We start from the raw sequence: 461373 nt of genomic DNA on the forward strand, positions 1-461373 counted from the left end.
AGTCGGCGGCTGCCGAGGAGATTTCCAGGCCGCGGTTCATCGGGCCCGGGTGCATGATCAGGGTTTCGGCGCCCGAGGCGTCCAACTGCGCCAGGCGTGCATCGTCCAGTCCCCAGTAGCGCGAGTATTCGCGGGGGTTCGGGAAGTACGCGGCGTTCATGCGCTCGCCCTGCACACGCAGCATCATCAGCGCGTCGATGCCCGACGCGATGACTGCGTCCAGGTCGTAGCTGATGGTGCATGGCCAGGATTGCGCGCCGAAAGGCAGCAGGGTCGGCGGGGCGACCATGGTCACTTCAGCGCCCAGGGTGTTCAGCAGCCACAGGTTGGAGCGGGCCACGCGCGAATGCAGGATATCTCCGACGATCGCGACCTTCAGCCCGTCCAAGCCGCGGCCTACCGGGCTGGTTCCCTCGCGCAGGGCCACTTGGCGGCGCAGGGTGAATGCGTCCAGCAGCGCCTGGGTGGGGTGTTCGTGGGTGCCATCCCCGGCGTTGACGATCGGCAGGCCGATCCAGTCGGTGGCTGCCAGGCGTGCAGGTGCGCCGGAGTCCGGGTGGCGGATGACTACCGCGTCGGCTCCGATGGCCAGCAGGGTCTGGGCGGTGTCCTTCAGCGATTCGCCCTTGGACACGCTCGAGCCCTTGGCAGAGAAGTTGATGACGTCGGCGCTCAGGCGCTTGGCGGCCGCTTCGAAGGAAATGCGGGTGCGGGTGGAGTCCTCGAAGAAGAGGTTCACCACGGTGCGTCCGCGCAAAGCTGGAAGCTTCTTGATGGCACGGGTTCCCGATTCGCGCATCTGTTCGGCGATATCGAGGATACCGATGGCTTCTTCGCGGCTCAAATCCGCGGTGGAAAGCAGGTGTTTCACGAGGCGCCCTCGATTACTACTTCGTTTTTTCCGTCGATTTCTGCCACGTGCACGCGGACCTTTTCGCTTTTCGCGGTCGGCAGGTTCTTGCCTACGTGATCGGCGCGGATCGGCAGTTCGCGGTGACCGCGGTCAACCAGCACGGCCAGGCGCACGATGCGTGGGCGGCCCCAGTCTGCCAGGGCGTCCAGTGCGGCTCGAATGGTGCGTCCGGAGTACAAGACGTCGTCCACGAGCACGACGACTTTGCCGTCGATCCCGCCAGCAGGCAGGCGTGTTGGAGCCGGGGTGCGGGTGGTGGAGTGGCGCAGATCGTCGCGGTACATGGTGATGTCCAGCTGCCCTACGAGAGTTGCAGGATCCAGATCGCCGGGGGCGGTGGCTGCGATGCGCGCTGCCAGGCGTTGAGCCAGCGGGTATCCGCGGCTGGGAATGCCCAGCAGCACCAGGTCATCGGTGCCCTTGTTGGCTTCGATAATTTCGAAGGCTACGCGAGTGAGTACACGTTCGATGTCTTCGCCGGTAAGTACCGTGCGGGCGGCATCTGGCACTGAATTTTCATCCATGCTGTGCACCTCTCCCTTCTCCGCCTCACAGGACGGGATTTAAAGGAATGTTGCTATCTAAAATTAGCACGAGCGCGAGCCGATTCCCTAGCGGAAACCTATGCATGGCACTGAATAGCCAGTGGGATCGCTCACAAGTATTCATTGGCCGACTGCCACCATCGGCAGAACCATGCACTTCCCGCCATGCTCCCCGGCAGCAGGCTCGTTGCTGTTGCGATCGGCACATCTGCAATGTGGCGTATTCGCGGGTTGGTTGCGCCGCTATTGGCCCACGCGCCCGTCGAGGCATTCGCGCAGCAGATCGGCATGCCCGCCGTGCCGGGCGTACTCCTCGATGCGGTGGACCATCAGCTCGCGTACCACGACCTGCTCCCGCCCAACGCGCTGGCCGAGGTCCTCGAACGCCTCAAGGAGCAGGTCGGTGGCCCGCTGCTCGCGATGCAGCACCACAAGCGCTTGGGAGACCTGGGCGTCATCGGGTCGCTCGATGTCGAACTCCGAGCCCGGCGGGCCGTAGATCCTGCCTTCGGGCTCGCCCTGGCTGATCCAGTTGCGCCAGTCCCGCTCCACTTCGCCCAGATGGCGCAGCAACCCCAGCAGACTGAGCGTCGAGGGCGGGACCGATCGTTCCGCCAGTTGCCGCGCGTCCAGACCCTGGGCATTTGAGCTCGATGGTCAGCCGGTAGTCGCGCAGAAAGCGCTGGCAAGTGGCCCGTTCCCCCACCGGATCGGCTTCGCCCGCTTCTCGGGGATCCTGGGCGGAGTCCAGCCACATGTCGGGAACTAGTACGGATTCGCTCCAGCGTTCAGGCACCTGGTTCATCCAGCCATCATTACCGCTGCGCCAGCGCAGGGCAATGCCGGGGCGCAAAAAAGCCTGGGCCGGAACCCCGTAAAGGGGTTCCGGCCCAGGCTCGGAATGAAGAGGATCGAATTAGTCGACCAGGGTGTCCTTGACGCTCTGGATGCGACCCAAAACGCCATTGACGAACTCTGGCGATTCATCGGTGGACAGCTCCCGGACGTTCACCACGGCTTCCGCCACGGCTACTGCATCGGGAACGTCATCGTTGTACAGCAGCTCCCAGACACCGATGCGCAGTGCGCTGCGGTCAACCGCTGGCATGCGCTCGATGGTCCAGTCCTTGACGTAGCTTTCGAGAACTTCGTCAATGCGGTCCAAATGGGCCATGACGCCTTCGATGATCGTCAGCGAGTACTCGTTGAGTACGATGTCCGAGTTTTCCCGTCGCGAAATGGCTACAGCCAGCGGATTAACATCGCGAGCTTCAGCCTCAAACAGGAATTCCAGGGCTCGACGACGGGCTTTGGCGCGTGCTCTCACTAGTTGACACGACCCAGGTAATCGCCGGTGCGGGTGTCAACCTTGACCTTGGTGTTCTGCTCAACGAACAGTGGAACCTGGATTTCCTTGCCAGTTTCCAGGGTTGCTGGCTTGGTGCCGGCCGACGAGCGGTCACCCTGCAGGCCTGGCTCGGTGTAGGTGATTTCCAGGATGACCGAAGCTGGAAGCTCCAGGTACAGTGGGCTGCCATCGTACATTGCGATGGTCAGTTCCTGGTTCTCCAGCAGGAAGCCCGCTGCGTCGCCAACGGTGGTGCCGCTAACGGTGATCTGGTCGTAGTCTTCCAGGTTCATGAAGACGTAGTCTTCGCCATCCTGGTAGAGGTACTGGTAATCGCGGCGGTCGACGGTTGCCAACTCGATCTTGGTGCCAGCGTTGTAGGTCTTGTCCAAGACCTTGCCGGACATGACGTTGCGCATCTTGGTGCGAACGAATGCGCCGCCCTTGCCTGGCTTGACGTGCTGGAAGTCAATGATGGTCCAAAGCTGGCCATCGATCTTGATGACCTGTCCATTCTTGATGTCAGTTGTATCCGCCACGGTTCCTCAATCCTCTATTTTCGCCAGCTAGCGCCAGCATTATCAAAAATCCATCTACAAGTTTACCCTACACGCCATGATGCTGTCAGGGTTCTGCACGGTGGTGCGCGTTACTGCGCTGCGCGTTCCTCGGCAATTTCCAAGCAGGTGCTTGCCGCGTTGATCAGGTACGCGTCATCATCCAATGCGATGCGCAGCTCCATTGCCTTGCGGAAACGGGTCGCTGCGGCCTTGAAATCGCCCTTCGCGAAGAAGGAGAGGCCAGCGTGGTGGTGCATCAGCGGCTCGTATGCGGTTCCGGCGAATTCCTCGGCCAGCTTGCGCAGGCGGTTGATCGCGCGATCAAAGTCACCTTGCATGCGGGTCAACTCGGTGTCCAGCACGCGCAGGTGCGCGTTGGTCGGCTCCACGAAACGCGATTCAGCGATCAGCTCGCCGGCCTTAGCCAAATCTCCGCGGGCCAGCAGGACCATCACCTGGTCAGTTGGGGAGCCGACCTGCAGCTGGCGCTCGGCAGCTGCCTCATCGGCGATGTATGGCTTCAGGGTCTGCGGATCGATCAGCACGCCGTCAACCGACGTGCCGACACCCTCGCGGTTTACCGATGCGACGTCAATGGCGTATCCGGTGTAGTCAACCATGGAATTACTCCCCGATTTCCTGGTAGGCGGCGAAGAGCAGCGAATTATCGGGGACTTCGTAGATGCGGGGCTTGCCGATGTCTTCGAGCACGACGAAGCGCAGCTGGTTGCCGCGGGCCTTCTTATCGCGCTTCATTCCATCAAGCAGAGCTGACCAGCGGTCATTGCGGTAAGTGGTTGGCAAGCCCAGGGACTTGAGGATCGCCACGTGGCGATCGGCCACCGCATCGGAGGTATAGCCCACCGAGCGGCCCAATTCAGCGGCGAACGCCAGGCCGATGGATACGGCCGCGCCGTGTCGCATCTGGTAGCGCTCGGACAGCTCAATGGCGTGAGCCAAGGTATGCCCGTAGTTCAGGAATTCGCGGTCGCCAGCCTCCTTCAGGTCGCGGGAGACCACCTCGACCTTCACGGCGATGGTGCGTTCAACCAGTTCGCGCAGGCGGTCGCTGGTTGGGTTGATGGCATCTTGCGGATCTTCCTCGATCAGTTCCAAGATGCGCTCGTCGGCAATGAAGCCGCATTTGATCACTTCGGCCATGCCGGTGACCAGTTCGTTCTTCGGCAAGGTGGCCAGTGCGTCCATGTCGGCGAGCACGGCAGCTGGCGGGTGGAATGCGCCTACCAGGTTCTTGCCTTCTGCGGTGTTGATGCCGGTCTTGCCGCCGACGGCAGCGTCGACCATGGCCAGCAGCGAGGTGGGGATGTGGATGACCTTCACGCCGCGCAGCCAGGTGGCCGCAACGAAGCCTGCAAGGTCGGTGACAGCGCCGCCGCCGACGGAGATCACGGCGTCGGAGCGGGTGAAGTCGTTCTTGCCCAGCACTTCCCAGCAGAAGGAGGCAACCTGGATGTGCTTGCCTTCTTCAGCATCCGGAATTTCTGCGGTGAGCGCTTCAAGTCCGGACTTTGCCAGTTCGTCGCGCACGACGTCGCCGGTGGCGCGCAATGCCCGGGGGTGGATCACTAGGACTTTCTTGACCGCTGGGCCAAGCAGTTCGGGCAATTGGCCTAAGAGGCCGTTGCCAACCAAAACAGGGTATGACTCCCCTGGGGTGCTTCCGGTGACCTTCATAGTGGTCGGTGCGATAGGCATCAGTCTAGTTCCTCCTGATGGTGCTGATTTGTCTAGCGTACGCGCGAGCTTGGCCAGAAGTTGCATCTCGTGAGGCTAATCACAGCTGGTCCAACTGCCCCAAAACTTCTTCGACAATTTGCAGAACGGACTTTCCGTCGACGATAACATGCACGTCAGCAAGCATTTCGTAGATGGCGCGACGTTTTTCATAAACTGCGATCCAGCTATTGAGCGCTTCGTCACCTGCCAGCAGCGGGCGGTGCCCATCGCCCTTGATGCGTTCGGCGGCGGCCGCCTCTCCCAGCTCCAGGTAGATCACCGTGCCGCGTGAGAGCAGCTGCTGGTTCTCTTCACGCAGCACTGCGCCTCCGCCAGTGGCGACCACTCCGGTGCGCAGCCGGCACAGCGCTTGGACTTCAAGATCGCGGAAATGCCCTTCGCCGTGCTCGGCAAAGATCTGGGCGATGGTGCCGTGATGGGCCACGATCGTCGCATCAGAATCTGCAAAGCTGGTAGAAAGGGCCGAGGCCAGTGACTTGCCCACGGTGGACTTGCCACTGGCCATCGGACCAATGAGGTAGATCATTGCAGCGCGCTTTCTAGACGCCGGTCGAACCCAGGTTGCCCGGGATGTTCGCCAGGTAGGAGTCGATGTTGCGCTTGGTTTCAGCCACCGAGTCACCGCCGAACTTCTCCAGCAGTGACTGGGCCAGCACCAGCGCGACCATGGCTTCAGCCACGACGCCAGCTGCTGGCACCGCACAGACATCCGAACGCTGGTGGTGCGCGGTGGTGTCTTCGCCGGTGGCGGTATCCACGGTACGCAGGGCACGTGGAACGGTGGCGATCGGCTTCATGCCTGCGCGTACGCGCAGCACCTCGCCGATGCTCATGCCGCCTTCGATGCCGCCAGCACGATTGGAATTGCGCTTGATGCTGCCATCTTCGGCGTGCACGATCTCATCGTGCGCCGCCGAACCGCGGCGGGCGGCGGTAGCGAAACCGTCGCCGACTTCTACGCCCTTGATGGCCTGAATGCCCATCAGGGCTGCGGCCAGGCGTGCGTCCAAGCGGCGATCCCAATGCACGTAGGAGCCGATGCCCGGAGGCAGGTTGTAGGCCAGAACCTCAACGACACCGCCCAGGGTCTCCCCTGCCTTATGCGCATCGTCGACTTCAGCAACCATGGCTTCGCTGGTTTCCTTGTGGAAGCAGCGCAGCGGATCGGCATCCAAGGCGGCAACGTCGGCCGCGGTAGGGATCGGTGCGTCAGCCGGTGCGGCGACAGCGCCTACGGCGGTGGTGTGCGAAACCAGTTCGATGCCCAGGTCGTTCAGGAACCGCGAGGCCACGGTGCCCAAGGCGACGCGGGCTGCAGTTTCACGGGCGCTGGCGCGTTCCAGGATCGGACGGGCGTCCTCGAAGCCGTACTTCTGCATGCCGGTGAAGTCGGCATGTCCTGGACGCGGACGGGTCAGCGGAGCATTGCGTGCCATCGAGGCGAGCTCATCGAGATCCACCGGGTCCGCGTTCATGACGCGTTCCCACTTAGGCCATTCGGTGTTGCCGATTTCGATGGCTACCGGACCGCCCTGGGTCTTGCCATGGCGGACACCGCCAAGGAAGGTCACCTGGTCCTTTTCAAACTTCATGCGTGCGCCGCGGCCATAGCCCAGACGACGACGTGCCAGTGCCTCCCGCACTGCTTCGCTATCCACCGATACTCCGGCGGGTAGTCCTTCAAGAATTCCAACGAGTGCCGGGCCATGCGATTCGCCCGCGGTCAACCAACGCAACATGTCATCTATTTTGCCATGACACGAAGTAATTACTGGTGTCGGGCCAGACCCAAAGAGTCATACATCGCATTTGTGACGTCCATGCGACGTGATTCATCCCAGCTGCCGGAGGCAAATAACCGGACCTGTTCCACCGCTTGGTGCACCAGCATGTGCAGTCCGGAAATCACCGTTCCGCCCCAGGCTTGTGCCAAGGCCGAAGGCCACGGATCGTAGGCGACATCCAGCAGGATTCCGCTTCCGGCACCGATTTTTTCCACCCATGCGTCGGCGGCACGCGGCGGCAAGGTGGAAAACACCAGCGGCATGGCACCTAGCGTGGAGGCCATGGCTGTGTCGATGGAAGAAATTTCGCGGACGCTGGTTTGCAGGCCCAGCGCCTTAGCCAATTGAACGGCGTAGGTGGCGCGTGAAGCGGAGCGCACGATCAGCGTCAGTTCCTTCACACCCAACTCTGCGGCGGCCTCGATGGCAGCCAGTGCGGTATTGCCCGACCCGAGGATCATCGCCTGGGTGCTGCCGGTGAGCCCGAAATCGGCCAGGGCCTGGACCAGGCCGTCGATGTCGGTGTTCTCCCCATAGAGCGTGCTGTCTTCGCGCACCACGATGGTGTTCAGCGCACCCAGGCGCTGGACCCGGGCCGAAAGCTCATCCATGTGCGGGACGAAGGCATCCTTCAGCGGCATGGTCACCGAGCAGCCAGCCCAATTTCCGTCGCGCAGGGAACGGGCATGGGCCTTAGCCTGGCCAGGTTCCATATCGATCGCGCTGTAGCTGATCGGCGCGCCGAGCAGCTGGTAAGCCGCCCGGTGCAGCACCGGCGATTTGGAATGGCTGATGGGGTGGCCCAGGACTGCTGCCTGCTTCATGAAGTCTTGCACTTTCTGCTGTTGGTTAGCCGCACGCTGGGAAGAGAACTGCCAGGCACATCGAATCGGCGCTAGCAGACATCCGGGTTCTGGTCGCACCAGGCACGGAATTCGGCCTGGTTGCGCAGATGCTCCTGGTAGTTCGAAGCGAACTTCGTTTCACCGGTTTCGATATTAACCGTCACCCAGTAGTAGTAGCCGTTGTCTTCGGGATGCGCTGCGGCTTCGATGGCTGCGTTTGCCGGCGAACCCAATGGGGTCGGTGGCAGTCCTGCATGCTCGTAGGTGTTGTACTTATTGGACGCGTCGGCCTTCTCTTCGGGGCTGAACTGCAGCGAGTAGCGCCCCAGACCGTAGATTACCGAGGAATCGACCTGCAGCAGGCCGTGGGTTTCCTTGTTATTGGGGTTCAACCGGTTTTCGATCGCGCCGGCCACCGTGGCGTAGTCCGGGGTCCGCGCCTCGGCCTGCAGGATCGAGGCGACCTTCAAGATCCGGTAGCCCTCGTCCAGGTCGGTGATGCTGAACTGTTCCAAGGATGCCTTGGTGGACTTGACCAGTGTGGAAAGGACCTCTTCGGCGCTGGTGTTCAGCTTGAAGCGGTACTCCCCTGGGTGCAGCCAGCCTTCAAGGTTGGGTACGGAGCCAGGCAGGTCGAACTTTTCCGGCTTGTTGGCCAGTGCGGTCAGTTCTTTCTCCTTGAGCCCGGAGCCCTTGGCGATCTCGGCGATCGCGGCTTCAAGGCGCATATTGGCTTTCAGCCCGATGTAGAAGACCTTGTCCGGACGCTGGTCGATGAGAGCCGAGGCGGCCTCGGCCGCTGGCATCTGCTTCTTGAGCAGGTAGGTGCCCGGGTGGATCAGCTTATTTTCGGAGTCCGAGTCTGATACGGCATCGGAGAACAGCTTGTCGCTGGCGACCACGTCCAGCTCTTCGAGCTTGCGCGAAATGATATTCACGCCCCAGCCGTCTTCCACCGTGAATTCCACGGCAGCTCCGCCTGGACCCGGGTAGTCATCGGGGTTGAACTGCTTGAGTACTGATTTGAGGAAGTACGCCGAGCCGGTGACGACCAACGCGAAGATAAGCACGGTGGCCAGCATGACCAGGTTGCGCCTGCGCTTGGTGCGCTTGCACCGCTTGGTCTTGTGCGGATCGAGGTTCTGCGCATCAGCTTCCTGGCCCAGCAGGCCAGCGGGTGCGGCCTGCGCGTATTGCTCATCGGCGGCGTCGTGCTCCGCTGGGTACTCGGGTTCCGGCTCGTGGTGGCCGGGCTCGTCCAGGGTTGGGGCATCGGGCTGGGCGGGGAGGAATCCGGTATCGGTTCCTTCCCCGTCCGCAGCTACCGGTGCGTGTGCCGGGTCCGTGGAGGCAGCAAGAGTTTGAGTGAAGTCTTCGCTGCCGGTCACTTCCGGTTCAGAGGGTTGTTCGATTTGAAAGCCAGTGCCGGCGGCAAAGCGTTCATATAGCGCGCGATGCGTTTCGCGTTGCCGATCATGGCGGGCTTCTTCTCGCATCAACTCTCGTTTCTCAGGTCGGTGTGGTGTTCCAGCCCTGGTGGGCTAGCGCAGCACAATCCGGCTGGCTTGTACGCGAACGTTGTTACGCCGCATTTCCAGCACTTGCTGCAGAATCTCCGTGGCTGCGACCTGGTCTACCACCTTGCGGTGGTCTTCCATCTTCTTGCCCGAGGCGTGCAGCGCGCGGTGCGCGTTCACGGTGCTCAGGCGTTCGTCGACCATGAAAACCTCAAGCTCGATATTAGCGCTTGCAGCTTCTTCCGCCAAGGCAATTGCGTAGTCACGTGCCATTTTAGTGGATTCAGTCGAGTTTCCGGCCAGGGATTTGGGCTCCCCCACGAATACCTCGGTGACGCCGCGGTCGGCAATGATGCGCAAGAGCATGCGGCGATCCGAGTTCTTCTTGACATCCCGGCGCAGGGTCATGACCGGGGTGGCCAGAATCCCGGAGGGATCGGATGCGGCGACGCCGACGCGGGCCAGGCCCACGTCGACGCCGAGTGCAACATTAGCCATTGGCCAGTGCCGCCTGGATCGCAGCCAGTGCGTCATCGATCTTCGATGCGTCCTGGCCACCGCCCTGGGCCATATCGTCCTTGCCGCCGCCACCGCCGCCAAGCACGCCGGTTGCGGTGCGCACCAGTGCGCCGGCCTTGAAGCCGTTGGCGCGGGCCTCGTCGTTGGTCACTGCCAGTACCAGCGGACGGCCGTTGGCCACGCCGATCAGCACGATGACCGCAGCTTCCGAGCCCAGCTTGCCGCGCAGGTCCAGTGCCATGGTGCGCAGGGCATCAGCCGAGTCGATCGCACCGGCATTGTGCGCCAGCAGCCGGGTGGAGCCGATGGTGACGACCTTCTCCAGCAGCGCTGCGGACTGGGCGAGCATGGCCTGGCTCTTGAGCTCGGCGATCTGCTTCTCTGCGGCTTTCAGCTTGGCAACGGTGTCGTTCACACGCTCGGAAACCTGGCTGGAAGGAACGCGGAAGAGACCCGAGAGCTCGGAAACCAGCGCACGCTCGGCAGCTCCGTGGCGGAATGCTTCCATGCCTACCAGGGCTTCGACGCGGCGGTTGCCCGAACCGACCGATGCTTCGGAGAGCAGGGTCAGCTGGCCGATGCGGGCGGTGGTGTCCACGTGGGTACCGCCGCACAGCTCGCGCGACCAATCACCGTTCATCTCCACCACGCGCACATCGTTGGAGTACTTCTCGCCGAACAGGCTCATCGCGCCCAGCTTCTTCGCCTCGGACAGGGCCATCTCGTTGGTGACGACCTGGTAGTTCGAGGTGATTGCGAGGTTCACGACCTCTTCAACTTCGCTGCGTGCCGCGGCGGAGAGCGCCTCAGCCCAGGAGAAGTCGAAGCGCAGGTAGCCGGCCTTGTTGAAGGAGCCAGCCTGGGTGGCCGTTGGGCCAAGCAGTTCGCGCAGTGCGGCGTGCACCAGGTGGGTGGCGGAGTGCGCCTGTTCCCCGGAGCGGCGGCGCATGGCGTCAACCTGGGTGCGCACCAGTGCCTCGGCAGGCAGTTCGCCTTCGCGCACGACGACCTTGTGCACGTTCAGTCCCTTGACCGGGGCCTGCACGTCGGTGACTTCCAGGACGAAGCCGTCACCGGTGATCAGGCCGCTGTCGCCTGCCTGGCCGCCGGACTCGGCGTAGAACGGGGTTTCGTTGAGCACCAGGTCGATTTCCTGGCCCTGCTCGGCGAATGGCACAAGCTGGCCGTCGCGGATGATGCCGCGGATCGAGGATTCGCCTTCCAGGGTGTCGTAGCCGGTGAAGTGCACGTTGCCGGCCTCGGCCAGCTTGTTGTACACCGACAGGTCGGCGTGGCCGGCCTTCTTGGCCTTCGCGTCCTTCTGGGCACGCGTGCGCTGCTCGTTCATCAGCTCGCGGAAGCGCGGCTCGTCAACGGACAGGCCAGCTTCCGCAGCGATCTCCAAGGTGAGGTCGATCGGGAAGCCGTAGGTGTCGTGCAGGGCGAACGCGTCGTCGCCCGAGAGGTTCTTGCCCTCTTCCTTGGCGTGGCCCAGGGCCTCGTCAAGGCGGGTGGTGCCCGAAGCGATGGTGCGGCGGAAAGCGCGCTCCTCGGCGTAGGCGATGCGGGCGATGCGCTCGAAGTCGGCCTCGACCTCAGGGTAGACGCCCTTCATTGCGTCGCGGGAGACCGGAAGCAGCTCTGGGAGCACTTCGGAGTCCACTCCCATCAGGCGCATGGCGCGCACGGCGCGGCGGATCAGGCGGCGCAGCACGTAGCCGCGGCCTTCGTTGCCTGGGGTGACCTGGTCGGAGATCAGCATCAGCGATGAGCGGATGTGGTCGGCGATCATGCGCAGGCGCACGTCGGTGGCGTGGTTCGGGTCAGCTGGATCCTCGGTGGAGGTGTAGGTGACGGAAGCCAGTTCTGCGGCCTTGTCGAGTACCGGACGGACCTGGTCGGTCTCGTACATGTTCTCCACGCCCTGCAGGATCATGGCCAGGCGTTCCAGGCCCAGACCGGTATCGATGTTGCGCTTTGGCAGTTCGCCAGCCACATCGAAGTCGGTCTTGGAGCGTACTGCCGAAAGGCGGTACTGCATGAACACGAGGTTCCAGATCTCCACGTAGCGGGTTTCGTCGACCGCTGGGCCACCTTCCATGCCGTAGGCCGGGCCGCGGTCGTAGTAGATCTCGGAGCATGGGCCACCTGGGCCAGGCTGGCCGGTGTTCCAGTAGTTGTCTTCCTTGCCGGTGCCTACTACGCGCTCGGCAGGCATGCCGATCTCGTCTTCCCAGATGCGGCGGGCTTCGGTGTCCTTCTCGTCGCCGTCTTCGTAGACGGTGACCCACAGGCGTTCCTTGTCCAAGCCGTAGCCGCCATCTTCCAGCGAGCTGGTCAGCAGCTCCCAAGCGAAGTGGATGGCTTCCTTCTTGAAGTAATCGCCGAAGGAGAAGTTGCCGCACATCTGGAAGAAGGTGCCGTGGCGGGCGGTCTTGCCCACCTCTTCGATATCTCCGGTGCGGATGCACTTCTGCACGGAGGTCGCCCGCGAGTACGGGGCTTCTTCACGCGCGGTGAGGTAAGGGATGAACGGGACCATGCCGGCCACCGTGAACAACAGCGAAGGGTCGGCCGAAACTAGCGAGGCACTGGGTACCGCCGTATGGCCCTTCGAGACGAAAAAGTCGACCCACCTACGGGCAATTTCCTGCGTTTTCATCGTGTTACGGATGATCCCTTCACTTAGCGGCGTCCACGCCCAAGGCGGAACGTAATTCTTCTTCGCGGGCGGTCATTCCCTGATGGAAGGCCTCCCAGTATTCCGAGGCACGGTCGGTGAACTTGCCGACCTGGCGGTTCAGCGCCGCCCCGGATGAAACTTCAGCGTATTTCTTGGACGCGAGCACACCAACGCCCACTCCAATCGAAACCCACAAGAGCTTTTTCATTCTAGTCTCCTTGGCGGCCAGCAGTTGGCCTCATCCTATTCAGCACGCCGATACGTGTTCGATCAAACAGCGTTGCGTCCTTAGCGGCTACGGCGAGCCTTGCCGCTTGGCTTGGTGTTCATCGCGACCTTCACGCCTTCGGTGAAGGCAGCCACCTTGATCAGCGGCTTGCCCACGGTAGCGGCTACCAGCGAGGACAGCGCGGAAACATTCGCGGTGGTGTCAGAAACGTTGTTCGTGATGACATCGACCTTCTTGAGCTGGTCGTTGGTGGTCGCCACGGTGTTGGCGACTTCGCCGATCAACGGAGTAGTTCCCTCGGCCAGGTCCTTGATCGATTTGCGCAGCTCGTCGAACACCTTGCCCAACTTGATGATCGGCACTGCCAGCAGCACAACTAGTACGACAAACGCGGCGGCGGCGATGAGCCCTGCAATATCCGAACCCGACATGTGCTTCCTCTTCTGCTATGGGTTTTTGGTGCCAGTCCACCTTATCGAAGTCAAAGCCGATTTAGGTAGTTAAGCGACAAGCCCGCAACCGGATAACGGTTGCGGGCTTGGAACTAGCGCACGGATTTAGCGTGCGTAGTACTCGACCACGAGGTTCTCTTCGCAAGTCACTGGGATCTCTGCACGCTCAGGAGCGCGCAGGAAGGTAGCCTGAAGGGCTTCCAGCTTTACGTCCAGGTAAGCTGGAGCGGCTGGGAGCACCTTCGAGTGCTCGCCGGCTGCAGCCATCTGGAATGGAACCATCTTCTCGCTCTTCTCGTGTACGTGGATCAGCTGACCCGGCTGTACCTTGAAGGACGGACGGTCTACACGCTGGCCGTTGACCAGGATGTGGCGGTGCACAACCATCTGGCGTGCCTGCTGGATGGTGCGGGCGAAGCCTGCACGCAGAACCAGGGCATCCAGACGGGACTCGAGCAGAGCCAGCAGGTTGCCGCCGGTCTCGCCGCCGAGGCGCTTAGCTTCCTTGAAGGCGCTGAGCATCTGAGCTTCGCGGATGCCGTACTGGGCACGCAAACGCTGCTTTTCGCGCAGACGTACTGCGTAGTCGCTGTCCTGCTTCTTACGGGCGCGGCCGTGCTGGCCTGGACCGTATGGACGGCGCTCCATGTACTTTTCAGCTTTCGGAGTCAATGCAAGGCCGAGCGCACGCGAGAGGCGTACGGTACGGCGGGCACGGGCGTTAGCCATAATGTGTCCCTTTCGATTAGCGACGGTATCTACTGGCCTCCAGGTGGGAGAGTGTGTGGGCGTCGCGTCCCTGCTTCACTTCAACTCCGTCGCACAATCGATTACTCGGTTGCCAGATGGAGCTTGCCAGCCAAAGATCAAGTTTACACGATACGGCAGCAGCTTTAACTGAGGCTTAGCGCACAATCAGCGCTTGGGCTTGGAGCGCTGCCGATCTTTGCCCCGGACGATCTCGCGCAGCCTGGCCAGCCTGGCCTTGATGCCTTTTTCGGCCCCGTTCTCGGTCGGCGTGTAGTAGTCGGTACCCAGCAGGTCATCGGGCAGGTACTGCTGGGTGGCGATCGAGTGCGGTGCATCGTGGGCGTAGATATAACCCACACCGTGGCCCAGCTGCTTGGCACCGGGATAGTGCGCATCGCGCAGGTGGTCGGGAACCAGCGAGCCCTTGCCCTCGGATACGTCGGCCAGGGCCGCATTGATCGCGTTGTACGAAGCGTTGGACTTCGGTGCGGTCGCCAGGTGCACGGCGGCTTGGCCGAGCATGATCCGCGCTTCGGGCATGCCGGTCAGCTGCACTGATTGGGCGACGGCGACGGCCACGGGAAGTGCGGTGGGGTCGGCCATTCCGATATCTTCGGAGGCCGAGATCATCAGCCGGCGGGCGATGAACCGGGGGTCCTCCCCCGCTGAGAGCATGCGCGCCAGGTAGTGCAGGGCCGCGTCCACATCGGAGCCGCGGATGGACTTGATGAATGCGGAAATGATGTCGTAGTGCTGGTCGCCGTCCTTGTCGTAGCGCTGGACCGCTTGGTCCATGGCCAGCTGGACGTGATCCGCGGTGATCTGCACCGGCGGGGCCACGCCAGCTCCGGCGGCGTTCCAGGCCACTGCCCCGGCAGCTTCCAGCACGGTCAGCGAGCGGCGGGCATCGCCCTGGGCCAGCCGGACGATGGCATCGCGCTGCTCCTCTTCGAGGATCACCTGGTCGTTGAAGCCGCGTTCGTCAGATACGGCGCGTTCAAGCAGGGTCGACAGGTCACCGTCGGTCAGCGGACGCAAGGTCAGTAGCAGCGAACGCGAGAGCAGCGGGGAGATCACCGAGAAGGACGGATTTTCCGTTGTCGCAGCCACCAGCACCACCACGCGGTTTTCCACCCCGGGCAGCAAGGCATCTTGCTGGGCCTTGTTGAAGCGGTGGATCTCATCGAGGAACAAAACGGTGGTGACCCCGCGCAGGTCGCGGTCGTCCTTGGCCTGCTCGATGACCCGGCGTACGTCCTTCACCCCGGCGGTGATCGCCGAGAGTTCGACGAATTTGCGGTCGGTAGCGCGGGCGATCACATGGGCGATGGTCGTTTTGCCGATGCCCGGAGGCCCGTAGAGGATCACGCTGGCCGGACCGGCCAAGCCGGTCTCCGGGTTTTCGGCAAGCTGGCGCAAAGGTGAGCCGGGACCGAGCAGGTGCTGCTGGCCTACCAGTTCGTCCAGCGACTTGGGACGCATGCGCACCGCAAGAGGCGGACGCGGCCGGTTGACTTGGGGCTCGCGTGCTTCGCGCGGATCATCGGACAGGGAATCGAACAAATCGCTCACCTGCTAAGCCTACCGATATTCTGGGAGTTGCGCGGTGCATGCCAACACGCCACCGCCGACACATATTGCCTCTTGAAAGGACTTGCTCCATGCGCGCCGTCGTCCAGGTCGCCAGCACCGCCCACGTCGAAGTTGGAGGGGAGATCACCGGCCGGTTGGACTCCCCCGGGCTGGTGATCCTGCTGGGCGTGACTCACGATGACGATCAGGCCACCGCGCGCAAGGTCGCCCAGAAGATCTGGCAGCTGCGCATTTTGGAGGATGAAACCTCCGCTGCCAGCATTAATGCCCCGCTCTTGGTGATCAGCCAGTTCACCCTCTACGGTTCGGTGCGCAAGGGGCGCCGGCCTTCGTGGTCCAATGCGGCACCAGGGCCGGTGAGCGAGCCGTTGTACGAATACTTCGTGGCTTACTTGCGGGAACTGGGTGCGAGCGTTCAGACCGGCGTATTTGGCGCGATGATGAATGTCTCGCTGACCAATACCGGTCCGTTCACGATGATCGTCGACTCGGCAGACCTCCCCTAGCGGCCGGTGCTCTGTACCAGTTTGGTCAGTTGCTCGAAGCTGGCTCGTTGCTCGGCTAGTTCTACCCGACCGGCGGCGGCTAGTTCATAGACCTTGCGCCCCGGCCCGCCTTGGCCTTCTTGCCACCGGGTTTCCACGAGACCCGCGGCTTCCAGCTTCGCCAATGCGGGGTACAGCGTTGCGCCTTTGAGCGGGCCGAAACCGCGTTCTTGCAGGGACTTGGACAGGGCATAGCCGTGAGCGTGGCCGTTGGAGAGCTCAGCGAGCAGGAGCATCGGGAGCATGGCGCGTTGCCAGCTGCCAGGAAATGGCGAGTCCTTACTCATCGCGGCCTTCTTCCATACCGCGGACTTGGGCGCGCCTTTCAGCAAGCTTGGATTCCACGTATTCTGCGCGATTCGCCGGACGCAACTCGTAGAGGGTCACCGCAACAAAAATCAGAAGGCATGCCGCGAAGAAGATATCCCATCCGCTGCGGTCTGGGGCGATCGCCTCCGGCACGAGGCTGAAGCTGTAGAGGCCCACTACGGCTAGCGGCAGCAGGCGGCGTAGCAACCAGCGTCGCTTCAGCGCTGTGCCGGTGTTCACTGACAGGCCGATGGCGAATTCGCCCGGCGTGCCGAACTCTTGCGCAATGCTGGCCCCGCCGCCCTCCATGCTCATAGTTGACCAGTGCTCGCGGGCAGGTTCCAGAGCGGACGCCGCTTCCCTGCTTCGCATTCCGTAGCGCCCGCGCAGCAATCGAGTGGTTTCGACAAACCACGCTTCTGGATCCGTGAAAGCGCAGGCGCCACCGCGTACTGGTTCAGTCTCATCATTCCATGGCAGCCAGAACACACCGACAGCCAGGGCTATGCCGAGAATCGGCGCCAGCCAATTGGGCAGCGGCATGGCCTCTTCACCGCCGAATACCGCGATCAGTACGGCTGCTGCGATGGAAACCGCAATTCCGGACAACCCCAGCACCCATGATCGCGCGAATTTGCCTTTCAAACGGTAGAACCACCACAGGTGCCCTGATAAGGCGATTCCCGTGCCTGCAGTCAGGGCCGCCAGTTGCCAGAAGTGCCACGAGTTCGACATCCATCCGTCGCGGAATGCGACCCACGTGCCAAAACCGGTGCACAGCAGGCCAACAACGAGCCCGAGGCCAGCCAGGAGCAGCAAACTGCTGTTGATCGGCATCTCCGAATCCGCGAGTTGCTGCGGAGTCAGGCGCGCGAAAGCCCGGGCTTCGCCGAATTCAGCGGGATCACCAAAGAGTTCTTCTGCGCTTTGACCGCTGTCGCGGATCGCATCCAGCGCTTTGCCCAATTCCGCTGCGCACTGGGAATCGTTCAGCTCCTTCCACCACATCGCGATGTTGAAGTCCTGCGCCCATTGGCGGTCGCTTTCAGGGTAGAGCTCGATGATGTCATTGGGTTCTGCCGAGGCCAAGTGCTCTCCTGGGATCTAAATATCTAGGTTGAAAACCAACCTAGTATTAAAACCATCTTTAATGGCTCTTAAAAGTTAAGCGTGGTGCAGGATGTTCAGCACGGCCGTAGGCCCGCCGTGTACAACAATATCCGAAGCCGATAATGACCATGATTCCGATAGCCTCGACCGATGCGTTTCAGGTTCTTCGCCGTCAGGTTCGCCGCCTCGCTCCGGGCGTTGGTCAACCTCGTTCGTACGAACACCAGCAGCTCCCGCCGCCAGGCGGTCAACGTGCGGAACAATGTTTTCGCCTCGGTCATTTTTGTGGCCTTCACTGATTTCTCCAGCACCGCCCACCGGGACTGGAATTCATGGATATCAGCGGTTTTCAGCAGTTGCCGCACGTGTTCCTTGATTCCATAGATCACTCCGAGTTCCGGGTCTGATTCAAGGATCAGCTTCAGCCGTTCCACCTGCTTGATCGACAGGTTCTCTAAGTTGCAGGTTAGTAGCTTCCGGTACTTGTAGGCCGGATCCGTGGCCCTGCCACGGCGTTCGTGCACTTCGTGGGAACGGCGGCGGCGGACCTGGGTGATCATCAGATTCGCCCGGGCGATCACGTGGAAATGGTCCACGCTGACCTTCGCCTTGGGCAGATTCTCACGCACCGCTTTGCGGAACTCGGCAGACATGTCGATCGCGACGTACTGCACCCGTTGGCGCCAATACCGTGGCCGGTTCTTCAACCACTTCTTTACCGCTGTTCCGCGGCGTCCGTCCACGATATCCAGGATCTTTCCGGTGTCCAGATCGGTGAAGACGATGGACCACGGCTCAATCCGAACGACTTTCCCGGTCCGGCCAAGGGCGTAGCGGACTTTGCGGAACCGGTGCTCATCGATGCCCAGGCGCCGGATGAACATCCGGTCCACATTCCCGACGAGTTCACCGACGGTGGTCAGTCGGGCCATGACCGTTGGCCATGACACCCCATGCGCTGCGGCGACCCGGGACACGGCTCGCAGTTCGCAGCTCATCTCGTCCACGAGCCGTTGGGAGAGCCTGGTGGTGATCCGTGCGCGGAAGGGCAGTTGCTCGGTGGTTTGCACGAACGAACGGCGTTCGCAGGCAGGTTCTTGGCAGGCCATGCGGCGTTTGCGTACCAACACCTGCAGGTCGTCACCGCCGGCGGGCAGGTCCTTGACCTGGTGCACCGGCCTTGCTTGGATTCGGGTAGTCAGTACCCCGCAGGAGGGGCAAGCGGCTTCGGTTTCGATGGGCTCAACAAGTACCTGCCGTCCGGCAAGTTCCTGAGTCACGGTGATGACGCGGTAGTCGGTGAGGTTCAACAGAATCGACGCAGCATCGATTCGGCCGGTATCCTTGATCACGGCTCGTAGTTCCTTGCGTATGAATTGTTTTAGTCAACATCCATTTTCGCAGAAGGGACTGCGAGCCTTACTTCTTTTTCGGGTCACCACGCTAAAAATCGAAGAGCCTCTTTAATCTACTTTTTGGCCTATTCCATGCAAAAAAGTAGCCGGATCGAACGCATGAATAGGTTCAATCCGGCTACTTGAAGCTGCGAAAGCCTACTTGGCTTCGGTCTCTTCGGCCTTCTTCTTCTCAGGCTTGAAGTCGATGCCTGCTTCCTTGCGCTGCTGCGGGGTGATTGGCGCAGGAGCCGAGGTCAGCGGATCGAAACCGCCACCGGTCTTCGGGAAGGCGATGACGTCGCGGATGGACTCCGAGTTGGTCAGCAGCTGCAGCACGCGGTCCCAGCCCAGTGCGATGCCGCCATGTGGTGGGGCCCCGTACTTGAAGCCTTCAAGCAGGAAGCCGAACTGGGTGTCAGCCTGCTCCTGGGTTACGCCCATGAGCTTGAAGACGCGCTCCTGAACGTCGCGCTGGTGGATACGGATCGAACCGCCGCCGATTTCGTTGCCGTTGCACACGATGTCGTAGGCGTAGGACAGTGCCGAAGCCGGATCGGTGTCGAAGGTGTCCATGAACTCTGGCTTAGGGCTGGTGAACGCGTGGTGCACAGCGGTCCAAGCGCCAGCGCCCACGGCCACATCGCCCGAGGCAACAGCGTCCGACGCGGCTTCGAACATTGGTGCGTCGACGATCCAGACGAAAGCCCAGTCGCCTTCCTTGATCAAACCGGTGCGGTGGCCGATCTCGACACGGACCGAACCGAGCAGTGCGCGGGATTCGTTCTTCTTGCCAGCCGAGAAGAAGATGCAGTCGCCAGCGCTTGCGCCGGTAGCTGCGGCCAGTCCGGCCTTCTCTTCATCGGACAGGTTCTTGGCCACTGGGCCAGCCAGCTCGCCATCTTCCTTGATCAATACATAGGCAAGGCCCTTGGCACCGCGCTGCTTTGCGAATTCCTGCCAGGCATCCAGGGTGCGGCGAGGCTGCGATGCGCCGCCAGGCATGACCACGGCGCCGACGTACTCGGACTGGAAGACCTTGAAGGAGGTGTTCGCGAAGTACTCGGTCATTTCGGTCAGTTCCAGGCCGAAGCGCAGATCCGGCTTGTCCGAACCGTACTTGGCCATGGCCTCCGAGTACGCCATGCGGCGGATCGGGGTCGGCACCTGAACGTCGATCAGGTTCCACAGTTCGGTAACCAGCTTTTCGCCCAGCTCGATGATGTCATCTTCCTCGACGAACGAAGCCTCGATGTCCAGCTGGGTGAACTCCGGCTGGCGGTCCGCGCGGAAGTCCTCATCGCGGTAGCAGCGGGCGATCTGGTAGTACTTCTCGAAGCCGCCGACCTGCAGCAGCTGCTTGAACAGCTGCGGGGACTGGGGCAAGGCGTACCAGCTGCCCGGGGTCAGGCGTGCCGGCACGACGAAGTCGCGGGCGCCTTCCGGGGTGGAGCGGGTCAGCGTCGGGGTTTCGATCTCGATGTAGCCCTGGTCGTGCAGCAGGTTGCGTGCCACGCGGTTGGCCTCGGAGCGCAGGCGGATGTTGCGGGCCGGGGTCGGGCGGCGCAGGTCCAGGTAGCGGTGGCGCAGGCGCGCTTCCTCGCCGACCTCGACGTGCTCGTCAACCTGGAATGGCAACGGTGCGGCGGTGTTCAGCACGGTCACGGTTTCGGCGATGACCTCGATCTGCCCCGTAGGCAGGTTCGGGTTCTCGTTGCCCTCCGGGCGGCGCTCGACGGTGCCGAGAATCTGCAGCACGAACTCATTGCGCAGCGGATGGAAATCCTCTTCATCGCGCACGACCACCTGGGCTACGCCCGAGGCATCACGCAAATCCAAGAAGGCGACACCACCGTGGTCACGGCGACGTGCAACCCAGCCGGTGAGGGTGACCTGCTGTCCAATGTGCTCGGCGTTCAAGACGCCCAGCTGATGAGTGCGTAGCACTACGATCCTTTCGGTCGGTTGGGAAAGTTTCTCCCCATGAAGTTTAGTGCACCATAACTAGTGCGGGTGCGGGCGGCGAAGCCCGAAAACTAGCTGACGGCGATCTTCAGGTCCGCTTCGGCCGGCATCCAGCTGGCTGGATCGGCGCTGACCTGCTCGCCGGAGCGGATGTCCTTGACCTCGTGGGTGCCATCGGCGTGGGTGAACCACACGAACGGAATCCCGCGGCGATCAGCGTATTTGATCTGCTTGCCGAACTTCTCCGCGCTGGCTGCCACCTCGCAGGCGATGCCGCGCTCGCGCAGCGCCGAAGCGACGTCCTGGGCTTCGTGCCATGACTCGTCGTTGGCCAAGGTGACATATACCACCGAAGGCACCGAACGGCTGGCGGTGACAACCTCTTCGGCCAGGATGCGCGAAATCAGGCGGGTCACGCCGATGGACAGGCCAACACCCGGGTAGTTCTTCTTGCCCTTGGAAGCCAGCGACTCGTAGCGTCCGCCCGAGCAGATCGAACCCAGCGATTCGTGGCCCACCAAAACGGTTTCGTAGACGGTGCCGGTGTAGTAGTCCAGGCCGCGGGCGATGGACAAATCAGCCATCACCTTGCCCGGGGCGCGCTTGGAGGCCGCCTCGATCACCTGGGACAGCTCATCCAAGCCGGTATCCAGCAGTTCGTGGGTGACGCCCAGAGCGCGGACCTGCTCAACGAAGGAGGTGTCCACGGTGCGGATCTTGGCCAGGGCCAAGGCTGCGGCAGCCTGTTCGGCGGTGGCGCCGACTTCTTCAACCAGGATCTTGGCTACCGCGTCATCGCCGATCTTCTCCAGCTTGTCGATGGCGCGCAGCACCGCATCCGGGTCTGCCAGGCCCAATCCGCGGTAGAAGCCTTCGGCCAGCTTGCGGTTGTTCACGCGCAGGCGGAAGTCGCCGATCGGCAGTGCCGAGAGGGCATCTGCGATGGTTAGCGCCAGTTCCACGTCGTAGCTGAATGGCAAGGTGCCATCGCCGACGACATCGATGTCGGCCTGGGTGAATTCGCGGAAGCGGCCATCCTGCGGACGTTCGCCACGCCAGACCTTCTGCATCTGGTAGCGGCGGAATGGGAAGGCCAGGTGGCCTGCGTTCTCCACTACGTAGCGTGCGAAGGGCACGGTCAGATCGAAGTGCAGGGCCAGCGCGTTGGGATCGTTCTTGTCATCCTCGGCGGCCAAGCGGGACAGTCCGTAGACTTCCTTGTCGATTTCGCCCTTGCGCAGAAGCTGTGCACGGGTTTCCACCGCACGCGTCTCGATATTGGCAAATCCATGCAGTTCGAAGACGTGGCGCAAGGTATCGAGCACGTGCTGTTCAACAGCCCGTTCAGCTGGAAGCCATTCTGGGAAACCTGAAAGTGAGGCCTTGCGTGCCATGAAACTCCTTAGTGCAAATTGGGCTACCTATCCATCTTATAGCCCGAAACCCAAGAAACCTGTGCACGTCGGCTTACTAAGAAGCGGAGGTCACAGGTAGAGTTGGCTAAAGCAAGTGCTCGTAAAGTGAAAGAGTTTCAGCGGTGACCACCAGTCAGCAATCCGACGACAGCCCGAAGACCCCATTGCCACAGGCCCAGAAGCCTGCCGCAAAGCCGGTTGTAGCGCCAAGCGTCGCACACACCACTCCCCTTGATGAAGCGGCCAAGTTTGCCCGCGTCACCGAGGATGGCCACGTCTTCGTCATCATCGATGGTGCCGAGTCCCCCGTGGGCCAATACCCGGACGCCACGCAGGAAGAAGCCCTGGGCTACTTCGTGCGCAAGTATGACGATGCGCTCTCGCAGCTGATGCTCCTGGAGCAGCGTGTTGCGGCCAAGGCACCGGCCAATGAGCTCAGCAAGGCTGTCCAAGCACTCTCGGCCACCGTGGCCGAACGCCATATGGTCGGCGACATTCCAGCGCTGGAAACCCGCCTGGAAACTGTTCGCGTCGCCATTGAGGCGTTGACCACCGAACAGCGCAAGGCCAATGACCAGGCGCGTGCCGAACAGCTCGCAGCCCGCGAATCCATCGTCGAACAGGCTGAAGCCCTGGCCGGAAAGCGCCCGGAGCAGATCCAGTGGAAGACCGCGTCGGCGGCCATGAACGAACTCTTCGAAGCGTGGAAGGGCTCGCAGCGTTCGGCTGTTCGCCTGCCTCGCGCTACCGAAGATGCCCTGTGGAAGCGATTCCGCAGCGCACGCACCACCTTCGACCGCCACCGCCGCGCGTACTTCTCGCAGCTGGACTCGACCAACGCGGCTGCCAAGTCCGTGAAGGAAGAGCTGATTGCCCGTGCCGAGGCGCTGCAGGAGTCCACCGATTGGGCTGCTACCGCCGCCGAGTACCGCAAGCTCATGGATGAGTGGAAGAAGTCGCGCCGTGCTTCGCGCAAGGACGATGACCAGCTGTGGAGCCGTTTCCGTGCGGCCCAGGATGTCTTCTTCCAGGCCCGCGCTGCAGCGAACGCCAAGATCGATGAAGAGTACTCCCAGAACCTCGTGGTGAAGGAAGCCCTGCTGGAAGAAGCCCGCGCGCTGCTTCCAATCAAGGATCTGGCTGCCGCGAAAAACAAGCTCGATTCGATCCGCACCCGTTGGGAAGCTGCCGGCAAGGTGCCACGCAACGACCTGCAGCGTATCGAATCGGCACTGCGCCAGGTTGAGGACGCCGTCAAGGGCGCCGAGGACGAGCAGTGGCGTCGTTCCAACCCGGAGACCAAGGCCCGCTCGAACTCGATGCTTTCCCAGCTCCAGGACACCATCTCCGCACTGGAAGATGACCTGGAAGCGGCCAAGGCCAAGGGCAATGCCAAGCAGATCGCAGCAGCCCAGGAAGCACTGGATGCTCGCCGCATGTGGCTGAGCACCTTGGAGAAGTCGGCAGCCGACTTCCAGTAAGTAATCCACAGATCGCTTGCACACCGCCAACGCGGCGGCGCGAACTGGTTCAGTAGCTCTATGGACACGAGAAATACCCCAGCTACCGAACCTCGCGCCGCCGCGTTGCGCATTCCCGGGGATCTTTGGATCGCCGGCGAGATGTTCACCCGCAATGAGCTGCACGCGATGGCGCACAACGGCCTGTTGCACGAGGTCCTCGGTGATTATTATGTGCCTGGCAACATCCGTCTCAACGCATCGCTACGGGCGCGGGTTGCCGCTTTCGCCTGCGGACGCGAACTATCAAATGATGCGGTGCTGGCCCGACAGACCGCAGCCTGGATCCATGGCCTGCTGCCTTCGGTCTTCACCTTGTGCATCTACACGAGCAATTACCATCGCCCGTTTTATCCCGGGCGGGGACTGAAAGCAGAGTTTTCCCAGGTCCGGGTCCCGGATACGCAGATGGTGTTCCGCGGACGCGTCAAGGTCACCAGCGCATTGCGCAGCGCCTGCGATTGCGCCAAATTTGATCCGCTGCCAATCGCCAGCCGCGTGCTAAGCACGACGATGTCCCTTGAGGACCAATACCTGAATTTGGATACGATCAGGCAGGCTCTTGAGCTCGACGCGCCCTCGCCCGAGCGCTCCCGTGCCCTGCGCCTGGTTCAATCCTTCACCGGTACAGCGCAGGCGGCTTAGGCCACCTGCGCACAGCCAAGGTGGGAAATTACCGGCGGGAGCCTGCGGTGGTGCGGTAGACATCGTAGACGCCATCGATCCGGCGCACCTGGTTCAGCACGTGGCTCAAGAACTTCGGGTCGCCCATTTCGAAGGCGAAACGGGAGATCGCCACACGGTCCTTGCTGGTCTGCACACTGGCCGACAGGATATTCAGATGGCTTTCAGACAGGATCCGGGTGACATCGGAAAGCAATGACTTGCGGTCCAAAGCTTCAACCTGGATCTCCACCAGGAAAACGCCGTGGTGCTTGGTCGCCCACGAGACATTAACGATTCGATCCGGCTGTTCAGAGAGCTGAGTGAGGTTCAAGCAATCGGTGCGGTGGATCGAGACGCCGGCTCCACGGGTCACGAAGCCCAGAATCTCATCTGGCGGCACCGGAGTGCAGCAACGTGCCAGCTTCACCAGCACATCGCCAAGCCCCTCGACAATCACACCGGCGTCGTTGCCCGTAGCCGGGCTGGGAGCTACCGGGCGGACCAATGCCTCTTCATCGACCTGTTCGGCTTCTGGAGGGCCAATCAGAGCCGTTAAATGTTCAATGACGTTCTGTGCACTGGTATGCCCATCGCCGACCGACTGGTACAGCGCCGAAATATCGGTATGGTGCAGCTCGTTGGCGACCGCGGTGAGCAGGTCGTGGGTCATCAGCTTCTGCAGCGGAAGCTGGTTGCGGCGAAGCTCCTTGGTCAGCAGCTCCTTGCCCTTTTCAATGGCTTCTTCGCGGCGTTCCTTGGAGAAGTAGCCGCGGATCTTGGCCTTGGCACGAGGCGAGCGAACGAAGTTCTGCCAATCCTGGGATGGACCAGCACCCTCGGCCTTGGAGGTGAAGACCTCCACCACATCGCCCTGCTTGAGTTCGGTATGCAGCGGCACCAGTTTGCCGTTGACACGCGAGCCGATGGTCCGGTGCCCGACATCGGTGTGGATCGAGTAGGCGAAGTCCACCGGTGTTGCCCCAACCGGCAGCGACATGATATCGCCCTTGGGGGTGAAGACATAAACTTCTGCAGAACTGATGGTGTAGCGAAGGCCGTCCAAGAATTCCTCGGAGTCGGCCGTATCTGCCTGCCATTCCATCAGCGAACGCAACCAGTCCATATTCTGCTCCGGGGAGAGCATGGAGTTATCGGTCTGTCCGTGCTTGTACTGGAAGTGCGCGGCCACGCCGTATTCGGCGCGTACGTGCATATCGTGGGTACGGATTTGGATCTCGACTGGCTTGCCTTCAGGTCCCATGACCGTGGTGTGCAGCGACTGGTAGAGATTCAGCTTCGGGATGGCGATGTAATCCTTGAAGCGGTTAGGCAGCGGATTCCATTCGGCGTGCACCACGCCCAAGGCGCCGTAGCAGTCCTTGACGGAGTCCACCAGGATGCGCACACCCATCAGGTCATGGATGTCATCGAAGTCTTTGCCGCGCACGATCATCTTCTGGTAGATCGAGTAATAGTGCTTAGGCCGGCCAGAGACCGAGGCGTGGATGGCAACATTGCCCAGATCCCCGGAGAGGGTCTGGCGGATCGCCGAAAGGTACTTCTCGCGTTCCGGGGTGCGGTCCCCCACCATGCGCACGATTTCCTGGTACACCTTCGGGTGCAGGGCGGCGAAGGAGAGGTCTTCCAGTTCCCACTTCACGGTGTTCATGCCCAGGCGGTGTGCTAGCGGAGCAAAAATTTCCAGTGTTTCCTTCGCCTTGCGCGAGGAGGATTCCGGAGAGACATAGCGCCAGGTACGCGCATTGTGCAGGCGGTCGGCGAGCTTGATCAGCAGCACGCGGATATCGCGGGACATGGCCACGACCATTTTGCGCACGGTTTCGGCCGGCGCTGCCTCGCCATAGGTGACCTTATCGAGCTTGGTCACGCCATCGACCAGCATGGCGATCTCTTCGGAGAATTCTTTTTTAACCGATTCCAGGGAGTAGTCGGTGTCTTCAACGGTGTCGTGCAGCAGGGCCGCGGCAAGGATTGCGCCGGTCATGCCCATTTCAGCCAGGATCGTGGCTACGGCGACCGGGTGGGTGATGTACGGGTCGCCGCTCTTGCGCTTTTGGCCCTCGTGGTATTTTTCGGCTACTTCATAGGCGTGGACCAGCAGGTCCAGATCTGCCTTCGGATGCTTGGACTTGACCGTACGCAATAGCGGTTCAAGAGTGGGCGAGGTACTCGGGGTGCTTCCCCGGCCCGCAAAGCGCACCAAACGAGAGATAGAGCGTCGTTTCGAATTGTTCAGGTTAGGCGTATTTGCCATGCCCCGCTCCTTCCCGTTGCCGCCGGATTGCTCTCACGGCTTTCACCAAGCCCTCAAGAAAATCCAGCGGTAGTTTATGGCAACTTGTTCCCTGGTTGCCGTGCACTTGAAAACACCTTCTTTAGTTCAATCGTTATAGCACGTTAGCGCGGTGACAACTAATTACGCATCTTCACGCTTAAAGAATTTTGGTGCCCCCAGCAAGAGCTAGGGGCACCAAAATCGGATCTTCAGATCAGGCTAGGCAACTGCCATTTTCTGGTTGTGCGCTACCACGTCTTCGTCCTTGTGGCGTAGCCAGTGAAACATTGGCGCTTGGACGAACAGAGTCGACAGGGCCGAGACGATAATACCGACGAACAGTGCCAAGGACAGATCCTTGAGCGTACCGGCACCTAGCAGGTAGGAACCGATGAACAGGATCGCAGCCACTGGAAGCACTGCAACAACCGAGGTGTTGATCGAGCGGACCAGGGTCTGGTTCACTGCCAGGTTCACCAGCTGCTCGAAAGTGCGTTTGGTCTGCTGCGTGTAGTCCTTCGTGTTTTCGCGGACCTTATCGAAGACCACCACGGTGTCATACAGCGAGTAGCTCAGAATCGTCAGGAAGCCGATGATCGCACTTGGAGTGATTTCGAAACCGGTCAGCGAGTAGATGCCTGCTGTCACGACCACCACGGCGATCAAGCCGACGATGGCCGCCAGCGACATCTTCCAGGTTCGGAAGTAGGCTGCCATCAGCAGGCCAACCAGAACCACGAACACTACCAGGCCAACCAGGGCCTGGCGCGAAACATCTGCGCCCCAAGTTGGACCGATGAAGTTACTGGTAACTTCATCGCTGGTGACCCCATAGTTCTTCGCGAGCTGGTCCGCGATGGCCAGGGTCTGATCATCGCTCAAACGCTCGGTCTGCACGCGCATGGCGCCCGGTGCAATGTTGGTTACGGTAGCTTCGGAGCCTGAAGCTACCGACGTGACAGTTTTTTCACCGATGGAAATATCAGTGTTCTGCACGTCGGACACGGTGAATTCGGAACCGCCGCGGAAGTCGATGCCAAGGTTGAATCCGCCCTTGACCACTGGCACCAGGATGGACAGGATCACCAGGATGCCGGCAATCAGGAACCATAGACGGTGCTTACTGGTGAACGGGTAGGAACGCTTGCCGGTGTAGAGCTCATTGCCCCAAGTCACTAGCTTATTCATTGTTCTCCTCCTGGGCCTTGGCCTGCGTGCTGCCAGGCTTGTCCGCGACAGCGGAGTGTCCGGCCTGTGCACGGCGGCGCTCGGCAATCGTCATGCGCTTGGCGGCTTCAACAGACGCCTTGGCATTCTTCTTGCCCCGGTTGGCCACAACGTTTTCATCGAAACGGCGAACCTTGCCTGCCCCTTGGTACAGCGGCTTGACGCCAAGCAGCGATGGATCCATGCCCGAAAGCGGGTGGCCATTGGCGAAGAACTTGGTGCGTGCCAGCAGAACCAAGGTTGGGTGGGTCAGACCGTAAACGACCACGAGGTCGATGATTGCGGTCAGGCCCAGGGTGAAGGCGAAGCCTCGCACGTTGCCCACAGCCACGATATAAAGGACTACAGCGGCCAAGACGTTTACGGCCTTGGAAGCCAAGATGGTGCGCTTAGCGCGCTTCCAGCCAACGTCCACGGCGCTTGCCAACGGACGTCCTTCGCGCAGCTCATCACGAACACGCTCGAAGTAGACGATGAACGAGTCGGCGATCAGGCCAATGGCCACGATCAGGCCTGCCACGCCTGCTAGCGATAGGCGATAGTTCATGCCCCAGCCCAGCAAGACCAGGCAGAGGTAGGTCAGCACGCCGGAGACCAGCAGCGAAGCGATGGTCACCAGGCCCAACGCCCGGTACTGGAACAGCGAGTAGATGAACACCAGCACCAGGCCGATGACGCCGGCGATCAAGCCTGCGGTCAGCTGGTCAGCACCAAGGGTTGCCGAAACCTGGCGCTCGGACTGGATATCGAAGCTGATCGGCAAGGCACCGTATTTGAGCTGTTCAGCAAGAGCCTGCGAGGATTCCTGAGTGAAGCCACCGGAAATCTGCGGGCGGCCATCGGAGATCACCGCATTGGTGGTTGGCGCCGAAATGGTTTCGCCATCAAGCACGATGGCGAACTGGTTCTGCGAACCCTGCAGAGCAATCAGGCGCTGAGTGGTATCGGCGAAGATCTTCGTGCCTTCAGCATCGAATTCGATGACGACAACCCATTCACCGGTAACCGAACCATTGACGCCGCGCGCGAGCTGCGCATACGCGTCCTTGATCTTATCGCCGGAGATTTCCTGAGGGCCGAGGATGTACTTGACACCCATGTCCGTATCGCAGGAGATCATTGGCTTGGCTGGGTCTGCAGCGTCGCCGCCGCGGTCCTTGAGCTCGGTTTCGCAGTCGTAGCCTTCAAATTCCTGGAAGAGCTCTGGGGTGATCCAGTTGGTATCTGAAGGGTTCTCTGGCTTGCCCTCAGGCTTTGGCAGGTCCTTCTCCGGAGTGCGATCTTCCTTAGGCGTGGCTGCGTAGCCACCGGTGATCAGCACCGGGCGGAACTCCATGTTGGCCGAAGCCTGGATCAAATCGCGAGTGGTCTGGTCCGGTGTGCCCGGCATGGAGACCACAACGTTGCGACCGGACTGGGTGGTGATTTCCGGTTCGGATACACCGGAACCATCCACACGCTGGCGGATGATCTCAACCGCTTGGTCCAGTTGTTCTTGGTTGATTGCTTCGTCGCCCTGGACCCGAGGGGCCAGGATCATCTCGGTGCCGCCTTCGAGGTCGAGGGCGAGCTTCGGTCCCCATCCGGTTTTACCGTTCGCTGCACCAGCTACCAATACGCCGGTTGCGATGATGAAGACGATCAGCAACCATAGCAACGCTTTGCGCGCCTGCTTAACAGGTCTGATTGATGACATCTAATGTGCTTTCTCGTTTGAGTGGCTTGGCCTGCAGGCCACCGCTAGGCTGCCCGGAGCTTAGGCGTTGCGCTCGTCCTTGCCCTCGTCGTTCAAGCGACGCAGGGACTCTTCCGGGGTTTCGGTGGTGCTGGTGGACTCTGCAACTTCACCTGAGGCAGCTGGGGTTGCTGCGTCCTTGTCCAGGAAGGTGGCGATGGCCTGGCGGTGCAGGTTCAGCACAACGCCGGGTGCTACCTCAACCTGTACGCGATCCTCAGCGTCAACGCCGACAACGGTGCCGTAGATGCCCGAGTTGGTCATCACCTTGGCGCCTGGCACGGTGTTGTTCTTCAGCTTCTCCTGCTGTGCAGCCTGCTTCTTGCGGCCACGGAACATCATGAAGATCAAGACTGCGAACAGTGCGACCATCAGGATCAAGGATGGGTTGAAGCCGCCACCTGCGGCCTGAGCGATTACGAGGGGATTCACGTAGTTACCTGCTAACGATTTGTTGCGATTTGATCTGAAATTCTGGGATGCCATTACGCCATAAATGGACGCGCAACAGCAAAGACGCCCTTCCCCACCCGAAAACGGGCATAGGTCAGGCGTCTTTAGTCTAGTGCGTCACGGTGTACCAGCAGACCATTTACGCGAGCAGTGAAGTTATGCTTGCCTAATCCTCATCATTTTCATAGGTTTGCGCACTGGCGAAGATGGCATCTTTGGGCATGGCCAACCCCAGATGCTCCCAGGCTCCTGGCATGGCGATGCGGCCGCGTGGGGTCCGGCCCATCAGTCCTTCGCGCACCAGATATGGCTCGGCCACAGTCTCCACGGTTTCGGTTTCTTCGCCTACGGCGATGGCCAGGGTAGATAGACCCACCGGTCCCCCGCCGAACTTGGTGCACAAGGCTTCAAGCACGCCACGATCCAGGCGATCCAGCCCGCGGGCGTCTACCTCATACATGTCCAAGGCGGCAGCGGCTGCCTTGGCATCGATTTCTTCAAGCTTGTGCACCAAGGCCCAGTCGCGCACACGGCGCAACAGGCGGTTGGCGATACGCGGGGTACCGCGGGAGCGTCCGGCAATTTCGGTGAATGCGGCCGAGGTGACCGATAAGTCGAGCATCATCGCAGAACGGCGCAGCACCAGTTCCAATTCCTTGACTGCGTAGAACTCCAAATGGCCGGTGAAGCCGAAGCGGTCTCGCAGGGGGCCGGGCAGAAGGCCGGCGCGAGTGGTTGCCCCGACCAAGGTGAAAGGTGGAAGTTCCAACGGGATGGCTGTGGCGCCAGCTCCCTTGCCCACGATGATGTCCACGCGGAAATCTTCCATGGCCATATAGAGCATTTCTTCTGCCGGCCGGGACATGCGGTGGATCTCGTCGAGGAAGAGCACTTCGCCCTCGCTCAAGGAGGAGAGAATCGCAGCTAGATCACCAGCATGCTGGATAGCTGGGCCGGAGGAAATACGCAACGGGGCATTCATCTCCGCAGCGATGATCATCGACAAAGTCGTCTTGCCCAAGCCGGGAGGGCCCGAGAGCAAAACGTGGTCGGCGGTGCGTTCACGGATTTTCGCTGCTTCTAGCACCAGTGAGAGCTGCTGGCGAACGCGCGACTGGCCCACGAAGTCGTCGAGGTTGCGCGGGCGCAGGGCCGCTTCAATGACGCGTTCCTCGGGTTCGCTGCCAGCGCTGGTGAGCCCGGTGGAATCATTCATGATCAGATTGTTCCTCTCGCAGACCGCTTAGGCGCGGGTTCCGCTAGACATGCTGCGCAATGCGGCACGCAGGATTTCGGCGACATTGCCAGCGGCAATGACATCCGGGTCAGCCTTGGATAGGGACTTCAAGGTTGCGGTGGCGTCCTTTTCGCTCCAGCCCAGGCCGGTGAGCGCTTCGATCACCTGTGGCTCCCAAACGCTCACGTTGCCACCGCCGGAGCTTGAAGGAACAGGGGCGCCGGTTGGCACCAGCTTGCCGTTCAATTCCAGCACAATACGGCTTGCGCCCTTGGGACCAATGCCAGAAACCTTGGTGAAGGCAGCGGTGTCCTTGGTGTTGGCCGCGATGCGGACCTCTTCTGGAGAGTGCACCGCCAAGATGGCCAGACCGGTACGTGGACCAATGCCTGAAACGGAGATCAGCACCTCGAAGACATCGCGTTCCTCAGCGGTAGCGAAGCCGAAAAGGGTCATCGAGTCTTCGCGCACCACCATGGAGGTGAAAACCGTGGCTTCCCGACCTGCATGCAACGCAGATAGCGTCCCCGGGGTGGCGTTGACCAGCATTCCGAAGCCGTTGACGTCAATTACCGCGGTGTTCAAAGCAACCGCTTGCACGGTGCCGGTCAATGAGCTGATCATGCCACTCCTTGGGATATATGTTCGATCAAACCCAGTTTATCGAAGATACCTACGAATATCGATCCATCTGGCCCGCCGGTGCGTCGAGACCGCTGTCCCGAAGGTCGTTAGCGTCGAACCGCGCGCCGTTTCGCCGAAGCTTCAGCGGCAATCCACGCCTGCTGCGCCGCAGTGAGCTGCGAAGAGCCTCCCGCAGCAGCAGCCGAGGCTGACGCGTGGGAACCGCTCGCGGCTCCACGCCAACCATGGGTGATGGCCAGCGCTACAGCATCAGCGGCATCCGCTGGCTTGGGCGGTTCATCAAGCCGGCAGATCTTCGCGACCATCTTGCCAATGGCCACCTTAGTAGCCTGCCCAGAGCCGGTAACCGCCGCTTTGACTTCGGTCGGCGTGTGCATTGCCACGGGGATCCCGCGACGGGCAGCGGCGGTGATTACGACGCCGGTAACCTGCGCGGTGCCGATCACCGTGGAGACGTTCGCCGAGGCAAACACGCGTTCCAAGGCCAGCACATCTGGCTTATGCAGGTCCAGCCACGCATCGATCGCGTCCGCGATCTTCAATAGCCGGGCATCGAGCGGAGTGCCCGGCGGGGTGCCGGCGACGGTGACGTCCACCAGCGAAACTTGCCTGTTTGCAGCGACGTCGACCACGGCAAGACCACAGCGGGTCAAGCCGGGGTCGACGCCCACAACACGTAAGGCCAAGCCTTACTGCTCTTCGTCCAGCGCGGCGCGAACCTCATCGGACAGATCAGCGTTGGTGTAGATGCCCTGGACGTCGTCCAGTTCTTCCAATGCGTCGTAGAGCTTCAGGAACTTGCGGGCACCGTCTACGTCCAGATCGACCTTCATGGATGGAATGAATTCCATTTCGTCGGATTCGTAGGCGATTTCAGCTTCGTCCAGAGCAGCCGCGACAGCACGCAGATCCGAAGGATCGCAAACGATGGCGAAGTTCTCGTCCTCGTCCATGATCTCGTCGGCACCGGCATCCAGTACGACCATCAGCAGGTCGTCTTCGGTCAGCTCGCCCTTAGGCAGGCGGACAACGCCCTGGCGGTTGAACAGGTAGGCAACCGAACCCGGGTCGGCGATGGTGCCGCCATTGCGGGTGATGCCCACGCGGACCTCGGATGCCGCACGGTTCTTGTTGTCGGTCAGGCATTCGATCAACAGAGCCGAGCCCTGTGGGCCACGTGCTTCGTAGATGATCTCGGTGTAGTCGACGACCTCACCGGTCAGGCCGGCACCGCGCTTGACTGCACGGTCGATGTTGTTGATCGGCACGGAGTTCTTCTTGGCCTTGCTGACAGCAAGTTCCAGTGCTGGGTTGCCGGCCATGTCGGCACCGCCGGCACGGGCAGCAACTTCAATGCCCTTAATGAATTTAGCGAAGGCCTTGGCGCGCTTGGCGTCGATCGCAGCCTTCTTGTGCTTGGTAGTTGCCCATTTGGAGTGGCCTGACATGCTTTAAGCGTCTCCTCGCGTGAGATTGATGAAATATTGATGGATAGCAGTGCTGCCGGTGACTTCCGGGTGAAAGCTGGTTGCCAACAAATTTCCCTGGCGTACTGCAACAATTCTACCCTGTTCGCGTTCCGACCTCGCTTGGACGGTGCTGATCACCTGGACCCCTGGACCGATTTGCACGGCTTCTGGTGCGCGGATGAACACGGCTTCGAGGTTCTGGCCGTTGAAGTCCAAGCGGTACTCGAATGAATCGACCTGGCGTCCGAAGGCGTTGCGCTTCACCGTCATGTCGATACCGCCGAAGCTCTGCTGAACGGCGCCATCGCGTGAGATTGCGGGGTTTTCGATGCGATCTGCCAGCATGATCATCCCGGCGCAGGAACCATAGGCAGGCATTCCGCCGGCGATGCGTTCCTTGATGGGCTCCGCTAACCCGTAATTGCGCGAAAGCCTGTCGATCACCGACGATTCGCCCCCGGGAATCACCAGCGCGTCGACCTGCGCCAGTTCCTGGATCGTGCGCACCATCTGCGCTGGTTCGCCGAGCCGCTCCAAGGAGGCCAGATGTTCGCGGAAATCCCCTTGTAGAGCGAGGACGCCTATGTTCGGCATGGTTCTAACCTTCATGGTGTTCGGTGGTTGGCTGCACGGAAAGGCGCCGAAATAACGTTAAACCCACGGAGCCCATGCGCCGGTTTTGTGTCCCGGTGTGTCGCGGATTCTTCGAAGCCTCCTGCCCGCCGGCGATCATTCTTGGTAGGTTCAGGACATGATCTCCGATATTTCTTCTCTCGAACTTGCCGGTGGCGTGAGCATGCCTTCGATCGGATTGGGGACCTGGCCCATGCGCGGACAGGAAGCGGCTGATGCAGTGCTCTCTGCACTGGAAATCGGCTACCGCCGTATCGATACAGCCGAGAACTATCGCAATGAAGATGCCGTAGGCCAGGCGTTGGCCAGCAGTGGACTGGATCGGGATGAATATTTCGTCACCACCAAGTTCAATAAGCAGTGGCATTCGGCAAAAGGCGTGCGCCAGGCGTTGGAGAACTCCTTGGCACGCTTGGGCCTGGAGCATTTGGACTTGTTCTTGATCCACTGGCCCAACCCCGAGCAGGGCACCTACGTTGAAGCCTTCACGGAGCTGGGCAAGCTTGTGGAAGAGGGCAAGATCCGAGCCGCCGGCGTTTCGAATTTCAAGCCCTACCAGCTGCAAAACGTCTTGGATGCCGGTCTCGTGCCAGCGCTAAACCAGATCCAGATTGACCCCGAGCGGCAGTGCATCCAATGGCAGGGATTCAACACCGAGCATGGTGTGCGCACCGAAGCGTACTCCCCCTTGGGCCGGAAGCAATCGGACTTCCTTTCACATCCAACCCTTGCCCGTATCGCCCAGGCGCATGGAAAGAGCAGCGCCCAGATCACCCTGCGCTGGCATGTCCAATCCGGCCGAGCGGCAGCACCCAAATCAGCCGACCCGCAACGGCAGGCCGAGAACTTGGATGTTTTTAATTTCCAGCTGACCCACGAGGAAATGGCAGCCATCAATGCCATGGATACTGGTGCTGGCCCGTTCACTGATTCTGACGAGTTCGGACACTAGGCCTCATCTAATGCCGGCATACTCAATGGCAAGGAGAACCAGGTCATGCTTCATGGCTACCAGCGTCCGGAAATCGAATGGGCAGATTACTTTGACGAGCACGGCACGCTGATCCCCTACGGACAGCGCTGGGATGGGCTACCTCAGGCGGAGAGTTATTCGGTTACCTAGCACCCGCAACGCTTTGCCCCGGTGAAGCTGGTTGCCCAGGCGTTGCTGGATTGGATGCAAGGGAATTTTGAGGTGCGCTGCTTTGAAGATCCCGAGCTTGCCAGGCAACTGCACGTTGATCCAGGCGAGGTGGTGAGCTCTGTTCGGATCATTCCGGCAGATTCACGTTGTGCTCCTGCAGGCATAGTCATCACCACTTTTCCCGGGGTTCTTTTGGAGCTCGGGGCGCTGTACCAAGCGGTATTTCCCAATTGCGGTTGCGACGGATGCGACGATGATGTCCCCGAAATCCTTGATGAACTAGAGACCCTGGTGGGGTCCGCCGTCTGCGGCGCTTTTGTCGAGATCCTGCAGAACGGCACGGGCCGACTTGTGCAACGTTTCGATTCTGCGGAGACGGGATTTGCCGAGCAGGCTAGCGCCCTCGACGATATTTCACCGGCACGGCTAGCCAGAGCGCATGCAATCCTACCGCCAAGCGGCGTGTGGGCACCCTGGTCCTTGCGCTAGATCAGTCCAGCGTCCATTCTTGGAGGCCCTCAGCGAATGCCCCGTAGGCATCCACGGTGGCCATGGTGCGTTTCAATGAGGCTTTCGCTTCGGCTTCCGGAATGCATCCAGCAGGATCGACGACTTGGCACCACGCCACAGGCTCCTTCGACAGCTGGTGCGGAACCCAACTCAATTCGCTGACGTCCCATTCACCGGGTTCTTCCTGGGTGAACGTTGCCTTTACGCTGATGCCTTCGCGATTGAGAATGGTCGGTGTGGCATGTTTTGCCACCGAGTTTCCCAGTCCGTAGACGATCCAGGTACCCTTGTGCTTCTCAATGGGCAGGACCGAGTGGGTGTGGTGCATGTAAATGAAATCGAAGACACCGGATTCGGCCAGCTCCCGGCCAAGCCTTTTTTGGGATGCCGTCGGTTCAGTGGAGTATTCAGCCCCATCGTGCACCGCGGCCACGACAATCTCCGCTCCCGCCTTGCGTGTGGCCTTGCCCCGGGCGATGAGTTCCTTCGCATCCACCCCGGTATCTACTTGCCAGTCCGCTGCCTCCGGCAAGCCATTGAGTGAATAGGTGCTGGTCACTACCCCGAGCTTCACGCCTTCTACGTCCAGGATCGAGGGCTTCTTGGACTCTTTTTCGGTGCGGTAGGATCCGGTGGCGAAAAGCTCGTTCGCTTCCAGCGCGTCAAGGGTTCGCTCGACTCCAGTGGTCCCGGCATCGACGGTGTGATTGGTGGCGGTGGTGCAACCGTCATAGCCAATGGCTTCGAGCTCACCCAGGATCGCTTCTGGAACCGTAAATCGCGGGTAACCCGAATAAGGCGGCTCTCCAATTGGTGTTTCCAGGTTGCAAAGCGCCGTATCGGCGTCCTGCACGTAGGGAGCAAGCCCTGCAAGCAACGGACCGAAATCGTAGTCTTCTCCGTTGCCGGATTCCGTGCCAGCGGCTTGCTTCGCCTCATCGAGCAGCTGCGGATGCAGCAGCACATCGCCGGTAACCATCAGTGAGAATTCCGCAGGTACCTCAGGAGTTGCCGGAGCACTCGATGCCGGTTGTGGTGAGGCAGGGGTGATTGCTTCGGCCGAAGGTGCGGGAGCCGATGGCTGCGCGTTGTCGCTGGGAACTGCGGCGCAACCGCCAATTAGCAATGCAACTAGCAGAGTTGAGCCAAGCGGAAGAAATGCGGGCAGTGGACGTTGGGGCATGCATCGAGCCTAGCTCAGCTTGGTATCCGGGGTGTAAATGCAAGCTAAATCACGTTTTCCATGAAAACCTAGCCCTATGCAAAACCCGCTTCTGACTCCCAGCACTAGGCCTTACCAATGGCCAGCTTTCGACCAGCTAACCGCTGAGCATTATTTGGAGGCGGTCCAGCTTGGCGCCTCCGAACAGCTTGACGAGCTGCAGCGCATCATTGATGATGCCCAGACACCCACTTTTGAGAACACCTTCCTTGCGCTGGAATCCAGCGGCCAGACCCTGCGCCGCGCTCTCATGACCTATTTTTCCGTGATTTCAGCTCACGGAACCGATGAGCTCCGCGTGGTCCAGTCTGAGATTTCTTCGATTTGGAGCAAGCAAGAAGACGCAATTTACCTAAATCAATCCTTGTATTCACGTTTACAAGCCTTAGATCTCTCCGGGTTGGAGGGCGAAGATGCCCGCCTCGCAGACCAGACCTTGAAGAATTTCCAATTGGCCGGTGCAGGTCTGGCAGACACCGACAAGGAGAAGCTCAAGAAACTAAATGCCAAGCTTGCTGAACTCTCCACCCAGTTCGCCAACCTCGTCCTGGAAAACCAGAATGCGCATGCGGTGCATTTTGAGGATGCACAAGAGCTGGCAGGGCTTTCCAGCCAAGCAATTGATTCAGCTGCTCAGGCGGCCAAACAGGCAGGCCACGCTTCGGGGTACCTGCTGACCTTGGTCTCACCCAGCCAGCAACCAGTTCTTGAGTCGCTGGATTCCAGCGAGTCACGCCGCAAGGTGTTCAACGCATCGCTGAGCCGCGGCACCGAAAATAATCCAACCATTCATGTGGCCGCAGAAATGGCACAACTGCGTGCCGAGCGTGCCGCGCTGCTCGGTTTTGCCAATCATGCAGAAACCGTACTCGCGCAGGCAACAGCTCCGTCCACCGTTGCAGTAGCAGAGCGCTTGGCCGAGCTCACCAAAGCTGCCACCGCCAATGCGCGCAAGGAAGCTGCAGTGCTCAGCAGGGTCGCTGGCGCTGAGATCAACGCATGGGATTGGAAATACTTCTCCAACAAGGTGCTGCGCGTCGAGTACTCCGTGGATTCCGAAGCTCTGCGCGATTACTTCGAGCTGGATCGGGTGCTGATTGATGGCGTCTTCGCCACGGCAACCAAGCTCTTCGGCATCACGTTCACCGAGCGTTTCGATCTGCCTACCTACCACGATGACGTTCGTGTTTTCGAAGTCTTCGATGCCGATGGAACACCACTGGCCATCTATACCGGCGATTTCCTGACGCGTGATACGAAGAAGGGCGGGGCGTGGATGACCAGCCTGCGCGATGCCTCTTCCTTCCTCGATGAACGTCCGATCGTCACCAACACCTTGAACATCACCCCGCCTGCGCCGGGCAATCCCGTCCTGCTCTCCTTGGACGAGGCCAATACCCTCTTCCACGAGTTCGGCCATGCGCTGCACGGCATGTTCTCCAATGGCAAGTACGCGTCGCTTTCCGGCACCTCGGTCCCCCGCGACTTCGTGGAATTCCCTTCCCAGGTCAATGAGATGTGGATGCTTCACGAGGATGTCGTCTCCGGTTACGCCGTCCATCACCACAGCGGTGAAACGCTGGACGCTTCGCTAATCGAAAAGATCCGCGCGGCTTCGCTTTGGGGCCAGGGGTTTGCAACGACCGAGTACCTGGCCGCCAGTGTCCTTGACTGGGAATGGCACACGATCAGCGCTGGCACCGTTATCGATGACCCGCTGCAGTTCGAACAGGATGCCTTGAAGCGTGCCGGTTTCGACACCGCCATGATTCCACCTCGCTACCGCACCGGTTATTTCCAGCACATTTTCGCCAATGGATACTCCGCTGGCTACTACTCCTACATCTGGAGTGAGGTGCTCGATGCCGACACTGTGCAGTGGTTCGAGGAAAATGGGGGCTTAATGCGCGAAAATGGTAATCGGTTCCGTGAGGAACTGCTTTCGCGCGGTAATACGCGCGATCCCCTAGAGTCCTACGAATTATTCCGCGGCCGCACCGCATGGGTAGAACCGCTGCTGCGCCGTCGAGGATTGGTGAACGCAGAATAATGACGACTATTGCCTCCGCACAGGAAGCACTGAGCCACTGGCATCAGGCATTGGCAGTTGCCACCGGCGGCAAGATCTTTACCACCCACGGTTGCTCGTGGGTTTGGCAGCCGGTGCGCAAGCGCTTGATCTTGCTCTTCCCTGAGCAACCTGAACAAGCAGGACTGCGCCCTGCGCTGGCCGAAGGGCAGCGTCTGGGCGCACGTCGGGTGGAAGCATGGGTCAATTCCGGGGCTCACTCCCATGAGTTGAAGGCCGCTGGCTTCTCCGATAATGCACAGGTGTCTTGGCATGCCGGTCCGCTGGCTATCCCGATGGATCGCTGGGCCGGCAAGATTCGCCTAGGCACCAATGTGCCTGAAGCATCAGGGGCTGATGCTGCCGAGTTGAACGTGACCAACCTGTGGCGCGAAACCAGTTCCCAGCTCTCCAGCGGCCACCCCGCCCTGCGACGTGTCGAACATGCTGTGGCGCGCACTGAAGAGGGCGAGATTGTCGGCCGTGGCTTTGCCCAGCAGGGCTTGAATGGCCAGCTGATGATTCATTCGCTCGCGATCGGAAAGGGCCACCGCCGTCAAGGTGCTGGCACCGCATTGCTTCATGGACTCTCCCGCTCCATGATCAATCCGCTTTCGCCACCGGATGAAGAAGTTCCCCAGGAGCTCTTGGCGGCGGCGACTCCATCAAGCGCTGACTTCTTCAGCGCCAACGGACTGAAGCTCTTGGGCCGCGGACGCCACATGGTCCTGCGCTCATGGGATCAGTAGACAACATTTAATAGTGAGTTGAATCTGCCGGCCACAGGTATTCCTGTGGCCGGCAGATTCGATTGAAAAAAGGTTCACCATGAGTCGTGCACTCGGTAGACGAGGCGGGCAAAGGGTCCGGCCTTGTGCGCCTGGACCAGTTCGAGGCGTTCGCTGCCAATATTCCGAGGCAGCAATTCAGTTCCTCTAGCTAAAGCCACGGGGGCGATGGTCAATGCCAAAATGTCGATGGCACCGGCATCAAGGAATTGTCCCAGAAGCTCTCCACCACCAAGCACCCAGATATTCTTGAGTCCCGCGGTGCCACGAATTTCCGGCAAGAATTTTGCAACTGGCCCGTTGACCAGGCGCACATCTGCGCCGTCGGGAATGGGCAGATCCCTTGAAGTAAAGACATAGGTCGTGACTCCTGGATAATATTCCTGCCACTTGTGCGGATTTTCCATGAGCTGTTCATTGTCGATCAACCACTTATAGGTGTTTGCGCCTTCGACGTGAACGCCAACATTCTTGGGCAATAAGTCCGGGTCGGGTTCCTGTGCTCCCGGCACGTCAAAAAGCCATTGCAACCCATGGTTCTCGTCGGCCAAATAGCCGTTGAGCGACACCGCGGCATCGAAGATAATTTCGCTCATGTCACACAGTCTGCCACACGAAAATTCTCCTGTGCTCCGGGAGCAATAATGCGGCTGTCGCACCACCCGGGACCCCGAGCAACTGGATGCCGGGGCTCCGCTGCTCGGCACCGACGCCAACGGAAGAAACGTCCTCGCGTAACAGCAAGAACAAGGGCCCCAAAATGACATCATAATTGGAACTGCAGCCTCAAAATCGGCCACACCAGATTTAGATAATCTGAAATTTCCAAAGGCCAGCGACCAAGATGTTCAGTGTCTGCTTCTTTCCAATTTCAAGTAGGCACTGTAGGCCCTGCAACCGGCGTTTCTGGGCGATGGCGTTCCTGCAGGACTTCTCATTCCGGTTCTCTGGCATGCCCGTCGTTGCAAAGCGACTTGGCCCGAACCAAATACGACTAAGCGGCTCTGCCTTGACCCCTCGACAGTGTCCCGGCCTGCTTGCTGCGGTAGGTGCGTTGCTAGGATTCCCGTGCCAGAGATCCCAGAGCGGGTTTCGCGAATTCAGTGGCGGCCCACGAGGCAAGCAAGCTCAACGCCTCTTCGGATTTTGAACCTGGCTCGGCGGAGTAGATGGTCAAGGTCAGGCCAGGCTCCGCTGCCATCTCCAAGCCCTCGTAGGCCAAGGTGAGTTCACCAACGACCGAATGGTGGAAGGTTTTGGATCCAGTGCCGTGATGGCGAACGTTGTGTGCTCCATAACGTTGTCGGAATTCCTTGGAGCGGGTGCTGAGCTCCCCGATAAGGTCGTGCAGTTCCTTGTTGTGCGGGTCACGCGAAGCTTCAGTGCGCAGGATCGCGACGGTCACTTCGGCGAAGAGATCCCAATCCGGATAGAAGTCGTGTGCCCTGTCGTCTAGGAACGTATAGCGGGCGATGTTCGGTGGCTGCCCGGGCATCAGGTAGACATCCTTGTAGAATGCGCGCGCCAGGGAGTTGACGGCAAGGATGTCCATGCGGCCATAGTGCACGAATGCCGGGCCAGCGGTGATCGCGTCCAACGTCCATTGCAGGGACTGGTGCGGGATCCAAGTCTTCGGATTAGCCGGGGTCAAGATTAGCCCGGCAATGCTTCCTGCCCTGCCCAGGGGATCTGCACCTCGTGGATTCCATCCAGCGAAAGCATCCCGGCTGCCCCGAGCGCGTCCTGCGTGACGTTTTGGATGTGGTCACCAGGCGTTCGAAGGAGATACCAAGGTGCCTCGATCACACAGTGAACACCACGGTCCGGCAGGTGGCGAGCCAGTGGCCGGGTTCAGCGCGCAGGCGGCTGTGGTTTAGACACGGACTTCCGAACCAATATGGGTGCCCTGCTGCCTGCCAGGGCCTGCGGTCGACCCGAGCCTTGGCGCACGCTCATTGCGTTTGAGGTAGTCTGGCCGGGCTGTGGAACCCTGCCCACCAGCCTCGCCAGTAGCCGGTACGTATTAGTTCGGCCGCCAGGCTCCAGGACCGATCTGAGGGACCAGCAGCGCATTGCACCTCCCCCTGATCATTGCGTCTGCAATAAGTCGATATACGCTGCTTTTGAAAACACTTGACCGAGAAGGCCAGATCACGGTCCCTCGTTGCAGCTCGTACCGGAGGGAGATCTGGAAGACCAAATGCACCAAGGCCGAAGACGCGGACTGTTACATCCACTTCTTCGGCCTCGGCACGGGCTACTCAGGGCAGTTTCTACCAGCCGCGCTCCGAGAGGCGGTGAGGTACCGGCACGTCGGCAACATTGATGCCGACCATTGCTTCGCCCAGGCCACGGGAGATCTTGGCCAGTTCATCTGGGTTGTCGAAGAAGGTGGTGGCCTTCACGATGGCTTCAGCGCGCTGAACCGGGTTGCCGGACTTGAAGATACCCGAACCAACGAACACGCCGTCGGCACCGAGCTGCATCATCATGGCTGCATCGGCAGGGGTCGCAATGCCGCCCGCGGTGAACAGGACAACTGGCAGCTTGCCGGTGTGGGCAATTTCCTTGACCAGCTCGTATGGTGCCTGCAGTTCCTTGGCGGCCACGTATAGCTCGTCTTCTGGCAGTGCCGAGAGCTTGGCGATCTCTGCGCGGATCTTGCGCATGTGACCGGTTGCGTTCGATACATCGCCGGTGCCGGCTTCGCCCTTGGAGCGGATCATCGCCGCGCCCTCGTTGATGCGGCGCAGCGCTTCGCCGAGGTTAGTGGCGCCGCAAACGAATGGGACGGTGAATGGCCACTTGTCGATGTGGTTCTCATAGTCCGCTGGCGAGAGCACCTCGGACTCGTCGATGTAGTCAACGCCGAGGGACTGCAGGATCTGCGCTTCGACGAAGTGGCCGATGCGGGCCTTGGCCATCACTGGGATCGAAACTTCGGCGATGATGCCATCGATCATGTCCGGGTCGCTCATGCGCGAAACGCCGCCCTGGGCGCGGATGTCGGCTGGGACGCGTTCGAGCGCCATGACGGCTACGGCGCCGGCATCTTCAGCGATGCGCGCTTGCTCCGGGGTGACCACGTCCATGATGACGCCGCCCTTGAGCATTTCGGCCATACCGCGCTTGACGCGTTCCGAGCCGATGACGGAGTTCTGGTTGTTCGTAGACATGGAGGAATGGTTCCTTTCGACACTGCGTTGATTCGCTGCATGCCCGGAAATTCAGGGGATTTAGCGAGGTGGTACGCCAGTAATCGTAGGATCGGTTTCGATTATTACCTCGCGTGTTGCGTCATATTGTTACACCAGTCGACAAGTCACCCTAACAGGGGTTAGTGCGTAACATAGTCATTCAAAATGAATCCTCTAGTCAACACCCAGTTTTTCGCTTAGTCGAGGGTTTTTTTCCAGTTCCTTTCAGGAGCAGGAATTTCTTGCGTCGTCAACTCGCCGTAATCAACTTTCACCCGCTCGGCTAGAGTGCAACGCATCATTTGCTCGCGCAACCCTAAGCCGGATTCCCGGCATGCAGCACCGCCCACCGTGGCAGGCATCTGCGCCACATGCCCGAAAGCACTGCTGCTGACCGGGATCCGGGAATGGACCGCAGACCTTCAAGTAGTGGGACAGTTCCTTCAAGTAGGAGATCTCTCGACCCGAAGGCTTCCGGCAGTCCCGTTCAAGCCCGCTTAAACGACGCTGGGCGGTGGAACATTTCCATGTTCCACCGCCCAGTCAGCTGTTTCCAGCCTAGCTTGGGTTTTCGCTATCCCATGCCTCAGCAATCGCTTCGCGTACCTCGGAGAGAGTCTGCGGAATTGCCTTGGTCTGGGCGATGATCGGGAAGAAATTCCCGTCGCCATTCCACCGCGGCACGATATGCTGGTGCAGGTGCGCGGCAATGCCCGCTCCCCCGGCTTCACCCTGGTTCATGCCCAGGTTGAACCCCGCAGGATTCGAGACCTTGCGCAGCACGCGCATGGACTGCTGCGCCAACGCCGCCATCTCGGCCGTTTCCTCCACCGTGATATCGGTGTAGTTGGGCACATGGCGGTACGGGCAGACCAACAGGTGGCCAGGATTGTACGGGAAGAGGTTCAGGATCACGTAGCAGGTTTTGCCACGATGGACGATCAGCGCCTCTTCATCAGTACGCCCGGGACCGGCACAGAATGGGCAGCTGGCCTCATCCTTGACCTGATCCTGCCCACCCTTGATATAAGCCATCCGGTAGGGAGTCCATAGGCGCTGGAACGAATCCGGCACCCCGGCGAGCTCGAAGTCGTCGGTAACGGACCGGTCTGCTTCTTCCTGCATGCTTGATGGACTCCCTATCCGTACTAGTTGTTGTTGTCGCGGCTCTTGATGGCTTCAACGATGCGGGCTACAGCATCGTCGACTGGCACCTGGTTTTCCTGGCTGCCATCGCGGAAGCGGAAGGACACGGCATTCGCATCGGCATCTTCGCCACCGGCGATGAGCACGAAAGGAATCTTGTCCTTGGATGCGTTGCGGATCTTCTTCGGGAAGCGATCCGAGGAATCATCCAGTTCCACGCGCACGCCGGCGGCCTTGAGCTTGGCGACCACCTCGCCGAGGTAGTCGTTGAAGGCTTCAGCCACAGGGATTGCACGAACCTGCACCGGCGAGAGCCATGCTGGGAAGGCACCTGCATAGTGCTCGGTGAGCACACCCAAGAAGCGTTCGATGGAACCGAACTTCGCAGCGTGGATCATCACCGGTTCCTGGCGGGTGCCGTCGGCTGCCTGGTACTCCAAGCCGAAGCGCGCTGGCTGGTTGAAGTCGTATTGCACGGTGCCCATCTGCCAGGTACGGCCGATGGCATCCTTGGCCTGGACCGAGATCTTCGGGCCGTAGAATGCAGCTCCACCTGGGTCGGCAACCAGTTCGACACCGGATTCGGTGGCGACGCGCTCGAGCACGGCGGTAGCTTCGTTCCACTGCTCATCCGAGCCGATGAACTTATCCGATTCCGGATCGCGGGTGGACAGCTCCAGGTAGAAGTCATCCATGCCGAAGTCGCGCAGCAGCGAAAGCATGAAGTTCAGCAGGTGCTCAACCTCGGCAGGAGCCTGTTCCTTGGTGACGTAGGAGTGGCTGTCATCCTGCGAGAAGCCGCGAACGCGGGTCAGTCCGTGGACTACGCCGGACTTCTCGTAGCGGTAGACGTGCCCGAATTCGAACAGGCGCAACGGCAGTTCGCGGTAGGAGCGTCCGCGGCCGCGGAAGATCAGGTTGTGCATCGGGCAGTTCATGGCCTTAAGCCGGTATTCCTGGCCCTGCTTGGTGATGTTGCCGTCTTCGTCGCGCTCTTCATCGATGTGCAGCGCTGGGAACATGGTGTCCGCGTAGTACGGCAGGTGGCCCGAAGTGTGGAACAGCCCATCCTTGGAGATGTGCGGGGTGCCTACGTACTGGAAGCCTTCTTCTACGTGGCGATCACGTACGTAGTCTTCCATCTCGCGCTTGATGATGCCGCCCTTGGGGTGGAACACCGGCAGGCCCGAGCCCAGTTCATCCGGGAAGGAGAACAGGTCCAGTTCGGCACCGAGCTTGCGGTGGTCGCGGCGCTCAGCCTCGGCCAAGCGCTCCTGGTAGGCCTTCAGGTCGTCCTTGGTTGGCCATGCGGTGCCGTAGATGCGCTGCAGCTGCTTATTCTTCTCGCTGCCCAGCCAATAGGCGGCGGCCGAACGGGTCAGCGCGTACGCATTCTTGATCAGCTTGGTATTAGGCAGGTGCGGGCCGCGGCACAGGTCCTTCCAGACCGTCTCGCCGGACTTGCGATCCACGTTGTCGTAGATGGTGGTTTCGCCGGCAGCGACCTCAACGGTGACGCCTTCGCCTGAAGTGTCCGCGGAGTCGGCCTTGGCCAGCAATTCGCACTTGTATGGCTCGTTGGCCATTTCCGCCTTGGCTTCCTCCGGGGAAACTTCGCGGCGGACAAAGAGCTGGTTCTGGTTGATGATCTTCTGCATCATCTTTTCCAGCTGCTTGAGGTCTTCTGGGGTGAACGGGTCCTCGACATCGAAGTCGAAGTAGAAACCGTCGGTGATGTATGGGCCGATTCCTAGCTTGGAATCCGGGCGCAGCTGCTGTACAGCCTGGGCCATCACGTGCGCGGTCGAGTGACGCAGCACCTCCAATCCTTCTGGATCGGTGATGGTTACGCGGGTGACAGTGGTTCCGGCTTCCAGTTCGCGGGCCAGGTCGCGCAATACGCCATCGACGTGCATAACAACCACGTCTTTATCATTGGCAAAATGCTGCAGACCGGTCGTTCCCGCGTCCACCTGTACCTGCTCGCCGTCAATGGTGAGAGTCAGCTGCTCGCTCATGAGATCGGGTTCTACCTTTCAATCTGTGATGGCTTCATAGCTTGTGGCATACCTTGGCCACAGCCAGCCAGAATCTAGTTTAGTTCAGGACCCCGCTCTGGCGCGCCCTCACATCGGGTTTTGCGGTGATTGATCCGCCTCGTGTGACTGGTTCAACAGCGATTCCGCGTTGATCAGCGTCATCACGTGCCAGACTTCGCGCTCTTCGGCCGAACCGAGCATCCCTGCCCGCAATGCGAGCACCCGCGGTTCCCGCCCACCGGTACGTCCGCGGCAGCATCACAGCCAATTCCCATCACCGTACGGCCATGAACCGCACACCACGCAGCATCAACTGCCACCCACCGAGCAGTGGAACTACCTCTAGCCGCGAGCTGAGAATGCGCGCAAGGCTTCAGCGGGGACCGCCGCCTGCGAGTACCCTATTGCTACTGGGCGGCGCCGCTTCGATCTTTCCAAGGCTTGGTCCAGGGAAGGGTCATTCATGGCTGGTATCAACGTGTTACGCGCCCTGTGACTGTCAGCCGGCGCAGAGATTTTGCATGAAACCAATCCACTTATCGGCCGGCAGATCCTCAATGATGCACTGCTGCGTTCGTTGCGGGCCTATGCCGGATCCCGCGTGCCCCTGCCTGGCGTCGGCGGTTCAGGAACGATTGGCCTGTTTGGAGAATACCCGGCGATCGATCCAGAACAGCTGAAAATGGCCGCCGAGCAGGCACTAACCGATCACCCGCTGATTGCCTATCACAACACCATCGCCGACCCCGCGGTGATGACCTTGGAACGGGTAGGCGAACTTGGGTGGCGGATCTCGGAGGAAGCAGCAGATATCATCGAGCGGCTTGGCATGCGCACCAATCAGATCTCTCTTCCGATCACCGTGCCCGGAAACGGCGCAACCACCTATGCGCTGGTAAGCGAGGATCCCTATACCGAACGGGATATCAACACCGCGATGCAGATCCTCCCGATGATTTCCGGGTTGGATACGCATCTGGCCCTGCTCGAACTGCTCAGGCCGGCAGGCCCCCTGGACGGCTCTGCCCAGGCACTGACCACCCGCGAACAGGTTGTGCTCAAGCTGCTGGGCGAAGGAAACACCGCGAACTCCATCGCTGCGTAGTTGCGGATTTCCCCGCGCACCATCCACAAGCACCAAGAGAACCTGTACCGGAAGCTGGGCGCGGCAGATCGTCTCTCGGCTGTCCTGCGCGCCCAGCAATGCGGATTGCTCGCCACACCCCCATGATCTGTCCGTGGCGCGCGACCCCAGGGCTTTGCCTCCTGCGAGTCAGAAACAGCAACCCCGTCGCCGACTGCATCGGCGAAGACCGGTCTGCACAGGGTCTGAGGACCATCGAGATGGTTCTCGACATCGCTAGCGGCATAGGCGACCCCCGCCAGAATCCAACACGTCCATCTCGGCATTCTCATGAGCGTTCGAGCTGTTCGACGGCAGCAGCAAGGCTTGTCCAGCCGCCGTCATTGATTCTTTCCAATCTTCGACGGCGCATCGCACCGCCATGCTCCAGTCTGCCCCGCACTTACTCTGCCCGCTATACGCAGTGATGCGTAGCGCCGCATCCCTTTCGCAATCCCCGCCATCGGCATAGGCTCGAGGCATGAACAAGTCGACCCCACCGGTCATCAGCGCCATTACCCTCGGCGTGCGCGATGTCGGTGCTTCAACCAAGTTCTACACCGAGGGGCTGGGCTTTGAACTGGTCCAGCCAGCCCATCCGGAAATTGCCTTTGTCCGCGCTGGATACGGCTTGATGCTGGCACTGTGGGATATCAAGCAGATGCCCTCCGAGTACGGCAATGTAGGCCACGGCGAATCGGCGCCTCCAATATCCTTGGGCCACAATGTCCACACCGATGCAGAGGTGGATCACCACTACCGGCGAGCGCTGGATGCGGGAGCAACTTCGGTTTCCGAGCCTACGGTGCAGCCGTGGGGCGGGAAGAGCGCCTGTGTGGCGGATCCCGACGGTTTCCGCTGGGATTTCGTGCACAATCCTTCATTCGTGATTGACGCCGACGGGCATATTTCCTCGGTCTAGCTACGCGCCGCGCTGGTCCAGGCCTTCAGCCTCCATGCGCTTGGCAAGCTGCGCGACAGATTCGAGCTTCCCGGCTTCCTGTCCCAGCTTCGGCCTATAGCTTGGCTGCGGACGGCTTTCCGCTTCGAGGTATCCGGCCGCAGGCAGCGTCTCGGGCTGGTGCAGGTCCCAGGCGTTCAGCGCTTGCAGGGAAATGCCGCGCGGTCCGGTACGCCGGGTTACCCCGTGGATGAGCAGCATGCGGGTGGAGAAGAGCAATGGTCCTGTGCGCTGCTGGGTGTCGTCGAAGAAGGTGGCGTCAATGCAGCCGCTTCCGTCATCCACGGAAATGAACACCACGCGCTTGCCTCCCCGCATCGGCGGGGTCTGCGTGGCTACGCGTACCCCGGCAACGAGCACCTCGGTTCCGTTGCGCAGGTGCAGCAGCTCGGCCGCTTGCGTGATGGTCAGGTGGGCTAGGCGTTGGCGGTATGAGGTGATCAGGTGCTCGCTGGCATCCAGATGCATCAGGTCCAGTTCGTTGCGCACGATATCTGCCGGGTCCAACTGCTTTCCGGTTTCGGCAATATGCTCGATTCGTCCGAGGTCCAAGGCAAGCTGGCCGGGTCCGGGGCGGTATTTGGCCGGCAGGGAGCTGTGCGACATGGATTGGGTGTGGGCGATCGTGTCAGCGCGCGAGGTTCCTGTCAGCAGGGAATCGAACACTCCGAGTGCTGCAAGGTTCTGGTAGGTGCGCCGGGACAGCCCTGCACGGGCGCGGACATCGGCCAGGTGCTCATAGGGTTGTCCGGCAACCAGTCGCTGCACTTCGCGTTCGCTCATCTGGTGGATGTCGCGGAAGGCCAGGCGGATGCCGTAGCGTCCGGGGCGCTGGGATCCAACGGCGCGAGGTACCGCAGGCACGGCAGCCGGAGCATGTTCGAATATGCGTTCGACTCGATAGTGCCCGGTGGAGCGGTTGATATCCAGCGGAAGGATCGGAACGCCCATGCGCCGCGCTTCAGAGACCAGCAGCCGCTTGGGATACATCCCCGGGTCATGTTCCCAGATCCCGGCAAGGAAGGCCTCGGGGTGATGGGCCTTGAGCCAGGCAGAATGGTAGGTGGGTACAGCAAAGGCCGCCCCGTGGGCCTTGCAGAAGCCGAAGGAGCCGAAGCCGGAGAGCACCTCCCATACCTTGTCGATGGTTTCCTGGGCATAGCCGCGCTTGGCCGCTTCGGTGCGCACATAGCGTTCCACTGCGGGTTCCTTCTCGGGGTCCCCCAGCAGACGCCGGTAGACATCAGCCATGCCCAGCCCGCAACCGGTGAGCACATGCAAGATGCGCAGCACCTGCTCGTGGAAGACGGTCACCCCGTGGGTTTCGGCGAGCGCGGGAATCAAATCCGGGTGCAGGTATTGGGCGGGAGCGAATCCGTGGCGGTGCTCCAGGTAGGGCTTGACCATATTCGATTGCATGGGACCTGGGCGGAACAGGGAGATGTCGATGATCAGGTCGTTGAATTCGCGCGGGGCGAGCTTGCCGACCAGTTCGCGCTGCCCTGGGGATTCGATCTGGAAGCAGCCCAGCGTATGGGTGGAGCGGATCAATTCGAAAGTCGGTTCGTCATCCAGCGGCACCCGGGCCAGGTCGATCACCCCGGTGGCGGAAATGTAGCTGTCATCGACATGCCCTCCGGCGCGGGCCGCTGACCGCTTGTCCGGGTGCATCCGGGCGATCTCCTCCAGCGTGTAGGCGATGGCCGATTGCATGCGTACCCCCAGCACATCCAGCTTGATCAGCCCCATGAGGTCCATGTCGTGCTTGTCGAACTGGCTCATCTGCAGCCCAATGCCCGAGGGCTGGACAGGGGTGCGGTCCAGCAGGGACGCATCGGAGAGGATCACCCCGCAAGGGTGCATGGAGATATGCCGGGGCAGCCGGTCCAGGCGTTCGGTGGCGTCAATGAGGATATCGAGCTGGGTGTCGTCGGTAATGCGCTCAGCCAAGGCGGCCAGTTCGGGTTTCTCGCTCAGTGCTTCACGGAAGGAGGAGGCGGAGAAACGCCAGAGCTGCTTAGCGATCTCATCCACCTGTTCTTGCTCCACCCCGAGAGCCGCTCCGGCATCGCGCACTGCTCCGCGGGCACGGTAGGCGTTCTGCATGCTCATCAGGCTTACCCGTTCTTCACCGAAGCTGGAGAAGATCTCGCGGTAGATCTCGTGGCGGCGTGCGGATTCCACGTCAATGTCGATATCCGGCAAGGTGGTACGGGTATCGGAGAGGAAGCGTTCGAACACCAGGTCGTGGGCCAGCGGATTCACTTGGCTGATGCCCAGCAGGTAGTTCACCAGCGAGGAGGCGCCGGAGCCGCGGGCGGCTACGCGGATCCCCATGCCGGTGATCAGCTTGACGGTTTCGGCGACAGTCAGGAAGTAGCCGGCGAAATCCAGCCGGTCGATCACCCCGAGCTCCAGGGCAAGGCGTTTTTCAACCACACTGCGCTTCTCAGCGCCCAATAGCCCAGGCACTGCCCCATGGACACGCTCGGTGAGTTCCTGCATGGCTGGGCGGCGCAGGCCAATGACCTTAGCTTCGGGAATCACCGGTTTCTTCCATCCAAGATCAGCCACCGGGTCTACTGCGGCCCATTCGGCGAGTGCTTCGGTTTCGCGCAAGAGCTGGTGCGCCCAGCTTTTTTCGGTGGCCTGCCCGATTTCCTTGGCCAGCTGGCGCATCTGCTGCGGGGTTTTCAGCCATCCTTGGCCGTTGGGCTGGCAGGAGTCCAGGTTCTTCAGGCTGTGCAGGGCGCGTGCGGAGTCCAGGATGTCTGCGGTGACCGCTCCGTCGGGGTCTACGTAGCGCACGGCATTGGTGAGCACGGCCTTGATCCCCCGCTCGTGGGCGTAGCGCAGCAAGCGGGCTGCTTCACCGAGGCTGTAGCGCGATCCTGGGCTGGAGAGATATGTGGCGATTTCCACGCGCAGCATTTTTCCCAGCCGTTTCTTCCAGCCAGCGAGCAAGGCGCGGGCTTGGGTGTAGCTGCCCTTGAGGATTGCGCGGGCCACGTCTGATTCGCCGCCTAGCAGGAGCACCAGGTTTCCGGCAGCAGCCAAGTGCGCCAGTTGCTCGATCCTCAGCCCCGGAACGCCATGCGCAGTACTGTGCGCGAGGGTGATAGCTCGGCATAGCGCCGCATATCCGGCACCGTTGCAGCGTCCACGGGCCAGCAGGATAATCCGCCCATGGGTGTCGCCGTGGGTATCGAGCACCGCAAGGTTCACTCCGAGAATCGGGTCCAGTCCTTCTGCCATGCACGCCGCCACATGCTTGACCGTTCCATAGAGTCCATCGCGGTCGGTGAGCGCGAGCATCTGCGCGCCCTGCGCCTTGGCCGCCTGGGCCAGCTGCTTCGGGTGCGAGACCCCGTAGTGGGCACTGTAGGAAGAACTGACGTTCAGGTGGGTGAAGCTCATGGAGGTCCTTCGAAGATATGTTCGCCTTCCCGCGTTCTCAGGCGCTGCGGGCCAGGGTTTGGTGCACTCGCACCAGTCGCCACCGTTGGGTTTGCGCATCGAAGCTCACATCAACACTGTGCACCTCTTGGGATCCGCGCACCGCAACCAGCTGCAGGCGCCACATCTCATAGTCGGCAATTCCAGCACCAATGCCGCGCGGGATCCGCAGGTTCTCGTCCCACCATTTGCGGCGTTCGAACCAACGCTGAGGTTCGGCAACCAGACGGTAGTCCCGCCCCCGCCATTTCACGCGCAACGGCATTCCATCCGTTGCGCGAGCAACCTCGATCGACTCGGTGAATATCCCCACGAGCGCACTCCTTACTAGGTGAATCCATTATATTCGAACATGCGTTCGAACGATAGCTACACTAGTCAGTTGCACCGACAGTTAGATGCGCGCTCGATACTCGCAAGGAAACTCCGACCGAGGGAGGGAAGCTGAATCTGACCTGCCGAGGCTCGCAGCTGCGCAAGGCTCAGTGCGTAAACCCGGCGGAACGTTGCACTCCAAGACGTTGGCATGGGCACGCTATGAAGAACGTTGGCTCAAGGCAAACTCCGTGCGGGCGATCAGCTCCGCGGCCGGTGCTACTCTCTTGCTTGCCGGAACCTGATGCCGCATTCGTCACTTTCTTGACCACCGAAACCCTTGGTCAGCCTGAGCAAATTGGCTCTGCGCGAAACTTCCTACGTCATGGGTCGCCCAATACTCGATTAGCGCGCGGCACACCGATAGCATCGAGACAGTAACAGCCAATACTTTCAGGAGCTTATTTCCATGTCCCATAAGGTCAAAGCCGTCATTTCGCGCGCTAAGGACGCACCTGTAGAGGTCGTCGACATCATCGTCCCGAATCCAGGACCCGGAGAAGTCGTCGTTGACGTGCTGACCACCGGTGTCTGCCACACCGACCTGCACTACAAGCTCGGCGGCATCGGCGATGAATTCCCGTACCTGCTGGGCCACGAGTCCACCGCAGTAGTCAGCGAGATTGGCGAGAACGTCACCAACGTCAAGGTGGGCGACCGCGTCATCCTGAACTGGCGCGCAGTGTGCGGCCAGTGCCGCGCGTGCGCCAAGGGCGAGCCGAAGTACTGCTTCAACACCTTCAACGCCACCCAGAAGATGACCCTGGAAGATGGCACCGAGCTCTCACCTGCACTGGGCATCGGGTCCTTCGCCGAGAAGACCCTGGTCCACGCAGGCCAGTGCACCATCGTTGACGAAGATGCCGATCCAGCTGCCGTAGGCCTGCTCGGTTGCGGCATCATGGCCGGCATCGGTGCCGCCATCAACACCGGCGAGATCAAGCGCGGCGAGTCCGTAGCCGTGATCGGTTGCGGTGGCGTGGGCGCTGCGGCAATTGCCGGCGCACAGCTGGCCGGGGCGACCACCATCATCGCGGTGGATGTGAACTCGGACAAGCTGGAAGGCGCCAAGAAGTTCGGCGCCACCCACACCGTGAATTCCTCCAAGGTCGATGCAGTTGAAGCCATTCAGGAACTGACCGGCGGCTTCGGTGCCGACGTCGTGATCGACGCAGTGGGCCGCCCGGAAACCTACAAGCAGGCCTTCTACGCCCGCGACCTTGCCGGCCGCGTCGTGCTGGTGGGCGTGCCTACCCCGGAAATGAAGATCGAGCTGCCACTGCTCGATGTCTTCGGCCGCGGCGGTTCGCTGAAGAGCTCCTGGTACGGCGACTGCCTGCCGAGCCACGACTTCCCGATGCTCGTCGAGCAGTACAAGCTGGGCCGCCTGGATCTGGATTCCTTCGTCACCGAGCGCATCAAGATCGATGAAATCGAAGAAGCGTTCAAGAAGATGCACGAAGGCACCGTGCTGCGTTCGGTGGTGGAGCTCTAATGAGCGCCCGCATTGAAAACGTCGTCACCTCCGGCACCTTCTCGCTGGATGGCGGCACGTGGGATGTCGATAACAATGTCTGGATCATCGGCGATGATTCCGAGGTCATGGTGATCGACCCGGCCCACGATGTTGCCAAGATCCGCGAGGCTGTCGGTGAACGCGAAGTGATGGCCGTGCTGCTCACCCATGGACACGATGACCACATTCGTGCCGCCGGAGAATTCGCAGATGCCGTAGACGCTCCGCTGTTCTTGAACCCGGAAGACCGCATGCTTTGGGAAGCTGTCTACCCGGAGCGCGACGTGGACGCAGAAATCAGCGAAGGCGACACCTTCACCATCGCCGGCACCACGCTCACCGCCCTGCACACCCCTGGGCACTCGCCTGGTTCCACCTGCTTCTACGCAGAAGACCTGGGCGTGCTGTTCAGCGGTGACACGCTGTTCAACGGCGGCCCTGGCGCTACCGGCCGCAGCTACTCCAGCTTCGAGACGATCGTTGAATCGATCCGTACCAAGCTGCTGGATCTGCCAGGCGAAACCGTGGTCAACACCGGCCATGGCGATGCCACCACGATCGGTGCCGAAGCACCGAATCTGGATGAATGGATCAAGCGCGGTCACTAAGCACCACGCATCGAGCGGCAGCAGACCTTTAGGGCCGGCTGCCGCTCGTGTTTAAAGTTGATGCGCAAAACATCTGGTGATGGCAAGATTAAATACATGCCTTCAGATAAACGCTACAAGTCCGCCGCTGCCTTATTCCTGGGCGCGGCAGTATTCATCATCGTCGGCATCGTCGTGCTGTGGTGGGACAGTCAGCAAGAAGTAGTTTTCTACTCTGGATCCTATGTACCGCTGGTCGAAGACTCTGAAATCTACTTTGGCCCGGGTCCCACCGAAGTTCTCGGTTGGGTGCTGGCTTTGCTCGGCGTTGGAGCGCTTGGGGTTGCCAGCGGCTTATCGCTTCGCCAGCTCACGCGGTTCAAGGCCTGGTTCCTGATCGCCGGATTATTGCTGGCAGCTGGTGGTATCGCAGCACTGGTATGGGACTACAACCAGGTTCGAACCTTCGGCTGGTTCGCCTATGCGCCGCTGAGCGAAGCGGAATTCGCTCCGGCCAGCATGGCCAGCGTCATGGGAAAGCTGGGGCTTGTGGCCGGAACCTTGCTGGCCAGCAGCTATCTGGGATTCCGGTACCATTCCAAGCCCAACGGCTCAGCCATCCGAGGCTAGAACAATGAGTTGCTGTGCTCTTCGATGAGCTCCGGAGAATTATTGCGCACGTTGCCCACTGCGGTATCGACCTCATGCATTCTCCAAGTGGAAGCCACATCAAAGGCTTGGGCACGGATCTGTTCAATGAGCCCTTCGCCGTCTTCTTCGGCGGGGTTCAGCCAGCGGCCCATCATCTCCTGATCCAGCGGAATCGGCAGACGATCATGCAGGCCAGCTAGTTCACCGAGCACTCCGGGTTCTTCTGCCGATGGTGAGTCCATGGTCATGATCGAGGTCGACAGGACCCAGGCGCCGTCCTCGTCTTTCCACCATTCATAGAGTCCGGCGAAGAAGATCAGCTTCCCATCCTCGCGATGCACGTAGAAGGGACGCTTCTTGCTGCCTTCTTTCTTCCACTCGTAGTAGCCTTGCACCGGCACGAGCGCACGACGCTTCTTCACCGCCGAACGGAACGTCGGCTTGGTGCTGGCCGTCTCGCTGCGTGCGTTGAAGGCACGCACGCCTACGGACAGTTCCTTGGCCCAGCCTGGCACCAAGCCCCAGCGGGCCACGTGAATCTGGCGATGCAGCTCATCGTCGATCAGCCGCTCGAGCACGATCGGCACGTCGGTGGTCGGAGCGACGTTCCACGACTGCCGCAGTTCCAGGTTGGTGTCGGTTTCTGCCTCGGCCTCGGCTACCAGATCGCCGATGGCCTTGGCCATCACATACCGTCCGCACATCGCCTGCCCCTTAAGCTTGGATCTCTAGGAAAATCTGCTCCCAGTCTAGCGAGCGAGCGCAAAGAAATCAGTGAACTTTTCCGCCTACAGGGGAACAAAGCGAACAGTGCTGCCGTTACACCAAGTATGAGCAACGAATTGAACCTTGACCAGTATGTACCCGCTGCAGGCGGAGTCACCATGTTCACCACCAGCTGGTGCGGCTACTGCCGCAACCTCAAGCGTCTGATGGATCAGAAGGGTGTTGCGTACACCGAGGTGAACATCGAGGAAGTTGAAGGCACGGCAGAGATCGTCGAGTCCTTCAACAACGGCAACCAGACCGTACCAACCCTGATCTTCCCTGACGGCACCGCAGCGACCAACCCACGCATCGAAGAGGTCGTTACGCGCGTCGGCGCCTAGTCCCTTCACCAATGAATCGGCACCTGCTGGTGCCGATTCATTGCTTTAAGCCCGGTTAGAGCCCAATCAGCGTGGCGTGCTCACGGTATTCTTCGAGCAACGCAGCACTAAACGCTTCGGTGGTAACCCCGGCAAGCAGATCATTGGCCGCGCCTACCGTCGTTGGATCCATCGCCACGCCCATGGCCTGGTAAACCCCGTCCAGCACCTGGCGCAGCGAGACGGAACCCTCCACCACGAATACCGAGGAGAACAGCCACGCGCCGGAAACCACACGCTGGGCCGTGCCGACCAGTTTCACCGGAAATTTTCGCGGCGAACTCTCATCGGGGGTTCCGTGAACCGAATGATCCCCGGGGCAGTATTCCCCCGGAATTGGCCCCACCTGCGCATTGACGCCAACTCGCTGGAAAGCATTGGCATACAGCTGCGCGAAAGTTTCAAAACGGATCTGCTGGCGCATCACCGAACCATCCTCAGGCTCAATGTGATCGACGATCAAGGTGCCACGGTGATAGGCCGCAGCCCGACCGCCAGCTTTGCGTACCAAGGGCGCGAAGCCGTGCTGTTGGGCAACTTCTCTCGCCGCTTCGTATCCAGCCAGTCGTATATCTCGCTGGCCGAAAGCCAAGGTGGGGTCCGGCCGGTAAATCCGGAGCAAGGCTCCACGCTCGCCGGATTGCACTTGCCTCAGCAGCTGCACCCCGCGTTCCAAATCAGCCGACGGGTCACCGCTAGGATCTTCGATCACTACTGACAACGGCTTATCTGACTGGGGATTCCACAAACTCATAAAACTGAGTCTAATTCAGCATTTGGTCCCAGATGGATTAGATGTCACAGCACTTGACTGCCCCTGCCCAGCTTTTCTGGGCCATAATAAAAAGCGTGCCAAATTCTTCGACCCCTGTCATCCTGATCGGCGGACCTTCAGGTTCGGGCAAGTCCTACCTCGCCTCGCGATTCGGCCGACCCCACCTGCCGCTTGATGAGTTCTACCGCCAGATCAGCGAAGACGGGGAATCCTTCGCCTTCCCGCGAACTGCATACGGTGAGATCGATTGGGATCATTCAGCGACCTGGAACAAGGAAGCCGCGCTCCAGGCCATCGATGATCTGCTGGAGCACGGCACCACAATGGTGCCTAACTACTCGATCGCTACCTCAAGCTACGACGGGCACCGGGAAATCACCTGTATCGGTGGTCCCATCGTGGCCGAAGGCATCTTCCTCTACGAGATCCTTGAGCCATTACGAGCCAAGGGACTGAACGTTCAGGCCTACTATGTCGATGAACCTGCACTAGTCACCGCACTTCGCCGCTTTGTCCGCGACGTGGCGCAGCGCCGCAAGCCAATCCTGTTCTTGATCAAGCGCGGCTACGCACTGTTCCAAGCCCACGGAGCAGACCGGGAAAAGTACCGCCAACGCCAGTTCATTTTGAAGTCGAAACCCGAATTGAAGAAGCTTCTGGCTGGGCTGCATACCTCGGCACCGAATTAGCGAGAACGCACCGTCAAGATCTGTTCAGCGCGCCCGAAAGGGCCAGCGACATCGTGCAATACCGTCGAGGTCAGGCCGATTCCATCAGTACCGAAGCTCTGCTGGACTTCAAGCCCCAGCCACTTGCCGACAGGCCGCCGGTACATGTGGATTTGCAGGTCCACATTCGGATAGATCCAGGTTCCCTCGCTAGGATTCACCCGGGGCACCACTCCATTAGCGGTGTCGATCATTCCCACAAGGCTGGACATGTCGCTCGCATCTTTGGTGTCAACCAGGGCATAGGGAGTTCGCAGCCACGCGAAACCGCGTCCTGGACGGAGCTGCTCATTGGCACGCATCTCGATGGACTTGATGTAGCCGCCGGGCCATTGCTCGCTGATAGCTTGGACAGCACAGGTTTCAGGACCGGGAATTGACCGGTCCTCGATCCCAGCTACTTCGTTGGTGTCGGCCGTGATAACTCGCCACGCGCGGGCCACAATGCTTGTGCGTCCCTTGGCCGTCATTTCAGCTTCGATCAGCTCAATGGTGCGGCCAGGGCGGACCATGCGTGTGGTGATCTCAAATTCTCCGGCGTGAATCAAACCGTGAATCTCATAGCTGATCCGGGCGATGCGCATATCTTCGCGAGGCTCGAAATTTTCCAAGGCGTAAGCCAAAATTCCCGAAGCAGGCCCCATGTGCTGTTCGTGCGGGTTCCAAGCTCCTTGGGAATGCCACGATGAGCGGAAGCGTCCTTCGCCGAGGGATTCAAAATAGAAATCGCCGTCAGCCAGGACCTTTTCTAGCTCTTCATTGAGCTGGTGTGTCATCATTGCCCTCCTGGCATCACAAAGTTATTTACTCTGATCTCAGGTTATCCAATGAGTAATAGAAATCACTAAACTACTTGGCTGTGTCGTGTTCATGTGCCCGCTGACCAGCGTTATCCATAATTCCCAGCACCTCAGCTATGCCGCCAACGGCCCACAACGCATGCGGTGTCATCGTGTCGAACTGTGCCGACTGCCCTGCCTTCACGTGATAGATCCGCTCACCGAGCTTCAGCTGGATTTCACCAAGCAGCACGGTGAACCATTCCTTGCCAGGATGGATCCGCAGCTCGGTGGGCGCAGGAGCCTTTGACGGATCGAAACGCATTTTCGAAACATTGACGCCGTTAACCGCGTCTTCCGTAGAGAGCTTCCACATGGTGATTCCGGGCATCGAAATTGGCTCAGGACGAATGATGATCTGCGCTTCAGAGGTCGATACCAGCTCATCAAGACTGGTGTTCAAGGCCTTCGCAATCGGAATCAGCTGGTCCAGTGCGATACGGCGGCTGCCAGTTTCAATTCTGCTGAGCGTAGAAACGCTCATTGAGGCCTTGGAAGCCAGCGACTCCAGCGACCATCCCAGATTTTGCCGCAGGTTTCTTATGCGTTGGCGAATGACTTGATCTACTTCGAATTCTTGCGTCATACGCAAATCATAGTTACTGACGCGCAAAACATCGATAGTTTTGAGCCAACGCCACAATAAACACTGGAGGAGCAATGGAACATTTTGAAGCAATCGTCATTGGCGGCGGAAGTGCCGGGCTGGCCGCAGCAGTCGCCTTAGGCAGATCGAGACGCACCGTGCTAGTCATCGATGAAGGAAATCCACGCAACGCGAAGGCCTCGCATGCCCATAACATCTTGGGGCAAGAAGGAACCAACCCAATGGACCTTTTGGAACGAGGACGAGACGAAGCCCGGCATTACGGCGCTCGGATCATCGAGGGAAAGGTGGACACCCTCACCGGATCACTGGATACAGGCTTCACCGTGACGATGACTGAGCGATCCTACAGCGCCGAACGGATCGTTCTAGCTACGGGCCTCATTGATAATTTGCCGGAAATACCTGGATTGGCTCAAGCCTGGGGCAAGAGCGCTATTCACTGCGCCTATTGCCACGGATGGGAAGTTCGGAATCAAGAGCTTTTAGTTCTCGGCATCGGAGCCATGAGCAGCCATCAAGCAATGATGTTCAACCAGCTGAGCTCGAAAATCACTTTCATCAACCACAACTCCAGCGCACTAGCTGAAGAGAACCGGGCAACCCTGGAAGCCTTGGGCATTCCTGTCCTGGAACAGTCGGTGATAGCCGTCGAATTCGACGATCAAGGCACCCTCGCCTCGGTACTGCTGGCAAACAATCAGCGGCTCAACGCCGAAACGCTAGTGGTTGCAACCCACATGCAGGCACAAGCTGCCCTCTACGAATCACTCGGTGGAAGCCTCGCCGAAAACCCGTTGGGGACGTATATCAGCGTTAATGAAATGGGCGCTACGGAAGTCGCAGGCATTTATGCTGCAGGGAATGTCTGCAATCTGGGGGCCATGGTTATGGCAGCCGCCGCATCGGGAACGATCGCCGGAGCTGCCATTAACGCGGACCTGATTAGTTCCCAACTTGCCACCAGCTAAGCAAGAAAACGTTGGCATCCGCTTGCCCCACCCGGGCCAATAATCGTTGGGTTCGGATGGGGCAAGTGGCAACACGTGGATGGATTGGAAGGCGCGCATCAATTTCGAAAAAAATAATTTCTACATACCCCCATGTCAAAGGGATTTAACTGGCGCATCGCGGCATTCTCAATGCCCGCAAAACACCTACGTAGCACTCATCACTTCCCACAGGCCAGCGATCGATGGTACGCTTGATCTGTTACCTCAACGGTTACAGGTGTGAGTCCCCGCCAGTAATCGTTAGCAGTAGGATTTGTAGCACAGCCAACAAATCGTCTGTGCTTTACAAATCGGTTCACCGATCTTTAGATCGAATGAACTCCTATCGAAACGAATTCTTCATCTTCTCTTCTTCACTGCAGATACAACATCTCGACGACTCTGTACGTCACAATTCTGTGGATTCCTTGTTCTACTCCGCTAGCGTGGGGTCATTACCCGTTAGCAGCCTGGATTCCGACGATGTTTAAGCAAGTGCAGCGACACCCGTTTTGGCCGATACCGGCAAAATCAGTATTCGATTCTCCGTATCGACGGCAGGCGAATCGTTCTCGGCAGCTCTGCACGAGGTAACCCCTAAATTTTCCGATTCGGAACTTCGGATCGGCAACCCGGCCACAACGTGGCCAATCAATAAATAAGGATATAACACTATGGCCACTGGCACCGTGAAATGGTTCAACGCTGAAAAGGGCTTCGGCTTCATCGCTCCTTCGGATGGATCGGCTGACGTCTTCGCACACTACAGCGCAATCCAGAGCTTCGGTTTCCGTAGCCTCGAAGAGGGCCAGACCGTTGAGTACACCCTGGAAGCTGGTCCAAAGGGCCCACAGGCTACCAACATTCAGGCTCGCTAAGAGACTTTCTTCAAAGGTGTAGTTCCCCGCAAGGTTGGAACTGCACCTTTGTTGCTTTTAACCGGCTGCCAGTGACAGCCCATCTCGTGTAATCACTCGGTAGTTTGTTTACACACGAACTCACCACATCGCTTACAACCAAACTCAGGACATCGTAGACACGCGGCATCAGCACATCGCTGACAACCAAACTCACAACATCGCTGACACCGTGCGCAACGAATCTCCTTAGCTAGGAAACGGCGACGTCAGACGAATAGTAGATGTCCTCATACTCGATCCGCTTCTGAGTCCAGGCCGGCTTCGGATCCCTGATCCGGGCTCCATACACCTGCCACAACGGCACCAAACGCGCACTGGAATGCAGCCTGACCGGTAACGGAAATGACAGTGATTGCTCACCATCAACAGTGCTGTAAAGCGTATAAGCATCCTTGCTCAAGACCAGCTGGTATTCACCGATCAGGTGAGCTGGCACCTTGAAAACACGGCCACGAAAATAGATCTGCGGATTCGTCCGTCGAATCTGGATCACATCATCGCGTTGATCCGTCAGTACGCTGGGGCTACCGGTGTAGTTTTCAACCTTCGTACGTCCCAACACCTGAAGCCCATCATCCACTACGCCCTCCGGAACCAAATCGGCTTTCACGGCCAGAGCCTTGTCCAAGTACGACTGGGCTTTGGCCTGTATCCGGGCAATATCGATGGCCACGCCATCCGAACCACGATGATCACCGGCTTCCCACGCTTGAGCAGGCGTCAGATACGTGTGCCCCACTTTCAGCGCCTGGTGGCGCCGACGGTGGTTATAGTGATTCCGATACTGCTCCAACAACGTGGAAAGCTCCGCCAGGTTATGTGGTGCATGCGCGTCGAGGAACCGGGTCAACGTATTATGGCTGCGTTCGTTCTTGCCTTGCGTTTGCGGATGACTGAACCGGCCCGTAATCGCTTCGCAGCCCACGCTAGCCAAGAATATTTCAGTCTGGTTCACCAGGCCCTGCCGAGAAAGATTGAAAGCACCACCATTGTCGCTGAGAAGTTGTTGCGGCACCCCATACTCCGCGAACGCTGCCTTGAGCGTTTCCATCGCATCTTGCGCGTTCTCCATTTGCTCAAAGCACCGCGTGAATATTCGACTCTTTGGGGGCCACTGAAATTGTCTTTGGGAGCCATTACCGCAAATCGTGATTATTGTGCTCGGGTGCCACCTATGGCTTCATTGGGGACCACAAAGTAAGCTCCTTTCACTATGTGAGGGCCACATGGTGAAAGGAGCCATTTTCAATGGTACGTAAAATCCAGACGAAGCCAATCCTGAGGCTTCGATCCGAAGGATTCTCGCAAAGGTCGATCTCCACATCCCAGGGATTCTCCCGTCGTAGCGTTGCTGCCGTCTTCGAAGCAGCAGACCGCGAACAACTTGACTGGGAGGCAGCCCGAGACATCCCTGAGTCCACTGTCTACGACAGATTATTCCCAGGCAGAGGAACCCACACCAGCGTCTTCGTCCAACCTGATTGGGCACGTGTGCACCAAGAACTGGCGAAGGTCGGCGTGACGCTCAAGCTTCTCCACAGCGAATACGTTGACCAGCATTTCCGGCCTGATACGCCCACGATGGGCTACGACCGTTTCTGCAAGACTTACCAACGCTTTGTGTTGGAGTCTAATGTAGCTTCCCGCGTCGAACACAAAGCGGGGATGAGCGTGGAAGTGGACTGGTCGGGACCGACCATGACACTCACAGATCCGCTGACCGGGGCACCTTCCAAGGTGTATTTGTTCGTCGCTTGCTTGCCATTCAGCCGGTACGCATTCGTCGAATCGACCTTGAACATGAACCAGGATTCCTGGCTCAGAGCGCACGTGAGCATGTTCGAAGCCTTCACGGGCAGCGTCCCGCGGATCGTGCCGGACAACCTGAAAACAGGCGTGACCCGCCATCCAACCGAAGGTGAGATCGTGCTCAACGATGCCTACCGGCACATGGCGGCGCACTACAGTGCTGCTGTGCTGCCAGGACGGGTACGCAAGCCGAAAGACAAAGCCAGCGTAGAGAACACCGTTGGACATATCGCTACCTGGGTCATCGCCGGTTTGCGGCATAGCACCTATACCAGCTTGAACGAATTACGCCAGGCAATCCGCGAACGGGTCCACGCCTACAACGCGCAGCCTTTTCAGAAGCGTGCTGGCTCGCGTACCAGCGTGTTCCGCGAACAAGAGCAGCCTCTGCTGCATCCCTTGCCAGCCGTGCCATATGTCATCAGCACCTGGGTTTACGGGCGCAAAGTCGCGAAGAACAGCTACGTCTCGTACAAGCGGAACTATTATTCGGTTCCGGTCGCCCATCTCGGGGCCAGCGTGGACTTGCGCGTCACTGACACGGTGCTGGAAATCTTCAAAGGACATCAGCGGTTGGGTAGCCATGTGTTGCTGTCCGCGCAGAGTGTGAACCAGTACCAAACGAATGATTCGGATATCCCAGCAGAACACCGCTTCACTCAATGGGATCCGCAGCGAGTGCGGGAGTGGGCGCAACGGTGTGGAGTGCAGACTTTGGAAGTGGTTGACCGGATTTTTGCTGCAGTCCAGGTTCAGGAACAAGGGATCAACCCTGCATTAGCGGTGCTGCGGTTAAGCCGTAAGTACAGTTCAGACAGGTTGGACGCAGCATGCAGAATCGCTTTGGAAAGTGCTATCAACTCGCCGCGATACGCCCATTTGGAGCCGATCTTGAAGACTGGGCAGGACAAGAACCTCATTGCTGAAGTCCCTGTTGTTGCGGATTCTGGTGGCTACGTCCGTGGTAGCGCTTACTACGACGGAGGACAGCGATGAGCGGTTTGGATCTGGAGACCAAAAGAAAACTGCGCGAGATGGGTGCGGTTGAATTGCTGCATGCGGTCGAAGCGCAGGACGAGTCATTAAGCATGAGCCTAAGGTTCAATGAGCGGATGCGGATGGCCGTGGACGAAGCACATTCGGCCTACACCACGGGACGCGTGGGAGGGCTGGTTCGGCGGGCCAAGCTTCGTTACCCCGATGCTGACCTGCGTACCTTGGATTTCGTCGAAGAGCGTGGCTGGGCTGCTATGGATATTTCGGACAGTGGCACCCCATGAAATGATGGGGTTCACCGAAATGAGGAAGCACCACAAATGTCATCAACACGACGCAAGTTCAGCCAGGAATTCAAAGACGAACTCTGCCGCGAAGTCATCGACACAGCCAGACCCATCAAGTCTGTCGCCACTGAATACGGCGTCGGCACCGAAACGCTACGCAACTGGCTGAAGAAGTACAAAGAAGCCCACGGCGGCCCTGAGACCGAGCCGGAACTCAACGTTTCCGAACGTGCCCGACTCAAGGAACTCGAACGCGAAAACCAAGAGCTGAAGGCCGAAGCAGCGTTCCTAAAAAAAGCGGCCGCATACTTCGCAAGGGAGCCACGGTAGTGGCGAAGTATGAATTCATCGACTCCTACGCAGCAGACTCGTCAACTCCGGCGATTGTGAAGATGTGCCGATGGCTGGAGGTCTCCCGGTCCGGGTTCTACCACTGGCGCTCCCGCCCAGTCTCGGCCACCGCGGCTCGCAGACAGGCTTTGGCGGACCGTGTGAGCCATTTCTTCGAGGAATCAGAAGGAACCTACGGGTACCGCAGGATCCACGCGGACCTCGCCGCTGAGAACAGCGAGTGCTCACCGGAGCTGGTCCGCCAGATCATGCGCCAAGAGGGCCTGGTGCCGTGTCAGCCACGACCGTTTAGGACCACTACCGAAGCGGATGCCGAAGCTGCTGCAAGCATGCCTGATCTGGTGAAACGTGACTTCACCGCGAATCGCCCGGGCCTCAAGTTCGTCGGTGATATTACGTATATTCACACGTGGCAGGGGTTCATCTATCTGGCGACGGTCATCGACTGCTATTCGAAGAAAGTCGTTGGCTGGGCGATCGAGGATCACATGCGTGCCGAGCTGGTGGAGAAGGCCCTGCGCAACGCTGCGGATACGAGCAGGATCGAGCCGAACGCGATCAGCCACAGCGACCGCGGAAGTGTTTATACCTCGGCTTCATACCGGGCTTTGGTTGCCCGGTTGGGGATGCGTTCGTCCATGGGTAAGACCGGGATTTGCTGGGACAATAGCCAGGCAGAAACTTTTTTCTCGGCGTTGAAGAACGAGCGGGTCTACCGCACGACCTACGCTACGAAGGAACGGGCCCGCAAGGACGTTATCCGCTATATTGAGGGGTTCTATAACAGTCGTAGGCGTCATTCGGCGCTTGGTTATCGGCGTCCGAATGAAGTCCATTATAGTTATCAGCAGTCGGCTACGGCAGCGTAGAGAAACCATTAATCCGCTGTCCGAAAACTCCTAAGCAGCCCAGGCCTAGACCAAACCACTTTGGCTTCGTTGGGCAGTTGCGGTTTCATCGCCCAGAACCATAACGTGGTTTTCCAAGGCTTCACTGGCTCAGGGAAGTCCTATCTGGGATGCGCGTTGGCTAAGCAGGCGTGCCGTCATCAGATTCGTACTTTTTACGTACGGATGCCGGACTTGGAAGAAGAATGGGTTCAAGTTCAGGACAAGCCGTTGGGCGCTTCGAAATTCTTGAAGAAATATGGGTCGTACACGCTGCTGGTCATTGACGAGTGGCTGTTGGATCGACCTGATGGCGATTTCCTTCGAATGCTTCTGGAGCTGATGGAACGCCGTTATGGAACATCATCGACGGTGTTCTGCACCCAGTATCCGAAGAAGGATTGGCATCAGCGGCTCGGTTCCGGGGTTCATGCAGACGCGATCATGGATCGGATCATTCACAACACGACGTGGTTCGAGACCGGGACGTACAACATGCGTGAACAGTTGAGCTCTTCGTAACTAGGAATGCTGTTGGGGGCTGGTGGTTCCCTTCCGAGAGATCGCTGGCTCCCAACGGCAATACTTGTGGTCCCCAAAGGCAATATCTGGTGGTACCCAGACCTACGAATATTCACCGCGTACCCACGTCGAATCGGGAGCCGTCATCAATGAGCTGATAGATCATCGCCTTGGTCGCGTCCTGGTCGAACAATCGATATTCCAGTCCGTCGATCTGCCACATTTCCATCGGATGCGAACGGGCGAAGCGCAGCCATGATTTACGGGGGCGTTTGCGCGGGTTTCGCTTGGTAGCTCCGGCCTCGGCAAGGATCCTGCCGATCGTGGCCACCGAGGGGCGTAGCTCACCGAACTCCTGAGTATCAAGGCTTTCGAACCAGATAGATAAGGGCCCGTTGTCCCACCCGTCCTTGGCCAGTCGCTTGCGGATGCGTAGGACCGTGGTTTTGGTTTGGTCGCTGTAGATGCGCCGGTCTGTTTTCGGGGCTCTGGAGTGCGGGTTGAGTGCTTTGTTCCCTTCGGCAACGAATCGCTCTTTGACTTTGTAGTAGGAGGGTCTGCTGATTCCCAGTTCCTTGCAGAACTGCGAGATACTCAAGGAGTCTGGCAGGCCCGGATCGAACTCGATGATTTGGCGGCGTATCGACGCCGATAATGAATTTGACACGTTTAATTATCAAATTGATCGCTGACCAGAAGGGGCCTGCCAGCATGTCTTGCTACCTGTCAGCGATGTGCTGATACATCCTGTAAGCGATGTTGTGAGTCAGGGTGTAAGCGATGTTCTGAGAGAGGACATGACAGCCCATCTCGCAGTCGGTATCACCAGCGTGGCAATGTTGCCGGGGATCACTGCAATCTGCGTCAGTGCTTAGCCCGTATCCAGACGCTGAACACAAATCGCGCTAACGCGAAAACACTGGTGGTCCTGCAAGACACCAAGCACGCATTATGAAAACTGCTGCCGGCCCATTTTCTACGCGCGAGCAGTTAACCGGCGGTCTCCCCCACTGATGCTGCATAGCGGTCAATCTTCCATAGGCCCGCTTTGCTAGCATAAATGTCCGCATCCGTTGAAGACAACTAGCTACCCGTGGACAATATTAGAGCTGTTGGATTTCAAATTCACGACGATCATGACCATCGCGCAGATCAGCAACACCACTGCCAGTCCTTGGAATCCGACGGCACCCAGAATTGGACCGGCACAAAGACCGCCGACTACACCAGCTAAATTCATGCAGAGATCCGAAGTACCCTGCAGCTGCGGGCGCTCTGCGATTCCCACTGCCCCGGTAATCATCGTTGCACCAGCCACCGTTGCTGCCGACCATCCAAGTCCCAAACTCAACAGGGCCAACGTGGTTACGGTATGGCTCTGGCCGTTGCTCCACACCAAGACACTTGCGGTAATCAGCAATGCCTGCCCGGCGAAGATAATGGTGCGCGGACCGGCCTTATCCGTGAGCCAGCCGAATACCGGTGACAGCGCGTACATCCCAGCAACATGAATTGAAATCGTGATACCGATTAGCGTTAAGCTAGCGCCTTGGTGCTGCATATGGATCGGCGTCATTGACATCAAGGACACCATGTAGAGATGTGTTAATGCCACAGTGAGCACCGCACGTCTGGCTATGGGGGTGTTTTTTAGAATGCTCCAACCTCGCCGGCGAAGCTGGGTATTATCCGCTTTCACGGCCGCTTGGTGCTGTGCCACTTGTAAGGGATCCGGACGCAGTCCCAGCCAATAAACAAACACGCCAATCAGCTGCGCGCACATGGCGATGAGAAAGCCACCGGTAAACGGCGGAAGACTGATGAATCGCGCAAGCTCTTCGCCCGGTTCAAATAAGTTTGGACCTATCACAGCGCCCACCGTTGTTGACCACACCACAACTGACAGGTCACGCCCTCGCGTTGCTTTGGTGGATAGGTCCGTAGCTGCAAACCGCGATTGCAAGTTCATTGCCGAGCCAGTTCCCAGAACCAGCATGCCCAGCAAAAGCAAAGGCCAGTAGCGGAGAAATGCGGAAGAAATAATAATGACGACACCGCTGGCTGCAATTAATGCGCCTGTTGAGAGCGAAATACGCCGACCGAACTTCTGCGCGAGAACCGCCAGTGGCAGAGCCATGAAGGCAGCACCTAGCGTATTCATGGTTGCAGCCATACCGGCCAACTCGTCAAGTCCCGAAATGTCTACGATCAGCAGCGATCCTAACGTTAGGGTTGCACCGCTACCTAGTCCCCCGAGAATCTGGCCGGCAGCAAGAATCGAAATCGATTTGCGCCGAATCCGGGTAATCTCCCGGTCACCCAGCGAATTACGTTCATTGGATGAGGCTTCGATCTGCACAGCTGCTCCCGCACTCGCATAGTTTCTCTTACCGTCTAAGTATCTACTAAATACTGCTTGGAATTGCCCTTTTTCGCCATGCGTGACGTTGGCCCGCCCAGGCGGGGCCAACGTCACGCATGGCTTGGCAGAAATTCCTGATTCGAATCCTCAGGTACCTGCCATGGTTCCAGGCCCTCATCATTCGAGTCTCAAATCAGGCCAGCATATCGCTCCGTCTGTTCAGCGCTCAGTCCTGTTTTAACCTGACAGCTCAGGTCATCGACGAGTATTTCTGTTACACCGGATTCAGGACCGTCCAGTGCCTGGGATACGACGTGGAAAGCTGATGTCTTTTCACTTTCCAGTGCAGCTGACTCACCGCAACGTCAATCATCAATTTAACTACTGAGATGGGAATCCGCGCGACCAGCTTTTACGCGGCTTTCGGGAACAAGGAGAGCTCCTTAGAGTAAGCAAGCGCTGTACTATGCCGAAGTCTCTAAAATGTCACCACTGCGATCGCCCAACCAACAACCAGCGAATCTGTAGCCAAATTGCTTCGAATTAGTTCCGAACGCCTATGTCGATGAAGCGACCCCGCCCGGAAGCCTGCTCATCTCCGAGCCACGTCTATCAAGCAAGCGAGAACAGCCGGCCAGAACTATAAGTGAACGGCTGGGGCAAAGAGTTGAAAAAGACGAGCTCTTACCTGAGACAAACACCGGTAACTTGGCTTCTTCCATTCTTGCGGTAGCTCTAGGCATGTCTCGACGCGCTTGCGACGATAGAAAATGTGGGGATCTGATTTCCATTGCCAATACCGCCATGGCGGCAATTCCACTGGTCAAATAGCTGCTCTCTTCAACGGCCAGCACACTTCGTTCGCACAAGGCAATGCACGATGTCCCGGAACCTGCCGCTGCACGGTCTTTCGAAAGTGGTTTAAAGACAAGAAGACCACGGACTCAATATGGGTCCATGGCCTTCTATTCATCAGCAATCGAGATGAAGATTCTTTAGAATTAGAAATCCCAGTCTTCGTCTTCGGTGTTTACTGCCTTGCCGATTACGTACGACGAACCGGAACCAGAGAAGAAGTCGTGGTTTTCGTCAGCGTTCGGGCTCAATGCAGCCAAAATCGCAGGCGAAACGTCGGTTACGGTAGATGGGAACATCGCCTCGTAGCCCAAGTTCATCAAAGCCTTATTGGCGTTGTAGTGCAAGAACTTCTTGACGTCCTCGGACAGGCCTACCGGATCGTAAAGATCGTGGGTGTACTGAACTTCGTTTTCGTACAGTTCGTACATCAGCTCGAAGGTGTAGTCCTTCAGCTCCTGCTTGCGCTCTTCGGTCTCGTTTTCCAGTCCCTTCTGGAACTTGTAGCCGATGTAGTAACCGTGAACGGCTTCGTCGCGGATGATCAGGCGGATCAAGTCTGCGGTATTGGTCAGCTTCGCATGCGAGGACCAGTGCATTGGCAGGTAGAAGCCCGAGTAGAACAAGAACGATTCGAGCAGAGTCGAGGCGATCTTGCGCTTCAGTGGATCTTCGCCGTGGTAGTAGCTCTCAATGATCTGGGCCTTCTTCTGCAGGTTCACATTTTCAGTGGACCAGCGGAAGGCTTCGTCGATTTCCTTGGTGGAGGCCAAGGTCGAGAAGATCGAGGAGTAGCTCTTTGCGTGCACCGATTCCATGAAGGCGATGTTGGTGTATACGGCTTCTTCGTGCGGGGTGAGCGCATCTGGAATCAGCGAAACAGCTCCAACGGTACCCTGCAAGGTATCGAGCAAGGTCAGACCGGTGAAGACGCGCATAGTCAGCAGCTTCTCGTCTTCGGTCAGGGTACCCCACGACTGGATGTCGTTGGACAGCGGCACCTTCTCCGGAAGCCAGAAGTTATTGACGAGACGGTTCCAGACCTCTACGTCCTTGTCGTCCTGGATGCGGTTCCAGTTGATTGCCTCAACCTTGTTGGTGAGCTGAATCTTCTCGGTCATTGCCCCTCATCGAAAAGCTAAATCGTGTTAAGAACTTTGCCTACAACTCTACCGTTGTTTTCAACGGCACCTGCTCAGCAAGGCCCTAAGTTAATCTCGGATCGCTAACACGATCCGAGGTGGTTTTGATATGCAACAGCTGCCGCTGGACGGAACCCCACGGCAGCTGTTGCGTGAAGCCAAAGGCCGGCAAGCCGGTCAATGACTCAAGGTCTTACAGTGCGCAGGAAACGCAGCCTTCAACCTCGGTGCCTTCCAGCGCGAGCTGGCGAAGGCGGATGTAGTACAGGCTCTTGATGCCCTTGCGCCATGCGTAGATCTGAGCCTTGTTGATGTCACGAGTGGTGACGGTGTCCTTGAAGAACAAGGTCAACGACAGGCCCTGGTCCACGTGCTGGGTTGCCGCAGCGTAGGTGTCAATGATCTTCTCGTAGCCGATTTCGTAAGCGTCTTCGTAGAAGTCGATGTTCTCGTTGTTCATGTAAGGAGCCGGGTAGTAAACGCGGCCGATCTTACCTTCCTTGCGGATCTCGATCTTCGCTGCGACCGGGTGGATCGAGGAAGTCGAATTGTTGATGTACGAGATCGAACCGGTAGGAGGTACTGCCTGCAGGTTCTGGTTGTAGATGCCGTGCTCCATAACCGAAGCCTTCAGCGTCTTCCAATCTTCCTGGGTAGGAATATGCATGCCGTCGAACAGTTCGCGAACACGTTCGGTTGCTGGAACCCATTCCTGATCGGTGTACTTGTCGAAGAACTCACCCGACGCGTACTTCGAGTTCTCGAAGTTATCGAAGGTCTCACCACGCTCCATGGCGATCTTGTTCGATGCGGTCAGCGCATGGAACAGAATCGTGTAGAAGTAGATGTTGGTGAAGTCGATGCCTTCTTCGGAACCGTAGTAGATGTGCTCACGAGCGAGGAAGCCGTGCAGGTTCATCTGGCCCAGGCCGATAGCGTGCGACTTACGGTTGCCATCAGCAATCGAAGGTACCGAAGCGATGTAGGACATGTCCGAAACTGCGCTCAACGCGCGGATGGCGATATCGACTGAAGTAGCCAGATCCTTGCCGTCCATGGCCTTGGCGATATTCATCGAACCGAGGTTGCAGGAGATGTCCTTGCCGACGGTCTTGTAGCTCAAGTCATCGGAGAACTCGGAGGCCGAGGACACCTGGAGGATTTCCGAGCACAGGTTCGACATGGTGATGCGGCCAGCAATTGGGTTGGCCTTGTTCACGGTGTCTTCGAACATGATGTACGGGTAACCGGACTCGAACTGGATCTCTGCCAAGGTCTGGAAGAATTCGCGTGCGCTGATCTTGGTCTTCTTGATCCGCGCGTCATCGACCATGTCATAGTACTTCTCGGTGACGGAGATTTCGCTGAACGGTACGCCGTAGACGCGTTCAACGTCGTACGGGCTGAACAGGTACATGTCTTCGTTCTTGCGAGCAAGTTCGAAGGTGACATCCGGAATGACAACACCCAGGGACAGGGTCTTGATACGGATCTTCTCGTCAGCGTTTTCACGCTTGGTATCCAAGAAGCGGTAAATGTCTGGGTGGTGTGCGTTCAGGTAAACGGCACCGGCACCCTGACGTGCACCGAGCTGGTTTGCGTAGGAGAAGGAATCTTCAAGAAGCTTCATCACTGGGATGACGCCGGAGGACTGGTTCTCGATCTGCTTGATCGGAGCACCGTGCTCGCGCAGGTTGGTCAACGACAGCGCAACGCCACCGCCGCGCTTGGAAAGCTGCAGCGAGGAGTTTACGGCGCGGGCAATCGACTCCATGTTGTCTTCAATGCGAAGCAGGAAGCAGGAGACGAGCTCGCCGCGCTGAGCCTTGCCGGCGTTCAAGAACGTTGGAGTTGCAGGCTGGAAACGGCCTTCGATGATCTCATCGACCAGGTGCAGAGCCAGCTTTTCATCGCCACGTGCCAGGTGCAGTGCAACCATGCACACGCGGTCTTCGTAGCGTTCCAGGTAGCGCTTACCATCGAAGGTCTTCAAGGTGTACGAGGTGTAGAACTTGAAAGCGCCCAAGAAGGTTTCAAAACGGAACTTCTTGCCGAAGGCGTGCTTGAACAGATCACGGATGAAGTTCATCGAGTACTGGTCGAGGGTTTCACGCTCGTAGTACTCGTGCTTCACCAGGTATTCAAGCTTCTCATCGAGATCATGGAAGAACACGGTGTTGTTGTTCACGTGATCCAAGAAGTATTGGCGGGCAGCATAGCGGTCCACCTCAAACTGAATCTTTCCATCTGGACCGTAAAGGTTCAGCATGGCGTTCAGATCGTTGTAGCTCAAGCCCTGGAACTGGGCTGGAAGCTCCTTTGAGCTCTTCATCGTTGCTGCCGGTTCTGCGACGCTGGTGTCCAAAAGGTTTCAAGCCCTTCTTTGACTTTGAGAACATCGTCCGAGGTTCCCATGAGTTCGAATTTATAGAGGACGGGTACGTTGCATTTCTGCGCAATGCGTTTTGCCGCAATGCAGTAGTACGCGCCGAAGTTTGTATTCCCCGCACCGATCACTCCGCGAAGATTTTCTCGGTTCTGCTCGACCTGCAGGAATTTCATGATCTGCGGCAGGATCGAGCGCTTGCCATGCTCTCCTCCATACGTGGGTATGAGCAAGACATACGGTGCGGTTGAGATCAGTTGCGGCTCGGTCGCGAAGACCGGGATCCGAGCCACATCCATCTCAAGTTTGCCCACGAACCTCTTGGTGTTCTCCGAAACCGAAGAGAAATAAATCAGCTTCGAATCGGTGAACTGCACCGGGTTCTGGGCCTCAGCATTTGGCCTGTCGGCAAGCGCTGTAGGTGGCATTACTTTTCGCCTCCACTGCAAGCGAGCGGATGGAGTTTTTACTAGTTGGCTGGAGCCAGCAGTTCGATCTTGTCTGGGCGGAAGCCCGACCAGTGATCGTCATCGGTGATTACGACAGGTGCCTGCATGTAGCCCAAGCCTCGAACGTGCTCCAGTGCTGCCGCATCCTGAGAGATGTCTACCTTGTTGTACTCGACACCCTTCTTATCCAGCGCGCGGTAAGTAGCGTTGCACTGAACGCAGGAAGGCTTCGTGTAAACCGTGATGGCCATGTCCCTGATCCCCTTTGGAAAGTCTTTGTTTCGGCTAGGTTCCCGGTTTTTCCGAAATCTCCTAGCCATCCTCTCGGATGCCTCAAAACCACTGTTCGAGGTGCTTCTGGTGCGAGCCGCACCAACGGGTTCAATACTACATCTTGTGTTTGGCCGGTCAAGCGGCCACAACATGATGTATTACAAGTATGTCATTCATCCACTGGGACGTCCACAGGATCTGTGGATATTAACCCCCGTTTAAACCGCGATTTCTCGCGGACTGGCGACCTTTGTCCACAGGTTGGCAGAAGTCGCTTGTGGGTTAAAAATTCTTCTTGTGAGATGTTCGTCGGCGTGTTCTGCACCCTTCATCTAGTTCCGGGTACACGGCGTGCACCACTACATGTAGTGTCCGCCCACGAACAGACAGTTTGGGAACGGCAGGACCGCTTGTGGAGAACGCAGACAGCGAGCAGCCGGTAAATCACCAGCTGCTCGTGGCTGCTAAGCCCAAGTGGCGCCCAGAGGCTCTTAGGCCGGGTAGCTACGGGCTCCGAAGATACCTTGGCCAACACGAACCACAGTGGCTCCCTCGGCGATGGCCAGCTCGTAATCGCCACTCATCCCCATGGACAGGTGCTGGAAGCCCGCAGGAGCATCCTGCTGCAACCGGTCACGAGTTTCGCGCAGCAAGGAGAAGCTGGCACGAACAGCGGCCTGGTCCGTGGTGTTTGCAGCCATCGTCATCAGGCCCACCGGCGTCAAGCGATCCAACGGCGCCAGGGAACCGAGCAGGTTGGCAGCGTCGGCCGCTTCAATGCCGGACTTGCTTTCTTCCCCCGAGGTATTGACCTGGATGAAGACTTCCAGTGTCCTGTCTTCCAATTCCAAACGCCGCTGCAAGGTCTCGGCGAGTTTCAACGAGTCCAAAGCATGGAACTCGTCGGCGAACTTCGCCACGAACTTCGCCTTATTGGTCTGCAACGGTCCGATAATGGCATAGCGCAGGTGCGGGAACTGCTCGATAAAGTGCTCGTACTTATCCTGGGCTTCCTGGACCTTGTTCTCCCCCAGCGTCTCTACGCCGGCAGCAATCGCCAACGCCAGGCGATCGGTGTCAATGGTCTTGGTGACCGGAAGAAGCCGAACCGAGTGCCGATCGCGGCCGGCCACCTCAGCAGCCGCAGCGATCTTCTGGTTGACCGCAGCCAGATTGCGGGTGAAATCTTCGGTGGTGGCCGCATGCGCTGCGGCAGGTTGCGAAGTCAAAGCGCCAACTTTCTTGATGTCACAAAATTGTTGCTGGTGCCAATGGCACCAGCAACAAGCATAGGCATAAAAGAACTAGAACATTTGCCGCCAATTGGTTTTCGCCAGATCCAGCAGCTCATCACCGCGCCCGGAGAGCACAGTACGAATGGCATACAGGGCAAAGCCCTTGGCCTGTTCCATCTTGATTTCAGGCGGCATGGACATCTCCTGCCGGTCAGTGACCACATCCAGCAGTGCCGGCCCGTCGTGCGCCAGGAATTCTTGGACAGTGGCTTCAAGCTGCGCCGAGTCATCCACGCGGTAGCCCTTGAGCCCCGAAGCCGTCGCTACCGCGCCGAAGTCCGGGTTGTGCAAATCGGTGGCATAGGTGACGAACCCGGCAGCCTTCATTTCCAGCTCGACGAAGTTCAGCGAGGAGTTGTTGAAGACCACGATCTTGATCGGCAGCTTGTTCTGCGTGGCGGTGAGCAGTTCACCGAGCATCATCGCCAATCCGCCGTCCCCGGCAAAGGCAATGACCTGCCGCTGCCGGTCGATCGCCTGGGCTCCCAGGGCATGGCATAGTGCGTTGGCCATCGAACCGTGGTTGAAGGAACCGAGCACCCGGCGCTTGCCTGTCATGGTCAGGTAGCGTGCGGCCCAAATCACCGGCGAGCCGACATCGGCAGTGAAAATCGCATCCTCGGCGGCGTACTGGTCGATCAGCCGGGCCAGGTACTGCGGGTGGATGGCTGCCCCGGGCTTGGAAGGCGTAGCCAGTTCATCGAGCTTGGTGCGCGTCTTGCGGTAGTGCTCCACCGCGGTCTCCAGGTGCTTGCGCCGGGTCTGCACCGGCAGCAAGGCGGTCAGCGCCGCGGCCGTGTCCTTCACGGTGCCCACCAGCGGAATATCCACCCGGGTGCGCTTGCCGATCTGCTCCCCGCGGATATCCACCTGGATGATGGTGGCGTCTTGCGGGTAGAACTGCTGGTACGGGAAGTCGGTGCCCAGCATCAGCAGCACATCGCACTCGGCGATCGCCTTGGCGCCGGAAGCGAAGCCCAGCAGCCCGGTCATGCCAACATCGAAGGGGTTGTCGTATTCGATGTGCTCCTTGCCGCGCATCGCGTGCACGATCGGTGCGCCGAGCTTGTCGGCCAGCGCAATCACCTCATCGTGGGCCCCGGCGACCCCGGCACCTGCCAGGATGGTGATCTTGCGCGATCCTTCCAGGATTTCGGCGGTGCGCTCAAGCTCTTCTTCATTAGGCAGCACGCGCGGGTTGGTTTTGGTGATCTTCTGCGTCGGCGTGCGTTCCATCTCGGCCAGGGCCACATCCCCGGAAATCACCAGCACGGCCACCCCGCGCTTCTCGATGGCCTCGCGCATCGCAATGCGCAGCATCCGCGGCATCTGCTTGGGATCGGAGACCTGTTCGGCATAGACCGAGCAGCCACGGAAGACTTCCACCGGGTGGGTCTCCTGGAAGTAGTTGGAGCCGATCTCCTCGGTAGGGATATGCGCGGCGATGGCCAGCACCGGAACGCGCGAACGGTTCGCATCGTACAGGCCGTTGATCAGATGCAGGTTGCCCGGGCCGCAGGAACCCACGCAGACGGTCAGCTCCCCGGTAATTTCAGCTTCGGCGGCCGCCGCAAACGCAGCGGCTTCCTCGTGGCGGTGGTGGACCCATTCGATCCGCCCGTTCTCCCGCAAGGAATCGGTCAAGCCGTTCAGCGAGTCCCCCGGGATGCCGTAGATTCGGCGCACTCCCTGGGTATCGAGCTGTTCAATCAGGTGGTCGGCTACGGTAGGCAAAACATTCCTCCTGCACACAATATTCCAGTGGGTCTACTGTTCACCCTACTGCGTCATTCCCCCATGTGCCATGCATTTTTGACACTTCGCAGGGTTCTTCGGCCCACACCAGCACGTGGTGCGAAGAACACCGGCAAGCCGACGCCTAATTATCCCTGCAGGCTACGTGGCGAACCCCGGCCAGTAGTGCGAATCGGGCAGGGCCCGCGCCCCGAAAATCCCCTGGCCCACACGCACCACGGTTGCCCCTTCGGCAATGGCCAGCTCGAAGTCACCGCTCATCCCCATGGACAGTTCTTCCACGTTGCCCAGGTCCAGTTCGCGCAGCTCTTGGCGCACGGCAACCAGCTTCCGGAAGCACGCGCGCACCAGTTCCTGCTCGGGAGAAAATACCGCCAGGGTCATCAGCCCTTTGACCTGCAGCCGTTCGAAGACCTGCAGCTGCTTGAGGAATCCAGCCGCCTGCGCCGGTTGGATCCCGAACTTGGATTCTTCACCGGAGGTGTTGACCTGGATGAAGACCGGCAAGATCCGGTCCTCGACCTCCAGCCGGCGCTCCAAAGCCTGGGCCTGGCGCAGATTATCCAGCGCCTGGAACTCATCGGCGAAGCGGGCCACATACTTGGCCTTATTGGTCTGCAAGTGCCCGATCACCGAGTACTTCAGCTGCGGCACATCCGCCAGCTGCTGGGATTTCTCCCACGCTTCTTGCACCTTGTTCTCACCCAGCCAGCTGACCCCGGCCTCAATGGCCAGGCGCAACCGCTGCGCCGGAACAGTCTTGGTCACCGGCAGCAGCCGTACGCTGCCAGCCCGCCGGCCAGCAGCAGTTTCAGCCGCGGCGATCCGCGCCCGGACAGAGGCGAGGTTGGCCGCGAAATCGGCCCGGGTCCGCGCATGCGCTGCGGCTGGATTCTGGTTCATCAGCACTCCTTCATCGATCCCATCCTAGGCACGAACCTGCGCGCATTGGATAGGCTGGAAGCTGCAGCACCAAAGACCAAGGAGTAACAATGCCCGAACCGCGCCGCATGGCCAACACCACCGAACTGGCCGCCGGAGAAACCAGCGGCGCAATCTGGAAGCTGGAACCGGAGCAACGCGATCTGGATGCCAATGTCATTTCGCTGGCACCCGGAGAAGAAATCGGGGCGCACCAAGGGCCGGAACTCGATGTGCTGCTGCATGTCTTCGCCGGCTCAGGCACGCTGCATACCGCCAGCGGCAACATCGACCTGGCCATCGGCGACATCATCTACCTGCCAGCCAGGTCCCAGCGCCACTTCATCGCCGGCGCGGAAGGCCTGGGCTACTTCTCGGTGCACCAGCGCAAGAAGCGCACCGGGCTGATGCCCACCCTGCGCAGCAGCTAGTCCCAGAGCCCGGTCTGCAAGAAGTGCTCCAGCTGGGCGGTATGCGGAGCCAAATCCAGGCCCTGCTCGGTGACCCACTGCTGGTTGTAATAGGTGTTCGCGTAGCGCTCGCCGGAGTCGCAGATCAGCGTTACCACCGAGCCCTGCTGCCCGCGTTCGAGCATCTGCGCGATGATCCCGAACGCCGCATACAGGTTGGTTCCGGTGGAGCCGCCGGCAAAGTAGCGGGTTTTGGCGCGCAGCAAATGCATGGCCGCCAGCGAGGCCGCATCCGGCACCTGCACCATGTGGTCGATCACCCCGGGCACGAAGCTGGGCTCCACGCTGGGCCTGCCGATCCCCTCGATGCGCGAACCCTTCCCCGTGGCGTACCCCATGTTTCCCGTGCGCCATCCCTCATAGAAGGAGGATCCTTCTGGGTCGCCCACGCAGATCTTGGTCTCATGGCGCTTGTAGCGGGCGTAGCGCCCGAAGGTGGCGCTGGTGCCGCCGGTTCCTGCACCGATCACGATCCAGCTGGGGATCGGGTGGGCTTCGGCGGCCATCTGCGCGTACACCGACTCGGCAATGTTGTTATTCCCCCGCCAGTCCGTGGCCCGCTCGGCGTAGGTGAACTGGTCCAGGTAGTAGCCGCCGCTTTCTGCCGCCAGCGCGCGGGCCGCCTCATCGACCTGGCCGGCCGCATCCACCAGGTGGCAGCGCCCGGCGTAGAACTCGATCAGCTCGATCTTCTCGATGCTCGTGGTTTTGGGGACCACGGCGATGAAATCCAGCCCCAGCATCCGCGCGAAGTACGCTTCGGAAACGGCCGTGGACCCGCTGGAGGCCTCCACCAGCGTAGTGCCCTCGGCGATCTTCCCGTTGACCAGCCCGTAGAGAATCAGCGAGCGCGCCAGCCGGTGCTTGAGCGAGCCGGTGGGGTGCACCGATTCGTCCTTCAAGTAGAGCTCGATCCCCCAGTGGCTGGGAAGTTCGAAGCGATGCAGGTGGGTGTCGGCGCTGCGGTTCGCGTCAGCGTCGAGCAGGGAAATGGCACGGCGTACCCAAAGATCTGTCATGGCTCCACTCTAACCGTGGCGGACCTATTTAGTCCCTGCGTCCGTGGTAACTTCAGAATCGTGAAACGTAGGCTGGTTACCGGCGCTTATGCCGCCTTCATCTTGCTCGGTTTGGGCTGGGCCGGATGGGCCGCGCTCTCGACTGCCGGGCTGGAAACGATTGCCGGCGGGTGGCTGGGCCCGGATGCCACCGTCACCTCGGTACCGCGCTTGGGGCAGCTGCCCTGGTTCGCGCTGATGATCGCAGTCGCGTTCTATGCGATCTGGCAGGCCGTCGCCGCGCAGCGCGGGATGCTGCACCGGTCGCTGCGCCCCTGGGTGCTGGCCGCGGTGCTGTGCAATGCCCTGTGGGTGTCGTTCTTGGAGCGCGACCGCATCGGCGCCTCGCTGGCCTTCGGCATCATGCTGCTGGCGGTACTGGTGCGCGTCGTGGTGATGATCGCCAAAAGCCAGTTGCTGCAACAGGTGGACCGATGGATCACCCGTGCCAGCTTCGGGCTGTTCACCGGGTGGCTCTCGGTCATCGTGCTGGTCGAAGCCGTGGCCTTCTGCGCAGTTTCCGGAGCCGATTCCAGCACGCTGATGTTCAAGGGCGCTTGCGCGCTGGCCGTGCTGCTGCTGGCCTTGTTCTTGTGCGCCATGAGCTTCAAGAACCCGCTGGGCATCTACCTCAACGCCGGAGCCCTGTGGGTGATCAGTGCAATCATCGTGGACCGCTATACCGGACACGCCAACTCCCCGGCATTTGCCACGGTGCTTTCGGTGGCCGCAGTGCTGATGTGCGCGTGCCTGTTCAGCGCAGTGCGCACCCGGATCCGTGCGCTGCTGGCCCGCCGCGATTCCCAGCTTCCTCCCAGTTCGCAGTGAGCGCAATAGCAGGTTCTTGAGCGCCCACCTCGCTCTGGCTAGGCTGGGGGTTGAGACCTCAAGGTCCATCAGACTCAAGGTCCATCAGAGAGGAACAACATGTCGAAGACTGCCAAGAGCTTGAAGCAAGTTGAAAAGTCGCTGGCGAAACTCGCCAAGACTGCCAAGGAAGAGCTCCCCAAGGAAATCCGTGGCGGCTGGAATGAAGCCGTCTCGGGTGTGAATACCGATGCGATCAGCAAGGCCGGAGCCAACCTGATTGAAAACGTGGGAGGAAACTCCAAGGCCGCCAAGCGTGCCCGCGCCTCCGTGGAAAGCGCCGTGCAGGCCGCGCAGAAGAACCTGGCCTCCCAGGACAAGAAGTCCTGCAAGAGCGGGAAGTTCCTGCTCATCTCGCTGGTCCTGGCCGCAGTTGCCGCGGTCGTGATTTCGCAGAAGAAAAACTAGCTGACCGGCAAGGCGCGGCACCCAACTGGGTGCCGCGCCTTTGTTGCATTCCGGGTCCCGCCGGCTACTTCGTCCGGGTTCGCGCGGACTTGATGGCCGCAGCTGCACCGAGCAGGGCGATCACCGCACCCACCGGAATCAGCCACAGGCTTCTGGCACCGGTCTCGGCCAGATCCTTATCTGGCTTCGCCTGCCGGTCGATATCCGAGATGGCCTGCGGCTCGATCGGCGCCGAGGGTTGCGGTGCGTGCGGCTGTCCGGATTCCTCGGCGTCCTTGCCGGATTCTGCTTCCGAGTTTTCGCTGGGCGCAGGTTCTGCACTCGGCTTATCCTCTGGTTCCTCTTCCGGCGCCGGGGTTGGTGCGGCAAGGTCGAAGAGCTCAGCTGCCGCGCCGAGGTTCGCGAACACGGTTTCGCCACTGGCCTCATCCACCGCATCGTTATCGGTCACCACGTGGACCTGGCCGCCGGCCACAGCAAGCCCCTCCAGTTTTTCCTGGGTCCACCCGTTGGTTTCGCGCAGCACCGGCAGCACATCGACGGCCAGTTCCTTGCCAACCAGCGGCACCTCGCGCTCACTGCCTGCCGGAAGCGCGAACTGGTATACCGCCTTGCGCTTGGCCTTCGGGCCCGCCTGGTTATCGCGTTCGATCACCGCGTAGGTGCCATCGGGCAGCGCGGTAATTTCCGACAGCCCGTTCCATGCACCATCTTCGGCCGCTTCAAGCTGGTAGCCGTACCAGTTGAACTGGCCGGTGTCCGGCAGATACCGGCCCACGCGCACAAAGTCCTCGCCGGGCAGTTCACGCTGCAAGGCGAAGACTACTTCTTCCTGCGCTCCGCTTGCGCGCACGGCGACACCTTCCAGGCCGTGCTTGCCCAGCTGGTCGACTCCTGGCAGCGCGATTTCTTCTTGCACTGCACCGGCGGAGTCGATGCGCACCAGGAGGTTCTCTGCGCCGGTCTCCCCCTCATGGGCAGCCCAGAAACCGCCCTCGGCACGTGCGGCAATGCCTTCCAGATCCAGTTCGACGCTGGCTCCGGTCACCGGCATCGAGGATTCCACCACGCCGCCCTCGGTGCGCAGCGTGTAGATCCGCGGCGCGTAGGCGTTGTCGCTGACGGCAAAGAGCCGCGAATCATCAGCGGGGTTGGCCGACAGGCCGCTCAGCGCACCAAAGGGCACCGGATCCGCGTCGTCCGAGGACAGCTGCGGGAATTGCGCCTCGTCGGCGCCGAAGGAGTACAGGGCTAGCGTGGAACGCACCTCGCCCTCATCGGTTTCCGAGGAGATGGCCAGCAGGTTGCGTTCGGGGATCGGCAAGATGCCTTCCGGGCCGTTGGTGGTCGGCAGCACCTGCACGAAGCGCGGCGCCGATGGGTCGCTCAAATCGTAGACGGCCACGAAGTTGCCGCGTTCGGAGGCCACGAAACCGTAGTCCACGCCGTCGAATTCGGCGATGGCCAGCCCTTCAGGCTCGACACCCTTCTTGCCGGAGCGATGCTCCGGGTACAACCCGTGGGACAGCGCGAGCTGCTCGAAGCTGTTCCCGGCATCCCACACCACCTTTCCGGTGGCCGCATCGAAGATGCTGAACCCGCGGCTGCCGCCCTTCCAGTCCCCTTCATTGGCGGTAGCCAGGTAGCCTTCGCCCAGCCAGCTGATGGCATCGGGCTCGCGGGGAATCTGCGACAGCGATCCGCTGGGGTCAAGCACTCCGTCTTTTTCGGTGTCGATCCCTTCCAGATCCACGGCCCCGGTGCCAAAGGCGCTGGTGATCTTCCCTTCAGCCAGGTCGATCAGCACCACGCCGTTGTTTTCCTGCAAGGTGACCGCCAGCTGGTTCGCGGCGTTGATGCTCACGTATTCGGGTTCGGGGTCTTGCGGGGTGTCCAGCCCTGCACCTTCCAGCATCGGCAGTGCAACAGGTGCGGTGCGGGTTCCGGCGCTCAGCGGCACCTCGCGCAGTGTCCAGCCTGCAGGCTCCGCGCCGTCCAGGTTCATGATGGCGATCGATCCGGCCGGGGCCTGCGGCAATCCGCCGTCCCCAGCATCCTCGTCGCGCTCATTTTCAATGGCGATGCCGGCATAGGCGCCGTCAGCGGAGATCGCGATGGAATCGGGCTGGCCGGGCAAATCGAAACTGTGCACCAGCGTGCGATCGGCGATGCGCACTACGTCCACCCGACCGGAGGGATCGCTGTAGCTGGCCGAGGTGTTGACCACGACGAACACGTACTGCTCGTAGGCGGCCACGCTGGTTGGCTCATCCTCGGCGCTGCCCAGCTGGTGCAGCCCCAGCAGGCCCAGGCCCTGCGGCTGCGCTGGGTCGGAAATGTCCAGGAAGCCGATGCTGCGCGAGAGGGCGTCGGAGTAGATCAGCGTGTTGCCGTCGGCCGACACGGTGGAAATCTCGGCAGCGGTGGTGGCGGCCGCGCCGTCTGGATGGTTCTGGTAGACCGGGTAGGTGGCCACCCGTTCGAAGTATTCTCCCGAGTCTGCGATGGCTGCGGCCGGCGTCAGGCTCGCGGCGATGGCTGCGGCCAGGAATGCCGCACCTTTGATGGATTTGCGATGCACGTTCTTCTCCCTGCTGGATGATGACTCCCCCCACAGTTCCAGCATCATCTGGCCAAAAGGTTAACGCCGGGCAACGGCTTAGGGCGGCCGGACGTTACCCATCCCAGTCGGCCAGCGGCGGCAGGCTTCTGGCATCGACTTGAAGCGTGGCAATGATCCAGTCGTGGTCGAAGTCCGTGCCCGCCGGCACATGCACGGTGTCCTGCACGAGTACTTCGTCGGCAAGCCCTGAGCTTCCGGCCTGCCCAGCACGCACCCGGTCCCGATACTGGATGCGCGCAACACGTGCGGGCACTGCGGCCACCGGCACCCCGGTGCACTCAAAGGTGCCATGGTCATCGAGCTCGAAGGTAATCGCCCCTCGTGAATTGCGCACCTGGGCCAGCTGCCAGCGCACCTGATCGCCTACCGAAAATCCCTCGTGGCAGCAGGCATGCAGCCCTCCGTAGATTTCGACCCTGATCAGCATGTTCGACAATCTACCCGATAGGATGATCTGGTGGCCCATATTGACGTGACAGACATCCAGTACTTCCTCTCCGACGGCACCCAGCTGCTGGGCGGGGTGAGCTTCAAGGTCACCGCCGGTTCCAAGACCGCGCTGATCGGACCCAACGGCACCGGCAAGACAACGCTGTTCAAGATCATCTCCGGGGACCTGAAAGCCGATGAGGGGTCGATCAACCGCACCGGCAGCCTGGGAATCATGCGCCAGTTCGTCGGCCAGGTGCGCGATGATTCCACGGTGAAGGACCTGCTGCTGTCCACCGCGGCCCCGCAACTGGCCCAGGCCGCGGCGAAGGTCGCCAAGTATGAAGCGGCGATGGCCACCAGCGAGGACGAGAAAGTCCACATGCGCTACGCCGAAGCGATCATCGAATGGGGCGATGCCGGCGGCTACGAGCTGGAAACCACCTGGGACAAGGTCTGCATGGCCGCCCTGGGCATCGAATTCGACGCCGCCTCCACCCGGCTGGCCCGCACCCTCTCCGGCGGCGAGCAGAAACGCCTGGTGCTCGAAGCCCTCTTCGAGGGCAATGACGAACTGCTGCTGCTGGATGAGCCGGATAACTACCTGGATGTCCCGGGCAAGCGCTGGCTCGAAGAGAAGATGCGCCTCTCGCCCAAGACCGTGCTGTTCATCAGCCACGACCGCGAGCTGCTGAACAATGCCGCCACCCGCATCGTCACCCTGGAGCCGGGGCACGGCGGGGCGACCGCGTGGATCCACGGCGGTGCGTTCGACTCCTATGTGCAAGCCCGCCAAGAACGCAACGAGCGCTTCGAGGAGCTGCGCAAGCGCTGGGACGAAGAGCACGCCAAGCTCAAGGAACTGGTCAATATGTACAAGACCAAGGCCGCGTTCCGCTCCGATATGGCCAACCGCTACCACGCGGCGACCACCCGGCTGGAAAAGTTCCTTCAGGCCGGCCCTCCGCAGGCGATCCCGCTGGAGCAGAACGTGCAGATGCGGCTCAAGGGCGGGCGCACCGCCAAGCGCGCGGTCATCGCCGAGAAGCTGGAACTGGCCGGGCTGATGAAGCCCTTCAACGCCGAAATCTGGTTCGGCGACCGGGTGGGCGTGCTGGGCTCCAACGGGTCGGGCAAGTCGCACTTCCTGCGCCTGCTGGCCTCCGGCGGCACCGACCCCGAACGCGAGCACCTGCCGGTCTCCGACGTGGTGATCGCCCCGGTGGAACATGCCGGCACGGTGAAGCTCGGTGCGCGTATCCGCCCTGGCTACTTCGCCCAGACCCATACCCGGCCAGACCTCTTTGGCCGCACCCTGCTCGAAATCCTGCACCGCGGCGACGAGCACCGCTCCGGGATGCCGCGCGAGGCGGCGGCCGGTGCGCTGGATGGCTATGGCCTGGCCGCGCAGTCCGAGCAGAAGTTCGAATCGCTTTCCGGCGGCCAGCAGGCGCGCTTCCAGATCCTGCTGCTGCAGCTCTCCGGTGCCACCTTGCTGCTGCTCGATGAGCCCACCGATAACTTGGATCTGCATTCGGGCGAAGCGCTGGAACGGGCCATCGATGCCTTCGAAGGCACCGTGCTGGCGGTGACCCACGACCGCTGGTTCGCCCGCGGCTTCGACCGCTTCCTGGTCTTCGGCTCCGACGGCACCGTCTACGAGTCCGACGAGCCGGTCTGGGACGAGGCCCGGGTGCAGCGCAAGCGCTAGGCTGCCTCCTGCATGGAGCGCCAGGTGCTGCGGCTTTCCAGCAGCTGAATCCGGCGGCCGCGGCCAGCACGCAGAGGGCGGTCCAACCCGCAGCCGGCGACGTGGACCACCGCTCGTTCTGCGCGAACAGCGCCGGGATGGTGCTGCTCGGGATGCCGGCGCTGAGCATCAACCATGCGGTGGCCACGGGCACCTGGACCGGGCCGAGCCGGCGCAGCCCCAGCCCGTCGGAGAGGAACAGGCCCAGCCACATCAGCGCCCAGGCCAGCCAGATGACCGCGAACAGCGGGTCCGGGCCGATGGACAGCACGCTCTTGTAGAGCGCGATCGCGGCTACGAACGCGCTGAACTAGCCCAGCGCGGTCGGGTCGAAACCGAATAGGGTGTTGAACCCGACCAGCAGATAGGTCATCCCGAACAGGTAGCTGGGCCAGGTGGCATTGACCAGTGCGATGTCGCTGCCTGCCTGGCTGAGTATCAAGGTCGGCAACATGATCTGCAGCGCGCCGACCATCAGGTTGAGCACCGCCGCCGAACGGGCCGGAATCCGGCCCAGCCCCACCAGCGCATTCACACTCAGAATCAGTCCCACGAATACGAGCCCCACATGGGCCATCCCATCCTCCACTCGCGAAGGGCACCCACGCCTGGCCGGTCGCCCACTGAGCTCAGTTTCAGCGCAGCCGCCGGGCCTTGGCAAGTTCGCACCGGTTCATTACTCCACGAGCTTGCCTGCCTGCGATACCTCGGAAATCAGCGCGGCCACTTCTCCAGGCACCTCGGGGATCGGCTCACGGGTAATGCCCTCGGGCGACCAAATGAGGTTCACCTGCAGCTGCGGATCGGTGTGTGGATAGTCGCTGCGGTTATGGCAGCCGCGGGTTTCCCGGCGCTCCAACGCTGACTCCAAGGTGGCGCGCGCGGCCAGCACCGATGACTTCAGGTCGAAGGCGTGGCACAGATCCTGGTAGCCGGCGATGTCCGGGTGGATGCCCACCCGCGCCATCCGCGCTTCGACCTCTGCAAGCTTCTCCAGCCCCAGCTTCAGCCCCGCCTCCTCGCGCACGACTCCGGCGTGCTGGGTCATGATGTCGCGGATCGCCCGCTGCAGGGACCGGACATTTTCCTGCCCGTCGGCGGCCAGCAGCCGGTCCACTTCCCCGCGGGCCTTCTCGATGGCCGCCTGCGAACGGGGCTGGGAAGTGAGCGCACGCGAATACCGGGCAGCTCCCTGCCCGACGATCCGGCCGAAGACCAGCAGCTCGATCAGCGAATTTCCGCCCAGCCGATTAGCTCCATGCAGGCCCGAGGAGGCTTCGCCGATCGCGTACAGGCCCGGTACTTCGGTTACGTGGGTGAGCGGGTCCACCTGCACCCCGCCCATGGAATAGTGCGCCGTCGGGGCGATCTCGATCTTCTGCTTGGTAATGTCCAGCATCTGCTCCTCGAGCAGCGTCTGGTAGACCCGGGGCAGCCGTTCCATGATGGTGGCCCGGGGCAGGTGGGAGACATCCAGCCACACCCCGCCCTTGGCAGTGCCGCGCCCGGCCGCGATTTCGCTATAGGCGGCCAAGGCGACGCGGTCGCGGGTGGATAGTTCCATGCGCTGGGGATCGTAGCGCTCCATGAAGCGTTCGCCCAGGGCGTTGGTCAGGATCCCGCCTTCGCCGCGGGCCGCCTCGGAGACCAGGGTCCCGGCCACCGATTCGGGTTCGATGATGCCCGAGGGGTGGAATTGGACGAGCTCGGCATCGCGCAGCCGGGCACCGGCTTCCACGGCCAGGCGGAAGGCGTCGCCGGTGTTCTCGTCGCGCCGCGAGCTGCTGCGCCGCCAGATGCGGGTGTGGCCGCCGGCGGCCAGGATGACCGCGTCGGCATGGATCAGGTACCCGGTGCCATCGTTGACGTCGAAGCCGTAGGCGCCGAAGACCCGCCCCTCGGCTACCAGCAGCTTCGTGATGTAGACCGAGTCCAGGATAGGGACCTGCAGTTGCTGCGCCCGGCGGATCAGGGTGCGCTGGATTTCCAGCCCGGTGTAGTCCCCGGCGAAAGCTGTGCGGCGGAATTTGTGGGCGCCGAAGAAACGTTGGGAGATCCGGCCATCGGCTTCGCGGGCGAAGTTCATGCCGTATCGCTCCAAGTCCTCGATGCCGCGGGCAGCACCTTGGGCGACCACCTGGACAGTGCGCGGGTCGGCCAGGAAGTAGCTTTCCTTGATGGTGTCAGCGGCATGCTGCTGCCAGCTGTCCTCGGCATCCATCGTTCCCAGTGCTGCGTTGATGCCGCCGGCGGCCAGCGAGGTGTGTGCGTCGTGGCGCGGGCGCTTGCCTACGGCCAGCACGTCTGTTCCCGATTCTGCCAGTTCGATCGCCGCGCGCAAGCCGGAACCGCCGGTGCCGATGACCAGAACAGAGGTGGATATTTGCTGTTCATTTCTCATGTTTTCCAGCATCGACCCGTGCCCGGAATACGTCCAATGAATTATTAGCATGATGTTGATAGCAGTAGGCTATCTATCATGAATCTAGAGCAATTGCGCGGCTTCACCACCGTCGCCGAGGTGGGGGCACTTCACACGAGCTGCCGAGCAGCTGCATCTTGCCCAGCCATCGCTCAGCCGGCAGATCGCCACCTTGGAGCAGGAGCTGGGCTCCGAGCTGTTCCACCGGGCGCGCGGAAATATCACGCTCACCGCTGCCGGGCAGGCGTTGCTGCCCCGAGCCCGGCGGGTGCTGGCCGACGAAGAATCAATCCGCACCGAAATGGCAGATTTGGCTGGACTGCGACGCGGGAGGGTTCGCCTGGGTGCACCGCCGACCCTCTGCGTGTCGCTGGTCGCCGAAGCGCTAACCATCTTCCGCGCCCGCTACCCCGGGGTGCAGCTGCAGATTATCGAGGCAGGCTCGCACAGGCTGCTCGAACAACTCAGCGGCGGCGAGCTGGACCTGGCGCTCATCGTGACCTCGGAGCACGCGGTGAACGACAAGCACCTGGAGAACCTGCCCCTGCTCGAAGAGGAATTGGTGGTCATCGATTCGCTGGAGCACCCGCACCTGGCTGGCTCGGAGCTGGATCTGCGCGCCCTGGCCTCGGTGCCGCAGCTGGCCTTCTCGCACAGCTACGATCTGCGCGCCAGTACCGCCCTTGCCTACAAGAACGCCGGCCTGGCCCCGAATATCGTCGTGGAAGGCGGGGAAATGGATGCGGTGCTGCGCTTCGTGCAACGCGGGCTCGGCGTTGCCGTGGTTCCGGCGACGGTGGCCCTGGATGCACCGGGTGTGCGCTCCATTGCCTTGCCCGAACCACTGACCCGCACTATCGGACTGGCGCATCGGCGCGATGTCTCACTGACCCGCGCCGCGACTGCCATGGCGGCGCTGCTGGCAGACACTGCCGGGCAGCTGGCCTCCGGGAACGGGCAAATCAGTTCGCTAGCTTGATCCCCAGATATCCGGCCATCTCTTCGGCCAGCACCCCCAGCTGCAGCGCGCTGATCTGCGCTCCACGCAGGAATTCAATGCCCTGCACTTGCGCAGAATCCAGCCCTTCGACGTTCACTTCGCGCAGTTGCGCCCCGGTGCAGGTCAGCAGGCCGGTACGCGAATCCTCAAAGGCCACCCGCTGGATCCTGCCGCCCAGGTCGATCTCCTCGAACTGGCAGTTGCGGAAAACCACGTCGCGCACTATCGCGCCGGCAAGGTTCAACCAGCCGAATTTGCAGTTCTCGAACACCACGCCATCCAATTCGGCCTCGGCGAAGTCTGCTGACCCGAAGCGGCTGTGTTCCACCCGCACGTCGTTGAGGAACACTCCGGCACCGGCCAGGGCAGGCGACCCGGATTGTTCCAGTTCGCACTGGATCAGCCGGGCATTGCGCAACGACTGGATCTGCACGGAGCTGAACCTGCATTCTTCCAGCCGCGCGCCATCGGCTGCCAGCGGTTCGGCGAAATCCTTGAAGTGCAGCAGCTCGATGTAGTCATCGCCAAAGTCGCCCGGGTAGCCAGTGGCCAGGTCGGACAGGATGAAGCGGCGGATTTTGGGTTTCATGGTTCCTAGCGTCGGGTTGGTGAAAGGGTGGCGGCCACATCGTCCAGGGCCGGATCCAGATCCGGGTAGCGGAAGGTGTAGCCGGTGCGTTCCAGCACCGCTGGCAGCGCCCAGCGGGATTTGAGCAGCATTTCCGGTTCCACGCGGAGCACGAACATGGCTGGTTCCAGCATCCACCGGTAGGAAGGCAGCCCGAATTTGGCGCCGGCCACGCGGCGAAGCGATGCCATGAGGGCGCGGTTGGTTACCGGGTTCGGTGCGGCCAGATTCACCGGCCCGGAAATTTGCGGGTGCTCGATAATGTGCCAGATCGCTCCGAGCACATCCTCGACATGGATCCAGCTGAAAAGCTGGTTGCCGCCGCTGCGGTACCAGGTGCTGCGCTCCGGTCCGCTCGGGTCCGTGCCGATGCCGCGGTAGCGGCGGTGGGCCGGCCACCAGCTGTCGTGTTGCGCCCCGCCCAGGCCCCAGCGTGCGACGTTGAGCAATTTCGTGGTGGCAGGGCCATCGCCCAGCACGATCGCCATGCGCAGGGCGACCCGGCGCGTAGGAAGATCGCCGTTGAAGAATTCGCGCTCCCAGCTGCGTGCCACATCCACCGAGAAGCCTTCGCCGATCCGCCCATCTTCCTCGGTGTTCGGCGCATCCATGCTGTGCCGGTAGATGGTCGCGGTGGACGCGTTCAGCCACAGCTGCGGCGGGTTGGCCGCCCGGGACACCGCTTGATGCAGCACCCGGGTCGTTTCCACCCGCGAGGACAGGATTTCGTTGCGGGCCGCCTCGTGATAGCGGCAGCCGACATTCTTCCCGGCGAGATTCACCAGCAGCGCCGCACCATCAACCAGCGGACCCAGGTCCTCATCCCAGCTGGCATCGGCCTGCGAGGTTCGGCCGATGGTGGCCACCTGGTATCCGGCTTCGCGCAACCGCGCAACCAGCAGCCTGCCGATAAATCCGTTGGCCCCTGCAACCACTGCCCGGCGTACGCTCGCCATGGATCCCCCGCTAAAATTCGTCGATCACCAGTTTCTTCATGCTCAGCATATGCTCGAAAGCATCTGGACGTTCCATCAGCTCGCCCATGTTCTCTGGCACAATTTGCCAACTCACCCCGAATCTATCGGTCAGCCAGCCACAGGCTTCGGCTTCGGGCACGGCAGACAGGGCCTGCCAGATGCGGTCGATCTCCGCCTGGTCGGCACAGGGCCATTCCAAGGAGACTCCGGGGGTGAAACTGACGTCCTGCGGCACGGCCGAGTCCATGGCCGCCACGCAATCATCGCCGAGGGTGAATTGCGCGAACATCAGTGCTTCAGCGGTGGCGGACTCGGTGGCCTGGCCATAGGGGAAGGCGCTGTCGAGCTGCGCGCCCAGGACCTGCCCGTAGAATTCGATGGCTTCGGCGGCTCGGTTCTGCGCTTCTCCGCCGAACATCAGCGAAGGGATCACCGATTCGGCCACGGCCACCGGCTCATCGGATTCCATCAGCTGCCAAGAAACCCCGTACTTGTCGGTAACCCAGCCATAGCGGGCGCTGAACGGGTAGGAATCCAGCGGCATCAGCGCGCTGCCGCCTTCCATCAGGGCCGTCCAGGTGCTCTCCAGCGAGGCCCGGTCATCGGCGTTGAAGCACAAGATGATCGAGATCGAGGGATTCGGACTGAATTCACCGCCGGCGTTGATCATAGTGATTTTGGTTTCGCGCACCCACAGCGAGACGGTCAGCGCCTTGCCGGCGAAAGGCTGCTGGAAGTCCAACAGTCCTTCGGTGGGATAACGTGATTCAATTTCGGTGCGGGCCTGTGGCAGGGCGCTGGCATAGAACTGCCCGGCCTCCTCGGCGTTGCCCTGCATCCATAGGTTGACGGTGAGCTTTTGCATGAGTCCTCCTTGGCGGGATGATGCTCATATGCTACCGCCGCGGCTTCGCGGCCAACAGGTGCGTCAGCGAACTTCCAGCCGCTCTTCACCGGTTGTTTCCCGTGTCCGCCCGGTGAACTCGTCCATCGAATGGTAGACGCCGATGACCTTGTCCGCGACGAAGTCCCAGGCCGGCCGCGGCAGCGCCCCACGCAGGAATTGGCCAAGCTTGCTGGTCCACGGCATGAGCACCAGCGGGGTACCGGCCAGCATCGCCCGCCAAGCGCGATCGACCACGACTTCAGGCTGCATCATCGGGGTGAGCAGCATTGACTTGGCCCCGGCGAACATGCCGGTGTTGATGTAGGTCGGGCAGATGGTGCTGATGCCGATATTCGGATTGGCTTCCAGCTCCAGGCGCAGCGAGTCGCTCCACGACATGGCCGCGGCCTTGGAGGCGGCATACACGCTCATATTCGGATTCGATACCAGAGCGGCGGCCGAGGCCATGGTCAGCACCCGACCCCTTCCGCTGCGGCCCAGCTGTGGCAGCAAGGCATGGGTCAGGTACATCGGTGCAAGTGCGTTGACCGCCATGGTGGCGGTAATCTGTGCGCTGCGGTGCTCGGCGAAGGAAGATCCGGTGACCACTCCTGCGTTGTTCACCAGCACGTCGACTCCCCCGGACTCGATCACTTGGGCAGCCTGTTCTTCGATCTGCTGCTGCTGGGCCAGATCCACGCGGTGGGCTTGGACGTTTCCGCCCAGCTGGCGCAGTTCTTCGGCAGCGGCCGCAAGCTTCGCCTCGTCGATATCCCAGATCACCACGCGGGCCGCACCCTCTCGGCAAGCCTGCTTGGCGAAGAGCAAGCCCATCCCCTGTGCTGCTCCGGTGATTAAAACATGCAGACCAGCAACCGATTCCATCTTTTCCACTGCCATGCCGAACTCCCTCATCACGTGCCATCGCCTTGGTACCCTCCAGCTTATCCCGTGGCACAGCTAACACTTGGAACATTTTCGCAGGGCCCTTCCAGGAACCGGGCTAGCCTAGGAACAGGACAGCTTTACCCATGAACTGAAGGGATGACCGTGCGCATTGACCGGCTCGACGCGGATTTGATCGAACTACTTACCGATTCGCCGATGCTCCCGGTTATGGAGTGTGCCCGACGGCTGGGCGTGGCCCGTGGCACCGTCAGCGCGCGCCTGGCCCGCCTGCACGAAGCCGGCGTCATCCAGGGCATCATCCCGCGAATCAAGCCGGCCGGGTTCGGCTACTCGCTGGTGGCCTTCTGCCAGGTGGAGATCATCCAGCGCTACGGGCACGACCCGGTAGCCAACGCATTGGAACAAACCATCCCAGAGATCGTGGACATGTACACCGTGACCGGCAGTTCGGATTTGCAGCTGCGCGTGGTTGCCCGGACCCCGGAAGACCTGCAGGCCATCTTCAACCGCATCAACAAGGTACCCGGTGTGGCCCGGACCTCATCATCCTTCGCACTGCATGAGCACTTCCAAGGAAGAACCCTGCCGCTAGTGGCAGCCTGCGCTAGAGAAGAACACGATATGGAAAAGACTGCGCACAATGACTAGTAAAATGGGCTAGTTGGCGGCAATCGCTATACAACCTGCATAGAGACGGGTGCTGCGATTGCGCCGGAAGAACTAACCAACCTACAGTCGATGCTTGTGAATCGCGACACGCGAGGATGTAAGCAAGACCACCGCTGCTCTTGACGGCTTGGTCATACAATCAACTGCCACCCTCGATCAGTTCTGGCAGTCGGAGAGGAAACTCATGACCCTTCACCAGCGTCCTTCGTTGCAGGAGGTCCCCGCTTACAAGCAGGGCAAGCCCGCAGCCGCTGGAGCTTCCAAGCTCTCATCCAATGAATCCCCGCACACCCCGTTGCCCTCGGTACTGGCCAGCATCCAAGAGGGCCTGGCCACCATCCACCGGTACCCGAGCATCGCAGCACCGGAATTAACCGGCGCGTTGAGCCAGCAGTTCGACATCCCGGCCGAGCACATCACCTTGGGTGCCGGTTCGGTCGAGGTCGCTGCCCAGCTCATCCATGCACTGGCCGCCGAAGGCGACGAGGTCATGTACGCATGGCGCTCCTTCGAGGCCTATCCTTCGCTGGTGCGCATCGCCGGAGCAACCCCGGTAGAAGTACCGCTGAACGCCGAGCACTGCCACGATCTGCCCGCAATGCTTGCCGCAATCACCGAGAAGACCCGGCTGATCTTCATCTGCAACCCGAACAACCCGACCGGTACCGTGGTGCAGGCAGAAGCGCTGGATGAGTTCATCAACGCCGTGCCGCGCAACGTGCTGGTCGTCGTCGACGAAGCCTATGTGCACTTTGACCGTTCGGAGCGCGCCGATGGTGTGGCCCTGTTCCGCAAGTACCCGCACGTAGCCGTGCTGCACACCTTCTCCAAGGCCTATGGCCTGGCCGGACTGCGCGTCGGCTACGCCATCAGCCCGCTGGAAGTAGCCGCCAACCTGCGCAAGGTAGCGGTGCCATTCGGCGTCTCGGACCTGGCCCAGCGCGCCGCGGTAGCCTCGCTGGCCGCCATCGAAGAACTCTCGGTACGCATCGAGGAAGTCGTTACCCAGCGCGAACGCATGTACGAGGGACTGGCCGCTGCCGGGTACCCGGTAGTGAAGTCCCAAGCGAACTTCGTCTGGGTCGATGCCGGTGAAGCCACCGAGCTGCTGGAAGCCAAACTCTCTGCAGGCGGTGTAGTGGTGCGCGCCTTCCCAAGCGAGGGCCTGCGCATCTCCTCGGGCACCGCAGAAGATGTTGACCGTGTGCTCGCCGCCCTGACGGTAAAGGAGGCCACCGCGTGAGCGCAGTTAAAACTCCCGAGCAGCTGCACACCGGGCTGACTCCGCGCCAGATCTCCATGATGGGACTGGGCGGGGCGATCGGCGCAGGCCTGTTCGTCGGTTCCGGCCAGGCGATCTCCATCGCCGGCCCGGCAGTGCTGGTCTCCTACCTGATCGCCGGCACCGTGATCATCGTGATCATGGCGATGCTCGCCGAAATGGTCGCGGCCAACCCATCCTCCGGCGCATTCTCCACCTTCGCCGGCAAGGCAATGGGCCGCAGTGCCGGTTCCACCCTTGGCTGGCTGTACTGGATCCAGCTGGTCGTGGTGATCGCCGCCGAAGCTACCGGTGCAGCGGCGATTACCGCCGGCTGGATCCCGTCCTTCCCGCAGTGGGCCTGGGTGCTCAGCTTCGTGGTGATCCTCACCGGAGCGAACCTGCTCGGCGTGCGCAACTACGGACGCTTCGAATACTGGTTCGCGGTGATCAAGGTGGCCGCCATCTTGGCCTTCCTGGCCTTCGGCGTCTTGGTGCTGACCCACGTGATTCCGACTCCGGAAGCGATCGGGTTCGCCAACCTGGCCGCGCATGGCGGATTCGCTCCCGGCGGCATGGCCGGCATTGCTGCCGCCGTGCTGATCGTCATCTTCTCCTTCGGCGGTACCGAAGTGGTCTCGATCGCCGCCGCTGAGTCCAAAGACCCGGCTGGCAATATCAAGCGCGTGGTCAAGTCCGTGATGTTGCGCATCCTGTTCTTCTACCTCGGCTCGATCCTGGTGATCGTGGCCCTGGTGCCGTGGAATGACCCAGCAGTAGTTGACGGTCCGTTTGCCGCTGCGTTGAACGTCATCCACCTGCCGGGTGTGGGCTTCTTGATGAACGCCGTAGTCGTAGTTGCATTGCTCTCTGCGATGAATGCGAACATCTACGGTTCTTCGCGCATGCTCTACTCGCTGGGTCAGCGCAAGCTTGCCCCGAGCGCCGTCACTCATGTGACCGGCAAGGGCGTGCCTTCCAAGTCCGTCATCAGCTCGGTGGCTTTCTCGTTCCTGGCCGTGGGCCTGAACTGGATCTGGCCTGATGCGGTAATGCCGATCCTGCTGAACGTGGTGGGCTCGACCATCATCGTGATCTGGTCGTTCATCGCAGTAACCCAGCTGATTCTGCGTCGCCGCGCGGACCGCAATGGCGAGCACCTGCCGCTGCGCCTGTGGGGCTTCCCAGGGCTGTCAATCGCAACCATCGTAGTCTTGGCAGCAATCGTTGCCATTGCGATGACCGATCCAGCAGCACGCACCCAGCTCCTGCTCACCGGCGGGTTGACCGCCTTGATCTGGGTAGTCTCCAAGCTTGTGTTGCGTGATGAGAATTCCGAAGCAGTCGATTCCTAATCAATTGCCCAAGCCTAGGTTCAGCATTCGCTGGACCTAGGCTTTTCTTTTTACCATCTCGGTGATCCAGATGGGTGCGAACGGAGAAACGCACCCGGCTGAGGTCGGGTAATCCGCAAGCACCTGCAAGGATTCTCCGATGGCCAGGGCTCGTGGGCGCAACGCCTCGTTTTCGATGCCGATCTGCGCTAGCGTCGTATTCATGGCCCACTGCAAGCGATCTGGGGCCGTGAGCATCTGGGCTTCGATCGTGTCCAGCAGCTGCTCCAGGTCAAGCAGTTCGGGTGCTTTCACCACCTGGTGGGCAGTTAGCTCCCAACCAGCCGCCAGCTGCACAGGATCTTCTTGTTCCAAGAGCACCAGGCGCAGCTCTTCAAGCAGCTTGGTCTTTTTCACAATGTAGTTCAGGAACCAGGCTTGGACCTTGGGAGTTGTTGCGTCCTTGCTCCAAGCTTGCAGCTTTTCCACGGTGAAGGTGCGTGGTTTGGCAATGAGCAGGGCCACCAGCCGGCAGCCGGTGTCAGAGGTGGCCCAGAGGGCATCTGCGAGCTCCTGGTTGCTCTTCAGCGCTTTGGCCAAGGCACGGAGCTTGCTCAGGTTCACCCCAAAATCATCACCGTGTTTCTCATTGATCGTACGATGCTTGGGGTCCTCAAGTTCTTCTAGTGCTAACTGCACGTCTCGAACGCTGCTTTGTGGTGTCAGTTCCATTTCTCCCCTAATCACAACGATCCTACGGGTTGGCGCAGAATCGTACGAAGCTTTTCCGGCGCAGTCCTGCGCGGATCGCCGAAGTAGATTTCATGATGCTTTCCGGTCATGCGAAACCCATGGCCGGGGATGAACTCGTCATGCATCGCGGACAACGTTTCAGCCTCTGCGTCGTAGGGTCCGATGTGCAATGTCTGCACGCATTGACCTTCGGCGAGGGTTTCGAACCGGAGCTTCTCTGCACAAGGTAGTGGCTTTTGGCTATGGGCCGCTTCGAGAGACTTCATATAGTCATCTTCGCCGATCCAGGCAGGAACCATCAGCATCATCGTCCAGCACCATTTATTCTTGTCCCGCCGTTCGGTAAAGACGGCCATGTCTTCGGCCCACCATAAGCCTTCTAAAGGCGGGACGACGTAGTCGCGTCCGTGGGACTTACTCGCGAATTTGAGCTTGTAGGCCACCGGATACAGGGTTTGCAAGGCGTGTTGGTACAAGTCGCTGGTGTTCGGATCCCCAGCACCGTCAAGCATCAAGTACTGCATCACCGGAAGCTGCAGGACGCGGAATTGCCCTGCCTTTGCATGGTAGCCATCCAGCGTCTTCTTGAAGTCGATTTTCTCGGTCAATGTCCCACCTGAAGTTCTTCGGCTTAGAACCACTTACGCCATTTGAATACACCATACAATGCAGCGGCAAAGCCCAACATGACAAGGACAGCAACGGGATACCCGAAGGACCAGTCCAGTTCAGGCATGTTCTTAAAGTTCATCCCGTAGATCGCTGCGATCAGTGTCGGGGCAAAAAGGATCGCAGCCCAACCGGATATCTTCTTCATATCTTCGTTTTGGCGTTGGGCGACGAGGGTGGAGTTCACGCTCAAGATCTGCGAGAGCGCATCGCGGTATTCTACGGCCTGGGTATGAGCTCGGGTGAGGTGGTCGGTGACATCTTGCAGATAGGTTTCCAGTTCGTCGGGCACCGGATATTTTTTGAATCCGTCATCAAGCGACTGCACAACCTCTAGCAAGGATGCGGTCGCGTGCTGCATGTCGATAACTTCTTGGCTCAAGCGGTAGATGCGTTCGGTAACTGCGGCATCGCCGCTAAAGACTTGGCGTTCGATTTGCTCCTTGTCGATTCCCAGTCCGTGGAGCGCCGGGGCATATCCATCGACAATCTCGTCCAAGATCCGGTACAGCACGGACTCTGCCCCCAGACGGAGCAATTCAGGGTCTTTAAGCAGCACCTGGTCCTTGCGAAGATTGCCGCTCCTGATGGACTGGACAAACCCCTCACCGTCAGTACCGTCGATCCATCGATGGTCCTGGCAGAGCACCGCTACAGCACCCTTGCGCATCAGAATGTGGAACTCAGACAGCTCGACTTCTTCTGTTTCATCCAGGTACAGGGCCGAACGGACTACAAGGAGCATGACTTCACCGTAGCGTTCGAGTTTTGGCCGCTGGCGCGCATGGACGAGGTCTTCGACGAGTACCGGGTGCAGTTGCCACGCTTCGGTGAGTTCTCGAATGTCAGCTTCATCCGGCGTCGGATAGAGGGACAAGGCAATGCGCTGATCGCCGGACTGGCCAAACGCCAGCGCATCGGCGGCGCTGGTTCCTTCCGGAGCAGTCGCTACGGTGCCATCGTCAATATAGCGGACGGTCATTGACGTATGAGACGAATTCTGGGTACCGAAGAATGGTCGGGCATCCGCGGCCCGGCGTTGAACACGTGACATTTTTACTCCTGAATGATCCTCGTTCATTCAAGTATCGCAAGTCCGGGGAGAATTTCGTCGCTGATTCTTGCCAGTCGGGAGCCTAGGGATCGACTATTTCGACCTCTAGCTGCCCGGCACGCCACTTCGCAGTGGTTTCATCGGCTAGCGCTTGGGCTTCCAGTGCCTCTGCCGGGGTCATGAAATAGGTATTGATCCGCAGCTTCTGTTCGGGATCCAATTCCGGTGAAAGCAGCACCATCGGCCTGCTTCCTGGAATCTTTACTGCATGGAATAGCCCGCAATGCCGGCCAGTATGGTGTATCAGGCAACTGAGTCCTGCAGATTTGATATCTGTTCGTCCGCCCTTTTCCCAGGCATCCAGATGATCAATTTCGCACCGTTCTGCGGGCATGCTGCACCCAGGGTAGGAACAGCCTCGGTAGGCTGCCCGAATTGCACGGCGCTGGGCCTTGGAATACAGGCGTTGGGTCCGCCCTAGATCGAGAGGCAGGCTCTTGCCGTTGAGCACCACCGGATAGATTCCGGAGTTGCATAGTGCGGCTCTTGCTTCGCCTGCTGAAAGTTGAATTCCTGAGGAAGTAACCGCAAAATCCTTAGCCTGGGCGAGCATTTTCTCGTAGTTCAAGATGATGCTCACCTGCGGGGTGGCCAGTGCCAACTTTCGATGTGGCGGGCTACCGGTGCGATCGCTCATCAGCAGCGTCATCAGCCCAACCAGCCGCCTGCGTTCGGGCTTCAGATCCTCCCAGGAAGCTGATGCGGTGCGGTGCTCCGGCTGCTCGTCAGCTTCGGCTTCGGAGCTGTCTTCCGCCGTGGTTTCTTGGCTAGAGGACTGAGTGGCTTCGGCATCGCTAGTATCCGGGTGCTGGCTATCGTCAGCGGACTCTTCGTGTTCTGCCTCAGGCTGGGCCCAGTCGGGCATGGACGCCTCATCGCCCCACTCGTTGACCTGTGCCCCCGTGAACTGTGCTTCAGCATCTTTGAGTCCCTCGCGATTGCCTGCCACTGTGGCCGGGTTATCGATCGAAGCGAAGAACGCTTCAATATAGGCTGCTTGGGACGGAAGCACACGCAGCACGTACTCGATCAGCCCTTGGCGTAGGCCCTTTTTGAAAATGCCGATGCTTTCAAGCAGAGCCTTGAGCGGACGTTGTCCAGCCTTCACTTCAGCGACCATGGCGCTGATGTGCTTGCGGGCGCTCTTCGGCTCAGCGTGCATGAATGCCACGGATTCTCGTTCAAGCTTCGCCTTTTTGGCATTTGCCGCGGCACCTTCACCCAGATCCTTGCGGGCCGAATGGAGTTTCGTGCTTGCTGCCATGACTAGCCGGGGGTCTATCGTCGGATCGTTGTATTCTGCCGCCAGTTCGGGAAGCCACGGAGCCGTGGGTTGCCCGGAGTCGTCGACTCCGCCTAGTAGGCAGTCAGCAAGGATCAGCCGGTCACTGGCGGTGCCACGCGGGATGTCGAGCCAGTCGTGCATCATGCTGCGCGTGTTCCTGAAATCAGTGCGGCCGGTAATGGTACGTCCGGCCGCATCTTGCATGCTCTGCGGTGTTGGCTGTTCGAATGCTTCGCCAAGGTGCTGGAATGAAGCTTGATCAAGCTTGTGGGCACCGGTATGACGCAGCGCATGTGCTGCCCGGATTTTGGCACGGGACAGGCTCTGGTCGATTTCTTCGGTGTATTTGGCGTAGCCGGCGGCATGGCCGGGTGGAAGATCAGCGGCGCCGAACACAGCGTTGGCAGCGTCAATGAGCTCGCGTGCTTTAGCGAGCTGCAACAGGGCGTACGCTGTGTCGGTGGTCATGGGTACAGGATGTACCGATGGAGCCGGTCGTAGCCGTGGGTGTCGCCGAGCTGTGGAAAACAAAAAATCCCAAGATTCCGGCGAACCGAAATCTTAGGATCTAATTTGGTGGAGGTAAGGGGATTCGAACCCCTGACCTTCTGCATGCCATGCAGACGCGCTACCAACTGCGCCATACCCCCAAAAGGATTGCCACCCTGATCAGGCAACTCCATAATCATAGATGACTACCTGATCAGGATGCAAATTGAGGATTACTTCTGGTCTGCAGAAAGTTCCTCAGGCAGCTCGATTACTGGGCAGTCGGCCCAGAGTCGTTCAAGGGCGTAGAAGATGCGGTCTTCCTGGTGCTGAACGTGAACGACGACGTCGCCGTAATCCAGCAAGACCCAGCGGCCCTGGCCGAAGCCTTCGCGGCGGATCGGACGCATGCTGTACTCTTCGAGTACTTCAGCGACGATTTCGTCGACAATGGCGTTGACCTGAGGTTCTGACCCACCAGAGACAATCAAGAAAGCGTCGGTAACGCCCAAGCGGTCGGCAACATCGAGTGCGACCATATTTTCTGCCATCTTTTCGGATGCTGCGTGTGCAGCAACCTTCACGAGGGCAATTGAATCTGCGTGTGCTCCCATAGAGTGGGGTGTCTCCTTATAGAGGTGTAGATCGAGAACTTAATTGTCCTACGAAAACTAGTTGCCTAGCAACATGATCAAGCCCGCAATCAATGCGGCGCCGCCCAAGCTGAGTGCGACGATCATCGCGATCAGCATGTTGTTGGCTCGGCGAAGGCCATGGGCCTGCACGTCAAGTGGCTGCAAGCCCTGTGCGTTGACCGCGTCGATGCGTGGCATTTCCACTCCGGCGGCGTGCTCGGAGGCCTGCGTCTTCAGCTTGGATTCTGCTGGCTCTTCGGCCACTGGCTTCGCTAGTGGTTTGGCAACCGGCTTTGCTGCTGGTTTGGCAACCGGCTTTGCTGCTGGTTTCGCCGCAGGCTTGGCCGGAGCCTTCGCTGCTGGCTTTACCGGGGTCTTGGCTGCTGGTTTGGCCGGCTTGGCCATTGGCTTCTTGGCTGCAGGTGCGGCCTCATCCTTCTTGGAGCTGAGCTTGCCATCCGCATTCAGGTCCAGCGCAACGCTTTGGGTCTTGGGACCCTGCACGCCGGTCTTGGCAATGCGGTCTTCAACCTCGCGAATGTTCCCCATGGCGCCAGTGAAAGGATCGGAAGCCTTATCGTCCTTGCCCTGGTTAGCGTTCTGGATGCGAAGGCGTTCACGTTCGGCGGCACGACGGGAAATGATAGCCGCGCGGGCAGCCATTTCGCGCTGGTGGGCGAGAACTTCCAAATCGATCTCGGAGTCGTCTTCCCCCAGCAGGTTAGGATCGACCGGAGCATTAGGTTCGTGGGCGCGGCGGGCGGCCAGCGCCTGCTCGACACTCATAACCGTGGTTTCTGGGGTGTCTTCCTTGCCGGCAGGCTTGGCGGGGGCCTTAGGCTGCGGTTCGACCTTGCCCTGATCGGCCAGCGCCTGCAGGCGCAGCTGACGGCGGGTCAGCGGCTTGGGGTCCTCGGCCGGGGAGACGGTTGGGATGTTGGTGGTCAGTGCGCCGACTTCTTCTTCCAGACGGCGGCGTTCGCGCAGAGCCTCGCGGTCACGGGCACGGCGCAATGAGGCGCGCTCCCCCAGTGGCTCTTCGGCCGCAGGTGCGGAAGCTGGCTTTGCTGCAGGCTTGGCGTTTTCAGCCTTAGCTGGGGCCTGCGCAGGCTTCGCTACTGGTTTAATGGCTTGCTGCTTGGCGCCTGCTGGCTTGGGGTGTTCAGCCTTGGCGGCTGGTGCTTCCGAAACAGCTGGCTTGGGTGCTGGCTTAGCTACAGGCTTAGCCTCGGATTTAGCCGCTGGCTTGGATGCCTGTGGCTTGGCCGCGGCGGATTTTGCAGGCTCTGTCTTGGAAGCAGGCTCGATCTTAGAGGCAGGCTCTGCCTTGGGTGCTGGCTTGGCCTGTGGGGCCTGTCCAGATTTAGCTGGCTTAGCCAGCGCTTCAGCCTCGGCTACGTTCTTTGACGCGAGCTCCTTGGCTGCTTGTTCGGCCTTGCTGTTTGCCAGCATTGCTTCCATCTCAGCACGTCGTTTTTCGCGCAGAGCTCGCCTGCTTGAAACCGGCTGCGAGTTATCGCTCATCCTGATACTTCTCCCGACCGCATAGACAAATACCGTCACCCTTACCTAGAGATTATGCCGTGTTACCCCACCCTATGTGAGGTTACGACTCGGTATACAGCCCATATTTTGCAATGTACTGCACCACACCGTCCGGCACAAGATACCAAACTGGCTTATCGGCTGCGACTCGTGCACGGCAATCCGTGGAGGAAATTGACAGTGCTGGAATTTCCAATTGCGAGACGTTGTCGCGACCCAAATCCGCGATGACATAACCTGGCCGGCTCACGCCAACGAAGTGCGCGAGATCGAAGACCTGGTCGATATCGCGCCAGCTCATAATCTGGCTCATCGCGTCCGCGCCGGTGATGAAGAATAGCTCCGCATCGGGGCGCAGTGCGCGTAGGTCAAGCAAGGTATCGCGAGTGTAGGTGGCGCCTTCACGGTCGATATCCACGCGGCTTACGGTGAAGCGCGGGTTCGACGCGGTGGCGATCACGGTCATCAGATAGCGGTGCTCGGCGCTGGTGACCTGTCGGTCTGCCTTCTGCCAGGGCTGTCCGGTGGGAACGAAAACAACCTCATCCAGGTCATATTCGGCCGCCACCTCGCTGGCAGCGACCAAGTGGCCATTGTGGATGGGGTCAAAAGTACCGCCCATTACGCCGAGGCGCAATGGGCGGTCTTGAGGCTTATGCTCTGCCAAGACTAGTGGCTGTGTGGCGTGTGAGTCTTGAACTGGCGGTGGGTATCCTCTGGTTCAGGCTTTGCATCGTGGCGGTTACCTACGTTGGTGTAGGAAACGGTGATCAGCAGCAGAACCATAAGTGCTGCGAAAATGCCGCCACCGACAAGCACAGCAAAAGTGTGTGGGTCCATGCCGTTGGAAGCGGCTTCCGAAGCCAAAATCAGCGCGTTCAAGATAATTCTCCAGTCGTTTTTACGAGTTCGCCGAGCCAGGCGCGAAGGCACCTGGATCAGCGGCTCGAAAAGTAACGTTACGTTTCTTCTACATCGTACCGAAAACGGCGGTCAGAAACTATTTGCGAATGTGCCCGTCGCCTTGGACGATCCACTTGGTCGTAGTCAGTTCGGCCAGGCCCATCGGACCACGAGCGTGCATCTTCTGGGTGGAGATGCCCACCTCTGCGCCCAGACCCAGCTGTCCACCATCGGTGAAGCGGGTCGAAGCGTTGACGATGACTGCCGCCGAGTCGATTTCCGCGACAAACCGCTCCGAAGCTGTCAAGGACGAGGTGATGATTGCCTCGGTATGGCCGGTGGAGTAGGTGCGGATGTGCTCCAGCGCCTGGTCCATGTCGTCAACGACCTTCACTGCAATATCCAGATCCAGGTACTCATTGCGCCAGTCGTCCTCCCCTGCCGGGGTGGTTTTCAGCTGCGGAACCAGCGCCGCGGCACGATCGTCGGTGTGCAAGCTCACGCCGGCTTCGGACAGGGCTTTGAGCACTGCCGGAGCTACTGCTGCGTCCTTGTGGATCAACAGGCTCTCCACGGTGTTGCACACGCTTGGACGGTGGGTCTTGGCGTTGAGCAGGATATCGACGGCCATTTCCTCATCGGCGCTCGCGTCGAGGAAGATGTGCACGTTGCCTTCGCCGGTTTCAATGACCGGAACCTTGGCGGTGGTGACCACGCGCTGGATCAGCTCGCGGCCGCCGCGTGGGATCAGCACGTCGATCTTGCCGCGTGCGCCCATCATCGCGTCGGCGCCGGGGCGGCCGAATTCATCGATGGAGATCACGATGTCGCGAGGCAGGGAGACTGACTCCAGCGCGTCGCGGATTACCGCAACCAGCGCCTGGTTGGAGTTCAACGCCGCCGAACCGCCGCGCAGCAGTACTGCGTTGCCGCTCTTCAGCGCCAGGCCGGCGATATCGACGGTGACGTTAGGGCGTGCCTCGTAGATGGTGCCAATGACACCCATGGGCACGTTGACCTGGCGCATGCGCAGGCCATTAGGCAGGGTTTCGCCGCGTACGACGCGGCCCACTGGGTCCGGCAGGCCAGCGAGTTCGTGCAGGGCGCCGATCAGGCCGTCGATGCGCTGATCGTCGAGCTTCAGGCGGTCCAAAAGCGCTTCGGAGGTGCCGTTGGCCCGGCCGTTTTCCAGATCCTTTTCATTTGCGCGCAGGATCATCGCGCGGTTCTCATCGATGCGCGAAGCCATGGCTTGAAGCGCACGGTCTTTCCAGTCGCGGTTGGCGCGCTTGAGGATTCGTGATGCGCGGCGTGCGCGGTCGGCCAGCTGATGGACCGAGTTGGTGATGTCGGTATTCGTTTCTTCGGTGTTTACGGCATCCATACTCATGCTCCTCATTCTAGAAAATGGGTTCGATCAAAGCTAGGTCGTCGACATGCACGACGGATTTGTCGTAGCCTTCGCCCAGTTCCTCGACCAGATCCGTGGTGTTGTGCCCGAGCATATCCGGCAGTTCTTCGGAGCCGAAGTTCACCAGGCCGCGGGCGAATGGCTTGCCCTTGGAATCGCAGATCTCTACTGCGTCTCCGGCCTCGAACTCGCCGCGAACCTCGATAATGCCGGCGGCCAGCAGCGAGTTGGTGCCGCGGGAGATGGCCTTGACGGCACCGGCATCCAGGATCAACTTGCCTTCGATCGAGGCCAGGTAAGCCAGCCAGACATCGCGGGCGGAGCGGCGGGAGTTGCGGGCGGCGAACCAGGTGCCGACATCTTGGCCGCGCAAGGCCTTGGCCGCGTTATCCGTGCTGGTCACCAGGGTCGGAATGCCCGCCGAGGAACTCATGGTCGCGGCGTCGACCTTGGTGATCATGCCGCCGGTGCCTACCCCGGCCGCACCTGGAGTGCCCAGGTCCACGGCTTCGAGTTCGTCGGGGTGCTCGATGGTCGTGATGCGGCTGCCGCCCTCATCCGGGTGCGCGTCGTAGACCGAGTCGACATCGGAGAAGAGCAGCAGCGCGTCGGCCTTGACCAGGTGGGCCACCAGGGCGGCCAGGCGGTCGTTGTCGCCGAAGCGGATTTCGCGGGTGGCTACCGCGTCATTTTCGTTCACAATCGGCAGTACGCCCAGGTTCAGCAAGCGGACCAGAGAACGCAGGGCGTTGGTGTAGGTTGAGCGGCGCATCAGGTCATCTGCGGTCAGCAGCACCTGGGCGACGCGAAGATCGTGCTCATCGAATAACTGGGTGTACTGCGCCAGCAGCAACCCCTGGCCCACTGCGGCGGCCGCCTGCTGGGTGGCCAGGTCCTTGGGACGCTTGGCCAACCCCAGCGGGGCGATGCCGGCTGCAATTGCACCGGAAGAAACGAGGATGACCTCGGTTCCGTTATTCACAGTTTCGGCGAGTGTGTCCACCAGAAACTTCAGTCTCTCATGCGATATTCCCCCGCTGACCGTGGTCAGCGAGCTGGATCCAACTTTCACTACAAGCCGCTTGGCCTGAGGTAGTTCGTGAGGTGAGGTAATAGCTGAAATTGTCTTAGTGGCGCTTTCACTCATACTTTAATTTTCCTCCTGGGTTGCCTTTGGTTCAGCGGTCTTTCGTCCGTACTTGGAGTCAACGGATTCAGTCCAGATACCGGCCTTGCGTTCGGCTTCCAGCTCTTGGCGAGCGGCAGCCTTGGCAGCTCTGCGCTCATCATGCTCGGCGCGCTTCTCTTCGCGGGTCTTGCGATCCCCGCGGTCCTCAAGGCGGATGTCTTCACCGCGTCGGCTTCCGCCGAGCAGTTCTGCACCGGCAGCCATGGTTGGCTCCCAGTCGAAGACCACTGCGTTGTCTTCTGCACCGATGATTACGGCGTCGCCTGGCTTGGCTCCGGCCTTGAACAGCTGGTTTTCAACACCCAGCTTGGCCAGGCGGTCAGCCAGGTAGCCCACTGCTTCGTCGTTGCGGAAGTCAGTCTGCATGATCCAGCGTTCGGGCTTCTCACCGATAACACGCCACATTGGTTCAAAGTTCTGTTCCTCGCGGCGGATGGTGAACTCAGCACGCTTGCTGGTACGCGGACGGATCACAGGTACCTCGACTACTGGGGCTTCAACCACCTGTTCGGCGCGGGCCTGTTCTACCAATTCAGCCATAGCGAAGGACAGATCGCGCAATCCGTTACGCGAGAGGGCCGAAATCTCGAAGACGCGGTAGCCGCGCTTTTCCAATTCCGGGCGCACGAATTCAGCCATGTCAGCGCCGTCCGGCATATCAACCTTGTTAAGGGCGATCAGCTTCGGGCGTTCGATCAACGGCACGATGGTGCCGTCGGTTCCGGCGAAGGTGGAGTCGGCCTCGTAATTGGCCAGCTCGGCTTCGATGATGTCCAGGTCGCTGATTGGGTCGCGGTCCGCTTCCAGCGAAGCGCAGTCCAGCACGTGCACAATGGCAGCGCAGCGTTCGACGTGGCGCAGGAACTCGTGGCCCAGTCCCTTGCCTTCGGAGGCTCCTGGGATCAGGCCTGGAACGTCGGCGACGGTGAAGCGGGTTTCGCCGGCTTCCACGACACCCAGGTTAGGCACCAGGGTGGTGAATGGGTAGTCGGCGATCTTCGGGCGCGCTGCCGAGACGGCGGCGATCAGCGAGGACTTGCCGGCCGATGGGTAGCCAACCAGCGCGATATCGGCCATGGACTTCAGCTCCAAGACGACGTCCTGGCTGGTGCCGGGAATGCCCAGCAGTGCGAAGCCCGGGGCCTTGCGCTTATCCGAGGCGATGGACGCATTGCCCAGGCCTCCCATGCCGCCAATGGCAGCAATGAATTCGTCGCCCTGCTTGACCAGGTCGCCGAGGATGTCGCCGTCCTTGGTCTTGATGACGGTGCCAGCTGGCACGCCGAGGATCAGGTCCTCGCCGTGCTTGCCCGGGTGCAAACCACCCTTGCCTGGTTCGCCGTTGCCGGCCTTGCGGTGCGGCAGGTGGTGGAAGTCCAGCAGCGTGGTGACCTGCGGGTCAACGCGAAGAATGATGTCTCCGCCTTTGCCGCCGTTGCCGCCATCTGGACCGCCAAGCGGTTTGAACTTCTCACGCTTGATGGACACACAACCGTGGCCACCATTACCTGCGGTGACATGAAGGGTTACGCGATCAACGAATGCAGCCACGGGGCCATCTTCTCCTAGTACGGGGTTGCGAGGGATACTCGCTTAAAGTCTAACTATGCACGCAAGGGGCGGACCGAAATCGGCCCACCCCTTGTGTACTAAAAAATTTGCCTGTTGCCTGAAATTAGGCAGCAGCCACGATGTTCACCACGCGGCGACCACGACGGGTGCCGAACTCGACTGCGCCAGCAGCCAATGCGAACAGGGTGTCATCCTTGCCACGGCCTACGCCGGCGCCTGGGTGGAAGTGGGTGCCACGCTGGCGAACGATGATTTCGCCTGCCTTGACTTCCTGACCACCGTAGCGCTTTACGCCTAGGTACTGTGCGTTGGAATCGCGACCGTTGCGAGTGGAACTCGCACCTTTCTTATGTGCCATGCCTTTTAGCCTCTTTCGCTACAAAAATGGATTCTACGATTGCCTGAATTAGGCGATCGAGGTGACCTTGACCTTGGTCAGAGCGGCACGGAAGCCCTGGCGCTTCTTGTAACCGGTCTTGTTCTTGTACTTCTGGATTACGATCTTCTCGCCGCGAAGGTTTTCTACAACCTCAGCGGTGACCGTGACCTTAGCCAGATCGGCAGCTGCGGAAGTTACCTTCTCGCCATCTACCAACAGCAAAGCTGGAAGCTCGATGGAGCTGCCTGGGGCAGCCTGAAGACGGTCAACGGTGATGAGGTCTCCAACGGAAACCTTCTCCTGGTGGCCGCCTGCGCGGACAATTGCGTACACCACGTGGGTACTCACTTCTACTCGACGTTTATTGTCTTACCGGCGCAGATATCGACCCGTAAACACCCACAAAGTGGACGCGAGCACGGGGATCTCATGCGCTTGTGCCTTGACGCCGAGCGGACCAAAAGTCCGTGATCTTGGCGTTTAGCACCGATCAACTAGATTACGCTAGTCCACACCGCTGGAGCAAATAGAAACTGCCCCAGCGGGTGAAGCGTGATCAAGTTCATCTATTTCAGTTCGCGTACTGGAACACCCACACCGAACATTACCGGTTGCCCGGCAGGCTCAGCTGGCTTATCTTTCTTCGAACCGGAGGCATCCATTTGAACTACCGAACCGGTAGCAGCGGATACCTCTGCCACGAGAACCTCTGCGGTCGCATCGCCCTGGGCCGAGGTGGCCCGACGACTACGGCGCTTTGGCTTCGTAGAATTCTGTGTGGTTGCCGCAGGTGCGGCAACGGGAGCGGAAACAGCGGTGCTGGTCTCAGCGGCTGCAGGTGCGCTGGCAGCAGGCATGGCCAGGCCGGTGATGACCGGCTGGTCCTGCTGTGCTGCGGCCTGCGGACGCGAAGCCCGGCGCGAACGCTTGCGGGGCTGCTCTTCGGACTTCGATGCCTGCTCCGGTCCAGGAGCAGCTGGCTGCTCCAGGGTAGCCGAAGCCTCATCGTTACCTGAAGTGCTTTCCTCAAGCTGGTTCCGGTTGCGTCCACGGGAGCGTGAACGGCGGCGCGGCTTGCGACTGCCGTCCTGTTCCTCGCTGGACTCGCCCTTGCCCGGCAACGCTGCTTCCAGCGCTTCCAAGGTCACCGCAGCAGCTTCGGAATCCGATGCTTGCGCCTTGGTGACAGGAATCTGCTCGCCATCGATGCTCACTGCGTTATCTGCAGCGGCATCCAGGTGCGAAGCTGCGGCAATGTTGGCCAGGGCGTGGCGCGTGGCCTCGTCCTTCTCCTCCGATACCGGCTCCTTCTTCTCAACTGGCTTAGCCTCGTCCTTCTCGCCACCGCGGCGGCGGCGGGAGTTGCGGCTTGGCTTGTCGTTGAACTTCTTGGTGTGCTGCTCGCCGGCCGAGTTGAAGGTCTTGCGGGTTTCAACTGGCTCGTCGTGGGTGATGACACCAGCACCGGCACAGTGCTCGCACTCTTCACCAAAGACTTCAAGCAAACCGGTGCCCATGCGCTTGCGGGTCATCTGGATCAGACCCAGCGAGGTCACCTCGGCCACCTGGTGCTTGGTCCGGTCCCGGCCCAGGCACTCCACCAGTCGGCGCAGCACCAGATCGCGGTTGGATTCAAGGACCATGTCGATGAAGTCGATGACGATGATGCCGCCGATGTCGCGCAGGCGCAGCTGGCGGACAACTTCCTCGGCCGCTTCCAAGTTGTTCTTGGTTACGGTTTCTTCGAGGTTGCCGCCCGAGCCGGTGAATTTGCCGGTGTTCACGTCGATGACGGTCATGGCTTCGGTGCGGTCGATGACCAGAGAACCGCCCGATGGCAGGAAGACCTTGCGGTCCAGTGCCTTGGCGATCTGCTCGTCGACGCGGAAGTTGGTGAAGATGTCCTCTTCGGCTTCCCACTTCTCCAAGCGGCCCATCAGATCCGGGGCTACGTACATGACGTAGGCCTCGATGGTGTCCCATGCGTGTTCGCCGGAGACGATCAGCTTGGTGAAGTCCTCGTTGAAGACGTCGCGCACTACCTTGATGGTCAGATCAGGCTCGGAGTACAGCAGTTCCGGAGCCAAGGTCTTGGTGGAGTTGGCCTGCTCTTCGATGCCTTCCCACTGCGCGCGCAGTCGGTTGATATCGTTGGTCAGTTCTTCCTCGGACGCGCCTTCGGCAGCGGTGCGCACGATGACGCCCGCGTTCTCCGGCAGGTGGTCCTTCAGGATCTTCTTCAGGCGCTGGCGCTCAACGTCAGGCAGCTTGCGGGAGATGCCGGTCATCGAACCGCCTGGCACGTAGACCAGGTAGCGGCCGGGCAGCGAGATCTGGCTGGTCAGGCGGGCACCCTTGTGACCCACTGGGTCCTTGGTGACCTGGACCAGTACCGAGTCGCCAGCCTTCAGCGCGTTCTCGATGCGGCGTGGTGCGCCTTCCAGCGCAGCAACATCCCAGTTGACTTCGCCGGCGTACAGCACGGCGTTGCGGCCGCGTCCGATATCCACGAAAGCAGCTTCCATCGATGGCAGCACGTTCTGGACCTTGCCGACGTACACGTTGCCGATCAGCGAATCCTGCTGGGTCTTGGAAACGAAGTGCTCAGCGAGCACCCCATCTTCCAGCACACCGATCTGGATGCGATCTTCGCGCTGGCGCACAATCATCTTGCGTTCAACGGACTCGCGGCGGGCCAAGAACTCGGCCTCGGTGATCACCTGGCGGCGACGACCGGTTTCGCGCGATTCGCGGCGACGCTGGCGCTTGGCTTCCAAACGGGTGGAGCCGCGCACCGAAGCAACCTTGTTGTTGACCGAGGCATGGCTCTCGATGGTGCCACGCGGTGCGCGCACACGGGTGACGGTGTTCGGCGGATCATCTTGCGAACCGCCTTCAAGTTCCAGGTCCACATCGCCACGACGACGACGGCGGCGACGGCGCGAAGTGACATCGTCCTCGTCGGCCTCCGAAGCGGCGGCGGCACGGCGAGCAGGTTCCTGCTTCCTGGCCACGGCCTGTGCCAGCACTGCCTGTGCAGTTTCTGGCACGGCGAAAGGATTCAAGATCATGGTGCTGCCGTGTTCAGCCAGCAGCTTGCCGGTCTGATCGACGACAGGTGCTTCTTCAACCTTGGCGGTTTCCGGCTCGACTGGAGCAGCGGTTGACGCTTCGGCTGCAGCTGCAGTTTCTTCCACAGCCTTCTGCTCTGAAGCTTCCTGCTTGGCTGCGGCTGCCTCGACTGCTTCGTCATTAGCGGCATTGCGTGCCGCCTGTGCACGGCGTTCAGCCTGGCGGCTTGCGCGCTTGGTGGAGTCAGGGGTCGATATCTGCGTGCGGCGAGTTGCCCGCCAGCGGTATGGGCTTTCTTCAACGCCGGCAGCAGCATTGAGTTCGGCCAGGGTCATGGCGCGACGCAGTGGTCGCGCAGGTGTGGTTGAAACGCTGGTACGGCGGGCTCGCGTTGAACGGTTGCCCCGCTTATTACCTTGCGCCCCACCCTTTCGTTGATTTGCTGCGCTCATTTAAATTCGCATACTCCTACTATGTCCCGCTCCGGCATCCTCCACAGACGGCGCCGCAACTGAAACTACAATCATCACGTGTCCCCTTGGCCTACCTATTTTCCAGTGGACCGGACACAAAAGCTCGCTATTTTCCGCGGGGTCGGCACTTGTCCAAGTTTCTGAACCATGCGCAAATCCTGCGGATCAACGTGGCCTAAGAAAACCGGCTGCTTTCCTTTGCAGCCCTACGATCCGCGGTATTCCCTCGGGAGGCGCACATATTGGGCACTCAACCGAAGCGATGCATCGCCTGGCGATCTGTTGTTTCAAAAGTCTGTCGTCGGGTTGAAAGCAGACTGTGGATCCGCGAACAACCATTCCCATTCTCTCATATTTCGTTCACGCCTTGTTCATTGGTTCTCACCAGACACACAGAAAGGCTCCTTAAGATGAAAAAGCCCTCGGCGGAATTTCCCGCTTTCCTATGAACTTATGGAATAGTCAAAACATGGTTTCATCACTAGAAAATAGCCATAGCTCGGGCGTGTTGCCCTGGTGGGCTAAGGAACGCGGCTTCGGGCTGTTCATCATCGTCACCGGGTTCATCTCCTGGCTCGCCGCCGGCATTTTGGTCTTGGAACGCCTTGAGCTCTATAAGAACCCCGATTACATCACCAGCTGCGATATCAATCCTTGGGTTTCCTGCGGCACCGTAATGAAATCAGAGCAGGCCGGGATCTTCGGCTTCCCCAATCCCTTCTTCGGGATCGTTTGCTTCGCCGTTGTCATCACCGTGGGCTTCGCCTTGCTGGCTGGGGCATCCAACCTCAAGCGCTGGTTCTGGCTGTGCTTCCAAGTCGGCGTCACCGCAGCGATGGGTTTGGTCATCTGGTTCTGGTCCCAGGCACTGTATGAGATCAACGCGCTGTGCCCTTACTGCATGGTGGTGTGGGCGATGACGATCCCGCTGTTCGTCTTTACGACCGCTCGCAATGTGTTGACCGGGGTAATTCCTGCCGGCGCTGGGGTGAAGAAGTTCTTCGCCGAGTGGAGCTGGATCATTACCGCCATCCTCTGGGTGCTCATAGCCGCTTCGATCGTTCTGCGTTTCCCCCTGGCTTTCTTCGGCTAGGGACCTGCTACTTAGCCCCTGACTTCCACGGGACCGCTGCCTCGGCAGCGGTCCCGTGGTGCTTTAATCTGTTCATCCAGCGCAGGGGCAATGAGGCTGAGCAGCCATGGATGTGTCACTGTTTGTTGCGCCTCGGCGCGTCGACCTGCAAATTTATGCCTGAATTCCAACTTCGATCTGCGCCATTGCCGAATTCCAGGTTGATCGAAAGGTTTCGCCATCAACGATTTCACACGTGCCATCAAGCTGAACCCGGTAGGTTAGAAGCATGGCAAGTGACATATGGAACACAGAAAATGCCCAAGACTACGGAATCAACCTGCTGATTTCCGAGCACCTGCGGCTGCGGGAATTGCAAGAAGAAGATCTTGCATTCCTCACCCAGTGGTGGAACAGCCCAGAATTCATGGCTTTGCAGGGCAACTTGGTCCTCCCCCACCCAATCACCGAAGCCGCAGAGCTATTCAAATCGCGCAGCCTGAACCGCGGGACCACCGACGGTGTTGGCCTTTCGATCACGCTGCCCGATGACACGCTGATCGGGCATACGGCTTTGTACAACTACAACGCACCGGCGCGTTCGGCAGAGCTGATGATCATGATCGGCGGTTCGAACGTGGGCCAGGGCTACGGCACCATGGCAACCAAGATGATCATCGATTACGGTTTCCGCGAGATGGGCCTGAACCGCATCGGCTTGACCGCGTGGGCCTACAACGAGCGCGCACTGCGCACGTTCAACCGTGCAGGGTTCCGTGAAGAAGGCCGCGTGCGACAGGCCGGGTTCCACGACGGGTCATTCCACGACAAGATCATCATGGGCTTGCTGGCCAAGGAATATTTCATGGGTTGATTCGATCCTCCGGCTGAATCCGGCTTCATTCAACGCGGCGGTCCTGCAATTGCAGGGCTGCCGATTTGTCTACCATCGTGTCCCACCTGCGCTTCTTGAACCTTTCGGTAAGCCTCAAGGCCGATGCCCGGGGCAAAAATCAACCTTTCGGTGTTGCCTCGAAGGCAACTCAAGTCGCTAGCCTATTGTTAGAGCTATCAGTATTAGATAACAAGGAGCGACTATGGCTTTTTTCCGTAAGGTCAGGCCTGCCCAGTTGTTGAAGAAGCAACAGCAACCCGACAAGCCGACGCCTGCTGAGTACCATCGTGTTCCAGCCAAGGACGCCAAACCAGATTTCACGGTCACCAGTTTGTGGACGGACTTGCTAGGACGCTTGGGCATTCGAAGCGCACAGCTTTTGATCGTCGGCGCGCTGGCAACCTTCCTGATCATCGGCATGCTGCGGCTGACGATGATCGTGATCCCGACGTTGCTGGCCGTCATCATTTCCTGTGCGTTGTGGCCCCTGGTGATCAAGCTGCGCAGGGTCGTTTCCCCGATGCTTGCGGCGTGGATCGTGTTCCTGGGTTCGTTGCTGATCCTCGGCGGCATTGGCACCGGCTTGGTTTTCTCGGTCATCAAGGAATGGCCGAAGCTCGTTGATCAAGCTGTCCAGGGCTTCAACCAGCTCAATGAAATGGTCCAGGGATTCATCGGCACCATGCCATTCAACGTCGATCAGAGCCAAATCGATAATGTCGTTGAAACCGTGACCGGCTTCTTGACCAGTTCCCAGTTCGGCACCGGCGCGTTGAATACCCTCAGCGCCGCCGGCAGCTTCGTGACAGGGATGATTTTGCTTCTGGTCATCTTGTTCTTCTTCCTGAAGGACGGCGACAAGATCTGGGCCTTCGCCGTGTCCTGGACCCCGCGCCACTACCGCAATAAGTGGATCCTCTCCGGAGACCGCGCACTGCGCACCTTCGGCGGCTACATCCGCGGCACGGCCACTGTCGCAGCGGTGGATGCCTTGGGCATCACCGCTACGCTGCTGATCGTGCAGGTGCCACTGGCTATCCCGCTGGGCGTTATCGTCTTCCTGGGTTCGTTCGTTCCGATGGTCGGCGCGACCGTGGCCGGTATCCTGGCCACGCTGATCGCTCTGGTTACCAATGGCCCGGTGGTGGCACTGATCGTGCTTGCCGCGGTGATCCTGGTCAACCAGCTGGAAGGCAACTTCCTTCAGCCGGTCGTCATGGCCAACGCCCTGAGCCTGCATGCATTGGTCGTCTTGATGGCCCTGACCGCCGGCACCGTCTTGGCTGGCATCGTCGGAGCGGTCCTGTCGGTGCCGCTGGTTGCAGCTTCGTGGGCTGTGATCAAGGTGTGGACCGGACGAGATAAGTCCGATGCCGTGGCTGAAGCCAGCGAGGACATCAAGTCCGAAGTTGAAATCCACGAAGAGGAAGAGGCTTTCGAAAAGCTCGAAGCCAAGGTAGCTCATAAGGAATCGACTAAGGGTTCCGAGTAGAAGTCGATGCTGGGGGTGCTCTTGCATAGCAGGGGCACCCTTTCTCGTGCCCATAAATACTCTGGATCGAATTATTACCAACTAATTCAAAACTAGTTTGCCACGCCGCCAGCCCCGGTTTCTCGGGGTATTTTGCTCGGCGCATGCCATTCGGAAGCTAAACCTACGTTGCCGTGGATGTGGTTTGTGTGTTTAATGTGACTGGAGTGATGAAAGTGGAGCGACGTGGGATGCGCAAGCACCTTGAGAAGTTTTGCTGCATGTCTTCGTTTTCCCCAACAGGGAAAATCCCGCGCCAGGCTTCGCCCGCAATCAATGCGCTAACGCGCACTGAAGACTGGGAGGTATCCACGTGCTGGAATACAGCAACGACGGAGCAGATAAGTATTTTTCGCACATAGTCGGGCCAATCACCGACCATCACCAGGTGGTCAGGATCGGCTCCGCAGAGCAGCAGCCGCTGGAAGCGTCCGCGCCGTCCATCGCAGGCCCTGCGCAGAATGCGGCCTCTGGGCAGAGCGCTATGCTCGCCCAGGACAGCTTGGATGACTGGTTCTAGAAACCGATTCCGGGCATGAAAAATCCCGGCAGTTCAAAACTGCCGGGATTTTTCTATTTCAGCTTACTTGCCGAACCAGATGCCGATTTCGCGCTCTGCGGACTCAACCGAGTCCGAGCCGTGGACCAGGTTCTGCTGGACCTTCAGGCCCCAGTCGCGGCCGAAGTCGCCACGGATGGTGCCCGGAGCAGCAGTGGTCGGATCGGTGGTGCCTGCCAGCGAGCGGAAGCCCGGGATGACGCCCTGGCCTTCAGCTACGATCGCTACCACTGGGCCGGAGAGCATGAACTCAACCAGCGGCTTGTAGAACGGCTTGCCTTCGTGCTCTGCGTAGTGCTCGGCGAGCAGTTCGCGAGTCGCTTCCAGCTGCTGCAGCTTGGCGATGGCGTAGCCTTTGGCTTCAATGCGGGCAAGGATCTGTCCGGTCAAACCGCGCTTGACGCCGTCTGGCTTGACCAGGATCAGGGTACGTTCAGTCATGTGACTACCTCTTCGTATCGTTGATGTACTTCTTAGGTTCTTAGGCTTGCTCGGGGTTGGCTTGTTCCCAGGCTTCTTGGGCGGCGGCGCGGCGCTTGTTCTCCACGTCGATTTCCTCGCCCTTGTACAGCGCGTACCACCAGCACAGGGCGAAGGCCGCTGCCAGATAGAACATGTCCACCAGCAGGAAGCCGGACAGGAAGAACACTACCTGCAGGGCCCAGCCGATGATGTAGCCGATCTTCTTGCCCAGCAGAGCGCAGTTGAAGATGCACAGCAGAGCAAGCACGGCGCCGAGGCTGAGCACGACTACCGGTTCCCCGCCGCGCTTGAGCCCGAAGGCCGCCAGGGTCACGAACACCGCGAGCAGCGCTTCGCAGACCAGCACGGTAGATGCGAACATCATCTTCGTGGAGCGCTGCTTCTTCTTCATGCCAGGACGCCACTCGCGCTGGGCGCGGGTGAGTTTTGCCATTAGGATTCGCCTCCCTTGAGCAATAGTGAAATCTCGCCCACCAGTGTAATCGAACCGGTGACCAGCACGCCGCCTGAGAGATCATTGCCGGCCTCGGCACGGCCTACCGACCACTCGATGGCGTCTTCCAGGTTCTCGGTCACGTGGATGTCCTCTTCAGGCCAGCCAGCTTCGATCGCCATGGTGGACAGCTCGCCGGCCGGGATGGCGCGCGGCGAGGACGACTGGGTAATGCAGATGTCTTCAACCATGTCGCCATACTCTTCACGCATGGTGTAGAGCATCGCTTCGGCGTCCTTCTCCGCCAGGATGCCAACCATCAGCACCAGGCGGGTGAAGCCGAAGGATTCCTTGATGGCCTCCGCGGTGACACGGATGCCGTCAGGATTATGCCCGGCATCGACCAGGATGCTCGGCGCGCCGCGGACCAGTTCCAACCGGCCCGGGCTGGTCACCGCGGCAAAGCCGTCGCGGACCAGATCGGCGTTCAGCTCGCGCTGGCCGCCGCCGAGGAACGCTTCCACCGCGGCCAAGGCCACGGTGGCGTTCTGCGCCTGGTGGGCACCGAACAGCGGCAGGAAGATCTCGTCGTAGCGCGCGGCCTGGCCCTGGATGGACAGCAGCTGCCCGCCCACGCCGTGCTGGCGATCCAGCAGCTTGAAGTCCAGGGTGTCGAAGACGGCCGGCACTTCCAGCTCGCGGGCGCGGGCCAGCAGCACATCGGCGGCGTCCACCGGCTGCACCGAGGAGACCAGGTAGCCGCCGGGCTTGAGGATCCCGACCTTTTCCTGGGCGATCTCCCCTGGGGTGTCCCCCAGCAGGTCGGTGTGGTCCAGCGAAATCGGGGTGATCACCGAAACGTCGCCATCGGCCACGTTGGTGGCATCGGTGATGCCGCCCAAGCCGACTTCGAGCACCACGACATCCACGGGCGCCTCGGCGAAGATCGCGAAAGCCAGGACAGTGATCGCTTCGAAGTAGGTGAGCTTGTTCTCGCCGCGTTCCACCAGTTCGGCGTCCACGATCTCGATGAACGGGCTGATCTCATCCCAGACGCGCACGAAGGTTTCCTCGTCCACCGGTGCACCGTCAATGGCGATGCGCTCGGTGACCGACACCAGATGCGGCGAGGAGTAGCGGCCGGTACGCAGATCGTGCGCTTCAAGCAGCGACTCGATCATGCGGGCGGTCGAGGTCTTGCCGTTGGTGCCGGTGATGTGGATGACCGGGCAGGCCTTATTCGGCTCGCCCAGGACCTCCATGGCACGGAACATCGGTTCCATGCGCGGTTCCATCTTGTTTTCCGGCGCGCGGGCCAATAGCTGCGCGTAGACGCGGTCCAGGTCGCTCACTAGTTGGCCTCCGCTTTGTCAGTTTCCAGCCTGGCCACGGTGACCGGTTCGCCTGCAACCGAATCATCGGCAACCAGTTCCAGCTGCGCGGTCAGGGTTTCCCCGGCGACCAGTTCGCGGTTGGCTTCCAGTGCGGTGATGGTTGCCGCGTTGGCGGTGATCACGGTGCGGATGCGGTCCGAGACCTGCAGGTCCGCGTCCTTGCGGGCGGACTGGATGGATCGGATCATGTCGCGGGCGGTGCCTTCGGCGGCCAGCGCTTCGGTAACCTCGGTGTCCAGCACCAGGAAGCCGCCGTCGATGACTGCTGCGGCGATTTCGCCGGCTGCATCCACCACGGTGTCCAGGGTGTACTCGCCCTCGGCCAGTTCCAGGCCGCCTGCGGTGACCACCCCGTCGGTGACCGACCAGTCCCCGGACTTGGCCCCCTTGATGGCCTGCTGAACGTTCTTGCCCAGGCGTGGGCCGGCGGCGCGGGCGTTGACGACCAGCTGCTGGCTGATGCCGTAGCTGGCCGCGTCCACTCCTTCGGCGTCGATCAGGGTGACGGCCTTGAGGTTCAGCTCGTCCTTGATGATCGAGGCGTAGGTGCCTTCCAGGCGGGCTGCATCGGTGAGCACGACCTTCAGCTCAGCCAGTGGCAGGCGCACGCGCAGGTTCTTGACCTTGCGCAGCGAGGAGCCCACCGAGCAGATCTTGCGGGTGGTTTCCATGGTTTCCAGCAGCGCGGTGTCGGTTGGGAATTCGCTGGCTTCTGGCCAGTCTTCCAGGTGCACCGAGCGCTTGCCGGTCAGCCCGCGGAAGATCTCTTCGCTGGCCAATGGCAGCAGCGAAGCGGTGACCTTCACCAGGGTTTCCAGTGCGGTGTACAGGGTGTCGAAGGCCTGGGTGTCTTCATCGAAGAAGCGCTGGCGGCTACGGCGCACGTACCAGTTGGTCAGCGTGTCCATGTAGTGGCGCACGGCCTCGGTGGCATCGGAGACCTCATAGGAATCCAGCGCCTCGGTGACTTCGCGCACCAGCTGGCCGGTGGCGGCCAGCATGTACTGGTCCAGCGGGTCGGTGGAGTCCATCGAGCGCTTGGCCTCGTAGCCGGCTCCGTTGTTCGCGGAGTTGGTGTAGAGGTTGAAGAAGTGCCAGACGTTCCACAGCGGCAGCAGTACCTGGCGCACGCCGTCGCGGATGCCCTGTTCGGTTACGACCAGGTTGCCGCCGCGCAGGATCGGGCTAGCCATCAGGAACCAGCGCATGGCATCGGAACCGTCGCGGTCCAGGACCTCGGTGACATCCGGGTAGTTGCGCAGGGACTTGGACATCTTCTGTCCGTCCGAGCCCAGCACGATGCCATGGGAGATTACGTTGGTATAGGCCGGGCGGTCGAAAAGCGCGGTGGAGAGCACGTGCATGGTGTAGAACCAGCCACGGGTCTGGCCGATGTACTCCACGATGAAGTCAGCCGGGTGATGGCCGGAATCGAACCATTCCTGGTTGTTGAATGGGTAGTGCACCTGGGCGTACGGCATCGAACCGGAGTCGAACCAGACATCGAGCACGTCTTCCACGCGCTTGAGGGTCCCGCCTTCGGCACAGCCCTCGTGGGCCTTGGTCAGCTCGTCGATGAATGGGCGGTGCAGGTCAGGCTGGCCTTCGTGGTTCACCGGCAGGCGGCCGAAGAAGTCCTGCATTTCCTGCAGCGAGCCGAAGACTTCGCGGTGCTCGCATTCGGCGCCGGTGCATTCCCACACTGGGATCGGCGAACCCCAGTAGCGGTTGCGCGAGATGGACCAGTCGCGGGCGTTTTCCAGCCACTTGCCGAACTGGCCGTGCTTGACGTTGCCCGGGATCCAGTTGATCTGCTCGTTCAGCTCTACCATGCGGTCCTTGAACTTGGAGACCTCGACGTACCAGGAGGAGATCGCGCGGTAGATCAGCGGCGTGCGGCAGCGCCAGCAATGCGGGTAGGAGTGCTCGTAGGAGGCCTGCTTGATGAGCTTGGCCTCGTCCTTGAGCACGTTGGTGATGGTCTTGTTGGCGTCGAAGACCTGCACGCCGACAATCTCGGCCAGCGGGCCGTTGCCGAAGACCGGCAGGAACTTGGCGCCCTCGTCGACCGAGAGGATGACCGGGATGCCGTGCTCTTCGCAGACCTTCTGGTCATCTTCGCCATAGGCCGGAGCCTGGTGGACGATGCCGGTACCGTCGGCCACGGTGACGTAGTCGGCGGTGAGAATCTGCCAAGCGTTTTCGGTGCCGTACTTCTCGGTGTCGGTGTAGGTGTCCCACAGCGGCTGGTAGCGCACGCCGGCCAGCTGCTCGCCGGTGTAGCTGGCGGTGATGGCCGCGGCGGCTTCCTTGGCGTCCTTGTAGCCCAGGTCCTTGGCGTAGGAGCCGAGCAGGTCGCGGGACAGCAGGAATGGACCGGCGGCAGCCGAAGCCTTCACGCCGGCTTCGCCTGCAGGAACCACGACGTAGTCGATCGATGGGTGCACGGCCAGTGCGGCGTTGGTTGGCAGGGTCCATGGGGTGGTGGTCCAGGCCAGAGCCTGCACGCCGGCAAGTTCCTTGGAAGCTTCGGTTTCACCGGCAAGGATGGTGAAGCCAACGGTGACGGTCTGGTCCTGGCGGTTCTTGTAGACGTCGTCGTCCATGCGCAGCTCGTGGTTGGACAGCGGGGTCTCGTCCTTCCAGCAGTATGGAAGCACGCGGAAGCCCTTGTAGGTCAGGTCCTTGTCCGAGAGCTGCTTGAAGGCCCAGATGACCGATTCCATGAACTCGACGTTCAGGGTCTTGTAGTCGTTTTCGAAGTCGACCCAGCGAGCCTGGCGGTTCACGTACTGCTTCCACTCATCGGCGTACTTCATCACCGAGGTGCGGCAGGCGTCGTTGAACTTGTCGATGCCCATGGCTTCGATCTGCTTCTTGTCGGTCATGCCCAGCTGCTTCATGGCTTCCAGCTCGGCAGGCAGGCCGTGGGTGTCCCAGCCGAAGCGGCGCTCCACGCGCTTGCCGCGCTGGGTCTGGTAGCGGGCTACCAGGTCCTTGACGTAGCCGGTGAGCAGGTGGCCGTAGTGCGGCAGGCCGTTAGCGAAAGGAGGGCCATCGTAGAAGACGAATTCTTCGCCCTCACGCTGGTCGATGGAGGCCTGGAAAGTGTCGTCGTTCTTCCAGTATTCGAGGACGCGCTTCTCAAGATCTGGGAATCGCGGTGAAGCCGGGGTCGAACCGGTTGGGTCAGTAGTGACCTTCGGGTAGAAGCTCATCGAATGGGCCGTCCTTCAAGCGTAGGGTCGATAAATCCTTGCCTACGAGGACGGCGAAATTGCCGCGGTACCACCCCGCTTATCCCCCACCAAGATGATGGGGAATCGCTTATCTTCAGCTGTGACGGGCTGGTCCCGTTCGGTTCTACTTGGCGAACATGAGGTTCGCGGTTCTTCCGAAGACTCACCGGTGATAGCCGGATCAAAGTCGCAGTCCTTATATCCTACCGCGTGATGCGCCAGCAGAAAATTCCCGGCAGCCTTCCAAATGCAAGTGAGCGCAGGCTCACAGCTCGGCGAGCGCAGAACACCCGCTCCACCCGAAACACCATTCGAGCATAGTTTCGAACCGGTTTCGTCTGACCTGCAGCAGAGTACAGTGACCCATGGCTTCGCGACCCGCGCTACGGGCAGGAACAAGCTAATGAACACGATAGAAAGGCGCGACAATGTGGGCTGAATACGGAATGGATGGAGCCGATGCACTGCGCATCGTGCTTTCCGCGGCAGGCTTGTATCTACTGGTTCTGGTTTTGATTCGCACTCTGGGTCAACGCACCATGGCAAACCTGTCCAGTTTCGACTTCGCGGCGGTTGTAGCCATCGGCGCAGTCGTGGGACGCGCGATCCTCGGCTATTCCCCAACCTTGGCCGCCGGCGCTCTGGCACTGGTGACCTTGCTAGTCTTGCAGGCGCTCACCGGGCAACTACGCAAATTCCCCATGGGGCGGGCCACCGTGAACAACAAGGCATACTTGCTCATGGCCGGACGCGACATGCTCCAACGCAATCTGCGGCGTACTCATGTCTCTGAGAACGAAATCATCGAGAAGCTGCGACTCAGCGGTGTGCGCAGCCGCGACGAGGTCGCGTGCGTGATCTTGGAGGGTACCGGACAGATCAGCGTGCTGCGCGCAGGGGTCGCTATCGAACGCGATCTATTGGAAAATGTGCGCGGCTCCGAGCTGATCCCCGATCATCTGCTGGCTGAGCCACGCGCTTAGCTCCTGAGGGCGCCCGGAGAACCTGCGCCGGCTTTAGTAGGCTGATTCCCATGAGTACCACCGCGCAGCCTTGGGCTGACCCGCAGCAACAGCACCGTTATTTCGGCTCCCCCGCACTTTTGCGCTGGGGCCAGCACCTGGTCACCTTCATCTTGGTGCTCATCGTGCTGCTGCGGGTCTTCGCCAGCGGGCAGCACCCTTGGCTCTCTCTTGGCCTCTCGATCCTTTTCGTCGCCTGGTATTCGGCCGGATTCATCCGCATGGCACGCAGCCAGGCGAAGCTCCTGCCTGCCTGGTGGTTGGCGGTACTGCTAGTTATCTGGGTGGCCAGCTTGGCGTCCTCTCCCGAGTTCATGTGGCTGGCGTTCAGCCTCTGGCTGCTACTTGGCCACCAGCTCCCCCTGTTGCCCTCGATTCTCTGGTCAGTAGTGGTCTATGCCTTCACTCTCCTGGCGCCGTACCTGCACAACCTGGAAGTGACTCTGGCAGCCGCAGCCGGCCCCCTGGTCGGCGGACTCTTCGCTTGGGGCATCTCCCGCGGCTACCTGCAGATGGAGCGCGATGCTGAGGTGCGCACATCCTTGGTGGATTCACTGGTGCGCGCCCAACAGGAAATGGCGGACCTGCAAGGAGAGTTGGCCCGCTCCCAGCATGAAGCCGGCATCGCCACCGAACGCACCCGACTGGCCCGGGAAATCCATGACACCGTCGCCCAGCAGCTCTCCTCCATCGGATTGCATGCCAAAGCGGCGGAAGCTTCCAAGGATCCAGCAGCCGCCACCGCTGCACTGAGCCGGATCGATGAGCTTTCCGGGCAGGCGCTGACTGACTTGCGTCGCATCATCGCCGCCTTGGCCCCTGCAGAACTTGATTCTCAGGCGCTCGCCGGTGCCTTGGGTCGTATCTTGGAGAACTTCAAGACAGATTCGAAGCTGCAGACCCGTTTGGATATCGAGCCGGGGCTACCCGCGTTGCATCCCAATGTGCAGATCGCGCTGCTGCGCACTGCCCAGTCCGCCCTGTCCAATGTGCTGCGCCACGCCCAGGCTTCTACGGTGGCGCTCAGCCTGGGCTCCAGCGGCGACGAGGTACGTTTGGATATTGTCGATGACGGTATCGGCTTCATTCCGAACACTGGCCGCACGCAGACCAGTACGCACACCGGCGGGTTCGGCCTGACCGCAATGAATCAGCGCCTGCGCGAACTCGGCGGTGGTTTGGACGTTGAAAGTTCACCCGGTGAAGGCACCGCACTGTGCGCCCACCTTCCGCTTCGCTTAGCAAAGGACAACTCATGATCCGGATCCTGTTGGTTGATGACCATCCCATCGTGCGTACCGGGCTGCGCGCGCTATTCGAGAACTATGAGGACATCTCGGTCATTGGCGAAGCTTCCAGCGGCGAGGAAGCGGTGCAGTTCGTCAAGGCCAACCCCGTCGATGTGGTGCTCTGCGACTTGCGCCTAGGTGCTGGCATGAACGGTGCGCAAACCACCGCCGCGATCCGCCAACTTTCCAAGCCGCCCTTTGTGCTGATCCTGACCACCTTCGACAAGGACTCCGAGGTGCTCGCCTGCATCGAGGCTGGGGCCGCCGGCTACCTGCTCAAGGATGTCAGCGCCCAGACGATCGTGGATTCAATCCGCCAAGCCGCTCTCGGCAATGTGGTTCTGGCTCCGGAGATGACCCAGCGCGTTGTCGAAGGCATGCGACGACCCAAGGTGGAGCTGACCAAGCGCGAAAAGGATGTACTGGTCCAGCTTGCCACCGGAGCAGCTAATAAGCAGATCGCCAAGGCCCTGTTCGTCTCGGAGGCAACGGTCAAAACCCACCTGGTCCACATTTTCGACAAGCTTCAGGCAACCACGCGAACCGACGCGATCAACAAGGCTCAAGACCTCGGATTGCTGTAGCTGATCAATAGAATTAAGGTGACACGCCGACGGTCATCTCAACCTTTCGGTTGAACTTTTATTCACCCCATTCCACGATGGCCTAAGCTGCGAAATCTCATTAACTGGAACTATGAAAGTTCCAGTTATCTCCCGGGTCGGCGATTCGCTGACCAGCCGCCGCTCAGCTCGTATTTGGGCCGCCGCAGTTTTTGCAGTGATCCTCGTGCTCTTCGGCGCACTGAGCAGCATCCAAGCACCAACCCGTTCGGCTAGCTCCTTGGTCGAAGGCTCCGACTCGGCGCAGGTCGCCGAACTCCTGGCAGCCAACACCAGCGACTCGAAGAGCTCGGCCCTGCTGGTGGCCAGCCGCACCGATGGCCACGCACTGAGCGAAGCCGACAACACTGCCATCGATAAGCAAGCCGTTGCGCTAAGCCAAGACGCGGAGGTTGCAGCGGGCCGCACCATGGCCAGCGAAGACCAGCAGGCAGCGATGGTTCCACTGACCTGGGACACGGTCTCCGATACTGCTGACCGCCAGAAGCTAAATGAGATCCGCAACTGGATCCAAGAACATCCCATTCAGGAGCTGTCCGTGCAGGTCACTGGTGCTACCGCCTTCGCAGTTGATATCACCAATGCGTTCGCCGGGGCGGACTTCACCTTGCTGGCCGTGACGGTGGGCATCGTGGCAGTTTTGCTGATCCTCACCTACCGTTCGCCGGTACTCTGGCTGATCCCGCTTCTCGTCGTGGCCATCGCCGATCGCAGCGCCTCGCTAGTGGCGAATTTGCTCGGCAACGCCTTCAACTTGACCTTCGACTCCGGCGTGCTCAGCGTGCTGGTCTTCGGCGCCGGCACCAACTACGCATTGCTGCTGATCTCCCGCTACCGCGATGAACTGCAGAAGAACGATGACCACCGCCAGGCACTTTCCAAGGCCTGGGCAGCCAGCTTCGAAGCGATCCTGACCTCGAACCTCACCGTAGTGCTGGCCCTGCTGACTTTGGGACTGGCCGTCATGGAAGATACCCGCGGTCTGGGCATCGTCTGCGCCGCCGGCTTGCTGATCGCCGCAATCTTCGTGCTGTTCCTCCTTCCACCGGTCTTGGCCATGTGCGGGCGAAAGGCCTTCTGGCCGTTGATCCCCCGGCCAGGACAGGAAAGCAAGAAGGAAAACTTCTTCGGACGTGCTGCTCGTGCTGTCATGACCCGTCCGGGCCTGAACCTGGCAGCGTTGGCGGTATTGCTCATGGTTCTGGCTGGAGCGTTGACCGGTACCCGCATCGGCTTGGACCAGACCCAGCAGTTCCGCACCGCCACCGAGTCCTCCAGCGCGATGCAGACTCTGGCCGAGCACTTCCCAGCTGGCGAAACCCAGCCGATCACGATATTGGCACAGGGAACCGCCATCCAGGCACTGCGCGATGAATTCTCCGGGGTCGAAAACGTCAAGCGCGTTGGCGAATCCACTCAGCTGGGCACCACGCAATGGCAGCAGGTCTCTGTCATCTCGGCTGTCGAGCCCAGCTCGGCGATGGCACAGGATCTGGTAGCCGACCTGCGTGATGCAGCGGCAACCGAGAGCGCAGGGCAGGTGCTGATCGGCGGGCAGAGCGCTGAACAGCTTGATTCGCACCAGATGCACCTGCGCGATCTGTTCGTGATCGCGCCACTGATCATGGTCATCTGCTTCGTGATGCTCGGCTGGCTGACCCGATCCTGGCGAACCGCACTGGCCTTAGGCCTGGTCAATCTGCTCAGCGCGGCCACGGCCGTCGGTTTGGGTTCTCTGGTGTCCTCGGCAGTCTTCGAAGCCGACGCACTCGATGTCCAAGTGCCGCTGCTGGCCTTCGTCTTCTTGGTCGCCTTGGGCGTGGATTACACCATCTTCCTGACCCAGCGCGTGCGCCAAGACGCGCAGTCACTAACGCTGCGTGAAGCGGTGGTACTGGCTGCAAGCCGCACCGGTTCGGTGATCACCAGCGCTGGACTTGTGCTGGCCGGTGTCTTCGCGGCTCTGGCCACCTTGCCGCTGACCGTATTGGGCCAGCTGGGCCTGATCGTCGGACTCGGCGTCCTGCTGGACACCTTCGTCGTTCGCACCTTGCTGCTACCGGCGCTGTTCGCAGTCCTGGGTTCAAGCAAGCATCCACTCTTCGGCACAACTTCCTCCCCCGCAAAAGCAACCGCAGAACCAACCGTTCAGAAAGAAAACAAAATCAATGCGTAAGCTCGTGAATTTCTCCTTCGCCTACATGGTCCTCGGTGTAGGTTCCGGTCTCTTCTACCGTGAATTCACCAAGATGAACGACTTCCCTGAAGGCCAATGGACCCAGCTCTCCGTAGTCCACACCCACCTGTTGGTGCTGGGCTTCATCATCTTGCTGCTGGTGCTCCTTTTGGAAAAGGCTTTTGGACTCAGCCAGCACCGCAAGCTCTTCGCCTGGTTCATGGGAACCTACAACGCCGGGGTCATCTTGACCGGAGGCATGCAGCTGACCCACGGAATCATGACCGTGCTGGGCGTGGAATCCTCAAAGATGATTTCCGGTATCGCCGGGCTGGGACACATGTCTATCACCGCAGGCATGATCTTGCTGTTCATCATGCTGCGCCGCAGTGTTAGCGCTCAGAAGCCAGTCCAAAAGGTTGAGCTGGCCGGCTAACTCAACGACAAACCACAGCGGAACTGAAACTCGGCCCAGACGAAGATCGTCTGGGCCGAGTTCGCACGCGCTTCTGGCGTCCACTGCCAAGGCCCCGAAAAATGGCCACTTGGCTAAGGATAAAACGATCCGGAGCTGCTATAGATTGAACTAACAATCTTTCTCCCAGGAGCGGTCATGAGCGGCGAATTCTTTTCCATCGTGGATACCGAAACCACCGGGCTATTCCCCGGAGGGAACGACCGCATCGCCGAAATTGCGATAGTCACCATGAATCGGCAGGGCACGATAGTCGACTCTTGGGAAACATTAATCAACCCGCAACGCGATCTTGGCAAGCAATCAATCCATCGCATCCAGAGCCGCGATGTGCTCGATGCACCCAGCTTCAAGGACCTGGCAGAAGAACTGCATTGGAGGCTTTCGGGCACAGTGCTCGTGGCGCATAATCTGTCCTTCGATTCCAGATTCCTTGAGGCTGAATTCCGCAAGTGCGGCCTGCCGGTGCCCGAGACATTCCTGGCGCAAGGTATGTGCACCATGCGAATGTCCCACCGCTACCTTCAAGGCGCAGGCCGTTCGCTTCAAGACTGCTGCGATTCCTTTGGCATCGACTTGCAACAGGCCCACAGTGCAGTGGGAGATGCGACGGCCACAGCGACATTGCTTTCGCGCTACATGGAACTGGATCCCGATGAACCAGAATGGGACGGGCGGCTACGCCTCGCCGCGGCCGGGCGGTGGTTTGATTCCATGCCTCGTTCGCGAGTCGCGCCAGTCAAGCGCTCCCAGTACAGAACGGAATCCGCCGGGCATTTCCTTGAAAAGCTTGCAGCCCGGCTCCCGGAATTTTCGGGCACGGCTACGGAGGAGAACTACTTTGCCGTACTGGATTTAGCATTGATGGACCGCTATGTATCAGCCCATGAAGAAGCCCAGCTGCTCCAGACCGCCGCTGACATTGGCTTGGATAAGCACCAGGCCCTGAGACTGCACGAACTGTACTTCCAACAGCTTGTCGCAACAGCTTGGTCCGATGGCGTGCTGACCGAAGACGAAATAGCCGATCTGGTCAAAGTCATCGGATTGCTAGGACTTCCATCGCAACTAATCGAAGTAGCCAAGGTGCCACCTGTGGCTTCCGAGGATAAAGAGCCCATCCGCAAACCGCAGGGCAATCATCAGCTCGATCCCGGCGCCATGGTGGTGCTCACCGGAGATATGACACGCCCGCGTTCGGAGATTGAAGCTCAGCTAGCGTCCGCAGGGTTCACTCCTCATCGCGCGATCACCAAGAAAGTAGCCTTGTTGGTGGCCGCTGATCCTGATTCGCTCTCCGGCAAGGCCAAGAAAGCACGCGACTACGGCATCCCTGTTGTTGGCGAAGAATATCTCTGGAACACGTTGCTCAGCTGATACCTGCACCAGGTGCAGCAATGGGCGGTGTCCCTCGGCTAATTTGCCGAGGGACACCGCCCATAGTTGTTAGAGCCCGGGGTGAAACTTACAGGCTCTCAACCAATTTTTTTGCCGAAGAGAATTCCATCATCTCTTCGCGCTCTACGACCTTGACGCGGTCACGAGTGATCTCGCCGAAACGAGTCGAAACGGTGCCGGCTGCAGCGCCCAGTTCCTTCTCGTGTGCATCCAGGTTCTTCCAGCCATCCCAGTTGGAGAAGTTCACGCCACGGCTTTCGAGCAGATCCGCGATCTTCTGGGAAGAATCAGGCTCAGCCAGCTTGGTGAGGTCTTCCAGCAGGTGGGTGATGGTTTCCAAGGCGTCGCCCTTGGTGTGGCCGATCAGGCCGATTGGACCACGCTTGATCCAGCCGGTGGCATACAGGCCAGGAACGTGAGTGCCAGAAGCATCAAGTACGCGGCCTTCCACGTTTGGAAGCACGCCCTTGGCACCGTCGTATTCGATGTCATTGACAGCCGAACCGAAGTAGCCCACGGCGCGGTAGATGGCCTGCAGCGGGTATTCGATGAATTCGCCGGTGCCACGCGCGCCGCCGTTGCCATCGAGCTCGTTGCGCTCTACCTTGAGGCCGGTGACCTTCCCGTCTTCGCCCAGTACCTCGACTGGCGACTGCAGGAAGTGCAGGTGCAAGCGGCGCGAGGCGCTTGGAGCTTCTTCGCGCTCTTCCTGCTCGATCAGCCAGTTGGTCAGGGTGGAGACCATGGTCTTGGTCTGGTTATTGGTCTTCATGGCTTCATCCGAAGCCTTGTCGAACTCGAAGTCCTCTGGGTACAGGACGATGTCAACGTCCTTGGAGTGCGAGAGTTCGCGCAGTTCCAGCGGGGTGAACTTCACCTGGGCCGGGCCACGGCGGCCGAAGACATGCACGTCGGTGACGGCCGAGTCATTGAGCTGCTCGTAGATGTGCTCAGGGATTTCGGTCTCCAGCAGCTGGTCAGCGTGCTTGGAAAGGATGCGAGCTACGTCCAGGGCAACGTTGCCATTGCCGATGACAGCAACTTCCTTGGCCGACAGGTCCCAGTTCTTGTCAACATCTGGGTGTGCGTCATACCAGGACACGAAGTCGGCGCCGCCGAAGGAACCTTCAAGGTCGACACCTGGGATGTTCAGGTCTGCGTCCTTCTGGGCACCGGTGGAGATGATCACTGCGTCGTAACGGGTATTCAGGTCTTCCAGCGAGATGTCGCGGCCCAAGCCGACGTTGCCGTAGAAGTCGATCCAGTCGTTGTCCAGCACCTTGTGCAGGGCGTTGATGATGCCCTTGATACGCGGGTGATCCGGGGAAACGCCGTAGCGGATCAGGCCGAAAGGCGTAGGAAGCTCGTCGAAGAGGTCAACGTGCAGCTTCAGTTCACCCGATGCGACCGGCTGGCTCTTGTTGAGCAGGTCAGCGGCGTAGATGCCGGCCGGACCGGCACCAACGATGGCAACACGCAGCGCCCGGGAAGTGAGGTGCTCAGGGACGATAATTTCACTCATCAAACAACTTCTCTTTCTTAGTCAACGAATGAGGCCGGCGCGGTGGCATCGGCATTCTCTAGCGGCAGGAGGTCTACCAGTTGGTCGGAGGCTTCCGGGGCTAGCCGAACGACGTCACCAATAACGATAACGGCCGGATTCGCCACTGCGGCCTTGCGGGCGCGCTTTACTATCCCTTCTAGCGTACCGATAGTTGTGCGCTGCGTCTGTGAGTAACCTCGCTCAACTATCGCAATTGGTGTACTTGACGGTAAACCACGGGTAAGCAAAGTCTCAACAATTTGTGGCAAATTCGATACTCCCATCAGCACAGCGAGGGTGTGATTGGCGCGAATCGGCACGTCCGCGAGTTCACTGTGGCCGCTGACCACGGTAAAGCCGGCCGCAATGCCCCGGTGGGTGACGGGAATGCCAGCGGCCATGGGCACGGAGACAGCACTGGTAATGCCGGGAATCACTCGCGTAGGGATCCCGTATTTCGCGGCGTAGAGCATTTCCTCGCCGCCGCGGCCAAGTACAAACGGGTCGCCACCTTTAAGGCGAACTACCCGCTTCCCCTCTAAAGCGTACTTGACTAGTAATTCATTGGTTTCATCCTGGGTTTTGACGTGGCAGCCTGGTGACTTGCCCACATCGATGACCACCACATCATCGGAAAGTTCTGCCAGCAAGGCGGTAGGTCCGAGCTTGTCGGCTAAGACTACTTCCGCGGCGAGCAGGGCCTTATAGCCGGCGACGGTAATCAGCTCGGGATCCCCAGGTCCACCGCCAATCAGGGTGATATGCCCTTTAGCCATTGTTTTCTCCCGTTCGGGTCATTCCGCGATCGGCCATGAGTTTGCGTTCGATCGGGGCGAAGAATAAAAGTTCGATAAGTACGCCAACAAGCAAAATGGTCAATATGACCAACATCACCAACGGCAGGTCTGCAAGGTCTCGGCCGCGTTGCAGCAAGGAGCCAACGCCCAGGGCCAGTGATCCGCCGACCGCAATCAGTTCTGCTGCCATCAAGGATCTCCATGCGAAGGCCCAGCCTTGCCGCAGCCCTGCCACATAGCCAGGCAGAGCGGCAGGCAACTCGATATGCAGGATGTGTTCGCGCTTGGAGGCACCGAGCACCTTGGATAGCGCCTTGTACTGCGTGGGGATCATGTCGATGCCAGAGAGTAATCCGTTGATAATCGACGGGATCGCACCCAGCAGCAGCACCGTGTAGATGGTCGCGTCGGACAAGCCGAAAAGAATAATTGCCGCTGGCACCCACGCGATGGACGGCAAAACCTGCATGGCCGAAACCAGCGGTCCCACGCCTTGGCGCAAGAGCGGCTGGTGCGCCAATAACAGCGCGATAGGAGTTGCGATCAGCACGGCGATCACGAATCCGCTCAGCGCACGGAACAGCGAGGTGCCCACGGCAGAGACCAGCGAACCGTCAGCCAGCAGTTCTGGCAGCTTGCCTGCCACGGCGACCGGTCCAGGGAACAGATCTTCACGCAAGGGGCTCGCCCAGGAGGCGATTTGCCATAGGCTCAGCAGCACCAGGACGGTCAAGATCGGGGCAACGAAAGCATCAACCTTGCGGCTTGGACGGAGCCGAGTCCGTCCAGGTGCCGCAGTTCTATCCGGCGTTTCGATCAGTGAGCTCATGCTTTCGTTGCTCCTTTCGCAAAATCGTTGTCAGTTCGTTGGCCAGCGCAGCTGATTGCGCCGGATCGTTCCGCAGGTCATCGGTGATGCAACGCGTTTCCAGGATTCTTCCCGGATGCGAGGAGAGCACCAGGATCCGTCCGGCCAGACGAATGGCTTCGCGGACGTTGTGGGTGACGAAGATGATCGTCTTGCCCGTCTGCGCCCACAGGGCCCGCAGCTGCTCATGGAGCATGTCCCTTGTAATGGCATCTAGGGCGGCGAACGGCTCATCCATCAACAAGACCTGGCGGTCCTGGGCCAAGGCCCTGGCCAGGGCAACTCGCTGGCGCATGCCGCCGGAAAGCTCATGGGGTTTCTTTTCCATGGCATGCCCAAGCTGCACTAGTTGAAGCAGCTCGGTCACGCGCCCGGCGCGCTGTGCTACCGGATAGTCCGCAAGTTTCAGCGCCAGTTCCACGTTCTTCCCGGCGGTAAGCCATGGAAGCAGATTGGAATCCTGGAACATGAAGGCCGCCCCGTCTTGAGGGACCTCCAACCAACCTGAGCTAGGTGCCAGCAAACCTGCAATCATATTCAGCAAGGAAGACTTGCCGCATCCGGAGGCACCGAGGACCGCAATGAATTCGCCATCTTCGATCTCTGCGCTCAGCTGGTCGATCACCAATCCGGTGCCGGGGTAAGTCAGTGAGACTTCATTGATTAGAACGCCCATCAGTGCTCCTGCGATGCAATAAAACGAGAGTCAACCAATCCATCGGCCGAGCCAGGCTCACCGATGCCGACCTGGGCCGCGTGGTTAATCAGCGTCTGATAGGTATCGGCCAGCGGATCTTCAGCGAAGGTCACTTCCTCCAAGGCTGCAGAAATCACAGGCTGGGCAAAGCTGCTGCCGTTGGCTGCGTTCAAGGCCTCTTGGACCGCCACGATCTTCTCTTCCTGTTCAGCTGAGTTCAGCCAATCGATTGCTTCCGAGTTCGCCTCAACAAGCTTTTCCACCGTTTCGGGGTGCTCGATCAGGAAGTCCTTGGCAACTACCAGCACGGTGGTCGGGAACTTGCCCTCAGGCCACAGGGAAGACTCATCGACTAATCGATGTCCCTCGTAATTCTCGACAAGCAGAGAGGCGTACGGCTCAGGCACCCCTGCTCCGTCAATCGCGCCGCGCCCGAAGAGCTGGGTGAGCGTGCCATTGGAGCTGGGAGTCACCGTCGCATCATCAAGCAACTCGTTCTCGGCCAGATAATGGCGCAAGGCCACGTCCTGGGTTCCACCGAATTGCGGGGTGGCCAGTTCGGTACCAGCCAAGTCGCTCGGCTCGGCAATATCCTTCTTCACAACCAGGCTGGCGCCACCTGACGCGGCACCGGCAACGATCCGCAGCGAATTGCCTTTACTGGAGATATAGCTGTTCAGTGCAGGGCTGGGACCCAGATAGGCCGCATCGATCGCCCCGGAATTCAGGGCTTCGATGGCTGCCGGACCGGCATTGAAAAGCTGGGGTTCCAAGCCGGTTCCGTCCTGCTCCAATTTGCCTTCAAGCAAGCCTTTGCTATCGGAAATCAGTGCCGGCGCGTGGGTCAGGTTGGCGAAATAGCCCAGCTTGAGCTCAGTTGCCGGACCGCGGTCCGCTGCATGGGCCTGGACCTGGCTCGGACCTGGCACCAGGGTGGTGAGTACGGCTAGCGCGGTCAGCGCCCCCACCCCGGCCAATCCCAGCAGCCTGCCCCGAAACCCGCTTTTGGTTCCTGCTGCTCCTAGGCGGATTCGCGCCCCGTGATCGATTCGATCGGCAGGATCAGGCCGCTGCATGTTCTGCCTCGATGATCCCGGCCGCCAGAGTACGGCCGGATGCGGGGTCGATGAGCAAGAAGCTGCCACCGGTACGCGACACGCTGTATTCATCGATCGCTACAGCAGCCGAGCTGCGCACGGTAATTCGTCCCAGGTCATTGAGCCCCAGGTTCTGCGCCTGCTGGTGGGAGTAGTCCGCCACGTCAATGACGTAGTTGATATCAGCGAGCTTGGCAGCGGCAACCTTGGTGCCGTGCTTGATCAGCACGCGCTGGCCCTTGCTCAACTGCACCGGATCCAGAACGCAGATATTCGCTTGGAATTCCCGCTGAATGCCCGGAAGCTCTCCTGCTACCAAGGTGTCTCCGCGGGCGATATCCAGGTCATTTTCCAGTTCAACCACAATCGCTTCCCCGGCCTGCGCCTGGGGTGCCGCGCCTGCTGGAGTGCTGATGGCCTTGATCCGGGTGCTCACCGGGTGCCCGTTGGAAAGCACCTGCACGGTATCCCCCACGTCCAAGGTTCCATCCACCAAGGTTCCTGCGTAGCCGCGGTAGTCGCGGTACTCTTCTGGGTCCAGACCCGGAGCCAGAGCACCTTGCGGACGCAGCACATACTGGACATCCAATCGGGCGGTGCCCTGCGGCTGTACAGGAGCAAGGTCTTCAAGCAGTCCCAGCAGGGTCGGGCCGGCGTACCAGTTGGCGGTAGCCGATGGCTCGACGATGTTATCTCCCTGAAGCGCGGAGACCGGGATGACAGTCGTTGACTGCAAGCCGAGTTCTTCGGCGAGCACGAGCACTTCGGACTCAATCTGGCTGAAGGCCGCTTCGTCCCAATCGATCAGGTCCATCTTATTCACGGCGATGACCAGCTGCGGTACCCGGAGCAGGGCAAGTACGCCCAGGTGCCGGCGGGTTTGCTCCAATACGCCGTTGCGTGCATCAACCAGCACGATCGCTGCGTCAGCGGTGGATGCTCCGGTGACGGTATTGCGGGTGTACTGCACGTGTCCTGGGCAATCGGCCAGGATGAACGAGCGCTTGTCCGTGGAGAAGTAGCGGTAGGCCACGTCGATGGTGATGCCCTGTTCGCGTTCTGCACGCAGGCCATCGGTAACCAGGGCCAGGTCCAGGGATCCGTCACTGCCGCCAAAGCCGCGTTCGGCGCTGGTGCGGGCAATGTCATCCAGGGAGTCGGCAAGGATTGCCTTGGCGTCGTGCAGCAGGCGGCCAACGAGCGTGGACTTGCCGTCGTCGACCGAGCCGGCGGTGGCGATGCGCAAAAGTGTGGTGGTCATTTTAGAAGTACCCTTCGGTTTTGCGGTCTTCCATTCCCGCGGCGGAAATACGGTCATCGGCTCGGGTGGCCCCGCGTTCGGTGATGGTGGCGATGGCCAATTCATCGAGCACCTTTTCCACGGTGTCCGCGGCGGAGAGCACCGCTCCGGTGCAGCTGGCATCGCCCACAGTGCGGTAGCGCACCTGCTTTACGACGACCGGCTCATCGGCGTTGGGCTGGCTGACCGGAGTCAGGGCCCGCCACATGCCGTCGCGTTCGAAGACCTGGCGGCAGTGCGCGAAGTAGATCGGCGGCAGTTCGATGTTCTCGCGCTGGATGTAGGCCCAGATATCGCGTTCGGTCCAGTTGGAGATCGGGAAGGCGCGCACATGCCAGTCCGGTTCATGCCGTCCGTTGTACAGGCTCCAGATTTCCGGGCGCTGGTTGCGCGGATCCCACACGCCGAACTCATCGCGCAGGGACAGGATGCGTTCCTTGGCACGGGCCTTGTCCTCGTCGCGGCGAGCCCCGCCGAAGACCACATCGAAGCCGTTGGATTCGATGGTGTCCAGCAGCACTCGGGTCTGCAGCCGGTTGCGGGTGCCATCGGGCAGCTCGGTGAGCTCGCCACGGTCGATGTACTCCTGCACGGAACCGACCACGAGGTTCAGCCCGTACTTCTGGACGACCGAATCGCGGAAGTTCAGTACTTCGGCGAAGTTGTGGCCGGTGTCGATGTGCACTACCGGGATGGGCACGCGTCCTGGGAAGACTGCCTTGGCCAGCAAATGCAGTACGACCACGGAGTCCTTGCCGCCGGAAAAGAGCAATCCCGGCTTTTCGAACTCTGCGAGGACTTCGCGGATGATGTGAATTGATTCGGCTTCCAGGGCGTCCAGGACGCTGCGCTGGGTGCCGGTGGCGGCGTTAGCGGTAATGGTCATGATTCGCTCCTTTAGACGTGGATTCCGCATTCGGTTTTGTTCAGTCCAGCCCAGCGTCCGGCACGCGGGTCTTCACCCTCGGAGACCGGGCGGGTGCATGGCTGGCAGCCAATGGATGGGTAGCCGTTGGAGAGCAGCAGGTTCACCGGCACTTGATGCTCGGTGGCGTAGTCGATGAGCTGATCGAAGTTCCAGTCGGCCACCGGATTGAATTTGACCAGTCCGTGCTTCTCATCGAAGGTGACCAGCGGGGTGTTGCTGCGGGTCGGTGCCTCGTCGCGGCGCACTCCGGTAAACCAGGCGCTGTATCCGGCCAGCGAGCCGGCCAGCGGATCCATCTTGCGCATCTGGCAGCAGGCCGCCGGATCCCGGGCGAACAGGTCCTTGCCGTATTTCTCATCTTGTTCGGCCACTGTCAGTTCCGGGAGCACATCGACGATATTCACGTCCAAGGTCTGTGCGACCTCTTGGCGAGTCCCATGGGTCTCGGCAAAGTGGTATCCGGTTTCCAAGAACAGCACGTCGACCTTGGGCAGTTGCATGCTGACCAGATGCGGCAGTACCGCATCGGCCATGGAACAAGCTACAGCTACCTCGTTGGCGCCAAGGTGCTTGGCGGCGAAGGCAACCACTTGCTGCGCGGTCGCATCCCAACCCAATTCGGCGGCACCGAGCTCGGCGATTTCGCGCAATTCAGCTTCGCTGCGGGTACGTACAGGGCTCTGCTGGCTCATTTCAGTTCATCCTCTTCAGCTCGGTGGGCCCACGCTGCGAAGGATTCGCCTTCGGAAGCTGAGGCCGAGTAGTTCTTCACAACCCGCTCGACGTAGTCAGGCAAGTCATCGGCAGCCACTTTCAAGCCGCGCACGGTGCGGCCCATGGCCGCTTCGCCGTTCTCGCGTCCGGCCAAGGTGCCGCCCAGATGCACCTGGAATCCGGAAACCTGTTCGCCGGCTTCATTGGTGATCAGCTGTCCCTTGAATCCAAGATCTGCAGTCTGGATGCGGGCACAGGAGTTCGGGCAGCCATTGACATGCAGGGACAAGGCACGAGGCAGCTTGCCGTCGTGGTCCGCCAGGCGTTCCTCGATCTTTGCAACCGCATCGATCATCGTGTCCTTGGTGTCCACGATGGCCAGTTTGCAGAACTCGATTCCGGTGCAGGCAATCGCCGAACGCTTCAGCAGGCCCGGGTAGGCTTCCAGGCCGAGGGAACGCGCTTCGCCCACGAAGTCCTTGATCTGGTCATGGGCAATATCCAAGGCAAGGATCTTCTGATGCGGGGTAGTCCGCAAGCGCGTGGAGCCCTTGGCTTCCACCAGATCTGCCAGAGCCAGGAGCTTGGATCCCGAGACGCGACCGGCAGGGACAGTCAGTCCGATGTAGAATCGGCCGTCTTTTTGCTCATGGACTCCGCTGTGGTCCCCGGCCTCGGTGGGCTGCGGCGGCAGATCGCAGTCAGGCAGGGCGTAGCCTAGGTATTCATCTTGCAGGACCTGGCGGAACTTCTCGGTTCCCCAGTCAGCCAGCAGGAATTTCAAGCGAGCACGATTGCGCAACCGGCGGTATCCGTAGTCGCGGAAGATCGAGGTGACTGCTTCCCACACGTCCGGCGCCTGCTCTTCAGTCACGAAGGCGCCAAGGCGCTCTCCCAGGCGCGGGTTGGCTGAAGGTCCCCCGCCAACCCACAGGTCATAGCCCGGGCCAAGTTCCGGGTGCTGTGCTGCGATCAGTGCGAAGTCGTTGATCTCGTGCACCACGTCTTGGCTTGGGTGGCCGGTGATGGCGGTCTTGTACTTGCGCGGAAGGTTGGAGAATTCCGGGTTGCCGATATAGCGGCGGGAAATTTCGGCAATGACCGGGGTGGGATCGATGATCTCGTCCTTGGCGATGCCAGCTACCGGGGAACCGAGGATGACGCGCGGCACATCGCCGCAGGCCTCGGTGGTGTGCAGTCCAACGCTTTCAAGCCGGCGCCAGATTTCGGGAACGTCGATGATATCGACCCAGTGCAGCTGGACGTTCTGCCGGTCGGTGAGGTCCGCAGTATCGCGGGCGAAATCCTTGGAGATCTGTCCGATCACGCGCAGCTGCTCGGTGCTCAGCGCCCCGCCATCGATGCGTACACGCATCATGAAGTAGCGGTCTTCGAGTTCTTCAGGGCTCAGCGTGGCGGTTTTGCCGCCGGGGATTCCCTGGGCGCGCTGGGTGTACAAACCCCACCAGCGAAAACGTCCGTGCAGGTCTTCCGGGTCAATCGAGTCGAAGCCCTGCACGGAATAGATCTCTTCAATCCGCTGGCGTACGTTCAAGCCATTGTCGGCGGCCTTCATCTCTTCGCTGGGGTTCAGCGGAGCTTTGCCATCGACTTTCCATTGGCCGTTTGGCTTGGCCGCTCTTTTGGGGCGAGCTGGTGTGGTTGTCTGCGTCATGTCCATCAGCCTAGAAACTGACCCCAGGGGGTCGGCAACCTGCTGATGTCACATGGCTACAGGTTGACTAACGGGTTAGAAGTTCGTCATCTGGAGACATGAAAACCCGCTGCTGAAGAACCTTTTGCAGACGCACAAGGAAACATTGAGCGATCATTACGTCAGGAAGCAACGGGCTTGTCACCACGTCGGCTGCCGTGCTAGCCAGCTTGTGTTGGAAATACCCGTCGGAGAGCAAAGAGCTGAGCACCAGCACTGGACGGTCACTAGCGCTAGCTACGACCTGGGCAATGCGCGGTTCAGCTCCCGCGCAATACCCCACCAGCACTTCTCGCCCGAGAAGGTCGGTAAGTTGAGCTGCCAGGTGCTTGACCTGGTCCTGCCCGACTTCCAGCCTGGTTCCCGCGGCCGCCAAGATGACCTGCGGGTCGTTTTCAAGATGCTCAGCGGCGCGCTGGGCCAAGACCGCTGCCAGTTCCGGAAGCGGGCCCAGCGGCTGGGCGGCGAAGGTATTAGGGCGCGAGGAGACTGCCTGGGCAATATCGTGCGTCGTGTGCACGCCGTCGGAAACCAACAGTGGCAGGACCACTGCTGGTTCGTCGTGCGGCAGCCCGGAGATGACCGATTCAAGCCGAGGTTGCTGAACGTCCACGTAGGCTTCATGCCACTGCAGCAGGCCCGGGTATAGTTTTGCGCTCTGTGCTTCGAGTTCTGCGCGCAGATCATGGATCAGTTGTTGCCCGTTGGCGTTATCCGTGCCGTGGGATGTTGCTACGACATTGATTTTTTGCTGTTTTACTTGGTTCATGAATCGGTCCTCAGCGATGATGTTGGGCGACTATTTGGCGTTGCGAATAAGCTTGTGGTTTGCCGCCTGCACCTGCGGACGGATCACGATCTCATCCAAATTCACATGGGCCGGAGCACTGACCGCGTAGCGAATCACCTCTGCAACGTCTTCACCGGTCAGTGGATTGTCCACTCCGGCATAGACATCGTCTGCAGCGCTCTGGCTGCCTAGCCGCCGTAGCGAGAACTCTTCTGTCTGAACCAGTCCGGGCAAGATCTCGATAACGCGCAACCCATTTTCGACTTCTTCGAGTCGCAGCGCCTGTGTCATTGCACGTTCGGCAGCCTTAGCTGCGTTGTACCCGCTACCGCCTTCGTAGCTGGCAAGTGCTGCGGTGGAGGTGACGTTCAAGACGGTGCCGCGTGCTGCACGCAGCTGGGGCAGCAAGGCACGGGTCAAACGCATAGTTCCCATGACGTTGGACTGCCACATGAATTCCCAGTTTTCATCGATTGCGTCGCCCCAGGTTTCGGTTCCGCGGGCGCCACCAGCACAGTTGATCAGCGTATCTGCGCCACCACGTTCACTCACGGCAGCTACCAGTGCGTCGACATCTGCCTGCACGCTTACGTCAGCCGGTACCGCAATCGCGCCGCTTTCGGCGGCCAGGGACTCCAAGCGTTCTGCGCGGCGCGCCACAGCGAAAACGGTCCAGCCTTGGGCACGCAAGGCACGGACAGTAGCCTGCCCGATTCCGCTAGAAGCTCCGGTGACTACGGCTGAACGGGAGGAAGAATTATCTGTAGTTGTCATGCATCAACTCTATGACCAGATGATTTCCAGTTGGTAAGCCGTGAATTTCTCTTACGTTTCAGTTTGCATGCACCCTGGACCGGTACCACCGCCGATGCTCGGAAGCCGAATCGGCTCCCCGGGGCGCTTTGGATGCGATCTGGCGTGGTGCAAGCCATGGGCAACAATGTCTTGGCGCCCGGCAAAACATGGAAGAATGGAGCTATGGCAGAAGAAAACTTGGGCACAGACACGCCCGCAACGGTTTCCGTTCCTGACAAGCCCGCTTTGGAAGGCTTGGAAGAACGTCTTTCGTCCCGGTGGCGCACCGAGGGCACTTATCATTTCAATGAGGACACGACTCGCGAAGCCGTGTACTCCATCGACACTCCCCCGCCTACGGCGTCCGGTTCCCTGCACGTAGGACACATGTTCTCCTACACGCAGACTGACGTGTTGGCCCGCTACCAGCGCATGATCGGCAAGAACGTTTTCTACCCATTGGGTTGGGATGACAACGGACTGCCAACTGAGCGCCGCGTGCAGAATTACTTCGGCGTCCGCTGCGACCCGACCAAGCCTTACATCGAGGGCTACCGTCCACCGGAGAAGCCAGCGAAGAACCAGCGCGACTGGGATGTCATCAGCCGCAAGAACTTCATCGAGGTCTGTGAAGAGCTGGCGGTTGAAGACGAAAAGGTCTTCGAACAGCTGTTCACCACCTTGGGCCTGTCTGTTGACTGGCGCATGACCTACCGCACCATCGATGACAACTCACGCGCCGCTTCCCAGCGTGCTTTCTTGGACAACCTGGAAAAGGGCGACGCCTACATGGCCGAAGCCCCGACACTGTGGGATGTAACTTTCCGTACCGCAGTTGCCCAGGCTGAACTCGAAGACCGAGAAATGCCTGGCGCCTACTACCGCTACGCATTCAATGCAGAAGACGGCGAACAGGTCTTCATTGAGACCACCCGTCCGGAACTGCTCGCTGCATGTGCTGCCTTGGTGGCTCACCCGGATGACGAGCGTTACCAGCACCTGTTCGGCAAGACCGTCACCTCGCCAATCTTCGGCGTTCCAGTAACTGTGCACCCGCACCCATTGGCCCAGGCCGACAAGGGCTCGGGTATCGCCATGGTGTGTACCTTCGGCGACCTGACCGACGTTACCTGGTGGCGTGAGCTGCAGTTGCCTACCCGTCCGATCATCGGACGCGACGGCCGTATCCTTGCTGACACCCCTGAGTGGATTACCACCGAAGCTGGCAAGGAAGCTTACGCGCAGATCTCGGCAAAGACCGTGTTCTCCGCCAAGGAAACCGTCGTTGAGATGCTCTCCGAAGCTGGCCTGCTAGATGGCGAGCCGAAGAAGATTTCCCGTCCGGTGAACTTCTTCGAAAAGGGCGAAAAGCCTCTGGAAATTGTCACCTCCCGCCAGTGGTACATCCGCAATGGCGGCCGGGACGAAGAGCGTCGCAACCAGATGATCGCTCGCGGCAAGGAAATTGATTTCCACCCATCGTTCATGCGTTCGCGCTACGAAAACTGGGTTTCGGGCCTGAATGGCGACTGGCTCGTTTCGCGCCAGCGCTTCTTCGGCGTACCTGTACCAGTGTGGTACCAGGTCAATGAGCATGGCGAGCCAAACTACGATGCACCGATCCTGCCGACCATCGAGCAGCTTCCGGTTGACCCGGCAGCCGATGCGCCAACCGGTTACACCGAAGACCAGCGTGGAGCCGCTAATGGCTTCATCGGTGATGCTGATGTTCTCGATACCTGGGCAACCAGCTCGCTGACCCCGCAGATCGCAGGCCGCTGGGGCCGCGACGACGAGTTCTTCTCGAAGGTCTACCCATTTGACCTGCGCCCACAGGGCCACGACATCATCCGTACTTGGCTGTTCTCGACCGCTGTTCGTGCAGATTCCCTGCACGATAACGCTCCATGGAAGCACGCGGCCATCTCAGGCTGGATCCTGGATCCGGACCGTAAGAAGATGTCCAAGTCCAAGGGCAACGTCGTTGTTCCTAATGAAGTTCTGGATAAGTTCGGTGCAGATGCCGTGCGCTACTGGGCTGCCAGCGCCAAGCTGGGTGCCGATACCGCGTACGAAATCAATCAGATGAAGATCGGCCGTCGTTTGGCCATCAAGATCCTGAACGCTTCGAAGTTCGTACTGAACTTGGGTGCTACCGATGCCAACATCCTGACCGATGATGCTTCGGTAGTCACCAACGGCCTTGATCGTTCATTGCTCGCTCGCCTGTCGACGGTGATCGAAGATGCCAAACGCGCCTTCGATAACTACGACTACGCCCGTGCGCTGGATATCACCGAGTCGTTCTTCTGGTCGTTCACCGATGACTACGTAGAGCTGGTCAAGGACCGCGCCTACGGTGGCCATGGCGAAGCCGAACAGGCTTCGGTACTGGCAACCTTGGCAACGACCTTGGATTCGGTACTGCGCCTCTTCGCACCGTTCCTGCCTTTCGCAACCGAAGAGGTATGGGGCTGGTGGCGCACCGGATCGGTACACCTGACCCAGTGGCCAAGCACCGAACACCTGGCTTCCGCTGTAGAGGGTGCCGATCCAGCAGTACTGCCGCTGGTTGGCGTAGCGCTTTCGGGTATCCGCAAGGCCAAGTCTGATGCCAAGGTCAAGCAGCGTACCGAGGTGCTCTCTGGGGAGATCCACGCTCCGGCTGCACAGGTAGCCCAGCTTAAGGCTGGTTTCGAGGACCTCAAGTCCGCTGCCAACGCTCGTGAGCTCTCCCTGGTTGAAGCCGAAGGCGAGTTGACCGTGGAAAACGTTGAGTTGGCTCCAACCGACGAAGCGTAATAGCGATTAACCCAAAACCGGTTGCCATCCATAACCTGGATGACAACCGGTTTTGTCGTCTCTACTCTTGCTTCTCCCCCGTTTCGGAATGATAGGTCTGCGGAGGAAAATCAATATTCTTTTGCATGGGAACAGCTGCGCGTCGACGCTGTTCGGTGAAATACTTCAGTTGGTGTTCCGCGCTGAGCTCAAGATGATGCTTCTGGGCTGGGCCTTTCGCCCCATCAGCTGGCGAGTGTCCATCGGTCATCTTCTATTCCCTTCGTTCAATGTCAACGGCTAAATCCCCATCGATGTCCAACCGTTAACATTTCAACGCCTAGTTCTGTGCGGTCTGGTATGCCTGCTGGATCACTGAGCCCCAGTATGGACCGAACATGGTATCGCGAACTGAGCTGTAGCCGAAGCTATTGACGGAGTTCTGGTATCCATCCGAGCCGCTGCCCAAGAACCATGGGCCGCCCGAGGAACCGCCGGTCATGTTGCATGGAATGCCCTGGGACTGGGTCTGGCCGAATGGATCATCGCTGGCATAGCCCTTGCATGACTGCAGCGTCTGTCCATTGAACGGGGAAGCTGCTGGATAGCCATATGCGGTGTAGTACTGGCCGCGTGCCTGGTTAAAGGCAACACCCGAAGCGCCGACAGCGTCACTCAGAGTCGAACCGCCGCTGGTGCCAACGACTGCGAATCCGGTGTCGTAAGTGATGTCACCGCCGTTTGACCACTCGGTGGGTGCTACCAGCTCGGTGGCTGCGAAGGTACCGTATGGAGCGTTGCCGTTCTCATAGGCTGGGGCGAATACCCAACGGGTAGCGAATGATCCTGGACCTTCATTCAAGCAGTGTCCTGCGGTCGAGACCGTTGATTCATTTGCTGAGACCACTGAGTTGCCGGAGCAAACGTAGTCAGAGCCACCGAGGGTGAAGAAGACCTTTCCAATATGAGAAACCGGAGATTCCTGGGTTGCGCGGGTCTTGCCGCCCTTCGTCTGAGCTTTCTTGGCTGCGGCAGCGTCTGCCTTGTGCCCGGCAACCTTTGCTGGCTTTCCAGCTTCTACCTTGGCGGCAGAGCCTGACTTTCCAGCCACGAGTGAATCTGCGTTCTTTGCGGCCTTCATCCGTTCCGGAGTCCAGTATTCGACTGCTGATTCAGCTTTCTGTTCCGAGATGGTGATTGACTCGATGTCGCCACCACTGGTCGTCGGCGCTGCCGAGGCCATTGGTGCCACGCTGAGCATCAGTGCGCCGGCAAGAACCGCTGCGCTTGCCAGCTTGCGACGTCCCTTGCCTTTGGACGAATCCGTAATTAGAGAACGAATTTGCACGATTTAACTCCTTGTCCAGTGGCTTCTTTGCCACTATCGATGGGGGTGTTGTTGCACTCGTGGAAAATAGTCAAACACACACTTCAAGCATTTTCCATAGGAATATTTCCCTCCGTAAATGCCAACCACCACTACCAACGTTCTGTATTTTCTGAAAAGGGGTATCCATTTAGTGGCCGAAGGAAAAACGCTATTCTAGCGTTGCCCGAGGTGATCGCCACGGCCGCTCCGAGGACTCCCGCTCCATCGACCCGGGCAGGGCCTGCGGTCCGGAAACACCGCGAGGATGAACCGCCTTCGGCTCCGGCTTGCGCACCAGGTTCCGATAGGTCACTGGACCTCGCTTCACTGCGCGCTCGAGCAAGCGCATGAACACAAGTCCCCGATGGGTACTGTGCCTACGGTTGAACCGAAAAACGAACTCATCCAGATACTCCTGCAAGTGCCCCACGCTGCCCGAGCCCTGGTAAGTCCCTTCGATCATCCTTTTCACCAACGCAAACAATCGGTGCACTGCCGGCAGCGAAGCATGCGCTTCAAGCCCTGATTTCCAGACACTCACCGGTTCATGCGCATACCCTTCCACCGCGTTTCCATATCCCCTCCACCCGTCAGAAACAATCGTGGAGCCAGGAGCAATATTCGCGGCGATGAACTCACGCAACGATGCAGCCGAAGCATCAGGGATGATCGCCAACCGCGCTCGCCCCCACCCATCATCTGCAATTTCAATCGCGCCCGCCACCAGAGTCTTTCCTGCCGCACCACGTCCTGTGCGACCAGGGCGATGGCCACCGAAGAAACTTTCATCGACTTCGACCCGCCCAGAGAGCAACGAGCTGTCTTGCGTGCTCATGACACTACGCAACTTGCCCAGCATGCTCCAGGCAGTCTGATACGAAGATATTGGCAGCACACGGTGCAGATGCGCCGCGCAGACTCCGCTCTTTCCTGCGGTCATCAACCACGCGGTTTGGAACCACACAGTCAGCGGCGTGCGGGTCTTGTCGAAGATGGTGCCAGCGGTAGCAGAGAAGCGGTACCAGCACTTCTTACAGCGAAAGCGATTATCAGGCTCGTTGTTCACGAACGCGCTAAGGCATCGAGGGCAACAGATCCCCTCCGGCCAGCGTAGCCACTGCAAGTAGTCCACGCAGGATTCATCGTCGGAAAACCAAGCAAGCAGCTGGGCAAGATCTGCCGGGTAGTCCCGCCCGGCCAGCGGTCGGTTTCCTGTCGATTCAGGGGTAGGCTGAGTCATGACGAACACCCCTCCACGGTGTGTAGTCCATGCTCCCGACTGTTGACGCAGCGCGGGAGTTTCTTAGCTTCTGATCGTACTCCTGATATCGGCCACTAAATGGATACCCCTTTTTCTGAAATAAAACGACTCTGTTTCAGATACTTCATCGAGTTCGACTCCATGGTTGACCCCACCTGGAAATCACGCATAGCTCTTGGTGAATTTAATTCGACCCCGGAATCTCTTGTGATTGTGCTCACTAGGTACTCTTGAAGAACCGGATTGAGCGGTGGGATCCGCTACGGCAAAATTATGAAACAGAACCTTCGGTAACACACACTTTTTCGGTGGCAGAGGATGCACAGAACAAGGAGAAAATCGGTGGGAATTAGGCTTTAAAATCGAGCTTATTCACCACCGAGCTTTGGGAGAGCTTTCCAGGCTCTTCAGGATTGAGGGTGTAAACGCCGTCTAAACCCACCGGTCTCCAACAACGACCGGGCGATATAGTGCGCCAGATTCTTGAACCCCAACGCGATACCTCGCAGATGCTCCAACCTGCCATTCAAAGCCTCGGTAGGACCATTCGAACTACCAATATGATCAAAGTACGCGAGAATGTCCGTCTTCCTCCTGCGCAGGGTGCCGCCGAGCTTTTTCAGCTCCGGCAACCCTTTCGGTACCTTCGTGCCAACTTCGTTGATCAGTTGCTCCAAGGCCCACCGTCCGACCTCGGGCTTCGGTTGCCGGTAGGCATCCACCATCTTCTGATACACGCTCCAGACCAATTGAACCGGCTCATACTCCGGCTCCTTGAACAGGTCTTCAAGCTTGGTCTTCTGCTTTTCCGTAGCCAAGGATAGTCCCGTGGTCAGCGTTCGCCTGCACTTGTAAAGCGGGTCATCCTTGCGTCCTCGACGCCCATGTTGCTCACGTTGAATCCGTTGCCGGGTCTGGTCCAGCGCCTCGGAACCTAGTTTGACTACATGGAATGGATCCAACACCTCCACCGCGTGGGGTAGCTCCTCGACGGCAGCTGTTTTGAAGCCGGTGAAACCGTCCATTGCGACGACTTCAATGCCCTGTTTCCATTGTTCTTCTTGATCAGCCAGCCAGGTTTTGAATACAGCTTTGGATCTTCCAGGGACCATGTCGATCAGTCGTGCGGTACCGGTGCCGTCACGCACCGCGGTGAGGTCCACAATCACGGTGACGTATTTGTCGCCGGTTCGGGTATGCCGCCAAACATGTTCATCGACTCCCAGCACTTTGACCCCGTCGAAGCGGGTTGGATCATCAATCAGTAAGCGTTGACCTTCAGCCAGCACAGCCTCATTGGCGGTATTCCAGGTGACGCCGAGGCCTTCGGCAATTCGGGAGACTGACAAGTGGTGGCAGACCAGTCCAACCAGCGCCCAGCGTAGCCCGGTCCTGCTGATTTTCTGGCGTGGCGCTACTGCTTGGGACAGCTCTTCACGCCAGACTCGTTGGCAATTGGCGCAACGGTAGCGGCGGTGTTTGATGACTAGGACAGTGGGACGCCAGCCCAATGGTTCGTGGGCGAGGCGGCGGGTGACGGTATCGCGTGGAATGCCTGCTGCTCCGCAGGTTTGGCACCAAGGGATCGGGTTGGTGACGTGGCAGAGGATTTCGGCTTTCGCTGCGCTCAGGTGTTGCCCGATTGCGGTCAGTCCCAAGCCGTCAAGATTGGTGAAAGTGGTGAGGTCTGGTGCGGTGAAGGTAGGATTGAGCAACGTCGAGGTCTTTCGAAAATGGCTAGTGTGGTAACTTCCATTCTTCTGGAAGACCTCGACTTTTTCGTGCTCGGCGACATGCCCGGGAATCGGGGTGTTGGTTTCAGGTGGTTACACTCTTATTCCTGAAGAGCCGCTTTCCAGAGACATTGTGCTCCACTGTTTTTTTGCCTGGCTAAGAACTGATGTCCGACAAGATTATGAGGATTCGATTGAACCCGTGGAGTATTCGACAACTGTGCCGAGGCTGTTAGAGCTGTCTGAGCGTCTGGCCGGGAGTCTCAATACAGACAAGGCAATCCCGAAGCTTTAAGTACAACAACGTGCGAACACCATGACTGCGCCAGTTTGCAAAGTATGTTCGTCGGTCAGTCGAAGTGGCGTCCAGAAACAGTAGACGCATAATACGCTGGCATAGCCGATCGAAAAAGGACTAAGCGGAAACCTAGAAGCTGCTCCCCCGGTAAACTGCGGTCGGCTGCTTAAAGTACAAGGACGCCACCTCATATTGAGCTGACGTCCTTGAAAGTTTGAAATTCCGCTTAGTCGAAAACAGGGCTCTCGGAGCGAGTGCGCTTCATCTCGAAGAAGTATGGGAAAGAGGCGAGCTGAGCTGCAGCGTCAAACATCTTTCCAGCGTCTTCGCCAGTTGGAACGCGAGTGATGACCGGACCGAAGAAAGCAACCCCGTCGACAGCAACGATCGGCGTACCGACATCCTGTCCAACCTTGTTGATCCCCACTTCGTGGCTAGCACGCAGAGCTTCATCGTTGGCATCGGTATGGGCGGCTTCAGCAAGTTCAGCCGGCAGGCCTACCTTTTCCAAGGCCTTAGCGACAACTTCGTCGCGGTCTTCAATCTTCTCGTAGTGGAAGAGTTCACCCATAGCGGTGTAAAGACTGTCCTTGACTTCATCACCATGCTCTTGGGCGGCCTTGATGATCACGCGAACCGGACCCCAAGAAGAATCCATCGAGGCACGGTAGTCCTCCGGCAAATCCCTACCCTCGTTGAGCATCGACAAGCTCATGACATTCCAGGTCACGTCAATGTCGCGAACCTTTTCTACTTCCTTGATCCAACGGCTCGTCGCCCAGGCGAATGGGCAGATCGGATCAAACCAAAAGTCGACGTGCTGACGCTCAGCCATGAAATACCAGCTTTCTTTCGAACAGTTATTAATGTCTTGGGGGTGCTATGCGGACTTCTTGTCGCGTTTAGCCACCATCGCGTGCGAGAGCAGGGTTGGTACCTCACGATCGATCACGGTTGCTCGGGTAATGACTACCTCAGCAACATCGTCACGACTTGGCAAGTCGAACATGACTCCGCCTAGCGTTTCTTCGAGAATCGAGCGCAGACCACGGGCACCGGTCTCACGTGCAATGGCAAGTTCTGCAATTGCTTCCAGCGCAGATTGGTCGAAGCTCAATGCCACGCCATCCATCTGGAACATCTTCTGGTACTGCTTGAGCAGAGCATTCTTTGGTTCGGTCAGAACGCGAACCAACGCATCCTTGTCCAAGTGCTCTACCGTGGTGATAACCGGCAAGCGACCAATAAATTCTGGGATTAGGCCGAACTTAAGCAAGTCTTCAGGACGCACATCCGAATAGGAAGCGGTCGCAGACTTCAGTGCGGTCAGAGGAGCGCCGAAGCCGATGCCTTTTTGTCCTGCTCGGGAAGAGATGATTTCTTCCAACCCAGCAAAGGCGCCAGCAACAATGAACAGGATGTTAGTGGTGTCGAGCTGAATGAAATCCTGATGAGGATGCTTGCGTCCACCCTGAGGTGGTACTGCGGCGACGGTACCTTCGAGAATCTTCAGCAGAGCCTGCTGAACGCCTTCACCGGAAACGTCTCGGGTGATCGAAGGGTTCTCGCTCTTGCGCGAAATCTTGTCGATCTCGTCAATGTAAATAATGCCAGTTTCGGCCTTCTTGACATCATAGTCAGCAGCCTGGAGCAGCTTGAGGAGGATATTTTCAACGTCCTCACCCACGTACCCAGCTTCTGTCAGGCTCGTAGCATCGGCGACTGCGAACGGAACGTTCAGCTTCTTCGCCAGCGACTGCGCCAGGTATGTCTTACCGCAACCGGTAGGCCCGATGAGCATGATGTTGGACTTCGAGACTTCCACATCATCTAGTGGATCTTCGTTAGTCAGTGCGGCAACAGGACCATGGTCCTGGTTCCCGTGGATACGCTTGTAATGGTTATAGACAGCGACAGAGAGCGCACGCTTGGCGTTCTCCTGACCGATGACGTATTCCTGCAGCGAATCAAAGATTTCTCGTGGCTTGGCCAGGGAGAACTCTTCATGAACCTGCTCTTCAGCAAACTCTTCGGCAATGATTTCATTGCAAAGTTCGATGCATTCAGTACAAATGTAGACACCATGGCCTGCAATTAGCTTCTTAACCTGCTTTTGGCTCTTCCCGCAGAAAGAGCATTTCAACAGATCCGAGCCTTCACCCATGCGTCCCATCGCACCATTCTCCCGTTTACTTGAGTAGCTGTGGACTTACTCAATTCTAGGCTAGTAGTCCCCCAAATTAGATGAATATGGCGGTTTACCTGTGTTGCGCCCTTTGTCTATCGACAGAGCGTCACTTAGGCAAACCGCCATTCATCATGGATTATTCCAAGTATGCGCTAGCTTCCCAGCTGAGCTCGGTTCAGCTTGCGAGGAGTCAATACCTCGTCAACGATGCCGTACACCTTGGCTTCGCTAGCAGTCATGAACAAGTCACGCTCAACGTCGTCACGAACCTTCTCAACGTCCTGGCCGGAGTGGGACGCAATGGTTTCTTCCAACCAACTACGCATGCGCATAACTTCTTCAGCCTGGATCTGCAGGTCAGTCGCGGTACCGCGTTCGCCTCCACCCATCGCTGGCTGGTGGATCAGTACACGCGCGTTCGGCAGAGCCAAGCGCTTGCCAGGGGTACCGGCTGCGAGCAATACTGCTGCAGCCGAGGCGGCCTGGCCGAGGCAAACGGTCTGGACCTCTGGACGGATGAACTGAATCGTGTCGTAGATTGCAGTCATCGCGGTGAAGGAACCACCCGGCGAGTTGATGTACAAGGTGACATCGCGCTCTGGATCCATCGATTCCAAGACCAGCAGCTGGGCCATTACGTCATCAGCCGATGCGTCATCAACCTGAGCGCCGAGGAAGATAATGCGATCCTCGAACAGCTTTGCGTAAGGGTCCTGGCGCTTGAAACCGTATGGTGTGCGCTCTTCGAACTGTGGCAGGATGTAGCGAGCCGACGGCATCTGGCCGCTAACGGCTTCCGGATTGAAGTTCATGGTTTTCTCCTAGGACAAATCTTTGGGTAACAAGCGGTGCGGTGCGACTACTTGTCGTCGCCTACAACACCGGTGACCGAACCTGCGTGGGTTGCGATCTGATCGAAGAAGCCGTATTCCAGGGCGTCTTGAGCGGTGAACCACTTATCACGCTGGTTGTCGATGAGGATCTGCTCGACGGTCTGACCGGTCTGTTCTGCAGTCAACTCACTCATGACCTTCTTCATGTGCATGATCAGTTCAGCCTGGATCTTGATATCCGAGGCAGTACCGCCGATGCCACCGGAAGGCTGGTGCATCAGGATACGGGCATTCGGCGTAGCGAAGCGCTTGCCTGGAGTACCCGAGGACAGCAGGAACTGGCCCATCGAAGCTGCCAGACCGGTTGCTACGGTCACGACATCGTTCGGGATGAAGTTCATGGTGTCATAGATGGCCATGCCTGCAGTGATCGAACCACCTGGCGAGTTGATGTACAGGTAGATGTCCTTTTCAGGATCCTCTGCCGAGAGCAGCAGCAACTGCGAGCAGATGGCATTCGCGTTGTCATCGCGGACATCAGAGCCCAGCCAGATGATGCGCTCCTTGAGCAGGCGGTTGTAGATGTAATCATCACGGCCGGCCGGCTCTGAGGCTGCCATCGTGGGAGTGCGCGAATCATTGGACATGTTCTCTACCTCTTCCAAACGTGTAGATCAGTTTCTGGAATCTCTATTTCTAATCCCATAGCTGCAACTGGTTACTTTGAGATTACTTACTTCAAGTCATTCATGGGACGTTTCATGCCCCTGTTTCGCTCACGGCGCATGATGCACGCCCGGAGCGAACAAAAATAGCCATCGGCAGCTTGTTTTACACAAGCGGCCGATGGCCATCAGAGTTTAGTGAAGACTACTTAGCTTCTTCGGCCTCAACCTCAGCAGCTTCTTCTTCACCGGCTGGCTTGACGAAGGAAGTCAGGTCAACTACGGAACCGTTGGAATCGGTAACCTTAGCGAACTCCAGAACCTTTGCCAGTGCCTTGCGGCGGCGAACTTCGCCCATCATCATTGGGACCTGGCCTGCGCCGTCCAGCATCTGTGCGAACTGGTTTGGCTCCATGCCGTACTGGCCTGCAGTCTGAACGATGTAGTCGATCAGCTCGGACTGCTCAACGCCAACTTCCTCAGCGTCTGCAACAGCGTCGAGGATAATTTCGTTCTTGAAGGCACGCTCGGTGTTCTCGCGAACTTCTGCACGGTGCTCTTCGGTGTCGTGGTCAGCTTCAGCGTCTGGTGCGTTGAAGTGCTGTTCGATCTGCTCGTCGATTACCGAAGCAGGAACAGGAACCTCAACCAGCTCAACCAGCTTGTCCAGGACCAGCTCGCGAGCCTCTACGCCCTGCTCAACAACCTTGCCCTCTGCAGCGTCCTTCGACAGGTTCTTGCGCAGTTCGGCGATGGTGTCGAATTCCGATGCCAGCTGAGCGAAGTCATCGTTAGCTTCTGGCAGTTCGCGCTGCTTCACAGCGTTGACAACAACCTTGACGGTCGCGGTCTTGCCGGCGTGCTCGCCGCCAGCCAAGGTGGTCTCGAAGGTTGCGTCTTCGCCAGCGGACAGGCCGGTAACAGCCTCGTCCATGCCCTCAAGCATGTTGCCCGAACCGATCTGGTAGGACAGGCCCTGTGCCGAGTCGACTTCTTCGCCTTCTACGGAAGCGGTCAGGTCGATGGTCACGAAGGAGTCTGCAGCTGCTGGAGCTTCAACTTCCTTCAGGGTGCCGAAGCGACCGCGCAGGTCATCAAGAGCCTTCTCGATGTCTTCGTCAGCAACTTCCTTGGCTTCAACAGAAACCTCGATGCCCTTGTAGTCCGGCAGTTCAACCTTCGGACGTACATCAACCTCGAGGGTGAAGACCAGCTGGCCTTCGCCTTCCTTTTCGAGGGATGGCAATTCGGTGATGTCTACCTCTGGGCGCGACAGTGGGGTGAGTTCGTTCTCAACCATTGCCTTCTGGTAGTACTCGTTCAGACCTTCGTTGACGGCAGTCTCGATGACATGGCCGCGACCGAAGCGCTGGTCGATCATCTTTGCAGGAACTTTGCCCTTGCGGAAGCCTGGGATCTGGATCTGCTGAGCGATGGTCTTGTACGCCTCATCGACGCGGGGCTTCAGTTCCTCGTAAGGAACTTCAACGGTCAGCTTAACCCGGGTCGGGTTGACGTTTTCGACGGCGCTCTTCACAGCGTTGTACTCCTGAGTTGTCTAATATTAGGTCTAATCTGCAAAAAACCCCGCAACATGGTGGCGTTGCGGGGTTGTTCGACAGAGTCGGGGTGACAGGATTCGAACCTGCGACCTCACGCTCCCAAAGCGCGCGCTCTAGCCAAGCTGAGCTACACCCCGATTAGCAGTGAACAGTCTAACCCGAGTCATCCTGTATCCACTAATCGATTGTGATGCTTACTAGTTACTTTTTACAGTTCTTAGTGATCACAAGATCTAAATTATATTTAGCTCTCAATTTTCACTGGCTAAATCCGAGGATTTTCGCCGGTAAAGTCGGGGTGACAGGATTCGAACCTGCGACTTCACGCTCCCAAAGCGCGCGCTCTAGCCAAGCTGAGCTACACCCCGATTAGCAGGGCAACCACGTCATGAAATAACTGGCTGCCACTAACCGTGTTTTTTGAATACTTAAGATTTTTCAATCTTCACTACTCACGAGAATCAATTTCTTGGTTCTCAATTCTACGGCTGAATTGCTTCAACCATAAAGTCGGGGTGACAGGATTCGAACCTGCGACCTCACGCTCCCAAAGCGCGCGCTCTAGCCAAGCTGAGCTACACCCCGGTGAAATTCAGAAGAAAGCTTGTTTCATCTGGACTAACCGTTCTGCAATCGGTCCGGGAATGTTTTGTTTCCCGTGCTGATCACAAGAAACTAAGTTACACGGGTTCGAACCAAAAGCAAAATCGAGGGATTCGCGTGTCACAGAAAGACATCCGCATGATCTCGCGGTTTTTCAGGTTTCACCTGCCTGAATCTGGGCAAAGATCGAATTTTCGTGAGTTGAATTACAGGTAGATTTTCCATCCTGCTTCGTTGGGATCGCGAGTCAGATCAGGCCTCTTGGGTTGCCGGCGTCTTCAGCATCCGCCGCAAGCAGCAAGACAGGTTCCATGCGTTTCAGTGAGCGGCCCGGGGTCAGTTGTTTCTAGCGAAGCTTCGAAAGGTACGCGGGTTGCGGCTCGATTCGAAGGAACCCAAACCCCTGTTACCGCAAACTGTTATTCCCGTAGGCCTGAGACCCGCCTGGTGATTGCTGTCTTGGCCGTGGCTTTGGATTCATGAAGTAATCCCAGAAAAGCAAACCCTTGGTACGAGGCAAGGCACTTGGGCCGGTTTGCTCATCAAGTGGTCAGGAAGAAGGCGTGCGAGCCTTCGTTATTAGCCACCGGTCCCTTTAGGGGACTATTCGGGCTTCGAGAGGCGTGTGGAAATTCGCTGGCCATGAGGCATTGCGACGGGTCAGGCGTTTTTCGAACCAAACCCATTCAGATCGGATTTTGGTTGCAAAAGCAAAATGACCCCACCGAAGTGAGGTCATTTATTTGGAGGGGATGACGGGAATCGAACCCGCATCATTAGTTTGGAAGACTAAGGCTTTACCACTAAGCTACATCCCCATTTCGAAGCAACTGCGCTTCGAACAAGATTCAGTCTAGACCATGAAAGTCATGCATTGCAAATCGAGGATTCCGCGTCTCACTTGGCTCCTCTTCCTTATCACCGTGACCTGCCACTGGTTGGCAAAACACGCCGGTGAGTCTGAAGGAAAAGGATTCCGTTAGTCTCACCGACGTGTTCGCAACTCACACAGCAGACTTCTTGCGCGGAAGCTTCTGGCAACGCGGACACCAGTAGAGTTTGCGAGCTGCCACTTCGGCTAGCGAGATCTGTGCTGAGCATTTACGGCAGCCCATCCCCTGCCTTTGATAAACGTAGTATGCGTTATCCGGCCAAACCACACCCAATGGATCCCGGTCTTCAGGCAATGTTGTAATGATCTTGCCATCGCGAACACCGTCTTCCATGACCGAGACGATATCCCACCAGAGTTTTTTGGCCTTTTGAGTGCTGAGCCCGTTGGCCGGCAGCTGAGGAGAGATTCGGTTGCGGAACAGAGCTTCAGCTCGGTAGATATTGCCGACACCGGAGATCAACGCCTGATTCATGAGCACAATTCCAATAGCTGTCTTGGTCTTCAGCAAGTTTGCCCGAAATTCGTTGAATCCAGCTTCAAGTTCTGTTGCTGCCAGCGACGGGTCTACTTGGCCCTTGGCCGCCCTAATGCGCAGTGCGGATCCAATCAACGGATCTGGACCAAGTTTGCCTAGCTGGATTTGGACCTGGTCGTGGTCCAATACCTCGCAAGCGGTTGGGCCACGTAAGTCTGCCCATCCATGCTCAGAGACAATTCGGGCACGAACGGCACCTACCGGCTCAGGCGGGCCAGTGTATTGCTCTGACTCTGGGCTGGGGCCTGATTCCCGTTCTCCAATTTTCCGAGGAGCACCAATGGATGATGCACCCGTAAAGTAGTGGTCTCCCCCAAAGCTGAAGGCGCCGTAAAGCCCCAGATGCACCCGCAGGTACAAATCATTGGAAAAGCGGCAGAAGAGCTGCTTCCCCTTAGCGAAGGCATGCTCAAGGTGGTGCCCATCGATCCGCTCGGCGTCCGAAGCGAACCGGCCCTGCGGAGAAGTAACGGCAACCACTTGCCCGCCAAAGACATCGTCAAATTGACGGGCAAGTCGGTGAAGGGAATGTCCTTCTGGCACGGCTAGTCGATAACCTCGCCAGTCGTCTCGTAAGTTGCGATCTTGCCGATACGGCGTACGTGGCGTTCTGCTTCGCTGAATGGTTCGGCGAGGAAAGCTTCGATCAGCTCTGCAGCCTCTTCTACGGTGTGCTGGCGCCCGCCAACAGCAATCACGTTCGCGTTGTTGTGTTCGCGAGCCAACTTGGCAGTGTCCAAGTTCCATGCCAGTGCGGCACGGATACCTTCGACCTTGTTAGCAGCAATCTGCTCACCGTTGCCAGAGCCGCCCAGCACGATCCCCAATGCGTCCACGCCTGCGCGCTGGTCTTCTACAACAGCTTTGGCTGCGTTGATGCAGAACGCCGGGTAGTCATCCTCTGGGTCGTAAGACTTCGGGCCATGGTTAACCATTTCGTAGCCCTTGGCGGTCAGGTGCTTGACCAGGTGGTCACTGAGCTCTAGTCCTGCATGGTCAGTAGCGATATGCACGCGCATGGTCGATTGCCTCATTTACTTGGGAGGGTACATTTACTGTCCTATCTAGGATAGCGACCGCAAGACGTACTCTGGCTACCCACCAGTGGCACGCTCTGGAGTATTAACTAAAAAAGTCTCATAGCCCTCTCGAAACACGGATTTCACGGCTCCTATTGGAAAATTGGGTAAATTGCTCGGCCAAATGACTTGCGCGATGCCCGGTCACAGGTGACACAATAGATAGATATTCAATATTCATTTCACAACTTCCGCTGATGGATGCCCATCATCAAGAATTGGAGACCCCATGCCAGGAATGAACCTCACTCGTGCCGAGGCCAGCGAGCGCGCGAACCTGCTCAACGTTGACAGCTATGAGGTAAGCCTGGATCTTACTCGCGGTGAGCGCATCTTCACTTCCAAAACGACCGTTCGGTTCACCGCGACTGCTGGCGCATCGACTTTCATCGATGCCGTCACCGATTCGGTGCGTTCCATCAATCTCAACGGCGTAGAGCTGGATCCGGCCGAGCATTCCGATGGCATCCGCATCCAGCTGCCGAACCTTGGCGCGCAGAACGTCTTGGTGATTGATGCAGATGCGCTGTACATGAACACCGGTGAAGGCTTGCACCGTTTCGTGGACCCAGTGGATCAGGAAGTCTACTTGTACTCGCAGTTCGAAGTCGCTGACTGCCGTCGCATGTTTGCTGTCTTCGAACAGCCGGATTTGAAGGCCACCTTCCAGTTCTCGGTTACGGCACCGAGATACTGGAATGTCGTATCGAATGCACCAACTCCTGAGCCAATCGAAAACGGCGATTCTGCAACTTGGGACTTCGCTGCCACGCAGCGAATTTCCTGCTACATCACGGCCTTAATAGCCGGCCCTTATCAGGTAGCTCGCGATTCGCTGGTCTCCTCCAGCGGACGCACCGTTGAGCTTGGGGTCTTCGCCCGCGCGTCGATGATGCAGTACCTGGATGTCGAGAACATCGTGACGATCACTCGTCAGGGTTTCGAGTTCTACGAAAAGAACTTCGGAGCGCCCTACCCGTTCGAGAAGTACGACCAGCTGTTCGTACCTGAGTTCAACGCCGGCGCCATGGAGAATGCTGGAGCGGTGACTTTCCTGGAAGAATACGTCTTCCGCTCTCGTCCCACCGGTGCCATGGTCGAACGCCGGGCAATCACCATTTTGCACGAGTTGGCACACATGTGGTTCGGCGACCTCGTCACCATGAAGTGGTGGAATGATCTGTGGCTCAATGAATCCTTCGCTGAATTCATGTCCACGCTAGCTGCAGCACAGAACACCGAGTTCACCAGCGCATGGACAACCTTCAACACATTGGAGAAGAACTGGGCCTACCGCCAGGACCAGCTGCCATCCACCCACCCAATTGTCGCTGAAATCAACGATCTTGAAGATGTTGAAGTCAACTTCGATGGCATCACCTACGCCAAGGGCGCCAGCGTGCTGCGCCAGCTGGTAGCTTTCGTCGGCCAGGAAGAATTCATGGCGGGAGTACGTGAATACTTCGCCAAGCATGCCTGGTCGAACACGGAGCTGCCAGATCTCCTCAGGGAATTGGAAGCAGCCAGCGGCCGCGATTTGAGTGGCTGGGGCGCTGCATGGTTGGAAACCGCTGGGGTAAATACGCTCAAGGCGGAGATGGCCACCGATGATGACGGTGTCATCACTTCGTTCGCGATTCGCCAGTCGGCTATCTCCGAATACCCTACGTTGCGTCAGCACCGCCTGGCCGTTGGCTTCTACTCGCTCGATGATGCCGGCGTCCTGAAGCGTGTGCACCGCGAAGAACTAGATATCGATGGTGAACTCACCGAGGTCCCCGCACTGACCGGCCAGGCGCGCCCGGATCTAGTTTTGCTCAACGATGACGACCTGACCTACGCGAAGATCCGTTTGGATGAAGTTTCCCTGGCTACTGCCACTGAGCATCTGAAAGACTTCGAAGATTCGCTGCCACGCACGCTGGTTTGGTCAGCTGCATGGGATTCGGTTCGTGACGCAGAAGCGCCAGCGAGCACCTATGTCCAGTTGCTCCTGAACAATATTGGGCACGAAGTGGACTCCACCGTAATCATGGTGCTGTTGCGTCAGCTGAACACCTCGCTGGATCTATATGTTGCAGCAGAGCACAGTGAAGAGCTTTCGGTGCAGGCCGCTGCCAGCCTGTGGAAGTTGGCTGTCGAAGCTGAGGCCGGCTCGGATGCACAGTTGCAATTCGTCAAGGCATTCGCGCACCGCTCGCGCACTGCCGAGCAGCTGGACCAGGTCCAGAGCCTGTTTGATGGCTCGGTGGCCCTGGATGGCCTCACCGTAGACACCGATTTGCGCTGGTCCTTCACGATTGCGTTGAGCGCAGGTGGCCGAATGAGCGAAGCCACGCTCGACTCGGTGCTGGCCAACGATGACACGGCCAACGGCAAGGCCTCCTGGTACACCGCGCGTGCATCGCGCCCAACGGCAGAGGCTAAGGAAGAAGCGTTTGCCGCAGCTACCTCGGCTACCTTGTCCAATGACCAGCAGAGCGCTGTCATCTCGGGTTTCAATAACGTGCACCATAACGAGCTGATCTCCGGTTACACCGAGAAGTACTTCGGCCTGCTGATCAACGCCTGGGAGTCGTTCTCCCATGAAATGGCCAAGCAGATCGTCTTGGGCTTCTACCCGAGCTCCAACGTCTCGCAGATAACTCTGGAGCAGACCGACGCTTTCTTGGAATCCTTGGGTTCCAAGCACGCAGCAATGCGCCGTCTGCTAGTCGAATCACGTGCAGACGTGGTCCGAGCTTTGGCCGCGCGCCAGGCTGATGCCTAAGCGCTAGCAATATCTGCTCATGCAGTTGGTGGTGCCTTCCGCTCAATGCGGAAGACACCACCAGCTTCTGTTTAAAAGTGTGATGTCTCAAGACACCGGTGACACTTCTGTCCCAGGACATCGGTAACACTCGGTGTCTCAGGACATCGGTAACAGATCAGACCGGGTCAGGCATGTTTTGGAACTTCTCCGTGGCATGCTTCAAACTCAAATACTTCACGCCCTGCGGGAACGGGTAATCGAATTTCGCGACCAGTTCACCCTCCATGCTCAGCACCATCAAGTCTGTCGGGTCCCAAACCACATTTACCACTGTGGAGCGCAGTAGCTTGCCCAGATAAATTTCAACCCCGGCAACCCGCAGGCAGCGGTTCTTATTGGCTCGCAGCACGTGGCTTCCGCTCTCGCCCATGAGTTCAGAACGCAGCGTGGCGCTGAGCTTAGCCGGCTCTGGAGGGGTTCGTGCAGCAGCCAGCTGCCGGGCCACGCGCTCACTTCCGGCTTGGACGCCAAGAGCTACTTGAGCCTGGCTCGGTCCTGGTTTCGTGCTCAGTTCCTTCCATTGCCCAAGCTCCAGCGGCTCAGCTGCGGGCGTTGCATCCCACGCTTCTTGCGGAGTCATCCGATCTTCCAGGGACTGGTGCCCGCGTTGGGTGTTATAGGCATGGTCGAAGACATCCAGCTGCGCCTGCAACTGTGCTAGATCGGTGGCGAACGGCTGCTTTTTCAGCCATTTGAACAAGGTTGAATGAAGCCGTTCGTTCTTGCCCTGGGTGGTGGGCTTGTGGGGTTTGCCAGTGATCGTCGCGATGCCCAGACCGTTGGCGTAAGCGACCAGCTCGCTCAGCACGCCACGGCGGATGGGGTTCAGCGCATCACCATTATCGGTGAGCAGTCTTTGCGGCACGCCGCACGATTCGATGCCTTTGCGGAAGACCTTCACTGCATCTTGGCCGTTCTCGGTCTTGGCGGCCAATGAAGCGACCGCCAGCCGGGAATGGTCATCGATCAGCTGGAAGATCACGCATTTGCGTCCTCCTTCCAGCACGTATTCGGTGGCGTCCAGCTGCCAGCAGGAATTGGGCATCGGATAGCGGAAGGACCGGTAGGAGGAACGCGGACGCTTCTGCGGGGCTGGGGTAACCAGGCCTCGTTCGGAGAAGATCCGGGCCAGTGCCGAGATCGATACCGTGGGCATGCCCAGCTTCTTCATGTGATCGTGCACGCTGATCGGTCCGTGATCCCAGCCCGAGGCTTGCAATGCCTTGCGCATTGCGACCGCTTGGTCCTTGACGGCTTCGCTTGTTGCGGTAGGCGCTTTTTTCGGCCGTCGGGAGCGGGGTTCCAGGGCTGCTGCTTGGCCTTCGGTTTGGGCTCGTTTGCGGATTTGGTAGAAAGTCTTGCGGCTAATTTCGTGTTCCGTGCAGAAGGCGGTGACCGCGCCTCTGGGAGCGTCTTGTGGCCATCGGGCGATGGCTAAGCGTATTGTCGAGTTGACTGGATCATTTTTCACACTTTCCAGTTCATCAGCCCGCGTGCTGGCCGAGAGGCCGGTAGGCGGGCTGTGTCCTTCGGGGCGTTAAATCCCGGGGAGAAGTGTCACCACTTTAAATGTTGAAGTGTTACCGATGTCCTGAGGCAGAACTGTTACCGATGTCCTGAGAGAAAACAGCTTCTGTTTAAAAGTGGGACAATAGACCCATGGACCTCTCGCAACATGAATATCGGGTGGACCTCGAATGGACCGGCAATCGTGGGACTGGAACCGAAAGCTACCGCAGCTACGGCAGGGACCATGTATTGCGAGCATCGGGGTTGCCAGACTTACCGGGCACCGCGGATCCAACCTTCCATGGGGACCGCGACCGGTGGAATCCGGAGCAGCTGCTCTTAGCAGCGTTGAGCCAGTGCCACATGCTCTCTTACTTGCATGTGGCAGTTACCCACGGCGTGAATATCACCGGTTACACAGATGAAGCCATGGGAACCCTGCGTTTGAACCGCGATAACAGCGGCGAGTTCACCCAGGTCATATTGCGACCCACGATCTATCTAGCTGATGAATCCCAACGTGAGCTGGCAGATTCTCTGCATGCGCAGGCCAACAGGGTTTGTTTCATCGCCCGCTCCGTCAATTTTCCGGTTCTCCATGAGCCGGTAACTCCTACCGTCTCTTGAGGAACTTCACGAATGACTGAAAGCCAGCCAACTGCGCACGACCCGAAGAAGGACCCTTTCAGCAACCCTTTGGTTTTAGGGCGCTCTAGCCAAGAGTTCTTAGATGCCGCTGAGGCACCAATAGATGCTGCAGACTACCCAGGCACCTTCTACGCTGAGGTGGGAGGACGTAAGATCTTCGCTCAGCTCACCAAGAACTTCTATGCTTCGGTGGCTGAAGATGAAGACTTCCGCCGCATGTATCCAGAGCAGGAACTTCATGCTGCACAAGTTCGTCTCCAACTGTTCCTAGAACAGTACTGGGGCGGACCAACGACGTTCTCCGAGCACCGAGGCCACCCGCGCCTGCGCATGCGCCATGCCAACTACCCGGTAAACAGCCACTACAGAGATGTTTGGCTGGGCCACATGAATAAGGCCATCGAGCAGCTGGAGTTGCCGATGCTGCAGGCTGAAACCCTGCGCGACTATTTTGAACGCGCAGCCCACTCGCTGCAGAACACTCCTGATGGACATCAGAATCTACTTTAAATAGTGATGGACTAGAACCCCGACACATGGGTTCTAGTCCATTTTTCTATTGCGCTTTAGCCAAGCAAGGAAGCCTTGCGAACCAGGACATGTCCTCGTTCGTTGCTCAGTCGAGTCCAGCTTCCATTGCGAAGCACTCGACATTGGCCGCCAGTCATCAAGAAACCCAAGGCATGCATCGCAAACGCAGCGCCCATAGGGACTTCAATTTCCAGATCTGGCACATCGGCTGCCCAGATTTGTTGGCGTACCTGTACAAGCACCGGCAAGCCGGGGTTTTCTGGCAAGGCTTGCGCAACGGCATCGATTCCGCGTTGCGCAGCGGATGATAAGAGATCACTCTCTACCGTTCCCGCATCTTCCCAGCCCGAAAGCGGGACGGAGATGCCGGCCCATTTAGGATTCTCTTCAACCGGCGGGAGGGCAAAGTCGACCGAGGACTCCCCCAGGCGCGCAAGTCGATCTTGGATGGATGCCAGCGAATAGCTCGCATTAATTTCTGCAGGCTTAGCCAAGCGATGCACTCGCATCCCAAGGATGGTGTATCCACCTTGTCCCAGATCGGCAGGGACCAACACGGGTACGTATACTGCCAAGGCCGTATTTCGTGCGACGAAAAGGGCCGCGTCATCTTCAATTGTTTTCGCGCGGCTAATAAAGTTCGCTAAATCGCTTACTGAATTATTGTCGTCAAAAATTACTGCATCACTAGCCATGCATTAATCGTCTCATGTCGCGAGCACGACGCGTGGCGAGTTTGCTCATGGCGTGATGTCGACTTAATAATCGTATAGTTTTCCTATGAGTCGGAATCAAAACTAGTTCTTATTACCCTCTAGTAACATTGATTCTGATCCTGATTTCACTAATGCATTCCAAGGAGCTCCTACCGTGACCGAAGACTTAGGCACAACGCAGATCCTGCTGGACCTGTTGAATCTGGATGGAGAAGACCAGGCCCGCACGGATGAGGATATCTTCATCGGTCATACCCCTGCCCAAACTCGGCCTCGCGTTTTCGGCGGGCAAGTTCTGGCCCAGTCGATCATGGCCGCTACACGTACGGTTGAGCCGTCGCGCGCGATTCATTCCTTGCACGGATATTTCCTGCGCCCGGGAGACCCTTCGCAGAACATTACCTTCGGCGTTCAACGATTACGCGATGGCCGCTCATTCTCGGCCCGCCGGGTCCATGCCTACCAAAACGGCGAGCCAATCTTGTCAATGATCACCTCATTCCAGGAACCGGCAGCTGGCCTTGAACATCACGATCCTATGCCGATCGATGTCCCTGCACCGGAATCTCTTCCAACTACTGCCGATCTGGTGGGGCATTTCGACCATCCAGTAGCCAAGGAATGGGCTTTTGAACGCCCCTTCGATGTTCGGCACATCTCTGAGCCGATTTATCTTCCAAGCGATTCGCCCAATGCCGCCGATAGCGCAGTCTGGCTGCGCACGACTTCCTCAATGCCAGACGACCCTGCATTGCATCGTGCAGCCCTGGCCTATGCCAGCGATTACTTGCTGCTGGAGCCTGTCCTGCGAGCTCACGGTGTGCCATGGATCCATCGAGGGCTGAGCATTGCCAGCCTTGATCACGCGATGTGGTGGCATCGAGATTTCCGAGTCGACGAATGGCTACTTTATGTGCTGCATTCTCCCTCGGCTTCTTCAGCACGCGGTTTGGGTACTGGCAAGTTCTACAACCAGGCAGGAGAGCTCGTCGCTACGGTTGCCCAAGAAGGCATGATCCGACTTCCTGAGTTCAGCGAAGTATCCTAAGGCTGCTTATTGAAGCGCAAGCGTCCGTATGGTTTACATGCCCAGTTCGACATCGCCTGCAGGTACCGCCATGCAGGTCAGGACATCTCCGGGTTCCATGCGGGCGCTTGGCTCCAAAGGATAGGAAACTTTTCCTGCCAGTAATTTCACCGCGCATTCGCCACAGGACCCCGCCCGGCAAAGGCTAGCTGGTTCTAGCCCGTGCTCTTCTAGTGCACCCAGAAGCACTCCTGCGTTGGCACTCCACGTAAATTTCTTGTTGCTGTCTCTGCAGGAAACTTCAGCTGGCGGATAATTTTCAAATAGTCGCTCTAGGCTCGTGGTGGGAGAAGCAAAAATTTCACTGTGAATCATCGAAGTGGGAATTCCTGCTCGTTCGCACGCCTCAAACACCATTTTGGTGAATTCGACCGGACCGCACACCACCACGCTTTGACTGTCCCCAAGCTCTCTGGCTATCTCGACAGCATCTGGACGCACCGAAGTGGTATCAACCCGTTTCATGCTGATGGACGCTGTCGATAATTTATCGACCACTTGCTCCAGCCGGGAGTACAGCGTGCTGGCACGTCCACGCTCTACGTGGATGATACGTAGCCGCTGGCTCGATCTTGCAGCTGTTGCATCACCCAGCACGCCCAATGTCGTGGTGATGCCAATTCCAGCGCTGACTATGGCAGTACGGGAACCAAGCACCTTGGCCGAGGTAAGCACCCCGTAAGGCCCTGAAGCTAGGACCTGGTCCCCTTCATTCAGCTGGGAAATCTTCTGGGAGGCATCACCCTGAATACGAACCGCGATCCTAGCGCCCTGGTCGTCAACCGACGTAATCGTATAGTTCCGCCACAGTGGGTCTGGCAAATGAATCCTCAAGTGCATGCCCGGTTCATACTCCTTTTGCATCCATTTGAAAGGATCCTGCAGCAAAAGTTCCGCTACGCCCGTGTCATAGTTTTCTTTCCGCACTACGGTCATGAATCGTGGCGAAAGTTTCACCGGAACAAGGTCTTCGGCATCGGTGGCTTCGCCGACTATTTCAATTGACGCGCCAGTCTCCAATTTGCCTGACTCCAGGACGGTTCCGTAAATGCCGCAGTGGATGTGGCCAAAGTGTGTCGCCAACAGTCGGGGTCCGTTGGTGTCTACTTCAGTGGTGTGCGGATTTACCGATGTTGCCGAGCAACGTGCAATCGACTTTGTGATCGCAATTCGGGCTTTTCCTATGCGAAGGACCTTTCCGATCAGCCCATATTCTGCGAATGCTGGCAGACCCTCGACTAGAAGGTTGCCTCGGAACCGCCGGGGATCCATATCAGCCCCCGAAACACGCGAAAGTTCTGCAACTGTATTGGGGTTGATGATCGAAACTCCGGACAGACGGGAGTCAAACATTCCCTGCGGCGCAGAAACTAATTTTCGAGGATTCGGCCCCTGTGGCGGCAAGAATCTGGATAGGTAGGCGCCAGCCTCGTCCAGATCACGCTGATTGCCGACGTCAAAGGTCAAAGGTTGCGCACAATTAGTGGCCGGAGCAGTCATGGTGATTAGCGGAGGTTTGGAATGAACTTCCCATTTCTGAAGGCTCTTGTTGTTTTTAAGGATCGTGAAGTTGAGGCAACTCTCCCATTCACCATTGCCAAGCTCAGTAGTTCCGTTGCCGAAAGCCACACGACGGTCGCCTTCAAGCCCCTTTCCCTTGCTGATGTCCACCGAAGTAACGACTTCTCCCGGTAGCCCTTTGATGGGGAAACGAAACATTTGAGCAATCTTCATGATTGCAGTCTAGCTATTGTCCCGCGCACAATAAAAGCCCAAGACAGCGTCGGAAGGGCCATCAAGATTCGCCGGAATACCCTGGTGAGAGCATACGGCTCGCACCGTCTATTTGGCTTCCTCCTCGTCTGCTCCTGGTGTTTCCAATCGCCGGGCCCCAGCCCCCTCACGTGCCAATTGGTCTTCTGGATTCAGAAGACTGCAGGCCTGCATCGACAAGCATCCACAACCGATGCACCCCATAAGCCGATCTTCTAGTTCCTCGATGGCACGACGCCGGGCTTCGAGGACATTTTTCCATCCCTCTGTTGCGCGCAGCCAGTCTGTTTCAGTCGGCACTTTTTCCATTGGGACCGGGGCCAATGCACGCTTGATGTCACTGAGCGGGATACCTAATTTACTGCCGACAGCGATCAAGGAGATGCGACGGAGTAAGTGGCGCGCATATCGTCTCTGGTTTCCTGCCGTCCGCGTTGAAGCTATTAGTCCGATTTCTTCGTAGTAATGAAGCGCGGATCTGGCCACACCCGTGCGTTCACTAACCTGGCCAATGCTTAGAAGTTCTTGACCAGGATATTCCTGTCCACCATCGCGAAGTCCTGTTGTGCGAAGCATCACTACCCCCTTTCTTGACCTCAAGTTTACTTGAGGTTCTAGGGTGGAAGTAATCAAAGTTGTTGGCAAGAGCTAGGGTTCTTGCATCAGTTACTGAAGTTTGCAGCCCAACTTCAGACAGAGGAGCTACTCAGTGAGCGAATTATCAGTTGACTTCCGTACAGCCTTCCGCCATCATCCAGCTGGCGTAGCGTTGATCACCGCCGCAGTCGATGGGGAATTCTACGGTTTAACGATTTCCTCACTCGCTTCGCTATCCATCGGTCCAGTAGCAGTGTCCTTCTCGCTGGCTAAGGAATCAGGCGCCGCCGGTGCTGTACTTGCCGCACAGAGTTTCGTGATCCACATGCTTGGCGAAGACCAGCAAATTCTGGCAAACAATTTCGCTCGTCCCGGTGCCCCACGCTTCAGCAGTGATCAGAATTTCCGTGTCTTGCCGACCGGCGAACCATACTTTATAGATTCACCAGTAGCTTTTCGCGCAAGCATCCATTCTTCAATCAGCGTTGGTGGGTCCAGATTGATTGCAGCCGAAGTTCATGAAGTGCTCCACGGTCAGGAGCACAAGCAGCACCTCCTCTATCAGGATCGCGAGTACCTGAATCTGTCCGGTTTGCGAGCAGAGTCGTCAATGCGCTAGATGGCGCAGTACTTCCGAGCATAAAAAATGGCCGCCACAAATGTGGCGGCCATTTTTTATACCCTAGCTTAGTCTCGGGTCAGGCGACGGTGGGTAACGCGGTGCGGCTTAGCAGCATCGGCGCCCAGTCGTTCAACCTTGTTGCTCTCGTAAGAGTCGAAGTTACCCTCGAACCAGTACCAGTTCGATGGGTTCTCTTCAGTGCCCTCGTAAGACAAGATGTGAGTCGCAACTCGGTCGAGGAACCAACGGTCGTGGGAGACCACGACTGCGCAACCTGGGAACTCAAGCAATGCATTTTCCAGCGAAGAAAGAGTCTCAACGTCCAAGTCGTTAGTAGGCTCATCGAGCAGCAACAGGTTGCCACCCTGCTTCAGGGTCAGCGCAAGGTTTAAGCGGTTGCGCTCACCACCGGAAAGCACACCCGCCTTTTTCTGCTGGTCTGGACCCTTGAAACCGAAAGCTGAGACGTACGCACGCGAAGGCATCTCAACCTGGCCGACGTTGATGTAATCGAGGCCGTCAGAGACGACTTCCCACAACGACTTTTCAGGATCGATGTTTTCGCGGTTCTGGTCAACGTAGGAAATTTTGACCGTGTCACCGATCTTCAGGGTGCCACCATCAAGTTCTTCAAGGCCAACAATGGTCTTGAACAAGGTTGACTTACCGACACCGTTAGGTCCGATCACACCAACAATGCCGTTACGGGGCAAGGAGAAGGATAATCCATCGATCAACACACGGTCGCCGAAGCCCTTCTTCAAATTATCTGCTTCGATGACCAGCTGGCCCAGACGCGGGCCTGGTGGAATCTGGATTTCTTCGAAGTCGAGTTTACGGGTGCGCTCAGCTTCCGCAGCCATTTCTTCGTATCGCGCAAGACGAGCCTTCGACTTGGTCTGACGACCCTTGGCATTCGAACGAACCCATTCGAGTTCTTCTGCCAGGCGTTTAGCAAGCTTCTGATCTTTCTTGCCCTGTACTTCCATACGTTCGCGCTTCTTCTCCAGGTAAGTGGAATAGTTGCCCTCGTATGGGTGCAGGCGACCGCGGTCAACTTCACAGATCCATTCGGCGACGTGGTCAAGGAAGTAGCGGTCGTGGGTTACGGCCAATACGGCGCCTGGGTAAGAAGCCAGGTGCTGTTCCAGCCACAGTACGGATTCAGCATCCAAGTGGTTAGTAGGCTCATCGAGCAGCAACAGGTCTGGCTTCTGCAGGAGAAGCTTGCACAGTGCCACACGGCGACGTTCACCACCGGAGAGATGGGTGACCATCTCGTCGCCCGGTGGGCAACGCAAAGCGTCCATTGCCTGTTCGAGCTGGTTGTCGATGTCCCACGCGTCGGCAGCGTCGATAGCTTCCTGCAGCTTGCCCATCTCTTCTAGAAGGGCGTCGAAGTCGGCGCCTTCCTGTGCCATCTCTTCAGAGATTTCGTTGAAGCGGGTGATCTTTTCGTAGATCTCGCCGACACCTTCCTGGACGTTGCCCAGAACGGTCTTTTCTTCATTCAGTGGTGGTTCCTGCAGCAGGATGCCTACCGAGTAGCCTGGTGAAAGACGTGCCTCACCATTGGACGGGGTATCGAGCCCCGCCATGATCTTCAGGATCGTTGACTTACCAGCACCGTTAGGACCCACGACACCAATTTTGGCACCAGGGAAGAACGACATGCTGACGTTGTCAAGGATGACTTTGTCACCAACGGCCTTGCGAGCCTTGGTCATCGTGTAAATGAATTCCGCCATGCTCTTAAGGCTAGTCGGTTACGGTGGTCATTTCCGAATCCACACACCACTATTTTGGGTTGGTGGTGCCCGGACTCACAAGAATCCATCGAACACCACCAAAACCACGCGATTTAGGCCGCTTCTCCTTCGTCGCTTTGCCAGCTCGCTTCGGTGCCGGATAAGCGTGACGGCTGCTGCACGTGGTCAGATTCGCTGGCATCAACGCGTATCCGGTTGAACGAGGACGTTCCGAACCGCATGTCATGTCCAATCGAAAATGCTTCGATATCTGCACTATTTCCGCGAGAGCCATCGGCCCGTTCAAACTCCCGGATCTGCAACTTGCCGAAAATCATTACGTGGTCTCCCTGAGCCAGAGACTCCATCGAGTTCTCCCCCAGTGCGCGAAAGGCCGAGACCGCGTACCAGTTGGTTGGCCCGTCAGCCCATTGACCCGTTTCGAGGTCGCGTTTCCGTTCATGGGTAGCAACGCGGAACTTCAATATAGCCACACCCTTAGGCGTAATGCTGAGCTGCGGCTCCGTGCCAACAATGCCGCGAATTGTCACAAGATCGCTCATGGGTCCATCTCCTTATGATCCAAATGACAGAAACCTTTCCCGTCATGGAATCTGATCTTGGACCGTCCGGTGGATTGTTCTTCGGCAGAATCAACGTATTGTGGATAAATTTGTTGTCCTCTTTAGGTTGTAGGCGCCGCATAAGAGCATGACGGCTATGACCAAGGTCGGGAGCAACCAGCCAGACCAACCCAGGATAGATGCTTGCGTAGTGTCCAAGGGAGCTCCCATCACTATGAATAAAGAGACGAGTCCGACGCTGGCGTTGAATACTCCATGCGCCAGCGCTGCTGGCCACACTGAGTCGCTGAAATTTCGCAACCAGCCAAGGAAGGCACCAAACACGATGCACATGCCGCACATGGCCATTACTCCCCAAGGCCCAGTGGCAAAGGGATAGTTATATCCAAGGAGAATCAGCGGCGCGTGCCAAATTCCCCAGATCCCCCCGGAGATCACGATTGAGATGAGCTGGCCGTACGCTTGCAACCGGCTCCAAAGCCATCCTCGCCATCCAATTTCTTCCCCTAGGGCAAGCACGGAATTCATGAGACTCGCGACAGCTATCAGTCCGGCCTGTCCCAGGAGGTACTGGAACGGCCCTGCTTCTCCAGCGAGGATATGCAAGATCGTGTAGTTCTCCAGATCGCCCGGAAAGACTCCCAGCCACGTACCAATGAATGGTGCCTGAAGGATCAGTCCGAGCGGAATGACATAAGACAGGACAATTGCGACTACAAATTTTCCAGGACGATTGATGGGCCAGAGCCCGACGTCAGAGGAGAAACTCCTGATGCGCCGCTCTGCTAATGCGATCACCAGCACGGCGACAGTCGGGGTAAACATCATGAACGAGGCGATGACGGGAAGTTTCGTGTCATATATCCCGTTGCCTAGCCATAGCGGCGCTGCGACGGCCCACGCCAGGCTCACGCTCAGGACACAGAACCATACGATGCTCCATACGCCACCGATTCTAAACTTCGGCAACTTAACTACCCCTACTCAGACGATGACATCCGTACATTTCTAGCCCGGGTATTTCATGAAGGCCGGTAGTCATTAACTGACTTAAAAGATGAAAAGGTGACCTGAACTGGGAAAATGGGAGTGTCTAAGCTTCCAAAATACCCGTTCAAAGGATCACCTTTTCTGTGAACCATTCTACCCACGTTTTCCCTGCCATCCCGACCCAACTCACCGGCCAGTCCCTGGTCTCCCATGCAGGGTTGTCTGTCCTGACCAGCTTCCTGAACGCCTTGGACTTCCGCAGGCTCTGCGAAGACAGGTTCAGCCAATTCGTGCCCGCCACCGCAACGCACCGGCCAGGCAAGATCCTCGGCGCCCTGACTCTGTCCTTGGCAGCCGGCGGCGAGCAAGCCACAGATATTGACCAGCTACGAGCCGCACCAGATCTCTTTGGCTCCGTAGCGTCGGATGCCACGGTCAGCCGGTTCATGGGCCGGATCAAAGAACAGCCAGAAGCTTTCTCCTACGGGTTCGCCACCATGACCCGCAGCCTGCGCTCCAAAGTCTGGAATGCGGCCGGGCCGCGGAATCCAGCCCGGCTGGCTACGGCAGCCAATCCGCTGATTATCGACCTCGATGCCTCGTTGGTTCATGTCCATTCCGAGAAAGAATCCAGCGCTGGGACGTATAAAGGTGGGTACGGTTTTTCACCGATGATCGCCATGGCCGACTACGGCAAAGCCAACGGCACCGGTGAAGTCCTCGCCGTGCACCTGCGCCCGGGAAACAGGGGCGCGAACTCCGCAAAATCCCATATCGAGGTACTCACCCAAGCGCTGGCCCAGCTGCCTGACGATTTCTATGACGAGCACGGGAACCTGCACGGTGAGAAGATCCTGGTCCGTACCGACAGTGCTGGGTCGTCCAGGGAGTTCTTGCACCACCTGGATTCGTTGGGGCTCCAGTTCTCCACGTCGTATTCGCTGCCGGTGCTCAAGGAACGCTTCATCCGCTGGATCGATGAGAAGAAGTACTGGGAACCAGCCCTGGACGCTAACGGAGATCAGCGTGATGATGCGTGGGTGATTGATGCAACGAAGGTCTTGGAGTTGAGGCAATACCCGCCTGGAACTCGGATTTACCTGCGTGCTGAGCCGTTGCATCCCGGGGCGAAAGCGAACTTGTTCGATACGGATGGCAATCGGGTGACCGCGTTTCTCACGAATGCTCCGCGGTTCAACGTGGCGTTCCTTGATGCTCGGCATCGTGCCCGTGGCCGGTGCGAGAACAGGATTAAAACGCTCAAGAGCACGGGGTTGGGCAAGCTGCCGTATTGGTCTTTTGCTGCGAACCAGGCGTGGGCTGACCTGGCAATGTTCGCCTTGAACTTGGTCGCATGGCTGCAGTTGGCGGTGCTGCCTGGTGGTCATGAAGCTTCGGTGTGGGATTTGAAGCGGTGGCGGTACCGGCTGTTTTCGATGGCTGGGAAAATCGTCTCTGGTGGCCGGCAGCGCCGGCTGTTGATCCCGGTGAGAGCACCAGAAGCGCAGTTGCTTTGCCAGTTGCAGGAAGGTATTGGTGTGTTCTTCCAGCGGTGGCGGCGCGGTGAGCTGGCTGCTTGAATTGGCGGTTGTCCTGTTGTTTCTTTGGTATTGAAAGATCATTTCAGTCCAGGTCGGTGGAGCCTGGCACCCAGCGCTGGTGTTTCGGCGCTCTTTGGCGTGGGCGGAATCAGAAGCGGCCACCGCGAATCCTGGGTAGTGGATTTCGATGACCGTCAGAGACCTCATGAAAAATCTGGGCTAGAGCCTATCGGCCTCAAGTCGTATTTTGAGTGATCCATGGGCTAGAATATTTTCGGTTATGCCTCCGTAGCTCAGCTGGATAGAGCAAGAGCCTTCTAATCTCTAGGTCGCCGGTTCGAATCCGGCCGGGGGTACAAGCACAAGAACCGCTGTTCACTTGGATAAACAAGTGAACATCGGTTCTTTTTTTGGCCAAATTCAGCACCACAACTGCTTCCAAGACCGCAAATATCACCACGGTTTTAGTTTTGTTCCTAGCTTGGCGCTATCGCACAGCGTCCACGACAGCTCGCCCGACCTGTCTACCGCTAAATAGGCACCCGCCCAAGAACGTTCCTTCAAGGGCGTTGTATCCATGAATCCCACCTCCGCCAAATCCTGATGCTTCACCAGCTGCATAGAGTCCTTCAAAGACCCTTCCATCTTGTTGGAGAACACGCCCAGAAAGGTCTGTCTGCAGACCGCCTAATGACTTTCGCGTCAAAATATGCAGCTTTACAGCTACTAGCGGCCCCGCTGCAGGGTCGAGGATTTTATGCGGGGCGACCACACGTGTCAGACGGTCACCGATGTACTTTCGGGCGTTGCGTATCGATTGAATTTGCTGATCTTTGCTGAATGCGTTATCTATTTGCGAATCCCGTACGAGCAACTGTTGGTGCAGCTTACTTGCATCAACCACTGTTTCTGGCGCAATTGCATTCATCTTGCTGGCCAGTTCTTCTACGGTGGTCGCTGCTACAAAGTCTGCGCCTCGATTCAAGAAGTCATTAACCGGCCCTGGAGCGCCTGTTCCAAAGACTCTGTCTTTGATCACTCCGGCCTTATCTCGATTAGTCAGATCAGGATTTTGCTCGGATCCCGAGAGAGCAAACTCTTTTTCCAAAATTCTTTGGTTCAGGACAAACCATGAATAGTCGTATTTCTTGGCAACTGGATCAGTTCGAAGGTATTTCAACGTGCCTAGCGTGTCATCTCCTGGCAGGCAGGCGGCACCAAGCCGGTTTCCTTCTGCATCAAACCACATGGAACTAGGACCGGGAAGAATTCTTATCCCATGATTTGGCCAAATGGAATTCCAGTTCTGAATTCCCTCGGTGTAGTGCCACATCCTGTCCCGATTAACTAAACGGGCACCTGCCGCTTCTGACAGTTCAATGCCGCTGCCATCTACATACTCCGGAACGCCGGTAATCATATGCCCGGGCGCTGAGCCGAGCCGGGATGGCCAGAATCTGCGAACCAAGTCATGGTTCCCACCAATTCCGCCTGTTGCAATCACAACCGCTTCAGCTGAAAATTCGAATTCGGATTCGACGTTTCGTGTCGATTTCCACCCTCGAAGAGCGTTGTCGAGAGACAAGATTTCTCCTCGAACTCCGGTAACGGAACCGCCTTCCACCACCAGTCCGGTAACACGGTGCCGATTGAGCACCTGCACTTTCCCGGTCCGCATGCCTTCACGCACCTTGTTGGCGAATGGTTCGGAGACCCCGGTGCCAGTTCCCCACGCGATATGGAATCTCGGCACAGAGTTGCCATGCCCCTCTGCGCGGCCGTCTCCTCGCTCAGCCCAACCCACCACCGGTGTCAGGTCAATGCCTTTTTGCTTGATCCAGGATCGCTTTTCAGTGGCGGCAAATTCGACATATGCCTTAGCCCAACGGTGCGCCCACAGATCTTCGTCGGCTAATCGGTCAAACTGTGCGCTATGCTGCCAATCAGACCACGCAAGGTCAAAGGAATCATGAACTCCCAAACGGCGCTGTTCAGGGGTATCGACCAAAAAGAGTCCACCGAACGACCAGTACGCCTGGCCTCCGAGATTTGCGTCATTTTCCTGATCGAGAATTCGGATTTTCAATCCAGCATCTAAAGCTTCTGAGGCCGCAACCAGACCAGCCAGTCCGGCGCCAATTATGACCACGCCACCTTGTTCGCAATTCATCGGCCTGCCTCCACCTCTGCACGCAAGTATTTAACGGGTATTCATCTTGAGCCTACTTGCCAGATCGGAAGGCGACTATCCCCAAATTGCCATTTGAATTGGGCTGAATCGTGTCGGATATTACCCTCTGTCGTAGTTGTTTTCCTGAGAGCGGCTTTCGAACCTGTGAATGCCATGTTCACCAGCAGTGCAACGCCGCATAATAATCGGAAATGCCAACTGGACAGTAACTTATCGTCGTAATTTGCGATAAACTCTAGGCATTATAGAAATAGAAAGGAACAGTGTCTGATGGCCCAACCGGTCGCTCACCTCACGCGACAGAGAGTTACGGAACGCACCAGTATCAATCTAATATTCCTCCTTGCAGGATTATCTTTTGCAACTTGGGCCGGCCGCCTTTCCATCATCGACGCTGTTTTTGATTTCTCCGGTTTGAACCTCGGGTCATTCCTGATCTGCAGCACCATTGGCATCTTGCTGGGCATTGCGCTCATCCCGACGGTAAGCAAATTCGTTCCGACGGGTCGATTGCTCTGTTGCCTGCCACTGGGATTAGCAGCCTGCCTGGTCATCCTTGGCATCGCGATTTCGGTTACCGAAGACGCCACTCTCGCATACATAACCCTGTTCTTTTATGGGCTTGTTTTCGGCTGTCTAGACATCATGATGAATGTCAGCGGCGCACAGGTGGAACGTCGTGCTGGACGTAGCATCATGCCTTCGCTTCACGGTTTCTTTAGTTTGGGCACGCTCATTGGTGCTGGCATGGCCACGGCCACCATCGCTTTGAAGATCCCCTCGATTTGGCATTTCGCTTTCGTAGCAGTCCTAATCGCTGCATTCGCATACATTGCCCGTCAAGGGCCAACACACTGGGAAAATGAAAGCATCTCGCCCACCAAGAGGAATGTTCAGTACGACCGCGCCAAGTCAGCAAAGAGGCTAGGTCTTTTGCTCTTGCTTGGCCTCATGGTTGCCGGGCTGAGCTTCACCGAAGGCGCGGCCAATGACTGGATCGCTGTGGCCTCTGTTAACGGTCATGGGTTCAAACACCAAATTGGGGCGCTCATGTTCACCCTATTCGTCGGGGCCATGACGCTGGGACGCTTTGCCGGCGGTCGTCTGGTGGACCGTTTCGGAACGAGAAATACCCTTTTGCTCATGGGCACTGTCGGCCTACTCGGCGTTGCCTTATTCATCACCGGCACGAACCCTTATATTGTCGGTCTCGGCGCAACCGCGTGGGGCCTTGGCAGCTCTCTGGGCTTCCCATTGGGGATGAGCATCGCCGCTTCGCGCGGTGAACGCCTAGGACCAAAGGCCGTGAGCATCGTCAGCGCATTTGGCTACGGCGCAATGCTCGGGGGCCCTCCCTTTATCGGTTTCGTCGTCGACACCATAAGGTTGCCTCAAGCCCTGTGGATTTGCGCTGTTGTCCTGGTCATCTCATTGTTGCTAACGCCTGCGGTGACGCGCATTCGCAAGCCAGCGTACAAGGATGCCTAAACGGGAAGTGTTGCCCGCTCTTTGATATTCCGCATGACAATAGTGCTCGTGAGCTTTTCCACTCCGGGTAGATCCACGAGCACCTCGTCATAGACGCGCTGATAGTGCGGCAGGTCTTTTGCGAAGACGCGTAGCAAGAAGTCTGGCTCGCCAAAGAGCCGTTGCGCATCAACAATCAGTTCTTCACGTTCTACAGCCAGCTCGAAATTCTTAAGTTGTGCCCGGTCCTTGAGCGTAACGAAAACGAGCGCTTCGAATCCCAAACCAACTTGCTCCGGGTCAATTACGGCTTGATACCCGGTAATCACTCCCCTGCGCTCTAGATCCTTAATCCTCCGATGGCAGGGGGCGACCGATAGCCCCACTTTGGCAGCCACTGCAGTGGCACTCATACGCCCGTCATTCTGCAGCTCAGCCAAGATAGAGCGATCTAATTCATCCATGCTTCCAGACTACATCACAAGAATTTTGCGCTAATTCCGCATATTGGCGGATTTTATTGTTGATAAACAGAATCTTTCCAAAGATTCGGCAACCACATTTCGTGCATTTTTCCCTACTGTTATGACAGTACGGAAATATAGATGGTAGGAGTAGCAATGGACCTCGCGCAGTTCACCGGATTCCTCTTGGTGTCGGTAACCTTGGCCTGCACTCCCGGGGCCGACTGGGCGTACATCATTTCCTCTGCACTCGGTAAAACAAGTTACCGCCCCGCGGTCTGGGGATTGCTTTCTGGCTACCTGGTCCACACGGCATTACTCGTGTGCGGAATCGCAACTTTAGTGGCCAGTTCACCAACCCTGCTGATGTGGCTCACTGCAGCTGGTTCGATTTACTTGTTGTGGCTCGGCATCTCTACTCTACGTTCAGCCAAACGAGCCAAATTCTTTGCACCCGATACGTCTACAAGGTTCGATCCTGCTACCGGAAACCTCGATTCGCCCCCGCACCCACGCGATGAAACCGGCAGCCCTATTGCGGTACTGGAAAAAGTGCGCCATCAGTCACCGAGCAAGCAGTTCTTCAAGGGATCGCTCACGAGTGGCACAAACCCCAAAGCATTGTTGCTATATGTAGCACTCATTCCGCAGTACCTGGATTCCTCGCAGAAGCTCCCCTTGTCCCTGCAGACCGGCGCCCTCGGATTGACTCATTTCGCGGTATCCGTCCTCGTATACTTCTCGGTAGCCATGGCAGCCAAGGCCCTGCTTCGATCCCGACCGCTGGCAGCGCGAATCGTAACCCTCTGCTCCGGAATCATCATGATCCTCCTTTCCTTGGGCCTGATCTATGAGCAATTCTTCGTCGCATAAGAAAAAATTGAACACCGATCAAGACAATTGAACGGTGATCAAGTATGCTCGTAATCGATGGCTTTCCGGTCATCGATAACGCAGGCCTGAGACACTACTCCATCGCTGAGTTAGTCGTTCAAGCTATGACCTCGCGCTGGAGCATACGTGGAACTACCCCCAATTCTTTTTGAGAATGTCACCGTCAAATTTGAAGATCGTGATGTTCTCAAAGATGTTTGCCTTACGCTAAGCGAGCAGCGCATCGGTATCATCGGGGCAAACGGAGCAGGAAAGAGCACTCTCTCCCGGCTGATTAACGGGCTTGTTTTACCGACGCACGGTACCGTGCACGTGGGCAACTTGAACACCCACAAGCATGCGAAGCAGATCCGCCGTGATGTCGGTTTTGTCTTTCAAAATCCAGCCAATCAAATCATCATGCCGCTCGTTTCCGAAGACATCGCATTCGGACTGAAGAATCTGCAGATCTCTAAAGTCGAACGCCAAACAAGAGTGCAGGAAACCTTGGCGGAATTGAACATCTCGCACTTATCAGATCGCGAAAGCCACACCCTGTCCGGCGGCGAACAGCAGATGGTTGCACTTGCTTCCGTATTGGCGATGCAACCACGAACAATTGTCTTCGATGAACCGACGACGATGTTGGATCTGCGCAATCGGCTGGCCTTCCAAGAGGAAGTCGCCAAACTCGCCCAACGTGCGATTGTTGTGACCCATGATTTGGAGATTCTCGAAGATTTCGACAGGGTTCTGGTAGTGACTGATGGGGCGATCGCATTCGACGGTCACCCTATGGAAGCAATCGCTCATTACCGTCAGTGGAGCCACGCATGATCGCATCCAAGAATCGTTCATATCTGGCACGCATTAGACCAGGCTGGAAATTCGGTGCCTTGCTGGTGCTGAGCATTGGCCTGTATTTGATCAACTCATGGCTGATCTTGTTGTCGATTTTCATCCTAAGTGTGGTGTTGCTTCTTACGGCCAGAGTTGATTTCAAGCAGTTGCGTATGCCGTTACTGTCACTTGCCATGATTCTGAGCGTTGTGTTTATTCTCCTCGGTCTGCAAACAGATTGGACTAAAGCCGTCGTTTCGGTTCTGCGGCTGTTGACCATGTGCCTTCTGGCTTATTCGGTAAGCCTCACAACAAGCTTTGATGCCATGTTGGAGTTGTTTCAACAAGTTGCTTCACCGTTGCGCTTCATCGGGGCAAATCCAGCACAAATCGCCTTGGGACTGTCCATGACGATTCGCTTCATCCCGGAACTCAAAAAGGTCTATCTCGAAGTTCGCGAGGCGCAGCATGCGCGCGGACTTGGCAATAATCCACTGGCCGTGAGTGTCCCCCTCGTTATCCGTTCTCTTAAGATCGCTGACGAAACCGCCGAAGCACTAGACGCCCGCGGTTATGATTCAGCGTCCTACCAGCGCTAATTGCGCAATCACCTTTCACCTTCACTCGTATTCCAAGGATCACCCATGTCGATAAATACTGCTTCAACATCCCAAACTCGAAATACGGTCTATGTCGCTGTCTTTGCGGCCATGATCGCGGCCATGGGGCTCCTCCCGCCCATCACTTTAGGGATCATTCCTGTACCCATTACCCTGCAGACCTTGGGCGTCATGCTGGCAGGAGCACTGTTGGGCCCTTGGCGCGGAGCCTTAGCCTCGTCGGTGGTGGTGATTCTGTCTTTGGCTGGGTTGCCACTCCTGGCAGGCGGACGCGGCGGACTCGGTATCCTGTTTGGACCAACCGGAGGTTACCTGGTTGGTTGGATTTTCGGATCATTGGTGATTGGAGCACTCTTCAAGTACTGGGTTCTGCGCAATGAAAATAAGACCGTACGCTTCATCACCGGTCTGTTCTCAGTCCTCGTTGGCGGCGTCGCAGTCATCTACTTGTTCGGAGTCCCTTGGACCGCAGTTGTGACCGGCCTGGATCTGCGCACTTCGCTGATTGGTTCCTTGGGTTTTCTGCCAGGTGACATCTTGAAAGCAGTCGTGACCACTCTGGTAGCGCTCACCGTGCATCACAGCTACCGTGGCTTGATGAAGTAGAAAAATGAAACTGTGGCAGGAGCTGGCACGATGGGCCAACGAACGACCGGAGCATCTTGCCGTCCTGACTCCAGATCACCAGCTGACTTACGCGCAGCTACACCGACGAAGCTACTGCCTTGCCAACCAATTAACGGAATTATCTGGTCATCGCATCGCAGTGCATACCAACGATCCCATTGAGATGGCCATTGCCTTCTACGGGATTGTACGCAGCGGGAAAAACATGGTGATCGTCGACCCTGCGTGGCCCTCGAATCTGGCAACGTCAATGGTGTCCAGACTTCGCTGCGATTTATCGCTGACCTCCTGGAATTCGCTCTCACACCTTGGCCGTTCTGCCCAATCCGGGAATCACGAGTCACCACTGGCCGAAACACCCGTTGAAACCGCCACGGATAGTTCCGATACACACGGCCTGCTCGTCATCTGCACTTCCGGTAGCTCTTCGTATCCAAAACCGGTACTCCGGACTTTCGCCTCGTGGGAGCAATCCCTGAATTGCGGCGCTGATATCTTGGGTGCAACACCAATTGCAGCCACCCTCTGTCCTGGGCCGATATCCCATGGGCTGGGGCTCTACGCAATGATCGAATCATTGCATACCGGCGGTACATTCTTGGCTACCGGCAAGTGGGATCCAACCGGCGTGCGCACGTTGGTCGAGAAGACTATTTGCACAAGAATCGTGACCGTCCCTACGATTCTCTCCAAACTACTTTCTCTTCTTGGACCCGAACTGCTCTCCAACCTTCGTACGGTGGTCAGCGGAGGTGAGGCTCTGAACCAAGACACAGTTCGAGAACTGTACCGGGTCGCACCGAGAGTACAGTGCCTCGAATACTTCGGCAGTAGTGAACACAGCCTGATCGCCTACCGGGAGCGCGGCTTAGCCCAATCAGCTCCACCGCATTTTGACGGGCAGTTATTCCCTGGAGTTCGAGCGCACATCCATGAAATGGATCCGCAAACCGGATTCGGGCAGCTCTATGTTGATAGCCCATTCAATTCAAAAGGCTACGACCCCAGTTCTGAGACCAATATTTCCCGATGCGGATCATCGATCTGCATTGGAGATCGTGCACGAATAGAGGAAACCGGACGCATCATGATCTCCCGCCGTGATGATCAGATGCTCAATTTGAATGGAAATAATATCCATACCGGCGAAGTCAGCGCAGCACTTGAAGCCGTGGGACTACCGAATGCCATCGTGCAACTGGTTGAACTGGATGGGACACCGACGTTGGTTGCCTACACCGTTGATCCACCAAAAAATCCAGCGACACTGCTAGCCGAGCTTCAGGAATATTTGCCGCAATACAAGGTTCCGCATCAAATCATTTACCTACGAGCCTGGCCAGAATCCTTCAGCGGAAAACTGAAAACCAAGGATCTCAATATCCAGCACCTCGAAATCCAACGGAGCGACGATCTGCGATGAACAATGCATACATCATCAATGCTGCACGCACCCCCATCGTGCGAGCAGGCAAAGAGTACTCGCGGATTACTGCCGACCAACTGCTCGCGCAGGTAATCGATGAGCTAGTGGAGCGAAGCGGTATCTCGCCTTTGGAAGTGGACCATGTATTTGCTGGTAGTGCGGCAGGACCAGGTGGAAATATTGCGCGCGTAGCAACTTTGGCATCTGTTCTGCCCGCTACGGTCAGTGCTACTTCGATCGATGCCCAATGCGCCAGTGGGCTGGAAGCCATTGCCGCTGGAGCACGAATGATCCGAAGCGGAGAAGCGCATTTCGTTGTGGCCGGCGGTGTTGAATCCGTGAGCACTGCTCCGTGGCGAGTCGAAAAGCAGTCCTCGGCTCTCACCCCGCCGCGCGTGTACTCGCGGGCGCGTTTCACCCCTGCTCCAGATCCTGATCCCGAGATGGGTGAAGCTGCAGAAAATATCGCCCGGGCTTATGGAATTTCTCGAGAACGGCAAGATGCTTTCGCATTGCGCAGCCACCAACGGGCGCTGCAGGCAAACTTCGACGGACACTTCATTCAAGAAATGGTCCCTATCGAAACTAGCAGCGGACGCATAGCGGCAGATTCCTGCCCCAGGTCCGGTCTCACGCTGAGAAAACTCGCTGCGCTCAAGCCAGCATTTGTTCCCGGTGGCACTGTTACTGCAGGAAATTCCTGTCCAATCAATGACGGGGCCGCTGCAGTCATCTTGGTGAGTGATCAAATGCGCCGAAGGCTCAAGGCGAACTTCTCCCTCAAATACCTGGCTGCAGCATCCGGGGCCTGCGATCCTCAAGTTCTAGGTATGGCCGCCGTACCGGCATACCGTAAACTCACGGGCCTGCTGCCGCCTGCCAGCGGGACCGGTACTCCCCTGATCGAATTCAACGAGGCTTTTGCCGTACAGGCCCTGGCCTGCCTCGATGAGCTGGAGATTCCCGAGGAACAGGTGAACATCAATGGTGGAGCACTCGCGTTAGGACACCCCTACGGAGCCAGCGGAGCTATTTTGGCGACCCGACTCTATTGGCAAGCAAAACAAGCACATCTGAACGGCCAGAGGGCCATCGCCCTTATGGCTGCGGCAGGAGGCACCGGAGGCGCCGTGGCCTTTGAATCGGTGTTGGGACTGCAAACCGGAGAATAGCTGGCTGAGCGAGCGAATACGAAAGCATCCGCTTGCCTCTGAAGCGCTTCTGCTATCTTTTCCGCCTTCGAGTACGCGAAGGCGGTGGAGATAACGCAAAGAACCGCTCACCTTTCGCAGTGAGCGGTTCTGTGCGTATTAGCCGTGATTAGATGTTGAACCCTAGGGCTCGCATCTGATCGCGACCATCATCGGTAATGCGTTCTGGACCCCATGGTGGCATCCAAACCCAGTTCAGTCGGTGCTCGTCTACAACGCTCTCCAGCGCCTGGCCAACCTGCTCCTCGATGATATCGGTGAGCGGGCAAGCAGCGGTGGTCAGCGTAAGGTCCAGCAAGAGTACGCCGTCTTCTGCGTACTTCAGGCCGTACAGCAAACCCAGGTCGACAATATTGACACCCAATTCAGGGTCAATGACGTCCTTGAGCGCTTCCTCAACGTCTTCCAGAGGAGTCGTAGTGGCTCCCGTGCTCTGTTCGGTCGATTCGCTCATGACTGTAACCTTAGGCCTTGACGTTCAGGTAGCGGTCGTAGCCTTCTTCTTCCAGACGGTCAGCCAGCTCCGGGCCGCCCTGTTCTGCAACCCGGCCGTCCACGAACACGTGCACGAATTCTGGCTTGATGTAGCGCAGGATGCGGGTGTAGTGGGTGATGAGCAGGGTGCCCATTTCATTTTCTTCCTGAGCGCGGTTAACGCCTTCGGAGACAACCTTCAGCGCGTCAACGTCCAGACCGGAGTCAGTCTCGTCCAGTACTGCGAACTTAGGCTTGAACAGTTCCAGCTGCAGGATTTCTACGCGCTTCTTCTCGCCACCGGAGAAGCCTTCGTTGACGTTACGGCCAGCGAAGTCGGCATCGATCTTCAGCTTGCTCATGGCTTCCTTGACGTCCTTGGTCCAGGTACGCAGCTTCGGAGCTTCGCCGTCGATTGCGGTCTTGGCGGTACGCAGGAAGTTGGTCATGGTTACGCCTGGTACCTCTACTGGGTACTGCATAGCCAGGAACAGGCCAGCCTTGGCACGCTCGTCAACGCTCATCTCCAGGACATCTTCACCGTCGAGGGTGATGGTGCCGGAGGTGACGTTGTAGCGTGGGTGGCCAGCGATGGTCGCAGCCAAGGTCGACTTGCCCGAGCCGTTAGGGCCCATGATTGCGTGGGTTTCGCCGGTCTTGATGGTCAGGGTTACACCCTTGAGAATTTCCTTCTCGCCCTGCTCGGTGTCAATCGAGACGTGCAGGTCCTTGATTTCCAGAGTAGACATACGTCGTTCCGTTTCTTTCTAAAAAGCTCTAAGGCTAAAAACTGGTGAAGCAAGCACTGACTAGTTGTCAGTTGCCGCCAATTCGTCTTCGATGGTGTCGGTCAGACGCTCCTGTAGAGCTTCATCGCCGATATGCTGAACGATTTCGTTCAGGAAGCCGCGCACTACCAGACGGCGGGCGGTCTTTTCATCGATGCCGCGAGCCATCAGGTAGAACAGGTGCTCATCATCGAAACGACCGGTGGTCGATGCGTGGCCAGCACCATCGATCAAACCAGTTTCGATTTCCAGGTTAGGAACCGAGTCGGCACGAGCGCCGTCGGTCAGAACCAGGTTGCGGTTCGCTTCATAGGAATCGGTGCCCACTGCTTCCTTCTGGATCAGCACGTCGCCAACCCAAACCGTGTGTGCATCCTTGCCCTGCAGTGCACCCTTGTACAGCACGTTGGACTTGCAGTTGGCCACAGCGTGGTCAACGAACAAGCGGTGCTCAAGGTGCTGGCCGGCGTCAGCGAAGTACAAGCCGTACAGCTCGATCTCCGCACGTTCGCCGGTGAAGCGAGCCGATGGGTTCACGCGCACCAAGTCGCCACCGAAGGTGACTGCGATGTGCTTGAACGAACCGCCAGCGGCAACCAGTGCCTGCTGCGAGGAAGCATGAACAGCGTCATCCTCCCAGGCCTGCAGCGAAATCACGGTCAGACGGGCGTTGGACTGAACGTCGAATTCGACGTTCTGTGCCAGCACTGCCGAGCCCACGTGGTCAAGGACCACGGTAGCTTCGGAGTTTTCCTCGGCGACAACGATGATGTGCTGTGCTGCAGCAGCCAGCGACTCACCGGTGATGCGCAGGGTCGCCTGGGCGCCCTCAGCGTTCTTCGGGATGGTCAGGACCTGGGTCTCGGAAGCATGCTTCCAAGCGTTGGCCGAAACACGGTCATCCGGGGTGTGAGCCACGCCGTTCAGCGCGTCATCAGCGGACACTACCGAAAGCTTGGCGATCTCGTTTCCGGTCAGTTCAACCTTCGGAGCTGCACCGGTCAGTTCATCGGTGTGCAGGCCCTTCAGGCGCTTGAGCGGGGTGAAACGCCAGTCTTCTTCACGACCGGTCAGCTCGGCGAAGTCATCAACGTTGGTGCTGGTCAGACGACCGGCACGCGAAGAATCCTGCACGCCAACGCCGCCACCGTGGCTGTGTGCCTTGGAAGAGGCGCCGGCCAGCGGCGAGCTGTCGTTGTCGTTGATGGGCGAAAGGTCTTCGCCCTCTTCGGTGAAACCAGGAATCGATGGTGCGCCGATGCGCGCCTTCTCTTCTGGGATATGGGTGGTGGTCTCCGACATTCTTAGCCGACCGATCCTTCCATCTGAAGTTCAATAAGGCGGTTCAGTTCCAGCGCGTACTCCATAGGCAGCTCGCGTGCGATTGGCTCAACGAAGCCGCGCACGATCATTGCCATGGCCTCGTCCTCGGCCATGCCGCGGGACATGAGGTAGAACAGCTGTTCCTCGGACACGCGCGAAACGGTTGCCTCGTGGCCCATGGTCACGTCATCCTCGCGGACGTCGATGTATGGGTAGGTATCCGAACGCGAGATCTGGTCAACCAGCAATGCGTCACAAACTACCGAGTTCTTGGTGCCCTTGGCGCCTTCCTGAACCTGTACCAGGCCGCGGTAAGCAGAACGGCCACCGTTACGAGCCACCGACTTGGCAACAATTGCCGAGGAGGTGTTCGGTGCGATGTGGACCATCTTCGAACCGGTGTCCTGGTGCTGGCCCTCGCCGGCGAAGGCGATGGACAGGGTCTCGCCCTTGGCATGCTCGCCAACCAGGTAGACAGCTGGGTACTTCATGGTGACCTTGGAACCGATGTTGCCATCGACCCATTCCATGGTGGCGCCCTCTTCACAGACAGCACGCTTGGTCACCAGGTTGTACACGTTGTTCGACCAGTTCTGGATCGTGGTGTAGCGAACGCGGGCGTTCTTCTTCACGATGATCTCGACTACTGCCGAGTGCAGCGAGTCCGACTGGTAGATCGGCGCGGTGCAACCCTCGATGTAGTGAACGTAGGAATCCTCATCGGCGATGATCAGGGTACGTTCGAACTGACCCATGTTTTCCGTGTTGATACGGAAGTAAGCCTGCAGTGGGATTTCGACGTGAACGCCCTTGGGGACATAAACGAACGAGCCACCGGACCATACAGCGGTGTTCAGCGAAGCGAACTTGTTATCGCCTGCCGGAATAACCGAGCCGAAGTATTCCTGGAAGATCTCAGGGTGTTCCTTCAAACCGGTATCGGTATCAAGGAAGATGACGCCCTGGGCTTCAAGGTCTTCACGCAGCTGGTGGTAGACAACCTCAGACTCGTACTGAGCGGCAACGCCGGAAACCAGGCGCTGCTTTTCAGCCTCAGGAATACCCAGCTTGTCGTAGGTGTTCTTGATGTCTTCTGGAAGCTCGTCCCAGGTGGTTGCCTGCTTCTCAGTGGAGCGGACGAAGTACTTGATGTTGTCGAAGTCAATGCCCGAGAGGTCTGGACCCCAGGTAGGCATTGGCTTGCGATCGAAGTACTTCAGCGCCTTCTGGCGGCGCTCCAGCATCCATTCTGGCTCGGACTTGAGGGCGGAAATGATCGCCACAACGTCCTTGTCGACGCCGCGGCGTGCATTCGCACCCGCGTCATTCTTGTCTGACCAGCCGTATTCGTAATTGCCGATTCCATGGAGTTCGGGGTTCTTCTCCAGAATTTCGGAAATTACACCCGGGTCGGCAGACTCCTGTGCAATCTGATCCGTCATCGCGGCCTCTCCTGCTTCGTGAACTGAATTCGAGTTCTCTTCTCGGCGCGCATTGGCGCCTTTTCACGCCCCACAGGGATGTGGGTCGTGCACACGTGTCCGCCGCCGGCCAACGTTGACAATCGTCGAACGTCAACGCCCAGCAAGCGAGCGAACATTTCCGTTTCCATGTCGCAAAACACTGGAAACTCTCGTGCCAAGTCTTGTATCGGGCAGTGCCCCTGGCACAGCTGAACGCTGTGCATCAGTGCGGTTGCCACTTTTGTATCAACTTTTCGGGTGTATCCCACGAATCCGTCGGCGCTGAGCAAGTTGCCCAGTACCTCGGCTCGTGCTTCCAGCCCTTCAACGCCGGCAAGTGCCTTGGCATATCGGTCTTCCATCGATGCGAAACGATTACGCGCAAACTTCTGAATTGCGTCCTCGCCTGCTGCATCACCGAGCATCTTCAATGCGTCAGTGGCGATTTCCAGATAATCGTTGCCCAACTTCGTCTGCCCACGGTGCGAAAGCACGTAGCGGCGAGATGGACGTCCGGCTCCGGTCTTCTGGTTCGCCACCAGTTTTACCTCAACGAGTCCCGACTTCGAGAGCGCGTCGAGGTGGCGTCGGACCGCAGCGGGCGTGAAGCCAAGCTTGCTTCCAAGCTCAGCCGCACTGACCGGCCCGTCCTCAAGTACTGCATAAAGGACGCGGTCTCGCGTGCGCTCCTCGGTATCCCCAACTACGCCAACCGTCGCGGCAGTCGAGCCACTAGCTGATTCTGAATTTGATGAATACACAACACAATCATGCGTAAATTTTTGCGCTAGGTCTAGTAAGGAAGCACTTACTAAGGAATGGCTTGCCCCGCTAGTACTTTTGCTTGTTTCAAACTTCTGGCACTTCTATTGTCTCGTCACCTGCAACGGAACTCGAGGGTTGGTGACTAACCACTCAGCACAGCTACTTCGACATGACGTAGAATGTTTCAGTGTCTTCTGTAACTCCCAGCCTCGTAATCAACGAGCTGGCTAAAGATCTAGGTCCAGTTCCCGCCATGGGCAACCGCATGTTGCGAGTCCTGGAGTCGGTGTCGCTAAAAGCCTATCCGGGGCAGGTTACCACCCTGTTGGGTGCAAACGGGGCCGGCAAATCAACGACCCTCGCTTGCGCTCAGGGGTTGCTGCAGCCCGAGGGTGGCACCGTCGAACTTCTGGGACAAAACCCCTTCGGTGATAATCCGGACTTGCGCTCCCGTGTCGGAGTCATGCTCCAAGATGGCGGACTGCCACCATCGATGCGACCAGTGCCTTTACTACGCCATGTTGCTTCGCTTTACCAGAATCCCATCGACATCGATGCCTTGATCAAGCGCCTGGATCTCGAATCATTCGGCACCCGCACCATCCGCCGCCTCTCAGGCGGGCAAAAACAGCGTGTCGCCTTGGCCCTGGCACTTGCCGGTGATCCAGAAGTACTGTTCCTCGATGAACCAAGTGCAGGCCTGGACCCGCAGTCCCGCCAGGTAGTTTTCGATCTCATTGCCGAACTTCGCGATGCCGGCAAGGCCATCATCCTCACCACCCACCTCATGGATGACGCACAGCGCCTGAGCGACTACGTCTACATCATCGACAAGGGCTGCACCGTTGCGCAGGGAACCGTTGCTGAGCTGACAGCCCGCGCAGCCGAGGATCAAGACACCCGCCCCGTATCCTTCTGCGCACCCGCAAGTTTGGCTCTTCCCGAACCGCCTGCAGGATTGCATCTAGCGGAGACCGAGTCTGGCCAGTACCGGCTTGATGGAGTCAACTCCCCCGAACATTTGAATTGGCTGACCAGTTGGTGGCTCCGGGAGGGCATTTTGCCAACTCAGCTGAACTTGCAGTCACGAAGCCTCGAAGACGTCTTCCTCGAAATCGCCCAGAAGGAGGGACGGGTTTGAGCCATACGCAGACTCAGTCCAATGCTGTTTCGCCACTACGCCGAATCCTGAACCAGGGCAAGTACGAGTCAATCCAGATGCTCAGCAATGGCGAGCAGCTGATTCTCGCTGTTGTCATGCCGCTCATTGCGCTGTTCGTACTGACCCTGACCGATCTGGTCAAGGACGTCGCCGAGCGCAGCATCGATGCCGCGGTCCCCGGCGTGCTGGCCTTATGCGTCATTTCCACGGCCTTCACCGGCCAGGGAATCGGCACAGGTTTCGACCGCCGCTACGGTGTGCTCACCATGTTCTCGACAACGCCACTAGGCAAGACGGGCTTGATTTTCGGCAAGGTTATTGCCGTGCTTTCGGTCTTGCTGATCCAGGTCATACTGATCTGCTCGGTCGCGTTGCTGTTCTTGGACTGGCACCCGAATCTCTGGGGCATCGCTCCGGCCATCCTCTTCCTGCTCTTGGGTGCAGCGGCGTTTACGGCGCTGGGCCTGCTCATCGCCGGAACTGTGCGCCCAGAGGCGACCTTGGCAATCACTAACTTGGCATGGATCCTGCTGGCCGGCGCCGGCGGTGTCCTCTACCCGCTGAGCATGGCACCTGATTGGGCCCAGCCAACGTTGAATGCTTTGCCTTCTGCCGCGCTGGGCGATGCCATGCGCGATGCACTGATCCACGGCCAGTTCAGCCTCGCTGGCCTCATCTTCTTGGTCCTTTGGACAGTAGCTGGCTCCTTTGCAGCCATCAAGCTGTTCAAATGGAGCTAGCCACCACTCAATTTCAAAAGGGAGATTCCAATGTCTTCAGTCCTAGCCTCCAACAGCTGGGCCGATAAGCTGCCCACGAAGGTAACCCGCCTCGTGCACGCTCTGGCGATCGCATCCCTGATCTCCCAGATTGGCATTATCGTCACCGGTGGAGCAGTAAGGCTCACGGAGTCGGGCCTCGGTTGCTCCCAATGGCCCAACTGCGTCCCGGGGTCGATGACCCCTGTCCCGGAAATGGGCATCCACGGAATCATCGAGTTCGGCAACCGCCTGCTGACCTTCGTCCTGCTGGTAATCGCCGTCGCCTTCCTGATTTCCATCTGGAAGATGCGCCCTACCCACCGCACCCTGTACAAGCTGTCCATCGGCTTGCTCGCTGGCATCGCGCTTCAGGCGCTGGTTGGCGCCATTACCGTGTGGACCGGCCTGAACGCATGGGTTGTTTCGGTGCACTTCCTGATTTCCGGAGCCCTGGTCATCATGGCCACCTTCCAGGTCAATCGCACCGCCAAGGAGCTGAAGGGCCGCACGATCGAACACAGCAGCAAGTCGATCTGCCAGGTCTCCTTCGCGGCATGGATCTTCTCCCTGCTGGCGGTAGCTTTCGGAACTATCGTTACCGGCACCGGCCCGCACGCAGGCGACGCCGATGCACCGCGTCACTTATTTGATCCCCTGCTGGTCACCCGCATGCATACCGCTCCGGTGTACCTGCTGGTATTTGCCACCATCGTGGTACTGGTCCTGGCCTACAGGCAGGTTGGCAACGCCCAGCTTCGCACCGCCATCTGGTGGCTTGTAGCGGCCATTGCGATCCAGGCAGCCATCGGCTACATCCAGCACTTCAATGGCCTGCCTGTCGCCTTGGTGCTCTCTCACATGCTGGGCGCCAGCTTGCTTCTTTCAGCTTCGGCAAACGTCTGGGACCGGGCCGCTATCCTTCCGGATTACCAGCGCAGCGATGCCTAGGATTCCGCATTAGATAACTCAGGGTTGCCCTGCACTTTAGGTGCAGGGCAACCCTGAGTCGTTAAGGGCTATCGGCTTTGAGCCGCCCGGCGTTTGAACCACAGCAGCCCATGAAGTCCAAAGAAGAAATAGACGGTTCCTACCAACCAAATTCCCGCAAGCAGCAGACCCTGATCGATAACGGAAGCCACCAAGAGTGCGGCACCGCTGGTACAGGTGACCCAGAGAGCAGGGCGGAAATTGGCCAAGAACCCAATGCCGCAGGCCAATCCCAGCGCCAGATAGAGGTATGCTGCCACGCTCGGCTCGATCCCCGAGAACAATCCTGACACGAGGAATACGACCGGCAACAGCAGGCAGATGCCTCCGATGGTACGCATCCGTTTCACTCGCCTCGCACAATGCACGGACCCGGGGGTTCCCCTATGAATTCCAACGAACATCCACGCCGTGACCATCGAGGGAATGTAGAAGATGCCACTGCTGGTGATAAAACCAGCAACCAGTATGCTCATGCAACCGGCAATCACATAGCTGTAGATGAGTGCTGCTCTCCCCTTCATGAAGGCAGAGGCAGATACGCCAAGTCCGAAGATCGCGAAGATCAAAAGCTGTAACGCGCCAAACTTATAGATTGAGTCATAGCCTCCTTGGATCGGAGGCGCCTGATTGCCCACAATCCGATCGCCAAGAGTATCCGCCATTGACCCGTCAATGATGGAGACAAGGACTCCCAGGATTAGTGCCACGGCACCGAGCACGAGGCTTTTCCTGCGCAGCGGAGCTCGCTCTCGGGATGCCGTGAGTTGGGCCGTCAGTGGGGCGGCAACAGTCTCCGGGGCGCCTAGCGCGCCCAGGATCTGCTCATCTCTCCTGCCCAGTGCCCTACCCTCCTCGATATGCTGCGCCACATCTTCCAAAAGCTCGGCTCCCATATCCCTTGGCGCATCGCGCAGGAGCTTGCCCAAGGCCTGCAGGTACGTTTCCGCACTTTGGTACTCAGCTGTCGATGCCATGTTGCCCTCCAAGAAGTTCGGTTACCTGCAGTGAAATTGCTTCCCATACTTCACGGAACCCGCCAAGCATCAGATGCCCGTGCTCCGTAATCGTGTAGTACTTGCGCTTGCGGCCCGACCCGCCTTCTTCCCAGTAGGTCTCGACCAGGCCCGTGGTTTTCATGCGTGCCAAGAGTGGATACAGACTTCCCTCGCTGGCGGTGAGCTGCCGCGCAGTGAGTTCTTCTGCCAGCTCGAGCCCGTATTTATCTCCGCCGGCTAGCGAACCCAGCACGCAGTACTCAAGGACACCCTTGCGTATGTTGGTAGCGATTTTTTCGCGTTGATCGGACATGGAATGAGAATACCTTGCGTAACAAGACTTGCATAGCAAGATTTAGGATATTCCTCTGTCAAGAGCAACCACTGATTCTGAGGATCACGCTTTGATGCCACGCGGGCCGGTGAGCAAGTACGCCCACAACGCAGAAAAGTGCCCTGCCGGGAAACCAACTGATGCTGGTTGCCCGGCAGGGCACTTTCTGAATCTAAGCTGCCGTTCTAGCTTCTAGCCGAACAGCGGGCTGCCTACGAACGGGTCAACGGCCAGAGCCAGGAATACGATCGTGAGGTAGGTGATGGAGATGTGGAAGACCTTCATGGCCTTGCGGTTGACCTCGGCTGGCTTATGGTTGCCCTGCGCTTCGCGGTAGAGCACGTGGGATTCGTAGACGAACCAGATGCCTGCACCACCAGCGATTGCGGTGTAGAGAATGCCTGCGTTGCCCAGCGGCACCAGCAGCATCGAGCAAACGACAGTAGCCCATGCGTAGAGCACTACCTGCACCGAAACGCGACGTGCGTTGGCAATAGCACCGAGCATCGGCACCGAAGCTGCGTTGTAGTCATCTGCGTACTTCATGGACAGTGGCCAGTAGTGCGGCGGGGTCCAGAGGAAGATCACCAGGAACAGGATGACTGCTGGCCATTCGATGGTGTTCTTTACAGCGGCCCAAGCAATCAGCACCGGCATGCATCCGGCGATGCCGCCCCAGACGATATTCTGCGCGGTACGACGCTTGAGAATCAACGTGTAGAAGACGACGTAGAGCAGGATGGCGGCCAAGCCCAATGCAGTGGTCAGCGGGTTAGTCCCGACCCACAACACGATCAGGGACGCAACGGCTAGGCTCCACGAGAAAATCAGCGCTTCCTTCGGAGTCAGGTCACCGGTCACCAGCGGACGGCCCTTGGTACGCTTCATCAACTTGTCCATATCGCGGTCGATATAGCAGTTGAATGCGCCCGAAGCACCTGCGGCCATGGCACCACCAACGAGGGTGGAGATCATCAGCCAAACGGCGGGGAATCCGCGCTCGGCAAAGATCATGGTCGGAAGGGTGCTCACAAGCAGCAACTCGATCACGCGAGGCTTCGTCAATGCTAGATAGGCGAGAGCCTTACGCTTCATAAAGTCTCCGGTGCTTTCACCAGGTTGACGCGAGGCGCGTGGCACTGATGCTCCGGCGACACTTTGAGTCTTCAATTAAACGCACTCAGTTCTTCATGGGTACAAGACAGACACTGTCATTCTACGCTGGATAGAAATTGATTGAAACTCCCCACGGAGAGGATCACATCCCAAACAAGGTGATTTGGATCAATTAGTACCCCTTCGCCTCGACTCCTGCGCAACATATAAGCCACACCCCTGCCGCACAACCAATGCCGCCGTACGACTCCCGCCGGCAGTGGCGCATACCGCCGAGCACGGCCCTTCGATTCCCCCAGCGGCGCAACAGCGCCTCAAGCCTCCTCGGTCAGAACCATCTTGCCAACGACCCCTAGCCGCTGGAGGGAACAGTCGAACCCGATGAAATGCCTACGTTCCGAGCTTTCCGCATCCAAGGAAACGGCAACTCTTGCCACCAGCGAAACAAAGCCTTAATCAGATAATTCCTCGTGGCACAAAAATTGTGTTTTGTAAGTCTCGCTTCGTCCGCACGCTAAGGCAGAGCATCTTCGGCAGAATTGGTCGCAAGTTAAGGCAGGAGAGCACAAATGCACAGAATGATTGACGCGTTTGCTCACGCCATGGCGCTAATGCCCGCTAGCGCGCAACCTCCTGTGCAAACTGATTAATTCTGTGTCATCTTGCAAAATTCAACGCCTGAAAACGTCAATTCGCGATAGGGTTGACTCAGATTGCGCCGTCGCGACCTGCCATCCCCCTGTTATGAAGCAAAGCCGGGGCATGAGGAGGCGACGGCGTATTGCGTGTCAGCGGGAGAAATTTCCCGTCCAAGCCCGAATGGAAGGAACGCCGCTGTGGCGACTGAATCCTTAGTAGAAGAATTCTCACTGACAGAGTTGGATCGTAAGGCCATTGACACCACTCGTGTCTTGGCAGCCGACGCCGTCGAAAAAGTTGGCAATGGCCACCCCGGTACCGCAATGAGCTTGGCTCCGGCCGCCTACTTGATTTTCCAGAAGCACCTGCGCCATGATCCGAAGGATCCTAACTGGATCGGCCGCGACCGGTTCGTGCTCTCCCCCGGACACACCTCGCTGACTTTGTACCTGCAGCTGTTCCTCTCCGGCTACGGCTTGGAGATGGAAGACATCGAAGCACTACGTACCTGGGGTGCCAAGACCCCGGGCCACCCTGAGTTCGGCCACACCGCCGGCGTTGAGATTACCACCGGCCCACTGGGCCAGGGCCTGGCCTCCGCCGTTGGCTTCGCCTACTCCCAGCGCCGCATGCGTGGCCTGCTGGATCCTGCAGCTGAAGCCGGCACCAGCCCATTCGACCACACCGTGTACGTCATCGCTTCCGATGGCGACCTGCAGGAGGGCGTCACCTCCGAGGCTTCCTCGCTGGCCGGCCACCAGGAACTGGGCAACCTTGTTGTGATCTACGATGATAACAAGATCTCCATCGAGAACGACACCGACATCGCCTTCACCGAAGACGTGCTGGGCCGCTACGCGTCCTACGGCTGGCACACCCAGCGCGTTGACTGGACCGTCACCGGCGAATACGTCGAGGACATGGCTGCACTGGATGCAGCAATCCGCGCAGCCAAGGCCGAAACCTCGCGCCCATCGATCATCAGCCTGCGCACCATCATCGGCTGGCCTTCGCCAACCAAGCAGAACACCGGCGGCATCCACGGCTCCAAGCTGGGTACCGAAGAAGTAGCTGGCCTCAAGAAGGTTCTGGGCTTCGACCCGGAGAAGAACTTCCAGATCGAAGATGACGTGCTGGCTCACGCCCGCGAGGTCGTCACCCGCGGTGCGCAGCTGCACGCCTCGTGGAACGAGACCTTCGAAGCTTGGAAGTCCGCCAACTCTGAAGAAGCCGCACTGCTTGCACGCCTGCAGGCCGGCGAACTGCCAGAAGGCTGGACCGAGAAGATCCCAACCTTCGAGCCAGGCTCCACCATGGCTACCCGCGCCGCGTCGGGCAAGGTCATCAACGCGATCGCCGATGAACTGCCAGAACTCTGGGGCGGCTCCGCCGACCTGGCCGGTTCGAACAACACCACCATCGAGACCGCGAAGTCCTTCGCACCTGAACGCCGCTCCACCGATACCTGGTCCGCCAGCCCATACGGCCGCGTACTGCACTTCGGCATCCGCGAGCACGCCGCCGCCTCGATCGTGAACGGCATTGTGCTCTCCAGCCCAACCCGTGCATTCTCCGGCACCTTCCTGATCTTCTCGGACTACCAGCGTCCGGCCATCCGCTTGGCCGCACTGATGGGCGTCCCGTCGATCTTCGTATGGACCCACGACTCCATCGGCCTGGGCGAAGACGGCCCGACCCACCAGCCAGTGGAGCAGCTCGCTAGCCTGCGCATCATCCCGAACTTCGATGTGGTCCGCCCAGCGGATGCCAACGAGGTCGCCTACGCATGGCGCGGCATGCTGGAATTGACCGATACCCCATCGGGCATCGTGCTTTCCCGCCAGAACCTGCCAATCTACGACCGCGCGGCCACCGGCTTCCGCGGCGCAGAAGGCACCCTGAAGGGCGGCTACATCCTGGCCGAAGCCGTCCGCGACGGCGCGCAGACCACCCCGGATGTCATCTTGCTGGCTACCGGTTCCGAGGTTGAGCTGGCCGTTGAGGCCCGTGAAGCACTGGCAGCCAAGAACATCGCTGCCCGCGTGGTATCCCTGCCTTCGCTGGAATGGTTCGCCAAGCAGGATGCTGCCTACCGCGAAGAGGTCCTGCCCGCCGCGATCACCGCCCGCGTTTCGGTTGAAGCCGGCGTAGCCCAGGGCTGGCGCGAGCTGGTGGGGGCACATGGCGAAATCATTTCGCTCGATCACTTCGGCGCTTCCGCCGATTACAAGAAGCTGTACTCGGAGTTCGGCATCACCACCGAGGCTGTTGTAGCCGCCGCCGAAACCTCCCTGCAGAACGCTGCCAAGTAAGGAACTGAAGTAACTATTATGAGCAACCCGAATACTCAGGCCCTGTCCGACGCTGGCGTCTCCATCTGGTTGGACGACCTTTCGCGTGAACGACTGACCAGCGGCTCGCTGGCCAAGCTGATCGAAGAGCAGAACGTGGTCGGCGTGACCACCAACCCATCGATCTTCGCCGCGGCACTGTCCAAGGCAGAGGTGTATGGCCAGGCGATTGCCGAGCAGAAGCACCGCTCGGTAGAAGACGCGATCACCGAGATCACCAGCGATGACGTGGCAGCAGCCTGCGACCTGTTCAAGGGCATCTACGAGTCCTCCAAGGGCTTCGATGGCCGCGTGTCCATCGAGGTTGATCCCCGCCTGGCTCACGAGACCGCACCAACCATCGCCCAGGCCAAGGCCCTGTACGAGCGCGTGAACCGCGAGAACGTGCTGATCAAGATCCCGGCAACCGTCGAGGGCCTGGAAGCAATCACCGAAACCATTGCCGCTGGCATTTCGGTGAACGTCACCCTGATCTTCTCGCTGGAACGCTACCGCGAGGTCATCAACGCCTACCTGCTGGGCCTGGAGAAGGCCAAGGCCGCGGGCCTGGACCTGTCCAAGATCCACTCGGTCGCTTCCTTCTTCGTTTCCCGCGTGGACACCGAAATCGACAAGCGCCTGGATGCCATCGGCACCGATGCGGCAGCAGCCGTACGCGGACAGGCCGGCGTAGCCAACGCCCGCTTGGCCTACCAGGTCTTCGAAGAGTCCTTCGCTTCGGCACGCTACGAGGTGCTGGCAGCTGCCGGCGCCAACGTCCAGCGTCCACTGTGGGCTTCGACCGGCGTGAAGGATCCTGCCTACCCATCGACACTGTACGTCACCGAGCTGGTTGCACCGCAGACCGTGAACACCATGCCGGAGAAGACCCTGGACGCCACCGCGGCTGAAGCAGAGGTGCGCGGCAACGCGATCGCCGGCAGCTACGACGCCGCCAACCGCGTGCTGGACAAGCTCGCTGCGCTGGGCATCGACTACAACGAGGTCGTGGACCTGCTTGAGGTTGAAGGCGTATCGAAGTTCGACGTCGCATGGAACGAACTGCTTGAGGACATGGCCGTGGCACTGAAGGGAGCCAAGTAGATGGAGCTTGGTCTGGTAACCTCCGGTGAGGCCCTGGCCTCCGTCGACGCGTTGCTCCCGAAGCTGATCGAAGCGAAGATCGGCAGCCGCATCGCCGCCCAGGACCCAACCATTTGGGGTCCTGAGGCAGACGCTGAATCAGCCATCCGCCTCGGTTGGGTCAGTCCCTTCGAGGCCGCAGGCAAGCTGATCCCGCAGATCCTGGATCTGCGCGACGAGCTGCAAGAAGAGGGCCTGACCCGCATCGTGCTGTGCGGCATGGGCGGCTCCTCGCTGGCCCCTGAGGTCATCACCGCCCATGACGAGGTGGAACTGGTCATCTGCGACACCACCGATCCGTCGATGGTCAAGCAGATTGTGGAGACCGACCTGGAGCACACCGTCGTGGTGGTTGCTTCCAAGTCGGGTTCCACCGTGGAAACCGACTCGCAGCGCCGTGCCTTCACCGCAGCCTTCCAGGCTGCAGGCATCGATCCGGCCACCCGCCTGGTGCTTGTCACCGATCCGGGCTCGCCAATGGATAAGCCTGAAGGCGTGCGCGCGGTGTTCAACGCTGATCCGAACGTTGGCGGGCGCTACTCGGCGCTGACCGCTTTCGGCCTGGTCCCTTCGGGCCTGGCCGGTGCGGACATCGAAGCCCTGGTTGAAGAATCCGGGCTGGTCAACGACGTGCTGGCATCGGACGACGAGGACAACCTCGCGCTGCACCTGGGTGCCGCCATGGCTACCGCGGGCCGCGACAAGCTGCTGATTGCCTGTGTTGGCGACGCCCTGCCGGGCTTCGGCGACTGGGCCGAGCAGCTGATCGCCGAGTCCACAGGCAAGGAAGGCAAGGGCGTGCTGCCTGTTGCCGCGCATGTGGATGCTCCGGAGCTGAAGAACCTGGCTGCGGACGTGCTGCCGCTGTTCGTCTACGACGCGCTGCCTGAGGATTTCGACGAGGACGCCACCGCTGTGCACTTCAGTGCACCGCTGGGCACCGCGTTCATGATCTTCGAGTACGCCACCGCCGTAGCCGGCTACCTGCTGGGCATCAGCCCCTTCGACCAGCCTGATGTCGAGGCTGCGAAGATTGCTGCCCGTTCCATGCTTGATGCGCCAGCGGAAACTGCACCGGATGCAGTGGATGGGCCAGTTGAGCTCTACGGCACCGAGGCCAAGACCTTGGATGCGGCGCTGGAGCAGCTCACCGCGCAGCTGCCTGCAGACGGCTACCTGGCCATCCAGGCGTACCTGAACCGCACTGCGGATCAGGAGCTTGCCGCGCTGCGTGATCTGCTGGCTGAAAAGACCGGCCGTCCAGTCACCTTCGGCTGGGGTCCGCGCTTCTTGCACTCCACCGGCCAATACCACAAGGGCGGCCCGGCACAGGGCGTGTTCTTGCAGGTCACCGCGGACCACAAGGAAGACCTTGAGATCCCGGAACGTCCGTACACCTTCGGCGGCTTGATTACTGCCCAGGCGATCGGCGATGGCGCAGTACTGGCTGACGCCGAACATAACCGCCCAGTGCTGCGCGTGAACCTCACGGACCGCGCCGCAGGAATCGCTGCCCTGATTGAGGCAGCGAAGTAAGGCACTATGAGCAATCCACTACGCGACGCCCGCGACCGGCGGCTTAACCGCATTGCCGGTCCGGGCGCGCTGGTGTTCTTCGGAATCACCGGCGACCTTGCCCGCAAAAAACTCATGCCAGCGGTCTACGACCTGGCTAACCGCGGACTGCTTCCCCCGAACTTCGCGATCGTCGGCTTCGGCCGCCGAGACTGGACGGCGCAGGACTTCGCCAACCAGGCCCGCGAATGGATTCTGGCCAGCGCCCGCACCCCCTTCAACGAAACAGTTTTCGCCCAGCTGGCCGCCGGAATGCGCTTCATCTCCGGTGCCTTCGACGACGACGGTGCCTACGAGAACCTGGCCGAAACCCTTGATGAGCTGGCCGAATCGCGTTCCACCGGACGCAACCACGCCTTCTACCTCTCGATTCCGCCTAGCTGGTTCGAAGTGGTCTGCCAGAAGCTGGCCGAGCACAAGCTGGCCAAGGACAAGAACCCGGGCTGGGAACGCGTGGTCATCGAGAAGCCATTCGGCCATGACCTGGAAAGCGCCCGCGAGCTGAACGAAATCGTGGAATCGGTGTTCCCACCGGATGCGGTCTTCCGCATCGACCACTATCTGGGCAAGGAAACGGTGCAGAACCTGCTTGCCCTTCGCTTCGGCAACCAGATGTTCGAACCATTGTGGAACAACAAGTACGTGGACCACGTGCAGATCACCATGGCCGAGGACATCGGCATTGGCGGGCGTGCCAGCTACTACGATGGCGTGGGCGCGGCCCGCGACGTCATCCAGAACCACCTGCTGCAGCTGCTCGCGCTGACTGCGATGGAAGAACCGATCTCCTTCGACGCGGACCACCTGCGCAGCGAAAAGGAAAAGGTGCTCACCGCAGTCCAGCTGCCCGAGGACCTGGGAGCGGCCAGTGCCCGCGGCCAGTACACCTCCGGGTGGCAGGGAGCTGAAGAAGTCGTCGGCTTCCTGGACGAAGAGGGCTTCAACCCGAAATCCAAGACCGAAACCTATGCGGCGGTGCGGTTGAACATCAACACCCGCCGCTGGTCCGGGGTGCCGTTCTACCTGCGCGCCGGCAAGCGCCTGGGACGACGCGTCACCGAGATCGCGGTGGTATTCAAGAAGGCCCCGAACCTGCTGTTCACCGACCACGAGGATGACGAGTTCGGCCAGAACGCCTTCGTGATCCGCGTGCAGCCAGACGAAGGCGCGACCATCCGCTTCTCCTCCAAGGTGCCCGGCACCCAGATGGAGATCCGCGATGTGACCATGGACTTCGGCTACGGCAACGCCTTCACCGAATCCTCCCCCGAGGCCTACGAACGTTTGATCCTCGACGTGCTGCTGGGCGAACCGCCGCTGTTCCCTCGCCACGAAGAAGTCGAGCAGTCCTGGCGCATCCTGGATCCCTTCGAGGAATACTGGGCTTCGCTGCCCACCCAGCCCGAGCCTTACGCTCCGGGTTCGTGGGGCCCGGAAAGCAGCGATGAGCTGATGGCGAAAGATGGCAGGAGCTGGCGACGACCATGATGATCGACCTTCCAAACACCACCACCTCCAAGGTGGCCAAGAAGCTGATCTCCTCGCGCCGCACCCACGGCGTAGTAGCCCTGTCGCGGGTCATGACCCTGGTTGTCATCACCCGCGAAGGCTTCGCCGAGAACGCCATCGAGGCCGCCAACTTAGCTAGCCGCGAGCACCCCTGCCGAATCATCGTCGTGGTGCGCGGCAACAAGTCCGAGGCCAACCGGTTGGACGTGCAGATCCGCGTAGGCGGAGACGCAGGTGCCTCCGAAGTCATCGTCATGCGCACCTACGGTCCGGATGTCGTGGCCGACGAGGCACTGATCTCCGCCCTGCTGCTGCCCGATGCACCGATCGTGGCCTGGTGGCCGCACGGAGTGCCGCAGGACCCTGCCGGCACCGCGCTGGGCAAGCTGGCGCACCGCAGGATCACCGATTCGGCTGAAACCGAAGATCCCACGGCCGCACTGTTCAGCCGCATTGCCACCTACCGGGCCGGCGATACCGACCTGGCGTGGACCCGGCTGACCCTGTGGCGTGCCCAGCTGGCCAGCATCATCGACCTGATCGGCACCGACGGGCTGAACGGCATCACGGTGAAGGGGTCGGATAATTCTCCGTCCACCACCTTGCTGGCAGCCTGGCTGACCATGTGCCTGGACGTGCCGGTGACCATCGCCGCGGACAAGTCCAACGGCGGGCTATCGAGCGTGCGGCTGGCTCGTGAAGCCGGCGACGTCGAGCTCTCGCGGCCTTCCGGGGCCGTCGCGCACCTCTACCTGCCAGGTTCCGCCCCGCAGCGCATCTCCTTGCCGCGCCGTTCGGTGGCCGAATGCCTGGCCGAGGAAATGCGCCGGCTGGACGCTGACGATGTCTTCGGCGAAGTCATCACCAAGGGCTTGAACCTGACCAATCTAAGGAGCATCAGATCCAGTGATCGCTAGGCAAATTCTCATCCATGAAGACCCTGAAGCTACCGCCAACGCCATTGCGGCCCGGCTGATCACTTCGATCGCCGACGCACTAGCCGCCCGCGGTGTCGCCCACGTGGTGGTCACCGGAGGTTCGCTGGGCATCGCCGCCTTGGAGGCTGTTGCCGCCAACCCGGCCAAGACCTCGGTGATCTGGTCGCAGGTGCACTTCTGGTGGGGCGACGAGCGTTTTGTCGCCACCGATTCGGCTGACCGCAACGTATTGCAGGCCGAAGCGCTGTTCGCAGCACTGGATGAATTGGGCCTGGATCGATCCACCGTGCATGCCATGGGTGCCAGCGACAAGTACGACACCGCTGAGCAGGCTGCCGAAGCCTACGCGGCCGAACTGGCAGCTGAAGCCGAACAAGGCGCCTTGAACCCCGCGTTCGACGTGCTGATGCTCGGCATGGGCCCGGACTCGCATGTGGCCTCGCTCTTCCCGAACCACACTCGTTCGGATCAGCCAGGGGTCATCGCCGTCCACGATTCCCCCAAGCCGCCTCCGCACCGTGTCACGCTCACCATGGGCACGATCAACACCGCCAAAGAGGTGTGGCTGATCGTCACCGGCGCCGACAAGGCTCCAGCGTTGGCCAAGGCCCAGCACGAGATCAATGAGGTTGCTGTTCCAGCCTCGGCCGTGCACGGCACTGAAGCCACCCGCTGGATCGTCGATCGCGCCGCGTCAACACTGCTCTGATCAGCAACGTTAGGTCGGCTCCGTGAACCCCTTGGTTCCCGGAGCCGGCCTTTGCGCTAACCACCGTCTTTAAGGATTCCCATGCCAGAATTGCTCGCCCCGCTCAATGTCACGGTGATAGGCGCCGGGGTCATTGGCCTGTCCACCGCACATGAACTGGCCAGCCAAGGCCACCGTGTGCGCGTGATCAGCGATCAGGAACCGCTGCACACCGTTTCCGCAGTCTCCGCGGCCATCTGGTTCCCGTACCACTCGGAGAACTCCCCCGCCGCCGATATCCTGCTCGCTCGAACCTTGGAACGCTTCGAGGCGCTCTCCTTGATTCCGGAGACCGGAGTCGACCTTCGCTTCGGCATGGATGTCGAGCGGCGCGCGGATGCCGATCGCTCATGGACCCGGCATGTTGCCGACGCCGCTATCGTCGACCCGGCATTGCTGCCCGACGGCGCGCTCTCGGCCACCAGCGGCACGGTCCCGGTCATCACCATGCCGACCTATCTGGACTGGCTGCAGCAGCAGTGCCAGCATCTCGGCGTGCAATTCGAGCAACGCACAATCACCGATCTGGACGAGCTGGGTGCCCACAGCGATGCGGTGGTGGTGGCCACCGGGATCCGCGGAGGCGAGTTGCTGGGCGATGACCACAGCGTCTATCCGATTCGCGGCCAGGTCATCCGCCTGGCCAATACCGCCGGATTGACCGACTGGTTCAGCGATGATGATCACCCGCAGGGTGTCTGCTATGTCATTCCGCGACGCGATGACATCATCGTGGGCGGTACCGACGTCGCCCACGACACCAACCTCGAAGTTGATGAACAGACGGCGATCGACATGCTCGATCGCGCTATCTCCCTGGTGCCACAGCTGGCCGATTGCGAGGTCCTGGAACACAAGGTCGGCCTGCGGCCGGCGCGGGAAACCATCCGGTTGGAGCACGTTGCCGGGTACGGCATCCCGGTGATCGCGGCTTATGGCCATGGTGGCGGCGGCGTCACCCTGTCCTGGGGCACCGCGCGGCGAGTGGTGGAATTGCTGAACTCGTAGGCCCGGATACCGCACTATTAAACCCAAACTTCATCCTATTTAAACACTGTGTTGCCGGTGGCGGGCTAGGCTCGCCATAGAACGCCAAATGGTGTCGTTCGCTGCCTAGGCTGGGGCAGTTTTCGGCGCTGCGTTTCGAAAACTGGGAGAAGGACCGTTCCACCGCGCTCTGATCGGCGCGCGGGGACGTGCCGGGCCGTCGCAGTACCTTGGCCAGCGGCGAACGACACCTTTGATGACACTTGCCGGTCATAGGCGACGACAGATCGCCGGCCTTAGAGTAATGTCACGTTTCACGCACCACCACTGACAACCCAGGTACCACTGAAGATCACGAGAGCAGCCAATGTCGCAATCATTCGATGCCCGTCAACTCCGCGAGACGACCGCCGCAGAATCTGCGCCGACACCAGCCCAGTTTCGCCAAGCCATGTTGCGCCACCTGCAGTACACGGTAGGCAAGAGCCCGCAGCAGGCCTCGCTCTTCGACTGGCGGATGGCCCTGTCCCACACAGTGCGCGATTACGCGGTTGATCCGTGGTTCAGCGCAACACGTCGCACCTGGGATGAAGACCGCAAACGCGTCTACTACCTGTCGATGGAATTCCTGATCGGGCGGCTGCTTGAAGACCAGGCCATCAACCTCGGCCTGCGCGATGTCATGGTCCAGGTCCTCGCGGAATTCGGCTTGAGCTTCGATGAGGTAGCCGAGGGAGAACCCGATGCCGCCTTGGGCAACGGCGGCCTGGGACGCCTCGCGGCCTGCTACCTCGAATCCATGGCCACCATGGGCTGCCCCGCCTACGGCTACGGCCTGCGCTACGAACATGGTCTGTTCCGCCAGCACTTCGAAAACGGGCGGCAGATCGAAACCCCGGAAAACTGGCTGGCCACCGACAACCCATGGGACTTCACCCGCCCCGAAGCCGCCTACCCGGTCGGCTTCGGCGGCGAGCTGCACGATCACGACGGCGCCTCCATCTGGTCGCCACGCTCCAAGGTCCTCGCCTCGGCCCATGACACCCCGGTAGTTGGCTACGGCGGCCAGTGGGCCAACACCTTGCGCCTTTGGGCTGCGATGCCCAGCGCCGACCTCTTCAATCTGGATCGCTTCAACGCCGGCGACTTCGCCGCGGCTTCCGAACCCGAAGCATTGGCCCGCAGCCTCAGCCGCGTTTTGTACCCGAACGACACCACCGAGGGCGGCAAGGAGCTGCGGCTTTCCCAGGAGTACTTCCTGACCTCCGCCTCGGTCCAGGACATCCTGCGACGCTACCTAGCGGCTCACGATGACCTGCTCAAGCTCCCGGAGTTCGTGGCCATCCAGATGAACGACACCCATCCTGCCATTGCCGGTCCCGAGCTGATCCGCCTGCTGGTTGACGAGCACGCCGTGGACTTCGATACTGCGGTGGAAACCGCAACCAGCGTCCTGGGCTATACCAACCACACGCTGCTGCCAGAAGCACTGGAACGCTGGAGCGTTGGGCTGATGCGCAAGGTCCTGCCACGCCACCTGCAGATCATCGAGACCCTCGACACCCAGTTCATCGCGCTGCAGGGCCAGGCCCCGAATCCGGTGCGCCTGATCAGCAACGATCAGGTCAGCATGGGCGATTTGGCGTTCACCACCAGCCACAAGGTCAACGGCGTTTCAGCGCTCCACACCGAACTGGTCAGCCAGGAATTGTTCCCTGTCCACAACGAACTGCATCCAGGGCGCATCGTGAATATCACCAACGGTGTCACCCCGCGCCGTTGGCTCAAACTCGCCAACCCGTCGCTGGCCGCATTGATCACCGACACCATTGGTGCCGGGTGGGAGTCAGACCTGGAGCGGCTGCGCGAGCTCGAACCCTATGCCGAGGATCCTGCCTTCCGCGATGCCTTCGGCCGCAGCAAGCGCCAGGCCAAGGAGCATTTCACCGGCTGGCTTGCCGCTGAGCACGGCATCGAACTGCCTGCCGAGGCGTTGTATGACGCCCAGGTGAAGCGGCTGCACGAATACAAGCGCCAGCTGTTGAACATCTTGTGGACCATTGCGCACTGGCAGCGGATCAAGCGCGATCCGCAGGCCAACTGGGTCCCCCGGGTCAAGATCTTCGGTGGCAAGGCCGCACCGAGCTACCACATGGCTAAATTGATCATCCAGCTGATCAATGACGTCGCCGAAGTGGTGAACAACGACCCGGAAACCCGCCACCTGCTGCGCGTTGTCTACCCGCCAAACTACGGCGTATCCATGGCCGAAAAGCTGATTCCGGCGGCCGATCTGTCCGAGCAGATTTCCACCGCGGGCATGGAAGCCTCGGGCACCGGCAATATGAAGTTCGCCCTCAATGGGGCGTTGACCATCGGCACCCTTGACGGGGCGAACGTCGAAATCCGCGAGCACGTCGGTGCCGAGAATTTCTTCCTCTTCGGGCTCACCACCGAACAGGTTGGCGAACGCCGCGCCCAGCAGGGCCACTCCCGCGCCGCGCTGGAGGCCAGCCAAACCCTGCGCGATGTCCTGCAGGCCATTGCTGAAGGCACCTTCAGCCCCGAGGATCATCACCGCTATGACGGGCTGCTGGAGACCATGTGGAACAGCGACTGGTTCCTGGTTGCCTCGGACTTCGAGGATTACGACCGGGCCCAAGGCGAAGTAGCCGACTGCTACAGCGATCCCGAAAAATGGCAGCGCATGGCCATCTTGAACATCGCTCGCATGGGGTATTTCAGCTCTGACCGCTCAATCCGCGAATATATGTCGCAGATTTGGGACGTGGAATCCGCGCTGTAGCCGGTCACCTTTTGTCACGACATGTAATACAAAGGTGACCTGCGTCATCTTGGGTCCAGCGGGCTCTGCGTGTGTTTGGATGAGAGCAAAAGCTACAGCAAGGAGCCGACGTGCCAGACGAGGATACAAGCCATCCGGTGCTAGATGCGCGGCAGGTGCGCCTGCTGTCCCAGGGGCGGCATCCGGATCCTTTCTCCGTGCTCGGACCCACCGAAGACGGGCGGCATCTGGTGGCGCGCATTCCAGGCGCAATTCAGCTCTGGGCAGTGAACGCCACCGACGAGGTGCAGCTTGAACCTCATCCCGAGGACCCTGAGCTTTTCACCGGCCCCGCCCTGCCCTACTACAGGTTGCGCATCCGCTGGGCCTCGGGATTTTTCGAGGCACGCGAGGATCCCTACCGCTTCGGGCCGGTCATCGGAGAATTCGACGAGCACCTGATCGGCGAAGGCGAACACCGCAGCCTTTGGAAAGCGCTGGGTGCGCACCTGATCACCCACGAGCAGGTTGCTGGCGCGCATTTCGCGCTGTGGGCGCCCAATGCTCGGCGGGTCAGCGTAGTTGGGGATTTCAACTCGTGGAATGGCACCGCCCACCCCATGCGTGCGCGCGGCGCCACCGGAGTTTGGGAACTGTTCCTGCCCGATCTCGATGAGGGCGCGGTATACAAGTACGAAATCCTGGGGCCCGACGGCGAGCTGCTGCCGTTGAAGGCCGATCCCGTCGGGTTCGGTTCCGAACACCCGCCGGCCACCGGTTCGGTGATCCGGCGCATCGAGGCCCATGATTGGCGTGATGGATCATGGCTCGCCCGCCGCGAGCAGATCAACTCGGTCAATGCCCCGATCAGCATCTACGAGGTGCATCTGGGTTCTTGGCGGCGCACCGGCGGCACCGGCCAATCGCTGAGCTATCTGCAGCTGGCCACGCAGCTCGTGGACTACGCGGCCGACATGGGGTTCACCCACATCGAGGTCCTGCCTGTCACCGAGCATCCCTTCGACGGATCCTGGGGCTACCAGCCCATCGGGCTTTTCGCTCCGACGATCCGCTACGGGACTCCGCAGGAATTTGCGGCCTTTGTCGACGCCGCCCACGAACGCGGGCTGGGGGTCATTGCCGACTGGGTTCCGGGGCACTTCCCCACCGACCAGCATGGCTTGGGCCGGTTCGACGGCACTGCGCTCTACGAGCATCTTGATCCGCGTGAGGGCTTCCACCCGGACTGGAACACGTTGATCTACAACTACGGCCGCCCCGAGGTGCGCAACTATCTGGTGGCCAATGCACTGTATTGGCTGGGCGAATACCACCTCGATGGGCTGCGCGTGGATGCTGTCGCCTCGATGATCAACCGCGACTACTCGCGCGCCGAGGGCGAATGGATCGCCAATAAGGACGGCGGGAATGAAAACTACGAGGCCCTGGACTTCCTGAAGCAGACCAATGTGGCCAGCTATGCGCAGCACCCGGGCATCGCGATGATTGCCGAAGACTCCACCGCCTACCCCGGAGTCACCCGCCCGGTGGATGCCGGCGGCCTGGGCTTTGGCTACAAGTGGAACCTCGGGTGGATGAATGACTCGCTGGAGTACTTCGGCAAGGATCCGGTCTACCGAAAGCACCACCACAACCAGCTGACCTTCGGCATCACCTATGCCTTCAGCGAGAACTTCCTGCTGCCGATCAGCCATGACGAGGTCGTGCATGGCAAGGGCTCGATGTACTCGCGCATGCCAGGCAGCCACGCCGACAAGCTCGGCAACCTCAAGGCCTTCTACGGCTACATGTGGGGGCATCCGGGCAAGAAGCTGCTGTTCATGGGCCAAGAATTCGGCCAGCCCGCCGAATGGGACTACCAGGGCCAGCTCGACTGGAACATCCTCGATGACCCTGGCCACGCCGGCGTGCAGACCCTGGTCCAGGATCTCAACCGGATCTACCGCGAGCAACCGGCCCTGCATCGGGGCGATGCCCGCCCGGAGGGGTTCCAATGGCTGCTGGTCGACGACATCGAGCATCAGGTCTTCGCTTGGCTGCGCCGCGGCGAACCTGGCGACCCCCACGTGGTCGTCGTTCTGAACCTCACCCCGGTGGAACGCACCGGATTCCGCATTGGATTCCCGGTGGCCGGACGCTGGGTCGAGGCCCTGAATACCGATTCCGAACGCTACCACGGGGCCAATCGCGGTCACGGTGGAGCCATCGAAACCGAAGCCGTCCCCTCAGGCGGCGAAGCACAATCCGCACTGCTCACGCTCCCACCCTTATCGGCAATCTATTTTGTGGAGGAACGCTCATGAATACCACTTCCAATAGGCGCAATGCAGCCGGGGCACCACCGCGCCTGTCCAGCCAGGCGATGGCCTTCGTCCTGGCTGGCGGCCGAGGCAGCCGACTCGAGGAGCTCACCGACCGGCGTGCAAAACCTGCGGTCCACTTTGGCGGCAAGTCGCGCATCATCGATTTCCCGCTCTCCAACGCCTATAACTCCGGGGTGCGCAAGATGGCCGTTGCCACCCAGTACAAGGCGCACTCGCTGATCCGGCACATGCAGCGTGGCTGGAACTTCTTCCGAGCCGAGCGCAACGAGTACCTGGACATCCTGCCTGCCAGCCAGCGCGTCCAGGAGAACAAGTGGTACCTGGGCACCGCGGATGCGGTCACGCAGAATATCGACATCGTCGACGATTATGACGTTGAGTACGTGATCATCCTGGCCGGCGACCACGTATACAAAATGGACTATGAGATCATGCTGCGCCAGCATGTCCAGACCCAGGCCGACGTAACCATCGGCTGCTTGACTGTACCGCGTGAGGAAGCCACCGGCTTCGGCGTGATGCATGTTAATGAGAACGGCCGCATTGTCGACTTCCTCGAAAAGCCAGCCGATCCCCCGGGCATGCCCGACGATCCGGCGATGGCTCTGGCTTCCATGGGCATCTACGTCTTCAACTGGAAGTTCCTACGCGAGCTGTTGCTGGATGATGCCGAGGATGACAGCTCCAGCCACGACTTCGGGCATGATCTGATCCCGTCCATCGTGAAAAACGGCGGCGCCTACGCCCACAAATTCACCGAGTCCTGCGTCATGTCAGGTCTGGAGACTGAACCATACTGGCGCGATGTGGGCACCATCGACTCCTTCTGGCGGGCAAATCTCGACCTCACCGAGGTCGTCCCCTCGCTGGATCTCTACGACAACAGCTGGCCCATCTGGACCTATGCCGAATTGACCCCTCCTGCCAAGTTCATCCACGACGATGAGTCACGCCGCGGACAGGCCGTGGAGTCGCTGATCTCGGGCGACTGCATCCTCTCCGGAGCCGACGTTCACAAGTCGCTGCTCTTCACCGGGAACCGGGCCCACTCCTTCTCCAAGCTTGACCAGATCGTATCGCTGCCCAACGTGGATGTGGGACGCAATGCGGACTTGACCAAATGCGTTATCGACAGCCGGGTGCGCATCCCCGAGGGGCTGATTGTCGGCCAGGATCCAGACGAGGATTCCAAGTGGTTCCGCCGCACGGATTCGGGCATCGTGCTCATTACCCAGCCGATGCTTGACCGCCGCGCCGCAATTCTCGAAGGCGGCATCTCGTGGAGCGCCGAACAGTTGGAGGGGAAGTAGGAATCGATGGCTCAACGACAACGCCGGGTGCTGTCTGTTGCTTCTGAATGCGCGCCACTGGTCAAAACCGGCGGGCTGGCCGATGTAGTTGGCGCGTTGCCTGCCGCACTGGAGCCATTGGGGTGGCGCACCCGCATCCTGATGCCTGCCTATCCTGGCCTGCTGGAGCGGGTGGGCCGCACTAGACGGATTTGGCGGGACGAGGACCTCTTCGGCGGCCCCGCCACGGTGCGTTACTGCCACTTCGAAGGCCTGGACCTGCTGCTGCTGGATGCGCCGCACCTTTACGACCGGCCCGGCGGACCCTACGTGGTCGACGGGCACGACCACCACGACAACCACGTGCGTTTTGCCGCGCTGTCGTGGGTGGCGGCGCGGATTGCCATCGACGGCACCTCCGATAAGTGGCGCCCGGATGTGGTGCATGCCCATGATTGGCAGGCAGGGCTGGTTCCCTCCTACCTGAAGTATGCCGGCTCCCGGGTTCCGACGCTGCTGACCATCCACAATATTGCCTTCCAGGGGATCTTCGGCCCGGATCAGCTTGATGCGCTGCACCTGCCGACCTGGGATTTCCATCCTGAGGCGCTGGAGTACCACTCGCTGGTCAGCACGCTGAAGGCGGGGCTGGTACATGCCTCGCGGATCAGCACCGTCAGCCCGAGCTACGCCCAGGAACTCACCCGTGAAGAGTTCGGCTTCGGCCTCCAAGGCGTAGTGACGATGCGCAGGGACCGCGGTGAGCTTGCCGGCATCCTCAACGGCATCGACACCGAGGTCTGGAATCCTGCCACGGATCCCCAGATCAACAACTACGACGCGTCTGATCCGGCGGCCAAGGCTGCGAACCGGCAGGCATTGCTCAACGAATTCTCGCTGGCCGAGCCATCGGGCCCGTTGGCCGTGGTCGTCACCCGGCTCACCCACCAAAAGGGCGTGGACCTGCTGCTGGAGAAGCTGCCGGCCTTCATCGAATCCGGCGGCGCCGTGGTGGTGCTCGGCTCGGGCGACCCGGGCTACGAGTACGCGCTGGGCGAGCTGGCGGCCCGCTATCCGCAGTCCGTGGGCCTGCACATCGGCTACGACGAACAGCTCAGCCACCGGATGTACGCCGGGGCCGATCTGGTGCTGGTGCCCTCCCGATTCGAGCCATGCGGGCTGACCCAGCTCATCGGCCTGCGCTATGGGGCGATCCCGCTAGTGGCTGCCACCGGCGGCCTGCGCGATACCGTAGTCGACGCGACGCCGGAGCACCTGGCCGATGGCACCGCCACCGGCTTCACCTTCAGCGACATCGATGCCGGCGGCTTGGGCTTCGCCCTGGGCCGGTCGGTGGACCTCTACAAGGATCAGGCGGCCTGGGCGCAGCTGCGCTCCCAGGCGCTGAACACCCCGGTGGACTGGGGCACCTCGGCTGCCGTATATGCCAGGCTGTTCACGGAGCTCGTTTCATGACCCAGGCCCCGGCACTCGACACGACGGCCGGCAGGCCGTGGCCGCTGGGCGTCACCGTGGACGCTTCCGGAGCCAACGTTGCGGTCTACGCGCCCAAGGCGAGGGCCGTATACTTCTGCTGGTTCCCCGAAGGCGATGACGCGGAAGAACACCGCCTGGCCCTGCCCTACGTCCAGGACGGTATTTGACATGCGCATTTTGGCGGCATCGGCGCAGGCACCAGGTATGGTTTGCGCGCGGACGGCGAATACCTGCCCGAAGCAGGCCTGCGCTTTAACGTGAACAAGCTGCTGATCGATCCCTACGCGAGATCGCTGGACCGCCCGGTGCGGTATCACGAACTGATGGACGGCGCCCTTCGGCCCGCTGCCACGGATCACGTGGTCGGCGGCGACAGCGGCCTCGCGCTGCAGCCAGATCCGGAGGACAGCGTTCCCGTCGTCCCCAAGGGCATCATCACAGCGGAACCTTCGGGGCCTGACCCCGCGAGCAACCGACCGCACCACGAGCTCGCGGACCTGGTGATTTACGAAAGCCACCTCAAGGGCCTGACCGCAACCCACCCAGGGGTTCCCGCCGAAATCCGCGGGACATATGCGGGCATGGGGCGTCCGGCCATCATCGAGCATCTTCAGTCCCTCGGCGTCAACGCTGTCGAGTTTTTGCCGGTGCAGGCATTTATCGACGACGAGCACATCGTTGAACAGGGCCTCACCAACTACTGGGGCTACCAGCCCGTGGCCTGGTTCGCCCCCGAGCCCCGCTACGCCCAGAACGATGCCGTGGCCGAATTCCGCCAGCTGGTCCACACCCTGCACGAAGCGGGCATCGAGGTCATCCTCGACGTGGTCTACAACCATAGCGGCGAAGGCGGGGAACACGGTCCCACCCTGAACCTGCGCGGCCTGGATAACGCCGGGTACTACCGCTTGGCCGAGGACCCGCGCCATTATATTAATGATGCGGGCACCGGGAACACCCTTGCGGTCTACTCCCCCATGACACTTCGCATGGTGCTAGATAGCTTGCGCTATTGGGCACAGACTTTCGGCGTGGACGGCTTCCGCTTCGATTTGGCGACCTCGGTGGCACGCAGCCCGCAAGGATTCGAGCCCGAGGGAACCTTCTTGCAATCCATCGCGCAGGATCCCGTGCTCTCCGAGCTCAAGCTCATCGCCGAGCCATGGGATTTGGGCCCGGGCGGTTATCAACTGGGCAATTTCCCTTCCCCTTTCGCCCAATGGAACGATCGTTTTCGCGACGGGATCCGGCGGGTGTGGCGAGGCGAAATCCTGGGTGCTGCGAATTTCGGTTCCCTGCTCCTTGGCTCCGCCGACTTCTTTGATCATTCGGGCCGGAGCGCCACATCAGGAATCAACTTCATCAGCGCTCACGACGGCTTCACCCTGCGTGACGCCGTCACTTACTCGCAGAAGCACAATGAGGCCAATGGCGAGGAGAATCGCGACGGCCACGACGAGAGCTACTCCGACAACTTCGGTGTCGAGGGACCAACTGATGAACCGGGCATCCTCCAGGGGCGTAGCCTGCGCGTCCGCGGCCTGCTGGCCACCTTGCTGCTTGCCCAGGGTGTGCCCATGCTGTTGGCCGGCGACGAATTTGGCAACAGCCAGCAGGGCAATAACAATGCCTACGCGCAGGATAACGAATTGGGATGGATTGACTGGTCGTCGCAAGACCATGAGCTGACCGTCTTTGTTCGCGACTTGATCGAGCTGCGCCGCCGATTCCCCCACTTGCGCCAGCGCGGCTTTATGCACGGCGAGCAGCGGGCTGATGGGCACCGTGATGTCCGTTGGTTTTCTCACGATGGTTCCGGTCCCGACGCGGAGCACTGGCAGGATCCAGAGTTCCGTTCTCTGGCGTTGCAGCTGCGCGGCGCTGCCGGCGACCCGCGCGGCGAGGCACTCGCAGGCAGCGTCCTGATTATTTTCAACTTCGGCGATGCGTGCGAGTTCACTCTACCGGACCCTGATGAAGGTGCTTCCTGGTGTCTTGAACTGCACAGCGCCGAGCCGGAAGTTTCAGCGCACGATGTTGCAGGCAGCTATCTGATGCAGGGACACTCTGTTGCGGTGCTCAGCTCCTAGAGGTACTGCAGGAGCCTTAAACTCAATGGGCACCTTCCACATGATGTGGAAGGTGCCCATTGGCAGCTATTGGTCTAAGTCCGCTTAGCCCTCGGCGCTGAATCTCAGGACCAGGGCCAGGCCGATAATCACGGCGCCCCAGATCAGACCCAGGATAATGGTGATGCGGTTCAGGTTGCGCTCCGCGACACCTGAAGAGCCCATTGAACTGGTCATACCGCCGCCGAACATGTCCGACATACCGCCACCACGACCCTTATGAAGCAGGATCAGGAGGGTCAGCAAGACACTGGTAATGCCCAGCAGGACCTGCAAAATGATCTTGATAATATCCAAGTCGACGGTTCCTTAGTTAGATTCAGTCGGTGACGAGATGATGCTCGAACCTGACAATATTAGCAAATTCTTCAGCGTCTAGGCTGGCACCGCCAACCAACACGCCATCAACATCGCGTTCACGCATGATCGATGCGGCGTTTGCTGCCTTAACACTACCGCCATAGAGCAGTTGGGTCTTCTCAGCAATCTCCGTACCGAAGCGTTCAGCAAGCGCACCGCGAATGGCGGCGCACATTTCCTGGGCGTCAGCTGGTCCTGCAACTTCACCGGTGCCGATGGCCCACACTGGTTCGTAAGCGATGACCAGGTTTTCGGCCTGCTCAGCGGATACGCCTTCCAGCGACTGTGCCAACTGCTCCAAGGTGAATGCAACATGCTCGCCAGCCTTGCGCACGTCCAGGCCTTCTCCGACGCAAAGCATCGGGGTCATCTCGTGGCGGTAAGCGGCTGCCAGCTTCGCGGCAATCACCTGGTTGGTTTCGTTGTGGTACTCGCGACGCTCGGAGTGGCCAACGAGTACGTAGCTGCAACCGAGCTTCTTGAGGAACTGGCCGGAAATTTCGCCGGTGTACGCACCTGAATCCTGTGCGGACAGGTCCTGGGCACCGTAAACGATATCCAGCTTGTCACCCAAGGTCAGGGTCTGCACGCCACGGATGTCGGTGAAGGGAGGGAACACTGCAACCTCGGCACGATCGTAATCATGCTCGTGGTCTTTCAGGGTCCACGCCAGCTTCTGCACCAGGGTGATGCCCTGGACGTGGTCCATGTTCATCTTCCAGTTGCCGGCAATCAGCGGCTGGCGCACGTAGGCGCCGTTCTGCGAAATGGTCATTATTTAGCCTTCCAATGCGGCAACACCCGGCAGGGTCTTGCCTTCGAGGTACTCCAGCGAAGCACCGCCACCGGTGGAGATATGGCCGAAGTCATCCTCCGAGAAGCCCAGTGCGCGTACGGCTGCAGCGGAGTCGCCGCCGCCTACAACGCTGAACGCTTCCGAGTCCGCCAGAGCCTGCGCGACGGTACGGGTACCTTCGGCGAAAGCTGGGATCTCGAAGACGCCCATTGGGCCGTTCCAGAACACGGTGTTTGCGCTGGTGATGTAGCTTGCGAACAGTTCAGCGGACTTCGGACCGATGTCCAGGCCAAGGCCGTTGGAGCCAAAGCTGGCTTCTTCGATCTTGTCTGCGGCCAGCACCTCATGCTCAGCATCTGCACCGAACTTGCTTGCCACGACGACGTCGTTTGGCACGATGATGTCGCAACCGAGCTTCTCAGCGCGCTGCAGGTACTCCTGGCAGACAGCGATCTGGTCTTCTTCAAGCAGCGAGCCGCCAATGGCGTAGCCCTGGGCCTTGAGGAAGGTGAACGCCATGCCGCCGCCGATCAGAAGCTGATCGGCCTTGCCCAGCAGGTTGTCGATGACAGCGAGCTTGTCCGATACCTTCGAACCACCAAGCACCACAACATATGGGCGCTTCGGGGCTTCGGTCAGGGTCTTGAGAACCTTGACCTCGGTAGCCACCAGGTCCCCCTGGTAGCTCGGCAACAGGCCAGCAATGTCGTAAACCGAGGCATGCTTGCGGTGCACGGCGCCGAAAGCGTCGTTCACGTAAGCGCCATTCTCACCGGTCAGTGCAGCCAGTTCCTTGGCGAACTCTTCTCGCTCGGCATCCACCTTGGAGGTTTCGCGAGCATCGAAGCGGACGTTTTCCAGAACCAGTACGGAGCCTTCAGCGAGGTTCGCCGCACCCTGGCGAGCGGAATCGCCCACCACGTCTTCGGCGGTAGTTACCTCGAAATCAGCGAGTTCGTTCAAGCGGTGAGCCGCTGGAGCGATGGAGTACTTGGCATCGACCTGGCCCTTGGGACGTCCCAAGTGGGCCATTACGATGACCTTTGCGCCGGCTTCAGCCAGCTTCGAGATGACTGGCAGCGAGGCACGCACGCGCCCGTCATCGGTCACAGTTGCACCGTCGAGCGGTACGTTCAGGTCACTACGGACCAGAACGTACCGTCCGCGGACACCGTCGTCAGCGATCAATTCGTCAATGGTGTGAGAAGACATGTCTCTAGGTTATCTACTAGAGGCTGGATCCCACGAATTCAACGAGGTCAACAAGTCGCGAGGAGTAGCCCCACTCGTTGTCGTACCACGCGACGACCTTGACGCTGTTGCCCATCACGGTGGTCAGACCGGAGTCGAAAACTGCCGAGTGCGGGTTGGTCACGATGTCCGAAGAGACCAGTGGATCGGTCGAGTACTCAAGGTATTCGCTCAAGGAACCTTCAGCAGCTGCCTTCTCGAATGCTGCGTTGATTTCTTCCACGGTTGCGGTGCGAGCCAGGTTGACGGTCAGGTCAGTGGCCGAACCGGTTGGAACTGGTACGCGCATAGCGTAACCGTGCAGCTTACCTTTGAGCTCTGGGAGCACCACGCCGATGGCCTTGGCGGCACCGGTGGAGGTCGGGATGACGTTCAGTGCTGCGGCGCGGGCACGGCGTGGGTCGCTGTGCGGTGCGTCCTGCAGGCGCTGGTCTGCGGTGTAAGCGTGGATGGTGGTCATCAGGCCATCAACAATGCCGAACTCTTCGTTCAGCACCTTGGCTACTGGAGCCAGGCAGTTGGTGGTGCATGATGCGTTCGAAATAATGGCGTGGTTTGCAGGATCGTACTTGTCCTGGTTGACACCCATCACGATGGTGATGTCTTCGTTCTTGGCCGGAGCCGAGATGATGACCTTCTTGGCGCCAGCAGCAACGTGCTTCTTGGCGTCTTCTGCGTTGGTGAAGAATCCGGTCGACTCGATAACGACATCGACGTTCAACTCGCCCCATGGAAGGTTGGCTGGCTCGCGCTCAGACAGAACCTTGATACGGCGTTCTCCGACGACGATGGTATCGCCATCTACGGATACCGACTCGCCCACTGGGCCGAGAACGGAATCAAACTTCACCAGGTGAGCAAGCGAATCGATTGAACCAAGGTCATTGACGGCGACGATTTCAATGTCTGCCTTGTGGGCCAGAACTGCACGCAAGAAGTTGCGTCCGATACGACCGAAACCATTGATTCCAACACGGGTTGTCACGTGACTATCTCCTCTAAATGGGATGATGATGCCACGACCGCACACAAGCGGAAGTGGCCTTCTTTTAAGAGGACACTCCGTTGTGCCGTGATTGCGGATCCCAGCAAATGCTGGGATGCGCAACACACTTGAAACATACTACGCTAAATTAGCGCAGAATGTGAGCTGCCTTACCAGATAAGTCTCACTTACCTGGAACGATCAGCGATGCTGCACCCTTGCGGGCCGCTTCGAAACGAGCCTGGACATCTGCCCAGTTCACGATGTTCCAGAAGGCCTTGACGTAGTCAGCCTTCACGTTGACGTAGTCCAGGTAGAAGGCGTGCTCCCACATGTCCAGCATCAGCAGCGGGGTGGTTGCCACTGGGATGTTACCCTGCTGATCGTAGAGCTGCTCGATGACCAGCTGGCCGCCCAGTGCGTCGTAAGCCAGAACTGCCCAGCCGGAGCCCTGCAGGCTCATGGCCGAAGCGGTGAAGTGGCCGCGGAAAGCGTCGAAGGAACCGAAGAAGTCGTCGATGGCTGCTGCCAACTCGCCCTCTGGCTTGTCGCCGCCTTCTGGGGACAGGTTGTTCCAGAAGATCGAGTGGTTGGTGTGGCCACCGAGGTGGAATGCCAGGTCCTTGGACAGCTTAGGGATGTTGCCGAATTCGCCCTTTTCGCGAGCTTCAGCCAACTGCTCCAGTGCCGAGTTTGCGCCAGCAACGTAGGTTGCGTGGTGCTTGGAGTGGTGCAGCTCCATGATGCGAGCCGAGATGTTCGGCTCCAGTGCGGCGTAGTCGTACTGCAGTTCTGGCAGTGAATAAACAGCCATGATTCTCCTCAATCTTTTCAATTGGTTGAATCTCCACGGGAGGGCTCCCGCGGGGACATTTTAGTGTTCCAGTTCTTCTCCTGGAACGCCGGACTCCGTGCCTGGTATTCCCAGATCGCTGGCTTTTTTATCCGCCATAGCCAAAAGGCGGCGGATTCGACCAGCAATGGCGTCCTTGGTCATTGGAGGTTCGGCCATGCGGCCAAGCTCATCCAAGGAGGCTTGCTTGTGTTCCAGACGCAGCAGTCCTGCATAGCGCAGGTGCTCAGGAACTTCGTCGCCCAAGATGCTCAGCGCGCGTTCCACGCGAGCACCCGCAGCTACCGCTGCCTGCGCACTGCGGCGCAGATTAGCGTCGTCGAAGTTTGCCAAGCGGTTGGCAGTGGCACGCACTTCCTTGCGCATGCGCCGTTCTTCCCAGACCATGAGCGCATCGTGTGCGCCCATGCGGGTCAGCAGCTGGGCAATGGCATCGCCATCACGGATCACTACACGGTCTACACCGCGCACCTCGCGGGCCTTGACGGTCAGGCCAAGGCGGCGTGCTGCACCAACCAGCGCCAATGCGGCTTCTGGTCCTGGGCAAGTGATTTCCAAAGCGGAGCTGCGCCCTGGTTCGGTCAGCGATCCGTGGGAGAGGAACGCCCCGCGCCATACTGCTTCGGCGTCGGCGGTGGAACCGTTGACGATGACCGAAGGCAGGCCGCGCACTGGGCGTCCACGCTGGTCAAGCAGACCGGTTTGGCGTGCAAGTACTTCGCCGTCTTTGGAAACACGCACAATGTAGCGGCTGCCCTTGCGAATGCCCGAGCCGGAAACCATGACGATCTCAGCGTCGTGGCCGTAGAGCTCGCCGATCGCAATCTTCAACCGCCGGGCAGTGGCTGCCAGGTCAACTTCAGCTTCGATGACAATTCGCCCGGAGACAATGTGCAGTCCGCCGCTGAAGCGGAGCATGGTCGAAACCTCAGCCTTGCGGACCGATGGCTTGCGAATCTCTACCCGCGACAGCTCGTCTTTGACGGAAGCCGTCAATGCCATGAATCAAACTCCCTTACTTGGATCTTCCTAAGACCCGATCGCGGTAAACACCTCGTGATAGGCCGCCGCTAGTCGCAACGGGTCGTGCACGGCACGACCGTCAGATACTCCTACTGTACTAAAAAAGACACGCGCACCGAGTTTTTGCGCTGCCAGCTCAAATCGCTCCTTGTTACGAATCTTCGATTCGTCGGCGATAATTGCATCGAATTTGACCTCCGGTGCGTAGCGCACCAGAACTTCCAAGTGGGCTGCGGCATCCATCCCGGAAGTCTCTGCAGTCTCGAATGCCAGATTCATCGTCAGCAGCTTCTTGGCCGTGGTCGAGGACAGCGCTTGGCGCATATCGGGCAACAGCAGATGCGGAAGCACCGAGGTGTACCAAGAGCCAGGTCCCAGGATCACCCAGTCGGCCAGGTCGATAGATTCCAACGCTTCGGAGCAAGCCGGCGCATCGGCTGGTTCCAGGTAGACCTGGGTGACCAGACCGCCAGAACCGGCACGAGCCAGCTTCGCTTGCCCAACGATCCGGCGGCGGATCAACGTATCGTTCACCGGGTCGGTTTCAAGCACTTCGCCGTGAATAGACAGTGGAGTCGTGCTCATCGGCAACACCTGCCCGCGGGCGCCAAGCAGCGCTCCGGCCCAGCGCAGTCCGGCTACCGGATTATCCAGCAGCTCCCACAGCGCCAGAATCAGAAGGTTGCCGACGGCATGTCCATTGAGCGGTTCTTCAACGTTCTCGGTCGATTCGAAGCGGTATTGCATGACATCGCGCCAGGTACGGCCCCAGTCATTGTCGTCGCATAGCGCCGCCAAGGCCATGCGCAAGTCACCCGGTGGCAGGACATCGAAAGATCCGCGCAGGCGCCCAGAGCTGCCACCGTCATCAGCCACCGTCACGATGGCTGTCAGGTCGGTGGTCAGCCGACGCAACGCAGAGAGCGAAGAGGACAGCCCGTGTCCCCCGCCGAGCGCAACAACTGAGGGGTTGCGATAATCGTCACTTCGAGTCAGCCCCTGAATTGGGATCGGACCTGTAGCAAAGGCCATGGTTCTTATTCACGCCCCAGATCTCGGTGACTGATGTTGACCCTGACGTTCGGGAACTGTGCCAGTCGTCGTCCCAACTCAATGGTGGTCGCTACCGATCGGTGCTTGCCGCCGGTGCAGCCCACGGCAATGGTTGCGTAGTGCTTATTTTCGCGGCGGTAGCCTTCAAAGACCGGCTCCAGTGCCTTGAGGTAGTTCTCGATGAACTCGCTGGTGCCTTCTTGGCTGAGCACATAGTCCGAAACTTCCTTGTCCTTACCGGTCTGCGGGCGCAGTTCCGGGACCCAGTGCGGGTTGGGAATGAAGCGGACATCTGCCACGTAATTGGCATCTGCGGGCAGTCCGTACTTGAATCCGAAGCTCATCACGTTAATGCGCAGGATGATCGGACCTGATTCGCTGAACAGCTCATTGACCGAACGGGCCAGGTCATGGACCGACATGCTGGTGGAGTCCAAGATGATTTCGGCAGCTTCACGCAATTGATCGGTAATTCCGCGTTCGCGCTTGATGCCGTCGACGATTCGGCCATCGCCCTGCAGCGGATGAGGACGGCGCCCCTGCTCGAAACGGCGGATCAGCACCTCGTCGCTGGCATCAAGGTACACCAAGCGGAACTTCACGCCGCTGGCAGTCAGATTTGCCAGCGCATCGCGAATCTCCGGGAACATCTCCTTGGAGCGCACGTCCATCACGACGGCCATCTTCGGGATGGAACCCTGCGAACGGCTCATCATCTCCGTCAACGGTCCAAGCATGGCCGGTGGAAGATTCTCCACTACGTACCAGCCCTGGTCTTCCAGAGCATGCGCGACTGTGGTGCGACCGGCACCTGACATGCCAGTTACGATCACCAGTTCGGACTCAGGGGGCTTTACTGCTTCATACTCAGCGGTCATATCACAAGGCTAGTCGACAATTTCGCCAGTAGTCATATTCACACCCGAAAGTGAAGAATCTTCTAGGGAGTCTTTGATGGAAGTCGCAAGTTTCTCACCGACGCCAGGCACATCCATCAGTTCTTCCACGCTCGCGGCCCGGATCTTCTTCATCGATCCGAAATGCTTGCGCAACGCAGCCTGCTTGGATTTGCCCAGCCCCGGGATTGCGTCCAAGTCCGAGGAAATCATCGACTTGGCACGCTTGGCACGGTGGAAGGTGATCGCGAAACGGTGCGCTTCATCGCGCAGACGCTGGACCAAATACAGAGCAGCCGAGGCACGCGGCAAAATCACCGGGAACGGATCATCTGGCAGCCACAGCTCTTCCAGGCGCTTGGCCAGGCCGACCACGGGAATGTCATCGATACCCAAATCGTCCATGGCCTTTTGCGCGGCGGCAACCTGCGGCGGTCCACCGTCAACGATGACCAAGGATGGCGGATAGGAGAACTTCTTCTTTTCCTGTTCCCCCGACTCCCCTTCCACTTCCCCGGTCGCGAAGCTCGCAGGATCGACCTTTTCCTTCAGATAGCGACTGAATCGGCGATAAATCACGTCATACATGCTGGCGGTATCATCGCGTGCAGCATCGCCGGTGATGGAGAACTTGCGGTACTCGCTCTTCTTGGGCAGCCCGTCTTCAAAGACGACCATGGAAGCAACCACATTGGTCCCTTGGGTATGGGAAGCGTCGTAGCATTCGATGCGCAGCAGCGCTTGTTCAGCACCCAAGGCGTCTTGCAGTTCCTGCATGGCTAGCGAGCGGGTGGTGATGTCCCCTGCACGCTTGGACTTGTGCAGGCGCAGCGCCTGCTCAGCATTCTCTTCCACCGTCGAAGCCAAGGCGGCTTTGTCACCACGTTGTGCTACCCGCAAGGAGACCTTGGAACCACGCAGCTCAGTGAGCCAGGTGGTGACATCTTCGATCTCCTCAGGCAACGCAGGAACCAGGATTTCCTTGGGAATGCGATCGGCATGATCGGCATACACCTGGGTGAGGAGCTGCTCGACAAATTCAGCTTCGGTGGTGTCGGCCACCTTTTCCACGACCCAGCCGCGCTGGGAGCGGATCCGTCCATCGCGCACATGGAAGACCTGTACGGCCGCTTCCAGCTCATCATCGTGGATGCCGAAGATATCCGCTTCGGTCCGGTCATCAAGCACCACGGCGTTGCGTTCAAAGACCTTCTTCAGCGCCGCAATGTCATCGCGATACCGGGCGGCCTTCTCGTATTCGAGCTCTGCCACGGCCTCTTGCATCTTGACGGTGAGCGCCTTGGTGAATTTGGTAGCTTCACCGCTCATGAAGGTGCACAGGTCATCGGCTAGCTGGCGATGGTCTTCTTCGCTGATCCGCCCCACGCAGGGTGCAGAGCATTTGTCGATGTAGCCCAGCAGGCACGGGCGGCCCGAGGCTTCGGCACGCTTGAAGACTCCGGGGGCGCAGCTGCGCACCGGGAAGACGCGCAACAGGGTGTCCAGGGTTTCGCGGATGGCCTTGGCCGGATAGAACGGGCCGAAGTACTTCACGCCCTTGCGCTTGTCTCCGCGCATCACCAGTGCCCGCGGGTATTTCTCGTTGAGCGTGATAGCCAGGTACGGGTAGGTCTTGTCGTCGCGGAAGACGATGTTGAAGCGCGGGTTGTATTCCTTGATCCAGGAGTACTCCAGCTGCAGGGCTTCAAGCTCCGAGCCGACCACGGTCCACTCCACGCTGCCGGCGGTGAATACCATCGCCCGGGTTTTGGGCGTGAGCCGGTCAGGGTTGGCGAAGTAGGAGGTCAGGCGGTTACGCAGGACCTTCGCTTTGCCGACATAGATAACCCGGCCGTGCTCGTCGCGGAAACGGTACACGCCCGGTTTCGTGGGGATGTCCGAAGTTTTCGGACGGTAGCTCGCCGGATCAGCCATGGTCTATTTCGCGTCCGGCGGCAACTGGTTATAGGAGTCGACGCGTTCCTGGCCCGACAGCTCGGCGATCGCATCAACGATGCGGTCGGTGGCCTGGCGGCGCTGCGGCAGCGGGTGCTTGCGTCCGAGCTGGTCGAAATACAGCGGCTCTCCGTAGTGGATATGGAATTTGGCCGGGCGGAAGCCCTTGGAACCGGCAGGCTGCAGCTTCTCGGTACCGATCAGGCCCACCGGGACCACTGGGACGCCGGTGGTCAGCGCGAGCCAGCCCACGCCGGTGCGTCCGCGGTACAGCTTGCCGTCGCGCGAACGGGTGCCCTCGGGGTAAATGCCGATGCCGCTGCCGTTTTCAACGATTTCCACCAGCGAGTCAAGGGCTGCCACCGAGGCGGCCTGCTCACCGCGCTGCACCGGAATGGAGCCCACGGATTCGAAGAAGGTCTTCATCATCTTGCCCTTGAGGCCAGGAGTGGTGAAGTACTCGGCTTTGGCAAAGAACGCGACATCGCGCGGGGTCAGCGCCTGGATGATCAGCGAGTCGAAGAAGGACAGGTGGTTGGAGGCGACGATGAAGCCGCCCTCCTTGGGCACGTTCTCCAGCCCGGTGACTTCCGCACGGCACACGCCGTGGATGATGCCCCGAATCGACGAACGGGTCATGGTGTAGATGCTCATCTACTTTGCACCTTCCTGCATGAGGTTCTCGTCGAGGCCTAGTTTGGCCGCCACCTGCGTTCCGAGCAGGAGTACGGCTAGTTCTTTGGTGGTCGCTGCGATTGCGTCGGCTTGCTGCAGCTCTCCGTCTTGGGCGAAGCCCCAGGCAACGCCGATGGATGCCACCGAGTTCGCCCGTGCGGCATCCCAGTCATAGTGGCGGTCCCCCACCACGACGCTGGTTGCCGGATCCAGCTTGCCGTGCTGCAGCGCTTCGGCCACAATGTGCGTTTTGCTAGAGCCCATGGAGCCATGCTCGTCAGCGTTGCCGTGGATCGCATCCAAATGCGCATCCAGGCCCTTGCGGGCAATGAGCTGGCGAGCAATGTTGATCGGCTTGGCAGTGGTCACCGCGACATGGATCCCGGCTTCGCGCAGTGCGTCCAAAAGCGCCACGACGCCCGGATAGATCACCGACTGGCCCATGCCGACTTCGGCGTACCGTGCACGGTAGCCAGCGATAATCGAGTCGATATTCTCGTCGGTAACGCCGTCAAGCGTGCGCAGCCCAATTTGCAGGGGCGGACCCACCAGAGCTTCGACTCGTGCCTCGCCAGGATCGGCCAAACCGTGGGAGGTGACCGCGTGGCGGATACCCGAAGTTATGGCACCGGCAGGGTCCACGAGGGTCCCATCCAGATCGAAAAGCACACTTGTTACCGACATATTCACCTAGCCATCTTCCCATGAAGCGGACGCGGGTTAGCAATCCATAACTGAAATTGCATATGTCGAACATTCTCCGCGAGGCATTACAGGATCTCGGCGAGGAACTTTCCGGTGTGCGAATCGGCCACCTTGGCCACCTTCTCCGGGGTGCCGGTGGCCAAAATCGTGCCACCGCCCGAACCGCCTTCCGGACCCAGGTCGATCACCCAGTCCGCGGACTTGATCACATCGAGGTTGTGCTCAATGGTCAACACGGTGTTGCCCTTGTCCACCAGGCCCTGGAGTACCTTGAGCAGCTTGCGGATGTCCTCGAAGTGCAGGCCGGTGGTCGGCTCATCGAGCACGTAAATGGACCGGCCGTTGGAACGCTTCTGCAGTTCTGCGGCCAGCTTCACACGCTGGGCTTCGCCGCCAGACAGCGTCGTAGCAGGCTGTCCCAGGCGCACATAGCCCAAGCCGACATCCACCAGCGTGCGCAGGTGGCGGGCGATCGGGGTGAAGGCGCTGAAGAATTCGGCACCTTCGGCGATTGGCATGTTCAGCACGTCGGCGATGTTCTTGCCTTTGTAGAGCACCTGCAGGGTTTCGCGGTTGTAGCGCTCCCCATGGCAGACCTCGCACGGCACGTACACGTCGGGCAGGAAGTTCATCTCGATCTTCAGCGTGCCATCGCCCGAGCAGGACTCGCAGCGTCCGCCCTTGACGTTGAAGGAGAAGCGCCCCGGCTGGTAGCCGCGCAGCTTCGCTTCGTTGGTCTCCGCGAAGAGCTTGCGGATGTGGTCGAAAACACCGGTGTAGGTGGCCGGGTTGGAACGCGGGGTACGGCCAATCGGCGACTGGTCCACGTGCACGACCTTGTCCAGGTGCTCCAGGCCCTGCACGCGGGTGTGGCGTCCGGGCACCTGTTTGGCCCCATTGAGCTTGTTGGCCAGCACCTTGTACAGGATGTCGTTGACCAGGGTGGACTTGCCCGATCCGGACACGCCGGTCACCGCGGTCAGTACGCCCAGCGGGAAGTCCACGGAGATGTTCTGCAGGTTGTTCTCGTTCGCGCCGACCACCTTGAGCTTGCGGTCCTTGTCGACCTTGCGGCGCTTGTCCGGAATGTCGATCTGCTTGCGCCCCGAGAGGTAGTCGCCGGTCAGCGACTTGGTGTTCGCTTTCAATCCTTCCAGCGAGCCGGAGTGCACTACTTCGCCGCCGTGTTCGCCGGCGCCCGGGCCGATGTCCACGATCCAGTCGGCTTCGGCAATGGTGTCTTCGTCGTGCTCCACCACGATCAGCGTGTTGCCCAGCGATCGCAGGTGCAGCAGGGTGTCGATCAGCCGGCGGTTATCGCGCTGGTGCAGGCCGATGGATGGCTCGTCGAGCACGTAGAGCACGCCGACCAGGCCGGAACCGATCTGGGTGGCCAGGCGGATGCGCTGCGCTTCGCCGCCGGAGAGGGTGCCGGCAGCGCGTTCCAGGGTCAGGTATTCCAGGCCCACGTCGAGCAGGAACTTCATGCGCGCGTCGATTTCCTTGAGCACCTGCGCGGCGATCTTCGCTTCGCGCTCGGTGAGCTGGATGCTGGAAAGGAACTGCGCGGCACTGCGCAAATCCATGGCCGAGACTTCCGCGATGGAGCGTCCGCCGACGAGCACCGACAGCGATGCAGGGTTCAGTCGGGCGCCACCGCAGGTGGGGCATGGGATCTGGCGCATGTACTGCTCGTAGCGGTCGCGGGCATGGTCCGATTCGGTCTCTTCGTGCTTGCGGTGCACGTAGGAAATGACGCCTTCGAAGCCGGTGGAGTACCTGCGTTCGCGGCCGAAGCGGTTCTTGTACTGCACGACGACCTTGTGGTCCTTGCCGTTCAGAATGGCTTCACGCGCCGGCGCTGGCAGATCCTGCCAGCGGGTGTCCATGGTGAACCCCAGGTCGTTGCCCAGGCCTTCGATCAGGCGGTTCCAGTATTCGGTGGTGGCCTTGCCCAGCGACCATGGGGCGATCGCGCCCTCGGCCAGGGTGACCTCGGGGTCCGGGACGATCAGGTGCTCGTCGACTTCCAGCTTGGTGCCGATGCCGGAGCAGGCGGAGCAGGCGCCGAAGGGGTTGTTGAAGGAGAAGGTGCGTGGTTCGATCTCGTCGATGGCCAGCGGGTGCTCATTGGGGCAGGCCAGGTTCTCGGAGAATGCGCGCACCCGCTTCGGGTCATCCTCGTCCAGGTCCACGAAGTCCGCCAGCACGCGGCCTTCTGCGATGCCCAGTGCGGTTTCGATGGAGTCGGTCAGGCGCTGGCGGGCATCCTCCTTGATCGCCAAACGGTCCACGACCACCTCGATGGTGTGCTTGACCTGCTTGGCCAGCTTCGGCGGATCGTTCAGCTGGATGGTAGCGCCATCGACGCGGGCGCGGGCGAAGCCCTTGGAGGAGAGCTCTGCGAACAGGTCCACGAACTCGCCCTTGCGTGAACGCACCACCGGGGCAAGGATCTGGAAGCGGGTCTTTTCGGGCAGCTCCATGAGCTGATCGACGATCTGCTGGGGAGTCTGCTTGGAGATCGGCTCGTGGCAGATGGGGCAATGCGGACGACCCACGCGTGCCCACAGCAGGCGCATGTAGTCGTACACTTCGGTGATCGTGCCGACGGTCGAACGCGGGTTGCGGCTGGTCGACTTCTGGTCGATGGACACCGCAGGCGAGAGGCCTTCGATGAAGTCCACGTCGGGCTTGTCCACCTGGCCTAGGAACATGCGGGCGTAGGCAGAGAGCGACTCGACGTAGCGGCGCTGGCCTTCGGCGAAGATCGTGTCGAAGGCAAGCGAAGACTTGCCCGAACCGGACAGGCCGGTAAAAACGATCATTGCGTCACGTGGAAGATCAATGTCCACGTTCTTCAGGTTGTGCTCGCGGGCACCTTTGACGACCAAGCGAGTCAGATCAGTTGTTTTGCTCTCTGATGAAATAGCCACGAAGCCATACTAATCGAAAACTACTTCGAATACGTGTGCGAATGGATGCAACTCACAGATAATTTTCCTTTCGGCTGCCCGCCGCATGCGCGAAGGCCTTTCTTAGCGTGTGTACCGCCGTTCCATCCGGCGGGATCCCTAGCGCGGCAGCGAGCTGAAAGCCGCGCGCAGGTACTTGACCGCGGTGGCTTCATCTACCGACCAGGTCTGGGCAATGCGGGCCAGATCCGCAGCGGCATCGCTGACTTCCTGCTCGGCACGGTTCTCGGCCGCCTGCACGATGGTGCCATGCCGTCCGCGGGTCACGACCGCACCTTGCAGCTCAAGTTCCTTATAGACCTTGGCCACGGTGTTGACTGCGAGGTTGAGGTTACCGGCGAGCGCACGGACCGAGGGCAGCTTGGTTCCAGGAGCCAGCTTGCCCTTGGCGATCGCCGCGAGGATCTGCTCGCGGACCTGCTGGTAGGGGGCGATGCCCGAAGTCGGTTCGATCTTGATGAATGCCAGTTCAGTCATCCTGCTGTCCAATCGGTAGATTGCATTCGGTCCTGAACCGAGCCTATCGCGTCAGCAGGGTGCTTCGTCGTACGCTGGGTGCATGAACGAACTATTACTAGATGATGTGGCCATCCGCCGGGTTTCGGTCTCCGACATGGCCAACAACGTGTATTTGGTGACCAATCGGAAGTCCGGAGAGCAGTTGCTGATCGATGCCGCCGATGACATGCCGGCCATTGAGCAGCTCATCGGCTCAGCGCTGGGCGATGCGGTCAATCCCCGCCTCATCGGCATCGCCACCACGCACCAGCATTGGGACCATGTGCGTGCCCTGGCCCAGGCTGTGGCCAAGTACCCGGTTCCCACTTATGCCGGTACGGATGATGTCGAGGGCATCGCCGAGGAATGCTCGGTGCGGATCAGCACTCCGCTGGCCCATGGCGATCAGCTGCAGCTCGGGGATGTCGTGATCACCGCGATCCACCTGCGCGGGCACACCCCGGGTTCCATGGCCTACGCGCTGACTGATTCCTCCGGCCAGGAAGTCATCTTCAGCGGCGACAGCCTCTTCCCCGGAGGCGTTGGCAACACATGGAAGGATCCTGAGCGCTTCACTTCGCTGCTGGATGATGTCACCGAACGCATCTTCGAACAGTTCTCCGATGGGGCCAAGGTCCTCCCGGGCCATGGCGATTCCACCACGGTCGGCACCGAGCGTCCGCACCTTGGCGAATGGCGCGAACGCGGCTGGTAGGACCATCTGCCACGGCACTGCCCCTGGCTGGGAGTAATCCTCGGCCAGGGGCAGTGCTGTATGCGGTTCATTGATCAGCCGAGCTTGTGGCCGATCATGAAGATCCGGCGGAAGGGGAAGTTCGTCAGTACGGTGCCATCCTGTGCGGTGAAGGATGGGTAGTGTTCTGCCACCGCCACACGGTAGTCGTTCTCGAACTGCGCATAGTCCGGGGCGCTGAGTGCAGCGCGGATCGGCAGCAAGGCGGTGCCGCGCACCCAGTTCAGGATCGGGTCTTCACCCACGAGCAGCTGCTGGTAGGTCGACTCCCACACGTTGGCCTGCACCCCGGCCTCCAGGAAGATCCGCTGGTATTCATCGGGCTCCCCCACCACATCGACATGGCGCAGCACTCCAGACAGCTGATCGGCCCACTTGGGACTGTCCGCTACTTGGCGCATCACCGCGTGCGAGGGCGAACCGAAGTTCCCCGGGATCTGGATCGCCAGATTCGCACCGACCTTCAGTTCCTTGAGCCAACCGGCGAGCAACTGCCGGTGCCCGGGCACCCACTGCAGCATCGCATTGGAGAAGAGCAAGTCGGTGTCGGCATCCGGATGCCACGTGGTCGCATCGGCGAGCGCAAAGTTCAGATTCGGCTCCTGAACGCTGGATTGCGCCTTGGCAATCATCTCGGCCGAGGAATCCAGGCCTTCCACCTGCGCATCAGGCCAGCGTTGTGCCAGCAAGCGGGTCATGTTTCCCGGCCCGCAGCCCAGATCAATGATCTTCGACGCATCGATCTGCCCTAGCTGCCCCAGCAAATCCGTGTAGGGCCTGCCGCGGTAATCGGAGAATTCAGTGTATTTACTCGGATCCCATTTCATATTCCCGAGCCTAAACCCGCGGCGCAGGCAACAACCAGCTCCCAGTCATAGTTCTCAACCGATAGGCTAGGAACATCATGTTGCTCACCGATTATCTGCCAGCAGACAGCAAGAACGTATCCGACGACGAAATCTATGAGGCTTTCGGCCAGTGGGTCACCACCCGCGGCATCAACCTCTACCCCGCACAGGACGAGGCGTCGATGGCGCTGGCCGGCGGAAACAACGTCATCTTGGCCACCCCTACCGGTTCGGGCAAGTCGATGGTCGCCATTGCCGCGCACTTCTATGCCATGGCCCGCGACCAGATCAGCTTCTACACCGCGCCCATCAAGGCGCTGGTCTCCGAGAAGTTCTTCGACTTGTGCAAGATCTTCGGCGCGGAGAACGTCGGCATGGTCACCGGCGACTCCTCGGTGAACGCCGATGCACCGATCATCTGCTGCACCGCTGAGATCCTGGCGAACATCGCCCTGCGCGAAGGCTCCAAGGCCGACGTGGGCTGCGTGATCATGGACGAATTCCACTTCTACGCCGACCCGCAGCGCGGCTGGGCCTGGCAGGTGCCGCTGATCGAGCTGCCGCAGGCGCAGTTCCTGCTGATGAGCGCCACCCTGGGCGATGTCACCCGCTTCGAGAAGGAACTTGAAGAGCGCACCGGCACCCCGACCGTCACCGTCGCGCACACCGAGCGCCCCATCCCGCTGCACTTCTACTACTCCATGGAGCCGGTGCAGGAAGCGGTGGAGGAACTGATCAAGACCAAGCAGGTGCCGATCTACATCGTGCATTTCTCCCAACTGGACGCGATCGACCGCGCCACCGGGCTGATGAGCGTGAACGTGGCCACCCGCGAGGAGAAGGAAAAGATCTCCGAAATGATCGGCGGCTTCCGCTTCGCCGCCGGTTTCGGCAAGACGCTGAACCGCCTGGTCCGCCACGGCATCGGCATCCACCACGCCGGCATGCTGCCCAAGTACCGGCGCCTGGTCGAGCAGCTGGCCCAGGCCGGTCTGCTCAAGGTCATCTGCGGCACCGACACCCTGGGCGTGGGCATCAACGTGCCGATCCGCACCGTGGTGATCACCGCGCTGTCCAAGTTCGACGGCACCCGCACCCGCATCGTCAACGCCCGCGAATTCCACCAGATCGCCGGCCGTGCCGGACGTGCCGGCTTTGATACCGCAGGCACCGTGCTGGTCCAGGCACCAGAACATGCCATCGAGAACCACAAGGCCATGGAAAAGGCTTTGAAGAAGCACGGCGAGGGCTCCTCCAAGCTCAAGCAGATTCCGAAGAAGAAGCCGCCGCAGAACTTCGTGACCTGGGGCGAGAAGACCTTCGAGAAGATTGTCGCCGCCGCCCCCGAGACGCTGAAGTCCTCCTTCCAGGTCTCGCACTCGATGCTGCTGAACCTGCTGGAGCGCGAAGACAACGCCTTCGAAGCCGCGATGCGCCTGCTCACCGAGAACCATGAGACTCCAGCCTCCCAGCGCAAGCTGAAGCGGCGTGCCCTGGGCATCCTGCGCGAATTGATCGCCACCGAGGTCGTGGTGCGCCGGGAGAGCCCGGATGAGTACGGCAACTACTATGAGCTGACCGTGCACCTGCAGCAGAACTTCGCATTGAACCAGCCGCTCTCCCCCTTCGCGCTGGCCGCCCTGGATCTGCTGGACCCGGATTCCGCCAGCTACGCGCTGGATGTCGTCTCGGTCATCGAAGCGACCTTGGAAAAGCCACGCCAGGTGCTTTCCGGCCAGGAGAAGAAGGCCCGCGGCGAGGCCATTGCCGCGATGAAGGCCGAAGGCATGGACTACAACGACCGGATGAACGCACTGGATGAAGTCACCTATGCGATGCCGCTGGCCGAGAAACTGGAAAGCGCGTTCGAACAGTACCGTTCCGGTGCCCCGTGGCTTTCGGACTTCGAGCTGGCCCCGAAGTCCATCGTGCGCGACATGTACGAACGCGCCATGGGCTTCTCGGACTTCGTCCAGTACTACCAGCTGGCCCGCTCCGAAGGCGTGCTGCTGCGCTACCTCACCGACGCCTACAAGGCGCTGCGCCAGACCGTCCCGCAGGACGCATTGCGCGAGGATCTGGAAGACCTGATCGAGTGGCTGGGCGAAATGATCCGCCAGATCGACTCCTCGCTGCTCGATGAGTGGGAAGAGCTTTCGCGCGGCGAGCTGAACGAGGAAACCGAAACCGCGCCGCCTCCGGCACCGGAGAAGCTGACCAGCAATGTGCGGGCCTTCCGCGTGATGGTCCGCAACGAGATGTTCCGCCGCGTGAAGCTCTTCGCTGACGAGCAAGACAAGGCGCTGGGCGAACTCGATGAGCACAACGGATTCGACGCGGATGCCTGGGCCGATGCGATGGATGGCTACTTCGATGAGCACGATGACATCGATGACGGTCCGGTTGGACGCAGCTCCAAGCTGTTCATCGTCAAGGAACTGCCTAACCGCATCTGGGAAGTACGCCAGGTCTTCGCTGATCCTTCCGAGCACCACGACTGGGGTATTTCCGCGACCATCTCGCTGGATGACTCGGACGAGGTAGGCGAACCGGTGGTTACCGTGACCTCCGTGGGCCGTCTGGACTAGGCATGAAGGCGATCAGCTACGTCATCTTGCAACACCGCGATGAGGTTTTGCTGCAGCTGCGCCAAGGAACCGGCTACATGGACGGGTACTGGAGCACTGCGGCCGCCGGGCATGTTGAGCCCGGCGAAGCTGCCCAGGCCGCCGCAGTGCGTGAAGCCGGCGAAGAGCTGGGAATCCACATCGATCCGGCACAGCTTCAGCCGTTGTGCACGGTGCATCGTAACCAGCAAGCTGGCAGCTACGTGGATTTCTTCTTCCGCACCTGCCAGTGGGATGGTGTACCGAGACTTATGGAGCCGGAGCGAGCCGCGCAGTTGCGTTGGTTCCCGCTGGATGCCCTTCCGGATAACCTCGTTGAACAGGAAGATCTGGTACTTTCCAGGCTGGATTCCGACCTGCCGCCGATCCTTTCCATGGGATTCGGCACGGAAACGCCCCATCCCCAACGTCTGGACTAGTCGCACACAATGCCCGCAACATCCTGCCGGAAACCGGTAGCAATGTTGCGGGCATTGTCGTAGGGTGTGGCCATGAATGGATTCAAGCTGCGTCTGCTTGGAGCAGGCATATTGCTGCTGGTCCTGATAGGGCTGCTCAGCGGTTGGTCGGAACTCTTTGCTTCCGGCGCATGGGTCGCGACCGTTCTCCAACTCGGCCTGATATTCCTCGGCCTTGCCCTGATCTACCGCGGGGAAAACGCCGAGATGCCCGGGTCCGGCTAGCAACAGGTCTTAGCATTACCCCAATCGGGCTTTGAGCCAGGCTACGCAGGCCGTTGCCTGCTTGGCGTGATAGCTGCGCAGGGTGGGCAGCCCCGGAACTTCTGGCCTGCGCGCGGCATCAACATAGTAGGCAGCCAAACCAGCCAGCGCTCCAGTCAGAGCATCGGAGCTCGCCGAGGCGAAAATCCGGTGGGATGATGCAATGGCGTCCGCATCCAGTGCCGGATCGAAAATCCTGGCCTCAACCAGCACCGTCAACGCGTCATACCACGCGGCTCCACGCGAAGCCCACGGCCAGTCGACCAGAAGCACGCCCCCATCTTCGCCCAGCAAGATGTTGTCCGAGCGCAGATCGGTGTGCACCAGCTGGTTTCCGGCCAGCGCCCCTATTCCTTCGATGGCCAGTTCATGGAGTGCTTCCAGGTTTTGCGCCAACCAAGGGTCTGCAGGAATCCATTCATCAGCCATGATCCGAGCAAAACCGCTGGCGTCCTCGCGCAGATCTACTTCGAGGGCAGGAAGCAAGCTGGTGATTCCAGCTGGCTGCTGATCCGCCAGCTGCGCGAGCGTGTCCAGCACCCGGATAAGCTCGTCGGCACCCCAGGGAAGCTGCGGGTTAACCCCTGGCGCTTGGTCGAAAATCAACGCCTCCCAGTCATCCCAGCGAATCCGTCCCAGGAATTTCGGAACCGGCATCGAAGCCGGGAGCATCGCTGCGATCTCCGCCTCTCGCGCATGCAGGGCGGCGCCCGGGCCATTCAGCCCGTGGCTGACAGCTTTGGCGAACACCTTCTGCCCTGCGGCGGTGAGCAGCCGGTCGGCGCTGCCCGCAGAGAACCCGCCGTATTGGCTATGCGCCGTGATGACTTGCGATCCCAGGACCCTTCTATGTCTGTCAACCGGCGATCAAAGCCTCCGCTTGTGAGTTGAAAATGCGGTAGACGCGCCGGGCGAGATAGCGTTTGATGCATCGTCGGATTTCCTTCGTGCTAAGTCCTTCCGCTTCCCGCTTCTGCACGTATTCGCGGGTTTCCTCGTCGTGAGTCATCCGCGTGATGGCGACCATGTGAAGCGCGCTGTTCAGAGACCGGTCGCCGCCGCGGTTGAGTCGGTGACGGACGGTGTTCCCCGATGAGGCCGGGATCGGGTTTACCCCGGCGAGGGAGGCGTATGCGGCTTCCGAATGCACCCGGCCCTGATGGGACCAGACGGTCAGGCATGTGGCGGCCGTGATGGCGCCGAAGCCCTTCACATCCAAGAGCGGTGCCGCCTCGCTGACCTTGACCAGGTCGGTGATCTGCTGGGTGTTGCCCGCCACGTCTTTGTCGAGGTCACCGATCCGCTTGGCCAACCGGACCGCTTCGGTGCGGGCCACGGAAAGCGCCAGTTCCTCGTCCTGCTCACGCCACCGGGAGACCTCGGCAATCTGCGCTCCGGTCAGGGCCTTGCGGGCGTCCAGGCCGAGCTCATTGACGCGCACCAAGGCAGTCAGCCCGTTCACCGCCCGTGTCCGCTCCCCGGTCATGGAATGACGCGCAGATACCAAAACCCTCAGGGCAGCACGGACGCCTTCATTCAGCCGCGGCCGGCGCAGTTGCTTCTCCTGCATCGGGAGCACGGCCCGGGCGATTCGTTGGGCATCGAGCACGTCGGATTTGCCTACGCCGTGGTGGGATTTGGCGTCCATCCGTGCTGCCTCGACAACCGAGTATCCCTTTGTAACCACGGTTCCGGCGAGTATGGCCCCGTAGGAGGCTGCGCCCTCGATCACCCAGAGCACGGCGAGATCAGCACCCGTGCGGCGTGCCACCCACGCGGTGGCTCGGTTGATGCCGGCGCCGGTCGTGGGGAAGTCCCGGGTATCGACGAGTTCACCGGTCGTGGCGGTGATGATGGCGTAAACGTGGTTGCGGGCGTGGGTGTCGACACCGACGACAAACGCATGTGAATGCGCGACGATAGACATGGCGGTCATTGTTCCTTTCCTCTTCACGGATATGGGCATGGCCACTGCCGGCCGATACCAGTCCGGGTAGAGGTCACTTCGGAACAACACTGTGATGAGCCACGCCCTGAGGCGGACAACCTTCTGATCAAGTCACCGAGGTGGGCCGGACGGGTACCGGCCGGCCGCCCCATGGTTGGACAAGTCGTAGGAAAGACACCAATGGGTCACGTGTCAGGTGAGTCACAATCACGAGGCGGGACGGCCAGTCCCTATCCTGCCAGCCAGTCCCAGACCAGCTGCACCAAGTCTCACAGTGCGATTCAATCAGTTCGCGCAGTTCGGCAGGAAGATCTGGCCAGCTGATGCGCTGGGTGTAGTGGATCACCATGGTTTGGATCATGCCATGGCCTTAGGCCATCTCCCAAAAATGTTCTGGCGTGCCTGCGGGCAGCTAGGCGACGATTAGCGCGATGCCCACATAGGTGGTCAGTCCCGTGGCCAGCAGCCATTCGGAGGTGGAGCCGGTTTCGCCCAGAATCGGCAGCGCCACCCGGCCGTTGGACTTCCAACAGCCGCCGATGACCGGCATCCGGCGGAACCAGCGCGGGGAGCCGATCTTGATCGGCCACAGCAGATTGCAGCCTCCGATGGTCAGCATGTCGCCCAGCACGTGCACGATCGCACCGACCGAAACGGCCATGAGGAACCAGAGGTTCTGCTCGGGCGCATTCATCCCCACGAAGGTGCCGGCGGCCAGGGCGATAATCCAGCACAAGAGCGGCGGCATGAACTTCATGGTCTTCACCGCGAAGGAGATCAGCAGGATCGCGAACAGCGCCGCCGCCGGATAAACCGTCCCCAGGGCCACGGTTTGCACATCCCAGCCGTTGGCCAGCCAGGCCAGGAAGATGAAGAAGGCGATGCCGATCAGCGAATGGGTGCCATTGCGGTGCCCGCCGGAAGCCGAACCGATGATCCGGGTAAAGATGCTGGAAATTGGCGGCAGTGAACGGGCGATCGTGGCCGAATGGTGATCGGCGTCGGGCAGCAGGGCGGCACCTGCGCACACGATCGCTCCGGCCAGGGTTTCCCAGCGGTCCATTTGGAAGGTGCCCAGTCCCAGGTTCACCGATCCCACGGTGACCGGAGTCGTTATTGCCAACCATGCGGCTGCGCCGCTCACCGCGTGGTGTCCACCCATCATGCATTCAACCTTAGGTCTGGTCACCGACGTTTTAGCGGTGCGACGGAGGTAAGCTGGAACACATGAGTATTGTGCGTGAAGCTGTTCCGGGCGACTGCCCGCAGATCTTGGAGATGATCCAGGAATTGGCCGACTACGAAAAGGAACCAGATGCGGTGCACAACACCGTAGCTGATCTGCAAGAGCACCTCTTCGGCCCCAATCCCCAGGTATTCGCCCACGTGGCCGAGGATGAATCCGGCGAGCTGAAGGGCATGGCCCTGTGGTTCCTGACCTACTCCACCTGGGAAGGCCGGCACGGCATCCACCTCGAAGACCTCTACGTGCGCCAAGCGCAACGCGGTTCGGGCACCGGAACCGCGTTGCTGCGCACCCTGGCGCAGATCTGCGTACAGCGCGGCTACAAGCGCCTGGAATGGTCGGTGCTGGATTGGAATGAACCGGCGATCAAGTTCTACGACGCGATCGGCGCCGGTTCCATGGACGGCTGGACCACACGCCGCCTGGACGGCGAAGCACTGAACGCACTTGGCACCCGAGGAGCAAACTAATGCGGCATTACCGCGGTATGGACGTCACCGACCATCGCATCGAGGTCCCGCTGGACCATGCAGACCCGCAGGGCGAGAAGATCTCGGTCTTCGCCCGTGAAGTCAGCACCGATCAGGCCAAGCCCTGGCTCTTGTTCCTGCAGGGCGGCCCGGGCGGGAAATCTCCGCGCCCCGGTTCCCTGTCCGGCTGGCTTGCCGAGGCAACCAAGCACTTCCGCGTGCTGCTGCTGGACCAGCGCGGCACCGGGCTGTCTACCCCGGCCAATCGCAAGACCCTGACGCTGCGCGGGGACTTCGCAGCCCAGGCCCGCTACCTGCAGCATTTCCGTGCCGATTCGATCGTGCGTGATGCCGAAGCGCTGCGCGAGCACCTGGGCATCGAGCAATGGAGCACCCTGGGCCAGAGCTACGGCGGGTTCTGCACCCTGACCTATCTCTCGCTCTTCCCGCAGTCGCTGACCCGCTGCCTGGTCACCGGCGGACTGGCGTCGCTGGATGCCGACGCGAAAACCGTCTACCGGGCTACCTACCAGCGCATGGCCGAACGCAACCGCGAGTACTTCTCCTGGTACCCCGAGGACTTCAAGACCCTGCACAAGATCTACGAGCATGTGCGTGCCAACGAGGACGAACTGCTGCCCAACGGCCAGCGCGTCACCGTGCCGCTGGTGCAGATGCTGGGCATGCACTTGGGCGGGAACACCCGGGTGCACTTGCTGCACCATATTTTCGAGGAAGCCTTCAGCACCACCGCTGGCGGCGAACGCCTCTCGGACACCTTCCTCGAAGCGCTCTACGCCCAGTCATCTTTCGCGTCGAACCCGCTGTACGCACTGATGCACGAGACCATCTATGCCCAGGGCGACGCAACTAATTTTGCGGCCGAACAGGTCTTGGCCGAGTTCGAAAGCTTCACCAGCCACGCTGAAACACCGTTGCTGACCGGCGAGATGATCTACAGCTGGCACTTCTCCGAGGATCCCGCGCTGCGCCCGCTGGAGGATGTGGCGCGCATCCTGGCCGAGCACGAAGGCTTCGGCCCGCTCTACGACCTGGAGGTGCTGGCCGCGAACACCGTGCCGGTGGCGGCCGCGGTGTACCACGACGATGTCTACGTGGATCGCGAGTTATCCCTGCGCACCGCCTCGCAGGTCGCCGGGCTGCAGGCCTGGGTGACCGAGGATTACCACCACGACGGAATCGGCGATGAGGGGCCGGCAATCTTCCGCCGCCTGCTGGCGATGACCAACGGCGAGGACCCCGAAGCGGCCGCCGCGCAGTAGCCTGCACGTTTGCATCGTTCAACAGCCAAGGCGCTTGGATCCGGTAGCGGTTCCAAGCGCCTTGGCAGTTAAGCGTCGTACTCTCAGCGGTCTAGTTTCGAGGCAACCTGATCATTCAAGCGCTGCAGCAGCGGCACGGCCTGGGCCAGGATTTCTTGTTCCTTAGCGCTGAAGGAACTGATGTCCCCGGCCAGCGCCATGATCGCACGCTGGCGGTAGGCCTCAACCGCTTCCTTGCCGGCATCGGTGAGCTTCACCAGGCTGGCACGTCCATCATCGGGGTCCGGCTGGCGCTGGAGAAGCTGGTCATTTTCCATGCGGATCACCAGCCCGGTCATCGTAGGCTGGGCAACGCGCTGCTCGATCGCGAGGTCGCCCACGCGCTGCGGGCCCAGCCGATCCAGAACCGAGAGCACACGCCATGCGGTGACCGAGCGGCCTTGCCCGGCGGCCCGTCCCAAGAGCCGTGCCATCGTGCCCGAAGCGATAGCGACACCGGTTGCGATGTCGCTGGCCTGTGTTGAAATCTCGTTCATGAAATTCAGCCTAGCAGAATTGCATAGGCACCCTATCAGGGCATGGAAAAACCCGCCGGTCCAGCTGAAACAGCAGGTCCCGACGGGTTGGTCCGTACGTTATTTAGCGGTCGTCGTGCGAGGCGCGATCAGCGGCCTCGGCGTTAGCCGCGGCACGCTTTCCCCATGGGCTCCACAGGGACATCACGGTAGCGATGACGATCGCGCCCAGGATGACCAGCAGGGACAGTCCCACGGAGATATCCAGCCATGCGTAATCCAGCGGCTGGCCGCCATTGATGAATGGCAGGTTGTTCTCGTGCAATGCGTGGAAGACCAGCTTCACGCCGATGAAGGCCAGGATGAAGCTCAATGCGTGCTTCAGGAAGACCAGACGGTTCATCAGGCCACCGAGCAGGAAGTACAGCTGGCGCAGGCCCATCAGTGCGAAGATGTTCGCGGTGAAGACGATGAACGCGGACTTGGTCAGGCCGAAGATGGCCGGAATCGAGTCGAAAGCAAACAGCAGGTCGGTCATGCCGATGGTCACGAAGACCAGCACCATAGGGGTGAACAGCTTCTTGCCGTCAACCACGGTACGCAGCTTGGCGCCGTCGAATTCCTTGGAAATCGGCATCTTGGCGGTCAGCTTCTTGACCAGGCCGCTTTCATCGTCCTCGTCTTCATCCTTGAGCTGGTTCCATGCGGTCCACAGCAGGAAGGCGCCGAAGATGTAGAAGACCCACGACCACTGTTCGATGATCGCCGCGCCCAGCACGATGAAGATCGCACGCAGGATCAGCGCGATGATGATGCCGAACATCAGCACTTCCTGCTGGTACTTACGAGGTACCGAGAAGCGCGCCATGATGATGATGAAGACGAACAGGTTGTCTACCGACAACGCATATTCGGTGATCCAGCCGGCGTAGAATTCCTGGCCGAGCTGCGGTCCTGCCTGCCACCAGACCAAACCGCCAAAGACGATGGCCAAGCCGATGTAAACGCTGACGAAGATGCCAGCTTCCTTCATGGAAGGAATGTGCGGACGCTTGGTTACGTACAGTAAGTCAGCGGCCAGAACAAGGCACAGTACTACCAGTGCGATGATCTCAAATTGAAGGCTAATTCCAGAAGTGCCCACGGACGAGCGACCTTTCGTTGGAGGGTATACAAAATCGCCGCAAGTCTCTCCGCCGCCAGCCAGGTGCTCGAACTGCTCGATGCCTGTATTGCTGGTCGGCTGCTGCGCCCGGCGAAACATCATTGGTCCGCGTGTTGACGTTCACAGCATTGGGATACTCCCCTACGTCCAGTGAACAAGTGTAGCGCACAGCAACCTCACAGCCTTAGCCGAAGTCCGAAATACGGCGCCGTCCCATCCGACTGCTAGGCATGCCCGGCGGCCTTCATCTGGCGCAATTCCTTCTTCAATTCGGAGACTTCATCACGGATGCGGGCAGCCAGCTCGAACTGCAATTCGGCTGCCGCAGCATGCATCTGCTCAGTCATTTCCTCGATCTGGGTCAGCAGATCCTCGGCCGGAGCCGCCGCCAGACCATCCTTGCGCACCGTGGACGAAGCCTTCGTCCGCTTGGCATTTTTCGCCAACCGATTATTATTCAGCAGCTCCTGCGTGTCGGCATCCTCACGTGCCAGCTGGTCGGTGATGTCCGCGATCTTCTTGCGCAGCGGCATCGGGTCAATCCCGTGCTCCTTGTTATGCGCTTCCTGGATCTCGCGGCGGCGATTGGTCTCCTCGATCGCCTGGCCCATCGCGTCGGTGATCTTATCGGCATACATGATCACCTGGCCCGACACGTTACGCGCAGCACGGCCAATGGTCTGGATCAGCGAAGTCGCCGAACGCAAGAAACCCTGCTTGTCGGCATCAAGGATCGCCACCAGGGAAACCTCGGGCAAGTCCAAGCCCTCGCGCAGCAGGTTGATGCCCACCAGCACATCGTAGGAACCCATGCGCAGTTCGCGCAGTAGCTCCACACGGCGGATCGTGTCCACATCCGAGTGCAGGTACTGCACCCGCACCTGGTGCTCGGTGAGGTAGTCGGTCAAATCCTCGGCCATCCGCTTGGTCAGGGTCGTGACCAGCACGCGCTCGTCGCGATCCACGCGGGTGCGGATCTCATCGAGCAGGTCATCGATCTGGCCCTTGGTGGGCTTGACGATGATCTCGGGGTCGATCAGGCCGGTCGGGCGGATGATCTGCTCCACGAACCCGTCGGACTTGCCCAGCTCGTACTTGCCAGGGGTCGCCGAAAGGTAAACGGTCTGCCCGATGCGCTCCAAGAACTCATCCCACTTCAGCGGGCGGTTATCCATCGCCGAAGGCAGGCGGAACCCGTGCTCCACCAGGGTGCGCTTGCGGGACATGTCGCCCTCGTACATGGCACCGATCTGCGGGACGGTCACATGCGACTCGTCGATCACCAGCAGGAAGTCATCCGGGAAGTAGTCGATCAGGCAGTGCGGGGCGCTGCCGGCCTCGCGGCCGTCAATATGCCGCGAGTAGTTCTCGATGCCGTTGCAGAAGCCCATCTGCTCCATCATTTCCAGGTCATAGGTGGTGCGCATGCGCAACCGCTGGGCTTCGACGAGCTTATTCTGCGATTCGAGCTCCTTGAGGCGTACCGCCAGCTCGTCTTCGATCCGCTTGATCGCCTTATGCATCCGCTCGGCGCCGGCCACATAGTGGCTGGCCGGGAAGATGTACATCTCGGTTTCCTCGCGGATCACCTCGCCGGTCACCGGGTGCAGGGTGTGGATCGCTTCCACCTCGTCGCCGAAGAACTCGATGCGCACGGCCTGCTCTTCGTACATCGGGATGATCTCCACGGTATCCCCGCGCACGCGGAAGGTGCCGCGGTGGAAGTCCATGTCATTGCGGGTGTACTGCATGGCCACGAATTGGCGCAGCATCGCGTCGCGGTTAAGTTCCTCGCCGGCGCGCACGGTGACCATCCCGGCCACGTACTCCTCCGGGGTGCCCAGGCCGTAGATGCACGAGACGGTGGCGACCACGATCGTGTCGCGCCGGGTGAGCAGCGAGTTGGTCGCGGAGTGGCGCAGCCGCTCGACCTCCTCGTTGATCGAGGAGTCCTTTTCGATGAAGGTATCGGTCTGCGGCACGTAGGCTTCGGGCTGGTAGTAGTCGTAGTAGGAGACGAAGTACTCCACTGCGTTATTGGGCATCAGCTCGCGGAATTCGTTGGCCAGCTGCGCGGCAAGGGTCTTGTTCTGCACCAGTACCAGGGTGGGGCGCTGCACCTGTTCGACCAGCCAGGCGGTGGTCGCGGACTTGCCGGTACCGGTGGCACCGAGCAGCACGATGTCCTTCTCGCCGGCGTTGATCCGTTCGGTCAGCGCCTTGATGGCCTGCGGCTGATCGCCGGCCGGCTCATACTCGCTGATGACTTCGAAGGGGGCGACCACGCGCTTGATCGGCTGTGCAAGACTCATGGTTCTAGCATAGCGAGCACCACCGACAGCAGGGCGGGGTTCAAGCCAGCTATCAGCTTAAAGCTGCCCGAGGCTACTTGCGCATCCCGTAGCGGATGGCGTTGCGCTTCACGGTGCGCTGGATGCTTGTGCCGAAGAAGCCCACGGTCATGATGGTCGCCGCAACCAGCCCCAGCAGCGCCAGCAGGCCGCTGATGTACACCACCGGCGAATACGGTCCGCCCTCCTGGCTGACAAATTCATCGCGCCCGCCAAAGCCCAGCCACAGCACCAGTGCCAACGCGAAGGCGGCCAGCGTGGTCCACTTGCAAATCTTGTACATTCTTACTCCTGCGTCGGGGCCAATTGCTGGTAGAGGGATTCAACCTGCGCTTCAAGTTCTGCCAAGCTGCCGGAATTATCCAGCAGGTAGTCGGCCACGGCCGCCCGCTGCTCATCGGTAGCCTGCGCGGCAATCCGCGCCTTGGCATCAGCTTCAGTCCACCCACGATCGTAGACCATTCGGCGCATGCGTTCTTCCAGCGGCGCCTGGACAACCACCACGGCATCGAACTTCTCCGCCTGCCCGGACTCGACCAAAAGCGGAATATCCTCCACCACCAGCGCCTGCTTAGGTGCCGCATCACGCAGCTTCTGGGCTTGCGCGCGAACCAGCGGGTGCACGATCGCGTTCAGCTTGGCCCGCTGCGCTTCATCGGAGAAGACGATCGCGGCCAAAGCCGGCCGATTCAGCGACCCGTCGGGCAGCAGTACATCCTCCCCAAAGGTGTCTTTGATCGCACCGAGCCCGGGCGTGCCAGGTTCAACTACCTGGCGCGCCAGCTTATCGGCATCGATGACTACAGCTCCCAGGGCGGCTAGCTTCGCCGCGACCGCAGATTTTCCAGAGGCCACTGCCCCGGTCAGTCCAACATGCAACATGTTCCCACCCTATAAACTAAAAGGGATGAACACCAACGACTCGGCTGCAACGCGGTACACGACTTTGACCAGCGATTCCATCCACGAGCTGGAAATCAAGCGTTCGCGCTTCATCACCTACCTCTTCCGGGTCGAAACCGAAGCCGCCGCCCGCGCGCATATCGCCGCCCTGCGCAAATCCCACTTCGATGCCCGGCACCACTGCAGCGCGTTCATCCTGGGCCCGGACCGGATCGTGCAGCGCTCGAACGACGACGGCGAACCCTCAGGCACCGCCGGGATCCCGATGCTCGATGCCCTGGCCAAGCGCGAAATGCCCGATGCCAGCGTGCTCTCGGACGTGCTGGCCGTGGTGGTCCGCTACTTCGGCGGCATCAAGCTGGGTGCCGGCGGCCTGGTCCGCGCCTATTCCGATGCAGTCTCCTCGGGACTGGACCACGCACCGCTGCACCTGCGCCAGCGCCTGCGCATCTTCGCATTCACCGCCTCGCACGCCCAAGCTGCCCGCTACGAAAACGAGCTGCGCGCCGCCGGCTACCAGGTCGAACCCACCGAATGGCAAGCGCAGCACGCCATCGTGCGAATCGGCATCCCGGACACCGAGCAGGCCGCACAAGAACTGCACACGCACATCGCCACCCTCACCTCCGGCGCAGCAACACTGAATTCCACCAACACGCAATGGGTTGATTTGATTTGAGTTCCGAAATTTCCCCGAGTTCCGCTGTGGATCCCACCGGTCCCAGCGCCCAGGCCAGCCTGCTGCCAGATCTGTTCGATGGCCTACGCCGCTGGCCCGATGTGGAAGCGGAAAACCTATACGCGGCTGACGCCGCCGACCGGCTGATCCTGGACACCTGCGCCGCGGCCATCCCCGGCCAGCCCGGGACAGCGCCGTGGCCACAGTCCATCGCCATCATCGGCGATCACTACGGCGCGCTGGCCCTGGGCGCCTTGGCGCTGGGCAGCACGCAGGTGCGGGTGCACACCGATTCGCTAACCGCCCGGCGCGCCATCGAGGCGAACCTGAACCGGCTGCTGCCCCAGGCAGCCGGGCATCTGAGCTTCCATCCGCTGGCCGAGGTCGCCGAGCAGGCCGCCACCATTTTGCTGGCCCTGCCACGCGGGCTGGATGTGCTGGGCGAACAGGTCGCCGCCGTGGCTGCCGTGGCCGGTCCCGGCGCCAAGCTATTTGCCGGTGGCCGGATCAAGCACATGAGCCGGGGCATGAACGAGGTGCTCTCCGCGCACTTCACGCACCTGGACGTGTCGCTGGCCCGGCAAAAATCCCGGGTACTCACCGCAAGCATTCCCCGCGACGAGCAGCCTGACAGCAATTTCCCTGCCACCGCCACCCACCAGGTCCGCAACACCGCATTCACCTTGGTCGCCGGAGCCGGCACCTTCGGCGCGGCGCGTCTGGACCCGGGAACCCGCCTGCTGCTGGAGAACCTGCCCGATCTGTCCACCCACGACACGCTGATGGATTTGGCCTGCGGCAACGGTTCCATCGGCATCTTCGCGGCGCTTCAATACCCGTCGCTGCGCGTGGACGCTTCAGATCATTCGGCTTCCGCGGTTGCCTCCACCCTGGCCGCCGCGCAGCGCAATGACCTGGGCCAGCGCATCACTGCGGTGCAAGATGACGCACTGAGCCGCCTGCCGGCGCAATCGGCCACGCTGATCACGCTGAACCCGCCGTTCCATATCGGCAATACCGTCACCGCCGACATCGCGTTCAAGCTGATCGACGACGCGGCGCGCGTGCTGGCACCCGGCGGCACCTTGCTGTGCGTGTTCAACTCCCATCTGCGCTACCGCAGCGAATTGGCCCGCCGTATCGGCCCCACCACCCAGCTGGCGCGCGACAAGACCTTCACCGTGACCTCCTCGACACGCGCACAATAGCTTTTCCACAGTTCGCACTCCCCCGCGGCCCCGGCTTGCTGGTGCTGGGCATGCTGGGGCCATGAGCACATCCCTCCGTGCGGCGATCACCGCACTCGCCCAGGCACTCAAGGCCGGACCGGTTTCCTCTGCCGAGGACGCCCTGGCCTTGGCCGCGCTGATTCCAGCCCTGCACCAGCACCTGGTCCCGGCAGCTCCAACGGGCGCCCAGGAATTCATGCTCGACCCGCGCTATGCCCTGGCCATGGCCAGCTTCGCAGAATCAGCTGGCCATCAGGCGTTGCGAACCCAGATCTACGCGGCCCATCTGATCGAAGACAGCGCCGCCCACACCCTGACCAGCGATGAGCTGGATGCGGTCCGTGCGGGCACCACCGATTTCAGCACACCGGTCGAACGCAGCGCCGCACGTCCCTGCTTCGCCAATCCCACCGCATTATTGGCCGCGTGGCTCCACACCGGGTTTTTCGAGGCGAAACGCCGTATCCAGGATGCCCACCACGTCATAGGCCAATACGACTACCAGCACCAAAGCTATCCCGCGCAGTACCCGCTGATGGCTCAACGCTTCAACGATCAGACCCGCCCTCCGGGTGAAGTCCTGGCCGCGGCCCGCCGGATGAGTGCGCTGGAGCCAAAACGCGAGGAATTCGCCATTCCCACCCCTTCGAGCGTCTTGGCCGAAAATGGCGAACTGCTCGAAGCGGAGGTCTATCGCCAAATGGAGGAACCCGATCCGGGCACCCGACGCAAGCTTGTGTCTAGCTGCTTGAAAGAGGCGAAGAATCGTACGGCAAAGAAACGGCCAGAAGCCGAAGAGGGAATTTTCCGACGAGGCGAACGCGATGGTCTGGTGCACTACGACGTGGCCCTGCGTCCGGTGCGCGCAGAACTGTTCGAATCCAGCATCGCCCAGAGCGATAATCCCCGCTCTGAAGCTGGTCAGGCCGCCCGTGAAGCTTCGGAGGCCAATGAGGAGCACGGCGGTGAATTCGACCAGGTAGGCGGTGCGCACCCGGACTTCGTAACCGACGAAGAGGCCGCGGCAAGCCACGAGCCTGACCGCGCACCGCTTTCGCCGGCCGCCCGCCGGCTCAACGGCATGATGAATCTCATGCAGATCAACGCGCGAAGACTGCGTGAACTGCTCGAAGCCACCCGCAATCGCAGGTCCGCGTCGGAGAATTCTCAGCCAGAGCATCAGGAACCGAACATTCCGCTCATCAAGCCCCAAGTGGTCGTGATGATGAGCTTGGATGAGCTCGAAGGGCGGGCCAAAACCCACGGAATCACTTCCCATGGTTTCAAGCTCAACGCCACCGATCTCCGGCAAGCATTGGCCAATGCCCAAATCATTCCGATGGTGCTCGGCGGCAAAGGCGAAATCTTGGACATCGGACGCAGCCAGCGCAAGCATCCCAAATACATGCGCCTTGGCGTCACCGTGCGCGATCGAGGCTGCCTAGTACCCGGGTGCACTATGGACCCCGAACGGTGCAACATCCACCACATCGAATTCTGGTCAGCTGGCGGTGTCACCGCGGTCTACTGGAGTGCGATGCTCTGCGATACGCACCATCACGATGTCCATACGGGTCTGATCAAGGTGATTCCCGATGGAGGGGTGCCCAAAGTCATCCTGCCCGCCTTCATGGATCCTGCTCAGAAACCAGTGCGCAACAGCTACCACATGGCCAAGGCCGCCTAGTTCGCCCCCATACGCCGGGGTCTCCGGCTAGATCAAGAACGGGCGTCCACCGTGCACGCGGACGGCTTGGGCTTCAACCCCCAAGGGGCGCAGGTCGATCCGGTCGATCTCGGCCCGCTCATTGTTCTCGAAGGTATCGGCAGTAATCGATTCGCCAGCAGGTGTCTGGACCACCAGGCGCCGCTTGGTTCTGTTCAAGGGTTCACGTGCGGATGCCGGGACGAAGTAGGCGCTCGCCTGCTTCCCGCCACCATAGAGCCACGAAGCGCGCACCGAGACCGGGCGTGAACCCCAGCCGCTTAGCCCGGCAATGACCAAGCGCTGGCCGGTCCCTTCCAGCAATTTTCCGTTCAGGTTCTCCCCATAGACCCAGGGCTGGGCCGCGATGCCCAGGAACTCTTCGGCAGAACGCTGGTTGACCGCATGCACTCCGTGCACCGGGCAAACCTCCGAGCAGAAAATGAATCGCGGGTCCGCAAATTCCTTCTTGGCCCCGTTCTTGTCGTCATTGCGGCACAGGCAGACCTCGGTTTCTTCCTTTTCGATGAGGATCGCGTTGCCATAGGCTCGCAATGAGGTTGGACCGATTCGGTGGTCAGCTGGAATTTCGAGGGCGAAAAGTCCCATCGATTTCAAGCGCATCCAGCGCAACAGGCTGACCAGCAGGCTGATGCCCAGGAGGACGACCGCGGCAAGCACGTCAAGTCGGTACCCTTCATCCAAGTCATGCAGCGAATGCACTTCCGTGCTGGCCAATTCCCAGCCCAGCTGCAGCAGCGGGTAGATCAGTGCGCCTAACGCGAGGTTCCAGACCGTGGGCGACATTTGCTTGAAGATTCCAAAATCTCTTTCTTGCCCGTGAGCCAGGGCAATGCCGCCTGCAGCTTCGCGCTTCCAGGTTCTAAGCTGGCGTCGAAGCCGCCCGTCTAGAACGCCGACGGCCAGGGCGAGCAGGAGGAAATAGGCCAGCGCCACAGCCAAGATCCTTTGCAGGTCCCCGGCAGGAGCCAGCAGGAAATAGATTCCGGCGCCAAGGCCCAATCCCATCCAGGGTGCTTGCCGTCCGCCGCCGAATATCATGGCCAGCACGGTAGCAACCATCGAGAAGGAAACGATGTTCCAGAAACTTGTATCGAGGTACGGGGAATGAAGAAGATCCGAACGGACAAAGACCACCAGTGCAACCAGCGGAAGCCAGGTGGCGGCCGCAACCCAGAAGTTGGGAATGGTGCGCGGTACAGTCTCCCACTCTTCGTGGCTGACCTGGCGCACCGGGATCTGCTGCCCGGTAGTTGCGCCTCCCGCATAGCCTGCCTGCGAATTCCCTGCCGTCGCCATGTGCATCTACCTGCCGTTCGCGAATGCACTTGATCGGTGCACTTTTAGTCTAACCTCAGCAGGTATTAACGGCAGTGCTCCTTTGGAGCTATTCCTGGCCGATCGAAGTCAGCAGAAATAATGACGTGCCAGCCATGCCGCCAAGCAATAAACCGGTTAAACAAACGAAGGTCCAACCCTTGCGGGGTTGGACCTTCGTGAATCAGCTAAAGCTAATCACGATCTCTGCACGAGGCAGAAGTCGGAATTAGTTGCCGGTCAGCTTCTCGCGCAGTGCAGCCAGTGCTTCGTCCGAAGCCAGGGTGCCTGCATCGGTGGCTGGTGCCTCCGAGGAGTACGAAGCTGGAGCTGGCTCGGAACCACCGGCAGCAGCAGGCTCTGCTTCTGCGTCGGCAGCGATAGCGGCAACAACCTGCTTCTTGTGTGCTTCCCAACGCTCCTGGGCAGCAGCGTACTGTGCTTCCCATGCAGCGCGCTGGGTGTCGAAGCCCTCGAGCCATTCGTTCGACTCTGGGTCGAAGCCCTCTGGGTACTTGTAGTTGCCGGCCTCGTCGTACTCTGCAGCCATGCCGTAGAGTGCTGGGTCGAACTCGGTGCCCTCTGGGTCAACACCTTCGTTAGCCTGCTTGAGCGACAGCGAAATGCGGCGACGCTCCAGGTCGATGTCGATGACCTTGACGAACAGTTCGTCACCAACGGAGACAACCTGCTCAGCCAGTTCAACGTGGCGAACTGCCAACTCGGAGATGTGAACCAGGCCTTCGATGCCGTCTTCGACGCGTACGAACGCACCGAATGGAACCAGCTTGGTAACCTTGCCCGGTACAACCTGACCCAGTGCGTGGGTGCGGGCGAAGGTCTGCCAAGGATCTTCCTGGGTAGCCTTCAGCGACAGGGAAACGCGCTCGCGGTCCAGATCGACTTCGAGAACCTCTACGGTTACTTCCTGGCCAACCTCGACAACCTCGGATGGGTGGTCGATGTGCTTCCAAGACAGCTCGGAAACGTGTACCAGGCCGTCTACGCCGCCCAGGTCCACGAATGCACCGAAGTTGACGATGGAGGAAACAACGCCCGGACGAACCTGGCCCTTTTCCAGCTTGTTGAGGAAGGTCGAGCGAACCTCGGACTGGGTCTGCTCAAGCCACGCACGGCGGGACAGCACAACGTTGTTGCGGTTCTTGTCCAGCTCGATGATCTTGGCTTCGATTTCCTGGCCGATGTATGGAGCCAGGTCGCGCACACGGCGCATCTCGACGAGCGATGCTGGCAAGAAGCCACGCAGGCCGATGTCCAGGATGAGGCCACCCTTGACAACCTCGATGACGGTACCGGTAACGACGCCGTCCTCTTCCTTGATCTTTTCGATGTCGCCCCAAGCACGCTCGTACTGAGCACGCTTCTTGGACAGGATCAGGCGGCCTTCCTTGTCTTCCTTGGTCAGAACCAAGGCTTCAACGCTGTCGCCAACGGTGACAACTTCACCTGGGTCAACGTCATGCTTGATGGAAAGCTCGCGGGAAGGGATGACACCTTCGGTCTTGTAACCGATGTCGAGCAGAACTTCGTCGTGGTCAACCTTGACAACGGTGCCTTCGACGAGGTCACCATCGTTGAAGTACTTGATGGTGGCGTCGACTGCGGCCAAGAAGTCCTCAGCAGATCCAATGTCGTTGATTGCGACGACTGGTGCGCTGTTGTTCTCGTTCGAGGTGATGGTCATGTAGTAGGGACTCCGATGTGGATAGATTTGATCAGTCGAAACCCCGGAAGTCCCGGAATTTCGAGCGGGTAAAACTTATTTGCGGACATGACAAAGCCATGGCACGCTGTACAAGTCTACGCGTCTAGCGCTACGCGGGTCAAAGCGTAACCCGCTAACATCCAAGCCAGCATTTTGTGAACTTCGTCATACAAGCCGGTAAATCATGGCTTGCGATTAGAAACCATGCGGCGTAAATCCTTCTCCGGCTACGTCGAACAACTCCAGCCAACTCCCCCGTGCACTGGTGCTTTCAAGTTCGGCTCTGCCGGTATCCAGTAAGTCTTTCAGCGTCACCGTGCCCAAATACAGACCTGCAAGCTCGCGTTCGGACAAGTCCACCCGGGGAACATCCGCTGGTTCTTGCCCTGATTGCACCAGGCTGACCGTCGCGCGGGAATCCGCCACCTCAAAGAGGTAGGTTCCAGCCACAACGCCCATCCGGTCCCCGACCCCCAGCAGCAGACGGCCATTATGCTGGTAGCCACGGGCTTCAAAGGCCGCGACCACATTAAGCACCCGCAACCAGAGCACATCGTCCACCGAACGCACATGGTAGTCCCGCACGTTTTCCAGTACCCGGCGCAACGGGTCGGCCACAGGACCCTGCCCCTGCACCTCCTGCACCAAGTCATGGTTGCCCAGGTATTCGTAGAGCTTGAGCCGAGCCACGATGCTGGTTGCCACGAGCTTGTGCACGGTCAGCTTGGCCGTGGGCTCGTCCCATCCATCGAACTTATAAGCCGCAAATCCGGACAGTTCCCCCGTCTCGTCGTAGTAAGCGGCGCACCGCAGGTTCTTGGGCTGCTCTAAGGACTCCCAGCTTTCCCAGCGCCCCAGTGCGAAGCCGTTGTCGTATTCGGTGCTGTCCACGGAGCCGAAGGTGGCTTCCAGCGCGCGTACCGCCAAGCGCGCGTAGTCCGGGCCGAAGTCCTGCGGCTCAATTTCCACTACCTCACCCGGCACCGGTACTCGGAACTTCAACCCGTGCGAGCACTTGAGCGTAAACCGCGTTTGGTACGTCGCCGGCTCAAAGCCGTAGCGCCCGTAAATCGTGGCTTCCGAAGCGGTCAACGCGGCCAACGCAAAACCTGCCTGGCGGGCATATTCCAGATCGGCCGTGATCCGCCGGGACAAGATCCCGCGCCGCCGGTAGGCCGGTGCCACAGTGACAGCACTGATCTTATGCACCGGGACCGGTTGCGGGCCGCCGGCATTGAGCAGACCGGGGAAAGTTCCATAGGTGTGTACCGGCTGGGATGCATGCCGCGAGTGCGGTGGCGCGGCCAGATCGAACACCATTGAAAAACGCATCTGCTGGGAGTAGGTCAGTTCCTGCAGGGTGGAGAACTTGGCTTCCTCGGGCACGCCCTCGTAGAAGCCGATCCCGGTAGCCCGGTGGAAAAGGTTGATCGCCTCATCGAGTTCCGCGCTGCGTTCAACAGCATGGTACGTGCGGGTTTCCAGATCAAGCTGGCGTGGGTGGCCCATGAAGCTCCTTGGCGGTGAATGAGGCTGTGGTCACAGTCTATGCCCAAGTCCGCACGGCGCAAGAGGAGCTACCAGGCCTCTGAGAGCGTGATGAACTCCAGTCCAGAATCAAGGGCAGCGACCAAACCGAGGGCTATCCCCTTGGCGGTACCCGACTCGGGTTGGTTGAAATGCCCGATCCCCACGGACCCGGCACTTAGCAGCTGCATCTGCGCTGCGACCGTGGCGGCCGGGAAACTGGCCCCGGCATCCAGATTGACCGTGAAATTCATCGGGATCAATCCCAGCTTGCGGCACATCGCAGCCGAGACTTCATCCATATGCGCGGTGCCCGAGCGGAAGAATCGAGCATCCACCGCGTACTGTCCAGCCAGATACTTCTGGTTGCCCATGACCTCGTCGTAGGCTTCGCCCACCGAACCGGTCCCGCGGAGGCCGTAGGCCGATTGCCCCGCAACACTCAGCGGAGCATGGCTGGTGCCGTGATTGGCGATTTCAAACAACGGATCGGCTACCAGCTCTTCCATGGCCGCACCGTTGCTTCGGGCCCACCGCTGGTTGATGAATAGGGTCGCGGGGACCTTATGGTCACGCAGGGTGTCGAGCAAGGCATGGTCGATCCCTGACCCGTACGCTCCCCCGCAGGCATCAAAGGTCAGCGCCGCACTCTTGGTGGCCGTTGGCAGTCCCAGTTCGATCCCCTTGACCTCCAGGCCGAACTCGCCGGTCCGCTGATTCTTGAACTCGCTGAGGATCTGGGCGCGCGTCGGATACTGCCTGGCACTGCTGGGCGACGCCGAGGGCGCAGGTGCCGGCGGCGTGCTGCTGGCAGCACCAGATGCCGATGGACTCGCAGAACGCGTGGCAGTTGCCGGCCCGCTGGCACTGCAACCACCTAGCAGCCCTGCGGCTACGGCGCCCAAGCTGGCGGCGCCAGCTTTCAATGCCCAGCGGCGCGAGCGATGCTCCATGTTTTCCTCTTCCTTCGAACCTACCTGGTTCATGCCAAAGGGCAGGAACACCTTCAAGTGTCCCTGCCCTTTGGCTTTTGCCGTTATTATTGCACGCCGGTCATCGGCCTAGTGCGCGGCGTCGTGCCAGGTCCGGCCAACGCCCGGCTGGACATCCAGCGGTACCAGCAGTTCGGCGGCCTGACCCATTTCGCGGGTCACCAGCTCCTGCACTGGTTCCAGTTCACCTTCGGCAATTTCCAAGATGAGTTCGTCATGGACCTGCAACAGCATCCGGGACTTGTACTCGCCGGCTTTCAGCTCTTCGTCGATGCGCAGCATGGCGACTTTCACCAAGTCGGCAGCTGAACCCTGGATTGGGGCGTTCAGCGCGGCACGCTCGGCAATATCACGCAGGCGACGGTCCGAGCTGTTCAGCTCCGGCAGGTAGCGGCGGCGGCCGAAGATGGTTTCGGTGTAGCCGTCCTTGCGGGCCTGGTCGACAACTGAACGCAGGTAGGTGCGCACGGCGCCGAAGCGGTCGAAGTAGTCCTTCATCAGCTTGCGGGCTTCATCCACGCCGATCTTCAGCTGCTTGGAGAGTCCGAAGCTGCTCAAGCCGTAGGCCAGGCCGTAGCTCATCGCCTTGACCTTGGAGCGCATCTCGGAGGTGACCTCTTCCGGTTCGACGTTGAACACGCGCGAACCGACATAGCGGTGCAGGTCTTCGCCGTTCTGGTAGGCCTCGATCAGGCCCTCGTCCTCGGAGAGGTGCGCCATGATGCGCATTTCGATCTGCGAGTAGTCCACGGTCAGCAGGCTCTGGTAGCCTTCCCCGACCATGAACACGTCGCGGATGCGCCGGCCTTCTTCCGAACGCACCGGAATGTTCTGCAGGTTCGGGTTCAGGCTGGACAGGCGTCCGGTCGCGGCCACGGTCTGCGCATAGGTGGTGTGGATACGGCCGTCCTCATGGGTGGCCTTGAGCAGGCCGTCCACGGTCTGGCGCAGCTTGATCGCGTCGCGGTAGGCCATCAATGCGACCAGGAACGGGTGTCCGGTCTTGACCAGCAGGTCGGCCAGCGACTCGGCATCGGTGGTGAAACCGGTCTTGATCTTCTTGGTGCGCGGCAGATCCAGCTCTTCGAACAAGACCACCTGCAGCTGCTTGGGACTGGAGAGATTGACCTCATGGCCGATCGCGGCGAACGCGTCGTTGGTTGCCTGGTCCACCTGTTCGGTGAAGTGGGCGCGCAGCTCATTGAGGCGGTCCACGTCCACTGCCACCCCGGCGCGTTCCATTTCGAAGAGCACCGGAATCAGCGGCAGCTCCATCTCGGCGGCAAGCTTGTCCGCGTGCTTTTCAGCCAGCTTGGTGGCCAGGAAGGCGGAGAGGTCGTGGATGGCCTGGGCCTGGGCCAAGGCAGGCTCAGCCAGGTCCGCGGTCAGCCCCAGATCCAGCTCGCCCTTCTTCGCCTGATGCACCGGCACGGCATACTTCAGGTGGTACTGCACCACGTCGACCAGATCATGGCTGCGTCGATCCGGCTGGATCAGGTAGGCGCTGATCAGCGTGTCATCGTGGATCCCGGCCAGCTTCAATCCGCGGTCGGCCAGCAAATGCATGGTGGCCTTGGCGTCGTGGAAGATCTTCGGTGCCGCGGCATCAGCCAAGAACTGCGCAAGGACGTTTTCGGCAGCCTCATCCAGTCCCGAGAGGTCCAGCCAGGCAGCCTGCGCCCCGCGGAACAGGGCAAGGCCCACCGCTTGGCCATCGACGACGGCCGGCTGGATCGCGATCGGCGCGCCCTTTCCGGCTTCAAGGAAGTCGCGCAGCGCCTTGGCGTCCTCGGTCACCACGCGGGTGAATTCGGCAACTTCTGGAGCGGCTTCTTCTTCCTGGGCGGCAAACAGATCGAATAGGCGCTTGCGCAGGGTGTTGAATTCCAGCGCGTCGAACAGGTTCTCGATCTCTTCGCGGTTCGGCGCTTGAAGTTCCATCTGCTCCAAGGTGACCGGAAGTTCCAGGTCGTGCTTGAGCTGGTTCAGTCGGCGGTTGCGCGTCACGTTGTCCACGTGTTCGCGCAGCGCGTCGCCGACCTTGCCCTTGATGTTCTCTGCGTTCTCCAAGATGCCAGCCAGATCCCCGTACAGGTTGATCCACTTGGCGGCGGTCTTCGGTCCGACTCCTGGCACGCCTGGCAGGTTATCGGCGGTTTCCCCGACCAGTGCGGCCAGGTCCGAGTAGCGTTCTGGGCGTACGAAGTACTTGGCTTCCACCGCGTCGGCGTCCATCGGGGGAATATCGCTGATGCCCTTCTTCGGGTACAAGACCAGGGTCTTGTCGGTAATCAGCTGGAAGGCATCGCGGTCGCCGGAAACCACCAGCACATTGAAGCCGGCTTCTTCGCCCTGGGTGGCCAAGGTGGCCAGAATGTCGTCGGCTTCAAAGCTTTCCAGGGTGATCGAAGGGATGTTCATCGCCTTCATGACTTCCTGGATCAGGTCAATCTGCCCGTAGAACTCTTCGGGGGTCTTATTGCGCCCGCCCTTGTACTCGGTGTATTCCAGCGAGCGGAAGGTCGGGGTGTCCAAGTCGAAGGCCACCGCGACGTGGGTGGGCTTCTGCTGGCGGATCATGGTCAGCAGCATCGACACGAAGCCGTGCACGGCGTTGGTGTGCTGTCCGGTGCTTGTTGCGAAGTTCTCCGCTGGCAGCGCGTAGAACGCGCGGAAGGCCATGGAGTGTCCATCAATAATCAGCAGTCTCTTGTCCGACGCAGGCGTCGGTTTGGTAGTTTCGCTCACACCTGAAAGCCTAGTTGCCATGAGCGATAATTTCACTTCTCAACCCACGCAATCTTCGGCACATCCCTTTGCCGAGCAGCTTTCGCACCACGGGATCCCCGAAACCATGTGGCCATACCTGCATCTGAATGGCGTGGGCGAACTCGTGGAGAAACTGGAAATCATTTTCACCGAGTTCGATCCGCAGCGCGTGACGGCCACCATGCCGGTGGCTGGCAACACCCAGGTCTACGGAATCCTGCATGGCGGTGCGTCGGCCGCGCTGGCTGAAACCCTCGGTTCGATGGCCGCAGCCTTGCATGGGGCTGGCCGAGCCAACCCGGTGGGCGTGGATTTGAACATCACCCACCACAAGGCTGGCCGCTCCGGCTTGGCTACCGCGGTGTGCACGCCGATCCATTTGGGCCGCAGCAGCACCTGCCATGAGATCGTGATCAGCAACGAGCAGGGCCAGCGTGTTGCTACCTCTCGAATCACCAACATGCTGCTGCCGGTCGAAAAATAAGCACCGCAGCCCAGCGCCGCACCGGGTCAGTCAGGCTGTTCCAGTGCGGCGCTGGACTGTTTAACGATGATTCGTGCAGGTATCTTGCGTGCCTCAGCCGATCGCGTAGCGCGCGAGGAAGATGTCGGTTCCGAGCTGCTCGATCTCCAATGCGGCCAGCTGCGTGCTGATGCCGCGGCCAAAGAGGCTCGCGCCTTCGCCCAGCACCTCGGGAACGGTCACCAATAGCACCTCGTCGAGTGCTTCGGCTTCAACGAACGCGCCGGCCAAGTCTGCCCCGCCCACGACCCACACGTCGCCAGCGCCTGCGCTCTGGGCAATGTCCCGGCTCCAGAACCCCACTTCCCCGCGGATGAAGGTCAGGTCCGCTCCGGGCAGGGTCGGCAATTCGTGGTGGGTGAAGACCCATACCGGCTTGTCGCCGAAGACCCAGGGAATGCTTCCTTCGGTGACATCACGCACGATGTTCTCGTAGGTTTTCCCGCCGATCACTACCGCACCGATCGTTTCGAAGAACTTCTGGAAGTGCTCTTCCACTGCCGGTGCCGTGGCATAGGGCTTGAACCATTGGACACTCCCGTTGCGATCGGCGATAAAACCATCGATGGAGGCACCCACGTAGTACTTGAAGCTAGTCATGGCTCCAGTCTAGGGGTGCCTCCATCGAAGGCAATATGAAGTTGTTGCCGAACCCGGATTCGTGTCGGGCCCGCCAGGGGTTTTGCCCAGTGCCTAGTGCCCTGAGCTGACTCCCAGAATGGCTTCGCTCAGCTGTGGCACGATCAGCACCACGCCGAAGGCGACGATCAAGCCGCACACCACGAAGCATGCGTAGGCGCCGGTCTTGCTCAAAGACTCATTGCTACCGTCATCCTTGGCTACTGCCAGCAGGCGCACGCCGAAGGAGTAAGCGGAGACGATCGCGATAGCCGCAATCCAGGTGATGACGGCGACGATCAGAAAGGCTGTCCAGTCAATCATGAATTATCAGCTTCTTTCTGCGCAGCGGCGGCCTTAGCCAGCTTGGCTTCAGCCTTGGCCTTGGCGCGGCGTTCCTTCTTGGTCAAGATGTTCACCGCAGCACCGGAGTTGTCGATATCGGAGATGTTCGACTCGTGGTCATGTGGCTGCTTGCGCGAAATGAACCAGATAGCCAGCATGGCGCCGACGCCGGCGACAGCGACAATTACAATGCCAATGTTCCCCAGGTGGGTGATGGCTGCAGCGATGCCGCCGATAACCGCTGCTGCTGGCAGGGTGAACAGCCAGCCCAGTGCAATGCGCCCTGCGGTGCCCCAGCGGACCTCGCCGCCCTTACGTCCCATGCCCGAACCGATCACGGAACCGGAAGCAACCTGGGTGGTCGACAATGCGAAGCCCAGGTGCGAGGAAGTCAGGATCGCCGATGCGGTGGACATCTCAGCTGCGAAGCCCTGTGCAGGCTTCACGTCGGTCAGGCCCGAACCCATGGTGGCGATGATGCGCCAGCCACCGGTGTAGGTACCCAGTGCGATCGCGAAGGCACAGGTTGCAACAACCCAGAAATGAACACCCGAATCTGAATCCTGCAGGCCCGAAGCAACCAGGGTCAGGGTGATGATACCCATGGTCTTCTGCGCATCGTTGGTGCCGTGGGACAACGCTACCAGCGAGGAGGAGAAGATCTGGCCGTAGCGGAATCCGCCGCGCTTAGGCGCCGCGCCATTCTCACGCTTGGTAATTGCGTAGGCCAGCTTGGTGCACAGGTACGCGGAAATGCCGGCAATCAGCGGAGCGCAAATAGCCGGAAGCAGTACCTTGGACAGCAGGACGCCGTAGTTCACCGAGGCGAAACCTGCGCCCACGATTGCAGCGCCAACCAGGCCGCCGAACAGTGCGTGCGAGGAGCTCGATGGCAGGCCCAGCAACCAGGTGAACAGGTTCCAGATCACTGCACCCATCAGGCCGGCGAAAATCATCGCTGGCCCGATCGCTACACCCGAGGTCGGGTCTTCATTGATGATGCCGCCTGAAATGGTCTTCGCTACCTCGGTTGAGAGGAAAGCGCCGACAAGGTTCAGAATTGCGGCGAGGGCAACTGCCTTTTTAGGGGAAATTGCTCCGGTTGCGATTGGTGTGGCCATCGCATTGGCCGTGTCATGGAAACCATTGGTGAAGTCGAAAAACAACGCCAAGGCAATGACCAGGACGACGATAAGCGTCAAATCCATTGAATACCAGCCTGAGGGTCGAACGGCAAGGAAAAGTAAACGGGCCGTGAATAAGAATCCTGCGGATGAAAATGGTGTGCGGGACTTCGTTCTTAGCGCAATTTCCATCTTAGGCGTACCGCGCAGTACGTCAATCCAGGATTGCAACCCCCTCCGAGCCAATCTAGCGTGAACAATTGGTTGCGCACAGGTTAACTGGTGTTCAACCGAGGCGAAGCCGGGTTGCGGGCATAAAAAATGTGCGCCAAACCATATATGGCTTGGCGCACATTCAGACGCGCGGGTGGCGCGCGCAGGACCTACTTGACTTGGTCGACGACCGTCTCGGCGACCTGGCGCATGCTCAGGCGGCGATCCATGGAGGTTTTCTGGATCCAGCGGAACGCTTCTGGCTCGGTCAAGCCCATCTTCGTGATCAGCAGCGACTTGGCGCGATCAACGAGCTTGCGGGTTTCGAACTGCTCAGCCAGATTGCTGACCTCTTCTTCCAGGGCACGCAGCTCGTCATTGCGGGAGATCGCAATTTCAATGGCTGGAGTCAGGTCTGCCGGGGTGAATGGCTTGACCACGTAAGCCATGGCGCCGGCTTCGCGAGCACGCTCCACCAGCTCCTTCTGGCTGAAGGCGGTCAGCAGCACAACCGGTGCGATCCGTTCCTTGACGATGGCTTCCGCGGCGGTGATGCCATCCATGACCGGCATCTTCACGTCCATGAGCACCAAGTCCGGCTTCAGTTCACGGGCTTTTTCCAGCGCGCTTTGGCCGTTGTCGGCTTCGGCGACGACGTCGTAGCCTTCGGAGCGCAGGATTTCGACGATGTCCAGGCGGATCAGGGTTTCATCCTCGGCAACGAGAACTCGGCGCGGAGTGGACTGCACCTCGGATGGGATGCGGGTGATTTCAGGTAGATCGCTCATTGGCGCCTTCCTCCATGGTCAGAATTCCTGCCTGCTGTCAGGGCAGTCTCTTGATGGTTTCAGTTCAGCGAAGCCACATTGCCTCGGTTTCACATCTAAGCCTACTGGCATGTACTCTTGTTGAGGCGAAGACGCGAGGTTCTCGATTAGGAAATCTGAAAAACCTCCAGTAAAGTAGTCAAAGTGCCAGCCCAAGTGGCGGAATCGGTAGACGCGCCGCACTCAAAATGCGGTATCGAAAGATGTGTGGGTTCGAGTCCCACCTTGGGCACAAGCCAAGAAGGTCGTTGGATCGGAATTTTCCGGTTCAGCGGCCTTTTTTGCATGCCCTTCCAACCATAATGTGTTCGAGTTCACAAAGTGAATTCGCCAGTTGCTTAAAGCCAAAATCCGCACTGTTCCAAGATTTTGGAACAGCGCGGATTTTCAACCCGGGCTAGTGCGAAGCTACAGGTTCTTTGGCGTGGAAACGTTCTCCGGTGCCCATGGACCAACCGTTTCACGGGCAGGCATTGGCTTGCCGTCGACCAGCTGGCCGGCGTCGGCGAGGTCGCCCACCTTGTGCACGCGCAGCGAGTTGGTGGATCCTGCCTGTCCCGGAGGGGAACCTGCAGCGATGCAAACCAGGTCGTTGAGGTCAGCCAGTCCCTCGGAGAGCAAAGCTTCGTCCACCTGGGCAGTCATCTTGTCGGTGTGATCGGCGTAGGCCACCAAGCGTGCCTGCACACCCCACATCAGGGTCATGATGTTGTAGGTCTGCTGCAGCGGGGTGAAGGCCAGAACCGGCTTCTTCGGGCGCAGACGCGAGAGGCGCCGTGCCGAGTCACCGGACTGGGTGAAGGCGACGATGTACTTCGCATCGAGCTGATCGGCGATTTCCACTGCGGCGCGAGTGATCGCACCGCCGCGGGTCTTCGGCTTGGAGCCCAGGCGTGGAATGCGATCCAGTCCGTGCTCTTCGGTCGAAGAGATGATCCGCGACATGGTCTCCACGGTTTCCACCGGGTACTCGCCTACCGAGGTCTCCCCCGAGAGCATGACCGCGTCGGCACCGTCGAGCACCGCGTTGGCGCAGTCCGAAGCCTCGGCACGGGTCGGGGTTGGCGATTCGATCATCGATTCAAGCACCTGGGTGGCGACGATGACCGGCTTCGCCCAGCGGCGAGCCAGCTCGACCGCACGCTTCTGCACCAGTGGAACTTCTTCCAATGGCAACTCGACGCCCAAGTCGCCTCGGGCGACCATGATCGCGTCGAAGGCGTTGACGATTTCTTCCAGTGCCGCCACGGCCTGCGGCTTCTCGATCTTGGCGATGACCGGCACACGGCGGCCTTCTTCATCCATGATCTCGTGGACACGCTGGATGTCTTCGGCGTTGCGCACGAAGGACAGGGCGACCATGTCGATGCCGGCACGGATGGCCCAGCGCAGGTCGTCCTCATCCTTTTCGCTCAGCGCAGGCACGTTCACGGCCACGCCAGGCAGGTTGATGCCCTTGTTGTTGGACACTTCGCCGCCCACGACGACCTCGGAGCGCACGGTCTTCTCGTCGACCGCAATGGCCTTGAGCTTGACCTTGCCGTCATTGATCAGCAGGAAGTCCCCTGGCTGCACGTCGGTAGGAAGTCCCTTGAAGGTGGTGGAGCACAGGTTGCGAGTGCCTTCGATGTCATCGATGGTAATGGTGAATTCTTCACCGGCTTCCAGGATGTACTTGGCGTTGTCCTTGAAGCGTCCCAGACGGATCTTCGGACCCTGCAGGTCGGCGAAGATGCCGACCGCGCGGCCGATCTCAGCGGCCGCAGTGCGCACATTCGCCAGGGATTGTGCGTGCATGGAGTGGTCTCCATGGCTCATGTTCAAACGGGCTACGTCTACGCCCGCTTTCAGTACCGCTACAGTGTTTTCATAACTAGCCAGGGCGGGGCCCCAGGTTGCCACAATCTTTGCGCGTCTCATTCCGTCAGCCAAATGCCTTTCATGTTCACATAGGCAAAATGCGGCCCACCCGGTATTCGGGTGTGCCGCATTCAAGCCTATGTCACTCAAATGATGCTAATGGCCCTATCAGTAGGAGCAACTGGTGCAGGAAGGGTAGTCGAGCCCATGAGGAACTTGTCGACCGAGGCCGCGCATGCGCGCCCCTCGGCGATAGCCCACACGATCAGCGACTGTCCCCGACCGGCGTCTCCGGCGACGAAAACCGATTCAGTGTTCGTCATGTAGTAGCCATCTCGGGCGACGTTGCCCCGGTTGTCGAATTCGATACTGACCTGTTCGTCCAGTCCGGATACTTCCGGACCAGTGAACCCGAGGGCAAGCAAAACCAGATCCGCTTTGATTACGCGTTCGGTGCCAAGCTTCGGGAGGCGCTTGCCAGCAACAAATTCTGTCTTAGCAACTGTAACACCGATCACCTTGTTTTGCTCGATTCCCTCGCCGTTGATGAAGTTCACCGTCGAGGCCAGGTAGGTGCGTTCGCCGCCTTCCTCATGGGAGGACTGCACCTCGAAAAGCACCGGCATCATCGGCCACGGCTGATCTTCACGGCGTTCGGTGCCCGGCTGCTTGCCGATGGCCAGCGTGGTCACGCTGGCAGCACCCTGGCGCAGGGCGGTGCCGATGCAGTCGGAACCGGTATCTCCGCCGCCAAGCACAACCACGTGCTTGCCGGCCGCATTGATGCGCGGAACCTCGTGCTGGCCTGCGACCACGCGGTTGTTCTCGGTGAGGAACTCCATCGCATGGTGCACCCCGTCCAGCTGGTTGCCCGGCACTGGAAGTTCGCGCGGCACGGTGGCACCGGTAGCGACGATGACCGCGTCGTAGTCGCGGCGCAGCTGCTTCCAGGAGATGTCCTTGCCGATCTCGATGCCGGTGCGGAAGATGGTGCCTTCGGCTTCCATCTGCGCCAGGCGACGGTCGATGACCTGCTTTTCCAGCTTGAAGTCCGGGATGCCGAAGCGCAGCAGGCCGCCGATGGCCTCGTCGCGTTCGTACACGGCCACGGTGTGCCCGGCACGAGTCAGCTGCTGGGCCGCGGCGAGACCGGCCGGACCGGAACCGACGATCGCCACGCGGTGCTCGGTGTGGCGGGCGGGAGGCTGCGGCACGAAATCGCCGGCATCCATCAGGTGCTCGGCCAGTTCAGCCTCAACCTGCTTGATGGTCACCGCAGGCTGGTTGATCCCCAGCACGCAGGAAGACTCGCACGGAGCCGGGCACAGCTTGCCGGTGAGTTCCGGGAAGTTGTTGGTGCTCAGCAGCCGGGCAGCCGCGTCGTCCATCCGGCCCTTGTAGGTCAGGTCGTTGAACTCCGGGATCAGGTTGCCCAGCGGGCAGCCCGAATGGCAGAATGGGACGCCACAATCCATGCAGCGGCCGGCCTGTTCCTTCAAGGTGCCGGCCTTTTGGCGTTCGACGACCTCTTTGTAGTCCATCAGGCGCACCGGAACCGGGCGCTTAGGCTGGGTGACGCGTTCGGTCACCTTCAGGAATCCGCGTGGATCAGCCACGGGTCACCTCCAAAATCTTGTTCCATACCTGCGGGGAATCCGGGTTCTGCCCGTTGGCTTCAGCCTCGCTGCGCAGCTGCTGCACGGCGGCGAAGTCGCGCGGGGTGATGCTGGTCAACCGGGTGCGGGTGGCATCCCAGTCCAGCAGCAGGCGTGCTGCCAGCGGAGAAGCGGTCAGGGCCAGGTGCTCGTCGAGCAGCGCGCGGATGGTTTGCGCGTGCGCATCGGTTATCGGGTTGACCAGCAGGTCGCCCTGCGCGGCGGCCAGCGGATTGAGCTTGGCTTCATCGAAGTCCAGCACCCAGGCGGTGCCGCCAGAGAAGCCAGCCCCGAAGTTGCGGCCGGTGGCGCCCAGGATCAGCACCTGTCCCCCGGTCATGTATTCGCAGCCGTGCTCGCCGATGCCTTCGGTGACGATCGTGGCGCCGGAATTGCGCACCGCGAAGCGTTCGCCCACGCAGCCGTTGATGAACATCGCGCCGCTGGTCGCGCCGTAGCCGACCACGTTGCCGGCGATGACCTGCTCTTCAGGCTTGGACAGGGTGCTCTTGGGCGGGTGGATCGCAATCCGTCCGCCGGACAGGCCCTTGCCGACGTAGTCGTTCGCGTCTCCCGAGAGCTTGAGCGTGATGCCTTCTGGGAGGAAGGCGCCCAGCGACTGGCCGGCGCGTCCCGAAAGGTTCACCTTGATGGTGTCCTGCGCCAGAGTCTGCACCCCGAAGGTCTTGGTCACGTGGTGGCCCAGCAGCGTGCCGGTGGAACGGTCGGTGTTCACGATGTCCGCGTCGATGCTCACCGGAAGCCGGTCCGAAAGCGCCGGTCCGGCAGCTGCCAGCAGCCACTGGTCCAGGTGGGCCTCGAGCCCGTGGTCCTGGCCGATGCGGCGGCGGCGCGCAGCCAGCTCGGTATCCGGCACGTGGGTTATCGCCTCCAGCGCCAGCCCGGAAACCTTGTCGTGCGCGGCGAACTGCGCTGAGTCGGTTTCCAGCAGTTCGACCTTGCCGATCACCTCGTCCAGGGTGCGCGCTCCCAATTCGGCGAGCAGTTCGCGCACTTCCTGGGCGATGAACTCGAAGAAGTTCACCACGAACTCGGCCTTGCCGGTGAAGCGTTCGCGCAACGCAGGGTTCTGCGTGGCCACGCCCACCGGACAGGTATCCAGGTGGCATACGCGCATCATGATGCAGCCCGAGACCACCAGCGGCGCGGTGGCAAAACCGAACTCCTCGGCGCCCAGCAGGGCACCGATCAGCACGTCGCGGCCGGTCTTGAGCTGGCCATCGACCTGCACGGTGACGCGGTCGCGCAATCCGTTGAGGATCAGCGTCTGCTGGGCTTCGGCCAGGCCGATTTCCCACGGGGTTCCGGCATGCTTCAGCGAATTCACCGGTGAGGCACCGGTACCGCCGTCGTGCCCGGAAATCAGCACCACGTCAGCCTTGGCCTTGGCCACGCCGGCGGCAACGGTGCCGATGCCGGATTCGGAAACCAGCTTCACGTGCACGCGGGCGGACGGGTTGGCGCACTTCGCGTCGTGGATCAGCTGGGCCAGGTCCTCGATCGAGTAGATGTCGTGATGCGGCGGCGGGGAGATCAGCCCGACACCCGGGGTGGAGTGGCGGGTTTTGGCGATCCATGGGTAGAGCTTGGCGCTCATCAGCTGGCCGCCCTCGCCTGGCTTGGCGCCCTGGGCCATCTTGATCTGGATGTCGTCCGCGTTAGTCAGGTAGAGGCTGGTCACGCCGAAGCGGCCCGAAGCGATCTGCTTGACCGCGCTGCGGCGCACCGGATCGAGCAGGCGCTCGGGATCCTCGCCGCCTTCGCCGGTATTCGACTTTCCGCCCAGCTGGTTCATTGCGATGGCCAGGGTTTCGTGGGCTTCGGCAGAGATGGAGCCGTAGCTCATCGCACCAGTGGCGAAGCGCTTCACGATTTCGGAGACCGGTTCAACCTGATCGATGTCGATCGGGGTGATGCCCTCGGTCTTGAACTTCAGCAGCCCGCGCAGGGTCTTGAGCTGTGCGGCCTGGTCGTCCACGGCCTTGGTGTATTCCTTGAACACGTCGTAGCGGCGGGTTCGGGTGGAGTGCTGCAGGCGGAAGACCGTTTCCGGGTTGAACAGGTGCGGCGGGCCTTCGCGGCGCCACTGGTATTCGCCGCCGGTCTCCAATTCCAGCGGCTGGGCGCCGCCGTCGATCTCCGGGTAGGCGCGGGCGTGGCGTGCGGCGGCCTCGGCGGCCACCACATCCAGTTCGATGCCCGAGAGCTTGGTGGCGGTGCCGGTGAAGTACTGGTCGACCACGCGTTGGGACAGGCCCACGGCTTCGAAGGTCTGCGCGCCGCAGTAGCTGGAGACCGTGGAGATGCCCATTTTGGACATGATCTTCAGTACGCCCTTGCCCAGGGCCTTGATCAAGTTCTTGCTGGCCTGCTGCCCGTCAACGCCGGGCACCTGTCCCTCTTCAGCCATCTGCTCGACCGATTCCAGGGCGAGGTAGGGGTTGATGGCGCTGGCGCCGTAGCCGATGAGCAGTGCGATGTGGTGCACTTCGCGGGCATCGCCGGATTCGATGATCAGCGAGACGCGGGTGCGGTTCGAGCTCTTGAGCAGGTGGTGGTGCACAGCGGAAGTCAGCAGCAGCGACGGGATCGGTGCCCATGCGGCGGAGGAATCGCGGTCGGAGAGCACGATGTAGCGCACGCCGCGGTTCACTGCCGCCGAGACCTTCTCGCAGATTTCCTGCAGCCGGGCGCGCAGCTCGGACTCGCCGCCGTTCGGGCGGTAGAGCCCGCGGACCTTCAACGAGTACTTGGCGCCGTCTTCATCGCGCAGGTTCACGATCTTGGCCAGCTGGTCGTTGGTCAGTACCGGGTAGTCCAGCGCGATCTGGGTCTGCGGCACGCGCTGAAGCGAGAGCAGGTTGCCGTCGGGTCCGATCGCGGTGCCCAGGGAGGTGACCAGCTCTTCGCGGATCGCATCCAGTGGCGGATTGGTGACCTGGGCGAAGGACTGGGTGAAGTAGTCGAACAGCAGCCGCGCCCGGTCTGCAAGGGCGGCGATCGGGGTGTCGGTGCCCATGGCGGCCAGCGGCTCGGCGCCGGTGGCGGCCATCGGAGCCAGCAGCATGCGCAGCTCTTCGGTGGTGTAGCCGAAGGTCAGCTGGCGCAGGGCCACGGAGGCCGAGTTGTGGCGCACGTGCTCCAGATCCGGGAAGTCATCCAGGGTCTTCAAATTCTGCCCGACCCACTGGGCCCACGGCTCGGAGGCGGCAACTTCGGCCTTGATCTCGGCGTCCTCGACGATACGCTGGCCTTCAAGGTCCACGGCGAACATCTTGCCCGGGGCCACGCGGCCCTTTTGCACGATGTGCTCTTCATCGACGTCGATCACGCCGACTTCGCTGGCCAGCACCACCAGGTCGTCGTCGGTGACCCACCAGCGGGCCGGGCGCAGGCCATTGCGGTCCAGTACGGCGCCGGCCATTTTTCCATCGGTGAAGCAGACGGCGGCAGGACCGTCCCATGGCTCGATAAGCATGGACTGGTACTGGTAGAAGGCGCGCAGATCCGCGTCCATCAGCTCGTCATTCTCCCACGGCTGCGGGATCATCATCATGATGCTCTGGGCGACATTGCGCCCGGAGAGCATGAGCATTTCGGCGACCTCGTCGAAGGAGGCCGAGTCCGAGGCGCCGGGGGTGCAGATCGGGAACAGTTCCTCGGGCACCTCGCCCAGCAGCGGGGACTTCAGGGTGGACTGGCGGGCGCGCATCCAGTTGCGGTTGCCCTTGACCGTATTGATTTCGCCGTTGTGGGCGATGGTGCGGAAGGGCTGGGCCAGCGGCCAGGACGGGAAGGTGTTGGTGGAGAAGCGCGAGTGCACGATGGCGCAGCGGCTGGAGAAGCTGGTGTCGGACAGATCCGGGTAGAACGGCTCTAGCTGCGCGGTGGAGACCATGCCCTTGTAGACGATGGACTGGCTGGAGAAGGAGGCGAAGTACACGCCCATCTTGTTGTGCGCGCGGCGGCGGATGCGCCAGGCGGCAGCGTCCAGCTCGCCGCTGGACTTGGCTCCGGTGCCTGGTGCGGCAGCGACGAAGAACTGGGTGATGTACGGCATGACCTTGCGGGCCGAGGCGCCGAGCACGTCGGCGTCAACCGGTACCTCGCGCCAGCCGAGCACGCTCAGGTCTTCTTCGGCGGCCAGTGTTTCCAGCTCTTGGACGGCAAAGGCACGTTCGCCGGCGTCGGCCGGGAGGAAGCCCATGCCTACGGCGTAGGAGCCGGCGGCGGGAAGTTCGAAAGTGGTGGCGCTGCGCAGGAATGCGTCAGGTAGGTGCAGCAGGATGCCGGCGCCGTCGCCGGTGCCTTCATCGGCACCGATTGCGCCGCGGTGTTCCAGTCGGCGCAGCGCGGTCAGCGCGTGGGCGACGATCTCGTGGCTGGCTTGGTTCTTCAAGGACGCGATCATCGCCAGACCGCAGGCATCCTTTTCAGCAGCAGGGTCGTACAGGCCTTGCGCCGCAGGCATCGCGGAAAAACGGGTGTAGGGCGAGGGATGTTCCTCGCCAAAACCTGGCGAGGCGTTCATCTGGACTCCGGTCATGCTCATGAGCGTGCCTTTCTGTGGTTCATGCAGGATAGGCGCGCGGGGACCGTCGGTAAAGGGTTAGCTTTTCGCAAGGGCTCCGTGCCGCCTGGATGTTTCATCTAGCTGAAACTTTTCGACGGTGCTAAGCGGGGTTTGCTTGCGCATCGAGGTTTCGGGGACGAACATTTCCCACCTCGTTGTGGTGCTGCACCGGCGGGCCGATCTAGGGGTCGATGGCCCGGTTTGGTGCGTGGCTCACACGTTACGCCGGTTTTGTTTCTCCCAGACGCGTGCTTATGTTTCCGAAATGTTAAAAACTTTTGGTCCCGGTGACGCCCAAAAAGCATGTTTCTCCGGTGGCCGAACTCAAAAACCGGATTTTCAGCCGGTTTTGCGTCCCTGCCCATATTTCGGGCATGTTGCACAGCGGTCGGGAAATTTGCCCAAATTTTGCCGTATTTTTCGCCATACTGGGCCACAGGCACGTCATCAAAGCAGCTGCGGGTGCCACGAAGCATTGGTTAAAACACCGGTGGCCGGCAAGCTTGGGTGCTTGCCGGCCACCTGGATGGTGCGGAAAATGCGAGTTGCCGGCTAGTTGCCTTCAGCGTCCGGTTCAGACGTAGATCGTGCCTGGGTCTTCTCCGAGGCGTTGGAAGCTGGTGCTTCGCCCACCTTGCTTGCCTTGCCAGCTTCGGTTGCTTCGGTTGCTTCAGCAGCCGCGGCCAGCACGGCTGGTTCCTTGCCAGGCAGGTAGAACGGATCTGCCTGCTGCCCCCGCAACTTGCCCAGCACGAAGACCAGGGCGATGACGCCAGCGATTACGATACCGATCGCCAACCACTGGTGCACACGCAGTGCCAGCGGGCCGATGGCAATGATTTCGGCCGGGTCCAGCCGCAGCGACTCGGTGAAGGTACGGCCGATGCCGTACCAAATCATGTAGCAGCAGAACAGCGCACCGCGGCGCAGCTTGAACTTCTTATCCAACCCGATGAGCACGATGGCGCCAAGAATATTCCACAGTGACTCGTACAAGAAGGTCGGGTGGAAAAGCGTATCGGCGGGCAGCCCGGCCGGGAAGTTGTAGCTGGACGGGTCGATCTCCAAGCCCCACGGCAAGGTGGTCGGCGCACCGAAGAGTTCCTGGTTGAACCAGTTGCCCCAGCGTCCGGCAGCCTGAGCCAGCAGCAGACCTGGTACGGCCGCATCAACGAACGCCGAGAGCCGGATGCCGGATTTGCGGCAGCCGATCCACGCGCCCAAGGCACCGAGCGACACCGCTCCCATGATGCCCAGCCCACCCAGCCAGATCTGCGGAATCTCAGCCAGATGGGCTTGCTGCTCGCCGATCCCCAAGTAGTACATCGGGTCGGTGATCAGCACGTGGTAGAGCCGGCCGCCGATGATGCCGAAGGGAATCGTCCAGATGGCGATGTCCCAGAGCATATCGGAGTTGCCCCCGCGCGCGGTCAGCCGCTTGTTGGTCAGCCACAGCGCGATCAGGATGCCAGCCAAGATGCACAGCGCGTACGCGTGGATGGTCAGCGGGCCGATCGAAATCTTGGAGAACTCCGGTAGCGGCGAAGGGATGGAGGCGGGCAGGGCCAGCGCCAGCTGTGCAGCCAGGGCCATCAGGCGCGTCCGCTCAGTTCAGCGGCCAGTGCGCCCACTGCCTTCACTCCCCCGTCACGCAGGGCGGCCACCAGTGCGGTGCCCACGATCACTCCGTCAGCGTAGGCGCCGATTTCCTCGACGTGCTCGCGGCGCGAAACACCCAAGCCTACGCAGGCGTTTTCGGCGCCGGCGTTGTGCGCTGCATCCACCACGGCCTGGGCGGCGGAAGATACCTCGGTGCGGGCACCGGTCACGCCCATCAGCGACACGCAGTAGACGAATCCGGAAGAAGCGTCCACGGTGCGCTGGACGCGGTCTTCGGTCGAGGATGGCGCGATCAGGAAGACGCGTTCCAGGCCGTACTTTTCGCTGGCTGCCAGCCATTCGTCGGCTTCATCCGGGACCAGGTCCGGGGTGATTAGCCCGGCGCCGCCGGCTTCAGCGAAGCGGCGGGAGAACTCGTCCACGCCCAGGCGCAGTACCGGGTTCCAGTAGGTCATGACCATCACTGCGGCGTTAGTGCGTTCGGTAATGCCGCGCACGATCTCGAAGATCTGCGGAACCTTGAAGCCGTTGGCCAGTGCCTGCACGGTGGCTTCCTGGATGACTGCGCCGTCCATGACCGGGTCGGAGTACGGAATGCCGATCTCGATGACATCCACCCCGTTTTCGGCCAGGGCCACGGCGGCGTCAATGCTGGTTTGGACGTCGGGGAAGCCGGCCGGCAGGTAGCCGATCAGGGCCGGACGGCCCTCGGCGCGGGCTGCGGCGATCTTCTCGGCGCTGGTCACGCGGGTCATCTACTTCTCCTTCGAATTCTGCGAGCCGGAGTGCTGCGCGGTCGCGGCGGCGATTTCGGCTTCCGCGTCCTTTTCGTCAATCATGTTGAACCAGGCCGCTGCGGTGCCCACGTCCTTGTCGCCGCGGCCCGAGAGGTTCGCGATGATGATGGTCTCTTCGGGCACGGCGCCTTCGGCGATCTTGCGCTGGGCAATGCGGATGGTGCCTGCCAGGGCGTGCGCGGATTCGATCGCCGGCAGGATGCCCTCGGTGCGGCATAGCGCCTTGAAGGCGTCCATGGCTTCGGTGTCGGTGACCGGTTCGTAGGCTACGCGGCCGATGTCTGCCAGGTAGGCGTGCTCCGGGCCGACGCCCGGGTAGTCCAGGCCTGCGGAGATGGAGTGCGATTCGACAGTCTGGCCGTCTTCGTCCTGCATCAGGTAGGACTTCGCGCCGTGCAGCACGCCCGGGCGGCCCAGGGTGATGGTTGCGGCGTGGCGGTCGGTGTCTACGCCGTCGCCGCCAGCTTCGAAGCCGTAAATTTCCACGTCCTTGTCATCCAGGAAGCCGTGGAAGATGCCGATGGCGTTCGAGCCGCCGCCGATGCAGGCGGTGACCGCGTCTGGCAGGCGGCCGGCCTGGGCCAGGATCTGCTCGCGGGCCTCGTCGCCGATGACCTCGTGGAAGTAGCGGACCATGGCTGGGAATGGTGCGCCGCCGGCGGCGGTGCCCAGCAGGTAGTGGGTGTTGTCCACGTTCGCGACCCAGTCGCGCAAGGCTTCGTTGATCGCGTCCTTCAGCGTCTGCGAGCCAACGGTCACCGGGATGACGGTGGCGCCGAGCAGGCGCATCCGGGCAACGTTCAGCGCCTGGCGGCGAGTGTCTTCGGCGCCCATGTAGACCACGCACTCCAAGCCCATCAGGGCCGCGGCGGTAGCCGAGGCGACGCCGTGCTGGCCCGCTCCGGTTTCGGCGATGATGCGGGTCTTGCCCATGCGCTTGGCCAGCAATGCCTGGCCGAGCACGTTGTTGATCTTGTGGCTGCCGGTGTGGTTCAGATCTTCGCGCTTGAGGAAGATGCGCACCCCGCCGCAGTACTGCTCGGAGAAGCGCTTGGCTTCGGTGAGCAGGGAGGGACGGCCCGAGTAGTTCTTGTTCAGGTCCTTGACCTGGGCGATGAACTCGGGATCGTTCTTGGCCGCTTCGAAGGTCTCGTTCAGCTCGTCCATGGCGGCCATGAGGGATTCGGGCATCCATCGTCCACCGTAGGCACCAAAGTACGGGCCGCTTGCGTGCCTCAACGACTGTGCATCGATCGACTGGCCGGTCTCGGAATTGTCCGAAGTGCTCATCGATTCCCTCTTTTCTTCTACGAAGCTTGATTCGTGGTAAGTCTCGTGCCCCGCCGGAAACTCCTGCGGGGCACGAAAAGCTGTTGTAGGTCCTTCACCGCCGCGCGGCTAGCGCTGCGGTTTGGCCTCGGTACCAGCGGTGATGAACGCGGCGACCGTAGCGCGCGGATCGGCATGCTTCACCAGCGCCTCGCCAACCAGGATGGCATCGGCACCGGCCGCACCGTATTGGGCGACCTGGTCGATGGATTCCACACCGGACTCGGCGACGATGACTGCCTGGGCAGGCAGCAGCGGGGCGAGCTTGCCGAAGGTGGCCGGATCGACATCCAGCGTCTTCAGATTGCGCACGTTCACGCCGATGATCTTCGCCCCGGCCTTGACGGCACGGGCGATTTCTTCCTCGGTGTGGGTCTCCACCAGGGCGTTCATTCCCAGCTGGTGGGTCAATTCTAGGAAAGATGCCAGCAAATCATCATTTAGCGCCGCAACAATGAGCAACACGAGGTCAGCACCGTGGGCGCGGGCCTCGTAGATCTGGTACTCATCGACGGTGAAATCCTTGCGCAGCACCGGGATCTGCACCGCGGCGCGCACGGCATCCAGATCCTCCAGCGAACCGCCGAAGCGGCGTGCTTCGGTCAGCACCGAGATCACCGAGGCGCCACCGGCCTGGTATTCGGCGGCCAGCACCGCCGGCGCCGGGATGTCAGCCAGTGCGCCCTTGGATGGGGACTTGCGCTTGACCTCGGAGATCACCCGCAGGGTGGTGTCGCGGGCTGCTTGGTCCGCGTGGCCGCCCAAAGCGGCGAATGCGTCCAGTGCCGGGGCGGCTTGGGCTGCTGCCGCCTTGATCGCTTCCAGGCTGGTGATTGCGCGACGGGCGCCCAGGTCTTCCCGGACGCCCGCGATGATGTCATCAAGAACAGTCAATTTAGTGCGATGCTCCGCTGCGGTGCCCGCCGACGCCGAAACCGGCTGCCTTCAGGATCCAGCCCAGAACCAAGCCCAGAAGCACGATGCCGCAGCCAACCCAGACGATGGACCAGGCGAAGTAGGCGAAAGCGATGCCGGCCACGACAGTACCGACGATCATCGTCAGCACGCAGGCCCAAGCTGCGATGGAGTTACCGTGGCCAATCTCTTCGGTGTATACCGGATCGATCTCGGTGTTCTGCGACATGTTTCGATGTCTCCTCATGTTGTGATGCTGCGTCGTTGCAGGGCGTTGCTGCCCGTGACGTTGGTCTTCAGGTTCCATTCTGCCACTTGAGCGCGAGAACCTCCTATTTCAGGAGCGTTCGTTTCGTGCTGGTGGCGCGAATCACCTTGGGCGCGGGCTATTTTTCGCCCGAGGTCGGGTCCTCCCCGGCCGAAAGCTGCTCCCAATTCGCGATGTTGCGCGAGGAAGCATCCTTGGGTTCTACCGCGGTTTTCGCGGCCTGGCGGTCGTACTTGCTGGCCTTGGTCGGCCAGCGTGAGGCGAAGATGAACACCAGCACGGCCTGCAGAGCGATCAGCACACCGGCCAGCACGGCCACTGCCGGCCACACGGTCAGCGTGTATTCGCCGGCGTTCTGGGCCAGGCCCGTCGCTTCGGAGACCACCGTGGAGGCGGCGGCTTGCGGATCCTTCAGCGCGCCGATTCCGGCGACGATGACCGTGGCACCAGCCAGCAGGCAGATGGCTGCGATGATGTAGCGGGCGAGATTCCCGGCGATCAGCAGCGCCAGCGAACCGGCCAGCACCACCACGCAGACCGCGGTGACCGAAGCGGCGGCGGTCGCCCCGTCGATCACGATCTGCGGGATCTGCACTGAGCTGGAGACCACATCGACGGTGATCCAGGTGCGCGTTGCCGACCAGAGGCCGATCAAGGCGCCGAGCATGCCGAAGAAGGCAAGGTTCCGGGCGCTGGTCAATTTCTTCACTTGCTGACACCTGATTCGGGGTTGGTGGTATTGGCGGCCTGCATCGACTGCGCAGCCCACACGGCGCGCAGCGGGGCAGCTGCCTTGTTCACGGTTTCCAGCGCTTCGTCGGCGAACTTCGAGTCGTTGACGATGCCGCCGCCGGCCTGCACGTACGCCCGGCCGCCCTTGAGCAGCGCGGAGCGGATGGCGATGGCCATGTCCATGTCGCCGGCGAAGTCCAGGTAGCCGACCACGCCGCCGTAGATGCCGCGGCGGTACGGTTCGTACTCATCGAGCAGCTGCAGCGCGCGCGGCTTCGGGGCCCCGGAAAGCGTGCCGGCCGGGAAGGTCGCGGCGAGCACATCGTAGGCGTCCACGTCTTGACGGGTCTTGCCAACCACGTTGGAGACCAGGTGCATGATGTGGCTGAAGCGCTCGACCTCCATGAACTGGGTGACTTCCACGGTGCCGGCCTGGCAGACCTTGGACAGGTCGTTGCGCGAGAGGTCCACCAGCATCAGGTGCTCGGCGCGTTCCTTCGCATCGTTGACCAGCGACTTCTCATGCAGCTGGTCATCTTCGTAGTTCGCACCGCGTGGGCGGGAACCGGCGATCGGGTGGGTGACCACGTGCGCGTCGTTGACGGTGACCAGCGCTTCAGGCGAAGAACCGACGATCTCGAAGGTCTCGCCGTCCTCGTTCTCGAAATTGAACAGGTACATATACGGGCTCGGGTTGGTCGCGCGCAGCACGCGGTAGACATCCAGCGCGTCGGCCTTCGTTTCCAGTTCGAAGCGACGCGAAACCACGATCTGGAAGACTTCGCCGTCCACGATCGCGGTCTTGGACTTGGCCAGCGCCGCCAGGTATTCGTTCTCATCCCAGGAGTGGGTGACCGCGTCCATCAGGGTTCCGCGGTCAACATCGGTGCCGGTGAGCACCGCGGCTGCCGAATCCACCGGCACGGCCAGCTGGTCGAGCATCGCCTGCAGGCGGGTGACCGCACTGTCATAGGCCTGATCCATGTTCTCGTCGCTGCCGTTGAAGTTGATGGCATTGGCGATGAGCGTGACGGTGCCTTCGGCGGCGTCGTGCGCGGCCATGTCTGCAACGAGGTTCATGCTCAGCTCGGGCAGGTTCAGGTCATCGGCCGGCGGGTTGGGCAGCTTCTCCCAGTGCCGTACGCATTCCCAGCCAATGAAGCCGACCATGCCGCCGGTCAGCGGAGGCATTCCGGGTACCGGTTCGGTGTGCAGCGCGCGCACGGTGTCGCGCAGCACCTCTACGCTCACCCCGCCGGTGGGCAGCCCCTCGGGCACCTGGCCCTGCCAGTAGGCCTCTCCTGCGCGGGTGCTCAAGGTCGCCGGCGAATTCACGCCGACGAACGAGTAGCGGCTCCATACGCCGCCCGGGGCAGCCGATTCCATCAGGAAGGTGCCGGGCCGGCCCTGCGCCAAGGTGCGGTACAAGCCGATGGGCGTGAGCGAGTCGGCCAGCACCGTGATGGTCACCGGGATCACGCGGCGGTTCGTGGCCATGGCGCGGAAGGACTCGCGGGATGGGGAAATCTTGCCAAGAGTTTTCATCAGTGTTCTTCTTCTACGTGTTCTTCGCGCGGGTTGTGCGGCGCGCAGCCAGGCACAGCAAATGTGGTGCCTGGGAAGTTTTACTCGGGTCGGTTGCCGATCACTGCCGGCAGCTGCCGGTCGGTGAAGCAGGACTCGGTGCCGGTGTGGCACGCAGCGCCTACCTGGTCAACCTGGATCAGCAGTGCATCGCCATCGCAATCGAGGGCCACGGACTTCACGAACTGGAAATGGCCGGAGGTGTCGCCCTTACGCCAATAATCTTGGCGGGAGCGCGAGAAGTAGGTGACTCGGCCATTAGTCAGGGTGCGGTGCAGGGCTTCGTCGTCCATCCAGCCGAGCATCAGAACTTTCCCGGAGTCGTACTGCTGCGCGATGGCGGCGAACAGCCCATTGTCATCTCGCTTGAGGCGCTGGGCAATTGCCGGGTCGAGGCTGTGGGATTCAGGGCTCGGATTCGAGCCGTTATTGGAAGTAGACATCCCCTTTAGCATACTGGTTTCCCGCGGGATCCAGAGCCCTGTGACGTACCGCTCGTCGACGAGCCGCGCTCTCTTTGCGACACCTGGTGCACCTTGCACAATTACTTACTTGGAGCGTGCTAGTTTCAGAAGTGATGCACTTAGTTCAGGCTTCCAGACTTGCGTTGGCCGAGACCCTGCTTGCGGCAGGACCTACCGCCGACACCCTTTGCGACGGTTGGCAGACTCGCCATCTCGCCGCTCACCTTGTGTTGCGCGAAAGTTCCGTGCTTGGTGCGGGCGTTATTTTCAAGCCTCTGTCCAAGAAGCTTGACGCGAAACTCAACCAGATGGTCATCAAGGCGCAGACCCCGGAGGGCTATGCCGCACTGGTCCGCATGTTCCGTTCTGGACCTCCTGCTCTCTCGCCGTTTGCGATCGAGAAGATCAACCAGTCCGCGAACCTTGCTGAATTCTTCATCCATACCGAAGATGTGCGCCGCGCCCGCGGGCAGTGGGCTCCACGCGTGCTGGATACCGAGTACACCGAGCTGCTCTGGCAGTCGCTGATTCGCATGACTCGCGTACTGTTCCGGCACGCGCCGATCGGCATCATCTTGACTCGTCCGGATGGTCAACGCCATGTTGCCAAGAAGGCTCCGAACGCGGTGTCGATTACCGGACCGGTTACCGAGCTGATGATGTACTCCTTCGGCCGCATCGACCAAAGCCTCGTCTTGTTTGAAGGTGGAGAAACGGCATTGGAAATCGTCAAGGGCTTCAAACCAGGAATGTAGCGCTCCGGGCGTTATCCACAATTTCGAGCAAAGCGTCCGTATCGGTTCTGCACCGACCTAGGATTTCGAGCAATCGACATCTCCCAGGTCTGGAGCTTGAACATGAATTTGCGAAAACTGCTTGCCCGTTGCCCTAATATCGCGATCGCCTTGGTCCCGATATTGGTTCTGGCTGCTTTGATTGCAGCGCTTGCCAATTCCTTAGCCCCCGCTGAAACCGCTCCGATTGCTTCCGAGCCGAGCGTGCCCAGTTCCACGGAGCTAATGGATCCAACCGATCCTGATGCACCAGAGCTGGCCGATATTGGGTATGAAAAATCTCAGGACGGGGTACGTGACGTTGCCACGTTTTTCTTCGACCTGCTCGACTATGAAGGCTCTTAAAAGTTAAGCGTGGTGCAGGATGTTCAGCACGGCCGTAGGCCCGCCGTGTACAACAATATCCGAAGCCGATAATGACCATGATTCCGATAGCCTCGACCGATGCGTTTCAGGTTCTTCGCCGTCAGGTTCGCCGCCTCGCTCCGGGCGTTGGTCAACCTCGTTCGTACGAACACCAGCAGCTCCCGCCGCCAGGCGGTCAACGTGCGGAACAATGTTTTCGCCTCGGTCATTTTTGTGGCCTTCACTGATTTCTCCAGCACCGCCCACCGGGACTGGAATTCATGGATATCAGCGGTTTTCAGCAGTTGCCGCACGTGTTCCTTGATTCCATAGATCACTCCGAGTTCCGGGTCTGATTCAAGGATCAGCTTCAGCCGTTCCACCTGCTTGATCGACAGGTTCTCTAAGTTGCAGGTTAGTAGCTTCCGGTACTTGTAGGCCGGATCCGTGGCCCTGCCACGGCGTTCGTGCACTTCGTGGGAACGGCGGCGGCGGACCTGGGTGATCATCAGATTCGCCCGGGCGATCACGTGGAAATGGTCCACGCTGACCTTCGCCTTGGGCAGATTCTCACGCACCGCTTTGCGGAACTCGGCAGACATGTCGATCGCGACGTACTGCACCCGTTGGCGCCAATACCGTGGCCGGTTCTTCAACCACTTCTTTACCGCTGTTCCGCGGCGTCCGTCCACGATATCCAGGATCTTTCCGGTGTCCAGATCGGTGAAGACGATGGACCACGGCTCAATCCGAACGACTTTCCCGGTCCGGCCAAGGGCGTAGCGGACTTTGCGGAACCGGTGCTCATCGATGCCCAGGCGCCGGATGAACATCCGGTCCACATTCCCGACGAGTTCACCGACGGTGGTCAGTCGGGCCATGACCGTTGGCCATGACACCCCATGCGCTGCGGCGACCCGGGACACGGCTCGCAGTTCGCAGCTCATCTCGTCCACGAGCCGTTGGGAGAGCCTGGTGGTGATCCGTGCGCGGAAGGGCAGTTGCTCGGTGGTTTGCACGAACGAACGGCGTTCGCAGGCAGGTTCTTGGCAGGCCATGCGGCGTTTGCGTACCAACACCTGCAGGTCGTCACCGCCGGCGGGCAGGTCCTTGACCTGGTGCACCGGCCTTGCTTGGATTCGGGTAGTCAGTACCCCGCAGGAGGGGCAAGCGGCTTCGGTTTCGATGGGCTCAACAAGTACCTGCCGTCCGGCAAGTTCCTGAGTCACGGTGATGACGCGGTAGTCGGTGAGGTTCAACAGAATCGACGCAGCATCGATTCGGCCGGTATCCTTGATCACGGCTCGTAGTTCCTTGCGTATGAATTGTTTTAGTCAACATCCATTTTCGCAGAAGGGACTGCGAGACTCTTCTATATCTGTCAAGCCGTCAGCGGTAGCACTTCCGCAGATTCCAGAATCTTGTATATTCGGCGTGCCAAAAACCGCTTGATGCATCTACGGATCTCTTTCAACGTCTTGCCTTCCGCCGTGCGTTTGACCACGTAGGCCCGGGTCTCCTCGTCATGGGTCATCCGTACCATCGCAGCGGTATGCAGGGCCTTGTTCAACCGCCGGTCACCTCGACGATTGAGCCGGTGGCGCACCGTGTTCCCTGAAGATGCAGGGATGGGATTCACGCCCGCAAGAGAAGCGAATGCAGCCTCCGAACGCAACCTGCCCTGATGGGACCACGCGGCCACGCAGACCGCCGCCACCACCGGACCGATACCGGTGAGCTCAAGTAGTTCCTTGCCTTCGCTGAGCTTGACCAGCTCAGTCATCTGAGTCGTGTTTTCCTTGATATGCGTGTCCAGTTCACCGACGCGTCGGGCCAACCGCACGGCTTCGGCACGGGCAACCTGCGATTCGATGGTTTCCTCCCGGCTCCGCCACCCCGCTACCTCGAGGAACTGAGTGCTGCTCAAGGGTTTGCGGGCATCGATGCCAAGCGAGGTCACACGCAGCAGTGCGGTGAGCGCGTTGACGTATTTCGTACGCTCCACAGCCAGCATGTCACGGGCCGTCACCAGCACGCGCAAAGCAGCGCGGGCACCGTCATTGAGTCGCGGAACACGCAGCTTCTGCACCTCGATGGGTAGCGCGGCGGCAGCCATGCGCTGGGCATCCAACGGATCAGTCTTACCCACGCCGCGCCCGGCTTTCTGGTAGCCGCTAGGTGCTTCGGCGACCGTGTAGCCGGCATCGGTGACCGCACCGGTGACTACGGCACCGTAGGAGGCTGTCCCTTCAATTATCCACAGGGTGCTGGCATCGGCTCCGGTGCGCCTGCCGACCCAAGCGATAGCGCGTTTGATGCTGGAACTGGTGGCGGGAAAATCCCTGGTTTCCACGTGTTCGCCGGTATAGGTGATGATGGAATAGACATGCTTACGGGCGTGGGTATCCACTCCGATGATATAGGAGTAGGTCTTGGCAACGGTCTGCGGGAGGATAGTCATACGGCTTGGTACTTTCTTCTTTTCACGGACAGGATCTTCGGCCGTGCGGCCGGTACCAGTCCGGGAAGGAAGTCACCGTTGGAGCAACACTGTGATGGGTCACACCCTGATAGGTGGACATTCTTCTGATCAGGCTACCGAGGTGGGCCGGGTTGGCGCCGGCCGCCCAACAACGTAGACAGACAATTCTCGCAAACGACACCTCAGGGGTCAGCCTTACTTTGAGTCATGCCCACGTCGGAGGGAAGCCTGGCATCTACCCTGCCAGCTGATCCCAGACCAGCCACTACAAGACTCACAGCCTTACTTCTTTTTCGGGTCACCACGCTAAAAATCGAAGAGCCACTATGAAACCATCAACAGCGTCTCTGCCGATTTCGACCCGATCGTCGCAGGTCCGTGCAAGGCCGAAGAATGCTGGAAAGTCTTCCACGAACAAGAAGATTTGACGACTTCCCCTGATGATATTCAAATCGGCGGCTATCACTACTTGTACACGAACTACATCGTCCAATTTGATAGCAACAAGGCTTATCTCGTTGGCGAACTATTACTAAGTAAGCGCTCTGTACTCACCCCCACTCAAGGGATCATCGAGGTGGAAGAAGAGCTGGACGAAATCACCATGGACTTTGAATACACCGTCAACGGCTGGAAGATCACGGGCCTCACGCTCGAGGACGCTGCTAAAGATGCTTCCTTGAGCTGACCATAGTCTCCCTCCCCCAATCAAAAACTCTGCGAATCCTGCGGCGCTGAAGCAAATGGACCATAAGCGAGCCCCAGAAGTACCGAAAACAGAGAATTGCTTAGGCCGTCTTCTAGCACTCCGACTGCAGTCCCGCCCCGCATTAGATGCGCGAATAGACAACGTGAGTGCCGGTCTTCTATGTGATGACTTATCCACAGATTCTTTAAAACCTCTCCACTTTCTCGGCGCACAGGAATAGGATGGCGCACAACTTGGCATTCCCGATGATCATGGAGAGTTCACATGAACGCTCGGAAAATTAAGATTGCCGCGTCTTTCGCGGCTGCCGCCCTCGTGCTTTCGGGGTGCAATGCAGGAAACGCTGAAACTCCAACGCAGCACCCTTCCAAGGAAACATCGGCTTCGCCCACCAAAGTCCCGCAGTCACCGACGACGACACCAAGCAATACGAACGAGTACAAACCTGCTTCGGCGGCGGGACCAGCGGAAAATGTTCCAATCCCAAAGATGCCGGCGGATGCGAAGGAATACAGCGAAGAAGGTGCCGCGGCCTTCACCAAATATTATTTTGACCTCGTGAACTACTCCATCGAAACAAATGATGCCGACCCACTAAAAAAGGTCACCACGAAAGACTGCATAGTATGTGGAGTTTCAATAATCGATGAAGCCACAGAAGCCAAGAAAGTAGGGAAATGGCAAGTCGGTGGAAAACACCATCCCAAAATTCTAGATTCGTATATAACGGGAGACAAGCTTGCAGCAGTCACCGTCGAATACACCGCTGACAGAGCCAAAATCTACCTCGGAGCAAATGATCTGTCAGCCGAGTTAGACGAGCTAGAACCTACGACTGTTGCCATTGGTGTGAGCTTTGACCAGAGGTGGCAGGTCTACGAAATAGTCGGTTCAGAATGATGAAGTTGCAATACTCAAGGGGCCTACGCTTACTTCTTGCTTTCTCCATTGGAACACTTTCGTTGAACACCATCCAGTTACCTCTTTATGCGGCAGGCGACGAAGAAAATGGCATTCGAATGCGCCCTGAATCGATTCATGAAGAGCACGACAAAAAGGAAAACTTTAACTACAAGCGGCAACCCAAAAACCAATCTTCTCCGAAATCTGTTCCAAAAGAAAAGTACTCGATTCGAGACTACGAAAGTTGTGACCCGCAAAAAATTGAGGCACGATTTTGCGACAGCATCCCCGAGGAATCTAGGTGTCCGGATGGTTCCGCGCCAATATATCGTCAAATTTTGAACGATGAAGACCGCCTAGTCCGGCAGTACCGATATTGCGCCGGAGACCCGCCAGAAATAGACCTGCCTGAGGATTCATTTATCGAAGAGATATCAATAGATATCAATGAATTCAAAGAGTATCCCATACTTGCTTCCGAGATTTCGAGCAATCCGAATAAGTTCTCGCTAAAAAACGGGCATACACACTTCTGGGCCTCGGAAGAAGTGCAGTCTTTCACGTCGAATCTTTCCGGTTCCACGGTTCGAATTAGAGCAATTCCGGTGCAGTGGAATTGGGATTACGGTGACGGCTCTAGCAAGACTCGGGATTTCCCCGGTGAACCAGCACCCAACCACACTTTGAGAGACGAGACTTCGACCAGCCATTCTTATAGCGATACAGGCACTTTTCAAGTCGAAGTGACCACGCTTTATCGTGGCGAGTTCAGCGTCGACGGAGGTACATGGCAAGCTATCCCTGGCCAAGCAGCTGTACCGAGTGAACCAATCGAGATCGATGTCTGGCGGACCGAAAAGGAACTCATTGCCAACGAATAAAAAGGAACGGCAAAAGCTCGACACCTGAGTGTCGAGCCTTTGCCATGTAGTACTAGCGAACTGGGTAACCAGCTTCTCGGATTGCGTGCTTGACCTTAGCGATCATGTCCTTTGGACCGAAGTGGAAAATCGATGCGGCCAAAACTGCATCAGCTCCTGCTTCGATTGCTGGCGGGAAGTCTTCAGGCTTCCCTGCACCACCGGAAGCGATCAATGGAACTGAAACTTCGGCACGAACCGCACGGATCATTTCCAGATCAAAACCATCCTTGGTGCCGTCAGCATCAATCGAGTTCAGCAGGATCTCGCCCACGCCTCGTTCAGCAGCTTCCTTGGCCCAAGCCACGGCGCACATACCAGTTCCAGTGCGTCCACCATGAGTAGTGACTTCGTAGCCTGAGGCGATCGAAGGATCACTCGTGCGACGGGCATCGAGCGACAACACGAGAACCTGCGAGCCGAATCGCTGGGTAATCTCATTGATTACCTCCGGGCGATTCACTGCTGCGGTATTGATCGAGGCTTTATCTGCGCCGTTGCGCAGCAAGCGATCAACATCCTCAGCAGCTCGGACTCCGCCACCAACGGTTAGCGGGATGAAAACTTCCTCAGCGGTCTGGCGGACCACTTCATAGGTAGTTTCACGATCCGAGCTGGATGCGGTGACATCCAGGAAGGTCAGTTCGTCGGCGCCGGCGTCGTTGTAGCGACGTGCCAGCTCCACTGGGTCCCCGGCATCGCGAAGGCCCTCGAAGTTCACGCCCTTCACAACACGTCCGGCGTCTACGTCGAGACAAGGGATTACACGAATTGCAACGCTCATTAGCGAAAGATCCTTGTCTGATTAGATGCGGCAGGCGTGGATCTGGCTGACCAAGATGGCGCGAGCGCCAACTTCATACAGCTCATCCATGATGTTGTTGGTCTGGGACTTCTTGACCATCGCACGCACGGCAACCCAGTCCGAGTTGGCCAGGTCCGAGACGGTAGGCGATTCCAGACCCGGGGTCAGCTCGCAGGCCTGATCGGCCTGTTCGCGGCGTACGTCGTAGTCGAGCATGACGTACTGGCGGGCAACAAGCACGCCATTAAGGCGGCGAATAAGCACATCCAGTCCGGCAGGCTTGTGCCCGACGCGGCCGATCATGACGGCTTCGGATTCCAGCAGCGGATCGCCGAAGATCTCCATGCCGGCAGCCTTGATAGTGTTTCCGGTTTCCACCACGTCGGCGATGGCATCGGCTACGCCCAGGCGGACCGAGGATTCGATGGCGCCGTCAAGGCGAACGATCGAAGCCTGGATTCCGGACTTTTCCAGGTAGTGGCGCAGCAGCACATCGTAGCTGGTAGCAATGCGCTTGCCGTTGAGCTGCTGTGCATCGTTGAAGGCACCGATTGGAGCAGCAAAGCGGAAAGTAGACTTTCCGATGCCCAGTGAGAGCTGCTCGTCCACAGCATCGTCGACATCTGCATCCAGGTACAGATCTCGGCCAGTGATGCCTACGTCCAGGATGCCGCGACCGACATAAACGGCGATATCGCGGGGACGCAGGTAGAAGAATTCAACTTGGTTGTCCTCGTCGACCAGGACCAGTTCGCGTGAATCGCGGCGCTGGAGGTAGCCGGCTTCCTTGAACATGGTGGAAGCGATTTCGGAGAGGGCACCCTTGTTGGGTAGGGCTACGCGGAGCATTGTTGACTCATTTCGTCATGAATGGCGCTGCGGCGATTAGCCATAAACAAGCGCCAAGGATTATTTCATTGGCCGTTGTTTTGCCGCCGTGCGTTGACCGGGGCCTGATCGGTAAGTGATCAGGGCGCAGTCGCGCGACGGCTATAGATGCTTGTAAACGTCGGCCAAGGTCATACCCTTGGCGATCATGAGAACCTGCAGGTGGTACAGCAGCTGGGAGATTTCCTCCGCCGCGGCTTCATCGGTTTCGTACTCCGCAGCCATCCAAACTTCGGCGGCTTCCTCGACGATCTTCTTGCCGATGCCATGGACACCAGAGTCGAGTTCGACGACGGTACGTGAGCCTTCCGGGCGGGATTGTGCCTTGAGCGATAGTTCGCTGAAGAGCTCGTCAAAAGTTTTCACGGAACTAATCCTAGCTGTTTTCTTTATCGAGGCCGTATTCTGGTGGCCCTTTGTGACAGGGCCACCCGAATGCTAGGACAGTGCCGCTACCGTCATGACGGCAGCGGAGTAGGCTTCATAGCCCTTGTCTTCGCTGGAGTTTTCCAAGCCAGCACGGTCCAGACCCTGTTCTTCATTATCGCAGGTGAGCACGCCGAAACCGATCGGGGTCTTGGTGTCCACACTCACATTGGTTAAGCCATTGGTCGCTGCCAGGCAGACGTAGTCGAAGTGCGGGGTGCCGCCGCGGATGACCACGCCCAGGGCAATGACTGCGTCGTAGCTCTCAGCCAGGGTTGATGCGGCGACCGGCAATTCGAAGGTGCCCGGGACTCGAATCAGGGTGGTGCGTGCTTCCAGCCCTGCGTCCTTGGCGGCGCGCTGGGCGCCGTCGATCAGCCCGTTCATGATCACGTCATGCCAGCTGGCCGCCACAATGGCCACCTTGAGCTGGGAAAACTTCTCTTGTCCTGCCAGTGCCTTCAGCTGTTCGCTGACGTCGGTAGGTGCGCCGTGCTTGCTCATCTTGATGCTCCTTTTATTCTGCTAAGTTCTTGGGTATTAGGCGCCGTGGTAGGCGTCGGCGCCTGGGTCGTTCTGCTCGTCCTGGGAAACTGGCAAGTCCAGATGGTGCCCGAAGCGCACCTGCTTGGTGCGCAGGTAGGCGGAGTTCTGCTCGCGCGGGGCAATTTGCAGGCCGATCAGCTCTGCCACGTTGATCCCCGCCTTGGTGAGCTGCTCCTGCTTGTCCGGGTTATTGCTCAGCAACCGGATTTCGCTGATGCCCATGGACTTGAGAATTGCTGCCACGGCGAAGTATTCGCGCGCGTCGGCTGGGAAGCCCAGGTGCAGGTTGGCATCAAGGGTGTCCATGCCTGATTCCTGCAGCGCGTAGGCGCGCAGCTTGTTGGCCAGCCCGATCCCACGGCCTTCGTGCCCGCGGATGTAGATGATGTGCCCGCCTTCTTGGGCGATGGCCGCCATCGAAGCGTGCAGCTGCTCGCCGCAATCGCAGCGGTAGGAACCGAAGATGTCTCCGGTAAGGCACTCCGAATGGATGCGCACCAGATTGCCCGGCTCACTGCCGTCGGGGCCTGCATGGCTGAGCACCACGTGCTCGTGGCCTTCTGCGGAGGCTGCACGGGCGGTGAAGTCCCCGAAGGCGGTAGGCAGCTGGATCGCGTCGGTCAGCTCGATCGCATCATTGATCCGGCGCCAGCGGGCCAGGTCGTCGATGGAGATCAGCGGCAGGTCATGCTCTGCGGCGAAGACCCGCAGGTCATCCAGGCGCATCATTTCACCGTCGTCCTTGGTGATTTCCCCGATCACGCCCACCGGTTCCAGTCCGGCAGCTTGGCACAGGTCAACGGCCGCTTCGGTATGCCCGCGGCGTTCGAGCACTCCCCCGGGCGCGGCACGCAGCGGGAAGATGTGGCCGGGGCGGGAGAGCTGAGCGGGCTGCGTCTGCGGGTCAGCCAGCAGGCGGCTGGTCAGCGCGCGGTCGGCAGCCGAGATGCCGGTGGTGATGCCCTCGGCGGCATCGCAGGTGATGGTGAAGGCGGTGCCTTTGGCATCCTGGTTGATGCCGACCATGGGTGCCAGGCGCAGCGCGTCAGCGCGTTCGGCGCCCAGCGGTACGCAGATGACTCCCGAGGTGTAGCGGATGGTGAAGGCCATCAGCTGTGCGGTGGCATGCTGGGCGGCGAAGATGATGTCGCCTTCGTTCTCCCGGTCTTCGTCATCAACGACGACCACGGCACGACCTGCGACCAGCGCGGCCAGTGCTGTGGGGATGGTGTCCAAGGTTGAAGCCGCCATTAGCGCTGGCCTCCGAATTCGTTCAGGCGCGCCACGTATTTGGCGAGCACGTCGACCTCTATGTTGACCTTCTCTCCCACGGTGCGGGTGCCCATGGTGGTTTCGGCAAGAGTGATCGGGATGATGCCCACCTCTACCCAGTGGTTGCCGGTGCTGGCGGCCGGAGAGACTGCTGTGATGGTCAGCGAGATGCCATCGAGCGCAATGGAGCCTTTTTCTGCGGTCAGCGGCGCGTAGGCGTCGTCGATCGAGATGCGGAAGGTGGTCCATTGACCGTGGTCTTCGCGGGCCAGCACTTCGCCGACGGTGTCGACATGGCCCTGCACGACGTGTCCGTCGAGCCGGCCTCCGGCCGGGGTGCAGCGTTCGAGGTTGACCTGGTCGCCGGCTTTCAGCGCACCGATGGTGGTTCGGCGCAGCGTTTCGCCCATGACATCGACGCTGAGGGTTTCCCCGTGCAGCTCGGTGGCGGACAGGCAGACTCCGTTTACGGCCAGCGAGCCGCCAAGGCCCAGGTTCTCGGTGTGGCCTTCGGCCCGCAGGGTCAGTACTGCCAGGTCCTTGTCGCTGAAAGTTTCGATGCCTTCGATGACGCCTTGGCCGGTCACAATTCCGGTAAACATATTTACTCCTTGAAAAGTTTGCAGTTTGCCGGCGCTTATCCGCGGGGCAACGGTTCCAGATGCAGGGCGATGTCATCGCCTAGGCGGGTCAGCGATTCGCGGCTGGCCGAATCCAGGCGGAAACGCCTAGCTTCGCTCAGGGTGCTGGTGCTTGGCATATTCACCGACGAGCTTCCGGCGCCGATCATCAGCGGGGCTTGGTAGCAGTAGATTTCGTCGGCCAGATCAGCGGCGATGAATGCCGAGGCAACGGTGGCGCCGCCTTCAACCAGCAGGTGCCCGAAGCCTAGTTCATTGGCGCGGACGATGGCTTCGTGCACGTCGCGGGTGAGGATCTGCTCCCAGTCATCGCCCTGCATCAGCGCGAGATCATTTGGCAGTTCGCGTTCGCCCATCACCAAGCGGAATGGCTGGCGCTCGTGCAATTCTCCGGTGGGCGTGCGGGCGGTCAAGCGCGGGTCATCGATGACCGCGGTGTTGGTGCCCACCATGATGGCGTCCACCCGGGAACGCAGTCCGTGGGCGTGGTTGCGCGAAGCTTCGGAGGTGATCCACTTGCTGGTGCCATCCGGTGCGTTGATCCGCCCGTCCAGGGATTGGGCGATCTTGACGGTGATGAACGGCCTGCCTTCAGCCTTGGCGATGAACCAGCGCTGGTTCAGGTTCCTAGCCGCGTCCGAGCATTCCAGCTGGGTGGCTTGAATGCCCTGGCTTCGCAGGTAGTCCGCTCCCCCGCTGGCTGCCGTATTATCGGGCACCGCGTAGTGCACCTGGCCGATGCCGGCTTCGGCGATGGCCCGGGCGCAGGGACCGGTGCGGCCAGTGTGGTTGCACGGTTCGAGGGTGACAACCATCGTCAGTTCGCGTGCTTTGGCTGGGGACATCTTGCCAAGCCGGCGCAGTGCGTCGACCTCGGCGTGCGGATGCCCGGCCCCTAGGTGGAAGCCTGTGGCGATGATGTTTCCTTCGGCATCCAATACGCAGGCACCCACCAGCGGGTTGGCTCCGCGGTATCCGCGTCCGGCGGTTTCCAACGCGGTGCGCAGTGCTGCGTCGAGTTGCTCGGTAGTAATCATGGCTCTGCCCCTTAGCGCTTGCGAGAAATGGTTGGGTCAAGCATTTCGGTTTCAATCTGGGGTTTTGCATCGCGTCTGGACTTGGCCCAGACGAAGAAGCCGACCAGGGTGAAAGCACCGTAGAAAAGGTACATGAAGGCGCTGGCGTAATAGCCGGCGGAGAACAGCAGCGGTACGCCAACTGCGTCGACCGCTACCCAGATCAGCCAGAATTCGACCCAGCCCTTGGCCATGCCGTAGGTGGCCAGCATCGAACCGACGAAGGTCCACGCATCAGCCCAGACAGGTTCATACGAGCCGAGCATGCGGAAGATCGGGGTGACCGCGATCGTGCCCAGGATCAGCACGGCGATCAGGCCAAGGCGTGCCTTGTTGGAGGCCCATTGCGGGGTGACCGCACTGCCGGTGCCATTTTTGGCTTGCTTCCAGCGATACCAGCCGAAGACCGAGACCGCGATGAACATGATCTGGCGTCCGGCTTGGCCCCAGAGGTTGGCGGTGTAGCCGGTGTCGAAGATGCTGCCGAGGAAAACGGTGAGCAGCAAGAGGTTGCCCACGATGCCGATGGGCCAGGCCCAGACTTTGCGGCGCATGCCGCCTACGGCGCTGGCCAAGCCGAAGATATTGCCGACGACTTCGCGCACCAGCAGTGCCGAGGAGCCGATCGCAATTTGTGAGTTGAAAGCTTCAATGAGCCACCGCAGGAAATCCATCATTCCACCCTTCTAGAAGCGGCGGCTCCGGGGGTGTGCGTTTGATGGGCCTGTGGCTCTGCTTTAGAAGATAGTCCCCTCGGGGGCTATCGGCAGTACCAGAAGGCAAATCAAATTCGTGCTTCTCCCATCCAGACTTTAACTGTCGGTACCGGAATTTCACCAGTTCAACCGTTCCCTCAGCTTGTGGCTTTGGTAGCGGGTCGCGGACTATCACCGCCGGTTCGGACTTACACCGACCCCGGAGCACGTATTCGTGTTTACTTCAAGTTCATTCTGGCACACTTTGCGCCAGCTTAATGTCCGCCGAGTGCAAGATTGCGTAACACATCGATTTCGACCGATGGCTCTTGGGCCGAGTAGACCGCAGAGCCAGCCACGAACACGTCAGCGCCGGCTTCCGCCGCACGCAAGATCGTGTCGCGCGAAATGCCGCCGTCGACCTGCAGCGCAATTGGCTTGCCGGAGCCTTCAATTGCGGCGCGGGCGCGCTTGATCTTGGGCAGCACCAGATCCAAGAACTTCTGGCCGCCGAATCCTGGTTCCACCGTCATCAGCAGAACCATGTCCAGCTCGCCGATCATGTCCAGGTACGGCTCGATCGGCGTTGCCGGACGCAGGGCCATGGAAGCCTTGGAGCCGGCGGAGCGCAATTCGCGGGCCAAGCGGATCGGGGCAGCCGATGCCTCGGCGTGGAAGGTTACCGAATCCACGCCGAGCTGTGCGTATTCCGGAGCCCAGCGATCGGCGTTCTCAATCATCAGGTGCACGTCGATTGGCAGCTTGCTGACCTTGTGCAATGCATCGACCACGGGCAAGCCCAAGGTCAGATTGGGAACGAAGTGGTTGTCCATGACGTCCACGTGGACCGCGTCGGCGGTGTGGATGCGTTCCAGCTCTGCGGCCAGGTTTGCAAAGTCTGCGGACAGGATCGACGGGTTGATCCGCGCGTTAGGCATGGGTGCTCCTTGGAATACTCGGACTTGGCTAAGCTTTTTTGGTCAGGATGGCCATGAACATGGCATCCGTGCCGTGCACATGAGGCCACAGCTGAGCGGTGGTGCCATCGCCCAGATCATGCCCTGCCGGTGGGGCGTTCTCGTACATCACCGAGGAAACCGCGGCGCTGGTATCCAGCAGGGCCGCGTTTTCGTGGCGCTTCAAGAAGTCTTCCACAACCAGTCGGGTTTCCGCCTGATGCGGCGAACACGTGACGAACCCGATGACCCCGCCAACGCGGACCGCATTGAATGCGGCATCGAGCAGTTCGCCCTGCAAGCTGGTCAGCTCGGGGATGTCACGCGGTGCCTTGCGCCAGCGCGATTCGGGGCGGCGGCGCAGCGCACCCAGACCGGAGCAGGGTGCATCGACCATGATGCGGTCGTAGTCCCCGGCAAAGTCTTCGCCAGCGAAGCTGCGTCCATCTTCGGTGGTGACCATCCAGTAGTCATGCGGCACCGCATCCAGCGAGTTCTCAACCAGGCGGGCACGGTGCTCGGTAGGCTCATTCGCGGTCAAACGCGCGTCGCGCTGTACCGCGATGGCACCCAGCAAGGCCGCCTTGCCGCCTGGACCGGCGCACATGTCCAGCCAGTAGCGGTCTTCGCCTGCTTCTGGCAGTTCAATATTCGCCAATGCCCGCGCCATGACCTGGCTACCAGCATCCTGCACGCGCACGGTTCCTTCCTTGACCCCGGGCACGCGGGCAACATCGCCGTGCTTGTAGGTGGCCGAGTCAGACAGCAAGGTTCCAGGCTCAGCACCGGATTCCAGTGCACCGGCCAGATCGCCGAGGCCGGGCAGGGAAACCAGGTTCACCAGCGGAGCCAAGTTATCGGCTTCCAGCAGGGCTTCAAGTTCACTGGCGTCCCGGCCGTGGGTGATCAGCGCGCCGCGCAGGGCACGGACAATCCAGTCCGGATGCGAGTGCTCGATGGACAGGCGTTCTGACTCGGAGCTGGCGGCGCTGCCCAGCTGCTCGGTCCACTGGTCGGCTTCCTGGCCCGAAACGCGGCGCAGTACCGCATTGATCAGTCCCGAAGGGCCGGCGCCGATCTGTGCACGCGCCAGCGATACGGTCTCATCCAAGGCCGCATGCTTGGGCACGCGCATGGCCAGCAGCTGGTGTGCTCCCAGGCGCAGCGCATCGAGGATAGCTGGATCAAGTTCGCTCAAATCCCGGTCAACGAGGGTGGCCAGGATTGCGTCGTAGAAGCCTTGGCCGCGCAATGCGCCATAGGCCAGCTCGGTAGCGAAGCCGGCGTCGCGGCGATCCAGCTGGTACTCGCGGATCATCTTGGGCAGCACCAGGTTGGCGTAGGCGTCCGAGCCGGAGACCTCGCGCAGCGTCCTGAAAGCTACCAGGCGAGCCGGGTCGGCTGCGCGCTTTCGCTGGCCGGGTGCCGAGGCCGAGTACTTGCGTGGCCCACCCTGGCCGCGGTTGCGGGTGCGGCCCTGCTCGTTGCGGCGTTCGTTCTCACGGTATCCGTCGCGTGGTTCCTGCCCGCTCATGCGAAGCTCACTTTCGTTCCCTGGGTGAGCACTCCACGTGCCCAGTCGCTGGCGTTCATCATTTTCTTGCCCGGAGGCTGGATCTGGGTGGGCTCCAAAGCCCAGGTTGCGGTGCCGATCAAGACCTTCGGCTGCTTGCCTGGTTCGATGCGCACTTCACCGGCGTCCAGATCGGTGATCTCGCGGCGCTCGCGCAGCGGCCCGAATTTGAAGCGCTTGTCATCAACCTTGACCCATGCGCCAGGGAACGGGGTGGTTCCGTGGGCGCGGCGGCGAATTTCGGTGGCGGTGCGGGTGAAGTCCAGTTCCGCATCCACGTCGGTGATCTTTGGCGCGTAGGTGTGCGAACCTGCCTGCGCGATGGCTACGGCTTGACCGGAATCCAAGGCCTGCAGGGTTTGGACCAGCAAGGTGGATCCGGATTCGCTGAGCCGGTCGAGCATGATGCCGGCAGTGTCCAGCTCGCCAATGCGTTCAGTCACCTGGCCGAAGACCGGGCCGGTATCCAGCCCTGTTTCCAGTTGGAAGGTCACGGCCCCGGTGATGTCATCGCCGTTAATGATCGAGTGCTGCACCGGTGCGGCACCGCGCCAGTCTGGCAACAGCGAGAAGTGCAAGTTGATCCAGCCGTGGGTTGGCACGCTCAGCGCGGCTTCGGGAACCAGTCCGCCGTAGGCAACAATCGCTGCAGCGTCGAGGTTCAGCTGCGCCAGCTGCGCGGTGGTTTCGTCGGTGATCTTGGCTGCCTTGATAATCGGCAGGCCGAGTTCTTCTGCGCGCGCGGCGACCGGCGATGGTGTCAGCACGCGTTTGCGCCCCAAGGGTGCATCAGGGCGGGTGAGTACTGCGGCGATTTCAAAGCCGGCTTCGTGCAAGTAGTTCAGTGAAGTGACGGCGACCTGTGGCGTGCCGGCAAATAAAATACGCATGAGTTAGAGCCCCAATCCTGCGCCAAAGCTGGAGCCCAAAGCTCCAGAACGTTTCTTTACGGTGGCGATAGCGGTTTGCGAGTAGTCGTTGGCTCGCAGGGTGCGCCACGCAGCTTTCTTTTCTTCTGGTTCCAAGCGATCCAGGAACAGGATGCCATCCAAGTGGTCCGTTTCGTGCTGGAAGCAGCGGGCGAGCAAGCCGTCCCCTTCAATTTCCACCGGGTTGCCGAACTTGTCGAACCCCGTGGCTTTGACATGACGGCGACGGCGGACCGGAGCGGCGATGCCCGGAATCGACAGGCAGCCTTCGACCTGGTCTTCCTGATAATCCTCGCTCAGTTCCAGTACTGGATTCACGATATGTCCGCGCTCTTGACCCGTCTGGTAGGTGAACACGCGCAAGGAAACGCCGACCTGTGGCGCGGCAAGGCCTGCACCAGTGACGTTTTCCATCGTCTGATCCATATCTTCGACGAGCTTCTGGAGCTCCGGGCCAAAGTCGGTCACCTCCTGCGCTGGGGTGCGTAGAACGGGGTCTCCGATGATCCGAATTCCCAAAATCGCCATAATCCGCTGGTACCTTCCCTGCCGTGGACTTTGATATTAGGTTTCGCAGTGCCGAAAGCTAACCGTTCTAGTCTACGCGGTGCGCGTGCGCCTTTATTGAGTTGGCGGCGTGATTTCGGCCAGTGAGGCACGCGACTGCGCAATCTTGAACGAGGCTTCCCAATTCCTCCGCAGGGCATAGAACTTGGACCAGTAGTCGGGTAATGCCGCTGGTGGCGCCAAGAAGGTACGTGTTCCGCTCTCCCCCAGTGCTACCGCCAACAGCATCGTGTCTGTTCCGTACTCCCACGCTTTCCACGTGCCCTGCTCGGCATCGACAACTTGCTCTTCAGCCTTGCACGCCGCGGCTAGCTGCATGATCACTTTGTCGTCGGGACGTTTTACGAAGCCTTCGCGGTCAGTCGTTTTAGTTTTGTAGTCAATCAGGCAGGTACGCCCGCCGATCTTCGCGACCAGGTCAATGGTGCCGGCGTAACCGACACTTTCGTTCCACACTGTCGCTTCTGCGGCAATAGGCTCCACTGCATAGTCCTGCCACCACTTATCGAAGTGGCGTGCGAACCCCAACTCGTTGTTCGCTTCGAGTTCAGCGAGAGCGGCTGGCAGATAATGTTCGGCATCCAATGCTTGCAAGGCGCGCTGTTCAGCGTAATTATGTACGCGGTCGCCACGGGCCGCTGCGGAGTCCCGGTAGGCTTCGGACGCGTTGGCGGCATCGCGCACCAGGGAACGCAGTTGGCGTTGATCCCCCAGTGACTGCGCCAGACGCTGGTCCTCTGATAGCGCTTTGGCGGCCATGTATCCAGCCCAGCCGGACAGGTCGAGCTTGTCCATCCCGATGACTGTGGTGATGGATGGGACAATCGCTGCTGTGCCAATTTGCCGGCTGTACATGCGGCCCGACTCAGTTTGAATAGCCAGTTTTGGTGACGTCATGCACACGATCATGGCACGTGTGCAGCTCGCTTCGCTCCTAGTCGTGACGGAAAAACGAATTTTCCGCGTAGTTCCGCGGTTTTTAGGCAATGTGAACCAGATCTCAGCGTTTCGATTTGTAGGGACGGGGAATCTCGTATAGAGTTTTTACTCGTTGGAGCGAACGGAAACGGCGCGAAAACAACACATTTTGCGGACATAGCTCAGCTGGTAGAGCGCAACCTTGCCAAGGTTGAGGTCGCGAGTTCGAACCTCGTTGTCCGCTCGCAAAAAGATTCACCGATTAGGTAAAACTAGTCACTCTGACTTCGGTCAGTATGGTGGGGTGGCCGAGAGGCGAGGCAGCGGCCTGCAAAGCCGTATACGCGGGTTCGAATCCCGTCCCCACCTCGCAATGAAGATTGCTTGATCTTTTTTGCGCGATTGGCGCAGCGGTAGCGCGCTTCCCTGACACGGAAGAGGTCACTGGTTCGATCCCAGTATCGCGCACGGACTCATGGTTCACCAGACCATGAATCTAAAATTAAATATGCGGTCATAGCTCAGCTGGTAGAGCGCAACCTTGCCAAGGTTGAGGTCGCGAGTTCGAACCTCGTTGACCGCTCTGAGAAAACAGATTAAGTTTTGTTTTCAGTCGGGATTCCTTGTGAATCTTCGGCGCGATTGGCGCAGCGGTAGCGCGCTTCCCTGACACGGAAGAGGTCACTGGTTCGATCCCAGTATCGCGCACGGACTCATGGTTCACCAGACCATAAATCTAAAATTAAGTATGCGGTCATAGCTCAGCTGGTAGAGCGCAACCTTGCCAAGGTTGAGGTCGCGAGTTCGAACCTCGTTGACCGCTCCAAATAATTGAATATAGTTTTGCGGTCATAGCTCAGCTGGTAGAGCGCAACCTTGCCAAGGTTGAGGTCGCGAGTTCGAACCTCGTTGACCGCTCCAAATAAAGATGGGAATCACTTTTTCGTGGTTCCCATCTTTGCTTTAACTTCAAGCCCACGGCCATTGGCACCCATTAGGCCCACAGGTCCCAAAGCTGGGAGCACCCTGACAGCGGCCAGCATAAAACCTAAGCAGCTGACAAATTTTGCCCAATTCACTTCCGTGCGGTGGTCGAAGGACATAGTGTGGTGGGTAGTTGTGGAGCTAAAGGGGTTCCCACAGACGAATGGAGGTGCAGCATGGCAGGATTTGATGATCTGCGTGGCAAGGCAGAGGAATTCGCCAAGGAGAACCCGGAGCAGGTATCCCAGGGTATCGAACAGGCTGGCGATTTTGTCGATGATAAGACCGGCGGCAAGTTCGCAGAGCAGGTAGACGGCGTCCAGCAGGGTGCCGGCGACTACCTCAATGGCCTTGGCGGAGGCGAAAACAACGAGGGCTAATCCCTCTCTGTTTTACCCTCGGCTTGCCCGAGCATCCTAGGAAGGCACCGACTGCGGTCGGTGCCTTCCTTGCTTTAATGTCACATCAGGACCTTAATTCCTGCTGATTATCGGCCAGACGGTTCGACCATGTACAAAAAAGTATGACTCATCGCATACCGCCAGATCGAGGCGGCCTCTTTCAGTCAGCTATTGCTGGTCTGGTCACCACCATGGTGGGGTTCGTGGCTTCTTTCGCCGTCGTGCTGTCCGGACTGTTCCAAGTGGGGGCCTCCGTGGAACAAGCCGCCTCGGGATTGCTCATCCTGTCCGTCTGCGTCGGCTTGAGCACGATGGTGCTCTCGCTTCGATACCGTGTGCCGATCAGCATCGCCTAGTCCACCCCAGGTGCTGCGATGCTCGCTGCCTTGGCCCCAGGAGTTTTCGGGTTCAACCAGGCCGTGGGCGCATTCGTGGTCAGCGGAGCGTTGTTAGTGCTTTCCGGTTTGGTGCCGTCCTTGCATCGACTGCTAACCCGCATTCCGGTGCCAATCGCCCAAGGCATGCTTGCCGGCGTTTTGATACCCCTGTGCTTGAAGCCCTTTACCGCCGTTGCCACGATCCCGATGCCCGCCTTGGGAATCCTCCTGGTGTTCTTGCTCGGGCTCAGGATCGTTCCAAAATTTGCCGTCGCGCTGAGCATGCTTGCAGCGGTGGGTTTCGGCCTGTGGCACATTGGCCGCACAGCGACGTGGGACTCCCTGGAAGTGCTTCCGCAGCTGCATTGGGTCAGCCCCGAATTCTCGTGGCAGGCCATCGCTAGCATCAGCATTCCGTTGTTCGTCGTGACCATGGCCTCGCAGAACATTCCGGGAGTGGCCATGCTCGGTTCTTTCGGGTACACCGTGCCTTGGCGAGCCTCGATGCTGGTGACCGGTGCGGGTTCGGCAAGCGGTGCATTCTTCGGCGGACATGCGATTAATTTGGCTGCAATCACTGCGGTATTGGCCGCCGGCGAGCAGGCCGGTCCAGAACCCCGGCTGCGCTGGCGGGCCGCGGCAAGTTCCGGAGTGTTCTATTTGGTCTTTGGCGCCTTGAGCGCGCTGATCGTTTCAGTGGCCAGCGCCTCGCCCGAAGGGCTGTTCCAGGCGGCCGCCGGATTGGCCCTGCTGGCTACACTGGCGAATGCTCTGCTCGGCGCGATGTCCGATTCCACTTGGCGGCTGAGCGCCTTGGCGACCGTACTGGTGGCTGCCGGCAACCTTACGCTCTTCGGCATAGGCGGTGCTTTCTGGGCACTAGTGGCAGGGCTCTTAACGCACTTCATCGTCGAACGGAGCGTTCGACGATGAAGTGGCAGGACTGCGGTTGCCTAATTAGATGGCCGGTTCCCCGACCTGCCCTTCACGGGCGAGCGCGGTCAGGCGCGATACGGCTCGGAAGTATTTTTTCTGGTAGCCACCGGACATCATTTCCGGCGTGAAGAGTTCGCTGAAGGGCTTGCCGGAGGCAACAATTGGCACGTCTTTGTCGTACAGGCGGTCAGCGAGCACAACGAAACGCAGGGCGATGGCCTGGTCGGTGATGGTATCTACGTTGTGCAGAACCAGCACGTCAGTTTCGGAAAGCAATTGGCGGTAGCGCGATGGGTGGACCTTCGAGAGGTGCGCTACCAGTTCATCGAAATTATCAATGGCAAGGGTCTTGTCCTGGTAGCGATCCTGGGCGAACGACTCGATCTCCCCGTCGGCCAGGGGCACAGGAGCATCAGGCAGGCCACGGTGGCGGAAGTCTTCGCCTTCAACACGGTGCACGTCGAACTGCTCGGAGAGGGTCTTGATTTCACGCTGGAAATCCACTGCTGCGAAGCGCCCCTCGCCCAGTGCGCCCGGCAGGGTATTGGAGGTCGCGGCAAGCTTCACGCCGGCATCGGACAGCTCGCGCATCAGGCGGGACATCAGCACGGTATCTCCGGGATCATCCAGTTCGAACTCATCGATGCAAACCAGCGAATACTGGCTGAGCACTTCAACGGTCTGGCGGAAGGACAATGCGCCAACCAGATTGGTGTATTCAACGAAGGTGCCGAAAGCCTTGCGGCCCGGGGCCGCATGCCACAGGGAAGCCAGCAAGTGGGTCTTGCCCACACCGAATCCGCCATCGAGGTAGATGCCGTTCTTGGTTTCCTTCTTCTTGCCGAAAAGCTTGGACAAGAAAGAACCGGAGCTGTTCTTGCCTACGGTTTCAGCGAAAGCCTTGAGCTTATTGACCGCTTCGGTCTGCGATGGCTGGTTCGGATCCGGGCGATAGGTATTGAAGGACACTTCACCAAAGCGGTAGGACGGGTGGAAGCCGGCCAGCAGTTCTTCGATTGAAAGATTCGGCTTGGTCTCGCTCAGGTGGGTGATCGTCGCCATTGGCTGTGGGAGTCCTTCAGTTGATTGCTCAGAAATTAGTCAGGAAGCCGTGGCATTCCCATCGGCCAGTTTACCTTGAACGCGCCCAATAATTGCCTAAAATGTCGTAGCCCACACTGTGTTCACAATCGATCGGGACTAGGCTAGAAGTAACGCCCGTTGCCCGCTGGCTCCAGCGCGGCAGAAACAGACACCCGCAAGGATCGTGATTAGGAATGTCGTTGCCCGTCGAGTCCAACGAGAAGTATGCAGCCTACGCTCACCCAGAACGGCTCGTTTCCACCCAGTCGGTGGCCGAGAACCTCGGAGCTGAGAATCTGGTCGTATTGGAATCGGATGAAGACATCTTGCTTTATTCCACCGGCCACGTACCAGGGGCATTGAAGATTGACTGGCACACCGAACTGAACGATGAGGTCACCCGTGACTACGTCGATGGCGAGGGATTTGCGAAGCTGATGGCCGCCAAGGGCATCACCCGCGAGTCCACCGTGGTCATCTATGGCGACAAGTCCAACTGGTGGGCTGCCTACGCACTGTGGGTCTTCACGTTGTTCGGCCACGAAGATGTACGCCTGATGGATGGCGGACGCGACAAGTGGATCGCTGAAGGCCGCGAGCTGAGCACCGAGAAGCCAGCTGTAACCCCGACCGAGTACCCGGTGATCGAGCGCGTTGATTCGAAAATCCGCGCGTTCCTGCCAGAGGTCTTGAACCACCTGGGCAACCCGCTGATCGACGTGCGTTCGGCTGAGGAATACACCGGCGAACGCACCCACATGCCGAATTACCCTGAAGAGGGCGCCCTGCGCGGCGGGCACATCCCGACCGCCGCCTCGGTGCCATGGGCCAAGGCCGCTGCCGAGGACGGCACGTTCCGTTCGCGCGAAGAGCTGGAAGCCATTTACCTTGAGGGTGCCGGCCTGAAGCCAGGGGACGATGTGGTGGCTTACTGCCGCATTGGCGAGCGTTCGAGCCACACTTGGTTCGTGCTCAAGCACCTGCTGGGCTTCGAGACCGTGCGCAACTACGACGGTTCGTGGACCGAGTGGGGCAACGCCGTGGGCGTGCCGATCGTGCGCGGTGAAGCGGTGGGCGAGCTGCCAGCCAAGCGAGGAGCCCGCGCATGAGCCACGTCCCCAATGAACTGAACGAAATCGTCGAGGAATTCATCGAAGTTCCCGAGGCCGACCGCCTGGAACTGCTGCTGGAATACTCGCGCGAACTGCCTGAGCTGCCAGCACGCCTGGCCGATCATCCTGAGCTCTTCGAGCAGGTTGTCGAGTGCCAGTCGCCGCTGTTCCTGGTCGTTGAGGTCGGTGCCGAGGCTAACCACACGGTGAACCTGTTCTTCTCCGCTCCCCCGGAAGCGCCAACTACCCGCGGCTTCGCCTCGGTGCTGGCCGCCGGTTTGGATGGCGCCGATGCAGCGTCAATCCTGGCGGTGCCCGATGACATGCCGCAGCAGCTGGGGCTCACCCGTGCGCTCTCGCCGCTGCGCATGCGCGGCATGACTGCCATGCTCGGCCGCATCAAGCGCCAGATTTCAGAGCAGCTGGCCGCGTAGGTTCTCCTTGCAGCACAGCATTGCCAATTAATCGTAGCGAAGGATCTAAGAGCAGTGGGCAAGAAGAAGCAGTCCGCATCCACACCGGCTACCGCCGCGCTGGAAGCAGCCGGCATCAGCTATGTCGCGCATAGCTATGCGCATAGCGATTCAGCTGACAGCTACGGCGCTGAGGCAGCCGAGCAATTAGGCGTCAGCGGCGACCGGGTCTTCAAGACCTTGATGGTCTCCACCGGGGCCAATCCTGCCTTGGATCTGGCCGTGGCTGTGGTTCCGGTGGATTCGAAGCTGGATTTGAAAGCTATCGGCCTCGCACTGGGCAAGAAGAAAGCTCAGATGGCTGATAAGGCCGCGGCGCAGCGCCGCAGCGGTTATGTGCTCGGTGGCATATCCCCGTTCGGGCAGCGGCAGAAGACCGATACCGTCATAGATGCAAGTGCCCAGCAGTTTGACACGGTGTTTATTTCTGGCGGCCGGCGCGGTTTCAGCTTGGAGATCGCACCGCGGGATGCCGCTAAGGCGACCGGAGCCATCTGGGCCCAGATCGCTGTGCACTAGCAGCCATTGTGCAAAGGGCCATGCCCGCGAGAGACTATTGAACAGTTCCTCTTGCCGGGCATGGCCTTTTCTGTGCCCGCAGGCCAGCTGCGGGCATCGGCTGAGGAAGAGGCGGCCCGGACCCATGAAGCAGCGCATGAAATTGGTATTGCAGTATTTTGCCCGTTGCCCGAACTGGCAAGAGCTTGAAGAGCTTGTGCTGGCAATAATGGCCGAGCGCAATGATCTTGAATTGCGCACGCAGGCGATCGCCACCGCCGAGGAAGCGGTGGAGCACGAATTTCGCGGGTCCCCCACCTTGCTCGTCGATGGCAACGATCCCTTTGCAAGCCACGACGCGGAAATCGGATTCTATTGCCGGCTCTACGCTACGCCCAGCGGGCTTGCGGGAAGCCCGAGCATCGAGCAGCTGCGCCAGGCCTTGGCCCAAGCCTGAGCGGGGGTATCCCACTTTAGACCCAGGTTCAAAACCGTTTCGGGGTTAGCTTGCGCGCGCGGCTATGCGCTTGGTGAGGAAGCCGGTCATGGCTTTGGCGAATCCTTGCGGATCCACATTCGGTTCGCGGGTATGGCCTGCCTTGGCAAAGGTTTTCAGCGTCACCAGATCCGGGCGGAGGGCAGCTAGCTTCAGGCTCGGACCATTGGGGACGAACTCGTCATCCCGGCTATGCATGATCAGAGTCGGGAGCTTTAATTCCTCGGCGCGCTCCACCCAGTTCAACCGGCGAAGATTCACCGGTGCGGCCTGGCCGGTGACCCAGCGTCCGGCCTTGTTGGACAGCAGCCATTGGCCGAAGAGGCCGACAGATCGCGGGATCTTGTTGGCTCTGGCCTGGTGGGAGAGCACATCAACCCAATTGATCACCGGTCCGACCAGCATGAGTGAGTCAATATGGTGGGCCAGCTCGCTGCGATCTGCGGTTTGCAGGCCGATGGCACCTCCCATGGACCAGCCCAGCAAGATGATCTGCTTGGCTCCGTGGTTCAAGGCGAATTGGATTCCCGCTTCCACATCGTGCCATTCGGTGTCCCCCAGTCCGTAGCGGCCATCAGGGGCGCTGGGTGCCAGCCCATCATTGCGGTAGCTCATCAGCAAGGTCGTAGCACCAAGTTCGCTTAATGCTGGCAGGGCACGGATAGATTCATTGCGTCGAGCACCTCGGCCATGGACACCGATAACCCAGAGATCTTCGTTTGCAGAGCCACGCACCAGCCAGGCTGGGCCATCTCCACCGTCGAGGGGTACGACCACATCTTCTGCTTCAAAGCCCAGATCCGAGGGGTGTTCGTAGATTGCGCCGGAGAAATTCCCGCGGCGCACTCCTTCCAAGGTGCCGTGATAGATCTTCTCAATTTTGCGCGCAACCAGTCGGGGCTTGCCCGGGACGTCTTCGGGTGCCGACAGGCGCAGTGCGCAGGAATCGAATTCGGTGAGGAAGCTGCAGGGGCCCGGCTCGCTGGTTTCGTCGTCCTTGGTGAAATGCAGCCAGAGTTTTCCTTCGGAATCTGTACGGACTTCGCGAATGACGCTGTTGCCAGTGCGGCGTTCTTCCGGTGTGACCACGCGCCGGGCGAAGTAACCGGCGAGCGCTGAAACGCTGGCGGCCACCAGGGATCCAGCACCAAGCCCGAGCCCAACCCCAATCAGGGTTGCCGGCAGTGCTTTGCGTGGTTGCAAGGTATCTGTGATGTTCCGAGCCATGTTTTCATCTTTCCATGACCTGGCCCGGGAATCATCCAGCATGCTCGAACGTTTCATATTGCATGAGCAATGAATCAGTAAACCAACCAGTACAGCCAGCAGATAATGAGTCCGAGCGCAGTGATGTGCAGTGGCAGCAAATCTTGTCCGCAGAAGAATTCCACGTTTTGCGCCAGGCTGGGACCGAGCGTCCCTTCACCGGTGAATACTGGGATACGACGACCGAGGGCGTGTACGCCTGCCGTGCCTGCGGTGCAGAACTGTTTGCCAGCACCACGAAGTTCGACGCCGGGTGCGGCTGGCCTTCCTTCTTCGCGCCGCTGGCCGAGGATCGGGTGCGCTACATCAGCGATGTGTCCATGGGCATGAAACGTGTCGAGGTCCGTTGCGCCAGCTGCGATTCGCATATGGGCCATGTTTTCGAGGGCGAGGGTTTCAAGACCCCGACCGATCTGCGCTATTGCATGAATTCCCTAAGCCTGACTCTGCGTCCAGCTCAGGGCTAATGTCCTTGACGGTGGCAGGGCATGGATCACATTTAGAATAAGAGTTACTTGGGCATAGATGACTTAGCATCATATTTTCTGTTGTTTGGGCGTAGCGTTGAGAATAGGCAATTGAGCGCTCCCCAAACTTGAAAAGAAGGTGTACGAAATGACTCAGATTTCCTCCAAGCCGGCAACGGCCACCGATGCAGAAGTACTGCAGATCGCAAACTCCGAAGCTTGGCTGACCCTGAAGTCTGCCGCCACCGAATTCCAGGGCCTCCAGGCCCAGGACGGGTCCCTGGCCGAGAGCGGCACCGCAGCTCAGGCAGCCAAGCTCGTTGAGTCCATCGTCGATTCGATCCACACTCTGCGCGTGCACTTCGAACACGATGCACCATACCTGGAGCAGCTCGTTGGCGATCTTCGCAAGTGGGCAGACGCCGGTTTCGGAGTGCCCGACTTCCTCGACTCGCTGGTGCAGTTCCAGCCGCAGTCCCAGCGTGAAGATGGCCTGCTGCACTTGGTGCTCTTCCCGATGTACACCCAGAACGGTTCAACGAACCGCCACCTCGAAGCCGTACTGGTTCAGGTCATGTGGCCTGAGTTCATAGCCGAGCTGGAGAGCAATAGCTACACCAACGCTCTGTTCGTACCGCTGCGCTTCGTTGATTTCACCGAAGGCTACAACACGAACTCCGCGGTGCTCTTCCCAGAGTCCGTGGCTATCCGCGAAACCCCGTCCTTCACCTGGGGCGCCATCTTCCAGGACCGAGAAGCTGTCCGCTTCCGCAAGGTCCTGCAAGAAGCAGCGCGCATCACCAACCTCGAGTTGCCGGAAGATGCCGCTGAACTGCTCAAGGACCAGCACCTGACCGAAGAAACCTTCATCATGTGGGACCTGATCCACGACCGCACCCACATGCGCGGCGACCTGCCCTTCGACCCATTCATGATCAAGCAGCGCATGCCCTTCTTCCTGTACTCCCTCGAAGAGCTGCGTTGCGACCTGACGGCTTTCCGCGAATGCATGAAGATTGCCGCGAATCCCGACTCGGACCCGAAGAGCGCCAAGATGGCCAAGCTCGTGCAGTACGCAGTGATCTTCGACCGCATCTTCCGCTTCGCGATTACCGGGTCGCGTGTGCGCAACTACGACGGTCTGGGCGGCCAGCTGCTCTTCGCGTGGATGCACCAGCACCACGTGCTGCACTGGACCGACACCAAGCTGAGCATCGATTGGGACCAGGTACCCGAGGTAGTTGCAGCTTTGGGGGATGCAATTGACGAGCTGTACTGGAAGTCGATCGATCGCCCGAAGCTGGCCCACTGGATTGCAGCCTATGAACTGGTCTCGGCGACCGTCACTCCGAACCCGGCGTCAGTCTGGGCCAAGGGTCCGGATGCACTTCCGCTGACCGCGCCTTTGCGCGAGATTACCGATCAGGTCATGGATGACGAGTTTCCGCTGTCGATGTTCTATGAAGCATTGAACAAGAAGATGAGGTCCGTCATCGAATCGACCAAGGGCATGACCGGCATAACGAAAATCTAGCCTTTCCTCTAGGCTAGAAAATGTGAGCAAAGAAAGAATCTCCGTGAAAGAGACATCCAAACTAGTGCTCATTGCCGGTGCTACTTCCGCCTCCGGCATCGCCAGCGCCAACGCGTTGGTCGATGCCGGAGCGCGTGTGCTTGCAGTGGGAAGCAACCAACAACGGCTCGACGAGCGCCTGGCATTCGCGCACGGGCGCTACGAATGCGACCTCGGAGACTTCGAAGCGGTCAAGCATTTGGCGCTACAGGTCCATGAAGAGCATGGACGCGTCGATGCGCTGATCCACCTGGTCGGGGGCTGGCGTGGTGGCAAGTCCATCACCGGCCAAAGCGACGAGGACTGGGACTTCCTTCATCACAGCGTGCTGAGCACCCTGCGCAACACCACCCGGGCGTTCGTTGACGATCTGGTGGCTTCGGATGCCGGCCGCTTGGCGATCGTCAGTGCCGAAGCTGTACTGAACCCCACGCCTTCCAACGCCAACTACGGTGCGGTCAAGGCTGCTGCCGAGCATTGGGTCAACGCGATCGCGCGCCTGTTCACCAAGCAGGCGGAGCAGGCTGCGGCCATTAGCTGGGTCGTGAAGGCATTGAGCGACAAGTCCCCGGAAGAAGCTCCTGCAGGACACACCCCGGTTCAATACCTCGCCGAGGCCGCGACAGCCCTGCTTGAAAAGCCGGCCGTCGAGCTCAATGGAACCCGTCTCTTGCTTCCCAAGGCCTAACTAGCTGTGCGGGTCTCCCGTCGGAGACCACCTTGGCTTTGCCCACAACTTCATCCCTTGAACGACTAAGGATCATTACAGATGACTTCTCCCCACGACATTTCGGTTCGCGGTTTCGCTTCGGATAACTACTCGGGTGTGCACCCGCGTGTCATGGATGCGATCGCCCGCGCCAACGGCGGCCATCAGATCGCCTACGGTGAAGACCACTACACCGAGGAACTGGGCAATGTCGCCCGCAACGTGTTCGGCCCGGAAGCCCAGATCTTCCCGGTCTTCAATGGCACCGGCGCCAATGTCACCGCATTGCAGTCCTTGCTTCCACGCTGGGGTGCGGTCATCTGCGCCTCGTCAGCACATATCAATGTGGATGAAAACGGCGCCCCGGAGCGCGTGGGCGGCTTCAAGCTGCTTCAGGTCGACACCCCCGATGGCAAGCTCACCCCGGAACTGATCGACAAGGAAGCCTGGGGCTGGGGCGATGAGCACCGCGCCCAGCCGCTGGCCGTATCGATCACCCAGGCCACCGAGCTGGGCACGATCTACACTCCCGAGGAAATCAAGGCCATCACCGATCATGCTCACAAGCTGGGCATGAACGTGCATCTGGATGGTTCGCGCCTCTCCAACGCCGCAGCATCCTTGAACGTGCCGCTGCGTGCGCTGACCACCGATGCCGGCGTGGATATCGTCTCCTTGGGCGGAACGAAGAACGGCATCCTGCTCGGCGAAGGCATCCTGACCCTGCGCAGCGAGCTGGCAGCTGACCTGAAGTACCTGCGCAAGATGAACATGCAGCTCAGCTCGAAGATGCGTTTCATCTCAGCCCAGCTCATCGAGCTCTACGGCACGGAGCTGTGGCGCGAACTTGCTAGCCACTCCAACGCGATGGCCGCCAAGCTCTCGCAGGCAGTAGGCGACATCGAGGGCGTGGAGCTGGTCTACCCAACCCAGGCCAATGGCGTTTTCGCCCAGTTGCCTACCGAAATCAGCGATCAGCTGCGTGAGCATTTCCGCTTCTACGATTGGGATCGTGCCGCTGGCCAGGTGCGTTGGATGTGCTCCTTCGACACCACTGAAGAAGACGTCGAGGCATTCATTTCCAAGCTGCGCGAGTTGTGCGGGGCCTACGCCACCGCTTAGCACCCCTCCCCAGTCGGCGCGCCGTACCCATGCTCGGGTACGGCGCGTTTAGACTCAAATTGTGACCAATGATCGCCCTGCTTCCGTCATCCCCGAGGCCTTTGTCAAAGCCCTCGAAGAGTTGTCGCATGCCCAGGTGCGCAAAGAACTGAAGTTCACCGAAATCCCCGCCCCTGGCCGATTGGCGCCGTTCGCGCTGGCGCTCAGCGGCGATGTCATGGATGTGGTTGCCCCCGGACATGGTCCCGAAGGCCAGGAAATTGGCCGCACCCCCTTCCTGCAACCAGCCGAGCAGCTGGCCACCGGTCGCTTCATCCTCCTTTTCGACCCTGAGGGCCAAGAACTATGGAACGGCCAATTTCGCATCGTCACCTATATCCGAGCCCGCTTGGACCACGAGATGGGACAGGATTCGATGCTGGCTTCGGTTGCTTGGTCATGGCTGGAAGAAGCACTTCGGGAACGCGATGCCTCCTACCATTCCGCTGGTGGTACCGCGACCCGCGTAATTTCTGAATCTTTTGGGAATCTTGCCGGCGAGCAGGACCACATCGACATTGAACTGCGTGCTTCGTGGTCCCCTGACTCTGATCACCTGGGTACCCACCTGAGTGCTTGGGCCGATATGGTGTGCACTTTTGCCGGCCTGCCCCCGCTGCCTGAAGGTGTGCAGCAGCTTCCCCATCGGCGCATGAGCTAGCGACCATCCATGCGGCGGAGCCAAATAGTCCTAGAATGGAAGCACCATGCCGAATTCTGACTCTTCCGCTCCTGCATCATCCACCACGGCCCCTGAGGCTGACCAACCGGTCCTCACGCCACTCACGGAGCCACGTGATGGCATCCCAGAAGTCATCGACACGGCACCAGCCTTGCGTCGAGCAGTCCGCGCCTTGGAAGCTGGCACCGGCGACTTGGCAGTGGACACCGAACGAGCCAGCGGATTCCGCTACGGCCAGCGCGCCTTCCTCCTGCAGATCCGCCGAGAAGGATCCGGAACTTGGCTGGTTGATCCAGAAACCCTCGATGATCTGAGCCCACTGCGGACTTTCGTTAACGCACAGCCATGGATTTTGCATGCAGCCACCCAGGATTTGCCTTGCCTCCATGAATTGGGCATGTCCCCCACCGCGCTGTTCGATACCGAACTGGCCGGCCGCCTGGCCGGCTTCCCACGCGTCTCCCTAGGCACCATGGTGGGTGAATTGCTCGGCCTCCAGCTGGCGAAGGAGCATTCGGCGGTGGATTGGTCCACTCGCCCATTACCAGAGTCATGGTTGAACTATGCAGCACTGGATGTCGAAGTCCTTGAAGAGCTGCGCCAGGCCATCACCGCAACCCTTGAGGAGCAGGGCAAGCTTGAATTCGCCATCCAAGAATTCGAGCATGAACGAAACCTGCCAGATCCAGTGCCGGCCGATACCCCATGGCGCAAGCTGTCGGGCATCCATAAGCTCAAGAGCCGCCGCAATCTTGCGATAGCTCGCGAGCTGTGGCTTTCACGCGAATCCTTGGCCCGCTCCCGCGACGTTGCACCAGGGCGCTTGATCCCGGACCGCGCCATCATGGCAGCGGTTGAAAAGCGCGCCACTTCCGTGCCAGCACTTTTGCAGATACCAGGCTTCCACACGCGCAACGCCAAACGCGACGCCGCACGCTGGGTCGATGCGATCCAACGCGGCCAAAGCACCAAGGACCTGCCAGACTTGCGCGCTTCAAAGACCGGCCTGCCACACCCACGCGCCTGGGCCGAAAAGAACCCGGCCGCGGCGAACCGCTTGGAAGCTGCGAAGCTGGTTATCAATGAAGTCAGCGAGCACTGGAATATTCCTGGCGAGAATCTACTGACCCCCAAGTATCTGCGTGAGCTTTGCTGGAACGCGCCAACGCGCATCAGCGAAACCAGCGTGCGCGAGAAACTGCAGACACTGGGTGCCCGAGCATGGCAGCGGGACCTGATTTCGGCAAAGCTGGCAGAGGCGCTAAAGCAGAGCTAAACCGGTTTTTTCGAGGAATTCATCCACACTTCTTGGATATTCGAGGTGCAGCACTTGCACTTCAAGTTACTACTGAGTAACGTATGTTTCAGGTCACAGTGATGATGGCCACTGCCTTGCTCTAGCGGGCAGCATGAAACTATCCCAAGGAGCCCGACGGTGAGTGCCAACGCTTCGACCGCGCGCAACAACGCGCATCCCTCGCTCGACGACCGCGATATCGTCTTCATCGACGGGGTACGCACCCCATTCGGCAAAGCCGGCGAGAAAGGCATCTACCACGGAACTCGCGCCGATGACCTGGCGGTCAAGGCCGTACGCGGCCTGCTGGAGCGCAATCCGGAAGTACCCGCCGAGAAGATCGATGAGATCTCCATTGCCGCAACCACCCAGTCCGGAGACCAAGGCCTGACCCTGGGCCGCACCGTCGGCCTGCTCTCCGGCATCCCGAAGTCCGTACCCGGCTTCGCCATCGACCGCATGTGCGCTGGCGCGATGACCGCAGTCACCGCCACCGCCGGCGGCATCGCCTTCGGCGCCTACGACGTAGTGATCGCCGGCGGCGTGGAGCATATGGGCAACCACCCAATGGGTGCCGGTGCCGACCCGAACCCACGCTTCCTCTCCGAGCGCATCGTGGACCCGCAGGCGCTGAACATGGGCAACACCGCAGAGAACCTGCACGACCGCTTCCCGCAGATCACCAAAGAACGCGCTGACCGCTACGCAGTTTCCTCTCAGGCCAAGCTCGCCAAGGCCTACGAGAACCAGCAGATCCAGGCTGACCTGATCCCAGTGGCAGCCAAGCGGCCGGGCGATGGCTGGGCGGTCAACACCGTTGACGAGCCGCCACGGCCAGAGACCAGCATGGAGTCATTGGCGCAACTGCGCACCCCATTCCGCGCCCACGGGCACGTGACCGCCGGCAACGCGGCAGGCTTGAATGACGGCGCCACCGCCGCCCTGCTTGCCAGTGGTGCTGCGGTGCGCGAGCTGGGGCTGGCGCCGAAGATGCGCATGGTCTCCTTCGCCTTCGCCGGCGTAGAGCCAGATGTCATGGGCTACGGCCCGGTCCCGGCCACCGAAAAGGCACTGGCCAAGGCAGGCTTGGGCATCGAAGACATCGGCCTGTTCGAAATCAACGAAGCCTTCGCCGTCCAGGTGCTCTCATTCCTGGACTACTACGGCATCGACCAGGATGACCCACGCGTGAACCGCTACGGCGGAGCCATCGCCGTCGGACACCCACTGGCTTCCTCGGGCGTGCGCCTGATGTCCCAGTTGGCCCGCCAGTTCTCCGAAGACCACTCGGTGCGCTATGGCATCACCACCATGTGCATCGGCTTGGGCATGGGCGGCACCATTATCTGGGAAAACCCAAACCACGCGGACTTCGGCAGCAAGGCGTAAGGAAGAAACAATGACTGCATACAACGAAAACTTCAAAGTCGTCGCCGAACTGATGCACGACGAGACCGTCACCCATTCCTTCGTCAAGGATGTGGCTTTGCCAAGCGGCAAGACGCTGGCGTTGCTGACCTTGGATAACGGCCTGGACCACAAGAAGCCAACTACCTTGGGGCCTAACAGCCTGTTGGAACTGCGCGCCGCTTTGGAAGTGCAGGCCGAACGCGCCAAGAAGGACGAAATCGATGCCTTGGCCATCACCGGAAAGCCATATTTCCTCATCGCCGGCGCCGACCTGTCGGCCGTTACCCGCCTGAGCGCACCAAGCGAAGCAACCGCCATGGCTTCTCTGGGTCACTACACCTACGAGCTGCTCGCTGATTTGGGTGTTCCTACCTTCGCCTTCATCAACGGCCTAGCACTTGGCGGCGGCCTGGAAATCGCACTGGCCTGCAACTACCGCACGGTGAGCACCACCGCCGGCGCCTTGGGCTTGCCAGAAGGTTTCCTCGGCCTGATTCCTGGGTGGGCTGGCGTCTATCGCCTGCCGCGCCTGGTCGGCCCGGAAAACGCGATGAAGGTCATGATCGAGAACCCGCTGAGCAACAACCGCACCCTCTCGGGTCCGGCGGCTGCCAAGATGGGCGTGGCCGACGCATTGTTCGAATCTGCTGACTTCATCGAGCGTTCCATCGGCTTTGCTGACGGCGTCATCTCCGGCACCACTGAAGTCAAGCGTCCTAATGCCGTAGACCCAACCGATCCGGAAGTTGCCCGCCGCTGGCTGGAAGCAGCCGATGCAGCCGAGCAATTCGTGGATGCCAAGCTCTCCGGTGCCGCTCCGGCGCCATACAAGGTGATCGAAGTCTTCCGCAAGGCCATGACCATCTCGCAGCAGGAATCTGCTGTGCTTGAGGTTGAAGCGCTGACCGGGCTGATGAGCACCCCGCAGTTCCGGAACACCGTCTACGCGTTCTTGGATCTGGTCCAGAAGCGTGGCAAGCGCCCGGCCGGTGCGCCGGATCCGAAGCTGGCCCGCCCAGTGACCAAGGTGGGCGTTGTCGGCGCAGGACTGATGGCTGGCCAGCTGGCATTGCTCTTTGTCCGCCGGTTGAACGTGCCGGTAGTCATTACCGATTTGGACCAGTCGCGCGTGGACAAGGGCCTTGCCTACATCCACGGCGAAATCGATAAGCTGCACGCCAAAGGCCGGATGAGCCAGGATGCGGTGAACCGCACCAAGGCGCTGGTCACCGGTTCGGTCACCAAGGAAGCTTTCGCGGATGCCGACTTCGTCATTGAAGCCGTCTTCGAAGAGCTGAATGTCAAGAAGCAGGTCTTCGCCGAGGTTGAAGCCGTGGTCTCCCCCGAGTGCGTCCTGGCCACCAACACCTCCTCGCTTTCGGTGACCGAAATGGGCCGCGACTTGAAGCATCCAGAACGCTTGGTTGGCTTCCACTTCTTCAACCCGGTAGCAGTGATGCCACTGCTGGAAATTGCTGCCACGCAATGGACCAACGATTCTTCCTTGTCCACCGCATTCGTGCTGGGCAAGAAGCTGAAGAAAACCACGGTGAAGACCAAGGACGCTGCTGCGTTCGTCGTCAATCGTGTGCTGCTTCGCCTGATGAGTGAAGTCCAGGCAGCATTCGATGAGGGAACCGACCCGAAGACTGCTGATGCGGCACTGACCCCAATGGGGCTTCCAATGAGCCCGCTGACCCTTTTGGCCATGGTGGGCCTACCGGTGGCACAGCACGTCAACGAATCCTTGAACGCCGCCTTCGGCGAACGTTTCACGGTCTCAGCCAACTTGCAGAAGCTGATCGACGCAAAGATCACCACCCTGTGGGTCAAGGATGAAGCTGGAAACCAGGTGCTGAACCCTGAAGCCGAGAAGCTGATGACTTTCGGTAATCAGCCTTCAACCCAGGAACAGATCTTGACTCGCGTTCAAGATGCGCTGGCCCAGGAAATTGGCCTCTTGCTGGATGAAGGCGTCGTAGCTGAAGCAGCCGACGTTGATCTGTGCATGATCACCGGTGCCGGCTGGCCGATGCATCTAGGCGGCATCACCCCGTACCTGGATCAGGTCGGAGCCTCCGAACGTGTCAACGGCAAGAAGTTCAACGGCTGATACAACCAAGCCGTCTCGGGTTGCGATGTTCCTCCCTGAGCATTGCAACTAAATAAGGCGCTGGGATTGCTTACCTCACAAGGAAAGTCGGTCCCAGCGCCTTGCTTTATGCACTGGCCACGTGCAAAGTTTCCGTTCATCAGGCCAGTTATCCTGCACTAGTTTTAAAGCACGTACCCCGCATCGCTGTCATGGCGGTGCGGGGTACGTGTCTTCTAGGAGGAAGCTAGGCCGGGTTCAGGCATCAAATGATGTCTTCTCCATTGCGTCGAGCTTCGATCCATTCCTGGATGAATCCCTTGCTGATGAAATACAGCACACCTAGCACGATCACTGGCCATATCAAGAGGTACAGGCTCAAGAAGAAAGTCGTCATTATTTACCTCCTAGGTTCTTTGCATTGGTGGTTACGCCGCCAGCAACAAGTGGGAGATCTTCGGTGTCGAAGTCGCCGGTACGTGATGCGATGACGTCAAAGTCGAAGTCCATCTTGGACCTGAATGACATGAAGTAGCAGACCATCGTACTCACCGCGTAAGCGACCAGCGAGGCGCTGAGCGTGGTGTAATCGCGCAGGAACCCGAAGACGAATGGGGCACTAGCCAGCATGGCGATGACACCGACAATTTTGGCAACGCGCAGGCCGAAGAATCCGAAGCACATCAGGGCCAAGACCACGCCGATGCCGATGACGGAGAGCAGCTCGACAAGGAAACCGGTGACCCCATTCATTGGGATCAGTTCGAAGCGCACTGGGATGAAAATCGCCAATGCCACCAAGACCGAAACGGTGAAGGCCTTGTTGGTGACCTTCTTCCAGTAGAAGCTGGCCAAGACGGGGAAGACCAATGCGCCCCACAGTGCACCCACGAAGACCAACAGGTCCAGGATATTCAGCTGCATGCTTGCGAAGGCGACAGCCAACGCGGTAGCAACCACCATGGTGATGCGACCAATCAACAGCATCTTCTTCGGATCGGCCTTTTCCTTGCCGGCAACGTTCTGTCCGTAAACATCGGCCATCATGATCGAGGACAGTGCAGACAAGTCCGAGTCGGCCGTCGAGGACAGCGCGCCAATGATCATGATGAAGAACAACGCCAGGAGAATGCCCGGCAAGTAGCTTGCAGCCATCTCAGGGATGAGGTTGTTCATGTCCCCTCCACTTGGTTCGAAACCGAGGTAGAGGGCGAGCACACCGAGCATGCCGACACCGATCACCATTGCGCCATAGCCGATGGTTGCGGTGATGAAGGTCGGCTTGATCAGGTCCTCACGGACTGCAAAGAGCCGCTGGGCAATGGTCTGGTTGCCGATGGCATACGCCAGAACTGCAGCAATGTACGGTGCACCCTGGCCCAAGAAAGCTTCAGACGAGAAGAAGTTCGACTGCTGCGGGGTCAGGTTGTTCGCGCCAGTTTCGAAGGCTGCTGGGAATCCGGCAGCGAAGAAGATCACTGGAACGATGATTGCTACCGCTCCGAGCATGGCGACAACCTGAACGAAGTCGGTGAGCACCGAAGCGCGGAAGCCGGACCATAGAGTGTAGAGCAATACGCCACCGGCCACGGCCAGGACGCCCTGGATGAAGTTGAATGGTGAAAGCATCGAGATCAAGACGCCGCCGGCGATGAAGTTGGACATCAGAGAGATGACTGAGCCAACGATGTTCGATCCGGCAAGCATCAGCTGGCTGGAGCGGCCGTGACGGACGTGCATGACTTCGGCGAGGGTGTGCGCCCTTGGCGCGACTTTGCGGATTCGCTTGCCGAATGGGTAGATGAACAGAATCATCAACGCACCCCATAATCCGTAGTGGATCGGGCCGGAGATTCCGTAAGTGTACCCGGAGGTAGCTGAGGCGTACATCGAAGAAGCCCAGATCCAGGTGGCGGTCATGCTGGCAGCAGAAATGCCGAAACCAATTTTGTTTCCGGCGGTCATGTAGCCGTCGGCATTTTCGTTTTTCTTCCCGATCCTGGTGGAGATCAGGAAGGTTCCTCCGTAGAAGAGCACTAGTAATAAGACTACAGTTAGGGCGCTGAACTGCATTATTTCGTTATTCATGCGCCACCTCCCTCTGATAGACGGTGATGAGATACGCGCCGGGCACTAGATGCTCAACCGGCGATTTATCCTGCACGTCGTCTTGCGAGATGTCATCGCAAGGGGTGTTTTACAGCTGACGCGCGCAAGCCCCTGGGCCCATGAATCACTTCCCTACACTCAAGTTTCGTTCGTTTCTCATTCGTATCGTTCATCCCTAGCAATGGGAGCGCCTGTTTCTGAGTCCAGCTCAGAGCTTGGCAATTTCGGTTTCACAACGTGAATCCAGACCCGGGATATTGCCTGCATCAAATTGCGGCATTCCAGGTGTGCGAGCGTTGCGCTTCGGGCCATTCAAGCGGAGCATTCGTCCTGGCGAATGACGCCTGTTTCCATAGGAAGCCTGCTACCTGGAACTCAACACGCGAATACGGCGTGGAGTAACTCAGACGGCGTTTTGACGCCGAACAGGTGAGCAGTTAATGACATTCCGAAAACAGATAATCCAACTAACTACATTCAAATATTAGCATGAATGCAAAGATATTCGAATCAGTTCTTTCAAATCCCCTTTCTCCGCTAGCTCGGAGCCAACGAACTGACGGGGCAGAGTTCAATAATTCGAGTGAATATGGCAGTCCAATACCACTGCTTCCCAACTGGTAATTGTGCATGCACTTAGTGGGAGCAGAGAACAAATATTTCTCTGAATTCTGGAGTTTTTGGATGTTTAGGATGACGTTGCGGCAGCGTTGAGTCACGTACCGGGCGAACCTAGAGTCCGGCTTGCCTGCCTCCGCCTGCGCCGTCCGCTGGAGTCCGTTGGCAGATCCGCCCACGGAATAAGCGGCCACCGGCGCAATTACCTACTGCATAAATATGCATTGCGTCCGATAGCCAAGGAGTTAACGGCAAATGAACATCAGGAGAATGCCAGTCCCTCTCCCTCAAACCGATAGCTCCACCGGCACAGCGTCGACTTAGCGATGGAACAGAGATCTCTGCCAGAATGGGATTATGACTGACATTGCCCGACCAGCTCGTCGCACGTTCATGTGCGCTTCGGCAGCACTTGGTTCTGCCGCTCTTCTCACCGCTTGCGGTGATGGACATTCCGAAGCAGATGTCCCTGATGCGTTTCCTATTCCCGAGCCGAGCGGCGAGGGGCAGACCCTGATGAAGGCCAAGGACCTTCCTGCGGGTTCGCGCGCACTGGCCCCGGCCAAAGACCCGTCTGGAGAAGATGTAGGCGTACTGCTCTTCCGCAAGGACGAAGAAACGGTATTGGCCTACTCGAACATCTGCACCCATCAGGGCTGCGCGGTCTCCCCGAAGTCAAGCAAAGACGATTTCTACTGCGCCTGCCACGGCTCGCGTTTCGCGCCAGCTGACGGCACGGTCACGAACGGGCCGGCTATCGCAGCTCTGCCACGCTATGCCGCTGCGATTGAGGGCGAGGATATCGTCGCGTACATCACCGCCAGCCAGTAGCTTCCAACAGCTGCCCAAACACAAGAGGCTGAACCCCATTTGGGGTTCAGCCTCTTGTGTTTCCCGGTGACTTGCCTAGAACAAGGCAACCTTGTCCGGGGCCGGGAAGATCTCATCAAGCTGCGTTAGCTCCTGGGCAGTTGGCACCCAGCGCACGGCGGTAGCGTTGTCGCGGATCTGCTCAGGACGAGTTGCACCGGCGATCACGGAGCTCACTGGCGACTGCTCGGCCAGCCATGAGAATGCCAATTGGATCGGCGTCAGGTCTCGCTGGGCAGCGAAATCGGCGAATTGATCCAATTGCCCGAAATCGCTGCTCTGCACCAGATGCTGGCGTGCATGAGTCAGCCGGCTTCCTTCAGGCGCGTACCCCTTGGAGTATTTTCCGGTGAGCAGTCCGTTGGCCAACGGGAAGTAAGGGAGCACGCCCAGCGAAAATTCCCGAGCCGCGGGGAGGACTTCGAGTTCAGCACGTCGATCGAGCAGGTTGTAGTGATTCTGTGCAGAGATGAAGCGCTCGGTGCCCAGCTCCCGCGCAACATACTCGGCCTGCGCAATCTGCCAGCCGGAACGGTTCGAATGCCCGATGTAGCGGACCTTGCCACTGGCCACCAGCTCGTCCAAGGCCCGCAAGGTTTCTTCGATGGGAGTGTTCGCATCCGGGGTATGGAACTGGTAGAGGTCGATGTAGTCAGTTCCTAAGCGCTCCAGCGACGCCTCAACGGCTTTGACGATATAGCGGCGTGATCCTCGTGCATTGAAATCCGGCCCATTAACGCCGCGCATGTCCATCCCGAACTTAGTGGCCAAGACGATGTCCTCACGAGCACGTCCCAGCGCCTTGCCCAGACGGATTTCAGAGAGCCCTGGCTCCTTGCCATACATATCTGCAACATCGAAGAGCGTAATACCTGCGTCAAGTGCCGCGTGGATTACCGCATCGGTCCCCTCCTGGGATTCGGTGGCTGTACCGGCACGGCCAAGATTGTTGCAGCCCAGCCCCACGACGGAAACACTCAAGCCACTGCGGCCTAACTGGCGAAATTCCATGGACACCTCATCTGTTGCTTTGATCTTCCGCTTCACTGAGCGACGTTATACCCATAGGCTATCTGGTAGGTAGATGTGCTGAAGATTTCACAGCACAATTCACTGCATTGCATATTTATCCATTAGGATGGAAACATGTCTAAAGTTCTTACCAATCTCCCTGTAGGCGAGCGCGTAGGTATCGCGTTCTCCGGTGGCCTCGACACCTCGGTGGCAGTAGCCTGGATGCGCGACAAGGGCGCCATCCCTTACACCTACACTGGCGACCTCGGCCAGTACGATGAGCCAGATATCGACGCAGTACCTGGCCGTGCATTGGAGTACGGCGCAGAGAACTCCCGTCTGGTTGACTGCAAGCCTGCTCTGGTTGAAGAAGGCTTCGCAGCACTTGCTTGCGGCGCTTTCCACATCCGCACCGGCGGCAAGACCTACTTCAACACCACCCCACTGGGCCGCGCCGTAACCGGCACCCTGCTGGTACGCGCCATGCGCGAAGATGGTGTGGATGTCTGGGGCGATGGTTCGACCTACAAGGGCAACGACATCGAGCGCTTCTACCGCTACGGCCTGATGGCCAACCCGAAGCTGCGCATCTACAAGCCTTGGCTTGACCCCAACTTCGTCGCCGAGCTCGGTGGCCGCCAGGAAATGTCAGAGTGGCTGCAGGAGCACGGTTTCCCTTACCGTGATTCGGCTGAGAAGGCATACTCCACCGACGCCAACATCTGGGGCGCAACCCACGAGGCGAAGACCCTGGAACTGCTCAACAGCTCCATCGAGTCCGTTGAGCCGATCATGGGCGTGAAGTACTGGGACGAGAACGTCGAGATCAAGACCGAAGATGTTTCGGTCTCCTTCGTGGCCGGCCGTCCGGTTGCCATCAACGGCAAGGAGTTCACCGATTCGGTGGCTCTGGTCAACGAAGCGAACATCATCGGTGGACGACACGGCCTGGGCATGAGCGACCAGATCGAGAACCGCATCATCGAAGCCAAGTCCCGCGGCATCTACGAAGCACCAGCAATGGCGCTGCTGTACATCGCCTACGAGCGCCTGGTCAACGCGATCCACAACGAGGACACCGTAGCCAGCTACCACAACGAAGGCCGCCGTCTGGGCCGCCTGATGTACGAAGGCCGCTGGTTGGATCCACAGGCCCTGATGCTGCGCGAATCGCTGCAGCGCTGGGTCGGCTCGGCCATCACGGGTACCGTTACCATCCGCCTGCGCCGTGGCGATGACTACACGATCCTCAACACCGAGGGCGAGAACCTGAGCTACCACCCGGACAAGCTGTCCATGGAGCGCGTTGGCGATGCAGCCTTCGGCCCAGTGGATCGCATCGGCCAGCTGACCATGCGCAACCTGGACATCGCGGATTCCCGCGGCCGTCTGGAACAGTACGCCACCATGGGTCTGGTTGGCGGCACCACCGCTGAACTCGTTGGTTCGCTGGAAGCCGGTGGCGCTGATGACATCGTGAACGCAACCCAGGTTGATGTCGATGATCTGGCTACCGACCGCGCTATCGAGTCCGCTGCATTCGATGCAGGCACCGACTAAGCGCTAAAGCCTAGCTAGAAGATCGGCCAGGTTCTCCCCTTGCGGGAAGAACCTGGCCGATCTTTCTTTTTGTCCGCAAATCCCTTCTGGAGAGAAAAATAGCCCCGACGTGCAAGACGCCGGAGACTCCCCTGAACTGGAAGCTATTAGCTCTCTATCAAGGCCAGCAGAGGGCTCACCGCAATGGTGAAACCGACCAGGGAAATGAGCCGAAGTACCAAACGTACGCGAGCGCCTTGCTTGGTATTTGGCTCCGGCAACCGGAACCCTTGTTCAACGATCCACACCAGAATGGTGATGACTACGCCGGTCAGTGCCACCTGCCCTGTAGCCAGACCGGAAAGCAGGGACACCACTCCGACGCCGATGATGACACCGACGCAAGCCTGGAAAACCAGGTGCAACGGCGTGCGGGTTGCTCCCATCCGCGGGACTTTACGCTGGGCGCCGGGGGTCTCGTCCCGGTCTTCTTGTGGAATCATTTCTCCTTGTTTCCTGCTCGTTTAAACCTGTGCTTTCGCGGGGCCGCGCGAAGACACCACTTCCTTGGACAACAGCAGGCCACTGCCGCCGTTAAAAACCACAGTACCGAACCGTGGAGCCCGGGCTAGTTCTTCGAATCCCAGGGCACGATGAAGCGCCAAAGACGCAGTATTCTGCGCGTTGACCACGCACCATGCGGTCGAAGCGCGCTGCGCAATCCATGACAGCCTGGCCTCGGTTAGGCTTCGTGCCACGCCCCGTTGCCGGTATCCGCAGGCAACCTCGATCCCGGCAAGGTAATAGCCAGCTGGCGCCAACGGATCAGCAGGCTCCCACCAATGGGCTCGAGCCCAGCCAAGCAGCTCTCCGGCCGGGTTCTTGACGACTACCTGGCATTCACCAGCGCTCCAATTTCCAGGTTCAGCCTGACGCCCCAAACTCTCCGACAGCCGACGGATGGCCGGGTGGTCCGCTGCCTGCATTGGCTGCGTCGCAACTATGGGGCTTATCATTCGTGATCAGTCGATGGACATCGGCTTTGGTGGCATCGGGTGCGCCATCTTCAGCTTGTTCGATTCCGCAAAGGGCGCAACACCGATACTCATCTTGGTGAAGTCCAGCTTGGCTTCGCGGATGCACGTCTTGATCGCAGCGACTGCAAGCTTTGGAGCTGGCGATAGGACTCGGATGTTCAGCTTTCGGTTACCGAAATCGCTGGACTCCACCGTGCCCAGTCCGCGCCATGCCAAGTGGCCGGTCAGCGCTTCCTTGGCCTTCTTGTCCAGGTACTGGTCGCGTTCGGTGCCATTTGCCGATTTCAGCGCGTACTGCACGATAACCCACGACTGATCTTCTTCCTTGATCTCTGCATAGCCTTCGGCAGCACAGGCTTCAGCGAAACCAGCGAACAATTCGTCGGCGCGGTCGGTGTTTACGTCCTGGACTTCATTGGTCTTGGACATATGTCCCACGGTGCCGTGATTGATCACGAACTGACCCAATTCATCGTCCTCGAACTGCTGGAACCATGCTTCGCGGAATTCCAGTTCGTTCTTTTCGTTCATCCGGTAGGTGCGAATGATCGCCATGTGATTACCCCTTGGGTCTACGGTGTGCTTAGTTATCTAAATTTTTGGAGGCTTCGGCAAGCTGTGCGGCTAGGCGCTCAGCCTTGGATTGCCAGGTGGCGCGGTGTTCGGCATTGAACGGTGCATCGTTGTTGATCACGGTGCCGAGCAACAGTCCAGCTTCTCTTCCAATACTACGAACTAGGGAAGCTGGATAGTTCATGCCTATTTCATGTTCGGCGAATTCATCTTCATCATCAAGGAACACGCCTTGGCTACGTGAACGAATCACGTCCAAATCCATGTCAATGGAGTTGACTTCCCAAGCGCCACGCTTCATCCGTCGCCATCCGATGTTGCTGGACAGGTCGATGTAGACATCAAAATCTTCCAGTGCATCCGCATAGAGGGTGGCAATCCACTGGCCCGAGTGTGGAATCAGGCAGAGCGCATTACTCGCTGCCAAGTGTGCGGTGCCCGGACGGGCTACCAGTGCGCCGGCCGGCTGGTGAAGCCAATGTCCGTATTTGTCCTGTCCGAGATAAAATCCGGGCACCACCCAGTGCGGGCTGGAATCATACTTCCAGGCGCGCGCTACCACCAAGGAACCCTCGGCGATAGTTTCTGGGCTACGGGGCAGGTCTACCGGGCAGCCGGACGGTAGGCTCACAGCTTCGGAATCTGACCGGTAGGTAGGTCTTGTCCAGGGAGGGGCCGGGCGAATGGAACCTTGGTTCCCAGAACCTGCGCCAGGGTATCGCGGGCTACCTGCTGTGCAGTCAGTCCAACGCGGTCCAAGACCTCAGCCCGAGTTCCGTGCGCCAAGAATTCGGTAGGCAAACCTACTTCGTTCAGAGCCGTGTCGACCCCAGCGGCGCGCATTTCGGTGCGCAAGCGCGAACCCACACCGCCGACTCGTACGCCATCTTCGATGCAGACCACAATGCGGTGGCGGGCTGCCAGTGAAATCACCGAGGTTGGCATTGGTAGAACCCAACGAGGATCCACCACGGTCACCGATACGCCCTGGCTGTTCAGTCGTTCTGCGACATCCAGCGAAAGCTCACTCATGGCGCCCACGGAAACGATGAGAACATCCGGTGCGGAACGGTCCCCCAAGCGTGCCAGAACATCCACGCCATCTGGCAGGCGGTCCACAGCTTCGATGGGTTCACCCACCGAGCCCTTGGAGAATCGCACGACACTTGGCGCATCATTGATGTCCAGGGCTTCACGCAGTTCCTCCCGCAGGCGGTCGGCATCGCGCGGAGCAGCCAGATGCAGGTTAGGCACGATCTGGGTCAGCGCCATATCCCACATGCCGTGGTGGCTGGCGCCGTCCGGGCCGGTGACTCCAGCGCGGTCCAGCACGATGGTGACACCGGCCTTATGCAGGGCCACGTCCATCAGCAATTGGTCAAAGGCACGGTTGAGGAAGGTCGCGTAGACGCAGACCACCGGGTGCAGTCCGCCAAAGGCAAGGCCGGCGGCAGTAGTCATGGCGTGCTGTTCGGCGATGCCCACGTCAATGACGCGTTCAGGGTGTTCCTGGGACATTTTCTTCAGGCCCACTGGCTGCAGCATGGCACCGGTGATCGCCACAATGTCCTCGCGCTCGTTGGCCACCGCCGCGATCTCTTCTCCGAAGACGCTGGTCCAGCTCTGCGCGCTGGACTTGGAAACCGGCAGACCGGTGATTGGGTCGATAACGCCAACGGCGTGGAACTGGTCAGCTTCATCGGCGCGGGCCGGAGCGTAGCCGTGGCCCTTCTCGGTCAGGGCATGCACGAGCACTGGGCCCGCGTACTGCTTGGCCTGCTGTAGCGCTTCTTCTACTGCGCGCTGGTTGTGGCCATCGATCGGGCCGATGTACTTCAGGCCCAGGTCCTCGAACAGGCCTTGCGGTGCCCACCAGTCCTTGATGCCCTTCTTGGTGGCATGCAGAGACTTGTAAGTGAAATCGCCTACTGGCCCGGATCCCTTGAGCTTGACCTTGAGCTTATCCATGGCGTTCTCGTAGGCCGGGTGGGTACGGAACTTGTCCAGCTGCTGGCGCAGTCCCGAAAGCTGGTTGGCCAGGCCGCCGATGGTCGGGGCGTAGGAGCGGCCGTTGTCGTTGACCACGATGACTGCTTTGCGGTCCTTGTCGGCAGCGATGTTGTTGACAGCTTCCCAGGCCATGCCGCCGGTCAAGGCGCCATCGCCCACCAGGGCTACGGCGTAGCGGTCATTGTTATTCATCAGCTTGTTGGCGCGGGAAATTCCATCAACCCACGACAGCGAGGAGGAAGCATGGGAGGACTCAACAACATCGTGTTCTGATTCACCGCGGTCAGGGTAGCCCGACAGGCCCCCTTGCTGGCGCAAGGTCTCGAAATTCTGGCGTCCGGTAACCAGCTTGTGCACATACGACTGGTGTCCCGTATCGAAGACTATGGAGTCAGTTGGGGAATCGAAGACACGATGGATGCCCAAGGTCAGCTCGATAACACCGAGATTGGGGCCCAAATGGCCGCCAGTACGCGCAACATTGTCGATGAGGAAGCTGCGGATTTCCTCCGCCAAGTCGTCGAGCTGCTCGAGGGTAAGCGCCCGCAGGTCACTTGGTTTCTTGATGGTCTTCAATAAAGACACGTTCATCCCCTTCACAAATTCGCCGACAATAGGCTGGAAAGCCCATGCGAAATACCTAGTTTACCGCGTTCAAGGCTTCTTTCATTATCCGCCAACCATCTTGCCGGTGCTAATTTCCTAGCAATGACGTTCACTACCTTCTGGAAGCTGTGACCGGCTCTGTCCATTTTCCATGCGGGCAAGCGTATCAGCCAGCATTTGGTGTCCCTGGGCTTCAAATACCTCGTCACCGACTTCATGAGCCCAGACCGCAGTTCCGATCCCTTCGCGCAATTCCATGATCCCCCAGGCCTTTTCCTCTCGCGGGTCGCCGCCGTATCCGCGCAGGAACGCAGCTTCCAAATCCGCACGCCCTTTCCACTGTTGCACCGCTAGCCGCGCGAAGTCGCTGGCAGCGGGACGGAATTCGAATCGGCCGAAGTCAATGATGCGAAGCTTGCCGCGATCAACGAGCCAGTTGCGCGGTTGCCAATCTCCATGGGTTGGCACCAAGATGGCAGGTTTCGGATCGTAGTTTTTGAGGATGTTCTCGATCCGCTCGCAGAGCGCTGGTTCAATGCGATGCTTGCGGTCTAAGAGCAGGAGGAACTTGCGCGTCAGCCGCGCTTCGTAGCCATGATCCAGTTGTTGTTCTTGTGCATGCAGGAGCTTGAGCGCACTGCCCGCCTGCTGATGGACTTCCGAGTCGAATTCCCAGGCCGTTCCTGCGCTTAGTTCCCCGGGCTGGTAATCCATGATCGCCAAGCGCAAGCTGTGACTTGCGTGCAGCAGCTGTGCTGCCAGTCCTGCATTTTTCAATGGCCCGGTGTAGCTGCGGTGGGCTAGGATCTCTCGGTCCAGATGGTGGTTGGCTTCTCCCCCGGTCTTGGCTACGACATGACGTGTTCCGGCCCGCAAATGCAGGACCTTGGTGTCGGTGAGGTTCCATGACATGTCGGCCACGACGTCAACCGGGCCAAGCCACTGGCGTATCTGCTGTGCGTGCGCTGATGGCAGCAAGTCTTCAAGCGCTGGAGCAGCCATCGATCAATCCTCCTCATAGTTTGGAATCACTTGGTTGCCGGAGATTTTTGGGGTGCCTGGCAAAGATTTTCCCCTGCCAGTGGCAGCTCGCTAGGCTGGTTGCATGGACATTCCTGAGCGCACCGGTGAAACTGCCTACCGATATTCGCAGGTAGCAGAAGCCTACATCGATATGTTTGGGGCGCCAGAGCAGGCGGAGGATCAAGACCGGGAACTGATTGCCCAGTGGGCCGCACAGATCCATGGTCCAGTACTTGACGCTGGCTGCGGTCCGGGACATTGGACGCAGTTCATTGCTGATGCTCATCGGTGCGCCACTGGCGTTGATCTTGTGCCCGAGTTCTTGGAATATGCGCGTGCAAACTTTCAGAAACCAGAATTCCTGCGCGCTGATCTGGCGCACCTGCCATTTGACGATCAGCATTTTTCCGGGGTGCTCGCCTGGTATTCGGTAATCCATGCTCCACCGGCCGAGCTAGGACCGCTGTTGAATGAGCTGGCCCGGGTGCTGAAACCAGGCGGAACGCTCTTGCTCGGATTCTTTGCCGGCAATCAGCTGGAGGCCTTTGCCCACCAAGTCGCCCTGGCCTGGTATTGGCCTCCGGCGGATCTATCGCTGCTCTTGGAACAGGCCGGACTGAAGGTGCTTCAGGCCGGCACCCGCACTCGGGCAGAAGCTCGCACCCATGGGCATCTGCTAGCGCAAAAGCGGGCTTAAACGACTTAGGACCCAAGGCAATTGCCTTGGGTCCTAAATCTTGTCCGCGATGCGGATCTACCTACAGATGCCCTTCGACCGGAGCCGAAGTGGATCTACTAGTTAGCAGCAGCGATCTGGCGCAGTACGTACTGCAGGATGCCACCGTTGCGGTAGTAGTCAGCTTCACCTGGGGTGTCGATGCGCAGAACTGCGTCGAACTCGGTAACCTTGCCGTCTTCAGCGGTTGCGGTGACCTTCAGGGTCTTCGGGGTGGTGCCGTTGTTCAGCTCGGTCACGCCGGAAACTGCGAAGGTTTCGGTACCGGTCAGACCCAGTGAATCAGCGGACTCGCCTTCAGGGAACTGCAGTGGCAGAACGCCCATGCCGATCAGGTTCGAACGGTGGATACGCTCGAACGACTCGGTGATGACAGCCTTGACACCCAGCAATGCGGTGCCCTTGGCAGCCCAGTCACGCGAGGAGCCCGAACCGTATTCCTTGCCGCCCAGAACGACCAGCGGGGTGCCGGCAGCCTTGTAGTTCTCCGCTGCGTCGTAGACGTAAGCCTGCGGAGCACCTTCCTGGGTGAAGTCGCGGGTGAAGCCACCCTCGACGCCGTCCAGCAGCTGGTTCTTGATGCGGATGTTCGCGAAGGTACCGCGGATCATGACTTCGTGGTTACCACGGCGCGAGCCGTAGGAGTTGAAGTCCTTGCGATCCACGCCGTTCTCGATCAGGTAGCGGCCAGCCGGGGTTTCCGACTTGAACGAACCTGCAGGCGAGATGTGGTCGGTGGTAACCGAGTCGCCCAGCTTCAGCAGCACGCGAGCGCCGTTGATGTCCTCAACTGGCTGTGGTTCTGCGGTCATGCCGTCGAAGTAAGGTGCCTTGCGTGCGTAGGTCGACTTCTCGTCCCATGCGAAGGTGGAACCCTCTGGGGTATCCAGTGCCTTCCAGCGTGCGTCGCCTTCGAAGACTCCGTCGTAGCCCTTAGCGAACATTTCCTTGTCAATCGACGAGTCAATGATCTCCTGGACCTCGACAGGCGATGGCCAGATGTCCTTCAGGAAGACATCGTTGCCCTCGGCGTCCTTGCCCAGTGCGTCGGTTTCGAAGTCGAAGTCCATGGTGCCAGCCAGTGCGTAAGCGATAACCAGTGGCGGGGAAGCCAGGTAGTTCATCTTCACGTCCGGGTTGATGCGGCCTTCGAAGTTGCGGTTACCCGACAGGACTGCGGTTGCTGCGAGATCGTTGGCGTTGATGGCCTCGGAGATCTCAGCATCCAGTGGACCGGAGTTACCGATGCAAGTTGCGCAACCGTAGCCGACAACGAAGAAGCCGAGCTTCTCCAGGTATGGCAGCAGACCGGACTTCTCGTAGTACTCGGTTACAACCTTCGAGCCTGGTGCGACCGAAGTCTTGACCCATGGCTTGGAGGTCAGGCCCTTGTCAGCTGCGTTGCGAGCCAGTACGGCTGCGGCCAGCATGACCGAAGGGTTGGAGGTGTTGGTGCACGAGGTGATCGAAGCGATCGAAACCAGGCCGTGGTCCAGGGTGAACTGGGTGCCATCTTCCTTGGTGACCTCGACGGCTACCGATGGGCGGCCAGCGCCCTGGGTGTCCTCGGCGTCCGATACGTAGTTGTGCAGGTCCTTGCGGAACTGCTCCTTCGAGCTCGACAGCTCGATGCGGTCCTGTGGGCGCTTCGGGCCGGCGATCGATGGAACCACGGTGGACAGGTCCAGCTCGAGGTATTCCGAGAAACGGATCTCGCGGCTTGGATCGTGCCACATGCCCTGTTCCTTGGCGTAAGCCTCGACCAGTGCCACGTTCTCTTCGCTGCGGCCGGTCAGGCGCAGGTAGTCGAGGGTGACATCGTCGATTGGGAACATTGCGGCGGTCGAGCCGAATTCTGGGGACATGTTGCCGATGGTTGCACGGTTAGCCAGTGGCACTGCGGCCACGCCTTCGCCGTAGAACTCAACGAACTTGCCAACAACACCGTGCTTGCGCAGCATTTCGGTGATGGTCAGCACCACGTCGGTTGCGGTAGCGCCAGCTGGGATCGAACCTGCCAGCTTGAAACCGACAACGCGTGGGATCAGCATGGAGACAGGCTGGCCGAGCATTGCTGCTTCGGCCTCAATGCCGCCAACGCCCCAACCCAGCACGCCCAGGCCGTTGACCATGGTGGTGTGGGAGTCGGTGCCTACGCAGCTATCTGGGTAAGCGCGCAGTACGCCGTCGACCTCGCGGGTCATGACGGTGCGTGCCAGGTACTCGATGTTGACCTGGTGCACGATGCCGGTGCCTGGTGGGACGACCTTGAAGTCGTCAAACGCAGTCTGGCCCCAGCGCAGGAACTGGTAACGCTCGCCGTTGCGCTGGTACTCGATCTCCATGTTGCGCTCGACAGCGCCTTCGAAACCGAAGGTGTCGATCTGCACGGAGTGGTCGATAACCATTTCAGCAGGTGCCAGCGGGTTAACGCGGGTTGGGTCACCGCCGAGGTCCTTGACGGCCTCGCGCATGGTTGCCAGGTCAACGACACAAGGCACACCGGTGAAGTCCTGCATCAGCACACGTGCAGGGGTGAACTGGATCTCGGTGTTCGGCTGAGCCGAAGCATCCCACTGACCCAGTGCATTGATGTGCTCGTTAGTTACGTTCGCGCCGTCTTCGGTGCGAAGCAGGTTCTCAAGAAGAACCTTAAGGCTGTAAGGAAGGCTGTCCGAGCCTTCAACCGTATTTAGTCGGTAAATTTCGTATTCGGTTCCATTGACGTCAAGTACGCCCTTGGCACCGAAGCTGTCCACATTGCTCACGTGGGACTCCTCTCGCCAGACACTCATTCTGTTGCACACGCACACTGCTATTCCAGTTAGGAGTCCCTAACTGAGATAGTCAGGGCCCTAGCGTGGCAGAGCTAAAAACAGTCTATCGCCAAAGCAGTTAAAAAGACTCCTCGGAATAAATTTTCAGCCAAATTCGTGTCTAAACGGACAAATTCTGATGTTTAACGGCGCACGAAGAGTCCAATGGACTCCATATGGTGGGTGTGCGGGTACAAATCGTGAATCTCCAAATGATCTAATTCATAGCCGCGGCCCATCAAACGCGCGGTATCCCGGGCAAAAGCCGCCGGATCGCAGGAGACGTAACAAATACGCGAAACGCCACTGGAAGCCAGTTCGGCGGCGACCTGCTTTTCTAGACCGGTACGTGGTGGATCAAGCACTACGGCATCCAAAGTCGCATCGTGTGCGACCTGGCGTAACACTCGCTCAACACGGCCGCGGATTACCGTGGCCTGCGAATAATCGCGCAGGTTCTTCTTCGCATCGGCGTGGGTTCCCGGAGCGCCTTCAATCGAGAAGACCCGGCCCCCGGTGCCAACCGCCTTGGCCAACGGCACGGAGAAGAGTCCGGCCCCGGCATAGAGATCGGCAATTTGCTCGCCCGCGGCAGGTTCGGTCAGCTCGATAACCCGCGAAGAGAGCAGGCTGGCCGCTTCACGGTGCACCTGCCAGAAGCCTTCACCGGTAATGCGGAACTTCTCCCCCAGCACCTTTTCGATCAGGTGCGCCGAACCGGCCAAGGTCTGCAAGCTGCCCTTGCCATCGGCTGCCGAACCGCCATGCTGGCTGAAGGAAGCAACGTTCACGCCCTCGGGGAACTGCTTAGCCACCTTTGCCGCTGCGCCATCGCGGGCTTCGGCAAGCAGGATCAGCACGGTGCGGTCATCCTGGCTGGACACCGCAGCTTCCACACGCTCAATGCCCGAGTAGTCAACGGAGTACAGGCCGGTAGCCTCGATAGCCGGGTGTGCCAGCGGCATCTGCGAGATGCTGATCAGCTCGTTGCTGCGGAAGGCACTCATTGCGAGATTGCCCTGGGCATCGACCGAATAGGACATGCGGGTACGCCAGCCCAAGCCATCAGCTGAACCCTTGACGCCCTGCACTGCAGGGAAGTTGTAGTCTTCTGCCTTCAATCCGCCCAGACGGGTCAGCTGCTCGGCGGCAACCTGCGACTTCAGCTCACGCTGGTATTCCAGGCGCATGTGGCCGAATTCGGCCCCGCCGACTGGATCACGGTGCTTCAAGGCATCAGCCGCATCCCAGAAATGCGGCACGCGGTGCTCGCTGGCTTCCAGCACCTCGGTGACATCGGCACGCCAGAACTTGGCCTCGGGCGCCGAGTCGGTCAGGCGTACGTTCACCAGCTCTCCGGGGATGCCGTGGCGTACGAAAATCACGCGGCCTTCATGGCGGGCGACGGTGTGGCCGCCATGGGCGATCTTGCCCAGGCGGACGGTCAGAGTTGGTGATTCAGTCATCGTTCTTGTCTTTCATCAGAAGCATTAAATTTGGCGGTGTGCCGAGGACTCTTCAGTGGCCCCGCCACCGAGGGCGCGCGAGGCACTGAGCAGGCGCCATGGCACCGAGGCAATCAGCACGCCTGGTTCATAGTGCAAGCGGTTCTTCACGCGCAATGCTGTTTGGTTGTGCACCAGCTGTTCCCACCAGTGGCCCACAACGTATTCCGGGATATAGACAACAATCAGCTCCCGCGGGGATTCGCGCTTGATCGAACGAATATGCTCAATCAACGCCCCTGGAATGTCTCGATAGGGGGAAGCCAGCGCCGTGATCGGCACCGGAATTTGCAGCCTCTCCCAGTCCTGCAGGGTCTTCTCGGTCTTGCCGCGCTCCACATCCACGATGATTGCCTCAAGCTTGGATGGGCGCGATGCGCGGGCGAAGGCCAGGGCGCGCAGCACCGGCTTGCGCACGGTGGATACCAGCACCAGGGCGTGCACGCGCGATGGCAAAGCAGTCGCGGCACCGGATTCATCTACTGCCAGTTCGTCATCAACCTTTTGGTAGTGGCGCTGCAGCGAATCCATAATCACCATCAGCACCACAATGCCCAGCACGGCCAACCAGGCGCCGTGGACAAATCGGGTGGCCAAGACAACCACCAAGACCAATGCCGAAAGAATCAGTCCCACAAGGTTCAGCAGGCGTTTGCGCTGCTTGGCCGCGCGGATCCTGCGGTCAGCGATGGGGACCAGTACGCGCTTCCAGTGCTTGAGCATGCCCAGCTGGCTAAGCGTGAAGGACACGAAGACGCCTACCACGTAGAGCTGGACCAGCAAGGTGACATCGCCTTGGAACAACAGCACCAGTGCAATCGCGGCCACGCCTAGGGACAGGATGCCGTTGGAGAACCCCAAGCGATCTCCTCGGGTGCGCAGCTGCCGTGGAAGGAACCCATCGGTAGCCAGGTGGCTGGCCAGCAGCGGGAAAGAATTGAATGCCTGGTTGCCAGCCAGCATCAGCACCGCAATAGTCAGCACCGAAACCACGACCAGCCCGAAGGTGAAGTCGCCAAACACTGCCTGGGCCAACTGCCCCAAGACTGGGACCTGCACAAAGCTTTCAGGGATGGGTGCGCCATCGAGCAAGAAAGAGGCTTGCGGATCAGCGACGACCTTGATGCCGGTGGCGCGGGCAAGCATCAGCGTGCCCAGGGTCAGCACGCCCGAGAGCAGACCCAGCACCAGCAGGATCCGGGCCGCGTTCTTGGCTCGCGGCTTGGCCAGGGTCTGCACGTTGGAGATCGGAACTTCGATGCCGGTCAGCGCCGCAGAACCGGTGCTGAAAGCACGCAGGATCAGCAGTGCGCCGACTACCCCGTGCAGCCCGTTGGCAAATTCTGCCTCGGGAACAATCGTGAAGTTCGCGCTCGGAGCAAGGCCCAGTGAACCGGTTGCCGCCATCACGCCGCCAATGGCTACCAGCGCCAGCATGCCGAAGACGAAGAGGTAGACCGGGATGGCCAACGTCCAGCGCCCCTGTCCCTTGCCCCGCAGGTTTCCCACCACGAGGAATGCTACGAGACCAGCGGCCACCCACGCTTTGTATTCACCCAGCGCCGGGAAAATGGCGCTGAGGTACAAGGCAGCTGAAGAACTGGACACCGCAACGGTCAGGACAAAGTCCACCAGCAGCGCAGCGGCCACAGCCGTTCCCGAACGCGCGCCCAGGTTCTTCTTGACGATTTCGTAGTCGCCGCCGCCGGAAGGGTACTCCATCACCGATTGGCGATAGGAGAGCACCAGGACCACCAGCACGGCAAGCACAGCCAGCCCGACCATCGGAGAAAGCATGGTCGCAGCCAGGCCTGCCATGGCCAGGGTCAGCAAGATTTCATCTGGCGCGTACGCCAAGGACGACAGGGCGCTCGACGAGAAAATCGGCAACGCAACGTTAGGTGGGAGCGGCTTCTTATTCAGCTGTTCAGTTCTGAAAGGCCGGCCCACGAGGATCCGCTTGAGACCATCAAATAATGCAGGCACGAGACAACGTTATCGCAGGGTGCAAGGCACACGGGTGGCGCACCACAGATAATCTGAGCCCGATCAGCGCTATTGTTGCATTCGAAGCACACAACATGTGTGCGCCAGTTGATACCTATCAAGCAGTAAACCCAAGGAGTTCTCGGTGGCACATTTCGTGATCATGGGGTGCGGACGAGTCGGTGTCTCGTTGGCTCATACGCTGGATTCAGCGGGGCATTCTGTGGCAGTCATTGATCAGGACCCGCATGCCTTCCGCCGATTGAGCAAAAGCTTCACCGGGACCACGGTCACCGGCATGGGGTTCGACAAGGACACCTTGGAAGCTGCCAAAATCGACGAGGCCTACGCGTTCGCGGCGGTATCCAGCGGTGATAATTCCAACATTCTCGCTACTCGCGTATCGCGCGAAACCTATAACGTTCCCCATGTGGTGGCTCGCATCTACGACCCGGGACGCGCAGAAATTTATCAGCGCTTGGGCATCCCCACGGTAGCTGCCGTGCGTTGGAGCACCGACCAGGTGCTGCGCCGGATCTTGCCCGACTATTCGATGCGCGGGGACTTCCGCGAGCCTTCTGGCAGGCTGGTGCTTTCCGAAGTGGCACTGCACCGCGACTGGTATGGACGCCTGGTCAAGGATCTGGAAGCGGCAGCCGGGGTACGCGTTGCCTACCTGACCCGCTTCGGAGAAGGAACCATCCCGGAGAACCGCACCCGGTTGCAGGGCGGGGACCTGGTGCATGTGATGATGCGCCTTGATGAGACCAAGGATGTCGAAAAGATTCTCGCCAGCCCGCCAACGCCACTTTCCAACGACTAATCAGAGAGGCACCCAATGAAGGTCATGATTGCCGGGGCCGGCTCGGTCGGTTCCTCCATCGCCCGCGAACTTGTCATCAACCACCACGAAGTCCTGCTCATCGACTTGCAGCCGGAAATGGCTGACCGCGCCGATCTGGAAGCAGTGAAGTGGCTGATCGGCGATGCCTGCGAATTAGCGGTCCTCCAGCAGGCCCAGCTTGAAGAATATGACGTAGTCGTTTCGGCGACCGGCGATGACAAGGTGAACCTTGTGGTCTCGTTGCTGGCCAAGAGCGAATTCGGCATCCGCCGTACCGTAGGCCGAGTGAACAATCCAAAGAATGAATGGATGTTCGACGATGCGTGGGGCGTAGATGTCGCAGTGAGCACTCCGCGGCTGATGACCGCGCTGGTGGAAGAAGCCGTAGAGGTGGGCGACCTGGTGCGCCTGCTGACCTTGAAGACCGGCGAGGTCTACATGGTCGAGTTCACCGTCCCGCATGACTCGGCGTTGATTGGCCGCAGCATTGGCCGTATCTCATGGCCCGAGGACACCACCATGATGGCCGTTGTCCGCGATAAGACGCCGTTCCCGCCAAGTGCTGATGACGTGATTGAGGGTGGCGATGAAATCTTCTTCATCACCACCCCTGGAGCAGAACCCCTGTTGCGCCGCACCTTGCGCGACGCCACCCGCTAGGCCGCTGGACCTGGCTGGTTAGGCTCGCTGCCTGCTGCCACAGCCGGTCTGGAGACCAGCCAGGCAAACCACAGGGCCGCGGCATACAGCGGCACGCCCATCAGGGCGCGTGCCAAGCCCAAGGACACCACCTGGTCCGAGAAGTACATCGGGATCTGCACTGCCAAGCGCAAGGCGAACACTGCAATCAAGATCCAGGTAGCTACCTGGTAGCGGCGGAGCCGTTCGGGCCTTTTGCGCCATTCGGTGCCTTCATTGCGGATGAAGCCGAAGAGCAAGCCGATCAGCGGCCAGCGAACTACAACCGAAATAATCAGGCCGACCATGTAGGCCGCTGAGACGTAGAACCCTGGGACGTAGTAGTCTTTGGCGTTGCCTGAATTCCTTGCGGCAAAGGCACAGATCAAGATGCCCAGCAGCCCCGATCCTGCTTGAATCAGCGTTGAGCGCTTGACCAGGCGGATGATCATGAAGATCATGCCAAGGCCGATCGAGGCGATCAGCGCCCAGGTCAGGTTGCTGGTGAACGCGAAAACCATGATGAAGAGGAAACCGGGAAGCACCGTCTCCAGAATTCCGCGCACTCCTCCGACGGTGGTGAGCAAGTCGATCCCGCCGTCAGCGTTTTGCGCGATGCTGGAGTTCGAACCGATCATTTCCGCGAAGCTTGGCTGCTTGGCTTGCGGCGCGGATTCATCTTCCGGACGAGGTTCTTCGTTGTTCATCTTGTGTACTTCCAGTTAGGCGCCAGTACCCTGGCGTGCTCAAAACCTGTGGGCTGCCCGGTTTATCCGCGAGCCTCCGGAACAATTACGTAGCGCGGGTTGAAGATCGTGGGGATCTGCTCCACCAGAGCGACCATGCCCGAGTATTCGACCTTCACCCCCGGCTTGATGCCCGGAACGGATTTCTGCCCCATGAAGATCAACCGCACATGCGGGACCGTGCCACGACGAGCGGACATGGTGCCGAGCCGATCCACCACCACGGCGGTCAGCAATGGCGCCTCGTTGGGTGCGGAATAGCTGACCGACTGGACGTACCCGGCATGCTTTACTCGGCCGCGGGCAGGCAGCTGCTCCAGGTCTTCCACACACTCGTAACTAAGCTTCTGGTCCGATGGGCCCAGTTGCGTTGTGACGGGCTTATCCTTCAGCGACATTCATTAGCCGATCTGGGTGATCTCTGGTCCGCGTTCCGGACGCTTCAGATCCGGGGCCTGCTCGGCATTTGCTGGGCGGGTCTGCGCATTGGACGGAACGCTCAGCGGCAGCAGTTCTGCTGGTGGCAATGGCTTGTCACCGCGGTTGACCACTACGTTGCGCAGGATCTCATCGACGACACCGGCTGCTTCTTCGTTGCTGATGGCTGCGCCGCCAATGACTGCGCGCAGGAACCAGCGGCGCCCGTCGATGCCGACGAAACGCAGTGCAACATGGCCGGCACGGCCATCTGGAAGCTGCTGCGGCACCTTGGCCAGCAACTCGGGACCGTACTCGCCATCGCGGGTGAAGATTTCACCCTGCTGCGCGTTGATGTCGTTCTTGATCTTGTCGCTGATTCCTGGCCACAGCGATTCGGACTTCGAAGAGGAGAAAGCCATGAGCTGGATACGCGACTCGGCGATCTCCAGCGACACTGCGATCACACGCTTGTTGGACTCTTCGACGTCCATGCGGACCTTCATGCCGGTTACTGGCTTGATCAGGATCGAGCCGAAGTCCAAGTACTCCTGCGTATCTTCGATATCGCCGTAGTCGAACGGACCGGTTTTTGGCTCGGTTTCACCCTGAGCTGCTTCAGGAGCCGGGGCGGCTTCTGGCTGCTCGTTGGCTTTCTTACGCTTGAAAATCATGGTGTCCTTAGAAAATCTTGTCTTGCCCTCAAGGGTACTTACTTGGAGTTGAATCCGCCGGTCGAGCCGAATCCCCCGGTGCCACGAGCGCTATCGTCTAGCGAATCGGCTTCAATGAACACGGCCCGCTCAACTTTCTGGATGACCAACTGGGCGATGCGGTCGCCGCGGTTGACTTCGAAAGCTGCTGACTTGTCCGTGTTCAGCAAAGTGACCATGATCTCACCTCGGTACCCAGCGTCTACAGTACCCGGTGCGTTCACCACGGTAATACCGTGCTTGGCTGCCAAGCCGCTGCGTGGGTGCACCAAGCCAACATAGCCATGGGGAATGGCCAGGGCAATACCCGTTGGAATCAGCGCGCGAGCACCGGGCTCAAGCACCAAGGATTCACGAGCGTGCAAGTCAGCACCTGCATCGGAAGGGTGGGCATAGCTTGGGACCGGCAGGTCGGGGTCAAGCATCTTGATGGCAACGGAAATTGATGGTTCGCTCATCGGTGTAGGTCGTCCCCCGGAGTTATGTGAAATAGTCACTCGATAGTTTTCTCGTGCCTAACTCTATCGCGCGCGCCTAGGAATCACCTGCCACCAGCACCGAGGTCATGATTCAAAGAAATATTGCCTAAACTTGGAACCATGAGTAATTCCAGCCCAGAGGGTTCAACCGTCCTGTTCAGCGAAAAGCTTTGGCCATCTGCCAGCACCTGGATTTGGCCCATCATCATCGCCATCACCGCCGGTGTTGCCCTTGCGCCTGTTAACGCCATCGTTGGCTGGGTTGCCGGCGGCGTTGTCTTGATCTCCCTGGTCGTCGTCTTCCTCTTGCGCGTGCCGACCATCGAAGTCACCAACGATCTGGTGACCGTGGGACGAGCCAGCATCGAGCGCAAGTACATCGGTGAAGTCATCGGTTACCGCGGTGAAGAAGGATTCAAGCAGCGCGGCCAGAAGCTTCACGGCTTGGCCTACATGCTGTTGCGCGGCTGGATCGATGGCGTAGTGCGCATGGAAGTCATTGACGAGCGCGACACCACTCCTTACTGGTTGACCTCCACCCGACGCCCCGAAGAGCTGGCAGCAGCCCTGTCCGGCGTCATGTACGAATTCACCGATGAAGGCATCAGCGAAGCAGCGAAGCTGGAAGAAGCAGAAGACGCTTCCGACGACTAACCCCGTACCGCTTTGCGCACATCACAATGATGGCGCCCAGGACCGCAAGGTCCAGGACGCCATCATTATTTAGTGCTGTTGCAGGTTTCTTCTAGCCTTCGCACTCGCTGCAGAATTTTTGCCCATTTTCTTCACGGGCCAGCTGTGTACGGTGGCGCACCATGAAGCAGGAAACGCAGGTGAACTCATCGACCTGCTCCGGCAGGATTTCGATGCTCACATCTTCTTGCGCTGCTTCTCCGCCGGGCAGCACATACTCTTCAGCTAGCGGCGTCTCGGCCTCATCGATCAGATTGGCCATGGCTGCAGTTTTGCCTGCCTTGAGCTGAGCGATTTCTTTGGCGCGATCCGCCTCTGACATAGCTACCGGTGCAGCAGATTCAATTGCCATAATCGTTTATTCGCTCTTTCCTGCAGGTCTTCGTCCCAACCGGCCGCTTCACAAGGTGAAAACTTATCCCGGCATAGAAGTATAACGTTCTTCAGCCAAATCCATTCCCGGGTCACGCCACACTAAGCAACGGTCGGCCGGTTCTGAAAAATACTGCGTGAGGTTGATGACTAATCTTGCGCCACACCCGGCGCGGTGGTAGGAATTCAGCCCTCGAGGTGGCAAAGTTTTACACAGGAAATAAAGCGTGTGGAGGGTATAAATGCGTCAGCTGAGACTGGTAGGGATTCATGAAAATGGTTCCAGCCTGCAGGTCAGCAGTGACGACGGGATGAGCTTCGAGCTACCCGTTGATGATGCACTGCGCAGTGCAATGGCCGAAATCGCCCGTTCGCGGGCTCCAAGGAACCGTGAGGAGTCCTCGGTCCACTCGCCGCGTGAAATTCAAGCGCGAGTGCGCGCTGGTGCTTCCGCCTACGATCTCTCTCTCGAATGGGACATCCCTGTCGAGGACATCGTCAAATACGAAGGCCCGGTATTGGCCGAGCGCGAGCACATCGCCGAGCTGGCCCGCCGCGTCGAGGTCTCCGGACCGCAGACGGATGCCGAGTACCGTGAAGTCTTCGGTGAAGAGCCTGCTGATCTTGGCTCCATGGTGATGCACCGCCTGCATCAGCTCCATATCGATGCCGAGTCGGCTCGCTGGAATGCTTGGAAGGATCCAGAAGGCCAGTGGATCGTCACCGTGCAGTTCGATTCCCCGCTTCCCGCCGAAAACGTCGAGTCCCTGGGCTCCGAATCGGCTGAGGCTTCAGCGAATGTCGCGCGTTGGGCATTTACCCCGGCACGCAAATCCTTGAAGAACCTGAACCGTTGGGCGCAGACTTTGAGCGAACAGGTCGCTCCCGAATACTTTCGCCCGATCTCCGCGCTGAATCAGCCTGAACACGAGTCCCCTGCTGCCTCCAGCACTCCGGAAGCGGATGAGACCGAAGAGCTGGTCACCTTGCTCAACGCTCGTCGCGGTCAGCGTCCCAAGGAGCAGGATTCCGAGCGCGAGTCGCGTTACAACGAGATCATCGAGCGTGGCATGAGCAAGTACGATGCCGATGATGAGGATTCATTGCCGCATCTTCCGCAGGGCATCTCCGCGCGCACCTCGCAGCTGGTGGTTGTCACCGATCAGGACCAGGAAGATTCCAACGGTGCTGAGGACAAGACTGCTGAACAGGGCGATGACGCCGCTCCACGCAGCAAGGCCAAGCGTTCCTCGGTTCCTAGCTGGGATGACATCATGTTCGGCAAGCGCAAGAAGGACACCGATTCCTAAGGCGCAGCCGAGGTAGAACACAAATAGGTATGGGAGCAACATTGATTCAATGTTGCTCCCATACCTATTTGTGTTTGGTGCGTTGAGTACTACTTGGTGCGGTGCACCAGCAGCGGGATAAACCGCTCCCCTGCGGTAAGAGATCCGTGCTGTCCCACCATTTCAAATGCCATCGGCGCCACACGGCGTCCATCATAGAAGGCAATTGGCTCAGCAGCCAGGATCATCAGATCTCCCAGACGTGCTGCGTGCTCCGGGGTGATCTCCCCGAAGTAACCACGTTCAATGGCTTCCACACGGCTCATGACCCACGCCTTGGTTCCATAAGCCCGCTGCCATGCCTCGCGCACGCGCAGCTTGCAGGCTTCGTCGGCCTGCGCATCGAAGGTCAGTTGAGCACCGCGCGGCTCGCCACTGGTCAGCTCGACACCTTCAACCAGTTCGGGCTGCTCGCTGTAGTCGATGCGCTGGGAGGCAGGAATATCCACCATCCCGTGGTCTCCAGTGATGAGCACCGTCGTTTCCTCAGGAAGCTTGGAGACCAGGTTCTTGATAATGTAGTCCAACTCTTCAAGCGTGTCTCGCCATTGGCTCGAATCGACACCGAATTTATGGCCGGTCTTATCCAACTCATTGAAGTAGGTGTAAACCAGCGAATTGCGGTGCGATTCGAAGATGGTCCGGGTGGCCCGAGCGCGTGCAGCAGGCTGGTTCGCTGGAACGAACTTCGGTCCGCGAAGCGAAGCCCTGGTCAAGGCCGACTTTGCAAACATCGGGATAGACACCGTGGCCACGTGGATCCCGTGTTCGGCGATCTTTTCAAAGACGGTCGGCTGAGTCTGCCACGTTTTAGGGTCCAGGTCCCCTGGCCATCCGCCGAGCTGGTTGACGACCCGGCGCTTAGCCGGGTCAATGACGTCATATCCCACCATGCCGTGCTGCCCGGGAGCCAGGCCTGTGGCCAGACTGCTTAGCGAGGTCGCAGTGGTGGAAGGGAAACCCGTGCCTAGCTTCTGTCCTTTTTCAAAAAGGCTGCGCAGGAATGGGGCATGTCCCAGGTGGCTCTTGAGCTGGTTCCAACCCAGCCCATCGACCATAATCAGCGCGACGCGCTTAGTCTCGGCCAGTCCTAGGACGTTCTCGAATCCGGGAACCCCCATCGCGGCTGCTGCCGATGGAAGAATCTCCGTAAGCGTAGCCTGCCCGTATTTGGGCGCTTCGGGGATTTTCTGGGCTGGTACTGGCAGGTCAGTGCGCTTCGTTTCTTCGAGCATGCCTAGGCGATCGTTGCCAGGCGCAGGCGGACAGCGAATTCGCGGGCTTTGTCCACGGCCTGCTGGCCATCGGCCTCGGCGCTAACCCGGATGACCAAGTCTTCCGGCTGCGAGGTGCCGTTAAGCCCATGGTCTGCATCGCACTGCGGGTCCCCGCAGGCTGCTGGGGCCAGGTCGATGCGCTTGGTTCCATTCCACGACATGCCAAAGGTCAATTCCTTGACGGGGTCGGCAGCCGAGTAATGCTGCGGCTGGTGGTAAACGTAACTCGTGGCAACGGAGGCGATGCGGGCCAAGGAAATCATTTCGACAGAGACCTGCGCCATGACATCCTTGCCGTGGTCATCCAGCTGCTGGTCATCAACATGCACGATGAATAACACTTTTTCGCTCATCACCATGACGGTGATGTGGCGGTGCACTTCGGTATGGTCGAAGTGAGTTTCCAAATGTACATAGTGGTCAAGCACTGGTTGACCCATCATGGCTTCAGCCAGCACGTCTTGGACCATCTGCGGATAAAAACCCGCACGGACCAAATCATGCTGAAGTTCAGCGCCAGGAGTGGTCGAATACGTTCGAGAGCTCATAGTTCAATTCTACTCAGTCCCCACAGGCAATTCACGTTTCAACGATTTAGGTCAGTTGCGCAAGGCCCGTCGCACGCTATCGGTACGCTGCTCGGCATTGCTGATCTGAATGTTCACGGCCAGTACGCTCAATGAGTTTGCGGCAACGGTGATTGGCGCAAATTTAGCAACCGTCACTTCAGGGTGGTTGTCCTTCAAAAGTGAAACGCGAGTGATGAAGTCCTTCAGCCCTTCCAAATCCACCGCGGGCAATCCCTGATATCCGAAGAGCCGCACGCTGCTGCGCGGACGGCGGATAAGCTGTTCCAGATCGTGGGTCGAGAACGGTGCCACGCCGTGGGCCCAGTCATCGAGCAGATTCACCGGGTCGCCACTGAGACCGAAGGAAATTACCGGTCCAAGCAATGGATCTTCGACTGCTTTGACTACGCAGGCCTGGCCTGCCGGGGCCATGCTTTGGACTTCAAGGGAATCCACCCCATAGGCAGCCATCAATGACTTCATGTGAGTGAAGTTCGCTTCCAAACTCTTCTTATCGGGGATGCTCAAACGCACCCCGCCCAAATCCAGTCGCTGACGCAGGTCAGGGTCATTGGCTTTCAGTGCGACGGGCCAGCCAAATTCTTCGGCTGCGGCAACGGCCTCTTGCGCGGTGTGCACCACTCGATGGGCGAGGAACTTGATTCCGTAGAACTCCAGCAGTTTCTCTACCTGTGCATCGTTTAGTTCCAGCAGGTTCGTCCCTGAGATGCTCTGCACCAATTCGTCCAGGTATTGGGCAGCACCTTCAATGTCGATTCCTTCTGGGTCCTTCATCGGATCATAAGGAACATCAACCCATTGCTGGTAGCCATAGGCCTTGGCCAAAGCGCCGATGGCGGTAGTTGGCGAGGTATACAGCGGCACTCCCTGCTTCAAGCCACCAGAGATCTTGGAATCTGCCAGCCCTGGCACCAGAGCCACCACAGGTTTTGGTTGATCGCTGAATTCTTTGGCGACCTTCAAAACTGCGGAGGTATCCAGCTCGTCGTATGGCAGGTGCGCCAGCAGGATGCTGTGAATCTCTGGGTTTTCCACCAGTTCCTTGAGCCGGGCGCGCAACAGCGGAATCGCTTTGGACTGGCCCATGCTGTAGTCCAGCACTTCGGTTTGAACAATTGTGTTCAGGCTGCGGTCCTCAGCTACGTCGCAGACCACCTCGGCGATCGTTGAGGAGTTGGACAGGACCGCAACGTTTGGCCCCTTGGGCGGCTGGAAAACTGAGAGCAGCGAGGTGACATCCAGCAGTTCTTCCGATGACCTCACCCGTATCACTCCGGACTGGCGCAGGATTGCGTTCATGGCCCCTGGTGCTGCTTGGCCCACCCGCACCGAGTGGCCCGGTGGCAGGCGGCGGCCCATCACATCGGTTTTCGCCACAATCACTGGCTTGCTGCGGGCAAGACGCCGCGCGATCCGCGCAAACTTACGTGGGTTACCAAAAGATTCCAGGTACAACGCGACCACGTGGGTCCGAGGATCATCTTCGAAGAATTGCATGGCGTCGTTGCCGGAAACATCAGCACGCAGACCTGCGGAGATCGCGCTGCTCGTGCCAACGCCCTGTTGCAGCGCAACGCCCTGGATCACGGTTCCCATGGCTGCCGACTGGGTGAAGAAGCCGACGTTGCCGGCCTTTGGAATATGCTGGCTGCCGGTGGCATGCAGCTTAACTTGAGGGTCGGTATTTATCAGCCCAGCAGATCCTGGGCCCACCACGCGCATGCCGTTGGCACGGGCCAGCGAGACCAGCTCGCGCTGAGCGCTCAAGCCTTCTGAAGTTTCATAGCCGCTGGTCATGACCACCAGCGATTTCACTCCGTGGGCTGCGCAGTCCTTGATGGCGTCGTTGACCCTGTCCCGTGGAATGCACAGGAAAGCAACATCCACCGGGCCAGGAATTTCGGTGACCTTGCCGTAGGCCACCATCCCGCCAACTTCCAAGGCAGCATCGTTGACCGCATAGACGGCTCCGGTGTAGCCGGCTTCAATAATCTGTTCCAGCACATCGTGCCCCAGCTTGCCCCAGCTGCGGCTGGCACCAATAACGGCAACTGACTTCGGAGCTAGCAGGCCGGCAACGCTGCTGGCTTCGGCGCGATGTTCGCGCGCCTCGGTAACTTCCCGGGACTTCTCTGTGGGACTGATGGAAAATTCGAGCATGACCACGCCATCTTCAAAGTGGCGCGCCACCGCGTATCCAGCATCGGAGAAAACGGTGAGCATCTTCCGGTTCTCCGGCAAGACCTCGGCCGAGAACTTTTCAATGTCGTTTTCGCGGGCTGCCGCGGCCAAGTGCTCCAAGAGGATCGAACCGATACCGGTCCCCTGGTATTCGTCAGACACGTTGAAGGCGACCTCGGCCTCGAGCGGGTCATCCAAGCGGTCATAACGGCCCACGCCGATGATTTTAGAGCCGCGAACCACGGTGAAGGCGACACGATTCACATGGTCGACATTGGTGAACCGCTCCAGCTCTTTAGGGGTCAGCGACGACTTGTACGTAAAATAGCGTAAGTAGACTGAGGTCTCAGATTGATGCTTATGCATCTCCTGAAGCGCGTGTGCATCCTGCGGCGTAATTGGCCGCAAGTGCGCCGTAGTCCCGTCGCGAAGCACAACATCTGCTTCCCAATGCGCCGGATATGCCGCCGAAAGTTTACGATCCACCATAGGCTTAGGATAGTCGGCACTTTGCTGTTGCGCCCAGACGCAACACGAAGAATCGACAGTTCTGGCCCTAAGACAGTAAATGAAGGACGAACAGAGTAATGGCTCGTAAGAAGTCTGAAGAGATTCCAGAGGATTTCGTTGAAAATATCGTCGATATCGACGTGACCAATGAAATGGAATCCTCCTTCTTGGAGTACGCCTACTCCGTTATTTATTCTCGTGCACTGCCCGATGCGCGCGACGGCTTGAAGCCGGTACAGCGACGCATCCTGTTCCAGATGGCACAGATGGGACTGCGCCCAGAAAAGGGCCACGTCAAGTCCGCCCGTGTGGTCGGCGAAGTCATGGGCAAGCTACACCCCCACGGCGATACGGCTATCTATGACGCCATGGTCCGCTTGGCCCAGGACTTCTCCCTGCGCCTGCCGCTGATCGATGGCCACGGCAACTTCGGTTCCCTGGACGATGGCCCGGCAGCCCCGCGTTACACCGAGGCCCGATTGGCAGCATCTGCTGTTGCCATGACCGCGAACCTGGATGAAGACGTGGTGAACTTCGTCCCGAACTACGACAACCAGTTCATGCAACCAGAAGTGCTGCCCTCAGCCTTCCCGAACCTTCTGGTCAACGGCACCACCGGCATTGCCGTGGGCATGGCCACCAATATGGCTCCGCATAATTTGAGCGAAGTTGTCGCCGCGGCCCAGCACCTGCTCGTGGACCCAGAAGCTACCGTCGAAGAACTGATGAAGTTCATCCCGGGCCCGGACCTGCCTTCCGGTGGCAGCGTTACCGGCTTGGACGGAATCAAGGATGCCTACCGCACTGGTCGCGGGTTGTTCCGCACGCGCGCTACCGTGGTTTTGGAAAAGATCTCGGCACGCAAGTCGGGCTTGGTTGTCACCGAGCTTCCCTACGGCGTAGGCCCCGAAAAGGTCATCGAAAAGATCAAGGACGGCGTCAATAACAAGAAGATCTCCGGCATCTCCGATGTCGTTGACCTTACCGACCGCCATCACGGCTTGAAGTTGGTTATCGAACTGAAGAACGGGTTCAATCCGAACGCGGTTCTTGCCAGCCTGTACAAGTACACTCCGATGGAAGATTCCTTCGGCATCAACAACGTCGCACTGGTCAACGGCCAGCCACGCACCATGGGTCTGCGCGAGCTGCTCACCGTATATGTTGACCACCGTCTGGATGTCGTACGCCGACGCACCACGCACCGCCTGGCCAAGCGGGAAGATCGCTTGCACCTGGTTGAGGGCCTGCTCATCGCCATCGTTGATATTGATGATGTCATTGCCATCATCCGTTCCTCGGAGCAGACCGCTGAAGCTCGCGAACGCCTGATGACGGTCTTCGACCTCAGCGAACCCCAGGCCAGCCACATTCTGGAACTGCGCCTGCGCCAGCTAACCAAGTACTCCAAGCTGGAATTGGAAACCGAAGCCGAACAGCTGCGCAAGGAAATTGAAGAGCTGCGCGCTATTTTGGAATCCGATCAGCTGCTGCGCAATCTGGTTTCCGATGAGTTGGGCCAGATGGCCGAAACCTTCGGCACCCCGCGCCGCACCAAGTTGCTGAAGTCTGCACAGCTGGCACCGCTGAAGGGCACTGCACTGCCTGAAGAAGTTGGAACCGGCAAAAAGGCCAAGCTGGCCATGGAAGTTTCTGACACCCCATGCTGGGTACTGCTTTCGGCGACAGGCCAGATCGCTCGCACCCAGGACCGAACGGATTTGGACCACTCGGCGGCACGTATCAAGCACGATGTGCTCACCTCGCAGGTTGCTTCCAGCGCTCGCGGTGAAATTGGTGCACTGACTACGACCGGCCGGATTGTGCGCATCTCGCTCATTGATGTTCCGGTGCTTCCCGAGTCGCACGGTTTCCCGCAGCTGGCTCATGGCGTGCCCATCGCTGAGTTCCTCAAGTTGGGACAGGCCGAAACCGTGGCGGCTTTGGTTCCGCTGAATCAGGTCGTCGCCATTGGCACCAAGAACGGTGTCGTCAAGCGCGTCACCCCGGATTACCCATTGAACCGTGATGAGTTCGAAGCCATCACGCTCAAGGACAAGGACGTAGTGGTCGCCGCGACACCTGCCCAGGATGCCGATGAGCTGGTATTCATTACCAAGCACGCTCAGCTGCTGCGGTTCAGCGCTTCGGTGGTACGCGCCCAGGGTCGCACCGGACAGGGCATGAGCGGCATCAAGCTCGGCGCCGATGACCAGGTCATCTTCTTCGGTGTAGTTCCTGGTGGCTCCAAGCAGGCGGTGGTAGCCACGATTGCCGCCGGTTCCCAGACTCTGCCGGGAACTTCGGGGCAGTCGGTGAAGCTTACTGACTTCTCTGAGTTCCCTGTCAAGGGACGAGCTACCGCCGGTGTGCGTGCGCATCGCTTCGTCAAGGGTGAAGATCATCTGCAGCTCGGCTATGCCGGCCAGGGGCCGGCGCGAGCCAGCTCCGCAGCTGGTGTTGTGCGTGCGCTGCCTACCGAATACGGCAAGCGTGATGGTTCTGGTGCCCCGTTGGCCCAGTCCATCAACATCATTGGAGGCACGGTCACCGGCGGCGTGGATTCCTCCGCAGCACCGGGTACCGAAGATGCTTCGGATCCTGTGGATCAGAACGGTTTTGCCCCGGAAGCAGGTGCGCCAAAGCCAGCGCGCATCATCACCCCAGGTGAAGATACCCTGCCTTTCGATGATGGCGGAGTCATCCTCTAACTCGATTGCGGCAAAATTTGATGTGGCGTCGTTGCAACCCGTTATGCGGGTAGCAACGACGCCACAGTCTTATGCGTTGGCCTTAAGCTTCCGCGCGCCCAGATCAATTCGGTAAGCACACTGTCCGGCCAGGTTCTGATCGTGGGTGATCAGCACGACGGTACGGTCTGCCAGCGCTTGATGCAAAGTGGAGATCAGCTCGCCAGCTTCATCTTCGCCTAGGTGGGCTGTTGGTTCATCGAGCAAGATGATCTGGTGGCCGCCGAGTATGGCGCGGGCTACGGCGAGTTTGCACCGCTGTCCGCCAGAGAGCTGGTGTCCCCCGGAACCGATCCGGGACTCAAGGCCTGCAGGCTGTTGGGCGAACCATTTCGCCAGGCCGACTTGCTCCAAAACGCGGTGCAGTTCTGCGTCGGTGCAATTCTGCTCCTGGGCCACGGCCAGCATCAGGTTCCGCCTGATCGTCGAGTCGAAGAGGTGCGCTTCTTGCGGGCACCAGGCAACCGATGACAAGTCCGCCTGTTCCATCTCTACCAGGTTTCCATCCGCATCAATACCTCTTAGTGCACCGCCTTGTGCAGGCAAGGCACCGAGCAAGGCCGTGAGCAGCGTTGATTTGCCGGATCCCGACGGGCCGGTGATCGCGGTCCATTGGGATGCCGGGATGTGCGCACTCAACTCGGCCACGACCGTTGTTCCCTGTTCGTAGCCCAGGCTCAGCGAATCCAGCTCGAATCCGACAATCTTGGAACCTTGGTCCAGCGGATGCTCGCGTGTAGCTGGCAGATCCTGGCTTTGCATGCCGCGTTCGGCCAGTTTCGCCGATAGTTCCTTCAAGGCACGCCCTTGTTGCAGGGCCAGCAGCGCATTGCCGGCGCTCTCCCCCAAGGCCAGGGATAGGAGTACGGCGAGCGCGGTGAAGGATGCGCTGCTGTGCGAGAGCGCAGTGATCGCTATAGCCAGCAGCACGCTGATCAAGGTAGCCAGTGCGGTGGCGCTTCCCTGTCCCAGTGCATGCCGGCGAGCGCGCTGGGTATTGAGCGTTTCGGCTTCATGGAACTGGCCGATGACATTTTCCAACCGCTGGTTACTGCGCAATGCCAACTTATGCCGCAGGATTCCTAGGGCGCTTTGGTTCATCTGCATGCGGTGGCGCAGCTGGTGCACGAGGTGCTCGCCTTCAATACGCTGCACGAGCCAACGCACGGGGAAGGCCAGCACAAGGGCCGCCGCCATGGCCAAGTATCCGAATTCTGGCTGGATGAAGTACAAGGTCACTGCCGCTGCTACCCACACCACGATGCCTTGCAGGGGTGGAAAGAGCACGCGGGCCAACAGGTCGCGCAGTTCATCTACTTCAGCAAGCAAGTACCGCAGGATTACCGAGGAACGGCTTAGCAGGCCCCAGCGCGCAGGGTTGGAAACCATCGCGTTCCACATCTTCTCGCGCAGGTCTGTAGCGTAAGCGAGCACCGCGTCGTGGATCGCTAGTTGTTCTAAATAGCGGAAAACGGCTCGTCCGATGCCCAGGGTACGGACCATGACGAAGGCTACGGTCAGGTGCAAGATGGCCGGCTGGTAGCTGGATTCCACGATCAGCCAGCCACTGAGAGCCGCCAGCGCCACAGCACACAGCACGCTGGTACTTCCCCAGAGCAGGGCCTTGGGTGAAGCCTTGTATCCTACGAGCAGTTCGCGCAGCGGGTTGAACTTCTCACTTCGCGGTTCTTTTACCCCTGCAGCAACGGCTTCTGGCTCTTGTAGTTCCCCAGCTGCCTGGGGGGCGGACAAACCGTTGTTCACCTCGAGCGGGGTTGTGCGCGTGTGATGGCCTTGGCTGATGGCAGGGTCGTGGCTGGCAATCAGCAGTGCGCAGCGGGATGGAAGCTCTTCGAGCAGTTCACGTACTTGCTGGGCGTTGCGCTCATCGAGGTGCGCGGTTGGCTCGTCGGCAAGCAGCAAGGTGCAGCCGGCGTCGCTGTGAATCCTCAGCAGTGCACGCATCACCTCCAAGCGTCGCAGTTCCCCTGGAGAGTATTCTCCAATTGGCCGGTTGAGCATTGGCTCCATTCCAAGCCGGGCGCTGAGCTGCTGGCGCAGTTCTGCCGGGGCCGCCGGGGCGTCCTGGTCTAATTGCAACCAGCCGGTGGCGGCGTTGAATTGCGGATGCTGGCTGATGGTGGCCAGTTGGTTGGCAACGAAGATGCGCCCGCTGGCCAGTTCCGGATTGAAGCTGTTGTCACTGCTGTGAGCTTCGGCGATCAAGGTGAGCAGCGTGCTCTTGCCTGTGCCGCTGGGAGTGGAGAGCACTCGGTGTTCGCCAGCCGCGAGCGTGAGGTTGACGGTTTGGTGAATGGGGTTCAGTCCGTCGTAGCTGAACTGCAGGTCGGAGATTTCGAGGATGTTTTGCGGGTTTGTGGCGGTAGTGCTGCGCAGCTGGCGGCCCGGTTTGCCGGTGGTGATGGCCGTGTACTTTTGGTAGGCAGCCAGTCCGTCATCGGCCGCGTGATAGGCCGAACCTACTTCGCGCAGTGCTGAGAAGAGCTCAGGAGCCAAGATCAAGATGGTCAGCCCGGCGGCCAGATCCATATTTCCGCCCACCAGGCGCACACCGATCATTACCGCGAGGACAGCTACGGCGAGGGTGGCAATCAGTTCCAGCCAGAAGCTGGACATGAATACGGTTTTGAGGTTGGCCATGGTGGCTTGGCGGTATCTATTGCTCACTGCGGCGATCGCGTTGCCGTGGGCCCGTGCTCGTCCCAACCCCAACAGTGCCGGAAGGCCTTGGGCCAGTTCGTAGAGCTGGTGGGCCAGCTGGTCCAAGGTGGCCTGGGATTCGTTCAAGGTGTCTTGGGTGTGCATCCCAATCAGGGCCATGAACACCGGGATCAATGGAATGGTCAGCAGCAGGACTACCGCGCTGATCCAGTCCAGTTGGAGTATGTAGAGCCCGAGCAGGACAGGCACGGCCAGTGCACCGATGAGCGCAGGAATGAATTTGGTGAAGTAATCATCGAGCTTTTCCAGGCCGTGGCTGGCTAGGGTCGCGATGACCGGGATGGACTGCTGCTTGGCGGCAGGCGCGATAGTTGGTTGGGTTGCCTGGTTTCGCACGAGATTCAGGCGCAGCCGTTCCTTGGCGCCTAGACCCATGCGACGGGCTCCAGCGTTCAATCCCCATGCGCTCAGGGCTCGAAGGACCGCTCCGATCACTGCCAGCCCCAGCAGTTGCCGGTCATTCTCGCCCGCGGTTGCCATAGTGGCGATCCATAGTCCCAAGGCGTAGGCGACCATGATCAGCCCCACGACTTTCAACGCGCTGAACGCGGCCAGGACAATGAATTGCCTCGACGTGATTAGTTCACTGGGAAGAAAGCGTGGGGCTGGCATAGCTACTCTTTCGGTTGAAATGGCAGTTACTTGATAATCGAGACCACGCGGTGGGTCTCGGGGATGTGCTCTTCACGCAAGCGCTTGCGGAAGACCCAGTAGCTCCAGGATTGGTAGGCCAAGACCAGCGGAACACCGAAGGCTGCAACGATGCTCATCAGCTTCAAGGTGTAGCTGCTGCTCGACGCATTGGCCACGGTCAGGTCGAAGGCCGGGTCGATGCTTGAGGGCAGTACGACCGGGTAGGCAGCGGTGAAGATGGCGGCAACGCCGGCCAGCAAGGTGATGCCCAAGGCGATGAAGGAGATTCCTTCGCGTCCGGCACGACCGGTCATCATGGAAACGAGCAGGCTGATGACCGCTACCCCCATCACTGCCCAGGCAATCGCGGAATCGTTGTCCAGCAGGACCAGCAGCGCCCATGCAACCAACGGCAGGATTGCTAGCGGCAGCCAGCGGCCAACCAGCTTTCCTGCTTGGTGGCGGACCTTTCCATCGGTTTTCAGCCGGAGGAAAGCCAAGGCGTGGATCCAGCAGAATGCAACCACTGCTGTGCCGCCGAGGATCGCTTGCCAGTTAAGCCACGCGAAAGGCCCGCCGATGCGGTCTCCATTTTCATTCAGCGGCAAGCCCAAGGTGGTTAGCGCCAGCATCGCGCCCACGCCGAAGGCAGCCACCAAGGAGCCCAGTCCCAAGGCCAGATCCCAGGCTTTCCGGGTTGGCGCGGTGATGGCTTTTCCGCGGTATTCGATCGCGACGGCTCGGAAAATCAGTGCCACGAGCACTATGGTCAGTGGAATGTACAGGGCTGAGAACAGCGACGCGTACCAGTGTGGGAACGCGGCGAAGGTCGCTCCGCCGGCGGTGAGCAGCCAGACCTCATTGCCGTCCCAGACCGGGCCGATGGTGTTCAGCAGCAGTCGCTTGCGTTTCTCGGTGGAACCGCCAAGTCCGATGAGCATGCCAACTCCAAGGTCAAAGCCTTCGAGGAACAAGTAACCGCACCAGAGCACCGCAATCACGATGAACCAGAGTGTAGGAAGCCAATCCATTGATATTTCTCCTTAGTCCGTATCGCTAGTAGGCGAAAGCCAGCACGTCGTCATCATCAGATGGGTCCTTGGGACCGTTTGCATGCTCATGCTCCGCTTCAAGCTCTGGCATGGCTGATGCAACACCACCACGGATGTAGCGGGCGAGCAGTACCAGCTCGACGACCAGCAGTACGCCGTAGATGGCGGTGAGTGTGATCAGCGAGAACAACAGTTCTCCTGCGGTGACAGTCGGTGAGACTGATGCTGCGGTATACATGAACACCTGGTCCACGCCGCCCATCTGCGGATTGGGGACAACGGTGAACGGTTGCCGGCCCATTTCGGTGAAGATCCAGCCGGTGGCATTCGCACCGAACGGCGCCGCAATGCTCAGCAGCGCAATGCGTGAGAGCCACTTGCTGTGCGGGACGGTCCCCTTGCGGGTTACCCATAGCGCGATGCCAGCGGCTAGGGCTGAGAGCCCGCCGAGGGTGATCATCATGCGGAAGCCCCAATAGGTTACTTCCATCACCGGCAGGTAATTGATTTCTTGGCCGGCGTACTGGCCAAACGCTTCATCGTTCGGGTAGTACTTTCCGTATTTTTCTTGGTACTCCGGAATCAGGGTGTTCACGCCCTTGATCTCCGTGGTGAAATCTCCGTTGGCCAGGTAGGAGAGGATGCCGGGGATTTCAAAGACCGCTACGACGTTGTCGCAGTTGGTAGCTCCTTGTGCCGTGATGTCCCCCAAGGACAACACCGAGAACCCGGTTCCGTCGTGGCAGGCAGCTTCTGCTGCAGCCATTTTCATCGGCTGTTGCTCGAACATGAGCTTGGCCTGCTCGTGGCCACTCAGGGCGACTCCGAGGAACGCGACCATGGCGACTGCTGCGCCGATGCGCAGGGATTTGATCCAGACTTGGTAGTCCACCTTGTCGCGGCTCTTGCCTCTGCTCAAGTCTTCGCCCACGACAACACGTCCATTGGCGTCGACGGTGTCGATGCCTTCACTGCGGCGGCGATAGAGGTGGAACCAGGAGATGCCCAGCAGGAATCCTCCGGCTACTGCGAAAGCGCCGAAGATGGTGTGCGGAAAGGTCACCAGTGCGGTGTTGTTGGTGAATACCGCCCAAGCGTCGGTCATCACTGCGCGGCCGTCGACGATTTTTGTGCCGACTGGGTGCTGCATCCATGAGTTGGCGACCAAGATGAAGTAGGCCGAAAGGATGGTGGCCAAAGAAGCGCACCAGATGGTTGCCAGGTGGATGCGCTTAGGTAGTTTCTTCCAGCCAAAGATCCACAGTCCCAGGAAGGTGGATTCTACGAAGAACGCCAGCAGCGCTTCCATGGCCAGTGGAGCGCCGAAGACGTCTCCTACATAGCGGCTGTATTCGCTCCAGGCCATGCCGAATTGGAATTCTTGGACGATGCCCGTGGCTACGCCCATGATGAAGTTAATGAGAAAAAGCTTGCCCCAGAATTTTGTCATCCGCAGCCAATGCTCGTTGCCGGTGCGATGCCACATGGTTTGTAGCGTGGCCACTGTCAGGCCAAGTCCAATGGTCAGGGGCACCATCAGGAAGTGGTAGACCGTCGTAATGCCGAATTGCCAACGGGCAATCTCTAAAGCATCCATGGATTCCTCAACTGTCGTGGAATAGAAGTTCGATCGCATTTCTACGTTTCGTAGAAATTAGTTCCATTGCCACTATAGATGATTTCGACAGCATGTAGAAATTGAAGGTGAGCCTGGTTCGTCACTGGCAAAATTCCGATGAGGCACGCGCGAAAGAGAATCCTAAGCCTATTTACAGGGTCGTGTCTACGGTTCTTAAAAAACCCAAGTCAACTAGATTAGCTTCGCAGATCTCAAATTCAACGCCCGTTTAGATAAAGCATGTACTCACCCATCTGTTTTACATGCCGTAGAAATATTTTTGAAAGATAGCTACACTTAAGAACCCAAGCAGTATGTTTGCACTCAGCGAGTCAAACAACAGCGTCAAAACTAATGCAAGTGAGGTACGACCTAGTGGCCAGCCTTGGCGATCTGGAACGCTCCGTCATGGATCTTCTGTGGGATTCCGCAGAACCACTCACCGCGAATGACCTTCGTGATGACTTGGCGGCGCTTGGCACCGATGCGAAAGAACTCGCAGTAACTACGGTGCTGACTGTGTTAGCCCGTCTCGAAAAGAAGGGCCTGGTAGAGCGCGAGCGCACTACGCGCCCTCACCGATACGCGGCTTCATCCTCCCGTGAGGATCACACCGTGGGCCTGCTCAACGATGCACTGGGTACCGCCCAGGATCGCGAAGCAGTCCTGGCACGATTCATCGGTGGCATTTCACAGGACGAAGCAGCATCTCTCCGTGCTATCTTGGACTCTGTAAAGTCCGCATAATTTAGATGAACTTCGGGGACTGAGTGCTTCTCACCTCATATTTCCTAGCGGCGTTGGCTATCGCATTGGCGTGGCCGACGCCGTTGGCTTTATCCAAGGCCAAATGGACCGCGCGTGCACCTGTACAAGCGGTACTCCTCTGGCAAGCCATCGCATTAGGCGGTGGCCTGTCAATGATCGGTTCGATGCTCGTCTGGGGCTTGGCTCCCCTAGGCGATGACCTCATCTCCGCACTGCATGGCGGCTGGCTCTTGTTAACCGGGGCCCCAGATGTTCCGTATCCCGGGGTGGTGCACCTGTTCGCTTTGAGCGCTGCACTGCTGTTCGGATTCCATCTGGTCTCGACCCTGATCCTTGCTGCGTGGCGTACCTCCCGCCAACGCGCCAAACACCGGCAGCTGCTTCGCCTGTTGAGCAACCCCTCAGAAACCCGTCCGAACACTCTGGTGATCGATCACGACATGCCGGTAGCGTACTGCGTGCCTGGCATCTCGCAGTCGGTGACCGTATTATCACGCGGACTGCTCACCCAGCTTTCAGACCAAGAACAACAGGCAGTTATTGCCCATGAGCGTTCTCATTTGGAGCAACGCCATGACCTGCTGATCTTGGCATTCACTGCGTGGAATGAAGCTCTGCCTTGGCTGCCCACCTCTCGGCTCGCCCTGGATGCGGTGCGGCAACTAATTGAAATGCTGGCCGATGACAAAGCACTGGAGAACGTCACCAGGCACACGCTGCTCAAAGCTATCGTCACTGTCGCGACCGCTGCGGCAACCGATGATTCATCATCCAAGAATCATTCCTCCAACGCGGGCCTCGTTGGCATGCCAGATGGTGAAGTCTCTTCCCGCCGGCTCCAACGCCTACTCTCCCCGCAAGAACCCCTGGGACGCCCTCAACGGGTCGTAGTCCTGTTGAGCACCATCATGCTGCTGATCTGCCCCACGGTCTTGCTCATTGCGCCCCGGCTGCTAGCTTGGTGAGTCCGGCTTAACGCAAAGAGTGAAGTCCATGAACCTGCTCAGGTTCATGGACTTCACTGTTTAACTACTCTTAGACGTCGATGCGATCGCGTTCAAGATCGTCGGCCCCGTCGATGATGAACTTCTTACGTGGGGCAACATCCGATCCCATGAGCAGGTCGAATACTTCCTCGGCAGCTTGGGCATGCTCGATGCCAACTCGCCTGAGCATGCGATGGCGCGGATCCATCGTGGTTTCAGCCAGCTGGTCTGCGTCCATTTCACCCAGGCCCTTGTAACGCTGGATCGGCTCCTTGTAGCGTCGCCCTTCCTTCTCCAAGGTGGCCAGCAACTTGGTCATCTCCGCCTCAGAATAGGTGTAAATCACCTCGTTCTGCTTGGAGCCTGCGTTAATCACCTCAATTCGGTGCAACGGAGGAACTGCGGCGTAAACGCGACCGTGCTCAATCATTGGACGCATGTAGCGGTAGAACAACGTCAGCAGCAGAGTACGGATATGCGCACCATCCACGTCAGCATCGGTCATTAAAATGATCTTGCCATAACGCGCTTGCTCGATATCGAAACTGCGACCCGAACCTGCACCAATGACCTGGATCATCGCAGCGCACTCTGCATTCGAGAGCATGTCGGAGATCGAGGCCTTCTGCACATTCAGGATCTTGCCGCGGATCGGCAGCAGCGCCTGGTGCTCGCTTGAGCGCGCCAGACGGGCAGTTCCCAATGCACTGTCGCCCTCGACAATGAACAATTCGGACTTTCCAACCTCTTTGCTCCGGCAATCAAGCAATTTGGTTGGCAAGGAGGAAGATTCCAAGGCGGTCTTGCGGCGCTGGGTTTCCTTATGCATGCGAGCCGAAACACGAGACTTCATCTCGTTGACGACTTTCTCCATCAGCGTCGAGGCTTCAGCCTTTTCATTGCGCTTATTGGATCCCAGGCGCTCATTGAGCGCCTTCTCCAGTACCTTGGAGACAATTTGGCGAACCTGCGGGGTACCCAGAATTTCCTTGGTCTGGCCTTCGAATTGCGGCTCAGCCAGCCGGACCGTCAGCACAGCAGTCATGCCCGCTAATACGTCGTCCTTCTCAAGCTTGTCTTTCTGGCCGAATTTGAGCTTGCGCGCATTAGCTTCTACGTTTTTGCGGAAGGATTTGAGCATCGCTTGCTCGAAGCCAGCCGTATGCGTACCGCCCTTAGGAGTGGCGATGATATTGACGAAGCTGCGAAGCGAGGTCTCGTAGCCAATCCCCCAGCGCAAGGCGACATCGACTTCACACACACGCTGCACGTCTTCAATGTGGCTACGGCCGTTGCCGTCAATTACCGGAACCTTCTCATGGAAAGAACCACTGCCTTGAAAACGCCAGATATCGGTGACTGGCGAGTCGCTGCTCAGATAGTCAACGAATTCGCTGATGCCGCCATCATGCTGGAAGACTTCCTCATGCGGGCCTTCGGCACCCGGTGTATCTGGCAATCCTCGTTCATCGCGCAGGGTAATACGCAGCCCGGGAACCAAAAAAGAGGTTTGTCGGGCGCGGTCTTGCAAATCCGAATAGGAGAACTTTGCTTCCGGGGTGAAGATATGGTTATCCGCCCAGTAGCGAATACGCGTACCGGTCACTCCACGCTTGGCCTTACCGATGATTCCCGGAGGCGTCGCAGTCACGTGGGCCTTGAACGGCGCGTCAGCCTTCTTCCGTCCCTTGTCGGTGAACTTGCCTGGCTCGCCACGGCGGAACTGCAGGCCGTATGTTTTACCGCCACGGTCAACTTCGACATCCAAACGCGCAGACAGTGCGTTGACCACCGATGCACCAACACCGTGCAGACCACCAGAAGCACTGTAGGAGCCGCCTCCGAACTTGCCGCCGGCGTGCAGCTTGGTGAAGACCACTTCCAGTCCGCTCAGCCCAGTCTTGGGTTCGAGGTCAACTGGGATGCCACGTCCGTCGTCCTGGACCTCGACTGAACCATCCGAGTGCAAGATGACGTCGATCGCCTGCCCGAAACCGCCAAGCGCCTCATCAACGGAGTTATCGATAATTTCCCAGAGGCAGTGCATCAAGCCACGGGAGTCGGTGGAACCGATGTACATGCCTGGGCGCTTGCGAACCGCTTCCAAGCCTTCCAAGACCGAAAGGTGCCGGGCGCTGTAATTGTCGGATGAAGCCACTGAGCTGTTGTCTCCTACCTGGATGTCAATGAACGTCGTAGTTCTCATTCTAATCGTTACTGTGTTCGAATACCCGCCATTTTCCGGTGCCGCCAAGCATGTTCGGTTCATATGAGCTTATCCACATGCGCTACGCGGTCAGCGAAAGCAGGGGCAATTCGGGATAAAGTCAGAGCCCAAGCTGGTTGTATAGAGTAACCATCAACTTTAGGAGGCTGGCAATGACTACTACGACCGCTAGTCGTGAACTGAACGCCCTCGACCGGTGCGACCGCTGCGGCGCACAGGCCTACGTGCGAGCCGTGCTGGCTTCGACAGGCGGTGAGCTGCTCTTCTGCGCTCACCACGCCCGCGATGTAGAACCCAAACTGCGTCCGCAGACGTCGGTATGGCAGGATGAATCCTCGCGACTCTACGAAAAGCCAAAGGTGGACGTCAACGACTAAGCTCGTGACCAACCACTAATACCAGAAGGTGACCCAATGATCCTGGGTCACCTTCTTTTGGTTTTAACAGCATAAAAAAGTGTGGCCAGCGATTCGATTCACGAACCGCTGGCCACACTCTCAGATTCTTTAGTCTAGGTAATCACGAAGCACCTGGGATCGCGATGGGTGACGAAGCTTGGACATCGTCTTGGACTCGATCTGACGAATACGTTCACGAGTCACACCGTAGACCTTGCCGATTTCGTCCAAGGTCTTAGGCTGACCATCAGTCAGGCCGAAGCGCATTGCCACAACACCAGCTTCACGCTCTGAGAGCGTGTCGAGCACCGAGTGCAGCTGTTCCTGCAACAGGGTGAACGAAACGGCGTCAGCTGGGACAACTGCTTCCGAGTCTTCAATGAGATCACCGAATTCGGAATCGCCATCTTCACCCAGAGGGGTGTGCAGGGAAATAGGTTCACGACCATACTTCTGGACTTCGACAACCTTCTCCGGAGTCATGTCCAGTTCCTTGGCCAACTCTTCTGGAGTCGGTTCGCGGCCCAGATCCTGAAGCATCTGGCGCTGGACACGAGCCAACTTGTTGATGACTTCAACCATGTGCACAGGAATACGAATGGTACGTGCCTGGTCAGCCATGGCGCGGGTGATCGCCTGACGGATCCACCAGGTGGCGTAGGTCGAGAACTTGAAGCCCTTGGTGTAGTCGAACTTCTCCACTGCACGGATCAGGCCCAAGTTGCCTTCCTGGATCAAGTCCAGGAACAGCATGCCACGACCGGTGTAGCGCTTTGCCAGCGAAACTACCAGGCGGAGGTTAGCTTCCAACAGGTGGTTCTTAGCGATCTTGCCGTCGTGGATGATCTGCTCGTAGTCCCAGCGCAAGCGCTGATCCATCGAGCCGTCGTCCTTCTCCAGCTTATCGGTGGCGAACAGCCCAGCTTCAATGCGCAGGGCCAAGTCGACTTCCTGCTCAGCATTCAGCAGGGCAACCTTACCGATCTGCTTCAGGTAGTCCTTGACGGGGTCAGCGGTTGCACCTGCAACCATGACCTGCTGCTGTGGAGCGTCGTCATCACCTGATGAAAGGGTGAAACCCTTTGAATCGTCTTCGGACTTCGAGTCCTTCGAATCGGTGCTTGGTTCAGCATCGTCATCGGCGTCAGTTGACGCTACGGTTGATTCGTCTTGCGCTGCAGTTTCAGCAGCGACCTTTTTAGTCCGAGGCTTAGCCTTGGTAGCGCGCTTCTTCGCTGCAGGGGCTGCTGCCTCGGCTTCAACCACGTCGACCTCGGCCTCGGTTGTTTTACGATTAGCGTTCGTCTCAGAAGATGACACGAATAACCTTTCTAACGATGCGTTCCGGATGCACCTGCCGGTAACACCACTATGACCCTGTCAAGTCCGATGGCGTTTAATCACTGACTAAACACCGAGGGCTGGCACATTGATAACAACGCTTCAAGCCCGCCTATTTGTTCCCGAAATCCGCGGATTTCAAGATCAAGGCAATTCGAACCTAACCGGGTCTGTTATCTCATTATCCATGAATTACCGCTAGGACACCACTTGAGACACTCCGACCCCTAACGCTCAACTGAAATTGGCGCGCCATGCCCGCAATTGGTCGGTCGCCCATTCCGGCATGATCCCATGCGACATCAGCTTTTGCAGCAGCTTCGATAACTCATAGTTCGGGTTTTCCTCGACTGCTCTACCCAGCAGGCAAAGGGCCATCGTCCCCCTGCCCCGAGCCCATTCAATCCATGCAAGAATGCACAGCAAAGCCTGTCGAGAATTGCCTTTTGCCACGCCAAGCAAGTCCCTGGACACCAGCCACAGTCGATCAATCCGTTGCCAGTCCGGGGCATGCCATCCGCGGCCCAGCAGGTAATTGGTTAGCGGCGTGGCTGCCGCCTCGTGATCTCCGCGCATCACCCCGAACAACACATCCAAAGACGCTTCGAATCCCTCACCTGCCAGATACGGGAGCAAGTCGCGGACAATTTTTACGTCCAACGAGCCAAGCAGCAGCGCCGCGTGGTCATGATCATTGTGGATCCACTCTTGGGCTTCTGCCTGGGAGAGGTCCATCGTCTGCAACCACACTTCGAGGCAATGGACAACGTTGTGCTGCTGATTGGAAATGATCTTCAGGATTTCGGCGGCCTGCGGCCATTCGGGAATGCCGCTTCCGTCCCATGGAACGTCTAACGGAGCCGAACCGGCAAAGACCAATGACAGGTGCGTTTCGTTCGTCTCTACGGAGCGCACCTGAGTAGGCGTTGCAAAGTCATCGCTCTCGTAATCCCAGACCAGTTGGCCCTGCCGGCACCAGCTATGGCGCAGCACCACCTTTTGAGCATTCAACGCCTGCTCGAGTTCCGAGACAAAATTTGCGTAGGGAGTCGCAGAAGCTGCAACTGGTTGTTCTGGCGCATAGATCACCAGAACCACCCCCTGGATATGGGCCATGCGTTTGAGCAGGTGCAACACCTGAGTGATCCATGAATCGCATTCGGAGCCGTCTTCTTCCTTGGGAAGATCAACGCGCAAGGTCGCTTCTAGTTGGTCTCCGTCGATCAGCATCAACACGGCTGAATCCTGCGGATGAAAACCCAAGGCGTGCGGCACGTAGGCCAAGATGTCTTCGCACTTGGACAGCGAAAGGGGCTGGCGTTCTGGTGTAGTTGTCATGGCTCCACGGTGTACCGTGCAGCTTTCGACAAGATGCCAGCGGCTACGAGCTGTGGAGAACCTGCTGGGCCGTGGCCTGCTTCAGCTTATTGCTCGGCTAGGAAACGGCGCGCCTTGCGGCGCTCGATCAACATGAAAGTGATGCCCAGAAGTGCCATGACGAACTGGAAGGACAACGCGATTCTGAAGGCCGGAAGATTGTAGAGTTCGCCAACTGATCCGCCGGCTTTGTACAGCATGTCCATAATGAAGCCGACGACGTAGATGGTGACGAATGCGCCCATGAAACCGCCGGTGTTCACTAGACCGGTAGCTGTGCCCAAGACGTGCGGCGGGTTGAAGGTACGGGCGAAGTCGAAGCCAATCACCGAGGCCGGCCCGCCGGCGGCAATCGTGATCATCAGCAGCACCAGCACCCAGAGTGGCGCTTGGCCTGGCCAGCACAAGACAATCGCCCACATCACCAAGATCGTTCCCACGATACCCAGCGCATAGTTGGAACGCTGTTTGGCACGGCTGGCGGTCAATGCTCCAAGGATTGGACCCAACAGCACGGACACGAGCACGAACACAGCCATCAGGCCTGAGGCCAGCGCGCTTTCGATCCCCTGCCCTTCGACCAGGAAGGGGTAACCCCAGGTCATCATGAAGGTGTTGATCATGAACGCGGTGGTGAAGTGGGTCCAGAACCCCAAGCGGGTACCCGGTTGCTTCCAAGCCCGCATAATTCGGGAGCCTGATTCCTGCTCCCCTTGACTAATTCCCTCCCACGTCTTGCCGTTACGCACAAACGCGATCGTGGTGATGAACGTGGCAAAGGCGAACCCGGACATTACCGAGAATGCCGCGGACCAGCCAACACCCAGCAGGATCATGTGGAACGGAAAGAGGCTGATGAGCTGGCCGAGCTGGCCAAAGGTACCCGTGAGCTGGGTGAGCACGGGAATACGTGAACCGGAGAACCACAATGGCAAAAGCTTGAGCACCGAAACGAAAACCATGGCATCGCCCATGCCAACCATGACGCGCCCAACCAATCCCATGGGCACGTTGACCGAGATCGCTAGGAAGGCCTGGCCAGCTGCCATAAACAAGGCGCCAGTGATAATCAGGATGCGAGGACCGAATTTATCTAGCAGCAGACCCACGGGCACTTGGGCGCCGGCGTAAACCACCAGCTGCACCACGGAAAAACTGGCTAAGATCTGCGCGCTTGCGTTGAAACGCTCGGTAGCTTCGATGCCAGCGACGCCAAAACTAGTGCGCTGCGATATCGCCGATATGTAAGCAAGAATTGCAAAGCTGAAGACCACCCACGACTTCGACGAATTCAGATGCGCCTGGCTCACTGTTCGTGTTCACCCGATAACGGTTTGATATGACCGTTTTTCAGCCAATCTTCAGTGTTCGCAATAGCCGCCAAAAAATGTTCGGCACTGGCGCCCAATTCTTCAGCGCCTGCAACCTGTTCATCTTCATCGAGCAACAACGAGCGCGGCTCATGTTCCTTGACGTGGGCGTCAAATCGTTCTTCAAATCCGTCGACCATCTGGCGGACATCGATATTGGATTCAAGCTGTTCAGCGAGCTGCTGGTCGACCAGTCGGGCCGCCTCGCGCAATTTATCCGTCGGCAAGGCCAGTTTCAGGGCCGCGCCGACGTGTTCCAAGGTTGCAACAGCAACTGCAGGGTATTCGGATTCAGCAAGGTAATGCGGGGTATGCATCGAATAGCCCACCACGTCGCGGCCGGCTTCACCGAGCCTCAGTTCAAGCAAGGACGTCAATCCTGCCGGTGATTCAACCGTAGGGCTCCAGGTCGAGATGTTCTCGATCAGATCCTTGCGGTTTCCGTGGGCCGTTACGCCAACTGGACGGGTGTGCGGCACCGGCATCGGCAAAGATGCGGTTCCCACCACGAGGGAGACATTGAAGGCGTCGATGAAAGAAAGCAGCTCTGCGATGACCCGTTCCCATTTCAGATCCGGTTCAACGCCATTGAGGAACCAGAACTTGCGGTTCAGCTCATCGGTCATCAGGTAGATCTCCATACGTGGAACCTGATAACCGGCGAAATGATCGCCTAAGAAAGAGATTCGCGGTCGCTGGGAGGTGTAGGCAATCAGCTCATCGGCATCAAAAACAGCGAAAAGCTCTGAATCCAGGCGACCGAAAAGTTCGTTGGAAACCTGAGAGTGGTTATGCCCTGCATCGCTGATGCTCTTGAGCGAAACGAACATGCCAAGACCTTGAAGGCGTGAGTCATCCAAGTCGTCTGCGACCAGTGTCATCAACGATCCCTTGGACATTTTCTCCTCATTCAGGGGCGGGAACCGGTAAACCGGAACCAACAACCAGTAACTAATTACTGCACTTCAAGTACAGACCAGTGGTCTATCATATCGCCACTTGGCTTTCGCTCGCTGTGAAGTGACACACGATGACGCAAAACCTCAGATAACCTAGGGGGTAGGAGGCGCGCAGCCCGCCCGGATGATCTGTTCCGGAAAACCATTGGGGCTGCCGCGACCTTAGACCCTACAAAGGCATAGAAGGAATGATTTTGTGATCAACTCCAGTGATCTCACTTTGAGCGCCATTGGCACCGATATCAAGCGCAAGAGCGCGGACGCCCTCATCCTGGGCGTTCTGAAGAACGGCGAGAGCCTGTCCATCGCGGCATCCCCTTTCACCGCCGAAACCACCACGTCCCTGGAGCAGTCGCTGTCTGCTCTCGGGGTGGCCGGCAAAGCTGACGAAGTGACCGTGCTGCCAGGAGTGGACGGCGCCAAGGCCAAGGTCCTGCACTTCATCGGCCTGGGCGTCAAGGAGCTGGCAGAGCTCAGCGAAGAGCAGCTGCGCCGCGCCGCCGGTTCGGCTGCCCGCCAGCTGAGCAACGCCAAGAGCGCCATTTTCGCCTTGCCTGCCGACACCGTAGAGCGTGTGGCAGCTATTGCTGAAGGCATCGCGCTGGGCAGCTACCGCTATGAGAATCACCGCTCGAAGAAGAGCGAGAAGCCAGTTCTGGCCGAAGCTCAGATCGTTACCGCGGTCGCAACCTCCAAGGACCTGCCAGCAGTGCTCAAGCGCGCTGCAGTCCTGGGCCGTGCAGTTCGCGGAACCCGCGACCTGATCAATGCTCCTGCGAACGTGCTGTACCCAGAATCCTTCGCCGCAGCTGTCAAGGACTACTCCAAGTCGCTTCCGCTGAAGGTCACCATCTTCGATGAGAAGCGTCTGGCCAAGGAAGGCTTCGGGGGCCTGATCGGTGTTGGCGGCGGTTCGGCACGCCAGCCTCGCATGGTCAAGGTCGAATATGCGCCGTCGAAGGCCGCCAAGCACATTGCCTTGATCGGCAAGGGCATCACCTTCGATACCGGCGGCACCTCGCTGAAGCCTGCCGCAGGCATGCACGCCATGAAGTCCGACATGTCTGGAGCTGCCGCGGTCTTCCAGACCATCGCCGCTGTCTCCGAGCTTGGCCTGAACGTCAAGGTCACCGCATGGCTGTGCCTGGCCGAGAACATGCCAGGCGGTGCTTCGACCCGTCCGGGCGATGTGCTCACCATGTTCGGCGGCAAGACCGTTGAAGTTCTGAACACCGATGCCGAGGGCCGTTTGGTCATGGCCGATGGCCTGGCCGCTGCCAGCCTGGAAAAGCCGGATGTCATGATCGACATTGCTACCCTGACTGGCGCACAGATGCTGGCCTTGGGCCTGCGCACCGCCGGTGTCATGGGTGACAAGCAGGTCACCAATGATCTGGTTGCCGTATCGGATAAGGTCGGCGAACTGGCTTGGGCCATGCCGCTGCCTGAAGAGCTGCGTCCGTCCATCGAGTCGCAGGTTGCCGACTTGGCCAACATTGGCGAGCGCATGGGCGGCATGATGACCGCTGCCGTATTCCTTGAGGAGTTCGTCGGTGAAGTCGATGGCAAGAAGATCCCTTGGGCTCACATTGACTTTGCCGGCCCGGCGTTCAATGAAGGCAGCGCTTGGGGCTACACCCCGAAGAATGGCACCGGCTCCCAGGTACGTACCCTGGTTGCCTACGCAGAGCATCTAGCTGCCGCCAAGTAGCAAAATAGTTGCAAAGGCGATTACCGCCTTTGTGTCGCCAAACTCATCCCGGCATCGGCTAATTCACCAGTTCGATGCCGGGATGCGGTTTAAAATAAGAGACATACCTGACTTTTACTGCCGCGAAGGTGACTGTAACCGGCAGACGGTACTAAGGTAAGTTTTGAAACATCACCGTGGATCAAAGGTGCGCGCCCGCTTGTGTCACGCTCCTCAAAGGTCCACACCCGATCCCCTGGTCGGCCTAAGCCGGCCTCACTAAGCGAATACGAGGGAGCGTTCACGTGGCCGATTCGGCAGCAACGCAAGAATTTGATGTCCTCATCCTCGGCGGCGGATCCGCTGGATACTCGGCAGCCTTGCGCGCCATCCAGCTGGGCTACACCGTTGGATTGATCGAGAAGGAAAAGCTGGGCGGCACTTGCCTGCACACCGGCTGCATCCCAACCAAGGCTTACCTGCACGCAGCAGAGCTGGCCGAGAACGCTCGCGAGGGTGCCAAGTACGGCATCAACTCCTCGCTGGAGTCGATCGACCTGGCTGGCGTTCGCAAGTACAAGGAAGGCATCGTTGCTGGAAAGTACAAGGGCCTGCAGGGCTTGCTGAAGATGAAGAAGGTCAACGTTATCACCGGTAACGGCCGACTGGTTTCCCAGGACTCCATCGATGTCGATGGCACCGTCTACAAGGGCAAGTACATCATCTTGGCTACCGGCTCCACTTCCAAGACCATGGGTCTGGAAATCGGCGGCCGCGTATTGACCAGCACCGAAGCACTGAACATGGAAGACCTGCCTAAGAGCGCTATCGTTCTTGGCGGCGGCGTGATTGGTGTCGAATTCGCTTCCGTATGGAAGTCCTTCGGCGTCGACGTCACCATCGTTGAGGGCCTGCCTTCGCTGGTTCCAAACGAAGATCCAGCCATCATCAAGAACCTGGAGCGTGCTTTCAAGAAGCGCGGCATCAAGTTCAACACCGGTGTCTTCTTCGAAAAGGTCGAGCAGGATGCCAACGGCGCCAAGGTCTCGCTGGCTGATGGCAAGGTTCTGGAAGCAGAGATCGTCTTGGTTGCAGTAGGCCGCGGTCCGGTCACCGAGGGTCTTGGCTTCGAGGAGCAGGGCATCACCATCGATCGCGGCTTCGTTATCACCAACGAGCGTCTGCACACCGGCGTTGGCAACATCTACGCAATTGGCGACATCGTCCCAGGCGTACAGCTTGCACACCGCGGTTACCAGCACGGTCGCTTCGTAGCTGAGGAAATCCACGGTCTGAAGCCAACCATCGTTGAGGACATCAACATCCCGAAGGTGACCTTCTGCGAGCCAGAGATCGCTTCGGTGGGCTACTCCGAGCCAAAGGCCAAGGAGAAGTTCGGTGCTGACCAGATCGAAACCACCGAGTACAACTTGGCTGGTAACGGCAAGTCCTCGATCCTGGGCACCAGCGGCATCATCAAGATGGTTCGCGTCAAGAACGGCCCAATCGTTGGCGTTCACGGCATCGGCGGCCGCATTGGTGAGCAGATCGGTGAAGCACAGCTGATCGTTAACTGGGAAGCATACCCAGAGGACGTATCGCAGCTGATCCACGCACACCCAACCCAGAACGAATCGATCGGCGAGGCCGCGATGGCTCTGGCCGGCGCACCGTTGCACGGTTAATCATGTTTTAGTACATCCAGGCAGCGCGTTCTGACTACGCGCTGCCTGGATGCACTAGGCTCGGAGGCAACGCCTCCCACCATTTTTCAAGCTTTATAAAACAAGGAGATACGGGACGATGTCTGAAACCGTAAACCTACCCGCACTGGGTGAAAGCGTTACCGAAGGTACGGTAACCCGCTGGCTGAAGCAGGTCGGCGACCGTGTAGAGGTAGACGAGCCGTTGGTGGAAGTATCCACTGACAAGGTAGACACTGAAGTTCCTTCGCCGGTTGCTGGCATCATTGAGGAAATCTTCGTAGCAGAAGACGAGGACGCAGAAGTTGGCGCCCCTCTGGTTCGCATTGGCGACGGTTCCGGCTCCGGCGAGTCCGCACCAGCTGCTGAAGAAGCACCGGCTGCTGAAGAGGCACCTGCTGCTCCGGCTGCTGAGGAAGCTCCTGCTGCTCCAGCTGCTGAAGAAGCTCCTGCTGCCGCACCGGCTGACGGCGCTGCATCGGGCACCGAAGTTACCCTTCCAGCTCTGGGCGAGTCGGTTACCGAAGGTACCGTCACCCGTTGGTTGAAGGAAGTTGGCGAAGAAGTTTCCGTCGACGAGCCACTGCTTGAGGTTTCGACCGACAAGGTTGACACCGAAGTTCCTTCCCCAGTTGCTGGTACCTTGCTGGAAATCCGCGTTCCAGAAGACGAGACCGCTGAAGTTGGCGCCGTTCTTGCTGTAATCGGTTCCGCTAACGCAGCGCCAGCCAAGGAAGAAGCACCAGCTGCTGCTCCAGCTCCAGCTAAGGCAGAAGCTCCTGCCGCTCCAGCCGCTCCAGCCTCTGAAGCGAACAACGAGTCCGGCTACGTCACCCCACTGGTACGCCGCTTGGCTAACCAGAACAACATCGATATCGCTTCGGTGAAGGGTACCGGCGTTGGCGGTCGCATCCGCAAGCAGGATGTTCTGGACGCTGTAGCTGCTCAGGAAACTTCTGCGCCGACTGCTGCTCCTGCTGCTGCCAAGCCAGCTGCTCCTTCCGTTGAGGTTTCCTCGCTGCGCGGCACCGAGGAAAAGGCTCCACGTATCCGCCAGGTTATCGCTCGCCGCATGCGCGAGTCGCTGGACGTTTCGACTCAGCTGACCCAGGTCCACGAGATCGATATGACCCGTATCGTGAAGCTGCGCGCTTCGGCCAAGGCCAACTTCAAGGCCACCAACGGTGTGAACCTGACATACCTGCCATTCATCGCCAAGGCTGTTGCCGAAGGCCTGAAGGCACACCCTAAGTTGAACGCTGAGTACAACGAAGAGACCCAGAAGATCACTTACCACAATGCCGAGCACCTGGCATTTGCAGTCGATACCGACAAGGGCCTGCTGGTTCCTGTTGTATCGAACGCTGGCGATCTGAACCTGGCTGGCATGGCTTCGCGCATTGCTGACGTGGCAAACCGCACCCGTACCAACAAAATTGGTCCAGACGAGCTGTCCGGTGGCACCTTCTCGATCACCAACATCGGTTCGGTTGGCGCACTGTTCGATACCCCGATCATCAACCAGCCACAGGTCGCAATTCTGGGCACCGGTGCGATCGTGAAGCGTCCAATGGTCGTTACCGATGCAGAGGGCAATGATTCGATTGCCATCCGCCACATGATGTACCTGTGCCTGACCTACGATCACCGTCTGGTTGATGGCGCCGATGCAGGTCGCTTCCTGCAGACCGTCAAGGCTCGCCTTGAGGGTGGCGCTTTCGAAGGCGAACTGGGACTGTAAAGAACCAGCTTTTGCTTTCGTAGCTTAGGTAGATAATCGCCCCTGTCGTTGATTCGACAGGGGCGATTCTGCGTTTTCTACGATCAGTCGAAAATAGATTAGGCTAGTTCCATGACTATTCTTCTTTCAGTACTGATTTTCGTGCATATCTTGGGTGCAGCCGCTATTTTCGGTGGCTGGCTAGCTAATTTCAAGACTCCAACTGTCTCGGTATGGCAGTGGTACGGAGCTATCGTTCAGCTGGTAACGGGTCTGGCCATGGTCGGCATTATCGAAGCTGGCGACGGTTCGCCAAACCACATGAAGATCGGCATCAAGACCGTCATTGCAATCGTCATCTTGGTCGCTGCCTTCCTTGGCCGTAAGAAGTTGAAGAACGGCGAGGAAGTTCCTACCGGCATCGCCCACGCAGTAGGCGGCTTGGCGCTGATCAACATCGCGATCGCCGTACTCTGGAGCTAATTCCTAGAACTTCATCGGCGGGAGTGGTATTCAAAGGCTTTGAGCAAGCTTTGATTACCACTCCCGCCGCTTGGCATTTAACGACGCAATACCTTCCCGATCTTCCATTGCTCCTGAACTAGTACCAGTTCCACTTCGATACGCTGTGGTGGCGCGGCCTGGACCGTATGGATAGTTTCCCCGTGAGCATCTACATAGCGGTATTCGCTCTGGGTTGAGGTCGCGGAAAGGATGACCGAATCCCCTTGCCCACGCGCGGTGATTGAGACATCTTCAAGCTTCGTGCGCAAGTGATCAATTCCGAGTCCCATCTTCTGCAACTGTGCAATGGTTTCCAGATCCCGTTGCAGCTGCTCAGCACCTTCGGCATACAGCCCTTTGAGCTTCTCCCCTGCAAGCTTGCCCATCGCGTCATCGCGTTCACCAGTGAGCGCCAAGAATGCTGAGATCACTGTGTCTTGATTCAGCGCACAGGCCGGCATTTGGGCACCATCTTCGATTCTGCAGCTCGGTGCCGCGGGTGCCGGCGCTGGCGTGGCACTGGTTTCAGTGGCTAGTGCCGCCCGAAAATGGTTGACTCCTAGAAAGCTGCCAAGAATAACTGCAAGCCCCAGGACACCGGTCCCTGCTAATTTCACGGCCCCGGGAGTTCTTCGCAGGCGGTGTATTTGCCAAGCTTCGTGGCTCACCGCAGAACCTTTACTGGCGGCTGGATCCTTTCGGTGCTTGAGGCGATTGCGTGCAGCGTGCTGCTCGTTAGCCGGGTGAATTGTTTCCATCAGATGTGTGGCTTCGGCGGCTATATGACCTTCCCATCGAATTGGTTCTGCTGGGCAGCTGGCGAACAGGGTGCGTGCAAACTGGTCCGCGGTGGGCCTTGCTTGTGGATCCGGATTCAATGAGTCAATCAGCAATTCGTGGATAATCGTTGGAAGTCCAGGGAACATCACGCTAGCTGGCGGACGCATCAGTTCTTCTTCAGGAACGCGCCCAGAAAGCAGAAACCACAGGCAGGCACCCAAGGAAAATACGTCCTGCTCGCCGGTTTGCCCCTCGCGTGTTCCGGCCTGCATTTCAGGGGCCATGAACCCCGGCGTGCCAGAACCACTCAGTACCTGCTGATCCGAAGCCGATTCCTGGAAATCGATAATTTTCGGCATTCCCTTGGCCGTGAGCAGGATATTGGCTGGCGACAGATCCCCGTGGCGTTGGCCTTGCGCATGCATCACCGACAGGGTTTGGGCGATGGGCGCCAGAGCGGTCACGCACTCCCCCAGGGCAAAAGCGCTACGGTTGGCTACCAACTCGGCCAAGCTGCCTCCGGGGCAATATTCCATAATCAGCCCTTCGCCCAATTGCGTCATTAAAGTCCCGTAAAAAGGCTCTTCAGGAATAAGAGTGTAACCACCTGAAACCAACACCCCGATTCCCGGGCATGTCGCCGAGCACGAAAAAGTCGAGGTCTTCCAGAAGAATGGAAGTTACTACACTAGCCATTTTCGAAAGACCTCGACGTTGCTCAATCCTACCTTCACCGCACCAGACCTCACCACTTTCACCAATCTTGACGGCTTGGGACTGACCGCAATCGGGCAACACCTGAGCGCAGCGAAAGCCGAAATCCTCTGCCACGTCACCAACCCGATCCCTTGGTGCCAAACCTGCGGAGCAGCAGGCATTCCACGCGATACCGTCACCCGCCGCCTCGCCCACGAACCATTGGGCTGGCGTCCCACTGTCCTAGTCATCAAACACCGCCGCTACCGTTGCGCCAATTGCCAACGAGTCTGGCGTGAAGAGCTGTCCCAAGCAGTAGCGCCACGCCAGAAAATCAGCAGGACCGGGCTACGCTGGGCGCTGGTTGGACTGGTCTGCCACCACTTGTCAGTCTCCCGAATTGCCGAAGGCCTCGGCGTCACCTGGAATACCGCCAATGAGGCTGTGCTGGCTGAAGGTCAACGCTTACTGATTGATGATCCAACCCGCTTCGACGGGGTCAAAGTGCTGGGAGTCGATGAACATGTTTGGCGGCATACCCGAACCGGCGACAAATACGTCACCGTGATTGTGGACCTCACCGCGGTGCGTGACGGCACCGGTACCGCACGACTGATCGACATGGTCCCTGGAAGATCCAAAGCTGTATTCAAAACCTGGCTGGCTGATCAAGAAGAACAATGGAAACAGGGCATTGAAGTCGTCGCAATGGACGGTTTCACCGGCTTCAAAACAGCTGCCGTCGAGGAGCTACCCCACGCGGTGGAGGTGTTGGATCCATTCCATGTAGTCAAACTAGGTTCCGAGGCGCTGGACCAGACCCGGCAACGGATTCAACGTGAGCAACATGGGCGTCGAGGACGCAAGGATGACCCGCTTTACAAGTGCAGGCGAACGCTGACCACGGGACTATCCTTGGCTACGGAAAAGCAGAAGACCAAGCTTGAAGACCTGTTCAAGGAGCCGGAGTATGAGCCGGTTCAATTGGTCTGGAGCGTGTATCAGAAGATGGTGGATGCCTACCGGCAACCGAAGCCCGAGGTCGGACGGTGGGCCTTGGAGCAACTGATCAACGAAGTTGGCACGAAGGTACCGAAAGGGTTGCCGGAGCTGAAAAAGCTCGGCGGCACCCTGCGCAGGAGGAAGACGGACATTCTCGCGTACTTTGATCATATTGGTAGTTCGAATGGTCCTACCGAGGCTTTGAATGGCAGGTTGGAGCATCTGCGAGGTATCGCGTTGGGGTTCAAGAATCTGGCGCACTATATCGCCCGGTCGTTGTTGGAGACCGGTGGGTTTAGACGGCGTTTACACCCTCAATCCTGAAGAGCCCGTAAAAATCGACGACATATTTCCTCGATTGCGTGATCTGTTCTTGCCGCATTGAAACAACGTTTTCGATAGTTAGGCTAAGTTTAAGGGTTAGATACGACTGGTCGCTTTCCCTCCGGATCAGCCAAACTTTGCATGGTGACTTGGCACTTAGGGGCTTGACCGTAATGTGCCCGGGGCTTGTGGGCCAGGCCAGAACATTCGTTGATTCATCCATGTGTCCGTTGTATCCGAAAATCAAGAATTGCAAGCTGGATATCCACAGGTGCGGGCATGGCAACTGAATTAGCGACCGATCGTTCAAGAGCGTAGGCTAACCGTCATGGCGATCGAATTCGAACGAGTCGGACTAGGCTCAAAATTTGTGCCCTACATGGAAGCTTGGGATTACCAAGTCCAGCTGCATGATGCGGTAGCCGCGGACACACAAACCCCAAAAGTCCTGTTCCTGGAGCACGAAGCGGTATACACCGCTGGCAAGAGAACTGAACCTGAAGACCTCCCGCTGGACGGAACCCCCGTGGTCGATGTTGACCGTGGTGGAAAGCTGACGTGGCATGGACCGGGACAGCTGATTGGCTATCCCATCGTCAAACTACGCAAAATCAGCGCCATCCGCCTGTACGTGGAGACTTTGGAAGAAGCACTGATAAACGTGGTCAGCGAGTTGGGAATCCCCACCACACAGATCAAGGGCCGCTCCGGAGTCTGGGTTCCTGGCAAAGATGGCGCCCAGGACCGCAAAATTGCGGCCATCGGAATCCGCATCAACCACGGCGTGACCATGCATGGCTTCGCGCTGAACTGCTCGAATGAACTTTCTGCGTACGACCAGATCATCCCCTGCGGTATCTCCGATGCCGGTGTCACCACCATTTCTGAAGAACTTGGCCGTACAGTCCGCCCCGAAGACGTCGTGGACCGCGTGCAAGCCGAAATTGAGCGTCTGCTCACCCCACAAGTCGTTTAGACAGTCACGCCCTCCCCATAGAAAGAGCTGTTAATGAGTGTCGAACCAGAAGGCCGTCGTATGCTGCGCGTAGAAAAGCGAAACGCTGCAGTCCCGGTGGAGCGTAAGCCGGACTGGATCAAGGCCAAGTTGAACATCGGCCCTGAATACGTAGGTTTGAAGAACCTCGTGCAGTCCGAAGGCCTGCACACCGTCTGCGAAGAAGCAGGCTGCCCGAATATTTTCGAGTGCTGGGAAGACCGTGAGGCATCGTTCCTCATCGGTGGTTCCGAGTGCACCCGCCGTTGCGATTTCTGCCAGATCGCCACCGGCAAGCCAGCACCGATTGACCGCTCGGAGCCTTTCAAGGTCGCGATGAGCGTGAAGAAGATGGATCTGCGCTACGCCACCGTTACCGGCGTGGCCCGCGACGACCTCGAAGATGAGGGCGTCTGGCTGTACGCAGAAACCGTGCGCCAGATCCACAAGATGAACCCGAGCACCGGTGTGGAACTGCTGATTCCTGACTTCACCGGGAAGCCGGAGAACCTGGATGCGATCTGCGACTCGGCCCCTGAGGTCTACGCCCACAATGTGGAGACCGTGCCGCGTATCTTCAAGCGCATCCGTCCGGCCTTCCGCTACCAGCGCTCCATGGATGTCATCACCCATGGCCGCAATCGTGGCCTGATCACCAAGTCGAACCTGATCTTGGGTATGGGCGAAACTCGCGAAGAAATTTCCGAGGCCATGCGCGATCTGCACGAAGCCGGTTGTGACCTGCTGACCCTGACCCAGTACCTGCGCCCCACCGACTTGCACCTGCCAGTTGACCGTTGGGTCACCCCGCAGGAGTTCGTGGAACTGCAGCAGGAAGCCGAAGAAATCGGCTTCGCCGGGGTCATGTCCGGTCCTTTGGTACGTTCTTCCTACCGCGCAGGGCGCTTGTGGGCTGGAGCCATGCGCAAGAAGGGCCGCGAAATACCTGAGGCACTGGCACACATCGAATCCTCGGGCAATACCCGCCAGGAAGCTGCCTCGCTGATCAGGTAGTTTGATCCGAAAAACTTTCAAGCACGTCAGGCTCCGGAGCTTTTGACTAACGTCATTGGCACGCTCCGGGGCCTTTCGCCACCGCATGAACGGACAATCGGACTGAAAAAGTCATGTTCGTCCTCGCTCGGCTTAGATCTATCAACTTCATCGCGTAGAATTAAGGCACTATGGCCAAAAACTCCGACAACGACGCAGGCGCGCCTAAGCGTGGCTTGTTTTCGCGTAAACCAAAAGCTGAGAAGAAGAACAAAGAACCAGGCCGCCTGAAGCAAATCGGCCAGGTCTTCCAGATGACTCGCCGCAACGACCCTATGGTCGTGTGGTGGATGGCATTGGCCGCCTTGGCCGTTATTGCTGTCTGCTTGGTCATCGGCTTCTTGATCAATAACTGGATCACGATGTTGATCATCGCGATTCCACTGGCGTTGCTTGCCGCAATGTTCATCATGTCCCGCCGCGCCGAAAAAGCCGCGTTCTCGCAGCTTGAAGGACGTCCCGGGGCTGCTGGCGCTGCCATGAGCGTGCTGCGTCGCGGCTGGATCCTGAAGCAGGAGCCAGTTGCCTACAACCGTCACCAGGATCTGGTATTCCTGGGCATCGGACGCCCTGGCATTGTCCTGGTCACCGAAGGGCCGAAGTCGCGAGTCCGCGAACTGGCTGCTTCCGAGCGCAAGCGCATTGCCCGGGTGCTGCCGAACGTTCCCGTACACGTGATCAACGCTGGTCCCGATGAAGACCAGACCCCCTTGGCTGAGGTCGGCAAGAAGATGAAGAAGCTTCCAAAGTCAATCACGAAGTTGGAAGTCAGTGCAGTCGACAAGCGTCTGAGCACGCTGACCGCAAACCGTCTGCCTATCCCTAAGGGTGTAGATCCAAACCGCGTCCGTCCAAACCGCCGCGCAACCCGCGGACGCTAAAGACGAACAATAAAGAAGCCGCAACGGGAATTCCCGTGGCGGCTTCTTTATTGCCTTCTAGCGTTATTCCTAGGTGATGTTCACCAGAATGGTCTTGGGCAGGCGGTCATGCAGTCCGCGCTGGTCCTTGTCGGTGATGAACGCTGGTATGGCCAGGCACAGCAGCAATGATCGAATCAAACCCTGCAGTGGCTTAATTGCTGTTCCGTCCAGGGCCTGGACCTGCAGTCCGAAGGTTCGATGCCCGATGGTGTGACCGGTAAACCCGACTCCGATGATCTGTCCTGCGCAGAATAGGCTCAATGTAGCCAGATCATGGCTGTCAAACAGCCACCAGCTCAACAGCATCGATAGGCCCCAGTCCAAGAGCAGCGCGCCAACCCGTCGAGGGAATCTGGCAATTGATCCGGGGCCCTTCTCAGGACGCCCCATATCTTGCCCAGGCCATTCTTGCGTATTGTGCTGCGGCGGCCCTTCAAGCCACGAGCTGAAGTCTTTTCTTTCCACTAGGACAGTCTATCCAGCGATCCTGTGCGCCACTGTCATAACGAGATTGAACCAACAACTAACCAAGTCACATTGTTACAGGTCGCTATTAGTGCAGATCAGGGCGATTCGACACGCCCGGATTTTCCACTTGTAACAGGCTGGAAACAATAGAGACACCATTCAGAAATGGATTGTAGGTAGGATTGATTCGTAAGCAAGAGAACCAGCCGGATAGTTCTGGCTACAAGTTCCGTTTACCAAACCTTATATCTCACCAGGGAGTAACCTGCACATGTTTACCAGTCCAGAAGAAGTCTTGGCATATATTGCCGAAGAGGACATCAAGTTCGTCGATATCCGTTTCACCGACCTACCCGGTGTACAGCAGCACTTCAACGTGCCAGCCAAGTCCGTGGATGCCGACTTCTTCGTCAACGGCCAGCTTTTCGATGGTTCCTCCATCCGCGGCTTCGCCGGCATCTCTGATTCCGACATGCAGCTGATCCCAGATGTAACCACTGGTTTCATCGATCCGTTCCGTCTGGAAAAGACTCTGGCGTTCAACTTCTCGATCATCAATCCACGCACCGGTGAGCCATACCACCGCGACCCACGTGGTGTTGCAGAACGCGCAGAAGCATACTTGGAGTCCACCGGTATCGCTGATACCGCGTTCTTCGCTCCAGAAGCAGAATTCTTCATCTTCGAAGACGTTCGCTACGAATCCAAGCCACAGGGCGCGTTCTACTCGATCGATTCCGACGAGGCACCTTGGAACACCGGCCGCAAGGAAGAGGGCGGCAACCAGGGTTACAAGACCCCATTCAAGGGCGGCTACTTCCCAGTGGCTCCAACTGACAAGCAGGCTGACCTGCGCGACGCCATCTGCGTTGAGTTGGACAAGGCAGGCCTCGAAGTTGAGCGCAGCCACCACGAGGTCGGCGCAGCTGGCCAGGCTGAAATCAACTACAAGTTCAACACCATGGTTCACTCGGCCGATCAACTGATGCTCTTCAAGTACATCGTGAAGAACGTCGCTGATGCATGGGGCAAGTCCGCAACCTTCATGCCGAAGCCAGTCTTCGGCGACAACGGCTCGGGCATGCACGTGCACCAGTCGCTGTGGGCCAACGGCGAACCACTGTTCTACGACGAAAAAGGCTACGCTGGCCTGTCCGATACCGCTCGCTGGTACATCGGTGGCCTGCTGAAGCACGCTGATGCAGTGCTCGCGTTCACCAACCCAACCGTGAACTCCTACCGCCGCCTGGTCAAGGGCTACGAAGCTCCAGTGAACATGGTTTACTCGCAGGGCAACCGCTCTGCCGGTATCCGTATCCCAATCACCGGTTCGAACCCTAAGGCCAAGCGCATCGAGTTCCGCGCTCCAGATGCCTCCTCGAACCCATACCTGGCATTCGCAGCTCAGCTGATGGCTGGCCTGGACGGCATCAAGAACCGCATCGAACCAGCAGAGCCAATCGACAAGGATCTCTACGAGCTTCCTGCCGAAGAGGCCAAGGATATCCAGCGCGCTCCTGAAAGCCTCGAAGATGCTCTGAAGGCTCTGGAAGCCGACCACGAGTTCCTGCTCGAAGGCGGTGTCTTCACCGAAGACCTGATCCAGACTTGGATTGAGTACAAGCGTGAATACGAAATCCGACCACTGAGCCTGCGCCCTAACCCATACGAGTTCGAGCTCTACTACGGTTGCTAGCTAGATAACGTGGGTCAAGCCCGTTTAGTCCGCAGAGAGTCCGCACGAGTTGCCAGAGCATTGCTCACGGCGGCGCGTGTGGACTCTTTTGCGTCTTCCATCAAGTGACCGTAAACGTCCAGAGTTGTCTTCGCTGAAGCGTGACGCATGGCCGCTTGCACCTTCTTCACATCTTCCCCGGACGCAATCAAGAATGACGCGAAGAAATGACGCAAGTCATGGATACGGAAATTTTCAGGCAAACCCTCGACGGTAGCGCGGGCAGTCCTGAACCGCGCTTCGATAGTGTACGGAGCTGCAGCCCGGCCATTCTCCAGGGTCACGAAAGTTTCGCTACCCCACTTCGCCGGATTCTTATTCAGCTCGAACGCAAGTTCTCGAGGAATCGGGATATGATTTTTTGATTCTTCAGTTTTCAAGGGCACGCCCGGATACTGAATAACCGGGCTAATGTAGCCTCGCAGGGCGTCCACGTCCTGCACTCGCAACGCTGCAATTTCTGAGACTCGCAGACCGGCAAACGCACCTAATAGGATGACGTTTTTCATGCCGTCCGGCATCGCATCATAGAGCGCCCACACTTGCGCCTCGGTGGCCACGTAGGGGCGTTGCTTGCCCGCAGGTGGCGCGATCTTACGGCTAATAGGCGTCCGCACCAGTAGGCCGTCTTCCACGGCATCCGAAAGCATGTGAGCCAACCGCCGATAGAGCGCATGAATCGTGGAATCAGCTAAGCCCTCATTCTTCAACGCCGCTAGCCAATTCTTAACCGCCGTAGGCCGAATGTCTTTCAGCGGCATGTCGCCGAAGGCGGCATTGATCCGCTTTACATGCGTCTTGGCTTGCTTCACCGAGCCAGGCCGATTCACTTCGTAGCCCTTGAGCCAGTGCTCAGACCAAACACGCATGGTTGTACCGGCATCCTGGGGGCTGATATACGCGCCGCTTCGAATCTTGGCCGCTTCACCTTCAGCCCATGCCTGGGCATCAATCTTGCGGGCGAACGTCTTAGCCTTCTCCCGCCCTTCAGGGTCGATATATGTTCCGAGCCAGCCACCTTTAGGGAACCGTGCCGAGGGATTACGGCGGCGCGCATTCGTGGTGCCCGGCGTGCGAGTTTGCCGCGTCACGACTTTTCCTCGCTCGCATCCTGCAACTTCACCGTGAGCGCCGCTAAGTGACTCATGAGCTTATTAGCCCGCTGCTGGTCTTCAGCGAGTTCGGCTTGATTGGTCGCAATGCGTTCCTGATACTTCCGGAGCTCCAAATTTGTTGCGTCCAGTTCAGCCCGCAATGCTGCAATATCAACTTTGTTCCTATTTCGCGGAAACACCATTTCAATCAGCGCGACAGGGTGAATATTCAGGACGTTACTAAGCGCTTCAAGCTCCGCAATGGTCGTAGGCCTATTACCCAGCTCCAACTTCGTCACCGTATTCGTTCGCATCTCCGCGCCCCAGAACGTGAGCAAGTCCGCTAGTTCGGCTTGTGTGAGCCCATGACTACGCCGCAAGTCTTTGATTACTTCGCCCAGGCGCTTCCCTACCGGCTGCCCATCATCATTATTCGTCATAGGAACATTATATTTCTTCTTCAGGAGTTGACAACCTCAGCTACGCTCATTAATAATTATTCGTACCAAGAATAATTTTCGGATTCTTAGGAGGAATCATGAGCACCTTATTCGCTTCACTTATGACGTTGGCCGAAGTTGCCAAGGCAACCGGCATCCCAGTAAACACGCTTCGCTACTACCGCCAGATCGGCGGCAAGGGGCCGAAGTCGGCGCTTATCGGTGGCCGCGTGATGTACCGGGAGCAGGACGTTATTGATTGGGTAAATGCCCAATTTGATCAGGACGCCAGCTAATGGCCGACCTCAACCCCGGCGACCGCGTGAAGCACATCTTTACCGGCGCTGAAATGACCGTGACCGGTCCCGGATACTTCGGCGATGAAATCGAAGTACGCACCGGCAACGGCGGCAAAGAATACGTTGACCCGTTCCTAGTTGAACCGATCGACGGCAAAGAAAAAGACCGTAGCGGACTCGCCAAAGTCACCGCTACGGCCAACGAAACCAACACCCAGAAAGAACGTGATTTCATGTCTAACTCTACCTTCAAGCCCGGCGACATTGTGCGCGATACCGAAACTGGCGACTTTTACCGCGTCGCGTCTACTGAAGATGAATTCGGTTATGTCGGCTTCTACCGCATCAGCCCGCAGGTCGAACACATTCTCCCGCGCTTCATTGAGCACGCCGACACCGACCAGGGCGACGCTCAGCCCATGGAAGAGCCCGAAGAACCTAAACACCCCGAGTCGGAGCTCCACGCCCGCCTCATTGATTGGGGAGCATCCGAACGCACTACGGTTCACCAGCTCATTCGCTTCGCTCTCGACACTGAAATTGACGTCAAAGCATTGTTCAACGCTTACGCTTCGCTCGGCTTCATCCCGAACGGCGGGGCAAACAATGTATAAGACAATTCAGTTCGCCGTCCGCACCGTCTTTTACTCCGGCGTTTTCCTCGCCCTGGTCAGTATTCCCCAGATCATCGCTTTGGCCGCAGGAGCACCGATTGTTTACTAACCCCGCTGAGCCCGCCGAGTTGCCGACCATGGACGGTGTTTATGCCGTCGTCGTCGAATGCCAGCCCAAGCTTCAGGGCGTCCACGTGCCACCCCGGCATCGCCGCCGCGTCTATCTATCGCTGGCACCGGCAGAGAAGGCAGTTGAGCGCGCTCGCGTAGCAGGCTTGCGGGCCACGCTCACGCTCTACCGCCTCACGCCCGCAGGACACAACTAAGCACCGAGGAACCATCATTACCGACACAACAGAGAGGGGGCGAAGTGGCTAAGGAAATCACCATCAGCTCGGAACGCCTGAACGCTGATCATCCCCTCGGCCCGCTCGTTCCTATGGAGCGCTTCGACTGGGAGCGCATTCTAGGGCGTTGCAAGTTCAAGCCACGTTCAAGCGCTAAGGTAGTCGGCTACACGCTGGCCACGTTCGCAGATTTGAAGACCGGGGGCAACATCAAGCCGGGCAACAAGCTTATTGGGCTTCGCGCCGGGGTCGGCAAAGATGCAGTAATCAATGCAATGCAAACGTTGCACGACATTGGACTTATCCACAAGGTGCGCAACGGCTCCAACTTTGGGCGCGGGGGTAAGACCTCAGAGTTTCGCCTCACTGCGCCCGAAGGCCTCGCCGAAACCTACTACGAAGAACGCAATGCCCGAACGTGGGATTACTCCGACCAGTGGCCTATCGAAACTTGGCTTGAACAGGTCGGTTCAAGTGGACTTGATAATTCAGGCGAACAGGTCGGTTCAAGTGGAGGTGTTTCTAGCGAATCTGACAAGAACAGGTCGGTTCAAACGTCAGAACAGGTCGGTTCAAATGCAGAACAGGTCGGTTCAAACGTCGAAACAGGTCGGTTCAACCCGACACTAAGGAATCAAGAGGGAACCATTTTAGGGAATCAGATTAGGGAATCATCAGCGGCGTCTCCCAGCGCAACGTTAAGTAGGAGCGACGAAAATTTTGCTGCTGCCCAAGATGATGATGATTTTCAAAACTCCACCCAAGCCCAATACGCCGCCGCTCTCGACCACCTGCTAACCCTCGAAGACCACGGCGCTAAGTTGCTCGCCGCCGTCGAAGATTCAAATCCTGATCTTTCACTCACCCAGCGAGTCATTGAAGCCGCAAGCCTCGCACAACACCGCAAAGGAAAAGCAGCATGACCATTGACCCATACGACCGCGAAGCGGTTATCAAGTTGCTTCGCCGGGCCGGTGACCACATCGCCCAAGGCGTTCGATCAAACGCTATCCATACAGAAATTTCTTGTCTTGCCGACCATCTAGAGCAGGAGGATTAGCCGCCATGGCCTACGTCTACACCGATAAGACTTTGCAATCCGAGCACTGGCCGGAGCCCACGCAAGCAGCCGTCTTGTGGGAACGCGCCAAGCACTGGGAGCAGCAAGCGCGCTACTGGGCTGGGCGAGCAATCTCCGCAGAACGGCGGATGCTCGAACACGAATGCTCTGAGGAAGGCAACTAATGCAACCTGACTTTCGCCCGTACATCTCCCGCATTTATCCGGACGTATGGAACACCCGAGGCGGCGAGCGGATCAACGGAATTGTGCTCTTCGGCTTCTCCGGCATCGCTGCACATCTCACCCCCGCTGAATGCTTCTCCCTGGCCGATCAGCTTGTAGACGCAGCCGAACGACTGCCAAGCCCAGCCGAAGTAATCCGAACCGAAGCCCGAAGGCGAAAAGCTCAGCGCAAACCCAGCTTGCACAGTCCACGACTCACAGCAGCCGATGGAACCGAAGAACCACCCCTAGAAACAACACCAGCAGAAAGCGAATAACCCAATGAGCGAAGAAAGCTTAGAAGACTCCCAATACGAAATTGCCGATACCTACGGCCTCGATGAAAAGGACACCGAACTGCTCGAAGGGCTAACCCCTGACCAAATGGTGTCAGTTGCCCAGCGCATGTCCCGCACGCCCAGCCCCTACTTCAGCGCCCGAGCTGAAACCAGCCGTCACACCTTTTGAAAGGCCAACAAATGACCAACCCAGATTTCAGCCGTCCAGCCACCAACAGCACCAAGGAAACCATGACTAACCCAGACTTCACAGGCAAGAGCACTGAAACCACCGAAGCGCCGACCGTAACCCCCGCAATCGAGAAAGCACACCCAATGAACCGCTACGCACTCACCGAAAATAGCCATACCAACCCAAGCACTGGCAGCACCTACAAGTTGCCCCAGACTCTTCGGAGCATCACGCGGATGCTGAAGAATCACAACCTGGACGCCCCGCAAGAATTGCTCAACGGGCTCGCGTCAACGGTCATCGCAGCAAAGCAGCGCGTCAACGCACTTAACCCCGAAAGCAACGGTCAGTACCTCGACAACGCCGCCCAGGCAGTCCTCAAGGGAGAAGACCCGCAAGAGCACCTATTGCAACACGTCATCTGGAGCCAGACCACCGTAGGTCTAGAACAACGCGTCGAGGCGCTTGCCCGCGCAAACTACCTCCAGGCACTCAACAGCAACGCCGACAACATCACCCGCCAAATCGGAAAAAAGCTCTTCTTCCCCGCCCTGGCCGATCTTGCTTCATTGCTCGACAAGCACCCAGGCAAACAGTGGAGCCTAGACGCTGCAGTGAACGCAAAGGACTTCACACACGCCGCGCTAATCGAAGCCAACGCGCACATTGCCAACAAACTGCATGATGCTTGCCAGCTCCGCGCACTGCTCTACACCCCCGAAGCCTTCACAGACGAAGCCGCATACATGACCTTGCCCGGCTTCAAAGGCAACTTTGCCACCGACAACCTGCAATGGTGGGTACAAATCCTGGACCAGGGCCATTCGCTATGGTTCCCAACTGCCAACGAATGGCACAAGGCAACCAACGGCGAAGAGTTCAGCGAATACCGCAAGGCCGAAGCTGAAGCCCTAGCCGAACTCAATGCAGAGGCCGAAACTGGGGTTAGCCTGAATTAGTGGACACCCGAACAAGCGGGATCAGCCGATCCCGTATTTGAGAGGATGTCATTAATGAGCAATATGAAAAAGCAACGCAGGTCCTTCACCGAGGAATACCGCCGGGAAGCAGCCGGCCTGGTCATCGACACCGGACGCAGCATCAGCGCAGTCGCCAAGGAACTGAACCTCGGCGAGCAGACACTGGGCACCTGGGTGAAGAAGGAACGATCCCGCCGAGGCCTGGACGGCGAGCCGACCGGAGCGCTGGACGAGTCCGAACGCGAAGAACTCAAACGCTTGCGCAAGGAAGTCTTCGAGCTGCGGGAAGACAACCGCTTCCTGGGAAAAGCGGCCTCCTTCTTCGCGTCGAAGCAACATCGGTCGAACGGTTCGAACTGATGCACGCGTTGAAGGATGAGTTCGCCTTGACCCGCATGGCGGCCTTGCTTCACGTCTCGAAATCCGGGTACTACGCCTGGAAGCAACGCCAAACCGCTGGCCCATCCGCAAGGGCTGCCGCGCAACGGGAGCGAGATGCGAAGGTCGCGAAGGTCTTCAACGACTCCCACCAGACCTACGGAGCCCCTCGGGTGGCCGCCCAGCTGGCCCGCGAAGGATCACCAGCGGATCCCAAGACCGTGGCTGCCTCGATGCTGCGCCAAGGCATCGAAGGGATCAGCCCCAGGAGGTTCACCCCCGTGACCACGATCCAAGGCGTTGACACCTACCACCTGCCCGATCGCGTGCACCGCCAATGGGACCAGGGCGCCTTGGACAAGGTCTGGATCAGCGACATCACCTACCTGCGTACCAATGAGGGCTGGCTGTACTTGTGCGCTGTGCGTGATGGCTGCTCCCGCCGGGTGCTGGGCTGGTCGCTGGACAGCGTGCAGAATACCGATTTGGTGGAAAGGGCCCTGCGCATGGCCAGGACCCTGCGGGGGAAGATTCCGGGTCAGGTGGTGTTCCACGCGGACCGCGGCTCGCAGTTCACTTCCGCCCAGCTGCATGAGGTGGCTGTTGAGCTGGATCTGCTGCAGTCCGTGGGGCGCACGGGCGTGTGCTGGGATAACGCCATGAGCGAGTCATTCTGGTCGACGCTGAAGACCGAGTTCTATGACCGGTACCGGTGGGCTACCCGGGCGGACGCCAAGCAGAAGGTGGCTTGGTGGATCGAGGATTTCTATAACCGCCGCCGGTTGCATTCAAGTCTGGGGATGGTTCCTCCGGTGGAGTTTGAGCAGAAGCTTCGCGGTCAGCAGGAACGCGTTGAACAGCATAGGACCGTGCTAACGCTAGCAGCATGAGCTAGATCACGTGTCCACTAGTTGCGGGGAACCTCACAACTGAGGAAAATTCCTCAGTTGACGAGCCTCGCGTGTCTCACGGCCTCGACGGTAAGGGGAACCGAGCTACAACAATTAGCTCAGTTCCCCTCAGTGACCCGGCAAGTCGGAACCAAGCCGGGGCAACGCTTCAGACTCTAGCCGACACGCCGGACACTATGTCGACGCGCTCACCGCTGCAGACTTCTCGCGACAAAAAGAATCCCCGGCGCTAACCCATAACGCCGGGGATTCAAACACCCGATACAGGGAGCAGAACGTAATCCCAGTTTAACAACTTTCGATCTGATTTAACAGGCTGAAAGTTTCATCCATAGCCCGCGTCAACCGGCGCGGGCTCTTTTACGCCCAAAAATGGGCAGAAATGGAGCCTCTGAAATGGCTACTATCCTTTGGTACAACCTTTTGCTTGACGGAAATTACGGCTCGAAAACGAAGGCCGCGTTGCAGCACTTGCTCGCAGACCATGGCTGGTACACCCGCGAATGTGATGGAAGTTTTGGCTATCATTCCCAGCTTGCGCTGCAGAAGTGGCTCAAGTATGACGCGGCAGGATACTTTACGGGTTACCCGAATACCGACAAGCACGCCTACTACACAGGCCGACTTGATGGAAACGCGGGCAGCATGACCTGGGAGGCATTCCGAGACGGCCTTCAGGATTACCTATGGGCCGTTAACGCCACTAACAAGACGGTCGGCAAGGTCTACCCGAATCCATACCCACACGGCGGGGATGCATCTACGCAGTTCGTTGCACAGATGCAGCGGTTCTTGAACACTAATCGCCGATAATCTAAAATCGCCCCGCCGGGTTCATTGCGAATTCGGCGGGGCGATTTTTTGTTGCTCAAATTTAGGGATAAATGTATGTTCCGTTTTCGACGGCAATTGACCTGTCGTAATCAGCGCGTGTGTAAGTACCTGTGAACCTTTCGTCTCGCGTGTGAGCCGTGATCTTGTCAAGCTCGGGATGATCCTCGGCTAGTTCATCCATGATTAACATGGCGAGCACTTCCGGGTTCTCATACGAGGCATTATCCATGATGATTACCAGTTCACCGTCTGTACCATTAGCGAACGAATCGACATAGTAGTAAGGGTATGGGATTTGATCGGGGCACTTAGCGCCATGGGATTCGAGCCACTCTATCCCAATATCATTAGCCCATTTTTGACCTTTAGAATCAGCTTCAGGCCATTCCCATGCGATGCAGTTTATATCCCAATCCGATTCTGGGCGGCCCGAATCGATTGCTTCCTGCTTTTTCTTAGCAATATCAGCAGCCGAGAGTGCCACGGAATTGACGCTCACCGAAGGCGTAGGGCTGGCTACTGCCTGGGCGCTGGAAGCTGCTGTGGGGCTTGGCGTGGCATCGGCGGACTGATTGCCCGCAGAGCAACCCGCGAGGGCGAGAGAAGCGATTACAGCAAGGGCAGCAAGTTTCGTTTTCAATTGGCTTTCCTCCAAAAGGTCTAAAAATAGTCTACGGGCAATGGCGGACAACTGGCTTTACGAGTCAGACTTCTTTGGTCGCCCGCCGTGCCCAGGGCGTGAATCGTTCCAAGCGTCGATAGTTTCTGGAAGCCAGCCACGAATGTTGCGGGGTGGGTCGCCAATTTCCGCATCAGGTTCAGGGAGGCGGCCATCGTCGGCATATTTCTTCGCAGTGTGTGGTGAAATGCCTAGATGCGTTGCCACACCGTTGAGTGATAGGTAACGGATAGTCATTTCTTTGTTTTCACCGCCCGAATGAGCACCGTAGCGCCAATGATGAGAGCGCCGATTCCCAGCATGAGCTTCACTAGCGGTTCTACCGGCAAGAAGAACACGATGATTGCTATCGCGATAAGCGCGATTCCAGTTTTATCCATAATGTGTCAAAGTGGATTGGAGGGTGACCCCCGGCTAGTTTGGACAGCCGGGGTTCACCTTTACTTTTTCTTCTTCTTGGACTTGGTTGCTGATATCAGTCTCGCAAGGCCTCCGAGGAAGATTCCTAGTCCTGCTAGGAGTGCTCCAATTTGATCCACCCTGTACCTCCTTTCTGATATTAATTCTATACGCTCAATCTGCAAAGTGCAAGCTGAGCGTACGAATTTATCAGAAAAGTATGCGGTACACCTCGGCCCCATCCTCATTGCGAGGTGGGGCGCTTTCTGCATTTAAGTTCAGTCACGCGCAACTAGCATGGATTGCGGACTTGTTGTTTCGATCTACGGCGCGAGTCGTAGAATCGCCAACTGAAACCTCCACCAATTTCAGAACCGGATTATCCCAACCGGCAGTGTCGAGAACATTCGCACCGAGTAATTCAAGGTCGCAATCAGTCCAACTTTGATCCTTGACTGTGATCGCTAGAACACCCTGTGTTGGCTGGCTCCACGACTTGATGTAATGGTGGGCAAGCTCTGGGTTGAACTCATCGAACGTAGATTTTGAATTGCCGTTCAATAGCAGATTTATCATGTCGTCTGCCCATTCTTGCGCAGGATCAACGATCTTGTTTGGCGTGGGCGACGGCTTAGGTTTGGCAATCGCCTGAACAATCGGCGTACCAGCATTGGCTTCGGCGGTCAGCTTCGCGTCATTCTTCAACAGTGACGGGCTTGTCGCTGAAACGACGAGAACGGCCACGAGCGCCACTAGGACGACTAGCACGGAGATGTTCCCTAGGATTCGCTTAGTTGAGCGCGACACAATTCCTCCAAGTGATGGTTGCTACGAGTCTAACGATAATCCGCGACATTATGAACTAGTTTTCCTCGGTCGCCCGCCGTGACCTGGGCGGGTAGCGTTCCAGGTGTCGATGGTTTCGGGCAACCAGCCCCGCGTATTGCGGGGCGCGTCGCCAATTTCCGCGTCATGCACGGGCAACCGCCCTTCGTCCGCATATTTCTTAGCGGTATGCGGAGAAATGCCGAAACGCTGAGCAACGCGATTCAATGACAGATACCGAATGGTCATGCGCGCTTCGCTTTCAACGCCCGAACAAGGAGTGTAGCGCCCACGGCAAGGGCTATGACACCTAGAGGGAACGATACCCACCACGGTTTAGGGATGAAGAACGCGACCGCGCAAGCCGCCATGAACACTAGGGCTAATACTGTTTCTTTCATGTAGACCTCTCAACGGTTCCGGTTGCCCGGCAGGAAGGAAGCAAGCCGGGGCAACTATTGTGACTGTATCGGACACACCGGACACCTCGCATTATCCGTTACTGATTATTCACCCGTAACACTTATTTGAGCATTGCACTAAGCGTTACAAGTGACTCACTTGTAACGCTTACTGATCTATGCCATTATCTGTTACATGGAAGTCACTTGTAACACTTGCGGCAAGACATTCGCGGCCAAGCGCTCCGATGCTCGCTATTGCTCAGGACAATGCCGGACACGGGCGCACCGCGTGCGAAACTCCCCGGATGAACCTAAGCGGCCACGCGCTCCCCTGTCCAATTTATTCAGGAACGCCGTGACGAATTCCCAGAGCAACGTCGAGCGCCTGGAACGCCTCGTCAATGACGACCGCTTCGCACGCAGCCGAACGGCACTCGCTGAGGTGAACAAGTCTCGTATTCGGTATCAAATCGAAGTCCTGCAAAAGATTCATGACCAGCTCGAAGGCAAATAGTTATCAGTCCGCAGACAGTCCGCAAAAAGTTAGTTTTCGGTCGTTTTTGACCATTGCCAGCCAACAACAAAAATCCCGGAATCTCGCGGAAACTGGCACACTTCAACAATCGTCATTCAGCGTCTTTTAGAACGAGCTCTACTACGGTTGTTAATCAGCTAGCGGGAGAAGTTTCCGCGTAGTACGCAGAAAGTCCGCACAAGCTGCCAGAACATTGTTCTTGGCAAGCTTGTGCGGACTTTTCTATTTCAGCCAGCGAGGCACGGGCAACCAAGGCCGCAGTAGGCGCTCGGTCCCCTAAGCAACGGCTAATATTCCTGCTTGTCGTCCTTCGCTTCCCAAAGTTCGAAGGCGCGAATCGCACCGGAATCCTCAACTCGGGTAAAAGGTATTTTCCGCGCGCTCATTGGAAGCTCGAGCTCGTTGTAAATGAAATCATCATCGAAACCGATGGCGGCGGCTTCTTCACGATTATTGGCGAAGTAGACGTGCTTGAAGCGGGACCAATAGATGGCTCCCAAGCACATGGGACACGGTTCGCAACTGGTGTACAGCTCGCACTCGGACAGGTCAAAACTGCCCAACACCTGTCCTGCGGCACGGATGGCATTGATCTCCGCATGCGCCGTGGGATCCATCGAACCGACCACCGAGTTACAGGCGGCGGAAATGACCTTGCCCTCCAGAACAACCACGGCACCGAATGGTCCGCTGTCATCAGCTTCCAAGGCCAAGAGGGATTGATCAATGGCCGCCTGCATCAGCTGCGGGTCAAACATCGTAGGAACTCCCCTGCACTAGTACTACGCGTAACGGTGACACGATCCACCATAGTCTCCCATCATGGACTCTGGCAGGGATGGGCGGAAGAATCCCGGGTGCCGATCAGGGCTTGAGTGCCCGCAGGTAACGCCACCGGGTGACCCACTGAGCCGCGATCAGCAGCCAGAAGACTCGCCGCCAGGACGGAACATCAGAGGGTTCGGTCACCGACCTGACACGCAGGAAAACCAGCTGCCCTACGCGTTCGAGAATGAAAGCTTCCACGCCCTGGACGGGGTGCCCTGGCAGTGTCCGGTAGGAAAAGCCCACCCAGTGTTCTTCTTCTGCGACTTCCATGACTTCCACCGGTTCCACCACGCGCAGCAGGCCAGCACCGATGGTGATCACGGGTTGCTGGCCGGCAACAGCGGGCACCTGCGGATCGATCTTGAATCCGCTACGGGTCTTCACTTCCCAATTGAGCAAGGCAGCGCTGGCCTCGTTCCACAGCTGTGCGCTCGCACCCAAGAGCACTCGGCGCTCCCACGGCCGGCACGAGGAAGCCAGCGGACGCCAGGAGCGCACCAGCAGCGCTTCAACGGTCATGCTGCTGCCTAATCCTCAAAGCCGTAGAACAGCACTTCGAAGATGGCGCGTGCATGGCGGGTGGCGCGCAGGTAGTCTTCTTCCAATTCCGCGCCGAAGTGCGGTTCGTAGCCGCACCAACGGGCAACGGCTTCCATATCGCGCGCCGAGCTGGGCAGCACGTCGCTGGAGCGGCCGGAGGTAATGATTTCCGCGCTGCGGATCTGCGTGGCAAGCCGCCATGTATCTGCCAGCTGTTCGCTATCCTCTTGGCTGATCAATTCCAAGGCGGCCAGCTCTTCCAAGGCCTGTAGCGTCGAGGTGGTGCGCAGGGATTCATGCTTCCAGGCGTATTGCAGCTGGAAGAACTGCACCAGCCATTCGATGTCTGAGAGCGAACCGCGCCCGAGCTTCAAATGCCGATTAGGATCAGCACCGCGCGGCAGGCGTTCGGATTCAACCCGGGCCTTGATCTTGCGGATCTCTCGGATTTCAGTCTCTTCCAAACCCTTGCCGTAGCGCACCGGCTTGATCAATTCCATGAATTCACCGGCCAGCTGGTCGTCGCCGGCAAATGGGCGTGCGCGTTGCAAGGCTTGGCGTTCCCACACTTCGACCCAGCGCTGGTAATACGTGGCGTAGGCATCAAGTGAGCGAACCAGCATTCCCTGGCGCCCTTCGGGGCGCAGGTCCGAGTCCACCTTCAGTTTCACCTCGGCTGGAATTGCCGGCTTCAACGGTTTCGCGGTCCACGACACCAGATCTGTCACGACGCGCAGCGCCTGCTCTTGGGCGGCTTGGGCGGTGGCTCCTGGCACCGGACGCTGCACGAAGAGGACATCGGCATCGGACCCGTAGCCGATCTCCCGGCCACCTTGCCGGCCCATCGCGATGACTGCAATGACCGCGTGCTCTCCATGCTTGGCCTGATCGGCAGCCAGAAGGACCTTGAGCACCCCGTCAACCATGGCCGCATCGATATTCGACAGCGCTACACCGACTTCATCCACGGTCAGCAGCCGCGCACCGTCAGCCAATGCCACGCGCAAGAACTCACGGCGGCGCACCATGCGGATCATCCGGATTGCCGCTTCAGGCTGCTTCGCGCGATGAATGATCGAGGTGTTCTGCTGCAGTAGGTTTTCGAATGTCTGTGGCGCCAAGGAGGCGTCAGAGCCCAGCCAGGCGGCCGCAGCAGGTTCATTGGCCAGCAGATCGGTCAGGAAGCGCGTATTGGACAGCAGATGGCTCAGGCGCTCGGCCGCGGCGTTGGTATCGCGCAGCATGCCCAGGAACCAATGCGATTTGCCCAGTGCTTCGCTCAGTCGCCGGAATCCCAGCAGACCAGCATCCGGATCCACTCCACGGGCAAACCAGTCCAAGAGCACCGGTAAGAGCTGCCGTTGCAATGAGGCGCTGCGTGAGACTCCGCCAGTCAACGCCTCGATATGGCGCATCGCGGCCTTCGGGTCCAGATAGCCCAACGCACGCAGTCGTGCTTGCGCGGATTCCGCGGTGAGCTTCACGTCGTCGGTTGAAAGGTTGGAACTGCTCACCAGCAGCGGGCGGTAGAAAATACGCTCGTGCAGCGAACGCACCATGCGCTTGGTTTCGTTCCAGCGGCGCATCAGCTTCTCCGGGCTGCTCGACTGAAGGTCGCCGGCTCCGCGAATGGCACGTGCCAGCACACGCTGAGCGCTTTCCACTCGGGGCATCAGATGGGTCCGGCGCAATTGGCTCAGCTGGATACGATGTTCCAGCAGGCGCAGGAAACGATAGGAATCATCAAAATTCGTGGCGTCATCCCGGCCGATATAGCCGATGTCGCTCATCGCTTGAATGGCCAAGGTGGTGGTGGGCACCTGGATGGCCGGATCAACGCGGCCGTGGACCAGCTGCAGCAGCTGGACGGTGAATTCGACATCGCGCAATCCGCCGGGGCCCAGTTTAATTTGCCAGGCCACATCTTGCTTATCGATGTTGTCGCTGACCCGTCGGCGCATGGCCTGGACGGATTCGACAAACCCTTCGCGTTCCGAGCTGGACCACACCAGCGGAGCGACCATCCGCTCGTAGGAGCGTCCCAGTTCCTTATCGCCGGCGATTGCACGGGCTTTGAGCAAGGCTTGGAATTCCCACGAATGCGCCCACCGTCGGTAGTACGCCTCATGGGAGGAAAGCGTGCGGGTCAGGGCCCCGTCCTTGCCCTCGGGACGCAGGTTCGCATCGACTTCCCAGAGCATTGGTTCTGGGCCTGGCACCATCAGTGCGCGCGCGGTATTGCCGCAGATGACTGTGGCAATAGCCGCCGCCAGGTCTTCGTCAATGCTCGGGGCAGAGTCATGGACGTAAATGACGTCGACGTCGGAGATGTAGTTCAGTTCCCGAGCGCCGCACTTGCCCATGCCGATCACGGTGATCTTCACCCGGTCAACGTCTTCGGCGTCGTACTGCTCGGCTGCTTCTGCCCGGGCAATAGCCAACGCGCCTTCCAACGCAGCGCCAGCCATGTCGGCTAATTCGGCGGCCACCTTGGGCAGTATGCGTTGCGGTTGGGTGGATCCCAAGTCCCGGTGCGCCAAGGAGAGCAGGGCTTTGCGGTACGCGGTACGCAAGCGCTGGCGAGCTTCAGCTCCGGTATAGGCCGAGACCCAATGCCCGCCGTCGCTTTGCGTGGCGTCGATGGATGCCAGCAGGTCCTGTACCAGTTGCTCGGCGGAGACTTGCACAAATTCACCGGAAGGTGCCTTGCGGACAATATCCAGCGCCTCGGGGCAGCGGATGAGGAACTCACCGAGCGCAGAAGAGCTGCCCAAGAGCCTGCCCAGGCCTTGGCAGCTGTCCGGATCCATGAAGATGTCGATGACTTTGGGATGGCGGTCAGCCAGCCTCAAGGCCAGCAGCAAGGCCTGGTCCGGGTCCGGCGCATGCGCCATCTTGCTCACGACCAGGTTGGGATCTATCTTGGACAGTTCCTCGGCCTGGAGGAAATTCTTGGCCCGTTCGATATCGCTGAAGCCAGCGTTGATCAGTGCTCGTGAGGGTACTTCCGGCATGGTGTTTCGTGTTCTCCCACATGTCACCGCGCAGCTTCACGCGGTGAAGTCTCTAGAGGATTCCCAAATATTTGTTCAGCTCGTACGGGGTGATGACCTGGCGGTATTCTTCCCATTCGGTGCGCTTGTTCGACAGGAAGGAGTTGAAGACCTGCTCGCCGAGGATTTCGGCCATCAGCTCTGACTCTTCCATGGCACGCAAGGCATCATGCAGGCTGCCCGGCAGCGGAACGTGGCCCGACGCGCGGCGCTCCGCGGTGGACAGGCTCCAGACATCATCCTCGGTGGGCTCTTCGAGTTCGTAGCCTTCGCGGATGCCCTTGAGCCCGGCACCCAGCAGGACTGCGTAGGCCAGGTAAGGGTTGGCTGCCGAGTCGATGCCGCGGTATTCCACGCGGGCGGACTGGCCCTTGCCCGGCTTGTACAGCGGTACGCGTACCAGTGCAGAACGGTTGTTGTGCCCCCACGAGCGGTGGCTTGGCGCTTCACCGCCGCCCCACAGGCGCTTGTAGGAGTTCACGTACTGGTTGGTGATGGCAGTCATTTCCGGCGCGTGGTGCAAGATGCCGGCGATGAATGAGCGGGCCACGTCCGAGAGCTGGTATTCACGCCCGGCTTCGAAGAACGCATTCGCGTCGCCTTCGAACAAGGAGAAGTGCGTGTGCATGCCGCTGCCTGGCTGATCGCTGAAAGGCTTGGGCATGAAGGTTGCATGGATGCCCTTCTGCATCGCCATCTCCTTGATGACGGTACGGAAGGTCATGATGTTGTCGGCGGTCTGCAACGCATCTGCGTAGCGCAGATCTATTTCGTTTTGTCCCGGACCGGTTTCGTGATGGGAGAACTCCACCGAAATGCCCAAGGCTTCCAAGGTGGTCACCGAGGCCCGGCGGAAGTCCTGGCCCACGCCATCTGGCACGTGATCGAAGTAGCCGCCGTTGTCGATCGGCTGAGGGCGCCCATTGGCGTCCAGCTGATCGTTTTGCAGCAAATAGAATTCGATCTCCGGATGGGTGTAGCAGGTGAAGCCCATATTCGATGCTTCGGTCAGCTGGCGCTTGAGCACCTGGCGCGGATCGGCATTCGAAGGCTGGCCTTCGGGGGTGAGGATGTCGCAGAACATGCGGGAAGTCGGTTCGACTTCTCCACGCCACGGAAGGATCTGGAAGGTGGAAGGATCTGGCTGAAGCAGCATGTCAGATTCGGAGATCCGGGAAAGCCCGTCAATGGATGAGCCGTCAAAGCCCAGACCTTCTTCGAAAGCGTCCTCGACTTCAGCAGGAGCCAACGCCACTGACTTCAGCGAACCAACGACGTCAGTAAACCACATGCGCACAAACCGAACGTCGCGTTCTTCAATGGTGCGCAGTACAAATTCCTGCTGACGATCCATTTTCCACCACCTTTGGGATTCTAATATCCGGTGCTGATCACAACCGGTAAGAAAATTGACCTGTGGCAACACTATATCGGTTTAGAACGGTCCCACCGGTCAGCATCGCCCTGTCCAAGTGCGATAAAGTCGTCTCATGCCACAACCATATCCAGGGAATCCCGAAAAAGGCCCGTCCCGTATCCGACTTCATCATTTGCAGCAGGCGAAAGACAACGGCGAAAAATTCGCGATGTTAACTGCTTATGACGTAATGATGGCTGAAATTTTTGATTCCGCCGGGATCGAGATGCTGTTGGTTGGCGACTCCGCTGCCAACACCGTGCTCGGTTACGAGTCCACCTTGCCGATCACCCTCGATGAGATGATCACTTTCACCAAGGCTGTGGCCAATGGCGCCAAGCGTGCCATGGTCGTCGCGGACCTGCCTTTCGGCAGCTACGAGCAATCCCCCGCCCAGGCTGTGGCCACTGCGGTGCGCCTGATGAAGGAAGGGCATGCCCACGCGGTCAAGATGGAAGGCACCGCGCAGTACGCAGAACATGTCCAGGCAATGGTGCTTGCCGGTGTTCCAGTCATCGGGCATATCGGCTTCACCCCGCAATCCGAGCACGCCCTGGGCGGATACCGAGTGCAAGGCCGCGGCGACGCAGTCCAGCAGATGAAGGAAGACGCCCTGGCCCTGCAGAATGCCGGCGCGTTCTGCATCCTGATGGAAATGGTTCCAAGCCCGGTCGCTGCCGAAATCGATGCCGCGTTGGCTGTTCCTACCATCGGTATCGGTGCCGGAAATTCCACCACCGGGCAGGTTCTGGTTTGGCAGGACATGCTGGGTCTTGGCGGACGGCGCACACCGCGCTTCGTGAAAAAATACGCCGATCTGCGTGAGGTCGTAGGCAACGCGGTGCGCGAGTACCACCAAGACGTTGTTTCCGGCAGCTTCCCGTCAGCAGAGTACGAGTTCAAGGAATAACCTCTGGTTCAACCCAGAACGCACAGTGGTGCGTGACCCAGAAGCATAGCTTCTGGGTCACGCACCACTGTGCTTTTCATTGCGCTGCGCCAAGAGGCGCTGGCAATGCTTAGGCGTCGTCTTCTTCGGCTTCATCCCACGCCTCATTGCGCGCCTGCACCTTGGCCATGGCCGTTTCTGCTTCCGCGGCCGTGTCGTACGGACCTAGCAACTGGGACCAATCGGACTGCGGGCCTTTCTCCACGGTCTTGGTGGAGACGTTGTACCAGTACTGTCCCTCGCCCGGGGTGCCTACTGAGCTCATGGGAAACTCCTTCTGTCGCTGATTGTGCTGTTGCTTTCCACGGTATCCCAACCGAAGAAAAATAGGTGGAACACCACCTGCGCTCTTAGCCAGCTCTGAGCAAAGTGGCGGTAGCGTGAAGCTAGAATAAAAATATGGCTACTGCAACGACTGCACCTATTGGAAATCTCACCGCCGGAACGGTATCCCCGGAACTTCCGGTACCGAAACATATTGAACGTCCCGAGTATGTTGGCAAGAAAGAACCGGCAACCAACACTGCTTCGGAAATCAAAAGCCCGGAAGTCATCGAACGCATCCGCATAGCTTCGAAAATTGCCGCTCAGGCGCTGCAGGAAGTCGGCAAGGCCTGCCAACCCGGAATCACCACCAATGAGCTGGACCGCATCGGCCACGAGTTCCTGATGGACCACAACGCCTACCCGTCGACCCTGGGCTACCGCGGATTCCCCAAGTCGCTGTGCTCCTCGCTGAACGAGGTCATTTGCCACGGCATCCCCGACACCACGGTGCTGGAAGACGGGGACATCATCAACATCGACATCACCGCCTACATCGGCGGCGTCCATGGCGATAACAACGCCACCTTCTTGGTCGGCGACGTAGATGAAGAGTCCCGTCTGCTCGTGGAACGCACCGAGAATTCGCTCAAGCGCGCCATCAAGGCCGTTATGCCAGGACGCGAAATCAACGTGATTGGCCGCAGCATCGAAACCTACGCCAAGCGCTTCGGCTACGGCGTGGTTCGCGACTTCACCGGCCACGGCGTGGGCGAAGCGTTCCACTCGGGCCTGATCATTCCGCACTACGATGCGGCTCCTGGCTACAACACCCTGATCGAGCCGGGCATGGTCTTCACCATCGAGCCAATGCTCACCCTGGGCACCATCGAGTGGGACATGTGGGACGACGACTGGACTGTGACCACCAAGGACAAGAAGCGCACCGCGCAGTTCGAGCACACCTTGCTGGTCACCGACAACGGCGCAGAAATTCTCACCCTGCCCTAGCCGCTGCTGCAAAATCGTTAGATGCAAATGCCCAAACCTCTTCAGGTTTTGGGCATTTGCTTTGGTTGCCGGGACTGCTAGTCGGCGGTTAGCGGACGTTGGGTTCCCTGCGGGGTTCTACCTCGGCGATCGCGCAGGCGGGCAATGGCCGTCTCAAAATCAGTCAAAGACTGGAAGTTGTGATAGACACTGGCAAAGCGCAGGTAGGCCACTTCGTCCAGTCGCGAAAGCGGTTCCAAGATGGCCAGGCCAACCTGGTGCGCTGGAATTTCAGCTGCACCTGAGGTGCGCACGGCTTCTTCGACTTCCTGGGCCAAGATAGCCAGGTCGTGATCGGTGACCGGGCGGCCCTGGCAGGCCTTGCGTACGCCGTTGATGACCTTATTGCGTGAGAACGGTTCCACGGCACCGGACTGCTTGAGCACGTTGAGGCTGGCAGTTTCGGTGGTCGTAAATCGGCGCGAGCAGGCGGTGCACTGGCGTCGACGGCGGATCGAGACGCCATCGTCGGCCACTCGGGAATCAACCACTCGGGAATCAGCATTGCGGCAATACGGGCAGTTCACGGCACCTCCATCTGTAGCCTAAGAAGCATTCTCATTTCACCATCGGTGACAAGAATCAACTCATGTCACCTAACAGTTTAGCGTCTAATGCGCTTTTCGCACCGCGACCGCGTCACCGTGGGCTGGCAGGTCCTCGGCATTGGCAAGATTAATGACGTGAGCGGCAACCTCACCCAAGGCGGCCTTGTCGTAATTGATGACCTGGATGGCCTTCAAGAACGTATTCACATTCAAGCCCGAGGCGTGCAGTGCGGTACCGCTGGTTGGCAGCACGTGGTTGGATCCTGCACAGTAATCGCCCAAGGACACCGGCGCGTAGGAACCTACGAATATGGCTCCAGCAGCGGTGATCCGCGCCGCGGCGGCCTCTGCCTGGTCAACCATGATCTCCAGGTGCTCAGCGGCGTAGGCGTTGCACACTTCGATCCCCTGGTCCAGATCCTTGACCAAGATGATCGCCGACTGAGCACCGGACAGGGCTTCCTTGACGCGGGCCGAGTGCTTGGTAGCCGCTACCTGCGCCACCAGTTCCGTGCGCACGCTTGCGGCAAGCTCTGCAGAATCAGTAACAAGCACCGCTGCCGCATTGGCGTCGTGCTCGGCCTGCGAAATCATGTCGGCGGCAACAAAGCCCGGCACAGCCGAGGCATCAGCAAGGATCGCGATTTCGGTTGGACCGGCTTCAGCGTCGATGCCCACCACGCCTTTGACCAGGCGCTTGGCGGTGGCCACGAAGATGTTGCCCGGACCGGAAATCACATCGACCGGTTCAATGCCGCCACGTTCGTCATTGGGCATATCCACGCCGTAGGCGAATGCGGCTACAGCCTGGGCGCCGCCCATGGCGTGCACCTCTTCGATGCCCAGCAGCTTGGCAGCGGCCAGGATAGTGGGGTGCGGCAGTCCGCCGAATTCCTTCTGCGGCGGGCTGGCTAGTGCTAGCGAGCTGACACCGGCTGCTTGGGCCGGGACGGTGTTCATGATCACCGAAGATGGATAGACGGCTAGGCCGCCAGGTACGTAAAGGCCGACACGGCGGACCGGAACCCAGCGCTGGGTGACCGTGGCGCCGGCGGCGTAGCTGGCTTCAGCATCTTGTGGGCGCTGGGCCTTGGCGAAGACGCGGGCGCGGTCGATGGATTCTTCCAGCGCCTGGCGAACCTTCGGATCGAGTTCTTCCAGGGCGCGGTCCAGCTCATGTTGTGGCACACGGGTATGCTCCAGCTGCACGTGGTCGAAGCGCGCGGCGAGATCCTTGAGCGTTTCCATGCCATGGGCACGGACATCATCGATGATCTGCTGCACCGTTTCGGCAGCGGTCTGGGAGTTCATCTCCGGACGCGGCAGTTTTGCTTTGAGCTGTGCGTAGCTCAGCGATTCGTTGCGCCAATCTAAGGTGGCGAGTTCTGCGAATTCAATTTCTGGAATAGTGCTCACCCACCTAGTTTAACGCCGATGACCGGAGAAGGGTTATTAGTTACCTTCTCCGGTCATCCAGGCAAGCATCCAGTTGGCTACACGTCCAAGCAGTTCGGCCCCAGCAACACCTTCAAGTCGCCGAACAATGCCGGATTCGGATTGACCCGGAAGTTCATGCCCAGGCGCATCAGCGAGGTGCCGCGGCTGCCGGTGAGCTTCACGCGCACCTCGGTATTGCCGCTGTGCGTGCGCAGCACATCACCGAGCTTCTGCACCAGGGTCTCGGTGGCCTTATGCGTTGGAATGCCGATGACCACCGGGCCCCCGTTGGCATCCTCGGAGATTTCCGGGATCATCATTTCCTGGGCATTCAAGGTGATCGATCCGTCATCGCGGCGCTGCACCCGGCCCTTGATGACCACGATCAGGTCATCGGCCAGGATCTCGGCGATCGGCTGGTAGGCCTGGCCGAAGAACATGACTTCCATCGAGCCCGAAAGATCTTCGATTTCGCAGCGTGCATACGGATTGCCGCTCTTCTTGGCGATGCGCCGCTGCAATCCGGAAATCATGCCTGCGATGGAAATGATGTGGCCATCTTGCGGCCCGTCATCAGAGAGCACATGCGTGACCGGCATATCCGCGTACTGGTCCAGGGCCGAGCCCAGGCCCTGCAGCGGGTGGTCCGAAACGTACAGGCCGAGCATGTCGCGCTCGTAGGCCAGCTTTTCCTTCTTGTCCCAGTCCGGCAGGTCCGGGATGGCCACGTGCATCGATTCCGAAGAGTCTTCGGCTCCCAGCGCGCTGAACAGGTCGAACTGGTTGGCGGCTTCATTGCGCTTGACCTGGATGACCGAGTCGACGGCTTCTTCATGGATGGCCACCAGGGCACGGCGCGGGTGCTTCATCGAGTCGAAGGCACCGGCCTTGATCAGCGATTCAATGGTGCGTTTATTGCACACCACCGCTGGAACCTTGCCCAAAAAATCGTTGAAGTCGTTGTAGTTGCCCTTTTCGGCGCGCGCTTCAACCATGCCGGACACCGCGTTGGTGCCCACGTTGCGGATCGCTCCCATGCCGAAGCGGATGTCCTTGCCCACTGGGGTGAAGTTCAACGCCGATTCGTTGACATCTGGAGGCAGCACGGTGATGCCGATATGGCGGCATTCGTTCAGGTAAAGGGCCAGCTTGTCCTTGTCATCGCCCACCGAGGTCAGCAGTGCGGCCATGTATTCGGCCGGGTAGTGCGCCTTGAGGTAGGCGGTCCAGTACGAGACCACTCCATAAGCCGCGGAGTGCGCTTTATTGAACGCGTAGTCGGAGAAAGGCAGCAGGATGTCCCACAGGGTCTGCACGGCGGCATCGGAGTAGCCGTTGTCGTTCATGCCTTGCTTGAAGCCGGCGAACTGCTTATCCAGCTCGGACTTCTTCTTCTTGCCCATGGCGCGGCGCAGAATATCTGCCTGGCCCAGCGAGTAGCCGGCCAGCTTCTGCGCAATAGCCATAACCTGCTCCTGATAAACGATCAGGCCATAGGTGCCGCCCAGGATCTCTGCCAGCGGTTCAGCCAGCTCCGGGTGGATCGGGGTAACTTCCTGCAACCCGGTCTTGCGCAGCGCGTAGTTGGTGTGCGAGTTAGCACCCATGGGACCCGGGCGGTACAGGGCGATGACTGCGGAGATGTCTTCGAAGTTATCCGGGCGCATCATCTTCAGCAGCGAGCGCATCGGTCCGCCATCGAGCTGGAACACGCCCAGGGTGTCGCCGCGGGCCAGCAGGTTGTAGGCCTCGGGGTCCTCGATGGTCAGGGTTTCGAGATCAATTTTGGTGCCGGTGTTGTATTCGATGTTCTCCAACGCGTCGGAAATGATGGTGAGGTTGCGCAACCCCAAGAAGTCCATCTTGATCAGCCCCAGGCCTTCACAGGTCGGGTAATCGAACTGGGTGATGACCTGGCCATCCTGGATACGGCGCATGATCGGTACTACATCGATAATCGGATCCGAGCTCATGATCACACCGGCGGCGTGCACGCCCCACTGGCGCTTCAGCCCTTCCAGGCCCTTGGCTGTCTCGAAGACGCGCGCTGCTTCAGGGTCATTGGCCACCAGGTTGCGGAAGTCCCCGGCCTCGGAGTAGCGCTTGGATTCCGGGTTGTCGATGTCGTTAAGCGGGATGTCCTTGGCCATCACTGCCGGAGGCAGGGCCTTGGTGAGCGATTCGCCCATGCTGAATGGGTAGCCCAGCACGCGCGAGGAGTCCTTCAACGCCTGCTTGGTCTTGATTGAACCGTAGGTCACGATCATCGATACGCGCTCATCGCCGTACTTTTCGGTCACATACCTGATGACCTCAGAACGGCGGCGATCATCGAAGTCGACGTCGAAGTCGGGCATGGAAACACGTTCCGGGTTCAGGAAGCGCTCGAAGATCAGGCCGTGGACCAGCGGGTCCAGGTCGGTAATACGCATCGCATAGGCAACCATGGAACCTGCACCGGAACCACGTCCGGGACCGACGCGGATGCCGTGGTCCTTGGACCAGTTGATGAAGTCGGCCACGACCAAGAAGTAGCCCGGGAAGCCCATCTTGATGATGACGTCCAGCTCGTAGTCCGCCTGCTTGCGCGAAGCTTCGGGAATGCCGTTGGGGTAACGGTAGTGCAGGCCCTTGTCGACTTCCTTGATCAGCCAGCTGGTTTCGTCCTCGCCTGGCGGGCAAGGGAACTTCGGCATGTAGTTCGCGTTGGTGTCGAAGGAAACTTCCACCCGGTCGGCGATGGCCAGCGTGTTGTCGCACGCTTCAGGGAGTTCCTTGAACAATTCGCGCATTTCGCGTGCGCTCTTGAGGTAATAGCCGGTACCGGAGAAGGCGAAACGGCTGCCACCCTGGTCATAGGTCGGCTCATCGAGCGTGGAACCGGAGTTGATGGCAAGCAGCGCTTCGTGGGCCTTCGCATCGGATTCGTGGGTGTAGTGCAAGTCGTTGGTGGCCACCAGCGGAATGTCCAGTTCCTTGGCCAGGCGCAGCAGGTCCTTGGTGATGCGGCGTTCGATCTCCAGACCGTGGTCCATGATCTCGCAGAAATAGTTCTCCTTGCCGAACAAGTCCTGCAGTTCTGCCGCGGCGGCCTTGGCAGCATCGTACTGGCCCAGGCGCAGCTTGGTCTGCACTTCGCCCGAGGGGCAGCCGGTGGTGGCGATGATGCCTTCGTGATGCTCGTTGAGCAGCTCGCGGTCCCAGCGCGGGTACTTGCCGAACACCGAGTCCAGCGAGGCACGCGAGGAGCCCTTGAAGAGGTTGTCCATGCCCTTGTTGTTATAGGAGAGCAAGGTCATGTGGTTGTAGAGGCCGCCACCGGAAACGTCATCGCCCTTTTGCGATTCGTCGGTGCGCCATTTCACACGGGTTTTGTCATCACGGGCCGTGCCCGGAGTGACGTAGGCTTCGACGCCGATAATCGGCTTGACGCCGGCCCCGGTGGCTTGGCGCCAAAAGTCGAATGCACCGAAGAGGTAGCCATGGTCGGTAATCGCCAGGGCTTTCATGTCCTGCCGGTTGGCTTCAGCGAATAGCTCGCCGAGGCGTGCAGCACCGTCCAGCATGGAATATTCGGTGTGGGTATGAAGATGGACAAAACCGTCACGTGTAGCACTCACCCAACCAGTCTAGCGAGTCTTTCGCGGCCTTGTTGGCCGGGGCACGATGCTGTGTTAATAACGACAAAGGTGCTGCTGGATCGTGTCCAGCAGCACCTTGAATCCTTAGTAGCCGCCCTCGCGCAGCAGCTCCACGGCCCCGTCCAGATCGGCAGGATATTCGCTTTCGTATTCCACCCATTGTCCGGAGACCGGGTGGCTGAATCCCAGGCGCTTGGCGTGCAGCCATTGGCGAGTCAGCCCCAGTGCGGCCCCCAGCTTGGGATCGGCGCCATAGGTCTGGTCGCCTACGCATGGATGTCCGAAAGCTGAGAAGTGGACGCGGATCTGGTGGGTGCGGCCTGTTTCCAGGTGCACCTCGACCAGCGAAGCACGCCCGAACGCCTCGATGACCTTGTAATGGGTCACCGAATCTCGGCCACCATCCAGCACTGCGAATTTCCAGTCGTGGCCCGGGTGGCGTCCAATCGGTGCGTCGATGGTGCCCTGCAGCGGGTCAGGCAGTCCTTGGACCACTGCGTGGTAGATCTTCTTCGGGGTGCGCTCCTTGAAGGCGCGCTTGAGCTCGGTGTAGGCGCGTTCGGTTTTCGCCACAACCATCAGGCCGCTGGTGCCCACATCCAAGCGGTGCACGATGCCTTGGCGTTCAGCAGCGCCGGAGGTGGTGATGTTGTAGCCCTCAGCCATCAGCGCTCCAACGACCGTTGGGCCTACCCAGCCTGGGGATGGATGGGCTGCTACGCCCACGGGCTTATCGATGACTACGTAGTCATCGTCGTCCGCGATGATCTTCAGCTCTTCCACTTTCTCAACCTTAATTTCTAATGGGTCTGCCTGCGGCGGGATGGTGACTACCAGCTGGTCCCCCACCTTGATTCTCAGGGACTTCGAGATGGTTCGCCCGTTGACCTGCACCTGCGAGTCCTTGCACAGGCTGGAGGCCAAGGTGCGTGGGATTTGCAGGACCCGTGCGATGTAGGCGTCCAGGCGTGCCCCGGCATCGTCTGGGTCAACGAGGAGTTCGTGAATGGCGGTTCCGTTCGAGATCATGCGTTCGGTTCTGTTTCGCTGTTGTCCGTCTTGTCTTTGTCGCCAGCTTCTCCGATGGTGCCATCGAGGTTGCGTCCACGGATGAGCATGTAGGCCACGGCAATCATGGAGCAGACGATGAAGGAGTCTGCGACATTGAAAATGGCGAAGTGGTTGACCGACAGCATGTCGACCACATGCCCGAACCCGAAGAAGGGTTCGCGGAACAGCCGGTCGACAACATTGCCCAGCACACCGCCGAGCAAGCAACCCAGGGCAATGACCCAGCTTCTAACCAGGATCTTGCGGGTCAAGAGGTAGATGACGTAGACCGCTACCGCTATTTGCAGGAGGGCGAACACGATGGTGAAGTCTTCGCCGATGGAGAAGGCGGCGCCGGGATTCAGGATGTAGTGGATGTTGAAGAATCCGGGGATCACTTCAATTGATTGTCCAAGCCGCATGTTCTGTTCAACGACGATCTTCACTGTTTGGTCCAGCACCAGTGCGATCAGCGCGATCACCAAGCCAAGGCCTGCGTATTTCTTCGCCTTCACGCCTGTATTCCCGGATTGAGTTTCATCCACGGTGGTACCCATTATCTTCTCTTAAACGTCAACGGTGGTGAGCGGAATTTATCCGTTCACCACCGTTGATCTTACTTGATAGCTAGATCAAGTTCTGAACTGCCAGCGACTAGTTAGTCTTGCCGGTTGCACCAGCATCGATCGAACCCTGGGACTCAAGGTCACGTAGCTGTCCTTCGATGTAGGTCTTCAGGCGAGCACGGTAGTCGCGTTCGAAGCCACGCAGCTGCTCGAGCTTGCGCTCCAGAACAGACTTCTGCTGTTCCAGGGCCGACAAGGTCTTGCGGCTCTTCTCTTCTGCGGTGGTGACCAAGGTGTTAGCTTCGGTCTTCGCTTCGGAGATGATCTTGTCGCGCTGTTCAACACCGGCAGCGACGTATTCGTCGTGCAACCGCTGAGCCATGGACAGCACGTTGGCTGCCGACTCTGCGAACTCGGTGCGAGAAGCAGCAGCTGGTGCTGCGGCTGCGGCCGGAGCAGCTGGCGCGGCTGGTGCCTTCTCAGCTGCAGCAGGCTTAGCCTCTGCCTTCTTTTCCTCAGCTGGCTTAGCGGCTGGGGTTTCTGCCTTTGCCGGCTCTGCAGGCTTAGCTTCTGCCTTCTTCTCCTCGGCTGGTTTAGCAGCTGGAGTAGCAGGAGCGGCCGATACAGGTGCAGGCACAGCCTGTTCCTTCGATACCGAACCAGCATCTTCGCCAAGTTCGGCAAGACGGCTTCGCAAAGCCTCGTTCTCACCGGTTAGGCGACGCAGCTCCACAACGATTTCGTCGAGGAAGTCATCTACCTCGTCTTGGTCGTAGCCTTCACGGAACTTGGTCGGCTGAAACCGCTTATTGACTACGTCTTCTGGCGTCAAGGCCATTGGGTCACCTCAATACTGGGATCATTTCCGCACGACCATGTCTTGCCTTGCGAAACACTTACCGTTTTTGTCAGTGTCGCGACCGGTGAAGTCGGAGCACCATTTCCTAAAGGATATAACGATTTGGACAATTATTACGAAATCGAGCTTACGCGCGAGTCTCTTATTATTTGAATCTACAGCTTTTGACCGCTTAGGACAATCCCCGTGAAGCACGGGTTAAGCCTAATCAGATACCAGTCGTGTGTCCAAGGTTGGCTACCACTATCTTCAGGATGATGACAACGATAAACAACACGAGAAAAGACAGGTCAAGGCGGATTCCGCCAAGATCCAGGGGTTTAATCTTCCGACGCAACCAGCGCAGCGGAGGATCAGTAATCGACACGATTGCACTTGCGACAATCAATGCGATGCCTTTGGGTCGCCAGTGGCGAGCAAAGCTTTCCGTTACATCCAACACAATTCTCATTAAGAGCAGAATTTGGAGGATTGCTAACGCGAGATAGATGATCCCGAACACCATTTTGTGCGTTTGCTCCTGGTGTCTTAGCTCTGGTTAAAGAAGGTTGCCTGCGCTTCAGACTGCTTGCGGTCTTCTCCGAGGACCTCAACAGACGCTGGCGAAAGCAGGAAGACTTTGTTTGTGACTCGCTCAATGGAGCCATGCAAGGCGAAAACCAGGCCAGCCGAGAAATCGACAAGGCGCTTGGCATCGGTTTCACCCATATCGGTGACATTCATAATCACCGGGATGCCGTCACGGAAGTTCTCACCGATGATCTTGGCATCGTTGTAAGAACGAGGGTGGACGGTTGTAATCTGACGCAATTCGGAATCCTCATCCCGTACTGAAGGGGCACGCTTAATAGGGGTGACCGGAGCACGGTATTCCGTCTCTGGTTCTCTAGCTTGGGTTTGCGGCGCAGCCTGCCTCACAACAGGCTGAGGGCGAGGGGCTTCGGCAGGTCGTTTTGGAACGTTGTCTTCAACAACCCGAACTTGGGTTTTAGGCTCAGAGTTTTGTGCCTGGGTCTCTTCCTGCTCGACGGCATCCGCCAAGCCGAGATAGACCATTGCCTTGCGCAGTCCGTCAGCCACGATATTTCTCCTCGTTTATCCCTTGCATGCAACCCCATTGCACGCTTCCGCTACTTCGACGCTACCGCACAAAATAATGCTGGCATCGTTCATTCGATCAATTGCTGGCGGTGTGTCGCGCACCCTGAGCCGCTGGCCAGATCAGGCCGGCTAAGCGTCCTGCATCGCTTGAACGCCGGTAAGAATAGTAGCTTTCATCTTCCAGTGTGCACACACCAGATTGCCTGACAGCAACGCCAAGCCCGCGAAGCTCAACTTCGGCTGATGCAGGAAGATCAAGTCCCGCACTACCCCACCGCGTGGTGGTGCGAATGCCACTGCGCAGCTCTTCGGATTCCTGGGCCATCTGCTCAGGAACTTCGTAGCAACGACCGCAAATCGATGGACCTATAACGGCTTCGATTTGTTCGGCTCCATGGCTTTCCAATGCCTTGACCGTATTAGTCAAGATGCCATCAAGCAGTCCGCGCCGTCCGGCGTGCGTTGCTGCACTCAGCGTTTTCCCGGAATGTGAATTTCGTCCAACAAAGAGTACCGGAAGGCAATCGGCTACCATCACGGCCAGGACCTGGGTCCCGGTTGGGTCCAGCAGTCCATCGCAGGTGGGCGCAGCTGGTTCCAGCCACGAGGTGCGCTCTACCGGCTTCACTTCTTGAACATCGGCGGAGTGCACCTGATTCATGAAGTTTAGACAGAAGCGTCGAACCCCGATCAGGTCCTCCAATTTGGCTCGATTCTCCGCTACCAGGCGGGGATCGTCGTTCACATGCAGGGCGAAGTTGCCCTCAGCCTGCGATGTGAACGCCAGTTGGATGCTCGGATCGAGGTTCGACGCGAAATGTAGCACTGCTCAGCTTCTTGCTGTTTTTACTTCAGGAAGTCCGGGACATCCAGATCATCGTTCGAACCGTTCAGGTCCGAGTCGACAACATCTGGAAGATCCTGGAATGAGCTCTTCTGCTCTGCGGCAGCTGGCAGTTCCTGAGCTGGCTTAGCAGCTTCAGGGGCAGCTGGTGCTGGAGTTTCAGGAACGCTTGCTGGCACTGGCTCAGCCGGGCGGGAGGATACAGCTGGCTTTGCTGCAACCGGCGCCATTGGCTTGCTGGTGACATCTGGCTCGTCGAAGCCGGCAGCAATCACGGTTACGCGTGCTTCATCGCCCAGGGCGTCGTCAATGACGGCACCGAAGATGATGTTGGCTTCTGGGTGGGCAACTTCCTGCACGAGGCGTGCAGCTTCGTTGATTTCGAACAGGCCGAGGTCCGAGCCGCCCTGGATGGACAGCAGGACGCCGTGGGCGCCATCGATGGAAGCTTCGAGCAGCGGCGAGGCAATAGCCAGTTCGGCTGCCTTGACTGCGCGGTCTTCGCCCCGCGCCGAACCGATACCCATGAGTGCCGAGCCTGCGCCCTGCATCACGGACTTCACGTCGGCGAAGTCGAGGTTGATCAGGCCCGAGGTGGTGATCAGATCGGTAATGCCCTGCACACCGGAAAGCAGCACCTGGTCTGCTTGGCGGAATGCGTCGAGTACCGATACGTTGCGATCCGAGATCGACAGCAGTCGATCATTCGGAATCACGATGAGGGTGTCTACTTCGTCGCGCAGGGCTTCAATGCCCGACTCGGCGGAGTTCGCACGGCGGCGACCCTCGAAGGTGAATGGACGGGTGACAACACCGATGGTCAGTGCGCCGAGCGAACGGGCAATGCGTGCCACGACTGGTGCGCCACCGGTACCGGTACCGCCGCCTTCGCCTGCGGTCACGAAGACCATATCGGCGCCGCGCAGGACGTCTTCGATTTCTTCTACATGATCTTCAGCTGCCTGGCGTCCCACATCAGGGTTGGCGCCAGCGCCCAGGCCGCGAGTAAGTTCGCGTCCTACGTCTAGTTTGACGTCGGCATCACTCATAAGCAGAGCCTGAGCATCGGTGTTAATGGCGATGAACTCTACGCCCTTGAGACCGACTTCGATCATTCGATTGACTGCGTTTACACCGCCACCGCCGATTCCGACGACTTTAATGACCGCGAGGTAATTCTGTGGAGCTGCCACGTCCCGCTTCCCTTGTTAGATGTGCTACATGTTTACGACTCCAGCCAAGAGCCTTCGCCTTTAGCCTTAAGGTTTAGGATCTGTCAAGCTATCGCTATTAGAAACGCTATGAGCCGTATGGTCTTTCTGCAACGACCGCCTAGGCGTGTCGCTTATTCAAAACTATCTTTCCAGAATTTCTTGGCTTATTGGTCTTCCCGCGCCCAGAGGGTCACGACTTAATAGACCACAGGGTTTTCTGGGTTGGTGACGTCGATGGTTGTCTTGCCCTCGCCTTTTTTCTCAAGCTCTTTCAAGAAGATCGTCGCCACTTCGTTTTTGAGTGCCGATTTTTCAGCGTCACCCCAAATCAACGTGCGTTTCTTCGGCAAAGCCAATTCCGCAAAACCTGCCTGGGACAGCGTCGCCGTTGAAACTTCCTTGAGCACATTGGCATCAACCGTGCTCAAGATCCCGGTCAACAGCTTGAACTGCTCCGGATCGGCAGTGGCGTCACTGGCCTTAATCTTCGGGAGCTTGTCCTTATCCTTCTTTCCCACGGTGCGAAGCTTCTTCCCGGTCTCGGAGACCAGGTATTCCTTCTTACCTTCGATCAAGATGGCAACCGGCACTGCTTCGAGCACCTCCACGACCAAAGTGTTGGGCATCTGCGCCTTCACGACGATTTCATCAATTGCCGGCTGCTCGCCGATCAGTTCCTGAACCTTGGACTCAGAAATCCGAGGCAACGGAACGCCCTTGAGCGGCTCCAATGATTCCGTCAAAGTCTTGGCATTGACCAGCTTGGTGCCGGTTACCTCGATCTTCTTGGCGGCGATTACCGGCGAGAAGCTCAAGATCAACACCGCCGCGAGGCTGAGAATGACGATGCTGGCCGCGACGATGATCAGGATCTTACGTCGTTTTTTCTCCGGGCTTTCCGGAAGTTCGACGACTTTTGCTGCTTCGGGCATGGGTCACCTTGCTTGACGGATGCGGACCACCAACGGCGGTCTGGATCGATGGACGGGAGGAGCTAGCTCAGCGCTTTGAGGATGTCTGGCCCCAGAGCCGTGACATCACCTGCACCAATGGTCATGATGATATCGCCAGGTTCAGCTTTCTCCACCACATGCGCAACGGCTGCCGCTGGCGCAAGCACCTGGGCAGGAACTTCAATACGCGAGGCAATCAGTTCACTGTTCACGCCTTCGATAGGCTCTTCACGTGCCGGATAGATATCCAGCACCGCAACCGAGTCGGCCAGGGACAGAGCCTGGGCGAACTGGCGGTAGAACTCCTGGGTACGGCTGAACAGGTGTGGCTGGAAGACTACATGCAACCGGCCATTGCCCGCCACGGTGCGACCAGCGGTCAAGGCCGCCTGCACCTCGGTGGGGTGATGCGCGTAATCATCGTAGACGCGTACTGCGCCTGCTTCACCCTTGAATTCGAAGCGCCGGGCAGCACCGGAGAAGCTGGAGAGGGCATCGAGTGCTTCCTGGACCTCCAAGCCAGCGTCAATGCCTACGGCCAGGGCCGCTGCAGCGTTGAGCAGGTTGTGCTGTCCGGGGACGGCCAGATCCAGGATGCGGCTTTCTCCGCTGCCCCATTCGATGGTGGCGGTGAAGCGGCCATCTTCCGTGGCCTGCGCCTGGGACAGGCGGCGGTCGGCGTGATCACTGAAGCCGTAGGTCTGCACGCGGATATCCGAACGTGCTGCACGCATCTTGCGTGCAAGGTTGTTTGCGCCTTCATCATCGGCACAGCAAATCAGCAGGCCGTCTTCTGGCAAGAGCTGGGCGAAATCGACGAATGCCTGATGGACCGCGTCGGCGGTTCCGTAATGATCCAGGTGGTCGGCTTCGACGTTGGTCACGATGATGACATCCGGACGATAGTTCAAGAAGGAAGCATCAGATTCATCGGCTTCGGCAACGAAGTAGGATCCCGAACCCAGTTCGGCGTTGGTGCCCAAGCTTGGAATGTTCGCGCCGACTGCAAAGCTGGGCCGTGTACCAATGGTCTTGAGCATGTGCGCGGTCAGCGAGGTGGTGGTGGTCTTGCCGTGGGTGCCGGCAATGGCCACAATCTTCTCATGTCCGCGCATAGTCGCTTCCAAGCCTTCGGAGCGATGCAAGATGCGCAGTCCGCGGCGTACCGCTTCATCGTATTCAGGGTTTCCGGGTTTGATGATCGAGGAGATCACCACGGTGTCCGCATCGCCGAGGTTCGCCGCGTCGTAGCCGACGTGGATCCGTGCCCCGCGCTCACGCAATCCGGTGAGTACAGGGAGGTCCTTGGCATCAGTGCCGGAGACTTGCAGGCCGTAGTCGAGCATCAGCCGTGCAACTGCTGATACGCCAACCCCGCCTACACCCATCAGGTGCACCTTGCCCAGATCGGCGTTCAGTTCGTCGGCTCGCAATGCCATGGTTCTAGCCTTCCTGACCCGCACGCTGGCGAGTTGAAACTTCTTCAATAATCCGTCGCGCCATGATTTGAGCGGCGTCGCGCTGCCCCAATGAGGCAGCGGCTTCGTTCATCTGTTCAAGTTTATGCTGATCGGTCAACAGATTGATGACATTTTCAGTGATGTAGGAATGTGTGAATTCCGCGTCGGAGACAACTACTGCTCCCCCGGCTGCTACCAGCTCACGGGCGTTGAGCTTTTGTTCGCCATTGCCAATCGGCAACGGAACCAGCACCGATGCGGTCCCGGCGACGGCCAGTTCGCAGACAGTGCCCGCACCCGAACGGCAGATCATCAGATCTGCCACAGCGTAGGCGAAGTCCATCCGATCCACGTACTCGAGCTGGGTGTAGCCTTCATGGGCCAATAGTTCCCCGGAGTCATCGAGCATCTGCTTGCCGCGCCCGGTGATGTGGACGGTCTGGATTCCGGCTTGGTTCAACTCCTCCAGCGACTGTGCGATGGCGTTGTTGATGCTCTGCGCTCCCGAAGAACCACCGGTCACCAGCAGCACCGGCTTGTCTGCGGTGATGCCGAAGTATTCGCGGGCTTGGTCGCGCAAGGCTGCCTTGTCCATGGTCGCGACGTTGGATCGCATCGGCATGCCCACCTGCACTTCGCCGGGCAAGCCGGTGTTTGCGAAGGTGGTGCCGACGAAGACTGCATTCTTTGCGCCGAGCTTATTGGCCATGCCGGCAACTGAGTTCGCCTCGTGGACAAAAATTGGCAGCTTGAGCTGCTTGGCTGCCAAGTAGGCCGGGGTGCACACGTAGCCGCCCACGCCGAGCACTGCTTGGGCGCCGGTGGCACGCAGAACCTTTTTGGCGTTATTCAGCGCCTTGATGAAGCGGAACGGGAACTTGAGCAGGTCAGCGTTGATGCTTCGGGGCATTGGTGCCTTGGGACTGAGCTCCAGCGGGTATCCGGCCTCCGGTACCAGCTTGGTTTCCAAGCCACCAGGAGAACCCAGCGCGGTGATCTGGGCTTCTGGATGCTCTGCCTTCACTGCATCGGCGATCGCCAGCATTGGAGAGATATGGCCGGCAGTTCCTCCGCCAGCGATGACTAGACGAAGTGCTTCGCTCATCTGTTGCTGTACTCCTTCGTCCTGCCTCGCAGCAGGATCAACGTCCACCAAGGATCCGGTGGTGGGTTTTTACAACTTGTCAGCCGCCGAGTGCAGGCTGCTACTTGGTTTTCTTGCTTTTGACTGGTTTCTTTTCCAGCTGCCCTTCAAATTCTAGCTTTTGAGCGCGAGCTGCGGAGAGCACAAATCCCATGGCGAGCATGATGGCCAGCATGGCCGAACCACCGGAGGAAATAAACGGCAGTGGCACACCGATCACCGGCAAGACGCCGGTGACCGTACCAAGGTTCACGAAGGTCTGGCCGATAACCCAGGACATCAGGCAGCCCATGAGCACCTTGGTGTACATGTCATTGGCGCGCGCCGCGATGCGGTACATCGCCAGGGCCAACAGGATGAACATCACCAGGACGAACAGCACGCCGATCAACCCGAATTCTTCTCCCAAGATAGAGAAGATGAAGTCATTTTGGGCTTCAGGAACATACGACCACTTCATGCGAGATTGGCCGGCGCCTACGCCAAACCAGCCGCCCGAAGCGAAGGCATGCAAGCCCATGCTGGCCTGGTAGCAGAGGTCATTGCTCGGGCCGCAATCGGTGTCCAGCCAAGCCGTGATTCGCTGGCGCCGGTTCGACGAGGCCAGGATCGCTACCGTCAGCAGCAGGACGCCCACGGCTGAACACGCGGCGAGCCATTTCATCCTCATCCCGCCCAGGAACATTGCTGAAGCGATGATCATGAGCAGCACCAGCGCCGTACCCACGTCCTTGCCGACAACGACAAGACCGACAATCGCAACTCCGACAGGAGCGACGATAGGCACGAGCAGGTGCTTGATGTCCTGCAGCAGATGCTGTTTCTTTTCCAGCATGAACGCGGCGAAAACCGCCAGCGCCAACTTGGCGAATTCACTGGGCTGCAGACCGAAGGAGCCAATGCGAATCCAGTTTCGGTTACCGAGCACCGTGTGACCCAGCGGCGTGAAGGCCACCATGAACAGCAAGATTACCGCGGTAATGACCGCGGGCCAGGCGAGCCGCTTCAGCGTTTCCGGATTCACACGTTGCATGATCAGCATGCATACGATGCCCAGGGCCGCGAAAGCGCCTTGGGCCAGAGCCACGGTGAAGCCGTCACGGCCCTTGGCGATCGCTTCAACCGAGGCCGAGGACTGGACCATGAGCACACCGAAAACCGCAAGCACGATAGATCCAACGAGCACCAGCCAGTAGTCGGTGGACGCCATGCGGCCACTGGAATTCTCGACGGTGCCCAGGAGTCGAAGCGGTCGCATGTACCAAGGCAGTTCAGCTTTGCTACCTGCTGGCTTCTTGCTGGGTTTCGCCGCCATCGCTGCCTCCTACCTCGGTGCTGTTATTTCGGTGCGTTCGGAATTACTTGTCTTGCTCAGTTTTATCCATCAGATCACTGACGGCAGAGATAAATGCGTTGCCACGCTGCGCGTAGGAGCTGAATTGGTCCATCGACGCGGCAGCCGGTGCCATCAGCACGGTATCCCCAGCTTGAGCGATTTCAGCTGCCTTGCTCACTGCACGGGTCATCACCTGTGCACCTGATGGGGCTGCGCCTTCGCTGTCTTGGGCCGAATCGGTGATGTCGATGACTTCAACCTCTGGCGCGTGTGCCGCGAGGGCTTCGCGCAAACCTGCGGTATCGGTGCCAATGAGAAGCACCTTAGCCAGGCGCTGAGCATGCTTGGCCACGAGATCGCCGTATTCCACGCCCTTTGACAGGCCGCCGGCAATCCAGACCACGCGGGTAAACGCAGCCAAGGATGCATCGGCTGCATGCGGGTTGGTGGCTTTGGAGTCATTGACCCACAGGATGTCGTCCTTGCGCGCAACAGCCTGGATCCGGTGGTCGCCGGAATCGAAGTTCTTCAGGCCTGCGGCAACAGCTTCCGGGTGCACGCCATAGGCACGCGTCAGTGCTGCGGCCGCCGCGGCGTTGGCCGCGGTGTGGCGTGGAACGATCTCCCCGATTTCCTTCAGGGCAATCAATTCCACTGCGCTGGTCTTGCGCTCTTCCAGGAAGGCGCGGTCCACCAGCAGGCCCTCGACAACGCCCACCATGGATACGGCAGGGGTGTCGGTGGTGAAACCGATGGCGCGGCAGCCTTCGACTACATCAGCGTCTTCCACCATTTTGATGGTGGCCTCATCTGCCGCGTTGAAGATCGCGGCGATTTGGGTGCGTTCGTAGATCTTGGCCTTGGCGGCCTTGTAGTTCTCGAACCCGTCATGCCAGTCAACATGGTCTTCTGCCAGGTTCAAGACCACCGAAGCTACCGGTGAAATAGTGTGGGTGTAGTGCAGCTGGAAGCTGGAGAGCTCGACAGCGAATACGTCATAGTCCACTGGCTCGCGCACTGCGTCCAGGATTGGGGTGCCGACGTTGCCTACAGCAATGGCTTTCAGGCCATCGGCACGCAGGATCGATTCGGTCATGCCCACGGTGGTGGTCTTGCCGTTGGTGCCGGTGATGACTAGCCACTGGGGAGCGGTGTGGCCTGCACGATTCTGTACGCGCCAAGCCAGCTCGATATCGCTCCAGATGGCAATGCCCTTGGATTCGGCTTCTGCGATCACCGGGTTGCGTGGGTTCCATCCTGGGGAAACCATGACCAACTGGGCTTGCTGCCCATCAACTAGCGGCAGTGCCTGCACCTTGTCGTTGCCAAGCAGCACCTCGTGGGCGCCGACAATCTTCAAGGTTTCGGCACGCTGCTGGTTCATCTGGTCATCACGGCCGTCAATGACCGTGACGATTGCGCCTAGTTCGATCAGCGTGTCTGCAGCGGAGAATCCGGAGAGTCCCAGTCCTGCTACGACGACGCGCAGGCCCTTCCAGTTGGCATCCCAGCTATTGAGTTCGTCCAGTGATTTGCTTGCTTCTACGCTCACAGTGCGACAACCCATTCAGAGTAGAACAGACCCAGTCCGGCTGCCACGAACAGGCCGGCCAGAATCCAGAAACGAATAACTACATTTTCCTCAGACCAGCCCGAGAGTTCGAAGTGGTGCTGCAGCGGAGCCATCTTGAAGACGCGCTTGCCGCCGGAGAGCTTGAAGTAGCCCACCTGGATGATGACCGACAGCGCCACGATCACGAACAGGCCCGCGATGACCAACAGCAGCAGCTGGGTGCGCGAGAGGATTGCGAAGGCAGCCACTGCGCCGCCGATTGCCAGCGAGCCGGTGTCGCCCATGAAGATCTTTGCTGGCTTGGCGTTGAACCAGAGGAAGGCGATCAGCGCGCCGGACAGGGTGGCACCGAGCAGCGCCAGGTCCTGCGGATCGCGTACCGAGTAGCAGACATCCATGGAGTTGATGTTGCTGCAGGCCTGATTCTGCTGCCAGATGCCCATCAAGGTGTAGGCGCCGAAAACCATGATTGATGCGCCAGTGGCTAGGCCGTCCAGGCCGTCGGTGAGGTTGACGGCGTTCGTGGTGCCGGTGACGATGAAGTTCGACCAGATCACAAACAGCACTAGACCGATCATCGGTCCGGCGAAGGCCAAATCAAAGTTGGTATCGCGCAGGAAAGAGATTGCGGTGGAGCCGGGGGTCAGCCCCTTCTCGTCGGGGAACTGCAGGGCCAGCACCGCAAAGCTGATGCCGATGATGGCCTGCAGCACGATCTTCTGCCAGGCGCGCAAGCCCAGCGAACGCTTCTTGAAGATCTTGATGAAGTCATCGAGGAAGCCGACCAGTCCCATACCGCCGAAGAGCAGCAACACCAGCAGTCCGCTGGCGGTGATGCCCGAGGAGGTGCGCCCCATCAGCGAAAGGATGCCGTGAGTGGCGAAATACGCCACGAAGACTGCTAAGACGAAGACTATGCCGCCCATGGTGGGGGTGCCGGACTTGATGGCATGCGAGTTCGGTCCGTCATCGCGAACTACCTGACCGTACTGCTTCTTGGTCAGCAGGCGGATGTACAGGGGCATCGCTACCATGGTCAAAACGAGGGCAATGCCTGCCCCCAAAAGCAATGCGATCATGCCTTGTCGCCTTCCTTCGCGAATGCTGCAATCTCGTCGCCCAAGAAGCGCAGACCGGCTCCGTTAGAGGACTTGAACAAGGCGATATCGCCAGGCTGAAGCTGTTCTTCGAGCAGCGCGCGAGCCTCTTCCACGTCTTCGACGTAGTAGGCTTCATCGCCCCAGCTGCCTTCGAGCACTGCAGAGTTGTAGGCGGGCTTCGCACCGCGGCCTACCACGACAAGTTTCTTGATGTTCATGCGAACTGCCATGCGGCCCAGCAAATCGTGCTGGTGGATGCTTTCGTCGCCCAGTTCCAGCATTTCGCCCAGGACCGCCCAGGTACGCCGGCCCGGTGCACCGTCAGCGCCCAGGCCAAGTTCGGCCAGGGTCACCAGTGCTGCGCGCATCGACTCGGGGTTGGCGTTGTAGGCATCGTTGATGATGCTCACGCCATCGGCACGCTCAAGGCGTTCCATCCGCCAGCGGCTTCCGGCAGCACGGCCTTCAAGGCCCGCGGCAATCAGTTCTGGATCGATGTCCAGTGCCAGCGCTGCATTCGCTGCGGCCAAGATGTTCGAGACGTGGTGGCGGCCCAGCAGCCCGGAGGTGATCCGCTTGCTGTAGCCGTTGGGGAATTCAAGGGTGAGTTCTGGCTGGCCCTCGGCGTTGACAACAACGTCGCTGGCCCAGACTCCCGCGTTCTCTGGCTTAACCGCTCCGGTGCCGAAGAAGCGCACCTGGGAACGAGCCCGCGATTCCATGCGTGCCACGCGTGGATCCTCGGCGTTCAAGATGGCAATGCCTTCGGTGTCCAGGGCCTCAACGAGTTCGCCCTTGGCCTTCTCGATATTCTCCACTCCGCCGAATTCGCCGGCGTGGGCAGTGCCAACGCACAGTACGACGCCCACATGCGGGTGCACCATATCGGTCAGGTAGTTCAGATGGCCGATGCCGGTGGCACCCATCTCGATGACAAAGTATTTGGTCTCTTCAGTGGCGCTGAAGACCGTGAGCGGCACGCCGACTTCACCGTTGTAGGAGCCGATAGGCGATACGGTGGGCGCTGCTTGCGACAAGATGCCGGCCAGCAGGTCCTTGGTGGTGGTCTTCCCAGCGGAGCCGGTGATGCCCACTACCTTGGCATCGTTCTTGGCCTTGAGGTGGGACACGATATGGGCGGCGATCTTGCCCATGGCATCTACCGCATCTTCAACGATGATCGCCGGGTGTTCGCGGCGTTCTTCATCGTGGGTGATGCGTTCGGCGAGGGACAGTACGGCGCCGGCGGCGCGTGCGCCGTCGATGAAGGTGTGGCCGTCGGAAAATTCACCGGGCTTAGCGACATATAGGGCGCCTGGGAGGACTTCGCGCGAATCAGTGGCAACGGAAGTGATCACCGTGTCGGCGGCGACTGTAGCAGTCGCCTTGCCGCCGGTGATTTCCAGCAGGTCGGTCAGAGACAGTTCAATCATGGCAATAAGGACTTTACACTTGAGCGGTGATGATAGTGGACTTGTGCGGTCTAGGAATTGGTCACAAATCCATGAAGATTCAGTGCTTTCGCTAGTTCCACCCGATCATCGAGCTCAACGTCAATTCCCGCGACGTCTTGGCTAACTTCGTGTCCTCGTCCGGCCACGAGAATCGCATCGTTGGCATGCGCCAAACTCACAGCGAACTCTACGGCTTTGGCGCGTGGCGCGATGTTGTGAACCTGCACGCCGGGACGCTCAGTGTCCAGTACCTGCTGCGCTCCGGAGGCAACCTGCTCGCGAATTGGGGCCGGGTCCTCTCCGTGCGGGTCATCATCGGTGACAATGACGATATCTGCGTGGCGGGCGGCTACCGCTCCCATATCCGGGCGCTTGGTCTTATCGCGTTCTCCGGTGGCGCCGAAGACGACGATTCGCCGGCCCTGCTCCCCCGGACGGATCGAATCCAGTGCCTTGGCCAGTGCGTCTGAGTTATGCGCAAAGTCGACGACTGCCACCGGGGATTCGCCAACTACCTGCATGCGCCCTGGCACGGCGACCGACAGCGGGTCCCCCGCGTTTAAGGCACGCTGCAGGGTATCGAGCTCTACACCGCTGGCAAGAACCATGACGGCTGCCAGTGCGCCATTGGCAACGTTGAACATGCCCGGCAGCAGGGTACGTGCTCGCAGCTCGCGTCCATCGCGGTGGCGCAGGGTGAAGCTGTGGCCCAGGCCGCTGTGCGCTAGCTCAGTGACCCGCCAGTACGCCGAAGGGTGGGCTTCATCCAGGCTCAGGGTTTCGGTTGGCACCAGTGCACGCTCAGCCAGACGCTGGCCGTACTGGTCATCGACCATGACGACCGCGCGTTCGGAGCGTTCGGCGGTGAACAGCTGAGCCTTGGTTTCGAAGTACTCATCCATGGTGCCGTGAAGATCCAGGTGGTCCTGGGTCAGGTTGGTATAGCCGGAGACAGCAAAGCGCAGCGAATCAACGCGGCCGTAGCTCAGCGAGTGGCTGGATACCTCCATGGCTACCGAGCTGACGTCCTGCTGCGCCATGCGCGCAAGCACCCCATGCAGCTGGGTGGATTCCGGGGTGGTCAGCACGCTGGGGATGATCTGCCCGCGAGCAGACATTTCAATCGTGCCGATCAGTCCGGTCTCTTCACCCAGGGCGTCAAGGATCGCACGGATCATGTAGGTGGTGGTGGTTTTTCCGTTGGTGCCGGTCACGCCGAAGAGTTTCGGACTGCGCTGATCGGTTCCGTAGACGTTTTGGGCAATCGCGGCTGCGCTCTTGCGCACGTCGGCGACGACGGCCACCGGGATGGACAGGCCATCGCCGAGGAATTCGAGTCCAGCGGTATCTGTGATCATGGCAACCGCGCCATTGGCGACAGCGGTTTCCACGAATTCTGCACCGTGGCGCTTCGCCCCGGAGATACCGAGGAAGACATCGCCAGGCTGTACGATCTGCGGGTTGAGGCTGACTCCGAGGATCTGCGGGGCCGCGTTGAGCAATGCGCCAGTGCGCACTGCCCCGGCGGTGCCGCAGAGCTGGTCGAAGCCGAGGCCTGCGGTGTTCTCTGGGCGTAGGTACCGTTCAAGCTCACGAGGAGTGTCGGGGTTTTGGGCTACCAAGATTTCTTCTGATCCTCACCTACAAAGACGTCGTACGCCTCTGACTTAGTAGTGCTCGGAGGCACATTGAATGTGTTCAGGGTGTGGCTCATGACGTCGGTAAACGTGTCGGCTACCGAGAAGTCCTGCCAATTGCCCTTTGGGCGGTACATTGTTGCCACGACAACGAACTGCGGATCTTCCAAAGGTGCTACACCTGCGAAAGAATAAGTATAGCCGTCATAGCCCTTGGCGCTGGCGGCCTGGCCAGTACCGGTCTTGCCGCCTACACGGTATCCGGGGATGCGTTCCTTGTAACCGGTACCACTATCTACCACCGTTTCCATCAGCTTGAGCATTTCAGCTGCCGTGCTCTTCTTGACCACGCGCTTCTTTTCAGGTGCTGGGATTTCGGTCATGGTGCCGTCCTCATTGCGGTACCCCTCGATCAGGCTCGGCGAAAGGCGAACACCCTTGTTGGCCAGGGCCTGGAAGATCGAAGCGGTATGCAGCACAGTCTGCGAGTAGCCCTGGCCGAACATGGTGGTGTACTGCTGGCGGCGGTCCCAGTTCTCCGGAGCTGCCAACTGGCCAGCGCTGGCGCCGTTCAGCCCGACGCGGATCGGTGTTCCGAGGCCGAAGGCGCGCATGTAGTCGTAGCGGGTCTGCTTGCTCATGGTATTTCCGACCATCACGGTGCCGGTGTTGTATGAACGGGCGAAAATGCCTGCAACGGTCATGTCGTAGGTCGAGTGCTCCAAGGAGTCGTTGATGGTTTCCTTGGTGAACGTCTTCTTGTGCGGTACGCGCATCTCGGTTAGCGGATCCACTCCTCCTTGGTCAATGGCGGCAGCGAAGATCGCTGCCTTGCCGGTGGAACCGGGTTCAAAAGCACGCGTGATGGAGGTAGAACGGCGGAATTCAGGAACGGTGGCGCCTGGATCATTGGGGTCCAGCTCTGCCGAGTCGCCAATCGCCAGAATCTTGCCGGTTTTCGCTTCCATGACGACCACGGAAACCCACTCGGCGTTGAACTGTGCTTGCTTCTTCTCGGCCGCACGCTGGGCGACGTAGTTGATATCCGAGTCAATGGTAAGAATGACGTCCTGGCCGTCGACAGCCGGGGTCTCTTCTACCTCTGTGACCGGGATGCGCACACCGTCAGCACTGATTTCGTATTTGCGGCTGCCTTCGGTGCCGGCAAGGTGCTTTTCCTGGCTCAGTTCCAAGCCTTCTGCACCAACCACGCTGGTCTGGTCTTCAGAGTTGCGTACGAAGCCGAGCAATGGACCAGCAATGACACCCTGCGGGTACTGGCGTTCACTGCGCAGCAAAGAGGCCAGTCGAGGGATTCCGATTTCAAGAACTTCATTGCGAACTTCTGGGGTCACGCTCTTGGCGAGCATGACGTAGCCCTTGGGCTTGGCATCGCCCTGAGGACGTACCTTCATGGCCAGCTCGTCGCGGTCTTGCTCAAGAGCTTCGGCCAGTTCATCAATGGCTTGATCCCAGGTGATGCGCTCCTGGGTATTGGTTCCGTCACGTTTGGCACGGCGAATGGTCTCGCCTTGCTGGCGCTGGTCGATCACCAGGTCATAGCGGTCAACGGAGGCAGCGAGCATCGTGCCATTGCGGTCTTCGATGGATCCGCGATTGGGAGCGATGGTTTCAACGCGTTCACGGTTGGCCTGCGCCGCGTTGGCGATGCTGGCCGAGTTGATGCCTTGAACCCAGACCAACCGCCCCAGGATCACCAGTAGCAATGCCACGGAGAGGACAAGCACCAAGCGCATTCGCTTTTTTGCAGTGTCTATTGCGGACGAGCTCACAAAAGAACCTAACTTTCCCTCAGCGTGGTTTTCCAGCAGCGTTAGCCGCCTGTATCTAGCTTAGAAAGAGCTAGCTACTCTGCTGGGGATTTGATGCTTGGTGCGGGGATCGTGCCCCCGTTTAGCTCGGTGTCACTGAACACGGGGCGGCCATCTTCGGCTACTTCGCGTTCGGCTTTCTTGGCCTCGACCTCAGGTTCCTTGGAACCTTCAGTTTCCGCGGATTTCTTCTGTGAATCTGCTGGGGCTTTGCCTACAGTAGTCTTCGGCGTGTTTGATTCTTTGGCCTTAGCTTCGCTCTTGCCCTCGCGGATGCTTTCACCAGGCAGCGGAATCGTTCCGTATTCTTGCTTGCTGTTCTTGGCCTTAACGGCCTTCTTAGCTTCCTGGGCGATCTCGCCATCGGACAGGCTAATCAATCCGGGGGCGCCTGGTGAGACGAGCCCGAGGTCCTTTGCCTTGGAAGCCAAGGCCTGTGGTGCAGCCAGTGACTGGGCTTCCTTGAGCAGTGCTTGGTTCTCCTGGGAGAGCGCGCGTTCTTGCGAACGCAGGTTCACAATGTCGTACTGGCGCTGGGCTACCGAGGTGTTGAGCAGTACCAAGGTGACGATGACGCTGAATGCCAATGCAACAAGCACAGCAGACATGGCGAACATGGAGCGCTTGTTGTTCTCGTTCAGCTTAGGAACCAATGAAAGGGTGACTCGCTGGCGCGAGTCTCCTTTGGGGAGGTTGCTAGCGGGGACGGGCTCGGGTCGCGTTGCACGCGCAGTATTACCGTCGACAACCGGCTGGTTGTTCACGGCTGCGGTCTTCTGCACGCGGCGCTGGGCTCGTTGGCTCATGCTAGCTCCTCTTCAACACTCGTTCCACAGCTCGCAGGCGGGCTGAGGCTGCACGTGAATTTTCGGCTATTTCGTGTTCGCTTGGCTTTTCGGTGCCCTTGGTGAGCACCTTGTATTCGGCCTTGTGTTCTTCCAGCTCCACCGGGAATCCGGGAGGAGCCGAGGACGTCGATCCTTGAACGAAGTGTCGTTTGGTGATCTTGTCTTCCAACGAGTGGTAACTCATCACGACAACTCGCCCACCGATATTTAGCGCACCCATTGCTGCCGGGATAGCACGCTCAAGAACGTCGAGTTCCTCATTCACTGCGATACGCAATGCTTGAAAGGTTCGCTTTGCTGGGTGGCCGTGGTTACGGGCCGCAGCCGCTGGAACGACACTGCGGATGACCTCGACCAGCTCAGCGGTGGTGCTGATCCGGCTCTTCGCGCGGGCCTCGACGATAGCCGTGGAGATGCGTCCGGCGAATTTTTCTTCGCCCCACTGCCGGATGATTCGAAGCAGTTCGTCGCGGTCCAGGTCATTGACCAAGTCCTCGGCAGTTGGGCCAACGGAGGTATCCATGCGCATATCCAGCGGAGCATCGTAGGAATATGCGAAGCCGCGTTCGCGTTCATCGAGTTGTAGCGAAGAAACACCGAGATCGAAGAGCACGCCGTCAATGCCTGGGAATCCCAGGTCTTCCACGACGTCTGCAATCTCGTCGTACACAGCGTGCACAAGATCGATGCGATCCTGGAACGGCGCCAAACGAGCGCCGGCAAGTTCATGGGCCTGCTCATCGCGGTCCAGACCGATCAAGTGCAGGTTCTCGAAGCGCTGGAGGATGGCTTCGGAATGCCCGCCCATTCCTAGGGTGCAGTCCACCACAATCGCCCGACGGCCTTCCGCATTTGCTCGCTCAATACCTGGAGCTAGCAAGTTAACGCATCGGTCCAGAAGTACTGGAACGTGGCGTTCGGATGCTGGTCGCTGGGAATCCTGATTTGGCACTGCGCCCCCTTTCGCTTTCAATCTGTTGTTGAGATCAGATCCCCCTCCAACCAAGCAGCAATCCAACCTTCTGGCTCCGGGGAAGTGAAGCCAGACGATTTTCTACCCCGTGGTGGCTGGAGATCTCATCCCAACAAATGTGGTGTTTTGTCGATCTAGTCCCCGAGGGTCCTAGTCTTCGTCAGTATCGGAGAACACTTCTTCTTGTTCGTCCAAGTACTGCTGCCATGCGGTTGTATCCCAAATTTCGATGCGGTTGCCTGCACCAATCACTGTGACTTCCCGGTCAAGGCCTCCGTAAGTGCGTAGCACCTGCGGAATCGTGACGCGTCCCTGCTTATCTGGAACTTCATCCGAGGCCCCTGAGAGGAACACTCGCGCATAGTCGCGTGCTCGTCGAGAGGTCAAAGACGCCTGTGCCAATTGCTCGTGCTGCTTCTCAAATTCCCGCTGGCTAAAAACGTAAATGCAACGCTCTTGCCCACGCGTAAGAACCAGCCCATATGACAGCTCGTCACGATATTTAGCTGGAAGAATCAACCGACCTTTTTCATCAAGACGCGGTGTGTAAGTTCCTAAGAACATGCACACCACCTTTCCCGTGAAGTGGCCAGAAGCCCCATTCTTCTCTACTTGCCTCCACTTTACTCCACAACCCTCCACTGTCAATGCAATTTCACTGGTTTCGCGAGGGTCTGGACTTAAAAAATGCCGAAATCTAGGGGATTCTCAGCCTATGTTCAGGTGGAGGGGTGTGGATCTCCCAAGAGCGTGATCACGTATTTTTCAGAGATTTTGCATGCAAAATCCCCGGAATGTAGCTACTTTTGGGCGCAGTGGTAGGAAGTGGAGGACCTTGGGGAGGAAAGTGGAGGTGTTCTCGTGCACCTCCCATAGGGCGAACCTTGGAATCTGCAGAGAATTAAAGATCACCCTGAAAGTGCGTAATCCGACATAGCCCAGATCGCTTCTGCCACCCCTGACTTCAGGACCATCGCGCACCAGGCTCGTCGGTTCCCTGGCTCGCGACACCAAGCAGTTACTTGGGGTTAAACGAAAAAGAGGTGCAACCCAACGGGTTACACCTCGATATCAATGCCGATCAGTTATCAGACTGATCACGCTTTCGCTGGTTCCATTTTTCTTCCAGACCGGAAAGGAACTGCGAATTATTCTTGGCTGCGGGCTTTGGTCCAGCAGCATTGGACGGGCCAATTTTCCCTGTAGCTGATTTAGTCAGGGCGAGCAGTACGCCACCGAACATCACCGCAAAGCCGATAACACCGACAATGATGATGTGTTGCGAGATTCCGAAAATGAGCCCAGCAAGGCCGACGATGACCAACAAGATACCCAACGCGATATTGCGCGTCGACAGGCGCCCCGTGCTCGCTGGGCCTTTCATGCTGGAAGCGAAGCGACGGTCTTCATGCAGCTGCTTTTCCAACTGCTCCAACAAACGCTGCTCGTGTTCCGATAGCGGCATCGTCTTCTCCTTCCAAAGGCAATCTCAACGGTCGTCCACCGTCATTAAGTTCAACGTTGCACCTGTGGAATTAGTTCCCACAATTCTGATGAACTTACTTCAAGGATAGACTCTTTTGCACCCGCCCTGCTAGTTGATCTTCACCACTGTCCAGATATCCATATGTTCTACACAGATTGCGTTTATTCCTTGGGCCGCAGAAAACGCGCTGGGGTCACGATGGACTGCGGGAACTTCTGTCCTATCTGGTCAGCAATGCGTTCTGCCTCTCGGGCTTTTTCTTCTCGTGGGTCCAAGCTAAATTGCAGACCCAACTCGAAATCCTGCAACCTCTCAGCTTTCACGCCGATTAGCCGAACCGGTTGGGCCAGCGGGGTCAACTTGCGTAGCAGTGCCAGCACAGACTCACTGATTTTCGTTGATGAATCAGTTGCCGCGGCCAGGGCCTTGGAGCGCGTAATTCCTGAGAAGTCTTTGTACTTGATCTTCAATCCGACGCCATTAGCTGATTTGCCGTGTCGACGTAGCCTCTGCCCGACCTTGTGGCTCAGCCGTAGAAGTTCACCTTCAAGCACCTGCAGGTCGGTGATGTCCGCAGCGAACGTATGCTCAGAAGAAATACTCTTCTCGTCCCGGGTAATTTCCACCGCACGGTTATCGATGCCTCGCGAAAGCAGATGCAATGAACGACCATGCTCCCCCAGCCGGCTAATCAGCCTTTCTTCATTCTGCATGGCAAGCTGCCCCACGGTCTCAATTCCCAAAGCCTGCAGCTGGGCAGCGGTCCGCTTACCCACGCCCCACATTTTCGACACCGGCAGATCATGAAGGAACTCTTCGGTTCTTTCCGGGGCAACCACAGCCATCCCGTCAGGCTTGGCATGGGTCGAAGCTAACTTTGCAATGAATTTATTCTTGGCAATGCCAACGCTGGCCGGTAGTCCCATCTCTTGGCGGATATGAGCTCGGATTTCCCGTGCAATCTGCACCGGTCCACCGAGTAGGCGCATGCTTCCGGTAACGTCCAGGAATGCTTCGTCGATACTAACCTGCTCCACTAGTGGCGTCAGGGTGTGGAAGTACTCCATGATTTGAGCTGAGGCCAACGAATATTTGTGGTGGCTCGGTTCGATCACAGTTGCTTCTGGCATCAATGGGATCGCTTGGCTCATCGGCATTGCCGAATGGATTCCACGTGCTCGGCAGTCATAAGAGGCCGACAGCACGACGCTTCGCCCGCCAGGAAAACCGACAATCACCGGCTTGCCAACTAGTTCAGGACGGGCGCGCAGTTCCACCGAAACAAAAAAGGCGTCCATGTCGACGTGCAAGATGGCACGCTCTGTCATTTCAACTCACCTTCTTCCAGTCTTACTACTAACCACCTTACTCGAATATATGTTCGGATTGCGTGTAGCTCCCAGATACGGCCGACACTTAATTCCCCTGGCGCAAAACACCGGTAGAGTTGATGCTAACCACCATCAGTTCACCCGTAGAAATGATTTTGCATGTCGCTGCCTCATTCCGTGCCGGCCCTCAACACTAAACCCCAGAGCTTGAGCCGAACTTTTACTGCTGACGTTGCGCAGTTGTTAGAGGAATTTCTGGCCGCGAAAAGTATTGAGGTTGGACAGATCACCACTAGTGCTGTCGAAATCGTCAATGCAATCACTTCCCTGACTCGTGGTGGCAAGCGACTGCGCCCGCTCTTCGCCTTTTGGGGTTACCTTGGAGCTGGCGGCCAGGCCGAAGATCGCGACATCGTTCGCCTCGGTGTGGCTTTGGAACTGTTCCAAGCCGCTGCATTGATCCACGATGACATCATCGATAATTCAGATACCCGTCGTGGCCAGCCAAGTGTCCACAAGCGCTTCGAAGCCCAGCATCAGGAACTGGAACTTGCAGGAAGCGCGCGGAACTACGGCATGGCCAGCGCGATCCTTACCGGCGACTTATGCCTCTCACTGAGCGAGGAAGTATTCTCTGAGATTTCCTCTCTCACTGCTCAGGCCCGGACGATCTTTAACCAAATGCGTACGCAGGTGATGGCCGGACAGTACCTCGACGTTCTAGAAGAGTCTGCTGGCCCTGCCTACGATCCGAAGGAAGCGGTTAAACGAGCGCGCACCATTGTGCGTTTCAAGTCCGCGAAGTACTCCACCGAGAATCCATTCTTACTCGGTGGTGCTCTTGCCGGGGCAAGCGAATCACTCATGGAGCATTACTCAGCCTTTGCGCTTCCATTGGGTGAGGCGTTCCAATTGCGCGATGACGTTCTGGGCGTTTTTGGGGATCCAGAAATCACTGGTAAGCCAACCGGTGGAGATCTTCTGGAAGGCAAGCGCACCGAATTGATAGCTCACGCGCTCTTGCTCTCAAGCCCCGAGGAACAGGACTTTATTCAAACACGCCTCGGCGCTGTGGACCTTGGCAAGGAAGAAGTGCTGCGGCTAAGCAGCATTCTGCGCGAAAGCGGCGCGTTGGCTGCAACCGAGCAGAGCATCAGTGATTTGACCGCACAGTCAGATCTGGCGCTCAGTACGCTGCAAGTCACTCCGTTGGCTCATGCCGGACTGCAGCAACTGAGCAACGCCGTGACCAAGAGAAGCAAATAACGCATCTTCCCTTAAAAGTAACAAAAGGTCTCAACCTGCCACGTGATGTGGATTACGGTTGAGACCTTTTGGTTATAAAGAGATTAACTTCTCAGGACGTCTACCAGCCCAGGGCCTGCGCCCGGCGACGAATTTCAGTTTTACGTCCAGTGCGCAAGGCATTCATTGGGGTGCCCGGGAGCGATTCATCGTCTGTGAACAGCCAAACGATCGATTCTTCGTCAGAATATCCCGAGTCCAAAAGGACCGACAGGGTACCCTTCAGGCTTTCCACTACAACTCCGTCTTGGAGAAAATCTGCCGGAATGGAACGCACATTGCGAGGTCCGATTCTCAACGACACGATGGCTCGTTCGTCCAGCAGTCGGTGCACGCGGCGGATATCTACATCTAATTCTTCGGCCACATCGGGCAGGGTCAGCCATTGGCCAACGAGTTCTACGGTTTCCTTCACCCCTCAAGGTTCCCACAAATTCCCGGTCTGCGCAGAAAATTGAGGAAAACGCACCTCATTAGTTCCCACGAGTCACAGGAGTAGTGTAAATTTTCTTGTATCACTTTGATAACAATTGCATCACAGACAACAGTGAGGAACCTTCCTACTTTGTTACCTGCGAAGCAGAGCCCGTTATTTTCACCGTATAAATGAGGATTGACTCCATGCCCCACGAATCCAAACATGCTTCCAAGCATGCGTTAGGCGTTGTAGCAGGCGCGGCCATTCCCGCAGCGGTCATTGGTAGCCTCGCGCTGGCCCCGGCCGCGCAGGCAGCTCCTACGACTGTTCCTAACACCTCGGGCAGCTTTGCCAAGGCGGTAACTCCAGAGACCATCAAGGTTGCTGAGGACCAGATCAAAGCCCACCTGATTGCTTCGCGTGTATCGACTCTTGGTTTGCCCGCTAAGCGAGACGTCACGGAAATCAAGATCCCTGCAGGCGCATCCCTATGGAGCATTGCACAGGAGTACGACACCACTGCGTCTGCTCTGAAGAAGCTCAATAATCTTAAGAGCGATTCAATCATTGCCGGCAAGACCCTCAAGGTCTCCGGAAAAGCCTCGAAGAGCACGACCAAGTCCAGCTCTTCAACCTCCGCTACTTACACCGTCAAGAATGGTGATACTCTCGGCGGCATTGCCAACAAGCACGACATGAGCTTGTCGGAACTGCTGAGCAAGAATGACATCTCCGCCAGCAAGGTGATTTTCCCGGGCAATAAGCTCAAGGTCAAGGGTTCAGCATCGAGCTCCAGCAATTCCGCGAAGTCGCAGAAGACTTCCTCCTCTTCGGGCTCCTCCAGCTACACCGTGAAGAACGGTGACACGCTTGGAAGCATCGCGATCAAGCACAACATGAGCCTGTCTTCGCTGCTGAGCAAGAACGATATCTCGGCCAGCAAGGTGATCTTCCCTGGAGAGAAGATCAAGGTCAGCGGTTCTTCGTCTTCGAGCTCTTCGTCAAAGTCCTCGCAGAAGAAGTCTTCATCTTCGGCTTCTTCCAGCTACACGGTGAAGTCCGGCGATACGCTCAGCGGCATTGCTTCCAAGCACGGTATGAGCCTGTCTGAGTTGCTGAAGGCCAACGATATCTCGGCAAGCAAGCCGATCTTCCCAGGCAGCAAGATCAAGGTTTCAGGCGGATCATCGTCATCGAGCTCTTCCTCGAAGAGCACGGCGAAGCCCAAGGCCAAGACTTCGACCTACACTGTCAAGTCAGGCGATACCCTCAGTGGCATCGCTACCAGCCACGATATGAAGTTGGCTTCGTTGCTGAATCTGAACCCGGACTACAGCGCAAGCTCGCCGCTGAAGATCGGGGCAAAGCTGAAGGTCTCCGGATCTTCCGTGGCACCGTCGGGCCAGGTCAAGAAGCAGAAGATTGGCAACACCTTTGCCGGTCGCACCTACGCTGATCATGTAGTGAAGGACGCGAATTCGAACAAGGATTACCTTGACTCGACCAGCGTTCCTAGCCGCGGCGAGATGCAGGCTCTGATCCGTTCGACCGCTAAGAGCATGGGCGTCGACCCAGCTTTGGCTTTGGCTCATGCGTATCAGGAATCCAGTTTCAACATGCGTGCGGTCTCCCCTGCTAACGCTGTTGGCGCCATGCAGGTACTGCCAAGCACCGGTGATTGGATTGCATCGGTTATCGGCCAGGACCTGAACGTGCTGAACCCACGCGATAACGTTGTCGCTGGTGTCGCAGTTATTGCCTACAACTTGGATAACACCGACAACCTGGATGATGCCATTGCATCGTACTACCAGGGTCTGGCCGGAGTCCGAAACAACGGCATGTACGAGGACACCAAGCACTATGTGGCCAGCATCAAGGCTCACATGAAGAACTACCGCTAAATAACGCAAAGACAGACCCGCCCAACACAGTGTCTTGGGCGGGTCTGTCTTTTGTTTTATCTAAGGCCAGTGCGCTTACGAGCCACGGCGGTCTAAGTCCAAAGGCATATCGATAACAACCTTTGTCCCGCCCTTCTCCCCCTGCAGCCAACGGATCTCACCCGAGAGCTCGCTGGTAACCAAGGTGCGCACAATCTGCAGCCCGAGTCCCTCGCGGCGTGGCTCTTCCGGCAGCCCGTGGCCATCGTCCTCGATGACAACGCGTAGCCAATCCATGCTGTCTGCGCCCTTGTATCGTTCGGCAACCAGGGCAACTTCACCATCGCGCTGCGCCAATCCGTGTTCTACGGCGTTGGTCACCAATTCGTTGATGACCAGTGAGAGTGGAGTAGCCAAATCCGCGTCGAGCATTCCGAATTCGCCTTCACGACGAGTCGAGACACGTTGTTCAGGAGAAGCAATTTCCACGATCAAGCGGAACTGGCGATCCATCAGGTCATCGAATTTCACGGTCTCGTTCAGTCCCTTGGACAAGAAGTCGTGAACCGAGGCGATGGTCGACACGCGCCGCATGGCCTGTTCCAGGCCCTGTTTGCCATCTGCTGAGCTCATCCGACGTGACTGCATGCGCAGGAGCGCAGCGACGGTCTGCAGGTTGTTCTTGACCCGGTGATGGATTTCCCTGATCGTCGCGTCCTTGGTGACCAGTTCTTTTTCCCGGCGGCGAAGCTCAGTCACATCTCGGCACAACACCAGTGCGCCCCAGCGTTTTGATTCGTTGCGCAATGGTATTGCACGCAGAGACAACGTGACCCCGCGGTGCTCTACTTCAGTGCGCCATGGCATCTTGCCTTGGAGCACCAGGGGAAGGGTTTCATCCACGACACGACGATCACTGACCAGAGCCATCGTCAGATCAGCCAGCGGCTGGCCTTGGAGGACATCGGCGGCACCGAGCCGGCGGAACGCGGAGACCGCATTGGGGCTGGCAAATTCAACGGCGCCATCAATGCTGAGGCGGATGAATCCATCGCCTACGCGTGGTGCACCACGACGAGAGCCGGTAGGACTGGCGAAGTCTGGCCAGAGTCCTTGGGTGCCCATCTGCAAAAGGTCATCGGCGCTTTGGCGGTAGACCAATTCAAGATTGGAAGGAGTACGGGATTGATTTGGGTCAAAGTGGGAAGTAATGACCGCGACGGGTACGTTCTGGCGCACCAATGGAATCGCCTGCACCGTGGTCAGTCCCATGATGATATCTTTGCCGGCTTGTTCAGCCGAGCGTTGCACTTGTTTAGTTTCCCACGCACGGTCCACCATGATGCGCAGATCCTTGCGGATCCGTTCTCCCACGAAGTCGCTGTGGAATGCAGTATGCGAGGTGGAAGGGCGCACGTGGGCCAACGCGGTATAGGAACCGTCCCCGGTGGGGAACCAGAGCACCAGGTCTGCGAATGCTAAATCCGAGACTAGTTGCCAGTCCCCCACCAGGAGGTGGAGCCAATCCTCATCACCGGGCGCTAGTGCAGCACGTTGACGTAGTTCTTCAGTGATGAGGGCCATTGGCGGTGTTTACCTTCGAACGATGGAACGCAAGAGGCGAAGTGCCACGGAAAGGGACGCCATGTCATCTCGTTCCAGGCTGTTCACTTCCGCAAACATAGTCTTCGCACGATCAAGGTTAGCCGCGTTTGCTTCCTCCCACGCAGCAACACGCTCTGCAGGATCCGCAATATCGCCGTGTGCATCCAAGATGTTACCGGTCAGGTCAATGATCGTGGTGTACAGATCATCGCGCATCGCGGCACGGGCCAAGGCCTGCCAGCGATCCGAACGCGGCAGGTGCGTGATGCGGTTCAGCAGGCTGTCCACGCCGAACTGGTCGTAGAGCACGTAGTAGGTTTCTGCGACCTTGACCGGTGCGGTCTCGGTGCGGTGCACATAGTCTGCCACGTCCAACAGCGCATAGGACTCGAACTGAGTGGCCCACATGCTGGCACGACGCTCCGGAATGCCCTGGCTCATGGCCTCTTCACGCCACTGCTCGAAACGCTCCAGGTCGGTACCGCGAACCAGGGTCGGCAGTGCCTCGCGCAGTTCGGTTACCGTGGATTCGTAGCGCTTGACCGCTTCGGTCACCAGCAGGTCCTGGTCAACCCGGTTGATGAACCAGCGGGTAGCGCGATCCAGCAGACGACGCATGTCGTGGTGCTGGCGTCCCCAGTGCTCCAGGTCGGTTCCCGCAGGCTGCGCGTTGATTGCATCGAATTGGCGTTCGAAACCATAGATCTCACGCAGTGCGCAGAATACCTTGGCGATCTGGACTTCGCTGGCACTGGTTTCTTCCATGGCACGGAAGACGTAGGTAATGCCACCAATGTTCACGATGTCGTTGGCGATGACGGTTGAAATGATTTCACGGCGCAGCGGATGGGATTCGAGTTGATCCCCGAAACGCTCCACCAGCTTGGCCGGGAAGTATCGCTTCAGCGTCTGGGCGAAGTATGGATCATCAGCCAGATCAGATTCGCTCAGCGCATTGGCCAGCTGGATCTTCGCATAGGCTGCCAGCACCGCAAGTTCCGGCGTGGTCATCGCTTCGCCTGCAGCCCGGCGTGCTTCGAGCTGTTCCGCACTTGGCAAGAATTCAAGGCCGCGGTTCAGATCTGCATGCTTCTCAAGCCACTGCATCAAACGCTCGTAAGCCGGCGTCCAGGTCAGCGCCGCGTGCTTTTCGTTCAGCAGCAACACGTTCTGCTCGAAGTTGGTCTTCAACACCAGATCACCGATGTTATCGGTCATCGAGAGCAGGAACTCAGTGCGTTCAGCCTCGGTGAGGTTGCCCGCCTTGATCTGGCGGTCCACGAAGATCTTGATATTTACTTCGCGGTCCGAGGTGTCCACGCCAGCAGAGTTGTCGATGGCGTCGGTGTTCAGCAGGACGCCATTGCGTGCCGCCCCGATACGGCCAAGCTGGGTCATGCCCAAGTTTCCGCCTTCGCCTACAACCTTAACCCGCAGATCAGCACCGTCAACGCGGATGGCGTCGTTGGCACGGTCACCGACCTGGCCGTGAGTTTCGGCCGCTGACTTCACGTAGGTACCAATGCCGCCGTTGTAGAGCAGATCAACTGGTGCGCTCAGGATGGCCTTGAGCAGTTCGTTAGGGCTCATTTTGGTGGTGCCGGCATCCAGTCCCAGAACCTCGCGGACCTCGGGGCTGATCGGTACGGACTTCAGGCTGCGCGAGTACACGCCACCGCCAGCCGAGAGCAGTTCCTTGTTGTAGTCTGCCCAGCTGGAGCGCGGCAGATCATACAAGCGCTGGCGCTCATCGAAGGCCACCTGGGCGTTCGGGTTTGGATCAAGGAAGATATCGCGGTGGTCAAAGGCTGCCACCAGCTTTACCGTCGGGGTACGGCGCAGGCCATTGCCGAATACGTCACCGGACATGTCGCCCACGCCAACGGCGGTGAACTCGTCCTTCTGGGTGTCGACGCCCAGTTCGAAGAAGTGGCGCTTGACCGACTCCCAGGCACCGCGTGCGGTGATGCCCATGCCCTTGTGGTCGTAGCCCACCGAGCCGCCCGATGCGAATGCATCGCCCAGCCAGTGGCCCTTGTCAGCCGAGATCGAGTTTGCGATATCGGAGAAGCTTGCGGTTCCCTTATCGGCAGCAACAACGAGGTAGGAGTCATCGCCATCGCGACGCACTACGTTGGCTGGGGCTTCGATGTGTTCGCCGTTTTCGTCGGTGACCATGTTGTCGGTCAGTTCCAGCAAGGTGCGGATGAAGACCTTGTATGCGCCCTTGCCTTCTTCCATCCATGCACCACGATCATAGGCAGGATTTGGAAGCTGCTTGGCGTAGAAACCACCCTTGGCGCCAGTTGGCACGATCACGGAGTTCTTGACCATCTGGGCCTTGACCAGGCCCAGGACTTCGGTGCGGAAATCTTCTCGGCGATCGGACCAACGCAGGCCACCACGGGCAACTGCGCCGAAGCGGAAGTGGGTACCTTCAACTCGTGGCGAGTAGACCCACAGCTCGTGCTTCGGACGTGGGAACGGCGCAAAGTCGATTTCTTCAGGAGCCAGCTTGAAGGCCAGCGCCTGATGGGTGGTGAAGTAATTAGTGCGCTTGGTCGCTTCGATGACCTTCACGATGCGGCGCAGCAAGGTGTCAGCATCCAAGGTTGGCACCGATTCGAGCGCTTCAGTGATCTCGGCGTGAGCCTTTTCGCGTGATGCCTGCGACGCTTCGGTGCTCAGCTGCGGATCGAAGGTCGCCTTGAAAAGCTCCACAATGGCGTGGGTGACCGCGGGGTTGCCCACCAAGGTGTTGGCGATGAAGTCGGTGGAATTAGGAACACCGAGTTGCAACAGGTAGTGAGCGTAGGCGCGAAGCATCGAGACTTCTTCCCACGAAAGTCCCTCGTGCAGGACCAGCGCGTTCAGGCTGTCGGACTCAGCTTCATTGCGCACCACTGCGCAGTAAGCGTCAGCGAGCTTGCTTTCCACGGACTTGAAATCGATCTCTTCATCGATCTTCAGACCCATGTCGTAGATGTAGCGTTCGCCGATCCCTTCTGGATTCAACTCATATGGGCGCTCGTCAACGACTTCAAGTCCCAGGTGCTGCAGAACTGGCAAGATGCGCGAGAGCAGCAGCGGCTTGGTGACATAGATCTTCATGCGCTTGGAAACAGGAGAATCTTCGTCCTGCTTCTCGTCGTCGTAGAAGGAGACTACCGGGCCATCGACTTCTGGCTCGTTCAACTCGGTGAGCAGGTCGATGTCCTTCAGCGCATCTTCAATTTCGAATTGCACCTTGTAGGAAGCCGGGAAAGCTTCGGCCCACGCGTTGGACAGCGTGTTCGCGTCGCCAAGTTCCAAGCTCGCGCGTGCGGTGTCGACAATCGCATCGGACCAGGAACGCACTGCCTTGGCAATGCGATCTTCCAGACCCTTGGGATCAACTACCGGAGCCAGGCCATGACGCTGCAGACGCAGGCGGTAGAACAGTCGAACCAGTGCACCGGCACCCAGCTGCGCTTCGTATTCAACGGATTCAGCGTTGAAGCTGCGCTGCAGTTCCTGTTCGATGCGCAGGCGGACTGCGGTGGAGAAGCGGTCGCGTGGCAGGAATACCATGGCGGTGACGAAACGGCCGTAGTCGTCCTTGCGCAAGAAGACCGAGGTACGGCGGCGTTCCTGCAGGCGCAAGATGCCCAGGGCGATCTTGGTCAGCTCGTCGACGGAGATTTGGAACATCTCATCGCGCGGGTAGCTTTCCAGGATGGTGGTGATGTCCTTGCCCGAGTGGGAGTCAGGCGCGAAACCGGTGTGCTTCAGCACGGCTTCAACCTTTTCTCGGACCAGCGGAACGGTCTTCACGCTGGAGGTGTAAACGCTTGAGGAGAACAAGCCGATGAAGCGGCGTTCGCCGTTGACGTCACCATTGGCGTCGAAGCTCTTGACCCCAACGTAGTCCAGGTACACGCCACGGTGCACGGTGGAACGGGCGTTGGCCTTGGTAATGATCAGCGCACGCTTGTCACGGGCGGTGATGCGACCACGGCGGGTCAGGTGCTGTGGACCCTGGTCCGCCAGATCACGCATCAGGCCCAGGCCACTGCCGGGGCGAGCAACTAGGACATCTTCGCCATTGATGGTGTCCAGTGAGTAGTCGCGGTAACCCAGAAAGGTGAACTTGCCGTCAGTCAACCAGTCCAGCAGTTCTGATGCCTGCTGTAGTTCTGCGATTTCTTCAGCCTTTGGCGTGTGCGGAAGGCTCTGGGCGATGTCTTTGGCGCGATCGAGCATTGCTGGCCAGTCTTTGACAGCTACGCGTACATCGGTCAGAACGCTGTACAGGCGTTCGACGAATTCCTTGGCCTGCTCATCGCTGAGTTCGCGAGCAAGCTCAACAGAAATCCATGATTCGATGCGGGTTTCGGCACCGGCGGAAATCAGCGAGCTCAGATCGGATAGGGCGGCGGTGTCGCCGCTGGCCACGTGCTGCAGACCAGCGTGGCTGATCTTGGTAATTTCTCCGGTTTCGATTTTGCGCGAGACGACGAAGGTTGGATGCACCACGAGCTGAATCGGTGAGTTCAATTGCACCAATGCGGCCGTGACGGAGTCAACAAGAAATGGCATGTCATCGGTAACGATGTGCACCACTGAAATTCCGTTGTTGCGGGTAATGGCGACATTGGCGGTGTCCGCGTCGCGCTGATACCCAATTTCCAGATGTGCTGCCACGCGAGCTTCGAGTTCGTCGGGCCGATAGGCCGCCACGTCTTCGGTCGCAATTTGGCCATAGTACTCGCTCACCAATTTCGAGGTGAGTGTCGCATCCATGAATGATTCTGACATGCTGGATTCCGACGAGTTCAAATGAACGCCTCCAAGAACAAAGTTCGACGAATCCGCGCCTTTGCGGATCTCTAGTTTAATCCACATTACCCGGTTTTCATCGCTAGGGTTCAAGCTTTGGCGCGAAATCGACGACTAGTCTGATTCTTGGGTGAATCCGTGGATTTTATGCCTGCCAAGGACCGTATTTCGGTACGCAATGAACACCGAGGGGCGATTTCGAGTAAAGGACTTCCACCGAGCACCGACGCGTTGCATGATGCGCTGTCATCGGGCAAATATCCAGCGATTTCTCGCGTCGGGCCAAAACGGTCCCACGCCTCAATCAATCGGCGTTTCGGACTGCGACCGGTGCTGCCGGTGCCCACCCGATTGAAAACAATTTTTGACTTCAGTCCGGGTAATGCTTCTTCAAGTTCATCTATGGCTCTCAAGGCTCGCGGAATTCCCACGCTGTCGGCCCGCACGATCATGAACAGCTCGTCGGAACATTGCAGCATCTCCACGGTGACAGCGTTTCGTTGCGGCGCTTGGGTATCGAAGCTGAGTTGTTCATCGAGTTCAATGTATGGGGCCAAATCCAACACCACGATGTCATGGTGTTCTCTGAGCAGCATTGACGCGCGGCGCAGTGCTGAGGCTCGAACTTCTGGCCAGCGACTGGCACGCGGGATTCCGGTCGCAACCCGCATGTTCGCCTCCCCGACCTGGACCATGGAGCATGCGGCGTTGAGCCGGGCTACATCCACCGAGCCGGAATCGATCACCCGGCAAAGCTGCGCGATGGATGCCGATTCTTCCATCAGGCCAAGCTGGATCGCGATGCTGGCCGCATAGGTATCAGCATCCAGCAGCACCACATCCAGGCCTGCTTGCGCGGCTTCCACCGCGTAATTCAATGCCACAGTACTGCGTCCCGGAGATCCCGGGGCACTCCAGAAGCTGACGATCTTGCCATTGCACCCCGTTGATACATCGTCTAGTTCGAGCTTCTCGCCGGTTGCGCCAGCGGCGGGACGAGTCAGCGATTGCACAGTTGATGAGATGCGTTCTTCCAGCTCGACCATGGCGACGGTTGCAGGCAAATGCAGAACGTCGGGTAGGGGCTGCCAATTTTCTGGGCGTTCGAAGAACAAGACCACTGCTGTTTGGTGCATCAGCAATTCATCGATCTGTTCCATCGGCGGTACCAGTTGCGCATCAGAAACCAGCAATACGTCAGCCATGCCGGTATTGCAGGCAGCGATTGCTTCTGCAATATCAGAGCAGACGCGTGTGACCATCATTTCCCCGCGGTAGCTTTCGATTTGCCGGACGATTTTCTCTTGGTCCCCGAGTACTACTACCGAGATGCTCATTGTTCTGTGCCTGCGGGGTTGAAGACGACGATGATTCGAGATTCATTGGCTAATGCTTGGAGCAATGGTTCGAGCTGGTTCGGTTCGACCAGCAGTTCCAAGTTTGTGCCGTGGGTGCCAACCAGTCCCCCTCCGCTTTCAACGCGGGCCGCGACTTCGACCATGGAAGAGAGCTTTTCTGGCACCTCATAGGTGTTTCCGCTGGATTCGCGCTTCGCGATCCATACGTCGACAAAACTTCCCGGAGTGATCGATGAGGAAAGATCTGCAGGAAGCTCAACGTTGATCGGCCTGCGCGAGCCAAGTGCACTGTTGGTAATAGAGGTGACCGGGATCAGTTCGCCGGCACTAATGAAGGTATTTGCCCTGGCTTCTTGGCCTACCGGCATGTCCACATGCAGATAGTTTTCCAGAGTATCCCCCAGCTGGACTTCTTGGGTTTTCATATTCTCAGCCGTCAGTTGTTCCCCGAGGGTGATATTGCTGCTTGCCACGTACACCGTTGAGGTCTGGTGCAATTCACCGACCAAATAAACGGTGCCGGCAACAGAGGCAATGACCAGCACGGCACCGAGTGCAAGGCGCGGATCTTTCCAGCTAGGCCGACGCACGCGTGAGGCAGATGGGGTTCGCGTTTCCTGTGGGCTCTGTTCTGTCATCAAGGCTTCGACCTTCCGCCAGCATAGGTGCTTATGGTTGGTGAGCCTACGACAACTTAGTCCAGCTGAAAAGACTTGTTCTAGATTTGTGGATCATGAAAGGTGCTTCGCTTCGACCCATCCAATGGCTTCGAGCGGAATCAGGAGTTGTGTTGAAACTTGTTGGGATCTGGCATATTCGTCGCGCGGGTGCACCAAAATCATCAAGAAATCTTTGGCTACCTGAGCCAAGGTGCCCTCTGCCAGGCTTATTCCGTCACGGCTGAAGATTTGGCATCGGGCGCGATCTCGAAGCAATCCGCGCAGCACGCTCGAGAATTTCACCGAACGGCCCGCACCGTGCTGATCGGCAATTGGCACCTTGCCTGGCGGAAGGGCCAGTGTTTGGATCGCGCTGCACCGGATCACCCATTGGGAATGCTCCGTTTCGAGACAGATGTAGTCGGCGGCGCAAGGACCGAGCTTGGCGCGCAGTTCTGTTCCGCCAGATACCCGCAGTGCTATTTCATGTCCTGAAAAGCGCACCAACGTCGGGAGCAATTCGGCGGTGGCCCGTTCAATCCTGATGTTTTCCGCGATTTCTTCACGCAACTGCGCTTGGCTTTGCTCATTTAGCTGAGCTTCCAGGTCGTCGAAAAGCGAATCCCACCGCATGCGCCCACTGTACGAGACTAAACATTTTTACGTAACCCTATTCACAAAACGCGCTTTAAGTGCCACTATAAACATCAAACAGCATCAAATGACATCAAAACATACCTAAGGAAGTGGATCGGATGTCTCGCCAACAACGAATACTCATCTTCGCGCTCTTCACAGCAGCATCATTGGTCATTAGCTATGTGGGCGTTGCATGGATCGCCGAGTACATCCAGACCGCTGACAACGGCCGGTCCATAACCGATCGCATCAAGCTTCTGCTCAGCGTTTCCTTGCTGTCTCTGCTCATGCTTCATCTGCTGCGTTTGGCCTTAGCCAGGCTGATTCGCTGGGCCTTTACACACAAGAAACGCAAGCTCTCGCGCCTTTTCCAACGGATCGCACCCGGGCTGAGCAAGAAAGTTCTCGGATCATTGCTTGGAACGTCAATCGCGTTGTCCTCGACCACCGGAGCATATGCCATCCAACCGGTATCCATCGACCAGGCCCAGAGACTCGTGGAAAACCACGACCACCAGCTTGCAAATTTCCCCAATGCGCAACAGGCCTCGGTACCCAGCCCGCAATGGTTTCCAGACTCCATGAGCATTCCGATCGACAAGCTGGTCTCGCCCGGTGCCACAAATCCACGCCAACGCGTGCAGCACCGCCCCGAAGTCGTTGTCGCCCCGGGACAGAACCTATGGAGTATCGCCGCGGATCACTTGGGAGTTCAGGCGACAGCGGAAGAGATCTCGGCATATTGGCCCAAGATCTATCAACAAAACAAGAAATCCATTGGTACCAATCCAGACCTCTTGCCCATCGGAACCGTGCTTGAACTGCCACCAGCGCATTAGGCGGGCTTGCACCGCAAAGTAACTACGAAGGAGCCACTCCATCATGAGCACCATCGCCATCAGCCCACGAAACGCCAACACCGAGTACTACCGCCCGGACTTGTACACGACCGATCGCCCCGAGCGTTCCCAAGCCGCCGCTGCCCCAATCGAAACCTGCCCTGCGCCAGCCCACTTGCGCCGAGCCTTGGATCATATCTTCCATCGCTCCGCAGTCCAGCGTGCCGAGCACCGGGCCATCATTGAGATCTCGCATGCCGTTGCCCGCGCAGTGTTTGAAATCCTAGCCGGCTACCGCACAGTAAATCAGCTCGCGTTCGTGATGGAACCAGCATGTATTGCCAAACTGAGGCGCCGGGCCTTATTGGAAACCTGCCAGTACACCGTTGAACCACTGCCAGGCACGGCGCACGGGCAGATCATCTCCTTGCACCTGGACCGGTGCATTTCTGGTTCGTGGGAATGCGCCGTCGTCTTGGGCTTTAAATACCGCGTCCGTGCCGTGGCCCTCAAAATTGAGCCATGGCACGGACGGTGGCAGGTTACTGACGTCGAGCTGATCTAGCCGCGCTTCGCCTTCTTTTTCTTCTTAGCACTTTCGGCCTGGGCCTTCGTGGTGCTGGCCTCGCCATCCTCGTCAGGACCGGTGAACTGCAAGTTCTTAGGCTTTGCTGATTCGTCGATGGCTGGCGCTGCGGCTGCTTCGCTACCCGATGGAATGTCCAAGTTGAACAGGGTGCCGATGCTTTCTTCGCGGATCCCTTCCATCATGGTCTGGAACATGGTGTAGCCCTCACGCTGGTATTCCACCAGTGGATCACGCTGAGCCATGGCACGCAGGCCGATGCCTTCCTTGAGGTAATCCATCTCGTACAGGTGTTCCTGCCACTTGCGTCCAATGGTCGAGAGCACGACCCGGCGCTCCAGATCACGCATGGTGGAAGGACCCACGAGCTTCTCACGCTCCTCGTACTGGTACTGGGCATCCGAAAGGATTTCACGTTCCAGGAACTGCGCCGAGAGATGTCCTACGCCGCCAGCTTCTTCCACGACCTCGTCGAGGGTAATGCCGATTGGGTAGAGCTGCTTGAGGTTGGTCCACAACGACTTCAGCTCCCACTCACCGGGGTCGCCGACCTGAGTTGCTTCCAGCACCATGGCCTTGACCACGTCTTCCAAGAAATGACCGACCTTTTCTTCAAGGTCATCGCCTTCCAAGATGGAGCGGCGGTCAGCGTAGATCGCTTCACGCTGGCGGTTCATCACGTCATCGTACTTCAGCACGTTCTTACGCTGTTCAGCGTTAACGCCTTCCACCTGAGCCTGGGCAGATTCAATAGCGCGGGAAACCATCTTGGATTCCAAAGCCACATCTTCTGGCATCGATGGGTTATTCATGATGCGTTCAGCCATGCCGGAGTTGAAGCGGCGCATCAGATCATCGGTCATCGACAGGTAGAAACGCGATTCACCCGGGTCACCCTGACGGCCAGCACGGCCACGCAGCTGGTTATCGATACGGCGGGATTCGTGGCGTTCGGTGCCCAGCACGTACAGGCCACCAAGCTCGGCAACTTCCTTCGACTCAGCAGCAACGGTCTGCTTGGCCTTGGCAAAGACCTCGTCCCAGACGGTGTTGTACTCTTCTGGGTTCTGTTCCGCGTCCAAGCCACGGCGTTCCATCTCGGCCACGGCCAGGAATTCTGCGTTGCCGCCGAGCATGATATCGGTACCGCGACCGGCCATGTTGGTGGAAACAGTGACAGCGTTCTTGCGTCCGGCCATAGCCACCACGGCGGCTTCGCGAGCGTGCTGCTTGGCGTTGAGCACTTCGTGGCGGATGCCCTTCTTGGACAGCAGCCGGGAGAGGTATTCGCTCTTCTCCACGCTGGTGGTACCCACCAGGATTGGCTGGCCAGTTGCGTGGCGCTGGGCAATATCCTCTACCACTGCGTTGAACTTGGCGACTTCATTCTTGTAGATGTAATCCGACTGGTCCATGCGGATCGCTGGCTTATTGGTCGGAATCTCCACCACGCCGAGCTTGTAAGTGCCCATGAATTCGGCAGCTTCAGTCTGCGCAGTACCGGTCATGCCAGAAATCTTTGAATACATGCGGAAGTAGTTCTGCAAGGTAACGGTAGCCAGGGTCTGGTTCTCCGCCTTGATCTCAACACTTTCCTTGGCTTCGATAGCCTGGTGCATGCCCTCGGAGTAGCGTCGACCAGCCAGCGCACGGCCGGTGTGCTCGTCAACGATCATGACTTCGCCGTTGACGACGACGTAGTCCTTGTCCTTCTTGAACAGTTCCTTGGCCTTGATGGCATTGTTCAGGAAACCGATCAGCGGGGTGTTGTTTGCTTCGTAGAGGTTATCGATGCCCAGGTAGTCCTCGACCTTTTCGATGCCCGACTCCAGCACGCCAATGGTGCGCTTCTTCTCGTCGACCTCGTAGTCGTCTTCACGCTTCAGGCGCGAGACGATCTTGGAAAATTCGGTGTACCAGCGGTTCACGTCCCCTGAAGCCTGCCCGGAAATAATCAACGGGGTACGGGCTTCATCAATCAGGATGGAGTCAACTTCATCGACGATCACGAAGTTGTGGCCGCGTTGGACCAGCTCATCCTTGCTCCACGCCATGTTGTCGCGCAGGTAATCGAAGCCGAATTCGTTGTTCGTGCCGTAGGTGATGTCAGCCTCATACTGCTTGCGACGCTCATTAGGCTTCTGGCTGGAAAGGATGCAACCGCAGGACAGCCCGAGGAAGCGGAAAACGCGTCCCATCAGGTCCGACTGGTACTGTGCCAGGAAGTCGTTGGTGGTCACGACATGGACACCTTTGCCGGTCAGCGCATTCAGGTACGCCGGTGCGGTCGCGACCAAGGTCTTACCTTCACCGGTACGCATTTCAGCGATGTTGCCCATATGCAGGGCCGCACCACCCATCAGCTGAACGTCGAAGTGGCGCATGCCAAGCACGCGGTCCGAGGCTTCGCGAACGACCGCGAAGGCCTCCGGGAGCAGGTCATCCAACGTCTCGCCGTTAGCCAAACGTTCGCGGAACTTGTCGGTTTCACCCTTGAGCTCTTCGTCCGAAAGTTCGCGAATTTCGACTTCCAACGTATTGATCGTGTCGGCGTACTTACGAAGAGTCTTCAGAATCTTCTTGTCGCCGGTACGCAAAATACGTTCTAGCAATGATGCCACGTGGTAGCTCCCAATATCTCAAGCACAGTAATTTCTGGCGTCTTTAGTCTACGTGAGGAAAACAGCACATCTTGCTATTTCAATCTCGTTTGGTCTGTTCTCATAGCGAACAGCTGTTTGATCGACAGGCCTTTCACAGCCCTATTTCCACTTGGTCGAGTTCCAACCAGCGCGCCATGCGTTCCAGCTCGGCACGCAACTCGCTTTCAATGCTGCTGTCAACGCCCGGCTCATAATGCACCTGCTTGGCGTGCAACACCGATCTGCTCCGGTCAGCTTTCAGGTCTACCCGGCCAACAAATTCTTCTCCATGGAGCATTGGGAAAACGTAATAGCCGTAGCGGCGGAGCTTTTCCGGGACATAGATTTCGATACGGTACTCGAAGTCGAAGAACTTCTCCAACCGGCGGCGGTTGAAAACCATGGAATCGAATGGCGAAAGCAAACGCAGATCGCGGTCGATCTTGCGTGGAATTTTGGTTCCGGCCTGCAGATAGCACGGTTCGGAAATGCCCTGAATCTGGACTTCTTCAATAAGCCCGTCGAGGGCTTGCGCAGCGAGTTCTTCCTTGGCCTCACGTATCGGCAGGCGGAAATACTCGGCGACACAGTGGGCGGTCGCCACACCGAGGGCCTTCAGTGCGCGCGCGACCAATCGGGTCAGGGCTTCATGGCGGTGCGGTGCATCAATTTCCGGTCGCAGCTCCACAACGTCGCCGGCCAGCGCATAACGGCGTTCAAACTGGGAGTTGCGTCCCAGGGTCAAAATCTGCGCTTGGGCGAAGAGGGACTCGGTGACGTATTTCGTGTCGTTCCAGTTCCAACCCCAGTGGGTCTTCACTTCAACCGGTGCCACATCCAGCGCTTGGCTGATTTGCCGGGCACTGGATCCGGGATGCTCCTTGAGGTACTGCATAACCCGAGCCGAGAGTTCGTGCTGCTCGGTGCTGAACCCGGCGGACCTGTCATTCCAGGTTCTTCGCTGCCACACCCTCAGATCCTGGATCAGTTCTGCGCTGATCACCGAGGCTTCATGAGCCCAGTATTCGGTGATGGGACTGCGCGGTTTAGCCAAGAGCTGGTCCAGCGTGCTGATGTCATAGGCACCCAGCCGGGCAAATATCGGCATGTAGTGTGCCCGGCGCACCACATTGACCGAGTCGATCTGCAATTGCGCAATGCCATCGATGGTGTTGACGATTTTCCGTGCGGTGACGGGTTGTTCTTTCCTGCTCTTGGACAGGCCTTGGGCGGCCAACGCGATTCGTCGAGCCTGTTTGAGGCTGAGAATGCGGTGGCCGCCCAAGCTAGTTGCTGTTGTTCCGATGACTAGCCTTCGGTTGCCATGGCTTTGTCACGGTAGCCACGAGTTTCCTTGGTGGCTTCTTCGTTGGAGCTCAGCGATGGGTCCAAGGAGATGACACCGTACTGGTACTGGGTACGACCGTAGACCACAGCATGCTCACCGGTGGCTTCATCGATGAACAGGTAGAACGGGTGTCCAACCAATTCCATGCGATCCACTGCATCATCAACGCTCATCACTTCAGCTGGGAAGGACTTGCGGCGAATGACCACTGGCGAATACTCGGCGTTTTCCTGAGCTTCAGCTGCTTCCGCGGCCTTCTGGGCTTCGATGGTTTCTTCAACCAGCGACTTTCCACTGGAAGCGGTTGGAAGGCTGCCGGTAGCCTGGTGGACAGCGACCGGGGTGTGGTTGCCGCGGTGAACCTTGCGCTTGTCGCGTGCCTTGCGCAGGCGTTCCAGCAGTTTAGCGAACGCGATGTCGAAAGCGGCGAACTTGTCAGCGCCACGAGCTTCAGCTCGAATTGCTGGGCCACGGCCAACGACAGTCAATTCAACGGACAGTGCAGTGCTCTGATCACGAGCGTGTGCTTCTTTGAGGACCTTGACGTCGATACGCTGTACTTTCGTAGCCAGCTGGTCAACCTTGGTGATTTTCTCATCAACATACTCCCGGAAACGATCCGAAATGGTGATGTTGCGTCCGCTGTAGTTCAGCTCCATGGTGTCCTCCAATAGAGAGTCGGGTGACACAACAGTCCGAAAATTCTTTCTCTTCGGACTGAAGATGGGCTTTTCACTGCATCTGTGATGCATCCCATACTTCACCTTATGCCACCGTGGCCAAGATTCAAGTATCTGGGCTCACATTTTCCGATCGCGGTCAGCGTAATCACTGTTCAGGGTCGGTATTCGGGGGTCTGGTCAAAGCCAGGACCACCGCGCTGGTGACGTCATATCCTGCCTCAATACATGCCATCGCCGCATGCCTCAAGGTGGAACCGGTGGTGAGAACGTCATCAACCAGAATCACCGGCTGGCCTTTGACCGTGGCCGGCTCGGCAACAAAATGGGTCTGGCCGCCACGCCGGTCTGAACCGCTCTTGGTTTTCTGCGCCCCACCCATCGCATATCCGAACCGGTAGTGCAGCAAACTGCGGCATTCAAGATCAGCCCTGAATAACCCGCTTTCCACACCGCGATCCAGCATGGTCTTCACCGGCCAGTACCCGCGTTGTCCCACTGCCTTGAGCGAGCTTGGCATCGGCACCACCAAGGTGGGCAGGTTCTCCCGCTGCGGCGCGCACCCGGCATTCAGTGCCGCAGCAAGATAAGGGGCAAACACCGACCCTAGGAAGTATCGTTGCTTGTTCTTGAATGCCAGCAGCGCACGAGCCAACTCCTTGCCGTAGGCCCCGCAGGCACTCACGGCCAGCTGCCGGCTCAGCGCTGGGAGTTCAACGTACAGGTGATGGGAATCAGGCAAAGGGGGCAGGTGCAGCTGGTGTTGGACTTCGCTGCGGCATTCGGGACAGAGCCGGAAGTCCGCCCGCCCGCAGACCGCGCAGCTGGCCGGAAGAATGAAGTTGGCAACTTCCCTGGCGCCAAATCCAATCCAGCGCATGCAGCGCTGATGGCACAGCTCATCAGCCAGCCGCATGCACTCGTCGAGAAATCCCATAGCTCCAGATTCGTTGATTAGTCCGGAGCAGCACGGTGCCCGCGAGCGAGCTGTGGAGCATTGTGCTGGTTAGCCCGGGTAGGCCACGTCCAGGGCGAAGTCATCGAGTTCATGCCAGGAGTTGCCGACTCGGGTGTACAGCTTTTCGTTGGTTTCCGCATAGACTTCACGGCGGTTGCCCACACCCGTTGCGATGCCCACCATTCCCAACAGCAGCTGCAGGTGCTCGCTGCCGCCTTCAAAGGTAATCTGGGCCGCTTCAACGGCTTTGTCATTGCCCAGCTCGGCAACGATGATCGAGCTGTCCGAATCCCACAGGGCGGTATTCACTGGAACTTCTGGATAGATCTTCATCGGCGAATCGGTAAGTCCTCGCGGCACGCCCTCGGCATCACGGATCACTCCGGCCACGTACACCGACGATTCCTTGCCCTTGGTCGCCACGATCAAGGCCCTCGCGCCGTCGCGTGAGATCCGCAGGGAATCAATCTGCGCGTCTTCCAGCCAGGCGACATCGATCGGGCGCGCTTCGCCCTTCATTTCGGTGTCGGCCGGAACCGCACGTATTGGCGTAGTAGCCCCGTTATCTGCTGTCCAGGTCCACCCGGCCAGATCCATCGAAGGCTGGATCAGTTCTCGGCCTTCCAAGGACAGGCTCAGTTCGCCCTTGTCGTCGATGCCCCACAGCTGGGTGCGTTTCCCGTTCAGGAAGGCATATCGGTTGCCGACCGGAGACATGGCGGGGTCGCGCGGGTTGTAACCGGAAATATCAGGTACGCCGCCCACCGGGATGATTGACAGTCCCTTGACATAGACCAGGTACTGATCCGAGATGCCAATCAGCGTGTCCTGGGTGCTCGGGTTGATCTTGGCCGGCTCGATATTCGTGTCCTCTGAAGAGAGGTTCACTTCATTATCTTCACGCAGCAGCTTCACCTTGTCCACCCGGGCCAGGGTGGTCAGCGTCGCTTCAAGCTGCTGTTTCATCAGCGAGATGCCGCGGTCGGTGGCATCGGCGAAGGAATCGGAGTTCAGGTCAATAGTCGCTTCGCCATCGCGCACCGGTACCGCAGAACGCACCAATTCGCTGGCCGTTGAGAATGCCGAGACCACCGCGTTTTGCAGGTAGGGCGCAGGTCCGTCCAGCAGCGCTTCTACCATCGAGGTGGTGGTGCCGGATCCCGAGGTGAACCAACGGACATCCGGGACCAGGTAGGCGAAGCTCGCATCGTAGAAGTACAGGGTCTGCGCAGCGAAGATCCTGGTGAAGGTCGAAGCTTCGAGCATGGTGCCGTCCGGAGCCTTGGTGATCCGCCATTCGCCTTGGACCTTGGAGACTTCAACATCTACGGCTCGGGTGGAGTGATCCGGGTAGTTGGTGCGCACGCCCTGCTCGTTGACTTCCCCGGTGATTTCAAGCTGGATCGTGTATCGGTTCGCGTTGGCCCCATTGACCACGTTGAAGGCGTCATAGATCAGGGTTTGGGTATCGCCGCGCCAGGTGTTCCCCAGCTGCGCGTTCATGTATTCGCGGGCGACTGCGTAGTCTTCGGAAACCGAGCGTCCGGCCTCGACGAATCCTTCGACGATGGCTCGGGCATCAGCGCCTTCGGCTGGCCCTTCGGCCGCATAGCTGTAGCTTTCGGCACCGCCGTCATCGGTTTCGGCTTCGATCTGCTGGACCGTGGAAGTTCTGGGAATCGAGGCGCATCCGGACAGTGCCAGCATCGCGCAGAGAATTATTGCGAGGCTGGAAAAGATCTTATCCTTCATCAGCTCTCCCCTTCTTTCTTCCGTTCGCCGCTTCCCAGGCTTGGGTCGGTGACATCGTCATCGGGCGATGCCTCATCCAAGTCCAGGTCGAGAATCAGCGGGGTGTAGCCGATCTTGGGGACTTCACCAGTGAGCGGGAAGCTGTCGCCCAAGACGACGCTCGCCAGGCTTTCAGGAACCGATGGGTCAAGCGGAAGCGGCGAGGAAACAATTTCTTGCTCTTCGCTGCGCGGCAGGGTCAAGCGGAAGACCGAACCCACGCCCGGCTTGCCCCACGCTTCCAAACGGCCATCGTGCAACCGGGTGTCTTCCATTGAAATGGACAGGCCCAAGCCGGAACCGCCGGTGGTTCGCGCACGCGCCGGGTCGGCGCGCCAGAAACGGTCGAAGACGTGCCGGCAGGCTTCTTCGGACATGCCGATGCCGTAGTCGCGCACCGTGATGGCCACGGCGTTCTGATTGGATCCGATGGTGATATCGATCGGCTTGCCTTCGCCATGCTCCACAGCGTTGAGCACCAGGTTGCGAATGACGCGCTCCACACGGCGGGGGTCCACTTCCGCTACGCAGCCGTCGCTGGGAGCGTTCAGCCGGATCATCGAACCGTATTCGTCAGCCACCGGGGTGGCGATATCGATGACCTTGCGGGCAATGACGTTCAGGTCTGTTGATTCCCTGTCGAGTACTGCAACGCCGGCATCGAAGCGCGATACTTCCAGCAGGTCATTGAGCAGGTGCTGGAAACGCTCAATTTGGTTGTACATCAGCTCAGCGGAGCGTGCGGTCAGCGGGTCGAAATTTTCGCGCGCATCGTGAATCACTTCGGCCGCCATGCGTACGGTGGTCAGCGGGGTGCGCAATTCGTGGGAGACATCTGAAACGAATCGCTGCTGCATTGCGGAAAGGTTGTTCAAGGCGGTGATCTGCTCTTGCAAGGAGTGCGCCATATGGTTGAAAGCCGAGCCCAAGCGGGCCACTTCATCCTTGCCGGCCACCTTCATGCGGCGATCCAGGTCCCCTGAGGCAATGCGTTCGGAAACGTAGGCGGCGTCGGCTACCGGGCGGACCACGGTTCGGGCTACCGACCAGGCTACGAAGCCTACGACCACCAGCAGGATCAGGCCAGTGAAAGCCATCGCGCGGTTAATGAATTCGAGGGTGTCCTGGACGCTGGACAGGTCATAGACCAGGTACAGGCCATATTCTCGTCCGGGCGGGATCAGCACCTTGGTGCCCACGATCAGCCCGGGCTGGGTTGCATCCTCGGCGCCCAGTTCGATGGAACGCCAATAGATCCCCTGATCCCCTGCAACGCGCTCCGAAAGATCGGCAGGGATCGCTCGGGTGGTCAGGGAGCCAGAAGCCATCGGGCCGACATACAGGGACTGGTCACCGGCAATGGGCATCAGCACGAAGTCGCGAACCACTGTCGCGCCATCGCCTTCCAACGCAGACAGGGTGGAGTTCACCAGCGCCTGGGTGGAGGCGCGGTCAGTGGTGGACGCTGATTCAAGAATGGAGCGGGCCTGGGACAGGCCGCGTTCTGATTCCTTGGAGATCTGGTTGACACGCTCGTCAAAGAGCGTCGAGGAAATCTGGTTGGAGAGGAAGGCACCGGCGGCAACCAAGGCGAGCGCGGTGAACAGCAGCGTCGAGATGACGGTACGGAACAGCAGGTGCCGTTGCCAGCGCAGTCTGCCGGTGCTCCACGGATGCTTGATCCATTGCTCGATTTTGCTCCACCGCGCAGATTTGGCCTGCGAGTGGGCATGCACATCGACCGGAACCAATTCTGCACCGGTCGACGTGTGCGGGCTCAACTTGCCGAACCAGCCTTGTAGCCCACACCGCGCACGGTCTGGATGATCTGCGGTTTCTCCGGATCAATCTCGATCTTGGAGCGCAGACGCTGCACGTGTACGTTGACCAGTCGGGTATCTGCCGCGTGGCGGTAACCCCAGACTGCTTCAAGCAGTTGCTCGCGGCTGAAGACCTGCCATGGCTTGCGTGCCATGGTGACCAGAAGGTCGAATTCCAGCGGGGTCAGTGAAACCACATCGGTTCCGCGGGTCACCCGGTGGCCGGCCACATCGATGGTCACTTCGCCTACCTGCAAGGTTTCGGCGGCGTGGGTTTCGTTTGGACGCAGGCGGGCACGCACGCGGGCTACGAGTTCGGCTGGCTTGAAAGGCTTTGGCACGTAGTCATCGGCACCTGATTCCAGGCCGCGGACCACGTCAGCGGTGTCCGACTTGGCGGTGAGCATCACGACCGGGACATCTGATTCAGCGCTGATCAGCTTGCAGACTTTAATCCCATCGATGCCCGGAAGCATCAGGTCAAGGAGCACCAGATCTGGGTTCGACTCACGGAATGCTTCCAGAGCACCGGAACCCTCATAGCAAAATGAGGTATCGAAACCATCATTTTGCAAGACGATGCCAATCATTTCTGACAACGCTTCGTCATCATCAACGACTAAAATCCGTGCCTTCATCCCATGTCCCCCTGAAACCGTAGGTCGAGGTTTCAACCAACTGGCTAAACCGGGTAGATCAGCTACCCCACTATTCCTAAGATACATGATCAACTGCCCTTTTCGGGCTGTGACCGGCATGAATCAGGCAGTTAGCTACGCATCAACTCTTGTCTGCTCCAACGCTTGGGCATAACTGGCTAGATGCTGGAGGGTTCCGATCGCCTGCGTCGAGGTGCAAGTGGAGAAATCTCCACGCGGCATCAGGGTTAGCGCACCAAGCTGTTCCAGTCCCAAACCCAGCTGGCGCCAGGGGCGGAGAATGGTTTTAACCGCTTGAACCACGCCCGGTGCCCGTGCTCCAGGGGCAAGCGCCTGCAAGAAGACCCGGCCTCCGCTTTCAACCAGCCCGGCGATCCGTTCCCATTTGGCGTTGGTCATGCCTTCAGGATCAATCACCAATGCGTCGGCTCCGGCCTGGTGCAAGATCTCCACCCGTTCAATCCAGCGCTCATCACCGGTAGGCAGGTTCAGCAACGAGGTGAACTGGCGATACGGGTCCTGGCCGGAAAGCACTTCGAGGAACTGCGCATAGGAGCTGCGCACTTCAGCGCGTGGAATCGAACGCAGGGTTCGGTAACCGCTGGCGGTGCTCACCGTGCCATCAAGCACTGCTCCGAACAAGGGTTCATCGAGCTGGAGCGTGAAGTCGCGCAGCGAGGTAATGCGCGCCAGCCGCTGAAGATGCTCGCTGATGCCGTGGGCGTAAGACTCGATGATGTCGCGGCGGGCCCCATGGTCGCTGATAACCCGTTCACCGTTGGCAAGGTACAAGCTGGCGGCCAGGGTCCATGGACCCAGCACGCTCAGCTTGAGCCGCTGTGCAGGTTTCGACTCGGCGCCGAGCACGTCTGCGAGCAGGTTCTCGTCGCTGCGCAGAATGCTGCGGGCCCGGCGGGCGTCAATTCCGTCAGGGGTGCCAACGCGCCATCCGTGCGGCTGCAGGTCGAACCCGAGCTCCGCAAGCATGGTGGCGCTGCGTCCTACCGCATCGGCTCCCACGCCGCGATCGGGCAGCTGCGGGAAAACTGCGAGATTCGGCTCGCCTAATTCACCGCGCACCACCTCGTGGATGGCCATCGGGTCGGTGCCCGGAAACTGGCAGAACGCGGTGGCGTACACATCCTGGCGGAGAACTGCTTGGTTCTCTTGCTTAAGCATTGTTATGCGAGTCAGAAATGTTCTGGTGGTGGCGGATGACTTCAGAGATCACGAAATTCAAGAACTTTTCAGCGAATTCCGGATCAAGGTGCGCTTCATGAGCCAGGGCGCGCAGACGCTCGATCTGCGCCTTCTCGCGATTGGGATCGCTTGGCGGCAGCTGGTGCATGGCTTTCAGATGACCTACGCGCTGGGTCGCCTTGAAGCGTTCAGCCAATAGGAAGACCAGTTGGGCATCGAAGTTGTCGATGCTGCCGCGGATGGCATACAGCTCTTCGAGGACTTCATTTTGGACCTCGCCCTGCAACGAGCTGGCGTGCGGGTCGAATGACTGGGCGCTCTCAGCGTTCTTCGGCTCGTTCATATTCACCAGTTTACGGGTTCATCAGTCGTATTACCCACAAGGTGACATGCCCCGGACACGGTGTTTCCACCATGTCCGGGGCATGCGCCGACTTCGCTGATCCGCCGTCTGCTAGGAAGCGTTCAGCTGTTCAATGAGTTTTCGGCGCTGTGCCTGCTCCCGCGGGTCTGGGACAGGCAGCGAGGCGATCAGCCGCTGGGTGTACTCATGCTGCGGGTTGGCCAGAACCTTCGAGCCAAGGCCTTCCTCCAGCAGCTGGCCGCGGAACAGCACGCCCACCCAGGTTGCCAGCTGGTCCACTACAGCCAAGTCGTGCGAGACGAAAAGGGCTGCGAAGCCCAGCTCGGCCTGCAGTTCGCGGAACAGCTCGAGCACCTTGGCCTGGACCGAGACATCCAGCGCACTGGTTGGCTCATCGGCAATCAGCAGCTTTGGATCCAGGGCCAGTGCACGGGCCAGCGAGGCACGCTGGCGCTGTCCGCCGGAGAGCTCATGCGGGTACCGGTTGGCGAAGCCTGCTGGAAGCTGCACGGCTTCAAGCAGTTCGCCGACCTTCGCACGGTTCTGCACCGGGTTCAAGTCCCGGTGCACCTGAAGCGGCTCGGCCACGCATTCGCCCACGGTCAGGTGCGGGTTGAAGCTGGCAGCCGGGTCCTGGAAGACAAAGCCGATCTGCTCGCGCAGCGGCTTGAAGGTGCGTTCCTTGAACTGAGCCATTTCATAGCCCAGTACCTTCAACGAACCACCGGTGATGCGGTTCAACCCGGCGATGCTGCGGCCAATGGTGGTTTTGCCCGAACCGGACTCCCCCACCAGGCCGTAGACTTCGCCGGCATGGATTTTCAGGTCCACCTCATTGACCGCGGTGAAGCCGGCTGCACCCATGCGCCCGGGGAAGTGCACCTTCAGCCCCTGTGCTTCAACCAGCACCGGCGCGTCCTGGTTAGGCCGTTCCACCAGACCGGCCGAGGCGCTTTCGCGGCCCAGGTGCGGCACGGCGGCAAGCAGGGACTTGGTGTAGTCCTCTTGCGGGGATTCGAAGAGCTCGATGGCTGGCGCCTGCTCCACGATCTGCCCCTGGTTCATCACGATCACCCGGTCGGCAATATCGGCAACCACGCCCATATTGTGGGTGATGATGACAATGGCGGTGCCCAGCTCATCGCGCAGATCGCGCAGCAGCTGGAGGATTTCGGCCTGCACCGTGACATCCAGTGCGGTGGTAGGCTCATCGGCCACGATCAGCTCCGGCTTCAAAGCCAGCGCGGCGGCGATGACCACGCGCTGCTTCTGCCCGCCGGAGAACTGGTGCGGGTAGTAATCCACGCGGGCTTCAGGATCCGGGATGCCGACCTGGCGCATCGCTTCGATGGCCCGGGCCTTGGCGTCCTTCTTGGAGATCTTGTTGTGCGCGCGGATGCCCTCCATGATCTGCCAGCCCACGGTGTAGACCGGGTTCAAAGCGGTGGAAGGCTCCTGGAAGACCATCGCCACGTCGCGGCCGCGGGTTGCGCGCAGTTCATGTCCGCGCAAGGTGAGCATGTTCTTGCCGTTGAGGTACACCCCGCCGCGCGAGGCACCGTTCTCGGCAAGGATGCCCAGTGCGGTACGTGCGGTAACGGACTTGCCGGACCCGGACTCGCCCACAATTGCCAGGATCTCTCCGGCCTTCACGGACAGGTCCACACCGCGCACTGCCGGCACGGCGCCGGCATCGGTGACGAAGTCGATATTCAGGTCTTCAATGCGCAAGACCTCAGGGGCTGCAGCTGCCTCGGAGTTGAGGATAGGACTGTTGGTCACTGGCTTGCTCCTACCTTTCCGGACTGGGTGATGCGCTTGGCCTTCTTGCGGCTGAATCGGCGCAGGCGCGGGTCATTGAGGTCATTCATGGACTCGCCGACCAGGGTCAGGCCCATTACGGTGAGCACGATAGCCAGACCTGGGAACAGGCCGGTCCACCAGATGCCGCTGGTGGCATCGGACATGGCGCGGTTCAGGTCATAACCCCACTCCGAGGCACTGGTCGGTTCGATGCCGAAGCCCAGGAAGCCCAGGCCCGCAAGGGTCAGCAAGGCTTCGGTGGCGTTCAGCGTGAAGATCAGCGGAAGGGTTCGGGTGGCGTTGCGCAGCAGGTGGGCGAACATCACCCGCCATGGGCTGGCGCCGATGACCTGGGCGGATTCCACGAAAGGTTCAGCCTTCAGGCGCATCACTTCGGCACGCACCACGCGGAAGTACTGCGGGATGAACACCACGGTGATGGAGATGGCCGCGGCCATCACGCCGCCGAAGAGCGAGGACTGGCCCTGGGAAATCACAATGGACATCACGATGGCCAGCAACAGCGATGGGAAAGCGTAGATCGCATCGGCAAGGACCACCATGATGCGGTCGAACCAGCCACCGAGGTAGCCGGAGATCAAGCCCAGCAGCACGCCCAGGAAGAGGGACATGACCACAGCGGCGAGGATGACCCAGATGGCAGTCTGCGCACCGAACAGGGTGCGGGAGAATACGTCGTAGCCGGTAGCGGTGGTACCCCAGATGAATTTGGCATCCGGGGCTGCTTGGCGTGGGAAGTCTCCGGAAGCATCCGAGGACTGCGCGAAATCAAAGGGCGCGATCAGCGGGGCGAAGATGGCGGCGATCAAGAACACGCCGGAGAGCACCAGGCCTGCGATGAGCATGCCGCGCTGCAGTCCCGAGGACATCTTCAAGTGCGAGATCACCGGAAGGCGGTTGATCCACGACTTGTTCGAGGTGGGCAGTGTTGGTGTACTCATGATTAGTACCTGACTCTCGGGTCGATCAAGGCGGCCAGCACGTCAACGATGAAGTTGGTGATGGCAACGATAATGGCCAGAAGCACCACGATGCCCTGCACGGCCACGAAGTCGCGGGCGGTGAGGTACTCGGCGAGCTTGAAGCCCAGGCCGGCCCATTCGAAGGTGGTTTCGGTCAGCACCGCGCCGCCTAGCAGCATGGCGATCTGCAGGCCCATCACGGTGATGATCGGAATCAGCGCCGGACGGTAGGCATGCTTGGTGGTCAGGCGGAATTCGCTGACGCCGCGCGAACGGCCGGCTTCCACATATTCGCGGCCCAGGGTGCCAATTGCATTGGTACGCACCAGGCGCAGGAACACGCCGCCGGTGAGCAGGCCCAAAGCCAGGGCAGGGAGGATGGCGTGCTCGGTGACGTTCCAGAACGCTTCCATATTGCCGCTGCGCAGTGCGTCCAGCCAGTAGATGCCCGATGGGCTTTGCAAGCCGGTCAGCGCCAGTTCGGTTTGCCAATCGGCGCGGCCGCTGATTGGCAGCCAGCCCAGCCAGACGCCGAAGACGAGCTTGAGCAGCAGGCCGGCGAAGAATACCGGGGTGGCGTAGGAAAGGATGGCCAGGATGCGCAGGATGGCATCCGGGTAGCGGTCGCGGAACTTCGCGGCAACCAGGCCCAGCGGGATGCCGACGATCAGGGCGACCAGTACAGCGTTGATGGCCAGCTCCACCGTTGCTGCACCGTAGGTGGTCAGCACCTCGGTCACCGCGCGGTTATCGCTCAGCGTGCGTCCCAGGTCTCCGGTGAAGACTTGGCCCAGGTATTCGAGGTACTGGATCAGGATCGGCCGGTCATAGCCGGCTTCATGGATGCGCTGCGCCAGTTGATCCGGGGTGAGGCGTCCGCCCATGGCTGCGGTGATCGGGTCGCCGGTCACGCGCATGAGGAAGAAGACCACTGTGATGAGGATGAAAACAGTGGGAATGATCAGCAAGAATCGGGTAATCAAGTAGCGGAGGAATCCCCCGCCATTTTGCTTTGCTGGTTTGGGTGTTGCTAGCGGGCTGGCTTCTTGGCCCGGTGGCGACGTGATAGTCATCGTCAGTCCTTATAGTTCAGGATGCGTGGCGATGCGCCGTCTTGTGGTTTTCAATGACGGCGCATGCCAAGGGGATCCGCCTGGCGCGCCATGGCTGGCGCGCGGCAGATCCCCTCAGGTTCAGTGTCTGCGAGGCTGGAGCAGGATTACTTGCTCAGCACACCGAGACGGAACTTGAACGAAGCGTCCAAGGTCTTGTCAACGTCCTTGATGCCCTTGCCTGCAACAGCGACCTGGGCACCCTGCAGCAGCGGCAGCGTGGACAGATCCTTGGCTACCATGGTCTGCAGTTCTTCGATGGCCTTGGTGCGCTCGGCAACGTCGGTCATGCCGCGCTGGTCGGAGATCAGCTTGTCGACTTCAGGGTTGTCGTAGTTGTTCGACAGGAAGTTGTCCTTGGCGAAGAACGGCGACAGGTAGTTGTCGGCATCGGAGCAGTCCGGGAACCAACCCAGCTGGTAGGCCGGGTAGTCAGTGACGCGCTGCTTCTGGTAGGTGACCCACTCGGTCGACTTCAGGTCGACTTCGAACAGGCCATCGGCTTCAAGTTGCTTTTCAACCAGTGCGTATTCGTCGCCGGAGTTCGGTCCGTAGTGATCCGGGTTGTACTGCAAGGCCAGCTTGACCGGGGTCTTCACGCCTGCGTCTTCCAAGGTCTTCTTGGCCTTGGCTGCATCTGGCTTGCCGTCGGTGCCGTACATGTCCTTCAGGGGTTCGATAGCGCCGGTGAAGCCCTGCGGTACGTACGAGTACGCCGGGGTGTAGGTGTCCTTGTAGACGTTCTTCGCGATGGCTTCGCGGTCTACCAGGTGGGCTGCGGCCTGGCGTACGGCCAGCGACTTGGCTTCATCAGCGTCATCGGTCTTGGCACCGTATGGCATGGTGTCGAAGTTGAAGACGATGTAGCGCAGCTCGCCGCCTGGGCCCTTGTGGACTGCCAGGTTATCGTTCTTGCCCAGGTCCTCGATGTCGGTCGGGGTCAGCGAACGCCATGCGACGTCGATCTTGCCTTCCTGGACTTCGAGCTTCAGGTTGTTGGCGTCCTTGTAGTACTTGATCGCAGCCTTGTCGTTGGCTGGAGCACCGAGCACGCCTTGGTAGGCGTCGTTGGCGCTGAAGGAGATCAGGTTGTTCTTGTTGTACGAGTCGATGACATACTGGCCGCCGAAGGCCTTGGCATCAACGATCTTCTGATCATCCATGAGCTCGTCAGCAGAGAAGACTTCATCATCCACGATTGGGCCGACCGGGGAGGTGAGCACCTGTGGGAAGGTCTGGTCGTTGGCGACCTTGAGCGTGAAGACCACGGTGGTGGCATCCGGGGCTTCGATGGACTCGACGTTGCCCAGCAAGGAGGATGGACCGTTCGGGTCAGCAATCTTCAGCTGGCGATCGAAGGTGAACTTCACATCCTTGGAATCCAGGTCGTGGCCGTTAGCCCACTTCAGGCCTTCCTTCAGCTTGACCGTGTATTCGGTTGGGCTGGTGAATTCTGCCGACTCGGCAAGGCTCATCGATGGGTCTGGGCTGCCGGGCTCGGAATTGAGCAGGAATGGGTAGATCTGGTTCATGACCATGAATGAACCGTTATCGTAGGATCCAGCTGGGTCCAGGGAGGTCACCTTGTCGGTGGTTCCCAAGGTGATTGGGGCGCTGGCTTCACCGTTGCTGCCGCCATCTTCGTTGCCGCTGTCTGCCGCCTGGGTGCAACCGGTCAGTGCCAGGGCAGAGATACCCACAACGGCTGCTGCGAGTCGCAGTCCGTTCTTCTTACGAGTCATGAGTCATCCTTCTTCTAGGTACATGCATGGATGGTGATGATTAACACATGCTTCAGACAGCCTAGGTGATGCAGCGCACAAACGACGAATGGAATTAGCGTTGATTGGCAAAATCTGTGGCCTGAACCCCCACTTTTTGTGCTTCAGCCCCTAGCCTTTCTAACTCAAGCGTGAGATGCGTTGGCATTCCTTCCGGCAGGCAAGCGCGGTGGCATAAGCTAGATGTCAATGATGACTCGTAGAGACGCGGCAATCGCGTTGGATATCCCAGTAGAAATGGCCAAGCGCCACGGCATCCCCTCAAAAATGAGCGAAGCCGAGTTCCGTGAGCTGAATACCAATCCCCCAGCATGGTTGGAACAGTCGCGCGCAAACCGCACCGGAAAACGCCCCGTGTGGATTCATCTGGTTTGCGAAGTCTGCGGCTTCAGCGAATACGAGCGTCCCAAGAAGTGGTGGCCCACCTTCGATTTCGTGCACTGCCACAGCCACTCCCCGGCGCAGCTTCCGAAGCTGGAAAAGGGCAAGACCCGCGTGGAGTACCAGGATATTTCTGCACATATGTTCGGCATTGTCGACGAAGCCTAGAGGATTCCAGCAACATGCTCAAAAGGTGCCCGGCCAGTTTATTGAACTGGCCGGGCACCTTTTTCGGTTTGCGGACGGGGAATCGCGCCTACTTCACGCTGATCATTCCGTGCGCTCCCTTTTCGGCATCCGACATGTAGTGGGTGACGAACGGATAATTCCCTGCTTCATCCAGTTCCAGCTCGACAAAGCCGCCTTTGGCTGGAGCCAGCGCCAGGGCCTGCGAGCCTCCGCCTTTGTCCTGGCGGGCATCTAGCGTGTAGTGCCCCTCGGCGTAGACGGTGTCGAATTGGCCGCCAACCACGTGGAAGGAGCTGGCTTTGTTCGGCCCGGCATCCAGCACCCAGAAGCGCACCCGGTCCCCCGCCTGGACTTCCAGCGGCTCGAAAGTGTACTGGTTGGCGTAGCCGTTGAAGACTACGAGGTCCTCCTCTTGGGCTTCGGCCTTGCCCATGTCCACTTCCCCGCCCGGCGCTCCCAGATAGTATTCGGACTGGATGAGCAGGAAGGACTGGTCCACCTCGGGCAAGTCATCCGGCTCGATGATGACCGCGCCGAACATGCCATTGGCGATGTGCGCGCTCATCGGGGCTGTTGAGCAGTGATACATCCAGATCCCCGACTTGGTGGCAGTGAACTCATAGGTCAAGCTCTGCCCCGGGGCAATGGTGCGCATCGGTTCATCGGGAGCCAAGGCCCCGGCATGGAAGTCGATCGAGTGCCCCATGCTCCCATCGTTTACCAAGGTGATTTCAAATTTGTCCCCCACCTTGCCGTGCAGGGTCGGGCCAGGAGCCGTGCCGTTGAACGTCCACAACTTCTGGCTGTATCCCGGTGCGACATCCAATTGCAGCTCGCTGACGGTGAAGGTTTCGCGGTGCGTGACCGGTTTCGCCCCGTTCTTCGGCAAGGGATCAAGCCGTGCGTCAAACGCTGAGAAGTCCTTGCCTGGTACCGCGTTCAGGTCCGGGCCCGCAGCGGAGGCGGCTTCCTGCCCGTCGCCGCCTGCATGATGCTGCTCGTGGCCGCCCTGGGGCGAGGCGTCCGAGGCTTCTGGCTTAGCGGCACCAGTTGGCTTGATCTGCAGGGTCATCCCCATTTGCTTGTGCCCTACGATAGAGCACCAGCCTTGCAAGTCTTCGCTGATAATTCCAGCATCGATACTGGCGCTTTCTCCGGTGGCCAAGCGTCCGGAATCGACGCCGTTGGCCAACACGAGATCATGGACCTGCCCGGGGGCGGTGTTACTGAGCTCGATGACCAGTCGGGTCCCCGCTGGCACCTCGATTACGTTGGGTGTGAAGGCCATGTCCTTGGCTTCGACCTGCACCCGCTGCACCGGAGCGTTAGAGGCGGCAATGTTCTGCTCGCTGCTGGCGGGTACCGGTTCGCGCACCCCTGCGGCCGCTGGGTCGATGGCCACGGCAACAGCCACCGCCAGCACAACGGCCATGACCCCGGCGGCAGCTTGTCCGGCCAATTGCCCGGCAGGGCGTTCGGCCACAGGTTCCGGTGCAGGGCGCGGGCCGGATCCGGGTTGCTGTGCTTGGGCCAGCTCGGCTTTGGCCTTGCGGTGGGTTTTCAGCGCCGTGAACAGCAGCAGGATGAAGGTGGCCATGGCAATGAGGTACAGCACCGAGCAGAAGACACGGACCAGCGAGGAGACCGGCAAGGCGCAGGCCAGCAGGGCGGCGTTGGCCATCGCTATACGCCAGGCCGCGCCGCGGTCAAAGACCGCATTGGCCAGCTTCAGCGGGCGCGGTCCCCCGCCCAGCGCTACCGGAATCAGATAGGACAGGGCACCGACCAGGATTTGGGCGCCGAATCCGGCGACCAGGTACGGCGCAATGGCATCGAAGTGCTTGCCCATCTGCTCCCAGCTGCCGCTGGTAAACATGGCGCTCAGTGTCCAGATCAAGGTGCCGATCCACCAGCAGGCCGCAGCGAGTACGCTCAGCGTGGCGAAGTTCCGTGGCGGTTTGGACCTGGCAGCGAAGATAAAGGGGGATGCCAACAATCCCAAGCCCACCAGATAGGCAAGCAAACCAAGTGCGGCCAGTGGCAGTAATCCGCTGGCGGCCCCGGCAGCTGCGGTGAACGCGCCGGCCACCAGCACCGGCAAGGCCTGGCGCAAGGCGGTGGCCGCGTTCTGGGCCATGCGTGTGCGCAGCATCGTGGGCCACAGGGTGATCAGGGTTCCGGCCACGGTCAGCCCTACCCATCCGAGCAGGTTCACCATGGCGTGGGCTACGGTCATCCGTTCATGCAGCGTTGAAGGCAAGCCGGCGGCAATCCAGGTTCCCAGCCCCGCGCCGATAGGCAGGAAGCATGCCGCGGCAATGTAGTAGCGCACGCTGGGCCCGAAAGGGGAAGGCAAGGCCTTGCGGATGTTGCGGTACATCCACCCCGCGTGCCACAGGGCCGCGGCGGCGATCGCGCTGGACCCGATGGCAACCAGCACCCAGAGCTCGCTGGGCACGCCGATCAGCACCAGCAGTGCGCCACAGTTCATCAAGGCCAGACGGTAGCTTTGCTGCCGGCGTGCCTGGGCGGTATTGACCAGTTTGAGCAAGGCGGTGGCGAAGTACTGGGACCAGACCAAGATGGCGTGCGACAGCGCACCGAGCATCATCAGATGGATCAGCAACCAGCGCGGCGCGGGCAGTTCACGATGGATCAGGGAAACCACCACCGCGAAAATCAGCCACAGGGCTGTTGGCAGATCCCGCAAAGCCCAAAAGCCGCGGCCGGGGATTCTTTGCGCCGCGGGGTTGATGGCAATCGGCTCACGCATGGTTTGCGGCTTCTTTCTTTGCTTGCCCTGCAGCCTGCAGGGCGGAGTACACAGCGATAGCGGCGAAGACCAGCAGGGCCGCGACATTGCTTGCTCCCCCTGCCTTCCACAAGATCTGAACGCCCAATCCGTCGCCCAACCAGATCCGCAAGACCAGCCCCAGATGCAGCATGGCGGCCGGGATCCACATGGCCCGATGGTATGGCAGGTTGATGGCCAGCACGGCCGGCAAGATGGTGGAGGCATGGGCCATGATCATGGAAATGGCAAAGCCCAGGAAAACCGCGTGGATCACGGTGTCATAGCGGGCGGTGCTGGCCGGATAGCCCAATGCCCACACCACTGCCGCAACCAGCAGCCAGAAATAGCCAGCCAGCAGGCAGGCGGCCATGAAACGCGGCGCACCGGTGGAGTTGATGGTTCGTCGTGCCACGTCGTGGCGCACGAGCCAGATCACCAGTCCCAGCAGGAAGCAGCCAAAGAGCACCGACCCGATCTGCACGAAAAGGGTTGAGGCTGCGGCAGCTAGTAGCAGGCCCAAGTTCAGCAGCACCGCTGCGTGTTCGGCGCGGGCACTGATCTGTATGCGGGCCAATTCCACGCGTTCCCCGGCGATGGTGGCGATCAGGAAGACGGCCAGCCACGGCAGCAGCAAGGAAATCTGCACTGCACCGGCCCAGAGGATTGCCGCGCCCAATCCGGCGCAGGCGCCGATCATCTGGATCATCACCGCGTGGGCGCGCTGGCGCCGCCACAACGGGATGTAAACCCCCAGCAGTGCCGCCAAACCGGCGATGAACAAGCCGGCCGGGATCCACTGGGGCACGGTGAACAGCTGCGTCAGCCCGCCAAGGGACAGGCACAGCGGGGCCGCATATCCGGCGAGCTTGCCTAGGGCCACCGCGCGTTCCAAGGCGATCAGGGACCCTGCGAACCCGAAGACCAGCAGCAGTCCATGGGCCTGACCCCAGGATGAGATCATCATCGGTGCGGGCAGGTCCAAGAGGATCAGTGCCGCGTCCAGTCCGGACAGCAGGCAGAGCATCGCTGGCAGCATCAGCATCAGGCGCCAACGTCCTTTGCGCCGCGCAGCTGCCAGCCGCGGCAGCGCTGTTCGGTTCATTGCTGGCCTTGGCTGGAGAGCGGAAGTTCCAGCTGGCAGGTGTGCTTGGAGGCAAAGGGGTTCAGTTCGGTGCCTTCGCTGGAGGTTCCGGCCGATTCCAGCAGGCCGCGCACCATGCCCAGATGCACATTGCACACGATCCCCGGATTCTTTTCGGCAGCACCGATCAGCGGACAGGCATTCAAGGTGATGCTGTGATCTTCGCTCACCGCTGGGGCGAACCCCATGGCTTCCAGTGAGTTCAGGACCTGCGTTTCAGCTGGTTGCGCAGGAAGGTGCGTGGCCTCAGGACCGGTGCCCAGGGATTGTCCCCAGCGCCGTCCGGCAGCGATGCTCGCTGCGCGCGGATCATCTGCGCTGTGCACCAGTTGCTCTGCCAAGGCTGAGGCCAAGGCGGCATAGGTGGATTCTTGGGTCTCGGCCGGGAACCAGATCCATGCCGGACGGCCGCGGCCGGTGGCTTCGGCCGCTTTGCGCAGCAGGTAGCCATCTTCCAGCAGGGCTTCGAGATGGGCGCGCACGGTATTTTCATGCAGGCCGGTAGTGGCGGCAATCGCTGACAAGGCCAGGCCTTGATCCGCGTTGCCTACCAGTTCCAAGATGCGTTCGCGGGTCGGTGAATGGATGCGCCCCGAGGAAGTGCGTCTGGCTACGGGCTGCATGCCGCTGCGTTTCATCGTTCCTACCTGTCTCGGGATCATTTAGGCACCACTACCTTTTTCCACTGAGTTAATTGTAATAAAATAAGTTCAACCCCGCCACGCAAGGTGGCTCATGACACGGGTAGTCACTGACGAAATCTAGGAGGATTTCATGGCAGAGCGAATTGAGCTCTCGGCAAGCAAGGCAGAAGCTGAAAAGCACCAGCAGCCAGGTGGCTCGTGCGCCTGCGGAGAGCATGATGAAACCCTCCCGGAACTCGATGTGCAGACCATCCCGCACGCCATCCGCCACGGCTCGATCTTCGGTGCCCTCGATTCACTGCGCCCAGGTGCCGGACTGGTCATCTCGGCAACGCACAATCCCCTGCCCCTGCTCGCGCAGCTGGCTCAGCGTTCACCGGACGCGTTCGAAACCACCTACCTGACCGAAGGCCCAGATCGCTGGCGCATCAAGTTCGTTCGCAACTAGCCTTAACCGAGGAAACCCCTTGGATCCATGGATCCAAGGGGTTTCCTCGTTGCTATGCTCAGCTGACCTTGCTGGAGTCCCATTCGCTGGAACGAGCCGAGTCGATGGTGGCCTGGCCCAGCACACGGCTGCCCTGGTAGACCACCATGGTCTGCCCAGGGGCAACACCGCGCATGCCTTCTGGCAGGTTGACCACCAGTTCATCGTGACTCTCTGCCGAGCGTTCCATATGGGCTACGGCAGGCACCGGATCGCCGTGGGCGCGCACCTGCACCATGCAATCGAACTTTTCTCCGGTGAAGACCTCGGAAATGGGCACACCGGCCCAGGAAATGCGGATGCCGCGCAGCTGGTCTACAGCCAGCAGTGCTTCGGGGCCGACAATGACCTTGTTCTCCTTGGGACGGATCTCCAAGACGAAACGCGGCTTGCCATCGGCCGCCGGACGGCCCAGGCGCAAGCCCTTGCGCTGGCCTACTGTGAAGGCTTGGGCGCCTTCATGCTCGCCGAGCTGATTGCCTTCGTGGTCGACAATTTCACCTGGCTTCATTTCAATGCGTTCGGCCAGCCAGCCACGGGTATCGCCATCCGGGATGAAACAGATGTCGTAGCTGTCGGGCTTGTTCGCCACGGTCAGCCCGCGGGCGGCCGCTTCGGCGCGGACCTCAGCCTTGGAAGGGGTTTCGGCCAGCGGGAACATGCAGTGCTCCAGCTGCTCGTGGGTCAGCACGCCCAAAACGTAGGACTGGTCCTTGGCCCAGTCGGCGGCGCGGTGCAGTTCCGGGTTGCCCTCGTCATCGCGCAGCACCTTGGCGTAGTGCCCGGTGCACACCGCATCAAAGCCCAGCGCCAAGGCCTTTTCCAGCAGTGCGGCGAACTTGATCTTCTCATTGCAGCGCATGCACGGGTTCGGGGTGCGCCCGGCTTCGTATTCGTCCACGAAGTCCTGGACGACGTCTTCGGCGAAGCGGTCTGAGAAATCCCAGACGTAGTACGGGATGCCCAGCTTGTCGCAGGCACGCCAAGCATCATTCGAATCTTCCAGGGTGCAGCAGCCGCGCGAGCCGGTACGCAGGGTTCCGGGCATGCGGGACAGGGCCAGGTGGACGCCGACGACGTCGTGGCCGGCTTCAACTGCGCGGGCCGCGGCTACCGCCGAGTCCACGCCTCCGGACATCGCTGCTAGTACCTTCATCGTGTAAAACCTGTTCCTGCCGTGTGGATGCTGCTTTCATCGGCTGCCATTCCAGCCTTCTTCGCCCGAGCATATGCTTCGGGCAAAGCCTCTAATAATGCGTCAACGTCTGCGCGCGTGGATGTATGCCCCAATGTGAAGCGTTGCACACTGCGGGCCGAACGCGCATCGCGTCCCATAGCCAGCAAAACATGCGAAGGCTGTGGAACGCCAGCGGTGCACGCCGACCCGGTGGAAGAGGCAATGCCCACCATGTCCAAACCGAACAACAGCGAATCGCCTTCGCATTCAGGGAAGGTGAAGTGCAGATTGCCCGGAAGCCGCTTGCCTTCATTGTCCTGATCCCGTGGACCGTTGAGCACGGCTTCGGGGATCAACTCGTTGATTTTCTCTACCGCGTATTCGCGCAGTTCGCCCAGCCGGGCCGCTTCATCAGCCAGCTCGGCACGCACTGCGGTGGCAGCGGCGGCAAAACCTGCGGCCAGGGCCGCGTTCAAGGTTCCCGAACGCAGCTTGCGTTCATGCCCTCCGCCATGTTGTACCGGGGTGAGCACGACATCGCGGCGAACAAGAAGTCCGCCGATGCCCACCGGGCCACCGATCTTATGCGCGCTAATGGCCATGGTGGCCAAATTCGAGTTGGCGAAGTCGACCGCCACTGCACCAAAAGCCTGGACCGCATCGCAGTGCACCGGGATCCCGTACTTGCCGGCCAAAGCGGCAAATTCGGCAATCGGCTGGACGGTGCCCACCTCGTTATTGGCCCACATCAAGGTCGCCACAGCGATCTGCTCGTGGTGCTTGGCAAAAAGCTCTTTAGCTGCCTGCAGGTCAACGACCCCGTCTTCATCAACGGCCAGCCACAGCAAGGTGGCATTCTCGTGGTTCTGCAGCCAGGTGGCCGTATCCAAGATCGCGTGGTGCTCGATGCCGGTAAGCACGATGGCGCGGGCTTTGTCGTTGGCCGCGACGCGGTTCCAGAACAGCCCTTTGAGCGCCAGGTTATCCGATTCGGTTCCCCCGGAAGTGAAGATCAACTCGCTGGAGTGCGCCCCGGCTGCCTGCGCGATTGCTTGGCGTGAATCATCAACGACACGGTTCGCTCGGCGCCCGGCCCCGTGCAATGAGGACGGGTTTCCGGTGCGGGCGTACTGTTCGGTGATGGCAGCGAGAGCTGCTGGATTCAGATCGGTGGTTGCCGCGTGATCCAGGTATACGGCGGAAGTATTCATAACTCTTCAATGGTACGGGGTTGGACACCCTAGTTTGAATGGCCGATTCGTGTGAATTGGCCGACCTCGATGGCTTCGAGCTGCGGATGATTCAAGATCGCTTCAATCAGCGCCGCTGGCCCACCCAGGATGGTGCAGTCGTCAAACGGTTCGGTGGACAGCATCCACTGGTGATCCGCCGCGAAGGCCAACGCCGGCCGCTGGCGCTGGGCCCCGTCGGCGGTAGCAGCCCATTGCGGCTGCGCCAGGAACTGCGCATCGGCTTCGAACAGATGGTAGTTGCGGTAGCCGCCACCGAGCTCAAGCTGTTCTGCGTCAAGGACCTCAGGGCCGAAGGCAGGCTTCTGGGCTTCGGCGAGCGCCAGCTCGTAAACGCGCTGGTTTTCTTCTTCGCTTAACGCAGGATCAGGTTCGCGCTCAATTTGGATGCGTTCCCCACCTTCGATAAAGGCATATCCCGCCCAGAGTCCAAGCACGTATTTCTGCTCATTGGGGGTCGCCTTGATCAGCTCTGCGGCGAGCGCCTGCCATTGCTCTTCTGGAAGCTGGTCCAGTGGAAGGTCTGAGTCCACCCAAGCGTCTTCGGTGGCAGGATTGCCCTGTGCATCCAGACCGGCCACGGTTTCAAAGAGATCTGCTGCGGTAATGATGTGGTTGCGGCTTCGTGCCACGGCATCCCAACGCACCAATTGGTCATCTTCGTCAAGCGCCGGGTGCAAGATGCGCACGTAGCGTTCATAGCCATGCGGGATTTGAGCGACTACGGTACTGGGGTCAGCCGAGGCACAGGCAGCGGAGATCCATGCTCCGTGCTTAGCCGAGAGGTGTGAAAACTGCATGCTCTTAGCCTAGCGAGAACACAAGGTGAATTCTGCCCTCCAGCCATGCTCAGTGGTATGAATAGAAGAAGACCTGATGACCTGCTGAATCTACCCAAGGGAGCCTTCCTCAATGTTCAAGCCTGACTTCTTGGCTCCTGTCCATGAATTTTCTCAGCGCACCTTGGATTTCTCGCAGCGCATTGCCGTGATGGCAGTGATCAACCGCACCCCGGATTCTTTCTTTGATGCCGGGTCGACCTTTGGCTTGGATGATGCGGTAGCCGCGGCCATGCGTGCCGTTGATGCAGGTGCCGATTGGGTGGATATCGGCGGGGTCCCTTTCTCTCCTGGCCCTGAGCTTCCGTGGCAGGAAGAAGCTGAGCGTATTGTGCCGGTGATCCAGCAGGTGCGTCAGCGCAGTACCGTGATCATTTCGGCAGACACCTTCCACCCGCAAGTAGCGCAGGCAGCCATCAACGCCGGCGCAGATGTCATCAACGACACCACCGGTTTTTCCTACCCGGAGTTGGCTCGCGTGGTTGCAGCAAACAATGTCCACGTGGTCATCACCCATTCGCTGGCCGAGCCCCGGACCATTTATCCGCGCCCGCACTACGAGGATGTGGTCAAGGAAATCCGCCAGTACCTAGTCCAGAAAGTGCAGATTGCCTTGGACGCCGGTGTTGCACCGGAGAAGATCATCATTGATCCCGGTCATGATCTGAACAAGAACACACGCCATACTCTCGATCTGACAGCCGGGTTCCAGGCCTTCGCTGACTTGGGATATCCGGCGTTGGCCGCGGTGTCGAACAAGGACTTCATTGGAGAGACCTTGGACTTGCCCAAGAGCGAACGCATGGTCGGCTCAATGGTGGCCGCAACCATCTGCGCCATGAATGGTGCCCGCATTTTGCGGATGCACAATATCCCGGAGTCAGTGCAGACCGTGCACCTGATCGAAGCTGCACAAGGTTGGCGGGAGCCGGCCTACCAGATTCACAACATGGGCGATGTCAATCCTCCGGCCCATCCCGAACGCGAAGCCAGCAAGTAAAGGAATTCTCAAGATGCGTGCATTGCTGCCCCACCCGGCCGATCAGGTTGATGACCGGTTCCTGCTACAGAGCTACTCCAGTGAGCAACGTCTGTTCGTGCGTTTCAACTTCGTGAGCAGCATCGATGGCAGTGCACAGGTCAATGGACTGTCAAAAGGCCTGGGTTCCCCCGCCGATGGCAGGATCTTCGCGCTCTTGCGGCGCCTTGCCAGCGTAATCCTGGTGGGCGCTGGAACGGTTCGTGCCGAAGGCTACGAAGGCCAATTGCTCGCTGACGAAGATATCAGCTGGCGCGTTGAGCAGGGCATGGCCCCGCAGCCTGTATTGGCGCTCATTTCGCGAGGACTGAACCTGGAACCGAACGATCCGGTGTTCGTCCAGTCCCCGGTTCCGGTTTTGCTATTCACCAGCGTCAGGGTCACCAGCGAACAGCGCCAGGCATTCGGCCCGAATACAACTCTGGTGCAGGTTTCAGAAACCGAAGGTGGATGTGATCCGCAGGAAATCATTGCGTATCTGCAGGCGCAGGGGCACGGCTTCATCCATGCAGAAGGAGGCCCCCACATCTTTGGGCAGTTTGCCGCCGCCGGCGTCGTTGACTCGGCCTGCATCAGCTACTCCCCTGCCGTGGTAGCTGGAGACGGCATGCGGATTGCAGCACACGGCCCGCAGACGTTCCAATCCTTTGACCTGCATGCCCTCTTTGAAGAGGACAGCATGCTCTTCTGCGACTACCGGCTCAAGAAATCAGCTGGATCCCCGCAGGGATAACCGCTAATTCAAACGGGCCCTGCCCTACCAGTTCCCCATCGGCATAGCTTTGCTGAGTAGTTTCAACACGTGCCTGTTTCAGCTGGGCGCTGACTTTCCACGGGTGCGGTGCGCCCGTGAGGATCTTCGCCAGATGCGGCAGGACCCGCAGGATTCGAGGTCCGCGCACCATCGCCAGTTCTGCGAAACCATCGGAGAAGTCCGCGTGCGGGAAAAGCCTGATCCCTCCACCGAGGGATTTGATATTTGCCAGGCTGGCGGCCAGGACGCTTCCACTGAATTCCATCCCGTCGGCCCGCACCTCGCTGCGGTAGCCGCGTAATTGCGGCAGGCACAAGACCAGGCCTGCAATGTACCGCAGGGCACCAAGCTGTCGCGGCAGTGCGTTGGCCTTGGCATTGACGGTAGCTTCAAATCCCCAGGAAACCGCCCCCAGCGCATAGCGGTGCGCTCCGCTGGTCTGGTCGAAGCGCAGCTCGAGTACGTCGATGGGAGTTGTAGCGGTGGGGTTCTGGAAAAATTCCAACACCTTGGCCAGGGATTCTTCAGCGTTTGAATCCATGGTCATGCGCCAAAAGTCGTTGCCGCTTCCTGCTGGAATGATGCCAATGGGGATGGTCGTCCCGACAATGCGCTGGATGCTGTGGTGGACCAGCCCATCGCCACCGATGATCACGATGGCACGCGATGCCTTGAGCTGGTTACCCACTTGTTCCACACTGTTCACCGAGGTATCGAGCAGTTCATGGTCCAGCCCCAGCGCACTGAGCCCTTGGGCAAGCAGCTGTGCCCGGCGCATCCCTCGGCCTCGGCCTGAAGCGGGGTGGAAGATGACCCGGATTTTTCCGGCATGAACAAAAGAACTCATGAGAATAGAGATTACCCAGCAACTTGGCGCTTCTACAAAGAAAACGCTGGGTTCGGTTCGCTAAACTAGGACTCACCGGCCATCTGGCCATTCCACCGAGAGGACTCTTCCGTTCAATGAGCACACCAAGCCCGTATGAAATTCTTGGTGTCGCGTCCACTGCAAGCATGGAAGAGATCAAGGTGGCTTACCGCAGGGCCGCTCGCGCGACCCACCCGGATCTCGGGGGAAGCGAAGACAAGTTCAAAGAGGTCCAACGCGCCTTCCAGCAGATCAACGATGCCGCGACTCCGCTGAGCCATGAGCAGACGTTCCAAACTCCGGGCAATGCCCCACGCGCCGGATTCAGCGCCAGGCCTTTCGACGAACGTTTACGCAAGAGCCCCCAGCAGCCCAAGGCCCAGCTGCCCACCGAATATGTTCCGCCGTTCTCCGAGGATTCCTTTGATTTGTTGGATCCCAAGATCTGTCAGCAGCGGATTCACGGAGAGCCGCGTAAGCGCGGACTGTTCTCCAACCGTGCGCGGCTATTCCGCGAAGCCCAGAGCATCAACTTGCTCTCCAAGAACCTTTTGAATGTCCTGCCGGCTGCGCGCTTGGTCAACGGCCTGCGCTCGCCTTCCTCCGGGTACTACGACCATGTGCTGTTCGCCGGTTACCGCATGGCAGTGATCAATACGATGACTTTGCCTGATGGCTACTACTCCTTCGACGGGCATGTTTTGCGTCACGGCAATAAACTGACCCAGCCGCCACAATTCTCCATCTCCGGTCTGCAACGGCAATTCATGCAGATGAACGTAGTTTCCTTCACCCTGGTGCTCTCGGCCAACGGAAATTATCATGAACCGGTCATTGAGTACCGTCGCAATGCCGATCCCACGCTTGCCTCGACGCCGAATGTGCTCAACGCGGCGGGTTTGATTCGCGAATTGAAACTCTTTTTGGGCTCTGGCCCATCGCCAAATGTCGTCGATCGTGTAGCGCTGGCACGACTGCGTGAGGCGATGTACTAAGTTCAATGGCTCGAATTCCGGTTTCGAGAGCTTAAACTGGTTCAGTGTTTCGTATCGTTTTCAATGCCCCAGAGATCCCGGGTAATTCCGGCAACGCTATCCGACTAGCCGCCATCACCGGCGCAGAGCTGCATTTGGTGAAGCCCCTGGGCTTCAACTTCGAAGATGCCAATCTACGTCGTGCAGGTTTGGACTACCACGACCTTGCTTACGTCACCGTCCATGAGGATCTCGACGCAGCTTTTGAAGCCCTCGGTGAGGGCCGTGTCTTCGCATTCACCTCCGAAGGCAGCACCGTCTACTCGGACATCAGCTACGAGACCAGCGACATCCTGCTCTTCGGCCGCGAATCGGTCGGCTTGAGCAGCGAAGAGAAGAAGCATCCACGGGTCACCGACCTGGTTCGCTTGCCCATGCTTCCAGGCCGTCGGTCGATGAATCTGGCTAACACCGCTTCAGTGGTTGCTTTCGAGGCTTGGCGCCAGCACGGCTTTGCCGGCGCGTAAAATACCAGCTCGCCAACGCCACGCATACAGCTTTACCTAATCTTTATAAAGTAGGCTCGAGTCTGTACCTGCAGTTTCCAGGTATTGAACTGTGCCGACTACACTTCGGGAGATTCCAAGACAATGAACGGTAGCCATTCTCAGCACCGCGACGAGCCCCAGGAAGAGAACCTGGGTCTAGATCTGGTGAGCCAAGTGGCCAGCAGTTCACGCGCAGCAAAGAAAAAGCCTAAGCGCTGGATCTTCGCCGTCACGGGACTCGCCATCATCGTCGTTCTAGCGGTGGTCATTTTGTCTCTGCTCAACGGGGGCACCAAGGCCTCTAAAGCTGCCGACGCCGCTGACGCCATCACGCAGACCGTTGAACTGAAGAGCGGCGGAAAAGCGGTTCTCAGCTCCTCGGAGTCTGAAAATGCCGTAGGCGTTGAACTCTCAGAACTTCCTGCTTTGGACGGTTCGGAACAGTACGTTGCTTGGGCAGTGCGTGAATCCGGCAGCATCTCCGTCATCGTTTCCAGCACCGGTGAAGACGCCTCGGCAGGATTGACCCCAGCCGATGACGTGATTGCCCTTCACATCACCGTTGAGGGTTCTAAGATCCCGGAGGCACCATCGGCAGATGCTGAAGCCTCCGTCGACCTGCCACTGGCTGAAGATAAGGCCGCAAAAGACGAAAAGTAATTGCTGCGACAGCTAGCCAAAGAGCTCGGGGCGAAGATCAATTCACGATCTTCGCCCCGAGCTCTTTTTCGGCCTAGACGCAGCTACAAAGGTTAGAACCCTGCGATGGTGTCGCTGGCGTTGACCGCAACCACATGGAAAGCTTCCGCAAGCTTGCCTTGGGCCAAGCCTGCACTTTGCGCATTTTCTTCACACTGCTGCAAAACATAGTTTTCCATCGCCCCAACATCCGGGTGCTGGGTGAAGTGCGAACGCAAAGCATCCATCTTCTTGTCAAAGAACTCGGTGATGTCGACGTACGCGTTTTCGCGTTCCTGCGGTGCTCCGCATAACCAGAGCCAAGGCACCTTGTAGGCTTCGAGGCCTTCTTCAGCGAGCAGCTCCGGGTAGGAGAAAGGATTTTCCACCGCAGGGTAGATCGCGCGGGTCACCGCTTCGCCGCAGGCCAGATGATCTGGGTGGGCTGCCTGGATCCGTTCCCATTTGCGTTCCGGGTGCATGGCAATCACGATGGTCGGCTTGACTTGCCGCATCAGCCTAACGACCTTGCGCATGACATCATGGTTGGCTTCCAAGAACCCATCGCGTTCGCCCAGGAAGTGCACGGTGCTGACCCCGACCTTGGCCGCGGCTTGCTTCTGCTCTTCATGGCGCAGCTTTGCGGTCAGTTCAGGATCACGGTCATCGAATCCACCGGCATCTCCGTCGGTCATGATGCAGTACTGCACTTCCACACCGGCAGCGGTTAAGGCCGCGACGGTACCTGCGGCACCGAAATCCAGATCATCGGGATGGGCGCCGAAGGCCAGGACACGTGCGGTGCGGGCGTTGATGAAAGGTGTTGTATCGATCATGCTTGGCGACGACGGATCTCTTCGGCTGCCTGCGGCAGCACCTTGGCCAGATCGCCGACGATGCCCAGATCTGCAATTTCGAACACTGGTGCGTCGACATCCTTGTTGATGGCGATGATGAACTTGCTGGTCTGCATGCCGGCTTTTTGCTGGATCGCGCCAGAGATGCCTGCAGAGATGTACAGCTGCGGGGCAACGGTGACACCGGTCTGGCCGATCTGCGCGTCATGGGAGATCCAGCCAGCGTCGGTGGCTGCGCGCGAGGCACCTACTGCGGCGCCCAGCGCGTCAGCAAGGTCCTCAAGCGGGCCGAAGTCGCCATTGACGCCGCGTCCGCCGGCAACCACAACACGGGCTTCGGACAAGGCCGGGCGGTCGCTGGTTGCCTTGGCCTGCGCGTCGGCAATACGGACCTTGGCGTCGCCTGCGCTATTGAGCGCTAGTTCTTCTACCGCGAGAGCCGGGGAAGAAGCTGCCGGGACGTCCTGGATGCTGTTCGGTTTCAAGGTGGCAAAGAGGGTGCCGCGGGTGGCCTTTGCCTGGGCGCTGTAGCTTCCGGCGAGTTCGTCCTTGGTGGCGACCAGGTCCGCGCTGATGCCAGTTACATCGGTAATGATCGCGCCATTGTGGCGTACTGCCAGGCGGGCACCGAGCTCACGGCTGAAGTTGTCGTTGGCTAGCAGGACCAGTTCCGCGCCGGTAGCCTGCAGAGCAGCGTCGAGCACGGAGATCTCATGCGCGCCGAAAATCTGCTCATCGCTGGCAGCGGTGAAAAGCTTCGTCACGCCATAGGAGGAGAGGACTTCCCGGGCGCCAGCGCCAACTTCGGAGGCCACGGCCACGGCAGGATTCTCAAAACCGGAGGCCAGAGTCAGCAATTCACGCTGGGCCTTGGAAGGTGCTTGGGAAAGTTCAGTGAAAAATACAAGTGCTGAAGGCATGTTCAATATTCCTTAGATCAGCTTCTGTTCGGCCAGGAAATCTACCAAGGCAATGCCTGCTTGGCCGCTGTCATTGATGACTGTTCCGGCTTCGCGTGCCGGGCGGGCTTCTGCTCCGAGCACTTCGGCGTTCGAACCAGTGGCGCCAACGGCTGCCGCTTCAAGACCGATGGCTGCGAGGTCCAGTTCCGTGACGGTCTTCTTCTTGGCGGCCATGATGGCTTTGAAGTTCGGGTAGCGAGGCTCATTGGCCTGGTCGGTCACCGAAAGCACCGCTGGCAGGTTCGCCTTCAACGTCAAGGTGCGATCCAAGTGATCGCGCTTGATGCTCAGTTCACGCTGCGTGGCATCAAATCCAACCTCAAGGGCGTGTGTCAGCTGTGCAAAGTCGAGGCGTTCTGCCAGCTGAGCTGGGATGACCGAGGTTTCAGCGTCGGTCGAGGACATGCCGGTAACCACCAGGTCCACGTTGCCCACGTGCTCAACCAGTGCCGCCAGGGCCTTGGAAGTGGCGATGGTGTCAGAGCCGGCCAGGGCTTCATCGTTCAGGTGAAGTCCCGAGCTGGCTCCCATCTGCAGCGCCTTCTTGACCGAGTTGCCCGATCCCTTAGGACCCATGGATGCGGCGATGACTTCATGCCCGGCGGCGAAACCGCCGTTGGCTTCCACAATGGCTACAGCTGCTTCCACTGCGTACTCGTCTAGTTCGGACAGCACCGATTCTGCACGGTCAAGGCGCAGTGTCTCCGAATCGATGTGACGATCAAACTGAACATCTGGGACGTGTTTGACCAGGACCACTATTTTCAGTGGCGTGGTGCTTTCCTCGCTCATTCGCGCCTTCCTACAAGCTTTGATGCCCACACCAGTGCCGGGCATCGATGCAGACTGATTTCTTCAGTATCTATCGTATCGACTCAACGCTGTTCACCGAGTGTTTATCGCTCTGAGAACAACAAGTGACGCAGGCTGGTTGCTGACCAGCTTGCGTCACTTGATTCACAGCGTCATCATGACGATTTGTTTAGCCGTTTGACAGGGTTCCGACGGTAGTTGTCGCGGTTTCTTCCTGACCGTTACGCAGGTAGGTAATTTTTGCCTCTCCCCCGGCAGGAATTTCCCTGATCGCCGCGGTGACGGTCTGGGAGTCCTGAACGGCACGGCCGTTGACACCGGTGATGACGTCACCGGACTTCAAGCCCGCCTTTTCGGCTGCCGAGTCAGCGGAAACTTCAACAATGCGAGCGCCTACCGAGAACGAAGAACGGGATTGCTGGTCGGATTCGGCAGGACCCTGCGGAGTCACTGTGGCGCCGAGCAGGCCGTGGGTGGCCACGCCGTTATCGATCAGCTCCTGGGCAACACGCTTGGCATAATCGATCGGGATGGCGAAGCCCACGCCAATCGACCCGCCTTCTTCGCTGCTGCCAGAGGATGCGATCGCGACGTTGACGCCGATGATTTCACCATTGGCGTTGACCAGGGCACCACCTGAGTTGCCGTGGTTAATTGCCGCGTCGGTCTGGATCACGTTCACATAGATGGAACCGCTGGAGCGCTGCTGTTCCTTTTCCTGTCCTGGGAATTGGAAGTTGAACTGGTTGCCATCTCCGCCTTCACCCTGGTCGCTTTCCTTGGGAACAGCGGAGGAAGCGACAGAAATGGTACGGTTCAGCGTTGAGATGATTCCGTCGGTCACCGTGCCGCTCAGACCCAGCGGTGCACCAATTGCTACGGCGGAGTCCCCGACATTCAAATCAGCCGACGAGCCCAAGGTGGCAGGCACCAGCCCTTCAGCCTGAATATTGATCACGGCCAGATCAGAAAGCGGGTCGGTTCCGACAACGGTGGCGCTATGCACCGATCCGTCGTTCATCTGTACCGAAATCGAAGGATCAGCAACTTCGCCACCCAAGGTCACCACGTGGGTGTTGGTCAGAATATTGCCGCTCTTATCAAGGACGATGCCCGAACCGGATCCGCTTGACCCGTTTCCGGAGACCTCGATGGTGACCACGCTCGGGCTGGCCTTGGCAGCGGCTGCCGTAACCTCGGTAACCGAGTCCGGGTTGTTGATGACCACACCCTGGCTTGTGGAATTAGTTACCGACGACGATCCAGCGTCATCGTTCATCACGTAGGTGGTTCCAGCGGCGGTGACACCGCCAACCAAGGCAGCTGCGACCATGCCTGCGATCAGGACGCTGCCGGAGTAGGACTTCTTGTTCTTGGAACGCTTCTCTGGCGGGATCGGGTAATTTTCAGGACCCTGAGGCGCGGTGCCATAAGGAGATCCATAGGCAGATCCGTTGTGTCCTGGCTGCCCTTGGGAGTGTGCTGCCGGAGCATCCGACGACGCATAGGAAGCCGTTGGCTGCTCGCTGGCGGCCGGTGTCTGGTTCACTCGGGGATAACGCACTGTAGGTTCGGACGAAGCTACCGGGGTGGTCTCGTTCGCTGGCTCTGGGGAATCGTCTGCGCTGTTCCCACGCGGCTCATTCGGTGTCTGGCTCATGGCTGGCCTCTTTCGAACTGAAGATTGTCTTGAGTTCCATTATTCATCTCTGGTCTGTGGCATCGAATTGTGGTCTCTGAGCGCCTCCTGTGAGTTAACTATTCTGCCAGCTGAATGGCGTAGACGTTGTTCATTAGGCCAAATAGAATCAATCATAAGTGTGAACCCAATCTCGGGGATCACCAGATCGGGATTTTCCGATTTTTGATTGACTGATGCATATCAGGTGGGGAAACAAGACATGCGTATGAAAGC

410 protein-coding genes, 14 tRNA genes, 7 pseudogenes and 1 riboswitch (1 of these 432 cut by a window edge) are annotated in these 461373 nt (G+C 59.4%); of the genes and pseudogenes, 153 read left to right on the top strand and 278 right to left on the bottom strand.

What is annotated here, in order from left to right:
• The 17 genes from AARI_RS09375 to AARI_RS09455 form a co-directional block, all read right to left on the bottom strand.
• Positions 1-871, bottom strand: partial view of an aspartate carbamoyltransferase catalytic subunit gene (locus AARI_RS09375; protein WP_013349061.1) — the 5' portion only. 92 nt of this gene lie to the left of the window's left edge; 871 of the gene's 963 nt are visible here — the first part of the coding sequence; the start codon lies at positions 869-871; its stop codon lies off the left edge, out of view.
• Entirely contained in the window at positions 868-1437 is a 570-nt protein-coding gene (gene pyrR, locus AARI_RS09380) for a bifunctional pyr operon transcriptional regulator/uracil phosphoribosyltransferase PyrR (protein ID WP_013349062.1), read from the bottom strand. Before pyrR ends, AARI_RS09375 begins: the two co-directional genes overlap by 4 nt.
• Before the next feature lie 264 nt (positions 1438-1701).
• Complete coding sequence (locus AARI_RS20075; RefSeq protein WP_322786113.1) at positions 1702-2091, bottom strand: mycothiol transferase; 390 nt, start codon at positions 2089-2091, stop codon at positions 1702-1704.
• 283 nt (positions 2092-2374) lie between these two features.
• Positions 2375-2785: a transcription antitermination factor NusB gene (nusB, locus tag AARI_RS09390; protein WP_013349065.1), complete on the bottom strand. Its 411-nt coding sequence runs from the start codon at positions 2783-2785 to the stop codon at positions 2375-2377.
• Complete coding sequence (gene efp, locus AARI_RS09395) at positions 2785-3345, bottom strand: elongation factor P (RefSeq protein ID WP_013349066.1); 561 nt, start codon at positions 3343-3345, stop codon at positions 2785-2787. Before efp ends, nusB begins: the two co-directional genes overlap by 1 nt.
• A 110-nt stretch (positions 3346-3455) precedes the next feature.
• Positions 3456-3986 carry a tetratricopeptide repeat protein gene (locus AARI_RS09400; RefSeq protein WP_013349067.1) on the bottom strand — a complete coding sequence of 177 codons (531 nt, stop codon included), beginning with the start codon at positions 3984-3986 and terminating at the stop codon, positions 3456-3458.
• Positions 3987-3990: 4 nt separating this feature from the next.
• Positions 3991-5082 (bottom strand): 3-dehydroquinate synthase, encoded by a 1092-nt coding sequence (aroB, locus tag AARI_RS09405; RefSeq protein ID WP_013349068.1) that lies wholly within the window; start codon positions 5080-5082, stop codon positions 3991-3993.
• Between the two features lie 79 nt (positions 5083-5161).
• Complete coding sequence (locus AARI_RS09410; RefSeq protein WP_013349069.1) at positions 5162-5650, bottom strand: shikimate kinase; 489 nt, start codon at positions 5648-5650, stop codon at positions 5162-5164.
• A 13-nt stretch (positions 5651-5663) separates the two neighbouring features.
• Positions 5664-6863 (bottom strand): chorismate synthase, encoded by a 1200-nt coding sequence (gene aroC, locus AARI_RS09415; RefSeq protein ID WP_013349070.1) that lies wholly within the window; start codon positions 6861-6863, stop codon positions 5664-5666.
• Between the two features lie 29 nt (positions 6864-6892).
• Positions 6893-7732, bottom strand: coding sequence for a shikimate dehydrogenase family protein (locus AARI_RS09420; protein WP_013349071.1), 840 nt, complete (start codon positions 7730-7732; stop codon positions 6893-6895).
• 71 nt (positions 7733-7803) lie between these two features.
• Complete coding sequence (gene mltG, locus AARI_RS09425; RefSeq protein WP_013349072.1) at positions 7804-9249, bottom strand: endolytic transglycosylase MltG; 1446 nt, start codon at positions 9247-9249, stop codon at positions 7804-7806.
• 45 nt (positions 9250-9294) lie between these two features.
• The gene (gene ruvX / locus AARI_RS09430; protein WP_013349073.1) at positions 9295-9768 is read right to left on the bottom strand and encodes a Holliday junction resolvase RuvX; all 474 of its coding nucleotides are present in this window, start codon (positions 9766-9768) and stop codon (positions 9295-9297) included.
• Positions 9761-12451, bottom strand: a complete 2691-nt coding sequence (alaS, locus tag AARI_RS09435) for an alanine--tRNA ligase (protein ID WP_013349074.1) — start codon at positions 12449-12451, stop codon at positions 9761-9763. The genes ruvX and alaS overlap by 8 nt, the downstream gene beginning before the upstream one ends.
• A 19-nt stretch (positions 12452-12470) precedes the next feature.
• On the bottom strand, positions 12471-12680 hold the full coding sequence (locus AARI_RS09440) for a hypothetical protein (RefSeq protein ID WP_013349075.1): 210 nt from the start codon (positions 12678-12680) through the stop codon (positions 12471-12473).
• An 80-nt stretch (positions 12681-12760) separates the two neighbouring features.
• Positions 12761-13132, bottom strand: coding sequence for a DUF948 domain-containing protein (locus tag AARI_RS09445; protein WP_013349076.1), 372 nt, complete (start codon positions 13130-13132; stop codon positions 12761-12763).
• Positions 13133-13258: 126 nt separating this feature from the next.
• Positions 13259-13885 (bottom strand): 30S ribosomal protein S4, encoded by a 627-nt coding sequence (rpsD, locus tag AARI_RS09450; protein ID WP_102597592.1) that lies wholly within the window; start codon positions 13883-13885, stop codon positions 13259-13261.
• Between the two features lie 183 nt (positions 13886-14068).
• The gene (locus AARI_RS09455; RefSeq protein ID WP_013349078.1) at positions 14069-15475 is read right to left on the bottom strand and encodes a replication-associated recombination protein A; all 1407 of its coding nucleotides are present in this window, start codon (positions 15473-15475) and stop codon (positions 14069-14071) included.
• A gap of 89 nt (positions 15476-15564) precedes the next feature.
• On the opposite strand from AARI_RS09455, the gene dtd reads away from it, so the two are divergent.
• Entirely contained in the window at positions 15565-16002 is a 438-nt protein-coding gene (gene dtd / locus AARI_RS09460) for a D-aminoacyl-tRNA deacylase (RefSeq protein ID WP_013349079.1), read from the top strand.
• On the opposite strand, the gene AARI_RS09465 is transcribed toward dtd, so the two are convergent.
• From AARI_RS09465 to hisS, 5 genes are all read right to left on the bottom strand, one after another.
• On the bottom strand, positions 15999-16328 hold the full coding sequence (locus AARI_RS09465) for a PadR family transcriptional regulator (protein WP_013349080.1): 330 nt from the start codon (positions 16326-16328) through the stop codon (positions 15999-16001). The two genes, dtd and AARI_RS09465, sit on opposite strands and share 4 nt — an antisense overlap.
• Entirely contained in the window at positions 16321-17439 is a 1119-nt protein-coding gene (locus tag AARI_RS09470; RefSeq protein WP_013349081.1) for a hypothetical protein, read from the bottom strand. The genes AARI_RS09465 and AARI_RS09470 overlap by 8 nt, the downstream gene beginning before the upstream one ends.
• A 95-nt stretch (positions 17440-17534) precedes the next feature.
• Positions 17535-18812 (bottom strand): ISL3-like element ISAar15 family transposase, encoded by a 1278-nt coding sequence (locus AARI_RS09475; protein ID WP_013348066.1) that lies wholly within the window; start codon positions 18810-18812, stop codon positions 17535-17537.
• Positions 18813-19013: 201 nt separating this feature from the next.
• Positions 19014-20801: an aspartate--tRNA ligase gene (gene aspS / locus AARI_RS09480; RefSeq protein ID WP_013349082.1), complete on the bottom strand. Its 1788-nt coding sequence runs from the start codon at positions 20799-20801 to the stop codon at positions 19014-19016.
• Positions 20802-20890: 89 nt separating this feature from the next.
• Positions 20891-22213 (bottom strand): histidine--tRNA ligase, encoded by a 1323-nt coding sequence (hisS, locus tag AARI_RS09485; protein WP_013349083.1) that lies wholly within the window; start codon positions 22211-22213, stop codon positions 20891-20893.
• A gap of 143 nt (positions 22214-22356) precedes the next feature.
• Here hisS and AARI_RS09490 point away from each other — a divergent pair, with 143 nt between their 5' ends.
• Together AARI_RS09490 and AARI_RS09495 are read left to right on the top strand one after the other, a co-directional pair.
• Positions 22357-23715 (top strand): DUF349 domain-containing protein, encoded by a 1359-nt coding sequence (locus AARI_RS09490; protein ID WP_013349084.1) that lies wholly within the window; start codon positions 22357-22359, stop codon positions 23713-23715.
• 60 nt (positions 23716-23775) lie between these two features.
• The gene (locus AARI_RS09495) at positions 23776-24399 is read left to right on the top strand and encodes a hypothetical protein (protein WP_013349085.1); all 624 of its coding nucleotides are present in this window, start codon (positions 23776-23778) and stop codon (positions 24397-24399) included.
• 28 nt (positions 24400-24427) lie between these two features.
• Here AARI_RS09495 and AARI_RS09500 read toward each other — a convergent pair whose 3' ends face one another.
• From AARI_RS09500 to pdxT, 9 genes are all read right to left on the bottom strand, one after another.
• A complete protein-coding gene (locus tag AARI_RS09500) occupies positions 24428-26695 on the bottom strand; it encodes a RelA/SpoT family protein (RefSeq protein WP_013349086.1) in 2268 nt (755 codons plus the stop codon).
• 240 nt (positions 26696-26935) lie between these two features.
• Complete coding sequence (gene secF / locus AARI_RS09505) at positions 26936-27904, bottom strand: protein translocase subunit SecF (RefSeq protein ID WP_013349087.1); 969 nt, start codon at positions 27902-27904, stop codon at positions 26936-26938.
• Positions 27897-29639: a protein translocase subunit SecD gene (gene secD, locus AARI_RS09510; RefSeq protein WP_013349088.1), complete on the bottom strand. Its 1743-nt coding sequence runs from the start codon at positions 29637-29639 to the stop codon at positions 27897-27899. The genes secF and secD overlap by 8 nt, the downstream gene beginning before the upstream one ends.
• 60 nt (positions 29640-29699) lie before the next feature.
• Positions 29700-30110 (bottom strand): preprotein translocase subunit YajC, encoded by a 411-nt coding sequence (yajC, locus tag AARI_RS09515; RefSeq protein ID WP_013349089.1) that lies wholly within the window; start codon positions 30108-30110, stop codon positions 29700-29702.
• Between the two features lie 187 nt (positions 30111-30297).
• Positions 30298-31347, bottom strand: a complete 1050-nt coding sequence (gene ruvB, locus AARI_RS09520; protein WP_013349090.1) for a Holliday junction branch migration DNA helicase RuvB — start codon at positions 31345-31347, stop codon at positions 30298-30300.
• A 27-nt stretch (positions 31348-31374) separates the two neighbouring features.
• On the bottom strand, positions 31375-31992 hold the full coding sequence (gene ruvA, locus AARI_RS09525) for a Holliday junction branch migration protein RuvA (RefSeq protein ID WP_013349091.1): 618 nt from the start codon (positions 31990-31992) through the stop codon (positions 31375-31377).
• 107 nt (positions 31993-32099) lie between these two features.
• On the bottom strand, positions 32100-32699 hold the full coding sequence (gene ruvC, locus AARI_RS09530; protein WP_013349092.1) for a crossover junction endodeoxyribonuclease RuvC: 600 nt from the start codon (positions 32697-32699) through the stop codon (positions 32100-32102).
• A gap of 3 nt (positions 32700-32702) precedes the next feature.
• Positions 32703-33461 carry a YebC/PmpR family DNA-binding transcriptional regulator gene (locus tag AARI_RS09535; RefSeq protein WP_013349093.1) on the bottom strand — a complete coding sequence of 253 codons (759 nt, stop codon included), beginning with the start codon at positions 33459-33461 and terminating at the stop codon, positions 32703-32705.
• A 3-nt stretch (positions 33462-33464) separates the two neighbouring features.
• On the bottom strand, positions 33465-34076 hold the full coding sequence (gene pdxT, locus AARI_RS09540; RefSeq protein ID WP_013349094.1) for a pyridoxal 5'-phosphate synthase glutaminase subunit PdxT: 612 nt from the start codon (positions 34074-34076) through the stop codon (positions 33465-33467).
• Between the two features lie 157 nt (positions 34077-34233).
• On the opposite strand from pdxT, the gene AARI_RS09545 reads away from it, so the two are divergent.
• From AARI_RS09545 to AARI_RS09550, 3 genes and pseudogenes are all read left to right on the top strand, one after another.
• Positions 34234-35067 carry an aldo/keto reductase gene (locus AARI_RS09545; RefSeq protein WP_013349095.1) on the top strand — a complete coding sequence of 278 codons (834 nt, stop codon included), beginning with the start codon at positions 34234-34236 and terminating at the stop codon, positions 35065-35067.
• Positions 35068-35112: 45 nt separating this feature from the next.
• On the top strand, positions 35113-35238 hold the full coding sequence (locus AARI_RS20285) for a hypothetical protein (RefSeq protein ID WP_013349096.1): 126 nt from the start codon (positions 35113-35115) through the stop codon (positions 35236-35238).
• 12 nt (positions 35239-35250) lie between these two features.
• A pseudogene (locus AARI_RS09550) lies at positions 35251-35748 on the top strand (DUF6226 family protein); the annotation flags it as partial.
• A 1-nt stretch (position 35749) separates the two neighbouring features.
• Here the strand turns inward: AARI_RS09550 and AARI_RS09555 are convergent.
• Positions 35750-36952, bottom strand: a complete 1203-nt coding sequence (locus tag AARI_RS09555; RefSeq protein ID WP_013349098.1) for a CapA family protein — start codon at positions 36950-36952, stop codon at positions 35750-35752.
• Between the two features lie 76 nt (positions 36953-37028).
• Between AARI_RS09555 and AARI_RS09560 the strand changes: the two genes are divergently transcribed.
• The gene (locus AARI_RS09560) at positions 37029-39041 is read left to right on the top strand and encodes a M3 family metallopeptidase (RefSeq protein ID WP_013349099.1); all 2013 of its coding nucleotides are present in this window, start codon (positions 37029-37031) and stop codon (positions 39039-39041) included.
• A complete protein-coding gene (locus AARI_RS09565; RefSeq protein WP_013349100.1) occupies positions 39041-39808 on the top strand; it encodes a GNAT family N-acetyltransferase in 768 nt (255 codons plus the stop codon). Before AARI_RS09560 ends, AARI_RS09565 begins: the two co-directional genes overlap by 1 nt.
• A 74-nt stretch (positions 39809-39882) precedes the next feature.
• On the opposite strand, the gene AARI_RS09570 is transcribed toward AARI_RS09565, so the two are convergent.
• From AARI_RS09570 to AARI_RS20290, 6 genes are all read right to left on the bottom strand, one after another.
• Positions 39883-40443 (bottom strand): dihydrofolate reductase family protein, encoded by a 561-nt coding sequence (locus AARI_RS09570; protein ID WP_013349101.1) that lies wholly within the window; start codon positions 40441-40443, stop codon positions 39883-39885.
• 461 nt (positions 40444-40904) lie between these two features.
• Positions 40905-41498, bottom strand: coding sequence for an MmyB family transcriptional regulator (locus tag AARI_RS09575; RefSeq protein WP_319022627.1), 594 nt, complete (start codon positions 41496-41498; stop codon positions 40905-40907).
• 622 nt (positions 41499-42120) lie between these two features.
• The gene (pdxS, locus tag AARI_RS09580; protein ID WP_013349103.1) at positions 42121-43023 is read right to left on the bottom strand and encodes a pyridoxal 5'-phosphate synthase lyase subunit PdxS; all 903 of its coding nucleotides are present in this window, start codon (positions 43021-43023) and stop codon (positions 42121-42123) included.
• A 579-nt stretch (positions 43024-43602) separates the two neighbouring features.
• Entirely contained in the window at positions 43603-44169 is a 567-nt protein-coding gene (locus tag AARI_RS09585) for an HIT family protein (protein WP_013349104.1), read from the bottom strand.
• Positions 44170-44192: 23 nt separating this feature from the next.
• Positions 44193-46208: a threonine--tRNA ligase gene (gene thrS / locus AARI_RS09590; protein WP_013349105.1), complete on the bottom strand. Its 2016-nt coding sequence runs from the start codon at positions 46206-46208 to the stop codon at positions 44193-44195.
• Between the two features lie 108 nt (positions 46209-46316).
• Positions 46317-46451, bottom strand: coding sequence for a hypothetical protein (locus tag AARI_RS20290; protein WP_013349106.1), 135 nt, complete (start codon positions 46449-46451; stop codon positions 46317-46319).
• 295 nt (positions 46452-46746) lie between these two features.
• Here AARI_RS20290 and AARI_RS18630 point away from each other — a divergent pair, with 295 nt between their 5' ends.
• The 3 genes from AARI_RS18630 (at position 46747) to AARI_RS09600 (ending at position 48274) form a co-directional block, all read left to right on the top strand.
• Complete coding sequence (locus tag AARI_RS18630) at positions 46747-47334, top strand: hypothetical protein (RefSeq protein WP_013349107.1); 588 nt, start codon at positions 46747-46749, stop codon at positions 47332-47334.
• A complete protein-coding gene (locus tag AARI_RS20425; protein WP_081461138.1) occupies positions 47335-47460 on the top strand; it encodes a LuxR C-terminal-related transcriptional regulator in 126 nt (41 codons plus the stop codon).
• Between the two features lie 373 nt (positions 47461-47833).
• Positions 47834-48274, top strand: coding sequence for a VOC family protein (locus tag AARI_RS09600; RefSeq protein ID WP_013349109.1), 441 nt, complete (start codon positions 47834-47836; stop codon positions 48272-48274).
• Here the strand turns inward: AARI_RS09600 and AARI_RS09605 are convergent, their stop codons facing one another.
• Both AARI_RS09605 and AARI_RS09610 read right to left on the bottom strand, forming a co-directional pair.
• Complete coding sequence (locus AARI_RS09605; protein ID WP_013349110.1) at positions 48275-51730, bottom strand: DNA polymerase III subunit alpha; 3456 nt, start codon at positions 51728-51730, stop codon at positions 48275-48277.
• Between the two features lie 37 nt (positions 51731-51767).
• On the bottom strand, positions 51768-52082 hold the full coding sequence (locus AARI_RS09610) for a DUF6504 family protein (protein WP_013349111.1): 315 nt from the start codon (positions 52080-52082) through the stop codon (positions 51768-51770).
• 471 nt (positions 52083-52553) lie between these two features.
• Between AARI_RS09610 and AARI_RS09615 the strand changes: the two genes are divergently transcribed.
• The 3 genes from AARI_RS09615 (at position 52554) to AARI_RS09625 (ending at position 54877) form a co-directional block, all read left to right on the top strand.
• Positions 52554-53639, top strand: coding sequence for an S-(hydroxymethyl)mycothiol dehydrogenase (locus AARI_RS09615; RefSeq protein ID WP_013349113.1), 1086 nt, complete (start codon positions 52554-52556; stop codon positions 53637-53639).
• Complete coding sequence (locus AARI_RS09620) at positions 53639-54268, top strand: MBL fold metallo-hydrolase (protein WP_013349114.1); 630 nt, start codon at positions 53639-53641, stop codon at positions 54266-54268. Before AARI_RS09615 ends, AARI_RS09620 begins: the two co-directional genes overlap by 1 nt.
• Before the next feature lie 96 nt (positions 54269-54364).
• A complete protein-coding gene (locus tag AARI_RS09625) occupies positions 54365-54877 on the top strand; it encodes a hypothetical protein (RefSeq protein ID WP_013349115.1) in 513 nt (170 codons plus the stop codon).
• Here the strand turns inward: AARI_RS09625 and AARI_RS09630 are convergent.
• Complete coding sequence (locus AARI_RS09630) at positions 54874-55602, bottom strand: SOS response-associated peptidase (RefSeq protein ID WP_013349116.1); 729 nt, start codon at positions 55600-55602, stop codon at positions 54874-54876. The two genes, AARI_RS09625 and AARI_RS09630, sit on opposite strands and share 4 nt — an antisense overlap.
• 126 nt (positions 55603-55728) lie before the next feature.
• Between AARI_RS09630 and AARI_RS09635 the strand changes: the two genes are divergently transcribed.
• Entirely contained in the window at positions 55729-56007 is a 279-nt protein-coding gene (locus AARI_RS09635) for a glutaredoxin domain-containing protein (protein WP_013349117.1), read from the top strand.
• A gap of 55 nt (positions 56008-56062) precedes the next feature.
• Here the strand turns inward: AARI_RS09635 and AARI_RS09640 are convergent, their stop codons facing one another.
• Positions 56063-56800, bottom strand: a complete 738-nt coding sequence (locus AARI_RS09640) for a lipoate--protein ligase family protein (protein ID WP_041648792.1) — start codon at positions 56798-56800, stop codon at positions 56063-56065.
• A 95-nt stretch (positions 56801-56895) separates the two neighbouring features.
• Here AARI_RS09640 and AARI_RS09645 point away from each other — a divergent pair, with 95 nt between their 5' ends.
• Entirely contained in the window at positions 56896-57510 is a 615-nt protein-coding gene (locus tag AARI_RS09645; protein WP_013349119.1) for a uridine kinase family protein, read from the top strand.
• On the opposite strand, the gene AARI_RS09650 is transcribed toward AARI_RS09645, so the two are convergent.
• The gene (locus tag AARI_RS09650; RefSeq protein ID WP_013349120.1) at positions 57507-58325 is read right to left on the bottom strand and encodes a thioesterase family protein; all 819 of its coding nucleotides are present in this window, start codon (positions 58323-58325) and stop codon (positions 57507-57509) included. The genes AARI_RS09645 and AARI_RS09650 overlap by 4 nt on opposite strands.
• Positions 58326-58398: 73 nt before the next feature.
• Positions 58399-58974, bottom strand: a complete 576-nt coding sequence (locus AARI_RS09655; RefSeq protein WP_013349121.1) for a helix-turn-helix domain-containing protein — start codon at positions 58972-58974, stop codon at positions 58399-58401.
• Positions 58975-59048: 74 nt separating this feature from the next.
• On the opposite strand from AARI_RS09655, the gene AARI_RS09660 reads away from it, so the two are divergent.
• Positions 59049-59966 (top strand): NAD(P)/FAD-dependent oxidoreductase, encoded by a 918-nt coding sequence (locus AARI_RS09660; RefSeq protein WP_013349122.1) that lies wholly within the window; start codon positions 59049-59051, stop codon positions 59964-59966.
• Positions 59967-60661: 695 nt separating this feature from the next.
• Positions 60662-60865 carry a cold-shock protein gene (locus AARI_RS09665; RefSeq protein ID WP_013349123.1) on the top strand — a complete coding sequence of 68 codons (204 nt, stop codon included), beginning with the start codon at positions 60662-60664 and terminating at the stop codon, positions 60863-60865.
• A 232-nt stretch (positions 60866-61097) separates the two neighbouring features.
• On the opposite strand, the pseudogene AARI_RS18635 reads toward AARI_RS09665, so the two are convergent.
• A pseudogene (locus AARI_RS18635) lies at positions 61098-61997 on the bottom strand (IS481-like element ISAar22 family transposase); the annotation flags it as partial.
• 158 nt (positions 61998-62155) lie between these two features.
• On the opposite strand from AARI_RS18635, the gene istA reads away from it, so the two are divergent.
• From istA to AARI_RS09695, 4 genes and pseudogenes are all read left to right on the top strand, one after another.
• Complete coding sequence (gene istA, locus AARI_RS09675) at positions 62156-63712, top strand: IS21-like element ISAar36 family transposase (protein ID WP_013349124.1); 1557 nt, start codon at positions 62156-62158, stop codon at positions 63710-63712.
• The gene (locus AARI_RS09680) at positions 63709-63996 is read left to right on the top strand and encodes a hypothetical protein (protein WP_049862620.1); all 288 of its coding nucleotides are present in this window, start codon (positions 63709-63711) and stop codon (positions 63994-63996) included. The genes istA and AARI_RS09680 overlap by 4 nt, the downstream gene beginning before the upstream one ends.
• 36 nt (positions 63997-64032) lie before the next feature.
• Positions 64033-65219 (top strand): IS3-like element ISAar4 family transposase gene (locus AARI_RS09690; RefSeq protein WP_157867047.1). Its coding sequence is split into 2 segments (ribosomal slippage): positions 64033-64288 and positions 64288-65219, totalling 1188 coding nucleotides; the frame shifts between segments, so codons are not numbered across the junction.
• 42 nt (positions 65220-65261) lie between these two features.
• Positions 65262-65759, top strand: a pseudogene (locus tag AARI_RS09695) (ATP-binding protein); the annotation flags it as partial.
• A 115-nt stretch (positions 65760-65874) separates the two neighbouring features.
• Here AARI_RS09695 and AARI_RS09700 read toward each other — a convergent pair.
• From AARI_RS09700 to AARI_RS09750, 9 genes and pseudogenes are all read right to left on the bottom strand, one after another.
• A pseudogene (locus AARI_RS09700) lies at positions 65875-66426 on the bottom strand (helix-turn-helix domain-containing protein); the annotation flags it as partial.
• Positions 66427-66846: 420 nt separating this feature from the next.
• On the bottom strand, positions 66847-68118 hold the full coding sequence (locus AARI_RS09705) for an MFS transporter (RefSeq protein WP_013349126.1): 1272 nt from the start codon (positions 68116-68118) through the stop codon (positions 66847-66849).
• Between the two features lie 1004 nt (positions 68119-69122).
• Complete coding sequence (gene nrdF / locus AARI_RS09715) at positions 69123-70097, bottom strand: class 1b ribonucleoside-diphosphate reductase subunit beta (protein WP_013349127.1); 975 nt, start codon at positions 70095-70097, stop codon at positions 69123-69125.
• 214 nt (positions 70098-70311) lie between these two features.
• Positions 70312-72450, bottom strand: a complete 2139-nt coding sequence (nrdE, locus tag AARI_RS09720; RefSeq protein ID WP_013349128.1) for a class 1b ribonucleoside-diphosphate reductase subunit alpha — start codon at positions 72448-72450, stop codon at positions 70312-70314.
• Complete coding sequence (nrdI, locus tag AARI_RS09725) at positions 72447-72932, bottom strand: class Ib ribonucleoside-diphosphate reductase assembly flavoprotein NrdI (protein ID WP_013349129.1); 486 nt, start codon at positions 72930-72932, stop codon at positions 72447-72449. The genes nrdE and nrdI overlap by 4 nt, the downstream gene beginning before the upstream one ends.
• A gap of 41 nt (positions 72933-72973) precedes the next feature.
• Complete coding sequence (gene nrdH / locus AARI_RS09730) at positions 72974-73204, bottom strand: glutaredoxin-like protein NrdH (protein ID WP_013349130.1); 231 nt, start codon at positions 73202-73204, stop codon at positions 72974-72976.
• A gap of 513 nt (positions 73205-73717) precedes the next feature.
• On the bottom strand, positions 73718-74455 hold the full coding sequence (locus tag AARI_RS09740) for a YggS family pyridoxal phosphate-dependent enzyme (RefSeq protein WP_013349131.1): 738 nt from the start codon (positions 74453-74455) through the stop codon (positions 73718-73720).
• Positions 74456-74530: 75 nt separating this feature from the next.
• The gene (gene poxB / locus AARI_RS09745; protein WP_013349132.1) at positions 74531-76255 is read right to left on the bottom strand and encodes a ubiquinone-dependent pyruvate dehydrogenase; all 1725 of its coding nucleotides are present in this window, start codon (positions 76253-76255) and stop codon (positions 74531-74533) included.
• A 162-nt stretch (positions 76256-76417) separates the two neighbouring features.
• Complete coding sequence (locus tag AARI_RS09750; protein ID WP_013349133.1) at positions 76418-77179, bottom strand: YggS family pyridoxal phosphate-dependent enzyme; 762 nt, start codon at positions 77177-77179, stop codon at positions 76418-76420.
• Between the two features lie 89 nt (positions 77180-77268).
• Here AARI_RS09750 and AARI_RS09755 point away from each other — a divergent pair, with 89 nt between their 5' ends.
• On the top strand, positions 77269-77628 hold the full coding sequence (locus AARI_RS09755; protein ID WP_013349134.1) for a hypothetical protein: 360 nt from the start codon (positions 77269-77271) through the stop codon (positions 77626-77628).
• On the opposite strand, the gene AARI_RS09760 is transcribed toward AARI_RS09755, so the two are convergent.
• Positions 77625-78686: a PLP-dependent cysteine synthase family protein gene (locus AARI_RS09760; RefSeq protein WP_013349135.1), complete on the bottom strand. Its 1062-nt coding sequence runs from the start codon at positions 78684-78686 to the stop codon at positions 77625-77627. The two genes, AARI_RS09755 and AARI_RS09760, sit on opposite strands and share 4 nt — an antisense overlap.
• A 60-nt stretch (positions 78687-78746) precedes the next feature.
• Here AARI_RS09760 and AARI_RS09765 point away from each other — a divergent pair, with 60 nt between their 5' ends.
• The gene (locus tag AARI_RS09765; RefSeq protein WP_013349136.1) at positions 78747-79553 is read left to right on the top strand and encodes a hypothetical protein; all 807 of its coding nucleotides are present in this window, start codon (positions 78747-78749) and stop codon (positions 79551-79553) included.
• Between the two features lie 99 nt (positions 79554-79652).
• Positions 79653-80000: a hypothetical protein gene (locus AARI_RS09770; protein WP_013349137.1), complete on the top strand. Its 348-nt coding sequence runs from the start codon at positions 79653-79655 to the stop codon at positions 79998-80000.
• A gap of 64 nt (positions 80001-80064) precedes the next feature.
• On the opposite strand, the gene AARI_RS09775 is transcribed toward AARI_RS09770, so the two are convergent.
• Together AARI_RS09775 and AARI_RS09780 are read right to left on the bottom strand one after the other, a co-directional pair.
• Positions 80065-82581: an esterase-like activity of phytase family protein gene (locus AARI_RS09775; RefSeq protein ID WP_013349138.1), complete on the bottom strand. Its 2517-nt coding sequence runs from the start codon at positions 82579-82581 to the stop codon at positions 80065-80067.
• 94 nt (positions 82582-82675) lie between these two features.
• The gene (locus AARI_RS09780; protein WP_013349139.1) at positions 82676-83050 is read right to left on the bottom strand and encodes a hypothetical protein; all 375 of its coding nucleotides are present in this window, start codon (positions 83048-83050) and stop codon (positions 82676-82678) included.
• A gap of 30 nt (positions 83051-83080) precedes the next feature.
• Between AARI_RS09780 and AARI_RS09785 the strand changes: the two genes are divergently transcribed.
• Complete coding sequence (locus AARI_RS09785) at positions 83081-84763, top strand: ABC-F family ATP-binding cassette domain-containing protein (protein WP_013349140.1); 1683 nt, start codon at positions 83081-83083, stop codon at positions 84761-84763.
• Here the strand turns inward: AARI_RS09785 and AARI_RS19275 are convergent.
• From AARI_RS19275 to AARI_RS09800, 3 genes and pseudogenes are all read right to left on the bottom strand, one after another.
• A complete protein-coding gene (locus AARI_RS19275; protein WP_041648801.1) occupies positions 84760-84939 on the bottom strand; it encodes a hypothetical protein in 180 nt (59 codons plus the stop codon). The two genes, AARI_RS09785 and AARI_RS19275, sit on opposite strands and share 4 nt — an antisense overlap.
• Before the next feature lie 8 nt (positions 84940-84947).
• A pseudogene (locus tag AARI_RS20080) lies at positions 84948-85379 on the bottom strand (AmiS/UreI family transporter); the annotation flags it as partial.
• A gap of 99 nt (positions 85380-85478) precedes the next feature.
• The gene (locus AARI_RS09800) at positions 85479-87203 is read right to left on the bottom strand and encodes an FAD-dependent oxidoreductase (RefSeq protein WP_013349141.1); all 1725 of its coding nucleotides are present in this window, start codon (positions 87201-87203) and stop codon (positions 85479-85481) included.
• Between the two features lie 151 nt (positions 87204-87354).
• Between AARI_RS09800 and AARI_RS09805 the strand changes: the two genes are divergently transcribed.
• Positions 87355-88203 carry a LysR family transcriptional regulator gene (locus tag AARI_RS09805; RefSeq protein WP_353744414.1) on the top strand — a complete coding sequence of 283 codons (849 nt, stop codon included), beginning with the start codon at positions 87355-87357 and terminating at the stop codon, positions 88201-88203.
• Here AARI_RS09805 and AARI_RS18640 read toward each other — a convergent pair.
• The 4 genes from AARI_RS18640 to AARI_RS09825 form a co-directional block, all read right to left on the bottom strand.
• The gene (locus AARI_RS18640) at positions 88187-88813 is read right to left on the bottom strand and encodes a pentapeptide repeat-containing protein (RefSeq protein ID WP_049862623.1); all 627 of its coding nucleotides are present in this window, start codon (positions 88811-88813) and stop codon (positions 88187-88189) included. The two genes, AARI_RS09805 and AARI_RS18640, sit on opposite strands and share 17 nt — an antisense overlap.
• A gap of 5 nt (positions 88814-88818) precedes the next feature.
• On the bottom strand, positions 88819-89808 hold the full coding sequence (locus tag AARI_RS09815; RefSeq protein ID WP_013349145.1) for an epimerase: 990 nt from the start codon (positions 89806-89808) through the stop codon (positions 88819-88821).
• 10 nt (positions 89809-89818) lie between these two features.
• The gene (locus AARI_RS09820) at positions 89819-90694 is read right to left on the bottom strand and encodes a VOC family protein (protein WP_013349146.1); all 876 of its coding nucleotides are present in this window, start codon (positions 90692-90694) and stop codon (positions 89819-89821) included.
• A 63-nt stretch (positions 90695-90757) separates the two neighbouring features.
• Positions 90758-91615 (bottom strand): SDR family NAD(P)-dependent oxidoreductase, encoded by an 858-nt coding sequence (locus tag AARI_RS09825; RefSeq protein WP_013349147.1) that lies wholly within the window; start codon positions 91613-91615, stop codon positions 90758-90760.
• A gap of 144 nt (positions 91616-91759) precedes the next feature.
• Between AARI_RS09825 and AARI_RS09830 the strand changes: the two genes are divergently transcribed.
• The 3 genes from AARI_RS09830 (at position 91760) to AARI_RS09840 (ending at position 94909) form a co-directional block, all read left to right on the top strand.
• Complete coding sequence (locus tag AARI_RS09830) at positions 91760-92272, top strand: Lrp/AsnC family transcriptional regulator (protein ID WP_013349148.1); 513 nt, start codon at positions 91760-91762, stop codon at positions 92270-92272.
• A 205-nt stretch (positions 92273-92477) separates the two neighbouring features.
• Positions 92478-93536 (top strand): histidinol-phosphate transaminase, encoded by a 1059-nt coding sequence (hisC, locus tag AARI_RS09835; protein ID WP_013349149.1) that lies wholly within the window; start codon positions 92478-92480, stop codon positions 93534-93536.
• Positions 93533-94909 (top strand): amino acid permease, encoded by a 1377-nt coding sequence (locus AARI_RS09840; RefSeq protein WP_013349150.1) that lies wholly within the window; start codon positions 93533-93535, stop codon positions 94907-94909. Before hisC ends, AARI_RS09840 begins: the two co-directional genes overlap by 4 nt.
• Before the next feature lie 36 nt (positions 94910-94945).
• On the opposite strand, the gene AARI_RS09845 is transcribed toward AARI_RS09840, so the two are convergent.
• From AARI_RS09845 to AARI_RS09915, 15 genes are all read right to left on the bottom strand, one after another.
• Positions 94946-95620, bottom strand: coding sequence for a DNA alkylation repair protein (locus AARI_RS09845; protein ID WP_013349151.1), 675 nt, complete (start codon positions 95618-95620; stop codon positions 94946-94948).
• Between the two features lie 11 nt (positions 95621-95631).
• On the bottom strand, positions 95632-96249 hold the full coding sequence (locus tag AARI_RS09850) for a GyrI-like domain-containing protein (protein WP_013349152.1): 618 nt from the start codon (positions 96247-96249) through the stop codon (positions 95632-95634).
• A 23-nt stretch (positions 96250-96272) separates the two neighbouring features.
• Positions 96273-97364, bottom strand: a complete 1092-nt coding sequence (locus tag AARI_RS09855) for a magnesium and cobalt transport protein CorA (protein WP_013349153.1) — start codon at positions 97362-97364, stop codon at positions 96273-96275.
• Between the two features lie 82 nt (positions 97365-97446).
• On the bottom strand, positions 97447-99177 hold the full coding sequence (locus AARI_RS09860) for an HNH endonuclease signature motif containing protein (RefSeq protein ID WP_013349154.1): 1731 nt from the start codon (positions 99175-99177) through the stop codon (positions 97447-97449).
• A gap of 106 nt (positions 99178-99283) precedes the next feature.
• Positions 99284-99359, bottom strand: a tRNA-Ala gene (locus AARI_RS09865).
• Positions 99360-99431: 72 nt separating this feature from the next.
• Complete coding sequence (gene rsfS, locus AARI_RS09870) at positions 99432-99812, bottom strand: ribosome silencing factor (protein WP_013349155.1); 381 nt, start codon at positions 99810-99812, stop codon at positions 99432-99434.
• 57 nt (positions 99813-99869) lie between these two features.
• On the bottom strand, positions 99870-101357 hold the full coding sequence (locus tag AARI_RS18645; RefSeq protein ID WP_013349156.1) for a hypothetical protein: 1488 nt from the start codon (positions 101355-101357) through the stop codon (positions 99870-99872).
• An 82-nt stretch (positions 101358-101439) separates the two neighbouring features.
• Positions 101440-102045: a nicotinate-nucleotide adenylyltransferase gene (gene nadD / locus AARI_RS09880; protein ID WP_013349157.1), complete on the bottom strand. Its 606-nt coding sequence runs from the start codon at positions 102043-102045 to the stop codon at positions 101440-101442.
• Between the two features lie 2 nt (positions 102046-102047).
• Complete coding sequence (locus AARI_RS09885; protein ID WP_013349158.1) at positions 102048-102260, bottom strand: hypothetical protein; 213 nt, start codon at positions 102258-102260, stop codon at positions 102048-102050.
• 118 nt (positions 102261-102378) lie between these two features.
• Positions 102379-103665: a glutamate-5-semialdehyde dehydrogenase gene (locus tag AARI_RS09890; RefSeq protein ID WP_013349159.1), complete on the bottom strand. Its 1287-nt coding sequence runs from the start codon at positions 103663-103665 to the stop codon at positions 102379-102381.
• Between the two features lie 16 nt (positions 103666-103681).
• On the bottom strand, positions 103682-104839 hold the full coding sequence (gene proB / locus AARI_RS09895; RefSeq protein ID WP_013349160.1) for a glutamate 5-kinase: 1158 nt from the start codon (positions 104837-104839) through the stop codon (positions 103682-103684).
• 3 nt (positions 104840-104842) lie between these two features.
• Positions 104843-106432: a GTPase ObgE gene (gene obgE / locus AARI_RS09900; RefSeq protein WP_013349161.1), complete on the bottom strand. Its 1590-nt coding sequence runs from the start codon at positions 106430-106432 to the stop codon at positions 104843-104845.
• A gap of 124 nt (positions 106433-106556) precedes the next feature.
• Complete coding sequence (gene rpmA / locus AARI_RS09905; RefSeq protein ID WP_013349162.1) at positions 106557-106811, bottom strand: 50S ribosomal protein L27; 255 nt, start codon at positions 106809-106811, stop codon at positions 106557-106559.
• A gap of 48 nt (positions 106812-106859) precedes the next feature.
• Positions 106860-107168: a 50S ribosomal protein L21 gene (gene rplU / locus AARI_RS09910; RefSeq protein ID WP_013349163.1), complete on the bottom strand. Its 309-nt coding sequence runs from the start codon at positions 107166-107168 to the stop codon at positions 106860-106862.
• 230 nt (positions 107169-107398) lie between these two features.
• Positions 107399-110239 carry an Rne/Rng family ribonuclease gene (locus tag AARI_RS09915; protein WP_013349164.1) on the bottom strand — a complete coding sequence of 947 codons (2841 nt, stop codon included), beginning with the start codon at positions 110237-110239 and terminating at the stop codon, positions 107399-107401.
• A gap of 607 nt (positions 110240-110846) precedes the next feature.
• On the opposite strand from AARI_RS09915, the gene AARI_RS09920 reads away from it, so the two are divergent.
• From AARI_RS09920 to AARI_RS09935, 4 genes are all read left to right on the top strand, one after another.
• Positions 110847-111470 (top strand): vitamin K epoxide reductase family protein, encoded by a 624-nt coding sequence (locus tag AARI_RS09920; RefSeq protein WP_013349165.1) that lies wholly within the window; start codon positions 110847-110849, stop codon positions 111468-111470.
• A gap of 268 nt (positions 111471-111738) precedes the next feature.
• Positions 111739-112323: a GNAT family N-acetyltransferase gene (locus AARI_RS09925; protein WP_013349166.1), complete on the top strand. Its 585-nt coding sequence runs from the start codon at positions 111739-111741 to the stop codon at positions 112321-112323.
• Between the two features lie 223 nt (positions 112324-112546).
• Positions 112547-113836, top strand: coding sequence for an AI-2E family transporter (locus tag AARI_RS09930; protein WP_013349167.1), 1290 nt, complete (start codon positions 112547-112549; stop codon positions 113834-113836).
• Positions 113837-114188: 352 nt separating this feature from the next.
• The gene (locus AARI_RS09935) at positions 114189-114395 is read left to right on the top strand and encodes a hypothetical protein (protein ID WP_013349168.1); all 207 of its coding nucleotides are present in this window, start codon (positions 114189-114191) and stop codon (positions 114393-114395) included.
• A 63-nt stretch (positions 114396-114458) separates the two neighbouring features.
• Here the strand turns inward: AARI_RS09935 and ndk are convergent, their stop codons facing one another.
• Genes ndk through ileS form a run of 4 tightly spaced genes read right to left on the bottom strand, consistent with a single transcriptional unit; the run spans position 114459 to position 119962 of the window.
• Entirely contained in the window at positions 114459-114875 is a 417-nt protein-coding gene (gene ndk / locus AARI_RS09940; RefSeq protein WP_013349169.1) for a nucleoside-diphosphate kinase, read from the bottom strand.
• Between the two features lie 40 nt (positions 114876-114915).
• Positions 114916-115350 carry a DUF4233 domain-containing protein gene (locus AARI_RS09945; protein WP_013349170.1) on the bottom strand — a complete coding sequence of 145 codons (435 nt, stop codon included), beginning with the start codon at positions 115348-115350 and terminating at the stop codon, positions 114916-114918.
• Positions 115350-116702 (bottom strand): bifunctional folylpolyglutamate synthase/dihydrofolate synthase, encoded by a 1353-nt coding sequence (locus AARI_RS09950; RefSeq protein WP_013349171.1) that lies wholly within the window; start codon positions 116700-116702, stop codon positions 115350-115352. The genes AARI_RS09945 and AARI_RS09950 overlap by 1 nt, the downstream gene beginning before the upstream one ends.
• Positions 116702-119962 carry an isoleucine--tRNA ligase gene (gene ileS / locus AARI_RS09955; protein ID WP_013349172.1) on the bottom strand — a complete coding sequence of 1087 codons (3261 nt, stop codon included), beginning with the start codon at positions 119960-119962 and terminating at the stop codon, positions 116702-116704. The genes AARI_RS09950 and ileS overlap by 1 nt, the downstream gene beginning before the upstream one ends.
• Positions 119963-120411: 449 nt before the next feature.
• On the opposite strand from ileS, the gene AARI_RS09960 reads away from it, so the two are divergent.
• The 6 genes from AARI_RS09960 to AARI_RS09985 all read left to right on the top strand — a co-directional run bounded on the left by AARI_RS09960 (position 120412) and on the right by AARI_RS09985 (position 126945).
• Positions 120412-120966, top strand: a complete 555-nt coding sequence (locus tag AARI_RS09960) for a DUF421 domain-containing protein (protein ID WP_013349173.1) — start codon at positions 120412-120414, stop codon at positions 120964-120966.
• A 50-nt stretch (positions 120967-121016) separates the two neighbouring features.
• A complete protein-coding gene (locus tag AARI_RS09965; protein WP_013349174.1) occupies positions 121017-122264 on the top strand; it encodes a sensor histidine kinase in 1248 nt (415 codons plus the stop codon).
• Complete coding sequence (locus tag AARI_RS09970) at positions 122261-122878, top strand: response regulator (protein WP_013349175.1); 618 nt, start codon at positions 122261-122263, stop codon at positions 122876-122878. The genes AARI_RS09965 and AARI_RS09970 overlap by 4 nt, the downstream gene beginning before the upstream one ends.
• 112 nt (positions 122879-122990) lie before the next feature.
• Entirely contained in the window at positions 122991-125093 is a 2103-nt protein-coding gene (locus AARI_RS09975) for an MMPL family transporter (protein WP_013349176.1), read from the top strand.
• Positions 125086-125529: a DUF2871 domain-containing protein gene (locus AARI_RS09980; protein ID WP_041648808.1), complete on the top strand. Its 444-nt coding sequence runs from the start codon at positions 125086-125088 to the stop codon at positions 125527-125529. Before AARI_RS09975 ends, AARI_RS09980 begins: the two co-directional genes overlap by 8 nt.
• 177 nt (positions 125530-125706) lie before the next feature.
• Positions 125707-126945, top strand: a complete 1239-nt coding sequence (locus AARI_RS09985; protein ID WP_013349178.1) for an exonuclease domain-containing protein — start codon at positions 125707-125709, stop codon at positions 126943-126945.
• An 88-nt stretch (positions 126946-127033) separates the two neighbouring features.
• On the opposite strand, the gene AARI_RS09990 is transcribed toward AARI_RS09985, so the two are convergent.
• From AARI_RS09990 to AARI_RS10040, 11 genes are all read right to left on the bottom strand, one after another.
• Positions 127034-128488, bottom strand: a complete 1455-nt coding sequence (locus AARI_RS09990) for an FAD-dependent oxidoreductase (RefSeq protein ID WP_013349179.1) — start codon at positions 128486-128488, stop codon at positions 127034-127036.
• A 17-nt stretch (positions 128489-128505) separates the two neighbouring features.
• The gene (gene cobA / locus AARI_RS09995) at positions 128506-129285 is read right to left on the bottom strand and encodes a uroporphyrinogen-III C-methyltransferase (protein ID WP_013349180.1); all 780 of its coding nucleotides are present in this window, start codon (positions 129283-129285) and stop codon (positions 128506-128508) included.
• A complete protein-coding gene (locus AARI_RS10000) occupies positions 129278-130135 on the bottom strand; it encodes an ABC transporter permease (protein ID WP_013349181.1) in 858 nt (285 codons plus the stop codon). Before AARI_RS10000 ends, cobA begins: the two co-directional genes overlap by 8 nt.
• Positions 130107-130850, bottom strand: coding sequence for an ABC transporter ATP-binding protein (locus AARI_RS10005; RefSeq protein ID WP_013349182.1), 744 nt, complete (start codon positions 130848-130850; stop codon positions 130107-130109). Before AARI_RS10005 ends, AARI_RS10000 begins: the two co-directional genes overlap by 29 nt.
• A complete protein-coding gene (locus AARI_RS10010) occupies positions 130850-131947 on the bottom strand; it encodes an ABC transporter substrate-binding protein (protein ID WP_013349183.1) in 1098 nt (365 codons plus the stop codon). The genes AARI_RS10005 and AARI_RS10010 overlap by 1 nt, the downstream gene beginning before the upstream one ends.
• Entirely contained in the window at positions 131934-133229 is a 1296-nt protein-coding gene (locus AARI_RS10015; protein ID WP_013349184.1) for a sulfate adenylyltransferase subunit 1, read from the bottom strand. The genes AARI_RS10010 and AARI_RS10015 overlap by 14 nt, the downstream gene beginning before the upstream one ends.
• A gap of 1 nt (position 133230) precedes the next feature.
• Positions 133231-134154 carry a sulfate adenylyltransferase subunit CysD gene (gene cysD / locus AARI_RS10020; RefSeq protein ID WP_013349185.1) on the bottom strand — a complete coding sequence of 308 codons (924 nt, stop codon included), beginning with the start codon at positions 134152-134154 and terminating at the stop codon, positions 133231-133233.
• 11 nt (positions 134155-134165) lie between these two features.
• Positions 134166-134888 (bottom strand): phosphoadenylyl-sulfate reductase, encoded by a 723-nt coding sequence (locus AARI_RS10025; RefSeq protein WP_013349186.1) that lies wholly within the window; start codon positions 134886-134888, stop codon positions 134166-134168.
• Positions 134885-136585 (bottom strand): nitrite/sulfite reductase, encoded by a 1701-nt coding sequence (locus AARI_RS10030; protein WP_013349187.1) that lies wholly within the window; start codon positions 136583-136585, stop codon positions 134885-134887. The genes AARI_RS10025 and AARI_RS10030 overlap by 4 nt, the downstream gene beginning before the upstream one ends.
• Before the next feature lie 67 nt (positions 136586-136652).
• Positions 136653-137393 (bottom strand): sirohydrochlorin chelatase, encoded by a 741-nt coding sequence (locus AARI_RS10035; protein WP_013349188.1) that lies wholly within the window; start codon positions 137391-137393, stop codon positions 136653-136655.
• 30 nt (positions 137394-137423) lie between these two features.
• Entirely contained in the window at positions 137424-138188 is a 765-nt protein-coding gene (locus tag AARI_RS10040; protein ID WP_013349189.1) for an SDR family oxidoreductase, read from the bottom strand.
• Positions 138189-138392: 204 nt separating this feature from the next.
• Between AARI_RS10040 and valS the strand changes: the two genes are divergently transcribed.
• Complete coding sequence (valS, locus tag AARI_RS10045; protein WP_013349190.1) at positions 138393-141011, top strand: valine--tRNA ligase; 2619 nt, start codon at positions 138393-138395, stop codon at positions 141009-141011.
• 61 nt (positions 141012-141072) lie between these two features.
• Here valS and AARI_RS19680 read toward each other — a convergent pair whose 3' ends face one another.
• The 15 genes from AARI_RS19680 to AARI_RS10120 form a co-directional block, all read right to left on the bottom strand.
• On the bottom strand, positions 141073-141261 hold the full coding sequence (locus AARI_RS19680) for a hypothetical protein (protein WP_013349191.1): 189 nt from the start codon (positions 141259-141261) through the stop codon (positions 141073-141075).
• A gap of 69 nt (positions 141262-141330) precedes the next feature.
• Complete coding sequence (locus AARI_RS10055) at positions 141331-142338, bottom strand: trypsin-like serine peptidase (RefSeq protein ID WP_013349192.1); 1008 nt, start codon at positions 142336-142338, stop codon at positions 141331-141333.
• A 190-nt stretch (positions 142339-142528) separates the two neighbouring features.
• Positions 142529-143599, bottom strand: a complete 1071-nt coding sequence (locus tag AARI_RS10060; protein WP_013349193.1) for an IS1595-like element ISAar1 family transposase — start codon at positions 143597-143599, stop codon at positions 142529-142531.
• Between the two features lie 428 nt (positions 143600-144027).
• On the bottom strand, positions 144028-145335 hold the full coding sequence (locus AARI_RS10065; RefSeq protein ID WP_013347368.1) for an ISL3-like element ISAar19 family transposase: 1308 nt from the start codon (positions 145333-145335) through the stop codon (positions 144028-144030).
• Between the two features lie 542 nt (positions 145336-145877).
• Complete coding sequence (locus AARI_RS10070) at positions 145878-146486, bottom strand: DsbA family oxidoreductase (RefSeq protein WP_013349194.1); 609 nt, start codon at positions 146484-146486, stop codon at positions 145878-145880.
• Positions 146487-146531: 45 nt separating this feature from the next.
• A complete protein-coding gene (gene clpX / locus AARI_RS10075; RefSeq protein ID WP_013349195.1) occupies positions 146532-147824 on the bottom strand; it encodes an ATP-dependent Clp protease ATP-binding subunit ClpX in 1293 nt (430 codons plus the stop codon).
• 167 nt (positions 147825-147991) lie between these two features.
• Positions 147992-148651 (bottom strand): ATP-dependent Clp protease proteolytic subunit, encoded by a 660-nt coding sequence (locus AARI_RS10080; protein WP_013349196.1) that lies wholly within the window; start codon positions 148649-148651, stop codon positions 147992-147994.
• Positions 148652-148698: 47 nt separating this feature from the next.
• Positions 148699-149319 (bottom strand): ATP-dependent Clp protease proteolytic subunit, encoded by a 621-nt coding sequence (locus AARI_RS10085; RefSeq protein ID WP_013349197.1) that lies wholly within the window; start codon positions 149317-149319, stop codon positions 148699-148701.
• A 223-nt stretch (positions 149320-149542) separates the two neighbouring features.
• Positions 149543-150874, bottom strand: coding sequence for a trigger factor (tig, locus tag AARI_RS10090; RefSeq protein WP_013349198.1), 1332 nt, complete (start codon positions 150872-150874; stop codon positions 149543-149545).
• Positions 150875-150961: 87 nt separating this feature from the next.
• Positions 150962-151036, bottom strand: a tRNA-Pro gene (locus AARI_RS10095).
• Positions 151037-151192: 156 nt separating this feature from the next.
• Positions 151193-151267, bottom strand: a tRNA-Pro gene (locus AARI_RS10100).
• Between the two features lie 142 nt (positions 151268-151409).
• Positions 151410-151484, bottom strand: a tRNA-Pro gene (locus AARI_RS10105).
• A gap of 762 nt (positions 151485-152246) precedes the next feature.
• Positions 152247-152320 (bottom strand) — tRNA-Gly (locus AARI_RS10110).
• 186 nt (positions 152321-152506) lie between these two features.
• Positions 152507-153475 carry an Fpg/Nei family DNA glycosylase gene (locus AARI_RS10115; RefSeq protein WP_013349199.1) on the bottom strand — a complete coding sequence of 323 codons (969 nt, stop codon included), beginning with the start codon at positions 153473-153475 and terminating at the stop codon, positions 152507-152509.
• Between the two features lie 2 nt (positions 153476-153477).
• A complete protein-coding gene (locus AARI_RS10120; RefSeq protein ID WP_013349200.1) occupies positions 153478-153951 on the bottom strand; it encodes a ribose-5-phosphate isomerase in 474 nt (157 codons plus the stop codon).
• A gap of 289 nt (positions 153952-154240) precedes the next feature.
• On the opposite strand from AARI_RS10120, the gene pepN reads away from it, so the two are divergent.
• Complete coding sequence (gene pepN, locus AARI_RS10125) at positions 154241-156781, top strand: aminopeptidase N (RefSeq protein ID WP_013349201.1); 2541 nt, start codon at positions 154241-154243, stop codon at positions 156779-156781.
• 157 nt (positions 156782-156938) lie between these two features.
• Here the strand turns inward: pepN and AARI_RS10130 are convergent, their stop codons facing one another.
• The gene (locus tag AARI_RS10130) at positions 156939-158294 is read right to left on the bottom strand and encodes an IS481-like element ISAar28 family transposase (RefSeq protein ID WP_013349202.1); all 1356 of its coding nucleotides are present in this window, start codon (positions 158292-158294) and stop codon (positions 156939-156941) included.
• 188 nt (positions 158295-158482) lie between these two features.
• Between AARI_RS10130 and AARI_RS10135 the strand changes: the two genes are divergently transcribed.
• On the top strand, positions 158483-158959 hold the full coding sequence (locus tag AARI_RS10135) for an OsmC family protein (RefSeq protein WP_013349203.1): 477 nt from the start codon (positions 158483-158485) through the stop codon (positions 158957-158959).
• A 12-nt stretch (positions 158960-158971) separates the two neighbouring features.
• Positions 158972-159490, top strand: a complete 519-nt coding sequence (locus AARI_RS10140; protein ID WP_013349204.1) for a globin — start codon at positions 158972-158974, stop codon at positions 159488-159490.
• 56 nt (positions 159491-159546) lie between these two features.
• Here AARI_RS10140 and AARI_RS10145 read toward each other — a convergent pair whose 3' ends face one another.
• Positions 159547-160206, bottom strand: a complete 660-nt coding sequence (locus AARI_RS10145) for a hypothetical protein (protein WP_013349205.1) — start codon at positions 160204-160206, stop codon at positions 159547-159549.
• Between the two features lie 175 nt (positions 160207-160381).
• Here AARI_RS10145 and AARI_RS10150 point away from each other — a divergent pair, with 175 nt between their 5' ends.
• Positions 160382-161275 carry an acyl-CoA thioesterase gene (locus AARI_RS10150; protein WP_013349206.1) on the top strand — a complete coding sequence of 298 codons (894 nt, stop codon included), beginning with the start codon at positions 160382-160384 and terminating at the stop codon, positions 161273-161275.
• 33 nt (positions 161276-161308) lie between these two features.
• On the opposite strand, the gene AARI_RS10155 is transcribed toward AARI_RS10150, so the two are convergent.
• Positions 161309-163048, bottom strand: a complete 1740-nt coding sequence (locus tag AARI_RS10155) for an MOSC domain-containing protein (protein WP_013349207.1) — start codon at positions 163046-163048, stop codon at positions 161309-161311.
• A 108-nt stretch (positions 163049-163156) separates the two neighbouring features.
• Positions 163157-163663, bottom strand: a complete 507-nt coding sequence (gene soxR / locus AARI_RS10160; RefSeq protein WP_013349208.1) for a redox-sensitive transcriptional activator SoxR — start codon at positions 163661-163663, stop codon at positions 163157-163159.
• A 133-nt stretch (positions 163664-163796) separates the two neighbouring features.
• On the opposite strand from soxR, the gene AARI_RS10165 reads away from it, so the two are divergent.
• Positions 163797-164303 (top strand): flavin reductase family protein, encoded by a 507-nt coding sequence (locus tag AARI_RS10165; RefSeq protein ID WP_013349209.1) that lies wholly within the window; start codon positions 163797-163799, stop codon positions 164301-164303.
• A gap of 68 nt (positions 164304-164371) precedes the next feature.
• Here the strand turns inward: AARI_RS10165 and ettA are convergent, their stop codons facing one another.
• The 3 genes from ettA to AARI_RS10180 form a co-directional block, all read right to left on the bottom strand.
• The gene (gene ettA / locus AARI_RS10170) at positions 164372-166054 is read right to left on the bottom strand and encodes an energy-dependent translational throttle protein EttA (RefSeq protein WP_013349210.1); all 1683 of its coding nucleotides are present in this window, start codon (positions 166052-166054) and stop codon (positions 164372-164374) included.
• A 113-nt stretch (positions 166055-166167) separates the two neighbouring features.
• Positions 166168-166617, bottom strand: coding sequence for a single-stranded DNA-binding protein (locus AARI_RS10175; protein WP_013349211.1), 450 nt, complete (start codon positions 166615-166617; stop codon positions 166168-166170).
• Between the two features lie 90 nt (positions 166618-166707).
• A complete protein-coding gene (locus AARI_RS10180) occupies positions 166708-167550 on the bottom strand; it encodes a CPBP family intramembrane glutamic endopeptidase (RefSeq protein WP_049862627.1) in 843 nt (280 codons plus the stop codon).
• Positions 167551-167771: 221 nt separating this feature from the next.
• On the opposite strand from AARI_RS10180, the gene AARI_RS10185 reads away from it, so the two are divergent.
• Positions 167772-169208, top strand: coding sequence for an IS1380-like element ISAar8 family transposase (locus tag AARI_RS10185; RefSeq protein ID WP_013347665.1), 1437 nt, complete (start codon positions 167772-167774; stop codon positions 169206-169208).
• Positions 169209-169451: 243 nt separating this feature from the next.
• A tRNA-Arg gene (locus tag AARI_RS10190) sits at positions 169452-169525 on the top strand.
• A 131-nt stretch (positions 169526-169656) separates the two neighbouring features.
• On the opposite strand, the gene AARI_RS10195 is transcribed toward AARI_RS10190, so the two are convergent.
• Positions 169657-171339, bottom strand: a complete 1683-nt coding sequence (locus AARI_RS10195; RefSeq protein WP_013349213.1) for an FAD-binding dehydrogenase — start codon at positions 171337-171339, stop codon at positions 169657-169659.
• A 291-nt stretch (positions 171340-171630) separates the two neighbouring features.
• Here AARI_RS10195 and AARI_RS10200 point away from each other — a divergent pair, with 291 nt between their 5' ends.
• Complete coding sequence (locus AARI_RS10200; RefSeq protein ID WP_013349214.1) at positions 171631-172848, top strand: MFS transporter; 1218 nt, start codon at positions 171631-171633, stop codon at positions 172846-172848.
• Here AARI_RS10200 and AARI_RS10205 read toward each other — a convergent pair.
• Complete coding sequence (locus AARI_RS10205) at positions 172845-173291, bottom strand: Lrp/AsnC family transcriptional regulator (RefSeq protein ID WP_013349215.1); 447 nt, start codon at positions 173289-173291, stop codon at positions 172845-172847. The two genes, AARI_RS10200 and AARI_RS10205, sit on opposite strands and share 4 nt — an antisense overlap.
• Positions 173292-173447: 156 nt before the next feature.
• On the opposite strand from AARI_RS10205, the gene AARI_RS10210 reads away from it, so the two are divergent.
• The 6 genes from AARI_RS10210 to AARI_RS10235 all read left to right on the top strand — a co-directional run bounded on the left by AARI_RS10210 (position 173448) and on the right by AARI_RS10235 (position 178849).
• Complete coding sequence (locus AARI_RS10210; RefSeq protein WP_013349216.1) at positions 173448-174164, top strand: LysE family translocator; 717 nt, start codon at positions 173448-173450, stop codon at positions 174162-174164.
• Positions 174165-174311: 147 nt separating this feature from the next.
• A complete protein-coding gene (locus AARI_RS10215; RefSeq protein ID WP_013349217.1) occupies positions 174312-175001 on the top strand; it encodes an energy-coupling factor ABC transporter ATP-binding protein in 690 nt (229 codons plus the stop codon).
• Positions 174998-175603 (top strand): energy-coupling factor transporter transmembrane component T family protein, encoded by a 606-nt coding sequence (locus tag AARI_RS10220; protein WP_013349218.1) that lies wholly within the window; start codon positions 174998-175000, stop codon positions 175601-175603. The genes AARI_RS10215 and AARI_RS10220 overlap by 4 nt, the downstream gene beginning before the upstream one ends.
• A 45-nt stretch (positions 175604-175648) precedes the next feature.
• Entirely contained in the window at positions 175649-176230 is a 582-nt protein-coding gene (locus AARI_RS10225; RefSeq protein ID WP_013349219.1) for a biotin transporter BioY, read from the top strand.
• A 4-nt stretch (positions 176231-176234) separates the two neighbouring features.
• A complete protein-coding gene (locus tag AARI_RS19285) occupies positions 176235-177674 on the top strand; it encodes a class I adenylate-forming enzyme family protein (RefSeq protein ID WP_013349220.1) in 1440 nt (479 codons plus the stop codon).
• Complete coding sequence (locus AARI_RS10235) at positions 177671-178849, top strand: thiolase family protein (protein WP_013349221.1); 1179 nt, start codon at positions 177671-177673, stop codon at positions 178847-178849. The genes AARI_RS19285 and AARI_RS10235 overlap by 4 nt, the downstream gene beginning before the upstream one ends.
• Positions 178850-178997: 148 nt before the next feature.
• On the opposite strand, the gene AARI_RS10240 is transcribed toward AARI_RS10235, so the two are convergent.
• Genes AARI_RS10240 through AARI_RS10260 form a run of 5 tightly spaced genes read right to left on the bottom strand, consistent with a single transcriptional unit; the run spans position 178998 to position 183697 of the window.
• A complete protein-coding gene (locus AARI_RS10240) occupies positions 178998-179342 on the bottom strand; it encodes a metal-sulfur cluster assembly factor (RefSeq protein WP_013349222.1) in 345 nt (114 codons plus the stop codon).
• 10 nt (positions 179343-179352) lie between these two features.
• Positions 179353-180111: a Fe-S cluster assembly ATPase SufC gene (gene sufC / locus AARI_RS10245; protein ID WP_013349223.1), complete on the bottom strand. Its 759-nt coding sequence runs from the start codon at positions 180109-180111 to the stop codon at positions 179353-179355.
• Between the two features lie 60 nt (positions 180112-180171).
• Positions 180172-181452 carry a Fe-S cluster assembly protein SufD gene (gene sufD / locus AARI_RS10250; RefSeq protein ID WP_013349224.1) on the bottom strand — a complete coding sequence of 427 codons (1281 nt, stop codon included), beginning with the start codon at positions 181450-181452 and terminating at the stop codon, positions 180172-180174.
• 2 nt (positions 181453-181454) lie between these two features.
• A complete protein-coding gene (sufB, locus tag AARI_RS10255; RefSeq protein WP_013349225.1) occupies positions 181455-182915 on the bottom strand; it encodes a Fe-S cluster assembly protein SufB in 1461 nt (486 codons plus the stop codon).
• Positions 182912-183697 carry a helix-turn-helix transcriptional regulator gene (locus AARI_RS10260; protein WP_013349226.1) on the bottom strand — a complete coding sequence of 262 codons (786 nt, stop codon included), beginning with the start codon at positions 183695-183697 and terminating at the stop codon, positions 182912-182914. Before AARI_RS10260 ends, sufB begins: the two co-directional genes overlap by 4 nt.
• 191 nt (positions 183698-183888) lie before the next feature.
• On the opposite strand from AARI_RS10260, the gene AARI_RS10265 reads away from it, so the two are divergent.
• Genes AARI_RS10265 through AARI_RS10275 form a run of 3 tightly spaced genes read left to right on the top strand, consistent with a single transcriptional unit; the run spans position 183889 to position 186572 of the window.
• Positions 183889-184842 carry an ABC transporter ATP-binding protein gene (locus tag AARI_RS10265; protein ID WP_013349227.1) on the top strand — a complete coding sequence of 318 codons (954 nt, stop codon included), beginning with the start codon at positions 183889-183891 and terminating at the stop codon, positions 184840-184842.
• Entirely contained in the window at positions 184839-185603 is a 765-nt protein-coding gene (locus tag AARI_RS10270) for an ABC transporter permease (RefSeq protein ID WP_013349228.1), read from the top strand. Before AARI_RS10265 ends, AARI_RS10270 begins: the two co-directional genes overlap by 4 nt.
• Before the next feature lie 30 nt (positions 185604-185633).
• A complete protein-coding gene (locus tag AARI_RS10275; protein WP_013349229.1) occupies positions 185634-186572 on the top strand; it encodes a COX15/CtaA family protein in 939 nt (312 codons plus the stop codon).
• A gap of 68 nt (positions 186573-186640) precedes the next feature.
• Here AARI_RS10275 and AARI_RS10280 read toward each other — a convergent pair whose 3' ends face one another.
• The 3 genes from AARI_RS10280 to AARI_RS10290 all read right to left on the bottom strand — a co-directional run bounded on the left by AARI_RS10280 (position 186641) and on the right by AARI_RS10290 (position 189038).
• Positions 186641-187588, bottom strand: a complete 948-nt coding sequence (locus tag AARI_RS10280) for a DUF1700 domain-containing protein (RefSeq protein WP_013349230.1) — start codon at positions 187586-187588, stop codon at positions 186641-186643.
• Positions 187572-187922: a PadR family transcriptional regulator gene (locus AARI_RS10285; RefSeq protein ID WP_013349231.1), complete on the bottom strand. Its 351-nt coding sequence runs from the start codon at positions 187920-187922 to the stop codon at positions 187572-187574. The genes AARI_RS10280 and AARI_RS10285 overlap by 17 nt, the downstream gene beginning before the upstream one ends.
• A gap of 213 nt (positions 187923-188135) precedes the next feature.
• Positions 188136-189038, bottom strand: coding sequence for a heme o synthase (locus AARI_RS10290; protein WP_013349232.1), 903 nt, complete (start codon positions 189036-189038; stop codon positions 188136-188138).
• 857 nt (positions 189039-189895) lie between these two features.
• Here AARI_RS10290 and tkt point away from each other — a divergent pair.
• The 13 genes and pseudogenes from tkt to glgX form a co-directional block, all read left to right on the top strand.
• Complete coding sequence (gene tkt / locus AARI_RS10295) at positions 189896-192010, top strand: transketolase (protein ID WP_013349233.1); 2115 nt, start codon at positions 189896-189898, stop codon at positions 192008-192010.
• 18 nt (positions 192011-192028) lie between these two features.
• Positions 192029-193132 (top strand): transaldolase, encoded by a 1104-nt coding sequence (gene tal, locus AARI_RS10300; RefSeq protein ID WP_013349234.1) that lies wholly within the window; start codon positions 192029-192031, stop codon positions 193130-193132.
• The gene (locus tag AARI_RS10305) at positions 193133-194707 is read left to right on the top strand and encodes a glucose-6-phosphate isomerase (RefSeq protein WP_013349235.1); all 1575 of its coding nucleotides are present in this window, start codon (positions 193133-193135) and stop codon (positions 194705-194707) included.
• Between the two features lie 6 nt (positions 194708-194713).
• The gene (gene zwf, locus AARI_RS10310; RefSeq protein WP_013349236.1) at positions 194714-196234 is read left to right on the top strand and encodes a glucose-6-phosphate dehydrogenase; all 1521 of its coding nucleotides are present in this window, start codon (positions 194714-194716) and stop codon (positions 196232-196234) included.
• On the top strand, positions 196231-197172 hold the full coding sequence (locus AARI_RS10315; protein ID WP_013349237.1) for a glucose-6-phosphate dehydrogenase assembly protein OpcA: 942 nt from the start codon (positions 196231-196233) through the stop codon (positions 197170-197172). The genes zwf and AARI_RS10315 overlap by 4 nt, the downstream gene beginning before the upstream one ends.
• Positions 197162-197902: a 6-phosphogluconolactonase gene (pgl, locus tag AARI_RS10320; RefSeq protein ID WP_013349238.1), complete on the top strand. Its 741-nt coding sequence runs from the start codon at positions 197162-197164 to the stop codon at positions 197900-197902. Before AARI_RS10315 ends, pgl begins: the two co-directional genes overlap by 11 nt.
• Positions 197903-197983: 81 nt before the next feature.
• A complete protein-coding gene (locus AARI_RS10325; RefSeq protein ID WP_013349239.1) occupies positions 197984-198949 on the top strand; it encodes an FAD-dependent oxidoreductase in 966 nt (321 codons plus the stop codon).
• A gap of 346 nt (positions 198950-199295) precedes the next feature.
• Entirely contained in the window at positions 199296-201734 is a 2439-nt protein-coding gene (locus tag AARI_RS10330; RefSeq protein WP_013349240.1) for a glycogen/starch/alpha-glucan phosphorylase, read from the top strand.
• Positions 201735-201844: 110 nt separating this feature from the next.
• The gene (gene glgB / locus AARI_RS10335) at positions 201845-204037 is read left to right on the top strand and encodes a 1,4-alpha-glucan branching protein GlgB (RefSeq protein WP_013349241.1); all 2193 of its coding nucleotides are present in this window, start codon (positions 201845-201847) and stop codon (positions 204035-204037) included.
• Entirely contained in the window at positions 204034-205368 is a 1335-nt protein-coding gene (gene glgC / locus AARI_RS10340) for a glucose-1-phosphate adenylyltransferase (RefSeq protein WP_013349242.1), read from the top strand. The genes glgB and glgC overlap by 4 nt, the downstream gene beginning before the upstream one ends.
• Positions 205369-205374: 6 nt before the next feature.
• On the top strand, positions 205375-206823 hold the full coding sequence (glgA, locus tag AARI_RS10345; protein WP_013349243.1) for a glycogen synthase GlgA: 1449 nt from the start codon (positions 205375-205377) through the stop codon (positions 206821-206823).
• Complete coding sequence (locus AARI_RS19945) at positions 206820-207011, top strand: hypothetical protein (protein ID WP_197535080.1); 192 nt, start codon at positions 206820-206822, stop codon at positions 207009-207011. Before glgA ends, AARI_RS19945 begins: the two co-directional genes overlap by 4 nt.
• A 15-nt stretch (positions 207012-207026) precedes the next feature.
• A pseudogene (glgX, locus tag AARI_RS10350) lies at positions 207027-208934 on the top strand (glycogen debranching protein GlgX); the annotation flags it as partial.
• Between the two features lie 84 nt (positions 208935-209018).
• Here glgX and secG read toward each other — a convergent pair.
• The 13 genes from secG to AARI_RS10415 form a co-directional block, all read right to left on the bottom strand.
• Positions 209019-209270 carry a preprotein translocase subunit SecG gene (gene secG / locus AARI_RS10355; protein ID WP_013349244.1) on the bottom strand — a complete coding sequence of 84 codons (252 nt, stop codon included), beginning with the start codon at positions 209268-209270 and terminating at the stop codon, positions 209019-209021.
• Between the two features lie 22 nt (positions 209271-209292).
• The gene (tpiA, locus tag AARI_RS10360) at positions 209293-210108 is read right to left on the bottom strand and encodes a triose-phosphate isomerase (RefSeq protein ID WP_013349245.1); all 816 of its coding nucleotides are present in this window, start codon (positions 210106-210108) and stop codon (positions 209293-209295) included.
• Between the two features lie 3 nt (positions 210109-210111).
• Entirely contained in the window at positions 210112-211341 is a 1230-nt protein-coding gene (locus tag AARI_RS10365) for a phosphoglycerate kinase (protein ID WP_013349246.1), read from the bottom strand.
• Between the two features lie 16 nt (positions 211342-211357).
• Positions 211358-212365, bottom strand: coding sequence for a type I glyceraldehyde-3-phosphate dehydrogenase (gene gap / locus AARI_RS10370; protein WP_013349247.1), 1008 nt, complete (start codon positions 212363-212365; stop codon positions 211358-211360).
• Positions 212366-212549: 184 nt separating this feature from the next.
• Positions 212550-213179, bottom strand: a complete 630-nt coding sequence (locus AARI_RS10375) for a superoxide dismutase (protein WP_013349248.1) — start codon at positions 213177-213179, stop codon at positions 212550-212552.
• Between the two features lie 60 nt (positions 213180-213239).
• Positions 213240-214220: a DNA-binding protein WhiA gene (gene whiA, locus AARI_RS10380; protein ID WP_013349249.1), complete on the bottom strand. Its 981-nt coding sequence runs from the start codon at positions 214218-214220 to the stop codon at positions 213240-213242.
• 27 nt (positions 214221-214247) lie between these two features.
• Positions 214248-215273, bottom strand: coding sequence for a gluconeogenesis factor YvcK family protein (locus AARI_RS10385; RefSeq protein WP_013349250.1), 1026 nt, complete (start codon positions 215271-215273; stop codon positions 214248-214250).
• 5 nt (positions 215274-215278) lie between these two features.
• On the bottom strand, positions 215279-216172 hold the full coding sequence (gene rapZ / locus AARI_RS10390) for an RNase adapter RapZ (RefSeq protein ID WP_013349251.1): 894 nt from the start codon (positions 216170-216172) through the stop codon (positions 215279-215281).
• Positions 216173-216181: 9 nt separating this feature from the next.
• Positions 216182-218125, bottom strand: a complete 1944-nt coding sequence (uvrC, locus tag AARI_RS10395; protein WP_013349252.1) for an excinuclease ABC subunit UvrC — start codon at positions 218123-218125, stop codon at positions 216182-216184.
• 3 nt (positions 218126-218128) lie between these two features.
• Entirely contained in the window at positions 218129-218800 is a 672-nt protein-coding gene (locus AARI_RS10400; protein WP_013349253.1) for a lysophospholipid acyltransferase family protein, read from the bottom strand.
• Positions 218801-219505, bottom strand: coding sequence for an HAD hydrolase-like protein (locus tag AARI_RS10405; protein ID WP_041648819.1), 705 nt, complete (start codon positions 219503-219505; stop codon positions 218801-218803). It lies immediately after the preceding gene.
• A gap of 86 nt (positions 219506-219591) precedes the next feature.
• Positions 219592-222462, bottom strand: coding sequence for an excinuclease ABC subunit UvrA (gene uvrA / locus AARI_RS10410; RefSeq protein WP_041648821.1), 2871 nt, complete (start codon positions 222460-222462; stop codon positions 219592-219594).
• 138 nt (positions 222463-222600) lie between these two features.
• The gene (locus AARI_RS10415) at positions 222601-222978 is read right to left on the bottom strand and encodes a GntR family transcriptional regulator (protein ID WP_013349256.1); all 378 of its coding nucleotides are present in this window, start codon (positions 222976-222978) and stop codon (positions 222601-222603) included.
• An 82-nt stretch (positions 222979-223060) separates the two neighbouring features.
• On the opposite strand from AARI_RS10415, the gene AARI_RS10420 reads away from it, so the two are divergent.
• Positions 223061-223714 (top strand): MBL fold metallo-hydrolase, encoded by a 654-nt coding sequence (locus AARI_RS10420; RefSeq protein ID WP_013349257.1) that lies wholly within the window; start codon positions 223061-223063, stop codon positions 223712-223714.
• 74 nt (positions 223715-223788) lie between these two features.
• On the opposite strand, the gene AARI_RS10425 is transcribed toward AARI_RS10420, so the two are convergent.
• Complete coding sequence (locus AARI_RS10425; protein ID WP_013349258.1) at positions 223789-224580, bottom strand: methyltransferase domain-containing protein; 792 nt, start codon at positions 224578-224580, stop codon at positions 223789-223791.
• Positions 224581-224657: 77 nt separating this feature from the next.
• Here AARI_RS10425 and AARI_RS10430 point away from each other — a divergent pair, with 77 nt between their 5' ends.
• The 3 genes from AARI_RS10430 (at position 224658) to AARI_RS10440 (ending at position 227911) form a co-directional block, all read left to right on the top strand.
• On the top strand, positions 224658-227189 hold the full coding sequence (locus AARI_RS10430) for a DEAD/DEAH box helicase (RefSeq protein ID WP_013349259.1): 2532 nt from the start codon (positions 224658-224660) through the stop codon (positions 227187-227189).
• A 2-nt stretch (positions 227190-227191) separates the two neighbouring features.
• Positions 227192-227647 (top strand): NUDIX domain-containing protein, encoded by a 456-nt coding sequence (locus AARI_RS10435; RefSeq protein WP_013349260.1) that lies wholly within the window; start codon positions 227192-227194, stop codon positions 227645-227647.
• 72 nt (positions 227648-227719) lie between these two features.
• Positions 227720-227911 carry a hypothetical protein gene (locus AARI_RS10440; protein WP_013349261.1) on the top strand — a complete coding sequence of 64 codons (192 nt, stop codon included), beginning with the start codon at positions 227720-227722 and terminating at the stop codon, positions 227909-227911.
• A gap of 15 nt (positions 227912-227926) precedes the next feature.
• On the opposite strand, the gene AARI_RS10445 is transcribed toward AARI_RS10440, so the two are convergent.
• The 3 genes from AARI_RS10445 to AARI_RS10455 form a co-directional block, all read right to left on the bottom strand.
• Positions 227927-228700, bottom strand: a complete 774-nt coding sequence (locus AARI_RS10445) for a phosphotransferase (RefSeq protein ID WP_013349262.1) — start codon at positions 228698-228700, stop codon at positions 227927-227929.
• 106 nt (positions 228701-228806) lie between these two features.
• Positions 228807-229886, bottom strand: a complete 1080-nt coding sequence (locus tag AARI_RS10450) for an IS110-like element ISAar29 family transposase (RefSeq protein ID WP_013349263.1) — start codon at positions 229884-229886, stop codon at positions 228807-228809.
• A 424-nt stretch (positions 229887-230310) separates the two neighbouring features.
• On the bottom strand, positions 230311-231063 hold the full coding sequence (locus AARI_RS10455) for a metal-dependent hydrolase (RefSeq protein ID WP_013349265.1): 753 nt from the start codon (positions 231061-231063) through the stop codon (positions 230311-230313).
• Between the two features lie 62 nt (positions 231064-231125).
• Here AARI_RS10455 and AARI_RS10460 point away from each other — a divergent pair, with 62 nt between their 5' ends.
• Together AARI_RS10460 and AARI_RS10465 are read left to right on the top strand one after the other, a co-directional pair.
• A complete protein-coding gene (locus AARI_RS10460) occupies positions 231126-231614 on the top strand; it encodes a GNAT family N-acetyltransferase (RefSeq protein ID WP_013349266.1) in 489 nt (162 codons plus the stop codon).
• A complete protein-coding gene (locus AARI_RS10465) occupies positions 231614-232897 on the top strand; it encodes an alpha/beta fold hydrolase (RefSeq protein ID WP_013349267.1) in 1284 nt (427 codons plus the stop codon). The genes AARI_RS10460 and AARI_RS10465 overlap by 1 nt, the downstream gene beginning before the upstream one ends.
• Positions 232898-232980: 83 nt before the next feature.
• On the opposite strand, the gene AARI_RS10470 is transcribed toward AARI_RS10465, so the two are convergent.
• The 5 genes from AARI_RS10470 to coaE form a co-directional block, all read right to left on the bottom strand.
• Positions 232981-233433, bottom strand: coding sequence for a MarR family winged helix-turn-helix transcriptional regulator (locus tag AARI_RS10470; RefSeq protein ID WP_013349268.1), 453 nt, complete (start codon positions 233431-233433; stop codon positions 232981-232983).
• Between the two features lie 103 nt (positions 233434-233536).
• A complete protein-coding gene (locus AARI_RS10475; protein WP_013349269.1) occupies positions 233537-234676 on the bottom strand; it encodes a TerC family protein in 1140 nt (379 codons plus the stop codon).
• Positions 234677-234801: 125 nt separating this feature from the next.
• Positions 234802-236889 carry an excinuclease ABC subunit UvrB gene (gene uvrB, locus AARI_RS10480; RefSeq protein ID WP_013349270.1) on the bottom strand — a complete coding sequence of 696 codons (2088 nt, stop codon included), beginning with the start codon at positions 236887-236889 and terminating at the stop codon, positions 234802-234804.
• A 73-nt stretch (positions 236890-236962) separates the two neighbouring features.
• Positions 236963-237211, bottom strand: a complete 249-nt coding sequence (locus AARI_RS10485) for a hypothetical protein (protein ID WP_013349271.1) — start codon at positions 237209-237211, stop codon at positions 236963-236965.
• A gap of 2 nt (positions 237212-237213) precedes the next feature.
• A complete protein-coding gene (coaE, locus tag AARI_RS10490; protein WP_013349272.1) occupies positions 237214-237810 on the bottom strand; it encodes a dephospho-CoA kinase in 597 nt (198 codons plus the stop codon).
• Between the two features lie 25 nt (positions 237811-237835).
• On the opposite strand from coaE, the gene AARI_RS10495 reads away from it, so the two are divergent.
• The 3 genes from AARI_RS10495 to AARI_RS10505 all read left to right on the top strand — a co-directional run bounded on the left by AARI_RS10495 (position 237836) and on the right by AARI_RS10505 (position 241426).
• Complete coding sequence (locus tag AARI_RS10495) at positions 237836-238510, top strand: YigZ family protein (RefSeq protein ID WP_013349273.1); 675 nt, start codon at positions 237836-237838, stop codon at positions 238508-238510.
• Positions 238507-239718: a class I SAM-dependent methyltransferase gene (locus AARI_RS10500; protein WP_013349274.1), complete on the top strand. Its 1212-nt coding sequence runs from the start codon at positions 238507-238509 to the stop codon at positions 239716-239718. The genes AARI_RS10495 and AARI_RS10500 overlap by 4 nt, the downstream gene beginning before the upstream one ends.
• Positions 239719-239779: 61 nt before the next feature.
• Positions 239780-241426, top strand: a complete 1647-nt coding sequence (locus AARI_RS10505; RefSeq protein WP_013349275.1) for an HNH endonuclease signature motif containing protein — start codon at positions 239780-239782, stop codon at positions 241424-241426.
• A gap of 27 nt (positions 241427-241453) precedes the next feature.
• On the opposite strand, the gene AARI_RS10510 is transcribed toward AARI_RS10505, so the two are convergent.
• The 5 genes from AARI_RS10510 to polA all read right to left on the bottom strand — a co-directional run bounded on the left by AARI_RS10510 (position 241454) and on the right by polA (position 249709).
• Positions 241454-242764, bottom strand: a complete 1311-nt coding sequence (locus AARI_RS10510) for a hypothetical protein (protein WP_013349276.1) — start codon at positions 242762-242764, stop codon at positions 241454-241456.
• Between the two features lie 247 nt (positions 242765-243011).
• Positions 243012-244487: a 30S ribosomal protein S1 gene (gene rpsA, locus AARI_RS10515; protein ID WP_013349277.1), complete on the bottom strand. Its 1476-nt coding sequence runs from the start codon at positions 244485-244487 to the stop codon at positions 243012-243014.
• Between the two features lie 216 nt (positions 244488-244703).
• On the bottom strand, positions 244704-246017 hold the full coding sequence (locus AARI_RS18650; RefSeq protein ID WP_013349278.1) for a GNAT family N-acetyltransferase: 1314 nt from the start codon (positions 246015-246017) through the stop codon (positions 244704-244706).
• A gap of 68 nt (positions 246018-246085) precedes the next feature.
• A complete protein-coding gene (locus AARI_RS10525; protein ID WP_013349279.1) occupies positions 246086-246988 on the bottom strand; it encodes a polysaccharide deacetylase family protein in 903 nt (300 codons plus the stop codon).
• Between the two features lie 108 nt (positions 246989-247096).
• A complete protein-coding gene (polA, locus tag AARI_RS10530; protein WP_013349280.1) occupies positions 247097-249709 on the bottom strand; it encodes a DNA polymerase I in 2613 nt (870 codons plus the stop codon).
• 85 nt (positions 249710-249794) lie between these two features.
• Here polA and AARI_RS10535 point away from each other — a divergent pair, with 85 nt between their 5' ends.
• Positions 249795-250280, top strand: coding sequence for a hotdog fold thioesterase (locus AARI_RS10535; RefSeq protein WP_013349281.1), 486 nt, complete (start codon positions 249795-249797; stop codon positions 250278-250280).
• 93 nt (positions 250281-250373) lie between these two features.
• On the opposite strand, the gene AARI_RS10540 is transcribed toward AARI_RS10535, so the two are convergent.
• From AARI_RS10540 to AARI_RS10555, 4 genes are all read right to left on the bottom strand, one after another.
• The gene (locus tag AARI_RS10540; protein ID WP_013349282.1) at positions 250374-250919 is read right to left on the bottom strand and encodes a dihydrofolate reductase family protein; all 546 of its coding nucleotides are present in this window, start codon (positions 250917-250919) and stop codon (positions 250374-250376) included.
• A 93-nt stretch (positions 250920-251012) separates the two neighbouring features.
• Complete coding sequence (locus tag AARI_RS10545; RefSeq protein ID WP_013349283.1) at positions 251013-251261, bottom strand: hypothetical protein; 249 nt, start codon at positions 251259-251261, stop codon at positions 251013-251015.
• Positions 251258-252490, bottom strand: coding sequence for an inorganic phosphate transporter (locus AARI_RS10550; RefSeq protein WP_013349284.1), 1233 nt, complete (start codon positions 252488-252490; stop codon positions 251258-251260). The genes AARI_RS10545 and AARI_RS10550 overlap by 4 nt, the downstream gene beginning before the upstream one ends.
• 299 nt (positions 252491-252789) lie before the next feature.
• Positions 252790-253407, bottom strand: coding sequence for an ANTAR domain-containing response regulator (locus AARI_RS10555; RefSeq protein ID WP_013349285.1), 618 nt, complete (start codon positions 253405-253407; stop codon positions 252790-252792).
• A 189-nt stretch (positions 253408-253596) separates the two neighbouring features.
• Here AARI_RS10555 and AARI_RS10560 point away from each other — a divergent pair.
• Positions 253597-253678, top strand: a tRNA-Leu gene (locus AARI_RS10560).
• Between the two features lie 176 nt (positions 253679-253854).
• Here AARI_RS10560 and pyk read toward each other — a convergent pair.
• From pyk to hisI, 11 genes are all read right to left on the bottom strand, one after another.
• Positions 253855-255366, bottom strand: coding sequence for a pyruvate kinase (gene pyk, locus AARI_RS10565; RefSeq protein ID WP_041648825.1), 1512 nt, complete (start codon positions 255364-255366; stop codon positions 253855-253857).
• Positions 255367-255452: 86 nt separating this feature from the next.
• A complete protein-coding gene (locus tag AARI_RS10570) occupies positions 255453-256922 on the bottom strand; it encodes a glutamate synthase subunit beta (protein ID WP_013349287.1) in 1470 nt (489 codons plus the stop codon).
• Entirely contained in the window at positions 256915-261534 is a 4620-nt protein-coding gene (gene gltB / locus AARI_RS10575) for a glutamate synthase large subunit (protein ID WP_013349288.1), read from the bottom strand. The genes AARI_RS10570 and gltB overlap by 8 nt, the downstream gene beginning before the upstream one ends.
• Positions 261535-262107: 573 nt before the next feature.
• Positions 262108-263148, bottom strand: a complete 1041-nt coding sequence (gene lgt, locus AARI_RS10580) for a prolipoprotein diacylglyceryl transferase (protein WP_013349289.1) — start codon at positions 263146-263148, stop codon at positions 262108-262110.
• Entirely contained in the window at positions 263148-263930 is a 783-nt protein-coding gene (gene trpA / locus AARI_RS10585) for a tryptophan synthase subunit alpha (RefSeq protein ID WP_013349290.1), read from the bottom strand. The genes lgt and trpA overlap by 1 nt, the downstream gene beginning before the upstream one ends.
• A complete protein-coding gene (gene trpB, locus AARI_RS10590) occupies positions 263931-265262 on the bottom strand; it encodes a tryptophan synthase subunit beta (protein ID WP_013349291.1) in 1332 nt (443 codons plus the stop codon).
• A gap of 108 nt (positions 265263-265370) precedes the next feature.
• A complete protein-coding gene (trpC, locus tag AARI_RS10595; protein ID WP_013349292.1) occupies positions 265371-266195 on the bottom strand; it encodes an indole-3-glycerol phosphate synthase TrpC in 825 nt (274 codons plus the stop codon).
• 1 nt (position 266196) lies between these two features.
• A complete protein-coding gene (locus AARI_RS10600) occupies positions 266197-266445 on the bottom strand; it encodes an HGxxPAAW family protein (protein WP_013349293.1) in 249 nt (82 codons plus the stop codon).
• A 157-nt stretch (positions 266446-266602) separates the two neighbouring features.
• Entirely contained in the window at positions 266603-267193 is a 591-nt protein-coding gene (locus AARI_RS10605) for a Trp biosynthesis-associated membrane protein (protein ID WP_013349294.1), read from the bottom strand.
• Positions 267190-268761, bottom strand: coding sequence for an anthranilate synthase component I (locus tag AARI_RS10610; RefSeq protein WP_013349295.1), 1572 nt, complete (start codon positions 268759-268761; stop codon positions 267190-267192). Before AARI_RS10610 ends, AARI_RS10605 begins: the two co-directional genes overlap by 4 nt.
• 80 nt (positions 268762-268841) lie before the next feature.
• Complete coding sequence (hisI, locus tag AARI_RS10615) at positions 268842-269243, bottom strand: phosphoribosyl-AMP cyclohydrolase (RefSeq protein WP_013349296.1); 402 nt, start codon at positions 269241-269243, stop codon at positions 268842-268844.
• Between the two features lie 134 nt (positions 269244-269377).
• Here hisI and AARI_RS10620 point away from each other — a divergent pair, with 134 nt between their 5' ends.
• Both AARI_RS10620 and AARI_RS10625 read left to right on the top strand, forming a co-directional pair.
• A complete protein-coding gene (locus AARI_RS10620) occupies positions 269378-270019 on the top strand; it encodes a TIGR03085 family metal-binding protein (RefSeq protein ID WP_041648827.1) in 642 nt (213 codons plus the stop codon).
• A gap of 96 nt (positions 270020-270115) precedes the next feature.
• A complete protein-coding gene (locus AARI_RS10625) occupies positions 270116-270403 on the top strand; it encodes a hypothetical protein (protein WP_157867135.1) in 288 nt (95 codons plus the stop codon).
• Positions 270404-270426: 23 nt separating this feature from the next.
• Here the strand turns inward: AARI_RS10625 and AARI_RS10630 are convergent, their stop codons facing one another.
• Entirely contained in the window at positions 270427-271704 is a 1278-nt protein-coding gene (locus AARI_RS10630) for an ISL3-like element ISAar15 family transposase (protein WP_013348066.1), read from the bottom strand.
• Positions 271705-271784: 80 nt separating this feature from the next.
• A complete protein-coding gene (locus AARI_RS10635) occupies positions 271785-272864 on the bottom strand; it encodes an IS110-like element ISAar16 family transposase (protein ID WP_013348067.1) in 1080 nt (359 codons plus the stop codon).
• A 445-nt stretch (positions 272865-273309) separates the two neighbouring features.
• On the opposite strand from AARI_RS10635, the gene AARI_RS10640 reads away from it, so the two are divergent.
• The 3 genes from AARI_RS10640 (at position 273310) to AARI_RS18660 (ending at position 275378) form a co-directional block, all read left to right on the top strand.
• Entirely contained in the window at positions 273310-273573 is a 264-nt protein-coding gene (locus tag AARI_RS10640) for a hypothetical protein (RefSeq protein WP_013349299.1), read from the top strand.
• A 285-nt stretch (positions 273574-273858) separates the two neighbouring features.
• A complete protein-coding gene (locus AARI_RS18655) occupies positions 273859-274494 on the top strand; it encodes a DUF6318 family protein (RefSeq protein WP_013349300.1) in 636 nt (211 codons plus the stop codon).
• A gap of 62 nt (positions 274495-274556) precedes the next feature.
• Complete coding sequence (locus AARI_RS18660) at positions 274557-275378, top strand: PKD domain-containing protein (RefSeq protein ID WP_157867136.1); 822 nt, start codon at positions 274557-274559, stop codon at positions 275376-275378.
• Between the two features lie 52 nt (positions 275379-275430).
• Here AARI_RS18660 and hisF read toward each other — a convergent pair whose 3' ends face one another.
• The 13 genes from hisF to AARI_RS10715 all read right to left on the bottom strand — a co-directional run bounded on the left by hisF (position 275431) and on the right by AARI_RS10715 (position 286688).
• Positions 275431-276201, bottom strand: coding sequence for an imidazole glycerol phosphate synthase subunit HisF (gene hisF / locus AARI_RS10655; RefSeq protein WP_013349302.1), 771 nt, complete (start codon positions 276199-276201; stop codon positions 275431-275433).
• 21 nt (positions 276202-276222) lie between these two features.
• Positions 276223-277071, bottom strand: a complete 849-nt coding sequence (gene hisG, locus AARI_RS10660) for an ATP phosphoribosyltransferase (RefSeq protein ID WP_013349303.1) — start codon at positions 277069-277071, stop codon at positions 276223-276225.
• A 141-nt stretch (positions 277072-277212) separates the two neighbouring features.
• Positions 277213-277476 carry a phosphoribosyl-ATP diphosphatase gene (locus tag AARI_RS10665; RefSeq protein WP_013349304.1) on the bottom strand — a complete coding sequence of 88 codons (264 nt, stop codon included), beginning with the start codon at positions 277474-277476 and terminating at the stop codon, positions 277213-277215.
• Between the two features lie 72 nt (positions 277477-277548).
• Positions 277549-278040: a 6,7-dimethyl-8-ribityllumazine synthase gene (ribH, locus tag AARI_RS10670; protein ID WP_013349305.1), complete on the bottom strand. Its 492-nt coding sequence runs from the start codon at positions 278038-278040 to the stop codon at positions 277549-277551.
• A gap of 36 nt (positions 278041-278076) precedes the next feature.
• The gene (locus AARI_RS10675) at positions 278077-279333 is read right to left on the bottom strand and encodes a bifunctional 3,4-dihydroxy-2-butanone-4-phosphate synthase/GTP cyclohydrolase II (protein WP_013349306.1); all 1257 of its coding nucleotides are present in this window, start codon (positions 279331-279333) and stop codon (positions 278077-278079) included.
• Positions 279333-279956, bottom strand: coding sequence for a riboflavin synthase (locus AARI_RS10680; RefSeq protein WP_013349307.1), 624 nt, complete (start codon positions 279954-279956; stop codon positions 279333-279335). Before AARI_RS10680 ends, AARI_RS10675 begins: the two co-directional genes overlap by 1 nt.
• Positions 279957-279991: 35 nt before the next feature.
• Entirely contained in the window at positions 279992-281032 is a 1041-nt protein-coding gene (gene ribD / locus AARI_RS10685) for a bifunctional diaminohydroxyphosphoribosylaminopyrimidine deaminase/5-amino-6-(5-phosphoribosylamino)uracil reductase RibD (protein ID WP_013349308.1), read from the bottom strand.
• 11 nt (positions 281033-281043) lie between these two features.
• Positions 281044-281745, bottom strand: a complete 702-nt coding sequence (gene pnuC, locus AARI_RS10690; RefSeq protein WP_013349309.1) for a nicotinamide riboside transporter PnuC — start codon at positions 281743-281745, stop codon at positions 281044-281046.
• 115 nt (positions 281746-281860) lie between these two features.
• Positions 281861-281998: riboswitch (FMN riboswitch) on the bottom strand.
• Positions 281999-282041: 43 nt separating this feature from the next.
• Entirely contained in the window at positions 282042-282704 is a 663-nt protein-coding gene (rpe, locus tag AARI_RS10695; protein ID WP_013349310.1) for a ribulose-phosphate 3-epimerase, read from the bottom strand.
• Positions 282705-282732: 28 nt separating this feature from the next.
• Complete coding sequence (locus AARI_RS10700; protein ID WP_013349311.1) at positions 282733-284256, bottom strand: RsmB/NOP family class I SAM-dependent RNA methyltransferase; 1524 nt, start codon at positions 284254-284256, stop codon at positions 282733-282735.
• Positions 284253-285185, bottom strand: a complete 933-nt coding sequence (gene fmt, locus AARI_RS10705) for a methionyl-tRNA formyltransferase (protein WP_013349312.1) — start codon at positions 285183-285185, stop codon at positions 284253-284255. The genes AARI_RS10700 and fmt overlap by 4 nt, the downstream gene beginning before the upstream one ends.
• 3 nt (positions 285186-285188) lie before the next feature.
• Entirely contained in the window at positions 285189-285752 is a 564-nt protein-coding gene (gene def / locus AARI_RS10710) for a peptide deformylase (protein WP_013349313.1), read from the bottom strand.
• A gap of 93 nt (positions 285753-285845) precedes the next feature.
• Positions 285846-286688, bottom strand: coding sequence for a PD-(D/E)XK nuclease family protein (locus AARI_RS10715; RefSeq protein ID WP_041648830.1), 843 nt, complete (start codon positions 286686-286688; stop codon positions 285846-285848).
• A 192-nt stretch (positions 286689-286880) separates the two neighbouring features.
• On the opposite strand from AARI_RS10715, the gene AARI_RS10720 reads away from it, so the two are divergent.
• The 9 genes and pseudogenes from AARI_RS10720 to AARI_RS10760 all read left to right on the top strand — a co-directional run bounded on the left by AARI_RS10720 (position 286881) and on the right by AARI_RS10760 (position 289404).
• Positions 286881-286953, top strand: a tRNA-Gly gene (locus AARI_RS10720).
• 54 nt (positions 286954-287007) lie between these two features.
• Positions 287008-287078: transfer RNA gene (locus AARI_RS10725), tRNA-Cys, on the top strand.
• A gap of 27 nt (positions 287079-287105) precedes the next feature.
• A tRNA-Val gene (locus AARI_RS10730) sits at positions 287106-287177 on the top strand.
• Between the two features lie 42 nt (positions 287178-287219).
• Positions 287220-287292 (top strand) — tRNA-Gly (locus tag AARI_RS10735).
• Between the two features lie 53 nt (positions 287293-287345).
• A tRNA-Val gene (locus AARI_RS10740) sits at positions 287346-287417 on the top strand.
• A gap of 42 nt (positions 287418-287459) precedes the next feature.
• Positions 287460-287535: transfer RNA gene (locus tag AARI_RS10745), tRNA-Gly, on the top strand.
• Between the two features lie 19 nt (positions 287536-287554).
• A tRNA-Gly gene (locus tag AARI_RS10750) sits at positions 287555-287630 on the top strand.
• Between the two features lie 239 nt (positions 287631-287869).
• Positions 287870-288073, top strand: a complete 204-nt coding sequence (locus tag AARI_RS10755; RefSeq protein WP_013349315.1) for an antitoxin — start codon at positions 287870-287872, stop codon at positions 288071-288073.
• Positions 288074-288216: 143 nt separating this feature from the next.
• A pseudogene (locus AARI_RS10760) lies at positions 288217-289404 on the top strand (benzoate/H(+) symporter BenE family transporter).
• Positions 289405-289428: 24 nt separating this feature from the next.
• Here the strand turns inward: AARI_RS10760 and zapE are convergent.
• Positions 289429-290469: a cell division protein ZapE gene (gene zapE, locus AARI_RS10765; RefSeq protein WP_013349316.1), complete on the bottom strand. Its 1041-nt coding sequence runs from the start codon at positions 290467-290469 to the stop codon at positions 289429-289431.
• Positions 290470-290684: 215 nt separating this feature from the next.
• Here zapE and AARI_RS10770 point away from each other — a divergent pair, with 215 nt between their 5' ends.
• The 4 genes from AARI_RS10770 to AARI_RS10785 all read left to right on the top strand — a co-directional run bounded on the left by AARI_RS10770 (position 290685) and on the right by AARI_RS10785 (position 293030).
• On the top strand, positions 290685-291599 hold the full coding sequence (locus AARI_RS10770; protein WP_013349317.1) for a sulfurtransferase: 915 nt from the start codon (positions 290685-290687) through the stop codon (positions 291597-291599).
• Positions 291596-292036, top strand: coding sequence for a SufE family protein (locus AARI_RS10775; protein ID WP_013349318.1), 441 nt, complete (start codon positions 291596-291598; stop codon positions 292034-292036). The genes AARI_RS10770 and AARI_RS10775 overlap by 4 nt, the downstream gene beginning before the upstream one ends.
• A 54-nt stretch (positions 292037-292090) precedes the next feature.
• Positions 292091-292594: a Cys-tRNA(Pro) deacylase gene (ybaK, locus tag AARI_RS10780; RefSeq protein ID WP_013349319.1), complete on the top strand. Its 504-nt coding sequence runs from the start codon at positions 292091-292093 to the stop codon at positions 292592-292594.
• Between the two features lie 136 nt (positions 292595-292730).
• Positions 292731-293030, top strand: coding sequence for a hypothetical protein (locus tag AARI_RS10785; protein WP_041649826.1), 300 nt, complete (start codon positions 292731-292733; stop codon positions 293028-293030).
• Between the two features lie 45 nt (positions 293031-293075).
• Here the strand turns inward: AARI_RS10785 and AARI_RS10790 are convergent, their stop codons facing one another.
• Positions 293076-294296: an alpha/beta hydrolase family protein gene (locus AARI_RS10790; protein ID WP_013349321.1), complete on the bottom strand. Its 1221-nt coding sequence runs from the start codon at positions 294294-294296 to the stop codon at positions 293076-293078.
• Positions 294297-294358: 62 nt separating this feature from the next.
• Here AARI_RS10790 and msrB point away from each other — a divergent pair, with 62 nt between their 5' ends.
• The 8 genes from msrB (at position 294359) to AARI_RS10830 (ending at position 303747) form a co-directional block, all read left to right on the top strand.
• Positions 294359-294802: a peptide-methionine (R)-S-oxide reductase MsrB gene (gene msrB / locus AARI_RS10795; RefSeq protein WP_013349322.1), complete on the top strand. Its 444-nt coding sequence runs from the start codon at positions 294359-294361 to the stop codon at positions 294800-294802.
• A 148-nt stretch (positions 294803-294950) separates the two neighbouring features.
• Complete coding sequence (locus AARI_RS10800) at positions 294951-296336, top strand: DUF6421 family protein (protein ID WP_013349323.1); 1386 nt, start codon at positions 294951-294953, stop codon at positions 296334-296336.
• Between the two features lie 43 nt (positions 296337-296379).
• Positions 296380-297063: an SDR family NAD(P)-dependent oxidoreductase gene (locus AARI_RS10805; RefSeq protein ID WP_013349324.1), complete on the top strand. Its 684-nt coding sequence runs from the start codon at positions 296380-296382 to the stop codon at positions 297061-297063.
• A gap of 81 nt (positions 297064-297144) precedes the next feature.
• The gene (locus AARI_RS10810; protein ID WP_013349325.1) at positions 297145-298206 is read left to right on the top strand and encodes a threonine aldolase family protein; all 1062 of its coding nucleotides are present in this window, start codon (positions 297145-297147) and stop codon (positions 298204-298206) included.
• 61 nt (positions 298207-298267) lie between these two features.
• Complete coding sequence (locus AARI_RS10815; RefSeq protein ID WP_013349326.1) at positions 298268-298906, top strand: DUF3000 domain-containing protein; 639 nt, start codon at positions 298268-298270, stop codon at positions 298904-298906.
• 46 nt (positions 298907-298952) lie between these two features.
• Positions 298953-300203, top strand: a complete 1251-nt coding sequence (locus AARI_RS10820; protein ID WP_013349327.1) for an HRDC domain-containing protein — start codon at positions 298953-298955, stop codon at positions 300201-300203.
• Positions 300204-300362: 159 nt separating this feature from the next.
• Positions 300363-301613 carry a thiolase family protein gene (locus tag AARI_RS10825; RefSeq protein ID WP_013349328.1) on the top strand — a complete coding sequence of 417 codons (1251 nt, stop codon included), beginning with the start codon at positions 300363-300365 and terminating at the stop codon, positions 301611-301613.
• A 10-nt stretch (positions 301614-301623) separates the two neighbouring features.
• Positions 301624-303747 carry a 3-hydroxyacyl-CoA dehydrogenase NAD-binding domain-containing protein gene (locus tag AARI_RS10830; RefSeq protein WP_013349329.1) on the top strand — a complete coding sequence of 708 codons (2124 nt, stop codon included), beginning with the start codon at positions 301624-301626 and terminating at the stop codon, positions 303745-303747.
• Between the two features lie 244 nt (positions 303748-303991).
• Here the strand turns inward: AARI_RS10830 and AARI_RS20085 are convergent, their stop codons facing one another.
• On the bottom strand, positions 303992-304123 hold the full coding sequence (locus tag AARI_RS20085) for a putative transporter small subunit (RefSeq protein ID WP_013349330.1): 132 nt from the start codon (positions 304121-304123) through the stop codon (positions 303992-303994).
• Positions 304123-305814 (bottom strand): sodium:solute symporter family protein, encoded by a 1692-nt coding sequence (locus AARI_RS10840; protein WP_013349331.1) that lies wholly within the window; start codon positions 305812-305814, stop codon positions 304123-304125. Before AARI_RS10840 ends, AARI_RS20085 begins: the two co-directional genes overlap by 1 nt.
• A 996-nt stretch (positions 305815-306810) precedes the next feature.
• Here AARI_RS10840 and AARI_RS10845 point away from each other — a divergent pair.
• Entirely contained in the window at positions 306811-307284 is a 474-nt protein-coding gene (locus tag AARI_RS10845) for a Rieske (2Fe-2S) protein (protein ID WP_013349332.1), read from the top strand.
• Positions 307285-307359: 75 nt separating this feature from the next.
• Here AARI_RS10845 and AARI_RS10850 read toward each other — a convergent pair whose 3' ends face one another.
• Positions 307360-308334 carry an aldo/keto reductase gene (locus AARI_RS10850; protein ID WP_041648833.1) on the bottom strand — a complete coding sequence of 325 codons (975 nt, stop codon included), beginning with the start codon at positions 308332-308334 and terminating at the stop codon, positions 307360-307362.
• A gap of 135 nt (positions 308335-308469) precedes the next feature.
• On the opposite strand from AARI_RS10850, the gene argG reads away from it, so the two are divergent.
• Positions 308470-309897 (top strand): argininosuccinate synthase, encoded by a 1428-nt coding sequence (argG, locus tag AARI_RS10855; protein WP_013349334.1) that lies wholly within the window; start codon positions 308470-308472, stop codon positions 309895-309897.
• A gap of 146 nt (positions 309898-310043) precedes the next feature.
• Here the strand turns inward: argG and AARI_RS10860 are convergent, their stop codons facing one another.
• The 6 genes from AARI_RS10860 to AARI_RS10885 all read right to left on the bottom strand — a co-directional run bounded on the left by AARI_RS10860 (position 310044) and on the right by AARI_RS10885 (position 315104).
• Positions 310044-310379, bottom strand: a complete 336-nt coding sequence (locus AARI_RS10860) for a hypothetical protein (RefSeq protein ID WP_013349335.1) — start codon at positions 310377-310379, stop codon at positions 310044-310046.
• Positions 310380-310400: 21 nt separating this feature from the next.
• Positions 310401-310862, bottom strand: coding sequence for a GNAT family N-acetyltransferase (locus AARI_RS10865; RefSeq protein WP_013349336.1), 462 nt, complete (start codon positions 310860-310862; stop codon positions 310401-310403).
• Between the two features lie 36 nt (positions 310863-310898).
• Positions 310899-311468 carry a hypothetical protein gene (locus AARI_RS10870; protein ID WP_013349337.1) on the bottom strand — a complete coding sequence of 190 codons (570 nt, stop codon included), beginning with the start codon at positions 311466-311468 and terminating at the stop codon, positions 310899-310901.
• Between the two features lie 28 nt (positions 311469-311496).
• Entirely contained in the window at positions 311497-312117 is a 621-nt protein-coding gene (locus tag AARI_RS10875; protein ID WP_013349338.1) for a DUF402 domain-containing protein, read from the bottom strand.
• On the bottom strand, positions 312114-314081 hold the full coding sequence (gene dxs, locus AARI_RS10880) for a 1-deoxy-D-xylulose-5-phosphate synthase (protein WP_013349339.1): 1968 nt from the start codon (positions 314079-314081) through the stop codon (positions 312114-312116). The genes AARI_RS10875 and dxs overlap by 4 nt, the downstream gene beginning before the upstream one ends.
• 117 nt (positions 314082-314198) lie before the next feature.
• A complete protein-coding gene (locus tag AARI_RS10885; RefSeq protein WP_013349340.1) occupies positions 314199-315104 on the bottom strand; it encodes a phosphotransferase family protein in 906 nt (301 codons plus the stop codon).
• 103 nt (positions 315105-315207) lie between these two features.
• On the opposite strand from AARI_RS10885, the gene AARI_RS10890 reads away from it, so the two are divergent.
• Complete coding sequence (locus tag AARI_RS10890; protein ID WP_013349341.1) at positions 315208-315822, top strand: class I SAM-dependent methyltransferase; 615 nt, start codon at positions 315208-315210, stop codon at positions 315820-315822.
• Positions 315823-315920: 98 nt separating this feature from the next.
• On the opposite strand, the gene acnA is transcribed toward AARI_RS10890, so the two are convergent.
• The 3 genes from acnA to AARI_RS10905 form a co-directional block, all read right to left on the bottom strand.
• On the bottom strand, positions 315921-318629 hold the full coding sequence (gene acnA, locus AARI_RS10895; RefSeq protein ID WP_013349342.1) for an aconitate hydratase AcnA: 2709 nt from the start codon (positions 318627-318629) through the stop codon (positions 315921-315923).
• 191 nt (positions 318630-318820) lie between these two features.
• The gene (locus AARI_RS10900; protein ID WP_013349343.1) at positions 318821-320143 is read right to left on the bottom strand and encodes a class I SAM-dependent RNA methyltransferase; all 1323 of its coding nucleotides are present in this window, start codon (positions 320141-320143) and stop codon (positions 318821-318823) included.
• Positions 320144-320167: 24 nt separating this feature from the next.
• Positions 320168-322168, bottom strand: coding sequence for an APC family permease (locus AARI_RS10905; protein ID WP_013349344.1), 2001 nt, complete (start codon positions 322166-322168; stop codon positions 320168-320170).
• Between the two features lie 145 nt (positions 322169-322313).
• Here AARI_RS10905 and AARI_RS10910 point away from each other — a divergent pair, with 145 nt between their 5' ends.
• Both AARI_RS10910 and AARI_RS10915 read left to right on the top strand, forming a co-directional pair.
• Positions 322314-322991 (top strand): potassium channel family protein, encoded by a 678-nt coding sequence (locus tag AARI_RS10910; RefSeq protein WP_013349345.1) that lies wholly within the window; start codon positions 322314-322316, stop codon positions 322989-322991.
• Positions 322992-323006: 15 nt separating this feature from the next.
• Complete coding sequence (locus AARI_RS10915) at positions 323007-323672, top strand: potassium channel family protein (protein WP_013349346.1); 666 nt, start codon at positions 323007-323009, stop codon at positions 323670-323672.
• On the opposite strand, the gene AARI_RS10920 is transcribed toward AARI_RS10915, so the two are convergent.
• From AARI_RS10920 to dut, 4 genes are all read right to left on the bottom strand, one after another.
• A complete protein-coding gene (locus AARI_RS10920) occupies positions 323669-324397 on the bottom strand; it encodes a DUF3159 domain-containing protein (RefSeq protein ID WP_013349347.1) in 729 nt (242 codons plus the stop codon). The genes AARI_RS10915 and AARI_RS10920 overlap by 4 nt on opposite strands.
• Before the next feature lie 62 nt (positions 324398-324459).
• On the bottom strand, positions 324460-324765 hold the full coding sequence (locus AARI_RS10925; protein WP_102597474.1) for a hypothetical protein: 306 nt from the start codon (positions 324763-324765) through the stop codon (positions 324460-324462).
• Positions 324766-324837: 72 nt separating this feature from the next.
• Positions 324838-325527, bottom strand: coding sequence for a DUF3710 domain-containing protein (locus tag AARI_RS10930; RefSeq protein ID WP_013349349.1), 690 nt, complete (start codon positions 325525-325527; stop codon positions 324838-324840).
• A 38-nt stretch (positions 325528-325565) separates the two neighbouring features.
• A complete protein-coding gene (gene dut, locus AARI_RS10935) occupies positions 325566-326024 on the bottom strand; it encodes a dUTP diphosphatase (protein WP_013349350.1) in 459 nt (152 codons plus the stop codon).
• Between the two features lie 141 nt (positions 326025-326165).
• Between dut and AARI_RS10940 the strand changes: the two genes are divergently transcribed.
• A complete protein-coding gene (locus tag AARI_RS10940) occupies positions 326166-326699 on the top strand; it encodes a DUF3093 domain-containing protein (protein ID WP_013349351.1) in 534 nt (177 codons plus the stop codon).
• A gap of 91 nt (positions 326700-326790) precedes the next feature.
• Here AARI_RS10940 and AARI_RS10945 read toward each other — a convergent pair whose 3' ends face one another.
• Positions 326791-327090, bottom strand: a complete 300-nt coding sequence (locus AARI_RS10945) for a DUF4193 family protein (protein WP_013349352.1) — start codon at positions 327088-327090, stop codon at positions 326791-326793.
• 262 nt (positions 327091-327352) lie between these two features.
• Between AARI_RS10945 and sepH the strand changes: the two genes are divergently transcribed.
• Entirely contained in the window at positions 327353-328420 is a 1068-nt protein-coding gene (sepH, locus tag AARI_RS10950; RefSeq protein ID WP_013349353.1) for a septation protein SepH, read from the top strand.
• An 89-nt stretch (positions 328421-328509) separates the two neighbouring features.
• On the opposite strand, the gene AARI_RS10955 is transcribed toward sepH, so the two are convergent.
• The 3 genes from AARI_RS10955 to AARI_RS10965 are packed head-to-tail and all read right to left on the bottom strand — an operon-like array spanning position 328510 to position 332996.
• Complete coding sequence (locus tag AARI_RS10955; protein ID WP_013349354.1) at positions 328510-329694, bottom strand: alkaline phosphatase family protein; 1185 nt, start codon at positions 329692-329694, stop codon at positions 328510-328512.
• A 2-nt stretch (positions 329695-329696) separates the two neighbouring features.
• Entirely contained in the window at positions 329697-330284 is a 588-nt protein-coding gene (locus tag AARI_RS10960) for a DUF5998 family protein (RefSeq protein ID WP_013349355.1), read from the bottom strand.
• Positions 330285-330335: 51 nt separating this feature from the next.
• Positions 330336-332996 (bottom strand): bifunctional acetate--CoA ligase family protein/GNAT family N-acetyltransferase, encoded by a 2661-nt coding sequence (locus AARI_RS10965; RefSeq protein ID WP_013349356.1) that lies wholly within the window; start codon positions 332994-332996, stop codon positions 330336-330338.
• A gap of 98 nt (positions 332997-333094) precedes the next feature.
• Between AARI_RS10965 and AARI_RS10970 the strand changes: the two genes are divergently transcribed.
• A complete protein-coding gene (locus tag AARI_RS10970) occupies positions 333095-335728 on the top strand; it encodes a DNA gyrase/topoisomerase IV subunit A (protein WP_013349357.1) in 2634 nt (877 codons plus the stop codon).
• A 69-nt stretch (positions 335729-335797) separates the two neighbouring features.
• On the opposite strand, the gene cydC is transcribed toward AARI_RS10970, so the two are convergent.
• From cydC to AARI_RS10985, 3 genes are read right to left on the bottom strand one after another with little or no spacing between them, the layout of a single operon-like run.
• Complete coding sequence (gene cydC, locus AARI_RS10975; RefSeq protein ID WP_013349358.1) at positions 335798-339121, bottom strand: thiol reductant ABC exporter subunit CydC; 3324 nt, start codon at positions 339119-339121, stop codon at positions 335798-335800.
• Between the two features lie 26 nt (positions 339122-339147).
• Complete coding sequence (cydB, locus tag AARI_RS10980) at positions 339148-340173, bottom strand: cytochrome d ubiquinol oxidase subunit II (protein ID WP_013349359.1); 1026 nt, start codon at positions 340171-340173, stop codon at positions 339148-339150.
• Positions 340174-340198: 25 nt separating this feature from the next.
• Positions 340199-341791 carry a cytochrome ubiquinol oxidase subunit I gene (locus AARI_RS10985; RefSeq protein WP_013349360.1) on the bottom strand — a complete coding sequence of 531 codons (1593 nt, stop codon included), beginning with the start codon at positions 341789-341791 and terminating at the stop codon, positions 340199-340201.
• A 396-nt stretch (positions 341792-342187) separates the two neighbouring features.
• On the opposite strand from AARI_RS10985, the gene AARI_RS10990 reads away from it, so the two are divergent.
• Positions 342188-342559 (top strand): BlaI/MecI/CopY family transcriptional regulator, encoded by a 372-nt coding sequence (locus AARI_RS10990; protein WP_013349361.1) that lies wholly within the window; start codon positions 342188-342190, stop codon positions 342557-342559.
• 23 nt (positions 342560-342582) lie between these two features.
• Positions 342583-343545, top strand: a complete 963-nt coding sequence (locus tag AARI_RS10995; RefSeq protein WP_013349362.1) for a M56 family metallopeptidase — start codon at positions 342583-342585, stop codon at positions 343543-343545.
• A 70-nt stretch (positions 343546-343615) separates the two neighbouring features.
• On the opposite strand, the gene AARI_RS11000 is transcribed toward AARI_RS10995, so the two are convergent.
• Positions 343616-345724, bottom strand: a complete 2109-nt coding sequence (locus AARI_RS11000; RefSeq protein WP_013349363.1) for a DNA gyrase/topoisomerase IV subunit B — start codon at positions 345722-345724, stop codon at positions 343616-343618.
• Positions 345725-345945: 221 nt separating this feature from the next.
• Here AARI_RS11000 and AARI_RS11005 point away from each other — a divergent pair, with 221 nt between their 5' ends.
• On the top strand, positions 345946-346170 hold the full coding sequence (locus tag AARI_RS11005) for a DUF7455 domain-containing protein (protein WP_013349364.1): 225 nt from the start codon (positions 345946-345948) through the stop codon (positions 346168-346170).
• A 129-nt stretch (positions 346171-346299) separates the two neighbouring features.
• On the opposite strand, the gene AARI_RS11010 is transcribed toward AARI_RS11005, so the two are convergent.
• The 4 genes from AARI_RS11010 to AARI_RS11025 form a co-directional block, all read right to left on the bottom strand.
• Positions 346300-347511: an RNA polymerase sigma factor gene (locus AARI_RS11010; RefSeq protein WP_013349365.1), complete on the bottom strand. Its 1212-nt coding sequence runs from the start codon at positions 347509-347511 to the stop codon at positions 346300-346302.
• Positions 347512-347766: 255 nt separating this feature from the next.
• The gene (locus AARI_RS11015) at positions 347767-348816 is read right to left on the bottom strand and encodes a DUF4192 domain-containing protein (protein ID WP_162094122.1); all 1050 of its coding nucleotides are present in this window, start codon (positions 348814-348816) and stop codon (positions 347767-347769) included.
• Between the two features lie 140 nt (positions 348817-348956).
• Entirely contained in the window at positions 348957-350219 is a 1263-nt protein-coding gene (locus AARI_RS11020; RefSeq protein WP_013349367.1) for an MFS transporter, read from the bottom strand.
• A complete protein-coding gene (locus AARI_RS11025) occupies positions 350216-351178 on the bottom strand; it encodes a proteasome assembly chaperone family protein (protein ID WP_013349368.1) in 963 nt (320 codons plus the stop codon). Before AARI_RS11025 ends, AARI_RS11020 begins: the two co-directional genes overlap by 4 nt.
• A 256-nt stretch (positions 351179-351434) precedes the next feature.
• Between AARI_RS11025 and AARI_RS11030 the strand changes: the two genes are divergently transcribed.
• The 4 genes from AARI_RS11030 (at position 351435) to AARI_RS11045 (ending at position 356834) form a co-directional block, all read left to right on the top strand.
• A complete protein-coding gene (locus AARI_RS11030; RefSeq protein ID WP_013349369.1) occupies positions 351435-352949 on the top strand; it encodes a leucyl aminopeptidase in 1515 nt (504 codons plus the stop codon).
• 284 nt (positions 352950-353233) lie between these two features.
• The gene (gene lpdA / locus AARI_RS11035; RefSeq protein ID WP_013349370.1) at positions 353234-354613 is read left to right on the top strand and encodes a dihydrolipoyl dehydrogenase; all 1380 of its coding nucleotides are present in this window, start codon (positions 353234-353236) and stop codon (positions 354611-354613) included.
• A 118-nt stretch (positions 354614-354731) separates the two neighbouring features.
• Positions 354732-356372 (top strand): 2-oxoglutarate dehydrogenase, E2 component, dihydrolipoamide succinyltransferase, encoded by a 1641-nt coding sequence (gene sucB / locus AARI_RS11040; RefSeq protein WP_013349371.1) that lies wholly within the window; start codon positions 354732-354734, stop codon positions 356370-356372.
• Between the two features lie 111 nt (positions 356373-356483).
• On the top strand, positions 356484-356834 hold the full coding sequence (locus AARI_RS11045; protein ID WP_013349372.1) for a hypothetical protein: 351 nt from the start codon (positions 356484-356486) through the stop codon (positions 356832-356834).
• 77 nt (positions 356835-356911) lie between these two features.
• Here the strand turns inward: AARI_RS11045 and AARI_RS11050 are convergent, their stop codons facing one another.
• On the bottom strand, positions 356912-358198 hold the full coding sequence (locus AARI_RS11050; protein ID WP_041648839.1) for a serine/threonine protein kinase: 1287 nt from the start codon (positions 358196-358198) through the stop codon (positions 356912-356914).
• A gap of 151 nt (positions 358199-358349) precedes the next feature.
• Here AARI_RS11050 and AARI_RS11055 point away from each other — a divergent pair, with 151 nt between their 5' ends.
• The 4 genes from AARI_RS11055 to AARI_RS11070 all read left to right on the top strand — a co-directional run bounded on the left by AARI_RS11055 (position 358350) and on the right by AARI_RS11070 (position 362585).
• On the top strand, positions 358350-359657 hold the full coding sequence (locus AARI_RS11055) for an ISL3-like element ISAar19 family transposase (protein WP_013347368.1): 1308 nt from the start codon (positions 358350-358352) through the stop codon (positions 359655-359657).
• 301 nt (positions 359658-359958) lie between these two features.
• A complete protein-coding gene (gene lipB, locus AARI_RS11060; RefSeq protein ID WP_257997959.1) occupies positions 359959-360633 on the top strand; it encodes a lipoyl(octanoyl) transferase LipB in 675 nt (224 codons plus the stop codon).
• Between the two features lie 33 nt (positions 360634-360666).
• Positions 360667-361665, top strand: a complete 999-nt coding sequence (gene lipA, locus AARI_RS11065; RefSeq protein ID WP_013349374.1) for a lipoyl synthase — start codon at positions 360667-360669, stop codon at positions 361663-361665.
• 170 nt (positions 361666-361835) lie between these two features.
• Positions 361836-362585 (top strand): DUF4191 domain-containing protein, encoded by a 750-nt coding sequence (locus AARI_RS11070; protein WP_013349375.1) that lies wholly within the window; start codon positions 361836-361838, stop codon positions 362583-362585.
• Positions 362586-362654: 69 nt separating this feature from the next.
• Here AARI_RS11070 and AARI_RS11075 read toward each other — a convergent pair whose 3' ends face one another.
• Positions 362655-363017, bottom strand: coding sequence for an RDD family protein (locus tag AARI_RS11075; RefSeq protein WP_049862628.1), 363 nt, complete (start codon positions 363015-363017; stop codon positions 362655-362657).
• Between the two features lie 349 nt (positions 363018-363366).
• On the opposite strand from AARI_RS11075, the gene glnA (AARI_RS11080) reads away from it, so the two are divergent.
• Positions 363367-364791, top strand: a complete 1425-nt coding sequence (gene glnA, locus AARI_RS11080; RefSeq protein WP_013349377.1) for a type I glutamate--ammonia ligase — start codon at positions 363367-363369, stop codon at positions 364789-364791.
• A gap of 14 nt (positions 364792-364805) precedes the next feature.
• Here glnA (AARI_RS11080) and AARI_RS11085 read toward each other — a convergent pair whose 3' ends face one another.
• On the bottom strand, positions 364806-365921 hold the full coding sequence (locus AARI_RS11085) for a site-specific integrase (RefSeq protein WP_013349378.1): 1116 nt from the start codon (positions 365919-365921) through the stop codon (positions 364806-364808).
• On the bottom strand, positions 365918-366364 hold the full coding sequence (locus tag AARI_RS11090; protein ID WP_013349379.1) for a helix-turn-helix domain-containing protein: 447 nt from the start codon (positions 366362-366364) through the stop codon (positions 365918-365920). The genes AARI_RS11085 and AARI_RS11090 overlap by 4 nt, the downstream gene beginning before the upstream one ends.
• Positions 366365-366462: 98 nt before the next feature.
• Between AARI_RS11090 and AARI_RS11095 the strand changes: the two genes are divergently transcribed.
• The 11 genes from AARI_RS11095 (at position 366463) to AARI_RS11145 (ending at position 372461) form a co-directional block, all read left to right on the top strand.
• The gene (locus tag AARI_RS11095; protein ID WP_041648841.1) at positions 366463-366660 is read left to right on the top strand and encodes a helix-turn-helix transcriptional regulator; all 198 of its coding nucleotides are present in this window, start codon (positions 366463-366465) and stop codon (positions 366658-366660) included.
• On the top strand, positions 366660-367277 hold the full coding sequence (locus AARI_RS11100; protein WP_013349380.1) for a hypothetical protein: 618 nt from the start codon (positions 366660-366662) through the stop codon (positions 367275-367277). Before AARI_RS11095 ends, AARI_RS11100 begins: the two co-directional genes overlap by 1 nt.
• 98 nt (positions 367278-367375) lie before the next feature.
• Complete coding sequence (locus AARI_RS11105; RefSeq protein WP_041648843.1) at positions 367376-367603, top strand: hypothetical protein; 228 nt, start codon at positions 367376-367378, stop codon at positions 367601-367603.
• A gap of 44 nt (positions 367604-367647) precedes the next feature.
• Positions 367648-368547, top strand: coding sequence for a hypothetical protein (locus tag AARI_RS11110; protein WP_013349383.1), 900 nt, complete (start codon positions 367648-367650; stop codon positions 368545-368547).
• Positions 368544-368684, top strand: a complete 141-nt coding sequence (locus AARI_RS19685) for a hypothetical protein (RefSeq protein ID WP_013349384.1) — start codon at positions 368544-368546, stop codon at positions 368682-368684. Before AARI_RS11110 ends, AARI_RS19685 begins: the two co-directional genes overlap by 4 nt.
• A gap of 5 nt (positions 368685-368689) precedes the next feature.
• Positions 368690-368869 (top strand): hypothetical protein, encoded by a 180-nt coding sequence (locus AARI_RS11115; protein ID WP_013349385.1) that lies wholly within the window; start codon positions 368690-368692, stop codon positions 368867-368869.
• Complete coding sequence (locus tag AARI_RS11120; RefSeq protein WP_013349386.1) at positions 368869-369186, top strand: hypothetical protein; 318 nt, start codon at positions 368869-368871, stop codon at positions 369184-369186. The genes AARI_RS11115 and AARI_RS11120 overlap by 1 nt, the downstream gene beginning before the upstream one ends.
• Positions 369187-369190: 4 nt before the next feature.
• Positions 369191-369376 carry a hypothetical protein gene (locus tag AARI_RS11125; protein ID WP_013349387.1) on the top strand — a complete coding sequence of 62 codons (186 nt, stop codon included), beginning with the start codon at positions 369191-369193 and terminating at the stop codon, positions 369374-369376.
• A gap of 11 nt (positions 369377-369387) precedes the next feature.
• Positions 369388-370338 carry a hypothetical protein gene (locus tag AARI_RS11130; protein ID WP_013349388.1) on the top strand — a complete coding sequence of 317 codons (951 nt, stop codon included), beginning with the start codon at positions 369388-369390 and terminating at the stop codon, positions 370336-370338.
• A gap of 54 nt (positions 370339-370392) precedes the next feature.
• A protein-coding gene (locus tag AARI_RS11140; RefSeq protein WP_102598714.1) for an IS3-like element ISAar26 family transposase occupies positions 370393-371627 on the top strand; the annotation gives its coding sequence in 2 pieces (ribosomal slippage) (positions 370393-370660 and positions 370660-371627; 1236 coding nt in all).
• A 417-nt stretch (positions 371628-372044) separates the two neighbouring features.
• Positions 372045-372461, top strand: a complete 417-nt coding sequence (locus tag AARI_RS11145) for a hypothetical protein (RefSeq protein ID WP_013349391.1) — start codon at positions 372045-372047, stop codon at positions 372459-372461.
• A 61-nt stretch (positions 372462-372522) separates the two neighbouring features.
• Here AARI_RS11145 and AARI_RS11150 read toward each other — a convergent pair whose 3' ends face one another.
• On the bottom strand, positions 372523-373122 hold the full coding sequence (locus tag AARI_RS11150; protein ID WP_013349392.1) for a YajG family lipoprotein: 600 nt from the start codon (positions 373120-373122) through the stop codon (positions 372523-372525).
• 720 nt (positions 373123-373842) lie between these two features.
• A complete protein-coding gene (locus AARI_RS11160) occupies positions 373843-374304 on the bottom strand; it encodes a hypothetical protein (protein ID WP_157867137.1) in 462 nt (153 codons plus the stop codon).
• Between the two features lie 840 nt (positions 374305-375144).
• On the opposite strand from AARI_RS11160, the gene AARI_RS19690 reads away from it, so the two are divergent.
• Entirely contained in the window at positions 375145-375303 is a 159-nt protein-coding gene (locus AARI_RS19690; RefSeq protein ID WP_013349397.1) for a hypothetical protein, read from the top strand.
• Between the two features lie 308 nt (positions 375304-375611).
• Here the strand turns inward: AARI_RS19690 and AARI_RS11175 are convergent, their stop codons facing one another.
• From AARI_RS11175 to glnA (AARI_RS11190), 4 genes are all read right to left on the bottom strand, one after another.
• Positions 375612-376082, bottom strand: a complete 471-nt coding sequence (locus tag AARI_RS11175; protein WP_013349398.1) for a nucleoside deaminase — start codon at positions 376080-376082, stop codon at positions 375612-375614.
• 106 nt (positions 376083-376188) lie between these two features.
• Positions 376189-376671, bottom strand: a complete 483-nt coding sequence (locus AARI_RS11180) for a DUF1990 family protein (RefSeq protein ID WP_013349399.1) — start codon at positions 376669-376671, stop codon at positions 376189-376191.
• Between the two features lie 8 nt (positions 376672-376679).
• Complete coding sequence (locus AARI_RS11185; RefSeq protein ID WP_013349400.1) at positions 376680-379706, bottom strand: bifunctional [glutamine synthetase] adenylyltransferase/[glutamine synthetase]-adenylyl-L-tyrosine phosphorylase; 3027 nt, start codon at positions 379704-379706, stop codon at positions 376680-376682.
• A 52-nt stretch (positions 379707-379758) separates the two neighbouring features.
• Positions 379759-381099, bottom strand: a complete 1341-nt coding sequence (glnA, locus tag AARI_RS11190) for a type I glutamate--ammonia ligase (RefSeq protein WP_013349401.1) — start codon at positions 381097-381099, stop codon at positions 379759-379761.
• 136 nt (positions 381100-381235) lie between these two features.
• Here glnA (AARI_RS11190) and panB point away from each other — a divergent pair, with 136 nt between their 5' ends.
• Positions 381236-382072 (top strand): 3-methyl-2-oxobutanoate hydroxymethyltransferase, encoded by an 837-nt coding sequence (gene panB / locus AARI_RS11195; RefSeq protein ID WP_013349402.1) that lies wholly within the window; start codon positions 381236-381238, stop codon positions 382070-382072.
• 109 nt (positions 382073-382181) lie between these two features.
• On the opposite strand, the gene AARI_RS11200 is transcribed toward panB, so the two are convergent.
• Complete coding sequence (locus tag AARI_RS11200; RefSeq protein WP_013349403.1) at positions 382182-382376, bottom strand: hypothetical protein; 195 nt, start codon at positions 382374-382376, stop codon at positions 382182-382184.
• Positions 382377-382510: 134 nt separating this feature from the next.
• Here AARI_RS11200 and map point away from each other — a divergent pair, with 134 nt between their 5' ends.
• The gene (gene map / locus AARI_RS11205; protein ID WP_013349404.1) at positions 382511-383386 is read left to right on the top strand and encodes a type I methionyl aminopeptidase; all 876 of its coding nucleotides are present in this window, start codon (positions 382511-382513) and stop codon (positions 383384-383386) included.
• A gap of 77 nt (positions 383387-383463) precedes the next feature.
• On the opposite strand, the gene nrdR is transcribed toward map, so the two are convergent.
• From nrdR to dinB, 24 genes are all read right to left on the bottom strand, one after another.
• Positions 383464-383952, bottom strand: a complete 489-nt coding sequence (nrdR, locus tag AARI_RS11210) for a transcriptional regulator NrdR (RefSeq protein WP_013349405.1) — start codon at positions 383950-383952, stop codon at positions 383464-383466.
• An 84-nt stretch (positions 383953-384036) separates the two neighbouring features.
• Positions 384037-385389, bottom strand: coding sequence for a histidinol dehydrogenase (gene hisD / locus AARI_RS11215; protein WP_013349406.1), 1353 nt, complete (start codon positions 385387-385389; stop codon positions 384037-384039).
• A 77-nt stretch (positions 385390-385466) separates the two neighbouring features.
• The gene (dnaE, locus tag AARI_RS11220; RefSeq protein ID WP_041648850.1) at positions 385467-389030 is read right to left on the bottom strand and encodes a DNA polymerase III subunit alpha; all 3564 of its coding nucleotides are present in this window, start codon (positions 389028-389030) and stop codon (positions 385467-385469) included.
• 105 nt (positions 389031-389135) lie between these two features.
• Positions 389136-390080 (bottom strand): RluA family pseudouridine synthase, encoded by a 945-nt coding sequence (locus tag AARI_RS11225; protein ID WP_013349408.1) that lies wholly within the window; start codon positions 390078-390080, stop codon positions 389136-389138.
• The gene (gene lspA, locus AARI_RS11230) at positions 390077-390658 is read right to left on the bottom strand and encodes a signal peptidase II (RefSeq protein ID WP_013349409.1); all 582 of its coding nucleotides are present in this window, start codon (positions 390656-390658) and stop codon (positions 390077-390079) included. Before lspA ends, AARI_RS11225 begins: the two co-directional genes overlap by 4 nt.
• Before the next feature lie 97 nt (positions 390659-390755).
• Positions 390756-391505 carry a DivIVA domain-containing protein gene (locus AARI_RS11235; protein ID WP_013349410.1) on the bottom strand — a complete coding sequence of 250 codons (750 nt, stop codon included), beginning with the start codon at positions 391503-391505 and terminating at the stop codon, positions 390756-390758.
• Positions 391506-391734: 229 nt separating this feature from the next.
• Positions 391735-392031: a YggT family protein gene (locus AARI_RS11240; RefSeq protein ID WP_013349411.1), complete on the bottom strand. Its 297-nt coding sequence runs from the start codon at positions 392029-392031 to the stop codon at positions 391735-391737.
• 23 nt (positions 392032-392054) lie between these two features.
• Positions 392055-392606 (bottom strand): cell division protein SepF, encoded by a 552-nt coding sequence (locus tag AARI_RS11245; RefSeq protein WP_013349412.1) that lies wholly within the window; start codon positions 392604-392606, stop codon positions 392055-392057.
• Between the two features lie 97 nt (positions 392607-392703).
• Entirely contained in the window at positions 392704-393453 is a 750-nt protein-coding gene (locus AARI_RS11250) for a polyphenol oxidase family protein (protein WP_013349413.1), read from the bottom strand.
• Positions 393454-393473: 20 nt separating this feature from the next.
• Positions 393474-394664 carry a cell division protein FtsZ gene (gene ftsZ / locus AARI_RS11255; protein ID WP_013349414.1) on the bottom strand — a complete coding sequence of 397 codons (1191 nt, stop codon included), beginning with the start codon at positions 394662-394664 and terminating at the stop codon, positions 393474-393476.
• A gap of 218 nt (positions 394665-394882) precedes the next feature.
• Entirely contained in the window at positions 394883-395617 is a 735-nt protein-coding gene (locus AARI_RS11260) for a cell division protein FtsQ/DivIB (protein WP_013349415.1), read from the bottom strand.
• Positions 395618-395679: 62 nt separating this feature from the next.
• Positions 395680-397077 (bottom strand): UDP-N-acetylmuramate--L-alanine ligase, encoded by a 1398-nt coding sequence (murC, locus tag AARI_RS11265; protein WP_013349416.1) that lies wholly within the window; start codon positions 397075-397077, stop codon positions 395680-395682.
• Between the two features lie 4 nt (positions 397078-397081).
• Positions 397082-398203: an undecaprenyldiphospho-muramoylpentapeptide beta-N-acetylglucosaminyltransferase gene (gene murG / locus AARI_RS11270; protein ID WP_013349417.1), complete on the bottom strand. Its 1122-nt coding sequence runs from the start codon at positions 398201-398203 to the stop codon at positions 397082-397084.
• Positions 398204-398303: 100 nt separating this feature from the next.
• Positions 398304-399557: a putative lipid II flippase FtsW gene (ftsW, locus tag AARI_RS11275; protein ID WP_013349418.1), complete on the bottom strand. Its 1254-nt coding sequence runs from the start codon at positions 399555-399557 to the stop codon at positions 398304-398306.
• Positions 399558-399600: 43 nt separating this feature from the next.
• On the bottom strand, positions 399601-401145 hold the full coding sequence (gene murD, locus AARI_RS11280; RefSeq protein WP_049862629.1) for a UDP-N-acetylmuramoyl-L-alanine--D-glutamate ligase: 1545 nt from the start codon (positions 401143-401145) through the stop codon (positions 399601-399603).
• The gene (gene mraY / locus AARI_RS11285; protein ID WP_013349420.1) at positions 401127-402230 is read right to left on the bottom strand and encodes a phospho-N-acetylmuramoyl-pentapeptide-transferase; all 1104 of its coding nucleotides are present in this window, start codon (positions 402228-402230) and stop codon (positions 401127-401129) included. The genes murD and mraY overlap by 19 nt, the downstream gene beginning before the upstream one ends.
• The gene (locus AARI_RS11290) at positions 402227-403684 is read right to left on the bottom strand and encodes a UDP-N-acetylmuramoyl-tripeptide--D-alanyl-D-alanine ligase (protein WP_013349421.1); all 1458 of its coding nucleotides are present in this window, start codon (positions 403682-403684) and stop codon (positions 402227-402229) included. The genes mraY and AARI_RS11290 overlap by 4 nt, the downstream gene beginning before the upstream one ends.
• Positions 403685-403734: 50 nt before the next feature.
• Positions 403735-405327, bottom strand: a complete 1593-nt coding sequence (locus AARI_RS11295) for a UDP-N-acetylmuramoyl-L-alanyl-D-glutamate--2,6-diaminopimelate ligase (RefSeq protein WP_013349422.1) — start codon at positions 405325-405327, stop codon at positions 403735-403737.
• Positions 405321-407099 carry a peptidoglycan D,D-transpeptidase FtsI family protein gene (locus tag AARI_RS11300; RefSeq protein ID WP_013349423.1) on the bottom strand — a complete coding sequence of 593 codons (1779 nt, stop codon included), beginning with the start codon at positions 407097-407099 and terminating at the stop codon, positions 405321-405323. The genes AARI_RS11295 and AARI_RS11300 overlap by 7 nt, the downstream gene beginning before the upstream one ends.
• Before the next feature lie 110 nt (positions 407100-407209).
• Positions 407210-407980, bottom strand: a complete 771-nt coding sequence (locus AARI_RS18665; RefSeq protein WP_013349424.1) for a hypothetical protein — start codon at positions 407978-407980, stop codon at positions 407210-407212.
• Between the two features lies 1 nt (position 407981).
• Complete coding sequence (rsmH, locus tag AARI_RS11310; RefSeq protein ID WP_013349425.1) at positions 407982-408974, bottom strand: 16S rRNA (cytosine(1402)-N(4))-methyltransferase RsmH; 993 nt, start codon at positions 408972-408974, stop codon at positions 407982-407984.
• A 171-nt stretch (positions 408975-409145) separates the two neighbouring features.
• Positions 409146-409559, bottom strand: coding sequence for a division/cell wall cluster transcriptional repressor MraZ (mraZ, locus tag AARI_RS11315; RefSeq protein ID WP_013349426.1), 414 nt, complete (start codon positions 409557-409559; stop codon positions 409146-409148).
• A 517-nt stretch (positions 409560-410076) separates the two neighbouring features.
• Positions 410077-410460, bottom strand: a complete 384-nt coding sequence (locus AARI_RS11320; RefSeq protein ID WP_013349427.1) for a DUF3040 domain-containing protein — start codon at positions 410458-410460, stop codon at positions 410077-410079.
• Positions 410461-410642: 182 nt separating this feature from the next.
• A complete protein-coding gene (gene dinB, locus AARI_RS11325; protein ID WP_013349428.1) occupies positions 410643-411809 on the bottom strand; it encodes a DNA polymerase IV in 1167 nt (388 codons plus the stop codon).
• 162 nt (positions 411810-411971) lie between these two features.
• Between dinB and AARI_RS11330 the strand changes: the two genes are divergently transcribed.
• Positions 411972-413078 (top strand): polyprenyl synthetase family protein, encoded by a 1107-nt coding sequence (locus AARI_RS11330; RefSeq protein WP_013349429.1) that lies wholly within the window; start codon positions 411972-411974, stop codon positions 413076-413078.
• Between the two features lie 100 nt (positions 413079-413178).
• On the opposite strand, the gene AARI_RS11335 is transcribed toward AARI_RS11330, so the two are convergent.
• On the bottom strand, positions 413179-413532 hold the full coding sequence (locus tag AARI_RS11335) for an Rv2175c family DNA-binding protein (RefSeq protein ID WP_013349430.1): 354 nt from the start codon (positions 413530-413532) through the stop codon (positions 413179-413181).
• 206 nt (positions 413533-413738) lie between these two features.
• Here AARI_RS11335 and AARI_RS11340 point away from each other — a divergent pair, with 206 nt between their 5' ends.
• On the top strand, positions 413739-415439 hold the full coding sequence (locus AARI_RS11340; protein WP_013349431.1) for a lytic transglycosylase domain-containing protein: 1701 nt from the start codon (positions 413739-413741) through the stop codon (positions 415437-415439).
• A 75-nt stretch (positions 415440-415514) separates the two neighbouring features.
• Here AARI_RS11340 and AARI_RS11345 read toward each other — a convergent pair whose 3' ends face one another.
• From AARI_RS11345 to AARI_RS11365, 5 genes are all read right to left on the bottom strand, one after another.
• A complete protein-coding gene (locus AARI_RS11345; protein WP_013349432.1) occupies positions 415515-417002 on the bottom strand; it encodes a sensor histidine kinase in 1488 nt (495 codons plus the stop codon).
• A gap of 9 nt (positions 417003-417011) precedes the next feature.
• Entirely contained in the window at positions 417012-421820 is a 4809-nt protein-coding gene (locus AARI_RS11350) for an NAD-glutamate dehydrogenase (protein WP_049862734.1), read from the bottom strand.
• A 110-nt stretch (positions 421821-421930) separates the two neighbouring features.
• On the bottom strand, positions 421931-423178 hold the full coding sequence (locus tag AARI_RS11355; RefSeq protein ID WP_013349434.1) for a P-loop NTPase family protein: 1248 nt from the start codon (positions 423176-423178) through the stop codon (positions 421931-421933).
• Positions 423175-423837, bottom strand: a complete 663-nt coding sequence (locus AARI_RS11360; RefSeq protein ID WP_134779868.1) for a hypothetical protein — start codon at positions 423835-423837, stop codon at positions 423175-423177. Before AARI_RS11360 ends, AARI_RS11355 begins: the two co-directional genes overlap by 4 nt.
• Positions 423838-423930: 93 nt before the next feature.
• Complete coding sequence (locus tag AARI_RS11365; RefSeq protein WP_157867138.1) at positions 423931-424428, bottom strand: hypothetical protein; 498 nt, start codon at positions 424426-424428, stop codon at positions 423931-423933.
• Positions 424429-424613: 185 nt separating this feature from the next.
• On the opposite strand from AARI_RS11365, the gene AARI_RS11370 reads away from it, so the two are divergent.
• Together AARI_RS11370 and AARI_RS11375 are read left to right on the top strand one after the other, a co-directional pair.
• Positions 424614-425336, top strand: a complete 723-nt coding sequence (locus AARI_RS11370; protein ID WP_013349437.1) for a LysM peptidoglycan-binding domain-containing protein — start codon at positions 424614-424616, stop codon at positions 425334-425336.
• A gap of 43 nt (positions 425337-425379) precedes the next feature.
• A complete protein-coding gene (locus AARI_RS11375; protein WP_013349438.1) occupies positions 425380-425901 on the top strand; it encodes an Rv3235 family protein in 522 nt (173 codons plus the stop codon).
• On the opposite strand, the gene secA is transcribed toward AARI_RS11375, so the two are convergent.
• The 13 genes from secA to AARI_RS11445 all read right to left on the bottom strand — a co-directional run bounded on the left by secA (position 425898) and on the right by AARI_RS11445 (position 443024).
• Positions 425898-428543: a preprotein translocase subunit SecA gene (secA, locus tag AARI_RS11380; protein ID WP_013349439.1), complete on the bottom strand. Its 2646-nt coding sequence runs from the start codon at positions 428541-428543 to the stop codon at positions 425898-425900. The two genes, AARI_RS11375 and secA, sit on opposite strands and share 4 nt — an antisense overlap.
• Positions 428544-428676: 133 nt before the next feature.
• Positions 428677-429849, bottom strand: coding sequence for a winged helix-turn-helix domain-containing protein (locus AARI_RS11385; protein WP_013349440.1), 1173 nt, complete (start codon positions 429847-429849; stop codon positions 428677-428679).
• A gap of 23 nt (positions 429850-429872) precedes the next feature.
• Positions 429873-430571: a ribosome hibernation-promoting factor, HPF/YfiA family gene (gene hpf / locus AARI_RS11390; RefSeq protein WP_013349441.1), complete on the bottom strand. Its 699-nt coding sequence runs from the start codon at positions 430569-430571 to the stop codon at positions 429873-429875.
• 169 nt (positions 430572-430740) lie between these two features.
• On the bottom strand, positions 430741-431529 hold the full coding sequence (locus tag AARI_RS11395; RefSeq protein ID WP_013349442.1) for a ComF family protein: 789 nt from the start codon (positions 431527-431529) through the stop codon (positions 430741-430743).
• Positions 431530-431598: 69 nt separating this feature from the next.
• Positions 431599-433302 carry an LpqB family beta-propeller domain-containing protein gene (locus AARI_RS11405; RefSeq protein WP_013349443.1) on the bottom strand — a complete coding sequence of 568 codons (1704 nt, stop codon included), beginning with the start codon at positions 433300-433302 and terminating at the stop codon, positions 431599-431601.
• Positions 433302-435122 carry an MtrAB system histidine kinase MtrB gene (gene mtrB / locus AARI_RS11410; RefSeq protein WP_013349444.1) on the bottom strand — a complete coding sequence of 607 codons (1821 nt, stop codon included), beginning with the start codon at positions 435120-435122 and terminating at the stop codon, positions 433302-433304. The genes AARI_RS11405 and mtrB overlap by 1 nt, the downstream gene beginning before the upstream one ends.
• The gene (gene mtrA, locus AARI_RS11415; protein ID WP_013349445.1) at positions 435119-435799 is read right to left on the bottom strand and encodes an MtrAB system response regulator MtrA; all 681 of its coding nucleotides are present in this window, start codon (positions 435797-435799) and stop codon (positions 435119-435121) included. Before mtrA ends, mtrB begins: the two co-directional genes overlap by 4 nt.
• 135 nt (positions 435800-435934) lie before the next feature.
• Positions 435935-436999, bottom strand: coding sequence for a uroporphyrinogen decarboxylase/cobalamine-independent methonine synthase family protein (locus tag AARI_RS11420; protein ID WP_013349446.1), 1065 nt, complete (start codon positions 436997-436999; stop codon positions 435935-435937).
• Positions 436992-437363 (bottom strand): chorismate mutase, encoded by a 372-nt coding sequence (locus tag AARI_RS11425; protein ID WP_013349447.1) that lies wholly within the window; start codon positions 437361-437363, stop codon positions 436992-436994. The genes AARI_RS11420 and AARI_RS11425 overlap by 8 nt, the downstream gene beginning before the upstream one ends.
• Before the next feature lie 111 nt (positions 437364-437474).
• Positions 437475-439166 carry a dipeptide ABC transporter ATP-binding protein gene (locus AARI_RS11430; RefSeq protein ID WP_013349448.1) on the bottom strand — a complete coding sequence of 564 codons (1692 nt, stop codon included), beginning with the start codon at positions 439164-439166 and terminating at the stop codon, positions 437475-437477.
• Complete coding sequence (locus tag AARI_RS11435; protein WP_013349449.1) at positions 439163-440149, bottom strand: ABC transporter permease; 987 nt, start codon at positions 440147-440149, stop codon at positions 439163-439165. Before AARI_RS11435 ends, AARI_RS11430 begins: the two co-directional genes overlap by 4 nt.
• Before the next feature lie 2 nt (positions 440150-440151).
• Entirely contained in the window at positions 440152-441243 is a 1092-nt protein-coding gene (locus AARI_RS11440; RefSeq protein ID WP_013349450.1) for an ABC transporter permease, read from the bottom strand.
• A 146-nt stretch (positions 441244-441389) separates the two neighbouring features.
• Positions 441390-443024, bottom strand: a complete 1635-nt coding sequence (locus AARI_RS11445) for an ABC transporter substrate-binding protein (protein WP_013349451.1) — start codon at positions 443022-443024, stop codon at positions 441390-441392.
• Between the two features lie 228 nt (positions 443025-443252).
• On the opposite strand from AARI_RS11445, the gene AARI_RS11450 reads away from it, so the two are divergent.
• A complete protein-coding gene (locus AARI_RS11450; protein WP_013349452.1) occupies positions 443253-443612 on the top strand; it encodes a hypothetical protein in 360 nt (119 codons plus the stop codon).
• A gap of 88 nt (positions 443613-443700) precedes the next feature.
• Here the strand turns inward: AARI_RS11450 and AARI_RS11455 are convergent, their stop codons facing one another.
• From AARI_RS11455 to AARI_RS11465, 3 genes are read right to left on the bottom strand one after another with little or no spacing between them, the layout of a single operon-like run.
• Entirely contained in the window at positions 443701-446406 is a 2706-nt protein-coding gene (locus AARI_RS11455; protein WP_013349453.1) for a multicopper oxidase domain-containing protein, read from the bottom strand.
• Complete coding sequence (locus AARI_RS11460; protein ID WP_013349454.1) at positions 446399-447529, bottom strand: hypothetical protein; 1131 nt, start codon at positions 447527-447529, stop codon at positions 446399-446401. Before AARI_RS11460 ends, AARI_RS11455 begins: the two co-directional genes overlap by 8 nt.
• Positions 447526-448206: a helix-turn-helix transcriptional regulator gene (locus AARI_RS11465; protein ID WP_013349455.1), complete on the bottom strand. Its 681-nt coding sequence runs from the start codon at positions 448204-448206 to the stop codon at positions 447526-447528. The genes AARI_RS11460 and AARI_RS11465 overlap by 4 nt, the downstream gene beginning before the upstream one ends.
• Before the next feature lie 136 nt (positions 448207-448342).
• On the opposite strand from AARI_RS11465, the gene AARI_RS11470 reads away from it, so the two are divergent.
• Positions 448343-448660, top strand: a complete 318-nt coding sequence (locus AARI_RS11470) for a DUF2249 domain-containing protein (protein ID WP_013349456.1) — start codon at positions 448343-448345, stop codon at positions 448658-448660.
• A gap of 58 nt (positions 448661-448718) precedes the next feature.
• Here AARI_RS11470 and mnmA read toward each other — a convergent pair whose 3' ends face one another.
• The 3 genes from mnmA to AARI_RS11485 are packed head-to-tail and all read right to left on the bottom strand — an operon-like array spanning position 448719 to position 451926.
• On the bottom strand, positions 448719-449855 hold the full coding sequence (gene mnmA, locus AARI_RS11475; protein ID WP_013349457.1) for a tRNA 2-thiouridine(34) synthase MnmA: 1137 nt from the start codon (positions 449853-449855) through the stop codon (positions 448719-448721).
• Positions 449852-451087: a cysteine desulfurase family protein gene (locus AARI_RS11480; RefSeq protein ID WP_013349458.1), complete on the bottom strand. Its 1236-nt coding sequence runs from the start codon at positions 451085-451087 to the stop codon at positions 449852-449854. The genes mnmA and AARI_RS11480 overlap by 4 nt, the downstream gene beginning before the upstream one ends.
• A gap of 29 nt (positions 451088-451116) precedes the next feature.
• On the bottom strand, positions 451117-451926 hold the full coding sequence (locus AARI_RS11485) for a hypothetical protein (RefSeq protein WP_013349459.1): 810 nt from the start codon (positions 451924-451926) through the stop codon (positions 451117-451119).
• A 112-nt stretch (positions 451927-452038) separates the two neighbouring features.
• On the opposite strand from AARI_RS11485, the gene folP reads away from it, so the two are divergent.
• Both folP and AARI_RS11495 read left to right on the top strand, forming a co-directional pair.
• The gene (gene folP, locus AARI_RS11490; protein WP_013349460.1) at positions 452039-452965 is read left to right on the top strand and encodes a dihydropteroate synthase; all 927 of its coding nucleotides are present in this window, start codon (positions 452039-452041) and stop codon (positions 452963-452965) included.
• Positions 452966-452978: 13 nt separating this feature from the next.
• Entirely contained in the window at positions 452979-453737 is a 759-nt protein-coding gene (locus AARI_RS11495) for a dihydrofolate reductase family protein (protein WP_013349461.1), read from the top strand.
• Here the strand turns inward: AARI_RS11495 and AARI_RS11500 are convergent.
• Positions 453706-454605, bottom strand: coding sequence for a diacylglycerol/lipid kinase family protein (locus tag AARI_RS11500; RefSeq protein ID WP_013349462.1), 900 nt, complete (start codon positions 454603-454605; stop codon positions 453706-453708). The genes AARI_RS11495 and AARI_RS11500 overlap by 32 nt on opposite strands.
• A 116-nt stretch (positions 454606-454721) precedes the next feature.
• Between AARI_RS11500 and AARI_RS11505 the strand changes: the two genes are divergently transcribed.
• The 3 genes from AARI_RS11505 (at position 454722) to AARI_RS11515 (ending at position 456808) form a co-directional block, all read left to right on the top strand.
• Complete coding sequence (locus AARI_RS11505; RefSeq protein WP_013349463.1) at positions 454722-455621, top strand: J domain-containing protein; 900 nt, start codon at positions 454722-454724, stop codon at positions 455619-455621.
• A 44-nt stretch (positions 455622-455665) separates the two neighbouring features.
• Positions 455666-456127 (top strand): tRNA (cytidine(34)-2'-O)-methyltransferase, encoded by a 462-nt coding sequence (locus AARI_RS11510; protein WP_013349464.1) that lies wholly within the window; start codon positions 455666-455668, stop codon positions 456125-456127.
• A 123-nt stretch (positions 456128-456250) separates the two neighbouring features.
• Positions 456251-456808, top strand: coding sequence for an anti-sigma factor domain-containing protein (locus tag AARI_RS11515; RefSeq protein ID WP_013349465.1), 558 nt, complete (start codon positions 456251-456253; stop codon positions 456806-456808).
• Between the two features lie 92 nt (positions 456809-456900).
• Here the strand turns inward: AARI_RS11515 and AARI_RS11520 are convergent, their stop codons facing one another.
• The 4 genes from AARI_RS11520 to AARI_RS11535 all read right to left on the bottom strand — a co-directional run bounded on the left by AARI_RS11520 (position 456901) and on the right by AARI_RS11535 (position 461118).
• The gene (locus AARI_RS11520) at positions 456901-457662 is read right to left on the bottom strand and encodes a PIG-L deacetylase family protein (protein ID WP_013349466.1); all 762 of its coding nucleotides are present in this window, start codon (positions 457660-457662) and stop codon (positions 456901-456903) included.
• The gene (locus AARI_RS11525; protein WP_013349467.1) at positions 457659-458603 is read right to left on the bottom strand and encodes an electron transfer flavoprotein subunit alpha/FixB family protein; all 945 of its coding nucleotides are present in this window, start codon (positions 458601-458603) and stop codon (positions 457659-457661) included. The genes AARI_RS11520 and AARI_RS11525 overlap by 4 nt, the downstream gene beginning before the upstream one ends.
• Before the next feature lie 12 nt (positions 458604-458615).
• Positions 458616-459437 carry an electron transfer flavoprotein subunit beta/FixA family protein gene (locus tag AARI_RS11530; RefSeq protein WP_013349468.1) on the bottom strand — a complete coding sequence of 274 codons (822 nt, stop codon included), beginning with the start codon at positions 459435-459437 and terminating at the stop codon, positions 458616-458618.
• Between the two features lie 190 nt (positions 459438-459627).
• Positions 459628-461118 carry a S1C family serine protease gene (locus tag AARI_RS11535; RefSeq protein ID WP_013349469.1) on the bottom strand — a complete coding sequence of 497 codons (1491 nt, stop codon included), beginning with the start codon at positions 461116-461118 and terminating at the stop codon, positions 459628-459630.
• Positions 461119-461373: the final 255 nt, after the last annotated feature.

Origin of the sequence: Glutamicibacter arilaitensis Re117, from assembly GCF_000197735.1 — a bacterium.
Classification (GTDB): Bacteria; Actinomycetota; Actinomycetes; order Actinomycetales; family Micrococcaceae; genus Glutamicibacter; species Glutamicibacter arilaitensis.

What these genes read in the sequence shown, in the direction of transcription:
- pyrR (WP_013349062.1), bottom strand. Translation starts at nt 1,437, where the DNA reads ATGGATGAAAATTCAGTGCCAGATGCCGCCCGCACGGTACTTACCGGC.
- AARI_RS09400 (WP_013349067.1), bottom strand. Translation starts at nt 3,986, where the DNA reads ATGGTTGACTACACCGGATACGCCATTGACGTCGCATCGGTAAACCGC.
- aroB (WP_013349068.1), bottom strand. Translation starts at nt 5,082, where the DNA reads ATGCCTATCGCACCGACCACTATGAAGGTCACCGGAAGCACCCCAGGG.
- AARI_RS09410 (WP_013349069.1), bottom strand. Translation starts at nt 5,650, where the DNA reads ATGATCTACCTCATTGGTCCGATGGCCAGTGGCAAGTCCACCGTGGGC.
- aroC (WP_013349070.1), bottom strand. Translation starts at nt 6,863, where the DNA reads ATGTTGCGTTGGTTGACCGCGGGCGAATCGCATGGCCCGGCACTCGTT.
- AARI_RS09420 (WP_013349071.1), bottom strand. Translation starts at nt 7,732, where the DNA reads ATGAAGCAGGCAGCAGTCCTGGGCCACCCCATCAGCCATTCCAAATCG.
- mltG (WP_013349072.1), bottom strand. Translation starts at nt 9,249, where the DNA reads ATGCGAGAAGAAGCCCGCCATGATCGGCAACGCGAAACGCATCGCGCG.
- ruvX (WP_013349073.1), bottom strand. Translation starts at nt 9,768, where the DNA reads ATGGCTAATGTTGCACTCGGCGTCGACGTGGGCCTGGCCCGCGTCGGC.
- alaS (WP_013349074.1), bottom strand. Translation starts at nt 12,451, where the DNA reads ATGAAAACGCAGGAAATTGCCCGTAGGTGGGTCGACTTTTTCGTCTCG.
- AARI_RS09440 (WP_013349075.1), bottom strand. Translation starts at nt 12,680, where the DNA reads ATGAAAAAGCTCTTGTGGGTTTCGATTGGAGTGGGCGTTGGTGTGCTC.
- AARI_RS09445 (WP_013349076.1), bottom strand. Translation starts at nt 13,132, where the DNA reads ATGTCGGGTTCGGATATTGCAGGGCTCATCGCCGCCGCCGCGTTTGTC.
- dtd (WP_013349079.1), top strand. Translation starts at nt 15,565, where the DNA reads ATGCGCGCCGTCGTCCAGGTCGCCAGCACCGCCCACGTCGAAGTTGGA.
- AARI_RS09465 (WP_013349080.1), bottom strand. Translation starts at nt 16,328, where the DNA reads ATGAGTAAGGACTCGCCATTTCCTGGCAGCTGGCAACGCGCCATGCTC.
- hisS (WP_013349083.1), bottom strand. Translation starts at nt 22,213, where the DNA reads ATGGCACGCAAGGCCTCACTTTCAGGTTTCCCAGAATGGCTTCCAGCT.
- AARI_RS09495 (WP_013349085.1), top strand. Translation starts at nt 23,776, where the DNA reads ATGGACACGAGAAATACCCCAGCTACCGAACCTCGCGCCGCCGCGTTG.
- AARI_RS09500 (WP_013349086.1), bottom strand. Translation starts at nt 26,695, where the DNA reads ATGGCAAATACGCCTAACCTGAACAATTCGAAACGACGCTCTATCTCT.
- secF (WP_013349087.1), bottom strand. Translation starts at nt 27,904, where the DNA reads ATGAATAAGCTAGTGACTTGGGGCAATGAGCTCTACACCGGCAAGCGT.
- secD (WP_013349088.1), bottom strand. Translation starts at nt 29,639, where the DNA reads ATGTCATCAATCAGACCTGTTAAGCAGGCGCGCAAAGCGTTGCTATGG.
- ruvB (WP_013349090.1), bottom strand. Translation starts at nt 31,347, where the DNA reads ATGAATGATTCCACCGGGCTCACCAGCGCTGGCAGCGAACCCGAGGAA.
- ruvA (WP_013349091.1), bottom strand. Translation starts at nt 31,992, where the DNA reads ATGATCAGCTCATTGACCGGCACCGTGCAAGCGGTTGCTTTGAACACC.
- AARI_RS09535 (WP_013349093.1), bottom strand. Translation starts at nt 33,461, where the DNA reads ATGTCAGGCCACTCCAAATGGGCAACTACCAAGCACAAGAAGGCTGCG.
- pdxT (WP_013349094.1), bottom strand. Translation starts at nt 34,076, where the DNA reads ATGCCGAACATAGGCGTCCTCGCTCTACAAGGGGATTTCCGCGAACAT.
- AARI_RS09545 (WP_013349095.1), top strand. Translation starts at nt 34,234, where the DNA reads ATGATCTCCGATATTTCTTCTCTCGAACTTGCCGGTGGCGTGAGCATG.
- AARI_RS20285 (WP_013349096.1), top strand. Translation starts at nt 35,113, where the DNA reads ATGCTTCATGGCTACCAGCGTCCGGAAATCGAATGGGCAGATTACTTT.
- AARI_RS09555 (WP_013349098.1), bottom strand. Translation starts at nt 36,952, where the DNA reads ATGCCCCAACGTCCACTGCCCGCATTTCTTCCGCTTGGCTCAACTCTG.
- AARI_RS09560 (WP_013349099.1), top strand. Translation starts at nt 37,029, where the DNA reads ATGCAAAACCCGCTTCTGACTCCCAGCACTAGGCCTTACCAATGGCCA.
- AARI_RS09565 (WP_013349100.1), top strand. Translation starts at nt 39,041, where the DNA reads ATGACGACTATTGCCTCCGCACAGGAAGCACTGAGCCACTGGCATCAG.
- AARI_RS09570 (WP_013349101.1), bottom strand. Translation starts at nt 40,443, where the DNA reads ATGAGCGAAATTATCTTCGATGCCGCGGTGTCGCTCAACGGCTATTTG.
- pdxS (WP_013349103.1), bottom strand. Translation starts at nt 43,023, where the DNA reads ATGTCTACGAACAACCAGAACTCCGTCATCGGCTCGGAACGCGTCAAG.
- AARI_RS09585 (WP_013349104.1), bottom strand. Translation starts at nt 44,169, where the DNA reads ATGCAGGAAGAAGCAGACCGGTCCGTTACCGACGACTTCGAGCTCGCC.
- thrS (WP_013349105.1), bottom strand. Translation starts at nt 46,208, where the DNA reads ATGAGCGAGCAGCTGACTCTCACCATTGACGGCGAGCAGGTACAGGTG.
- AARI_RS09600 (WP_013349109.1), top strand. Translation starts at nt 47,834, where the DNA reads ATGAACAAGTCGACCCCACCGGTCATCAGCGCCATTACCCTCGGCGTG.
- AARI_RS09605 (WP_013349110.1), bottom strand. Translation starts at nt 51,730, where the DNA reads ATGAGCTTCACCCACCTGAACGTCAGTTCTTCCTACAGTGCCCACTAC.
- AARI_RS09615 (WP_013349113.1), top strand. Translation starts at nt 52,554, where the DNA reads ATGTCCCATAAGGTCAAAGCCGTCATTTCGCGCGCTAAGGACGCACCT.
- AARI_RS09620 (WP_013349114.1), top strand. Translation starts at nt 53,639, where the DNA reads ATGAGCGCCCGCATTGAAAACGTCGTCACCTCCGGCACCTTCTCGCTG.
- AARI_RS09625 (WP_013349115.1), top strand. Translation starts at nt 54,365, where the DNA reads ATGCCTTCAGATAAACGCTACAAGTCCGCCGCTGCCTTATTCCTGGGC.
- AARI_RS09630 (WP_013349116.1), bottom strand. Translation starts at nt 55,602, where the DNA reads ATGTGCGGACGGTATGTGATGGCCAAGGCCATCGGCGATCTGGTAGCC.
- AARI_RS09635 (WP_013349117.1), top strand. Translation starts at nt 55,729, where the DNA reads ATGAGCAACGAATTGAACCTTGACCAGTATGTACCCGCTGCAGGCGGA.
- AARI_RS09640 (WP_041648792.1), bottom strand. Translation starts at nt 56,800, where the DNA reads ATGAGTTTGTGGAATCCCCAGTCAGATAAGCCGTTGTCAGTAGTGATC.
- AARI_RS09650 (WP_013349120.1), bottom strand. Translation starts at nt 58,325, where the DNA reads ATGACACACCAGCTCAATGAAGAGCTAGAAAAGGTCCTGGCTGACGGC.
- AARI_RS09655 (WP_013349121.1), bottom strand. Translation starts at nt 58,974, where the DNA reads ATGACGCAAGAATTCGAAGTAGATCAAGTCATTCGCCAACGCATAAGA.
- AARI_RS09660 (WP_013349122.1), top strand. Translation starts at nt 59,049, where the DNA reads ATGGAACATTTTGAAGCAATCGTCATTGGCGGCGGAAGTGCCGGGCTG.
- AARI_RS09665 (WP_013349123.1), top strand. Translation starts at nt 60,662, where the DNA reads ATGGCCACTGGCACCGTGAAATGGTTCAACGCTGAAAAGGGCTTCGGC.
- istA (WP_013349124.1), top strand. Translation starts at nt 62,156, where the DNA reads ATGGTACGTAAAATCCAGACGAAGCCAATCCTGAGGCTTCGATCCGAA.
- AARI_RS09680 (WP_049862620.1), top strand. Translation starts at nt 63,709, where the DNA reads ATGAGCGGTTTGGATCTGGAGACCAAAAGAAAACTGCGCGAGATGGGT.
- nrdF (WP_013349127.1), bottom strand. Translation starts at nt 70,097, where the DNA reads ATGACCGAGAAGATTCAGCTCACCAACAAGGTTGAGGCAATCAACTGG.
- nrdE (WP_013349128.1), bottom strand. Translation starts at nt 72,450, where the DNA reads ATGAAGAGCTCAAAGGAGCTTCCAGCCCAGTTCCAGGGCTTGAGCTAC.
- nrdI (WP_013349129.1), bottom strand. Translation starts at nt 72,932, where the DNA reads ATGCCACCTACAGCGCTTGCCGACAGGCCAAATGCTGAGGCCCAGAAC.
- nrdH (WP_013349130.1), bottom strand. Translation starts at nt 73,204, where the DNA reads ATGGCCATCACGGTTTACACGAAGCCTTCCTGCGTTCAGTGCAACGCT.
- AARI_RS09750 (WP_013349133.1), bottom strand. Translation starts at nt 77,179, where the DNA reads ATGAACCAGAATCCAGCCGCAGCGCATGCGCGGACCCGGGCCGATTTC.
- AARI_RS09755 (WP_013349134.1), top strand. Translation starts at nt 77,269, where the DNA reads ATGCCCGAACCGCGCCGCATGGCCAACACCACCGAACTGGCCGCCGGA.
- AARI_RS09760 (WP_013349135.1), bottom strand. Translation starts at nt 78,686, where the DNA reads ATGACAGATCTTTGGGTACGCCGTGCCATTTCCCTGCTCGACGCTGAC.
- AARI_RS09770 (WP_013349137.1), top strand. Translation starts at nt 79,653, where the DNA reads ATGTCGAAGACTGCCAAGAGCTTGAAGCAAGTTGAAAAGTCGCTGGCG.
- AARI_RS09780 (WP_013349139.1), bottom strand. Translation starts at nt 83,050, where the DNA reads ATGCTGATCAGGGTCGAAATCTACGGAGGGCTGCATGCCTGCTGCCAC.
- AARI_RS19275 (WP_041648801.1), bottom strand. Translation starts at nt 84,939, where the DNA reads ATGGTTGATGCTCAGCGCCGGCATCCCGAGCAGCACCATCCCGGCGCT.
- AARI_RS09800 (WP_013349141.1), bottom strand. Translation starts at nt 87,203, where the DNA reads ATGAGAAATGAACAGCAAATATCCACCTCTGTTCTGGTCATCGGCACC.
- AARI_RS18640 (WP_049862623.1), bottom strand. Translation starts at nt 88,813, where the DNA reads ATGAAACCCAAAATCCGCCGCTTCATCCTGTCCGACCTGGCCACTGGC.
- AARI_RS09815 (WP_013349145.1), bottom strand. Translation starts at nt 89,808, where the DNA reads ATGGCGAGCGTACGCCGGGCAGTGGTTGCAGGGGCCAACGGATTTATC.
- AARI_RS09820 (WP_013349146.1), bottom strand. Translation starts at nt 90,694, where the DNA reads ATGCAAAAGCTCACCGTCAACCTATGGATGCAGGGCAACGCCGAGGAG.
- AARI_RS09825 (WP_013349147.1), bottom strand. Translation starts at nt 91,615, where the DNA reads ATGGCAGTGGAAAAGATGGAATCGGTTGCTGGTCTGCATGTTTTAATC.
- AARI_RS09830 (WP_013349148.1), top strand. Translation starts at nt 91,760, where the DNA reads ATGACCGTGCGCATTGACCGGCTCGACGCGGATTTGATCGAACTACTT.
- hisC (WP_013349149.1), top strand. Translation starts at nt 92,478, where the DNA reads ATGACCCTTCACCAGCGTCCTTCGTTGCAGGAGGTCCCCGCTTACAAG.
- AARI_RS09845 (WP_013349151.1), bottom strand. Translation starts at nt 95,620, where the DNA reads ATGGAACTGACACCACAAAGCAGCGTTCGAGACGTGCAGTTAGCACTA.
- AARI_RS09855 (WP_013349153.1), bottom strand. Translation starts at nt 97,364, where the DNA reads ATGTCACGTGTTCAACGCCGGGCCGCGGATGCCCGACCATTCTTCGGT.
- AARI_RS09860 (WP_013349154.1), bottom strand. Translation starts at nt 99,177, where the DNA reads ATGACCACCGACACAGCGTACGCCCTGTTGCAGCTCGCTAAAGCACGC.
- rsfS (WP_013349155.1), bottom strand. Translation starts at nt 99,812, where the DNA reads ATGGGAGCACACGCAGATTCAATTGCCCTCGTGAAGGTTGCTGCACAC.
- AARI_RS18645 (WP_013349156.1), bottom strand. Translation starts at nt 101,357, where the DNA reads ATGAGCGATAACTCGCAGCCGGTTTCAAGCAGGCGAGCTCTGCGCGAA.
- AARI_RS09890 (WP_013349159.1), bottom strand. Translation starts at nt 103,665, where the DNA reads ATGGATGCCGTAAACACCGAAGAAACGAATACCGACATCACCAACTCG.
- proB (WP_013349160.1), bottom strand. Translation starts at nt 104,839, where the DNA reads ATGAGTGAAAGCGCCACTAAGACAATTTCAGCTATTACCTCACCTCAC.
- rpmA (WP_013349162.1), bottom strand. Translation starts at nt 106,811, where the DNA reads ATGGCACATAAGAAAGGTGCGAGTTCCACTCGCAACGGTCGCGATTCC.
- AARI_RS09915 (WP_013349164.1), bottom strand. Translation starts at nt 110,239, where the DNA reads ATGACCCTGGCCGAACTCAATGCTGCTGCCGGCGTTGAAGAAAGCCCA.
- AARI_RS09920 (WP_013349165.1), top strand. Translation starts at nt 110,847, where the DNA reads ATGGTTTCATCACTAGAAAATAGCCATAGCTCGGGCGTGTTGCCCTGG.
- AARI_RS09925 (WP_013349166.1), top strand. Translation starts at nt 111,739, where the DNA reads ATGGCAAGTGACATATGGAACACAGAAAATGCCCAAGACTACGGAATC.
- AARI_RS09930 (WP_013349167.1), top strand. Translation starts at nt 112,547, where the DNA reads ATGGCTTTTTTCCGTAAGGTCAGGCCTGCCCAGTTGTTGAAGAAGCAA.
- ndk (WP_013349169.1), bottom strand. Translation starts at nt 114,875, where the DNA reads ATGACTGAACGTACCCTGATCCTGGTCAAGCCAGACGGCGTCAAGCGC.
- AARI_RS09945 (WP_013349170.1), bottom strand. Translation starts at nt 115,350, where the DNA reads ATGGCAAAACTCACCCGCGCCCAGCGCGAGTGGCGTCCTGGCATGAAG.
- ileS (WP_013349172.1), bottom strand. Translation starts at nt 119,962, where the DNA reads ATGAGCTTCTACCCGAAGGTCACTACTGACCCAACCGGTTCGACCCCG.
- AARI_RS09960 (WP_013349173.1), top strand. Translation starts at nt 120,412, where the DNA reads ATGTGGGCTGAATACGGAATGGATGGAGCCGATGCACTGCGCATCGTG.
- AARI_RS09965 (WP_013349174.1), top strand. Translation starts at nt 121,017, where the DNA reads ATGAGTACCACCGCGCAGCCTTGGGCTGACCCGCAGCAACAGCACCGT.
- AARI_RS09970 (WP_013349175.1), top strand. Translation starts at nt 122,261, where the DNA reads ATGATCCGGATCCTGTTGGTTGATGACCATCCCATCGTGCGTACCGGG.
- AARI_RS09975 (WP_013349176.1), top strand. Translation starts at nt 122,991, where the DNA reads ATGAAAGTTCCAGTTATCTCCCGGGTCGGCGATTCGCTGACCAGCCGC.
- AARI_RS09980 (WP_041648808.1), top strand. Translation starts at nt 125,086, where the DNA reads ATGCGTAAGCTCGTGAATTTCTCCTTCGCCTACATGGTCCTCGGTGTA.
- AARI_RS09985 (WP_013349178.1), top strand. Translation starts at nt 125,707, where the DNA reads ATGAGCGGCGAATTCTTTTCCATCGTGGATACCGAAACCACCGGGCTA.
- AARI_RS09990 (WP_013349179.1), bottom strand. Translation starts at nt 128,488, where the DNA reads ATGAGTGAAATTATCGTCCCTGAGCACCTCACTTCCCGGGCGCTGCGT.
- cobA (WP_013349180.1), bottom strand. Translation starts at nt 129,285, where the DNA reads ATGGCTAAAGGGCATATCACCCTGATTGGCGGTGGACCTGGGGATCCC.
- AARI_RS10000 (WP_013349181.1), bottom strand. Translation starts at nt 130,135, where the DNA reads ATGAGCTCACTGATCGAAACGCCGGATAGAACTGCGGCACCTGGACGG.
- AARI_RS10005 (WP_013349182.1), bottom strand. Translation starts at nt 130,850, where the DNA reads ATGGGCGTTCTAATCAATGAAGTCTCACTGACTTACCCCGGCACCGGA.
- AARI_RS10010 (WP_013349183.1), bottom strand. Translation starts at nt 131,947, where the DNA reads ATGCAGCGGCCTGATCCTGCCGATCGAATCGATCACGGGGCGCGAATC.
- AARI_RS10015 (WP_013349184.1), bottom strand. Translation starts at nt 133,229, where the DNA reads ATGACCACCACACTTTTGCGCATCGCCACCGCCGGCTCGGTCGACGAC.
- cysD (WP_013349185.1), bottom strand. Translation starts at nt 134,154, where the DNA reads ATGACCATTACCGCTAACGCCGCCACCGGCACCCAGCGCAGCGTCCTG.
- AARI_RS10025 (WP_013349186.1), bottom strand. Translation starts at nt 134,888, where the DNA reads ATGAGCCAGCAGAGCCCTGTACGTACCCGCAGCGAAGCTGAATTGCGC.
- AARI_RS10030 (WP_013349187.1), bottom strand. Translation starts at nt 136,585, where the DNA reads ATGACGCAGACAACCACACCAGCTCGCCCCAAAAGAGCGGCCAAGCCA.
- AARI_RS10035 (WP_013349188.1), bottom strand. Translation starts at nt 137,393, where the DNA reads ATGAACCAAGTAAAACAGCAAAAAATCAATGTCGTAGCAACATCCCAC.
- AARI_RS10040 (WP_013349189.1), bottom strand. Translation starts at nt 138,188, where the DNA reads ATGACAACTACAGATAATTCTTCCTCCCGTTCAGCCGTAGTCACCGGA.
- valS (WP_013349190.1), top strand. Translation starts at nt 138,393, where the DNA reads ATGGCAGAAGAAAACTTGGGCACAGACACGCCCGCAACGGTTTCCGTT.
- AARI_RS19680 (WP_013349191.1), bottom strand. Translation starts at nt 141,261, where the DNA reads ATGACCGATGGACACTCGCCAGCTGATGGGGCGAAAGGCCCAGCCCAG.
- AARI_RS10060 (WP_013349193.1), bottom strand. Translation starts at nt 143,599, where the DNA reads ATGACTCAGCCTACCCCTGAATCGACAGGAAACCGACCGCTGGCCGGG.
- AARI_RS10070 (WP_013349194.1), bottom strand. Translation starts at nt 146,486, where the DNA reads ATGGCTGAGCGTCAGCACGTCGACTTTTGGTTTGATCCGATCTGCCCA.
- clpX (WP_013349195.1), bottom strand. Translation starts at nt 147,824, where the DNA reads ATGGGACGCATGGGTGAAGGCTCGGATCTGTTGAAATGCTCTTTCTGC.
- AARI_RS10080 (WP_013349196.1), bottom strand. Translation starts at nt 148,651, where the DNA reads ATGAACTTCAATCCGGAAGCCGTTAGCGGCCAGATGCCGTCGGCTCGC.
- AARI_RS10085 (WP_013349197.1), bottom strand. Translation starts at nt 149,319, where the DNA reads ATGTCCAATGATTCGCGCACTCCCACGATGGCAGCCTCAGAGCCGGCC.
- AARI_RS10120 (WP_013349200.1), bottom strand. Translation starts at nt 153,951, where the DNA reads ATGCGCGTGCATATCGCTACTGACCATGCAGGACTAGAGCTCAGTGAC.
- pepN (WP_013349201.1), top strand. Translation starts at nt 154,241, where the DNA reads ATGCCAGGAATGAACCTCACTCGTGCCGAGGCCAGCGAGCGCGCGAAC.
- AARI_RS10135 (WP_013349203.1), top strand. Translation starts at nt 158,483, where the DNA reads ATGGACCTCTCGCAACATGAATATCGGGTGGACCTCGAATGGACCGGC.
- AARI_RS10140 (WP_013349204.1), top strand. Translation starts at nt 158,972, where the DNA reads ATGACTGAAAGCCAGCCAACTGCGCACGACCCGAAGAAGGACCCTTTC.
- AARI_RS10145 (WP_013349205.1), bottom strand. Translation starts at nt 160,206, where the DNA reads ATGGCTAGTGATGCAGTAATTTTTGACGACAATAATTCAGTAAGCGAT.
- AARI_RS10155 (WP_013349207.1), bottom strand. Translation starts at nt 163,048, where the DNA reads ATGAAGATTGCTCAAATGTTTCGTTTCCCCATCAAAGGGCTACCGGGA.
- soxR (WP_013349208.1), bottom strand. Translation starts at nt 163,663, where the DNA reads ATGCTTCGCACAACAGGACTTCGCGATGGTGGACAGGAATATCCTGGT.
- ettA (WP_013349210.1), bottom strand. Translation starts at nt 166,054, where the DNA reads ATGGCGGAATTCATTTACACGATGACCAAGGCTCGCAAGGCCGTTGGT.
- AARI_RS10175 (WP_013349211.1), bottom strand. Translation starts at nt 166,617, where the DNA reads ATGAGCGATCTTGTGACAATTCGCGGCATTGTTGGCACGGAGCCGCAG.
- AARI_RS10195 (WP_013349213.1), bottom strand. Translation starts at nt 171,339, where the DNA reads ATGAATTGCGAACAAGGTGGCGTGGTCATAATTGGCGCCGGACTGGCT.
- AARI_RS10200 (WP_013349214.1), top strand. Translation starts at nt 171,631, where the DNA reads ATGGCCCAACCGGTCGCTCACCTCACGCGACAGAGAGTTACGGAACGC.
- AARI_RS10205 (WP_013349215.1), bottom strand. Translation starts at nt 173,291, where the DNA reads ATGGATGAATTAGATCGCTCTATCTTGGCTGAGCTGCAGAATGACGGG.
- AARI_RS10210 (WP_013349216.1), top strand. Translation starts at nt 173,448, where the DNA reads ATGGACCTCGCGCAGTTCACCGGATTCCTCTTGGTGTCGGTAACCTTG.
- AARI_RS10220 (WP_013349218.1), top strand. Translation starts at nt 174,998, where the DNA reads ATGATCGCATCCAAGAATCGTTCATATCTGGCACGCATTAGACCAGGC.
- AARI_RS10225 (WP_013349219.1), top strand. Translation starts at nt 175,649, where the DNA reads ATGTCGATAAATACTGCTTCAACATCCCAAACTCGAAATACGGTCTAT.
- AARI_RS19285 (WP_013349220.1), top strand. Translation starts at nt 176,235, where the DNA reads ATGAAACTGTGGCAGGAGCTGGCACGATGGGCCAACGAACGACCGGAG.
- AARI_RS10235 (WP_013349221.1), top strand. Translation starts at nt 177,671, where the DNA reads ATGAACAATGCATACATCATCAATGCTGCACGCACCCCCATCGTGCGA.
- AARI_RS10240 (WP_013349222.1), bottom strand. Translation starts at nt 179,342, where the DNA reads ATGAGCGAATCGACCGAACAGAGCACGGGAGCCACTACGACTCCTCTG.
- sufC (WP_013349223.1), bottom strand. Translation starts at nt 180,111, where the DNA reads ATGTCTACTCTGGAAATCAAGGACCTGCACGTCTCGATTGACACCGAG.
- sufD (WP_013349224.1), bottom strand. Translation starts at nt 181,452, where the DNA reads ATGTCGGAGACCACCACCCATATCCCAGAAGAGAAGGCGCGCATCGGC.
- sufB (WP_013349225.1), bottom strand. Translation starts at nt 182,915, where the DNA reads ATGACGGATCAGATTGCACAGGAGTCTGCCGACCCGGGTGTAATTTCC.
- AARI_RS10275 (WP_013349229.1), top strand. Translation starts at nt 185,634, where the DNA reads ATGTCTTCAGTCCTAGCCTCCAACAGCTGGGCCGATAAGCTGCCCACG.
- AARI_RS10280 (WP_013349230.1), bottom strand. Translation starts at nt 187,588, where the DNA reads ATGGCATCGACAGCTGAGTACCAAAGTGCGGAAACGTACCTGCAGGCC.
- AARI_RS10285 (WP_013349231.1), bottom strand. Translation starts at nt 187,922, where the DNA reads ATGTCCGATCAACGCGAAAAAATCGCTACCAACATACGCAAGGGTGTC.
- AARI_RS10290 (WP_013349232.1), bottom strand. Translation starts at nt 189,038, where the DNA reads ATGAAGCGTAAGGCTCTCGCCTATCTAGCATTGACGAAGCCTCGCGTG.
- tal (WP_013349234.1), top strand. Translation starts at nt 192,029, where the DNA reads ATGAGCAACCCGAATACTCAGGCCCTGTCCGACGCTGGCGTCTCCATC.
- AARI_RS10305 (WP_013349235.1), top strand. Translation starts at nt 193,133, where the DNA reads ATGGAGCTTGGTCTGGTAACCTCCGGTGAGGCCCTGGCCTCCGTCGAC.
- zwf (WP_013349236.1), top strand. Translation starts at nt 194,714, where the DNA reads ATGAGCAATCCACTACGCGACGCCCGCGACCGGCGGCTTAACCGCATT.
- AARI_RS10315 (WP_013349237.1), top strand. Translation starts at nt 196,231, where the DNA reads ATGATGATCGACCTTCCAAACACCACCACCTCCAAGGTGGCCAAGAAG.
- AARI_RS10325 (WP_013349239.1), top strand. Translation starts at nt 197,984, where the DNA reads ATGCCAGAATTGCTCGCCCCGCTCAATGTCACGGTGATAGGCGCCGGG.
- AARI_RS10330 (WP_013349240.1), top strand. Translation starts at nt 199,296, where the DNA reads ATGTCGCAATCATTCGATGCCCGTCAACTCCGCGAGACGACCGCCGCA.
- glgC (WP_013349242.1), top strand. Translation starts at nt 204,034, where the DNA reads ATGAATACCACTTCCAATAGGCGCAATGCAGCCGGGGCACCACCGCGC.
- glgA (WP_013349243.1), top strand. Translation starts at nt 205,375, where the DNA reads ATGGCTCAACGACAACGCCGGGTGCTGTCTGTTGCTTCTGAATGCGCG.
- AARI_RS19945 (WP_197535080.1), top strand. Translation starts at nt 206,820, where the DNA reads ATGACCCAGGCCCCGGCACTCGACACGACGGCCGGCAGGCCGTGGCCG.
- tpiA (WP_013349245.1), bottom strand. Translation starts at nt 210,108, where the DNA reads ATGACCATTTCGCAGAACGGCGCCTACGTGCGCCAGCCGCTGATTGCC.
- AARI_RS10365 (WP_013349246.1), bottom strand. Translation starts at nt 211,341, where the DNA reads ATGTCTTCTCACACCATTGACGAATTGATCGCTGACGACGGTGTCCGC.
- AARI_RS10375 (WP_013349248.1), bottom strand. Translation starts at nt 213,179, where the DNA reads ATGGCTGTTTATTCACTGCCAGAACTGCAGTACGACTACGCCGCACTG.
- whiA (WP_013349249.1), bottom strand. Translation starts at nt 214,220, where the DNA reads ATGGCATTGACGGCTTCCGTCAAAGACGAGCTGTCGCGGGTAGAGATT.
- AARI_RS10385 (WP_013349250.1), bottom strand. Translation starts at nt 215,273, where the DNA reads ATGGCCTTTGCTACAGGTCCGATCCCAATTCAGGGGCTGACTCGAAGT.
- rapZ (WP_013349251.1), bottom strand. Translation starts at nt 216,172, where the DNA reads ATGACCGCTGAGTATGAAGCAGTAAAGCCCCCTGAGTCCGAACTGGTG.
- uvrC (WP_013349252.1), bottom strand. Translation starts at nt 218,125, where the DNA reads ATGGCTGATCCGGCGAGCTACCGTCCGAAAACTTCGGACATCCCCACG.
- AARI_RS10400 (WP_013349253.1), bottom strand. Translation starts at nt 218,800, where the DNA reads ATGAGCATCTACACCATGACCCGTTCGTCGATTCGGGGCATCATCCAC.
- AARI_RS10405 (WP_041648819.1), bottom strand. Translation starts at nt 219,505, where the DNA reads ATGTCGGTAACAAGTGTGCTTTTCGATCTGGATGGGACCCTCGTGGAC.
- AARI_RS10415 (WP_013349256.1), bottom strand. Translation starts at nt 222,978, where the DNA reads ATGACTGAACTGGCATTCATCAAGATCGAACCGACTTCGGGCATCGCC.
- AARI_RS10420 (WP_013349257.1), top strand. Translation starts at nt 223,061, where the DNA reads ATGAACGAACTATTACTAGATGATGTGGCCATCCGCCGGGTTTCGGTC.
- AARI_RS10425 (WP_013349258.1), bottom strand. Translation starts at nt 224,580, where the DNA reads ATGAAATGGGATCCGAGTAAATACACTGAATTCTCCGATTACCGCGGC.
- AARI_RS10430 (WP_013349259.1), top strand. Translation starts at nt 224,658, where the DNA reads ATGTTGCTCACCGATTATCTGCCAGCAGACAGCAAGAACGTATCCGAC.
- AARI_RS10435 (WP_013349260.1), top strand. Translation starts at nt 227,192, where the DNA reads ATGAAGGCGATCAGCTACGTCATCTTGCAACACCGCGATGAGGTTTTG.
- AARI_RS10440 (WP_013349261.1), top strand. Translation starts at nt 227,720, where the DNA reads ATGAATGGATTCAAGCTGCGTCTGCTTGGAGCAGGCATATTGCTGCTG.
- AARI_RS10450 (WP_013349263.1), bottom strand. Translation starts at nt 229,886, where the DNA reads ATGACCGCCATGTCTATCGTCGCGCATTCACATGCGTTTGTCGTCGGT.
- AARI_RS10455 (WP_013349265.1), bottom strand. Translation starts at nt 231,063, where the DNA reads ATGATGGGTGGACACCACGCGGTGAGCGGCGCAGCCGCATGGTTGGCA.
- AARI_RS10460 (WP_013349266.1), top strand. Translation starts at nt 231,126, where the DNA reads ATGAGTATTGTGCGTGAAGCTGTTCCGGGCGACTGCCCGCAGATCTTG.
- AARI_RS10465 (WP_013349267.1), top strand. Translation starts at nt 231,614, where the DNA reads ATGCGGCATTACCGCGGTATGGACGTCACCGACCATCGCATCGAGGTC.
- AARI_RS10470 (WP_013349268.1), bottom strand. Translation starts at nt 233,433, where the DNA reads ATGAACGAGATTTCAACACAGGCCAGCGACATCGCAACCGGTGTCGCT.
- AARI_RS10475 (WP_013349269.1), bottom strand. Translation starts at nt 234,676, where the DNA reads ATGTTTCGCCGGGCGCAGCAGCCGACCAGCAATACAGGCATCGAGCAG.
- uvrB (WP_013349270.1), bottom strand. Translation starts at nt 236,889, where the DNA reads ATGAGTCTTGCACAGCCGATCAAGCGCGTGGTCGCCCCCTTCGAAGTC.
- AARI_RS10485 (WP_013349271.1), bottom strand. Translation starts at nt 237,211, where the DNA reads ATGTACAAGATTTGCAAGTGGACCACGCTGGCCGCCTTCGCGTTGGCA.
- coaE (WP_013349272.1), bottom strand. Translation starts at nt 237,810, where the DNA reads ATGTTGCATGTTGGACTGACCGGGGCAGTGGCCTCTGGAAAATCTGCG.
- AARI_RS10495 (WP_013349273.1), top strand. Translation starts at nt 237,836, where the DNA reads ATGAACACCAACGACTCGGCTGCAACGCGGTACACGACTTTGACCAGC.
- AARI_RS10505 (WP_013349275.1), top strand. Translation starts at nt 239,780, where the DNA reads ATGAGCACATCCCTCCGTGCGGCGATCACCGCACTCGCCCAGGCACTC.
- AARI_RS10510 (WP_013349276.1), bottom strand. Translation starts at nt 242,764, where the DNA reads ATGGCGACGGCAGGGAATTCGCAGGCAGGCTATGCGGGAGGCGCAACT.
- rpsA (WP_013349277.1), bottom strand. Translation starts at nt 244,487, where the DNA reads ATGACCATCACCTCGAACGAGAACAACAGCGCACCAGTCGTCGCAATC.
- AARI_RS18650 (WP_013349278.1), bottom strand. Translation starts at nt 246,017, where the DNA reads ATGGGCCACCCACGCCAGCTTGATCTGGAAACCCGCACGTACCATGCT.
- AARI_RS10525 (WP_013349279.1), bottom strand. Translation starts at nt 246,988, where the DNA reads ATGGAGCATCGCTCGCGCCGCTGGGCATTGAAAGCTGGCGCCGCCAGC.
- polA (WP_013349280.1), bottom strand. Translation starts at nt 249,709, where the DNA reads ATGGCCTTCCGCGCGTTCTACGCGCTGCCAGCGGAGAACTTCGCAACA.
- AARI_RS10535 (WP_013349281.1), top strand. Translation starts at nt 249,795, where the DNA reads ATGAGCGATAATTTCACTTCTCAACCCACGCAATCTTCGGCACATCCC.
- AARI_RS10540 (WP_013349282.1), bottom strand. Translation starts at nt 250,919, where the DNA reads ATGACTAGCTTCAAGTACTACGTGGGTGCCTCCATCGATGGTTTTATC.
- AARI_RS10545 (WP_013349283.1), bottom strand. Translation starts at nt 251,261, where the DNA reads ATGATTGACTGGACAGCCTTTCTGATCGTCGCCGTCATCACCTGGATT.
- AARI_RS10550 (WP_013349284.1), bottom strand. Translation starts at nt 252,490, where the DNA reads ATGGATTTGACGCTTATCGTCGTCCTGGTCATTGCCTTGGCGTTGTTT.
- AARI_RS10555 (WP_013349285.1), bottom strand. Translation starts at nt 253,407, where the DNA reads ATGAGCGATCTACCTGAAATCACCCGCATCCCATCCGAGGTGCAGTCC.
- pyk (WP_041648825.1), bottom strand. Translation starts at nt 255,366, where the DNA reads ATGAGACGCGCAAAGATTGTGGCAACCTGGGGCCCCGCCCTGGCTAGT.
- gltB (WP_013349288.1), bottom strand. Translation starts at nt 261,534, where the DNA reads ATGAGCATGACCGGAGTCCAGATGAACGCCTCGCCAGGTTTTGGCGAG.
- lgt (WP_013349289.1), bottom strand. Translation starts at nt 263,148, where the DNA reads ATGGCCCTGGCTGCACAGCTGGCGCTGGCCCTGCCCGCCTCCATCCCT.
- trpA (WP_013349290.1), bottom strand. Translation starts at nt 263,930, where the DNA reads ATGACCCGCGTGACCAGCGCCGAGAAGATCGCCGCAGCCCGCGCCGAG.
- trpB (WP_013349291.1), bottom strand. Translation starts at nt 265,262, where the DNA reads ATGAGCACTTCGGACAATTCCGAGACCGGCCAGTCGATCGATGCACAG.
- AARI_RS10600 (WP_013349293.1), bottom strand. Translation starts at nt 266,445, where the DNA reads ATGTCGCAGAACACCGAGATCGATCCGGTATACACCGAAGAGATTGGC.
- AARI_RS10610 (WP_013349295.1), bottom strand. Translation starts at nt 268,761, where the DNA reads ATGAAAACTCTTGGCAAGATTTCCCCATCCCGCGAGTCCTTCCGCGCC.
- hisI (WP_013349296.1), bottom strand. Translation starts at nt 269,243, where the DNA reads ATGTCTACTTCCAATAACGGCTCGAATCCGAGCCCTGAATCCCACAGC.
- AARI_RS10620 (WP_041648827.1), top strand. Translation starts at nt 269,378, where the DNA reads ATGCACTTAGTTCAGGCTTCCAGACTTGCGTTGGCCGAGACCCTGCTT.
- AARI_RS10635 (WP_013348067.1), bottom strand. Translation starts at nt 272,864, where the DNA reads ATGACTATCCTCCCGCAGACCGTTGCCAAGACCTACTCCTATATCATC.
- AARI_RS18655 (WP_013349300.1), top strand. Translation starts at nt 273,859, where the DNA reads ATGAACGCTCGGAAAATTAAGATTGCCGCGTCTTTCGCGGCTGCCGCC.
- hisF (WP_013349302.1), bottom strand. Translation starts at nt 276,201, where the DNA reads ATGAGCGTTGCAATTCGTGTAATCCCTTGTCTCGACGTAGACGCCGGA.
- hisG (WP_013349303.1), bottom strand. Translation starts at nt 277,071, where the DNA reads ATGCTCCGCGTAGCCCTACCCAACAAGGGTGCCCTCTCCGAAATCGCT.
- ribH (WP_013349305.1), bottom strand. Translation starts at nt 278,040, where the DNA reads ATGAGCAAGCACGGCGCACCTACCGACGTCAGCGAACAGCTGAAGGCA.
- AARI_RS10675 (WP_013349306.1), bottom strand. Translation starts at nt 279,333, where the DNA reads ATGGCGGCTTCAACCTTGGACACCATCCCCACAGCACTGGCCGCGCTG.
- AARI_RS10680 (WP_013349307.1), bottom strand. Translation starts at nt 279,956, where the DNA reads ATGTTTACCGGAATTGTGACCGGCCAAGGCGTCATCGAAGGCATCGAA.
- ribD (WP_013349308.1), bottom strand. Translation starts at nt 281,032, where the DNA reads ATGATTACTACCGAGCAACTCGACGCAGCACTGCGCACCGCGTTGGAA.
- pnuC (WP_013349309.1), bottom strand. Translation starts at nt 281,745, where the DNA reads ATGGATTTCCTGCGGTGGCTCATTGAAGCTTTCAACTCACAAATTGCG.
- rpe (WP_013349310.1), bottom strand. Translation starts at nt 282,704, where the DNA reads ATGCCTAACGCGCGGATCAACCCGTCGATCCTGTCCGCAGACTTTGCA.
- AARI_RS10700 (WP_013349311.1), bottom strand. Translation starts at nt 284,256, where the DNA reads ATGAGCGGGCAGGAACCACGCGACGGATACCGTGAGAACGAACGCCGC.
- fmt (WP_013349312.1), bottom strand. Translation starts at nt 285,185, where the DNA reads ATGCGTATTTTATTTGCCGGCACGCCACAGGTCGCCGTCACTTCACTG.
- def (WP_013349313.1), bottom strand. Translation starts at nt 285,752, where the DNA reads ATGGCGATTTTGGGAATTCGGATCATCGGAGACCCCGTTCTACGCACC.
- AARI_RS10715 (WP_041648830.1), bottom strand. Translation starts at nt 286,688, where the DNA reads ATGACGTCACCAAAACTGGCTATTCAAACTGAGTCGGGCCGCATGTAC.
- AARI_RS10755 (WP_013349315.1), top strand. Translation starts at nt 287,870, where the DNA reads ATGGCAGGATTTGATGATCTGCGTGGCAAGGCAGAGGAATTCGCCAAG.
- zapE (WP_013349316.1), bottom strand. Translation starts at nt 290,469, where the DNA reads ATGGCGACGATCACCCACCTGAGCGAGACCAAGCCGAATCTTTCAATC.
- AARI_RS10770 (WP_013349317.1), top strand. Translation starts at nt 290,685, where the DNA reads ATGTCGTTGCCCGTCGAGTCCAACGAGAAGTATGCAGCCTACGCTCAC.
- AARI_RS10775 (WP_013349318.1), top strand. Translation starts at nt 291,596, where the DNA reads ATGAGCCACGTCCCCAATGAACTGAACGAAATCGTCGAGGAATTCATC.
- AARI_RS10785 (WP_041649826.1), top strand. Translation starts at nt 292,731, where the DNA reads ATGAAATTGGTATTGCAGTATTTTGCCCGTTGCCCGAACTGGCAAGAG.
- AARI_RS10790 (WP_013349321.1), bottom strand. Translation starts at nt 294,296, where the DNA reads ATGGCTCGGAACATCACAGATACCTTGCAACCACGCAAAGCACTGCCG.
- msrB (WP_013349322.1), top strand. Translation starts at nt 294,359, where the DNA reads ATGAGCAATGAATCAGTAAACCAACCAGTACAGCCAGCAGATAATGAG.
- AARI_RS10800 (WP_013349323.1), top strand. Translation starts at nt 294,951, where the DNA reads ATGACTCAGATTTCCTCCAAGCCGGCAACGGCCACCGATGCAGAAGTA.
- AARI_RS10810 (WP_013349325.1), top strand. Translation starts at nt 297,145, where the DNA reads ATGACTTCTCCCCACGACATTTCGGTTCGCGGTTTCGCTTCGGATAAC.
- AARI_RS10820 (WP_013349327.1), top strand. Translation starts at nt 298,953, where the DNA reads ATGCCGAATTCTGACTCTTCCGCTCCTGCATCATCCACCACGGCCCCT.
- AARI_RS10830 (WP_013349329.1), top strand. Translation starts at nt 301,624, where the DNA reads ATGACTGCATACAACGAAAACTTCAAAGTCGTCGCCGAACTGATGCAC.
- AARI_RS20085 (WP_013349330.1), bottom strand. Translation starts at nt 304,123, where the DNA reads ATGACGACTTTCTTCTTGAGCCTGTACCTCTTGATATGGCCAGTGATC.
- AARI_RS10840 (WP_013349331.1), bottom strand. Translation starts at nt 305,814, where the DNA reads ATGAATAACGAAATAATGCAGTTCAGCGCCCTAACTGTAGTCTTATTA.
- AARI_RS10845 (WP_013349332.1), top strand. Translation starts at nt 306,811, where the DNA reads ATGACTGACATTGCCCGACCAGCTCGTCGCACGTTCATGTGCGCTTCG.
- AARI_RS10850 (WP_041648833.1), bottom strand. Translation starts at nt 308,334, where the DNA reads ATGGAATTTCGCCAGTTAGGCCGCAGTGGCTTGAGTGTTTCCGTCGTG.
- argG (WP_013349334.1), top strand. Translation starts at nt 308,470, where the DNA reads ATGTCTAAAGTTCTTACCAATCTCCCTGTAGGCGAGCGCGTAGGTATC.
- AARI_RS10860 (WP_013349335.1), bottom strand. Translation starts at nt 310,379, where the DNA reads ATGATTCCACAAGAAGACCGGGACGAGACCCCCGGCGCCCAGCGTAAA.
- AARI_RS10865 (WP_013349336.1), bottom strand. Translation starts at nt 310,862, where the DNA reads ATGCAGGCAGCGGACCACCCGGCCATCCGTCGGCTGTCGGAGAGTTTG.
- AARI_RS10870 (WP_013349337.1), bottom strand. Translation starts at nt 311,468, where the DNA reads ATGGCGATCATTCGCACCTACCGGATGAACGAAAAGAACGAACTGGAA.
- AARI_RS10885 (WP_013349340.1), bottom strand. Translation starts at nt 315,104, where the DNA reads ATGGCTGCTCCAGCGCTTGAAGACTTGCTGCCATCAGCGCACGCACAG.
- AARI_RS10890 (WP_013349341.1), top strand. Translation starts at nt 315,208, where the DNA reads ATGGACATTCCTGAGCGCACCGGTGAAACTGCCTACCGATATTCGCAG.
- AARI_RS10900 (WP_013349343.1), bottom strand. Translation starts at nt 320,143, where the DNA reads ATGACTGAATCACCAACTCTGACCGTCCGCCTGGGCAAGATCGCCCAT.
- AARI_RS10915 (WP_013349346.1), top strand. Translation starts at nt 323,007, where the DNA reads ATGAAGGTCATGATTGCCGGGGCCGGCTCGGTCGGTTCCTCCATCGCC.
- AARI_RS10920 (WP_013349347.1), bottom strand. Translation starts at nt 324,397, where the DNA reads ATGAACAACGAAGAACCTCGTCCGGAAGATGAATCCGCGCCGCAAGCC.
- AARI_RS10930 (WP_013349349.1), bottom strand. Translation starts at nt 325,527, where the DNA reads ATGATTTTCAAGCGTAAGAAAGCCAACGAGCAGCCAGAAGCCGCCCCG.
- dut (WP_013349350.1), bottom strand. Translation starts at nt 326,024, where the DNA reads ATGAGCGAACCATCAATTTCCGTTGCCATCAAGATGCTTGACCCCGAC.
- AARI_RS10940 (WP_013349351.1), top strand. Translation starts at nt 326,166, where the DNA reads ATGAGTAATTCCAGCCCAGAGGGTTCAACCGTCCTGTTCAGCGAAAAG.
- AARI_RS10945 (WP_013349352.1), bottom strand. Translation starts at nt 327,090, where the DNA reads ATGGCAATTGAATCTGCTGCACCGGTAGCTATGTCAGAGGCGGATCGC.
- sepH (WP_013349353.1), top strand. Translation starts at nt 327,353, where the DNA reads ATGCGTCAGCTGAGACTGGTAGGGATTCATGAAAATGGTTCCAGCCTG.
- AARI_RS10955 (WP_013349354.1), bottom strand. Translation starts at nt 329,694, where the DNA reads ATGCTCGAAGAAACGAAGCGCACTGACCTGCCAGTACCAGCCCAGAAA.
- AARI_RS10960 (WP_013349355.1), bottom strand. Translation starts at nt 330,284, where the DNA reads ATGAGCTCTCGAACGTATTCGACCACTCCTGGCGCTGAACTTCAGCAT.
- AARI_RS10965 (WP_013349356.1), bottom strand. Translation starts at nt 332,996, where the DNA reads ATGGTGGATCGTAAACTTTCGGCGGCATATCCGGCGCATTGGGAAGCA.
- AARI_RS10970 (WP_013349357.1), top strand. Translation starts at nt 333,095, where the DNA reads ATGGCTCGTAAGAAGTCTGAAGAGATTCCAGAGGATTTCGTTGAAAAT.
- cydC (WP_013349358.1), bottom strand. Translation starts at nt 339,121, where the DNA reads ATGCCAGCCCCACGCTTTCTTCCCAGTGAACTAATCACGTCGAGGCAA.
- cydB (WP_013349359.1), bottom strand. Translation starts at nt 340,173, where the DNA reads ATGGATTGGCTTCCTACACTCTGGTTCATCGTGATTGCGGTGCTCTGG.
- AARI_RS10985 (WP_013349360.1), bottom strand. Translation starts at nt 341,791, where the DNA reads ATGGATGCTTTAGAGATTGCCCGTTGGCAATTCGGCATTACGACGGTC.
- AARI_RS11005 (WP_013349364.1), top strand. Translation starts at nt 345,946, where the DNA reads ATGACTACTACGACCGCTAGTCGTGAACTGAACGCCCTCGACCGGTGC.
- AARI_RS11025 (WP_013349368.1), bottom strand. Translation starts at nt 351,178, where the DNA reads ATGTCCAAGGGATCGTTGATGACACTGGTCGCAGACGACTTGGATGAC.
- sucB (WP_013349371.1), top strand. Translation starts at nt 354,732, where the DNA reads ATGTCTGAAACCGTAAACCTACCCGCACTGGGTGAAAGCGTTACCGAA.
- AARI_RS11045 (WP_013349372.1), top strand. Translation starts at nt 356,484, where the DNA reads ATGACTATTCTTCTTTCAGTACTGATTTTCGTGCATATCTTGGGTGCA.
- AARI_RS11050 (WP_041648839.1), bottom strand. Translation starts at nt 358,198, where the DNA reads ATGACGCAATTGGGCGAAGGGCTGATTATGGAATATTGCCCCGGAGGC.
- lipA (WP_013349374.1), top strand. Translation starts at nt 360,667, where the DNA reads ATGAGTGTCGAACCAGAAGGCCGTCGTATGCTGCGCGTAGAAAAGCGA.
- AARI_RS11070 (WP_013349375.1), top strand. Translation starts at nt 361,836, where the DNA reads ATGGCCAAAAACTCCGACAACGACGCAGGCGCGCCTAAGCGTGGCTTG.
- AARI_RS11075 (WP_049862628.1), bottom strand. Translation starts at nt 363,017, where the DNA reads ATGGGGCGTCCTGAGAAGGGCCCCGGATCAATTGCCAGATTCCCTCGA.
- glnA (WP_013349377.1), top strand. Translation starts at nt 363,367, where the DNA reads ATGTTTACCAGTCCAGAAGAAGTCTTGGCATATATTGCCGAAGAGGAC.
- AARI_RS11090 (WP_013349379.1), bottom strand. Translation starts at nt 366,364, where the DNA reads ATGACGAATAATGATGATGGGCAGCCGGTAGGGAAGCGCCTGGGCGAA.
- AARI_RS11095 (WP_041648841.1), top strand. Translation starts at nt 366,463, where the DNA reads ATGAGCACCTTATTCGCTTCACTTATGACGTTGGCCGAAGTTGCCAAG.
- AARI_RS11100 (WP_013349380.1), top strand. Translation starts at nt 366,660, where the DNA reads ATGGCCGACCTCAACCCCGGCGACCGCGTGAAGCACATCTTTACCGGC.
- AARI_RS19685 (WP_013349384.1), top strand. Translation starts at nt 368,544, where the DNA reads ATGACCATTGACCCATACGACCGCGAAGCGGTTATCAAGTTGCTTCGC.
- AARI_RS11115 (WP_013349385.1), top strand. Translation starts at nt 368,690, where the DNA reads ATGGCCTACGTCTACACCGATAAGACTTTGCAATCCGAGCACTGGCCG.
- AARI_RS11120 (WP_013349386.1), top strand. Translation starts at nt 368,869, where the DNA reads ATGCAACCTGACTTTCGCCCGTACATCTCCCGCATTTATCCGGACGTA.
- AARI_RS11125 (WP_013349387.1), top strand. Translation starts at nt 369,191, where the DNA reads ATGAGCGAAGAAAGCTTAGAAGACTCCCAATACGAAATTGCCGATACC.
- AARI_RS11130 (WP_013349388.1), top strand. Translation starts at nt 369,388, where the DNA reads ATGACCAACCCAGATTTCAGCCGTCCAGCCACCAACAGCACCAAGGAA.
- AARI_RS11145 (WP_013349391.1), top strand. Translation starts at nt 372,045, where the DNA reads ATGGCTACTATCCTTTGGTACAACCTTTTGCTTGACGGAAATTACGGC.
- AARI_RS11175 (WP_013349398.1), bottom strand. Translation starts at nt 376,082, where the DNA reads ATGTTTGACCCGCAGCTGATGCAGGCGGCCATTGATCAATCCCTCTTG.
- AARI_RS11180 (WP_013349399.1), bottom strand. Translation starts at nt 376,671, where the DNA reads ATGACCGTTGAAGCGCTGCTGGTGCGCTCCTGGCGTCCGCTGGCTTCC.
- AARI_RS11185 (WP_013349400.1), bottom strand. Translation starts at nt 379,706, where the DNA reads ATGCCGGAAGTACCCTCACGAGCACTGATCAACGCTGGCTTCAGCGAT.
- glnA (WP_013349401.1), bottom strand. Translation starts at nt 381,099, where the DNA reads ATGGATCGTCAGCAGGAATTTGTACTGCGCACCATTGAAGAACGCGAC.
- panB (WP_013349402.1), top strand. Translation starts at nt 381,236, where the DNA reads ATGCCACAACCATATCCAGGGAATCCCGAAAAAGGCCCGTCCCGTATC.
- AARI_RS11200 (WP_013349403.1), bottom strand. Translation starts at nt 382,376, where the DNA reads ATGAGCTCAGTAGGCACCCCGGGCGAGGGACAGTACTGGTACAACGTC.
- map (WP_013349404.1), top strand. Translation starts at nt 382,511, where the DNA reads ATGGCTACTGCAACGACTGCACCTATTGGAAATCTCACCGCCGGAACG.
- AARI_RS11225 (WP_013349408.1), bottom strand. Translation starts at nt 390,080, where the DNA reads ATGATCTCGAACGGAACCGCCATTCACGAACTCCTCGTTGACCCAGAC.
- lspA (WP_013349409.1), bottom strand. Translation starts at nt 390,658, where the DNA reads ATGGGTACCACCGTGGATGAAACTCAATCCGGGAATACAGGCGTGAAG.
- AARI_RS11235 (WP_013349410.1), bottom strand. Translation starts at nt 391,505, where the DNA reads ATGGCCTTGACGCCAGAAGACGTAGTCAATAAGCGGTTTCAGCCGACC.
- AARI_RS11240 (WP_013349411.1), bottom strand. Translation starts at nt 392,031, where the DNA reads ATGGTGTTCGGGATCATCTATCTCGCGTTAGCAATCCTCCAAATTCTG.
- AARI_RS11260 (WP_013349415.1), bottom strand. Translation starts at nt 395,617, where the DNA reads ATGCCCGAAGCAGCAAAAGTCGTCGAACTTCCGGAAAGCCCGGAGAAA.
- murC (WP_013349416.1), bottom strand. Translation starts at nt 397,077, where the DNA reads ATGGCATTGCGAGCCGACGAACTGAACGCCGATCTGGGCAAGGTGCAC.
- murG (WP_013349417.1), bottom strand. Translation starts at nt 398,203, where the DNA reads ATGAGCGAAGCACTTCGTCTAGTCATCGCTGGCGGAGGAACTGCCGGC.
- ftsW (WP_013349418.1), bottom strand. Translation starts at nt 399,557, where the DNA reads ATGGCGGCGAAACCCAGCAAGAAGCCAGCAGGTAGCAAAGCTGAACTG.
- murD (WP_049862629.1), bottom strand. Translation starts at nt 401,145, where the DNA reads ATGGGTTGTCGCACTGTGAGCGTAGAAGCAAGCAAATCACTGGACGAA.
- mraY (WP_013349420.1), bottom strand. Translation starts at nt 402,230, where the DNA reads ATGATCGCATTGCTTTTGGGGGCAGGCATTGCCCTCGTTTTGACCATG.
- AARI_RS11290 (WP_013349421.1), bottom strand. Translation starts at nt 403,684, where the DNA reads ATGATTGAACTGTCTCTGACCGACCTGCTGGAAATCACCGGCGGCAAG.
- AARI_RS11300 (WP_013349423.1), bottom strand. Translation starts at nt 407,099, where the DNA reads ATGCGCTTGGTGCTTGTCCTCTCCGTGGCATTGCTACTGGTGATCCTG.
- AARI_RS18665 (WP_013349424.1), bottom strand. Translation starts at nt 407,980, where the DNA reads ATGAGCCAACGAGCCCAGCGCCGCGTGCAGAAGACCGCAGCCGTGAAC.
- mraZ (WP_013349426.1), bottom strand. Translation starts at nt 409,559, where the DNA reads ATGTTCTTAGGAACTTACACACCGCGTCTTGATGAAAAAGGTCGGTTG.
- AARI_RS11320 (WP_013349427.1), bottom strand. Translation starts at nt 410,460, where the DNA reads ATGCCGCTATCGGAACACGAGCAGCGTTTGTTGGAGCAGTTGGAAAAG.
- dinB (WP_013349428.1), bottom strand. Translation starts at nt 411,809, where the DNA reads ATGACAGAGCGTGCCATCTTGCACGTCGACATGGACGCCTTTTTTGTT.
- AARI_RS11330 (WP_013349429.1), top strand. Translation starts at nt 411,972, where the DNA reads ATGTCGCTGCCTCATTCCGTGCCGGCCCTCAACACTAAACCCCAGAGC.
- AARI_RS11340 (WP_013349431.1), top strand. Translation starts at nt 413,739, where the DNA reads ATGCCCCACGAATCCAAACATGCTTCCAAGCATGCGTTAGGCGTTGTA.
- AARI_RS11345 (WP_013349432.1), bottom strand. Translation starts at nt 417,002, where the DNA reads ATGGCCCTCATCACTGAAGAACTACGTCAACGTGCTGCACTAGCGCCC.
- AARI_RS11350 (WP_049862734.1), bottom strand. Translation starts at nt 421,820, where the DNA reads ATGTCAGAATCATTCATGGATGCGACACTCACCTCGAAATTGGTGAGC.
- AARI_RS11355 (WP_013349434.1), bottom strand. Translation starts at nt 423,178, where the DNA reads ATGAGCATCTCGGTAGTAGTACTCGGGGACCAAGAGAAAATCGTCCGG.
- AARI_RS11360 (WP_134779868.1), bottom strand. Translation starts at nt 423,837, where the DNA reads ATGACAGAACAGAGCCCACAGGAAACGCGAACCCCATCTGCCTCACGC.
- AARI_RS11370 (WP_013349437.1), top strand. Translation starts at nt 424,614, where the DNA reads ATGTCTCGCCAACAACGAATACTCATCTTCGCGCTCTTCACAGCAGCA.
- AARI_RS11375 (WP_013349438.1), top strand. Translation starts at nt 425,380, where the DNA reads ATGAGCACCATCGCCATCAGCCCACGAAACGCCAACACCGAGTACTAC.
- hpf (WP_013349441.1), bottom strand. Translation starts at nt 430,571, where the DNA reads ATGGAGCTGAACTACAGCGGACGCAACATCACCATTTCGGATCGTTTC.
- AARI_RS11395 (WP_013349442.1), bottom strand. Translation starts at nt 431,529, where the DNA reads ATGGGATTTCTCGACGAGTGCATGCGGCTGGCTGATGAGCTGTGCCAT.
- AARI_RS11405 (WP_013349443.1), bottom strand. Translation starts at nt 433,302, where the DNA reads ATGAAGGATAAGATCTTTTCCAGCCTCGCAATAATTCTCTGCGCGATG.
- mtrA (WP_013349445.1), bottom strand. Translation starts at nt 435,799, where the DNA reads ATGAAGGCACGGATTTTAGTCGTTGATGATGACGAAGCGTTGTCAGAA.
- AARI_RS11420 (WP_013349446.1), bottom strand. Translation starts at nt 436,999, where the DNA reads ATGCTTAAGCAAGAGAACCAAGCAGTTCTCCGCCAGGATGTGTACGCC.
- AARI_RS11425 (WP_013349447.1), bottom strand. Translation starts at nt 437,363, where the DNA reads ATGAACGAGCCGAAGAACGCTGAGAGCGCCCAGTCATTCGACCCGCAC.
- AARI_RS11435 (WP_013349449.1), bottom strand. Translation starts at nt 440,149, where the DNA reads ATGAGTACACCAACACTGCCCACCTCGAACAAGTCGTGGATCAACCGC.
- AARI_RS11440 (WP_013349450.1), bottom strand. Translation starts at nt 441,243, where the DNA reads ATGACTATCACGTCGCCACCGGGCCAAGAAGCCAGCCCGCTAGCAACA.
- AARI_RS11445 (WP_013349451.1), bottom strand. Translation starts at nt 443,024, where the DNA reads ATGACTCGTAAGAAGAACGGACTGCGACTCGCAGCAGCCGTTGTGGGT.
- AARI_RS11450 (WP_013349452.1), top strand. Translation starts at nt 443,253, where the DNA reads ATGATGACTCGTAGAGACGCGGCAATCGCGTTGGATATCCCAGTAGAA.
- AARI_RS11455 (WP_013349453.1), bottom strand. Translation starts at nt 446,406, where the DNA reads ATGCGTGAGCCGATTGCCATCAACCCCGCGGCGCAAAGAATCCCCGGC.
- AARI_RS11460 (WP_013349454.1), bottom strand. Translation starts at nt 447,529, where the DNA reads ATGAACCGAACAGCGCTGCCGCGGCTGGCAGCTGCGCGGCGCAAAGGA.
- AARI_RS11465 (WP_013349455.1), bottom strand. Translation starts at nt 448,206, where the DNA reads ATGAAACGCAGCGGCATGCAGCCCGTAGCCAGACGCACTTCCTCGGGG.
- AARI_RS11470 (WP_013349456.1), top strand. Translation starts at nt 448,343, where the DNA reads ATGGCAGAGCGAATTGAGCTCTCGGCAAGCAAGGCAGAAGCTGAAAAG.
- mnmA (WP_013349457.1), bottom strand. Translation starts at nt 449,855, where the DNA reads ATGAAGGTACTAGCAGCGATGTCCGGAGGCGTGGACTCGGCGGTAGCC.
- AARI_RS11480 (WP_013349458.1), bottom strand. Translation starts at nt 451,087, where the DNA reads ATGAATACTTCCGCCGTATACCTGGATCACGCGGCAACCACCGATCTG.
- AARI_RS11485 (WP_013349459.1), bottom strand. Translation starts at nt 451,926, where the DNA reads ATGCAGTTTTCACACCTCTCGGCTAAGCACGGAGCATGGATCTCCGCT.
- folP (WP_013349460.1), top strand. Translation starts at nt 452,039, where the DNA reads ATGTTCAAGCCTGACTTCTTGGCTCCTGTCCATGAATTTTCTCAGCGC.
- AARI_RS11495 (WP_013349461.1), top strand. Translation starts at nt 452,979, where the DNA reads ATGCGTGCATTGCTGCCCCACCCGGCCGATCAGGTTGATGACCGGTTC.
- AARI_RS11500 (WP_013349462.1), bottom strand. Translation starts at nt 454,605, where the DNA reads ATGAGTTCTTTTGTTCATGCCGGAAAAATCCGGGTCATCTTCCACCCC.
- AARI_RS11505 (WP_013349463.1), top strand. Translation starts at nt 454,722, where the DNA reads ATGAGCACACCAAGCCCGTATGAAATTCTTGGTGTCGCGTCCACTGCA.
- AARI_RS11515 (WP_013349465.1), top strand. Translation starts at nt 456,251, where the DNA reads ATGAACGGTAGCCATTCTCAGCACCGCGACGAGCCCCAGGAAGAGAAC.
- AARI_RS11520 (WP_013349466.1), bottom strand. Translation starts at nt 457,662, where the DNA reads ATGATCGATACAACACCTTTCATCAACGCCCGCACCGCACGTGTCCTG.
- AARI_RS11525 (WP_013349467.1), bottom strand. Translation starts at nt 458,603, where the DNA reads ATGCCTTCAGCACTTGTATTTTTCACTGAACTTTCCCAAGCACCTTCC.
- AARI_RS11530 (WP_013349468.1), bottom strand. Translation starts at nt 459,437, where the DNA reads ATGAGCGAGGAAAGCACCACGCCACTGAAAATAGTGGTCCTGGTCAAA.
- AARI_RS11535 (WP_013349469.1), bottom strand. Translation starts at nt 461,118, where the DNA reads ATGAGCCAGACACCGAATGAGCCGCGTGGGAACAGCGCAGACGATTCC.